Annotated in this window: 388 protein-coding genes, 5 pseudogenes and 3 riboswitches (2 of these 396 only partly in view); of the genes and pseudogenes, 201 read left to right on the forward strand and 192 right to left on the reverse strand. The window is 72.7% G+C overall.

What is annotated here, in order from left to right:
* Window positions 1-746, forward strand: partial view of an alpha/beta fold hydrolase gene (locus OG403_RS32875; RefSeq protein ID WP_329570885.1) — the 3' portion only. Its footprint begins 289 nt before the window's first position; 746 of the gene's 1,035 nt are visible here — the last part of the coding sequence; its start codon lies off the left edge, out of view; it ends in the stop codon at window positions 744-746.
* A 31-nt stretch (window positions 747-777) separates the two neighbouring features.
* Here the strand turns inward: OG403_RS32875 and OG403_RS32880 are convergent, their stop codons facing one another.
* The 4 genes from OG403_RS32880 to OG403_RS32895 all read right to left on the reverse strand — a co-directional run bounded on the left by OG403_RS32880 (window position 778) and on the right by OG403_RS32895 (window position 3,140).
* A complete protein-coding gene (locus tag OG403_RS32880; protein WP_329570887.1) occupies window positions 778-1,230 on the reverse strand; it encodes an SRPBCC family protein in 453 nt (150 codons plus the stop codon).
* A gap of 4 nt (window positions 1,231-1,234) precedes the next feature.
* Entirely contained in the window at window positions 1,235-1,387 is a 153-nt protein-coding gene (locus OG403_RS32885) for a hypothetical protein (protein ID WP_329570889.1), read from the reverse strand.
* A gap of 88 nt (window positions 1,388-1,475) precedes the next feature.
* On the reverse strand, window positions 1,476-2,174 hold the full coding sequence (locus OG403_RS32890) for a transcriptional regulator (protein ID WP_329570891.1): 699 nt from the start codon (window positions 2,172-2,174) through the stop codon (window positions 1,476-1,478).
* A gap of 54 nt (window positions 2,175-2,228) precedes the next feature.
* Window positions 2,229-3,140 carry a glutaminase gene (locus OG403_RS32895; protein WP_329572686.1) on the reverse strand — a complete coding sequence of 304 codons (912 nt, stop codon included), beginning with the start codon at window positions 3,138-3,140 and terminating at the stop codon, window positions 2,229-2,231.
* A gap of 85 nt (window positions 3,141-3,225) precedes the next feature.
* Here OG403_RS32895 and OG403_RS32900 point away from each other — a divergent pair, with 85 nt between their 5' ends.
* Both OG403_RS32900 and OG403_RS32905 read left to right on the forward strand, forming a co-directional pair.
* Window positions 3,226-4,131 (forward strand): Fpg/Nei family DNA glycosylase, encoded by a 906-nt coding sequence (locus tag OG403_RS32900; RefSeq protein WP_329570893.1) that lies wholly within the window; start codon window positions 3,226-3,228, stop codon window positions 4,129-4,131.
* 107 nt (window positions 4,132-4,238) lie between these two features.
* Window positions 4,239-5,858 (forward strand): AMP-binding protein, encoded by a 1,620-nt coding sequence (locus tag OG403_RS32905; protein WP_329570895.1) that lies wholly within the window; start codon window positions 4,239-4,241, stop codon window positions 5,856-5,858.
* Between the two features lie 7 nt (window positions 5,859-5,865).
* Here the strand turns inward: OG403_RS32905 and OG403_RS32910 are convergent, their stop codons facing one another.
* The 3 genes from OG403_RS32910 to OG403_RS32920 form a co-directional block, all read right to left on the reverse strand.
* Complete coding sequence (locus OG403_RS32910) at window positions 5,866-8,031, reverse strand: elongation factor G-like protein EF-G2 (protein WP_329570896.1); 2,166 nt, start codon at window positions 8,029-8,031, stop codon at window positions 5,866-5,868.
* A gap of 87 nt (window positions 8,032-8,118) precedes the next feature.
* Window positions 8,119-10,743, reverse strand: a complete 2,625-nt coding sequence (gene lanKC / locus OG403_RS32915) for a class III lanthionine synthetase LanKC (RefSeq protein WP_329570898.1) — start codon at window positions 10,741-10,743, stop codon at window positions 8,119-8,121.
* 425 nt (window positions 10,744-11,168) lie between these two features.
* Window positions 11,169-11,396, reverse strand: coding sequence for a hypothetical protein (locus OG403_RS32920; RefSeq protein WP_329570900.1), 228 nt, complete (start codon window positions 11,394-11,396; stop codon window positions 11,169-11,171).
* A gap of 171 nt (window positions 11,397-11,567) precedes the next feature.
* On the opposite strand from OG403_RS32920, the gene OG403_RS32925 reads away from it, so the two are divergent.
* The gene (locus tag OG403_RS32925; protein WP_329570902.1) at window positions 11,568-12,884 is read left to right on the forward strand and encodes a helix-turn-helix transcriptional regulator; all 1,317 of its coding nucleotides are present in this window, start codon (window positions 11,568-11,570) and stop codon (window positions 12,882-12,884) included.
* A gap of 86 nt (window positions 12,885-12,970) precedes the next feature.
* Here OG403_RS32925 and OG403_RS32930 read toward each other — a convergent pair whose 3' ends face one another.
* From OG403_RS32930 to OG403_RS32940, 3 genes are all read right to left on the reverse strand, one after another.
* Window positions 12,971-13,762, reverse strand: a complete 792-nt coding sequence (locus OG403_RS32930) for a HEAT repeat domain-containing protein (RefSeq protein ID WP_329572688.1) — start codon at window positions 13,760-13,762, stop codon at window positions 12,971-12,973.
* Window positions 13,763-13,886: 124 nt separating this feature from the next.
* The gene (locus tag OG403_RS32935; RefSeq protein WP_329570904.1) at window positions 13,887-15,470 is read right to left on the reverse strand and encodes an outer membrane protein assembly factor BamB family protein; all 1,584 of its coding nucleotides are present in this window, start codon (window positions 15,468-15,470) and stop codon (window positions 13,887-13,889) included.
* Window positions 15,471-15,577: 107 nt separating this feature from the next.
* Entirely contained in the window at window positions 15,578-17,050 is a 1,473-nt protein-coding gene (locus OG403_RS32940) for an MFS transporter (RefSeq protein WP_329570906.1), read from the reverse strand.
* Between the two features lie 78 nt (window positions 17,051-17,128).
* On the opposite strand from OG403_RS32940, the gene OG403_RS32945 reads away from it, so the two are divergent.
* Window positions 17,129-17,671: an MOSC domain-containing protein gene (locus OG403_RS32945; RefSeq protein WP_329570908.1), complete on the forward strand. Its 543-nt coding sequence runs from the start codon at window positions 17,129-17,131 to the stop codon at window positions 17,669-17,671.
* Window positions 17,672-17,725: 54 nt separating this feature from the next.
* Entirely contained in the window at window positions 17,726-18,814 is a 1,089-nt protein-coding gene (locus OG403_RS32950) for a serine hydrolase domain-containing protein (RefSeq protein ID WP_329570910.1), read from the forward strand.
* 7 nt (window positions 18,815-18,821) lie between these two features.
* On the opposite strand, the gene OG403_RS32955 is transcribed toward OG403_RS32950, so the two are convergent.
* The 5 genes from OG403_RS32955 to OG403_RS32975 form a co-directional block, all read right to left on the reverse strand.
* The gene (locus OG403_RS32955) at window positions 18,822-19,673 is read right to left on the reverse strand and encodes an isocitrate lyase/PEP mutase family protein (RefSeq protein ID WP_329570912.1); all 852 of its coding nucleotides are present in this window, start codon (window positions 19,671-19,673) and stop codon (window positions 18,822-18,824) included.
* Window positions 19,674-19,741: 68 nt separating this feature from the next.
* A complete protein-coding gene (locus tag OG403_RS32960; RefSeq protein ID WP_442911023.1) occupies window positions 19,742-20,674 on the reverse strand; it encodes a DMT family transporter in 933 nt (310 codons plus the stop codon).
* 98 nt (window positions 20,675-20,772) lie between these two features.
* A complete protein-coding gene (locus tag OG403_RS32965) occupies window positions 20,773-21,258 on the reverse strand; it encodes an NUDIX hydrolase (RefSeq protein ID WP_329570914.1) in 486 nt (161 codons plus the stop codon).
* A 31-nt stretch (window positions 21,259-21,289) separates the two neighbouring features.
* Entirely contained in the window at window positions 21,290-21,712 is a 423-nt protein-coding gene (locus tag OG403_RS32970; RefSeq protein WP_329570915.1) for a YchJ family protein, read from the reverse strand.
* Between the two features lie 69 nt (window positions 21,713-21,781).
* Window positions 21,782-22,780 (reverse strand): transglycosylase family protein, encoded by a 999-nt coding sequence (locus OG403_RS32975; protein ID WP_329570917.1) that lies wholly within the window; start codon window positions 22,778-22,780, stop codon window positions 21,782-21,784.
* Between the two features lie 2 nt (window positions 22,781-22,782).
* Window positions 22,783-22,945: riboswitch (cyclic di-AMP (ydaO/yuaA leader) on the reverse strand.
* Window positions 22,946-23,200: 255 nt separating this feature from the next.
* Between OG403_RS32975 and OG403_RS32980 the strand changes: the two genes are divergently transcribed.
* From OG403_RS32980 to OG403_RS32990, 3 genes are all read left to right on the forward strand, one after another.
* Window positions 23,201-23,626 carry a PPOX class F420-dependent oxidoreductase gene (locus tag OG403_RS32980; RefSeq protein WP_329570919.1) on the forward strand — a complete coding sequence of 142 codons (426 nt, stop codon included), beginning with the start codon at window positions 23,201-23,203 and terminating at the stop codon, window positions 23,624-23,626.
* 336 nt (window positions 23,627-23,962) lie between these two features.
* Window positions 23,963-24,553: a hypothetical protein gene (locus tag OG403_RS32985; protein ID WP_329570921.1), complete on the forward strand. Its 591-nt coding sequence runs from the start codon at window positions 23,963-23,965 to the stop codon at window positions 24,551-24,553.
* A gap of 129 nt (window positions 24,554-24,682) precedes the next feature.
* Window positions 24,683-26,020 carry a hypothetical protein gene (locus OG403_RS32990; protein WP_329570922.1) on the forward strand — a complete coding sequence of 446 codons (1,338 nt, stop codon included), beginning with the start codon at window positions 24,683-24,685 and terminating at the stop codon, window positions 26,018-26,020.
* A 362-nt stretch (window positions 26,021-26,382) separates the two neighbouring features.
* Here OG403_RS32990 and OG403_RS32995 read toward each other — a convergent pair whose 3' ends face one another.
* Window positions 26,383-28,137: an MFS transporter gene (locus OG403_RS32995; protein WP_329570924.1), complete on the reverse strand. Its 1,755-nt coding sequence runs from the start codon at window positions 28,135-28,137 to the stop codon at window positions 26,383-26,385.
* Complete coding sequence (locus OG403_RS33000; RefSeq protein WP_329570926.1) at window positions 28,137-28,604, reverse strand: MarR family winged helix-turn-helix transcriptional regulator; 468 nt, start codon at window positions 28,602-28,604, stop codon at window positions 28,137-28,139. Before OG403_RS33000 ends, OG403_RS32995 begins: the two co-directional genes overlap by 1 nt.
* Window positions 28,605-28,813: 209 nt before the next feature.
* On the opposite strand from OG403_RS33000, the gene OG403_RS33005 reads away from it, so the two are divergent.
* From OG403_RS33005 to OG403_RS33015, 3 genes are all read left to right on the forward strand, one after another.
* Entirely contained in the window at window positions 28,814-30,457 is a 1,644-nt protein-coding gene (locus tag OG403_RS33005; protein WP_329570928.1) for an APC family permease, read from the forward strand.
* 106 nt (window positions 30,458-30,563) lie between these two features.
* Window positions 30,564-33,044 carry a SpoIIE family protein phosphatase gene (locus OG403_RS33010; RefSeq protein ID WP_329570930.1) on the forward strand — a complete coding sequence of 827 codons (2,481 nt, stop codon included), beginning with the start codon at window positions 30,564-30,566 and terminating at the stop codon, window positions 33,042-33,044.
* Window positions 33,045-33,121: 77 nt separating this feature from the next.
* The gene (locus OG403_RS33015) at window positions 33,122-33,769 is read left to right on the forward strand and encodes a 4'-phosphopantetheinyl transferase family protein (protein WP_329570932.1); all 648 of its coding nucleotides are present in this window, start codon (window positions 33,122-33,124) and stop codon (window positions 33,767-33,769) included.
* Here OG403_RS33015 and OG403_RS33020 read toward each other — a convergent pair.
* The 4 genes from OG403_RS33020 to OG403_RS33035 all read right to left on the reverse strand — a co-directional run bounded on the left by OG403_RS33020 (window position 33,752) and on the right by OG403_RS33035 (window position 38,038).
* Window positions 33,752-35,047: an MFS transporter gene (locus tag OG403_RS33020; RefSeq protein ID WP_329570934.1), complete on the reverse strand. Its 1,296-nt coding sequence runs from the start codon at window positions 35,045-35,047 to the stop codon at window positions 33,752-33,754. The genes OG403_RS33015 and OG403_RS33020 overlap by 18 nt on opposite strands.
* On the reverse strand, window positions 35,044-36,279 hold the full coding sequence (locus OG403_RS33025) for a cytochrome P450 (RefSeq protein WP_329570936.1): 1,236 nt from the start codon (window positions 36,277-36,279) through the stop codon (window positions 35,044-35,046). Before OG403_RS33025 ends, OG403_RS33020 begins: the two co-directional genes overlap by 4 nt.
* Window positions 36,276-37,232: an alpha/beta hydrolase gene (locus OG403_RS33030; protein WP_329570938.1), complete on the reverse strand. Its 957-nt coding sequence runs from the start codon at window positions 37,230-37,232 to the stop codon at window positions 36,276-36,278. Before OG403_RS33030 ends, OG403_RS33025 begins: the two co-directional genes overlap by 4 nt.
* Before the next feature lie 89 nt (window positions 37,233-37,321).
* The gene (locus tag OG403_RS33035; RefSeq protein ID WP_329570940.1) at window positions 37,322-38,038 is read right to left on the reverse strand and encodes an SGNH/GDSL hydrolase family protein; all 717 of its coding nucleotides are present in this window, start codon (window positions 38,036-38,038) and stop codon (window positions 37,322-37,324) included.
* Window positions 38,039-38,321: 283 nt separating this feature from the next.
* Here OG403_RS33035 and OG403_RS33040 point away from each other — a divergent pair, with 283 nt between their 5' ends.
* Complete coding sequence (locus tag OG403_RS33040; protein WP_329570942.1) at window positions 38,322-39,650, forward strand: cytochrome P450; 1,329 nt, start codon at window positions 38,322-38,324, stop codon at window positions 39,648-39,650.
* Window positions 39,651-39,814: 164 nt separating this feature from the next.
* Entirely contained in the window at window positions 39,815-39,955 is a 141-nt protein-coding gene (locus OG403_RS33045; RefSeq protein WP_329570944.1) for a hypothetical protein, read from the forward strand.
* A gap of 112 nt (window positions 39,956-40,067) precedes the next feature.
* On the opposite strand, the gene OG403_RS33050 is transcribed toward OG403_RS33045, so the two are convergent.
* Complete coding sequence (locus OG403_RS33050) at window positions 40,068-41,273, reverse strand: cytochrome P450 (RefSeq protein ID WP_329570946.1); 1,206 nt, start codon at window positions 41,271-41,273, stop codon at window positions 40,068-40,070.
* A 108-nt stretch (window positions 41,274-41,381) separates the two neighbouring features.
* On the opposite strand from OG403_RS33050, the gene OG403_RS33055 reads away from it, so the two are divergent.
* Window positions 41,382-42,185 carry a thioesterase domain-containing protein gene (locus OG403_RS33055; RefSeq protein WP_329570948.1) on the forward strand — a complete coding sequence of 268 codons (804 nt, stop codon included), beginning with the start codon at window positions 41,382-41,384 and terminating at the stop codon, window positions 42,183-42,185.
* Window positions 42,186-42,205: 20 nt separating this feature from the next.
* Here the strand turns inward: OG403_RS33055 and OG403_RS33060 are convergent, their stop codons facing one another.
* The 12 genes from OG403_RS33060 to OG403_RS33115 all read right to left on the reverse strand — a co-directional run bounded on the left by OG403_RS33060 (window position 42,206) and on the right by OG403_RS33115 (window position 54,706).
* Entirely contained in the window at window positions 42,206-43,804 is a 1,599-nt protein-coding gene (locus OG403_RS33060) for an AMP-binding protein (RefSeq protein ID WP_329570950.1), read from the reverse strand.
* Between the two features lie 32 nt (window positions 43,805-43,836).
* Window positions 43,837-44,808 carry an alpha-ketoacid dehydrogenase subunit beta gene (locus OG403_RS33065; protein ID WP_329570952.1) on the reverse strand — a complete coding sequence of 324 codons (972 nt, stop codon included), beginning with the start codon at window positions 44,806-44,808 and terminating at the stop codon, window positions 43,837-43,839.
* Window positions 44,805-45,791, reverse strand: a complete 987-nt coding sequence (locus OG403_RS33070; protein WP_329570954.1) for a thiamine pyrophosphate-dependent dehydrogenase E1 component subunit alpha — start codon at window positions 45,789-45,791, stop codon at window positions 44,805-44,807. Before OG403_RS33070 ends, OG403_RS33065 begins: the two co-directional genes overlap by 4 nt.
* Entirely contained in the window at window positions 45,788-46,690 is a 903-nt protein-coding gene (locus OG403_RS33075) for a phytanoyl-CoA dioxygenase family protein (protein ID WP_329570956.1), read from the reverse strand. Before OG403_RS33075 ends, OG403_RS33070 begins: the two co-directional genes overlap by 4 nt.
* Before the next feature lie 4 nt (window positions 46,691-46,694).
* A complete protein-coding gene (gene hppD / locus OG403_RS33080) occupies window positions 46,695-47,759 on the reverse strand; it encodes a 4-hydroxyphenylpyruvate dioxygenase (RefSeq protein WP_329570958.1) in 1,065 nt (354 codons plus the stop codon).
* Window positions 47,760-47,776: 17 nt separating this feature from the next.
* The gene (locus OG403_RS33085) at window positions 47,777-49,048 is read right to left on the reverse strand and encodes a beta-ketoacyl-[acyl-carrier-protein] synthase family protein (RefSeq protein ID WP_329570960.1); all 1,272 of its coding nucleotides are present in this window, start codon (window positions 49,046-49,048) and stop codon (window positions 47,777-47,779) included.
* Window positions 49,045-50,769, reverse strand: coding sequence for a class I adenylate-forming enzyme family protein (locus OG403_RS33090; protein ID WP_329570961.1), 1,725 nt, complete (start codon window positions 50,767-50,769; stop codon window positions 49,045-49,047). The genes OG403_RS33085 and OG403_RS33090 overlap by 4 nt, the downstream gene beginning before the upstream one ends.
* Window positions 50,766-51,449, reverse strand: a complete 684-nt coding sequence (locus OG403_RS33095) for a hypothetical protein (RefSeq protein ID WP_329570963.1) — start codon at window positions 51,447-51,449, stop codon at window positions 50,766-50,768. The genes OG403_RS33090 and OG403_RS33095 overlap by 4 nt, the downstream gene beginning before the upstream one ends.
* Window positions 51,446-52,570, reverse strand: coding sequence for a beta-ketoacyl synthase N-terminal-like domain-containing protein (locus OG403_RS33100; protein ID WP_329570965.1), 1,125 nt, complete (start codon window positions 52,568-52,570; stop codon window positions 51,446-51,448). Before OG403_RS33100 ends, OG403_RS33095 begins: the two co-directional genes overlap by 4 nt.
* Window positions 52,563-52,805 carry an acyl carrier protein gene (locus OG403_RS33105; protein ID WP_329570967.1) on the reverse strand — a complete coding sequence of 81 codons (243 nt, stop codon included), beginning with the start codon at window positions 52,803-52,805 and terminating at the stop codon, window positions 52,563-52,565. Before OG403_RS33105 ends, OG403_RS33100 begins: the two co-directional genes overlap by 8 nt.
* On the reverse strand, window positions 52,802-53,131 hold the full coding sequence (locus OG403_RS33110) for an acyl carrier protein (RefSeq protein WP_329570969.1): 330 nt from the start codon (window positions 53,129-53,131) through the stop codon (window positions 52,802-52,804). The genes OG403_RS33105 and OG403_RS33110 overlap by 4 nt, the downstream gene beginning before the upstream one ends.
* A 120-nt stretch (window positions 53,132-53,251) precedes the next feature.
* Complete coding sequence (locus OG403_RS33115; RefSeq protein WP_329570971.1) at window positions 53,252-54,706, reverse strand: class I adenylate-forming enzyme family protein; 1,455 nt, start codon at window positions 54,704-54,706, stop codon at window positions 53,252-53,254.
* Window positions 54,707-55,172: 466 nt separating this feature from the next.
* Here OG403_RS33115 and OG403_RS33120 point away from each other — a divergent pair, with 466 nt between their 5' ends.
* On the forward strand, window positions 55,173-56,504 hold the full coding sequence (locus OG403_RS33120; protein ID WP_329570973.1) for a cellulase family glycosylhydrolase: 1,332 nt from the start codon (window positions 55,173-55,175) through the stop codon (window positions 56,502-56,504).
* Here OG403_RS33120 and OG403_RS33125 read toward each other — a convergent pair.
* The 13 genes from OG403_RS33125 to OG403_RS33185 all read right to left on the reverse strand — a co-directional run bounded on the left by OG403_RS33125 (window position 56,488) and on the right by OG403_RS33185 (window position 72,159).
* Window positions 56,488-58,812, reverse strand: coding sequence for a glycosyltransferase family 4 protein (locus OG403_RS33125; RefSeq protein WP_329570975.1), 2,325 nt, complete (start codon window positions 58,810-58,812; stop codon window positions 56,488-56,490). The genes OG403_RS33120 and OG403_RS33125 overlap by 17 nt on opposite strands.
* On the reverse strand, window positions 58,809-60,080 hold the full coding sequence (locus tag OG403_RS33130; RefSeq protein ID WP_329570977.1) for a polysaccharide pyruvyl transferase family protein: 1,272 nt from the start codon (window positions 60,078-60,080) through the stop codon (window positions 58,809-58,811). The genes OG403_RS33125 and OG403_RS33130 overlap by 4 nt, the downstream gene beginning before the upstream one ends.
* Complete coding sequence (locus OG403_RS33135; protein WP_329570979.1) at window positions 60,077-61,477, reverse strand: lipopolysaccharide biosynthesis protein; 1,401 nt, start codon at window positions 61,475-61,477, stop codon at window positions 60,077-60,079. The genes OG403_RS33130 and OG403_RS33135 overlap by 4 nt, the downstream gene beginning before the upstream one ends.
* Window positions 61,431-62,003, reverse strand: a complete 573-nt coding sequence (locus tag OG403_RS33140) for a hypothetical protein (RefSeq protein ID WP_329570981.1) — start codon at window positions 62,001-62,003, stop codon at window positions 61,431-61,433. Before OG403_RS33140 ends, OG403_RS33135 begins: the two co-directional genes overlap by 47 nt.
* Window positions 62,000-63,238 (reverse strand): glycosyltransferase family 4 protein, encoded by a 1,239-nt coding sequence (locus OG403_RS33145; protein WP_329570983.1) that lies wholly within the window; start codon window positions 63,236-63,238, stop codon window positions 62,000-62,002. The genes OG403_RS33140 and OG403_RS33145 overlap by 4 nt, the downstream gene beginning before the upstream one ends.
* A complete protein-coding gene (locus OG403_RS33150; RefSeq protein ID WP_329570985.1) occupies window positions 63,235-65,676 on the reverse strand; it encodes a DUF2206 domain-containing protein in 2,442 nt (813 codons plus the stop codon). Before OG403_RS33150 ends, OG403_RS33145 begins: the two co-directional genes overlap by 4 nt.
* Window positions 65,673-66,767 (reverse strand): glycosyltransferase family 4 protein, encoded by a 1,095-nt coding sequence (locus OG403_RS33155; protein WP_329570987.1) that lies wholly within the window; start codon window positions 66,765-66,767, stop codon window positions 65,673-65,675. Before OG403_RS33155 ends, OG403_RS33150 begins: the two co-directional genes overlap by 4 nt.
* Complete coding sequence (locus tag OG403_RS33160; RefSeq protein ID WP_329570989.1) at window positions 66,764-67,540, reverse strand: polysaccharide deacetylase family protein; 777 nt, start codon at window positions 67,538-67,540, stop codon at window positions 66,764-66,766. The genes OG403_RS33155 and OG403_RS33160 overlap by 4 nt, the downstream gene beginning before the upstream one ends.
* A complete protein-coding gene (locus tag OG403_RS33165; RefSeq protein ID WP_329570990.1) occupies window positions 67,537-67,962 on the reverse strand; it encodes a hypothetical protein in 426 nt (141 codons plus the stop codon). The genes OG403_RS33160 and OG403_RS33165 overlap by 4 nt, the downstream gene beginning before the upstream one ends.
* A 116-nt stretch (window positions 67,963-68,078) precedes the next feature.
* Window positions 68,079-68,816, reverse strand: a complete 738-nt coding sequence (locus OG403_RS33170; RefSeq protein ID WP_329570992.1) for a glycosyltransferase family 2 protein — start codon at window positions 68,814-68,816, stop codon at window positions 68,079-68,081.
* 1,106 nt (window positions 68,817-69,922) lie between these two features.
* The gene (locus OG403_RS33175; RefSeq protein WP_329570994.1) at window positions 69,923-70,303 is read right to left on the reverse strand and encodes a DoxX family protein; all 381 of its coding nucleotides are present in this window, start codon (window positions 70,301-70,303) and stop codon (window positions 69,923-69,925) included.
* A 104-nt stretch (window positions 70,304-70,407) separates the two neighbouring features.
* Window positions 70,408-71,163, reverse strand: coding sequence for a Mut7-C RNAse domain-containing protein (locus tag OG403_RS33180; protein WP_329572692.1), 756 nt, complete (start codon window positions 71,161-71,163; stop codon window positions 70,408-70,410).
* Window positions 71,164-71,241: 78 nt separating this feature from the next.
* Window positions 71,242-72,159, reverse strand: coding sequence for a class I SAM-dependent methyltransferase (locus tag OG403_RS33185; RefSeq protein WP_329572694.1), 918 nt, complete (start codon window positions 72,157-72,159; stop codon window positions 71,242-71,244).
* A gap of 127 nt (window positions 72,160-72,286) precedes the next feature.
* On the opposite strand from OG403_RS33185, the gene OG403_RS33190 reads away from it, so the two are divergent.
* The gene (locus OG403_RS33190; protein ID WP_329570995.1) at window positions 72,287-72,952 is read left to right on the forward strand and encodes an NAD(P)H-binding protein; all 666 of its coding nucleotides are present in this window, start codon (window positions 72,287-72,289) and stop codon (window positions 72,950-72,952) included.
* 59 nt (window positions 72,953-73,011) lie between these two features.
* Here the strand turns inward: OG403_RS33190 and OG403_RS33195 are convergent, their stop codons facing one another.
* From OG403_RS33195 to OG403_RS33205, 3 genes are all read right to left on the reverse strand, one after another.
* Entirely contained in the window at window positions 73,012-73,419 is a 408-nt protein-coding gene (locus OG403_RS33195; RefSeq protein ID WP_329570997.1) for a hypothetical protein, read from the reverse strand.
* 262 nt (window positions 73,420-73,681) lie between these two features.
* Window positions 73,682-74,569 carry a DUF1963 domain-containing protein gene (locus tag OG403_RS33200; RefSeq protein WP_329570999.1) on the reverse strand — a complete coding sequence of 296 codons (888 nt, stop codon included), beginning with the start codon at window positions 74,567-74,569 and terminating at the stop codon, window positions 73,682-73,684.
* 101 nt (window positions 74,570-74,670) lie between these two features.
* Complete coding sequence (locus OG403_RS33205) at window positions 74,671-76,287, reverse strand: amidohydrolase (protein WP_329571001.1); 1,617 nt, start codon at window positions 76,285-76,287, stop codon at window positions 74,671-74,673.
* 124 nt (window positions 76,288-76,411) lie between these two features.
* On the opposite strand from OG403_RS33205, the gene OG403_RS33210 reads away from it, so the two are divergent.
* Both OG403_RS33210 and OG403_RS33215 read left to right on the forward strand, forming a co-directional pair.
* Window positions 76,412-77,062 carry a TetR/AcrR family transcriptional regulator gene (locus tag OG403_RS33210; RefSeq protein WP_329571003.1) on the forward strand — a complete coding sequence of 217 codons (651 nt, stop codon included), beginning with the start codon at window positions 76,412-76,414 and terminating at the stop codon, window positions 77,060-77,062.
* A gap of 100 nt (window positions 77,063-77,162) precedes the next feature.
* Window positions 77,163-77,567, forward strand: a complete 405-nt coding sequence (locus OG403_RS33215; RefSeq protein ID WP_329571005.1) for a nuclear transport factor 2 family protein — start codon at window positions 77,163-77,165, stop codon at window positions 77,565-77,567.
* Between the two features lie 91 nt (window positions 77,568-77,658).
* On the opposite strand, the gene OG403_RS33220 is transcribed toward OG403_RS33215, so the two are convergent.
* On the reverse strand, window positions 77,659-80,685 hold the full coding sequence (locus OG403_RS33220; protein ID WP_329571007.1) for an AfsR/SARP family transcriptional regulator: 3,027 nt from the start codon (window positions 80,683-80,685) through the stop codon (window positions 77,659-77,661).
* A 201-nt stretch (window positions 80,686-80,886) separates the two neighbouring features.
* Window positions 80,887-81,690 (reverse strand): exodeoxyribonuclease III, encoded by an 804-nt coding sequence (locus OG403_RS33225; protein WP_329571008.1) that lies wholly within the window; start codon window positions 81,688-81,690, stop codon window positions 80,887-80,889.
* 239 nt (window positions 81,691-81,929) lie between these two features.
* Here OG403_RS33225 and OG403_RS33230 point away from each other — a divergent pair, with 239 nt between their 5' ends.
* Entirely contained in the window at window positions 81,930-82,688 is a 759-nt protein-coding gene (locus OG403_RS33230) for a GntR family transcriptional regulator (protein WP_329571010.1), read from the forward strand.
* A gap of 95 nt (window positions 82,689-82,783) precedes the next feature.
* Here the strand turns inward: OG403_RS33230 and OG403_RS33235 are convergent, their stop codons facing one another.
* Together OG403_RS33235 and OG403_RS33240 are read right to left on the reverse strand one after the other, a co-directional pair.
* Window positions 82,784-83,329 (reverse strand): SDR family NAD(P)-dependent oxidoreductase, encoded by a 546-nt coding sequence (locus OG403_RS33235; protein WP_329571012.1) that lies wholly within the window; start codon window positions 83,327-83,329, stop codon window positions 82,784-82,786.
* A 258-nt stretch (window positions 83,330-83,587) separates the two neighbouring features.
* Window positions 83,588-84,745 carry an ROK family protein gene (locus tag OG403_RS33240; protein WP_329571014.1) on the reverse strand — a complete coding sequence of 386 codons (1,158 nt, stop codon included), beginning with the start codon at window positions 84,743-84,745 and terminating at the stop codon, window positions 83,588-83,590.
* 417 nt (window positions 84,746-85,162) lie between these two features.
* Here OG403_RS33240 and OG403_RS33245 point away from each other — a divergent pair, with 417 nt between their 5' ends.
* Together OG403_RS33245 and OG403_RS33250 are read left to right on the forward strand one after the other, a co-directional pair.
* A complete protein-coding gene (locus OG403_RS33245; RefSeq protein ID WP_329571016.1) occupies window positions 85,163-85,849 on the forward strand; it encodes a class I SAM-dependent methyltransferase in 687 nt (228 codons plus the stop codon).
* 42 nt (window positions 85,850-85,891) lie between these two features.
* Window positions 85,892-86,317 (forward strand): GNAT family N-acetyltransferase, encoded by a 426-nt coding sequence (locus OG403_RS33250; protein ID WP_329571018.1) that lies wholly within the window; start codon window positions 85,892-85,894, stop codon window positions 86,315-86,317.
* A 105-nt stretch (window positions 86,318-86,422) separates the two neighbouring features.
* On the opposite strand, the gene bioD is transcribed toward OG403_RS33250, so the two are convergent.
* The 3 genes from bioD to bioB form a co-directional block, all read right to left on the reverse strand.
* Window positions 86,423-87,160, reverse strand: a complete 738-nt coding sequence (bioD, locus tag OG403_RS33255) for a dethiobiotin synthase (protein WP_329571020.1) — start codon at window positions 87,158-87,160, stop codon at window positions 86,423-86,425.
* Between the two features lie 62 nt (window positions 87,161-87,222).
* Window positions 87,223-88,515, reverse strand: a complete 1,293-nt coding sequence (locus tag OG403_RS33260; protein WP_329571022.1) for an adenosylmethionine--8-amino-7-oxononanoate transaminase — start codon at window positions 88,513-88,515, stop codon at window positions 87,223-87,225.
* A gap of 22 nt (window positions 88,516-88,537) precedes the next feature.
* Window positions 88,538-89,803, reverse strand: coding sequence for a biotin synthase BioB (bioB, locus tag OG403_RS33265; RefSeq protein ID WP_329571024.1), 1,266 nt, complete (start codon window positions 89,801-89,803; stop codon window positions 88,538-88,540).
* 306 nt (window positions 89,804-90,109) lie between these two features.
* Between bioB and OG403_RS33270 the strand changes: the two genes are divergently transcribed.
* Window positions 90,110-90,985, forward strand: a complete 876-nt coding sequence (locus tag OG403_RS33270) for a hypothetical protein (RefSeq protein ID WP_329571026.1) — start codon at window positions 90,110-90,112, stop codon at window positions 90,983-90,985.
* Window positions 90,986-91,071: 86 nt separating this feature from the next.
* Here OG403_RS33270 and OG403_RS33275 read toward each other — a convergent pair whose 3' ends face one another.
* Window positions 91,072-93,567, reverse strand: coding sequence for a DEAD/DEAH box helicase (locus OG403_RS33275; RefSeq protein ID WP_329572696.1), 2,496 nt, complete (start codon window positions 93,565-93,567; stop codon window positions 91,072-91,074).
* A 223-nt stretch (window positions 93,568-93,790) separates the two neighbouring features.
* Here OG403_RS33275 and OG403_RS33280 point away from each other — a divergent pair, with 223 nt between their 5' ends.
* Both OG403_RS33280 and OG403_RS33285 read left to right on the forward strand, forming a co-directional pair.
* Entirely contained in the window at window positions 93,791-94,972 is a 1,182-nt protein-coding gene (locus OG403_RS33280) for an 8-amino-7-oxononanoate synthase (protein WP_329571028.1), read from the forward strand.
* Between the two features lie 87 nt (window positions 94,973-95,059).
* Window positions 95,060-95,833 (forward strand): enoyl-CoA hydratase/isomerase family protein, encoded by a 774-nt coding sequence (locus OG403_RS33285; RefSeq protein WP_329571030.1) that lies wholly within the window; start codon window positions 95,060-95,062, stop codon window positions 95,831-95,833.
* A gap of 26 nt (window positions 95,834-95,859) precedes the next feature.
* Here the strand turns inward: OG403_RS33285 and OG403_RS33290 are convergent, their stop codons facing one another.
* Complete coding sequence (locus OG403_RS33290) at window positions 95,860-96,513, reverse strand: GNAT family N-acetyltransferase (RefSeq protein WP_329571032.1); 654 nt, start codon at window positions 96,511-96,513, stop codon at window positions 95,860-95,862.
* 233 nt (window positions 96,514-96,746) lie between these two features.
* Between OG403_RS33290 and tdh the strand changes: the two genes are divergently transcribed.
* From tdh to OG403_RS33310, 4 genes are all read left to right on the forward strand, one after another.
* On the forward strand, window positions 96,747-97,778 hold the full coding sequence (gene tdh, locus OG403_RS33295) for an L-threonine 3-dehydrogenase (RefSeq protein WP_329571034.1): 1,032 nt from the start codon (window positions 96,747-96,749) through the stop codon (window positions 97,776-97,778).
* 50 nt (window positions 97,779-97,828) lie between these two features.
* Window positions 97,829-99,022 carry a glycine C-acetyltransferase gene (locus tag OG403_RS33300; protein WP_329571036.1) on the forward strand — a complete coding sequence of 398 codons (1,194 nt, stop codon included), beginning with the start codon at window positions 97,829-97,831 and terminating at the stop codon, window positions 99,020-99,022.
* 60 nt (window positions 99,023-99,082) lie between these two features.
* The gene (locus tag OG403_RS33305) at window positions 99,083-99,994 is read left to right on the forward strand and encodes a LysR family transcriptional regulator (protein ID WP_329571038.1); all 912 of its coding nucleotides are present in this window, start codon (window positions 99,083-99,085) and stop codon (window positions 99,992-99,994) included.
* A gap of 130 nt (window positions 99,995-100,124) precedes the next feature.
* Window positions 100,125-100,547 (forward strand): PPOX class F420-dependent oxidoreductase, encoded by a 423-nt coding sequence (locus tag OG403_RS33310; protein WP_329571041.1) that lies wholly within the window; start codon window positions 100,125-100,127, stop codon window positions 100,545-100,547.
* Between the two features lie 36 nt (window positions 100,548-100,583).
* Here the strand turns inward: OG403_RS33310 and OG403_RS33315 are convergent, their stop codons facing one another.
* From OG403_RS33315 to OG403_RS33330, 4 genes are all read right to left on the reverse strand, one after another.
* Window positions 100,584-102,359, reverse strand: a complete 1,776-nt coding sequence (locus tag OG403_RS33315) for a cation:proton antiporter (protein ID WP_329571044.1) — start codon at window positions 102,357-102,359, stop codon at window positions 100,584-100,586.
* 22 nt (window positions 102,360-102,381) lie between these two features.
* The gene (locus OG403_RS33320; protein WP_329572698.1) at window positions 102,382-103,026 is read right to left on the reverse strand and encodes a GAP family protein; all 645 of its coding nucleotides are present in this window, start codon (window positions 103,024-103,026) and stop codon (window positions 102,382-102,384) included.
* Window positions 103,023-103,958 (reverse strand): aldose 1-epimerase family protein, encoded by a 936-nt coding sequence (locus OG403_RS33325; protein WP_329571047.1) that lies wholly within the window; start codon window positions 103,956-103,958, stop codon window positions 103,023-103,025. Before OG403_RS33325 ends, OG403_RS33320 begins: the two co-directional genes overlap by 4 nt.
* Before the next feature lie 214 nt (window positions 103,959-104,172).
* Entirely contained in the window at window positions 104,173-105,126 is a 954-nt protein-coding gene (locus tag OG403_RS33330) for a DUF389 domain-containing protein (protein ID WP_329571049.1), read from the reverse strand.
* 288 nt (window positions 105,127-105,414) lie between these two features.
* On the opposite strand from OG403_RS33330, the gene OG403_RS33335 reads away from it, so the two are divergent.
* From OG403_RS33335 to OG403_RS33345, 3 genes are read left to right on the forward strand one after another with little or no spacing between them, the layout of a single operon-like run.
* Entirely contained in the window at window positions 105,415-107,241 is a 1,827-nt protein-coding gene (locus tag OG403_RS33335; RefSeq protein ID WP_329571051.1) for a glycoside hydrolase family 15 protein, read from the forward strand.
* A 43-nt stretch (window positions 107,242-107,284) separates the two neighbouring features.
* Window positions 107,285-108,196, forward strand: coding sequence for a cyclase family protein (locus OG403_RS33340; protein ID WP_442911100.1), 912 nt, complete (start codon window positions 107,285-107,287; stop codon window positions 108,194-108,196).
* A 51-nt stretch (window positions 108,197-108,247) separates the two neighbouring features.
* Complete coding sequence (locus OG403_RS33345; RefSeq protein ID WP_329571054.1) at window positions 108,248-109,828, forward strand: GMC family oxidoreductase; 1,581 nt, start codon at window positions 108,248-108,250, stop codon at window positions 109,826-109,828.
* Between the two features lie 14 nt (window positions 109,829-109,842).
* On the opposite strand, the gene OG403_RS33350 is transcribed toward OG403_RS33345, so the two are convergent.
* From OG403_RS33350 to OG403_RS33365, 4 genes are read right to left on the reverse strand one after another with little or no spacing between them, the layout of a single operon-like run.
* Entirely contained in the window at window positions 109,843-110,886 is a 1,044-nt protein-coding gene (locus tag OG403_RS33350; protein ID WP_329571056.1) for a cytochrome d ubiquinol oxidase subunit II, read from the reverse strand.
* Window positions 110,883-112,343 carry a cytochrome ubiquinol oxidase subunit I gene (locus tag OG403_RS33355; RefSeq protein ID WP_329571058.1) on the reverse strand — a complete coding sequence of 487 codons (1,461 nt, stop codon included), beginning with the start codon at window positions 112,341-112,343 and terminating at the stop codon, window positions 110,883-110,885. The genes OG403_RS33350 and OG403_RS33355 overlap by 4 nt, the downstream gene beginning before the upstream one ends.
* A 35-nt stretch (window positions 112,344-112,378) precedes the next feature.
* Window positions 112,379-113,731 (reverse strand): NAD(P)/FAD-dependent oxidoreductase, encoded by a 1,353-nt coding sequence (locus OG403_RS33360; protein WP_329571060.1) that lies wholly within the window; start codon window positions 113,729-113,731, stop codon window positions 112,379-112,381.
* A 3-nt stretch (window positions 113,732-113,734) separates the two neighbouring features.
* Window positions 113,735-114,541, reverse strand: coding sequence for an SDR family oxidoreductase (locus tag OG403_RS33365; RefSeq protein ID WP_329571062.1), 807 nt, complete (start codon window positions 114,539-114,541; stop codon window positions 113,735-113,737).
* A 287-nt stretch (window positions 114,542-114,828) separates the two neighbouring features.
* Here OG403_RS33365 and OG403_RS33370 point away from each other — a divergent pair, with 287 nt between their 5' ends.
* Entirely contained in the window at window positions 114,829-115,761 is a 933-nt protein-coding gene (locus tag OG403_RS33370) for a Gfo/Idh/MocA family protein (RefSeq protein ID WP_329571064.1), read from the forward strand.
* 28 nt (window positions 115,762-115,789) lie between these two features.
* On the opposite strand, the gene OG403_RS33375 is transcribed toward OG403_RS33370, so the two are convergent.
* Window positions 115,790-116,383, reverse strand: a complete 594-nt coding sequence (locus OG403_RS33375) for a helix-turn-helix domain-containing protein (RefSeq protein WP_329571066.1) — start codon at window positions 116,381-116,383, stop codon at window positions 115,790-115,792.
* 165 nt (window positions 116,384-116,548) lie between these two features.
* Here OG403_RS33375 and def point away from each other — a divergent pair, with 165 nt between their 5' ends.
* On the forward strand, window positions 116,549-117,190 hold the full coding sequence (gene def / locus OG403_RS33380; RefSeq protein ID WP_329571068.1) for a peptide deformylase: 642 nt from the start codon (window positions 116,549-116,551) through the stop codon (window positions 117,188-117,190).
* Between the two features lie 67 nt (window positions 117,191-117,257).
* On the opposite strand, the gene OG403_RS33385 is transcribed toward def, so the two are convergent.
* Window positions 117,258-117,860, reverse strand: a complete 603-nt coding sequence (locus OG403_RS33385; protein ID WP_329571071.1) for a hypothetical protein — start codon at window positions 117,858-117,860, stop codon at window positions 117,258-117,260.
* Between the two features lie 362 nt (window positions 117,861-118,222).
* Between OG403_RS33385 and OG403_RS33390 the strand changes: the two genes are divergently transcribed.
* The gene (locus OG403_RS33390) at window positions 118,223-119,023 is read left to right on the forward strand and encodes a Clp protease N-terminal domain-containing protein (protein WP_329571073.1); all 801 of its coding nucleotides are present in this window, start codon (window positions 118,223-118,225) and stop codon (window positions 119,021-119,023) included.
* 106 nt (window positions 119,024-119,129) lie between these two features.
* Complete coding sequence (locus OG403_RS33395) at window positions 119,130-119,675, forward strand: GNAT family N-acetyltransferase (protein WP_329571074.1); 546 nt, start codon at window positions 119,130-119,132, stop codon at window positions 119,673-119,675.
* Between the two features lie 33 nt (window positions 119,676-119,708).
* Here OG403_RS33395 and OG403_RS33400 read toward each other — a convergent pair whose 3' ends face one another.
* Window positions 119,709-122,099, reverse strand: a complete 2,391-nt coding sequence (locus tag OG403_RS33400; protein ID WP_329571076.1) for an excinuclease ABC subunit UvrA — start codon at window positions 122,097-122,099, stop codon at window positions 119,709-119,711.
* Between the two features lie 302 nt (window positions 122,100-122,401).
* On the opposite strand from OG403_RS33400, the gene OG403_RS33405 reads away from it, so the two are divergent.
* Together OG403_RS33405 and OG403_RS33410 are read left to right on the forward strand one after the other, a co-directional pair.
* A complete protein-coding gene (locus OG403_RS33405) occupies window positions 122,402-122,776 on the forward strand; it encodes a helix-turn-helix transcriptional regulator (RefSeq protein WP_442911101.1) in 375 nt (124 codons plus the stop codon).
* Window positions 122,777-122,786: 10 nt separating this feature from the next.
* Window positions 122,787-123,203 (forward strand): VOC family protein, encoded by a 417-nt coding sequence (locus tag OG403_RS33410; protein ID WP_329571080.1) that lies wholly within the window; start codon window positions 122,787-122,789, stop codon window positions 123,201-123,203.
* Window positions 123,204-123,660: 457 nt separating this feature from the next.
* On the opposite strand, the gene OG403_RS33415 is transcribed toward OG403_RS33410, so the two are convergent.
* Window positions 123,661-124,782, reverse strand: coding sequence for a hypothetical protein (locus OG403_RS33415; RefSeq protein WP_329571082.1), 1,122 nt, complete (start codon window positions 124,780-124,782; stop codon window positions 123,661-123,663).
* A 211-nt stretch (window positions 124,783-124,993) separates the two neighbouring features.
* Here OG403_RS33415 and OG403_RS33420 point away from each other — a divergent pair, with 211 nt between their 5' ends.
* On the forward strand, window positions 124,994-125,356 hold the full coding sequence (locus tag OG403_RS33420) for a hypothetical protein (protein WP_329571084.1): 363 nt from the start codon (window positions 124,994-124,996) through the stop codon (window positions 125,354-125,356).
* 14 nt (window positions 125,357-125,370) lie between these two features.
* Here OG403_RS33420 and OG403_RS33425 read toward each other — a convergent pair whose 3' ends face one another.
* Window positions 125,371-125,613, reverse strand: coding sequence for a hypothetical protein (locus OG403_RS33425; RefSeq protein WP_329571086.1), 243 nt, complete (start codon window positions 125,611-125,613; stop codon window positions 125,371-125,373).
* A 136-nt stretch (window positions 125,614-125,749) separates the two neighbouring features.
* On the opposite strand from OG403_RS33425, the gene OG403_RS33430 reads away from it, so the two are divergent.
* From OG403_RS33430 to OG403_RS33450, 5 genes are all read left to right on the forward strand, one after another.
* Window positions 125,750-126,148, forward strand: a complete 399-nt coding sequence (locus OG403_RS33430; protein ID WP_329571088.1) for a DUF4279 domain-containing protein — start codon at window positions 125,750-125,752, stop codon at window positions 126,146-126,148.
* An 85-nt stretch (window positions 126,149-126,233) separates the two neighbouring features.
* Window positions 126,234-127,607: an IS1380 family transposase gene (locus tag OG403_RS33435; RefSeq protein WP_329571089.1), complete on the forward strand. Its 1,374-nt coding sequence runs from the start codon at window positions 126,234-126,236 to the stop codon at window positions 127,605-127,607.
* 299 nt (window positions 127,608-127,906) lie between these two features.
* A complete protein-coding gene (locus OG403_RS33440; RefSeq protein ID WP_329571091.1) occupies window positions 127,907-129,280 on the forward strand; it encodes an IS1380 family transposase in 1,374 nt (457 codons plus the stop codon).
* Window positions 129,281-129,338: 58 nt separating this feature from the next.
* The gene (locus OG403_RS33445; RefSeq protein ID WP_329572744.1) at window positions 129,339-129,566 is read left to right on the forward strand and encodes a hypothetical protein; all 228 of its coding nucleotides are present in this window, start codon (window positions 129,339-129,341) and stop codon (window positions 129,564-129,566) included.
* A gap of 80 nt (window positions 129,567-129,646) precedes the next feature.
* Window positions 129,647-130,189: a DUF6368 family protein gene (locus tag OG403_RS33450; RefSeq protein ID WP_329571093.1), complete on the forward strand. Its 543-nt coding sequence runs from the start codon at window positions 129,647-129,649 to the stop codon at window positions 130,187-130,189.
* Window positions 130,190-130,305: 116 nt separating this feature from the next.
* On the opposite strand, the gene OG403_RS33455 is transcribed toward OG403_RS33450, so the two are convergent.
* Window positions 130,306-132,183: a TniQ family protein gene (locus OG403_RS33455; protein WP_329571095.1), complete on the reverse strand. Its 1,878-nt coding sequence runs from the start codon at window positions 132,181-132,183 to the stop codon at window positions 130,306-130,308.
* A gap of 294 nt (window positions 132,184-132,477) precedes the next feature.
* Between OG403_RS33455 and OG403_RS33460 the strand changes: the two genes are divergently transcribed.
* A complete protein-coding gene (locus tag OG403_RS33460; protein ID WP_329568553.1) occupies window positions 132,478-133,851 on the forward strand; it encodes an IS1380 family transposase in 1,374 nt (457 codons plus the stop codon).
* Between the two features lie 158 nt (window positions 133,852-134,009).
* Here OG403_RS33460 and OG403_RS33465 read toward each other — a convergent pair whose 3' ends face one another.
* Window positions 134,010-134,456 carry a hypothetical protein gene (locus OG403_RS33465; protein ID WP_329571097.1) on the reverse strand — a complete coding sequence of 149 codons (447 nt, stop codon included), beginning with the start codon at window positions 134,454-134,456 and terminating at the stop codon, window positions 134,010-134,012.
* A 419-nt stretch (window positions 134,457-134,875) separates the two neighbouring features.
* On the opposite strand from OG403_RS33465, the gene OG403_RS33470 reads away from it, so the two are divergent.
* Together OG403_RS33470 and OG403_RS33475 are read left to right on the forward strand one after the other, a co-directional pair.
* Window positions 134,876-135,907: a hypothetical protein gene (locus tag OG403_RS33470; protein WP_329571099.1), complete on the forward strand. Its 1,032-nt coding sequence runs from the start codon at window positions 134,876-134,878 to the stop codon at window positions 135,905-135,907.
* Between the two features lie 235 nt (window positions 135,908-136,142).
* Entirely contained in the window at window positions 136,143-136,733 is a 591-nt protein-coding gene (locus OG403_RS33475) for a DUF3885 domain-containing protein (protein WP_329571101.1), read from the forward strand.
* Between the two features lie 12 nt (window positions 136,734-136,745).
* On the opposite strand, the gene OG403_RS33480 is transcribed toward OG403_RS33475, so the two are convergent.
* The 9 genes from OG403_RS33480 to OG403_RS33520 form a co-directional block, all read right to left on the reverse strand.
* Complete coding sequence (locus tag OG403_RS33480) at window positions 136,746-137,171, reverse strand: hypothetical protein (protein ID WP_329571103.1); 426 nt, start codon at window positions 137,169-137,171, stop codon at window positions 136,746-136,748.
* 86 nt (window positions 137,172-137,257) lie between these two features.
* The gene (locus tag OG403_RS33485; protein ID WP_329571104.1) at window positions 137,258-137,830 is read right to left on the reverse strand and encodes a DUF6262 family protein; all 573 of its coding nucleotides are present in this window, start codon (window positions 137,828-137,830) and stop codon (window positions 137,258-137,260) included.
* Complete coding sequence (locus OG403_RS33490; protein ID WP_329571105.1) at window positions 137,827-140,436, reverse strand: tyrosine-type recombinase/integrase; 2,610 nt, start codon at window positions 140,434-140,436, stop codon at window positions 137,827-137,829. The genes OG403_RS33485 and OG403_RS33490 overlap by 4 nt, the downstream gene beginning before the upstream one ends.
* Window positions 140,433-141,617 (reverse strand): tyrosine-type recombinase/integrase, encoded by a 1,185-nt coding sequence (locus tag OG403_RS33495; protein ID WP_329571106.1) that lies wholly within the window; start codon window positions 141,615-141,617, stop codon window positions 140,433-140,435. The genes OG403_RS33490 and OG403_RS33495 overlap by 4 nt, the downstream gene beginning before the upstream one ends.
* 105 nt (window positions 141,618-141,722) lie before the next feature.
* A complete protein-coding gene (locus OG403_RS33500) occupies window positions 141,723-142,355 on the reverse strand; it encodes a hypothetical protein (protein ID WP_329571109.1) in 633 nt (210 codons plus the stop codon).
* Complete coding sequence (locus OG403_RS33505) at window positions 142,352-144,604, reverse strand: transposase (protein WP_329571111.1); 2,253 nt, start codon at window positions 144,602-144,604, stop codon at window positions 142,352-142,354. The genes OG403_RS33500 and OG403_RS33505 overlap by 4 nt, the downstream gene beginning before the upstream one ends.
* Window positions 144,601-145,401, reverse strand: coding sequence for a TnsA-like heteromeric transposase endonuclease subunit (locus tag OG403_RS33510; RefSeq protein WP_329571113.1), 801 nt, complete (start codon window positions 145,399-145,401; stop codon window positions 144,601-144,603). Before OG403_RS33510 ends, OG403_RS33505 begins: the two co-directional genes overlap by 4 nt.
* Window positions 145,402-145,599: 198 nt before the next feature.
* Window positions 145,600-146,181, reverse strand: a complete 582-nt coding sequence (locus OG403_RS33515; protein WP_329571115.1) for a DUF6368 family protein — start codon at window positions 146,179-146,181, stop codon at window positions 145,600-145,602.
* Between the two features lie 926 nt (window positions 146,182-147,107).
* Window positions 147,108-147,563 (reverse strand): hypothetical protein, encoded by a 456-nt coding sequence (locus tag OG403_RS33520; protein ID WP_329571117.1) that lies wholly within the window; start codon window positions 147,561-147,563, stop codon window positions 147,108-147,110.
* A 343-nt stretch (window positions 147,564-147,906) separates the two neighbouring features.
* Here OG403_RS33520 and OG403_RS33525 point away from each other — a divergent pair, with 343 nt between their 5' ends.
* From OG403_RS33525 to OG403_RS33555, 7 genes are all read left to right on the forward strand, one after another.
* On the forward strand, window positions 147,907-149,682 hold the full coding sequence (locus OG403_RS33525; protein WP_329571118.1) for an acyclic terpene utilization AtuA family protein: 1,776 nt from the start codon (window positions 147,907-147,909) through the stop codon (window positions 149,680-149,682).
* Window positions 149,679-151,277: an acyl-CoA carboxylase subunit beta gene (locus tag OG403_RS33530; protein WP_329571120.1), complete on the forward strand. Its 1,599-nt coding sequence runs from the start codon at window positions 149,679-149,681 to the stop codon at window positions 151,275-151,277. Before OG403_RS33525 ends, OG403_RS33530 begins: the two co-directional genes overlap by 4 nt.
* 11 nt (window positions 151,278-151,288) lie before the next feature.
* Complete coding sequence (locus OG403_RS33535; protein ID WP_329571122.1) at window positions 151,289-153,286, forward strand: acetyl/propionyl/methylcrotonyl-CoA carboxylase subunit alpha; 1,998 nt, start codon at window positions 151,289-151,291, stop codon at window positions 153,284-153,286.
* Window positions 153,287-153,302: 16 nt separating this feature from the next.
* Window positions 153,303-154,484: an acyl-CoA dehydrogenase family protein gene (locus tag OG403_RS33540; protein ID WP_329571124.1), complete on the forward strand. Its 1,182-nt coding sequence runs from the start codon at window positions 153,303-153,305 to the stop codon at window positions 154,482-154,484.
* Between the two features lie 115 nt (window positions 154,485-154,599).
* Window positions 154,600-156,231, forward strand: coding sequence for an AMP-binding protein (locus OG403_RS33545; protein ID WP_329571126.1), 1,632 nt, complete (start codon window positions 154,600-154,602; stop codon window positions 156,229-156,231).
* A gap of 108 nt (window positions 156,232-156,339) precedes the next feature.
* The gene (locus tag OG403_RS33550; RefSeq protein WP_329571128.1) at window positions 156,340-156,969 is read left to right on the forward strand and encodes a TetR/AcrR family transcriptional regulator; all 630 of its coding nucleotides are present in this window, start codon (window positions 156,340-156,342) and stop codon (window positions 156,967-156,969) included.
* Between the two features lie 62 nt (window positions 156,970-157,031).
* Window positions 157,032-159,530, forward strand: a complete 2,499-nt coding sequence (locus OG403_RS33555) for a SpoIIE family protein phosphatase (RefSeq protein ID WP_329571130.1) — start codon at window positions 157,032-157,034, stop codon at window positions 159,528-159,530.
* A 33-nt stretch (window positions 159,531-159,563) separates the two neighbouring features.
* Here OG403_RS33555 and OG403_RS33560 read toward each other — a convergent pair whose 3' ends face one another.
* The 4 genes from OG403_RS33560 to OG403_RS33575 form a co-directional block, all read right to left on the reverse strand.
* Complete coding sequence (locus tag OG403_RS33560) at window positions 159,564-161,102, reverse strand: MFS transporter (RefSeq protein ID WP_442911024.1); 1,539 nt, start codon at window positions 161,100-161,102, stop codon at window positions 159,564-159,566.
* A complete protein-coding gene (locus OG403_RS33565; protein ID WP_329571132.1) occupies window positions 161,099-161,650 on the reverse strand; it encodes a TetR/AcrR family transcriptional regulator in 552 nt (183 codons plus the stop codon). The genes OG403_RS33560 and OG403_RS33565 overlap by 4 nt, the downstream gene beginning before the upstream one ends.
* Window positions 161,651-161,822: 172 nt before the next feature.
* Window positions 161,823-162,218, reverse strand: a complete 396-nt coding sequence (locus tag OG403_RS33570; protein WP_329571134.1) for a cell division protein SepF — start codon at window positions 162,216-162,218, stop codon at window positions 161,823-161,825.
* A 344-nt stretch (window positions 162,219-162,562) separates the two neighbouring features.
* Window positions 162,563-163,084, reverse strand: coding sequence for a DinB family protein (locus tag OG403_RS33575; RefSeq protein ID WP_329571135.1), 522 nt, complete (start codon window positions 163,082-163,084; stop codon window positions 162,563-162,565).
* A gap of 98 nt (window positions 163,085-163,182) precedes the next feature.
* Here OG403_RS33575 and OG403_RS33580 point away from each other — a divergent pair, with 98 nt between their 5' ends.
* Window positions 163,183-163,917, forward strand: a complete 735-nt coding sequence (locus OG403_RS33580) for an SDR family oxidoreductase (protein WP_329571137.1) — start codon at window positions 163,183-163,185, stop codon at window positions 163,915-163,917.
* Window positions 163,918-163,927: 10 nt separating this feature from the next.
* On the opposite strand, the gene OG403_RS33585 is transcribed toward OG403_RS33580, so the two are convergent.
* Both OG403_RS33585 and OG403_RS33590 read right to left on the reverse strand, forming a co-directional pair.
* On the reverse strand, window positions 163,928-164,590 hold the full coding sequence (locus tag OG403_RS33585) for a TVP38/TMEM64 family protein (protein ID WP_329571139.1): 663 nt from the start codon (window positions 164,588-164,590) through the stop codon (window positions 163,928-163,930).
* Window positions 164,591-164,615: 25 nt separating this feature from the next.
* Window positions 164,616-165,845: an MFS transporter gene (locus OG403_RS33590; RefSeq protein WP_329571141.1), complete on the reverse strand. Its 1,230-nt coding sequence runs from the start codon at window positions 165,843-165,845 to the stop codon at window positions 164,616-164,618.
* 130 nt (window positions 165,846-165,975) lie between these two features.
* On the opposite strand from OG403_RS33590, the gene OG403_RS33595 reads away from it, so the two are divergent.
* The 5 genes from OG403_RS33595 (at window position 165,976) to OG403_RS33615 (ending at window position 174,496) form a co-directional block, all read left to right on the forward strand.
* Window positions 165,976-167,184 (forward strand): ROK family transcriptional regulator, encoded by a 1,209-nt coding sequence (locus OG403_RS33595; protein WP_329571142.1) that lies wholly within the window; start codon window positions 165,976-165,978, stop codon window positions 167,182-167,184.
* Window positions 167,185-167,557: 373 nt separating this feature from the next.
* Window positions 167,558-171,640: a Pls/PosA family non-ribosomal peptide synthetase gene (locus OG403_RS33600; protein WP_329571143.1), complete on the forward strand. Its 4,083-nt coding sequence runs from the start codon at window positions 167,558-167,560 to the stop codon at window positions 171,638-171,640.
* Window positions 171,641-171,793: 153 nt separating this feature from the next.
* Entirely contained in the window at window positions 171,794-172,210 is a 417-nt protein-coding gene (locus tag OG403_RS33605; RefSeq protein WP_329571145.1) for a TOBE domain-containing protein, read from the forward strand.
* Between the two features lie 160 nt (window positions 172,211-172,370).
* Complete coding sequence (locus OG403_RS33610) at window positions 172,371-173,135, forward strand: glycerophosphodiester phosphodiesterase (protein ID WP_329571147.1); 765 nt, start codon at window positions 172,371-172,373, stop codon at window positions 173,133-173,135.
* A 221-nt stretch (window positions 173,136-173,356) separates the two neighbouring features.
* Window positions 173,357-174,496, forward strand: a complete 1,140-nt coding sequence (locus tag OG403_RS33615) for an AI-2E family transporter (RefSeq protein ID WP_329571149.1) — start codon at window positions 173,357-173,359, stop codon at window positions 174,494-174,496.
* Between the two features lie 38 nt (window positions 174,497-174,534).
* Here the strand turns inward: OG403_RS33615 and OG403_RS33620 are convergent, their stop codons facing one another.
* Window positions 174,535-175,494 (reverse strand): alpha/beta hydrolase, encoded by a 960-nt coding sequence (locus OG403_RS33620; protein ID WP_329571151.1) that lies wholly within the window; start codon window positions 175,492-175,494, stop codon window positions 174,535-174,537.
* 148 nt (window positions 175,495-175,642) lie between these two features.
* On the opposite strand from OG403_RS33620, the gene OG403_RS33625 reads away from it, so the two are divergent.
* From OG403_RS33625 to OG403_RS33645, 5 genes are all read left to right on the forward strand, one after another.
* Window positions 175,643-176,524 (forward strand): spermidine synthase, encoded by an 882-nt coding sequence (locus OG403_RS33625; RefSeq protein WP_329571153.1) that lies wholly within the window; start codon window positions 175,643-175,645, stop codon window positions 176,522-176,524.
* A gap of 96 nt (window positions 176,525-176,620) precedes the next feature.
* A complete protein-coding gene (locus OG403_RS33630; RefSeq protein ID WP_329571155.1) occupies window positions 176,621-177,436 on the forward strand; it encodes a class I SAM-dependent methyltransferase in 816 nt (271 codons plus the stop codon).
* Between the two features lie 113 nt (window positions 177,437-177,549).
* On the forward strand, window positions 177,550-177,678 hold the full coding sequence (locus OG403_RS33635) for a hypothetical protein (protein ID WP_329571157.1): 129 nt from the start codon (window positions 177,550-177,552) through the stop codon (window positions 177,676-177,678).
* Between the two features lie 83 nt (window positions 177,679-177,761).
* Window positions 177,762-178,460, forward strand: coding sequence for a DedA family protein (locus tag OG403_RS33640; protein WP_329571159.1), 699 nt, complete (start codon window positions 177,762-177,764; stop codon window positions 178,458-178,460).
* Between the two features lie 106 nt (window positions 178,461-178,566).
* Window positions 178,567-179,235 carry an O-methyltransferase gene (locus OG403_RS33645; RefSeq protein ID WP_329571161.1) on the forward strand — a complete coding sequence of 223 codons (669 nt, stop codon included), beginning with the start codon at window positions 178,567-178,569 and terminating at the stop codon, window positions 179,233-179,235.
* Between the two features lie 76 nt (window positions 179,236-179,311).
* Here the strand turns inward: OG403_RS33645 and OG403_RS33650 are convergent, their stop codons facing one another.
* Complete coding sequence (locus OG403_RS33650; protein WP_329571163.1) at window positions 179,312-180,250, reverse strand: SDR family NAD(P)-dependent oxidoreductase; 939 nt, start codon at window positions 180,248-180,250, stop codon at window positions 179,312-179,314.
* 179 nt (window positions 180,251-180,429) lie between these two features.
* On the opposite strand from OG403_RS33650, the gene OG403_RS33655 reads away from it, so the two are divergent.
* Window positions 180,430-180,864, forward strand: coding sequence for a MarR family winged helix-turn-helix transcriptional regulator (locus OG403_RS33655; RefSeq protein ID WP_329571165.1), 435 nt, complete (start codon window positions 180,430-180,432; stop codon window positions 180,862-180,864).
* 88 nt (window positions 180,865-180,952) lie between these two features.
* Window positions 180,953-181,396, forward strand: coding sequence for a DUF3574 domain-containing protein (locus OG403_RS33660; RefSeq protein WP_329571167.1), 444 nt, complete (start codon window positions 180,953-180,955; stop codon window positions 181,394-181,396).
* A gap of 68 nt (window positions 181,397-181,464) precedes the next feature.
* Here the strand turns inward: OG403_RS33660 and OG403_RS33665 are convergent, their stop codons facing one another.
* The 6 genes from OG403_RS33665 to OG403_RS33690 form a co-directional block, all read right to left on the reverse strand.
* Entirely contained in the window at window positions 181,465-181,812 is a 348-nt protein-coding gene (locus tag OG403_RS33665; RefSeq protein ID WP_329571169.1) for a hypothetical protein, read from the reverse strand.
* Between the two features lie 35 nt (window positions 181,813-181,847).
* Complete coding sequence (locus OG403_RS33670) at window positions 181,848-183,272, reverse strand: family 2B encapsulin nanocompartment shell protein (RefSeq protein WP_329571171.1); 1,425 nt, start codon at window positions 183,270-183,272, stop codon at window positions 181,848-181,850.
* A gap of 353 nt (window positions 183,273-183,625) precedes the next feature.
* Window positions 183,626-184,612 carry an aldo/keto reductase gene (locus tag OG403_RS33675; RefSeq protein WP_329571173.1) on the reverse strand — a complete coding sequence of 329 codons (987 nt, stop codon included), beginning with the start codon at window positions 184,610-184,612 and terminating at the stop codon, window positions 183,626-183,628.
* Window positions 184,613-184,757: 145 nt separating this feature from the next.
* Window positions 184,758-185,849, reverse strand: coding sequence for a hypothetical protein (locus OG403_RS33680; RefSeq protein ID WP_329571174.1), 1,092 nt, complete (start codon window positions 185,847-185,849; stop codon window positions 184,758-184,760).
* A 193-nt stretch (window positions 185,850-186,042) separates the two neighbouring features.
* The gene (locus OG403_RS33685; protein WP_329571175.1) at window positions 186,043-186,777 is read right to left on the reverse strand and encodes a bestrophin-like domain; all 735 of its coding nucleotides are present in this window, start codon (window positions 186,775-186,777) and stop codon (window positions 186,043-186,045) included.
* Window positions 186,774-186,932: a hypothetical protein gene (locus OG403_RS33690; protein ID WP_329571177.1), complete on the reverse strand. Its 159-nt coding sequence runs from the start codon at window positions 186,930-186,932 to the stop codon at window positions 186,774-186,776. Before OG403_RS33690 ends, OG403_RS33685 begins: the two co-directional genes overlap by 4 nt.
* Before the next feature lie 438 nt (window positions 186,933-187,370).
* Here OG403_RS33690 and OG403_RS33695 point away from each other — a divergent pair, with 438 nt between their 5' ends.
* Window positions 187,371-187,535 (forward strand): hypothetical protein, encoded by a 165-nt coding sequence (locus tag OG403_RS33695; protein WP_329571179.1) that lies wholly within the window; start codon window positions 187,371-187,373, stop codon window positions 187,533-187,535.
* Window positions 187,536-187,644: 109 nt separating this feature from the next.
* Here the strand turns inward: OG403_RS33695 and OG403_RS33700 are convergent, their stop codons facing one another.
* Complete coding sequence (locus OG403_RS33700) at window positions 187,645-188,292, reverse strand: TetR family transcriptional regulator (protein WP_329571181.1); 648 nt, start codon at window positions 188,290-188,292, stop codon at window positions 187,645-187,647.
* A gap of 287 nt (window positions 188,293-188,579) precedes the next feature.
* Window positions 188,580-188,665: riboswitch (cobalamin riboswitch) on the forward strand.
* Window positions 188,662-189,420, reverse strand: coding sequence for a precorrin-6A synthase (deacetylating) (gene cobF, locus OG403_RS33705; protein WP_329571182.1), 759 nt, complete (start codon window positions 189,418-189,420; stop codon window positions 188,662-188,664). (Overlaps the previous riboswitch by 4 nt.)
* 146 nt (window positions 189,421-189,566) lie before the next feature.
* Between cobF and OG403_RS33710 the strand changes: the two genes are divergently transcribed.
* The 3 genes from OG403_RS33710 to OG403_RS33720 are packed head-to-tail and all read left to right on the forward strand — an operon-like array spanning window position 189,567 to window position 191,748.
* Entirely contained in the window at window positions 189,567-190,340 is a 774-nt protein-coding gene (locus tag OG403_RS33710) for an adenosylcobinamide amidohydrolase (protein ID WP_329571184.1), read from the forward strand.
* Between the two features lie 56 nt (window positions 190,341-190,396).
* Window positions 190,397-190,732 (forward strand): hypothetical protein, encoded by a 336-nt coding sequence (locus OG403_RS33715; RefSeq protein WP_329571186.1) that lies wholly within the window; start codon window positions 190,397-190,399, stop codon window positions 190,730-190,732.
* Entirely contained in the window at window positions 190,720-191,748 is a 1,029-nt protein-coding gene (locus tag OG403_RS33720) for a LacI family DNA-binding transcriptional regulator (RefSeq protein WP_329571187.1), read from the forward strand. The genes OG403_RS33715 and OG403_RS33720 overlap by 13 nt, the downstream gene beginning before the upstream one ends.
* A gap of 123 nt (window positions 191,749-191,871) precedes the next feature.
* Here OG403_RS33720 and OG403_RS33725 read toward each other — a convergent pair whose 3' ends face one another.
* The gene (locus OG403_RS33725) at window positions 191,872-193,488 is read right to left on the reverse strand and encodes an MFS transporter (protein ID WP_329571189.1); all 1,617 of its coding nucleotides are present in this window, start codon (window positions 193,486-193,488) and stop codon (window positions 191,872-191,874) included.
* Between the two features lie 1,176 nt (window positions 193,489-194,664).
* Here OG403_RS33725 and OG403_RS33730 point away from each other — a divergent pair.
* The 8 genes from OG403_RS33730 to OG403_RS33765 all read left to right on the forward strand — a co-directional run bounded on the left by OG403_RS33730 (window position 194,665) and on the right by OG403_RS33765 (window position 237,784).
* A complete protein-coding gene (locus OG403_RS33730) occupies window positions 194,665-195,789 on the forward strand; it encodes a cytochrome P450 (RefSeq protein WP_329571191.1) in 1,125 nt (374 codons plus the stop codon).
* 97 nt (window positions 195,790-195,886) lie between these two features.
* Entirely contained in the window at window positions 195,887-197,236 is a 1,350-nt protein-coding gene (locus OG403_RS33735; protein WP_329571193.1) for a serine hydrolase domain-containing protein, read from the forward strand.
* Between the two features lie 169 nt (window positions 197,237-197,405).
* A complete protein-coding gene (locus OG403_RS33740) occupies window positions 197,406-214,649 on the forward strand; it encodes a non-ribosomal peptide synthetase (RefSeq protein ID WP_329571195.1) in 17,244 nt (5,747 codons plus the stop codon).
* A 13-nt stretch (window positions 214,650-214,662) separates the two neighbouring features.
* Window positions 214,663-234,720: a non-ribosomal peptide synthase/polyketide synthase gene (locus OG403_RS33745; RefSeq protein WP_329571196.1), complete on the forward strand. Its 20,058-nt coding sequence runs from the start codon at window positions 214,663-214,665 to the stop codon at window positions 234,718-234,720.
* A 96-nt stretch (window positions 234,721-234,816) separates the two neighbouring features.
* Complete coding sequence (locus OG403_RS33750) at window positions 234,817-235,020, forward strand: MbtH family protein (RefSeq protein WP_329571197.1); 204 nt, start codon at window positions 234,817-234,819, stop codon at window positions 235,018-235,020.
* A 120-nt stretch (window positions 235,021-235,140) separates the two neighbouring features.
* Entirely contained in the window at window positions 235,141-235,653 is a 513-nt protein-coding gene (locus OG403_RS33755) for a GNAT family N-acetyltransferase (protein WP_329571198.1), read from the forward strand.
* Window positions 235,653-236,978, forward strand: a complete 1,326-nt coding sequence (locus tag OG403_RS33760) for an MFS transporter (protein WP_329572701.1) — start codon at window positions 235,653-235,655, stop codon at window positions 236,976-236,978. Before OG403_RS33755 ends, OG403_RS33760 begins: the two co-directional genes overlap by 1 nt.
* Window positions 236,979-237,106: 128 nt before the next feature.
* Entirely contained in the window at window positions 237,107-237,784 is a 678-nt protein-coding gene (locus tag OG403_RS33765; RefSeq protein WP_329571199.1) for a DUF6308 family protein, read from the forward strand.
* A 28-nt stretch (window positions 237,785-237,812) separates the two neighbouring features.
* On the opposite strand, the gene OG403_RS33770 is transcribed toward OG403_RS33765, so the two are convergent.
* Together OG403_RS33770 and OG403_RS33775 are read right to left on the reverse strand one after the other, a co-directional pair.
* On the reverse strand, window positions 237,813-238,856 hold the full coding sequence (locus tag OG403_RS33770) for a fatty acid desaturase family protein (protein ID WP_329571200.1): 1,044 nt from the start codon (window positions 238,854-238,856) through the stop codon (window positions 237,813-237,815).
* Between the two features lie 206 nt (window positions 238,857-239,062).
* Window positions 239,063-239,650: an MgtC/SapB family protein gene (locus OG403_RS33775; RefSeq protein ID WP_329571201.1), complete on the reverse strand. Its 588-nt coding sequence runs from the start codon at window positions 239,648-239,650 to the stop codon at window positions 239,063-239,065.
* A 123-nt stretch (window positions 239,651-239,773) separates the two neighbouring features.
* Here OG403_RS33775 and OG403_RS33780 point away from each other — a divergent pair, with 123 nt between their 5' ends.
* Window positions 239,774-240,529: a DUF2127 domain-containing protein gene (locus OG403_RS33780; RefSeq protein WP_329571202.1), complete on the forward strand. Its 756-nt coding sequence runs from the start codon at window positions 239,774-239,776 to the stop codon at window positions 240,527-240,529.
* 59 nt (window positions 240,530-240,588) lie between these two features.
* On the opposite strand, the gene OG403_RS33785 is transcribed toward OG403_RS33780, so the two are convergent.
* The 4 genes from OG403_RS33785 to OG403_RS33800 all read right to left on the reverse strand — a co-directional run bounded on the left by OG403_RS33785 (window position 240,589) and on the right by OG403_RS33800 (window position 243,117).
* The gene (locus tag OG403_RS33785) at window positions 240,589-241,047 is read right to left on the reverse strand and encodes a MarR family winged helix-turn-helix transcriptional regulator (RefSeq protein ID WP_329571203.1); all 459 of its coding nucleotides are present in this window, start codon (window positions 241,045-241,047) and stop codon (window positions 240,589-240,591) included.
* Between the two features lie 123 nt (window positions 241,048-241,170).
* On the reverse strand, window positions 241,171-241,905 hold the full coding sequence (locus OG403_RS33790) for an SDR family oxidoreductase (protein WP_329571205.1): 735 nt from the start codon (window positions 241,903-241,905) through the stop codon (window positions 241,171-241,173).
* Between the two features lie 58 nt (window positions 241,906-241,963).
* The gene (locus OG403_RS33795) at window positions 241,964-242,455 is read right to left on the reverse strand and encodes an FAD-dependent oxidoreductase (RefSeq protein ID WP_329571207.1); all 492 of its coding nucleotides are present in this window, start codon (window positions 242,453-242,455) and stop codon (window positions 241,964-241,966) included.
* Between the two features lie 23 nt (window positions 242,456-242,478).
* Window positions 242,479-243,117 carry a TetR/AcrR family transcriptional regulator gene (locus OG403_RS33800; protein ID WP_329571208.1) on the reverse strand — a complete coding sequence of 213 codons (639 nt, stop codon included), beginning with the start codon at window positions 243,115-243,117 and terminating at the stop codon, window positions 242,479-242,481.
* Between the two features lie 103 nt (window positions 243,118-243,220).
* On the opposite strand from OG403_RS33800, the gene OG403_RS33805 reads away from it, so the two are divergent.
* The 3 genes from OG403_RS33805 to OG403_RS33815 all read left to right on the forward strand — a co-directional run bounded on the left by OG403_RS33805 (window position 243,221) and on the right by OG403_RS33815 (window position 245,311).
* Complete coding sequence (locus tag OG403_RS33805; protein WP_329571210.1) at window positions 243,221-243,697, forward strand: cupin domain-containing protein; 477 nt, start codon at window positions 243,221-243,223, stop codon at window positions 243,695-243,697.
* Between the two features lie 85 nt (window positions 243,698-243,782).
* The gene (locus OG403_RS33810; protein WP_329571212.1) at window positions 243,783-244,619 is read left to right on the forward strand and encodes an alpha/beta fold hydrolase; all 837 of its coding nucleotides are present in this window, start codon (window positions 243,783-243,785) and stop codon (window positions 244,617-244,619) included.
* Window positions 244,620-244,912: 293 nt separating this feature from the next.
* Complete coding sequence (locus tag OG403_RS33815; protein WP_329571214.1) at window positions 244,913-245,311, forward strand: hypothetical protein; 399 nt, start codon at window positions 244,913-244,915, stop codon at window positions 245,309-245,311.
* 251 nt (window positions 245,312-245,562) lie between these two features.
* On the opposite strand, the gene OG403_RS33820 is transcribed toward OG403_RS33815, so the two are convergent.
* The 4 genes from OG403_RS33820 to OG403_RS33835 form a co-directional block, all read right to left on the reverse strand.
* Window positions 245,563-246,597 carry a YncE family protein gene (locus OG403_RS33820; protein ID WP_329571216.1) on the reverse strand — a complete coding sequence of 345 codons (1,035 nt, stop codon included), beginning with the start codon at window positions 246,595-246,597 and terminating at the stop codon, window positions 245,563-245,565.
* Window positions 246,598-247,185: 588 nt separating this feature from the next.
* Complete coding sequence (locus OG403_RS33825) at window positions 247,186-249,486, reverse strand: NACHT domain-containing protein (protein WP_329571218.1); 2,301 nt, start codon at window positions 249,484-249,486, stop codon at window positions 247,186-247,188.
* A complete protein-coding gene (locus OG403_RS33830) occupies window positions 249,483-249,941 on the reverse strand; it encodes a hypothetical protein (protein WP_329571220.1) in 459 nt (152 codons plus the stop codon). The genes OG403_RS33825 and OG403_RS33830 overlap by 4 nt, the downstream gene beginning before the upstream one ends.
* Before the next feature lie 64 nt (window positions 249,942-250,005).
* The gene (locus OG403_RS33835; RefSeq protein ID WP_329571222.1) at window positions 250,006-251,235 is read right to left on the reverse strand and encodes a DUF6801 domain-containing protein; all 1,230 of its coding nucleotides are present in this window, start codon (window positions 251,233-251,235) and stop codon (window positions 250,006-250,008) included.
* A 767-nt stretch (window positions 251,236-252,002) separates the two neighbouring features.
* Here OG403_RS33835 and OG403_RS33840 point away from each other — a divergent pair.
* Window positions 252,003-253,361, forward strand: coding sequence for a GH1 family beta-glucosidase (locus tag OG403_RS33840; protein ID WP_329571224.1), 1,359 nt, complete (start codon window positions 252,003-252,005; stop codon window positions 253,359-253,361).
* A 492-nt stretch (window positions 253,362-253,853) separates the two neighbouring features.
* Window positions 253,854-254,963: an FAD-dependent monooxygenase gene (locus tag OG403_RS33845; protein ID WP_329571226.1), complete on the forward strand. Its 1,110-nt coding sequence runs from the start codon at window positions 253,854-253,856 to the stop codon at window positions 254,961-254,963.
* A 98-nt stretch (window positions 254,964-255,061) separates the two neighbouring features.
* Here the strand turns inward: OG403_RS33845 and OG403_RS33850 are convergent, their stop codons facing one another.
* A complete protein-coding gene (locus tag OG403_RS33850; protein ID WP_329572703.1) occupies window positions 255,062-255,967 on the reverse strand; it encodes a LysR family transcriptional regulator in 906 nt (301 codons plus the stop codon).
* 140 nt (window positions 255,968-256,107) lie between these two features.
* Here OG403_RS33850 and OG403_RS33855 point away from each other — a divergent pair, with 140 nt between their 5' ends.
* The 5 genes and pseudogenes from OG403_RS33855 to OG403_RS33875 all read left to right on the forward strand — a co-directional run bounded on the left by OG403_RS33855 (window position 256,108) and on the right by OG403_RS33875 (window position 259,958).
* Window positions 256,108-256,926 (forward strand): 3'(2'),5'-bisphosphate nucleotidase CysQ, encoded by an 819-nt coding sequence (locus OG403_RS33855; RefSeq protein WP_329571227.1) that lies wholly within the window; start codon window positions 256,108-256,110, stop codon window positions 256,924-256,926.
* 42 nt (window positions 256,927-256,968) lie between these two features.
* Window positions 256,969-257,565, forward strand: coding sequence for an NADPH-dependent F420 reductase (locus OG403_RS33860; protein ID WP_329571229.1), 597 nt, complete (start codon window positions 256,969-256,971; stop codon window positions 257,563-257,565).
* A 653-nt stretch (window positions 257,566-258,218) separates the two neighbouring features.
* On the forward strand, window positions 258,219-258,776 hold the full coding sequence (locus tag OG403_RS33865; protein ID WP_329571231.1) for a hypothetical protein: 558 nt from the start codon (window positions 258,219-258,221) through the stop codon (window positions 258,774-258,776).
* Window positions 258,777-259,380: 604 nt separating this feature from the next.
* Window positions 259,381-259,509 (forward strand): annotated as a pseudogene (locus OG403_RS33870) (family 1 glycosylhydrolase); the annotation flags it as partial.
* A 107-nt stretch (window positions 259,510-259,616) separates the two neighbouring features.
* A complete protein-coding gene (locus tag OG403_RS33875) occupies window positions 259,617-259,958 on the forward strand; it encodes a hypothetical protein (RefSeq protein ID WP_329571235.1) in 342 nt (113 codons plus the stop codon).
* A 43-nt stretch (window positions 259,959-260,001) separates the two neighbouring features.
* On the opposite strand, the gene OG403_RS33880 is transcribed toward OG403_RS33875, so the two are convergent.
* A complete protein-coding gene (locus OG403_RS33880) occupies window positions 260,002-261,414 on the reverse strand; it encodes an ammonium transporter (protein WP_329571237.1) in 1,413 nt (470 codons plus the stop codon).
* Window positions 261,415-261,779: 365 nt separating this feature from the next.
* Entirely contained in the window at window positions 261,780-262,115 is a 336-nt protein-coding gene (locus OG403_RS33885) for a hypothetical protein (protein ID WP_329571239.1), read from the reverse strand.
* A 153-nt stretch (window positions 262,116-262,268) separates the two neighbouring features.
* Between OG403_RS33885 and OG403_RS33890 the strand changes: the two are divergent.
* Both OG403_RS33890 and OG403_RS33895 read left to right on the forward strand, forming a co-directional pair.
* Window positions 262,269-262,394, forward strand: a pseudogene (locus tag OG403_RS33890) (family 1 glycosylhydrolase); the annotation flags it as partial.
* Between the two features lie 62 nt (window positions 262,395-262,456).
* The gene (locus tag OG403_RS33895; RefSeq protein WP_329571241.1) at window positions 262,457-262,678 is read left to right on the forward strand and encodes a hypothetical protein; all 222 of its coding nucleotides are present in this window, start codon (window positions 262,457-262,459) and stop codon (window positions 262,676-262,678) included.
* Here OG403_RS33895 and OG403_RS33900 read toward each other — a convergent pair.
* Complete coding sequence (locus tag OG403_RS33900; RefSeq protein WP_329572705.1) at window positions 262,673-263,281, reverse strand: DDE-type integrase/transposase/recombinase; 609 nt, start codon at window positions 263,279-263,281, stop codon at window positions 262,673-262,675. The genes OG403_RS33895 and OG403_RS33900 overlap by 6 nt on opposite strands.
* 96 nt (window positions 263,282-263,377) lie before the next feature.
* Window positions 263,378-265,090 (reverse strand): IS1634 family transposase, encoded by a 1,713-nt coding sequence (locus OG403_RS33905; protein ID WP_442911025.1) that lies wholly within the window; start codon window positions 265,088-265,090, stop codon window positions 263,378-263,380.
* Window positions 265,091-265,252: 162 nt separating this feature from the next.
* Between OG403_RS33905 and OG403_RS36815 the strand changes: the two genes are divergently transcribed.
* The 4 genes and pseudogenes from OG403_RS36815 (at window position 265,253) to OG403_RS33920 (ending at window position 270,840) form a co-directional block, all read left to right on the forward strand.
* Complete coding sequence (locus OG403_RS36815) at window positions 265,253-265,489, forward strand: CHAT domain-containing protein (RefSeq protein ID WP_442911102.1); 237 nt, start codon at window positions 265,253-265,255, stop codon at window positions 265,487-265,489.
* A 530-nt stretch (window positions 265,490-266,019) separates the two neighbouring features.
* Window positions 266,020-267,027: a hypothetical protein gene (locus tag OG403_RS33910; protein ID WP_329571244.1), complete on the forward strand. Its 1,008-nt coding sequence runs from the start codon at window positions 266,020-266,022 to the stop codon at window positions 267,025-267,027.
* A gap of 10 nt (window positions 267,028-267,037) precedes the next feature.
* Window positions 267,038-267,508, forward strand: a pseudogene (locus OG403_RS33915) (family 1 glycosylhydrolase); the annotation flags it as partial.
* A complete protein-coding gene (locus OG403_RS33920) occupies window positions 267,454-270,840 on the forward strand; it encodes an AfsR/SARP family transcriptional regulator (protein WP_329571245.1) in 3,387 nt (1,128 codons plus the stop codon). The pseudogene OG403_RS33915 and the gene OG403_RS33920, both read left to right, overlap by 55 nt.
* Here the strand turns inward: OG403_RS33920 and OG403_RS33925 are convergent.
* Together OG403_RS33925 and OG403_RS33930 are read right to left on the reverse strand one after the other, a co-directional pair.
* The gene (locus tag OG403_RS33925; protein ID WP_329571247.1) at window positions 270,834-271,964 is read right to left on the reverse strand and encodes a serine hydrolase domain-containing protein; all 1,131 of its coding nucleotides are present in this window, start codon (window positions 271,962-271,964) and stop codon (window positions 270,834-270,836) included. The two genes, OG403_RS33920 and OG403_RS33925, sit on opposite strands and share 7 nt — an antisense overlap.
* Window positions 271,965-272,267: 303 nt before the next feature.
* Entirely contained in the window at window positions 272,268-272,531 is a 264-nt protein-coding gene (locus OG403_RS33930) for a hypothetical protein (protein ID WP_329571249.1), read from the reverse strand.
* A gap of 21 nt (window positions 272,532-272,552) precedes the next feature.
* Here OG403_RS33930 and OG403_RS33935 point away from each other — a divergent pair, with 21 nt between their 5' ends.
* Both OG403_RS33935 and OG403_RS33940 read left to right on the forward strand, forming a co-directional pair.
* Window positions 272,553-272,759: a hypothetical protein gene (locus tag OG403_RS33935; RefSeq protein ID WP_329571251.1), complete on the forward strand. Its 207-nt coding sequence runs from the start codon at window positions 272,553-272,555 to the stop codon at window positions 272,757-272,759.
* A 63-nt stretch (window positions 272,760-272,822) separates the two neighbouring features.
* The gene (locus OG403_RS33940; RefSeq protein WP_329571253.1) at window positions 272,823-274,184 is read left to right on the forward strand and encodes an MFS transporter; all 1,362 of its coding nucleotides are present in this window, start codon (window positions 272,823-272,825) and stop codon (window positions 274,182-274,184) included.
* A gap of 66 nt (window positions 274,185-274,250) precedes the next feature.
* On the opposite strand, the gene OG403_RS33945 is transcribed toward OG403_RS33940, so the two are convergent.
* The 3 genes from OG403_RS33945 to OG403_RS33955 form a co-directional block, all read right to left on the reverse strand.
* Window positions 274,251-275,552 carry a wax ester/triacylglycerol synthase domain-containing protein gene (locus OG403_RS33945; protein WP_329571255.1) on the reverse strand — a complete coding sequence of 434 codons (1,302 nt, stop codon included), beginning with the start codon at window positions 275,550-275,552 and terminating at the stop codon, window positions 274,251-274,253.
* 171 nt (window positions 275,553-275,723) lie between these two features.
* Window positions 275,724-277,046 (reverse strand): glycosyltransferase, encoded by a 1,323-nt coding sequence (locus OG403_RS33950; protein ID WP_329571257.1) that lies wholly within the window; start codon window positions 277,044-277,046, stop codon window positions 275,724-275,726.
* Between the two features lie 161 nt (window positions 277,047-277,207).
* On the reverse strand, window positions 277,208-278,101 hold the full coding sequence (locus OG403_RS33955) for an alpha/beta fold hydrolase (protein ID WP_329571259.1): 894 nt from the start codon (window positions 278,099-278,101) through the stop codon (window positions 277,208-277,210).
* 336 nt (window positions 278,102-278,437) lie between these two features.
* Between OG403_RS33955 and OG403_RS33960 the strand changes: the two genes are divergently transcribed.
* From OG403_RS33960 to OG403_RS33975, 4 genes are all read left to right on the forward strand, one after another.
* Complete coding sequence (locus OG403_RS33960) at window positions 278,438-279,493, forward strand: hypothetical protein (protein WP_329571260.1); 1,056 nt, start codon at window positions 278,438-278,440, stop codon at window positions 279,491-279,493.
* Window positions 279,490-279,696, forward strand: coding sequence for a hypothetical protein (locus OG403_RS33965; protein ID WP_329571262.1), 207 nt, complete (start codon window positions 279,490-279,492; stop codon window positions 279,694-279,696). Before OG403_RS33960 ends, OG403_RS33965 begins: the two co-directional genes overlap by 4 nt.
* Before the next feature lie 48 nt (window positions 279,697-279,744).
* Window positions 279,745-280,167 (forward strand): hypothetical protein, encoded by a 423-nt coding sequence (locus tag OG403_RS33970; protein ID WP_329571263.1) that lies wholly within the window; start codon window positions 279,745-279,747, stop codon window positions 280,165-280,167.
* Window positions 280,168-280,232: 65 nt separating this feature from the next.
* Window positions 280,233-281,267, forward strand: a complete 1,035-nt coding sequence (locus tag OG403_RS33975; RefSeq protein WP_329571265.1) for a hypothetical protein — start codon at window positions 280,233-280,235, stop codon at window positions 281,265-281,267.
* 312 nt (window positions 281,268-281,579) lie between these two features.
* Here the strand turns inward: OG403_RS33975 and OG403_RS33980 are convergent, their stop codons facing one another.
* The gene (locus OG403_RS33980) at window positions 281,580-282,635 is read right to left on the reverse strand and encodes an IS3 family transposase (protein ID WP_329571267.1); all 1,056 of its coding nucleotides are present in this window, start codon (window positions 282,633-282,635) and stop codon (window positions 281,580-281,582) included.
* Between the two features lie 5 nt (window positions 282,636-282,640).
* Window positions 282,641-282,949, reverse strand: coding sequence for a transposase (locus tag OG403_RS33985; protein WP_329561174.1), 309 nt, complete (start codon window positions 282,947-282,949; stop codon window positions 282,641-282,643).
* Between the two features lie 381 nt (window positions 282,950-283,330).
* On the opposite strand from OG403_RS33985, the gene OG403_RS33990 reads away from it, so the two are divergent.
* Window positions 283,331-283,963 carry a thioredoxin family protein gene (locus OG403_RS33990; protein ID WP_329571269.1) on the forward strand — a complete coding sequence of 211 codons (633 nt, stop codon included), beginning with the start codon at window positions 283,331-283,333 and terminating at the stop codon, window positions 283,961-283,963.
* Window positions 283,964-284,025: 62 nt separating this feature from the next.
* Window positions 284,026-284,514, forward strand: coding sequence for a hypothetical protein (locus OG403_RS33995; RefSeq protein WP_329571271.1), 489 nt, complete (start codon window positions 284,026-284,028; stop codon window positions 284,512-284,514).
* Between the two features lie 428 nt (window positions 284,515-284,942).
* On the opposite strand, the gene OG403_RS34000 is transcribed toward OG403_RS33995, so the two are convergent.
* A complete protein-coding gene (locus OG403_RS34000) occupies window positions 284,943-286,298 on the reverse strand; it encodes an IS1634 family transposase (RefSeq protein WP_442911026.1) in 1,356 nt (451 codons plus the stop codon).
* 180 nt (window positions 286,299-286,478) lie between these two features.
* Complete coding sequence (locus OG403_RS34005; protein ID WP_329571274.1) at window positions 286,479-287,246, reverse strand: class I SAM-dependent methyltransferase; 768 nt, start codon at window positions 287,244-287,246, stop codon at window positions 286,479-286,481.
* Between the two features lie 455 nt (window positions 287,247-287,701).
* Between OG403_RS34005 and OG403_RS34010 the strand changes: the two genes are divergently transcribed.
* Both OG403_RS34010 and OG403_RS34015 read left to right on the forward strand, forming a co-directional pair.
* Window positions 287,702-288,079 (forward strand): ADP-ribosylation/crystallin J1, encoded by a 378-nt coding sequence (locus OG403_RS34010; protein ID WP_329571275.1) that lies wholly within the window; start codon window positions 287,702-287,704, stop codon window positions 288,077-288,079.
* Between the two features lie 53 nt (window positions 288,080-288,132).
* On the forward strand, window positions 288,133-288,921 hold the full coding sequence (locus OG403_RS34015; RefSeq protein ID WP_329571276.1) for an ATP-grasp domain-containing protein: 789 nt from the start codon (window positions 288,133-288,135) through the stop codon (window positions 288,919-288,921).
* An 88-nt stretch (window positions 288,922-289,009) separates the two neighbouring features.
* Here OG403_RS34015 and OG403_RS34020 read toward each other — a convergent pair whose 3' ends face one another.
* Window positions 289,010-290,203 carry a serpin family protein gene (locus OG403_RS34020; protein WP_329571278.1) on the reverse strand — a complete coding sequence of 398 codons (1,194 nt, stop codon included), beginning with the start codon at window positions 290,201-290,203 and terminating at the stop codon, window positions 289,010-289,012.
* An 89-nt stretch (window positions 290,204-290,292) separates the two neighbouring features.
* Window positions 290,293-290,607: a hypothetical protein gene (locus OG403_RS34025; protein ID WP_329571280.1), complete on the reverse strand. Its 315-nt coding sequence runs from the start codon at window positions 290,605-290,607 to the stop codon at window positions 290,293-290,295.
* A 383-nt stretch (window positions 290,608-290,990) separates the two neighbouring features.
* On the opposite strand from OG403_RS34025, the gene OG403_RS34030 reads away from it, so the two are divergent.
* The gene (locus OG403_RS34030; RefSeq protein ID WP_329571282.1) at window positions 290,991-292,556 is read left to right on the forward strand and encodes a hypothetical protein; all 1,566 of its coding nucleotides are present in this window, start codon (window positions 290,991-290,993) and stop codon (window positions 292,554-292,556) included.
* A gap of 173 nt (window positions 292,557-292,729) precedes the next feature.
* Entirely contained in the window at window positions 292,730-293,194 is a 465-nt protein-coding gene (locus tag OG403_RS34035; RefSeq protein WP_329571284.1) for a phage tail protein, read from the forward strand.
* Between the two features lie 49 nt (window positions 293,195-293,243).
* On the opposite strand, the gene OG403_RS34040 is transcribed toward OG403_RS34035, so the two are convergent.
* Window positions 293,244-294,197, reverse strand: a complete 954-nt coding sequence (locus OG403_RS34040) for an EamA family transporter (protein WP_329571286.1) — start codon at window positions 294,195-294,197, stop codon at window positions 293,244-293,246.
* A gap of 84 nt (window positions 294,198-294,281) precedes the next feature.
* Here OG403_RS34040 and OG403_RS34045 point away from each other — a divergent pair, with 84 nt between their 5' ends.
* Window positions 294,282-295,172 (forward strand): LysR family transcriptional regulator, encoded by an 891-nt coding sequence (locus OG403_RS34045; RefSeq protein ID WP_329571288.1) that lies wholly within the window; start codon window positions 294,282-294,284, stop codon window positions 295,170-295,172.
* Window positions 295,173-295,394: 222 nt separating this feature from the next.
* Here OG403_RS34045 and OG403_RS34050 read toward each other — a convergent pair whose 3' ends face one another.
* Window positions 295,395-296,564, reverse strand: coding sequence for a DUF1266 domain-containing protein (locus OG403_RS34050; protein ID WP_329571290.1), 1,170 nt, complete (start codon window positions 296,562-296,564; stop codon window positions 295,395-295,397).
* A gap of 273 nt (window positions 296,565-296,837) precedes the next feature.
* On the opposite strand from OG403_RS34050, the gene OG403_RS34055 reads away from it, so the two are divergent.
* From OG403_RS34055 to OG403_RS34065, 3 genes are all read left to right on the forward strand, one after another.
* On the forward strand, window positions 296,838-297,776 hold the full coding sequence (locus OG403_RS34055) for a LysR family transcriptional regulator (protein ID WP_329571292.1): 939 nt from the start codon (window positions 296,838-296,840) through the stop codon (window positions 297,774-297,776).
* A 231-nt stretch (window positions 297,777-298,007) separates the two neighbouring features.
* A complete protein-coding gene (locus OG403_RS34060; RefSeq protein ID WP_329571294.1) occupies window positions 298,008-298,721 on the forward strand; it encodes an SDR family NAD(P)-dependent oxidoreductase in 714 nt (237 codons plus the stop codon).
* A 141-nt stretch (window positions 298,722-298,862) separates the two neighbouring features.
* Window positions 298,863-300,662 (forward strand): serine/threonine-protein kinase, encoded by a 1,800-nt coding sequence (locus OG403_RS34065; RefSeq protein WP_329571296.1) that lies wholly within the window; start codon window positions 298,863-298,865, stop codon window positions 300,660-300,662.
* A gap of 158 nt (window positions 300,663-300,820) precedes the next feature.
* On the opposite strand, the gene OG403_RS34070 is transcribed toward OG403_RS34065, so the two are convergent.
* On the reverse strand, window positions 300,821-302,008 hold the full coding sequence (locus OG403_RS34070) for a sulfotransferase family protein (protein WP_329571298.1): 1,188 nt from the start codon (window positions 302,006-302,008) through the stop codon (window positions 300,821-300,823).
* A 1,180-nt stretch (window positions 302,009-303,188) separates the two neighbouring features.
* Here OG403_RS34070 and cysC point away from each other — a divergent pair.
* Genes cysC through OG403_RS34085 form a run of 3 tightly spaced genes read left to right on the forward strand, consistent with a single transcriptional unit; the run spans window position 303,189 to window position 306,021 of the window.
* Window positions 303,189-303,737 (forward strand): adenylyl-sulfate kinase, encoded by a 549-nt coding sequence (cysC, locus tag OG403_RS34075; RefSeq protein ID WP_329572208.1) that lies wholly within the window; start codon window positions 303,189-303,191, stop codon window positions 303,735-303,737.
* Window positions 303,734-304,687, forward strand: a complete 954-nt coding sequence (cysD, locus tag OG403_RS34080; protein WP_329563160.1) for a sulfate adenylyltransferase subunit CysD — start codon at window positions 303,734-303,736, stop codon at window positions 304,685-304,687. The genes cysC and cysD overlap by 4 nt, the downstream gene beginning before the upstream one ends.
* A 2-nt stretch (window positions 304,688-304,689) precedes the next feature.
* The gene (locus OG403_RS34085; protein ID WP_329571300.1) at window positions 304,690-306,021 is read left to right on the forward strand and encodes a sulfate adenylyltransferase subunit 1; all 1,332 of its coding nucleotides are present in this window, start codon (window positions 304,690-304,692) and stop codon (window positions 306,019-306,021) included.
* A gap of 1,014 nt (window positions 306,022-307,035) precedes the next feature.
* Here OG403_RS34085 and OG403_RS34090 read toward each other — a convergent pair.
* On the reverse strand, window positions 307,036-310,764 hold the full coding sequence (locus OG403_RS34090) for an ABC transporter ATP-binding protein (RefSeq protein ID WP_329571302.1): 3,729 nt from the start codon (window positions 310,762-310,764) through the stop codon (window positions 307,036-307,038).
* 443 nt (window positions 310,765-311,207) lie between these two features.
* Window positions 311,208-311,804: an adenylate kinase gene (locus OG403_RS34095; RefSeq protein WP_329571303.1), complete on the reverse strand. Its 597-nt coding sequence runs from the start codon at window positions 311,802-311,804 to the stop codon at window positions 311,208-311,210.
* On the opposite strand from OG403_RS34095, the gene OG403_RS34100 reads away from it, so the two are divergent.
* On the forward strand, window positions 311,791-312,657 hold the full coding sequence (locus tag OG403_RS34100; protein ID WP_329571305.1) for a TauD/TfdA family dioxygenase: 867 nt from the start codon (window positions 311,791-311,793) through the stop codon (window positions 312,655-312,657). The two genes, OG403_RS34095 and OG403_RS34100, sit on opposite strands and share 14 nt — an antisense overlap.
* A gap of 116 nt (window positions 312,658-312,773) precedes the next feature.
* Here the strand turns inward: OG403_RS34100 and OG403_RS34105 are convergent, their stop codons facing one another.
* A complete protein-coding gene (locus OG403_RS34105; RefSeq protein ID WP_329571307.1) occupies window positions 312,774-313,595 on the reverse strand; it encodes a class II aldolase/adducin family protein in 822 nt (273 codons plus the stop codon).
* A 330-nt stretch (window positions 313,596-313,925) separates the two neighbouring features.
* On the opposite strand from OG403_RS34105, the gene OG403_RS34110 reads away from it, so the two are divergent.
* The 20 genes from OG403_RS34110 (at window position 313,926) to OG403_RS34205 (ending at window position 336,616) form a co-directional block, all read left to right on the forward strand.
* Window positions 313,926-314,882 (forward strand): NAD(P)-dependent oxidoreductase, encoded by a 957-nt coding sequence (locus OG403_RS34110; RefSeq protein ID WP_329571309.1) that lies wholly within the window; start codon window positions 313,926-313,928, stop codon window positions 314,880-314,882.
* Window positions 314,883-314,984: 102 nt separating this feature from the next.
* On the forward strand, window positions 314,985-315,845 hold the full coding sequence (locus tag OG403_RS34115) for a TauD/TfdA family dioxygenase (protein ID WP_329571310.1): 861 nt from the start codon (window positions 314,985-314,987) through the stop codon (window positions 315,843-315,845).
* Window positions 315,846-315,852: 7 nt separating this feature from the next.
* Entirely contained in the window at window positions 315,853-316,944 is a 1,092-nt protein-coding gene (locus tag OG403_RS34120) for a GDSL-type esterase/lipase family protein (protein ID WP_329571312.1), read from the forward strand.
* 204 nt (window positions 316,945-317,148) lie between these two features.
* The gene (gene truD / locus OG403_RS34125; protein WP_329571314.1) at window positions 317,149-318,198 is read left to right on the forward strand and encodes a tRNA pseudouridine(13) synthase TruD; all 1,050 of its coding nucleotides are present in this window, start codon (window positions 317,149-317,151) and stop codon (window positions 318,196-318,198) included.
* The gene (locus OG403_RS34130; RefSeq protein ID WP_329571317.1) at window positions 318,195-319,586 is read left to right on the forward strand and encodes a hypothetical protein; all 1,392 of its coding nucleotides are present in this window, start codon (window positions 318,195-318,197) and stop codon (window positions 319,584-319,586) included. Before truD ends, OG403_RS34130 begins: the two co-directional genes overlap by 4 nt.
* Before the next feature lie 11 nt (window positions 319,587-319,597).
* Complete coding sequence (locus tag OG403_RS34135) at window positions 319,598-321,085, forward strand: B12-binding domain-containing radical SAM protein (RefSeq protein WP_329571319.1); 1,488 nt, start codon at window positions 319,598-319,600, stop codon at window positions 321,083-321,085.
* On the forward strand, window positions 321,082-322,200 hold the full coding sequence (locus tag OG403_RS34140) for a pyridoxal phosphate-dependent aminotransferase (protein WP_329571321.1): 1,119 nt from the start codon (window positions 321,082-321,084) through the stop codon (window positions 322,198-322,200). Before OG403_RS34135 ends, OG403_RS34140 begins: the two co-directional genes overlap by 4 nt.
* The gene (locus OG403_RS34145) at window positions 322,197-323,006 is read left to right on the forward strand and encodes a tyrosine-protein phosphatase (protein ID WP_329571323.1); all 810 of its coding nucleotides are present in this window, start codon (window positions 322,197-322,199) and stop codon (window positions 323,004-323,006) included. The genes OG403_RS34140 and OG403_RS34145 overlap by 4 nt, the downstream gene beginning before the upstream one ends.
* A 2-nt stretch (window positions 323,007-323,008) precedes the next feature.
* Window positions 323,009-323,656: a 2OG-Fe(II) oxygenase gene (locus OG403_RS34150; RefSeq protein WP_329571325.1), complete on the forward strand. Its 648-nt coding sequence runs from the start codon at window positions 323,009-323,011 to the stop codon at window positions 323,654-323,656.
* A 94-nt stretch (window positions 323,657-323,750) separates the two neighbouring features.
* Complete coding sequence (locus OG403_RS34155; protein WP_329571327.1) at window positions 323,751-324,836, forward strand: bis-aminopropyl spermidine synthase family protein; 1,086 nt, start codon at window positions 323,751-323,753, stop codon at window positions 324,834-324,836.
* A gap of 119 nt (window positions 324,837-324,955) precedes the next feature.
* Window positions 324,956-327,487 (forward strand): lantibiotic dehydratase, encoded by a 2,532-nt coding sequence (locus OG403_RS34160; RefSeq protein WP_329571329.1) that lies wholly within the window; start codon window positions 324,956-324,958, stop codon window positions 327,485-327,487.
* Window positions 327,484-328,761 carry an ATP-grasp domain-containing protein gene (locus OG403_RS34165; protein ID WP_329571331.1) on the forward strand — a complete coding sequence of 426 codons (1,278 nt, stop codon included), beginning with the start codon at window positions 327,484-327,486 and terminating at the stop codon, window positions 328,759-328,761. The genes OG403_RS34160 and OG403_RS34165 overlap by 4 nt, the downstream gene beginning before the upstream one ends.
* Before the next feature lie 52 nt (window positions 328,762-328,813).
* Entirely contained in the window at window positions 328,814-329,545 is a 732-nt protein-coding gene (locus OG403_RS34170) for a 2OG-Fe dioxygenase family protein (protein ID WP_329571333.1), read from the forward strand.
* 46 nt (window positions 329,546-329,591) lie between these two features.
* Window positions 329,592-330,359, forward strand: a complete 768-nt coding sequence (locus OG403_RS34175) for an SDR family NAD(P)-dependent oxidoreductase (RefSeq protein ID WP_329571335.1) — start codon at window positions 329,592-329,594, stop codon at window positions 330,357-330,359.
* Complete coding sequence (locus OG403_RS34180) at window positions 330,359-331,042, forward strand: GNAT family N-acetyltransferase (RefSeq protein WP_329571337.1); 684 nt, start codon at window positions 330,359-330,361, stop codon at window positions 331,040-331,042. Before OG403_RS34175 ends, OG403_RS34180 begins: the two co-directional genes overlap by 1 nt.
* 31 nt (window positions 331,043-331,073) lie before the next feature.
* Entirely contained in the window at window positions 331,074-332,780 is a 1,707-nt protein-coding gene (locus OG403_RS34185; RefSeq protein ID WP_329571339.1) for a carbamoyltransferase N-terminal domain-containing protein, read from the forward strand.
* A gap of 39 nt (window positions 332,781-332,819) precedes the next feature.
* Window positions 332,820-333,581: an amino acid kinase family protein gene (locus tag OG403_RS34190; RefSeq protein ID WP_329571341.1), complete on the forward strand. Its 762-nt coding sequence runs from the start codon at window positions 332,820-332,822 to the stop codon at window positions 333,579-333,581.
* A 28-nt stretch (window positions 333,582-333,609) separates the two neighbouring features.
* Window positions 333,610-334,560, forward strand: coding sequence for a RimK family alpha-L-glutamate ligase (locus OG403_RS34195; protein WP_329571343.1), 951 nt, complete (start codon window positions 333,610-333,612; stop codon window positions 334,558-334,560).
* A gap of 14 nt (window positions 334,561-334,574) precedes the next feature.
* On the forward strand, window positions 334,575-335,762 hold the full coding sequence (locus OG403_RS34200) for a JmjC domain-containing protein (RefSeq protein ID WP_329571345.1): 1,188 nt from the start codon (window positions 334,575-334,577) through the stop codon (window positions 335,760-335,762).
* Between the two features lie 212 nt (window positions 335,763-335,974).
* Window positions 335,975-336,616 carry a class I SAM-dependent methyltransferase gene (locus OG403_RS34205; RefSeq protein WP_329571347.1) on the forward strand — a complete coding sequence of 214 codons (642 nt, stop codon included), beginning with the start codon at window positions 335,975-335,977 and terminating at the stop codon, window positions 336,614-336,616.
* On the opposite strand, the gene OG403_RS34210 is transcribed toward OG403_RS34205, so the two are convergent.
* Window positions 336,610-337,497 carry a helix-turn-helix domain-containing protein gene (locus tag OG403_RS34210; protein ID WP_329571349.1) on the reverse strand — a complete coding sequence of 296 codons (888 nt, stop codon included), beginning with the start codon at window positions 337,495-337,497 and terminating at the stop codon, window positions 336,610-336,612. The two genes, OG403_RS34205 and OG403_RS34210, sit on opposite strands and share 7 nt — an antisense overlap.
* A 173-nt stretch (window positions 337,498-337,670) precedes the next feature.
* On the opposite strand from OG403_RS34210, the gene OG403_RS34215 reads away from it, so the two are divergent.
* Entirely contained in the window at window positions 337,671-339,134 is a 1,464-nt protein-coding gene (locus OG403_RS34215; protein ID WP_329571350.1) for an MFS transporter, read from the forward strand.
* Between the two features lie 51 nt (window positions 339,135-339,185).
* Here the strand turns inward: OG403_RS34215 and OG403_RS34220 are convergent, their stop codons facing one another.
* On the reverse strand, window positions 339,186-339,734 hold the full coding sequence (locus tag OG403_RS34220) for a GNAT family N-acetyltransferase (RefSeq protein WP_329571352.1): 549 nt from the start codon (window positions 339,732-339,734) through the stop codon (window positions 339,186-339,188).
* 256 nt (window positions 339,735-339,990) lie between these two features.
* On the opposite strand from OG403_RS34220, the gene OG403_RS34225 reads away from it, so the two are divergent.
* From OG403_RS34225 to OG403_RS34235, 3 genes are all read left to right on the forward strand, one after another.
* Window positions 339,991-340,965, forward strand: a complete 975-nt coding sequence (locus OG403_RS34225) for an aldo/keto reductase (RefSeq protein ID WP_329571354.1) — start codon at window positions 339,991-339,993, stop codon at window positions 340,963-340,965.
* Between the two features lie 35 nt (window positions 340,966-341,000).
* A complete protein-coding gene (locus OG403_RS34230; RefSeq protein WP_329571356.1) occupies window positions 341,001-341,852 on the forward strand; it encodes an aldo/keto reductase in 852 nt (283 codons plus the stop codon).
* Window positions 341,853-341,987: 135 nt separating this feature from the next.
* On the forward strand, window positions 341,988-342,707 hold the full coding sequence (locus tag OG403_RS34235) for a carboxylesterase family protein (RefSeq protein WP_329571358.1): 720 nt from the start codon (window positions 341,988-341,990) through the stop codon (window positions 342,705-342,707).
* Window positions 342,708-342,776: 69 nt separating this feature from the next.
* Here OG403_RS34235 and OG403_RS34240 read toward each other — a convergent pair whose 3' ends face one another.
* The gene (locus OG403_RS34240; protein ID WP_329571360.1) at window positions 342,777-343,571 is read right to left on the reverse strand and encodes a DUF427 domain-containing protein; all 795 of its coding nucleotides are present in this window, start codon (window positions 343,569-343,571) and stop codon (window positions 342,777-342,779) included.
* Window positions 343,572-343,686: 115 nt separating this feature from the next.
* Between OG403_RS34240 and OG403_RS34245 the strand changes: the two genes are divergently transcribed.
* From OG403_RS34245 to OG403_RS34255, 3 genes are all read left to right on the forward strand, one after another.
* Complete coding sequence (locus OG403_RS34245; protein ID WP_329571362.1) at window positions 343,687-344,580, forward strand: S41 family peptidase; 894 nt, start codon at window positions 343,687-343,689, stop codon at window positions 344,578-344,580.
* A gap of 132 nt (window positions 344,581-344,712) precedes the next feature.
* On the forward strand, window positions 344,713-345,336 hold the full coding sequence (locus OG403_RS34250) for a GNAT family N-acetyltransferase (RefSeq protein ID WP_442911027.1): 624 nt from the start codon (window positions 344,713-344,715) through the stop codon (window positions 345,334-345,336).
* A 93-nt stretch (window positions 345,337-345,429) separates the two neighbouring features.
* The gene (locus OG403_RS34255) at window positions 345,430-345,738 is read left to right on the forward strand and encodes a hypothetical protein (RefSeq protein WP_329571364.1); all 309 of its coding nucleotides are present in this window, start codon (window positions 345,430-345,432) and stop codon (window positions 345,736-345,738) included.
* A gap of 66 nt (window positions 345,739-345,804) precedes the next feature.
* Here the strand turns inward: OG403_RS34255 and OG403_RS34260 are convergent, their stop codons facing one another.
* Entirely contained in the window at window positions 345,805-347,052 is a 1,248-nt protein-coding gene (locus OG403_RS34260) for a beta-ketoacyl-[acyl-carrier-protein] synthase family protein (protein WP_329571365.1), read from the reverse strand.
* A 257-nt stretch (window positions 347,053-347,309) separates the two neighbouring features.
* Between OG403_RS34260 and OG403_RS34265 the strand changes: the two genes are divergently transcribed.
* Window positions 347,310-348,239, forward strand: a complete 930-nt coding sequence (locus OG403_RS34265) for an amidohydrolase family protein (RefSeq protein ID WP_329571368.1) — start codon at window positions 347,310-347,312, stop codon at window positions 348,237-348,239.
* A gap of 26 nt (window positions 348,240-348,265) precedes the next feature.
* Here OG403_RS34265 and OG403_RS34270 read toward each other — a convergent pair whose 3' ends face one another.
* Both OG403_RS34270 and OG403_RS34275 read right to left on the reverse strand, forming a co-directional pair.
* Window positions 348,266-348,559 (reverse strand): MTH1187 family thiamine-binding protein, encoded by a 294-nt coding sequence (locus OG403_RS34270; protein ID WP_329571370.1) that lies wholly within the window; start codon window positions 348,557-348,559, stop codon window positions 348,266-348,268.
* A gap of 117 nt (window positions 348,560-348,676) precedes the next feature.
* A complete protein-coding gene (locus OG403_RS34275) occupies window positions 348,677-349,291 on the reverse strand; it encodes a hypothetical protein (RefSeq protein WP_329571372.1) in 615 nt (204 codons plus the stop codon).
* Between the two features lie 123 nt (window positions 349,292-349,414).
* Here OG403_RS34275 and OG403_RS34280 point away from each other — a divergent pair, with 123 nt between their 5' ends.
* Entirely contained in the window at window positions 349,415-350,257 is an 843-nt protein-coding gene (locus OG403_RS34280; protein WP_329571373.1) for a DUF3626 domain-containing protein, read from the forward strand.
* Between the two features lie 36 nt (window positions 350,258-350,293).
* Here the strand turns inward: OG403_RS34280 and OG403_RS34285 are convergent, their stop codons facing one another.
* The 5 genes from OG403_RS34285 to OG403_RS34305 form a co-directional block, all read right to left on the reverse strand.
* Window positions 350,294-351,304, reverse strand: coding sequence for a TIGR03842 family LLM class F420-dependent oxidoreductase (locus OG403_RS34285; protein ID WP_329571374.1), 1,011 nt, complete (start codon window positions 351,302-351,304; stop codon window positions 350,294-350,296).
* A 38-nt stretch (window positions 351,305-351,342) separates the two neighbouring features.
* Complete coding sequence (hydA, locus tag OG403_RS34290; protein ID WP_329571376.1) at window positions 351,343-352,746, reverse strand: dihydropyrimidinase; 1,404 nt, start codon at window positions 352,744-352,746, stop codon at window positions 351,343-351,345.
* Window positions 352,743-354,182 carry an aspartate aminotransferase family protein gene (locus tag OG403_RS34295; protein ID WP_329571378.1) on the reverse strand — a complete coding sequence of 480 codons (1,440 nt, stop codon included), beginning with the start codon at window positions 354,180-354,182 and terminating at the stop codon, window positions 352,743-352,745. The genes hydA and OG403_RS34295 overlap by 4 nt, the downstream gene beginning before the upstream one ends.
* Before the next feature lie 65 nt (window positions 354,183-354,247).
* Window positions 354,248-355,096: a nitrilase-related carbon-nitrogen hydrolase gene (locus OG403_RS34300; RefSeq protein ID WP_329571380.1), complete on the reverse strand. Its 849-nt coding sequence runs from the start codon at window positions 355,094-355,096 to the stop codon at window positions 354,248-354,250.
* 440 nt (window positions 355,097-355,536) lie between these two features.
* Window positions 355,537-356,445 (reverse strand): DMT family transporter, encoded by a 909-nt coding sequence (locus tag OG403_RS34305; RefSeq protein ID WP_329571382.1) that lies wholly within the window; start codon window positions 356,443-356,445, stop codon window positions 355,537-355,539.
* 234 nt (window positions 356,446-356,679) lie between these two features.
* Between OG403_RS34305 and OG403_RS34310 the strand changes: the two genes are divergently transcribed.
* Both OG403_RS34310 and OG403_RS34315 read left to right on the forward strand, forming a co-directional pair.
* Window positions 356,680-356,985, forward strand: a complete 306-nt coding sequence (locus OG403_RS34310; RefSeq protein ID WP_329571384.1) for an antibiotic biosynthesis monooxygenase family protein — start codon at window positions 356,680-356,682, stop codon at window positions 356,983-356,985.
* 52 nt (window positions 356,986-357,037) lie between these two features.
* Window positions 357,038-357,529 (forward strand): pyridoxamine 5'-phosphate oxidase family protein, encoded by a 492-nt coding sequence (locus OG403_RS34315; protein ID WP_329571386.1) that lies wholly within the window; start codon window positions 357,038-357,040, stop codon window positions 357,527-357,529.
* Window positions 357,530-357,575: 46 nt separating this feature from the next.
* Here OG403_RS34315 and OG403_RS34320 read toward each other — a convergent pair whose 3' ends face one another.
* Window positions 357,576-357,905, reverse strand: a complete 330-nt coding sequence (locus tag OG403_RS34320) for a hypothetical protein (protein WP_329571388.1) — start codon at window positions 357,903-357,905, stop codon at window positions 357,576-357,578.
* Window positions 357,906-358,035: 130 nt separating this feature from the next.
* Here OG403_RS34320 and OG403_RS34325 point away from each other — a divergent pair, with 130 nt between their 5' ends.
* Entirely contained in the window at window positions 358,036-358,587 is a 552-nt protein-coding gene (locus OG403_RS34325; RefSeq protein ID WP_329571390.1) for a DinB family protein, read from the forward strand.
* A 33-nt stretch (window positions 358,588-358,620) separates the two neighbouring features.
* On the opposite strand, the gene OG403_RS34330 is transcribed toward OG403_RS34325, so the two are convergent.
* Complete coding sequence (locus OG403_RS34330; protein ID WP_329571392.1) at window positions 358,621-359,430, reverse strand: hypothetical protein; 810 nt, start codon at window positions 359,428-359,430, stop codon at window positions 358,621-358,623.
* Between the two features lie 185 nt (window positions 359,431-359,615).
* Between OG403_RS34330 and OG403_RS34335 the strand changes: the two genes are divergently transcribed.
* The 5 genes from OG403_RS34335 to OG403_RS34355 all read left to right on the forward strand — a co-directional run bounded on the left by OG403_RS34335 (window position 359,616) and on the right by OG403_RS34355 (window position 363,547).
* Window positions 359,616-360,158 carry a methylated-DNA--[protein]-cysteine S-methyltransferase gene (locus OG403_RS34335; RefSeq protein WP_329571394.1) on the forward strand — a complete coding sequence of 181 codons (543 nt, stop codon included), beginning with the start codon at window positions 359,616-359,618 and terminating at the stop codon, window positions 360,156-360,158.
* A 245-nt stretch (window positions 360,159-360,403) separates the two neighbouring features.
* Window positions 360,404-360,613 (forward strand): hypothetical protein, encoded by a 210-nt coding sequence (locus OG403_RS34340; protein ID WP_329571396.1) that lies wholly within the window; start codon window positions 360,404-360,406, stop codon window positions 360,611-360,613.
* Window positions 360,614-360,679: 66 nt separating this feature from the next.
* Window positions 360,680-361,492, forward strand: coding sequence for a hypothetical protein (locus OG403_RS34345; RefSeq protein ID WP_329571397.1), 813 nt, complete (start codon window positions 360,680-360,682; stop codon window positions 361,490-361,492).
* The gene (locus tag OG403_RS34350) at window positions 361,489-362,430 is read left to right on the forward strand and encodes a DUF6895 family protein (RefSeq protein WP_329571399.1); all 942 of its coding nucleotides are present in this window, start codon (window positions 361,489-361,491) and stop codon (window positions 362,428-362,430) included. The genes OG403_RS34345 and OG403_RS34350 overlap by 4 nt, the downstream gene beginning before the upstream one ends.
* Window positions 362,417-363,547, forward strand: coding sequence for a serine hydrolase domain-containing protein (locus tag OG403_RS34355; RefSeq protein WP_329571400.1), 1,131 nt, complete (start codon window positions 362,417-362,419; stop codon window positions 363,545-363,547). The genes OG403_RS34350 and OG403_RS34355 overlap by 14 nt, the downstream gene beginning before the upstream one ends.
* Before the next feature lie 84 nt (window positions 363,548-363,631).
* Here OG403_RS34355 and OG403_RS34360 read toward each other — a convergent pair whose 3' ends face one another.
* From OG403_RS34360 to OG403_RS34370, 3 genes are all read right to left on the reverse strand, one after another.
* Window positions 363,632-364,084, reverse strand: coding sequence for a hypothetical protein (locus OG403_RS34360; protein ID WP_329571401.1), 453 nt, complete (start codon window positions 364,082-364,084; stop codon window positions 363,632-363,634).
* Window positions 364,085-364,119: 35 nt separating this feature from the next.
* Window positions 364,120-365,007, reverse strand: a complete 888-nt coding sequence (locus tag OG403_RS34365) for an NlpC/P60 family protein (RefSeq protein ID WP_329571402.1) — start codon at window positions 365,005-365,007, stop codon at window positions 364,120-364,122.
* A 337-nt stretch (window positions 365,008-365,344) separates the two neighbouring features.
* On the reverse strand, window positions 365,345-369,388 hold the full coding sequence (locus OG403_RS34370; RefSeq protein WP_329571404.1) for an nSTAND1 domain-containing NTPase: 4,044 nt from the start codon (window positions 369,386-369,388) through the stop codon (window positions 365,345-365,347).
* Between the two features lie 168 nt (window positions 369,389-369,556).
* Here OG403_RS34370 and OG403_RS34375 point away from each other — a divergent pair, with 168 nt between their 5' ends.
* The gene (locus OG403_RS34375) at window positions 369,557-369,979 is read left to right on the forward strand and encodes a MarR family winged helix-turn-helix transcriptional regulator (protein WP_329571405.1); all 423 of its coding nucleotides are present in this window, start codon (window positions 369,557-369,559) and stop codon (window positions 369,977-369,979) included.
* Between the two features lie 213 nt (window positions 369,980-370,192).
* Here the strand turns inward: OG403_RS34375 and OG403_RS34380 are convergent, their stop codons facing one another.
* On the reverse strand, window positions 370,193-371,083 hold the full coding sequence (locus OG403_RS34380; protein WP_329571406.1) for a LysM peptidoglycan-binding domain-containing protein: 891 nt from the start codon (window positions 371,081-371,083) through the stop codon (window positions 370,193-370,195).
* Between the two features lie 5 nt (window positions 371,084-371,088).
* A riboswitch (cyclic di-AMP (ydaO/yuaA leader) is annotated at window positions 371,089-371,212 on the reverse strand.
* A 297-nt stretch (window positions 371,213-371,509) separates the two neighbouring features.
* Window positions 371,510-372,955, reverse strand: a complete 1,446-nt coding sequence (locus OG403_RS34385; protein ID WP_329571408.1) for a serine hydrolase domain-containing protein — start codon at window positions 372,953-372,955, stop codon at window positions 371,510-371,512.
* 237 nt (window positions 372,956-373,192) lie between these two features.
* Here OG403_RS34385 and OG403_RS34390 point away from each other — a divergent pair, with 237 nt between their 5' ends.
* Together OG403_RS34390 and OG403_RS34395 are read left to right on the forward strand one after the other, a co-directional pair.
* Window positions 373,193-373,996 carry an SAM-dependent methyltransferase gene (locus OG403_RS34390; protein ID WP_329571410.1) on the forward strand — a complete coding sequence of 268 codons (804 nt, stop codon included), beginning with the start codon at window positions 373,193-373,195 and terminating at the stop codon, window positions 373,994-373,996.
* 215 nt (window positions 373,997-374,211) lie between these two features.
* The gene (locus OG403_RS34395; protein WP_329571412.1) at window positions 374,212-376,317 is read left to right on the forward strand and encodes a glycoside hydrolase family 27 protein; all 2,106 of its coding nucleotides are present in this window, start codon (window positions 374,212-374,214) and stop codon (window positions 376,315-376,317) included.
* A gap of 75 nt (window positions 376,318-376,392) precedes the next feature.
* Here OG403_RS34395 and OG403_RS34400 read toward each other — a convergent pair.
* Window positions 376,393-377,336, reverse strand: a pseudogene (locus OG403_RS34400) (carbohydrate kinase family protein).
* 82 nt (window positions 377,337-377,418) lie between these two features.
* On the opposite strand from OG403_RS34400, the gene OG403_RS34405 reads away from it, so the two are divergent.
* The 4 genes from OG403_RS34405 to lpdA all read left to right on the forward strand — a co-directional run bounded on the left by OG403_RS34405 (window position 377,419) and on the right by lpdA (window position 381,747).
* A complete protein-coding gene (locus OG403_RS34405) occupies window positions 377,419-378,345 on the forward strand; it encodes a pseudouridine synthase (protein WP_329571414.1) in 927 nt (308 codons plus the stop codon).
* A complete protein-coding gene (locus OG403_RS34410; RefSeq protein ID WP_329571416.1) occupies window positions 378,342-379,124 on the forward strand; it encodes a pyridoxine/pyridoxamine 5'-phosphate oxidase in 783 nt (260 codons plus the stop codon). Before OG403_RS34405 ends, OG403_RS34410 begins: the two co-directional genes overlap by 4 nt.
* A gap of 87 nt (window positions 379,125-379,211) precedes the next feature.
* Window positions 379,212-380,204 (forward strand): alpha/beta fold hydrolase, encoded by a 993-nt coding sequence (locus OG403_RS34415; RefSeq protein WP_329571418.1) that lies wholly within the window; start codon window positions 379,212-379,214, stop codon window positions 380,202-380,204.
* 133 nt (window positions 380,205-380,337) lie between these two features.
* Window positions 380,338-381,747, forward strand: a complete 1,410-nt coding sequence (lpdA, locus tag OG403_RS34420) for a dihydrolipoyl dehydrogenase (RefSeq protein WP_329571420.1) — start codon at window positions 380,338-380,340, stop codon at window positions 381,745-381,747.
* A 58-nt stretch (window positions 381,748-381,805) separates the two neighbouring features.
* Here lpdA and OG403_RS34425 read toward each other — a convergent pair whose 3' ends face one another.
* The 4 genes from OG403_RS34425 to OG403_RS34440 all read right to left on the reverse strand — a co-directional run bounded on the left by OG403_RS34425 (window position 381,806) and on the right by OG403_RS34440 (window position 387,938).
* On the reverse strand, window positions 381,806-384,772 hold the full coding sequence (locus tag OG403_RS34425) for an acyltransferase family protein (protein ID WP_442911028.1): 2,967 nt from the start codon (window positions 384,770-384,772) through the stop codon (window positions 381,806-381,808).
* 3 nt (window positions 384,773-384,775) lie between these two features.
* Window positions 384,776-386,476, reverse strand: coding sequence for a glycosyltransferase family 2 protein (locus OG403_RS34430; RefSeq protein WP_329571424.1), 1,701 nt, complete (start codon window positions 386,474-386,476; stop codon window positions 384,776-384,778).
* 213 nt (window positions 386,477-386,689) lie between these two features.
* Window positions 386,690-387,034 carry a rodlet layer protein gene (locus OG403_RS34435; RefSeq protein ID WP_329571425.1) on the reverse strand — a complete coding sequence of 115 codons (345 nt, stop codon included), beginning with the start codon at window positions 387,032-387,034 and terminating at the stop codon, window positions 386,690-386,692.
* Window positions 387,035-387,287: 253 nt separating this feature from the next.
* A complete protein-coding gene (locus OG403_RS34440) occupies window positions 387,288-387,938 on the reverse strand; it encodes a TetR family transcriptional regulator (protein WP_329571427.1) in 651 nt (216 codons plus the stop codon).
* Window positions 387,939-388,068: 130 nt separating this feature from the next.
* Between OG403_RS34440 and OG403_RS34445 the strand changes: the two genes are divergently transcribed.
* On the forward strand, window positions 388,069-388,227 hold the full coding sequence (locus OG403_RS34445; RefSeq protein ID WP_329571429.1) for a hypothetical protein: 159 nt from the start codon (window positions 388,069-388,071) through the stop codon (window positions 388,225-388,227).
* Between the two features lie 70 nt (window positions 388,228-388,297).
* Entirely contained in the window at window positions 388,298-388,549 is a 252-nt protein-coding gene (locus OG403_RS34450) for a DUF4190 domain-containing protein (RefSeq protein WP_329571431.1), read from the forward strand.
* A 119-nt stretch (window positions 388,550-388,668) separates the two neighbouring features.
* Here OG403_RS34450 and OG403_RS34455 read toward each other — a convergent pair whose 3' ends face one another.
* Both OG403_RS34455 and OG403_RS34460 read right to left on the reverse strand, forming a co-directional pair.
* Window positions 388,669-389,454 (reverse strand): SGNH/GDSL hydrolase family protein, encoded by a 786-nt coding sequence (locus OG403_RS34455; RefSeq protein ID WP_329571433.1) that lies wholly within the window; start codon window positions 389,452-389,454, stop codon window positions 388,669-388,671.
* A gap of 193 nt (window positions 389,455-389,647) precedes the next feature.
* A complete protein-coding gene (locus OG403_RS34460; protein WP_329571435.1) occupies window positions 389,648-389,932 on the reverse strand; it encodes a DUF427 domain-containing protein in 285 nt (94 codons plus the stop codon).
* A 273-nt stretch (window positions 389,933-390,205) separates the two neighbouring features.
* Here OG403_RS34460 and OG403_RS34465 point away from each other — a divergent pair, with 273 nt between their 5' ends.
* Window positions 390,206-390,478 carry a hypothetical protein gene (locus OG403_RS34465; protein ID WP_329571437.1) on the forward strand — a complete coding sequence of 91 codons (273 nt, stop codon included), beginning with the start codon at window positions 390,206-390,208 and terminating at the stop codon, window positions 390,476-390,478.
* Between the two features lie 29 nt (window positions 390,479-390,507).
* Here the strand turns inward: OG403_RS34465 and OG403_RS34470 are convergent, their stop codons facing one another.
* Window positions 390,508-391,422, reverse strand: coding sequence for a hypothetical protein (locus OG403_RS34470; RefSeq protein ID WP_329571439.1), 915 nt, complete (start codon window positions 391,420-391,422; stop codon window positions 390,508-390,510).
* A gap of 666 nt (window positions 391,423-392,088) precedes the next feature.
* On the opposite strand from OG403_RS34470, the gene OG403_RS34475 reads away from it, so the two are divergent.
* Window positions 392,089-392,925, forward strand: a complete 837-nt coding sequence (locus OG403_RS34475) for an SDR family NAD(P)-dependent oxidoreductase (RefSeq protein WP_329571441.1) — start codon at window positions 392,089-392,091, stop codon at window positions 392,923-392,925.
* 474 nt (window positions 392,926-393,399) lie between these two features.
* The gene (locus OG403_RS34480) at window positions 393,400-394,866 is read left to right on the forward strand and encodes a DUF2254 domain-containing protein (RefSeq protein ID WP_442911029.1); all 1,467 of its coding nucleotides are present in this window, start codon (window positions 393,400-393,402) and stop codon (window positions 394,864-394,866) included.
* Between the two features lie 319 nt (window positions 394,867-395,185).
* Here the strand turns inward: OG403_RS34480 and OG403_RS34490 are convergent, their stop codons facing one another.
* The 3 genes from OG403_RS34490 to OG403_RS34500 are packed head-to-tail and all read right to left on the reverse strand — an operon-like array spanning window position 395,186 to window position 398,801.
* Window positions 395,186-397,549, reverse strand: a complete 2,364-nt coding sequence (locus tag OG403_RS34490; protein ID WP_329571444.1) for an FtsX-like permease family protein — start codon at window positions 397,547-397,549, stop codon at window positions 395,186-395,188.
* Complete coding sequence (locus tag OG403_RS34495) at window positions 397,549-398,277, reverse strand: ABC transporter ATP-binding protein (RefSeq protein WP_329571446.1); 729 nt, start codon at window positions 398,275-398,277, stop codon at window positions 397,549-397,551. The genes OG403_RS34490 and OG403_RS34495 overlap by 1 nt, the downstream gene beginning before the upstream one ends.
* Window positions 398,277-398,801 (reverse strand): PadR family transcriptional regulator, encoded by a 525-nt coding sequence (locus OG403_RS34500; RefSeq protein WP_329571448.1) that lies wholly within the window; start codon window positions 398,799-398,801, stop codon window positions 398,277-398,279. The genes OG403_RS34495 and OG403_RS34500 overlap by 1 nt, the downstream gene beginning before the upstream one ends.
* 230 nt (window positions 398,802-399,031) lie before the next feature.
* On the opposite strand from OG403_RS34500, the gene gndA reads away from it, so the two are divergent.
* Genes gndA through OG403_RS34515 form a run of 3 tightly spaced genes read left to right on the forward strand, consistent with a single transcriptional unit; the run spans window position 399,032 to window position 402,372 of the window.
* Window positions 399,032-400,474 (forward strand): NADP-dependent phosphogluconate dehydrogenase, encoded by a 1,443-nt coding sequence (gene gndA / locus OG403_RS34505; protein ID WP_329571450.1) that lies wholly within the window; start codon window positions 399,032-399,034, stop codon window positions 400,472-400,474.
* 6 nt (window positions 400,475-400,480) lie between these two features.
* Window positions 400,481-401,545: a Dyp-type peroxidase gene (locus OG403_RS34510; RefSeq protein ID WP_329571453.1), complete on the forward strand. Its 1,065-nt coding sequence runs from the start codon at window positions 400,481-400,483 to the stop codon at window positions 401,543-401,545.
* On the forward strand, window positions 401,542-402,372 hold the full coding sequence (locus tag OG403_RS34515; RefSeq protein WP_329571455.1) for a family 1 encapsulin nanocompartment shell protein: 831 nt from the start codon (window positions 401,542-401,544) through the stop codon (window positions 402,370-402,372). Before OG403_RS34510 ends, OG403_RS34515 begins: the two co-directional genes overlap by 4 nt.
* On the opposite strand, the gene OG403_RS34520 is transcribed toward OG403_RS34515, so the two are convergent.
* The 6 genes from OG403_RS34520 to OG403_RS34545 all read right to left on the reverse strand — a co-directional run bounded on the left by OG403_RS34520 (window position 402,362) and on the right by OG403_RS34545 (window position 407,945).
* Entirely contained in the window at window positions 402,362-403,522 is a 1,161-nt protein-coding gene (locus tag OG403_RS34520) for a calcium:proton antiporter (protein WP_442911103.1), read from the reverse strand. The two genes, OG403_RS34515 and OG403_RS34520, sit on opposite strands and share 11 nt — an antisense overlap.
* 87 nt (window positions 403,523-403,609) lie before the next feature.
* Window positions 403,610-404,053: an NUDIX domain-containing protein gene (locus OG403_RS34525; protein WP_329571459.1), complete on the reverse strand. Its 444-nt coding sequence runs from the start codon at window positions 404,051-404,053 to the stop codon at window positions 403,610-403,612.
* Window positions 404,053-404,748, reverse strand: a complete 696-nt coding sequence (locus OG403_RS34530) for an HAD family hydrolase (RefSeq protein WP_329571461.1) — start codon at window positions 404,746-404,748, stop codon at window positions 404,053-404,055. Before OG403_RS34530 ends, OG403_RS34525 begins: the two co-directional genes overlap by 1 nt.
* Before the next feature lie 104 nt (window positions 404,749-404,852).
* Window positions 404,853-406,103 (reverse strand): glycoside hydrolase family 3 N-terminal domain-containing protein, encoded by a 1,251-nt coding sequence (locus OG403_RS34535; RefSeq protein WP_329571463.1) that lies wholly within the window; start codon window positions 406,101-406,103, stop codon window positions 404,853-404,855.
* Between the two features lie 171 nt (window positions 406,104-406,274).
* Window positions 406,275-406,559 (reverse strand): DUF6296 family protein, encoded by a 285-nt coding sequence (locus OG403_RS34540; protein ID WP_329571464.1) that lies wholly within the window; start codon window positions 406,557-406,559, stop codon window positions 406,275-406,277.
* Window positions 406,560-406,805: 246 nt separating this feature from the next.
* The gene (locus tag OG403_RS34545) at window positions 406,806-407,945 is read right to left on the reverse strand and encodes a HoxN/HupN/NixA family nickel/cobalt transporter (RefSeq protein ID WP_329571465.1); all 1,140 of its coding nucleotides are present in this window, start codon (window positions 407,943-407,945) and stop codon (window positions 406,806-406,808) included.
* Between the two features lie 305 nt (window positions 407,946-408,250).
* Between OG403_RS34545 and OG403_RS34550 the strand changes: the two genes are divergently transcribed.
* On the forward strand, window positions 408,251-408,688 hold the full coding sequence (locus OG403_RS34550; RefSeq protein ID WP_329571466.1) for an ArsR/SmtB family transcription factor: 438 nt from the start codon (window positions 408,251-408,253) through the stop codon (window positions 408,686-408,688).
* Between the two features lie 33 nt (window positions 408,689-408,721).
* Here the strand turns inward: OG403_RS34550 and OG403_RS34555 are convergent, their stop codons facing one another.
* Window positions 408,722-409,882, reverse strand: a complete 1,161-nt coding sequence (locus OG403_RS34555) for a DUF5954 family protein (RefSeq protein WP_329571468.1) — start codon at window positions 409,880-409,882, stop codon at window positions 408,722-408,724.
* Between the two features lie 52 nt (window positions 409,883-409,934).
* A complete protein-coding gene (locus tag OG403_RS34560) occupies window positions 409,935-410,657 on the reverse strand; it encodes a DedA family protein (RefSeq protein WP_329571469.1) in 723 nt (240 codons plus the stop codon).
* Between the two features lie 222 nt (window positions 410,658-410,879).
* Between OG403_RS34560 and OG403_RS34565 the strand changes: the two genes are divergently transcribed.
* Window positions 410,880-412,394: an MFS transporter gene (locus OG403_RS34565; RefSeq protein WP_329571471.1), complete on the forward strand. Its 1,515-nt coding sequence runs from the start codon at window positions 410,880-410,882 to the stop codon at window positions 412,392-412,394.
* Window positions 412,391-413,032, forward strand: coding sequence for a TetR/AcrR family transcriptional regulator (locus OG403_RS34570; RefSeq protein WP_329571473.1), 642 nt, complete (start codon window positions 412,391-412,393; stop codon window positions 413,030-413,032). The genes OG403_RS34565 and OG403_RS34570 overlap by 4 nt, the downstream gene beginning before the upstream one ends.
* A 73-nt stretch (window positions 413,033-413,105) precedes the next feature.
* Here the strand turns inward: OG403_RS34570 and OG403_RS34575 are convergent, their stop codons facing one another.
* Window positions 413,106-413,390, reverse strand: a complete 285-nt coding sequence (locus OG403_RS34575; protein ID WP_266289895.1) for a hypothetical protein — start codon at window positions 413,388-413,390, stop codon at window positions 413,106-413,108.
* Between the two features lie 157 nt (window positions 413,391-413,547).
* Complete coding sequence (locus OG403_RS34580) at window positions 413,548-414,291, reverse strand: PIG-L deacetylase family protein (RefSeq protein ID WP_329571477.1); 744 nt, start codon at window positions 414,289-414,291, stop codon at window positions 413,548-413,550.
* Window positions 414,292-414,383: 92 nt separating this feature from the next.
* Between OG403_RS34580 and OG403_RS34585 the strand changes: the two genes are divergently transcribed.
* Both OG403_RS34585 and OG403_RS34590 read left to right on the forward strand, forming a co-directional pair.
* Window positions 414,384-414,764 (forward strand): ArsR/SmtB family transcription factor, encoded by a 381-nt coding sequence (locus OG403_RS34585; protein WP_329571479.1) that lies wholly within the window; start codon window positions 414,384-414,386, stop codon window positions 414,762-414,764.
* A 323-nt stretch (window positions 414,765-415,087) separates the two neighbouring features.
* On the forward strand, window positions 415,088-416,290 hold the full coding sequence (locus tag OG403_RS34590) for an ROK family transcriptional regulator (protein WP_329571481.1): 1,203 nt from the start codon (window positions 415,088-415,090) through the stop codon (window positions 416,288-416,290).
* Window positions 416,291-416,348: 58 nt separating this feature from the next.
* On the opposite strand, the gene OG403_RS34595 is transcribed toward OG403_RS34590, so the two are convergent.
* Both OG403_RS34595 and OG403_RS34600 read right to left on the reverse strand, forming a co-directional pair.
* Entirely contained in the window at window positions 416,349-417,785 is a 1,437-nt protein-coding gene (locus OG403_RS34595; protein ID WP_329571483.1) for an APC family permease, read from the reverse strand.
* 75 nt (window positions 417,786-417,860) lie between these two features.
* Window positions 417,861-418,376 carry a mycothiol transferase gene (locus OG403_RS34600; RefSeq protein ID WP_329571485.1) on the reverse strand — a complete coding sequence of 172 codons (516 nt, stop codon included), beginning with the start codon at window positions 418,374-418,376 and terminating at the stop codon, window positions 417,861-417,863.
* Window positions 418,377-418,544: 168 nt separating this feature from the next.
* Between OG403_RS34600 and OG403_RS34605 the strand changes: the two genes are divergently transcribed.
* Window positions 418,545-419,192: a DJ-1/PfpI family protein gene (locus OG403_RS34605; protein WP_329571487.1), complete on the forward strand. Its 648-nt coding sequence runs from the start codon at window positions 418,545-418,547 to the stop codon at window positions 419,190-419,192.
* 80 nt (window positions 419,193-419,272) lie between these two features.
* Here the strand turns inward: OG403_RS34605 and OG403_RS34610 are convergent, their stop codons facing one another.
* The 4 genes from OG403_RS34610 to ctaD are packed head-to-tail and all read right to left on the reverse strand — an operon-like array spanning window position 419,273 to window position 422,556.
* Window positions 419,273-419,956, reverse strand: a complete 684-nt coding sequence (locus tag OG403_RS34610; protein WP_329571489.1) for an NADPH-dependent F420 reductase — start codon at window positions 419,954-419,956, stop codon at window positions 419,273-419,275.
* Window positions 419,957-420,006: 50 nt separating this feature from the next.
* A complete protein-coding gene (locus OG403_RS34615) occupies window positions 420,007-420,462 on the reverse strand; it encodes an HIT family protein (RefSeq protein WP_329571491.1) in 456 nt (151 codons plus the stop codon).
* A 4-nt stretch (window positions 420,463-420,466) separates the two neighbouring features.
* Window positions 420,467-420,856, reverse strand: coding sequence for an aa3-type cytochrome oxidase subunit IV (gene ctaF / locus OG403_RS34620; RefSeq protein ID WP_329571493.1), 390 nt, complete (start codon window positions 420,854-420,856; stop codon window positions 420,467-420,469).
* A complete protein-coding gene (gene ctaD / locus OG403_RS34625) occupies window positions 420,853-422,556 on the reverse strand; it encodes an aa3-type cytochrome oxidase subunit I (RefSeq protein ID WP_329571494.1) in 1,704 nt (567 codons plus the stop codon). Before ctaD ends, ctaF begins: the two co-directional genes overlap by 4 nt.
* 524 nt (window positions 422,557-423,080) lie before the next feature.
* Here ctaD and OG403_RS34630 point away from each other — a divergent pair.
* Window positions 423,081-423,845, forward strand: coding sequence for a LysM peptidoglycan-binding domain-containing protein (locus OG403_RS34630; protein ID WP_329571495.1), 765 nt, complete (start codon window positions 423,081-423,083; stop codon window positions 423,843-423,845).
* Between the two features lie 98 nt (window positions 423,846-423,943).
* On the opposite strand, the pseudogene OG403_RS34635 reads toward OG403_RS34630, so the two are convergent.
* Window positions 423,944-424,096: pseudogene (locus tag OG403_RS34635) on the reverse strand (GNAT family N-acetyltransferase); the annotation flags it as partial.
* Window positions 424,097-424,158: 62 nt separating this feature from the next.
* On the opposite strand from OG403_RS34635, the gene OG403_RS34640 reads away from it, so the two are divergent.
* Window positions 424,159-424,911 carry a maleylpyruvate isomerase family mycothiol-dependent enzyme gene (locus tag OG403_RS34640; protein ID WP_329571497.1) on the forward strand — a complete coding sequence of 251 codons (753 nt, stop codon included), beginning with the start codon at window positions 424,159-424,161 and terminating at the stop codon, window positions 424,909-424,911.
* A gap of 76 nt (window positions 424,912-424,987) precedes the next feature.
* Here OG403_RS34640 and nagB read toward each other — a convergent pair whose 3' ends face one another.
* A complete protein-coding gene (nagB, locus tag OG403_RS34645) occupies window positions 424,988-425,770 on the reverse strand; it encodes a glucosamine-6-phosphate deaminase (protein WP_329571499.1) in 783 nt (260 codons plus the stop codon).
* Window positions 425,771-425,974: 204 nt separating this feature from the next.
* Here nagB and OG403_RS34650 point away from each other — a divergent pair, with 204 nt between their 5' ends.
* Both OG403_RS34650 and OG403_RS34655 read left to right on the forward strand, forming a co-directional pair.
* Complete coding sequence (locus OG403_RS34650) at window positions 425,975-426,328, forward strand: ArsR/SmtB family transcription factor (protein ID WP_329571501.1); 354 nt, start codon at window positions 425,975-425,977, stop codon at window positions 426,326-426,328.
* Window positions 426,325-426,546 (forward strand): DUF6126 family protein, encoded by a 222-nt coding sequence (locus tag OG403_RS34655; RefSeq protein ID WP_329571503.1) that lies wholly within the window; start codon window positions 426,325-426,327, stop codon window positions 426,544-426,546. The genes OG403_RS34650 and OG403_RS34655 overlap by 4 nt, the downstream gene beginning before the upstream one ends.
* A 31-nt stretch (window positions 426,547-426,577) precedes the next feature.
* Here the strand turns inward: OG403_RS34655 and OG403_RS34660 are convergent, their stop codons facing one another.
* Complete coding sequence (locus OG403_RS34660) at window positions 426,578-427,168, reverse strand: hypothetical protein (RefSeq protein ID WP_329571505.1); 591 nt, start codon at window positions 427,166-427,168, stop codon at window positions 426,578-426,580.
* A gap of 164 nt (window positions 427,169-427,332) precedes the next feature.
* On the opposite strand from OG403_RS34660, the gene OG403_RS34665 reads away from it, so the two are divergent.
* A complete protein-coding gene (locus tag OG403_RS34665; protein WP_329571507.1) occupies window positions 427,333-427,821 on the forward strand; it encodes a GNAT family N-acetyltransferase in 489 nt (162 codons plus the stop codon).
* Window positions 427,822-427,947: 126 nt separating this feature from the next.
* Window positions 427,948-429,279 (forward strand): S53 family peptidase, encoded by a 1,332-nt coding sequence (locus OG403_RS34670; protein ID WP_329571508.1) that lies wholly within the window; start codon window positions 427,948-427,950, stop codon window positions 429,277-429,279.
* A gap of 97 nt (window positions 429,280-429,376) precedes the next feature.
* Here OG403_RS34670 and OG403_RS34675 read toward each other — a convergent pair whose 3' ends face one another.
* Entirely contained in the window at window positions 429,377-430,183 is an 807-nt protein-coding gene (locus OG403_RS34675) for a thioesterase family protein (RefSeq protein ID WP_329571510.1), read from the reverse strand.
* A 246-nt stretch (window positions 430,184-430,429) separates the two neighbouring features.
* Between OG403_RS34675 and OG403_RS34680 the strand changes: the two genes are divergently transcribed.
* Window positions 430,430-430,891, forward strand: coding sequence for a hypothetical protein (locus OG403_RS34680; RefSeq protein ID WP_329572709.1), 462 nt, complete (start codon window positions 430,430-430,432; stop codon window positions 430,889-430,891).
* 12 nt (window positions 430,892-430,903) lie between these two features.
* On the opposite strand, the gene OG403_RS34685 is transcribed toward OG403_RS34680, so the two are convergent.
* The 3 genes from OG403_RS34685 to pepN all read right to left on the reverse strand — a co-directional run bounded on the left by OG403_RS34685 (window position 430,904) and on the right by pepN (window position 435,759).
* Window positions 430,904-432,346, reverse strand: coding sequence for a glycoside hydrolase family 16 protein (locus OG403_RS34685; RefSeq protein ID WP_329571512.1), 1,443 nt, complete (start codon window positions 432,344-432,346; stop codon window positions 430,904-430,906).
* A gap of 264 nt (window positions 432,347-432,610) precedes the next feature.
* Window positions 432,611-433,171, reverse strand: a complete 561-nt coding sequence (locus OG403_RS34690) for a GNAT family N-acetyltransferase (protein ID WP_329571514.1) — start codon at window positions 433,169-433,171, stop codon at window positions 432,611-432,613.
* A 101-nt stretch (window positions 433,172-433,272) separates the two neighbouring features.
* Window positions 433,273-435,759: an aminopeptidase N gene (pepN, locus tag OG403_RS34695; protein WP_329571516.1), complete on the reverse strand. Its 2,487-nt coding sequence runs from the start codon at window positions 435,757-435,759 to the stop codon at window positions 433,273-433,275.
* A gap of 76 nt (window positions 435,760-435,835) precedes the next feature.
* On the opposite strand from pepN, the gene OG403_RS34700 reads away from it, so the two are divergent.
* The 18 genes from OG403_RS34700 (at window position 435,836) to hypE (ending at window position 451,014) form a co-directional block, all read left to right on the forward strand.
* Window positions 435,836-436,408 carry a hypothetical protein gene (locus OG403_RS34700; RefSeq protein WP_329571518.1) on the forward strand — a complete coding sequence of 191 codons (573 nt, stop codon included), beginning with the start codon at window positions 435,836-435,838 and terminating at the stop codon, window positions 436,406-436,408.
* Window positions 436,409-436,424: 16 nt separating this feature from the next.
* Window positions 436,425-436,946: a MarR family winged helix-turn-helix transcriptional regulator gene (locus tag OG403_RS34705; protein ID WP_329571520.1), complete on the forward strand. Its 522-nt coding sequence runs from the start codon at window positions 436,425-436,427 to the stop codon at window positions 436,944-436,946.
* Window positions 436,947-437,160: 214 nt separating this feature from the next.
* A complete protein-coding gene (locus tag OG403_RS34710; protein WP_329571521.1) occupies window positions 437,161-437,289 on the forward strand; it encodes a hypothetical protein in 129 nt (42 codons plus the stop codon).
* A gap of 88 nt (window positions 437,290-437,377) precedes the next feature.
* Entirely contained in the window at window positions 437,378-437,950 is a 573-nt protein-coding gene (locus OG403_RS34715) for a cupredoxin domain-containing protein (protein WP_329571523.1), read from the forward strand.
* Window positions 437,951-438,090: 140 nt separating this feature from the next.
* Window positions 438,091-439,176, forward strand: a complete 1,086-nt coding sequence (locus OG403_RS34720) for a hydrogenase expression protein HypE (protein ID WP_329571526.1) — start codon at window positions 438,091-438,093, stop codon at window positions 439,174-439,176.
* A gap of 150 nt (window positions 439,177-439,326) precedes the next feature.
* Window positions 439,327-441,111, forward strand: coding sequence for a nickel-dependent hydrogenase large subunit (locus OG403_RS34725; RefSeq protein ID WP_329571529.1), 1,785 nt, complete (start codon window positions 439,327-439,329; stop codon window positions 441,109-441,111).
* On the forward strand, window positions 441,108-441,572 hold the full coding sequence (locus tag OG403_RS34730) for a hypothetical protein (RefSeq protein ID WP_329571531.1): 465 nt from the start codon (window positions 441,108-441,110) through the stop codon (window positions 441,570-441,572). Before OG403_RS34725 ends, OG403_RS34730 begins: the two co-directional genes overlap by 4 nt.
* Window positions 441,569-442,216, forward strand: a complete 648-nt coding sequence (locus OG403_RS34735; RefSeq protein ID WP_442911030.1) for a DUF5947 family protein — start codon at window positions 441,569-441,571, stop codon at window positions 442,214-442,216. The genes OG403_RS34730 and OG403_RS34735 overlap by 4 nt, the downstream gene beginning before the upstream one ends.
* A complete protein-coding gene (locus OG403_RS34740) occupies window positions 442,213-442,857 on the forward strand; it encodes a DUF6084 family protein (RefSeq protein WP_329571533.1) in 645 nt (214 codons plus the stop codon). The genes OG403_RS34735 and OG403_RS34740 overlap by 4 nt, the downstream gene beginning before the upstream one ends.
* Window positions 442,854-444,227: a hypothetical protein gene (locus OG403_RS34745; RefSeq protein WP_329571535.1), complete on the forward strand. Its 1,374-nt coding sequence runs from the start codon at window positions 442,854-442,856 to the stop codon at window positions 444,225-444,227. The genes OG403_RS34740 and OG403_RS34745 overlap by 4 nt, the downstream gene beginning before the upstream one ends.
* On the forward strand, window positions 444,224-444,763 hold the full coding sequence (locus OG403_RS34750) for a hydrogenase maturation protease (protein WP_329571536.1): 540 nt from the start codon (window positions 444,224-444,226) through the stop codon (window positions 444,761-444,763). Before OG403_RS34745 ends, OG403_RS34750 begins: the two co-directional genes overlap by 4 nt.
* On the forward strand, window positions 444,757-444,861 hold the full coding sequence (locus OG403_RS36820) for a DUF6893 family small protein (RefSeq protein ID WP_442911031.1): 105 nt from the start codon (window positions 444,757-444,759) through the stop codon (window positions 444,859-444,861). The genes OG403_RS34750 and OG403_RS36820 overlap by 7 nt, the downstream gene beginning before the upstream one ends.
* Window positions 444,862-445,004: 143 nt before the next feature.
* On the forward strand, window positions 445,005-445,385 hold the full coding sequence (gene hypA / locus OG403_RS34755; protein WP_329571538.1) for a hydrogenase maturation nickel metallochaperone HypA: 381 nt from the start codon (window positions 445,005-445,007) through the stop codon (window positions 445,383-445,385).
* Between the two features lie 5 nt (window positions 445,386-445,390).
* The gene (gene hypB / locus OG403_RS34760; RefSeq protein ID WP_329571540.1) at window positions 445,391-446,197 is read left to right on the forward strand and encodes a hydrogenase nickel incorporation protein HypB; all 807 of its coding nucleotides are present in this window, start codon (window positions 445,391-445,393) and stop codon (window positions 446,195-446,197) included.
* 2 nt (window positions 446,198-446,199) lie between these two features.
* The gene (gene hypF / locus OG403_RS34765) at window positions 446,200-448,539 is read left to right on the forward strand and encodes a carbamoyltransferase HypF (protein ID WP_329572713.1); all 2,340 of its coding nucleotides are present in this window, start codon (window positions 446,200-446,202) and stop codon (window positions 448,537-448,539) included.
* Window positions 448,540-448,542: 3 nt separating this feature from the next.
* Window positions 448,543-448,836, forward strand: a complete 294-nt coding sequence (locus tag OG403_RS34770; protein ID WP_329571542.1) for a HypC/HybG/HupF family hydrogenase formation chaperone — start codon at window positions 448,543-448,545, stop codon at window positions 448,834-448,836.
* Complete coding sequence (gene hypD / locus OG403_RS34775; protein ID WP_329571544.1) at window positions 448,833-449,954, forward strand: hydrogenase formation protein HypD; 1,122 nt, start codon at window positions 448,833-448,835, stop codon at window positions 449,952-449,954. Before OG403_RS34770 ends, hypD begins: the two co-directional genes overlap by 4 nt.
* A complete protein-coding gene (hypE, locus tag OG403_RS34780) occupies window positions 449,947-451,014 on the forward strand; it encodes a hydrogenase expression/formation protein HypE (RefSeq protein ID WP_329571546.1) in 1,068 nt (355 codons plus the stop codon). The genes hypD and hypE overlap by 8 nt, the downstream gene beginning before the upstream one ends.
* Before the next feature lie 71 nt (window positions 451,015-451,085).
* Here the strand turns inward: hypE and OG403_RS34785 are convergent, their stop codons facing one another.
* The 8 genes from OG403_RS34785 to OG403_RS34820 form a co-directional block, all read right to left on the reverse strand.
* Window positions 451,086-451,895, reverse strand: a complete 810-nt coding sequence (locus tag OG403_RS34785; protein ID WP_329571547.1) for an alpha/beta fold hydrolase — start codon at window positions 451,893-451,895, stop codon at window positions 451,086-451,088.
* Between the two features lie 111 nt (window positions 451,896-452,006).
* On the reverse strand, window positions 452,007-452,648 hold the full coding sequence (locus OG403_RS34790; RefSeq protein WP_329571549.1) for a GOLPH3/VPS74 family protein: 642 nt from the start codon (window positions 452,646-452,648) through the stop codon (window positions 452,007-452,009).
* Between the two features lie 156 nt (window positions 452,649-452,804).
* Window positions 452,805-454,928: an MMPL family transporter gene (locus OG403_RS34795; protein ID WP_329571551.1), complete on the reverse strand. Its 2,124-nt coding sequence runs from the start codon at window positions 454,926-454,928 to the stop codon at window positions 452,805-452,807.
* Between the two features lie 134 nt (window positions 454,929-455,062).
* A complete protein-coding gene (locus tag OG403_RS34800; protein ID WP_329571553.1) occupies window positions 455,063-455,740 on the reverse strand; it encodes a YoaK family protein in 678 nt (225 codons plus the stop codon).
* A gap of 89 nt (window positions 455,741-455,829) precedes the next feature.
* Complete coding sequence (locus tag OG403_RS34805) at window positions 455,830-456,459, reverse strand: alpha-ketoglutarate-dependent dioxygenase AlkB (protein ID WP_329571554.1); 630 nt, start codon at window positions 456,457-456,459, stop codon at window positions 455,830-455,832.
* A gap of 52 nt (window positions 456,460-456,511) precedes the next feature.
* Entirely contained in the window at window positions 456,512-456,949 is a 438-nt protein-coding gene (locus OG403_RS34810; protein ID WP_329571555.1) for a MarR family winged helix-turn-helix transcriptional regulator, read from the reverse strand.
* A complete protein-coding gene (locus tag OG403_RS34815; protein ID WP_442911032.1) occupies window positions 456,946-458,742 on the reverse strand; it encodes an MFS transporter in 1,797 nt (598 codons plus the stop codon). The genes OG403_RS34810 and OG403_RS34815 overlap by 4 nt, the downstream gene beginning before the upstream one ends.
* Before the next feature lie 57 nt (window positions 458,743-458,799).
* A complete protein-coding gene (locus tag OG403_RS34820; protein ID WP_329571557.1) occupies window positions 458,800-459,309 on the reverse strand; it encodes a DinB family protein in 510 nt (169 codons plus the stop codon).
* Between the two features lie 205 nt (window positions 459,310-459,514).
* Between OG403_RS34820 and OG403_RS34825 the strand changes: the two genes are divergently transcribed.
* The gene (locus OG403_RS34825) at window positions 459,515-461,248 is read left to right on the forward strand and encodes a UDP-N-acetylmuramoyl-L-alanyl-D-glutamate--2,6-diaminopimelate ligase (protein ID WP_329571558.1); all 1,734 of its coding nucleotides are present in this window, start codon (window positions 459,515-459,517) and stop codon (window positions 461,246-461,248) included.
* Window positions 461,245-461,373, forward strand: the 5' portion of a protein-coding gene (gene murJ, locus OG403_RS34830; RefSeq protein WP_329571560.1) for a murein biosynthesis integral membrane protein MurJ. Its footprint extends 1,626 nt past the window's final position; only the first 129 of its 1,755 coding nucleotides appear in the window; its start codon is at window positions 461,245-461,247; its stop codon lies beyond the right edge, outside the window. The genes OG403_RS34825 and murJ overlap by 4 nt, the downstream gene beginning before the upstream one ends.

A 461,373-nucleotide genomic window follows, 5' to 3' on the forward strand; every position in this document is an offset into this window, starting at 1 on the left:
GCCTGGGCGGCGGCGTGGCGCTCCAACTGCTGCGCGACGAGCCGGGATTGCTGCGCTCGGTCACGCTGGTCAACCCGGTCTCGCCGTACGGCTTCGGCGGCACCCAGGGCGTGCAGGGGTGGCTCAACTCGCCGGACGGCGCCGGTTCCGGCGGCGGCGCGGCGAACCCGGAGTTCGTCCGACGGCTGGCCGAGGGCGACACCGGGGACGACTCGCCGTTCTCCCCGCGCAACGTCCTGGCCGGCTGCTACCTGGCCCCGCCGACCACGCCGGGCGGCGCCGACCTGCCCGAGGCCGAGACCTACCTGGCCGCGATGCTCGCCACCCGCTGCGGCGACGGCCACTACCCCGGCGACCAGCGCCCGAGCCGGGCATGGCCCGGCTTCGCCCCGGGCGACCGGGGTGTGCTCAACGCCCTGGCGCCGACGCACTTCCGGGTGACCGACCTGGAGGCGATCGACCCCAAGCCGCCGATCCTGTGGATCCGCGGCACCGAGGACGTGATCGTCTCCGACACCTCGCTCTTCGACCTGGCCCACCTGGGCGCGCTCGGCGCGGTGCCCCACTGGCCGGGGCCGCGGGCCTGCCCCGCGCAGCCGATGGTCGCCCAGACCCGCGCGGTGCTGGCCCGCTACGCCGAGGCGGGCGGCAGCGTGCGCGAGGTGGCGGTGCGCGGGGCGGGGCACAGCGTGCAGCTCGAGCGGCCGAAGGAGTTCATGGCGGCGCTGGCGGGATTCCTGAACTGACGGCGCCTCGGTTCAGTGCGCCGCCGAGCGCTCAGGCGCCGCCGCCGGGCACCGGGCGCTCCTCCTCGACCAGGCGCTTGAACTGGGCCAGGTCGCCGCGGACCGTCTCCTCGATGGCGTGCGACTGGGCGAAGCCGTGCGGTCCGCCGTAGACCTCGTGGACGGCTTCCGGATCGTACTCGACCCGGATCTGCATCCGGGTCGCGCCGTTCTCCAGCGACCGCAGCGCGAAGGTGCCGCGCACGTGGGCGGCGTCCAGGGTCTGCCAGTTCATCACCTGGTTCTCGCCGTGGTCGGTGATCGCGGTCTCGAAGACCCGTTCCGCGCCGTCCACCTCGATGTCGCAGTGGGCGCGATTGCTGCCGTGCGGGTGCGCGTGCCGCAGGCCGGTCACGAACTGGGGGTACTGGTGAACCCGGTGCAACTGCTCCCAGCACACCTGGACGGGGACGTCGACGTCGATCTGCTCTTCCAAGGTGCTCATCGGCTCACTCCGCGTTCTCGTAGGGCTCGCCCTCCGCGCGCGACTCGTCCTGGGCATGCAGGACCTGCTCGGAGGTGACGCCCTCCAGTGAGTTCGGGTCCTCGGCCTCGACGGGTTCCGCTTCGGTCTCCGCACGGTCCGGGCTGGCGGTGGACATCAGTGCCTCCCTGGTGTTCAGGGGCCGGCCGGTGAGGTTGGCCGACACAGTCCAGCGTGCGCCCGTCGGCTACGGCGGGCAACTGGCCTCAGGCCAGGCCCAGGCCGGGGTCCGGCTCGGCCTCGGGGGCGGGGGAGAGGTCGGCCAGGGTGTTCCAGAACATCAGCTCGTAGTCCTGCAGCAACCGCCCGTAGCGGCGGCCCTCGGCCAGCCGGGATCCGTCCAGGCCGCCTGCCGTGACCACCGCCACCGCCGCGTCGTCCAGTTCGGGGGCCGGGGCGGCGAAGAAGTCGAAGAAGGCGCAGGCGGCGTCGGGGAAGCCGTAGCGGTCACGCAGCGCCCGCGCGGTGAGCGCGCAGTAGCGGCCCCAGGCCGCGAAGTTCGCGGCCAGCGCGAGCACGGTGGCGGTCGGTTCGCCGTTCAGGGCCAGCCAGGCCAGCTGGCCCGGGTAGGCCTGGCAGCCGGCCAGCGGTTCGCGGCCGGCCAGCCCCGCCTGGTCCAGGCCGCAGGCCGCGGCGAAGGCGGTCAGTGCGGCCAGGGCCTGCGACTCGCCCTGGGCCAGCTCGGCGAAGTAGCCGCCGGCCGGGGTGTCCGCGCAGCGGGCGGCCAGCACCAGGAAGCTGCGCCGGTCGCTGCGCAGGATCCGGTACTGCTGCCCGGCCAGTTCGGCGAGCGTGGTGAGCGGGGTCAGGCCCTCCTCGATTCGGGGCACCAGGCGGTTGTCCCGTTCGGCCGGGGCGAGTTCCCGGCGGATGGTCAGCAGGGCCTCGCGGGGCGTCGGCGTCATGGCAGCAGCGTATCGGCGTGCGGCCGGGCGGCGGCCGACGTCGCTGACGTGTCGTCAGAAGACCGACCAGCCGGTGGCCGTGGTGAACGCGTCGAGCGCGGTGACGGCGCCCACCGAGTTGCCGGCCCGGTCCAGCGCCGGTCCCCAGGCGCAGAGCGCGCCGCGCCCCGGGACGATCGCCAGGATCCCGCCGCCGACCCCGCTCTTGCCCGGCAGCCCGACCCGGTAGGCGAAGTCGCCGGCCGCGTCGTAGGTGCCGCAGGTCAGCAGCACCGCGTTGATCCGCTTGGCGTCGCTGCGCGAGAGCAGCCGGCTGCCGTCGGCGCGCAGGCCGTGCCGGGCCAGCAGGAGCCCGGCCTGTGCGAGGTCGCGGCAGCTGGCGCTGATCGCGCAGTGCGCGTAGTAGTGGGTGAGGACCGCCTCGACCGGGTTCTCCAGGTTGCCGTAGCTGGCGATGAAGTGGGCGAGCGCGGCGTTGCGGTGACCGTGCGAGGCTTCGGAGGCGGCCACCGCCGGGTCGGTGTCCAGCAGCGGGTTGCCCGACTCGGCGCGCAGGAACTCGCGCACCGCGCCGGCGGCGTTCCCGGTCAGGGTGAGCAGGTGGTCGGTGACCACCACGGCGCCCGCGTTGATGAACGGGTTGCGCGGGATGCCCTGCTCGGACTCCAGCTGGATCAGCGAGTTGAACGGTGTGCCGGAGGGCTCGCGGCCGACCCGGTGCCAGATCCCCTCGCCGCCGGTGGCCAGCGTGAGGGCGAGGGTGAAGAGCTTGGAGATGGACTGGATCGAGAACGGGACCTCCCAGTCGCCGGCGCCGTACACCTCGCCCTCGACGGTGGCCAGGGCCAGTCCGAAGGTGGCCGGATCGACCGCGCCCAGGGCGGGGATGTAGTCGGCCACCCGCCCGGTGGTCAGCAGCGGCCGGGCGGCGTCCGCGGCGCGCTGGAGCTCGAACTGGTAGTCGATCCGGTCATAAAGCATATGAATACTTTTTCATGGCCTGGTGGTGCCGACCAGCGGCCTGCCCGACTCCGGCGGCAGACTGGGTGGTATGCCGGAATTGCCCGAAGTCGAAGCGCTCAGTGCCTTCCTGGCGGATCAGCTGGTCGGCCGCGAGATCGACCGGGTCTACCCGGTCGCCGTCAATGTGCTCAAGACCTACGACCCACCGGTCACCGCGCTGGAGGGGCGCACCGTCACGGGGGTCGGGCGGCGCGGCAAGTTCCTGGTGATCACCGCCGGCGGCCCGCCCGCCGACCTGCACCTGGTGATCCACCTGGCCCGGGCCGGCTGGCTGCGCTGGCAGCGCCGGCTGTCCGCCGAACCGCCGCACCCCGGCAAGGGTCCGCTGGCGCTGCGGGTCCGGCTGGCCGAGCCCGCCCCGGCCGCCGACCGGGAGGAGCAACCCGGTGTCGGCTTCGACCTGACCGAGGCCGGCACCAAGAAGGGCCTGGCGGTCTCGGTGGTCGCCGACCCGGCCGAGGTGCCCGGCGTCGCCCGCCTCGGCCCCGATCCGCTGGACCCCGCCTTCACCCTCGCGGCGCTGCGCCGGCTGCTGGCCGGCGAGCGCCGGCAGCTCAAGGGCGTGCTGCGCGACCAGAGCGTGCTGGCGGGCATCGGCAACGCTTACTCGGACGAGATCCTGCACGTCGCGAAGATGTCCCCGTACCTGCTGGCGGCCAAGCTCACCGAGCCGCAGACCGAGACCCTGTACCGGGCGATCGGCGACACCCTGCGGGACGCCGTCGAGCGCTCGCGCGGGCTGGCGGCGGGGGAGCTGAAGGCGGAGAAGAAGACCGGCCTGCGGGTGCACGGCAAGGCCGGTCAGCCCTGCCCGGTCTGCGGGGACACCATCCGCGAGGTCTCCTTCGCCGACTCGGCGCTGCAGTACTGCCCGACCTGCCAGACGGGCGGCAAGCCGCTGGCCGACCGGCGGCTCTCCCGGCTGCTCAAGTAGCAGGTCCTCGCCTGCTGAAGTCGTAACTCAGGGGATATGGCGCGTCGCGGCGAGGTATGGCAGCCTCGCTTCCCGGTTCCCCGCCCTCACCCGTTACGGAGCTGCCGATGCTCAGCCATGCCCACGGTGCCACCGACGCCCCTCTGCTGACCGAGACCATCGGCGCCAACCTGGCCCGCACGGTGGCCGCCTTCGGCGAGCGCGAGGCGCTGGTCGACGTCCCGAGCGGGCGGCGCTGGACGTACCGTCAGTTCGCCGCCGACGTGGACGTGGTGGCGCACGGGCTGCTCGCACTGGATGTGCGGAGCGGCGACCGGGTCGGCATCTGGTCGCCGAACTGCGCGGAGTGGGTGCTGCTGCAGTACGCGACCGCCCGGATCGGCGCGATCCTGGTGAACATCAACCCGGCCTACCGCACCCACGAACTGGAGTACGTGCTGCGCCAGTCCGGGATCGGCGTGGTGGTGGCGATGCCCGCCTACAAGACCTCCGAGTACGCGGCGATGCTGACGGCGGCCCGGCCCAACTGCCCCGACCTGCGCGCGGTGGTGCTGATCGGCGAGGAGTCCTGGGACGAACTGCTCGGCGCCGGGCGGGCGGGCGACCCGGCGGTGCTGGCGGCTCTCGCGGCCGAGCTGGGCCCGGACGATCCGATCAACATCCAGTACACCTCGGGCACCACCGGCTTCCCCAAGGGCGCCACCCTGTCGCACCGCAACATCCTCAACAACGGTTACTTCGTCGGCGAGTTGTGCGACTACACCGAGCAGGACCGGATCTGCGTCCCGGTGCCCTTCTACCACTGCTTCGGCATGGTGATGGGCAATCTGGCCGCCACCTCGCACGGCGCCTGCGTGGTCATCCCGGCCGCGACCTTCGACCCGGCCGCCACGCTCGCCGCCGTCGCCGCCGAACGCTGCACCTCGCTCTACGGTGTGCCGACCATGTTCATCGCCGAACTCAACGACCCGGGCTTCGCCGACCACGACCTGAGCTCGCTGCGCACCGGCATCATGGCCGGCTCGCCCTGCCCGGCCGAGGTGATGCGGCAGGTGATCGAGAAGATGAACATGCGCGACGTGTCGATCTGCTACGGCATGACCGAGACCTCACCGGTCTCCACCCAGACCCGTCGCGAGGACAGCTTCGAGCAGCGGATCTCCACCGTCGGCCGGGTCGGCCCGCGCCTGGAGGTCAAGGTGGTCGACCCGGCCACCGGCGCCACCGTCGAGCGCGGCCTGCCCGGTGAACTCTGCACCCGGGGCTACTCGGTGATGATCGGCTACTGGGCCGAGCCCGAGCGCACCGCCGAGGCCGTCGACACCGAGGGCTGGATGCACACCGGCGACCTCGCGGTGATGGACCAGGACGGCTTCCTGGCGATCACCGGGCGGATCAAGGACCTGGTGATCCGGGGCGGCGAGAACATCTACCCCCGGGAGATCGAGGAGTTCCTGCTCACCCACCCCGACGTGCTGGACGCCCAGGTGATCGGGGTGCCGGACGAGAAGTACGGCGAGGAGCTGATGGCCTGGATCAGGTTGCGGACCGGCGCCCCCGAGCTGACCGCCGAGGCGCTGCGGGCCTACTGCACCGGCCGCCTGGCGCACTACAAGATCCCCCGGTACGTGCACCTGACGGACGCCTTCCCGATGACGGTGACCGGCAAGGTGCGCAAGGTGGAGATGCGCGAGGAGGCGGTGCGGCTGCTGGGCCGGGCGGGCTGAGGCCGCGTCAGGTCCGCGCTTTGGCGATCCGCTCGGCCAGTGCGGCGGGCATCGGGTCGTAGCGCAGCGGGGACCGGGTGAAGGAGCCGGTGCCGTGCGAGAGCGAGCGCAGGTCCACGGCGTAGCGGGCCAGCTCCAGCTCGGGCACCTCGGCATGCAGCAGACTCTGCCCGGGCCCGGCCGGCTCGGTGCCCAGGACGCGTGCGCGGCGCACCGACAGGTCGCTCAGCACCGAGCCCAGGTACTCGTCCGGGACCAGCACGCCGACCAGGGCCACCGGCTCCAGCAGTCGCACGGTGGTCTGGGTCGCGGCGTCGCGCAGCGCCAGCGCGCCCGCCGACTGGAAGGCGGTGTCCGAGGAGTCCACCGAGTGCGCCTTGCCGTCCACCAGCGTGACCCGGACGTCCACCAGCGGGTAGCCGTGGCCCACGCCGTGCTCCAGCTGGGCCCGGACCCCCTTCTCCACCGAGGGGATGAAGTGCCGGGGCACCGCGCCGCCGACCACCTTGTCGACGAACTCGAAGCCGCTGCCGCCGGGCAGCGGCTCGACCAGCAGCTCGCAGATCGCGTACTGCCCGTGCCCGCCGGACTGCTTGACCAGCCGGCCGTGCCCGGTGGCGGCCCCGCCGAAGGTCTCGCGCAGCGCCGCCTGGTACTCGACCTGCTCGACCTGGACGCCGAACTGCTCGCCCAGCTGGTGCAGCAGCACCCCGGCGTGCGCCTCGCCGGTGCACCAGAGCACCAGCTGGCGGGTGGCCGGGTTCTGCTCGACCCGGACGGTCGGGTCCTGTGCGGCCAGCCGGGACAGGCCCTGGGCCAGCTTGTCCTCGTCGCTGCGGCTGCGGGCCTCGATCGCGATCGGCAGCAGCGGCTCCGGCAGGTCCCAGCGGGTGAGCACCACCGGGTCGGCCGGGTCGGAGAGGGTGTCGCCGACCCGGGCGGCGGTCAGCTTGCCGACGCAGACCAGGTCGCCCGCCACCGCGTGCGGGACCGGGCGCTGCTGCTTGCCGAACGGGCTGGTCAGGCCGGCGATCCGCTCGTCGGCGGCCTGGTGCCCGGACCCGCCGGCGTCCTCGTCCGCCGCCGGGCCACCGGGGCCGGCCACGTGCAGCGGGCTGTCCGGGTGCAGGGTGCCGGAGAAGACCCGCACCAGGCTCAGCCGGCCGACGTACTGGTCGCCGGTGTTCTGGATCACCTGGGCGACCAGCGGGCCGGCCGGGTCGCCGGTCAGCTCGGCGTCGGGGCCGGTGGAGCCGTTGCCCGCGCTGCCCGGGTCGACGCGCTCGGGCAGCGGGCGGTCGGTCGGGGCCGGGAAGGCGGAGACGATCAGGTCGAGCAGGTCGACCGCGCCGGTGCCGTCCTCGGTGATCGGCAGCACCGGATGGATCGCGTCGTGCAGCACCGCGCCGCGCAGCCCCCGGGTGAGCGAGCCCTCGTCCAGCGTCTCGCCGCCGAGGTAGCGCTCCAGCAGCTCGTCGTCCTCGCCCGCGATCGCCTCCACCAGCCGCTCCCGCGCCGGACCGGTCCGCGCGGCCGAGTCCGCCTGGCCCTGCGCCGGTGGCCGCCCGTGGATCCGGCCCGAGATCAGCTCCACCGTGCCGCGCACCTGGCCGTCGCTGCGCACCGGCAGGTCCAGCGGTGGCACCGACTCCGGGTGATCGGCGCCGAAGGCCTCCTGACAGCTCCTCAGCACCTCGTCGAAGTCGGCCCGCGCCGCATCCATATGGGTGACCGCGATGGCCCGGGGCAGACCGAGTGCCGCGCACTCCCGCCAGAGCGCCAGCACCGGTCCGCCGACCGGCTCGGTCGCGGAGATCACGAAGACGGCCGCGTCGGCCGCCCGCAACGCGGCCCGCAGCTCGCCCGCGAAGTCGGCGTGGCCCGGCGGGTCGAGCAGGTTGATCTTGACGTCCCGCCAGCCGACCGGCACCAGGGCGAGCCGCACCGAACGCTGCTGCTGGTGCTCGATCTCCTCGTGGTCGGAGACGGTGCTGCCCTCGCTCACCCGCCCGGCCCGGGTCAGCTCCCCGGCGGCCAGCGCCAGCGACTCGGTCAGCGTGGTCTTGCCGGCCCCGCTGACGCCGACCAGGACGACGTTGCGCACCTGCTCGGGCCGATCGACGGCGGTGACCTGCCCGGCCGCACCGGCCCGGGATGATGCTCGCTCGGACATGCCGGTGCTCCTCGGACGCACGGGAAAGCTCGTCCTTCGAGCTTTCCACCGGGTCAGGCCGGGGTCCACCGGGAGGTGGCACAGGGCCTAACGGGGCGCCGCGGGCCGCTGGCGGGCAGCTTGCGGGGCGCGCTCGCACCGGCCGCTCCCGGGCGGCGATCCGGGTTCGAGTAGGGGCAGCACCGGCAACCGGCCGGCGAGGGTGCCCAGGGTGTGCAGCAGGCCGGCGGTCCCGGTGGTGAGGTCCATGGAGAGGCGCAGGTTCTGATCACCGGTCAGAGCGATGCCGTCGGCGTACTCCAGCGCGTACCAGGCCAGGTCCCGCAAGTGCCCGCTGAGCGCCGGGGCCAGCCGCGGGTCGCGCCGGGCCGCCCGGTTGTGGCCGAGTGCGGCGGCCAGGCCGGCGCGGCCGGCCAGCAGGCCGCTCTGCGGGGTGAAGCCCACGTCGGCGGCGGCGTGCAGGGCGTCCAGGGTGGCGGCGAGGGCTTCGTCGGGACGGTAGCGGAGGTAGTCGGCGAGGGCGACGGCGATGCCGAGGCTGCCGGTGCCCAGATAGGGCAGCAGGTGTCGGCCGTCATTGAGCTGCAGGGCGTCCCCGCCGGCCGTGCAGTGGTCGAGGTCGAGCCGCAGCGCCCGGCCGGCCCGCTGCAGGTGGCCGGGGTCGGCGCTGTCGTCGTACAGCCGCAGGAAGAAGAGCGCCGGTCCGCTCCAGCCGTGCATCAGACCGGCGCGGCCGGCGGGGGAGGCGGTGGTCGCGCCCACCGCGCGGGCCAGGCGCTCCGCGATCTCCTGGACCCGGGTGTGCAGCCGGGGCTCGTCCAGCGACCGGGCGAAGTGGCGCAGACCGAGCCCGATCCCGGCCAGGCCGTCGTAGAGGCCGACGGTCAGCGGCCCGTCACAGAGCTCGACGGCCCGGTCCAGGACGGACAGGGCCTGGTCGGTGCGGCCCAGCAGGTGCAGGCAGTGGGCGGCGCCGAGGAGTCCGTCGTACAGGCCCGGCCGCGGTCTCGGTGCCCGGCAGGTGGCCCGGAAGAGCCAGTCGTGGTGGTCGGGGTCGCTCTCGTGGCCGGTGGCGGCCAGCGCGTACAGCACCCCGGCCGCGCCGTGGGCCAGCGTGTGGCCGCCGTCGCGCAGCGCGGTCGGGTCGCCGGGGAAGAGCCGGTCGGCGCGCTGCGGGGTGGCGCTGGCCTCGATCGCCCGGACCAGCGCGGCGGCCAGCTTGCGGCCGTCGCCGCCGGCCGGGTCGAGCGCGGCCCCGGCGAACAGGTCCGCGACGGCGCGGTCCGTGCGCACTTGGACGCCGGGGGGCGTCAGGGCCGCGGTGAGTCGGGCCGTGAACGTGGCGGGGACCGGGAAGTAGCCGGCCATCGCCGCGGTCAGTTGGCCGGCCCGGGCGGGATCCAGCTCCAGCAGTGTGGTCAGCGGCAGGAACAGTGACAGCCGCAGGCAGTCGAGCGCGTACCGGTCGCGGTCGTAGCCCGTGGCGTGGGCGCTGACGAAGCCGGGGGTTCCGATGGTCGGCGCCGGGTCGTCGGTCTTGGGCCGGTGGCAGGCCTCGAAGTCGACCAGGGCGACCCGGCCGTCCGGGCGGATGATGATGCTGTGCGGACCGAGGTCTCCGAAGACCAGGCCCGCCGCGTGGATGTCGGCGATGATCTGTTCGACCTGGTCCAGGATGCGCAGGATCCGGTCGGTGTACTGCCGCCGTTCATCCGGTCCGGCCCCGCCGGCGGCCATCGGGTTGTGCAGCGCCAGGTACTGCTGGAGGGTGCTGCCCGCGATGTACTCCTCGGCCAGGAAGTGGTGCTCCCAGGCGGTGAAGGTGTCGAACAGGGCTGGCACGCCGTCGAGATGGGCCAGGTGTCGCAGCGCCGCGGCCTCGCGGTGCAGGCGGGTCACCGCGTCGGCACCCGATCCGTCCAGGCCGGCCAGCACTCTGGCCTCACGCAGCACGACCCGCCGGTCGGTGCCGTGCTGCCGGGCCAGGTAGCTGCCGCCGCTGTTCGAACAGTGCAGGGCCTTCTCGACGGTGTACGGGAAAGCGGTCTCCTCCCCGGCCTCGCACCGGGCGGCGATCTGCCGGGCGATGAAGTCCGGCACCGGTGCCCACGGGGGTACCTGGAACCCCGGGCTTCGCTCGTCGGGGACCAGGACGCCGTCGGGGCGGGCGATCGCGGGGACCAGCGTTCCGTCGCCGTCCAGGCATTCGCGGTGGGTGAAGGCGCCGTAGCGCAGGTACAACGGTCCTTCCCGCCACCTGAGGTCACCGAGAAGATAGGGCCCGGTGCGGCCGGCGAGCAGCGCGTCCAGTTCTCGCAGGGTCCGGTGCAAGGCGGTGTCGTCGGTGGGGTAGAGCGTCATGAGCTCGCCGCCGGCGCCGTACGGGGCGTACTTGCCGTTCATGCTGTGGTGGATCCCGGGGCTGCGCAGGAACTTGACGGCCAGCATGTTCCGCAGGCAGTACTCCCGTACCAGGCCGATGACTTCGGCCGCGTCGCCGGTCCGCGCGGTGACGTGGATCTGCCAGCCCTGGTCGGGCAGGGTGTCGTCGGTGGGGCTCAGCCGCAGCGAGGTCCCGGTCTGCCGCCGGCTCCAACCCGACGGCACGGGAAGGCCGGTGGCCGGGAACAGCGGTGCCGGCGCGTCCGGAGCGGGGTGGTCGTAGAACAGCTGGCCGGGTGGGCAGTAGGCGCGGTGGTTGACTACCGGCACGGGACTCTCCAGGCATGGTCGGTCGGCGCACGACGACCGGATGCGGTTGGCGCGGCTGCTGGCGATGCTCGTGGCTGCCTGAGACCACCCCTGGCCGGCGGTGCGCGGGAGCGGCGGTGCGCGGGAGCGGTGGCGCGCGGGGGTGTTGGCGCGCGGGGGTGTTGGCGCGCGGCGCCCGGGGGATGCGCGGGGCCGTGGCGGTGTACGGCCGGCGAGTGATGGCCGGCGGCACGGCGCTCAGGCGTGCGGCGTGCGGTGCGTGGCGCGCCTGCGGGGCAGGCGGCGGTACTTGACGGATCGTCATGAAGTGCGGGCGCGCTGATCGGCGCCCGAGGTGCACACGGTCCGGGGTCGGGCCCACAACCACCCAACCAGCGGCGGATGGCACCCGCCGCTCCCTCCCCCGGACGAAACCTCGGGGGAGTTCAGGAGTTGGGCGGGGTGGAGTAGTAGCAGTCGTCGTCCCAGGCCGTGGTCGTGGTGCCCGGGTTCCTGGCCATCCCGGGCGGGCACAGGGGGTTCGTGCGCAGGACGCTCCCGCCGATCACGGGTGCCTGGGGCGCGGGCGTGCTGCCCGCGGCCGAGACGGCGCCGACGGCGATGGCGAGCCCGACCCCAAGACTGACGAGGGCACGTGTGACTTTGCTGCGCATGACCGATCCTCCCAGGCGAACGGCACCGCGAAGCGCGTGTGCGCGGTGCGCCGGATTCGTCGATCCCGGCCGCCCCTGCGGTGCCGTGTGACGACAATGTCATCCAGGGCCCCGGGTCTGCGAGGGGCCAGGTGACTCATCTGTGTGCCGTGCATGTTCAGGAGGCAAGCTGTGGGTACGCACAACACGGACGAACCGGGCCTGCTGGGCATCGACGAGGACGCGCTCGCGCTGTACCGCTGGACGCTGCTCCACGGCGTGCTGAACCCCGCCATGCTGGCCCGAGCCGCCGCCGAGCTCGCGCTGACCGAGCGGGACTGCCGCACCGCGGCCGAACGCCTGGTCGGTTCAAGGCTGTTCCAGTCCACCGCCGTCGGCCAGGGCCGGCTGGGCTGGGCGGCGGTCAGCCCGCAGGTGGCCGCCGTCGAAGTCCTCTCCGGCCAGGACGCCGAACTGCGTGCCCTGGAGGCGGACCTGCGTGACCGGCGGGAGCGGGTGCGCAGCAGCCGCGAGGGCTACGCCGCGCTGATGCCCCTCTACCTGCAAGGCCGTCAGCAGACCTATCCGCAGGGCATGATCGACCTGGTGCCGGACAAGTTCGCCGTTCGCGCGCTGCTCGACGACACGGTCAGCGCCTGTCGCACCGAGATCCTCATCTCCAAGCACGGTGGCGCCTTCTCGCCCAGTTCGCTGGAAGAGGCGCTGCCCCGGGACCTCGAACTGCTGGGGCGTGGTGTCTCCATGCGCAGCCTGTACCAGCACGCCACCCGATTCGACCCGGCCACCCGGGCCCACGCGCTGCGGCTGATCGACGCGGGCGCCCGGATTCGCACCCAGACCGAGGTGCTACCCAAGATCATCATTGTCGACGCCGAGACCGCCTTCCTGCGGGCGCGGGACGGCGGCGCCCTGGTGATCCGCGAGCCGGCCCTGCTCAGCTACCTGATCACGACGTTCGAACGCGACTGGGAGAGCGCCACCCCGTACGCCACCGGCCCCCGGATGGCCCACGAGATCTCCCAGACGCTCAAGCAGCACATCCTGGTGCTGCTCGCCAAGGGCCTCAAGGACGAGGCCATCGCCCGGCGGGTGGGGATCTCGCTGCGCACCTGTCGGCGCCACGTCTCCGAACTGCTGGAATCCCTTGGCGCGCACAGCCGTTTCCAAGCCGGCGTCATCGCCGAGCGGCACGGGCTGACCACGCCGAGCAGCCTGCCCGCCGACGCCGACCTGCCGCAGAGTCAGCCGGCGGCTCCGGAGCCAGTGCCGGCCCCCGCCCCCGCTGCCGCCGGGCCGGACCGCAGCTGCCCCGGCTGTGGCCGGCCGCTGCCGGTGGCCGGACCCGTGGGTCGCCCCGCCCGCTACTGCTCGTCGCGATGCCGCTCGCGCGCCTATCGGGCCCGTCGGCGGGACGGCGCTGCCGAGCGTGACGAAATCGCGCGTCCGCGCGACGAAATGCCGGTGGCCCGGCCGCCGTTCGAGCGGTGAAACCGGCGAAAGCGGCGAAACCGCCACGGCGGGGCTTGGCGCGACACGAAAGTCCGGCCTGCTCGCCGACAGGATCCGTCGGACACTTAGGCGCGGACGAGCTCCACCGCCTCCCGGACGTCCGGGTGCGGGTCGTCCGCCAGGCCGTCCAGCAACTCGGCGACGCCCGGGGTGGACCAGCGGCCGACCGCCGACACCAGCTCCTCCCGCACCGCGGGGTCGGGGTGGGCGGCCAGGCGGGCCAGCTGAGCGAGCGGGCCCCGGCGGCGCATCGCGAACCAGTGCAGCGCCTCCCGCAGCGTGGCCGCGTCTCCGGGGTCACCGGCCGCCGCGACCCGCTCCAGCAGCACCCGCACCGGCGGCGGTGGGCCGTCCAGCGGATGCGGCAACCGCTCCAGCAAGCGCCGCGAGCCGTATCCGCCGCGCACCCGGCAGCCGTAGCAGGTGCAGGGCCGCGTGCCGTGCGCGTCCGGGACGTACCGCCAGCCCACCACCTGCGGTGCGGCGCGGACCCGGTGCAGTTCGGCCGGCCGGATCGCCCGGGGCACGAACACCTCCCAGCCGCGCGGGTCCGCCAGTGCCGCGATCCGCCGCACCGCCTCCGCCGCGGGCACGGTGACCTGGGCGTTCCGCGCCCGGTCGGCGTAGCGGCCGACCAGCACCGGCTGCGCGTCGTCCAGCCGGGCGTGGACGGCCACCAGCCCGCCCCGGCCGCCGAACCGGGCCAGCTCGCGCAGCCACTGGTGGGTGAGGGTGTACGAGGGCAGCACCGGGAAGCAGTAGACGCCCCGCGCGCCGCCCTGGCCGTGGCTCACGGCGCGGATCCCGGACCGCCGGATCCGCGGCGCGTTCGCCGATGGCGTCAAGTGCACGAACATGACCATGAGTTGGCATGCTAGAGGATCAACGAGTGGGCGGTCGCGCCGTTTTCCCGGCGGTGCTCGCCGGTGCTCGGCGTGCTTACGGTGCCCACGGTGCCCACGGTGCCCACGGTGCTTGCGGTCAGCGGACGGGGAAGGCGAGCACCGCGGGTAGGCCGGCGGTGGCGGTGCCGGACGCGTTGACCAGGACGTAGCGGCCCCCGACAGCGCCGAACCAGCCCTGCCCGGACTCCGCCGCCTTGGTGTAGACGGTCTGCGTCGAGGCGGCGCCGGTGACCGGGTCGACCCGCTCTGTCTCGGCGTAGTACTTGACGGTGCCGCCCTTGCCCGGCGGCACCTCGAAGTACTCGATCGCCATCGGACCGCCGTCGGTCTCCGTCAGCCCGGCCAGATCGCCGTTCAGTTGGCGTGCCCAGAGCTGGTGCCCGTCCGTGCGGGAGTACCCGACCAGGTCGTGCGCGACGTCGTCGTCCGGCGTGGCGGCCTCGCAGATCACGGTGTTGCCCGCCACCACGACCGGGTAGACCGCGGCGCTGCCGAGGCCGTGCGAGTCGGTGCTGGGCAGGGTGGCGATCACCGTGCTCGGGGCGGTGGTGGGGATGGTGGCGAGGGACTTGCCGTCGGCGGTGAAGGAGAGCAGGGCGTGCGTGCCCCGGGTGTCGTGCTCGTCGACCGCCAGGACCAGCGGGTCGACGGAGACGAACCCGACCGTGTCGAGCGGCGTCTCGGTGGGGAGGGCGGACTGCCAGCGCTGGGTGCCGTCCTGCGGCGCCAGCGTGACCAGGGCCGCCCGCCCGAGTTCGTCGTTCTTCGGGTCGGCGCAGTACTCCACCGCGGCCACCTGGTTCGCGTCGGCGGCCACGGCGGTCGGCGCGCAGCCGGAGTCCGACGGGTGCAGCCAGCGCGGCTGCCCGGTGCGCGGGTCCAGCGCCTGGACACCGGCGGGCGTGCGGAGCACCGCGAGTCCGTCGGTGAGGGCGATGGTGTCGATGTCCGACCAGTTGGCCGACGGGTCCTCGTGCTGCCAGAGGGTGTGCCCGGTGGTCAGGTCGATCGCGACGACGGTGGTGCAGGTGCCGCCGGTGCGCTGGTAGCCGAGCAGGCCGATGCCGGCGGCGGGTTGGTCGGCGGCCGCGCACACCATGGTCCGCTCGGGGGCGGTGGCCGACCAGGCCTGGGTCCCGTCGGCGGTCCGGTAGGCGGCGGCGAAGCCGTCCTGGCGGACCCGGACGACGGTGGAGCCGTTCGGCCAGGCGGCGGAGGTGCCCACGCTGGGCGGATCATTCGCGGTGACGCTCCAGGAGGCCGCCATGGGCTGTACGGGCACCGGACCGCGCAGCTCCAGGAAGGCGGAGTAGCCGGGGGAGTAGGCCAGCGCCGCGCCGAGCACGCCCGCGGTCAGCCGCGTCCACCGGCTGTGCGGCCAGCCGGCGCCGACGCCGTCCCGGGGGGTGCGCAGCCGCGCGGCGAGAATGCTGAAGGAGGCGATGGCCACGATCCCGAACAGGACCGCGAGCAGCGCCGTCGTCCAGCCTCCTGACGGGCAGCCGATCTGCGCGTCGCTGCCGCAGGCCGCGTTGTCGTCGAAGGTGAGGGTGTCGAAGGCCAGGTAGACGTACTCGGCCGCGAGCAGAGCGGTCGCTCCGCCCAGCAGCGCGAGCAGGGTGTTGCCGGACAGCAGTGATCTGACGAGCCGTGATTTCACGGTGAATCCCCCCGAGTTCTTGGTGATCATGGATCATAGGGGGTGGCCGGACGGCTCGTCAGGGCGGATTCAGTGCCGCTTTCCGGCGGCACTGCTCGGCACGGAGGTCAGTGGCGCGAGCTCGCCGCCGCCGCACCCGGCCCGCTGCTGGTGCCGCCGATCACGCTGGGCGCGGTGCTCGCGTTCCTGCGCTGCGCGGCCGCCAGTGCCAGCGCGGCGAGCAGGGCCAGTACGGTCGCCACGATGATCGCGAGCCAGGCGTGCCGGAACGCGTCCAGCGCCTGCCCGGCGGAGTGCGGGGTGCCGAGCAGGCTCACCACCACGGCCACGCCGACCACCGCGCCGATCTGCCGTCCCATCGTGGTGACCGCCGAGCCGGTGGCGAACCTGGTGGGTGGCAGGGCGGCGGCCGCGGCCCCGATCAGCGTCGGCAGGGTCAGGCCGACCCCCGCGCCGGTGAGCAGCATCCCGGGCAGCAGCTCGCCCGCGTACCCGGGTGTGGTCGCCACGGCCGCCGCCCACCAGACGATCCCGGCGGTGAACAGCAGCAGCCCCAGCGCCGCCAGCCGTCCGTGCCCCAGCCGGCGCAGCAGCGGTCCCGCGCCCAGCGTGATCGGCGGCACCAGCAGCGGGCCGGGTGCGACGGCGAGGCCGGTGCGCAGTGCCGAGTAGCCCCAGACCTGCTGGCACCAGAGCACCGAGGTCAGCAGCATGCCGGCGAAGGCCACGGTGAAGAGCAGCGCGGTCGCGTTGGCGGCGGCGAAGACCGGGACCCGCAGCAGCGGCAGCTCGACCACCGGGGCCGGGTGCCGGGCCGACCTGCGCAGGAAGCCGCCGGCCAGCAGCACGGCGGCCGCCAGTGCGCCGAGCACCCGGGCCGAACTCCAGCCCCAGCTGTCCGACTTGACCAGGCCGATCGCCAGCAGCCCGATCGCGGCGATCAGCAGCAGCACGCCGGCCAGGTCGGGCCAGGGTTCCCCGGCCCGGCCGCGCAGCCTGGGCAGCACCTTGCGGCCGGCCACCAGCGCGGCCAGTCCGACCGGCAGGTTGACCAGGAAGACCCAGCGCCAGTCGGCCTCCACCAGCAGCCCGCCGAGCACCGGCCCGAGTCCGGCCGCGATGCCGCCGATCGAGGCCCAGGCCCGCACCGCGCCCGGCCGCCTGTCCGGCGCAGTGGAGTCCAGCAGCAGCGCGAGCGAGGTGGGCATCAGCAGCGCGGCGCCCACCGCCTGCAGCAGCCGGGCGCCGACCAGCCACCAGACCCCCGGCGCGAGCGCGCAGAGCGCCGAGGAGAGCGTGAAGAGGCCGAGTCCGACCAGGAAGGCGCCCTGGTGCCCGACCCGGTCGGCCAGCCGCCCGGCCGGCACCAGCAGCGCGGCGAAGACGATCGCGTAGCCGTTCAGCACCCAGGAGAGCGAGGCGAGGCTGCTGCCGTGGAAGTGCTGGTTCATCGCGGGGAGCGCGACGTTGACGATGAAGAGGTCGAGGTTGGAGACGAAGACGGCGGCGGCCACGACCAGGAAGACGCCCCGGGAGCCGGTGGCCCGCTGTGGAGGATTTGAATTTCCAACTTTCTGCATGCGACGGCACGCTAGCCGTAGTAAGTTTGGAAACGCAACCTACTCGGGTCGGCGATGGGCCGGTCGTATGCTGAGCGCATGGGTGGGACGGTCACGGCGGTCAGCCGCAACAGCACGTATGCGTTCACCAAGCCGAACCGCGAGCAGATCACGCTGCTCGCCGGGCTCGGCGTCGAAGGCGACATCCACGCGGGGGAGACGGTCAAGCACCGGTCACGCGTCAGGCAGGACCCCACACAGCCGAACCTGCGGCAGGTCCACCTGATCCACCAGGAGCTCTTCGCCGAACTCGCCCGGCAGGGACACCTGGTGGCACCCGGCGACCTCGGCGAGAACATCACCACCAGCGGTGTCGACCTGCTCGGCCTGCCGGTCGGCGCGCTGCTGCGGATCGGCGATCGGGTGGTGGTGGAGGTCACCGGGCTGCGCAACCCCTGCTCGCAGATCGAGCACTTCCAGGACGGGCTGCTCAAACTCGTGGCCCACCGCGACGAATCGGGCGCCCTGGTTCGCAAGGCCGGGATCATGGGGATCGTCCTGACGGGCGGTGGCATACGGCCGGGTGACCCGGTCGACGTCGAACTGCCGCCGGGTCCGCACCGGGTGCTGGACCGGGTCTGAGCGAACGGGCGGGGCGCCGCGCACCGCGGCACGTCCACGACGAGCGGGGAGACTATGGCAATCGGCACCGGCGGTATCCGGGAGTTGCTCGAGGGCGGCGTCCACGACCGGGTCTTCCCCGGCGCCGTCTGGGCCGTGGGTGACGCCGCCGGCACCGAGGCGATGGGCACCGCCGGCCTGCCCGACCCCGCCCGGCCCGGGGCGCCGATGCGCGGGGACACCCTCTTCGACGTCGCCAGCCTCACCAAGATCCTGGCGGTCTGGCCCACCGTCGGCAGCCTCTGGGAAGCCGGCCGGCTCCCGCTCGACGAGCCGCTCGGCGGCTACTGGCCCGATGTCGCCGGGTACCCCCTCGGCCAGGTCACCGCGCGCCACCTGCTCACCCACACGGCGGGCGTCCCACTGCACGCCCGGCTGAAGGAGCGCTACGGCACCGACCCGGCGGCCATCCGGGTGGGCGTCCTGCGCGAGGCCCTGCACCGCCCGCCCGGCGAAGCGGTCGAGTACACCGACCGGGCCGCCCTGATCCTCGGCCACCTCGCCGAACACCTCTGCGGCGAGGCGCTCGACCGGCTCGTGACCGCCCGGATCTGGGAGCCGCTGGGCCTGGAAGCCACCCGGTTCGGCCCGTTGCCCGCCGGCCTGGCGGCCCGCTGCGCGCCCACCGAGCGCGACCAGGACACCGGCGTCCGCTTCCAGGGCACCGTGCACGACCCCTCCGCGCGGCTGCTCGGTGGCGTCTGCGGCATCGCCGGTGTCTTCTCGACCGCCGAGGACCTCGGCCGGTTCCTGCGCCACCTGCTCGACCCGGCGACCGCGCCCGCCCGGGTGGGCTTCGGCGCCGCCTGGACGGCTGAGTCGCTGACCGTGCAGACCGGCCGACTGGAGCCGAGTCGCGGCCTGTTCTGGCACCCCGCGCCCGGCACCGACCCCGCCGACGACATCTGGGCGCACTACGGCTTCACCGGTACCGCGATCTGGATCGCGCCGAGCCGGGGCCGCTGGGCGACCCTGCTGACCAACAAGGTCTACTACAGCCGCGACCGGCAGCCCATCGCCGACCTCCGCAATGCCTTTCGGCGCCTGGTCTTCGGCCCGCCGGCCCCGGGACGCCGCCCGGGAGCCGTTCCTCCGAAGAGTTGAGGAAGCGTCAGAGCTCTTGGCTCATCAGCTTGTTGGCCTCAGGCATCGGCATCGCTGCGGCGAAGGAGGTGAAGCAGCCGGCGCTCAGGATCTCGGCGGCGGAGCGTTGGGCGGCGGCCAGGGCGAGTCGGGCGAAGGCCGAGCCGACGCTGATCCGGCGGGCGCCCAGTTCGGTGAGTTGATCGATCGTCAGCGCGGCGATCGGGCCGGCGGCGATCACGTTGACCGGCTTGCTGACGGCGGCGCAGACGGTGCGGACCGCCTCGGCGTCGGGCAGCCCGGGGGCGAACAGCACGTCGGCGCCGGCGGCCTCGAAGGCCCGCAGGCGGCGCACGGTGTCGTCCAGGTCGGGGCGGCCGTGCAGGAAGTTCTCGGCGCGGGCGGTGACGGTGAACGGGAAGTCGAGTTCGGCGGCTGCCGCCACGGCGGCCCGGACCCGGTCCACGGCCAGGTCGAAGGGGTAGACGGGGTCGGCCGGGTCGCCGGTGGCGTCCTCGATCGAGCCGCCGACCAGGCCGGTCGCGGCGGCCAGTCGGATCGTCTCGGCCACGGCGGCCTCGCTCGTGCCGAAGCCGTTCTCCAGGTCGGCGGAGACCGGAAGATCGGTGGCGGCGACGATCGCGCGGGCGTTGGCCAGCGCCTCCTCGCGGCTGACCAGGTTCGCGGCGTCGGCCCGGCCGAGCGCGAAGGCCAGCCCGGCGCTGGTGGTGGCCAGCGCGGCGAAGCCCAGGGAGCCGAGCAGGCGTGCGGTGCCCGCGTCCCAGGCGTTGGCGATGACGAAGGCGCCGGGGCCGGTGTGCAGCTCGCGGAAGGCGTGTGCGCGGCGGCGCTGCTCGTCAGGGGTGATCGGCAGGGGCATGGCGGAGACTCCTCTGGTGATGGCGGGTGGTGATGGCGGCTGGTGATGGCGGGTCGGGTGATGCGGGGTCAGCGCCGGCGGGAGAGGGCGACGCCGCCCAGGCAGAGGCAGCCACCGAGCAGGCTCAGCACGGCCGGCACCTCGCCGAGGATCGCCCAGGACATCAGCACCACCAACGCCGGGACGGCGTAGGTGGTGGCGCCCATCCGGCCCGCGGTGGTGCGGGCGAGCGCGTAGGCCCAGGTGCTGAAGGCGAGCGCGGTGGGGAATAGGCCGAGGTAGACCAGGTCGAGCGTGGCCGACAGCGGCGCGTGGCCGAGCTGGGTGGCCAACTGCCCGGAGAACGGAAGGCAGAGCACCATGCCGATCAGGCAGCCGAAGGCGGTGGCCTGCAGCGGCGTCGCGTGCCGCAGCGCGGGCTTCTGGGTCACCACGCCGGCCGCGTAGAGCAGGGCGGCGCCCAGGCAGAGCAGCACGCCCAGCAGCGGCGAGCCCTTGCCGCCCGACTGCGCGAGGCCCACCACCACCGCGCCCGCGAACGAGACGGCCATGCCGGCCATCAGCCGCCGTGGGAACCCCTCACGCAGCAGCCAACCGCCGAACAGCGCGACCAGCATCGGGCCGACGTTGACCACCATGGCCGCCGTGCCGGCGTCGACCTTCTGCTCGCCCCAGTTGATCGTGATCATGTAGAGGCCGAACCAGAGCACTCCGGAGAGCGCGATGCCCGGCCAGGCGGCTCGCGGCGGCAGACCCTCGCGCCGTAGCGCCCAGCTGGTCAGGAGAGCGACCGAGCCGACCGCCAGCCGGCCCAGCGCGAGCGCACCCGGGCCGTAGTGCGGGGCGGCCGAGCGGATCGCCACGAAGGCCGAGGCCCAGAGCAGTACGGAGACGGTGGCCGCGGCCACCGCCTTGGGGTTGGTGAGTCCGGGGTCGATCCGGGTGTGGGTGGCGGCGGGAGCGACGGGGGCGGCGGCTGCGGAGGGGGCACTCTGGTCCATGCGGGCCAAGCTAGCCCGGTGCTGACGGGGCGGCCAGGCAATAAGGCGCGCGGCCGCCCGGGGTGCCGGCCGCTCGGGCCGTCGGAGCATCAGGGACGCTACGGCAGTTGGAGGTAGGCGGCGCGGCCGGTGCGGCGGGCTTCGGCGACCGCCTCGACCAGAGCCAGCCGGGCCGGCCGCAGCTCCTGGCGCCAGGCGGCGAGCGGGCGGACCGCGAACTCGGTGTGCTCGGCGGGGTCGAGCCGCAGCCCGGCCAGCTGCGCCGCGTCGAGCGGGCCGCCGTCGAAGACCACGCCGATCTTGAACGGCCAGCCCCCCGAGGGGCCGACGAAGAGCAGCGCGAGCAGCGGCGGGACCGGGTGCTCGGGCAGCGTCAACCCGGTCTCCTCCAGCACCTCCCGGCGGGCGGCCTGCCACGGATCGTCACCGAACTCCAGGTTGCCGCCCGCGAACTGCCAGACCTCCGGGTCGTAGACCGACTTCAGCAGCAGCGGGTTGCCGTCGGCATCGGTGAAGTGCACGGCGGCGAACAGGACCCCGTGCGGGAGGGTACGCAGATGGTCGGCGAGCGGCAGGTCGGGCACCGCGTTCCTCCAAGCGGTTGTGCGGGTCGGGTCAGTCGGTCTCGACCACGCCGTCGAGGTAGACCCAGGCGCCCTCGTGGCGGACGAAGCGGCTCTTCTCCCGCATGGCGCCGGCGTGACCCTGCTCCTGGTAGTGGGCGACGAACTCCACCTCGCCCGCCTGGTGGAACGGGCCGCCCTCGGTGCTGCCCAGGATCTCCAGCCGCTGCCAGCGCAGTCCCGGATCGAAGTCGACGGCCGGCGGCCGGGTCCGCGGGTGCCAGCTGCGCAGCAGGTACGCGGCGTCCTCGACCACGAAGGCGCTGAACCGTGAGCGCATCAGCTGTTCGGCGGTGCCGGCCTGGGCCAGGCCGCGGTGCAGCCGACCGCAGCAGTCGGCGTAGCTCGCGGGCAGGCCGCACGGGCAACTGGTCGGCGCGGCGGTCGGGCGGGGGCGGGTGGGGCGTCGTGACATGGGTCCATTCTGACGGACCCCGGGGTTGCCCCGGGCCCGGCCGCCGGGTGGCGCCGGGCCGACGGGCCGTCAGGGCAGCTGGAGCTGCTGACCGGGGTAGATCAGGTTGGGGTTGGTGCCGACCGTGCCGAGGTTGTCCTGGTAGAGCTGCTGCCAGTTGTCGAGGTGGTGGCTCTGGGCGATGTCCCAGAGGTTGTCACCGCTCTGGACGGTGTAGCCCTGGCCGGCGGGGGTCGGGGCCGGCGTGCCGGGTGCGGCGGGGGTGGTCGGCGCGCTCGGCACGGGGGCGGTTGCGACCGGGGGAGTGGTGCTCTGGCCCACCGTCGGCGCCGCGCCGATGGTGGGGGTGGTGGTGGGAGCGGGGGCCGCCGGGGTGGTGGGCGCCTGCGGGGCGGGGCTCGCCGTGGGGGCGGTGGGGGCGGTGCTCGGCGCGGCCGGGGTGCTCGGGGCCTGGCTCGGCGCTGCCGTCGTCGGCGTGCTGCCGGGCGCGGTCGGCGTGCCGGTCACCGGCGCGGGCGTCGTGCCGGTGGGCGTGGTGGGGGTGGGTGCCGTGCCGGTGGGTGTCGTGCCGGTGGGCGAGGACGGCGGTACGGGCGACGCAGGGGGTGCGGGCGTGGTCGTGGTCGTCCCGGTCGGGTTGGTGGGTGCCGACGTCGTGGGCGCCGTGGGCGTCGCCGCCGGGGCCGTCAGCCCGGCCACCGTCGCGCAGTTCCCCCAGACGCCCGGCCCCTGGTCGGCCAGCAGCCGCTCGGCCACCGCGATCTGCTGCGCCTCGGTCGCGTGCGAGGCCACCGCGCCGTACTGGTCGCCGCCGTAGGCGACCCAGCTCTGCTGGGTGAAGTGCAGCCCGCCGTAGTACCCGTCGCCGGTGTCGGCGCTCCAGTTGCCGCCGGTCTCGCACTGGGCCACCGCGTCCCAGGTGGCGGCCGGGGCGGCGTGCGCGCCGGTCGCGGTGAGCAGCGGCAGGGCCAGACCCGCGCCGGCCACGGTCGCGGCGGTCACCGCGCGGTCGGTCTGGGTCGGGCGGCGGTGGCGGCCCGGACCGAAGAAGACGCCGGATATGCCCATGGAAGATCCCTCTCCGCACGCCTGCGAGGTGAGCTGTCGGGTTCGGACCGGGAGGTGGCCCGGCCGTTCGCGCGGACGGGTCCGGCGGACGGCTTCACCCCGAGCCGTACGGGGACGGCATTGAATCCTGGGTCCCCCGCCCCTGCCCAGAGGTGTGGTCGTGGTCCCGGGAGCGCGTTGGGCAGGACTCGGCGTACCGCGTCCGGGCACCCGCGCGGTGGCGGGCTGCTGGGGAGACTAGACGGATCATCACCTCGATAACAACCCCGCATCGCACACATCACACGCGAATCACGGCAGCCAGGCGATGGTCCGTACCGGGAACGTGCCCCCGAATGCCCGCGACTGTCGCCGGAGCCCGCGCCCCTGGGCGGCTAGGTTGGGAGCCGGAACAGCCGATCAGTTGGTAAGGAGAGGCCGATGGCCGACGAAGTCAAGATCCGCGAACTGTTCGCCGCCCAGCGCACGGGCGTCCTGGTGACGCTGAAGCGGGACGGGAGGCCGCAGCTCTCCAACGTCCTCTACGCCTACGACCCGGCCCGGGAGCTGATCCGGGTCTCGATCACCGCCGACCGGGTGAAGGCGAAGAACCTGGCCCGCGACCCGCGCGCGAGCCTGTACGCGACCAGCCCGGACTACTGGACCTGGGCGGTGGCCGAGGGCACGGCCGAGTTGACACCGGTGGCCGCCGCGCAGGACGACGCCGCCGTCGAGGAGTTGGTCGACCTCTACCGCACGCTGCAAGGCGAGCACCCGGATTGGGACGACTACCGCGCCGCGATGGTGCGCGATCGCCGGCTGGTGGTCAAGCTGCACGTCGAGCACCTGTACGGCCAGACCCCCTAGGGGCTGTCGTCAAACCCCCTTCGTCGCCCGCAGGGCGGCTTGGCGGCGTCAGGTGCGTGCTCTCGGCGTGCCGGGCGCAGGCCCTCGTACTGGACGTACTTGGGCCTGTGCCCGGTGCGGCGAGAGTGCGTGCATGGCGTCGCCGAGCAGAAGGGGGTTTGACGACAGCCCCTAGTCTCGGCCGCAACCCCGGACGGCCGGGCGGCGCAAGGGAGTTCGGCGCCGCCCGGTCCGGCGGGTTTGCCCGATCGGCGGACACCGCGCCGCGCACCGCCGCACCATAGGGGCACGCGCCCCGATCGGGATCGGCGGGCGCACCGGGAGCGAGGTGGGGCTGTGCACGAGTTGGAGCCGGCCATCGAGGCGGCCGAGGGCGATCCGCACTGGTGGTGGGAGGTGGATGCCGCGCTGATGGGCAAGGCGGCCGCCTTGGACGTGGCCATGTACTGGGCCCGTGGGCTGACCAACTGGGCGGCCAGATACGACCCCAGGGTGGCCGACGCCGACCTGGAGGCGGTGCGGACCCTGCTCGGCCTGGCCGTCTACCGTGCGGCGCAAGGCGAGGGGGTCACCGACCCGGGCCGGATCCCCACCCTGCTGCCACTGCTGACGCTGCCGCGCGCCCTGGCCAGGACCACCGCCGAGGTCAGGCCGCTCGGGTACGGGGACCGGGGCCGACTGCGGCTGGCCGACCGGGCCCGGCTGCGGGCCGCTCTGGACGACCCGGATCCGGCTGTCTTCGAGCGGCTGCGCAAGGCGACGGTCCTGGTGCTGGTAGCCAACACCGATCACGCGCGCACCGAGTTGTGCCGCCGCTCCAATGACGCGACCGTCTGGAAGGACCGCCCGCTGATCACCATCAGCTCCCGTGAGCCGCAACTGCCGGACCACGGGCAACTGCCCTGGGACTGGTACAGCACCGGCTGACCGCCCGCCCCCGACGGCGTCCGCCGGGTGGCGCTCCCGTACGCTCTGGGCTCCGCGGGCCGAACGTGCCTGGTCCGCGGGGTGCAGCGGCACTGAGCGGCACCGAGGAGCACAGGGGGAAGTCGGAACATGAGCGTCGATGACGTGTGGCGGGCGCCGGACCCGGACGCCGGCCGGCCTGACGCCGGGCAGCAGACCGGCAGCGCGCCGTCGAGCGACCGGCCGAGTGACCAGATGAGTGACCGGCCGAGTGAGCAGGCGAACGGCCAGGCGAACGGCCACGTGAACGACCAGGCGAGTGACCAGCCGGGTGCCTCGGGGCCGTACCCGCCACCGCCGCCCTATCAGGGCCCGTACCAGGGTGGCTGGCAGGGTGGCCCCTACCAGGGCGGTGGCCCCTACCAGGGCGGCTGGCCGCCTCCCGGAGCCGGCTGGGGTTTTCGGCCCGCGCCGCCCAAGCCCGGCGTGATAGCGCTGGCCCCGCTCAGCGTCGGCGAGGTGCTCAGCGGCGTCTTCACCACCCTGCGCCGGTACGCCAAGCCGCTGCTGCTGCCACTGCTCGGCGTGCTGGCGGGCGCCGTCGCCCTGTTCACCGTGTACGGCCTGGTCGGCTACCTGCTGACCGCGGACACCTTCCAGGAGCTGCGGGACCAGCCCGGCGCCGATCCCACGCACGGGCAGGCGGTCACCTTCGGCGTGCTGGTCGTCCTCGGCGTGCTGCTCCTGCTGCTCTGCTTCGTGGCGTTGTCGCTGGTGGCGAGCGTGTCCAGTGCGGCGGTGCTGCGGCATGCCGTGCTCGGCCGCCCGGTGACGGCCGGTCAGCTCTGGTCGCAGACCGGTCCCTTCCTCTGGCGGGTGCTCGGTGCCCAGGCGCTGCTCTGGCTGACCGGGCTCGGCGCGGTGCTGGTCGCGCTGCTGCCGGGCACCGTCCTCGGGCTGCTGACCGGCAGCGCCGCCGTGTTCGGCGTGCTGGCGGCGATCATGCTGCTGGTGGTCCTGGGGCTCGGCGGCTACGCCGGGGTGCGGCTGACCCTGCTGGTCCCGGTGCTGGTGCTGGAGGACCGGCGCCCGCTGGCCGCGATCCGCCGTGCCTGGAAGCTCAACGAGGGGGCCTGGTGGCGCAGTCTGGGCATCCCCTATGTGATCCGCATGATCGGATCCTTCGCCGGTCAGCTGGTCGTCGGACCGCTCTGGGTGATCGGCGCACTGGGACTGGGGTTCACCATGAACCAGCAGGTGGACCAGTACGGGAACACCGTGCAGGGCGACCCCTCGGTCTTCGGCGTGCTGTTCTGCGTCGCCTTCACGCTGTTGGGCCTGGGCCTGGCGATGGTGCTCACCGCGTCGCTCTCGCCGCTGGCCGACGGGCTGCTCTACGTCGACCGGCGGATCCGTCGCGAGGGCCTGGCCCGGACGCTCGCGGAGCAGGCGGGGATTCCCGTCCCGCCCGCCGGCCCGGGGGTCTGAGCCCGTCCTCGGGCCCGATCCCGCGTCGGCGGCCTGGACCGGGCAGGGGAAAGTGCCCCGGTCCAGGCCGGCGAACACGGTGTCGGACAGCCGCCGGCAACCGGGGGCGGGAGCTGGTGGCTGGGCGATATCCGTAGCCCCGGTGGCGGGCGTGGCGATCCATCCGGGGACCGTTCGTGTCGCGCTCTGCAGGCTGGGATGAGCCTGGCACGGGGCCCCTGGCAAAGCAACAGGCATGGGCCTGATTCCGCATTGCGTTCATTTCAGCTGGCCCCAGGGCGTATCATCCGGCGCTGACCGCCGCCGACCGGTGGCTGCCGGTCGTCGGCGGTCAACGCCGGTGTGCACATCCGCCCGCGCGCTCAGCGGCCGAGACGCGCCGCCCGCTCGGAGTCGGCCCGGTCCGGGTGCTGCCGCGGGTCCTCGACCTGCCCGCTCTTGGCGCTCGGGCCGCGCAGTGCCGAGGCGAGCGCGCCGATCAGGGCCAGCAGCGCGGCGGCGCTGAAGACGGTGACCAGGCCGTGGTGGAACGGTCCGGAGACCAGCTCGGGGAAGAACCGGTCGCCGGTCAGCGTCTGCGCGTTGGCGGCGGGCAGGGTGGGCAGCACGCCGCTGGGGCCGAGCAGGTGGCTGATCGGGTTGTTGCCGAGGAAGGTGGCGAAGAGCGTGCTCACCGGGGGCAGTCCGGCCACCTGGTGCGCTGTCGCGGCCGGCACCTGCTGGGCGGTCAGGCCGGTCTGCAGGGCGTGCGGCAGCGAGCCGGCCAGGCCGACGATCATCAGCGAGAAGAACAGCCCGATCGACAGCGCGGTGCCGGAGTTCTGGAAGGTGGAGCGCATCCCGGAGGCCACCCCGCGCTGCTCCGGCGGCACGCTGCCCATGATCGCCGAGGTGTTCGGCGCCGAGAACATGCCCTGACCCAACCCGCTGACCAGCAGCAGCGCCGCGAAGGCGGGGTAGGGGAAGTCGACCGGCAGCAGCATCAGGCCGATGAAGGAGGCGGCCACCAGGGTCAGCCCGCTGGTGGCGAAGAGCCGCGCGCCGAACCGGTCGGAGAGGTAGCCGGAGATCGGGCCGCCGAGCAGGAAGCCGACGGTCAGCGGCAGCATGAAGATGCCCGCCCAGAGCGGGGTGCGCTCGAAGGAGTAGCCGTGCAGCGGCAGCCAGATGCCCTGCAGCCAGATGATCAGCATGAACTGCATGCCGCCGCGCGCGATCGCGATCAGCAGCGCCGCCAGGTTCCCGGCGGCGAACGCGCGGATCTTGAACAGGCGCAGCTGGAACATCGGTTCGGCGATCCGGGTCTCCGCGACGCAGAAGGTGGTGAGCAGTGCCACGCCGGTGGCCAGGCCCGCCAGCACCCAGGGGTTGGTCCAGCCGGTGGCGTGGCCGCCGTAGGGCTGGATGCCGTAGGTGATCGCGGCGAGCAGGCAGGCCGCGCCCCCGGTGAAGGTCAGGTTGCCGACCCAGTCGATCCGGCCCGGTCGGCGGGTGCCGGTCTCGCGCAGGCTGCGGTAGGACCAGAAGGTGCCCAGCACGCCGACCGGCACGCTGACCCAGAAGACCGCGCGCCAGTCGATGGTGGCCAGCAGGCCGCCGACCAGCAGGCCGAGGAACATGCCCATCAGCGCGGTGATCTGGTTGATGCCCAGCGCCATGCCGCGCTGCCGGGCCGGGAAGGCGTCGGTGAGGATCGCCGCCGAGTTCGCCGTCAGCATCGAGCCGCCGACGGCCTGCACGACCCGGAAGCCGATCAGCCAGAGCGCGCCGCTGCCGCCCTTGAGCGGATCGAGCGAGAGGGCGAGGGAGGCGGCGGCGAAGATCGCGAAGCCCAGGTTGTACATCCGGACCCGGCCGAACATGTCGCCGAGCCGGCCGAGCGCGACCACCAGCACCGCGGTGACCAGGGTGTAGCCGAGGATCATCCAGAGCAGGTAGCCGATGTTGGCCGGGGCCAGCGGGTCCAGGCCGATGCCGCGGAAGATCGCGGGCAGCGAGATGATCACGATCGAGCCGTCGATGGTCGCGATCAGCACGCCCATCGTGGTGTTGGAGAGCGCGACCCACTTGTAGCGGTCGTTGCGCTCCGGCGTCCGGGGTATCGCGGTGGCCGTCATCACAGCCGCTCCGAGAGGCGCTCGAGCAGCGGCAGCGCGGCGCCCAGTTGCTGCCGTTCGGCGGGCGTGAACTCGGTGCCCAGCGCGCCGGCCAGCAGCCGTACGGATTCCGAGCGCCGCTCGGTGAGCACCTGGCGGCCCGCCTCGGTGATCGTCAGGATCGCGCGGCGGCCGTCGCTGGCGTCCGGTCGGCGGCTCACCAGGCCGAGCTCCTCGAGCCCGGCCAGCGTGGTCGCCATCGCCTGCGGGCGCACCCGCTCCAGCTCGGCGAGTGCGCCGGGCGAGTTCGCGCCCTCCCGGTCCAGCCGGACCAGTACGGACACCTCGGAGTGGGCCAGGTCGCCAGAGGCGTGGGCCTGGCGCGCCCGGCGGGCGATCCGGCCCACGATCAGCCGCAGGGCGACGGCCAGCTCTTCCGGATCGTCTCCGGGCGGTGGCCCGGCCGGGAGTGGTGATGTGGTCTGCATAAGTAATAACAATAGCTTAATCAATCCGATGTAACTACCCCCACCGCCCCGACTGCGCCCCATCCGATCGGGCCGCAGTCGGCCGCAGTCGGCCGATTAGGCCGGACGGCTGGCGGCACCGCCGTGTCGCGGGCCCGCAGCCACCGACCGGCACCGCACCTGCGGCAGCGTCGGGAGCGATACCCACCCTCATCCGAGAGGCCGCAGCCATGGCAACGCCCGCGCCGGCGCCCCAGCGTTCGTCCCCCCGGCACGCCCTGCGCCGCGAGGTCGGCATGATCGGCCTGCTCTGGGCCTCGGTCGGCGCGATCATCGGCTCCGGCTGGCTGTTCGGGGCCGAGAAGGCCGTCCGGGCGGCCGGGCCCGCCGCGCTGATCTCCTGGGTCGTCGGTACGGTCGCCATCGTGCTGCTCGCCCTGGTCCACGCCGAGCTGGGCGGCCTCTTCCCGGTGGCGGGCGGCACCGCGCGCTTCCCGCACTACGCCTTCGGCGGCTTCACCGGCATGTCCTTCGGCTGGTTCACCTGGCTGCAGGCCGCCACCATCGCGCCGATCGAGGTGCAGGCGATGATCGGCTACGCCCGGCACTGGAGCTGGGCGGACGGCCTGCAGCACCCGAAGGACTCGACGCTGACCGCCTCGGGCTTCGCGGTGGCGGCCCTGCTGCTCGCCATCTTCGTCGCGATCAACTTCCTCGGCGTCAAATGGCTGGCCCGCACCAACAGCGCGGCCACCTGGTGGAAGGTCGCCATCCCGGTGCTGACCATCCTGATCTTCGCCGCCACCGAGTTCCACGGCCACAACTTCAGCTCGCACGGCTTCGCGCCGTTCGGCGCCCGCGGCGTGCTGTCGGCGATCAGCACCAGCGGGGTGATCTTCGCACTGCTCGGCTTCGAGCAGGCGATCCAGTGGGCCGGGGAGAGCACCCACCCGCGCCGGGACATCCCGCGCGCGGTGCTCGGCTCGGTGCTGATCGGCAGCGTGGTCTACCTGATGCTCCAGGTGGTCTTCATCGGCGCCGTGCCGAACTCCGCGATCACCGGTGGCTGGGGCGCGCTCACCTACCAGGGGATCAGCGGCCCGTTCGCGGGGCTCGCCACCCTGATCGGCCTGGGCGGGTTCGCCACCATCCTCTACATCGACGCGATCATCTCCCCGGCCGGCACCGGTCTGGTCTACATCACCTCCAGCTCCCGGATCACCTACGGCCTCAGCCGCAACGGCTACGCGCCGGAGACGCTGCAGGCCACCGACCGGCGGGCGGTGCCGTGGATCGGCCTGCTGATCGCCTTCGTGGCCGGCGTGCTCTGCTTCCTGCCGTTCCCCAGCTGGCAGAAGCTGGTCAGCTTCATCACCTCGGCGGTGGTGCTGATGTACGCGGGCGCGCCGCTGGCCTTCGGCGTGTTCCGCAAGCGCTTCCCCGACCTGGAGCGGCCCTACCGGCTGCCGGCCGGGGAGGTCATCTCGCCGCTCGCCTTCATCGTCGCGGGCCTGGTCATCTACTGGGCCGGCTGGGACACCCTGTGGCGGCTCGGCGCCTCCATCCTGATCGGCTACCTGCTGCTCGGCTCGTACGCGGCCTACGCCCGGGTCAAGGGGCTGCCGCGAGCGCCCCGGATGGACTTCCGGGCCGGGCAGTGGCTGCCGGTCTACCTGGTGGGACTGGGGCTCACCTCCTGGCAGGGCCAGTTCGGGGCCGGGGCCCAGAAGAACCTGCCGCTCTGGTGGGACATGGCGGTGATCGCCGGCTTCTCGCTGGTCATCTACTACTGGGCGATGGCCGTGGCGCTGCCGGCCGAGGACATCGAGCGCAACATCGCCGATGTCGAGCTGCTGGACGCGGGCGGTCACTGAACGTCGTCAGGGAGCGAAAGTCGGTGGCCCTGCGGAGTGCCGGGACGCCGACGGCGGCCTCGCGGTGGAGGATGAGGGGAGGGCATGACCGGGCGAGGTGGACGGTATGGACGACTCCCGCTTCCCTTTCCTCGACGGTGTGGCAGGGGTGCTGGTCGACGGCGGTGGCAGGATCCTGGACTGCACGGCGGCGGCCGAGGCGCTGCTCGCCCTTCCCATCGGCGTGTTGCGCGGTCGTCCGGTCCGCGAGCTGCTCGCCGGTCCGCTGGAGCCCGAGGACCCGCTGGAGCCGGCCGGAGCGGCGCGGGCGGCCGAACCGCAGGAGGAGCGCGAGGTCGGCGCGGCCTGGGCCGGGCGGGTGAGCGTGCGCGCGGGGGACGGCCGGCTGCTCGACCTGGAGGTCCGGCTGCTGGCCCTGCGCAGTGCCGCCGGCGGGGAGCGCGCCGCCGCTCGGTACGTGGTGCTCGGCGCCCCCTCGGCCACCGCCGACCGCTGGCGCCAGGACCAGGCCTTCACCCGTGAGCTCTTCCTGCAGGACCGGTTCGGCCTGGTGGTCTTCGACCGGGACCTGCGGATCGTGCGCACCAACACCCACCTGCTGCCTTACTCCGGCATGCCGATCACCCTCAGCGGACGCCGGCTCGCCGACTTCCTGCAGCCCTCGGACGCCGCCGCCGTGGAGCAGCACCTGCGGGAGGTGATGGAGACCGGCAAGCCGCTGGTGCTCGCCGAGGAGCTGGCCAGGACGGTGATAGACCCGCGCGGCGGACGGATGATGGCGATCTCCGCCTTCCGCCTGCAGGGCGCCGACGGCGAGGTGATCGGGCTCACCGCGCTGTTCAACGACATCACCGAGCAGTACCGGACCCGGCGCCGGCTGGCCCTGCTGCACCAGGTCACCGCCGCCAGCGGCCGCTCGCTCTCGGTCACCGACAGCGCCAACCAGCTCGCCGAGGCGCTGATCGGCAGCTTCGCCGACGTGGTCGTCGTGGAGGTCGCCGCCGCCGTGTTCAGTGGTGCGGAGCCCACCCCCGACCCGAACGGGCGGCTGCTGCTGCGCCGCACCGCCGTGGCGGGTCCGCCCGAGTCGGCGCCGCCGGTCGGGAACACCGTGCTGGTGGGTCCCGACGGCGAGACGGTGCTGGTCGGTCCGGACGGCCGGGAGGAGATCGGGGGGCTCGGCGACCTCGCCGAGCCCTGGCAGATCACCGCGCCGCTGACCGCTCGCGGTGTGCTGCTCGGCCGGATCAGCGCGCGCCGCGACCGCTGGAAGGACGCCTACGAGGAGGAGGACCGCGCGCTGCTGCGCGAGGTCGCCGCCCGGGCCGGGCTCAGCCTGGACAACGCCCGCCGCTACACCCGCGAGCACCGGGCCGCGATCGGCCTGCAGCGCAGCCTGCTGCCGCCGGCCGTGCGCTCGGTCGCCGCCGTCAGCACCGCCAGCGTCTACCTGCCCACCGACACCATCGGCGGGGTGGGCGGTGACTGGTTCGACGTCATCCCGCTCTCCTCGGCCCGGGTGGCGCTGGTGGTCGGCGATGTCACCGGGCACGGTCTGCACGCCTCCGCCACCATGGGCCGGCTGCGCACCGCCGTGCGCACCCTGGCCGACCTGGACCTGGAGCCCGACGAGCTGCTGGTCCACCTCGACGACCTGGTGGCCCAGCTGCTGGTGGAGGCGGCGCTGGCGGCCGACGACGAGGAGGACGAGGAGGCCGACGGCCTGCACCCGTCCCGGTACGGCGTGGTGGCCGAGCCGGTGACCGAGGAGGGCGGGGCCCGGCGGTCGGGGCCCGAGGCCGCCTCCTTCGGCGGCACCTGCCTGTACGCCGTCTACGACCCGGTGGCGCGCACCTGCACCGTGGCCAGCGCCGGGCATCCGCCGCCCGCCGTCGCGCACCCGGACGGCAGCACCGAGTTCCTGCCGGTGGTGCCGGGTCCGCCGCTGGGCGTCGGCGGGCTGCCGTTCGAGTCGGTCAGGGTGCTGCTGGAGCCGGGCAGCGTGCTGGCGCTCTACACCGACGGCCTGATCGAGCGCGGCGAGGGCGACATCGACGCCGGGATGGCCGAGCTGACCCGGCGGCTGACCGTGGTGCTGGCCCAGGAACTGCCGCTGCCCGAGGCGGGGCAGCGGATCATCGCCGGTCTGCCGCCGACCCGGCTGCAGGACGACGTCACCCTGCTGCTGGCCCGCACCAAGGCCGTCGCGGCGGCGGACACCGCCGTCTGGTCGGTGGAGCCCGAACCGGCCGCGGTGGCCAAGGTCCGCGAGGACGCCACCACGACTCTGGAGGCTTGGGGCCTGGCCGAGTTGGCCTTCACCACCGAGCTGGTGCTCAGCGAGCTGGTGACCAACGCGATCCGCTACGCGGGCGGCCCGGTGGTGGTGCGGCTGATCCGCGCGGACACGCTGACCTGCGAGGTCTCCGACGGCAGCAGCACCCAGCCGCGAATGCGCCGGGCCCGGCTGACCGACGAGGGCGGGCGCGGGCTCTACCTGGTGGCGCAGCTGACGAACCGGTGGGGGAGCCGGTACACCGCTTCGGGGAAGACGATCTGGACCGAGCAGGAGCTGCCGGGCGGGTAGCCCGCGCGCTGGTGACGTGGTGCTGCCGTGCTGCCACAATGCCCTGACAGGGAAGGCCAGTTCGGTGCTTCCGGCGGATGGCGGGTCGAGGGTGGGTGGCGGTGGCGGTGGCGGTGGCCGAGCGGCCGGTGGTGGCGGTGCGGGTGGTCCGGGTGGCGGGTCCGGAGCGGGCGAAGGCGCGGGAGTTGGCGCTGGAGCTGGCGGCCGAGCGGGCCGGGGTGGCGGTGGATCGGCTGCGGCTGGTGCGGGCGGGCTCGGGGCAGCCGGTGGTCCACGGGGCTGATGGGGCGCTGGACGTGGCCGTCAGCATCAGCCATGTCCATGGGGTGATCGCGGTGGCGGCCGGGAGCGGGGTGGCCGGGCTCGGCGTGGACGTCGAGCCGATCCGGCCGGTCGCTCACCAGGCGCTGGCCCGGCGCTGGTTTCCGGCGGCCGAGGCGGCCTGGATCGCCGAACGTGAGCCCGGGCAGCGCTCGGCGGCCTTCCTCTGGCTGTGGACCCAGAAGGAGGCGCTGGCCAAGGCGCGCGGCCAGGGGTTGGGCGGCGGCAGGGGGCTGCTGCGCCCGGTCGCGGCGCCGGACCGCTGGCCGTCCGGGCCGTGCGCCGAGATCCCGGCGGAGCGCGAAGTGGCCTCCGTCGCCTGGCCGGTGACGGAACAGCTGATGCTGGCGGTGGCGACCCGGACGGCGGTCGGTTTGAACGTGCGGCTAATGGACGGAAACTGACGTTTCGTCAAAGCCGCGAAGGGCTCGATTGCCCTGCAGCCAGAGCGCTGTGGCGCCGTACAGTGCGGCGGCGACCAGGATCGCGGTGCGGGCTCCCGCCGAGTCGGCGAGCAGGCCGAAGACCGAGGGGGCCAGCCAGCTGAGGCTGGAGCCGAAGAGCTGGATCGCGTTGCCGGTCTGGGCCTGGAGGTTGTCCGGGGTGATCCGGGTGGCCTGCACCTGGAAGACGATCACCGCGGGCATCACGGTGAAGGTGGTCAGCGCGCCGAGCACCGCCATCAGCCAGACCCACGGGGAGAAGGCGATCCCCACCGCGCAGGTCGGCAGCAGCCAGGAGGTGACCAGCACCCAGAGCCGGCCGCCGAACAGCTTCACCAGGCGCGGCCCGAGCAGCGAGCCGGCCAGCCCGCAGAGCGCGCTGGCCGAGACCAGCGCGCCGACCTCGGGTGCGTTCGCGCCCCGGCCGCGGGCCAGCACGATCACCATCAGCAGCATGCCGGCCGCCACCGCGTTCACGGCCGCCGCCCAGAGCGCGTACATCCGCAGCGTCGGATTGCCCAGCACGTACCGGGTGCCCGCGGTGACCAGCCGGCCGATCGGCTCGCGGGGCCGGCCGGCCGATCCCGCGTCCGGGTCGGGTTCGGGGTCGAGCGAGCCGCGTACCAGGGCCGAGGTGAGGGTGATCGCGCCGAACGACAGGGCGTCGAGCAGGAACGGCAGCGACTGGGCGACCCCGTAGAGCGCGCCGCCCACCGGTGGCCCGATCATCGCGGCGGCCTGGCCGCGGGCCTGGGTCAGCGCCATCGCCTGCGGCAGTTGCTCGGAGGGGACGATCCGGCGCACCGCGCCCCGGCTGGCGCCCATGAAGAACGCCGAGGAGCAGCCCTGCACCACCCCCACCAGCATCAGGTGCGCCAGCCAGACGTGATGGCTGAGCACGGCGGGCACCACGCTGCCCACCGCGAGCAGTTGCAGTACCGAGGTGATCAGCAGCAGCCGCTTGCGGGGGTAGCGGTCGGCCACCACGCCGGCCGGCAGCAGCATCAGCAGGCTGCCGGCCAGCGTGGCACCGCCGACCAGCCCGGCCTGGGCGGCCGAGCCGGTGGCGGAGAGCACCAGCAGCGGGTAGCAGATGCCCGACATCTGGGTGCCGAGCGCGGAGACCGCCTGGCCGCTCCAGAGCAGGTTGAAGTCGAGGTTGCGGCGTAGCGGCGGGGGCGCCGGCCGCTGCTGGACGTCGGCGACCTGATCGGCCTGGTCGGCCTGGTCGGCCGTCACCGCAGTGTGACCGGGAAGTCGGAGAAGCCGCGCAGCACCGTGCCGCGCCGCACCGGCGCGCCGGCCGCCGCGAGGCGGGGGAAGCGGGCCAGCAGGGCGGGGAAGAAGACGGCGGCCTGCATCCGGGCCAGCGGCGCGCCCAGGCAGTGGTGCACCCCGCCGCCGAAGGAGAGCACGGTGGCGCCGCCGGTGCGGGTGAGGTCGAAGGTGTCCGGGTCGGGAAAGGCCGCTGGATCGCGGTTGGCCGCGCCGAGCATCAGCACCGCGGCCCCGCCGGCCGCCACCGGCACCCCGGCGATCTCGGTCTCCTTGGCGGCCACCCGGGCCATCCCCTGCACCGGGGTGTCGTAGCGCAGCATCTCCTCCACCGCGCCGCCGACCAGCGCCGGATCGGCGCGCAGCAGGTCGGCCTGGCCGGGGTGGGCGAGCAGCGCGGCCAGGCCGTTGAGCAGGGTGTCGACCATGCTCTCGATGGCGGCGCTGAACACCAGGGTGAGGGTCTGCTCCAACTCGTCCTGGGTCAGCGGCTGCGGGTTGTCCGGCCCGGCGGCCATGGCGGCGACCAGCGTCGACGTGACGTCGTCCGTGGGGTCGCGGCGCCGCCGCGCCGCCAGCGAGCCGAAGTAGCCGGTCAGCGCCAGGCCGGCCGCGTCGATCCGGGCCAGGTGCTCCTCGACCCCGCCGCCGTCCACCGCGAGCCGCAGGCCCTCCAAGGGTTCGCGCAGCGCGGGCTGGTCCTGCTCGGGGACGCCGAGTACCTGGCCGATCACCCCGATCGGCAGGTGGGCGGCGAGGATCTCGTGCAGGTCGACGGCCGAGCCGTCCGCGCCGGCGTCGGCGATCCGATCGAGCACCCGTCCGGTCAGGCCGGTGATGAACTCCCGCAGCGCCACGGCCCGGCGCTGGGTGAAGGCGCCGGCCACCAGCTTGCGCAGCCGGGTGTGCTCGGGCGGGTCGAGGAAGAGGAAGGACTCGGTGGTGGCCCGCAGGCCGGGGTGCGCGCGCCAGTCGGGACGCCGGGTGTCCATCCAGGCGGCGTTCTGCGCGTGGAAGCCGGGATCGCGGGTGATCGCGACGCAGTCCTCGTAGCGGGTCAGCAGGACACCGCCGCCCGGTGTCGGGTGCACGGGGGAGAGCTCCCGGAGCACCGCCAGGTGCGGGTAGGGGTCGGCGCTGCCCTGCGGGGTGCGCAGCGCGGCGAGCGCCTGCGCGACGGGGTCCGGGGTGGTCACGGCAGTCTCACTCCTGACGCTCCGTCAAAAGCCTTGCGCAGGCATTGGGCCGCCTGCTGGACGGCGGCCCGGCCGCCGTCCAGCACGCCGGACATGGCGAAGAAGCCGTGCACCATGCCGGGGTAGCGGGTGAGGTGGACCGGGACGCCGGCCTCGCGCAGCCGCTCGGCGTACAACTCGCCCTCGTCGCGCAGCGGGTCGTACTCGGCGGTCAGCACGGTGGCGGGCGGCAGTCCGGACAGGTCCTTGGCCAGCAGCGGGGAGGCCAGCGGGTCGCGGCCGTCCTCGGGGTCGGCCAGGTAGTGCGACCAGTACCAGGCCACCGAGCGGTGGTTGAAGAGCAGTGGGTCGGTGCTCGCGCGGCGCGAGGGGGTGTCGGCCAACTGGTCGGTGTTGGGGTAGACCAGCAACTGGTGGGTGAACGCCGGGCCGGAGCGCTCCTTGGCGAGCAGGGTGACGGCGGCGGCCAGGTTGCCGCCCGCGCTGTCGCCGCCGATGGCCAGCCGGTACGGGTCGCCGCCCAGCTCGCCCGCGTGGTCGGCCAGCCAGCGCGCGGTGGTCCAGCAGTCCTCCAGGGCTGCCGGGAAGGGGTGTTCGGGGGCCAGCCGGTAGCCCACCGCGACGGTGGTGCAGCCCGCCGCGTTGGTCAGGGCGCGGCAGATGGCGTCGCTGGTGTCGATGGTGCCGAGCGTCCAGCCGCCGCCGAACAGGTAGAGCAGCACCGGCTGGGGTGCCGCACCGGCTGCCCGGTAGACCCGCAGGGTGAGCGGGCCGCCGGGGCCGGGGATCGCCAACTCGGTCACCCGGGCGACGGGTTCGGGGTCACCGGCGGCTTCCCTGATGTCGGCCAGGTCGGCCTCGCGGGCCTGCTCGACGCTCATTTCGTACAGCGGCGGGGCGGCCGAGGCGGCGCGCCGCTCGCGCAGCGCCTGGACCTGTGGATCGAGTGGCATCGGGCTCTCCGGGTCGGGGTGCGCTGGTGCGCGGTTCGGCGCTCGGTGGTTCGGTGGTTCGGAGCTCGGGTGGTTCGGCGCTCGGCGGTTCAGCGGTCGGTGCGGCCCAGGCGCCGGCCGAGCCGGCGCACCGACTCGGCGGCGGCGATGGCGTGGCTGCGACCGCTGCCGTGCCGCCCGTCGCTGCTGTAGATGTCCCGGCGCACGGAGGCCGGGTGGGAGGTGAGGTCGACGTGCATGGCGCCGAGCTCGGCCGCCAGGTCGGCGGTGCGCTCGGAGAGACCGTGCAGCCGCTCGCGCAGCGTCGCGCGGAACTGCTCGGGTACCAGCGGCGAGAGCGAGCCGTCGAACATGCCGACCGTGAGCACCTCGGTGCCCTGCCCGCGCAACGTGCCGACGATCGTGCGCAGTTCGCCGGTCACCGCCTCGGCGTCGTAGACCGGCCGCAGCAGGTCGAAGCCGCCGCAGGCGACCAGCGCGAGGTCCGGGCGGAAGGCCAGCGCCTCGGGCAGCTGGGTGGCCCGCACCTTGGCCGCCGGGGTGTTCCGCCAGCCCAGGTTGAGGTATACCAACTGTGGTTCGACCAGCCGCAGTTCGAGGCCGATCCGCTCGGCCCAGGGCTGGGTCGGATAACCGGGGGTGGGCTCGCCCAGGCCCTCGGCCACGCTGTCGCCGAGCACCGCGAACCGGCGCCAGGGGTGCTCGGCCAGCAGTCGGGCGGCCTCGGCGGCGGCCAGGCAGTACGGATCGTCCGCTTCACTGGCCGGAGTTGGCGAGTCGGGGGGAGCTGGCAGGTCAGAAGGCATGGCTCGAACCCGATCCCTTCGTGAAATCGGCGCGCGGGCGAGATCATCGTCCGAGGGCTGCTGACGAGACCATACGGTGGCCATGGAGCGCTCGGCAACGGTATGAGCCGAACTGATCGTCAGTACCGGTTCCCAGCAGCCAAGATGGATCTCAGCAGGCCCCGCCGCCGGAGTCCCGCGCTCCGGCTCGTCGGCCGGCTCTCTCGACGGCGCCGCGCGCCGGACCCCAGAATGGCCCGGCGTGGACCCCCAGGACCCCGAGACAGGAGGCCCAATGATGGGCATGGAACCTGATCAGAGCGGCGGGTCGAGCCCCTCGCCCAGTCCCTCGTCCAGCCCTTCGCCCAGTCCCTCGCCCAGTCCCTCGTCCAGTCCCTCGTCCAGCCCTTCGTCCAGTCCCTCGCCGAACCCCGAGCAGCTGCTCGCGCTGCTGGGCACCGCCGAGGGGCGGGCCGACCCGTACCCCGTCTACCGCCAACTCCGCGCGCTGGCACCGGTCTGCCGGACCGGGCGCGGGCAGGTCTTCCTGACGGGGTACCAGGACTGCGTGGAGCTGGTCCGCGACCCCGCCTTCCGGGCCCAGGGGCCGGACTGGATGGACCGGGTCTCCCCGGGCTGGCGCGAGCGCCCCGGCAAGGTGGCCACCATCGAGGCGATGCTGTTCCGCGACCCGCCGGACCACACCCGGCTGCGCCGCCTGGTCAGCGGGGCGTTCATGGCCCGCCGGCTGGCCGCGCTGCGCCCCGAGGTGGAGCGGCTGGCCGGCCAGGCGCTGGACGCCATCGCCGAGGCCGGTGCGGACGGCGGCACGGTGGATCTGCAGGCGCTGCTGGCCCGTTCGCTGCCGGTCTCGGTGATCGGGGCCCTGGTCGGCGTCCCCGAGGCGGACCGGGGGCTGCTCCTGGACTCCATGTCGGCCATGATGCAGGTGGTCGAACTCACCGTGGACGAGGGCTCCTTGACCGCTGCCGACCGGGGCGCGGAGGTGCTGATGGGCTATTTCGGGGAACTGGTCGCCGAGCGCCGCAAGCAGCCCACCGAGGACCTGGCCTCCGCGCTGGTGGCGATCCGCGACGAGGACGGCGGGCTGAGCGAGGCGGAGTTGCTGCAGACCCTGCTGCTGCTCTTCATGGCCGGGGTGGACACCATGGTCAACCACCTGGTCAACGCCACCGCCGCGTTCCTGGCCCACCCCGAGCAGGCGGACCTGCTGCGCGCCGATCCCGCGCTGGCCCCCGGTGCGGTGGAGGAGGCGATGCGCTACGACGCGCCGATCCAGATCCTGGCCCGGGTGGCCGGTGAGGATCTGACGATCAATCAGATCGAGGTGGCGGCGGGCTCGCTGGTGGTCGGACTGCTGGGTGCGGCCAACCGTGACCCGCAGCGGTACCCCGATCCCGACCGCTTCGACATCACCCGGACCGGGACCGCCTCGGTCTCCTTCGGCGGCGGCATGCACTACTGCCTGGGCGCGCCGCTGGCCCGGATCGAGTCGGCCGCCTTCCTGCCGGGCCTGCTGACCCGGTTCCCCGGCCTGCGGCCGGCCGGTGCGGCGGTGCGCCGGGGCATGGTGCTGCGCGGTTTCGGCTATTTCCCGGTGGCGTTGCGCTGACGCCGGACGAGAAATACCGGAACCGCTCACCGGACGTCAATACGCAATTGATCAAGCCGGTGTCCGGTTTATCCGGCTAGGCAGGACGGCAACTCCCCGCTATCTTGAAATTGCTCCGCCGAACATTTCGGCGAGAGTTCCGCTATTTGATCGGAGGTGCCGCAATGTCCCGTGTGACCGAGTCCCCGAAGCCGGCCGTGGCCGAGTTCGTCGCCGAGTCGAACAAGGTCGCCGAGTTCGTGGCCGAGACCAACGTGGCCGAGTCGAACAAGGTTGCCGAGTCCACCAACGTGGTCGAGAACTGACGACGGGGTGACCCCAGGTCCGCCAGGGCCTGAGTGTGCCGGGCCGGCGGTCACCGAATCGAGGATTCGGTGACCGTCGGCCCTGGGCTGTGTCTCAGGCCCTGTCGGCGGCCTACCAGGTCACCGGCAGGCTCAGCAGCGGGTGGATCAGGTTCCCCTCGCCGTAGCGCAGATCCGCCGGCTCGACGGCCGGTCGCAGCCCGGGGAAGCGGTCGGCCAGGGCGCGCAGCGCGATGGTCAGCTCCAGCCGGGCCAGCGGCGCCCCGGGGCAGAAGTGCGCGCCCAGCCCGAAGGTCAGGTGCGGGTTGGCCGGGCGGGTGATGTCGAAGCGCTCCGGATCGGGGAACACCGCCGGGTCCCGGTTGGCGGCGGGCACCGAGACCTGCACGGCCCGCCCCGGCGCCACCGAGCCGGCCGACAGCGCCACCTGCTCGGTGCTCACCCGCAGGAACGCGCCCTCGCTCGGCACCTCGAAGCGCAGCACCTCCTCGACCGCCGGGCCGGTCAGCTCCGGGTCCGCGCAGAGCGCCTGCCACTGCTCGGGGAAGCGCAGCAGCGCCAGGACGCCGCGGGCCAGGGAGGAGGCGGTGTTCTCCTGGCCGCCGATCAGCAGCGCCGAGATCAGCTGCAGCAGCTCGCCCTCGGAGAGCCTGCCCTCGGCGTCGCGGGCCGTCACCAGCAGGTCCACCAGGTCATCGCCGGGCTGCTTGCGCCGCTGCTCCAGGAACTCGCGGACGTAGCCGACGAACTCGCGGTTGGCCCGCAGCCGCTCGTCCAGGGTGGCCGGGTCGACCGCGAAGAAGACCGCCGTCCAGTCGTGGAACAGCTGCCAGTCCGTGGCCGGCACGCCCACCAGCGCGCACATCACCGAGATCGGCAGCACCCCGGCGAAGTCGGCGACCAGGTCGCTGGGTGGCCCGGCGGCCTCGATCCCGTCCAGCAGCCCGTCCACGATGCCCTGCACGATCGGGCGCCAGCGCGCCTCCTGGCTGGGGCTGAAGGCGCTCTGGATCACCTGGCGGAACCGGGTGTGCTCGGGCGGGTCGTGGTTGATGATCGCGTCCGGGTTGTCGTTCATGTCCGCCTCGCGGACCATCCGGGGCGCGCCGGGGTAGCGCAGGTTGCGGCTGAAGCGGCGGTCGCGCAGCACCCGGGCGACGTCCTGGTAGGCCACCACGAGGTGGGCGGCGTCGCCGCTGGGCAGCGCCACCTCGCCGAGCGGGCACTCGGCCCGGCGGCGCTGGTGCTGCCGGAAGGAGGTGCCGAACTCGTCCGGCTGCAGCGGGAACGGAAATGCGTCGAGCTCTTGATCGGCCATCGTCTCCACCGGTTCGGTAAGAAATTGTCGGGACGGCTAGTGCGGGATTGCCGTCCGGTGCGCAATGATTTCCGGAGATATCCGTCCACTGGTTCAGGGAGCGTTCTGATGGTGAATAAGCCGACCACCCCCGGATTCGATGTGTCGGTCGAACTCGTCCCCGGTACCGGAGATCCGCTGTGGTGTGTCCACCCGGCCGCCGGAATCTCCTGGGAATACCTCGCGCTCGGCCCGCAGCTGCCCGGCCGGCGGATCGTCGCGCTGCAGGCCGAGGGTCTGAGCAAGCCCGACCAGCTGCCCGGCTCCATCGAGGAGCTGGCCGAGCGGTTCGCCGGGCTGGTGCGCGCCGAGCAGCCGCGCGGCCCCTACCGGCTGCTCGGCTGGTCCTTCGGCGGCCTGGTCGCGCACGCCATGGCCCACCTGCTGCGCACGGCCGGTGAGGAGGTCGCGCTGCTCGCGCTGCTCGACTGCTACCCCTACGACCCTGGGCACCCCGAGCGCGAGCCCAGCGACCACGAGTACCTCACCACCCTGCTGGAGAACGCCGGTTGTGACCCGGCGAGCCTGCTCCAGGCGGACGGCGCGCCGCTGGACGAACGGCGGGCGGCGGCGATCCTGCTCGGCGGCGGGCACCTGCTGGCGAGCCTGCCCGACTGGCGGCTGGAGGCGGTGCTGCGGGTCTTCCTGCACCACATCGCGCTGCGCCGCCGCTACACCCCGCCGCGGCTGGACGGCGACGTGCTGTTCGTGCGGGCCGCCCAGGAGCGCACCGCGCCGTTCAACTCGGCCACGGACTGGGCGCCTTACGTCACCGGTGCGATCGAGGCGCACGACCTGCCCACCGAGCACCGCCTGCTGCTCCGCAAGGAGCCGGCCGAACAGATCGGCCGGCTGCTCGCGGCGCGGCTCTGAGGCGCCGGCCGGACCACCGCTCACCGGGGCGCCAGCGGGGCGATCGTGCGGCGCTGCGGGTCCAGGCCGTGCCGGGCCCGCAGCGCCACCTTGTCGATCTTGTCGATGGCGGTGCGCGGCAGCGCGTCCACGAACTCCACGCCGCGCGGCACGTGATACTCCGTCAGCGCCGCCTCGACCCGCGCCTTCAGCTCCGCGACCAGCTCCGGCCGGTCCAACTCGCCGTCGGGCGACGGCACCACGAAGGCGTGCACCACCTCGCCCCAGCTCTCGTCCGGCACCCCGATCACGGCGGCCTCGCGGACCTGCGGGTGCGCGGTGAGGACGTCCTCGACCGGGCGGGTGTAGACGTTGGCCGCGCCCACGGTGGTGATGAGCATGTCCTTCTTGCGGTCCACCAGGTAGAGGTAGCCGTCCTCGTCCAGGTAGCCCAGGTCGCCGGTGTGCAGCAGGCCGTCGACCAGCGCCTCCTCGGTCATCTCCGGCTGGTTCCAGTAGCCGGACATCATCAGCGAGCCGGCCGCGCAGACCTCGCCCACCTCGCCGACCGGCAGCACCTCGCCCTTCTCGCCGAGGATCTGCACCCGGGCGTCGGCGAACGGGCGCCCGACCGAGGCCAGCCGCTCGGGGTGCTCGGGGTCGTTGACCATGAACGGCTGGTCGGCCACCAGCGGCATCTCGCTCAGCCCGTAGACCGGGCGCAGCACCGGGCCGAGCCGCTCGATCGCCTGCGCCAGACGGGTCGGCGAGACCGGGCCGCCGCCGGTGTTCAGGTAGCGCAGGCTGCTGGTGTCGGTCTGCGGGTCGTCCAGCAGGTCGCTGTCCAGCAACTCGGAGAGCCGGGCGGGGGAGATGAAGACGCTGGTCACCCGCTCGCGCGTGACGGTCGCCAGGAAGACCGGCAGGTCGACCCCGTCGGCCAGGAAGACCGTGCCGTCCTCGCAGAGCGTCAGCAGCACCGGCATCTGCCCGCTGACGTGCACGAACCCGGTGGTGGACAGGTGGCGCATGCCCAGCTCGCCGATCGAGCGGTAGTAGCCGGCGGCGGCCAGCAGGGCGAGGAAGAAGCGGTGTTCGTGGTGGACCAGCTTGGCCTTGCCCGCCGTGCCGCCGGTGTAGAAGAGCGAGGACGGCTCCGGGGTGCCGGGCTCGCGGACGAACTCCGGCTCCTCCTCGGCGGCGGCTGCCAGCAGGTCGGGGCCGGCGCCGTCGGGGCCGACGCAGAGCAGCTGCAACGGCTCGGTGCGGCTGCTGAGTTCATCGACCAGCTTGTCCGCGCGGGCCGGTTCGTAGATCAGCACCTCGACCTTGGCCAGCTCGACGAACTCCGCCTGCTCGCGGTACGGGGCGTAGCCGGCGATCCAGACCGTGCGGCAGCCGAGCAGGTGCAGGGCCAGTTGGAGCGCGATCGACTCCGGGCGGTTGCGCACCTGCATCGCCACCCCGGCTCCGGGACGCACCCCCTGGCGGCGCAGGGTGGCCGCCAGCCGCAGCACCAGGGCGCGGAACTCGGCGTAGCTCAGCCGCTCCTCGCCGTAGACCACGGCCTCCCTGTCGCCGCATCCGGCGAACAGCTTCAGGGCCTGCTCGACGTAGTTGGGGGTCGGCTGGTCGGTCATCTCTGCCACTTCCTTCTCTCTGTGATGGACTGTCAGTTCGCTTGCACGGCGGCCAGGACGGCGGCCCGCAGCTGCTCGCGGTCGGGCTGCACCGCCCGGTCCAGACCGATCGCGAAGGGCAGTACCGCGCCGTCCGGGCGGGTCACCCGGCGCGGCGCGGCGCGCAGCGGTATCCCCTGCTCGGCCACGGCGGTGATCACCTCGGCGGCCAGGCCGCACATCCGGTTGGAGTCGTCCACCACCACCAGCCGCCCGGTCCGCCCGACCGAGGCGAACAGCGCCGCGAAGTCGAACGGGTAGAGGGTGCGCGGGTCGAACACCTCCACCGACACCTCGGGCGCCAACTCCTCGGCCACCGCCAGGGCTTCATGGACCAGGTGGCCGGCCGCCACCACCGTGACGTCGGTGCCCGCCCGGTGCAGCCGGGCCGCGCCGATCGGCACCGGGAGCAACTCGCCGGTGACGTCCTCGCGCACGCCCATCGCGCCGGTGGGGCCGAAGAGCACCACCGGGTCCGGGTCGCGGATCGCCGAGACCAGCAGCCCGTAGGCGTCCGTCGGGGTGGCCGGCAGCAGGGTCTTCACCCCGACATGGGCGAAGAGGCTGTACGGGTGGTCCGAGTGCTGGCCCGCCCAGCCCGCCCGGGAGCCGGAGCCCGGGACCACGAAGGTGACCGGCGCGCTGATCTGACCACCCGTCATCAGGCTTATCTTGTGCGCCTGGTTGGCGATCTGCTCGAAGACCAGGAAGAGCAGCGAGGGGATCTGGAACTCCACCACCGGGCGCATCCCGGCCAGCGCGGCGCCGAGGGCGAGCGAGCTGAAGGCCTGCTCGGAGAGCGGGGTGTCGACCACCCGCTCGGCGCCGAACCGGTCCCGCAGGCCGGGGGTGAGGCCGGACAGGCCCGCGCCCAGGTCCTCGCCGAAGACGCAGACGCCGCTGTCGCGGGCCAACTCGTCCGCCAGCGCGCGGTTGAGCGCCTTGGCGTAGGAGAGCTTGGTCACCGGGCCACCTCCACCGGGTGGCCGGGGCGGGGGAGCAGGCCGTCGGCGTACAGGTACTTGAGCGCCTCGGCCGGGTCGGGGTGCGGGCCGGCCAGTGCGAACTCGACCGCCTCGGCGATCAGTTCGGCGATCTCCTGGTCGATCGCCGCGCGCTGGCCGGCGGCCAGCAGACCGGCGGTGCGCTCCAGCGGGTCGCGGGCCCGCCAGGCCTCGACCTCCTCGGTGCTGCGGTAGCGCAGCCGGATCCGGCGCTCCATGGTGTGGTGGCCCTCGTAGCGGTAGGTGCGGCACTCCAGGAAGCTCGGCCCCTGGCCGGTGCGGGCGCGGGCCACCGCGCGGGCCGCCGCCGCGTGGACGGCGGCCGCGTCCATGCCGTCCACCTGCTCGGCCGGGATGCCGAAGGCGGCGGCCCGGCCCAGCGCGCTGCCGGCGACCGCGGCCTCGACGGGGAGCGTGGTGGCGTAGCCGTTGTTCTCGCAGACGAAGAGGACCGGCAGCCGCCACAGCCCGGCCAGGTTGAGGGTTTCCAGCAGCACCCCCTGGTTGAGCGCGCCGTCGCCGAAGAAGCTCGCCACCACCCGGCCGCTGCCCTGGCGCAGCGCCGCCCAGGCCGCCCCGGCCGCGATCGGCGCCCCGGCGCCCACGATGCCGTTGGCGCCCAGGATGCCCAGGGTCAGGTCGGCGGCGTGCATCGAGCCGCCCCGGCCCTGGTTCAGCCCGGTCTGCCGCCCGGTCAACTCGGCCAGCATCCGGCGCGGTTCGGCACCCTTGGCGAGCACGTGGCCGTGGCCGCGATGGGTGCTGGTGAGCTGGTCGTCCGGGCCGAGGGCCGCGCAGACGCCGACCGCGACGGCCTCCTGGCCGATGTACGGGTGGGTGCCGCCGATGATCTCGCCGGTGCGCACCAAGGCCAGCGCCTGCTCCTCGAAGGAGCGGATCAGGCGCATCGACCGGTAGAGCGCGGCGGGGCCGGTCTCGTTCACGGCGCGGACCGCCACAGCGTCGGGCAGTAGACCGGGTCGGCGTAGTCGGGCTCGCCCCGCTGGTCCGCGCGGACCAGGACGTCGTGGTTGTAGACCACCTTGCCGCCGTCCGCCTTGCGGTAGCGGCGGTAGTGGTTCTCACCGTCCTGCAGGTGCAGCGAGATCGCCCGGCGGGGGCGGTCGGCGAGGTTGGGGCCGCTGCCGTGGTAGGTGCGGCAGTGGTGGAAGCTGACGTGCCCGGCCGGGATCTCCACCGGGACCCTGCGCACCTCGGTGTTGTTGAACGCGGCGGTCTCGGCCAGGATCCGCTCCAGCTCGCCCCGGTCGCGGTCGGCGAAGTGCCGGGTGGAGTCGTCGCCGGCCACCTCCTTCCACCGGTGGCTGCCGTCCACCATGGTGATGGTGCCCAGCCGCTCGTCGCAGTGGTGGAAGGGGATGAAGGCGGTGAGCATCCGCTCCGAGGAGCAGGTCTGCCAGTAGTGGCGGTCGCAGTGCCAGGGGACCAGGTTGCTGGCCTCCTGCGGGCGCGGCGGCTTGAGGATCAGGGTGGACTGGAACAGCCGGATCTCGCTCGCCTGCGCGAGTCGCGCGGCCACCGCGCCGAGCAGCGGCTTGCCCAGGATCGCGCCGATCGCCGCGCTGCGCCGAGCGATGTAGTCGTTGTGCCGCTGCACCTCGCCGTCGCTCGGCCGCCAGTCGGCCAGCCGGGGTGGGCGCAGCGGCAGCGGGTGGTCCTCGGCGCCGGCGTAGAACGCCTGGCTCGCGTCGGTCAGTTCGGCCAGCTCCGCGTCGCTCAGCAGCCGCCGCGACAGGTACCAGCCGTGCTCGGCGTAGAACCGGACGTCCTCGTCGGTGGGCAGCAGCTGCCGCTCGGCCTCGGTCAGGGAAAAATCTGACACAGTGTCACCTTCTCTGCTGAGTGGCTACGTTGCCGGCGGCGGTGATCCGCTCGACGGCCTCGTAGAGCGCCTTGATGTTGGCGGTGCCGAAGGTGAGCGCGCCGCGCCGGTCGATCACCTCGAGGAAGAAGGTGCGGCGGTCGTGGACCGAGGAGGTGAAGATCTGGAACAGCTGGCCGCCGTGGTCGCGGTCGACCAGGACGTTCAGCCGGCGCAGTGTCTCCAGCGGGATCTCGCACTCGCCCAACCGCTCGCCCAGCAGGTCGTAGTAGGCCCCCGGGGTGCTCAGGAAACGCACCCCGGCCTGCTGGAAGGTCTCCACCGCGCGGGCGATGTCCTCGGTGCGGAAGGCCAGGTGCTGGACTCCGACGCCCTGGTGCTTCGCCAGGAAGCCGTCGATCTGGCCGGGGCTGCGGCTGCTGTCCGGCTCGAGCAGGGTGAAGGTCACCTCGCCGGACTCGCTCTGCACCACGGTGGAGTCCATCGCCTGCGAGCCCACCTCGATGTACTCGTGGAAGATCGGCCGCATCCCCAGTGCCTGCTCCAGCAGCGTCACCGAGCTCTTCAACTCGCCCGCCGGGACGCAGATCGCGACATGGTCCAGCTCGACCAGCAGCCCCTGGGGCGGCTCGTCGGCCGAGCCCTGGACCGCCGAGCGGTCCGGGCGCTGGACGAAGCGCAGCGCGACGTCGCCGAAACCCCGGACCGCGGCGGTGACCACCTGCTGCCCATGCTCCAGGTGACCGGCCGGTGCGGCCAGCGGGGTGGCACCCGCCGCCACCGCGCGCCGGTAGGCGGCCGGCGCGTCGGCGCAGGCGAGCGCCAGCACGGCCACGCCGTCCCCGTGTCGGGCGACGAACTCGGCGGCCGGGTCGCCCGGTTGCTCCGAGGAGCTGAGCAGCAGGCGGATGCTGCCCTGGCGCAGCAGGACGCTGTGCCGCCCGGCGGGCAGCGCGGCCTCGCCGGGGTGGCGCTCCTCCTGGAAGCCGAAGGCGCCTACGAGTTCGGCCGCGGCCACCGGGGCGTGGGCGACGTAGAACTCGACATGGTCGATCCGATGGATGTTCATGGTGCGGTGACCGTCCTCTACGGGGTCTGTGCGCTGGGCTGCGGGCTCCGGCCGGCCCTGGTGCTCGGAGTCGCGAAGACGAGGCCGAGGTTGTGTCCGCCGAACGCGAAGGAGTTCGACAGGACGGCACGCACCGGCTGCTGGCGTGGCGTCGGACCGATGTGGTCCAGCGCGCAGTCGGGGTCCACCTCGTCCAGGTTGAGGGTGGCCGGCAGGGTGCCGGTGGCCAGCGCGAGGACGGCGACCACCGCCTCCAGCGCGCCGGCGGCGCCGAGCAGATGGCCGGTGGCGCCCTTGGTCGAGCTGACCGGCGGGCCCGACTCGCCGAAGACGGCGCGCAGCGCCCTCGCTTCGGCCCGGTCGCCGAGCTTGGTGCCGGTGCCGTGGGCGTTCACGTAGCCGATGTCGCCCGGTGCCAGGCCGGCCGAGGCGAGCGCGGCGCGCATCGCGTCGGCGGCGCCCTCGCCGTCCGGGCGCGGCATGGTGGGGTGGTGCGCGTCGGTGCTGGCGCCCCAGCCGACCAGGTCGGCGTGGCCCGCCGCGCCGCGCGCGTCGGCGAACTCGGCCCGCTCCACCACCAGGACGGCGCTGCCCTCGCCCAGCACGAAGCCGTTGCGCTGCCGGTCGAAGGGTCGGCTGGACCGCTCCGGATCGTCCCAACCCGAGGCCAGCGCGCGGGCGTTGCTGAAGGCGGCGGCGATCGTCGGGTGCAGCGAGGACTCGGCGGCTCCGCAGACCACCACGTCCGCCTCGCCGCCGCGGATCAGCCGCAGCGCCTCCGCGATCGACTGGGCGCCTGCCGAACAGGCCGTCACGATCGATGAACTGTAGCCCCGGATACCGTACTTGATGGCGATCCGGGCTGCCGCCATGTTGGCGAGCATGCCGGGCAGCAGGTACGGGCTGACGCCGGGCCGACCGCGCTGGAGGCGGGCGTGCGAGTGCTGCTCGAAGGTCTGCAGGCCGCCGCCGCCGGTGGAGACCACCACGGCCACCCGGCGCGGGTCCACGTCCCGTCCGATCACCAGCCCGGCGTCCGCGAGCGCGTCGTCGGCCGCCGCCAGCGCGAGCAGCACGAAGCGGTCCACGGCCTTGGTCTCGGTGCGCGGGAGCACCTCCAGCGGGTCGATCCAGGGGGCGATCCCGGCGGCCTCCAGCCAGTCGGCGGCCGGATGCTCCGGGGCCGGGCGGACCAGACCGGAGCGGCCGGCCAGCAGCGCCCGGTAGAACTCCTCGGGCTTGCGGCCGAGCGGGGAGACCAGGCCGAGGCCGGTGACGACGGCGCTCACCGGTCTGCTCCGGGCTGCTCGGTGCCTGCGTCCGCGTCTGCGTCGGTGTCTGCACCGGGGCCGGTGCCTGCGCTGGTGCCTGCGCTGGTGCCGGGTCCGGTGCTCGCGCCGTGCTCGGCGGCCAGGTGGCGTTCGCGGAGCAGCACCTTGCGGACCTTGCCGGTCGGGCCGAGCGGGATGTCCGCCTCGTCCACCGCGATCACCCGGCGCAGCGTGGCGGCCACCGGCTCCTCCAGGAGCGCGGCCACCTCCTTGGTGCGGTCCCGCTCCCGGTCGGCGCCGGCCGCCAGTTGCAGCAGGACGTCGGTCACCACCCGCTCACCGTCCCGCACCGCGACCACCGTGCAGTCCAGCACGTCCGGCGAGCCCGCCAGCACCCGCTCCTCGGACATCGCGGTGAACAGCCGGTGCCCGGCACCGAGGTCGACCGAGTCCACGGCCCGGTCCACGTGGTAGTAGAAGCCCTCCTCGTCTCGATAGACCAGGTCGCCGGTGAGGAAGTAGCCGCGCACCCTGGTCCGGTAGGTGGTCACCGAGTCGTTCCAGTAACCCAGCGCCAGCGTGGGCGACTTGGTGCCCAGCTCGCCCACCTGGCCGGGACCGAGCGGCGCGCCGTCCGGGTCGAGCACGGCGCAGTCCACGAAGGAGTGCGGCTTGCCGACGCAGCGCCCGTAGCGGCGGGTCTCCCTGGTGTGGGTGATGTGGAAGTGCGAGTGGCCCATCTCGGTGGAGCCGAGGCCGTCGACGAAGGCCGAACCCGCTTGCCGCACCCGCTGGCCGGCCACCAGCGCCTCGCGGCTGCCCTGGTCGACCAGTGGGCGGATGTGCGCCTCGTGTGCGCAGTCGCCGGTGTTCCACCACAGTGCCACCGAGGAGAGGTCGCGCGCCGTCAGATCGTGCCTGGCCAGGTCGGACCAGGTGGCGGCGAAGCCGAACACTCCGTGCGGCCGGTACCGTTCGATGGCGGCGAGCATCTGGTCGCCGCTCTGCGCGGAGATCACGGCGATCTCGGCGTGCGCGCTCAGTGCGAGGTTGAGCGCGATCAGGGTCGCGGCGTGGGCGGCCGGCAGCGCGCTGAGCATCCGGTCGGAGCCCTGCGGGCGGGGCAGTGCCAGGCGGTAGCGGATCGCCGCGTACAGGCTGCGGTGCGAGTGGGCGACCGCCTTGGGCAGGCCGGTGGTACCCGAGGAGTGCGTGATCGCGATCGGGTCGTCGGGGGTGAAGCGGTAGGCGGGCGGGGCGGCCGCCGGGTCGCCGGCGCCGAGCCGGGCCGGGTCGGCCAGCAGCGGGGTGCCGGTGTCCTGACCGAGCAGCGCCGCCTGGTGCTCCGGGTCAGCCAACAGCCCCACCGCACGCAGGCGTTGGATGTAGAGCGCGGCCTTCTCCGGGGCCAGCCGCGGGTTGACCAGGGCCGGGATCGCGCCCAGCCGGGTGAGCGCGAGGAAGGCGAGCACCTGCTCGGCGGCGGGGTGCGCGTAGACCGCCACCGGGTCGCGGGGGCGAATGCCGAGGCCGGCCAGCGAGGCCGCCCTGGCCCGCACCAGGGAGTCCAACTCCCGCACGGTGAGCGGTTGCCAGGCCGGGTGGCCGTCGATCTCGGTGTCGAAGGTCAGCATCGGCTGGTCCAGTCCGATGTCCAGGGCGATGCGGGCCGCGAGCACGTTCCCGGCGCCGACCTCGGGATCGGCGGCGAGCTTGGCACGGATCTGACGGACAGTCATGCTCGGGATCCCTTTTCCTCTTCGGTGCTGGGGTGGTGCTGCCGCGCACCGGGTGCGGTGGTGTCTGTGGGGGCGGGGTGCTCGGCGGTGACCAGCAGTGCCACGGCCCGCTCCGGCTCACCGGTGTCGGCCCGCTGTTCGGCGGCCACCACCAGCAGCTGTTCGGCCTCGCCGTCCGCCAGCAGCAGAGCGGCGCAACTGAGCGCGTCTGCAAGGGTGTTGAGGAGAAGGTCGGTCGGCGTGGCCGCCGGGTCGCCAACCGGCGGCGCGATGCACACCACCGGGCCGCCCAGGCCCCAGCGGGCGGCGACCTGGCCCGCCACGGCGTTGGGGTTGGACTGGTAGAAGAGCAGCGGCGGGACGGCGCGGCCCTCGGCGAGGGCGGCGGCGACCAGCCGGGGTGTCAGGGTGTCGCCCCGGGTGCTGGCCAGCAGCACGCCGGTGCGGGTGGGGTCGGACAACTGCTGGTCACGCAGGCAGCGCGCGGCCACCTCCGCCACCAGAGGGTTGAACCCGGCCTGCACGAAACCCGGTAACGGCGGCACGGTGTCCGCCGGATGCTCGGGCCAGTGCGCGCGAGCCAGCACGGTGAGCCGCTGCTCGGCGTCCGGGGCGGTGTCGCAGCCGGTGTCACAGGTGGTGCGGCGACGCGACGCGGTCTGCTCGATGGCGCGGCTCATACCGCCCCCACCAGCAACGCGGTGTTCGCCCCGCCGAAGGCCGAGTTGAGGCTCAGCGCGTAGCCGGTGCGGCTCGGGCGGGGCGCGTTGAGCACCAGGTCGAGATCGGCGAACTGTGGCTCGGCGGACCCGAAGCCGGCCTGCACCGGCAGTATGCCGCAGGCCAACGCCTCGATGGTGACGACCAGTTCGAGCAGTGCCGAGGCTTCGAGGGCGTGCCCGTGCGCGCCCTTGGTGGAACTCACCGGCACCGCGGCCAGCCGCTCGCCGAAGACCGCGCGCAGCGCCGCCACCTCGGACGGGTCGCCGAGTGCCGAGCCGTTGGCGTTGGCGTTCACATAGCCCACCTCGGCGGGTGCCACGGCGGCGCGGTCCAGCGCGGCCGTGATCGCCCGGGCCAGCCCGGAGCCGCCCGGATCGGGGCGTACCACGTGGTACGCGTCCCCCGCCCGCCCCCAGCCCGCGACCTCGGCCAGCGCCCGCCCGCCACGGGACCGGGCGCCGGCGGCTGCTTCGAGGACCACGGCCGCGACTCCGTCACCGAGCAGCACGCCCTGCCGATCCCGGCTGAACGGGCGCATCCGGCCGTCGCGGGACAGCGCCCGCCCGGCGTCGAAGAGCGCGAACTGCACCGGTTCGACCAGGTAGCCGGCCGCGACCACGATCCGCTCCAACTGCCCGGCGGCGATCCGCGCGGCCGCGTCGGCCACGGCGGTGCTGGCGGCGACGCAGGCGGTGGTGTAGATCCGCTCGGTGCCGGCCAGCCCGGTGCGGGCGGCCAGCGCCGAGGAGAGCGGGCCCTGTTCGGTCGTCTCGTTGCTGTGCGCGGCCAGCAGCAGCGGGCAGCCGGCCCGCTCGGCGGCGGTCAGCCCGGCCTGGGCCAGGGCCCGGCCCACCGAGCCGGCCAGTTCCGCGAGCAGTGAGCCGGCGCCGTCCAGCAGCGCGGCCCGGTGCACCCGTCGGCCTTCGGTCGCGAACCGACCGACCTCACCGAACGCCGGTGTGCCGGAAGCGATCTGATGGAACGTCAACTCCCAGTCGCGGCCGTGCGCGCAGAGCGCGTCGATCCCGGTCGCCACGACCCGCCGGTCGGTGGTCCGCGGCGACCCGCGGTCACGCATGGTCGGAGGCCAAGGCGTCGTGCAGCACCTCGACGGCTCCGGAGACGGTCTGCATCCGGTCGAGCTGGGCGTCGGCCAGGTCGAGGACCACCGCATAGCGCTGCTCCACCTCGCTGATCAGCCAGGTCAGTTCGAGTGAACCGATGGACTCGTCCAGAGTGTCGGGATCCCGGTCGCCGAAGGTCGCCAGGATGGCGAGCACCGTCGTGCGCTCCGGGGGCGGCAGCTTGCTCACTCGGCCGACACCTGGGCGCTCGCGGCAGCGGGGGAGGTGCCGGCGGGGGCGGTGCCGGCGGTGGCGGGGGTGTCGGCGCCGGGGGTCAGCCGGTCGGCCAAGGTGGTGGCGAGCTCGCCGAGGTTCATGGTGGCGAGGGTCTCCATGTCCTCGTCGCTGAACTTGATCCCGTACTCGTCCTCCAACTGCACCGTCAGGTCGGCCAGCGCCAGGGACTCCAGGTCGAGTCCGGCGGGGCCGAGGTCGGTCTCGTCGGTGACGTCCTCGACGTCGTAGTTCATCTCGCGCAGGGCCTGGACGATGAACTGGCTGATCTGATCTCTCACGATTGGTGCTCCTTCGTCGTGCGTGGGGCTGACGTGGGGTCATGCCGTGGGAGCACCCGGGGGTGGCCGGGTGAGGGGGGAAGCGGAGGGGAGAGCGGGTGAGCGAGCGGCGAGCGGTGGTCAGGCGCCGGTCTGCTCGGTGGCGGCCCGGCGCAGAGCGGCCGGGTCACGCAGGGTCTTGCCGGTGGTGGTGCGGGGGAGGGCGGGCAGCACGTGCAGCTGCCGAGGACGCTTGTAGGCGGCCAACTCCTTTGCTACGTAATGCTGGACGGCGGCGACTGTGGTGTCCCGCAGGGCCAGGTAGGCGTTGATCCCGCCGTCGTGGACGACCACGGCCTCGGTCACGCCCGGTGCCGCGGCGATGGTCCGTTCGACCTCGGTGAGGTCGACCTTCAGGCCGCCGATCGCTACCTGGGAGTCGAGCCGGCCCAGAATGCTGACCAGGCCGGTCGCCGGATCGATGGTGGCGGCGTCCCGGGTGTGCAGCCAACCCTCGCTCCAGCGGCTGGGATCGCTGAGGCCGAGGTAGGGGCAGGAGGCGGCGGCGATGAGCAGCTCGCCCTGCGCCACCCGCAGCTCCATGCCGTGCGCGGGCTGCACCGCAGGATAGTGACGGCCAGTCAGATCCGTTGCGATCATGCCGAGTTCGGTCATCCCGAACATGGTCCCGAGGGGAACGTCGAAGCGTTCGCGGAACGCCTCGGCGAGCCCTGGCCGGGTCAGCTCGCCGGCGACGATCATGCGGCGCAGCGCCGCGGGCCGGTCCGATGTCCGGGGCTGGGCCGTCGCCGCCGATCGGTCCTTGGCGGGTAGCGCGGCCAGCAGTTCGGCGTAGAACGGCACGCCGAGCACGGTGGTGGGTCGGTCGTCGGCCGCCACGGCCTGCAGGATGCCGACGCCGGTCAGCCGCTCGGGGAAGTGCAGCTGTACTCCGGCGTGCAGACTCTGCAGCAACCCGCCGACCAGTCCCAGGACATGGACTGCGGAGGCCAGCAGCACCACCCGCTCGCCCCGTCGCGGATAGTCCAACAGCCGGTCATAGCGGTCGAGTTCGCGGATCAGGGCGTCCGGACCGCGGGCGATCACCTTGCTCGGGCCGGTGGAGCCCGAGCTGAGCTGGATCAGGCAGTGCGCGCTCGCCGCCGCCCGGCCGTCCGGGCGGCGGGTGAGCACCGGGTCGACCTGGCTGTAGCCGCGCATCGCGGCGCCCCCGGCCGCCCCTGCCGTCACCAGGAACTGTGGGGCGAGGCGGTCCAGCGCGCGGGCGACCTCAGCCTCGGTCAGCCGGTGGTCGAGCAGGCTGACCTGCGCGCCGATCCGCCAGGCCGCGAGCAGGACGGTGATGTAGCCGAGGGAGGGCGGTAGTCGCAGGCTGATGGTGCCGCCTGGTTGGAGGCCGACCCGGGAGAGCTGGTGCTGCTGTTCGGTCACCAGGTCGATCAGTTCGCCGCGAAGCACGCTCCGGCCCAGGTGCAGGCACGGTTCGTCCGGTTCGCCGGCGAGGAGGTAGCGGTCGACCCAGCCGCCGAGTGATAACGGCTGGGGTAATGGTCTCGGGCCGTTGGAATCCGACAACGCGACTCCCAGTTAGGGGGGTTGCGAGAAATAGATGTGAAGAATGCTGTTCCGTTCCCGTGTCGTGAGACTCCCACAGCCGCCGATCCAGGGTCAAGGCTCTCGTGACGCCGAATGATCAGAACCTCAGCTGAGATGAACGAGGACTGTCTTCCCTGGCCTGGAAGAGGAGTTGAGCAGGCCACGATGGCCAGGTCAGGACGATGAAGTCGCCGAAATGCGTGACGTCCGTGATGATCTGTTCCATACTCAGTTGTGCTTGGCAGCAAGAGAGTTGATCTTCCCGGACAGCTCCCGGACGGTGGGCCTCGAGGGTGTCCGACGGGGCGGAGCCGGAGGGCGGGTCCGGGTGGTCGGCCGGATGACAGTCACCGCTCGCGGACCTCTCGCGTCTGCCCGGCGAGTCGTGAGCGGAAGCGGTGTAGCGTCGTCGGACGGCAGCGGACGGACGACCCGGGAGGAGCACATGCGGCGACGGAGTGCGGGTCCCGCCGGGCGTCGGGTCCTGTCACGGGTAGGACTGCTGCTCCTCACGCTGCTCCTGACGCCGGCTGCGGCCGGCTGCGGCGGACCGGACCGGCCGCGCCCCGGGCCGCAGCGGGCGCTGCCGCCGACCCGTCCGGTGATCGGGATCGCCTACGGTGACCGGCTGGTCTGGAACTCGGACGCCGACCTGGGCGCCGCGCTGGACACCGCGGTCCAGGTGGGAGCGACCACCGTGCGCGCCGATCTGTCCTGGGACGACGTCCAGCACGACGGGCGCGGGCAGTACGCCTGGCAGGGATTCGACCGGGTGGTCACGGCCGCTGCCGCGCGCGGGCTCACCGTGCTGCCGGTGCTCACCGGCACGCCGCCGTGGGCCCGTTCACCGGGCTGCGCGGTGCCGGCCTGCGGCCCGCACGACGCCGCGCAGTTCGCTGCCTTCGCGGCAGCCGCGGCCGGCCGCTACGCGCCGCGCGGGGTGCACGACTGGGAGATCTGGAACGAGCCCAACACGGCCGCGTTCTGGTCCCCGGCCCCGGACCCGGTCGGCTACGCGGCCACGGTCCGGGCCGCCGCCGCTGCCCTGCGCCACGCCGACCGGCACGCTGTGGTGGTCCTCGGCGGCCTGGCTTCGGTCACCGCCAAGCAGGGGGATCTGACGGCGACCGACTTCCTGGCACAGGTTGCCGCCCACGGTGGGACCCGGGTGGTCGACGCGGTCGGCTACCACCCCTACAGCTATCCCTATCTGCCCAGTGCCAGCACCTCCTTCGGTACCGCCTGGGAGCAGATCGACCGGACCAGGACCAGCCTGCGCAGCGTGCTGACCGCCACCGGCACGCCCGGACTGCCGATCTGGATCACCGAGGTCGGCGCGCCCACCGGCGGTCCGGGTGCGGCCTCGGACGGTACTCCGACCGACATCGGGCCCGACACCACCCACGTCACCGAGGCCCGCCAGGCCCAGATCGCGGCCGACGCGGTGCGCACGGCAGCCGCCGATCCGGGGATCGGCGAGCTGATCTGGTACACCGACCGGGACAACGCGGCGGCCACCGGCGGGGGTTCGAGCGGCAGCACCGAGGACTGGTACGGGCTGCGCCGGGCCGACGGCAGCGCCAAGCCGGCCCTCGACGCGCTGCGCGCGGCCGTCGCCCAACTGCGGGCCGGCGCGAGCGGGCAGGCCGGCGCGACCGAACAGGCCGGTGCGACCGTGCAGGCCAGCGTGACCGTGCAGGCCGGTGCGACCGTGCCGGCCGCCGCAGCCACCACCACCGGTGCCGGCGCCCAGCAGGCCGTCAGCCCAGCGCCTTGAACAGCGCCAGGTAGCGGCCCGTCAACTCCGGCCAGGCGTACCGCTCGGCGACCTCCCGGCGCCCCGCAAGGCCCAGCCGCTCGGCGGTGCCCGGCTCGGTGAGCAGCCGCCGGCAGGCAGCGGCCAGCGCGGCCGGGTCGCCGGGCGGCACCAGCAGCCCGGTCACACCGTCGGCCACCACGTGCGGGATGCCGCCGACCGCCGAGCCGACCACGGGAGTGCCGCAGGCCATCGCCTCGATCAGGGCCATCCCGAAGGACTCGGCCGAGCTGAGCGAGGGCAGCACCAGCAGTGCGGCCGACTGGAGTTCAGCGACCAGATCGGTGCCGGTGAGCGCCCCGGTGAAGGTGACCCGGTCGGCCAGGCCGAGCGTCTGGGCCATGGCCCGGTGCTCGGGTACCGCGTCGCCGTCCCCGACCAGGCGCAGCCGGGCCTCGGGCAGGTCGTTCAGTGCCGCGAAGGCCTCCAGCAGCACCGGCACGCCCTTCCAGGCCGAGGTCCGGTCCAGCCGCCCGACGTAGAGCACGGTGGCGGTGCGCCGCGCCAGTGGCGGCCCCGGGGTGAACCGCTCGAGGTTCACCCCCGGCGGGATCTGCCGGGCGCCGCGCCGGCCGGCCGCCAGGGAGACCGGCGAGACCGCGACCAGCGCTCGGGACCGGGCGAACACCCTTGGCAGCAGCAGGCGTTCGTAGGCGCCGATGATCCGGTCCACGCCGCGCCGACCCTTGCTCATCGAGCCGGCGTGGTAGGTCAGCACGGCGGGCCGCGAGCCGCTGACGGCCACTGCCAGATCGCCCAGGCCCGGCACCGGGGCGTGCGCGTTGACCACATCCACCTCCAGCCGGCGCAGCCAGTAGGGCAGTTGCCACAGCCAGAGCGGGTTGACCGGGGTGTTGGAGAGCCGGGCCCAGGTGCCCAGCCGGATCACCGGCACGCCGTCCTCGACCTGGACCGTGGTGCGTCGGCCCGCCGTGTTGCTGGTGATCACGGCGGCCCGCAGCCCGGGGTCCGCGGCCACCGCCCCGGCGATCCGGGCGGCGTAGTGCTCCACCCCGCCGATCTTCGGCGGGTAGTACGGCGCGACCACCGCCACCGCGCGCCGGCGGGTGCGGGCGAGCGCCCGGTCGAAGACCTCGGCGGTCCGGTCGGCCTGGCGATCCCAGGAGAGTGTGCCGGCCACCCGGTCGCGGCCCGCCGCCCCGAGTCGGGCGGCGAGCTGATGGTCAGTCAGAACCCTGACCAGTGCGGCGGTCAGTCCACTGTTGTCGCCCGGGTCGGTGAGCAGCCCGTGCCCGCCCTCGGTCACCAGCGAGGGAATGCCGCCGACCCGGGTGCTGACCACCGGGCGGCCGCTGGCCATCGCCTCGACCAGCACGGTGGGGAAGCTGTCGTAGTGGGTCGGCAACGCCAGTACCCGGGCCCGGCGGTAGGCCTCGGCCAGCTCGGGGCCGCACAGCCGACCGAGGAACCGGACCCGGTCGGCGACGCCCAGCCGGTGGGCCAGCCGCTGGTACTCGCGGGCCGCCGAACCGTCACCGGCCACCTCCAGCCTTACCTCGGGAAGCACTTGGGTGATCGCGGCGACGGCGTGCAGCAGGTCGGGCAGCCCCTTGTACGCGGTGGCCCGGTCCAGCGAGCCGGCGAACAGGATCAGCGGCTCGGCGGGCACCGGGCTCGCGCTGAAGCGCCGCAGGTCCACGCCGGGCGGGATGGTGACGGCCCGGCCGGCGAAGTACCGGGCCAGGTCGGCCCGGACGTGGTCGGAGGAGCAGATCAGCTCGTCGGCCCGGCGCACGGTGCCGGCCAGCACGGTGTGCTCGTAGAGGGCGCAGGCCGCGGCGCGCAGCGGGTCGCTGCGGCGCATCCGGCCGGTGTGGTAGGTCAGCACGAAGGGGCGGCCGCCGCAGGCGCGGGCGGCGGCGTCGGCGAACAGCGGCACCGGGGCGTGCGCGTTGACCAGATCGACCCGCTCCTGCTGGATCAGGCGGCGCAGCGCCCGCTGCCAGCCGGTGCCCACCGGGGTGCGGGAGATGCGCAGCGGGGCCGGCAGGCGGTGCACCACGATGCCGTCCGGCTGCTCCAGTCGTCCGGTTCGCAGGCCCCCGGACGGCGGCTCGCTCGGGTGCGCCGCACCCGGGTCGGCTCCGCCCGCGGTCGCCGCGACCACCACCCGGTAGCCGTGCCGGTCCGTCAACTGCCGTGCCAGCTCCCAGGTGTACTGCTCAACCCCGCCGAGGTCCGGCGGGAAGTAGGGGGTGGCCAGCAGCACCGTCGGCCTGCTCGCGCGCTCGCTCGCGCGCTCGCTCACGCGCCCGCTCCCACCGGGCGGCGCTCGGCGGCGGCGCGCAGCAGCCCCGGCAACTCCTCGGCCCGGGCGACGTAGCCCGGCAGCCGGGTGGCCAGGGTGTGCAGGTACTCGCCGCGCCCCGCGTCCAGCCGGGCCAGCAGCGTGCCCAGGCTCGCGGTGGACACCTCGGCGATCGGCAGCACCCACTGCTCCAGCCCCAGATCGCGCATGATGCCACGGGTCTTGTGCTCGTACTCGATCGCGATGCACGGCACACCGCTGGTCAGCGCGAAGATCACCGAGTGGAACCGGGTGCCCAGCACCCAGGCGCACTCCGCGTACAGGCTCTTCAACTCGCGGAAGTCGACCCGGTCGTCCACCCGCAACGGGGGTGCCGCGCAGTAGCCGGCGATCCGCCGCTCCACGATCCGGTCGTCGTCGCCCAGGTAGTCGGTAGTGACCTGGGGGATCAGCACCACCTCGGAGCCGCCGGCCCGGATCGTGTCGATGGTCGAGGCCAACGCCCGTTCGTAGAGCTGCTGTTGCTCCGGGGCGAGCCACTGACGGGCCGTCACCCCGACCAGTGGCACCTCGGCGGCCACGCCGAGCCGCTCCCGCCAGTCGCCGAGAGCGGGCGGCGCGAAGGCGAAGCCGGAGTCGACCGAGCGGCGCACCGGCAGCCCGCGCACCCCGCATCCGGCCAGGATGTCCACGCTCACGTCCTCCCTGGCCAGCGCGAACGCCGCGCGGCGCACCACGTGGGCGGCCAACCGGCGTTGGGCCGGGGCCGGGAACGGGCCGAAGGACTGCGGGGCCAGCACCACCGGCACGCCGCGCCGCTCGGCCAGCAGCAGCGGCAGCACCACGTAGAAGACGTTCTGGTAACCATCCAGCCCCGGACGGGCGTTGAAGTAGCCGCCGCCCATCGAGACCACCAGGTCGGCCGCGGCGACCGCGTCCGCCTCCCGGCGCACCTCGGCGGGCAGCAGCGGGCGCAGCACCCGGCTGACCGGGCGGGACAGCAGCAGCGTGAGCGGGGCGGCCAGCATCCCGGCGGCCTTGCGCAGGATCCGGCGCGGGGTGGAGACGGTGGCGTCGGCCACGTAGCGGCGGATCGACCCGATGTTCTCGACCCCCTCGAAGGCCGGATGGACGCGCGGGTCCTCCATCCCGGCCACCTGGATCCGGGCCTGCGGGAACGCCGCGCGGACCTGGCGCAGGCAGACCGCGAGCAGCGCGGCGTCGCCGGCGTTCTCGCGCACATAGGCGTTGACGACCAGGATGTTCATGCGGGGACGCTCCGTTCGGAAGGGCGGTGCGAGGCGGCTGGGCGGTGCACGGCGGCCGAGTCGGCCGAGGCAGCCAGACCGGCTGAGTTGTCCGGGTCGGCCGGCCCGGCAGGAGAAGCGGCCCGGAGGTGGGGCCGGCGGCGCAGCGCGACCAGCGCGACCAGGCCGGAGGCGAGGTTGCCCAGCCCCCAGGCCCAGCCGAACCAGAGCAGCCCGTGCCCGGCCCACAGCAGGGCCAGGCCGATGGTGACCACCGCGTAGACGACGTTGCTCCAGACCAGCGCGGCCATCCGCTGGGCTAGTTTGACCGCGAAGCTGGCCCAGGTGTTCAGCGCGACCGCGGCCGTGCCCAGCGCCAGCACCACCAGCAGGCCCTGGGCGCGGGCCGGGTAGTCGCCGCCGAACAGCCGCAGCAGCAGATGGCTGCCGCCGGCCAGCACGGCGGCGGCCGGCAGCTGCACCAGCGCGATCAGCTTGGCCGACCGGCGCAGCACCGGGGCGAAGCGGGACTCGTCGGCGGAGATCTCGGCGAACATCGACTCGCTCACCGCGAACGAGACCGCGTTGGCCAGGTTCGCGACCTGGAAGGCGACAAAGTAGTAGGCGGCGGCCGAACTGCCCAGGCGCTGCAGCACGATCAGCGGCAGCACCAGCAGCGGCAGCAGGTTCAGCAGGCTGGACAGGTAGGTGGCCAGCGAGAAGCCGAGCCGCTCACGCAGCCGGGTGCCGCCGCCGGTGAGTTGGAAGCGCAGGCCGATCCGGCGGCGCAGGAACCAGAACGAGGCCAGTACGGCCACCACCGAGCCGGCCCCGCTCGCGGTGACCAGGCCGAACGCGCCGAGCCCGGTCAGCAGGAACGGCAGCCCCAGCTTGGCCAGGCCCTGCAGCACGCCGTCGACCAGGGTGTTGTACTGCGCGAGCCGCTCACGGATGAAGACCGCGTCGGTCAGCAGGTTGACCGCCGCCAGGGCGCAGAAGAGCACGACCGACACCGCCTGCACCGGGTCGGCGCGCACCGCGAGCAGCCGGCTGCCGTACCAGGGCAGCCCGAGCAGGTAGCCGGTGCCGAGCAGGCAGCCGACCGCGAAGACCACCAGCGCCGCCCGGGTGATCTGCGCGTTCCGCCGCTCGGGCGCGGCGGGGAAGCGCACCAGGGTGTTGTTCAGGCCGCACAGGCTGAAGTAGGCGATCAGCGAGATGGCGTTGGCCAGCGAGGTGGCGGTGCCGACCTGGGCCGGGCTGAACAGGTGGGCGGCGGCCACCCAGAAGAGGAAGCCGAGGCCCGCGGTGGTGACGGTGGCCGCCAGCAGGTAGGCGGAGCTGCGGGCCACCTGGTCGGGACCGGTGCGCTCAGCCGGGGTCGGCCTGATCCGTGCGTGCTTGGCCGATGCGGGCATGGCCTGACTCCTCGGGCGGGCGGGCCGCGCGCAGCCGCAGGAGCAGCAGCGCGACGGCGGACAGGGCGAAGCAGCCGGCCGCCGTGGTTCCCTCGGTGGGGACGGTGGCGAAGTGGGTCAGCTGCCGGTCGATGGTCCACGGATGGGTCAGCGAGTTGACGCACAGATAGGCCCAGGCGAGCAGCGGATAGCCGGTCAGGGTGCGCAGCAGGGCCTCGACCCGGTCCCGGTGGGCGCCGCTCGGTCGCCACCACGGCGGTGCGGCGGGGCGCAGCCCGCGGCTCAGGTGGGCCAGCGCGGAGAGCGCGAAGCACAGGGCGCCGAAGGTGTCGCGGCGCAGTGGCAGCCAGGAGCTGAGCGGGCCGGACAGCGAGTCCGGGCGGCAGGCGGCCCAGACGGCGATGTACAGCCAGCCGAGCAGGCCGTGGACCAGCGCCACGTCGAGCAGCGGCCCCACCGCGCGCCGCGCCCGGGCCGTCCACCGTGCCAGGGCTGCCCACCGGGCCCGCGGCGGCCGGCGGTTCATCCGGGCCCGGCCGCCGCTGCTGCTGCCGTCGCGGCCGGCACCTCGCCGCCGGCCGCCGCGTAGTGGCCGCGCAGCGCGTGGACGTGCTCGGGCCAGCCGAAGCTGCGTTTGGCGTAGGCCCGTGCGTAGTGGCCCATCCGTTCCCGCCGGGCGGGGTCCGCGGCCAGCGCGGCCAGCTCGGCGCGCAGCCGTTCGGCGTCCCGGGGGAGCAGGCTGACGCCGGTCCGGTCCAGCGCGTACGGCGCGTATCCCGGATCGTCGGTGGTGACCACCGGCAGGCCGGCCGCCATCGCCTCCTGCACGGTGAGCGGGAAGCCCTCGGCGGTGGAGGGCAGCGCGAAGACGTCGCAGGCCCGGTACGCCTCGGCTACCTGATCCTGCGTCAGATCGCCGAGGTGATGTACCCCTTGGGCGTCGGTGACCGGGACGCCCGAGCCGCCGGTGCCGACGAAGACCAGGTCGTAGTCGGGGCCGGCCGCCGCCCGCAGCAGGTCGTAGCCCTTCTTCGGGACCAGCCGGCCGACGAAGAGCACCAGCACCCGGTCCAGCGGCAGCCCGAACCGCTGCCGGGCCCGGCGCACTTCGTCGGGCGAGTCGGCCGGACGGAACCGCACGGTGTCCACGCCGTTGGCCAACTGCCGTACCGCGGAAGGCTGGGCGCCGTGCTCCAGGGTGAAGCGGCGCACCGAGTCGTTCAGCACCAGCACCCGCCGGGCCCGCCGCAGCAGGGCCCGCCCGAAGGTCCGGTAGACCGCCCGCTGCACCCCGCGCACCAGGGCCGAGGGGTGCGCCACCAGGCCGACGTGCTGGGTGAGCACCAGCGGAGTGCCGGTGAGCAGGGCTGCCACCCAGGCGGCCCAGGAGGTCGGGTAGAGGCAGTCGTGCACGTGGACCACCTCGGCCCGGCGGGCCTCGCGCACCGCCCGGGTCAGCAGCCCGGGGCCCGGCACCGGGAACGGGACGCCGGTGCGCCGCTCGATCCCGTTCCAGGCGGCCTGCCGCAGCACCGTGACGCCCGCCTCCCGGTCGGCCGAGGTGCGCCGACCACCGCTGGTCAGCACTGTCACCTCGACGCCCTGGCCGGCGAGTTGCTCGGCCTCGTGGCGCACCACCTGCTCGATCCCGCCCACGTGCGGCGGGTAGTAGTGGCTGACCAGCAGCACCCGGTGGGCCCGTGCGCCGCTGGGTCCGCTGGGTCCGCTGGAGCCGGTGGCGTCGGCGCTGCTCGCGGTCATCGGAAGATCTCCGCTCCGTTGCTGCTGTAGATCTCGTTCTTGGTGCTGTCGAGCAGGTTCATCGGGTAGCGGTAGGTCACCAGATCGCCTCGGTAGAAGGTGGTCGCCTCGTCCTTGGTCACCGTGGTGGTGCCGAGGAAGACATAGGAGTTCGTCCCGATCAGGGTCGGATAGATGTCGTCCAGGGCGCGGCCGTGGATCAGGGTCTGCAGCCGGCTGAAGGTGTAGCGGTCGGTCTGCACCTCGGACTGCACGTCCTGCCGCTGGTCGTCGCTGGTGAGCTGCTCCAACCAGTTGATCGCGGTGCGCTCCTGCGGCTGCACGTAGTAGATGTCGTAGTACTGGCCCGCGTTGTTGAGGTTGAGCTGCGGCGGGTAGCCGCCGACCAACTGCGGGACCACGCCGGTCAGATCGAGGAAGAAGGCGACCGCCAGGGTGCCGGCCAGCGGCAGGGTCCAGCGTTTGGCCCAGCGGAACACCCAGAGCGAACCGGCCGCGATGAACGGGCCGAAGAAGAGCAGGCCCTGCTGGAAGGCGCGCAGCACCCCGTAGTCCACCGACAGTTGGGGCAGCACGGTGAGCAGGCCGATCACCGCCACCATGGCGATGCTCAGGGTGACCTGGTCGCGCGCGGGTCGGAAGGACCGGCGGCGGGACCAGAGGCAGACCGCGAGCCCGATCAGCAGCAGGAGTTGCAGCAGGTCGGCGGCCCACTTGCGGACCAGGGTGTTGGCGCCCACCACGTTCAGGCCGGTGCGCTGCAGGGCCCGGCCCAGTGCGGTGAGCGGCAGGTTCGGCTCGCTGACCGCCTGGATCCGGTACTGCTGCACCTGCTGCAGCGGCAGGTAGTCGCCGGCCGCCCGGCTCTGCGTGGTCAGTTGCAGGGTGTCCTGCTGGTACTGGCTCAGCCGCTGCTGCGGGCTGACCGCCTGCCCGCCGAGCAGGCTGTAGGAGGTGTCCGAGGAACCGGACTGCGCCTGTGCCGGGTCGACGGCCTCCTGCACGGTCGCGCTGACCGTGCTGCGCAGTTGGCCGCCGGTGCCGGTGAGCGGTCCGGTCCACAGCACCGCGGCCACGGCGGTGGCCAGCACCATCCACCAGGTCACGAAGCCGACCGCCGCGCCGCGCTCGCGCCCGGTGCGCCGTGCCCGCAGCCGGGCCGCCAGCCGCCAGAGGTGGTCGGTGGCCAGCGCGAACGCGAGCACCAGGACCACCACGTAGGTGGTGGAGTAGTGCGAGAGCACCACGCCGCCCATCAGCCCGGTGAACGCCACCCGGCGCCGCGCCAGCGGCCGGCCGCGGTCGGTGAGCACCACCATCGCGCCGCCCAGCAGCAGGAAGGCGATCTCCTGGCGGGCCAGGTAGGTCATGTCGGTGAAGAACGTGGGGAAGGCGACGAAGTAGAGCGCCGAGAGCAGCGCGACGATCCGCTGGGCCACGTTGCGCACCGAGCGGTAGACCATCGGCGCGATCAGCGCGAACAGCAGCGGGAAGAGGGCCTTGAAGACGTACAGCCCGCTGATCCCGGTCAGCCGGGCGAACGCGGTGGGCAGCAGGGTGATGCTCAGGCAGGCGTTGTACGGGTCGCGGAAGGCGGCGATCTGCCAGCGCTCGGAGGTGAACGCCAACTCGAAGACCTCGTACTCGCGCTGGATGTCGTGCCCGGTGATGAACCAGCCGCGCAGCGAGGTGAGCAGCAGCAGCGCGGCCGCCAGCAGGAACAGGCCCAGGCCCAGCACCGCCTCGGGGTAGCGCCGCCGCCCGCGCAGCAGTTGGACGAAGAGCCCGGCCATCGCCACCAGGGCGAGCATGGCCACGGTGTCGCCCAGGCCGTTGTTCAGCCGGATCGCGCCCGCCACGCTGAGCAGCAGGCAGCCGCCGCCCAGCAGCGCCACGGCGCGCAAGCCCGGGACGCGGGAGCGGCCGGCTGCTGTGCGCCTGGCTGCTGAGCGCTCGGCCGCCCTGGGCCCGGTGACCCCGGAGTTGGCGACCCCGGGCTTGACGACCCCGGGCCCGGCGACCGCGCCGGACGGCTCGGGCAGCACCCAGGCCAGCAGCAGCACGGTCAGCGCCGCGCCCAGGGTCAGCGGGGCCTCGCGCAGCGGCCGGCCGTCGCCGAGCAGCGGCAGCGCGGTGTTCAGCGCCAACTCGCCGACCAGGTCGGTGCCGACCGCCAGCGCCACCGCGACCAGCGCCCGCCCGTCCCTGGTGCTGACGAACCGGTCCGCGAAGCCGTACCAGAGCAGCAGCGGCGCGCCGAGCAGCAGCCAGCACCCGGCCACCACCAGCAGCGGGACCGGCAGGCCCGGCAGCAGCTCCAGACCGGCGGCCGCCGCGGTGCCCGCCAGCACGGCCCACCGCGCGGTGCTGCGCCGCACGGCCGCCGCCGTCAACTGCCCGACCCGCGGCACCCGTACCCGCCGGGCCCGCGCGCTCATGCCAGCACCTGCTCGTAGACGCGTTCCACCCGGCGGACCACCGCGTCCCAGGCGAAGGTGGGCGCGATGGCCGCGCTGCGCTCGGCGAGTTCGCGGCGCAGTGCCGGATCCCCGGCCACCGAGTCGATCGCCCGAGCCAGTGCGGCGGGTTCGGGCGCGGCCAGCAGCCCCACCCCGCCCAGCAGTTCGGTGTTCCCGGGGACATCGGTGGCGATCACCGGCAGTGCCGCCGCCATCGCCTCCAGGGCCACCAGCGGCATCCCCTCCTTGTCCGAGGGCAGCACGAAGGCGTCCGCCTGCGCATAGGCGTTCAGCAGTTCGGCGCCCAGCTTGGCGCCGGCGAACTCCACCTGGGTCAGGCCGAGTTCCGCCGTGAGCTGCTCGAGCTCGGCACGCAGCTCGCCGTCGCCCACGATCCGCAGCCGGACCGGCTGGCGGACCAGGCACAGCGCCTCCAGCAGCCGCCCGACGTTCTTCTGCGGGCTCAACCGTCCCACGTAGAGCAGCTCCAGCGGCCGCTCGGACACCTCGCGTGGCGGCATGAAGTAGCTGCGGTCCACTCCGTTGGGCACCACGTGGATCCGCTCCCTGGGCACCGCGTAGGTCCGGTGCACGAAGTCGGACTGGGCGGCGGTCAGCACGATCACCGCCGCCGCGGCGCGCAGCACCGGGCCGAAGACGTGCCGCTTGTAGGCCGGCAGCAGGCGGCCGAACCGGCCGGAGGCGTCCACGTCCAGGTGGAAGTGGAGCAGGAACGGCTGACGCCGCAACTTGGCTGTCAGTGCGACCAGTTCAGGCAGCAGGGCGTGCGCGGAGTGCAGGTGCAGGACGGCGCCGCGCGGGTGGCGCAGCAGGGCCAGCGGCAGGCCCGGGGCCACCGGGGTGTGGGCCAGCTCCAGGCAGCGGTGCCGGCGCACCGTGACGGCGCCCTGCCGGCTGCGGCGCGGCGCGCCCTCGGCGCCGATCGTGGTGGTCAGCACCTGGACCTGGTGGCGGTCGCCGAGCCCGGTGGCCAGCTTCTCCACCACCCGTTCCAGGCCGCCCAGATGCGGCGGGTAGTACGGCGTGATCTGCACGACGGTCCGCATCATGCCGCCAGTCGCAGGAGTTCGCGGTTGGTCAGATAGCCGACGCCGGGACGGAAGGCGATGTGCGCCAGCACCCGTTCCAGTCGCTGCCAGTCGCCGCGCGCCGCCACCTCCCAGCTGTGGCCCCACAGGTGGAACACGCCGCCCTCGCGCAGGCAGCGGTCGAACCAGTGGATCGCCAACTCGTCCCAGGCCAGGAAGAGTCGGGTCGCCGTCCAGGGCCGTCCGGCGGCCAGCCGCAGCGCCAGCGGCGCGTCCACCCGGTGGGCATAGGCGTTGACCGTGGTGTCCAGCTCCAGGGCCCGGCCGGGCACCAGGCTGCTGCGGCGCACCGTGCGGGCCAGTGTGAAGCCGGCCTGCTCGACCAGGCGCACCTGGGCCGGGGTGTACTCGCCGCGCGGGTAGCAGAAGCTGGTCACCGGACTGCCGATGATGTCCTCCAACTCGCTGCGCCCGGCGCTGATCTCCTCGGCCGCCGCGGCCTGCGACAGTTGAGGCAGCCGCTGGTGGGTCAGAGTGTGGCCGCCGATCTCGAAGCGCTCGGCCAACTCCCTGATGCCGTCGGCCGACAGCCGCTCCTGTGGGCTGAACTCCCGGTTGCGCGGCGCGATGTAGAAGGTGCCGGGCAGGCGGTAGCGCTCCAGCAGGGCGGCCAGTCGGGGGTCGAGGACGTGCCCGTCGTCCCAGCTGGTGGTGACGGTGACCGGGGGCCGGGGGCTGGTTGGTCCGGCCTGGCCGGTCGCTCCGGTCGGGCCGGGGTCGGTTGTTGAGGTCATGGTGTCGAGGCCTTGGGTTCGGGGGACGCGGCGGTCTGGAAGCTGTAGCGCAGGGTCTGGTCGGTGCCCACCAGGGCCACCTGGACCACCTCGTCCGACTCGGTCAGCGGAAGGCGGACCGTGGTACTGACCGGGGTGTTCGGCTCGGGGAGCAGCGTGACGGTGCTGCCGCCGGTCACCGTGCCTGCGGGCGTGGTGAGTTGGACCCGCAGCTGCAGGCCGGCCGTGTGCGTCCCGTGCTGCACCAGCGAGAGCGGGATCACCGCCTGGCCGCCGGCGGCGGTCGGCAGCTGGGTGAAGTACAACTCGTCGTAGTTCGCGGGGATCTCGGTGAAGGACTGCCGTACCGCCAGCCGCACCGCCGGCTGCGACCAGAGCAGTGCCCCGGTGAGCGCCGCGGCCAGGATCACGACCACCGGCACGGCGAGCCGCCGCCCGCGCGGGGGCCGGCCGTGCCCCGGTCCCCGGTGCCCGCCCGGTCGCCTGGACGACCGGGCAGGCCCTGCGGGTCGGACCTCGGCCCGCCTCAGAGTGGAGGTCATGCGTTGTCGTACTCCGGCGAGCCGGTCATCGCGCGGTGCAGCACCGGCCGGCTCTTGCGGAAGTTGTGCTCGAAGAGCTGGCGCAGGTTCTGGGTGCCGTCCCGGAAGGCGTTGAGCTTCACCTCGCCGCCCCGCTTGCGGTACTCGATCGGCAGCTCCAGGTAGCGGTAACCCGCCCTGGTGGCAGCGTTCTTGATCTCCTGGGAGAAGGACATGCCGGTGGACCGGACATCCAGCCGCGACCAGACGTAGCGGCGGAACACCCACATCCCGGACTGCGAGTCACGCAGGTCGTTGCGGAACAGGACCCGGCTGATCGCGCTCAGCACGCGGTTGGCCAGGGTGTGGGAGGGCTTCATGGCCGCGCTGTTGGCGCGACCCAGCCGGTCGGTGGTCATGAACTCGACGTCGTGGTCGAGTAACGTGCGCAGCAGGTGCGGCAGCGCGTCGAACGGGTAGGTGCGGTCGGCGTCGCCGGTGGCGATCACCTCGCCGGTGGCGGCATCGAAGCCGGCCCGGTAGGCGTTGCCGTAGCCGCGCGCGGGCTGGTGGACCACCCGGGCGCCGAGCGTGCGGGCCAACTCGCCGGTCCCGTCGGTGGAGCCGTTGTCGACGACCACCACCTCGGTCTCCCAGCCCTCTTCCTTGAGGTGCTGGAAGGGAATGCTCGCCATCACGGCGGGCAGGTTTTCGGCCTCGTTGAGCGCGGGTATGACGATCGACAGAGTGTTCAAGTGAGCTCCTCTGGCAGGCGGAGATCATCGCTGGACGGTACGACTCCGCGCTGGCACGTGGAGTCGGTGGAGCCGCGCCTGGCAGCGCGGTTGACGCACCCTTCGGCGCCGTCGGGCATGACGCCCTGACGGTCGTGATCCGTACGGGTGGAGTGATGGGCACGAAGTGGGCGGCCGGGTGCCACCGGTGGGTTCGGTGAACCCTGGCGGGTTCGGTGAACCCGTGGCGCCGTACGGGGTTTTGGCGAACCCCGACGGTGGGTGGGCACGGCCGCCCGGCCCGTTCATGGTGACGTGGTGCTGATGGCAGGCCGACCGGAACAGGTCGGCCGCGATGGCGTGCGTGCTGAAGGCCGGTTACGACCGTCGGCTGTGGTGCACTCCTCGGCCACGGGGCGGGGCCGCGTGTCTTCGCGGCCCCGGCGCGCCGGTACGGCTGACCCGAACTGGCCGGGCGCTACCGAACCTGCGACTCGTGGCGGTGACACCGGAGACGGCCAAGATCCCCCCTCGGGCTGGACGGCTACTGCAGTGCGTCGCTGTACGTAACGGCCACACTAGCGAGCGTCGAGTTGAGTTGTGAAGCGTTTCCTGTCTTTCCTGTCCGATTTTAAGTATCCCAACGTTCGGACTTGGGATTCTTTGAGTCAGCCGTTCTATTTCTGAGAAATACTGAAGACTGGCTGACAGGGCGTCTGATCGAACTCATTGGTATGACTCAAAACAGCAGCTGGCGAGCGTTCCTGACGCTTCATCGGCCCTGCCGGGCAGCTCACCGCCTCGTACTGACGGCCGACCGGCCGGTCGGCAAACGGCTGCCGCCGCGACTGGACCACACCCGGAATCCTGTCTGTTTCCTGTGAAGGACGAGGGGAGTCCGGGTGGCCGGGCGTGGCACGTGGGGTGTGCGCACTGCTGACGCTGTGCAGTTGCCGTGTCTTCGTCAGGTTTACTCGGCTGCGCGCCTGTTTCTGAAGGGATGCTGACAGCCGAGGCCTGCGCCCGGAGCCTGCACGCGGCGGCCCGCGCTCGGGGCCCGCGCTCGAGGCCCGCGCTCGAGGCCCGGGTTCGGGGCCCGAGCTCGGTTCCGGCGCAGGGGGTCGGGTTCAGGCCGTGCGCGCGGCGCGGTGCACCCGCAGGGCCCAGCGCACCAGCGGCACCTGGAGCGGCAGCCGAGCGAGGGTCGCCGCGCGCAGCGGCGCCGGCCGGTGGCGCGCGTCGTAGGCCATCTTGAGGTTGGCCGGGAAGACGGCAACGAAGAATCCCGCCGCCGCCAGCGCGCCGAGCCGCCGCGTGCGCGGTGCGAGGACGGCCGCCCCGACGGCGAGTTCGGCCACGCCGCTGGCGTACGTCCAGGTGCGCGGGCTGCCGGGCAGCGCGCGCGGCACGGTCGCGTCGAACTGCCGGGGTGCGGCGAAGTGGGTGACGCCGGCCCCGATCAGCAGGCCACCGAGGAGCCGGGCGGAGCGCTGCGGAGAAGCGGGCATCGGTGCCTCCAGGGTGGGCGGCGGGTCGGCGGTGGCTCCGCGCGGTCGGGCTCCCGGCCCTTGTTACCGGAGGGTAGACGCTGGGGCCGCCCGGTGGTACCCGGTCAGTGCGCGGAGCTGGGCAGCGGGCGGGCCGGCGGACCGAACTCGCGCAGTGCCTCGTCCACGATGGCCGCCAGCTGGGTGTGGTGGGCGCCCCGCCAGTAGACCTGGCCGCAGTCGGAACAGCGCGCGAACACGTCGTACGAGCGCTCGGTGCCGTCGCGCAACTGCTCCTGCACCGCGTCCTTGGCCGCCTCCCGCAGGGGCCCGTTGCAGGCCGTGCACCTGGTCCACGGCGCCAGCGGAGGCGCGAACCGGGAGAGCACGTCGCGCAGTTGCTCGGCCGGCCGGTGGCTGTACACGTACCCGCCGGCCCACAGCTCGCGGCGGCGCAGCAGCCCCCGGTCGCGCGAGAGCAGCACCCGCCGCTCGGCCGCCGAACGGGCGGCGAGCGCGGCGTCGCCGATGTCCGGGTTCTCGTACGCGGCGTCAACTCCCAGCAGGCGCAGGCGGCGCGCGAGCGTGCCGAGGTGGACGTCGAGCAGGAAGCGCAGCGGCCCGGGGACCTGCTGCGGGCGAGTGACGGCCTGCACGGTGATCCGCTCACCATGCTCGGGCAGGTGCCCGGGTGCCACCGGCCGCCCGTCCGCGAGCAGCGCGCCCACCTCGGTCAGCGGCACGCCGAGCGACTCCACGACGTGCCCGAGGGTCGCGGCGCCGTCGATACGGACCAGCGAGTGCTCCGCGCGGCGCCTCCCTGAGCTGAGGAACAGCCGCAGCTCAGGGGCGACGGTCAGCGAGATCTCGGGATTCTGCACGCTCTCCACACGGCCAGCATGCCAGCGCGGGGGCGGGCGGGGCCAATGGTTTGGGGAGCACCCGGTGCGGCTCGCCCGTCACGCCTCGTCGGCCGCCCGCCGTCCCCAGGCGGTGATCAGCGGAGCGGTCGTGACATCCAGCTCCTCGGCGGCTCCTGCCGCGGCGTCCTCGCCCGGTGTCGCGCTCACCAGCCGGTCCAGGTGACGCTCGATCTCCGCGTCGGTCGCCAGCCCGCCGGCGATCAGCTGCTCGCGCAACTGACGGACCGTCGCCGCCTCCAGGGTCCGGCAGGCCGCCGAGGTGACCGGGAAGTAGCCCTCCGCCCGCACCTCGCGCAGGCCCGCCTCGCGCAGCAGCCCCGGCAGGGTGCGGCCGAAGGCCAGGTCGACGCCGCGCTCGGCCAGCAGCGCGCGAAAGCCGCGCCGGATCCGGTTGGCCAGCTGCTCGGCCGGTCCGCGTTCGTCCGGGCAGGCGAGCGGCTGGAGCGCCGGATCGGCGTCCTCCACCACCAGCCAGCCGCCCGGTCGGACGGCGGCGGCCAACCGCCGCAGCACCTCGGCGCGCTCGGGCAGGTGCACCAGTACCAGGCGGACGTGCACCAGATCGAACGGCCCCGCAGGTGGCGCGTCGCGGACCACGTCGTGGCGGCGCACTTCGATCGGCGCCGACTCCGCGCGCTCCCCCTGAGCGCCCGGCGCCTGCCGACTGTCGGGACCGTCCAGCCCGTCCAGGCCGTCGAGCCAGGAGGTGTCGAGGTCGGTGGCCAGCACCCGCCCGCTCGGCCCGACCCGTTCGGCCAGCGCCAGCGGGAGCGCGGGCCCGCCCGCGCCGACCTCCCAGCAGTGCCAGCCGCGCATCGGCCCCAGCCGCTCCAGGTGCGTGAGCGTCCACGGGTCGAACAGCTCGGCGATCGCGGCGAAGCGCTGCCCCGCCTCGCGCTGCCGGTTGTCGAGCAGGTAGCTGGTGGTGCCGTCGTTCGATGTCAGATCGCTCATGCCCACCATCTTGCCTGCCGCCATCGCGGCGACCACCACCCGGTCGGCCACCAGCATCGGGCCGGCCACCACGCTGACCGCCCGCCAGGTCCACGGTCCGCGTCGCACCGCCCGGTACCGTGGCGGCATGCGCATTGTCATCGCCGGAGGCCACGGTCAGATCGCGCTCCACCTGGAGCACCTGCTCGCCGCTCGCGGGGACCAGCCGGTAGGCCTGATCCGCCGTCCCGAGCAGGCCGACGACCTGAGGCGGCGCGGTGCCGAACCGGTGCTGTTCGACCTGGAGTCGGCCGCACCCGAGCAGCTCGCCAAGATCCTGGACGGCGCCGACGCGGTCGTCTTCGCCGCCGGCGCGGGGCCCGGCAGCGGCGCCGCCCGCAAGGACACCGTCGACCGCGGCGCCGCCGTGCTGCTCGCCGACGCCGCCGAACTGGCGGGCGTGCGGCGCTACCTGATGCTCTCGTCGATGGGCGCGGACGCCCACGCCGGTGACGTCGCGGACCCGGTCTTCGGCGCCTACCTGCGGGCGAAGGGCGCCGCCGACGACAACCTGCGCGCGCGTGCCGCACTGGACTGGACCGTGCTGCGCCCCGGCCGGCTCACCGACGAGCCGGGCACCGGACTGGTCCAGCTGGCCGCGACCACGGGCCGGGGCGCCGTGCCCCGCGAGGACGTGGCGGCCGTGCTCGCGGCTCTCCTGGCCGACCCGGCGCCGCTGGCCCGGCGGACGGTGGAGCTGGTGTCGGGCCCGCTGGACACGGCGGCGGCCATCGCGGCGGCGGCAGCGGGGTAGCCGGTTCGGCTGGTCGCCAGCCGGCGTTGTCCCGCTCGTGACCGCACTCCCGCTCTCCCTCAGGAGTTCTGCGGCTGGTCCGAGTAGCTGAGGTCTCCCACCGTCCAACTGCTCACGCTGTCGATGGCGATGCGGTACATGCCGCCGGTGTGCGGCAGACCGTAGCTGCCCTGCAGGATCCTGGCGAGGTGCAGGTGCAGATGAGCGGGCCGCGCGGCGGTCGCGGTGCCGGACGCGTCCGGCGACGTGGTTCCGTCGGCTTCCGCAGCCATGAACAGCGCCGCGAAGGGCTTCAAGTGCTCGGAGGCGGCCAGGACTTCGGCGACCCGAACACGCCACAGGCGTTCCGGCGCCAGTCGGCCGGTGATCACGGCGCCTGGCACGACCACGGTCAGAGCCATCTGATTGCTGTGCTCGGACTCCACCATCGCGGCGATGTCGACGAGCAGGGCATCGGGGTTCGACATGCCCCGACAATAGTGCCTGCCGCCGCCCGCCCGCGCGGACACCCCTGCCCGCCGCAGGAACGCCTGCGAACTGTGACCAGCCCCGGACCAGCCCCGGACCAGCCCTGGACCAGCCCCGAGCAGGATCGGGCGGCCGATCCAGGCGACCGCCCCAGGGACGGCCACCCGTACCCCGACCCCGAGTTCGCTGTCGGCAGACGCATTCGCGACCGCCGGTGGTGCGGAAGGATTCCGGTATGCAGCCGGTCTTCGTCGCAGCCCGTCAGGGGCAGTCGAAGCGGTGGTCGACGGGGCGGTCGGGGCAGGCACGGCACTCGAAGACGTAGACCCCGCCCGCGTCGCCGAGCATGAGCCCGGCCGCGTCCATGGCCGCCCGGCCGACCTCGCCGCAGGTCTCCTGCCCGTCCACCAGCGTCCGGTCCTCCAGGGGCAGCCAGGCTCGCCAGGCGCCGCCGGAGTACTCCCAGCTGGCGACGGTGAGGAGGTGCGCCATGGGGTCGCCGCAGGTCGGGCAGTCGGGCCAGTCCGGCTCCTGGGTCCAGCCGGGGTAGCCGCCGAGTTTGATGCCCTCGGCGGTGGACAGCTCACCCCAGTAGCTCAGGCCGGTCCGCGCCTCCAACCGGTCGAAGCGGTCCTCCAGCGCGTGGACGAGGTCGAGCGGCAGATCGTTGTTGGGGTACTCCGTGAACGGCTCCGGATGGACCGTGCACGGCCGCGGGACGTAGTGCGGCCGCGCGCCGGCCGGCACGGGTGGCGGGTCGATGACTGCCGCGACGTCGGCGGCCGAGCGCCAGAAGACCTGCGGCCTGGGCTCGCACTCCTCGTGCTCGAAGGGGCACCACAGCACCTGCAGCAGGTCGGTCCGGTCGGGGAACGGGACCTCGGGTGCGTCCTGGCGGTAGAGCTGGACGACCGGGACCAGCGCGCTCCCGCCCGGCGGCGCCTGCTCGTCCCCGGGGCCGTAGTGCCGCTGGACGCAGTGCGGCCACGGCTCGGCGGCGGGCCAGTTGAGCGGGCCGCCCACCGAACTCTCGTGCACCCCGGGAGTTCCCGTGCGCGGATGCAGCCGGGTGGTGGTGCGGCGCAGCGGGACCAGCTCGGGGAAGAGCTGTTCGACGTCCACGGGGCGGGGCGGGGTGTGGCGGGTCATCAAGGCCCTTCAAGAAGGTGACGGGAAGGCGGTGGGCCGGCGGGTCAGTCCAGTTCGAGGACGGGACGGGTGGCGAAGTCCTCGAAAACGGGAGCGGGTGCTCACTCCTGCGGGGCGTGGACGGTCCGGCCGCCGAGCAGGGTGTGGGTCGGGTTGAGGTCGCGGAGCCGGTCGGTGGCGCAGCTGGTGGGGTCGGCGGGCCAGAGGGTGAGGTCGGCCAGGCGCCCGGGGGTGAGGGTGCCGCGCAGGTCGGTCTCGCCGAGCAGCCGGGCGGCGTTGACGGTGTGCAGGGCGACGGCTTCCGCGCGGGTGATGGCGTGCTGGGGGCCGCGCACGCCGGTGACGGTCTGGCGGGTGACCATGCCCCACACCGAGCGCATCGCGCCGTAGGCGCCGACGGGGAAGTCGGAGCCGCCGGTGACGAGGGCGCCCTGGTCGAGCCATTGCCGGGCGGGGAAGAGGCGGTTGACGCGTTCGGGGCCCCAGAAGCCGTCCTCGACCTCGGCGGTGTCGTGCAGCAGCGGCTGCTGGACGGTGACCGGGATGCCCAGCTTCACCGCGCGTTCGCGCTGCTCGGCGTCGGCCAGGCCGCCGTGTTCCATCACCAGGGTGTTGGCGGGCAGGCCGGGGTTGCGTTCCAGGACCCGCTGGTAGGCGTCGAGCAGGGTGCGCACGCCGCGGTCGCCGTAGGCGTGGGTGCCGACCCGCCAGCCGCGCCGGACCACGGCCTCGATCGAGCGGACCAGGGCGTCCGGCTCCCAGGTGAGCGTGCCGTAGAAGTCGCCGTGGTCGCAGTAGGGTTCTTCGGTGGCACCGGCTTCCAGGCCGCCGTCGAGGATGAACTTCACGCCCCAGACGCGCAGTAGCGGGTCGGCGGTGTAGCGCCAGGGGGCCATGCCGTCCAGCAGGTCCTCGACCTGGGCCGGGTCGGTCAGGCCGATCGCCGAGACCAGGGCGCGGATCCGGACGCTCAACGCGCCCTCGTCCCGGGCGGCTTGCAGGACGGCGAGGTCGGGCAGCGGGACCGCGCAGTCGCGCACGGTGCCGATGCCGGTGGCGGCGTAGTCGTGGGAGGCGCGGCGCAGCCCGTCGATCCGGGTGGTCAGGTCCGACGGCGGCAGCAGGTGCTCGACCAGGCCCAGCGCGTTGTCGATCAGCCGCCCGTTGAGGCGGCCGTGCTCGTCGCGGCCGATCACGCCGCCGGGCGGGGTGGGGGAGTCCTCGGTGATGCCCGCCAGGCGCAGGGCGAAGGTGTTGACGACGTCGTTGTGGCCGCCGCGCTTGACCAGGATCGGGTGGCGGTCGCTGGCCCGGTCGAGTTCGGCGGCGGTGGGCATCCGGCGCTCGGCGAGGTTGAGTTCCTGCCAGTTGACGGTGGTGCGGATCCACTGCCCCTCGGGCGTGCTGGCGGCCCGCTGCCGGATCAGGTCGAGGAACTCGGGGATGTTGCGGGCCTGGTGGACCGGCACGTCGTGGGCGGCGAGCCCGGCGAAGATCAGGTGGGTGTGGGTGTCGTCGAAGGCCGGCAGCACGGTGGCGTCGGGCCGGTCGATGACCGTGGTGCGCTCGGTGATCCGACCGTCCAGGCCGTGCGGATCCTCGGACAGCGCGGCGATCCGGTCTCCGACCACCGCCAGCGCCCGCTGCGGCCGCTGCCCGGCCACCAGGGTGTGTACTGCTGCGGCCCGTATCACGACGTCTGCGCCTCGAACTGCCATGATCAACTCCAAATTAGACTAGACGGTCTAATCCAGAGGCTAGCACTGAGAAGCTGTGATGAATACTGTTAGACTGAGCAATCTATTTAGTGGTGGATGTCCGCAGGTCAGCACGGGAGCCCCGATGCCAGCACCCCTCACGCCGCCCGCCCCCGCGGGGCGGCGCAACGCCAAGCAGGACGCGATCCGCCGGGCCGCGATGCGGGTCTTCCTGCGGCACGGTTACGCCGGCACCAGCATCGACGCGATCCTCGCCGAGGCCGGCGTCTCCCGGCAGACCCTCTACAACCACTTCGGCGGCAAGGAGGGGCTCTTCCGCGCCGTCGTCCAGGACGTGCTCGACGAGGTCCTCGACACCCTCGCCGAGCAGGTCGAGGAATCGGCCCTCGGTGAATCCGACGACCTGGAAGCCGACCTCACCCGACTCGGCACCACCTGGGTCCGCGTCATGCTCCAACCCCACGTGCTGGCGCTGCGCCGGCTGATCATCGGCGAGTCCACCACCTTCCCGCACCTCGCCCAGGCCTGGAACGAACGCGGCCCCGAACGCCTCCAGCAGCTCCTGCTGCGCGCCTTCGGCCGCCTCGCCGACCGCGGCCTGCTGCGCCTCGACGACCCCCAGGTCACCGTGATGCTCTACGCCCACAGCATGGTCCTCATCCCCGACCAGGCCATGCTCCAACTCGGCAGCCCGCCCGACCAGGCCACCATCGACCGCTACATCGGCGCGGCGGTCCGGATGTTCCTCGCCCGCTACGCCACGGCCGGGGGCTGACCGCCGGGATCGCGATCCACGGGTGTCACGGCGCCGGGTCGCCGCGTCGGCCGGTCTACGCTGTCACCGTTCGCCAGCCGCCCGCAGAAGGGACAACGCGATGGATCCCGATACCCGGACCAGGGCCGCACTCGAGGAGCACTGGCGCGCCTCGGAACGGGGGGACACCGAAGCCGAGCACGCCATCTACGCCGTGGACGCGATCCTCGACTACCCGCAGTCCGGCGAACGGTTCCGGGGCCGCGCGAAGATCTCGGCGCAGCGCGGCGGGCACCCCGCCGATCGGCACTTCACCGTCCACCGGATCGCCGGCAGCGGGGCCCTGTGGGTGAGCGAGTGCGTCATCACCTACGACGGGGTGCCCAGCTACTCGGTGAGCATGATGGAGTTCGCCGACGGGCAAGTGGTGCACGAGACGCAGTACTTCGCGGACGCCTTCGGTGCGCCTGACTGGCGGACGGCACTCGCGGAGCCGATGCCGGGCAGGGACATCACCAGGGCCTGACCCAGGGGCAGGAGCGGCCCGGCCCCGACCCGCGCGGGCACCCGGGTCGCACCCAGGACCGGGCCAAGGTCCCTGTTCGGCAGGCGCAAGGTCACAGTGCGTCGAGTCGGACGCGGACCGTTTCGAGTTGGGAGATCGCGTCGAGTTCGGTGTACAGGGCGGCGCTCTGCTCCCACTGGTCCTGGGCCATACCGGGATCGCCCATCGCCTGGTGGTCGTCGCCGATTCGCAGGTGGCAGCCCGCCAGTGAGAACCGGTCGCCGATCGTGGCGCAGATCTCGTGGGCCTGCTGGTGGCGGGCGAGTGCCTGGGCGGGGTCCGTTGCGCGTTCGATGTCGCCGAGGCCGTTGAGTGCGACCACCTGGCGGTTCCGGTCGCCGGCGTTGGTGGCCATCGCCAGGGCCTGGTGCAGCATCTGTGCGGCCTCGGCGGGCCGGCCCAGGCGGTGCAGCGACGTACCGAGGTTGGCCAGGGCCCTTCCCTCGGTGACGTGATCGCCGACCTCCCGGGCCAGGGCGAGGGCCTGACGGTGGTACTCCGCCGCCTGCTCGAAGTCCTCCATCTGCTCGCAGGTGGAGCCGAGGTTGTTCAGGACGATCACCTGGCCCGCGCGGTCGCCCGCCGCTCCGTAGGCGGCCATCGCCCGCGTGAGGTGGTCGATGGCTTCCTGATGGCGGCTCAGGTGGGCGTAGGTCACGCCGAGGTTGGTCAGCACCCGGCGCTCTCCGGCCCGGTCCTCGATGTTCCGGAAGTCGAGGAGCGCGGCTTGGAAGCAGTCGATGGCATCCGAGTAGCGGCCCAGCAGCCAGTACGACCCCGCCAGGTTCGTCTGGGCGGTGGCGTGTCCGGCCGAGTTGCCGGTGGTCGTGGTGGATTCGGCGGCCGCGGTGTGGAGGGTCAGGGACTTGCCGTAGTGGCCGTAGTACTCCAGATAGCGGGCGAGGATCGCGGAGAGGTCGCTGCTGTGCCGCGTGGCGGCCGCGGTGGGGTGCGTGCCGGCGGTGATCAGGTTGGTCAGCTCGGTGTCGAGCCAGATCCGGGCGTTCTCCTCGCCGCGCAGCGGGTCAGTGGGCGTCGCGGGCTTCGGGGGATGCGGGCGCCGGTGCGCCTCGTGGGGGTAGAGGATGTCCGCCGCTGCCGCGGCGGTGTGGCTGTAGTAGTCGAAGAGCCGTTCCAGCGCGGCCTGCCTGGTGGCGTCGGACTCCTCGGAGCGGGCGAGACCGTGGGCGTGCTGGCGCAGCAGGTCGTGGAACGTGTAGCGGCCGGCGGACTGCTCGATGAGCAGGTGGTGGTCGTGGAGTTCCTCGACGAGGTCCTCGGTCTCGGTCAGCGGCAGATCCGCGAGGGCCGCCAGGGCGTAGGCGGAGAAGTCGTCGCCCGGGTGCAGTCCCGCGAGGCGGAAGAGCCGCTGCTGGTCGGGGGTCAGGGCGTCGTAGGACACGGCGAAGGCGGCGGCGACGCTCTGGTCCTGAGTCCTGAGCTCGGTGGGCAGGCTGATCCGGTCCTGGAGCCGGGCGAGGAGGTGGGAGGGGGTCCAGGCGCCACGGTGCGCCAGGCGCGCGGCGGTGATGCGAATGGCGAGGGGCAGGTATCCGCAGAGCCTGACGATTTCGGCGACGGCGTCCTCCTGACCGACGATCCGGTCCGGGCCGCAGATCTGGCCGAACAAGGCGGCAGCCGTGTCCGGCTCGAGAACGTTCAGCGAGAGCGCGCCGGCCCCGGCGAGAGCGGGCATCCGGCGCCGCGACGTGACGAAAACCAGGCTGCCGGGGGATCCGGGGAGCAGCGGCCGGACCTGTGCGGCGTCGACGGCGTTGTCCAGGACGATCAGGAGGCGACGTTCGGCGGCCACGCCGCGCCACAGCAGCGCGCGCTCCTCGGGGTCCGAGGGAAGGGTGTCCTCGCTCACCCCGACGGCGCGCAGCAGCCGGGCCAACGCGGTGCCGGGCTCCAGCGGGGTCTGGCCCGGGGTGAAGCCGTGCAGGTCGATGAAGACCTGGCCGTCGGCGTACTGATCGGCCAGGGTGTGGGCGACGTGGACGGCCAGCGCGGTCTTGCCGACCCCGGCCATCCCGTCGATCGCGGAGATCACGACGGCGCTCGTCGCCGGGGCGGCCGCAGCCGCCAACAGGCGATCCGTTTCCGGGCCGCGGCCGGTGAAGTCGGCCACGTCTCGCGGGAGGCTGTTGCGGGGCGTGTACCCGGCCGGAGCATTCCCGGTCGTCCCGGTCGTCCCGGTCGTCCCGGTCGTCCCGGTCGTCTCGGCCGTCTCGGTGGTCGAGGCCCCGGAGCCCGGCTCGTTGCCGCCGTGTCCAGTGCCCGCGATCCGGCCCGGTGCCGTCCCGCGGCTCTCGGACTGCCCCGCCGACTCGAGCAGCGAGGGGTCCGCGGCGAGGATCCGCAGCTGGAGATCCGTGACCTGCGCCGAGGGCTCGACCCCGAGTTCCGCGACCAGACGCCGGCGCAGTTCCTGGTAGACCGCGAGAGCTTCGGCCTGGCGATCGGCACCGTACAGCGCCAGCATCAGCTGCCCGTGCAGCGCCTCCCGCAGCGGGTGGGACCGGGTGAGCCCGCGGAGTTCGGCGACCAGCTCCCGGTGCCGACCCAGCCGCAGGTCCGCGTCGACACGGTCCTGCCAAGCCTTCATGCGGACCTCGTCGAGCTGGTGAGCCCGCGCGGCGCCGTCCACGCAGGGTGGCAGGTCGGCGAACGGCGCGCCGCGCCACAGGTCCAGTGCGGTGCTCAGGGTCTGCCGCGCCGTCGCAACCTCACCCGCACGCAACTGCTCCGCGCCGAGCCGGCACCCCTCGAGGAACACCTCCACGTCCAGCTCACCTGGATGCGTCGTGATGAGGTAGCCCGGCGCCACGGTGCGCAGCCGCAGCCCCTTGTCGTCACCGAGCGTCCGTCGCAGGCGCAGTATGTGATTGCGCAGGCTCGCGGTGGCGGTGGACGGACGATGCTCGCCCCACACCGCCGACGCCAGTTGCTCCGTCGACACGACCCGGTTCGCGTTCACCAACAGCATCACCAGCGCGGCGCGCGGACCGTCCGAGGGCAACACCACCTTGCCGTCCGGGAGGGTGACGTTCACCGGCCCCAGCAGATTGAAACGCACGGGGTCAGGACGCTCGCTCATTGTTCTCGTTCCAAGGCACGGATGTTGCGGTGATCTTACAGTCGACACACGCACTGCGGACAACGTCCTGGACGCCACGAACCGTGCGCCCGGGGACCAGGCCGTGACACCGGTCCCTTGCGCGTGAGCCGCCGGAGCAGGATGCCGACCGGCGACCTGTCGGACAGGCCTGGGCGACCCCTAGACCGGGTACTCGTACGCGACGGTCACGGGAGCGTGGTCGGACCAGCGCTCGGCGTGGGTCGCCGCCCTCTCGGTCTCGGCCCGGACCGCCCGTTCGGCCAGTCCCGCTGTCGCGCACTGCAGGTCGATCCGCCAGCCCGAGTCGTTGTCGAACGCGCGCCCCCGGTACGACCACCACGAGTACGGCCCCGCCTGGTCCGGGTGCAGCCGGCGGACCACGTCGACGTAGCCGGCCTCGTCCAGGACCCGGGTGAGCCAGGCGCGCTCCTCGGGCAGGAAGCCGGCGGACTTCTGGTTGGCCTTCCAGTTCTTGAGGTCGGCCTCCTGGTGGGCGATGTTCCAGTCACCGCAGACCACCACCTCGCGGCCCTCGGCGGCGGCGCGGGTGCGCAGGGCGGTCAGGTGGGTGAGGAACTCGGCCATGAAGCGTTCCTTCTCCTCCTGGCGCTCGGTGCCGACCTCGCCGGAGGGGAGGTAGAGGCTGGCCACGGTCAGGCCGGGGAGGTCGATCTCGAGGTAGCGGCCCGAGGCGTCGAACTCGGCCGAACCGAATCCGATCCGGGTGCGCTGCGGCTCGGCCCGCGACAGCACGGCCACCCCGGCCCTGCCCTTCGCGGCGGCCGGCGCCCAGTAAGCGTGCCAGCCGGCCAACTCGCGCAGCTCGGGCGGAAGCTGGTCGCTCTCGGCGCGAACCTCCTGGAGGCAGACGACGTCCGCCTCGGTGGCCGCGAGCCACTCGACGAAGCCCTTCTTCGCGGCGGCTCGGATCCCGTTGACGTTGGCAGTGGTTACGACGATCACCGGGGCAGCCTACCGGGCGCCGCGCGCCGCCCGGTCAAGGACTCGTCATTGGTCTTGACCATCTTCCGGCGGACCACCTAGGGTCACTTACTGCAAAGACCTTTAATAAAGAAGGACGGATAAAGTCCGCGTCCTCACCTGGCACGCCTGCCGGGCCACGGCCGGAGCCCATCCAGTTCCTTCAGGATGCCGGCGGTCCCGTCCACAGCGGTCGACGGTCGGACAGGGCGGAGGACACGGTGGGGACAGCTCAGCTCGCGGCGGTACCGGAGCCGAAGTACTGGCACCTGCGCACGGTGCTGCTGCGCGCCATCGACTCGGAGTTCGCCACCGGCCAGGTGATCCCCAACGAGCGTGAGCTGTCCGCCCGTTTCGGGGTGGCCAGGGCCACCCTGCGGCAGGCCCTGGACCAGCTGGAGCTGGAGGGCCGGCTGGTCCGCCGCCGTGGCATCGGCACCCTGGTCGCGGCCCCGCGGGTCGGGGTGCCGGTCAGCCGGCGCGAGGAGGGCGAGGCCTGGCAGCCCGTCGACTGCGTGACCGCTCCGGCCGCCGACAAGCTCGCCGGGGCGCTCGGCGTCCCGGCCGGCGAGCTGGTGCACACGGTGCGCCGGGTGCGGGTCGAGCAGGGGCAGACGGTGGCCACCGAGTCCCTGCACGTGCCGGACCGCTCGCTGGAGCAGGTCCCCGAGATCCGGCTGTCGGGTGCGGCCCTCACGGGGGAGGAGCAGGCCCGAGCGGTGCTGCGCCGACTCGAGCGGCTGACCATGGACGGCGAGTCGCGGGCCGTCGAACTCGGCGTCGCCGAGGCCGAGGAGGCCGCGCTGCTGCAGCGCCCGCCGGGTACCCCGGTGCTGGTGGTCACCACCCAGTTCGCCGCCGGCGGGCGGCTGGCAGCCCTCGCGGTCTCCACCTACCGCGCCGACACCTGCCGGCTCACCTTCGGTGAGACCGGTCTGGTGGAGGTCCGGCCGGCGGCGCCGGTCCGTACCGCCTCCTGAGCTTCTTCGCGCCGGGCGAGGCCCGGTCCCCGCAGCCGCGGGGACCGGGCCTCGCCCGTTTTCCGGTGCGGTACGCCCCTCGGGTCCGAGCAGCGTCAGCTGCTCATCGCCGTGCTCAGGCTGAGCTCGCCCGTGGCGTCCAGGTCGGCGCCCACCGCCGCCAGCTTGCCGCGGATCGCGGTGACCGCGTCCTCGCCCAGCGCCAGCCGCAGCTGGTGACCTGCACGATCGTCCCGCTGCGTTGGGCTCGCAGGTGCGGCAGCACCAGGCGGGTGAGCCGCAGCGCACCGAAGAACATCACCTCCATCGCGGCGCGCAGCTCTTCCTCGCTGGTCTCCTCGATGGAGCCGACGTGTCCGTACCCCGCGTTGTTGACCAGTACGTCGATCCGGCCGTGCGCTTCGATCGGTGCTCTTCACCGCCTGCGCGCACTGCTCGGCATCGGTCACGTCCAGTCGCACCGGCGTGATCCGCCCCGGGAACTCGGCCGCCAGCGCATCGATGCTCTCCGGCCGTCGCACGGCGGCGATCACGATGTCGCCGGCCGTCAGCGCGGCCCGTGCGAAGGCGGCCCCGAGCCCGCTGTTGGCGCCCGTGATCAGCCAACGGCGGGCGCGGTCTGTGTTCTGACGGTCCGTCATGAGAATTGCCCCTCGGTTGGTCGAAATTGAGTCGACCCTAGTGCCGCGCCAGGCAGCCTTTGCCCGTCAAGGAGCGGCGTCCGGTGCGTGCTATCGGCGTGCCGGCCGGAAGTCCTCGTACTGGACGTACTTGGGCTTTCGGCCGGTGCGGCGAGAGTGCGTGCCGGACGTCGCGACGGGGCGAAGGCTGCCTGACGCGGCACTGGCTGCCGCCCACCGCCTTGCTGACGGGCGGTCAGCTCACCGGGGAGCCGGCCGTCAGTGCCTGGTGCCCGGCTGGTCCACCGCGAACAGCTGCTCCTCGACCTGGTCCAGCGCCACCCGCAGCGCCCCGAGCGCCACCACGTCCTCGCCCAGGGTCGACAGCGCCACCTCCGGCGCGCGCAGGGTGTAGAGCGCCAGTTGCTCGCGCAGCGGCTCCAGCACGTCGTCCAGGCCGGCCGCCCAGCCGCCGATCACCACCAGCTGCGGGTCGATCGCCAGGACCAGGGCCGCCACGTCGTGCACCAGGCGCCGCAGGAAGCGGTCCATCGCGACCCGGGCCACCTCGTCGCCCTCCCGGGCCAGGGTGAGCACCCGGGCCACGGCCGCCTCGTCCAGCGGGTCCAGCGGTGTGCCGCTGGTGGAGAGCAGGCGTTCGGGGGTGGCCTCCTGGCCGAGCAGGTGCAGCGCGCCGATCTCGCCGGCCGCGCCGCCGAAGCCGCGGTGCAACCGGCCGTTGATCAGCGAGCCGGCCCCGGGGCTCAGGCCGGCCAGCACGAAGACCACGTCGCCCATGCCCACCGCCACGCCCTGCCAGTGCTCGGCGATGGCGGCCAGGTTGGCGTCGTTCTCGATCAGTACGGGGCAGCGGAACGAGCGGCGCAGCCGGGCGCCGAGGTCCAGGCCGGTCCAGCCGGGCATCGCGGTCCCCAGGCGCACCGAGCCGTCCCGGTCCACGATGCCGGGGCTGCCGACGCCCACCGCCCACAGGCTGTCCCGGGAGACCCCGGCCTTGCGCAGCACCTCGGCGACGGCGCCGCGCACCGCGCCCAGGCGCTCCTCGGCCTCGAGCGTCTCGTCGACGGGACGGGCGTGGCTCTCCACCTGGCGGCCGGTGAGGTCGGCGAGTACCACGCGGATCGCGTGCACCCCGATCTCGATGCCCAGGGTGTGCCCGGCCTCGGCGCGGAAGCGGAACCAGCGGGCGGGGCGACCGCGCTGGCGTCCGTTCTCCTGCGCCTGCTCCACCTCGGCGACCAGTCCGGACTCGACCAGGCCCTCGATCACGCCCTCGACGGTGGGTCGGGACAGCCCGGTCTCGCCGACCAGCTGGGTGAGGGTGACGGCCTGTCCGTCGCGCAGTGAGCGCAGGGTGACCGCGGCGTTGATCCGACGCAGCAGGGAGGAGTCCCCTCCGGTGAGCCGATCCGCCAAGACACTGCCTTTCCGCGTTCGCGCGACTGCAGTGGCGCGCGATGACAAGTGCGCGGAGGCGTCCGGTCGCCCCACCGCACGGGCCGCCCGGCGGCGCCACTGCGGTGTGTCGCACGCCGGAGGGCGTCAGCCGGATCGTACCCGCGAGGCATCGTGCCCGCGAGTAAATGCGCAGCTCATGACCGGTTCGAGATCGAAAGTTGACCTAGCCTCCGCCCGGCGGCCGGCTGCGGGCGGGCGTTCCGGGGTGCGCCCGGTTGACGAATTGTCAAGGTGGGCGGCCCGGTGCACTAGGGTCTGCTCACCAGCGCGAAGGCCGGCAGCGCAGAGGTCGGCAGCGTGAAGGTCGGCAGCGTGAAGGCCACCGGAGATCACCGGCGCGAAGGCCACCCCCCATCACGAGCAGAGGAGTGCACCATGTCCGATCTCGTCACCGTCCAGGCCCAGCACGAGGCCGCGGCCCGCGCGGAGTTCGTGCGGGCGCAGACCCGCCTGTCGCCGGTCCCGTTCGTGCCGGAGCTCAGCCTGCACCTGGCGGACGAGGCGATCGAGCTGTGGGAGCGGACCGAGTCCGAGCGCGGCGAGATCGGCCTGCCTCCGCCGTTCTGGGCCTTCGCCTGGGCCGGCGGCCTCGGAGTCGCCCGATATGTCCTGGATCATCCTGAACTGGTGACGGGGCGGGCCGTGCTGGACCTGGCGGCGGGCTCGGGGCTGGTCGGGGTGGCGGCGGCGCTGCGCGGGGCGGGCTCGGTGCGGGCGGCCGAGATCGACGCCTACGCGGTGGCGGCGATCGGGCTCAACGCGGCCGCCAACCAGGTGCGGATCACGGCCGAGTGCGCGGACCTGCTGGACGGCGACGGTGGACCGGCCGAGGTGGTGCTGGCCGGCGACGTCTTCTACGAGCGGTCGATGGCCGCCCGGTTCCTGCCGTTCCTGGAGCGCGCCCACGCCCGCGGCGCGCTGGTGCTGGTGGGCGACCCCGGGCGGGCGTACCTGCCGCGTGAGCGGTTCACGGCCCTCGCCGAGTACGACGTGCCGGTGCTGGCGGACCTGGAGGACCGCGCCGTCAAGCGCACCACGGTGTGGCGGCTGTCCAGCAGCTGAAATGCGCTGAGGCCGCCCTGGGCGGGCTGATAGGACGACGGGATGACCGATCTGATCATCCGCCCGGCGCTCGCCGCCGAGATCCCAGCCCTGCTCGCCTTCTGGTCCCGCGCGGCCGAGGGCACCAGCATCACCGACGACCCGGCCGGCCTGGCCCGCCTGCTCGACCGCGACCCCGAGGCGCTGATCGTCGCCGAACGCGACGGCGCGCTGGCCGGCACCGTGATCGCGGGCTGGGACGGCTGGCGCGCCAGCCTCTACCGCCTCGCGGTCGATCCGCGGCTGCGCCGCCAGGGCATCGGTGCCGCGCTGCTGGCGGCGGCCGAGGAGCGGTTCGCCGCGCTGGGCGGTCGCCGCGCCGACGCGATGGTGCTGGTCGAGAACGAGCTGGGGCAGCACGCCTGGCAGGCCGCCGGGTACCGGAGCGAGGAGCAGTGGCGCCGCTGGGTCAAGCCGCTGCCCCGCTAGAGCCCGCCCGGCTACCCGGCTGCCCCGCTAGAGCCCGCCCGGCTACCCGGCTACCCGGCTGCCCCGCTAGAGCCCGCCCGGCTACCCGGCTGCCCGGCTACCCGACTACCCGGCGAACGGGACGGCGAACGCCTGTGTGAACGCCGCCGCGTCCCACCGCCCGCCGAGGGCCGGCGCCAGCGAGACGGCGGCCAGCTCGGTGAACCCCGGGCCGGCCGCCGGAGCGCCGGTCGGCAGCGCGCCGAGCAGCGGGGCGCCGGCGGCCACCGGCAGGTCGGCCAGGTTGCAGCGGGTGGCCAGATCCGGCTCACTCGGCCAACTGCCGATCACCACACCGGCGGTGGCCACCTTGCGGGCCCGCAGCGCCTCGGCGGTCAGGGTCACCGTGTTGAGCGTGCCGAGCCCGGGGTGGGCGACCAGCAGCAGCTCGGCGCCGGTCACCGACTGCGCCAGGTCGGCCAGGGTCAGCCCCTCGGCGTCGTAGCGCACCAGCAGGCCGCCCGCGCCCTCGACCAGCACCAGATCGTGACTGTCCGTCAGGTCATCGACCGCATCGATGAACTGAGGGATCGTCAGAAACGGCATCCCGGACCGCAGGGCGGCCCGCTCGGGGGAGAGCGGCTCCGGGTAGCGGACCAGCTCACGGGTGGTCAGCGGCGCGCCGCCGAGCAGTCGGGCCACCTCCTCGGCGTCCCCCGGCTCGCCCGGCGCGACGCCGGTCTGGCCCGGCTTCAGTACCGCCGTGCGCAGGCCGGCGCGAACCGCCAGCGCGGCCACCGCCGCGGTCACGGCGGTCTTGCCGACCTCGGTGTTGGTGCCGGTCACGAACAGCACCCGACTCATACGAGAACTCCAGTCACTTCAGTCACTTCAGCTGCTTCAACTTCACTCACGGGCCACGGCGGTCAGCCCGCCAGCGCCGCCGCGCGCACCCCGGCGACGATCCGGGCCAGGTCCTCCTCGCCCGTCACGTACGGCGGCATGGTGTAGACCAGGTCGCGGAACGGCCGCAGCCAGACGCCCTCGCGAGCCGCCGCCTCGGTGGCCGCCGCCATGTCCACCGGGTGGTCGAGCTGGACCACGCCGATCGCGCCCAGCACCCGCACGTCCGCGACGCCCGGCAACTCCTCGGCCCCGGCCAGGCCGTCCAGCAGACCGGCTTCGATCCGCTTGACCTCTCCCTGCCAGTCCTGCCCGAGCAGCAGGCCGATCGAGGCGTTGGCGACGGCCGAGGCCAGCGGGTTGCCCATGAAGGTCGGCCCGTGCGCCAGCACCGGCACCTCGCCCTGGCTGATCCCGTCCGCCAGCTCGCTCGTGCACAGGGTCGCGGCCATGCTCAGGTAGCCGCCGGTCAGCGCCTTGCCCAGGCACATCACATCCGGCGAGACGCCCGCGTGGTCGGCGGCGAACAGCGCACCGCTGCGCCCGAAACCGGTGGCGATCTCGTCGAAGACCAGCAGCACGCCGTACCGGTCGCACAGTTCGCGCAGCAGCCGCAGGTAGCCGGGGGAGTGGAACCGCATGCCGCCCGCGCCCTGCACCACCGGCTCCACGATCACGGCGGCCAGTTCCCCGGCGTTGCGCTCGATCAGCTCGGCGAGCACCGCCGCGTACTGCGGGTCCACCTCGGCGTCGAAACCGGCCGGCGGCTCCGGGGCGAAGAGCTGGCGCGGCAGCACCCCGCCCCAGAGCTGGTGCATCCCGCCCTCGGGGTCGCAGACCGACATCGGGTGGAAGGTGTCGCCGTGGTAGCCGCCGCGCCAGGTGAGCAGCCGCTGCTTGGCGGGGCGGCCGATCGAGCGCCAGTACTGCAGGCACATCTTCATCGCGACCTCGACCGCGACCGAGCCGGAGTCGGAGAGGAAGACGTGCCGCAGCGGCTCCGGGGTGATCTCGACCAGCGTTGTCGCCAGCCGGATGGCGGGCTCATGGGTGAGCCCGCCGAACATCACATGGCTCATCCGGCCCAGCTGCTGCTGGACCGCCTCGTTGAGCACCGGGTGGTTGTAGCCGTGCACCGCCGCCCACCAGGAGGACATGCCGTCGACCAACTCGCGGTTCCCGCCGAAGGGTTCGGCCAGTCGCAGCCGGACGCCGGCGGCCGACTCGACCAGCTGCGGCAGCTGGGTGCCGGGCATCGGACCGTACGGGTGCCAGACGTGCGCCTGGTCCAGGGCGAGCAGCGTTCGGGTGTCCATCTCGGGGAGCATCAGCAGTGCCTCAGGCGTTCGGAGCGAGTTCGGTACCGGCGCCGCGCAGGCGCACCCGCACCAGGTCGGAGCGCAGGCCGTTGTCGGCCTCGGCCTCGGCGTCCGTCGCGGCGTCCGCCGTGGGCGCCGCGTGGCCGCCGCACGGTCCGCAGCCACCGGCCGCCGCGTGGCCGCCGCAGCCGCCGACCGCAGCCGCCTGCGGCTCGGTCTCGTGCCCGCCGCAGCCACCGCCGCCCGTGCCGCACCCGCCGCCGACCGCCTGCACGGCGTCGGCCCGGTGCCGGGGCAGCGTCGCCTCGCCCTGGCCCTCCACCTCGAAGCCCGCGTCCTTGATCATGTCGAGGTCGGCCTGCCCGGCCTGGCCCTCGCTGGTCAGGTAGTCGCCCAGGAAGATCGAGTTGGCGATGTGCAGGCCCAGCGGCTGCAGGCTGCGCAGGTGCACCTCGCGTCCGCCGGCGATCCGCACCTCGACGTCCGGGTTCACGAACCGGACCATCGCCAGGATCCGCAGGCAGCGCTGCGGGGTGAGGTTCCACTCCTTGGCCAGCGGGGTGCCCTCGAACGGGATCAGGAAGTTGACCGGCACCGAGTCCGAGCCCAGCTCGCGAAGCGCGAAGACCACGTCCACCAGGTCCTCGTCGCTCTCGCCCATACCGGCGATCAGCCCGGAGCAGGCCGACAGGCCAGCGCCGTGCGCCTTCTGCACGGTGTCCACCCGGTCCGCGTAGGTGTGGGTGGTGGTGATGTCGCCGTAGGTGTTCTCGGAGGTGTTCAGGTTGTGGTTGTAGGCGTCGACGCCCGCCGCCCGCAGCCGCTCGGCCTGGTTGTCGGAGAGCAGGCCCAGGCAGGCGCAGATCTCGACGGCCGGCTCCTGCTCCTTGATCGCCGCCACGGTGCTGGTCACCCGGTCGATGTCACGGTCCGTCGGGCCGCGCCCGCTGGCCACCAGGCAGACCCGCTTGGCGCCGCCCTTGACGCCGGCGGTGGCCGCCTCGGTCGCCTGGTCCGGCTTCAGCCAGGTGTACTTGAGGATGCCGGTGTCGGCCCCCAGCCGCTGCGAGCAGTACGAGCAGTCCTCGGGGCAGAGGCCGCTCTTCAGGTTGACCAGGTAGTTGAGCTTGACCCGGCGGCCGAACCACTGTCGGCGTACCCGCCCGGCGGCCGCGACCACGTCCAGCAGGTCGTCGTCGGTGGTGGCCAGGACGGCCAGGGCCTCCTCCCGGGTGGGGAGCTCGCGGTTCAGGCCTTTGGCGGTAAGGGTGTCGAGCAGATCCATGAAGCTGATCCTGCCTGGATGACCTTGAACCGCGCCATACCGAATCGACCAGAAGATCTCCGCGCGGATGTGCGAGTTGTCACAGTGCCGCCTGACCGGGTCGTTCGCCTGCGTTCTCCGGGGCCGATGTGCTCCGGCCGGCGGTCCGGCGGCGGCACCGCGGCGGCGCGGTTCGAGCACGATCGCCGTGGTCCTGCCGCGCGACCGCCCGGTCGGCCGGTCCGCCCTCGCCCAGCGCTCCCTGACTGACCGTCCGACGCGTCCCCGCTGCTCAGACGGGTCGTCGCGACGCATAGAATCTGGGCCATGACAACCAAGGGGGACACCCGCTCGATACCCGCCGAGCCCGCCGACCCGCAGGAGCCTGTCGCCCCCGAGGAGCCCGGCGGTCCCGACGAGCCCGAGGACATACCGGGGCGGGGCAGAACGGGTTCACGGTTCGGCGCCCGGCGGTTGTTGATCGGTTCTGTAGCGGTTGTCCTGCTCGGCTCCGGCGGTTGGGTGATCTCCCTCAAGCATCCCGGTGACTGGCTCCCGGGACTGGGTCCCTCCAGCGGCGAAACCGAGTACGCGGCGGTGGTCGGTGACCCGCCGTCGACCTCCGGCGCCAATCCGGCGGCCTTCGACGTGAAGCGGCTCTTCCCGCCGACCAAGCTGGTCGACCTGGACACCTACCAGGGGCGGTTCACCGCGGCCCGCCAGGGCAGCGACTGCACCGAGATCCTGCAGAGCGCCGGGCAGGCCCTGCTGCACGGCGCGGCCTGCGAGGGCTACCTCGCGGTCGACCTGATCCGTCAGGACGGCCAGGTGGAGACCAGCGTGACGGTGCTTCGGTTCGGCGCCGACGCGACGAGCGTCGCCGTGGCGAACGCGATGCAGGGGCAGAGCGGGTTGGTCGGGTTCGTGCAGACGGACGGCACCCTGCTGGGCGCCGTCGCACCGTCGCCCGGCGCCGCCGGTTCGCCCTCGCCGTCCGCTACCCCGTCCGCCACCCCGGGCGGCCCCGCGGTGAAGAGCACCGACCCGGCGCCTCGGGTCGAAGCGGTGCGGCACTACGTCACCGTGACCAGCTCCCGCTTCACGAACGGGCACAGCCCGGCCGGCCCGCAGGACCAGCAGGACCTGGCAGCGGCCACCCGGGCCGCCGCCTACACCGCCGGGCTCACCTTCGTCTGGTCCTGAGCTCAGGTCCCGAGCTCAGGTCCCGAGCCGGGCACCTCCCGTCGTCGGGCCCTGGCCGACGGCGCCAGGGCCCGCCCGACGCGCCGTCAGCCCAGCCGGTCCACCGCGGTGACCCGCAGCACCGCCCGGCCCTCCGCGTCCGAGCCGTGCAGGTCGACCTCCGCGCTGATGCCCCAGTCGTGGTCGCCCGCCGGGTCGTCGAAGATCTGCCGCACCCGCCAGAGGCTGTCCGCCTCGTCCTCCTCGATCAGCAGCATCTTGGGCCCGCGCGCGTCCGGACCGGTGCCCAGGTCGTCGTGCTCCTCGTAGTAGCCGTCCATCGCGTCCGCCCAGCGGTCCGCGTCCCAGCCGTACTCGCCGTCCAACTCGGCCAGCGCGGCGTAGTGTTCCAGCGCGGCCAGCTCCACCCGGCGGAACATCTCGTTGCGCACCAGGACCCGGAAGGCCCGCTCGTTGGCCGTGACCGGCAGCGGCTTGGCCTCCAACTCGCGCTCCTCCTCGTCCTCTTCGGTCGGGTTGGCGAGCTGCTCCCACTCGTCCAGCAGGCTGGAGTCGACCTGGCGGACCAGCTCGCCCAGCCAGGCGATCACGTCCTTGAGCGCCTCGGTCTTGCTGTCCTCGGGGACGGTCTGCTCCAACGCCTTGTAGGCGCCGGCCAGGTAGCGCAGCACGATGCCCTCGGTGCGGGCCAGGTCGTAGTGGCCGACGTAGTCCACGAAGGTCATCGCCCGCTCGAACAGGTCGCGCACCACCGACTTGGGCGCGAGCGCGTAGTCGCCGATCCACGGGTGCGCCTGGCGGTAGACCTCGTAGGCGTGGTTCAGCAACTCCTCCAGCGGCTTCGGATAGGTCACCTCCTGCAGGCGCTCCATCCGCTCCTCGTACTCGATCCCGTCGCGCTTCATCTCGCCGATCGCCTCGCCGCGCGCCTTGTTCTGCTGCGCGGCCAGGATCTGGCGCGGGTCGTCCAGGGTCGCCTCGACCACCGAGACCACGTCCAGCGGGTAGCTCGGCGACTCGGGGTCGAGCAACTCGAAGGCGGCCAGCGCGAAGGTGGAGAGCGGCTGGTTGAGGGCGAAGTTCTCCTGCAGGTCCACGGTCAGCCGCACGATCCGGCCGTCGGCGTCCGGTTCGTCCAGCCGCTCCACCACGCCGCCGGCCAGCAGCGAGCGGTAGATGGCGATCGCCGAACGGATGTGCCGGCGCTGGGCGCCGCGCTCCTCGTGGTTGTCGGTGAGCAGCTTGCGCATCGCCTCGAAGGCGTTGCCGGGGCGGCCGATCACCGAGAGCAGCATCGCGTGGCTGACCCGGAACCGGGAGACCAGCGGCTCGGGTTCGGCCCCGATCAGCCGCTCGAAGGTCTCCTCGCTCCAGCCGACGAAACCTTCCGGCGCCTTCTTGCGCACCACCTTGCGCTTCTTCTTCGGGTCGTCGCCGGCCTTGGCGAGCGCCTTGTCGTTCTCCACCACGTGCTCGGGCGCCTGTGCGACCACCTGGCCGACCGTGTCGAAGCCGGCCCGGCCCGCGCGCCCGGCGATCTGGTGGAACTCCCGGGCCCGTAGCACCCGGACCTTGACCCCGTCGTACTTGGAGAGCGCGGTGAACAGCACCGTGCGGATCGGCACGTTGACGCCCACGCCCAGCGTGTCGGTACCGCAGATCACCTTCAGCAGGCCCGCCTGGGCCAGCCGCTCGACCAGGCGGCGGTACTTGGGCAGCATGCCCGCGTGGTGCACGCCGATGCCGTGCCGCACGAAGCGCGAGAGGTTGCGGCCGAACTTGGTGGTGAAGCGGAAGTTGCCGATCAGGTCGGAGATCGCGTCCTTCTCCGCCTTCGAGCACATGTTGATGCTCATCAGCGACTGGGCCCGCTCCACCGCCTCCTTCTGGGTGAAGTGCACCACGTAGACCGGGGCCTGACCGGTCGTCAGCAGCTCTTCCAGGGTGTCGTGCAGGGTGGTGCGCCGGTACTCGTAGAAGAGCGGCACCGGGCGGGTGGCCGAGCGCACCACCGTGGTCGGCTTGCCGGTGCGCCGGGTCAGGTCCTGCTCGAACCGGCGTACGTCGCCCAGCGTCGCCGACATCAGCAGGAACTGCACCTGCGGCAGCTCCAGGATCGGGATCTGCCAGGCCCAGCCGCGGTCCGGCTCGGCGTAGAAGTGGAACTCGTCCATCACCACCTGGCCGATGTCGGCCCGCGCGCCGTCCCGCAGCGCGATGTTGGCCAGCACCTCGGCGGTGCAGCAGATGATCGGCGCGGTCGGGTTCACGCTCGCGTCGCCGGTCATCATGCCGACCTGCTCGGTGCCGAAGATCTTGCACAGGTCGAAGAACTTCTCCGAGACCAGCGCCTTGATCGGAGCGGTGTAGAAGGTCCGCTTGCCCTCCGCCAGCGCGGCGAAGTGCGCACCGGCCGCCACCAGCGACTTTCCGGATCCGGTGGGGGTCGCCAGGATCACGTTCGCGCCGGTGAACAGCTCGATCAGCGCGTCCTCCTGAGCGGGATAGAGCGTGATGCCCCGCTCCTCGGCCCACGCGGCGAAGGTGGTGTACAGCGCGTCGGGGTCGGCGGGCCTGGGCATCAGATCAAGGAGGGTCACCGGCCTATCTTGCCTGCTGCCCCTCTACCTGGGCAAAGACCGGTGATCAAGCCGGGCCGGGAGCGGGCCCCCGAACGGGGTCGGATGGTCGTGCTGGAGGAGCACGTGAGGGCGGGTGACTGTACCGACCCCACAGTCACCCGCCCGCGCGCTGTGCGAGGGCGCACATTGCCCCGTTCCCACCGGCCGTGCCAGGCTGCGGCCCATGATCCAGCAACCCGCCGCGCCCGCCCGTCCGGCCGCACCGGCCGCCGTCTTCGACTGGCTCGACGAGACCGCCGAGCAGCGCGCCCGGGCCGGACTCACCCGTACGCTGCGCAGCCGCCCCGCCGAGGACCCGGTGCTCGACCTGGCGAGCAACGACTACCTCGGCCTGACCCACCACCCCGAGGTCACCCGGGCCGCCGCCGAGGCGGCGCTGCGTTGGGGCGGCGGATCCACCGGGTCCCGCCTGGTCACCGGCACCACCGAACTGCACACCGAACTGGAAGTCGAACTGGCCGACTTCTACGGGGTGGAGGCCGCGCTGGTCTTCTCCTCCGGCTACGCCGCCAACCTGGCCGCGCTCACCGCGCTGACCGATCCCGACACACTGATCGTCTCCGACGCCTACAACCACGCCTCGCTGATCGACGGCTGCCGCCTCTCGCGCGCCGCCGTGCACCGGGCCCCGCACGCCGACCCGGCCGCGGTGGCCGCCGCGCTCGCCGCCCGGGCCGAGCCGCGCGCCCTGGTGGTCAGCGACACCGTCTTCTCGGTGGACGGCAACGCGGCCCCCCTGCCCGCGCTGGCCGCCGCCGCCCGCGCACACGGCGCCGCGCTGCTGGTGGACGACGCGCACGGGCTCGGCGTGCTCGGGCCGGGCGGTCGCGGCGCGCTGACGGCCGCCGGGCTGGCGGGGGAGCCGGACGCGGTCGCAACCGCCACGCTCTCCAAGTCGCTGGGCGCGCAGGGCGGCGTGGTGCTCGGGCCGCGCCGGGTGATCCGGCACCTGGTCGAGACCGCCCGCACCTTCATCTTCGACACCGGGCTGGCCCCGGCCGCCGTGGGCGCGGCACTGGGCGCGCTGCGCCTGCTGCGCGCCGAACCGCAGCGCGCCGAACGCGCCCGCGAGGTCGCCCACACCCTGGCCGCCCGCCTCACCGCCGCCGGCCTCGAGGCCAGCACCCCGGACGCGGCCGTGGTCTCGGTCCGGGCGCCGGGCCCCGAGCAGGCCCTCGCCTGGGCCGCCGACTGCCGCACCGCGGGCCTCGCGGTGGGCTGCTTCCGTCCGCCGTCCGTCCCGGACGGCTTCTCCCGGCTGCGGCTGACCGCCCGCGCCGACCTGACGGACGAGCAGATCGGGCTGGCGGTGCACACCTTGAAGGCCACCGCACCGGCACCCTGACACCGGCGGCACCCGGCCCGCTACTGTCAGGGTTCACGGTCGTTAACCACCCCTGACGTTTCTACCTTCAGACACGGAGGCCCTCCCATGACCCGGTTCGTCACCCTGGACGTCGCGGACGCCATCGGCACCATCCGGCTGGCCCGTCCGCCGATGAACGCGCTGGACATCGCGATGCAGGACCAGCTGCGCGAGGTCGCCCAGGAGGCCACCGAGCGCAGCGACGTGCGCGCGGTGGTGATCTGGGGCGGCGAGAAGGTGTTCGCGGCCGGCGCCGACATCAAGGAGATGCAGCGCATGACCTACACCGACATGGTGGCCCGCGGCGGTGCGCTGCAGGAGGCGTTCACCGCCGTCGCGCGGATCCCCAAGCCGGTGGTCGCCGCGGTGACCGGCTACGCCCTGGGTGGCGGCTGCGAACTGGCGCTCTGCGCCGACATCCGGATCGTGGCCGAGAACGCCAAGCTCGGCCAGCCCGAGATCCTGCTCGGCCTGATCCCCGGCGCCGGCGGCACCCAGCGCCTGGCCCGGCTGGTCGGCCCGGCCAAGGCCAAGGAGCTGATCTTCACGGGCCGTCAGGTCCGCGCCGAGGAGGCGCTGCGGATCGGCCTGGCCGACCAGGTGGTCCCGGCCGAGGAGGTCTACCAGGCCGCCCTGGACTGGGCCGGCAAGCTCGCCGCCGGCCCGGCCTGGGCGCTGCGCGCGGCCAAGGAGGCCGTGGACCGCGGCCTGGAGAGCGACCTCGACACCGGTCTGGCGCTGGAGCGCTCGCTCTTCGCCGGCCTCTTCGCCACCGAGGACCGCGAGATCGGCATGCGCAGCTTCGTCGAGGAGGGCCCGGGCAAGGCCAAGTTCAACTGACGCCGTGCTGCTGACCCGTCAGGCCTTCAGGCCCGGGTCAGCAGCACCTCGGCGCCCACCGGGCGGTAGCCCGCCGCCTGGAAGGCCCGCACGCTGGTCGCGTTGCCCGGCGCCTGCTGGGCCCAGACGGTGTCGCCCTCGGGCAGCAGGTGGCGGGCGCTGACCGCCAGCGCCCGCCCCAGCCCGCGCCCGCGCGCCCCGGCGTCCACCTCGATCGCCGCCTCCCACCGCCCGGCCACCCCGCGCCCGAGCACCAGCACCCCACCGGGGACCGTCCACACCCGCACCGCGTCGCGAAAGCGCAGCGCCCGCACCACCCGGGGGTGCTCGCGGTCCTCGATCTCCACCAGCGGCAGCGGCGGCTCCCCGGGCAGCCGCCCGGCCACCGTGACCAGGTCGATGTTGCCGATCCGCCGCCGGGTTCGTTCACCGAACTCGGTCAGGAACCCCGGGCAGAGCGGCTCCGCCAGCGGCTCCGCCACCGCTCGGGCCAAGGCTTCCCGCACCCAGCCCGGGTCCTCGTCGGTGAAGACCACCGCGTGCGCGCTGAACGAGAGCACCCCGGCCGCCCGCGGTCCGGGCTGCGGCACCACCGTCACCCCGCCGTCCGAGGGCGGGAACACGCCCTTGGCCGCGTCCGCCAGGAAGTCCGCCAGGGTGTGCTGCTGAATGATCGTCATACGCACCAGGCTAACGATCCCGGTCGATCCGTGATCCCCCGAACGGGTGAGGACCGGCATGGTGCCGGGCCGCCCCGGCACAGCTCGGGCACGATCGTGAAGCCCAGCTGTCGCCGTCGTTAAGAATTCCTCGATGGACCAGGACCCCTCCCACCAGGCAGATTGCTCCTGCCCGGCGCGGAATGGCGCCGCAGCCGGGCCCCCCTCTCGTTACGCCGTCAGGAGCCGCAGTCGTGAAGGCACTCGTCAAGAAGCAGGCCGAGCCCGGACTGTGGCTGACCGATGTCCCGGAGCCCGAGATCGGCCCGACCGACGTGCTGATCAAGGTGCTGCGCACCGGCATCTGCGGCACCGACCTGCACATCCGCAAGTGGGACGGCTGGGCGCAGCAGACCATCCGCACCCCGCTGACCATCGGCCACGAGTTCGTCGGCGAGGTCGTCGCGCTCGGCCCGGCGGTCGCCGACGTCAACGTGGGCGACCTGGTCAGCGGCGAGGGCCACCTGGTCTGCGGCAAGTGCCGCAACTGCCTGGCCGGCCGCCGCCACCTGTGCCGCAACACGATCGGCCTGGGCGTCAACCGGGACGGCGCGTTCGCCGAGTACGTCGCGCTGCCCGCCTCGAACGTCTGGGTGCACCGGGTGCCGGTCGACCTGGACGTGGCGGCGATCTTCGACCCGTTCGGCAACGCCGTGCACACCGCGCTCTCCTTCCCGCTGGTCGGCGAGGACGTGCTGGTCACCGGCGCGGGCCCGATCGGCATCATGGCGGCCGCGGTCGCCAAGCACGCCGGTGCCCGGCACGTGATGATCACCGACGTCAGCCCGTACCGGCTGGACCTGGCCCGCAAGGTCGGCGTCTCGCTGGCGCTGGACGTCTCGCAGCACACCATCGAGGAGGGCCAGCAGAAGCTCGGCCTGCGCGAGGGCTTCGACGTGGGCCTGGAGATGTCGGGCCGCCCCGAGGCGATGCGCTCGATGATCGACAACCTGACGCACGGCGGCAAGATCGCCATGCTCGGCCTGCCCGCCGAGGACTTCTCGATCGACTGGGCGAAGGTGGTCACCTCGATGATCACCATCAAGGGCATCTACGGCCGCGAGATGTTCGAGACCTGGTACGCGATGTCGGTGCTGCTGGAGGGCGGGCTGGACCTGTCCCCGGTGATCACCGGACGGTACGCCGCCCAGGACTTCGAGGCCGCGTTCGACGAGGCGGCGAGCGGTCGCTGCGGCAAGATCATCCTCGACTGGTCGACCATCTGACGCCCCTCAGCCCGCCCCCGGACCGACACCCCATCAAGGAGCCTGCTGCGATGTTCGATTCCGTCCGCGAGGACATCAGTGCCACCCTCGCCGAGATCACCGAGGCCGGCCTGTTCAAGCCGGAGCGGGTGATCGGCAGCCCGCAGAGCGCCGCCGTCACGGTCACCGGCGGCGGGCGCCCGGGTGAGGTGCTGAACTTCTGCGCCAACAACTACCTGGGCCTGGCCGACCACCCCGCCGTGGTCGGCGCCGCCAAGGAGGCGCTGGACCGCTGGGGCTACGGCATGGCGTCCGTCCGCTTCATCTGCGGCACCCAGGACGTGCACAAGGAGCTCGAGGCGCGGCTGTCGGCGTTCCTCGGCCAGGAGGACACCATCCTCTACTCCTCGTGCTTCGACGCGAACGGCGGTGTCTTCGAGACCGTGCTGGACGAGCGCGACGCCGTCATCTCCGACGCGCTCAACCACGCGAGCATCATCGACGGCATCCGCCTGTGCAAGGCCACCCGCAAGCGCTACGCCAACCGCGACCTGGCCGAGCTGGAGCAGTGCCTCAAGGAGACCCAGGACGCCCGGCGCCGCCTGATCGTCACCGACGGCGTCTTCTCGATGGACGGCTACGTCGCCCCGCTGCGCGAGATCTGCGACCTGGCCGACCGCTACGACGCCATGGTGATGGTCGACGACTCGCACGCGGTCGGCTTCGTGGGCCCCGGCGGGCGCGGCACCCCCGAACTGCACGGCGTGATGGACCGGGTCGACATCATCACCGGCACGCTGGGCAAGGCGCTCGGCGGCGCCTCCGGCGGCTACGTCGCCGCCCGCCGCGAGATCGTCGCGCTGCTGCGCCAGCGTTCGCGCCCGTACCTGTTCTCCAACTCGCTGGCCCCGGTGATCGCGGCGGCCTCGCTGACCGTGCTCGACCTGCTGGAGACCTCGCACGAGCTGCGCGAGCGGCTGCGCGCCAACACCGCGCTGTTCCGCTCGAAGATGACCGAGGCGGGCTTCGAGATCCTGCCCGGCGACCACCCGATCGCCCCGGTGATGATCGGTGACGCGGCCAAGGCCGGCAAGCTCGCCGAACTGCTGCTGGAGCGCGGCGTGTACGTGATCGGGTTCTCGTTCCCGGTCGTCCCGCACGGCCAGGCCCGGATCCGGGTGCAGCTCTCGGCGGCCCACTCCACCGAGGACGTCGAGCGCGCTGTCGCGGCCTTCATCGACGCCCGGGCGGCGCTGGAGAGCTGACCGGCCGCCCCGGCCGGGCGGGCGGGGAGAACCGCTGATCAACGCTGGCAGAATTGAGGCGTGATCGACGCCAGACGCCTGCGGACCCTGCGAGCCGTGGCGGACCACCGAACGGTGACCGCCGCGGCCGCCGCGCTCTACCTGACGCCCTCCGCGGTCTCCCAGCAGCTGGCCGCCCTGGAGCAGGAGACCGGTCACGCGCTGCTCGCCAGGGACGGGCGCGGGGTGCGGCTGACGGCGGCCGGCGAGATCCTGCTCAGCCACGCCGACGCCGTGCTGGCCCAGCTGGAACGCGCCGAGGCCGACCTGGCCGCCTATGCGGCCGGCGCGCACGGCCAGGTCACCGTGGCCTCCTTCGCCACCGGCATCTCCCTGGTGCTGGCCCCGGCGATCGGCGCGCTGGCCGACAGCGCGCCGGGCGTGCGGCTCAAGGTGCTGGACGCCGAGGGCGACGCCAGCCTGCCGATGCTGCTGGACGGGCAGGCCGACCTCGCGGTCGCGGTCGAGTACCGCGGCGCGCCACGGGCCGACGACCAGCGCCTGGCCCGGTTCCCGCTCTACGCCGAGCCCTTCGAGGCGGTGCTGCCGCTGGACCACCGGCTGGCCGGGCAGCCGGGCCCGGTGGCGATGGCCGCGCTGGCCACCGAGCCGTGGATCGGCCCCTACCCCGGCAACCCCTGCCACGACGTGGTGCTGCTCGCCTGCGAGCACGCCGGCTTCACCCCGCGCCTGGTGCACTCCTCCGACGACTTCAGCGCGGTGGTCGCGCTCGCCTCGGCCGGCGCGGGGGTGGCCCTGGTGCCCCGCTCGGCACTGCGCGGTGTGGACCTCACCCGGGTCGCGGTGCGCGCGGTCGACAGCGACCTGGCGACCCGCAAGGTCTTCGCGGCGGTGCGTGGCGGCGCCGAGCGGCACCCGCTGATCCGTCCGGTACTCAGCGCCCTGCAGAAGGCAGCGGTGGAGCTGGGCTGACGACGGCGCACGGACGGCGCTCACCTTGGCGGCCTGCGTCGGCGGCACCGGATAGCCTGACCGGCATGACCTCCGAGCGGGCCACCTGGTGAGCGCAGGTCCTGACGACGGCACAGGTTCAGCCGCCAGGGTGACGACGACGGCACCGGCCGGGCCGCGACCGAGCCTGGCCGGTTTCGCGGAGCAGCGCACCGTGCTGCTGACCACCTTCAAGCGGGACGGCACGGCGGTGGGCACCCCGGTCTATCTGGCGGTGGACGGCGAGCGCGGGTACTTCCGCACCGCCACCTCCACGGGCAAGGCCAAACGGCTGCGCAACAACCCCGGCGTCACCCTCGCCCCGGCGACCCTGCGCGGTGTCCCGACCGGCGCGCCGGTCAGCGGACAGGCCCGGGTGCTGGAGGGCGCCGAGGCACGGCGGGCCTCGCGCCGCCTCGTCCGCAAGTACCCGGTGGCACACGGCCTGGTGACCCCGATCACCCACCGGCTGAACGGCTACCGCACGGTCCACTACGAGGTGACGGTGGCCCCGCCGGGGATGAGCCCCTGCTGAGCCCGAGGTCGCCGGCCGGTCCGCCCTGGACGGGGTTCAGGTGCCGTCCGCCCGGTCGGCGGCGGCCGGACCGAGCAGCACGACGGTGTCTCCCGTCGCCGGCGGGGGAGTGCCGTGCGCGGTGACCGGATCGAGGCGCCCGTCGCTGCGCACCACGAACAGCACGTCGTGCCCGCACGGGATCGCCCCCTGCGTCGGTTGCGCCACGACGGTGGCTCCCTGGCCGTAACGGCGGTTCAGATCGGGCCTGCTGAGCGCCGCACCGAAGAGGATGTCACCGCCCATGAACGGGGCCACCACGCCGTGGCTGGCCACTGGTGGCCCCAGCCGGTAGACGGGGCCGTCGATGCTGCCCCGCAGCACCTCCGACGCCAGCGCGTTGAAGTCGTCCTCGGCGGTGAGCAGCAGGACCGTCGTGATGCCCTCCAGTGCGGCGCCCTCGCGGGTGGCCGCCGCCAGCAGTTCGCCCGGCACCAGTTCGAGCCCGGCCCGTTCGATGCCGGCCCGCTGTCGTTCCAGGCCGGCCCACATCAGCACCTCGAGGCCGGCGGCTTTCAGCGCCCGCCCCAGGTCGACCACCCAGGGCTCACCACCGACCAGCAGCGGCCGGGAACGGGCCGAGCGCATGACCCGCAGGCGCCGGGCGAGGGGTTTGGCGGTCAGCCCGTACAGCGTCACGGTGGCGACGATGACCACGAAGGTGGCCGGAAGGATCTTCGCGGCGCCGCCGATCCCCTTGGTGACCAGGGCGGCCGAGAAGGTCGAGGCGGTCGATGCCGCGACGATGCCGCGTGGCGCCATCCAGCCGATCAGGCCGCGCTCCCCGCCCGAGAGGTCGGTGCCCAGCGTGGACACCAGGGCCACCAGCGGCCTGGCCACGATCACCAGGGCCGCCACCAGGCCGAGTGCCGGAAGCAGCAGGTGCCGCAGTGACTGCGGCGTCACGGTGGCCGAGATGGAGACGAAGAGCACGCCGATGATCAAGGAGACCAGGGTCTCGAAGAACTGCCGGCGCGCCGGGATGTCGAACTGGCGCAGGTTGGAGACGGCCAGGCCCATCACGACGGCGGCGATCAGTCCGGTGTCGTCGCGGATCACGTCGCAGAGCGCCGCGACACCGACCACGGTGGCGAGCTGCGCGGCGGTGCCGAGCACCTCGCCCAGCCGCAGACCACGCAGCAGCAGCCACAGCACACCCGTTCCGACGACCCCGCCGGCCAGGCCGACGCCCACGCTCGCGAGGAACTGCCCGAGCCCGCCCCTGACCGAATGCTGGGTACTCGCGTCGATCGCGTGGAAGACCAGTGCGCCCAGCACCGCGCCCACCGGATCGATCAGCGAGCCCTCCCAGATCAGGATGTGCTGGAGGCGGTCCCTCGGGCGCACGGAGGCGAGCAGCGGGCCGACGACGGTCGGTCCGGAGACCACCACGATGACCCCGAGCATCAGGGCCGATCGGTAGTCCATGCCGAGCAGCGGCTTCGACAGGACTGTGGTGATCGCCCAGGTGATCAGCACCCCGATCCAGATCAGCCGCACCACGACGCGGCGGGTGTGGCCGGTCAGCTTCGCCAGGTCGAGGCCGAGACCCGCGTCGTAGAGGATCACCGCCACGGCCAGCGACACCAGCGGCGAGAAGGCCGCGCCGAACAGCCGCTGGGGATTGACGTCGCTGATCAGCGCGCCGGCGGCGAACCCGACCGGCAGCAGGACGATGAGCGCGGGGATGTGCAGGCGGCTGGCCAGGATCTGCGAGCCGACGGCGAGCACGAGGATCAGGCCCACACCGATGAAGACCTGGTCCGCCGTCACGTCCTGCCTCCTGGAGGTCGCTTCACTGGACCAGCTGGGCGATGCTCCGGCCGACCAGCCAGAGGCCGAGCAGCAGCGACAGGACGACGATCGCCTGGTCCTGGTGGTTCGTCAGCCAGGTGCGCAGTCGCGCGAGCCGGACCCCGGCCGACTCGGGCGAGAAGGCCACGTGGAGTTCCATGGCGAGCAGGCTCGCGGAGGAGAGCAGGCAGAACAGGACCAGCGCCAGGTAGGACTCGAAGCTGGAGACTTTGGCCTGCACCACGGTCGCGGCCCCGGCCGCGACCAGCGCCCAGGGCTGCAGGAGGACCGCGAGCCCGGCGGCGGTCCACGGGGAGACGTCGTTCAACTTCGCCAGCCACGCCGGGTCCCGGTGCGGCCGGCCGGCCCGGCGGCGCCGGTACTCGCCGAAGACGATGAGCCCCACGCCGATGGTCAGCTTGACGGCGATGGAGGCGGTCGAGGGGGTGGAGTGCAGTGCGGGCGGCGAGCCGCCGGTGGAGAGCAGGACGGCGGCCATCACGCCGACCAGGCAGGCGAGCCAGGCCAGCACGAAGGCCAGACCCGCGCGCAGGCCCTTGCGCGCCGACAGCACGAGGATGAACGCGGTGATGGGCACCGGCTCCAGGGTGATCGCCAGGCCGATCAGGATCAGGTCGAGGATCATCGGCGCCGGGTCCACTCACCCCACGGTGTGATGCCCCAGCGGACGGTGTGCCGTGCGCCCGGTGCGAGGGCGACGACCGACGTACCGGTGCGGAAGGCGTCCGGCGGGCAGGACATCGGTTCGACGGCGACCGCACGACGCCGCTCCGGCCCCGGCAGGGTGTCGCCGGTGTAGATCTGCAGGAACTCCGCGCCCTCGCCGAGCCAGAGATCCGTACCGTGCTCCCCGGACGGGTGCGCGAGGCGGACCACCGCGCGACCGTCGGCGTCCCGTTCCAGGTCGCCGAACGGTGTGTCCAGGTGCTGGGCGCCGATCTCCCGAGGCGTGCGGAAGTCGTACGGCGTGCCCGCGACCGGTTCGGTGGCTACCGGCAGGCCCAGGTCGTCGGTGCGGATCCAGGTCCGCGCCGGGACGGTCAGCACCGCCTCGTCGACCGTGCCGGTACCGACCGTGAGGTAGGGGTGCTGACCGACGCCGTACGGCGCGACGCTCTCGCCCTGGTTCATCGCGGCCACGGCCACCTCGAGGCCCTGGTCACCCAGCGTGTACTCGGCCCGGACCCGCAGGTGGAAGGGATAGCCCGGCTGCGGCCAGAGCGTGACCTCGAGGGCGGCCCGGCTCACGTCGAAGTCCATGACCTGCCAGGAGGCCCAGCGGAGCAGCCCGTGGATCGCGTTGCCGCTCGTCGGCTCGGTCAACGGCAGTTGCAGGTCCTGCCCGTCCCACCGGTAGCGCCCGCCCCCGATGCGGTTGGGCCACGGCACGAGGAGTTGGCCGCGACCCCCGGTGATCCGGTCCTCGGCCGCGAAGCCGTCGAGAACCGGGCGGTCGCCGACCGTGTAGGACCGCAGGGCGCCGCCCAACTCGACGACGACGGCGCTCTGGTCACCGTGATGCAGCATCACCTGGTGTCCCGTCCGGCTCTCGTGCACGCGGTCTCCTCGTTCTGCCACAGGGCGGGCAGAACCCGCGAACCCGGGCGCCTCGATGGCCTGCTGAGGCCGGCCCGCTCAGTCCGCAGACTGCGGGCGCACCTGGGCCGAGTCAAGCGAGACACGACCGCGCCGCGCGATGCGGCGGCGCGTTCGCCCGTCCGGACCTCATGGCGCCCGCGGTGCTCGTGCCCGAGCCGCAGCCGCCGGCGGTTCACCGGTGGCGGGAGCGGCTGCTGCGTCGACCGATCCGCTGCCAGATGGCCCGTTGGAACCTGAGCATCAGGACGCCCACCGCGATGAGCACGACGATGTTGAGCAGCAGCTGGATCAGCGAGCCGCGTGCCTCGCTCCAGCTGGTGAACGCGCAGGAGACGCCGATGTCGGCGGCGGCCGGGATGGTGGTGACCGAGATGAACACGCCCAGCAGGGCGCTCGTCCTGGCCTGGGTCAGCGACACGATCCCGACGATGCCGGCCAGCACGGCGACGACCACGGAGAAGAAGTTGGGTGTGTTGATCAGGTTGGAGACCGGCCGGACGCCCAGGGTGAACGCCATGGGCTGCAGCCCGAAGCCGCGGACCAGCAACGAGAACAGGAACGTGCAGAGCATGGCCAGCGAGAAGCCGACCAGGAGCGCGAGCAGCCCTTGCCGGATCCGCCCCCCGATGCCCCGGTCGATGCCCAGCGCGACGCTGGTGATGGCGCCGTACTCGGGGCCGACGACCATCGCCGCGACGATCAGGATCTGGGAGTTGGTGATGATCCCCACCGCGCCGATCAGCCCGGCGATGATCAGGTAGACGTAGAAGCTCGGCAGGTAGGTCCCCTCGGCCCGGATCCGCGCCTCGACCGCCTCCCACACCGGCGCATGGGCGAGCGGCCCCAGCTGCTGCTTCTCGGCCTCGGCCGCGAGTCCGGACAGCACCGTGTCGACCGGCTCGATCACGACGGAGCCGTGCCGGTCCACCCGCAGCTCACGCAGCCGGCGCAGGACCTCGTTCGCCGCACCTGCCAGCACGTCGCACTCCAGGGCGTCGCCGTCCGGGTGGCGTGCCATGCCCTCGAGCACGACCAGGTTGAAGACGCAGCGATCGGCCGCCAGCATGCCGACCGTCTCGTCGGTGAGGCCCGGAGGACTCACCAGACGGAGATGGATCATCTCCATGCAGACCTCCGTGACTCGAGTGGCGTGGCCCGGGCGCGGGTGCCGCGCGCGGACCGGTATCCGGCCCGCGCACGGCACCACGGAGCGCCCGCAGCCAGTAACGCCGCGCAGGCCGTCGTCGGCAAGCCGAGCGGCGCGGCGGGCCCGGGCGGGCCGGGGCGGTCCCGCCGCCCGAGGCATCGTGGCTGGTCACGCCGGGGTCCGCGGGACACCGGTCGCCAGCCGGAGCGCGTGGCCGCAACTGGGCGGATATTGGAGAAGGGGTACTCCTGAGATTTCGGAGACACCATGGACCGCTATCCGCCGATCGCCGAACACGGCCTGGTGGGCGACCTGCAGACCGCCGCTCTGGTCACCTCCCAAGGGGTCATCGACTGGTTCGCAGCTCCCCGCTTCGACTCGCCCAGCATCTTCGCCGCCCTGCTCGACCACGACCACGGCGGCTACTTCCTCTTCGCGCCCGAGGAACCGGAAGTCACCTGCAAGCAGCTCTACTACCCCGACACCGCCGTCCTGGTGACCCGGTTCATGTCCCCCGACGGCGTGGGCGAGGTCATCGACTGCATGCCGCCCGACCGCACGGGTACGCCCACCGACCGGCACACCCTGATCCGCGTCGTGCGGGCCGTGCGTGGCACGGTGCGCTTCGTCCTGGACTGCCGGCCGCGCTTCGACTACGGCCGCGCCGCTCACGAGCTCGATCTCGATCTCGGCGGCGACACCGCCGTGTTCCGCGCCCCCGGGGCGACCGGATATCTGCAGAGCAGCTTCCCGGTGGAACGCAACGGGAAGGACGTGCGGGGGGAGGTCACGCTGAACGTCGGCGAGGAGGCCGCCGCCGCGTTCACCGTCTGCGACCCGGACGGGGTGCCGCCCGCACCGGTCACCGTGCAGAGCCTGAGTGACCAGCTCTTCGAGATCGGCAACTTCTGGCAGGCCTGGCTGCGCACCTCCACGTACCGCGGCCGGTGGCCGGACATGGTGGGCCGCTCCGCCATCACGCTCAAGCTGCTCACCTACCGCCCCACGGGCGCTCCGGTCGCCGCGGCGACCATGGGCCTGCCCGAGCAGGTCGGCGGCGAGCGCAACTGGGACTACCGCTACACCTGGATCCGCGACGGCTCACTGTCCGTCCGGGCGCTGCTCGACCTCGGCTTCGACGAGGAGGCCACCGGGTTCACCCACTGGCTGCGCGAACGCTGGAGCGAACGGGCGGGATCCGAGGGCGAGCGCCTGCAGATCATGTACCGGGTGGACGGCGACCCCGACATCCCCGAGGTGATCCTCGACCACTTCGAGGGCTACCGGGGTTCGGCCCCGGTCCGGGCCGGCAACGCCGCCATGGACCAGTTGCAGCTCGACATCTACGGCGAGGCGCTCTACGCCCTCGCCGAGGGGCGCACAGTGGGCCTCCACATGGGCTATCACGGCTGGAAGGGGCTCGCCGCCACCCTGGACTGGCTCGCCGACTCCTGGGACCGTCCCGACGAGGGCATCTGGGAGACCCGCGGCGGGCGCAAGGACTTCACCTACAGCCGGGTGATGTGCTGGGCCGCCTTCGACGCCGGGCTGCGGCTGGCCACCGAGTTCAGCAGGCCCGCCGACCTCGCGCGCTGGACCGGCGCCCGCGACGCCATCCTCGACCAGGTGATGACCCGAGGGTGGAGCGACAAGGAGCAGGCACTGGTCCAGCACTACGACGGCGACGTCCTGGACGCCTCGCTGCTGCTCATCCCCCGGGTCGGCTTCCTCGCGCCGAAGGGTGCCGGCTGGCTGAACACGCTGGACGCCATCAACCGCAAGCTCGTCTCCGACAGCCTGGTCTACCGCTACGACCCGGCCGCCTCACCGGACGGTCTGCGCGGCTCCGAGGGCACGTTCAGCCTCTGCACCTTCCTCTACGTCGACGCCATGGCCCGGGCCGGCCGCACCGTCGAGGCGCGCTACGCCTTCGAGAAGATGCAGACCTACGCCAACCACGTCGGCCTGTTCGCCGAGGAGATCGGCCCGAGCGGGGAGCAACTGGGCAACTTCCCCCAGGCGTTCACCCACCTCTCGCTCATCATGGCCGCCACCACCCTCGATGAGGTGCTCGACCGGGAACAGGGGCGCTGACGGACCCGTGGCCACGCACCGCGGATCCGGCGGACCGCCTCCCCTGAGTGCGGCCGAGTTCCGCGCGCTGTACCAGCGCGTGCGACGCCAGGCGCCGTGGGGCACCGCCGACCGCGGGGCACTGGACCGGATCACCGCGGCGCAGCGGCTGGCCGCCGTCGCCGAGGTCCGATCGGGTCGCAGCGTCACGCTCGCCGGGGTGGTCCGCACCCGCCCGGCACCGGACAACCCCGAGCCGTGCGAGTACCGGATGACCGGCACCGTGGCCGGCGGCATCGAGCCGAGCGGGCTGCAGTTCGCCACCGACTGGTTCGCCATGAGCGTGCACGGTGACGCCGACAGCCACCTCGACGCGCTCTGCCACGTCATCTATGACGGCACCCTGTACAACGGCGTGAGCGCGGACAGCCTGACGCCCGACGGCGCGCGGGAGCTGTCCGTCGACGTGGCGCGGGACGGCATCGTCGGGCGCGGCGTGCTGCTCGACATCCCGCGCCTGCGCGGGGTGCGCTGGCTCGAACCCGGCGATCACGTGAGCGGGGACGAACTCGCCGCCGCCGAGGCCGCGCAGCGGCTCCGGGTCGGCCAGGGCGACCTGCTCTTCGTCCGGGTCGGCCATCGCCGCCGGGGCAGCGAACTCGGGCCGTGGAACGCGGCCGAGGCCCGCGCCGGGCTCCATCCCACGGCGATGGAGTTCCTGGCGGACCGGCAGGTCGCGGTGCTGGGCAGTGACGGCAACAACGACACCGCCCCCAGCACGACGCAGGGCGTGGCCTTCCCGGTCCACGTCCTGGGCATCCACGCGATGGGCCTGCACCTGCTGGACTACCTGTCCTTCGAGGAGCTGGTGCCGATCTGCGAGGCGGCGGACCGCTGGTCGTTCCTCTGCGTGATCGCCCCGCTCCGGCTGCCCGGGGCCACCGGATCACCCGTCAATCCGATCGCGATCCTGTGAGCTCCGACCACGCCCGCACGCCATCCGAACAGTTCTGGAACAGGAGCCATCGTGACCGACGCTCAGCACTACGACGTGATCATCATCGGCACCGGCGCGGGCGGCGGCACGCTGGCCCACCGGCTGGCCCCCTCCGGTAAGCGGGTGCTGCTCCTGGAGCGCGGGGACTACCTACCGCGCGAGATCGACAACTGGGACTCCACCCAGGTGTTCGTGAAGGGCAAGTACCTGGCCCAGGAGACCTGGTACGACCGGCAGGGCCAGCCGTTCACGCCGGAGGTCAACTACTACGTCGGGGGCAACACCAAGTTCTACGGCGCTGCCCTGTTCCGGCTGCGCCCCGAGGACTTCGGCGAGCTGCGGCACCACGGCGGCGTGTCGCCGGCCTGGCCGATCCGCTACGAGGACCTGGAGCCGTACTACACCGAGGCCGAGCACCTCTACCTGGTGCACGGCAGGCACGGCGAGGACCCCACGGAGGGTGCGGCCAGCGCGCAGTACGCCTATCCGCCGGTCGAGCACGAGCCGCGTATCCAGCAGCTCAACGACGACCTGGTGAAGCAGGGCCTGCACCCCTTCCACCTGCCGATCGGCGTGAATCTGACCCAGGACGCGCACGGCTGGGCGACCCACGACAGCGCCTGCATCCGCTGCACCCGGGTCGACGGCTTCCCCTGCCTGCTGAACGCCAAGTCCGACGCCCAGGTGATCTGCGTCGACCCGGCGCTGAAGCACCCGAACGTCAGCATGCTCACCGGCGTCAACGTGCGCCGCCTGGAGACCGATCCGACCGGACGCACCGTGACCGGCGTGGTCGCCGAGCTGGCGGACGGCTCGACCACGAGCTTCGGCGCGGACCTCGTGGTGGTCGCCTGCGGCGCGGTGAACTCCGCCGCGCTGCTGCTCCGTTCGGCCAACGACAGACACCCCGACGGGTTGGCCAACAGCTCCGGTGTGGTGGGCCGGCACTACATGCGGCACAACAACCTGGCGCTGATGGCGGTCTCGGACGAGCCCAACCCCACCGTGTTCCAGAAGACCCTGGCGCTCAACGACTGGTACCTGGGCGCGGACGACTGCGACTACCCGCTCGGCGGCATCCAGATGCTCGGCAAGTCGGACGCCGAGCAGATCCACGGTGAGGCGCCGCGGTGGGCGGGCAAGATCGCGCCGGACATGCCGTTCGAGGTGCTCGCCCACCACGCGGTCGACTTCTGGCTCTGCGGCGAGGACCTCCCACTGCCCGACAGCCGGGTCACCCTCGACGGCGACGGGAACGTCCACCTGTCGATCGACGAGAAGAACAACATCACCGGGCTGAAGAAGCTCCAGCACAAGCTGCGGGGCATGCTCGGTCAGCTGGGTATGCACGAGCACCACCTGCTCGACCACAGCATCTACCTGCACAAGGGCATGCCGATCGGGGCCACCGCCCACCAGGCCGGCACCGTGCGGTTCGGCACCGACCCGAAGAGTTCGGCGTTGGACGTCACCTGCAAGGCCCACGACCTGGACAACCTCTACGTCGTCGACACCAGCTTCTTCCCGAGCATCGGCGCGGTGAACCCGTCCCTGACGGCCATCGCCAACGCCCTGCGGGTCGGCGACCAGCTGATCGAGCGGCTGGGCTGACGGCCCGCGGGTCGTTACAGGTGCTCGCCCGGCGCGGTGGTCCCGTGCGTGTCGGCGTCGGTGAGGGGCTCCAGGTCGCCGAGCGTGTCGAGCCGGTAGAGCAGGACGAGCGCGGGTCCCACCACCACGACCGCGATCACCGTGACGATCACCAGCCAGTGCAGCGTGTGGTCGGCCCCGGCCGCCTGGGCCACGGTCAGTGAGGTGGGCAGCAGGTACGGGCGCTGTGCGAAGCCCCAGGCGGCCACGGTCAGCGCAACGCTCGCCACCGAGGTGTAGCGGCACCAGCGGTAGGCCCGGCGCGCGAGCAGCAGCGCGGTGCCGGCGGCGACCACGACGGCGGCGATCACGAGCGCCAGCCCGGCTCCGTGGGTGAGGCCGTGCCAGACGTACGCGGCGTCATGGTGGGTGACCGGGATGCCGATGGCCGCCAGTACGACGATGGCCGCGAGGCTGTAGAGCGAGCGGAGCCGGAAGTACCGGACCAGGTCCTCGGCGTGGAAGCGGCGCGCGTCCGCGGTGAGGAACACGGCGCCGAGGTAGGCGGTGGCCGCGATGGTGAGCAGCCCGGCCATGACGGAGGTCGGGTTGGCCCAGGCATCGGCGGAGGCCGTGGTCCCGGGCGCGACCCGGCCGGAGGCGATGCCGCCGATGACCGCGCCGAAGAAGAAGGGGGTGAGGAGCGAGGAGACGGCGAACATCGCGCCGTAGATCCGCCGTCCGGCCAGCCGCCGGGTCGGCTTGCGCAGCGCGAACCCGGCGCCGCGCAGCACCAGGCCGATGGCGGCCAGCGCCAGCGGCAGCCACATGGCACTGAACACGGCCTGGAACATGGTGGGGAAGCCGGTCCACATGAGGATGAAGACGAAGATCAGCCAGACGTTGTTGGCCTCCCAGACGGGCGCCATGGCGTGGTCGATCAGCCAGCGCGGGCGCTCGCCGCGCTCGGCGCCGCCCGCCAGCAGGTCCCAGAATCCGGCGCCGTAGTCGGTCCCCCCGGCGCAGGCGTAGGCCGCGATCACGAGCAGTAGGACCCAGGCGATGACGTCGGCGATCATGACGCACCGCCGGCTGTCCGCTGGTCGCCGCCGCTCGCCACGGCTTCCCTGGGGCCGTACGGCGTGTCGGCCTCCGGGCTCAGCACGGTCGGCGGACCGGCCGGGTTCTCGTCGGCGATCCGCCAGCGGGTGCGCATCTTCAGCACGACGGCCAGGAAGGCCCAGAAGACCAGCACGTAGACGGCCGCCACGATGCCGAACATGGTCCACAGCGAGCTCGCGCGGGTGGCGGTGACCGCGTCGGAGACCCGCATGTTGAAGTAGACGATCCAGGGTTGGCGGCCGACCTCGGTGGTGATCCAGCCGCACTCCACGGTCAGCAGACTGGCGGCCCCCGCGATGGCGGCGCACCGGAAGAACCACCGGGATCTGGGCAGGTCGCGGCGGCGCCACCAGCACCACGCGTACCACAGGGCGAGCAGGATGAGCAGGCTGCCGATGATCGCCATGGTGTCGAAGGTCCAGTGGACGATGGTCGCCTGGGTGGCGGTGGGGCGGTCGTCGGCGGCCACCGAGGTCAGGCCGGTGACCTGGGTGCTGGGCTTGAATCCGGCCAGGATGGAGTCGAGTTGGGGGATCCTGAGGCCGCCGGAGATGGTTCCGTCCTCGTTCAGGCGCCCGTACAGGTACTCCGGCACGTGGGTGCTGGTGTTCCAGACGATCTCGGCGGCGGCGAACTTGACCGGCTGCTTGTGGAAGATCTGCCGCGCGAGGTTGTCACCGAGGAAGAACTGGACGGGGGTGAGGATCGCGGCGACGGTGAACGGCACGGTGAAGCCGAGCCGGTGGTAGCGGTCGCGGCGCCCGCGCAGCCAGCCGACCGCGTAGACCCCGGCGACCACGTAGCCGGCGGTCAGGAACATCGCCACCGCGAAGTGCCAGTACTCCGGGCCGAAGATCGGCGTGAACACGGCTTGCCGCACCGTGACGTTGACGGGGTTGCCCTGGGCGTCGAGGGTGAAGCCCTGCGGGGTGTTCATCCAGGAGTTCGCCGCGATGATGCCGAACGCGCCGAGCAGGGCGGCCAGTGGCAGCGGCGCACCGAGCCAGAAGTGCTGCCAGGGCCGCAGCCGGCGCCAGCCGTAAAGGTAGATCGCGATCAGGACGGCCTCCAGGAAGAACGCCCAGGCCTCGACGCCGAACCCGAGCCCGAAGACGTCCCCCCAGCGGCCCATCATCCTGGGCCACAGCAGGCCGAACTCGAAGGAGAGGACCGTGCCGGTGACGATCCCGATGGCGAACTGCACGGCCATCACCGCCGACCAGCGCCGGGCCAGCTTGAGGGCGACGGCATCGCCCTTGCGAAGCCCGCGGTAGTGCATCAGCAGCGTGACGAAGGGCAGCGCCACGCCGAGCGGGACCAGCAGGATGTGCGAGGCCAGGGTGAAGGCCATGAGCTCGCGCGCCGGCAGGAGTTGGGCCGGTGCGTTCGCCAGGAGAACCGTGCTGCGGTACATGTGTGCCTCGATGGCTCGTGCCGGGTGGCGCTGTGTCAGTGAACGGGCGGGGTGCTGGCCGGCGGGGGCGGGCCGGACCCCGGCCCGGCCGGCGCGTTCCGGCCGCCGGAGGTGAAGGCCCGCTCGCGGCGCGCGCCGGAGGCGAACACGATCAGCCAGCTGAGCAGTGCTCCGAACCTGCTGCGGAAGCCGGTGAGGAAGCCGATGTGGATGAACAGCCAGGCCAGCCAGCCCGTCACCCCCGACACGTTCAGCTTTCCGACCTTGACCACCGCCCGTCCCCGGGAGATGTAGGCGGCGCTGCCCAGGTCCAGGTACTTGAACGGCTTGGGCTGCTTGGTCCGGCCTTCCACGGCATGGCGGATCATGCGGCCCGCGTAGGCACCCGACTGCATCGCGACCTCGGCCAGGCCCGGTAGCTTGTCCAGGCTCATCAGGTCGCCCACCACCCGGATCTCCGGATGGCCGGCGATCGTCAGGTCGGGCTCGACGAGGATGCGCCCGGCCCGGTCCTGCTGCGCGCCGGTGGCCCGGGCCAGCGCCCCCGCGAGCGGCGGCGCCTCGACGCCCGCCGTCCAGAGCACGGTGCGGGCATCGATCCGGGTGGTCCGCCCGTCATGGTCGCGCACCGTCAGGCCCCGCTCGTCCACGCCGGTGACGATCGTTCCCAGCTGGACCTCGACCCCCAGAGACCGCAGGGTCCCGGCCGCCCGGCGGGCCAGCGTGGGCCCGAACGCGGCCAGCACGGCGTCGGAACCCTCGAAGAGCAGCACCCGCGCCCCGGCGGCGTCGATCGCGTGGAACTCCCGGTCGAGCGTGTGGCCGGCGATCTCGCGGATCTGCCCGGCGAGCTCGACCCCGGTCGGCCCGCCCCCGACGAGCGCGAAGGTGAGCCACTCCTGCCGTTCCTGCGGATCCGTGGCCGACTCGGCCATCTCGAAGGCGCGGTAGAGCCTTCGGCGGATGTCCAGCGCGTCCGCCAGGGTCTTCATCCCGGGGGCGTGCTCGGCGAACTCGTCGTGGCCGAAGTAGGACTGGCGCACGCCCGCCGCGACGATCAGATCGTCGTAGGGCAGGGCGATGGTCCCGCCGTCCGGCCGCACGGCGTGCACCAGACGGCCGGGCACGTCGACCTCGGTGGCCTCGGCCAGCAGGCAGCGGACGTTGTGGTGGCGGCGGAGGACCGCGCGCAGCGGCTGGGCGATCTGCCCCTCGGAGAGGATCCCGGAGGCGCACTGGTACAGCAGCGGCTGGAAGAGGTGGTGGGCGCAGCGGTCGACGACGGTCACGGCGACCGGTGCCCGGCGCAGCGCCCGGGCGGCGAACAGGCCGGCGAATCCCCCGCCGAGGATCACCACTCGGCGGGGTGTGACGTGGTCCTCCAGCACGTGTCAGCCTCCGGTGGCGAAGCCGGGGAAGAGCGTCATCCCGCCGTCCACGTAGAGCGTGGCGCCGACCACGTAGTCGAGCAGGTCGGAGGCCATCGCCACGACGGCGTTGGCGATGTCGTCCGGGTCGCCGACCCGGCCGTAGGGGATCAGCTTCAGCAGGTCGGCCTCGGCGTCGGGAGTCTCCCAGGCGTCCTTGTTGATGGGGGTGCGGATGGCACCGGGGGCGACCGAGTTCACCCGGATCTTCTTCGGTGCCAGCTCCTGGGCCAGGGTCTGCATCAGCATGCCGACCCCGCCCTTGGACGACGCGTAGTTCACATGGCCCGACCAGGGCACGATCTGGTGGACCGAGCTCATACAGATGATCTTTCCGGCGGCCCGGGACACCTCCGGGACCACGCCCCGGCGCAGGAACTCCTTGACCGCCTCCCGCGCGCACAGGAACTGGCCGGTGAGGTTGACGTCGATCACCTTCTGCCACTGCGCCAGCGTCATCTCCGTGACGGCGGCGTCCCGTTGCAGGCCCGCGTTGGCGACCATGATGTCGATGGTGCCGAACTCGTCGACCATCCGGGAGACCATCACGCTGACCTGGTCGTCCTTGGACACGTCGGCCTCGTGGGCGTAGGAGCGGACCCCGAAGCCCTCGATCTCGGCGACCACTTTCGCGGCCTCGTCGGCGCCGACCACGTAGTTGACGACCACGTCCGCGCCGGCCCGGCCGAGCGCGATCGCGGTCGCCTTGCCGATTCCGGAGTTGGCACCGGTCACCAGCGCCTTCTGCCCCTTGAGAAGGTGCGCGGGCATCGTCCCGTGATTCGCACTGCCACTACCTGCCACGACTGCTCCCTCGGATCGGCGGGCTGCCTGGTGGGCGGTCGCCAACTGCCGTCGCTTCGCCGCACTCCGCCCGGGCTCTTCCTCTCCCGGGACCAAAGCACCGTGGGACGTGCAAGGGCCGGAACAGCACGCGGGGGAGGCCCATTCGGGTGCGGAGACCACGCAATCGGGCTAGGGCGAGGCACTCTGCGGGCGGGGAGCGCCCAGCGCGTAGGGTGGGTGCGCAGGTGATCGTCAGCACGCCAGGAGATCCTATGAGTCCCACCGCTGCCCTCGACGTCGTGCTTCCGGTCGGGGTGATCGGCCTGGGGGACATCGCGCAGAAGGCCTACCTACCGGTCCTCGCGGCGCTGCCCGGTCTCGATCTGCGGCTGATGACCCGCGACCGGGCCAAGCTCGACCGTCTCGGCGGCGCCTACCGCATCGACCCGCAGCACCGCTTCACCGACCTCGGCGAGCTGATCGACAGCGGCATCCGGGCCGCGTTCGTGCACGCCGCCACCGACCAGCACGTCCCGATCGTCGAGCAGCTGCTGACGGCGGGCGTCGAGGTGTACGTGGACAAGCCGCTCGACTACACCCTGGACGGTGCCCGTCGGCTGGTCGACCTGGCGGACCGTCAGGGCCGCTCGCTGATGGTGGGTTTCAACCGCCGCCACGCGCCCGGCTACGTCCAGGCGAAGGAGCGTCCGCGCGACCTGATCGTGCTGCAGAAGAATCGCGAGGGACTGCCGGAAGCGGCCCGCACCCTGGTGTACGACGACTTCATCCACGTGGTGGATCTGCTGCGCTTCCTGGTCCCCGGCGAGATCGAGCAGGTCGACGTACGCGCCCGCAGCCGGGCCGGTCTGGTCGAGCACCTGGTGCTCACGCTGGCCGGGGACGGCTTCACGGCGCTCGGCATCATGAACCGGATGAGCGGCTCGACCGAGGAGGTCCTGGAGGTCTCCGGCGGTGACTCCAAGCGTGCGGTGGTGAACCTCGCGGAGGTCATCGACCACCGGGGCCAGCCGACGGTCCGCCGCCGTGGTGACTGGGTGCCGGTGGCGCAGCAGCGGGGGATCGAGCAGGTCGTCCTCGCCTTCCTGGACGCCGTCCGGGCCGGCAGGACCATCGACGCCCACGACGCGCTGCGCACCCACGAGTTGTGCGAGCTGATCGTCCAGCGGGTGACGGCGGCGGGCTGACGGCGGCTGGTCGACGGGCCGGCCTTCGTCATGCCTGCTCCGCGACCGGCGCCGCACCTTCCTCCGGACGCGGGCCCTGGGTCGGGAAGGTGCCATCCGCCGCGTCACCCGCCACGTTCTCCGGCTCGGTGAGCAGGGGGAAGAGGCGGGCCAGCACCGCCACCGGGGCGGCGCCGGGGCGGTTCGGATCCCGGTGCCGGAAGCCACGCAGGGCCTGGCGCATGGTCTCGCCGAGTTCGCGCAGTTCGGCGGGAGTCAGCTGGAGCACCGCGCTGAACGCGTCGTCCTGGCGCCACTGCTCGGGTGCCTGGTCACGGCGCTCCATCCAGAGGCGGTAGCTGGTGTCCTCCAGCTCGCGGTGGAAGAGCGAGGAGCCCTCGGGGGCCTCGGGCGGGGTCCGGACCAGCTGCCAGGGCCGGGCCCGGCCGCCGCGCCGTGGCGCGTCCTCGATCAGCCCGTGCTCGGCCAGCTTGCGCAGGTGGAAGGAGCAGAGGCCGGAGCTGTGGCCGAGCCGCTGCGCGGCCTCGGTCGAGGTGACACTGCCCGCCTCGCCGATCAGCTTGAGCAGGGCGATGCGAACCGGGTGTTCGGCGGGCGCGGCGGCCGTCAGTCGTCGTGTCACGTGGCTGAGCGTGCTGCCTGAGGTGACCTGTCGTCAAGTGACGCCCGGGCTATGCAAAGCGCTATCCTTTGCAAAGCCACTGAGCTTTGCAAACTTTGCAAAGATCGGCATCGACGGGAAACACCACGCGGGAAACCTGCGGGAAACCACCCGGGAGGGGTTCGGATGGGCCAGTACACCCTCGTGCAGGGCCGGCCGGTGCCGGACTATCCGCAGCTGCCGCCGCAGGCGCTGCGCGGCCGGGTCCGGCGGATCACCGAGGTGGGGGAGGAGGTGCTGCACCGCCCGTGCCGGGACGTCACCGAAGCCGAGTTCGGCACCCCCGAGTTGGCCGCCCTGATCGACGACCTCTTCGCCACCCAGGCCGCCGCCGAGGGCGCGGGTCTGGCGGCCAATCAGATCGGCGTCGACCTGCGCCTGTTCGTCTGGGACTGTACGGACGAGGACGGCGTCCGGCATGTCGGCCACCTCGCCAACCCGGTGCTGGACGAGCTGCCGGCGGATCGGCGCCGGCTCGCCGAGGCGGGGGAGGGCTGCCTCTCGGTGCCCGGGCCGTACCGCGACCTGGCGCGTCCCGATCGCGCCGTGGTGCACGGCCGGGACCAGCACGGCCGCCCGCTGGTGATCGAGGGCACCGGCTACTTCGCCCGCTGCCTGCAGCACGAGACCGAGCACCTGCTCGGCCGGCTCTACCTGGAGCGGCTCTCCGCCCGCGCCCGCAGGTCCGCGCTACGGGAGATGGCCCGCCGTCGCGCGGACGTCCTCGCCCGCCGAGCGGCCTTGGCGGCGGCGCTGGCGGGCGAGTGACGGTCGATCAGCCGGAGTTGCCCGGGCGGGCACCGCCTCGCGAGGCAGTGCCCGCCCGGGCGTCGGCTCAGGAGGACGACGGCGCCGCCGAAGCACCATCCGAGGGAGCGCCGGAGGGGCGGGCCGGCAGCAGCGGCGCGCAGGTCTTGTAAGCGGCAGCCGTGTTCGGGTCGGCGGTGTTGAGGCCGCGCAGGCCGCCGCCGGCGCCGCTGGTCGGCAGCGTGACACCGTGGTCCTTCAGGCAGCCGGTGAAGGCCGCCATGGCGCTGCTGTTCAGGCCGCCGCCCTTGCCGCCCTGCCCGCCCTGCGGACGCAGCGAGGCGCAGGCCGTCATCGCGGCCTGACGCGCCGGGTCGGGCGAGGCACCGCCGCCGAACCCGCCACCGCCGTACCCGCCACCGTAGCCACCGCCGCCGCCCGGGCTGCCGCTGGGCCGTCCGCTCGGGTGGCCGCCCGGCCGACCGGTGGGCATCGTGACGCCGTGCTGCTGCAGGCAGGAGGCGTACGCGGCCATCGCCTGCGAGCGACCGCCCGAGGCGCCGGCCGACGGCGAGGGCGAGGCCGCCGAGGAGGTCGAGGCCGTGGTGGACGACGAGGAGCAGCCGGTGAGCAGCAGGCCGGCGGCCAGCAGTGCGGCTGCGCCTGCGGTGCGGATGGTGGTCCGGGACAAGGGCCGGTGCCTCCTGATTCGGTGCGGGACGAGCATCTGGTGCCGTTGGCGCAGCGGGGGCTTGACGCCAACGGCACGCTCGACTCAACAGCACCGTCGTTTAGGGAAGCTGGGTCATCCTGGGAGCTTCCGGTAATCCGCCGACCCCGCTCCGTCGATGCCGACCTCGCGGGGCAGTGATGACATCCCGGTATGTCCGGATTCGTTCCTGAACAACCTGGGAGTCTGCTTACCGACTTCCCAGGTTCTTCCCAGGCGAACCAAGGCGAACCTTAGCTCCCGATGTGGGGTTATAGATCCATGACCCCACTAGGGGTACAACTGATGCATCCGATCCGCATCCGCTGCTGGAGGCGTCAGTCATGCCCAAGATCAACGTCTATCTGCCCGACGAGCTCGCCGAGGCGGTCAAGGAGGCCGGGCTGTCGGTCTCGCCGATCTGCCAGCGGGCGCTGGAGCAGGCCGTCCGCCGGGTCACCGCGATCCGCGAGACCGTCGCCCACGACCTCGGCGACCTGGGGGAGTCCGGCGGCCTCGCCCGGTTCACCGCGCGCAGCCGCACCGTCCTGCGGCTGGCAGCCGAGCGGGCCGGCGCCGAAGGAGCGCCGAACGTCGGTACCGGCCATCTGCTGGCCGGCCTGCTCGCGGAGGGGGGCAACCTCGCCCTCCAGGTGCTCGGTGCCCTGGAGATCAGCCCCGGCCAGCTCACTGACGCGCTGGCCCGCACCGGACTCGCCGGTGAACCGGGCGGCCGGTCGCCGGGTGCGCCCCCCGCCCCGGACGGCACCGGCCAGTCGGCGGCCCGCGCGCTGCGGCTCAGCGGCCCGGCGGCCGCGGCGGTGGAGCTGACGGTCAACGAGGCGATCGGGCTCGGCCACAACTACGTCGGCTGCGAGCACCTGCTGCTCGGCCTGATCGGTGAGTCGGACGGGGTCGGCGGTCGCCTGCTGCGCGAGGCCGGTGCCGAGCAGCGGCTGACCCGCCGCGCCGTGGCGGCGGCCCTGGCCGGATACGTGCACCTGCGGGCGAACCACGCCCAGCAGGTCCAGCAGCCGGCCGCGCCCCAGCCGTCGGCCGACCAACTGCGGGCGCTGGCCGCCCTGGTGCGCGGCGAGCTGCAGCCGCTGGTCGAGCGGATCGAGCGGCTCGAAGCGCGCGGCTGACGCGCACCTACCCGTACCTGGGCCGATCATCGCGGTCGGGGCACCGTCTCGGCACCCCCCCCGCAGGCGGATTCCGCCGGGGCCGACGCCGCCTACGGTGGCTGCCATGGCACCCGACCCGGCACCCGGGACCGTCCCGACCGCCCGCCGCACCCCGGCGCCCACCGCGCGACTCGCGTTCCGCCGGATGACCCCGGACGACCTGGACGACATGGCCGCCCTGCTCGGTGACCCGGAGGTGATGCGGTACTACCCGCGCCCCAAGGACCGGGCGGAGGCGCTGGCCTGGATCGAGTGGAACCAGCGCCTCTACCGGCAGCAGGGCTTCGGGCTCTGGCTGGTCACCCTGCGGGCCACCGGCGAGTTCGTCGGTGACTGCGGCCTGACACCCCAGGAGATCGAGGGAACCACCGACCTCGAGGTCGGCTACCACGTCCGCGCCGACCTCCAGGGCCGCGGCTACGCCGGCGAGGCGGCCGCGGCCTGCCGGGACCACGCCCGCGACGCCCTGGGGGCCAAGCGCCTCATCGCGATCATCCACCCGGACAACACGCCCTCCCAGCGCGTGGCGGAGAAGACCGGTCTCGGTTACGAGCGGGCCGCCGTCCACCGCTCGGGCCGGCCGGTCCGCCGCTACGCCGCCGTCCTGTGACCCGGGTGACCGGCGGCGGAAGGGGGGCCCGGGTCAGCTCCCGACGTACTGCGCGAGGTGCTCGCCGGTGAGGGTGGAGCGGGCGGCGACCAGATCGGCGGGCGTGCCCTCGAAGACGATCCGGCCGCCGTCGTGTCCGGCCCCGGGGCCGAGGTCGATGATCCAGTCGGCGTGCGCCATGACCGCCGGATGGTGCTCGATGACGATGACCGACTTGCCGGAGTCGACGAGCCGGTCGAGCAGGCCGAGCAACTGCTCGACGTCGGCGAGGTGCAGCCCGGTGGTCGGCTCGTCGAGGACGTAGACGCCGCCCTTCTCCGCCATGTGGGTGGCCAGCTTGAGCCGCTGCCGCTCGCCACCGGACAGCGTGGTGAGCGGCTGGCCGAGGCTGAGGTAGCCGAGCCCGACGTCGGCGAGCCGGCGCAGGACGGCGTGCGCGGCCGGGGTGCGCGCCTCGCCGGCGCCGAAGAACTCCTCGGCCTCGGTCACCGACATCGCGAGCACCTCGCTGATGTCGCGACCGCCCAAGTGGTGCTCCAGCACCGACGCGTGGAACCGCTTCCCCTCGCACTCCTCGCAGGTGCTGGCGACCCCGGCCATCATCGCCAGGTCGGTGTAGACGACGCCGGCGCCGTTGCAGGTGGGGCAGGCGCCCTCGGAGTTGGCGCTGAACAGGGCCGGCTTCACGCCGTTGGCCTTCGCGAACGCCTTGCGGATCGGCTCGAGCAGCCCGGTGTACGTGGCCGGGTTGCTCCGCCGCGAGCCGCGGATCGCGCCCTGGTCGACGCGGACCACACCGGCGTCGTCCCGGATCGATCCGTGCACGAGCGAGCTCTTGCCGGAGCCGGCCACGCCGGTGACGACGACCAGCACGCCGAGCGGGATGTCGACGTCGACGTCACGCAGGTTGTGCGTCGTCGCGCCGCGGACCGCCAGCGCGCCGCTGGGCTCGCGCACCGTCGCCTTGACGGTGGCCCGGTCGTCGAGATGCCGGCCGGTGGTGGTGCCGGCGGCCCGCAGTCCCTCGACGGTGCCCTCGAAGCAGACGGTGCCGCCCGCCGCACCGGCGCCCGGGCCGAGGTCGATGACGTGGTCGGCGATCGCGATCGTCTGCGGTTTGTGCTCCACGACGAGCACCGTGTTGCCCTTGTCCCGCAGCCGCAGCAGCAGCTCGTTCATCCGCTGGATGTCATGGGGGTGCAGGCCGGTGGTGGGCTCGTCGAAGACGTAGGTGACGTCGGTGAGCGAGGAGCCCAGGTGGCGGATCATCTTGACGCGCTGCGCCTCGCCGCCCGACAGCGTGCCCGACGCCCGGTCGAGGGTGAGATAGCCCAGGCCGATCTCCACGAACGAGTCGAGGGTGTGCGCCAGCGCGGCGAGCAGCGGCGCCACCGACGGCTCGTCGAGGCCGCGGACCCAGGCGAGCAGGTCGCTGATCTGCATCGCGCAGGCGTCCGCGATGCTGATCCGCTTGATCTTCGACGACCGGGCCCCCTCGCTGAGCCGGGTGCCCTCGCACTCGGGGCAGGTGGTGAAGGTGACCGCCCGCTCCACGAACGCCCGGATGTGCGGCTGCAGCGACTCCTTGTCCTTGGACAGGAACGACCTCTGGATCTTCGGGATCAGGCCCTCGTAGGTGAGGTTCACGCCTTCGACCTTGACCTTGGTCGGCTCCCCGTAGAGGAAGTCGTGCAGCTCCTTCTTGGTGAACTTGCGGATCGGCTTGTTCGGGTCGAGGATCCCGGACTCCGCGTAGACCCGCACGGTCCAGAAGCTGTCCGACTTCCAGCCGGGAATGGTGAACGCGCCCTCGGCGATCGACTTGGAGTCGTCGTAGAGCTGGGTGAGGTCGATGTCGGATACCGCGCCCCGGCCCTCGCAGCGCGGACACATCCCGCCGGTGCGGTTGAAGGTCGCCTTCACCGCCTTCTTGGCACCGCGCTCCACGGTGATGGCCCCGCTCGCCCGGACCGAGGGGACGTTGAAGGCGAACGCGCTGGGCGAGCCGATGTGCGGCTTCCCGAGTCGGCTGAAGAGGATGCGCAGCATCGCGTTGGCGTCGGTGGCGGTGCCGACCGTGGAGCGGGCGTCGGCCGCCATCCGCTGCTGGTCGACGATGATCGCGGTCGTCAACCCGGCGAGGACGTCCACCTCGGGCCGTGCCAGCGTCGGCATGAAGCCCTGGACGAAGGCGCTGTACGTCTCGTTGATCAGCCGCTGCGACTCCGCGGCGATCGTGTCGAACACCAGCGAACTCTTGCCCGAGCCGGAGACGCCGGTGAACACCGTCAGCCGGCGCTTGGGGATCTCGACGCTCAGGTCCTTGAGGTTGTTCACGCGCACGCCGTGCACGCGGATCAGATCGTGGCTGTCGGCACTGTGCGGCGCGGGCGACTGGGTGGCCGTCCTGGTGGCCCTGCTCATCGTCTCTCCAGGTGTTGGGCGGGAGCTGTGGGGCGCGGCCGCCTGCGCGGTCTCCGGCACGACGCTCGGCTCGATCTAACCAGCTCAGGGCGGTAACCGGCGCAGGCCGGGGTGGGCGCTGATCCCCACTGGCGATCAGGCTAGTTCCGGCCGGGTGACCCGTGCTTCTCGAATCCTGACCGGTCCGGCCGCCGGTTCCGCGCCCGGTTCCCCGCCGCCGCTCCCGGGCGCTGTGGGAAACTGATCAGGTGAGACAGCCGGACATCGACGACCTGGTCCGACTGCGGCGCGCCCGCGATCGGATGGACCGCGACTACGCCGAGCCGCTCGACGTCCCGGCGCTGGCGCGTGGCGCTCTGATGTCGCCCGGCCACTTCTCCCGCAGTTTCCGCGCCGCCTTCGGCGAGACGCCGTACAGCTACCTGATGACCCGCCGCATCGAGCGGGCCAAAGCGCTGCTGCGGCGCGGCGACCTCACGGTGACCGAGGTCTGCTTCGCGGTCGGCTGTACCTCGCTGGGGTCCTTCAGCTCGCGCTTCACCGAACTGGTCGGCGAGAGCCCCAGCACCTACCGGGCCCGGAGCCATGACCACGCCGCCGCCATCCCGGCCTGCATGGCCAAAATCCACACCCGACCGGTCAGGAACGGAGAAGCAAGCCCCGCCGCCGGGCCGTAGCGTGAACGGTATGGAGATCACGCTGTCCAACTGCTTCATCGCCGTCGACGACCACGACAAGGCGCTTGCCTTCTACCGCGACGTGCTCGGCCTCGAGGTGCGCAACGACGTCGGGTTCGAGGGGATGCGCTGGGTGACCGTCGGGTCGCCCTCGCAGCCCGATGTGAACATCGTCCTGGAACCGCCCCTCGCGGACCCGAACGCCTCACCGGCCGACCGGCAGGCCATGGCGGAGCTGATGGCCAAGGGCATGCTGCGCGGTGTCATCTTCGCGACGGACGACTGCGACGCCACCTTCGAGCGGATCAGCGCCGCGGGCGGCGAGGTGCTCCAGGAGCCGATGGACCAGTTCTACGGCGTCCGCGACTGCGCGTTCCGCGACCCCGCCGGCAACCTGTTGCGCTTCAACCAGCCGCTCCGGAAGTGAACCCTCGGCGCGGGGAATCAGCGCCACGTGGCCCCCGTCGTAGTCGAAGACCTGCCGTGCGATCGGTTCCTGTGACTGGCACGGATAGTTGGCCAGTCGACGCGAGCTCTGCGCGGGTGGTGGAGTGAGTTGGCAGTGATGGTTGGCCACTTTGGGCAGCGATAGTTGGCCAATGCCGCGGGTACTCGCTCACGGAAGGTAGCGGAGGCTGGGGGTGGTTGGCTGGCCGTGGCCGCTTCGAAGCTGAAGATGCTGATGTGCCGACCGGAGGTCATCGATGGCTGCCTCGCGGGCACTGACCTGGCCCTGGCCGTTCGAGCGCCCCCGGCGTCGTTCACCTGAAGCGGTTCTGGCTCGACTTCCGTGAAGGGGGCACGCTGAATGACGTAAATCTGTACCGCGCCGTCAGCCACGGCTCGAGTCGGCAGGGCCTGTCGACCGGTGACCAGGTCACGGGCTAGAAGATACCTGCGCGATTGTGCTGTATGAGGCCATCGAGGATCTCGCGCAGCCACGGGCTGCGGACGGCCGGCAGCCGAACCAGGGTGCGCCGGAACACCTCCCAGTCAGCCCGGAACATGTGATGGGGGCGTGGCGCGGGCGGGTCGAAGTCGTCGCGGAGGACGCCGTCGGGTAGGCCGCCTGACGCGGGGACGGGCAGGTCCGGCTCGGGGAAGACTAGCCACAGCCACACCCCGAACGGCAACGGCACCAGGTAGTCCGCGGTGGCGGCTGGGGTCCAGACCTCCCCCGTCTGCGGATGGGATGGCACGAGGAGGATGTCGGCGCCCTCGCCAGGAGCCGGCCGTCCCGGTCCGGCCAGAACGGCGCGCCGCGCCAGCGGACCTGCGGGCAGCAGGGCGTCGAGGGTGCGTTGGAACACCTCCCCGACCAAGCCATCCGGGACCGTCACCGGCCAGCCCTCCGATGCCAGCAACAGGTGGGCGAGTGCCCGGCCGGCCGCCGCCTCCCACTGCGGGCTCCACGACCACCAGTGGTTCGACCAGTGACCTGCCCGTATCCGCGACCCCCACGTGGCAATCGGCTCGAACGGGGGTGTGCCCTTCCCGTTCGCCATCAGCTCCGCCCAGGAGAGCGGTGTTGCGTCGGTGTCGTCGACGGGAAGGCGGCGAACGGCGTTCGGGGCGAGCCACATCGCTTGCCAGAGCGAACAGTCGTCAATCCGGCTGGCCACGGGCAGGGCACACTCCACGCAGGCCACGTTGGGGCCGTCGGCCCCGTCAAGGCCGCAACAGTAGCCGCCTCCACGATTCTCCGGGATCAGCACGGTTCCGCGGGCGTCGCCGGGCGCGATGACGATCGCGCCCGGCGCGCCGTCGGACAAGGCGTAGACCGGAGCGTAGACACCGCGGGCGGCCGCCTCGTCCGGATGGATCTCGTCCCACGTCCGCCACGGCGGCCCCCAGGGCTCCGAGTCCACGGCGAAGGTGCCCGACTCCATGAGTACCGGGAGCTGGATCCCGTTCCCGTACTTCTGATGGGCGTGGACCGGCAGTGCGACCTGGGACAACGGAGTGGTCAACTCGGCGCCGCACCCCGCACACACAAAAACGAACAAATGTCCTCCGTCTGGGAAACGGAGGCATCATCGCAGCTCGGCAGCGGCCAGCCAATTGGTTTTCCAGGACAGCATGAGGCACAGCAATCGTCACTCAGCTCTTGCAGGGCACGGAAGTTGAGCCAGAACCTCGTTTCACCCGTTGCCGACACACGGTCAACGAGCCGGGAGTGGCCGGAGCCAGAAGGTGCTGGTCAGCTACGGTGACGGCATGACCGAGAGCCTGCCTGATGACGTAGCCGAAGTGCTTGAGCTCGTCCTGAGCACGGACGAGCCAGTTCACGTTGCGCTTCGACAGCAGGTTCCAGGACTTAGCGTGAAATCTCGTTGCACATGCGGGTGCGGTACCGCCTATTTCGAACTCGACACCAGCGAGGTGGTGCCCGCACCGACCGGCCCCGGCACCGTGGTAGCGGCTGATGCACGGCTCTTCACTGAATCCGGCGAGTGCCCTGGCGAGGTCCTGGTCTTCGCGCAGGGAGGCTACCTGTCGTGGCTGGAGGTCTGCTCATGGAGCGGTGACGTCGAGGTGAATCTTGCCGCAGCGCGTCGGTGGCTGCGGCCACCCTCTTGAGCCCGACATCGAGCTCAAGAGGTGGCGGCGGGGCGGCAATTGCCGATCCGGCAGCGTGTGGACCAGGAGCCGGCACGCCGGATCCGTTCACCGCTCGCGCGAGCGATGACGAGGTTGCTGGCCTCGAAGCTGACCCGATCGCCAACTGCCAAGAACAGTGGGCTGTCCAGCTCGAAGGCGTATCCGTCATCGGTTTCGAGTTCGTTCACGAGCACCAAGCGTGAGGCGGCTGTGGTCCCATCGGCGATCAGACGCATGACCGGATGGTCCCACGCGGCTGCAGCTGCGGCGAAGGGGACTGCTCAGGTGACGCCGAATTCGCGTCTCCGCCGGCCCTGGGACCACCTGCACAAATCCCGCTCGGCGCGCTCCTCGCGCCGCTATCCTTCCCGGATGCCTCTCCGCCAGTACGCGTACTTCGCCTTGTTCAGCCAGCACGTCTCCGCCGACGAGATGACCTCGCAACTGGGCATCACCCCTGACGAGGTGTCCGTCCGCGGCAGCCGCTTCACCGAGCCGAAGACGATTCCCGTCAGCCACCGCTGGAAGGTCGTCTGCCGGGACGCCGGCCTGAGCGTCGACGAACAGATCGCCCGGCTTCTCTACAGGCTCCGGCCCCACACGGCCCGCATAGCCGAGCTCGTGAGCCAACTGGCCGACGGCGGCGGCGGGGCAGTCCTGCAGGTCGTGCGCTACTTCAACGACACTGACCACGACGAATCGCCCAGCCACCCGGACGCTCCCGACACGCCTAACCTCGGGCTTTCATGGCGGCTGCTGTCCGATGGATGATCAGAAAAGAGAAAAGTGCTCCTGACCTGCAACGATGGGACTTGTCTAGGGTCCAGTCAGCTGCGTGGAAAGAAGCACTTCTCAAGTGAACACTACCGGGTCGTACCCGCGTGTCCGTGTCGAGGGCAACGGTCGAGGTGTCGTCTCACAGGCCGGCTCGGTTCTGCTGGTGGAAACGGTCCGCAAAAGCGGTCTGGATACGACGTTGTCAGCGGCTCTCCAGCGCTGGCGCAAGCCGCGTGCGGTGCACGATCCGGGCAAGATCCTGCTGGACATGGCCCTGGCGGTCGCCTTGGGCGGGGACTGTCTGGCCGATGTCGCGATGTTGCGGGCCGAGCCCGCCGTGTTCGGGCCGGTGGCCTCCGACCCGACGGTCTCACGCCTGGTGGACGCCCTCGCCGCGGCCGGGCCCCGCGCCCTCGCGGCGATCCGGCGGGCACGAGCCGACGTCCGCTGTCGGGTCTGGAGGTTGGCCGGCGATGCGGCTCCGGACGCAGACGGGGACGTGATCGTGGACATCGACGGAGTGCTGGTCCTCGCGCACTCCGAGAAGGAGCATGCAGCCAAGACCTGGAAGAAGACGTTCGGACACCACCCGCTGTTCGCGTTCGTCGACCACGGCCCAGGCGGGTCCGGCGAACCCGTCGCCGGGCTGCTGCGGCCGGGGAACGCGGGCTCCAACACCGCCGCCGACCACATCGAGGCCGCCCGCCTGGCCCTGGCCCAGCTGCCGAAGAAGTACCGGCGCGGACGCCGCACCTTGATCCGCACCGACTCCGCCGGCGGAACCCACGACTTCCTCAACTGGCTCACCGCACGCGGCCGATGGCTGTCCTACTCGGTCGGGATGACCATCACCGACGCCATCCACCAGGCCGTGCTGAGGATCCCGGCCTCGGCCTGGACCCCGGCCGTCGAACCCGGCGGCGAGATCCGCGACGGTGCCTGGGTGGCCGAACTCGCCGGTGATGTCCTCACGGGCTGGCCGAAGGGGATGCGGCTCGTCGTCCGCAAGGAACGGCCGCACCCCGGAGCGCAGTTGCGGTTCACCGACGCCGACGGCATGCGGCTGACCTGCTTCGCCACCAGCACCACCGGCACCCCGATCGCGTACCTGGAGCTGCGGCACCGCCAGCGCGCCCGCGCCGAGGACCGCATCCGCGCCGCCCGCGACACCGGCCTGCGCAACCTGCCCCTGCACGACGCCGCCCAGAACCAGGTCTGGTTGGAGATCGTCCAGCTCGCGCTCGACCTGCTCGCCTGGATGCCTATGCTCGCGCTGACCGGGCCCGCCCGCCGGTGGGAGCCCAAGCGCATGCGGCTGCGGCTGTTCTCCGCCGCCGCCCAGCTCGTCACCACCGGCCGCCGCAGCTACCTCCGCCTGGCCCGCCACTGGCCCTGGACCGATGTGATCACCGGCGCGTTCGCACGCCTACACGCCCTGCCGGACCCCGGCTGACCAGCGACATCGCCCCATCCCGACGAGCAGTGGACCACTTCCGGAGTCGTGGAACCCGGTGCCCACCCGACGCGGCAGTCGGGCCCTCGGCGTTTCTACAGGCAGCAACTCCAGCCCAGACAAGCAGAAACGGCCCGTCAGTCGAGCTGACGAGCCGTCATGCAAGATCGAGGCTAACCTCGGGCTTTCACGGAGGCTGCTGTCCGATGGATGATCAGAAAAGAGAAAAGTGCTCCTGACCTGCAACGATGGGACTTGTCTAGGGTCCAGTCAGCTGCGTGGAAAGAAGCACTTCTCAGGTGAACACTACCGGGTCGTACCCGCGTGTCCGTGTCGAGGGCAACGGTCGTGGGGTCGTCTCCCAGGCCGGCTCGGTTCTGCTGGTGGAAACGGTCCGCAAAAGCGGTCTGGCTGCGGCGCTGTCTTCGGCTCTCCAGCAATGGCGTAAGCCGCGTGCGGTGCACGATCCGGGCAAGATCCTGCTGGATATGGCCCTTGCCGTTGCCTTGGGCGGGGACTGTCTGGCCGATGTCGCGGTGCTGCGGGCCGAGCCCGCCGTGTTCGGTCCGGTGGCCTCCGACCCGACCGTCTCGCGCCTGGTCGACGCCCTCGCCGCAGCCGGGCCCCGCGCCCTCGCGGCGATCCGGCGGGCACGAGCCGACGTCCGCGAGCAGGTCTGGAAGTTGGCCGGCGAGGCGGCCCCGGACACGGGCGGTGACGTGATCGTGGACATCGATGGGGTGCTGGTCCTGGCGCACTCCGAGAAGGAGCATGCAGCCAAGACCTGGAAGAAGACGTTCGGACACCACCCGCTGTTCGCGTTCGTCGACCACGGCCCAGGCGGGTCCGGCGAACCCGTCGCCGGGCTGCTGCGGCCGGGGAACGCGGGCTCCAACACAGCCGCCGACCACATCGAGGCCGCCCGCCTGGCCCTGGTCCAGCTGCCGAAGAAGTACCGGCGCGGACGCCGCACCTTGATCCGCACCGACTCCGCCGGCGGAACCCACGACTTCCTCAACTGGCTCACCGCACGCGGCCGATGGCTGTCCTACTCGGTCGGGATGACCATCACCGACGCCATCCACCAGGCCGTGCTGAAGATCCCGGCCTCGGCCTGGACCCCGGCCGTCGAACCCGGCGGCGAGATCCGCGACGGTGCCTGGGTGGCCGAACTCGCCGGTGATGTCCTCACGGGCTGGCCGCAGGGGATGCGGCTCGTCGTCCGCAAGGAACGGCCGCACCCCGGAGCGCAGTTGCGGTTCACCGACGCAGACGGCATGCGGCTGACCTGCTTCGCCACCAGCACCACCGGCACCCCGATCGCGCACCTGGAGCTGCGGCACCGCCAGCGCGCCCGCGCCGAGGACCGCATCCGCGCCGCCCGCGACACCGGCCTGCGCAACCTGCCCCTGCACGACGCCGCCCAGAACCAGGTCTGGTTGGAGATCGTCCAGCTCGCGCTCGACCTGCTCGCCTGGATGCCTATGCTCGCGCTGACCGGGCCCGCCCGCCGGTGGGAGCCCAAGCGCATGCGGCTGCGGCTGTTCTCCGCCGCCGCCCAGCTCGTCACCACCGGCCGCCGCAGCTACCTCCGCCTGGCCCGCCACTGGCCCTGGACCGATGTGATCACCGGCGCGTTCGCACGCCTACACGCCCTGCCGGACCCCGGCTGACCAGCGACATCGCCCCATCCCGACGAGCAGTGGACCACTTCCGGAGTCGTGGAACCCGGTGCCCACCCGACGCGGCAGTCGGGCCCTCGGCGTTTCTACAGGCAGCAACTCCAGCCCAGACAAGCAGAAACGGCCCGTCAGTCGAGCTGACGAGCCGTCATGCAAGATCGAGGCTAACCTCTTCGGCTGGCATCTGGATCGCGATGCCCTGGACTTCCTCGCCGCAGTCGACGCCGAGCTCGACGTGGACGAGTACGACATGACCCCAGGCGAGGACACCATCTGAGCGCGCGAACTTGTACTTACCTGGGCACAGGAGTCAGTGCCCCGACAACATCAGGAGTTCAAGTTCAGTAGGCTCCCGCTATGGGTGGTCCAGTATTGGTGATTGAGTTGGCCGAGGCGGTTCCTGTCGCGACAGTCGAGCGGCTCCGGGACGTCCTGGTGGGCTCGTCGACCTGGTTTGTGGAGAAGCGTCCTGGTGGCTACGACCTCAACATAGTCGCCGATCGAATCGGCGTCGCGGACCTGGGCGAAGTCGACGTGCGCCGGCCATTTCTGGTTTACATCATGGGGCCCGGAATCGGGGACGAGGAGATTTTCGAGGCCGAGCACGCGGATGGCCCCAATCTGGAACCGCTCATCGGCTTCAGCCCGACACACGCAGTGGACGTCATCGCCGGATGCAATAGGCCGATCGATCACATCACCACGGCCCTGTTGACGGCTGCCATCATGGACGTGGTCGGCGGCGTCGCTAATGCTGAGCTACTGGATGACCAGGTTGACGTGGTGGCAGGTCTTCCGGGTGTGATCGCTATGACGGACAGCCCGTGGCCGAATGTTTTCGGGACGGCAGAGTTCCTGCGGGCATGGGCTGTTCAACCGAGCTTCCGACTCCTCAAATAATTAGCCGTGACGCCATGTTCGGCTCGCGAGTCAGGATGCATTGTCGCAGGGAGTAGAAGGTCAACGCCTGCTTGGTCCTTCATTTGCCGACCGCCATAACTCGCACATAAAGTAGGTCATGGAGATTTTGGGATCGACAGTGCCAGGTGGTGCGCGTATGTGTCGAGGGCCTGTCGCAGGGCCTGGAAGTATTCCGAGGCTTTCTCTGCGTAATAGATTCGACTGAGCATTCGGTATTCAGGGAGATTTGGATAGACAGGGCGGTCGCGGGTGGCGAAAGGAGGATGGAAGCACGGGGCCAGAGCCCATTCGCTGCCAGTGGCCTTGGCCCAGATGTAGGCCGACGCGCATTCACGAATGAGGCCGTCCTGTTTCGGCTTTGACGTGCTGCTGGTCAAAGGCGGAAGTTGGTCCGCGATGGTGTGCCACTCGTCAAGGCGGAGGTTCCAGAAGGCGCGCTGATGCCGGCGGTGGCTGTAGTCGGGAGGGTCGGGGAGACGGGCGATGTGCTGTGCGAGGGTCTCGAAAGCTTCCGTGAGGTCCCGGCGTGGGGCGACCTGGCCGTCAGGGGAAGTGATTTGGGTTAGCGTGCGTCCGCGTCCGCTGAGGCAGTATGCCGGAATTCCGAGGAACTGGGCGGCACTGAACAGCGACGAGCCGGTTGCGGCCTGGACGAGGTGAACGGCGGCAGTCCTGCGGAACCTGTCATTACTTCCGAGTCGGGCTCTGGCGCCGTCGCTGATAAGAAGGCTGAGCCAGCCATCTGGCAGCCATTGGGGAATATGTTCGGGCAGGTACCCGCGTTCGCGGACGGGGATGATGGGTTTGGTGTCCGGTCCTGGCCTCATCGAGGGTTTGGGGAAGCGAAGGGTGAGGGCGTGTTCGACATCAAGTCTGGTCAGAGGCGTACATCCTGACGCGACGGCGCCCCGGGTCTTGGTCCAGTTGCTGGCCACCACTGGTTCGACGTCTTGGAGCAGGACGCCGAGGCTTCGCTGGAACGTCGGCCGTGGCTGGGCGAGGAGCGTGTCGGCAAGGGCAAGGAGGGCTGCGGTGAGAGTGCTGTTGGGCGGTGTCGCATCCCATCGCACTCGGCCCGAAGGACCTGTTCCGGCAGAGGAAAGGTAGGCATCCAGGGCGGGCGGGAGTTCGAAGGTTGCATGGGCTGCTGCCTTCGGCCAGGTTGCGCAGACCACGGCTGACATGACCTGCAGATCGCGTATTGCAGCGGAGGCGGCCGCCGGGTCATGGCTGGGTGCCAGCAGGCCGATGATCTTGCGCTGCAGCGACGCAAGCTCAGGCGTGAGCGGCCGGGCCGGCAGGACGGCTGCGGTGTCCAGTCGCTGGCCGCAGGGTTGGTGACCGTCCGGCTGCCGGATCTTGGTGCGGCATTGCGCGGGATGAAGACCCGCGACCCACTGGGAGGGAATCAGTGTCCGAGTCGCGCTCCAGTTGCCGCGGCTGTGAGCGGGTTGCACGCAGGACGGGCAGAGATCTTCCAGTAGAGCGTTGTGCTGGAGGCAGGCGAAGACCAGCCCAAAGTGCCACTCAACTTTCCAGGCGCCGCCGTGGCGGCGTTGGATCTCGCTGCCGTCGCCCGCAAGGCACTGCGGGCAGTAGCGGCTGGAGGTCAGGAAGAGCCAGTCCCGGGGCCTGCCGGTCGGGCGCAAGGTGGTGCCCCCTGGGCTGACCAGAGCCTCGGTGACAGCTGGATAGCGGCCCACGAAACGTCGCATGGAGAGCGCTTCTGCCTCGGCCTCGGTCAGGCGCGTGCAACGGGCGAAAGACTCCAGGACGGTGGGTTCCATCATCAGCAGGTGTCGCGCCTGGGAGGACTGATTGCCGACACCTGGAGTGGCCAGGCCGGCCTGGCGCATGAGAACGCTCGGAGCCAGGTCGAGGAGGTGCGCGAGCCGCAGGATGAAGCCGGGAAGACTCTCGCCCGGCAGCGGGTCGAGGCTTCTGGGCAGCGGAGCTGGCTCGTTGGCGGACACGGGCACTGATCACCCCTGGGCCTGAGCAGCCACTGGGCCGTCATCGTCGAAGACGGTGTTCCGTTTACGCCTCGGTTTGGCGGCGGCCTGGTTCTCCGCGCTGGGGAGCGGAGCCGGGATCGTGGGAACCTCACCGGCTTCCGGATCTCGTCCCGGGTCATCGAGGCTCTAACCTCGGGCTTTCATGGCGGCTGCTGTCCGATGGATGATCAGAAAAGAGAAAAGTGCTCCTGACCTGCAACGATGGGACTTGTCTAGGGTCCAGTCAGCTGCGTGGAAAGAAGCACTTCTCAAGTGAACACTACCGGGTCGTACCCGCGTGTCCGTGTCGAGGGCAACGGTCGAGGTGTCGTCTCACAGGCCGGCTCGGTTCTGCTGGTGGAGACGGTCCGCAGAAGCGGGCTGGATACGACGTTGTCAGCGGCTCTCCAGCGCTGGCGCAAGCCGCGTGCGGTGCACGATCCGGGCAAGATCCTGCTGGACATGGCCCTGGCGGTCGCCTTGGGCGGGGACTGTCTGGCCGATGTCGCGATGTTGCGGGCCGAGCCTGCTGTGTTCGGGCCGGTGGCCTCTGACCCGACGGTCTCACGCCTGGTGGACGCCCTCGCCGCGGCCGGGCCCCGCGCCCTTGAGGCCATCCGGCGGGCACGAGCCGACGTCCGCTGTCGGGTCTGGAGGTTGGCCGGCGATGCGGCTCCGGACGCAGACGGGGACGTGATCGTGGACATCGACGGAGTGTTGGTCCTCGCGCACTCCGAGAAGGAGCACGCTGCCAAGACCTGGAAGAAGACGTTCGGGCATCACCCGCTGTTCGCGTTCGTCGACCACGGCGGTGACGGGTCCGGAGAACCGGTCGCGGGCCTGCTGCGGCCGGGGAACGCGGGCAGCAACACGGCCGCCGACCACATCGAGGCCGCCCGCGTGGCCCTGGCCCAGCTGCCGAAGAAGTACCGGCGTGGACGCCGGACCCTGATCCGCACCGACTCCGCCGGCGGTACCCACGACTTCCTCAACTGGCTCACCGCACGCGGCCGATGGCTGTCCTATTCGGTGGGGATGACCATCACCGACGCCATCCACGCCGCCGTGCTGAAGGTCCCGGCCCCGGCCTGGACCGCGGCCGTCGAACCCGACGGCGAGATCCGCGAGGGCGCCTGGGTCGCCGAACTCGCCGGCGATGTCCTCACCGGCTGGCCGACGGGAATGCGGCTGATCGTCCGCAAGGAACGGCCGCACCCAGGCGCCCAGTTGCGCTTCACCGACGCCGACGGCATGCGGCTGACCTGCTTCGCCACCAACACCAAGCACACGCCCATCGCCGCTCTGGAGTTGCGGCACCGCCGGCGGGCCCGCGCCGAGGACCGCGTCCGCGCCGCCCGCGACACCGGACTGCGCAACCTGCCGCTCCACGATGCCGCCCAGAACCAGGTCTGGCTGGAGATCATCCAGCTCGCGCTCGATCTGCTCGCCTGGATGCCCATGCTTGCGCTGACCGGGCCCGCCCGTCGCTGGGAGCCCAAACGCATGCGGCTGAGGCTGTTCTCCGCCGCCGCCCAGCTCGTCACCACCGGCCGCCGCAGCTACCTCCGTCTGGCCCGTCACTGGCCCTGGACCGACGTGATCACCAGCGCGTTCGCCCGCCTACACATCCTGCCGGCGCCCGGCTGACCAGTGACATCGCCCCATCCCGACGAGCACTCACTGCCTTCCGGAGCTGTGGAACCCGGCGCTCACCCGACGCGACAGCCGGGCCCTCACCATGCCCACAGGACAGAAACCCCGGCCCGGACAAGCGAAAACGGCCCGCCAGCCATGCTGACGAGCCGTCATGCAAGATCGAGGCTAATGATGATCTCGTCGAGGAGGTCCTCGTCCAGGAGTTCTCGGCCGCCGTCAATTGCTTCCTTGGCGCCGTCCTCGATAAGGCGGTTGAGGAGCCCGACGACGCCGCCGGTGCGGCGCATCAGGTATTCGGGCATGCCGCCTTCGGTGAGCATTCCGGGCTCGGCGTTGAACAGGCGGAGGCCGTCCTCCAGACCACCGAGGTAGTCATGGAAGGCTTGGATATCACGGGGAGTTGTGTAGCGGAAGCGGTCGAGCTCGACTAACTCGAAGCGACGCTCGGTCTGGGTGACCTCCAGGCCATGGATGCGCGCGTTTTCTGGGGGTGGCACCACCCACTGACGCTCCCGCTTGTCCCACTTCGCGCCCCGCAGCAGGCCCGAGCCGACGATGTCGACACCGATCAGGATGAGGGTGACATTCATGCTCATGAAAGCCCGGACCAGGTCCAGTGCGTCCTGGTCGTCGGCCCGGTGCAATCGGAGCCGGGTAATGTCGTCGATTTTACCGACCGCAGGAGCTCGGAAACCGGCTCTGAACTGCGACGATTCATAGACTACATGTCAGCGACGGGGGTGTGCTGTGGTTTTGTGTCGCTCGTTGGAGTGGTTCTCAAGTGCCCTCGTCGTCTGACGGCCAGATGCCTTCATCGCAGGACTGAGCTGGTCCAGCCCTGTCACCGCGAGCATGGCTCTGTCCGTGAGAACGCGGATATACATCGGTTTGGGAGGCACCCGACGCCCGCTAAGGAAACGAAGTGTTCACGGGTTTCGACAGCAGCACGGGTACGGAGAAGCTGCTGCTGGGGGTGCTGGATGGCCGTGGTAGTCGGGTGTCTAAGGTCGCGTCCATGACGAGGACCACGCCCCCGCGCCCGCTCGATGTCGAGGTGCTCTTCCCGGAACTGGCCGCCTACCGGGGCACGACGACGCGCCTCCACCCGCGGCCGGGGAGCCCGGAGGTGTCGGCCAGCTCGGTGGGCGGCCCGATGCTGTGGCCGGCGAACGAGCCGTGGCCGGTGTGCAGCGAGGCACACGGCCGCCGGCGGGGGCGGCGCCCGGCCGACATCCACCAGTGGCGACAGGTCCTGTCTGCCGCATGGGCCCGGGAGCAGAACCCGGGGCCCACGGATGAGGAGCGGAAGCTCCTGGACGAGCTACGCCTGGAACACCGGCCTCCCGAGGTGTCGGAGACGGACCCGCTGCCGATGATCGGCCTCGCGCAGCTGTACCGGCGGGATCTTCCCGACCTGCCGGTCGGGCCGGGCAACTGCGACCTGCTCCAGGTGTTCTGGTGCCCCTTCGACGCGCACGGCCCGAGCCGGTACGACCTGGAACTGCACCTGCGCTGGCGGCGGTCCTGGGAGGTCGGCGAGATGCTGACCGCACCACCGCAGCCGCTGGTCGTCGGATCCGCCGGGTTCGTACCCGAGCCCTGTGTCCTGCACCCGGAGCAGGTGGCCACCTACCCGTTCGCCGGCCTCCTGCCCGAGGACCTGTGCACCCGGCTCGACGCCTGGGACGAAGCCCAGGAAGAGGAGGCCGAGCAGTCGGCGGACGAGAATGCGGCTGATCCGGTCGGCTACCAGTACGACCTGTCCATCCCGCCCGGCTGGCGCGTCGGTGGCTTCGCCTCCTGGCACGCCACCGACCCGTACCCCATGGACTGCCAGACCTGTAGGACGCCGATGCACCTCCTACTGACCATCGACAGCTCGGAGTGGGACGGCGGCAGCGGCAGCTGGAAGCCGCTGGAGGACCGAGACCTTCCGACCCATCGGTCCGCCACCCCCACTGAAGTCACCGTGGGCCGATTCGGCGAGCTCAACGTCTTCGCCTGCCCCACCGATCCCGACCATCCGCACCGCTGGAGTATCCAGTAGCTCGTAGGGCCTACCTGGTGCGGCAACGTTCTCGTCGGCGAGCGAGGGCGCTATCGCTTCTCGTGAACATCGAACACGCCGCGGTCCGGGTGCCTCCCGAAGCACTGAACAACTGCTGTCGAAACCAGTGGACAAAGCCACGAGCACGAGGGACGTCGAGCGGCCGGATATTTCACTGCCCATTCAACAGCAAGATCGACTATGTTGCGGTGTTATGAGAGGCAGAGACCAGTCGGTGGACATTGCTGGACTCGATGGTGCCTGGAACAGGTCGTGGCCTAAGTGCCCGCCGGAGGCCCGCCGTCTGCGTCACCGGTTCCCAGAACGCTGGGTCCGCTTCCACGCCCTCCCGGAGGGCAAGAGGTATGCGACCTCGGACGCCGAGCACGCCGAGATCCTGCGTCGTCACCACGCGCTTCTGGAGGATCTCCTCGGAGACGTCACGGTCGACGGCGGAGGATTGGTGGCGATCACCTGCTCCTGGTCCGCGACCGGTTCCCCGATTCCGCGAGACACTGCGGTCGCTGCCACCACGCCCGGGGCCGCGCACTGGCGAAGCGATGACCTGGCCATCGAGCCGGGCTTCCACTCGTGGCAGCACCACTACGTCTCCGCGACGGACCTGTACGATCCCGCACTGGACCGGCTCCTGCTCTGCGTAGCCGACGACATGACCGCCGGCGTCATCCTGACCGAACCCGTCTGTGCATGGGTTGTCCACCCCTATGACGGCGGCGTGGACCTCTTCGCCGAGAGCACCAAGGTGCGCGACCAACTCGCCAGCAGATATGCCGAGTGGCTGCCGTCGACGCGGCAGGGGACGTGAGCTGGAACGGCGTCAGGAAGACGAGGGCGACTCGGCAGCTCCGGCCAGGCGGAGACTACGACCGAGGTCACCGACGAGCAGGCGGGGGTGGCGTCGCCACCACCACATGTCGATGGGGTCGAATCCGCTGATCCGGTGGAACTGCGACATGGCGATGCCGTCGTTGAAGACGGTGGCGGCCCGGAATTGGTCGTCGAGGGCTTTGATCCGCGGAGTCCAGATCACGATCACGCGTTCAGCGAGGATCGGCCATGCCTCGTGGAGCCAGTTCCGGCTGTAGAGGTCGTTGGTGTATTCCTCGACCATGTCGTCGTAGCCGTTTTCGACCTCGCCCACGAGCCAGGCCCATTTGTCGACCATCTCTTGGACGGTGAATGCCTTGCGCCAGCCTCGTTGATGCAGGACCTTGCCTGCTGTCTGCTCGTTGTGGGGCTCCATATCGTGGAGCCTCGCATACCGCGCGGTCCGTTGACCAAGGGTTTCCCCTGGTCAACGGAGCTGATCGAGCGGCATTGCTCGAGCGATCAGGTGGCCGCGATCTGGGCTTCGAGGTCGGCGACGCGGCGGTCCTGGAAGCGGAGGTTGGAGCGGGCGGCCTTGAGGCGTTCGTCGAAAGACCGGTTGTCAGCGGTGAGCTGGCGGACGCGCTGCTTGAGGGTGGTGTTCTCGGTGGTGATCCGCTGGATGGCCTCCTGGGTCCATTCGGCTTCCAAGTCGCGGACCTGTCCGAGGAGTTCGCCGATGCGGGTGCGCTGGGCGAGGATCTCGGCGTGGGCGGCCTTGAGGGCGTCCTCGGCGTTCAGGGCCCGTTCGCGCCAGGTCGCCTCGCGTGCCTCGTCCTGGTCGGTGAGCATCTGGGTCCGTCGTTCGCCAGCTTCGGCAATCGCGGTGGCGACCGCGGCTCTGGCATCGGGGTGGTCGTAGAGGAAGGTGCGGGAGACGTTCGCGCGACGGGCGACGGCGGCGACGCTGACCTGGGTCTTCTCGCAGCGGAGCCGGGTGATGGCGTCGCGGACTCGTCCGAGGGCGGCGTCGGTGGTGCGGTGGCGGGCGGCCAGGGCTGCGGCTGTGCGCGGGTCGGGGACGGTGGTGGTCACGCGCATTGCTCCTGTTCGTCGGTGGTGTCGTCGGCCTGGTCCTGCTCGTCGCCGGTGGCCTGGGCGAGGTCGGCTGCGCGGAAGGCGGTGGACCAGACGCGGTGGAAGTAGTCCTGGGGTTTGCGCAGGTCCAGGGCGAGGGCGTCGTCGAGGAGGCCGAGGCCGGCCAGTGCGCTCTCCAGGCCGTCGATGGCGCGGGCTGTGGGTTCGAAGTAGCGGTGGAGGTAGTCGGCGGTGGCGTCATCGGGGGCACCTTCAGCCAAGAGTCGCCACTGTTCGCGCTTGCGCCGCCAGTAGAGGAGGTCGGCGCCGGACAGGACGAACTTGTCGCAGTTGTGGCAGTCCAGGTTCCAGGGGCAGGCGCCGCCCTCGACGACGGGCTGGAAGGTGCAGAACCCGCCCTCGGCCGGGGTGCTGCGGCGCGACAGGTCGATCGCCAGGGCCTGGGCCTGCTCGCGGGTGAGCGGGGTGGCGTCCCCGGCCAGGAGTTGGCCCGGTTGGGCGGTGCCGGGGCCAGCGACCCAGATATGCTGGAGCACGTCCTCCAGATCAGTGCTGGTCAGATGCACGTAATGCTCGGCCATGCGGTCTGAAACCTGGCCGAGGTAACGGCGGATGTGGGTCAGTGAGGCACCGGCCCGCAGCAGATTGGTGGCCAGCGTGTGGCGAGCCTGATGGGGGACGAGCTGTCCCAGGTCGAGTTCGTTCACCCAGTCCCGGAAGCCGCGGTTGAACCACGTGTAGGACAGTGCGGTGGTGCCGGCAGGGTTGCGGACCTTGGTGGCGAACAGGGCCAGCCGGGCCCGTTCGCTGCCCGTCGGTCGACGGCCGTGCCGGTCGACGAAGCGGTCCAGCGTCTTGCGCTGGCGCTCGGCGAGCAGGTCGTAGAGACGGTCCGGGATGCGGATCGCCACGTCGTAGTTCCCGACCTTGGTCTGGTCGTGCCAGAACATCGCCAGCCCGCCGTAGCGGCCGATGCAGTCCCAGCGCAGTTTCACGACCTCGCCGACGCGCCGACCCGTCACCACGATCGTCTCCCAGACGTCCCTCAGTCCCAGGTCATCAGGGTCGTGGACCTCGGCGAGCCGGGTGAGGTTGTCCCCGTCGGCCAGGGCGCGGGCGACCTCGTCGGGGAACGGCCGGCGGGCCCGAAGCGTCTCGTTCCCGGCGTAGGGCATCGCGATGATGAACTCCCGGTCCAGCGCGAGTCGTTCGGCGGTCCCGTGCTCCAGCGCGTCGCGCAGGAGCTTGCGTACCCCGTTGAAGACATCGGTGCGGGTGACCTGGGTGACCGTGGAGGGCTCCCCGGCCAGTCCTTTTATCACCAGCGACGGCAGGCTGTTCTGTTCACGGTGCCGCTGGTCGGCGATGAACCGGGTCATGTGCTCCGCCCGCAGGGCGGACGGGTCGTGGCCGCCGCTGGTGGCGTCGACCTCCAGGAATGCGCTGAGCTCGGTGCAGGCCCGGCGGATGCCGTCGATCGGCGCGGCGGTGCGCGGGCGGCGGGGTGAGCTGATCAGGTCGGCGGTGTAGTCCCAGAGCAGGTCCCGAAGCCAGCGCTGGGAGATGGCGGTGAGGTCGATGTGGCTGGCGCGGGCCGGGAAGCGGATGCCGAAGTGGTCGGTCTCGATGAATCCGGCCTCCCGTGCCTGCTGCGGGGTGAAGTAGACCAACCGCAGGTAGTGGAGCATCTTCTTCACGATCGCGGTGTGGAAGCGGGGGAAGCCGTCCAGGTCCAGGTCGGTCAGTGAGCCGGCGTCGCGCTCGCGTGCGAGGTTGACGAGCTTCTGGATCCAGTCCAGCTTCCAGATGCTGTGCCGGTCTTCCTGGGTGTGGGCGAACAGGGCCCACTGGATCTCGGCCCGCAGCAGTGGCCGCAGGCCGCGCAGGTTGACCTGCTCGGGCCGCGGTGCCGGGTCAACGGCCGCGCACCAGGCACGGAACGCGTTCTGGTCCGCGTAGGAGACGTGAACCGGCCGCCCCTGTTTCTCGTAGCGCTGCCACCAGCTCGACGGGAGGGCGGCCCCTCCCGGACGGCGGTCGCGCATGTAGCGGTGCCGGTGCCAGCAGCACAGCCCCAGCGGGGACATAGCCAGCCCGGGACAGACGGTGACCTGGCAGTTCCCGTAGCCCTCGCACGGCTCCTGATCTGCCACCCACTGGTCGAAGTCCACCGACGCGTCCCGGCCGGCGTCCGAGTACTTCCACATGCCGTAGTGACGGATGCACAACCGCAGCTCGGTGCGCGGCGAGGTGGGTCGGTCGGGGCAGATCAGGCAGGACCCTTCCCGGTCGTACTCGGCGCGCGGCAGCGGCTCGGCGGTGGTGAGGAACTCTGCCCGGGTCCTCCCGGATGCCCGGGCCGTTCGCCACTCCTGGAAGTGCGTCGAGCACAGGTCCAACCCGCTGTGTCGGCCCCGCTCGCATGCGTCGACCACGCAGGCCCACTGGTAGACGCGGTGGCCCTGCGGGACACGGATGATGACGTCGCGGAAGATCGGGTCGAAGGCCGGGGCGCCGATCAGCGCGGTGAGGATCTCCAGCCGGTCGCGCCCTTCGCGGTCGGGGCGGTCGGTGTAGAGCGGCAGCAACGATTTCACGGTCACTTCGTCTCACCCCAGACCGCGCGGAGTGCGGCGTCGAAGGCCGGGTCGTGGACGTCGACGTGTCCGTAGACCTCGTCGACCATCGTGGCCGAGGCCCACCCTCCGGCGTCGCGGGCGATCAGCAGGTTGCCGTCCGAGGCGTCGAGAACAGCCGAGGTGAACGTGTGCCGGAATGCGTGGGGTTTCACGAGCCCCAGACCAGCACGTTTCCCGGCTCGGCCCAGCATGCGGCGGGCCCCGACAGGTGCCCACGGCTGCCCGGTCCCGGGGCCGTGGAGCTGGACCAGGAGCATGCCGTGCGCGGCGGTGCCGCGCGGATACTCGCCGCCGGTGAGGTAGTCGAAGTAGGTGTGCACCATCGCCGGGCTGACCCGCTTGATCAGCCCGCCCGTCACCGTGCCGCGCTCGATCCGCCAGGGGTGCTTGGTCTTCGCCTCGGCCCGGTTCGGGTTGCCGGGCCGGTGGCAGACGTGGACGTGCGGGGTTCGGCACTCGCCGCAGGCCGCGTTCTCGCGCAGGTGCAGGTCCACCAGGTGCAGCCCGCAGAGCTCGCCGATCCGCAGTCCGCCGTCGGCCAGCCAGGTCACCAGCAGCCGGTCGCGGGCCGAGTTCACGGTGGCCAGGAGCTTCTCCCGCGCGCCGTCGGGGAGCATCTTCGGGTGCCGGCGGTGCGGCCCCGTCGGCGCGATCGGGTTGGTGGGCAGCGTGTTCTTCACGTGTCCCAGGAATGCGCGGCGCCGGTCCGCCCGCGTGGGCAACCGGGAGGTGTCGAGCTTCTTGCCGAGCTCACCGTTCATGCCGAGCGAGGACTGGTGCAGGTAGAAGCCCTTCAGGCAGGCCGCCGCAGTGGACAGTGCGGAGCGACCGTAGGGACGCTTACCGATCCGCCACGGCTCGCCGAGCGGCATGAGGACCTCCGCGCCGACGATCCCCATGTAGCGCTCAAGGTCCCGCAGCACGACCTTCTCGAAGGCCAGGCACTCACGCTCCAACCACCGCAGGTGGTCCACCAGGTAGTACGCGTAGGTCTTCTGCGTCCCCGACCCGTCGTGCACGCGCAGGAACCGCTCCGCCTCCTCGTGGAGACCGCCCTCGGGCCACACGATCGTCCACGACCGCCGCCCGTCCTTCCGCTCGATCCGCTGGACCCTCAGGTCCCCGACCACCACTCGCCGTGCCACTCGTCCTCCGTACCGACTCCGAAACATGACGGGCGCTCCGGACACGGTCGGTAAACGAGCCCGCGACGCCCTGGTCACAGGCCCAGACGGACATCACGGGCGGCACTACCTGCGGTCGGTAAAGTCGAGGATCAGGGCCTGCACTCCGTGGTCCTTTGCCGACTGGGCGACCTGACGGACGAGTTGGGGCAGTGTCAGGCCCTTCGTCGGGGCGCCGAAGAAGTCCAGGACCGCCTGGCAGGTGCTCTTCGGCTTCGCGGTCACCGGCGTCTGGACGTAGGCGACGGGGGCATGCAGGTCCCGGGTCCCGGGGACGGTGCGCGGGTTGAGGTGGTCGTGCAAAGCCAGCCAGCGGTCCTCGAAAGCGGCGGCGACCTCGCATGTGGTCTCGGTCTTGCCGTGGTAACCCAGGCCGTTGACCATCACTCCGGAGAGCGTGGAGGAGTTCCGCTTCCATGCGTTGTTGCTGATCCTGCGGTTCACCAGACGCGACACCTTCAGCGACATCGGTGTCTCCTGCAGCGGCAGGTTCACGTGCGTGGCGGTTCGGTGCATGTCGTGAAGCGCCCGCTCCCTTGGGCTCATCGTCCGCCACTGGTCGATCGTGATCACTGGCGCCGGGACGAGTCGGTGCCGGGTGGTGCGAAACTGCTGCCAGCCCTCGAAAGTGTCCCTTCGGAGCGGCTTGTTCTCCAGCAGCTCGGCCAGGACCTCGGCCGAGCCGGGGCCGTCTGTCACGCGTTCTCCCCGATCGCATCGGTGTCGCTGGTGTCGTCCGGCAGCAGGAACAGGTTCCGCCGTCGCAGGGCGTCGCCGAGGCGGGGCGGCGGTGTCGGCCGGTCCGTGACCGCGGCCTCGCGCCGGCGGCGCCGATCGGCATCGACGGCGGCCTGGACGCTGTCCGCTTGACGCGGCCAGGGGACCACCGTCGCCCCCGCCTGCGGTGTGGGCTCCGCAGCCGGTTCAGGTGACGGCGGTCGGGGCCGGTCGGCGGCGGCTTGCGCGGCCTGGGCGGCCCGGCGCGAACGCGCGGTCTTCTCCCGCTTGGTCATCTGCGAAGGCCATTCGGCCACCGGGATCACCGAACCGAGGATCTCCAGCAGCACTGGCAGCAGCTCGGCGTCCGTGAGCGGTTTCAGTCCGCGACGGCGGACCTCGCCGAGCAGGGCCTGGGCGTTCACATCGGAGAACGCGGGGACTTCGCCCTCGGGCGGAAGCCCGGTCCAGCGCAGGACGTGCCAGACCTCCGGGTCGTCGGGGTCCTGGAAGAACACCTGGCGCCGGTCCCTTCGGTCACTGCGGACCACCCACCGGTTCTTGTGCCGGCCGCCCCGCGTTGACGGGCCGCGGAAGCGCTCCTCCTCCAGCACCGGGTCGTAGTAGAAGAGCCCGAGGATCTTCACCCCCCGGTTCGGGTGGATCTTGACATGGTGGGACCGCAGAACCTTGTAGTAGAGCTCCGGGCCAGGGACCTCCAGGTCGAGGCCCCCCTGCTGGACAGCGGCCGCGAACAGCGAGTTCGGGCTGTGCTTCTCGCCCGGCGCCCAACTCGGCGCGTACTCACCCAGCTCCCGCCGCTGCCAGACCCTCACCACCCACGTCGCGATGACGTGCTCCATCTGCTCGATCGTCAGCACCGCGTCCGCCTCCGGATCGGCGCCGCGGTCGGCGACGTCGGCGCCGGTGAACCCGAGCAGGTGCTCCAGCAGCAGCGTCTTGATGGAGGAGAACGCCCGCTCGACTGCGTACTTGTCGTGCGCTCGCAGCGTGCGTGCGGGCAGGATCGTGCAGCCCAACGCCAGCTCGGCGGCGACGATCTGATGGTTCTTGTAGGGACCGCCATGGTCAGTGGTGACCGTCTCCGGCGCGAAGAACGGCAGGGCCGCGACCCGATGGCCGGCGAACTCGGCGACCAGGGCGGCCGGGGCGCCGGGATAGGGCCACTCCATGTCCTCGCCCCAGCCCTCGCGCATCGGCAGCGGCATCATCACGTCCCGCAGCAGCATCGCGATGTCCACGGCAGTGTCCGACACCAGCGTGAGCCGGAACGCGACGATCGAGTGGGTGTAGAGGTCCAGTGCCAGCGACAGGACGACGGAGACCGGCTCGCCGAAAACGTGCTCCCGCAGCTTCACCGGCAGCGGAGTCGAGTCCAGCGCGACGACCTGGCCCGGCCGGTGCACCACCACCCGCCGCCCAGGCTCAGCGATCTCGGCGGTGCGGACGTAGCGCTGCCGCGAGCCGTCGGACCCGAACCACTCCCGCCAGACCACGGCCAGCGTCTTGCGCCCCGGAACGTCCTCGGCCGAGAAGTCGGGGAACGTCTCGTGGATGTACTGACACATCAGCCGGTGTCGGGCCATCATGCTCATCCGAGACCGGCGCAGGAACTCCTGACGGACCGCGAAAACCGCCTCCCGAACCTCTGCCGTCACCGTGGGATGCCCGCCGCCCCGCCGGGTCCAACGGCCGTCCGCGCAGGCCAGCACCACGTCCTCGTCCGGTGCCCGGGCGCCCAGTCGCTCCAGCGTCCGGAAGCTCAGGTGCTCCAGCCCCAGCCGCTTCGCCTCCGCGGGCGACATCTCCTTGATCTCCCGGGCCTTGGCCAGGCGGCGGTCCTTGAGGAAGGTCGTCTCCGGGTCGAATCCCGGCCTCGGTTCGTGAGGCAGGGCCCGCAGCGGGCTTCCGCTGCGATAGCCCGTTTCCGCCTCCAGCAGGTGCTCAGCCCGCAACCGAGCCCGCACCAACTGGTCCTCGGTCAGGTCGGACAGCACCACCGACTGCCGTGAGACCGCAGGGCCCTCCGAGGCCGCCGACCGCAGGCCGGGGTGATTCGCCAGCCAGCGCAACGAGCGGCGTTCACGTTCGCCGCCCGGCCCCGCCAGGACGATCCGCCCCAGATGCGGCTCGACCTCCTCGATCGTCCAGTCGACGCCGCCCAGCCGCAGCCCCGCCCCCGGCGCGACCAGCACCGCTGCCCGGCTCACGACCGCCCCCGGGCGGCCGGCTGTCCGAGCCAGACCAGGGAGCCGTCCTGCAACGGCGATCCGAGGTCCACTCCCAGCCGCCGGTGCCAGAGCAGGTGGATCGCCTCGACCCGAGCCAGCTCCGGCCACTCGGTCGATCCCACCAACTCGGCAAAGGACCGCGGCCCTTCTGCCGCCGCGGCCAGGAGCTGCGGCTGCAGGCCCAACGGGTCCTTGCGTGGCCGGCGCCTGGCCAGCAGGGCGTCCAGCACCCCGAGGACGTGCGGGCGCCAGCCTCCGACGACGGTGTAGCGCCAGCCGGCCGCAGCTGCGACCTCGCGCGTCGCGGCGAACTTCAGCGCGTCCGCGTCCTGAACCAAGGGGGCCGGGCGGACGTCGAACAGCCAGCCGCCGTCGGGCATCAGCGCGAGAAAGTCCGGGACGTGGGCCGACCGGCCACCGGTGTGCTCGAAGTCCAGGCGGAACGGCTGCGGCAACACCTCCCGGACGCGCACGAAGTCCAGGGCCCGCAGCAGATCCCGCTCCTCCAGCGACTCGAAGCCGTGCTGCCGACCGGTGGAGACCAAGGGCTCCAGCCCCGGCCGGTGCCGTTGCCGGGGCCGCCAGGTGAAGCGTCGAACCGGCCGTGAATCCAGCACCGGCACCGACTCCAGATCCCGCACCGGCCAGACGACCTGACCGCCGTCGAACATCCACGTCGTCGCCCACCGCTGCGGCCAGTCCCCATGGAGTACCAGCCGCTGACGGAAGGCGTCATCGCCGGTGAACTGGCTGACCAGCGACGCCAGATCGCACACATCCGACCGAAGCCCCGGCCCAGTCCGCGCACTCATGCAGCAACGACACCACCGGCGCGAGCACGGCATGCCGAGGATTCCCGAAAGAGGACGCTACCCCGGCAAGTTTCACCCAGCCGAGTGATCCACAACCGGCTGCAGTGACGGCTGGTGCTCGTTCGCAGGCACGTTGTCACCAACCCCGAAGATGCCGAAGCGCTACTTGATCAAGTGGAAATCAGGGTGTTGCAGCCATGCCTGCAGGAACTCAGCATCTCCGACGTGCCGAACCCACCGCCCTCCACCCCCGGTGTCATAGGAAACCTCTGCAACATTCCCCGGCAGCACTGACGCCAGTACCCTCGCCCGGGCCAGCACAGCCTCGTTGCCCGTGTCGTCTCCCGCGACGGGACGGCTGCTCAGGAGACCGTCGAAGTCGACCAGCGCATCGAGACGGCGAGCGAGAGCGAGCGCCAAGTGGCCGAGCAGCACGTGGTTCACCGAGCCCGAACAGCCCGCGCCGACTACCAACCCCTGCACCGGTTGACGCGAGAAGGCCGAGTAGTCCTCGTCATCGGCAGGCATCTCTTCGTCCTCTGACAGGAAGAACACGCCGACGCCAGATGGATCGAAGGCCCGCAGGCCCAGGGCCGAGCCGTCTCGTACCCAGAAATCCACGTCGCCGCCGGCCTTGGTTTCCACCGGGTCGCAAAAGGTCTCCAACCACGAGACCACGTCGGCCAGGATGTCCGCGAACCCGCATGGTTCGAAGAGCCACAATCCAACTGCCGGTCCCGACATACCGCCCCCAAAGCCTCGTGGCCGAAGTGCCACCGGACCAGGTTCTATCAGGACCCGGCGGCGGGCGTCTGATCATTTCGGGCCGTAGCCCGCCCTGGACGATAAGTCCCAAGCTGATGCGACAGTGAGCCTGCCGAGTCACGGTCAGCGGAGCCTGGACGCGAGGGCATCCCACAGGATCGGACCATCCAAAGCGCCTCTATGGCTTCGCGGCTGCCGCTGCCATCGGGTGCCGTCCATCCATGACTCCAGCCACTCAGCTAGGGTCTCGGACTCCACGAACCACGCGTCGGCGGCCCCGGCCTGCCCCGCTCCAGGGGAATAGTGCAGGACCAGCCCCTGTGGGTTGGTGCAGTCCACCGCGGCATGTCGGCCGCCTCCCCAGTGGAGAACGGGCAGCACGCCGCGCGGCCACCACGGCTGCCCACCAGATCGGGACTTGATTCTGGCTGGGTAGCCGTCGACGGCTCCGAACCCGACGTGGAAGAGAGGCGTCAGGCCATACCCCGGCCCGAATCCACCATCAGCAATCTCCCCATAGAGTCTGCGAAGCAGTGGCAGGAGTGGCAGGCCGACGATCTCCTCGGCACGCTCCAATGTCGCGGACGTGGCTGTCGGCGCGAGTACCTCGTCCGAACAGTCTGCCGCCCATGCGGCAAGGCGCTGGACCAGGTCATCCTCATAAGTGGGGCGGGGTAGCTCGGGCACGGGGGACATCCTGGCTGGCCACCGGCCCTCGGTCCAGAGGATTTCCATTCACCGGGGCCTCGGGGTGCGGGCGAGCTGCCCAAATTTCCACGCCGCCGAGGGCGAGGCGGCGGCGAACTAGGGCTCAGGGCAACGCAAACCTCCACGCCACCTCGGAACGACTGATGCTGTGACTGAGCGTTGTAGGTGGCGGGTGTGCTCGGGCTACAGGGGAACCGTCACAAACTCCAGCTGTAGAGGCTGCCGCCGGTTTGCACCGCTGACACGGCGAGCTGGGCCACTCCCCGGAGGACCGCCAGAAGGTCGTCGTCCGTCATCTCGTCTCCGTCTTCGGACCACAGCCGCGCGGTCCAGCGACCGGCGAGTTCCTCCAGCTCGGTGAGGCTCGCGCCAGCCAGCGCACGAGTCAGTCGCTTCGGCAGCGCGATCAGCTCCATCCCGTCGTTCACGGGAGGAATGACCCACTCCGGCCACGGCCGCCACGCATACAGCTGCTTGGACGACGGAGCCTTGGCCGAAGGCTCCTCGAAGTACATGTCCCATTCGGCGATGGCCGTGTCCGGCTCGATGAAGCGGCAGCTCACGGTCTCGAAGGCCGCACCGGGTCCCCCCAAGCGCGTGGTAGCCGCAGCCTCATCGTCGGAAGCCAGGAAGAACCGGATGTCGTGGGCCATCCCAGCATGATGGCAGTCGGCGAACCGGGGCGGCCAGTGACAACAATCGCGGGTGAGCGCGATCCCCGCCAAGAACAGCGCTCACCCGCCAACTGGAGCGCTCAGTCACAGATGCCGTGCCGACACGACAGTTAGCGTGCTGCTTCACAAAGTCACTCAGCGTGGCGGGAGCCTGTAGCCGCCGCCTATCGGTTCCAACCGCCACCTATCGCTTCCAGTCACAGGCAGGACTTCGCCGGCGCCCGCCAAGTTCCGTTAAAAACAAGCACGCACGATTGCTTTTTTCCTGGTCCTGACCCACCATCAGTACCGACCCCGCCAGCGCGATCGAAGAGGTCCCCGTATGCCGCGCCCCGGATCGGTACCCGACGCCACGCCCGCGCCCGCTCCGAGCGGCGAGCCGGCCACCGCTGCCCCGGCCATCGCTCCGCTCCGGATCGGCAATGCCTCCGGCTTCTACGGCGACCGGTTCGCCGCCGTGCGGGAGATGCTCACCGGTGGGCCGCTGGACGTGCTCACCGGTGACTACCTGGCCGAGCTGACCATGCTGATCCTGGCCCGCGACCGGTTGAAGGACCCGAAGCTCGGCTACGCCAAGGTGTTCCTGCGCCAGTTGGAGGAGTGCCTGGGTCTGGCGGTCGAGCGCGGGGTGCGGATCGTGGTCAACGCCGGCGGCCTCAATCCTGGGCAACTCGCCGAGCGGATATCCGAGTTGGCCGACCGGCAGGGCATCGCGCTGCGGGTGGCGCAGGTGACCGGGGACGATCTGCTCGACCGGGCCGGGGAGTTCACCCAGTCCGGTGGTCTGCTCGCGGCCAACGCCTACCTGGGCGCCTGGGGCATCGCGGAGTGCCTGCGGGAAGGGGCCGACCTGGTGGTCACCGGTCGGGTCACCGACGCCGCACTCGTCGCGGGGCCGGCGGCGGCGCACTTCGGCTGGGGGCCGCAGGACCTGGACGCACTCGCGGGTGCGGTGGTCGCCGGGCACGTGCTGGAGTGCGGGGCGCAGGCGACCGGCGGCAACTACGCCTTCTTCACCGAGCACGACGTGACCCGCCCCGGGTTCCCGCTCGCCGAACTGCACGCCGACGGCAGCAGCGTGATCACCAAGCACCCCGGCACCGGCGGCGCCGTCACGCTGGGTACGGTCACCGCCCAACTCCTGTACGAGACCGGCGGAGCGCGCTACCTCGGCCCGGATGTCACGGCCCGGCTGGACAGCGTGCGGCTCGACCAGGTGGGCCCGGACCGGGTCCGGATCAGCGGAGTGCGCGGCGAGGCGCCGCCGCCCACCCTGAAGGTCGGCCTGAACCGGATCGGCGGCTGGCGCAACGAGGTCGTCTTCGTGCTCACCGGGCTGGACATCGAGGCCAAGGCCGAACTGGTCCGCACCCAGCTGGAGCAGGCGCTCACCCCCGAGCAGCGCCCCGCCGAACTGCGCTGGACCCTGGCTCGCACCGACCGGAGCGACGCGCCCACCGAGCAGCAGGCCAGCGCCCTGCTGCAACTCACCGTGCGGGACCAGGACCAGGCCAAGGTGGGCCGGGCGGTCAGCTCGGCGGCGGTCGAACTCGCGCTGGCCGGCTACCCGGGCTTCCACCTCACCGCACCGCCCGGACCCGGCGCACCGTACGGGGTCTTCGAAGCCGTGCACCTGGACGCCAAGCTGGTCGAGCACTGGGCCGTGCTGCCCGACGGCACCCGCCGGGCGATCCCGCCGGCCGCCGCCTCCGCAACGCCCGTGGCGGTACCCGACGCAGACCTCCCCGCCCCGCTGCCCGCCGGTCCGACCCGCCGCGTGCCGCTCGGCCGGCTGGCCGGGGCCCGCAGCGGCGACAAGGGCGGCGACGCCAACCTCGGCGTCTGGGTCCGCACCGAGGACGCCTGGCGCTGGCTCGCCCACACTCTGACGGTCAGTCAACTCCGACAACTGCTACCGGAGACGGCCGATCTGCCGATCACCCGTCACGTTCTCCCCAAGCTGCGCGCCGTCAACTTCGTCATCGAAGGCCTGCTCGGCGAAGGCGTCGGCGCCCAGGTGCGGTTCGACCCGCAGGCCAAGGCCCTGGGGGAGTGGCTGCGCTCCCGTACCCTCGACATCCCGGAGGTCCTGCTGTGACCGTCCTGCCCACCCGGGTCGACCCGGGTTCGGCGGAGCACCGCGCCCACCGCGAGGCGATGCTCGGCAAACTCGACGAACTGGCCGCCGAACACGCCAAGGCGCTGGCCGGGGGCGGCCCGAAGTACGTCGAACGGCACCGCGCCCGGGGCAAGTTGCTCGCCCGCGAGCGGATCGAGCTGCTGATCGACCAGGATTCGCCGTTCCTGGAGCTCTCCCCGCTGGCCGCCTGGGGCAGCGACTACCCGGTCGGCGCCGCCCTGGTCACCGGAATCGGGACCATCGAGGGCACCGAGTGCGTGATCACCGCCAACGACCCGACCGTGCGCGGCGGGGCCAGCAACCCGTGGACGCTGCGCAAGGCGCTGCGCGCCAACGAGATCGCGCTGCTCAACCGGCTGCCGCTGGTCAACCTGGTCGAGTCGGGCGGGGCCGACCTGCCCAGCCAGAAGGAGATCTTCATCCCGGGCGGCGCACTCTTCCGCGACCTCACCCGGCTCTCTGCGGCCGGCATCCCCACCGTGGCGGTGGTCTTCGGCAACTCCACCGCCGGCGGCGCCTACGTCCCCGGCATGTCCGACCACACGGTGCTGGTCAAGGAGCGCGCCAAGGTGTTCCTCGGCGGCCCGCCGCTGGTCAAGATGGCCACCGGTGAGGAGTCCGACGACGAGTCGCTCGGCGGCGCCGAGATGCACGCCAGGGTCTCCGGGCTGGCCGACCACTTCGCCGCCGACGAGCCGGACGCGCTGCGGATCGCCCGCCGGATCGTGCACCGCCTGCACTGGCGCAAGGCCGGCCCGGACCTCGATCCCACCGCCCCGGCGCCGAAGTACGACGAGGAGGACCTGCTCGGCATCGTGCCGAGCGACCTCAAGGTCCCGTTCGACCCGCGCGAGGTGATCGCCCGGATCGTCGACGGCTCCGACTTCGACGAGTTCAAGCCGCGCTACGGCACCAGCCTGGCCACCGGCTGGGCCACCCTGCACGGCTACCCGGTCGGCATCCTGGCCAACGCGCAGGGCGTGCTGTTCAGCGCCGAGTCGCAGAAGGCCGCCCAGTTCATCCAGTTGGCCAACCAGCGCGACATCCCGCTGCTCTTCCTGCACAACACCACCGGCTACATGGTCGGCAAGGAGTACGAGCAGGGCGGCATCATCAAGCACGGCGCGCTGATGATCAACGCGGTCTCCAACAGTACCGTCCCGCACCTCTCGGTGCTGATGGGCGCCTCCTACGGGGCCGGCCACTACGGCATGTGCGGGCGGGCCTACGAGCCGCGCTTCCTCTTCGCCTGGCCGAGCGCCAAGTCCGCGGTCATGGGGCCGGCCCAACTCGCCGGCGTGCTCTCGATCGTGGCCCGCCAGTCGGCCGCCGCCAAGGGAGCGCCCTACGACGAGGAGGCGGACGCCGCGATCCGCGCCATGGTCGAGCAGCAGATCGAGGCGGAGTCGCTGCCGGCCTTCCTCTCCGGACGGCTCTACGACGACGGCGTGATCGACCCGCGCGACACCCGCACCGTGCTCGGCCTCTGCCTCTCCGCGATCCACAGCGCCCCGGTCCAAGGTGCCCGTGGCTACGGCGTCTTCCGGATGTGAGGGTCCCTCAGATGATCAACTCCCTGCTGGTCGCCAACCGTGGCGAGATCGCCCGGCGGATCTTCCGCAGCTGCCGTGAACTCGGCATCGCCACCGTGGCGGTGTACGCCGACCCGGACGCCGGGGCGCCGCACGTGCGCGAGGCCGACACCGCCGTGCGGCTGCCCGGTGCCGCGCCCGCCGACACCTACCTGCGGGCCGACCTGCTGGTCCGGGCCGCCCTGGCGGCCGGCGCGGATGCCGTGCACCCGGGCTACGGCTTCCTCTCCGAGGACCCGGCCTTCGCCCGCGCCGTGCTGGCGGCCGGCCTCACCTGGGTCGGCCCGTCGCCCGAGGCGATGGCCGCGATGGGCTCCAAGAGCGCCGCCAAGCGCCTGATGGCCGAGGCCGGCGTACCGGTGCTGGCCCCGGTCGACCCGGCCGGCGCCACGGCAGCCGACCTGCCGCTACTGGTCAAGGCGACGGCCGGCGGTGGCGGGCGGGGGATGCGGGTGATCCGTGAACTCGCCTCGATCAAAACGGAGTTGGCTGCCGCCTCGGCCGAGGCGGCAGCGGCCTTCGGGAACGGCGAGGTGTTCCTGGAGCCGTACCTGGAGAGCGGCCGGCACGTCGAGGTGCAACTGCTCGCGGACCCGCACGGCACCGTCTGGGCGCTCGGCGAGCGGGACTGCTCAGTGCAGCGCCGCCACCAGAAGGTGATCGAGGAGACCCCGGCCCCCGGCCTGGATCCCGCGCTGCGGGCCCGGCTGGCCGAGGCGGCCACGGCTGCCGCCCGGGCGATCGACTACACCGGCGCCGGTACCGCCGAGTTCCTGCTGGCGCCCGACGGCCGGTTCTTCTTCCTGGAGATGAACACCCGCCTGCAGGTCGAGCACCCGGTCACCGAGTGCGTCACCGGCCTGGACCTGGTGGCGCTGCAACTCTCCGTCGCCGAAGGCGAAGCGCTCCCCGCCGAACCCCCGGCACCGCGCGGGCACGCGATCGAGGCCCGGCTCTACGCCGAGGACCCGGCGGCCAACTGGCAACCGCAGAGCGGAATCCTGCACCGGATCGAGTTCCCACCCGGGCGGGACGGCCTGCGGATCGACTCCGGCGTCGAGAGCGGCAGCACGGTCGGGGTGCACTACGACGCCATGCTCGCCAAGGTGATCGCCTGGGCGCCGACCCGGGCCGCCGCCGCCCGCCGGCTGGCCGACGCCCTCGCCCGGGCCCGGATCCACGGCCTGACCACCAACCGCGACCTGCTGGTCCGGGTGCTGCGCCACCCGGCTTTCCTGGCCGGTGAACTCAGCACCGCCTTCCTCGCCGAGCACGCCGGTGACCTGCTGCCCGAAACCGGCGACAAGCGCGAGCTGCCGCTCGCCGCGCTGGCCGCCGCGCTGGCCGACGCCGCCACCCGTCCCGGCCCGCTGCCCTCCGGGTGGCGGAACCTGCCCTCCCAGTCCCAGGTCAAGCGCTACCAGGCCGACGATGGCGAGGAGCTGACGGTCAGTTACCGATTCGCCAGGGACGGACTGCGGGCCGAGGGCCACCCGGGCGTGCGCCTGCTGGCCGCCACCGCCGACCAGGTCACCCTGGAGCTGGACGGTCTGCGCCGCACCTTCCAGGTCGCGACCTACGGTTCCCGCATCGAAGTTGACGTACCGTCAGGATCGGTCAGCCTCACCGCGCTGCCCCGCTTCCCCGAGCCGGTCGAGCAGCGCGCGCCCGGCGCCCTGCTCGCCCCGATGCCCGGCACCGTGATCCGCCTCGCCGTCGCCGTCGGTGACCAGGTCGCGGCTGGCCGGCCGCTGCTCTGGCTGGAGGCGATGAAGATGGAGCACCAGGTCACCGCCCCGGTCGACGGCACGGTGACCGAACTGCGCGCCACCGCCGGGCAGCAGGTCGACCTGGGCACCCTGCTCGCCGTCCTCGAACCGAGCGCGCCCGAGCCGAGCGCCGCAGAACTCGACGCCACCGCACCGAACACCGCCGAACCCGTGCACCCCACCAGTCCCGAAGCCAGCTGACCCGGAGGACCTCCCCATGTCCGCATCGAGCACCCCCGAAAGCCCGCTGATCGAGACCCCCGAGCGGATCGCGCTGCGCAAGGCGGTCGGCGATCTGGGCCGCCGCTTCGGCTCGTCGTACTTCCTGGCCAAGGCCCGGGCCGGCGAGCACACCGACGAACTCTGGTCCGAGGCCGGCAAGCTGGGCTTCCTCGGCGTCAACCTCCCCGAGGAGTACGGCGGTGGCGGCGCCGGCGTCTACGAGCTGTCGATCGTGCTGGAGGAACTGGGCACCGTCGGCTGCCCGCTGCTGATGCTGGTGGTCTCCCCGGCGATCTGCGGCACCATCCTGGCCCGGTTCGGCACCGAGGAGCAGAAGCGGGCCTGGCTGCCGGCGCTGGCCGACGGCAGCCGCCGGATGGCCTTCGCGATCACCGAGCCGGACGCCGGGTCCAACTCGCACAAGCTCTCCACCGTCGCCAAGCGCGACGGCGCGGACTGGCTCCTGAACGGCCGCAAGGTCTTCATCTCCGGTATCGACGGCTCGGATGCGGTGCTGGTGGTCGGCCGCACCGCCGACTCCCGCACCGGCAAGCTGAAGCCCGCGCTGTTCATCGTGCCGCGCGAGACCCCGGGCTTCGAATACCGCCCGATCCCGATGGAACTCCTCTCGCCCGAGCGGCAGTTCCAGGTCTTCCTGGACGACGTCCGGCTGCCCGCCAACGCCTTGGTGGGCGACGAGAACGCCGGACTGCTGCAGCTGTTCGCCGGGCTCAACCCGGAGCGGATCATGACCGCCGCGTTCTCCCTCGGAGTGGCCCGCCAGGCCCTGAACACGGCGGTGGAGTACGCGAAGACCCGCACCGTCTGGGACACCCCGATCGGCGCCCACCAGGGCCTGGCCCACCCGCTGGCGCAGTGCGCCATCGAGGTCGAGTTGGCCCGGCTGATGATGCGCAAGGCCGCCCATCTCTATGACGCGGGCGACGACATGGCCGCCGGCGAGGCCGCCAACATGGCCAAGTACGCCTCCGGCGAAGCGGCCACCCGCACCGTCGACCAGGCCGTGCAGACCCTGGGCGGCAACGGTCTGACCCAGGAGTACGGGCTGGCCGCGCTGCTCGCCGCCACCCGGGTCGGCCGGGTGGCGCCGGTCAGCCGGGAGATGATCCTCAACTACGTCGCCCAGCACACCCTCGGCCTGCCGCGCTCCTACTGAGACGGCCGCCTGCGCCCTGTGATGTCGCCCCGCCGGGGCGTGGACGCCCCGGCACCCGGGTAGCACCTCCGGCACGGTCCCACCCGGCCGTGATCGTCGATCCGCAGGAGTTTCCATGGTGTTTCGCAGCGAGTACCCCGACGTCCCCGTCATCGACCGGCCGCTGCACGAGGTGGTGCTGGCCGGCGCGGCCCGGTTCGGTGACACGCCCGCCCTGGTCGACGGCGTCACCGGCGAGAGTCTGAGCTACGCCGAACTGGTCACCGTGGTCGGCCGGGTGGCCGCCGGGCTGGCCGAGGCGGGGCTGGCCAAGGGGGACGTGGTGGCGCTGCACAGCCCCAACTCCATCGCCTTCCCCGTCGCCCTTTACGCGGCGGGCAAGGCGGGCGCCGTGGTCACCACCGTCTCCTCGCTCGCCACCCCCGAGGAGCTGGCCGGCCAGCTGCGCGACAGCGGCGCGAGCTGGATCATCACCGTCTCGGCGCTGCTGCCGGTCGCGCTGGCCGCCGTGGACCTGGCCGACGGGGACTTGGCCGACGGGGACTTGGCCGACGGGGCCGGGGGCAAGGAGGTGCGCGAGATCATCCTGCTCGACCAGGGCGGTCCGGCCGACTACCGCACCCTGGCCGACCTGCGCGCCAGCACCGCTCCCGAGCCCGAGGTCGCCATCGACCCGGGCAGCGACCTCGCCGTGCTGCCCTACTCCAGCGGCACCACCGGCCTGCCCAAGGGCGTGATGCTCACCCATCGCTCGGTGGCCACCAACCTCGCCCAGGTCGAGGCGGTCGAGCCCGTCGTGCCCGGCGAGCGGCTGATAGCCGTACTGCCCTTCTTTCATATCTACGGACTTGTCATCCTGTTGCACCGCCCGCTGCAGGCCGGTGCCACCGTGGTGGTGCTGCCCCGCTTCGATCTGGAGCAGTTCCTGCGCACCATCGAGGAGCACCGGATCGAGGGCCTGGTGGTGGCCCCGCCGATCGTGCTGGCACTGGCCAAGCACCCGCTGGTCGACGCCTTCGACCTCTCCTCGATCCGCTATGTGCGCAGCGCCGCCGCCCCGCTGGACGCCGACCTCGCGGCGGCCTGCGCCGCCCGGCTCGGCCTGGCCACCGTCCAGCAGGGCTACGGGATGACCGAGCTGTCGCCCGCCACCCACGTCGTCCCGCTCGACGACCCGGCGCCCGCCCCCGGTTCGGTCGGCAAGCTGGTGGCCTCCACCGAGCTGCGGGTGCGCTCGCTGGAGGGCGACGGCGGGCGCCCCGGGGCCGGCGACGACCTCGGGGTCGGCGAGCGCGGCGAGATCGTGATCCGCGGCCCGCAGGTGATGAAGGGCTACCTCGGTCGGCCCGCCGAGACCGACACGATGATCGACGCCGACGGCTGGCTGCACACCGGCGACGTCGGCTACGTGGACGAGCGCGGCTACCTCTTCATCGTCGACCGGCTCAAGGAGCTGATCAAGTACAAGGGCTACCAGGTCGCGCCCGCCGAACTGGAGGCGCTGCTGCTGACCCACCCGCAGATCGCCGACGCCGCGGTGGTCGGCGTCACCGCCGCGGACGGCACCGAGCGGCCCAAGGCCTTCGTGGTCCGCACCCCTGGCAGCGGGCTGACCGAGACCGAGGTGATCGACTTCGTCGCCGCCCGGGTCGCGCCGTACAAGAAGGTCCGCGCGGTCGGCTTCCTGGACGCGGTGCCCAAGTCGGCCAGCGGCAAGATCCTCCGCCGCGAGCTGCGCGGTCGCTGACCTGGGCTCAGTACCCCGGTCCCCATCTGCGAAGATGCGGTGGCCGGGATCCCTGCCCCGAACCAGCCGGGCCCACCCCCCCCCACACCCCGTCCGGAGCGCACCGCGATGACCACCGCCGCCCGCACCCCGCAGCAGGACCGCAGCCGAGCCACCAGACGCCGGCTGCTGGAGGCCGCCGTCGAGTGCCTGGCCGAGCTCGGCTGGAACGGCAGCACCGTCACCGTGGTGGCCGAACGCGCCGGGGTGACCAGGGGCGCCGCCCAGCACCACTTCCCGACCCGCGAGGGCCTCTTCGCCGCGGCCGTCGAGCACGTCACCGCCGAGCGGCTGGCCGCCGTGCGGGCCGACACCGAGGAACTGCCGCCGGTGGGCCCGGCCCGCACCGAGGCCGTGGTCGACCTGATCGTCCGCCTCTACACCGGGCCGCTGTTCCGCGCCGCGCTGCACCTGTGGGTGGCCGCCGCCACCGAGCAGCCGCTGCGCGAGCGGATCGTCGCGCTGGAGAACCGGGTCGGGCGCGAGTCGCACCGGGCCGCCCTGGAGTTCCTCGGGGTGGACGAGAGCGCGCGCGGCGTGCGCGAGTCCGTCCAGGCCACCCTCGACCTGGCCCGCGGCCTGGGGCTGGCCAACCTGCTCACCGACGACGCCGCCCGCCGGGAGCGGGTGGTCCGCCAGTGGGCGCGGATGCTGCAGACGGCCCTCGACGAGGCGTCAGCTGACGGCGCACCGGAGTGACAGCGGGTCATCCGGCCCCGCGCGCGGTCGCCGCGCCGCCGATCAGCGGGCAGTCTTGAAGGGTGCACGCACCTCAGCCCGGCCCCCCGCCCGAAGGGGGCACCCCGTCCGGCGGCTCCGGCGCGGGAGCCGGCGCGGGTCGGCCCGGGATCGCCCCCGCGCGTCTGGACGGCCACCGCCTGGTTCCGCTCGCCACCGCCCTGCTGGACGCCGACGGCGTGGTCCTGCACTGGAGCGAGGACGCGGAGCGGCTGCTCGGCTGGCGCGCCGAGGAGATCCTCGGACACCTGGCCGCCCCCCTGCTGACCAGTCGCGAGCACCACGCCGAGGTGCTGGACCTGTACGAGCACATCCTGGCCGGGCGCCGCTGGTCGGGCGTCTTCCCGGTCCGGCACAAGGACGGCCACCAGGTCGAGCTGGACTTCCGCACCTACGGCATCGCCGGCCCCGGCGGGCGCCCGCTGGTCCTGGCCACCGGCTCCGACGTGCGCGCGATCCAGCAGGTGGAAGCCAACCTCGCGGTCCTGGAGGGCTTCTTCACCCAGTCGCCGATCGGCCTGGCGGTCTACGACACCGAGCTGCGCTACGTGCGACTCAACCAGGCGCTGGCCCAGATGAACGGCCTGCCGGTCGAGGAGCACCTGGGCCGGCGGCTGGACGAGGTGCTGCCCGGCATCAACACCACCGAGATCGAGGCCGTGATGCGCGGGGTGCTCGCCACCGGCGAACCGGTGCTCGACGCCCGTTCGCACGGCCGCACCCCGGGTGGGCCGGGCCACGACCGGGCCTGGTCGGCCTCCTACTTCCGGCTCGCGGACCCGGCGGGGCAGGTGCTCGGCGTCAGCTCCTCGATCATCGACGTCACCGAGCGGTTCCGGGCCGAGGCCCGCGCCGCGCGCGCCCAGGAACGGCTCACCCTGCTCGCCGAGGCCACCTCCCGGATCGGCACCACGCTCGACATGCAGCGCACCGCCGAGGAGCTGATCGCCTCGGTGGTCCCCAAGTTCGCCGACTTCGCCACCGTCGACCTGCTCGATCCGGTCCTCCAGGGCGAGGAACCCAGCCTGCTCGCCCCCGACGAGGGCGTGCTGCTGCGCGCGGTCGCCTCCGGCGAGGTCTCCGGGTCGGGGCTGGTCGGCGTGGCCGACGCGGTCGGCGAGACCACCGCCTACGACTCCAACCGGAGCTACACCAAGAGCCTGCGCAGCGGGAAGTCGAGGGTGATCGCCAAGATGGACGAACCGACGCTGCGCAAACTGGCGGCGCGCAAGGAGCGGGTCGAGCCGGGCCTGGCCGCCGGGATCCACTCCTACCTGCTGGTCCCGCTGATGGCCCGCGGCATGGTGCTCGGCGGCGCCGAGTTCGTCCGCACCCGCAACCCCGAGTCGTTCACCGAGGCGGACGTGGCGCTCGCCGAGGAGCTGGTCGCCCGCACCGCCGTCAGCATCGACAACGCCCGTCTCTACCGCCGGGAGCGGGACACCGCGCTGACCCTGCAGCGCAGCCTGCTGCCGCAGGAGATCCACCGCACCCTGGGCCTGGAGATCGCCTACCGCTACCTGCCCAGCAGCGTGGTCAGCGAGGTCGGCGGCGACTGGTTCGACGTGGTGCCGCTCTCCTGCGGGCGGGTGGCGCTGGTGGTCGGCGACGTGATGGGGCACGGCATCCGGGCAGCGGCGACGATGGGTCAGCTGCGCACCGTCGCCCGCACCCTGGCCACCCTGGACATGCCGCCCGCCCAGGTGCTCGCCCGGCTCGACGAGACCGCCACCGGCATCGGCGAGGGCCAGTTCGCCACCTGCGTCTGCGCCGTCTACGACCCGGTGGACCGCAGCTGCACGGTGGCCTGCGCCGGCCACCTGCCGCCGGTGGTGATGGCCCCGGACGGCGACGCCCGGTCGCTGGAGGTGCCGCCGGGCGTGCCGCTGGGCATCGGCGGGGTGGCGTTCGAGAGCGTCGAGTTCACCCTGCCCGAGGGCAGCATCCTGACCCTCTACACCGACGGCCTGGTGGAGCGGCGCGGCGAGGACATCGACAACGGCATCGACAAGCTCCGCACCACGCTGGCCGCCCGCGGCCGCACCCTGGAGGCGCACTGCGACGCGGTGATCTCGGCGCTGGTGCGCGGCGGCACCGAGGACGACGTGGCGATGATCATGGCCAGGGCGCTGCCGCTGCCGAGCGACCGGATCGCCACCCTGCCGCTCACCGGCGAGGGCCCGATGCCCGCGCTGGCCCGCCGCTTCACCCGCACCACGCTGGCCGCCTGGGGCCTGACCCCGCTCGCCGACTTCGCCGAGCTGCTGGTCAGCGAGCTGGTCACGAACGCCCTGGTGCACGCCCAGCAGCCCCGCCGGCTGCGGCTGTTCCGCGACCGGATGCTCACCCTGGAGGTGGCCGACGCCGGCCGCCAGGCCCCCAGGCTGCGCCCGGCCGGCTCGGAGGACGAGGGCGGGCGCGGGATGTACCTGATCAACGAGCTGGCCCAGCGCTGGGGGAGCCGGCCCACCAAGGACGGCAAGGTGGTCTGGGCCGAACTGGAACTACCGCTCGGCAGCTGAGCCGAGCGGCAGTTCCAGTCCGGCTGCGCTCTCTCACGGCCGGCGCAGCAGCCGCCAGGCCAGCCCCGCCCCGCACAGCACCAGCACCGCCGCGCACAGCGCCGCCAGGCTCATGCCCTGCACGAAGGCCGAGCGCGCCGCCTCGGCCAGCGCCTGCCCCGCCGCCCCCGGCAGCGTGCGCGCCGCTTCCACCGCCGAGCCGAGCGACTGCTGCGCCTTGGCGGCCGTCGCCCCGTCCACCCCCGGCGGGGCGCCGAGCGCGCCCGGGTAGATGGCGGCGACCACCGAGCCGAAGAGCGCGATGCCCAGCGCCGTGCCCAGCTCGTAGGCGGTCTCGGAGACGGCGGAGGCGGCCCCGGACTTCTCGGCGGGGGCGGCGGTCAGCACCAGGTCGGAGGCCAGCGTGTAGACCAGCCCCTCGGCGGCGCCGACCCCGAGGAAGACCACCGCCAGCACCAGGTACGGGGTGTCCTGGCGCAGCCAGCCCAGCATCCCGAGCGACAGCCCCAGCAGGACCATCCCGCCCACCAGCGCGCCCCGGGCGCCGGCCCGGCGGGCCAGCCTGGCGGTCAGCATCGAGGCGATGGCCGCGCCCGCGAAGGCCGGCATCTCCGCCAGCCCCGACCGCAGCGGCGAGAAGCCGCGCACCAGCTGCAGGTACTGGGAGGTGAAGAAGACCACGCCGGCCAGCCCGAAGACCGCGATCAGCGCGCCCAGCACGGCCGCGGTGAACCGGCGGTCGGCGAACAGCCGCACGTCCAGCAGCGGAGCGGGCAGCCGCAGCTGGCGGCGGACGAAGAGCCAGAGCCCGAGCACGCCCAGCACGGCGGCCAGCGGCACGTCCCAGCGGTCCACCCCGTGCGCGGCGGCCTCCTTGATCGCGTAGACCAGGGCGATCAGGCCGGTCATCGAGCAGAACACGCTGAGCAGGTCGAACCGGCCCGGGCTGGGGTTCTTCGACTCCGGCAGCAGCCAGCCGCCCAGCACCAGCAGGACCGCGATCAGCGGGAGGTTGAGCAGGAAGACCGAGCCCCACCAGAAGTGCTCCAGCAGCAGGCCGCCGACCAGTGGCCCGGCCGCCGCGCCCGCGGTGGCGGCCGCGCCCCAGATGCCGATCGCCCGGGCCCGTTCCCGGGCGTCCGGGAAGAGCGCGCGGATCAGCGACAGGGTCGAGGGCATGATGGTCGCCCCGGCGACGCCGAGCAGCGCGCGGGACGCGATCAGCCAGGCCGGGCTCGGCGCGTAGGCGGCCAGCAGCGAGGCCGCGCCGAACGCGCCGACGCCGATCAGCAGCAGCCGCTTGCGCCCGATCCGGTCGCTCAGCGCGCCCATGCTGACCAGCAGGCCGGCCAGCACGAAGGAGTAGCTGTCGCCGATCCAGAGCAGTGCGGTGGAGCTGGGGGCCAGCGTCTCGGTGATCGAGGGGATCGCCAGCACCAGCACGGTCGCGTCGATCACGACCATCGTGACGGCGAGGACCAGGACGGCCAGTCCGGCCCAGCGGCGGCGGTCGGCGGCGGGGGTGGGTGCGGCGGCGGGAGTGGTGGTCGGGGAGTGGAGGGTGGCGGTCACTGGGTGCTCCTTCGCAGGGCTCCGCCGAGGAAGAGCTCGGTCAGCGCGAACGCGCTGTCACGCGGGGCGAGTCGGCCGTCCTGCACGGCCCAGCCGACGCCGGCCAGCAGGTCGAAGAACGCCTCGCTGAGCCAGCCGGCCGGCAGCTCGATCCGGAACACCCCCTCCTGCTGCCCGCGCAGGAAGAAGGCCCGCACCCGGGCGTCCTGCTCCTCCCACAGGGCGCAGAGCTCGGGGTCGTCGAAGAGCTGGTTCTCCCCGGCCAGGAAGGCGCAGAGCGCCGCGTCGGGTACCAGCAGCTCGATCAGCCGCCGCAGCGCCGCCGCCGTGTCCCCGGTCTCGATCGCGGCGGTGTCCAGCGCGCTGTTGTAGCGGCGCAGCCCGAGCAGGCCCACCTCGCGGATCAGCGCCTCACGCCCCGGGAAGATCCGGTGCAGCGAGGCCCGGCTGATCCCGGCCGCGCGCGCGATCTCGTCCAGGTGCGCCGTCGGCTGGCGGGAGATGACGGTGACGGCTGCCTTGAGTACCGCGTCGCGATCGATGGCCATGAGATAAGAATAGCTCAGATGAGACATCAGTGTCTCAAATGAGACGCAGATGCTGCCGCAGCGGAGTCTGCCGGGGCATGAAAAACCGGTGGGCGGCCCCGCTCGGGGCCGCCCACCGGTGCGCTGCTCGCCGACCGTCCGGGCCGGCGCTGGTCGCTCGCGCTTCGCGCGGTCAGCTCTGGTTGTAGAACCCGCTGTCGTCCAGCGGCCGGTCGATCACCATGACCTCGACCTCCGGCGGCGTCAGCAGGAACACCCGCCGGGCGATCCGCTCGATCCCGCCACGGGTGCCGAAGACCAGGCCCGAGGCGAAGTCGACCATCCGCTTGGCCTCGGAGTCGTCCATCTCGGTCACGTCCATGACCACCGGGGTGCCGCACCGGATGTGCTCGCCGACCGTGCGGGCGGACTCGAAGCCGGTGGGCTTCACCGAGACGATCTTCGCCGGGTTCGGCAGCATCGGAACCGTGTCCGCGGTCGCCCACGGCTCTTCCTCGTACACCGCGGCCGGGTAGCTTCCGGACGGCATCAGCCACCCGTTGTGATGCTCGTCGCGAAGTGCTCCCATGCCGCGCCTCCCTGTCCTGTCCCCGTCTGGCTCCGGCCGTCGTGAACCGCTGCTGACGCGTCGTCCACTCGCCGGAGCTGTCCGAGTATCGCACTGATCACCGCTTCGGCGCCCGCCCTGGCGCGCCGTTCGGGTTGTGGCGTGTGCCGGTGGCACACGCCGTCCTCATCGAGAGCGGACGCCGCAGGTCGGCCCGTGGTTGCGCGGTCCGCCCGGGATCATTCCGGGGTTCCGGTCGATCAGCCGTTCGGTGCAGTTGAGTTGACGTCCGGTCATACCATGATGACGCCGGGCGGCTGCTCTCCCGTGACTCCGGCCGCCTACTCTCCCGTGACTCCGGCCATTTACTCTCCCGTGACTCCGTCAACGGCCTCACGCAACAGGTCCGCATGACCGTTGTGCCGGGCGTACTCCTCGATCAGGTGGACCTGGATCCAACGCAGCGTCACCTCCTGGCCACTGCGCCGACGCTTGGCGACGGTCTCCAACGGCAGCCCGTGCACCGCCTGCTCGGCGAGCTCGATCTGCCGGCGCCAGAGGGCGAAGTCCGCGGCGGCGTCGGCCTGGTCCACCCCGTTGAAGTCGAAGTCCGGGTCCTCGGGCGTCCCGTGGAGCGCGACGTCGTCCTCGCCGAGCAGGATCACCCGGTACCAGTAGTGCTCCACCTCGGCGAGGTGGCGGACCAGCCCGAGCAGGGTCAGCGTCGAGGGGCTCACCGAACGCCGCTTCAGCTGCTCGTCGGTCAGGCCAGCCGTCTTGACCGCCAGGGTCTTGCGATGGAAGTCCAGCCAGGCGGCGAGCATGGTGGCCTCGTCGGCGGCGTTGGGTGGGTCGATGCGCTCAGCGGTGTCGGTCACCCGCGTCATCCTGGCGCAGCCGGGGGTGGTGCCGCGAGTCGGTTTTCCCGGGGCCTACGCTCTTCGGGGCACCATCGAGCCGGACCGGAACCGCTGCGGAGGACCGTATGTCACGACCCATCACCCTGGTTACCGGCGGCAGCCGCGGGATCGGCGCCGCTGTCTGCCGGCGGCTGGCCGCCGACGGCCACGACCTCGCGATCGGCTACCGCCGGGACGCCGAAGCCGCCGAGAAGCTCGCCGAGGAGGTCCGGGCGGCGGGTGCCGAGGCGGTGGCGATCCAGCTCGACACCGCCGTCGAGGCCGACGTGGAGCGGTTCTTCGACCTGGCCGCCGAGCGGCTCGGTCCGGTCACCGGACTGGTCAACAACGCCGGCGTGACCAGCGCGCGCGGGTCGCTGGCCGAACTGCGCACCGAGGACCTGCGCCGGGTGGTGGACGTCAACCTGGTCGGCTACCTGCTCTGCGCCCGCCGCGCCGCCCGCGACTTCACCGGTGGTGCGGCGATCGTCAACGTCTCCTCGGCGGCCGCCACGCTGGGCAGCCCGGGCGAGTACGTCCACTACGCGGCCACCAAGGCCGCCACCGACGCGCTGACCATCGGCCTGGCCAAGGAGCTCGGACCGGCCGGGATCCGGGTCAACGCGGTCTCGCCCGGCACCATCGAGACCGAGATCCACCAGCTGTCCGGCGAGCCCGGCCGCCCGGCCCGGGTCGGCCCCGCCGTCCCGCTGCGCCGGGCCGGTCGCCCCGAGGAGATCGCCGGTGCCGTCGCCTGGCTGCTCTCCCCGGACGCCTCCTACACCTCGGGCGCGATCCTGCGGGTGGCCGGCGGCCAGTAGCGGCGCGCGGTCAGGCGGCCGGCACGGCGGTCGCGGCCCGTCGCCGGGTCCGCCAGGCCCCGGCCAGGCTCGCCGTGCCGAGCAGCACGATCACCGCTCCCGAGGCCAGGAACGCGGGCGAGCCCGGCGAGTTCGCCGAGGCGCCCGCGACCACGTAGGCCGCCGTGCCGGGCAGCACGCCCAGCGCGGTGCCCGCCAGATAGGGCCGCAGCCGGACGCCGGAGAGAGCCGCGCTGAGGTTCACCGCCTGGAACGGGACGCCCGGCACCAGGCGCATCAGCAGCACCGTGCGAAAGCCGTGCTCGGTCAGCCCGCGGTCCAGCGCCAGCAGCGCCCGGCCGCGCAGCAGCGGTCGCAGCGCTCGCTGACCGAGGCCGCGCCCCAGGCCGAAGGCCAGCGCGGCGCCGGCCGTGGTGCCCAGCACCGCGACCGGCACGCCCCAGCGGGTGCTGAACAGCACGCCGGCCGCGACGCTCAGCGCGGGCTTGGGCAGGAAGGCCAACGTGCCGAGCGCGAAGAGCAGGGTGAAGGCGGGCGCCCGCCAGATCCCGGGCACCGCCAGCGCCAGCTGCCGCGGATCCCAGAACAGCACCGAGACGGCGGCCGCCAGCAGGATCACCAGCAGCAGCGCCGCCCGGGCCCAGGGTGCGCGCAGGACGCCGCTCAGCTTCATGCGGGGGAGTGTAACGAGCGGCGCCTCACACCCCGGTGGGCTCCTCGGTCCGGGCGCCCGGTTCGCTGCCCGCCGCCCGCCGGCTCCCCGCCGGGCGCAGCGCGCCCGCCGTCACGGTCAGGGCGGCGGCCAGCGCGGTCACCACCGTGAACGACACCCGCAGGGAGGCGGCCTGGGCGATCGTGCCGACGATCGCGGGCGCGATCAGTCCGGAGGTGTAGGTGACGGTGGCGACGCCCGCGATGGCCTGGCTCGGGTTCGGGCCGGCCCGCCCGGCAGCCGCGAAGGCCAGCGGCACCACCACCGCGACCCCGATGCCGAGCAGCGCGAAGCCGGGGATCGCCACCGCCGGGCTGGTCGCGAGCACCACCAGCACCCCGCCGCCCGCCGCCACCGCCCCACCGGTGCGCACCGCGCGCACCGGACCGAGCCGTCGCACCGCCAGATCGCCCGCCAGTCGGGCCACCGCCATGGTGCCGGCGAAGGCCGAGTACGCCACCGCCGCGGTGCCGGCCGCCGCCCCGGTGAGGTCGCGCAGGTAGACGCTCGACCAGTCCACGCCCGCGCCCTCGGCGAAGACCGCGCAGAAGCCGACCAGGCCGATCGCCAGCGCCGAGCGCGGCGGCAGCGCGAACCGGGGCGGCGCCTGTGCCTCGGGCTCGGGTCGCACGTCCAGCAGCCCGGTGCAGACCAGCTGGCCGAGCAGGAACAGGACCCCGGCGGCGAGCGCCAGGTGCAGCCGGGCGTCCAGGTGCTGGTGGGCCGCCAGCGCGCCGAAGCCCGAGGCGAGCAGCCCGCCCAGGCTCCACATCCCGTGCAGCCCGGACATGATCGACTTGCCCATCCGGTGCTCGACCTCGACCCCCTCGGCGTTCATCGAGACGTCCGCCATCCCCGAGGTGCCGCCGTAGACCAGCAGCGCCAGGCAGAGCCAGGGCAGCCCGGGGGCCAGGGCCGGCAGCGCGAGCGAGAGGCACCAGAGCGACAGCAGTAGCCGGATCGCCGCGCGGGCGCCGAGCCGGTGGGTGATCCGTCCGGCCAGCGGCATCGCGAGCGAGGCGCCGACCGCGGGCATCACCAGGGCCAGGCCGAGCTGGCCCGGGCTCAGGTGCAGCCGTTCCTGCAGCGCCGGGATCCGGGTGGCGAAGCTGCCGGTGACCGCGCCGTGTACGGCGAAGACCAGCGCGACGCTCAGCCGGGCCCGGCCGAGTCCGCCGCGGTGTGGTGAGTGGGCGGGGTGGGCGGGTGATGGCATGTCTGGAGTCCTCCCCGTGGGTGTGCTGGGCCATGCGAGGCGATAAATTATCAGGAAGGGAACCTGATAGATAGACTCCAGCTCCTGGCCCCGACCGTCGCGGACCGCGGATCTGAAAGGATGCTCGGCCATGACCACCGCGCGCACGGCCACCCCCAGCACCGCCCGTGCGATCAACGACCGACTGGCCCTCGATCTGCTGCTCGGCCAGGGACCGCTGACCGCCACCGAGCTGCGCACCCTCACCGGCCTCTCCCGGCCCACCATCGCCGACCTGCTGGAACGCCTGCAGCGCGGCGGCCTGGTGGCCATCGTGGGGGAGCGCGGCGAACAGCGCCGCGGCCCCAACGCCCGCCTGTACGGTCTGCGCGCCGACCGCGCCCACCTGGCCGGCATCGACGTGCGCACGGTGGGTGTCACCCTCACGGTCGCCGACCTCACCGGGCGGACCCTGGCCGGTGCCGCGCTGCCGGTCGACCCCGCCGACCCCGCGGGCCCGCCGCCCGACTTCGCCGACCAGGTGCTGCGGACCCTGCTGGCCACCGCGCGCGAGGCGGGTGCGCGCGAGCTGCACACCGTCGCGGTCGGCGCCCCGGGCCTGGTCGATCCGGTCGGCGGGGCGCTGAGCACCACCTCGCGCCTGCACCACTGGCATGCCGAGCTGGTCGCCGCGCTGCGCGCCGGACTGACCGGGCAGGTACTGCTGGAGAACGAGGCCAACCTGGCGGGCATCGCCGAGCACCGGCTCGGCGCCGCCACCGACCGCGACACCTTCGTGCTGCTCTGGCTGGGGCACGGCACCGGCGCGGCGGTGGTGCTGGACGGCCGGCTGCGCCGGGGCTCCTCGGGGGGCACCGGCGAGATCGGGTTCCTGCCGGTGCCCGGCACCGGCTCGCTGCCCCACCTGAACAGCTGCGACGGCGGCTTCCACAGCCTGGCCGGCAGCCCGGCGGTCTGCGCGCTGGCCCGGGCCCACGGCCTGCCGGTCGGTGACGGCGCGGGCGGTGGACCGCCCGCCGAGGCGGCGGTGCTCGCCGCGGTCGCGGCGGGGCCGGTGGGCGAGCCGTTCCTGGACGAGCTGGCCGACCGGGTGGCGCTCGGCGCTTCGGCGGTCAGCGTGATCCTCGACCCGGGCTGCGTGGTGCTGGGCGGCGAGGTCGGCCGGGCCGGCGGCGCCGCACTGGCCGAGCGGGTGGCGGCTCGGCTCGCGAGGCTCTCCCCGCTGCGCACCGAGGTCAGGGCCGGCACGGCCGGTGGCGGCGCGGTGCTGAGCGGGGCGGTGCTGACGGCCTCGGACGCGGTGCGGCGTGATCTGTTCGGCGGACTCGACCTCGGCTGAGCCGGCGTGACGCCTGACGCCTGACGCCTGACGCCTGACGCCTGACGCCTGACCCGTGACGCGTGACGCCTGACGCCGGACCCCGTGACGCGTGATGCGTGGCGATGGGCCGGTGGTCGACCGACCGGTGCGCCGACCCCACCGAGTGACCATCCGGTCGCGTGGAGTTCCGAAGCTGGCCGCCACTGGGTGTCCGATGGTCTGATTGTCCGATTCATGAGGGTTTTATGAACAATCAGCCCTGTTGTCTCGGTTGCGCTCTGTGGACATCTACGCTCCGTCGTGGGGTCAGTAGGACGAATAGTCCATATATGTTCCACTCGACCAGCTGTTCGCCGCTGACCCGCAGAGTGTCCCGGCGAGAGCAAGGTTCATGAAGGCTGTAGAAGATCGAGGCGCTCAGCTGCGCCAGTCCTGGGGAGAGCAGTCCCGGGGGGACCAGGCCGAGCCGGAGGCCGGCGCGCTGTGGCCGGTCGCGCCGCCCGCGCCCGCCCGCACCCTGGTCGACATCCTGCTGGCCGCCGCGGACGCCTGTCCGCAGGCGCCCGCACTGGACGCGGACGGACAGGTGCTCGACTACCGGACGCTGCTGGCCGCCGTGGATCAGCTGGCCCAGCGCCTGGCTGCCGCCGGGATCGGGCGCGGTGACCGGGTCGGCGTGCGGGTCCCGTCCGGCACCGCCGACCTCTACCTGGCGATCCTCGCCGTGCTGCGGGTCGGCGCCGCCTACGTCCCGGTCGACTTCGGCGACCCGGACGAGCGCGCCGAGCTGATCTGGGCCGACGCCGCCGTCTGCGCGGTGATCGGTGCGGGCTGCGCCGTCACGCCCAGCCCCACCGTGGCGCCCGGCCGCCGCCCGGGCCCGGTCACCCCCGAGGACGACGCCTGGATCATCTTCACCTCCGGCACCACCGGGCGGCCCAAGGGCGTCGCGGTCAGCCACCGCTCCGCCGCCGCCTTCGTGGACGCCGAGGCCGGGCTCTTCCTGCGCGAGGACCCGCTGGGGCCCGGTGACCGGGTGCTGGCCGGCCTCTCGGTCGCGTTCGACGCCTCCTGCGAGGAGATGTGGCTGGCCTGGCGACACGCCGCCTGCCTGGTCCCCGCCCCGCGCTCGCTGGTCAAGGCCGGCACCGACCTGGGCCCCTGGCTGGTCGAGCGCGGCATCACCGTGGTCTCCACCGTCCCCACCCTGCTCGCGCTCTGGCCGGTTCACTGCCTGCAGCGGGTGCGCCTGCTGATCGTCGGCGGCGAGGCCTGCCCCGCCGAACTGGTCGAGCGACTGGCCGGCCCGCACCGCGAGTTCTGGAACACCTACGGCCCCACCGAGACCACCGTGGTCGCCTGCGCCGCGCTGCTCACCCCCGGGCAGCCGGTGCGGATCGGGGCGCCGCTGGACGGCTGGGAGCTCGCCGTGGTCGACGGCCAGGGCAAGCCGGTCGCCTGGCACGAGACCGGCGAGCTGCTGATCGGCGGCGTCGGCACCGCCCGCTACCTCGATCCGGCCAAGGACGCCGAGAAGTTCCGCCCGCACGAGTGGCTGCGCAGCCCCCGGGTCTACCGCAGCGGTGACCTGGTGCGCGCCGAGCCCGAGGGCCTGATCTTCGTCGGCCGCGCCGACGAGCAGGTCAAGCTGGCCGGCCGCCGGGTCGAACTCGGCGAGATCGACGCCGCGCTGCAGGCGCTGCCCGGTGTGCGGGCCGCCGCCGCGGCCGTGCGGAAGACCGCCGCCGGCGGCGAGGTGCTGGTCGGCTACCTGGTGCCCGAGCGCCCCGGGCAGGGATTCGACACCGAGGCCGCCCGCGCGCTGCTGCTGGAGCGGCTGCCCCAGTCGCTGGTCCCGGTGCTCGCCCTGGTCGAGGACCTGCCCACCCGCACCTCCGGCAAGGTCGACCGCGGCGCGCTGCCCTGGCCGCTGGCCGGTGCGGACGACGAGTCCGGGGCCGCCGACGACCTGGACCCCACCGCGGCCTGGCTGGCCGCCCGCTGGCGCGAGCTGCTCGGCCTGCCGGTGACCGGTCAGAGCGACTTCTTCGTGCTCGGCGGCACCAGCCTGGCCGCCGCCAAGCTGGTCTCCGTGCTGCGTGGGCGCTGCCCCGCCGTCTCGGTCAGCGACGTCTACGGCCACCCGACCCTGCTCGGGCTGGCCGCCCGGCTGGACGAGCTGACCGGCGGCCCCGTGCCGCCGGCCGACCCCGCCACGCACGTGTCGGCGCCGCAGGCCGTGCACGGCCTGGTCCGCCCGGTGCGGCCCACCCCGCGCCGGGCCGGGCTGATCCAGCTGCTGGTGCTCACCGTCGCCTACACCATCAGCGGTCTGCGCTGGGTGCTGGCGCTGGCCGCGCTGGACAACCTGACCCACAAGGTGCCCTGGGCCCCGCACGCCCCCTGGTGGCTGATCATCACCGGCTGGCTGGTGCTGGCCAGCGCGCCCGGCCGCCTGCTCCTCGGCTCGGCCGCGGCCCGCCTGCTCACCGCCGGGCTCACGCCCGGCAGCTACCCGCGCGGCGGTTCGGTGCACCTGCGGCTGTGGACCGCCGAACGGGCCGTGGCCGTCTTCAACCTGGCGGCACTCCTCGGTACGCCGTGGGCGCGGCACTACGCCCGCGCGCTGGGCTGCCGGGTCGGGCAGGGCGCCGACCTGCACACCATGCCGCCCGTCACCGGCCTGGGCCGGTTCGGCGCCGGCTGCTCGGTCGAGCCCGAGGCCGACGTGGCCGGCTGGTGGCTGGACGGCGACCAGCTGCAACTGGGCCGCATCGAGATCGGCGCGGGTGCCCGGGTGGGCACCCGCGCGATACTGATGCCCGACGCCCGGCTGGGCGAGGGCGCCGATCTGGCGCCCGGCTCCTGCCTGTTCGGCGAGCTGCCGGCCGGCGAGCGCTGGCACGGCTCCCCGGCCCGCCCGCTGGACGGCGCCGGGGTGGCCCGGGCCGGCGAGGGCTGGCCGGCCGCCGCGCACGGCCGCTCGCGCGGCTGGAACCTCGCCTACGCGCTGGCCATGCCGCTGCTCAGCCTGCTGCCGGTGCTCGCCGCCGCGCCCGCGCTGCTGGTGGTCTTCCAACTGGTCGACCAGGACCGCTCGCTGGGCGCCGTGCTGGTCCAGCTGCTGACCGTCTCGCCGCTGGCCGCCCTGGCCTCGATCGCCTGCTACGCGGGCCTGCTGGTGCTGGTGGTCCGGCTGCTCAGCCGCCCGATCAAGCCCGGCTTCCACCCCGCGCACGGCCGGGTGGCCTGGTGCACCTGGGTGGTCAGCCGCCTGATGACCACCGCGCGCGGTGCGCTCTTCCCGCTCTACGCGAGCCTGTTCACCCCGATCTGGCTGCGGCTGCTCGGGGCCAGCGTCGGGCGCCGGGTGGAGGCCTCCACCGTGCTCACCCTGCCCGGCCTGATGCGGGTGGACGACGGCGCCTTCCTCGCCGACGACACGCTGATCGCGCCCTTCGAGATGCGCGGCGGCTGGCTGCGCCTGGGCGCCTCCCAGGTCGGCCGCCGGGCCTTCGTCGGCAACTCCGGCATCGTCGGTCCCAGCCGCGACCTGCCCGACGACGCGCTGGTCGGCGTGCTCTCCGACGCGCCGCCGCAGGCCGAGCCCGGCTCCTCCTGGCTGGGCCGCCCCGGCCTCGCGCTGCCCCGGGTCGCCGAGACCGGTGACCTGAGCCGCACCTACGACCCGCCCCGGCGGCTGATGCTGGCCCGCGCGGCGGTGGAGCTGTGCCGGGTGGTGCCGGTGCTGGTCGCCGTGCTGCTGGGCGACCTCGCGGTGGTCGCCATGCAGCAGCTGGTCGACAGCGACGGCCTGATCCTGGGCGCCGCCCTGGTCGGCCCGGTGCTGATCGGCGCGGGCATCGCCGCCTGCCTGGTCACCACGGCCGCGAAATGGCTGCTGGTGGGCCGCTTCAAGAGTGGTGAGCATCCGCTCTGGTCGAGCTTCGTGTGGCGCAACGAGCTGTACGACACCTTCGTGGAGGAGCTTGCGATGCCGTGGCTGGGCCAGACCCTGTCCGGTACGCCGTTCCTCAACGTCTGGCTGCGCTCGCTCGGCGCGCGGATCGGGCGCGGCGTGTGGTGCGAGACGCACTGGCTGCCGGAGACCGACCTGGTGGCGGTCGAGGACGGGGCGAGCGTCAACCGCGGCTGCGTGCTGCAGACCCACCTCTTCCACGACCGGGTGATGCGGCTGGACCGGGTCAAGCTGGGCGCCGGCGCCACGCTGGGCCCGCACTCCATCGTGCTGCCCGGCTCCGCGGTCGGGGACGGCACGGCGGTGGGCGCCTCCTCGCTGGTGATGCGCGGCGAGGAGATGCCGGACGGCACCCGCTGGGCCGGCAACCCGGTCGCCGCCTGGCCCACCGGCCACCGCGCCGCCTCGGCGAGCCGCACCCCGCGCCGCCACGCCACCCCCGGCCGGCACCGCAACACGCCCCGCCGGGCCGCCTCCCCGGGCCGCCAGCGCTGACCCGAAGCCGCCGCCCCCTGGAGCCGTGGGCCCAGGGGGCGGCGGCCTGCGGCGGGCCAGGGCGGGCGGTACCTGTGCCCGCCGCCGATACGGCAGGATGGGCACTGCTCTCGATCATCACCGTCACGCACCACTCAGACCCCGGGGAGTGTCATGGGACAGCCCGCTCGTCCGGTCCACCACTACCGCATCGGCGAGGCCGCGGCCATGCTCGGCGTGAGTGCGGACACCATGCGGCGCTGGGTCGACGCGGGCCGGCTGGCCGCCGAGCGGGACGAGCACGGTCATCGGATCATCGCCGGTGAGCGGCTGGCGGCCTTCGCGCGTGAGCTGGCCAAGCCCGGGGCGGCGGAGGCCGAGGGCCGCACCTCCTCGGCCCGCAACCGGTTCCCGGGGATCGTCACGCACGTGGTGCTGGGGGACGTGGCCGCGCAGGTGGAGGTGCAGGCCGGGCCGTTCCGGGTGGTGTCGCTGATCAGCCGGGATTCGGCGGAGGAGCTGGGCCTGGTGCCGGGCGCCCGGGCCACTGCGGTCATCAAGTCGACCAATGTGATGATCGAGGGCGGTTGACCCCGTAAGGTCGCGAGCGCCGGAGACGACGCCCGCCGTCCGCCCACCAGCCGCACTTGAGGAGAGCCGTGCCCCGAGCCGCCCTGCCCACCACCCAGGCCGCGGTGGACGCCGCGACCGCGGTGGCCGAACGCCACGGCCGCCCGGACGAGGTCGCCCGATGAACTCCCCGAGCCCCGCCGACCGCCCGAGCCCCGCGCGGCAGCCGGACCCCGCCGAGGCAGCGGCCCGCCCGCTGGCCGTCGCCCACCGCGGCGACCCGTACCGCTTCCGTGAGAACACCCTGCCCTCGGTGGCCTCCGCCCTGGCCGCCGGGGCGGACGCCGTCGAGGTCGACGTCCAGCTCACCCGGGACGGCGTCCCGATGCTGCTGCACGACCCCACCCTCAAGCGCCTGTGGGAGCTGGACCGCCCACTGCGCGCGCTCACCGCCGAGAAGCTGGCGGCGCAGTGCTTCGCGGACGGGCACCGGGTCCCCGCGCTGGCCGAGGCGATCGAGCTGCTGGCCGAGTACCCGGCCGCCAGGCTGATGATCGACCTGGACGAACCCGGGCCGGCCGAGGCCGCCTGGCGGGTCGTCACCGAGCAGGGCGCCGAGGACCGGGTGCTCTTCTGCGGGCCGGCGACCGCCCTGCTCAAGGTGCGCGCCCTGGCTCCCGGGGTGCCGCTCGCGCTCACCTGGAAGCAGCCGGGCCTGCCGGTCGCCGCGCTGCTGGCGGACCTGCGTCCGCGCTACCTCAACCCGCCCTTCGGGCTGGTGGACCGGGCGCTGGTGGAGCAGGCCGCCGACGCCGGCCTCGCGGTCAGCACCTGGACGGTGGACCTGCGTCGCACCATGCTCCGGATGCGGGAGGCGGGCGTCGCCTCGGTGACCTCCAACCGGATCGAACTGCTGCGCTCGGTGCTGGACGGCCGCCGACGCTGACCGAGCCGCCGGGCGGTGCCGCGCCGGGCCGTCCTGGGCGGACGGCTCGTGGCCGGTTCCTGGCAGGTCGTCAGAGTGGCGGCGACCGGTCCGGCGGCGACCGGGCCGGACCGCCGGGCGGCCGTCGAGCTGCGGGTCGAATCCGATAAATAGGCGTCAGATATGTTGATATGTAACCCGTTGGGGCGGCGTACGCCGGAACGATAGCGGGCGGAGGCGGAATGCGGGCCGAAGAACCCGGACAGCCCGATCGCCCCGATCACTCCCGGTGCCCCCAGCACCCCGCGCAGCTGCTGCCGCCCGCCGTGCGCACCGCGGTGGCCTGGTCCGTCGCGGTGATCCTGTTCATCACCGTCGGCGCCCTCGTCGTCTACGCCCTGGTCGCGCTGCGGGCCGCGACCGTCCCGCTGATCCTCGCCCTGCTGGGCACCGCGCTGCTCTACCCGGTGATGCCCTGGCTGGTCGGGCGCGGCGCGCGGCGCGGTCTGGCCGCCGGGCTGACCTGCGTCGTCCTGGTCGCGGCGGTCTTCACGGTGCTGGCCGTGCTCACCAACTCCCTGGTGCACAGCGCGCCGCAGATCGCCCACGCGCTCCAGCGGGCCGGCGAGCAGATCGCGGACCGGCTCGGTCCGCTGGGCGACCGGATCAAGTACGCGCTCTCCCAGTCGGCCGGCTCGGGTAGTTCACTCGTCTCCTCGCTCGCCGACGGCGTCCTGTCGGGTCTCGGCCTGGCGACCCAGGTGATCACCGGCAGTGTGCTGGCGCTCGCGCTGGTCTTCTTCTTCCTGCGCGACGGCCACCGCGGCGGCGACCTGGTCCGCTCCGTGCTGCCGGGGGAGTCGGCCGAGACGGTGATCGCCTGCGCCCTGCGGGGTTTCGGCGCGATGGCGGGCTTCATGCGCGGCACCAGCCTGATCGCCCTGATCGACGCCACCTTCATCGGCATCGGCCTGCTCGTCCTCGGCGTCCCCGGTGCGGCCGGGCTGGCCGCGCTGGTCTTCCTCGGCGCCTTCGTCCCGTTCATCGGCGCGTTTCTGTCCGGCACCGTCGCGGTGCTGGTCGCGCTCGCGGACGGCGGGCTGAGCAAGGCGCTGTGGACGCTGGGCATGGTGCTGGCGGTCCAGATGGTCGAGGGCAACATCCTGCAACCGGTGATCCAGAGCCGGACCGTCCAACTGCACCCCGCGACCATCATGATCGCGGTGGTGGCCGGCGCCGGCGTGGCCGGCATCCTCGGCGCGCTGCTCGCCGTCCCGCTCAGCGCCGCCGTCCTCGGCATCGTCTCGGTCCTGTACGGCCGTCCCCTCGGCGGGCCGGCGCCGGCCGAGCCGCCATGGGAGGGTCCGGCAGCGGACGACTGATCCCACGGCGGCGCCGGCTCGGGCCGCTGGTGTCGCTCTCAGACCGCCGGCGCCGGGACGTACGTGTCCAGCCAGCGGTCGAGTTCGGCGAAGACCCGGGCGCGGACCTGCTCGCCGGACAGGACGAGGTCGTGCATGCCGCCCTCGATCCGGACGGTGGTGACATGGCGCCCCAGGCGGGGTGCGAGCGCGGCGATGTCGTCGGCGCGCAGCACGCCGTCGGTGCGCAGCAGCGCCGGGTCCCACTTGGTCGTGATGGTGGAGGCCGTGGAGGCCATCAGCAGGACCGGGCAGTCGATCCGCAGGCCGCGCCGGACCTGCTGGTGGCCGCGGTTGATGGCGGCGAGCCAGCCGGCGTAGAGCGGGAAGCCCTCGGCGGGCTTGAGGGCGAGGTCGAAGTCCCACTCACCGCGGTGGTCGCGGTGCAGGCTGTGCACGTAGTGCGGGTTGAGCGCGGAGGGCAGCTTGCGGGTGGCCGCCAGCCGGCCGAGCGCGCCGACGGCGGGCGAACCCAGCGCGCGCACGGCGGGGGAGGTGGGCATGGAGAGGAAGGGGCTGTTGAGGAAGAGCCCGTCCACCACACCGCGCCCGGCCCGCCGGGAGGCCCAGAGCGCGGCGACCAGGCCGCCGGTGGAGTGCCCGTTGACCAGCAGCTGGGTGTGGCCGTCCTGTTCGCGGATGATCCGGACCGCCTGGTCCAACTCCTCGTCGTAGGCGGCCAGGTCGCGGATGAAGTTCGGCGACTGGTGGGGCCGCAGCGAGCGGCCGTACTTGCGCAGGTCCAGCGCGTAGAACGAGAAACCGGCCGCGGTGAAGTGGTCGGCGAGGTTGGCCTGGAAGAAGTAGTCGGTGTAGCCGTGCAGGTAGAGCACGGCGCGCTGCGAGCCGGGGACGAGCCGCCGGACCAGGGTCGCGCTGACGGCACCCTCCTCGTCGGCGGTCAGCGGCAGTTCGGCCGCCTCGTACGGGGCACCCAGGATGTCTTCTCGGAACTCCACGTCTGCCGCACCCAATCTCTGCACTGACCTGCTGTGACAGGACCATCGACCCTGCTGTGACAGGACCATCGACTCAGGACCACCGACGATACCGGCCAGTAGGGCCGCGGGTGGCACCGGTACCGTCGGGGGGACCTATGCTGCCGTCATGCCGAGAAACGATGGCGATCGCCACACCGACGAGACCCGGAACGAGCGGGTGCCGGTGCAGCGTGAGACCGCTTTCGGTACGGCCAAGTTGCTGCCCGACCTCGATGACGAGGGCGGCTGGCTGCTCACCCTGGACGGCACCCCGCAGTCCTACGTCGACCTCGCCGACCCGGGCCACCTGGAATTCGAGTACGTCCAGCGGCTCGGTCACCTGACCGAGGCCCTGGCGCCCGAAGGCCGCGCGCTCACCGTGCTGCACCTCGGCGGTGGCGCCCTCACGCTGCCGCGCTACCTTGCCGCCACCCGACCCGGCTCGCGCCAGCAGGTGGCCGAGGCGGACGGGCCGCTGGTCGAGCTGGTCCGCGAGGTACTGCCGTGGCCGGAGCCGGAGATCGCGGTGACCGTCGGCGACGCCCGCGAGGTGCTGGCGCGGACCGCGCCCGGCTCGCTCGACCTGGTGGTCGCCGATGTCTTCCAGGGCTCGCGCACCCCCGCGCACCTGACCAGCATCGAGTTCGTCCGGCACGCCGCCGCCGCGCTCGGCCCCGGCGGCACGTACGCCGCCAACCTCGCCGACAGCGCACCGCTCGACTTCGCCCGCGCCCAGGCCGCCACCGTGCGCGCGGTCTTCCCGCACACCTGCCTGATCGCCGAGCCATCCGTGCTGCGCGGCCGGCGCTACGGCAACCTGCTGCTGGTCGGCTCGCACGCGCCGCTGCCGGCCGAGCCGCTGGCCCGGCGGCTGGCCGGTGACCCGTTCCCGGCCCGGCTGGTCGACGGCCCGGAACTGCGTCGGCTGGTCGGCACCGCCGCCCCCGTGACCGACGCGGCGGCCCGTCCCTCGCCGCCGCCGCCGGAGGGGGCGTTCAGCATCGGGTGAGGGCCAGGAGGGCGCTGGGAGAGTGGACTGACCGGGTGTCAGAATGTGCGAACATCCGCCAGTCGGACCATCCATCGATCCGAGGAGCCGACCGCGTTGCCCGCACTCGATGTCCAGCCCGACCTCGCCCCGAGCGCCCTGCCCGAGACGGCGCTCTGGACCCTGTACCACCGCGCCGCCGAAGCCCGCCGCCCGGACGCCGTGCTGCACGATCCCCGGGCCGTCGAACTCGTCGACCGGATCGACTTCCCCTTCCACAGCCGGTTCGGCCCCGCCCAGCCGACCGTCGCCCGGCTCCAGGCACTGCGCGCCGCCGCCTTCGACCGCGAGGTCGCCGACTTCCTCACCCGCAGCCCGCGCGGCACCGTGGTCTGCCTCGGCGAAGGCCTGGAGACCCAGTACTGGCGGACCGACAACGGCCGCGCCCAGTGGCTCGGCGTCGACCTGCCCGAGGCCGTCGCCCTGCGCGAGCAACTGCTGCCCCCCGCACCGCGGCACCGCCTGGTGGCCTGCTCCGTCACCGACCGGTCCTGGCTGGACGAGGTCGAGGCCACCGACGACGTGCTGATCACCGCCCAGGGCCTGCTGATGTACCTCCAGCCCCTGGAGGTGCGCGCCCTGGTCGCGGCCTGCGCCGCCCGGCTTCCCCGCGCCACCTTCGTCTTCGACGCCGTACCGCACTGGTTCAACCGGCTCGGCGAGGCGGCTGCCAAGCGTCCGGGCGGCTACCAGGCGCCGCGGATGACCTGGACGATCGGCTCCCGGTCGCTGCTCGCCGACCCGCGCACCGTCCCGCTCGGTGCTCGCCGGACCTGGTTCCTGCGCGTCCTCGCCCTCGACCTCCCGGACCGGCGGGCCCGGCTGGTCCGCTCGTTCGGACCGCTGGACCTGCTGAGACGGCGTCAGGCGTAGCGTGACGGCCGGTGGCGGAGGGCAACTGGCCACCGGTCCTTCTGTCTGTCCTGCGCTGAACCGCGTGGCGTGAGCCGGTCGTCGGACAGACGGTGGTGGTCGAGGAGTTCCAGGTGGTCTCCGGCCGAGGTACCCGGGCCTGGCGGGCGGTCGTCTGGAGCCGCGATGCGGTCGGCCGCCGGCTGGTGGAAGAGGCGAAGGAGCGCGCGCTGCGGGCCCAGGCGGTGGGCGAGGGAACTTAAAGCGCCGGTAAAGCGTTCGGGCTGAGGGCGGCAGGCTAGGCTGCCTTGTCGACCGATCGAACCGCGTTCTGGAGGAACCGGCTTTGCACATCCAAGAGTGGCTCCAGAGCGTGTCGCCGCACATGGTCTACGCGCTGGTCGCCCTGATCATCGGCGTCGAGAGCCTCGGCATTCCGCTGCCCGGCGAGATCGCGCTGGTCACCGCCGGGGTGATGGCGTCCAAGGGCACGGTGGACCCGGCGCTGGTCGCGGCCTGCGCGGTGGCCGGCGCGGTGATCGGCGACTCGATCGGCTACTCGATCGGACGCAAGGGCGGCAAGCCGCTGTTCGAGAAGCTCGGCCGGAGGTTCCCCCGCCACTTCGGCCCGGACCACCTGGCCACCGCCGAGCGGGCGTTCCACAAGTGGGGCATGTGGGCGGTCTTCTTCGGCCGCTTCATCGCGCTGCTGCGGATCTTCGCCGGGCCGCTGGCCGGTGCGCTGCGGATGCCGTACTGGAAGTTCCTGATCGCCAACGTGCTCGGCGGTGTCTGCTGGGCCGGCGGCACCACGCTCGCGGTCTACTACGTGGGCAAGGCGGTGGAGGAGTACCTGAAGAACTTCTCCTACGTCGCCCTGGCGCTGGCGGTCGTGCTCGGAGCCGTCTCGGGGATGGTCATCAAGCGCAGGGCGGCGCGCGCCCTCGGCCCCCACGAGGGCGCGGAGCACGGTGTGGAGGACGGCGCGGGGCGCGGTGTGGAGCAGGCCGCGGAGCCGGGCCGACCGGTCGCCGCGGCGGAGTAGGCCGGGGGGCGGCGGGCGTCACGGGGGCTGACGGCCTGTCATCCGGCTCCGCCCACCGCACGTAGGATCTTCGCTGGTACGTCCGGCGAGAGTGCGGAGAGAGCTGATGGCAGAGCAGCAGTGGAGTGCGGTTGACCAGTACCTGGGGGAGGCGCTGGTCGGCGAGGACGCGGCGCTGACCGCCGCACTGGAGACCAGCGCGAAGGCCGGACTGCCGCAGATCGCCGTGTCGCCCACCCAGGGCAAGCTGCTCCACCTGCTGGCCCTGACCGTCGGTGCCCGGCGGATCCTGGAGGTCGGCTCGCTCGGCGGCTACAGCGCGATCTGGCTGGGCCGGGCGCTGCCCGCCGACGGCCGGCTGATCTCACTGGAGCTCTCCCCGGCCCATGCCGCCGTCGCCCGGGCCAATCTGCACGAGGCCGGGCTGGAGAAGGTGGCCGAGGTCCGCACCGGGCGGGCCGTGGACAGCCTGGCCGAGCTGGTGGACGACGGTGCCGAGCCGTTCGACCTGGTCTTCATCGACGCGGACAAGCCCAGCAACCCGGAGTACCTCAGCTGGGCGCTGCGCCTGGCCCGCCCCGGTGCGCTGATCATCGTGGACAACGTGGTGCGCGGCGGTGCGGTGGCCGACGCCCACAGCACCGACCCGTCCGTCGTCGGGATCCGCGCGATGCACGAGCTGATCGCGGCCGAGCCCCGGCTCGAGGCGACGGCGGTGCAGACGGTCGGCAGCAAGGGGTACGACGGTTTCACGTTGATCCGCGTGATGAGCTGATCAACGACGGCGGTGAGAGTGGTGGCGGGGCCCGGCACGGATCGTGCCGGGCCCCGCTGCGTGGTGGCCCGCTGGCTCAGACCTGTGCGGTGACCTGTGTGGTGATCGGCGTGGGGATTGGCATGGTGATCGGCGTGGTGAAGGGTTCGGTGAGGTGGGCGGTCAGTTCTGCCAGTCGTGCGCGGGCTACCGGGTCGTAGGCCTGCTCGTGTGCGCGCGTGTCGGTGAACTGGTCGAAGTACCGGCCTGAGACACCGGACAGTTCTGGATCGGCGATCAGTCGGACGGTCGGGCGGACCCCTTCCTCGACCCCGACCTGCGGCGTGAGTCCATAGGCCCGGACCCCTTCGGTGTCCATCAGATGCGCCGGGTGCAGGGCGTTGAAGGTCACCTGCCGCGCCGGAACTTCGGCTGCCAGGTCGAAGGTGGACATGATCAACGCGACCTTGCTGCGGCAGTAGGCCTCCAGCCCCTCGTAGCCCTGCTCCAGCATCGGGTCGGCGAAGTCGATCGCGGACTGTCCGATCGACGCCACGTTGACCACTCGGGCGCCGGTGCGGGCGTTGTCGGTGGCGTTGTCGGTGGCCGGCTGCGCGGTGAGCAGTGGCAGCAGCAGCCGGGTCAGCAGGTAGGGCGCCAGGTGGTTGACGGTCAGCCGCAGCTCGTACCCCTGCGCGCCCACCTCGCGGACGGTGGGTTGGGTGCCGCCGCCGGCCACGGCGTTGTTGACCAGGACGTCCAGGCGGGGCTCCGCCGCCACGAGGCGGCTGGCCAGTGCACGGACCTGTGCCAGGTCGGCGAGGTCCGCGAGGTAGCCGCGGGCATGGCCGCCGCGCGCGTGAACCTCCTCGACGACCGCGTCGAGCCGATCGGCGCTCCGCCCGTGCAGCAGCAGGGTGGCACCGCTGCGAGCGAGGTCGAGCGCGAGGCCGCGGCCGAGACCCTGGGTGGCGCCGGTGATGAGGATGGTGCGGCCCTGCAGGGGCGGGGGAGTTGCTTGATCCACTGTGTCCATGCCCTGAGTTATATCAAGACCTTGATACTTAGCCAAGCCTTGATGAGTGCTCGAGCATTGACGTGTGATCGAGGCTTGCTGTCTGGTCGAGGCTTGATGTGTGATCGATGGTTGATCCTTGATCGACCATTGACCGGTGTGCCAGGGTTGGCTGATGTCCGAGCCTGTAGGATCGCCACATGGGCATGCCTCCTGAAGATCGGCTCGGCCTGCATCTCAAGCGCGCCGAGCAGGCGGTCATGACCGCCAAAGCTGCCGCGCTGAGCGGATCCGACCTGACCGTGCCGCAGTACGCTGCCCTCGCCGTGCTCGCCGAGAATCCTGGGATCTCCGGTGCCGCGCTGGCTCGAGCGTGCCTGGTCACCCCGCAGGCGATGGCGGCGCTGCTGAAGAACCTTCAGGAGATCGGCCTGATCGAGCGTTCTCCCCATCCGTGGCATCAGCGGATGCTCGAGACCCGTCTCACCCCGGACGGTCAGGCGGCCGTGCGGATCGCCGAGGCTCAGGCGGTGGCCTTCGAACGTCGTCTCGCCGCCGAGTTCACCGCGGCTGAACAGGACACCCTGCGGGCTCTGTTGGCCCGTTGCGTCCAGGTGGCGGGCCGGGAGGCCTGAGGCCGGCCCGTCGGGGTGCGGTGGCCGGGGGGTGTTCCACGGCGATCGGCGGCGTTACCTGTTGGTCGTGCGCGGCGTTGGACGGGGCATGGACACCAAGAGCCGGAGCTGGCTGCTCGGTGGCCCGGCTCTGCTGGTCGGTGGCGCCCTGCTGGGCGTGAACTCGGCCGCCGTCGGCCTGCCGCCTGCCCCGCACGACGCCTACACCCGCACCGAGTTGGTCTTCTGGACCCAGCGCTCGGACGGCGGGTCGGCGGTGACCGAGCAGGAGTTCCAGGACTTCCTGGACCAGCAGGTGACGCCTCGGTTCCCGGACGGCCTCAGCGTGCAGGAGGGGCGTGGTCAGTACCGCGACCCGCAGGGTGTGATCCAGCGCGAGCGCTCCTACCAGGTGGTCCTGTGCTACCCGCGCGCGATGGCGGCATCGGCGGACGGCCGGATCGAGGGCATCCGCAGGCAGTACGCCGGGAGCTTCCGGCAGCAGCGTGCGGTCGGCCGGCTCGACGAACCGGTGCGGGCCTCGTTCAGCTGACGGCGAGGACAGCTGAACGAGGCCCGGGGGCGACGGCGGGTCTGCGGCGTGGTCCGCCTGACCGGATGTCAGAGCACGGGGCCGCGCGGTTGTCGGGGTGGGGCGGCGGTGCCCAGGCCAGAGGTGCCCAGGCCGGTGGGGCCGCTGGGGATCCGCCCGCCGGAGGTGCGGGCCGTGGCCACTGCGGCGGCCGTGACCGCCGCGTGCGCGACCTGGTTCGCTGTCGCCCGGTCGGCCGCGGCGCGGTTGCTCGTGGAGCTGCGCTGCACCACCCGGTCGACTCCGGGGCGGGCCGGCAGCCGGGCAGCCGCCGTCCCCAGGCCGGTCGGGCCGGCGCTGAACCGGGCCGGAGCGGTCGGTTGCGGCGTCGGCGTCGGCGTCGGGGGCGGTGCCGGTGTCGGCCGTCCTGACGTCATGTCAGCTCTCCTTCCGTGCGGGGGTGACCGGGGTGTCAGTCACGGGGGCGGGCGACCTCGACGTTCTCCAGCACGCCGAGGGCGTCGGGCACCAGGATGGCGGCGGAGTAGTAGGCGCTGACCAGGTAGGAGATCACCGCCTTCTCGTTGATCCCCATGAAGCGCACGTTCAGTCCGGGCTCGTACTCGTCCGGGATGCCGATCTGGTGCAGGCCGACTACGCCCTGGTTCGAGTCGCCGGCGCGCATGGCGATGATCGAGGAGGTGTGTCCGCCGAGCACCGGGATCTTGCCGCACGGGAAGATCGGCACGCCGCGCCAGGCCGGGATGTGGTGGCCCCCGACGTCGACCGAGCCGAAGTAGATGCCCCGCTTGCTGCACTCCCGCCCGAAGGCGGCGATGGCGCGCGGGTGGGCGAAGATGTGCGAGGTCTCGCGCCGCATGCTGAGCAGCTCGTCCAGGTCGTCGGGGGTGGGCGGGCCGGAGTGGGTCTGGATCCGCTGCTCGTAGTCGGCGTTGGCCAGCAGGCCGAACTCCGGGTTGTTGACCACCTCGAACTCCTGGCGCTCGCGCAGCGCCTCGATGGTGAGCTTCAACTGCTGCTCGATCTGGTTCATCGGGTCGTTGAAGAGGTCGGCGACCCGGCTGTGCACCCGCAGCACGGTCTGCGCGACGCTCAGCTCGTACTCGCGCGGCGCCAACTCGTAGTCCACGAAGGTGCCGGGCAGCTCCAGTTCGCCCTCGTGGCCCGCGGCCAGCTCGATCTGGGCCTCGCCGTGCTGGTTCTGCGCCTGCCCGGCGTCGGCCAGGTGCTGGTCGATCAGCTCGCGCAGCTCGGCGGAGCGCTCGGCCAGCTGCCGGAAGGCGCTCCAGGGCAGGGTGAGCACGGTGGCGGCGGTGGTCGCCTTGACGGAGTACTCCCACAGGGCGTCGGACTGGCGGACCGCCTCGTCGCCCAGGTGGTCGCCGTCGGCCAGCTGGCCGAGCACGGCGGCCTCGCCGTACTTGCCCAGGCCGACCTTGTTGATCTTGCCGTGCGCGATCAGGTGGATCTCGTCGATCGGCTGCCCGGCCTCGACCAGCACCTCGCCGGCGGCGACCTCGCGCTGGGTGAAGCGCCCGGCCAGCTCGGCCAGCAGCGCGTCGTCCGCCAGGCCGCGCAGCACCGGGACCTCGCGCAGCGACGGCGGCACGACCCGGACCTCGGACCCGGTCTTCACAAAGCTCACCCGGCCGCGCCCCACCGCGTAGCTCAGGCGGCGGTTCACCCGGTAGGTGCCGCCGGAGACCTGCACCCAGGGCAGGGCGCGGAGCAGCCAGCGGGAGCTGATCCCCTGCATCTGCGGTTCGGACTTGGTGGTGGTGGCGAGGTTGCGCGCCGCCGTCGTGCTCAGGCTGAGCTGGGCGTCCGCCTGGGCCTGCTGCGGTTCGGTCGGCGCCGGCCCGGTCTCGATCGACATCGGCTCTCTCCATTCGTCACACGGTGGCGGCCGTCGGACGGGATCCGTTCGCCGCGATGGAATCCGTTGCGTAGTCAGATTCCATCGCACGGTTGCCGCCCGGGAGAGGGAGATCACCAAAAGATCTGATCCATGGGGAAGCGTTTCTCCAGCCCCGCGCCGCTGCGGCGGATCAAGCGCTCAAAGAGGCGCGTGGGCTGCGGAAATGCGCCCCTTTGAGCGAATGTTTGATTGTGGGAAGAGCTGGCGTTCGATGGAATGTGTGGGCGGAGAACGGAAATAGCTTTATCAGCTTGGCGGTTGGGGCAAGGACGTCCCGAATTCACCGCGAAGCCGGCTCCGTCGCGCTGCCCTCAGTGCGCCTCGTCCAGCAGCCCTCGCTGATCCGCCGTCAGCTCCAGGTCGACCGCCGCCAGGCTCTCCTCCAGCTGCGCCACCGAGGACGCCCCGACCAGCGGGAGCACCGGGACTTCGCCTCCGATCAGCCAGGCCAGCACCACCTGGTTGGCACTCGCGCCGGTCTCCTTCACCACGGTCGCGAGTGCGGCGAGCCGGGCCGTGGTGCCGGGGTGGTCGAGTGCCGAGTAGAGCGGCTTGTCCGCCCGGACGTAGCCGCCGGCCAGCAGCGGCGAGTAGGCGACCAGGGCCAGGCCCGGCTCGGCGCGCAGGTAGTTGAGCAGCTCGCCGCCGGCCGCCCCGAGGTTGCCGTCCGCCGACCGCAGGGTCGGGATGTCGGTGCGCGAGCGAAGGTAGGTGTGGTGGTACTGGAGCACCTCGTAGCCGGGCAGCCCGGCCGCCGCCGCCAGCGCGCGGGCGCGTTCGACCCGCCAGACCCAGTGGTTGCTCACCCCGAGCAGGCCCACGCTGCCCTCGGCCACCAGCTCGCCGAAGGCGGTCACCGTCTCGGCGAGCGGCACCCGCTCGTCCTCGATGTGCGCGTAGAGCAGGTCCAGCTTCTCGACGCCGAGCCGCTCCCGGCTGGCGGCGGCGGACTCGCGGATCACCTGGGCGGACAGGCCCTCGACGTGCCTGCTGAACCCGGTGCTGGGGGCGAGCGGGCGGGCGCCGAGTTTGGTGGCGATCACCACCTCGTCGGTGATGCCGCGGCTGCGGCGCCAGCGGCCGAGCAGCGCTTCGCTCTCCCCGCCCTGGGTGCCGTCCACCCAGAAGGCGTAGTTGTTCGAGGTGTCGACGAAGTTGCCGCCCGCCGCCAGGTAGCGGTCGAGGATGGCGAACGAGGTCTGCTCGTCGGTGCGGCTGCCGAAGTTCATCGCGCCCAGGCTCAGCACGCTCACCGTGCGGCGGGTCGCGGGGTCCTGACCGATCGTGCGGTACTTCACGGGGCTCCTCGGGTGGTGGCCGCGCCCACCGGTCGGTGGGCGCCCGCGAGGAGTCTGCGAGCTGGAGTGCACTCGATGTCAAGGTGCTGAGCGCGGCCGTCGCGGCTCAGGGCTGCGACTCACGGCTGGGGCTCAGGGCTGCGACTCACGGCTGCGGCCCCGGCCGGCGGTCGGCCGGACGGCGCGGCGGGATCGGGGAGCCCGGGAAGTCGCGCGGGCCGGTCCACAGGGCCGGCACCGCGTCCGCGCGCCGGGCCAGCTCGTAGGCGATCCCCTCGTAGTTGACCCGCCAGCCGTGGAAGTGCGGCCAGGCCAGTACCGTCGGCCGCTCGGTGGCGAAGCCGGCCGCGCTGATCATGGTGACCGCCGCGTCGAACTCGGCGTAGCTGAGTCGGATCGGGCTGTCCGGCTGCGGGTCCGCGTCGTAGTCGATCCGCACCACCCGGGCGATGTCGCGCAGCGCGGTGAACCCGGCGCGCAGTACCAGCCGGGCCTCCGGCGGCGCGTTGCGGGGGCTGACGGCCAGTTGGATCGCGGCGGCGTCCATCACCGCGATCAGCCCGACGATCCAGCTGCGGTGCGGCTGCGGCGAGCGGAAGGAGATCAGGACCGGGTAGTTGGAGTGGCTCTCGCCGAGCTCGGCGGCCAGCCGCTCCCAGTCGCGGTAGAGCTGCGGCAGCGCGGTCTCGGTGTCCACCAGGGACTGCCGGGCCAGCAGCTCCGGCCCCCAGGCCGGCTCGCCCGCCCGGGACTGCAGCAGCGTCACCTCGAGTTCGCGGCGGTTGTACGAGCCGTACAGCGTGGGCAGGTAGGCGATCTGCAGCGCGATCACCACCGGTCCGCTCACCGCCGCCAGGAAGTCCAGCGCGGAGAGCCGCAGGCGCTCGCCGCTCGCGAAGCCGAGGGTGAAGAGGCTGGAGCCGGCCTCGCGCAGCGACACGCTCCAGGAGAGCCCCGAGTCGGCGTAGAGCAGCATGGTGAAGGAGGCCAGCAGCGCGCAGAGCCAGCAGAACAGCATGCCGATCAGCACCAGTGGGGCCAGCCAGGCCTGTGCCCGGTCATGGGCGCGGTAGGTGCCGAACGGTGCCGCGCAGGCGCGCAGCAGGGTGCGCATCAAGCGCCAGAGCCGCATGACCAGCGAGGAGTACAGCCCACGCGGCACCACCAGGGTGCGCAGGATGCTGGCGATGGTGAGTGCGAGCAGCAGGGCGCCGGCCAGCGCGGAGATCAACCTCATGGCGGACATTGTCGATCATCCGACCGCAAGCTTGTCGGACCGGCTCGGCGGCTGTCGGGGCGGTTGCCGGCAGAGCTGTGGGCGGTGGGGTGCCGAGGAGCGGTCGCGCGGGGTGGGCGGTGGCTGGGCGGGCTGGGCGGCAGGGCCATCCGGCCCAGCCCGCCCAGCCCGGGATCCGTCGGCCGACGGGCCGTCAGCTGGGTTGCTGGGAGAGCTGGCTGAAGCGCTGCAGGCTCTGCTGGTAGGCCTCTGGGACGACGTGCATCGGGCCGGTGTACGGGTGCGTCATGTGCAGCACCAGGTAGATACCGAAGCCGACCACCGCGCCGACCAGGCCCAGCGCGATCGCCTCGCGCCGCTGGAAGGTGAGTCCCGCGATCGGGGCGTAGAGCAGCACCAGCATCCCGGTGCCGATCAGCGCGGGGTAGAGCGGGGAGGGCAGCGACAGCGAGGTGTCCGCCAGCCGGATCTGGCGCTTGGTGTAGATGTCGTCCAAGTCGCTGAGCTCGGTGGTCCGTTGCGGTGAGTCGGGCTCCGCCTGGACGTGCTCCCGGACGGCGTCCAGGCTGGCCCAGGTGCCGGGGTCGGCGCCGCCGTGGGTCATCGCCTTGAAGTCCGGGCCGATCACGTCGACGACGTAGGCGCGCAGCAGCGGCCGGGTGCTGGCATCGGCGTCGGTGTAGGCGGCGTTGAGCGAGCGGGACTCGTCCCAGGTGTGGCCGCGTGCGGTGTTGAGGTTGGACCAGGAGCCGGCGATCAGGAAGGCGGCGACCAGGATGAAGGAGGAGAGCGAGGCGGAGCCCAGGAAGCTGAGCGCGCCTCCGGAGAAGGTCCCCTCGCGGGAGCGGCTGGTGCGGCCGAAGGCGGCCAGGATGCCCACGGCCAGGGCGGCGCCGAGGATCACGGCGATGACGATTCCCAGGCTCAACGACGTCTCCCCATGGTGTGGTTGATGAAACTGACGGCGGCCGCGAGGACGGCCGGGATGGTGATCGCGACGAACGCGAAGGCGCTCTGCGCGTCGCCCGGCAGCGCGGGGCTGTTGTCGGGCGGGCGGGTCGGTACGGCGGTGACGGCGTGCACCTGGCTGGGCGGTGGCGGGGCCGGCAGGACCGGGGCCGCTCGCGGGGGCGGTGGTGCGTGGGTGGCCGGTGGGACCGGTTTGGGGGCGGCGGGCTTGGGCGCGACCGCTTTGGGGGCGGCGGGCTTGGGGGCTGCGGGTTTGGGCGCGGCTGGTGGGGGTGGTGGTGCGGGGTGCGGGGTGGGTGGCGCCGGCTTGGGCGGGGGTGGTGGGGGCGGTGGCGCCGGGCAGGGGAGCGGTGGTGGCGGCGGTGGCGGCGGCGGTGGTGGCGGGGCCGGGTGGCACAGGTGCGGGGGTGGCGGCGGCGGTGGTGGCGGGGGTGGCGCCGGCGGGCACAGGTGCGGGGGCGGCGGGGGCTGCGGTGGTTCGGGTGGCTTTGGTGGCGCGGGTGGTTCCGGTGGCCAGGGTGGGTCGTGCCACCAGGGTCCCGGCGGACCGGCGTGGCCGTGGTGCCCGGACCGGTGCTGACCGGGTTCCGGCCACCATCGGGGGTGCTGCTGGCCCGGCGCCTGCCGTGGGCCGTCGTCTTCGCCTTGCATGCGCAGGACGATAATCAGCCGCGAAGAAGCCTGAATACCGAATGGACCATTAAGCAGCCGAATTGACCCTTGCGGGGGTTCGGTTTTCGCCTCCGCGTACGTGCGGCGAACTCATGTTCTTCGGGAATCGGGCCGATCCGGGGTTTCACCGGCGGCCCCGAACATGCGGGCCGGATCAGCCGGCCAGGTAGCGCCGGAGCAGCACCTTGCATTCCGCGATCAGCGTGGGATCGCCGTCCCGGTCGCTCTGGAAGGCGAGTTTGAGCACCGCGTCCGCGCACTCCAGGGCGACCCGCAGGGCCAGCGGACCGGGCCGCACCCCGTCGCCGCCCAACTGCTCGGAGGTGAGCTGGTGCAGCAACCGGGCCACCGCGCCGTTGTTGTCGAGGGTGCCGTCGAGCAGGTGCTCCACATCGTCCAGGGCCGGCGGGGTCGGTCCGGTGAGCCCGAAGTCGAGCGCGGCGAAACCCGGCACCGCGCGCTTCATCGCGACGAACTCCTCGACCGCCAGGTCCACGAAGCCGCCGACGTCCTGCGGCGACTCGGCCGCCAACCGCCGGGTCAGCCGGTCCAGGTAGCGCCGCAGATTGCGGCGGGCGAGCGCGGCGAGCAGGCTCTGCTTGCCGGTGAAGAACTGGTAGAGCGTGCCGATCGGCACCTGGGCCCGGGCGGCGATCTCCTTGGTGGTCAGCGCGCCGGCGCCCACCTCGTCGAGCAACTCCGCGCAAGCGTCCAGGATTCGCTCCAGTCGCTCCTGGCTGCGCTGCTGCACCGGCTTGCGCCGCAGCTCGGGTTCCGCCGCCTCGACGCTCAGCTCGTTCATCCGCCGTCCCGTTCCCGTCGTCACCGCCACGCCACCGCCACCGCACTCGGCAACCGTTCGCCGCAACTGCTCGCACCGCAACGGCTCGTACCGCCACGCGCGTGCCTACCACTGTGCCGCATCCGGTGTGTGCCGCGCGAATCACTATCGTGAGTCCACCTCATGTTCACCCCGTGGGCCCGGTCGGCGCCAGGGGGCTGCCCCGACGGGCAGTGCGCTGCCACGAGTTCGTGCCGCGGACCCGCCCTCGGCGGCGGGACCCTGGACCCACTAGCCCGGTCCCGCCACGGTGACCGGGGAGTTCGTCGCCGCAGTACCAGCCACTGGCAGTCAGCCGGGAAGGCCGGGCGACGCGCGCTGATCCGGGAGTCAGCCGTCCGAGCGGCGCAGCAGGTAGGTGTCCATGATCCAGCCCTTGCGGGCCCGGGCCTCCTCGCGCAGCGCCCGGATCCGCTTGGCGGTCTCGGTCAGCGGACCGGCGAGAAGGATCTCGTCCTCGGTGCCGAGGTAGGCACCGTAGTGGATGTCGAGGCCCTCGGGGTCGATGCCGGTGAACGCGGCCCGGCCGTCGAGCATCACCACCACGTCGTCGGCGTCGACCGGGAACCCCTCGGCGAGGCGGCGGCCGGTGGTGATCTGCAGCGGGCGGCCGACCCGGGTCAGGGTGGTGCGGTGCCGGGCGGCCAGGGCCGAGACGCTGCTGATGCCGGGGATCACCTCCCACGCGAACGGCTCGGCGGTGCGGTCCAGCACCTCCTCGACCACCGCGATGACGCTGTCGTAGAGGCTCGGGTCGCCCCAGACCAGCAGGGCGGCCGTCTCGTCGGGCCCCAGGTGCTCGCCGATCAGCCGCTCGACCAGCTCGGCCCGCCGGTGCCGCCAGTCGTCCACCGCCGCCGTGTAGGCGGTGGTGGACCGGTCGCGCTGCGCGTCGGGAACCCGCACCACGCGGTGGCCGGGCTTGGCGTGCTCCGCCAGCAGCTGCCGGCGCAGCCGGATCAGGTCCTGGCGTTCGTCGTTCTTGTCGAGGACCAGGAAGAGGTCGGTGCGGGCGATCGCCTTGACCGCTTGCAGGGTGAGGTGGTCGGGGTCGCCCGCTCCGATGCCGATGACGAGGATGTGCCGCATGCCGCGAGTCTGCCAGCCGCCGCCACGCGCTGGTCGCCCAGCCCGTCCCGGTGAGGGTGCCCGCCCGCTGGTGAGCGGGGCGGCGGCTGGCAGACTGTCGGCTTCTACTGGTGATCCATTGATGATCCATGGCCAAGGGGCGGTCCGTGACGCAGCAGAGCCGGCCGTGGGCCGAGGCGCCGGTGGTGCTCGAGCGGGCGGCCCGCGTGGAGGACGGCGCGTGCCGGCACCTGCTGGTGTGGCGGGCCGGGCCCGGTTGGCGGATGCTCAGCAGCGCGGTGCTGGGCGGCGGGCTGGGGGAGCGCGCGTGGGTGGTCAACGCCCAGGTGCGGCCGGGATACAGCCGGATGGACCCGGATCGGCACCTGAGCGAACTGGCCGCCGAGCGCGCCCTGGTGGGCGAGGGCGTGGGGCTGATGACGGCCGCGTCGGTGGACGCGGTGAGCTGGGCGGTGGACGGCGGTGCCACCGCCGTGGTGACGGCCGGTATCGGGGTGCCGAGTTGGGCGGCGGCGCCCGAGCCGGTGGCGGCGTTCGTCGCGGGGACGATCAACATCCTCGCGGTGGTCCCGGCCGCAGTGTCCGACGCCGGACTGGTCAACCTGCTCGCCACCGTGACCGAGGCCAAGGTGCAGGCGCTGCTGGAGGCCGGTTACGACTGCTCCGGCACGCCCTCGGACGCGGTCTGCCTGGCGGTCCGCAGCCCCGGACCCGGTGAGCGGCCCGAGCCGTTCGGCGGGCCCAGGTCGCTCTGGGGGTCGAGGCTGGCGCGTGCCGTGCACCGGGCGGTGCTGGAGGGCGCCGAGCGTGACCGGGCGCGCCGGGCGCGGGGACCGCTGGTCCCGCACCCGGCGCCGGCGGCGAGCTGCCGTCGCGGCGATCTGCTGGTGGGGACCGCGCCGGCCGGCCGGGAGCGGTGAGCCCGCTCCCGGTGGGTGGTCAGCTGCCGTAGCGCGGCGACAGGGGGTCGCCGAGGTTGATCACGGTGTTGCGGGTCGCGGTCACCGAGGACGCGCCGTCGTCGCTCCGCGTCCAGCTGGAACTGCCGCTGTCGGCCGTGCCGTTGAGGGTGCTGATCTGGTTGCCGTCGGAGCCGGTGGCCGACGAACTCGCCCAGGCCGACCGGGAGTCCGGCGCCGTGGAGCCGGCCGGGGCCGGCTGCCCGTGCGAGGTCGGCCCCGGCGGCTACGACATCCACTCGCCCCGGGTGCCGAGCCTGGCGGAGGCCGCCGCGCACTGCGCCGCCCGGCGGCGGTCGGGCTGCCGACCTGCGCGGTTGCGGCGTGTAGGGTCCCGAGCGTGTCCAAAGTAACGCGCAATGATGTGGCCAGGCTGGCAGGTACCTCGACTGCGGTGGTCAGTTATGTCATCAACAACGGACCGCGGCCGGTCGCCCCGATGACCCGGGAACGGGTTCTCGCGGCGATAGCGGAACTCGGCTACCGGCCGAACAGCGTGGCCCAGGCCATGGCCCGGCGCCGCACCAATCTGATCGGCATCGTGGTGCCGGACGCCCGCCAGCCCTTCTTCGCCGGTCTCGCCCACGCGGTGGAGCAAGTGGCGGCGGAGAAAGGAAAGTTGCTGCTGATAGGCAACTCCGACTACGCCGATGACCGGGAGAACCACTACATCCGCGCGTTCCTCGGCATGCAGGTCGACGGCCTGATCCTGATCAGCCAGAACCCCTCCGCACAGGCCATGGCCGACATGTCCGCGATCGACAGCGGCACCCGGGTGGTGATGCTGCACCACCGGATCGAGCTGACCGACAACGTGGCGGTGGTGACCGACGACGCCGGTGGCGCCCGACTGGCCGTCAGTCACCTGCTGGGGCACGGACATCACCGGGTCGCCTGCTTCGGCGGCTCGAACACCCGCGGACCGTACGACCCGGTGACCGGCCGGGTCGCGGGGTGGAGCGAGGCGATGGCCGCGGCCGGCCTTCCGGTGGACGGCCTGCTGACCGAGGCGCCGTTCGACCGGGTCAACGCCTATGGGGTGGCGCGCCGGCTGCTCGGGCGGCCGGATCGCCCCTCGGCGGTCTTCTGCGTGACCGACGACCAGGCGATCGGGCTGCTGCGGGCGGCCGCCGAGCTCGGCCTGCGGGTGCCGCAGGACCTGGCGGTGGTGGGCTTCGACGACATCGCCGAGGCGACGATCGCCGATCCGCCGCTGACCACCGTGGCGTCGGCCCAGGGGGCGATGGCGCGGGCCGCGGTCGACCTGGCGCTGGAGACCGATCCGCATGCCTGGGAGTCGGGGCCCAGGGTCCGGGAGTTCCCCGTCCAACTGGTGGTGCGGCGCTCGTGCGGGTGCGCGCCGGTGTAGCGGGTGCGCGCCGGGAGCACGGGAGTAGCCGGGAGTACGGGGAGTAGCGGAGCAGGGGAGACGACTGCCGCGCTGCGGATTGGCGTGCGCCCTCGGCAGCGCCCGCTGGCCCGCTGGGCCCGGTCAGGCGCCGCGCCGGCCCTCGCCGGTGCCCGGGTTCAGGTGGGCCTGGGCCGGCTCCTCGGCGTCCTGCGGGGTGCGGGTGACCCGGGTGCCGGGGTGCAGGCGGGCGCAGAGGAAGGCGACCGCGAGGGCGATGGCCATGCCGTAGAGGACGTAGCGGTTGCCTTCGGCGAAGTCGAGCCGGATGGCGTCCAGGGTGCTGGTGCTGACTCCGGCGGGGGCGGCGCCGCCGCTGCTGCCGGTGAGGTTCTGGGTGATGCTCTTGGCGGTGCTGTGGGCGACGCCGGAGGGCAGGCCCTGGCCGGTCAGGGTGGTGGTGATCTTCGACGTGGTGGTGTTCAGCAGGATCGTGCCGAGGACGGCCAGGCTGAGGCTGGCGGAGTAGTTGCGCACGGTCTGGGTGATACCGGTGACCTCGCCGTAGGAGGCGTCGATGGCGCGGTTGACCGCGTCGGTGGAGGCCGGGGTCAGCAGCAGTCCGATGCCCGCGCCGCCCATCACGATGCACCACCACTGGGCGCCCAGGGACAGGTCGGTGATCCTCGCCGCCCAGAACGCGAAACCGACCGCGCCGAGCGCGGTGCCGAGCAGCATGGGTGACTTGGCGCCGCGCTGGTCGAGCATCCGGCCGCCGAGCTGCGAACCGGGGGCGAAGCCGGCGAAGAAGACGAGCAGGTACAGGCCCGCCTGGTTGGCGGTGTAGCCGAGCGCGACCTGGGCGTACACCGAGGCGAAGAAGAAGACCGGGACGAAGGCCATCATGGCGAAGAACAGCACCGCGTTGTCGACCGCGAAGGCGCGGTCGGCGAAGACCCGCGTCTTGATCAGCGGGTCGGCGGCGCGCTGTTCGACCAGCACGAAGACGACCAGGAAGACCAGCCCGAAGCCGATGCACAGCCAGGTCGCCGCGCTGTGCCAGCCCCAGGTCGAGGCCTGCTGCAGGCCCAGCACGCTCAGGCCCATGCCGACGGCGACCAGCACCGCGCCCGGCCAGTCGATCGGCTCGGGGCGCGGGGTGTTGCGGATCCGGGCCAGCAGGGTGAGCGTGACCGCCACGATCGCGACCGGGACGTTGACCCAGAAGATCGCCCGCCAGGTCCAACTGGTCAGCCAGCCGCCCAGGATGGGGCCGAGCGCGGTCAGGCCGCCGGCCACCCCGAAGAAGAGGGCCAGCGCGCGGCCGCGCCGCTCCAGCGGGAACACCTCGACGACCACCGCCAGTGCGGCGGGGAACATCAGAGCCGCGCCCAGGCCCTGCACCGCGCGGAAGATGATCAGCCAGGCCTCCGCCCCGCTGCCCTTGGGGACGGCGCCGCAGAGCGCCGAGGCGATCACGAAGGTCAGGGTGCCGATCAGCATCATCCGCTTGTGGCCGAGGATGTCCGCCAGTCGTCCGCCGAGCGCGAAGAACGCGGCCAGCGCCAGCAGGTAGGCGTTGACCACCCACTGCATCCCGGTCGCGGACAGGCCCAGCTCGCGGATGATGCTGGGAGCGGCGATGGAGACGATCGTCTGGTCGATGAAGGTCATCGAGACGGCGAACATCATCGCCGCAAGGGTCAGCGACTGGCTCGCGGTGGCGGGTGCGGAGACTCCGCGGGCGGGCTGAGAGCCCATCGGGCCACTTCCTCGGGTCGGGGCGGGGGGTTGGGACGGCGGTCGGGGGTGGGCCGAGCCGGGGTACCAACCGACCCTGCCCGCAAGCGGGACGGCAGGGGCGGCGCGGCACGGCGATGTCACCCGCATGGGCGCAGCGCGGGACGGTGGGGGCGGCGCGGTGACCATGGCAGCTCGGTCGAACGGCAGAGCGAACGGCGGGGCGGCGGTAGGGCGAACGGCGGGGCGACGGTAGGGCGAACAGGCGAGCGAACACAGATCGCAACCAAACGAGCGCCCCGCCGCGCCGGGGCGCCCGCGCCCGCCGCGGGCAACCAATACCACAGGTTCCGGAGACCCGGTCGCCGTGCGACGGGTCGGCCGGGGCGCTGCCGCGAGCCTTGACCCGCCGCCGCGCGGTCGGCTTCCCGGCCCGCCGGTCGGCGGATGGCGCAGGTGAACTGGCCTCTTCCAGAGCCGAGTTGGAATCGGCCGGGGTCGGCGCGACACTCTATGGGCCCGCCTGCGGTTGCCGTCGCGGCGCCGGGGCAGCCGAGGAGATGACGTCCGGATGGACCGTTGGTCGGAGCGAGACCCATGAGAGTTGTTCCCCGTTCAACCGCAGGGGGTTGCATGAGAGTGACTCACCGTGAAGACTGTGGCGGGTTCGTCGTTGCGGCGTTCGGGACTCCGGTTCCGTGCTGCCCGGATCGCCTGCCGTGGCGGGTTGCGCGCAGCGGTTCCATGGAGAGATTGCTGGGGGGATTGCTATGTCAGGTTGGTCCGCCGTGCCGGTCGGGACGCGGGACTTCGGCCGACCGCAGAGCCGTGCCGGCCTGCCACGGGAGTGTTGAGGTGCTTCACCTCGCCCGGACAACAGGCCGACGGTAGTTGATCGTTCGCCCCTCGCGGGGCGGCGTCACGCGGGTCTCACCCGCTTCGTCCGGACATCGAGTGCCAAGTCCGACCCCGGGAAGGCTCCGTGGGAGGGCGGGCGCCAACGCCCCGTCCGGAGCCGCTCGGTGGCCCGTTCACCATGCCCTGCCGGGCGCCACCCGGTACCACCCCTTCCTGAACCCGCCATGCCCGCGAGCCGCGATCCAAGGAGAACAGGTGACCAGCGACCAACTGCAGTACGCATCCGTCCTATTGGACGACATACCCGAGCGATGGCGGCACTTACGCGAGGCCGGACCGGTGCGCTACGACGAGCGCCAGGACAGATGGCAGGTCCTGGACCACGAGACCGTCGCAGCCGTGCTCGCCGATCCGGCCACCTACTCCTCGGATCTCTCCTCCCTGGCTCCCGCCCAGGAGGACTTCGAGACCTTCCGGCAGGGCAACTTCGTCGGCATGGACCCACCGCAACACCGGAGCCTGCGCGCGCTGGTGAGCCAGGCGTTCACCCCGCGGGTCGTGCAGGGGCTGGCCCCGCGCATCGAGGCCGTGTGCGCGCAGCTGCTGGACGCCGTCGCGGACCACGACCGGTTCGACCTGGTCGACGCGCTGGCCTATCCGCTCCCCATCATCGTCATCGCCGAACTCCTCGGCGTCCCGGCCCAGGAGCACCGCCTCTTCCAGGAGTGGGCGAGCGTCCTGTTCAGCGGCGACCAGCTCGGTGAGGCGCCCGACATGGCCGACCTGGAACGAGCGCTGGAGGCCATCGCCCCCGCCGTCCGCGAGATGAACGGGTACGTGCTGCAGCACATCCGCAACCGCCGCGCCCGGCCGGGGGACGATCTCACCAGCAGGCTGATCAGCGCCGAGGTGGACGGTGTCCGCCTCGCGGACGAGCAGATCGTCGGATTCGTCGCCCTGCTGCTGGTCGCCGGGCACGTCACCACGACCGCGCTGCTGGGCAACGCCGTGGTGGCCTTCGACCGGCATCCCGGCACGGACGCCGCGCTGCGCGCCGACCCCGGCCTGCTCGCACCGGCCATCGAGGAGGTGCTGCGCTGGCTGCCCCCCTTCCCCGAGCTGGGGCGCCTGGTGACCCGGCCCGTGGTCCTCGGCGGTTACCAACTGCCGTCCGGTACGCTGCTGATGGCCCATCTCGGGACCGCCAACCGCGATCCGGCCCGCTTCGAGGCGCCCGACGTCTTCGATGTGACCCGCCACCCCAATCCCCATCTGACCTTCGGCCACGGCATCCACTTCTGCTTCGGCGCGCCGCTGGCCCGGCTGGAGGCGCGGATCGCGCTGCGCATCCTGCAGAGACGTTTCCGCACCCTCGCGGTCCCCGGCTACCAGGACGTCACGTACCAGAACCCGGCCGTCATCATCGGCGTGCGCCGGCTGCCGGTCGAGGTCGTCAGAGCGTAGTCCGGGCGTCCCGCGCCCCCGGTCGGCCCCACGGCGCTCACCCGCCGCCGACCGCCACCGCCGCACATGAGGCCCAGTCAACGGGAGTCCCCTTCTCATGCCGTATCCCACCAGCGCTCCGGTCCGCGAGCGCGCGCCGTTCCTCTTACGCCAAGAGCTGCAGCACCGGCTCGACACCCTCGCGCGGATCCACCGGGTGCCCGGCGCCCAACTGGTCCTGGACACCGGCTCGGAGGTCGTCGCCCTGCACACCGGCACCGCCGACGCCGCCACCGGTGCCCCCTTCACCGCGCAGACCGCCGTTCCGCTGGGGTCGCTCACCAAGCCCTACACGGCTGCCCTGGTGATGCTCCTCGCCGACGACGGCGACCTCGACCCGGACGACCCCGCCGCCGACCACCTGCCCGAGCTGCGCGGTGTGCCCGACGTGACGATCCGTCAACTGCTGAGCCATACAAGTGGTCTGCCCACCGGGCCGGACTCCGACAGCGCTGCCCGGACCACCGCGGCCCACTACCTGTCGTCGGTGTGCACCGCCCGCGACGCGCTCTTCGCGCCCGGATCCGACTTCTCCTACTCCAACGCCGGCTACGTCGCCGCCGGACGGCTGGTGGAGACGGTGACCGGCATGCCGTGGCACGAGGCGGTGCGGGCGCTGCTCCTCGAACCCCTGGGCACCGCAGCCGCGTTCCTCGGCAGCGCCGGCGCGGCCCGCCCGGTGGCCGCCGGTCACGCGCTCAACACGGCGACCGGCCGGGTCCGTCCGGTCGGGCAGAACCTGGCTCCGCTGGAGGCGCCGGCCGGCGGCCTGCTGGCGAGCGCGCTGGACCTCGCCGCGCTCGGCCGCGCCCTGGTCGGCCGGACCGGGGTGCTGCCGACCGCTGTCGCCAAGGAGATGCGGCGCCCGCAGCCGGCCGCCCGGCCGGGTGCGCTCGCGGACGGCTGGGGGCTGGGACTGGCCCTCTACCGGCAGGACGACCGGCTCTGGTGCGGCCACGACGGCAACGCCCAGGGCACCTCCTGCCACCTGCGCGCCGAACCGGACAGCGGTGCGGTGGTCGCCTTCACGGGCAACGCCGGTGCCGCGACCGCGCTCTGGCGCGACCTCGCCGAGGACCTGGACCGAATAGCCGGGGTGCGGGTGCCCGCCGCGATCGCGCCCGCGGCCATGGGGGACCCGGTCGTGCTGCCCGAGGTCGCGGGCAGCTACCTCAACGGCGGCACCCGGTTCCGGGTCGCGCTGGCGCCCGACGGCTCGCCGACCCTCTCCGTCGACGGGGACCTGCCGATACCGCTGCGCTGTCACGCCGATCTGTCGATCGATCTGCTCGACCCGGGCACCGGCCGCCCCGAGTCCGGCGGACGGTTCCACCGTGACCCCGTCACCGGGGTGATCGACCGCGTGCAGATATCCGGGCGAATGGCCCGCCGCACCGGCCTCGCCTGAGCCGTCAGCCCGTCAGCCCGCCAGTTCCATCAGCCCATCAGCCCGAAGCACCGGGCGCGCCTGGGGCGTGCCCGCACCAGCCCACCGCACCGCTGCCGTGGGTCCGAGGCTGCCCGCCGCCCGCCGCCGCTCGCGCCGCATCCTCCCCCCACCCGGAAGGACTTCACCCATGGCCGACCTGTCCGACAAGCCCGTGGCCGCGTCCACCCCGCCGCAGGCCGGTGGCATCGCCGGGCCGCCGCAGGCAGGCACGGCACTGTCGCCGGACCCATGGTCGGCCCACCCGACGCTGGGTGAGCTGTTCGCCGCGGTGGTGGCCCGCACCCCGGACGCGCCCGCCGTCACCGATGGCCGGCGCACCTGGACCTTCCGGGAACTGGCCGCGCGGGCCGACCTGTTGGCCGGCCACCTGGTGAGACGCGGTGCCGGTCCCGACCGGACGGTGGCGCTGGTGCTGCCCCGCTCGATGGAACTGATCGCGGCCGAGCTGGCCGTCGCGCGGGCGGGCGCCGCCTTCCTGCCCGTGGACCCCGCCTACCCCGCCGAGCGGCGGGCGCTGATGCTGGCCGACGCGGCGCCCGCGGTGACCCTCGACGACCCGGCCTTCGTCCGCGCCGTGCTGGACGCGGCGGACGGGAGCCAGGCCGACCGTCCCGGTCCGGCGGTCGGTGCCGACCACACCGCGTACGTGATCTACACCTCGGGCTCCACCGGGACGCCGAAGGGCGTCGCGGTCACCCACCGCGGCATCGGCGGGTTCACCGCCGCCGCCATCGAGCGCTACGAGGTGCGGCCGGGCGACCGCGTGCTGCAGTTCTCCTCGCCCAGCTTCGACGCCTCCGTCCTGGAGCTCTTCATCTCCGTGCTGTCCGGCGCCACCCTCGTGGTGCCCCCGGACGGCCCCTGGCTGGGCGACGAACTCGCCGCCGTGCTGGACGAACACCGCATCACGCACGCCCTGATCCCGCCGGCGGCGCTGGCCACCCTCCCCGCCCCGGCGACCGGCGCCGCCCGTCACCTGCGCACGCTGATCGTCGGGGCCGAAGCCTGCCCGGCCGTGCTGGTCGACCGCTGGGCGCCCGGGCGACGCATGATCAACTCCTACGGCCCGACCGAGGCCACCATCGTCGCCAGCTGGACCGGGCCGCTGTCGGCCGGCGCCGGCACCCCGACGATCGGCGGCGCGCTGCCGCACACCCGGCTGTACCTCCTCGACGCGGCCATGCGCCCCCAACCAGACGGAACCGACGGCGAGTTGTACATCGGCGGCGACGCGGTGGCGCGTGGCTACCTGAACCGCGCGGGCCTGACCGCCGCGCGCTTCGTCGCCGACCCCTTCGGGCCGCCGGGCGCCCGGCTCTACCGCACCGGCGACCGGGCGCGCCGGACCGCCGGCGGGGAGCTGGAGTTCCTCGGCCGGCTCGACCGGCAGGTGAAGCTCCGCGGCTTCCGGATCGAACCGGGGGAGATCGAGGCTGCCCTGCGGCAGCACGCCGAGGTCGGCGAGGCCGTCGTCGTGGTCCGCGAGGACGAGCCGGGCCGCGAGCGCCTGGTCGGCTACGTCACGCCCACCGACCCGCAGCGCACCCCGGACCCGGCGGCGCTGCGCGCGGCCGTGGCCGCCGCTCTGCCGGCCCACCTGGTGCCGTCCGCCATCGTCGTGCTGGCGGCGCTGCCGCTCACCCCGCAGCACAAGATCGACCGGCGGGCGCTGCCCGCGCCCGCCCGCCCGGCCCCGGTCGGCCGATCCGCGCCGCTCACCGCGCAGGAGCGCACCCTGGCCGCCATCTGGGCGGAGGTCCTGGGTGTCGACGCCGTCCGGGCGAGCGACGACTTCTTCGAGCTGGGCGGTGACTCGATCCTCGCCGCCCGGACCCTGGCCCGGGTCCGGGACGAGCTGGGCGTCCGGCTGACCCTGCGGGACGTCTTCACCGCACGCTCCGTCGCCGCCCTGGCCCCGCTGCTGGGCGAGCAGCCCGCCGCCGCGCCGCCGGCGCCGATCCCGCCCGCCCCGCGCGGGGTGGCGCTGCCGCTCTCCAACGCCCAGCGACGGCTCTGGTTCCTGGACGACCTCACCGCCGGCGGGACGGAGTACAACACCGGCGTGGCCCTGCGGCTGCGCGGCGCACCGGCCCCCGAGGCGCTGCGCCGGGCCCTGCGGCGGCTCGCCGCCCGCCACGACTCGCTGCGCACCACCTTCGGCACCCTCGACGGGCAGGGCGTGCAGCGGATCTCGGCGGCCGCCGAACTGCCGCTGCACACGGCCGACCTCGGCGACCTGCCGGACGAGGAGCGGGCCGAGGCCGCCGAACGGCTGCTGACCGAGGAGTTGAGCCGCCCCTACGACCTGACGCACGGTCCGCTCGCGCGGGCGCTGCTGGTGCGCCTGGCCGACGACGAGCACCTGCTGCTGCTGGGGCAGCACCACATCATCACCGACGGCTGGTCGGTGGGCGTGCTCACCCGCGAACTGGCCGCGCTCTACCACGCGGAGGTCTCCGGCGAGCCGGACGGCCTGCCCGCCCCGGTGCTCCAGTACCCCGACTTCGCGGTGTGGGAGCAGCGGCAGGCGGCCGGCGGCGGGGACGGGGCCGCCGAGGACCTCGCGTACTGGAAGCGGAGCCTGTCCGGTCTGGGGCAGCTGCAACTGCCCACCGACCGGCCGCGGCCCGCGCTGCGCGGCACGTCCGGCGCGGCGCACCGCCACCACCTCCCGGCGGACCTGGTGGACCGGCTGCGGCACCTCGCCGCCGGCCGCGGCACGACGGTGTTCACCCTGTTCGCCGGGGCGTCCGCGCTGCTCTTCGCGCGCTACTCCGGCCAGCGGGACGTGGCGTTCGGCACCGTCACCAACGGGCGGGAGCGCCGCGAACTGGAGGAGGTGACCGGCTTCTTCGCCAACACCGTGGTGCTGCGCGGCGACGTGGACGAGTCGGTCACCGTCGACCGGTTCGTCGAGAGCATGCGCGCCACCGTGCTGGACGCCTTCGTCCACGCCGGGGTGCCGTTCGACCGGGTGGTCGAGGAGCTGGCCCCGCCCCGGGACCCCAGCCGCACCCCGCTGGTGCAGGTACTCGTCGTCCAGCAGACCGCCGCCGCCGGCCTGCCGAGCGCGGGCGGCCTGCGGTTCGAGGAGCACCCGCTGCCCCGCCCGGCCGCCCGGTTCGACCTGGTCCTGGAGTTCGCGCCGGACGCCGAGGGGGCCTGCGCGCTGACCGTCGAGTACAACACGGACCTGTTCGAAGCACGGACCGTGGACCGGATGACCCGTCACCTGCACCGCCTGCTCGCGGAGATGGCGGACGGTCCGCAGCGCACGCTGGCCGAACTGCCCATGCTCTCGCCGGAGGAGCAGCGCACGCTGCTCGACTCCTGGAACCCGCCCGCGCGCGGTCGGCGGGACCTGCCCGACACCGCGCTGCCCGAGCTGTTCCAGGCGCAGGTGGCCCGCAACCCCGACCGGACCGCCGTCGTCTGCGGCTCGGCACGGTTGGACTACACGCAGGTGAACCGGCGTGCCAACCGCCTCGCCCGGCTGCTCGTCGCGCGCGGTGCGGGCCCGGAGCGGCTGGTCGCGCTCTGCCTGCCCCGCTCCGCCGAACTGCCCTCGGCGCTCTGGGCGGTGCTGAAGTCGGGCGCGGGATACCTCCCGGTGGACCCGGGCTACCCGGCCGAGCGGATCCGCCTGATGCTGGACGACGCCGAGCCCACGCTCGTCGTCGCCACCCGGGAGACGGCGGCCGCGCTGCCCGAGGGCTGCGCCGCGCTGATCCTGGAGGACCACGCCGCAGCCCTCGACGCCGAGCTCCCGGGCGCCGCCGCCGACTTCACCGACGCCGACCTGACCGACGCCGACCTGACCGACGCCGACCGGCTCCGGCCGCTGCTGCCGGACCACCCCGCGTACGTCATCTACACCTCGGGGTCGACCGGCCGGCCCAAGGGCGTGGTGGTCACCCACCGCAGCGTCATCGAACTCGCCGCCTGGGTACGGGAGCGGTTCGGCGCTCGCGAGCTGGAGCACGTGATCGCCTCCACCTCGCTCAACTTCGACGTCTCGGTCTTCGAGCTGCTCTGCCCCCTGATGGTCGGCGGCAGCCTCGAGGTGGTCGCCGACCTGACCGCCCTGGCCGACGCGCCGACCCGGCGGCGGGTCGGGCTGGTCAGCGGCGTGCCCTCGGTGATCTCCCGCCTGTTCGCCCAGGGCACGGCTCCCGTCGACGCGGACACCGTCGTGCTGGCCGGCGAGGCGCTGCCCGCCCAGGTGGTGCGCGATCTGCGGGACGCCATGCCCGCGTGCGAGATCGCCAATGTCTACGGCCCCACCGAGGCCACCGTGTACGCCACCGCCTGGTTCGCCGGTGACCGGCTGCCGGACCAGGCACCGCCGATCGGCAGGCCGCTGGCGCTGACCCGGGTCTACGTCCTCGACCGCGCGCTGCGCCCGCAGCCGCTGGGTGTGACAGGCGAGTTGTACCTCGGCGGCGCCAGCCTGGCGCGCGGCTACCTGCGGCGCCCGGGCCTGAGTGCCGCCCGGTTCGTCGCCGACCCGTACGGCGCGCCGGGGGAGCGGATGTACCGCACCGGGGACCTGGTGCGGTGGAGCGCCGACGGCGAGTTGGAGTACATCGGCCGGATCGACCAGCAGGTCAAGGTGCGTGGCTTCCGCATCGAACTGGGCGAGGTGGAGGAGGCGCTGCGGACCTGCGAGGGCGTGACCCAGGCGGCCGCCACCGTCTGCGAGAGCGACGGCAACCGGCGCCTGGTCGGCTACGTCGTCCCCGTTCCGGGCGGCCGGGTGGAGCCCGAGGCCGTGCGCCGGGAGCTGGGCCTCACGCTGCCCGACTACCTGGTCCCGTCGGTCGTTGTGGTGCTGCCCGCCCTGCCGCTCAACCCCAACGGCAAGCTCGACCGGAGCCGGCTGCCGGATCCGGGGCCGGCCGTGCACGCCGTGCGCCACGTCGAGCCCCGCACCCCCACCGAGCGGGTCTTCGCCGAGATCTGGGCGGACATCCTGCGGGTGGCACGGGTCGGCGTGGACGACAACTTCTTCAAGCTCGGCGGCGACTCCATCCTCAGCATCCAGGTGGTGGCCCGCGCCCGGCAGGCGGGCCTGCCGGTGACCTCCCGGGACGTCTACCAGCACCAGACGGTCGCCGCGCTCGCCCGGTGCGCGGACGACGCCGGCCGGCTGCGGCCGGCCGCGCCCGCCGCGGTGGCCGCCACCGGGGCGAGCCCCCTGACGCCCATCCAGCGCTGGTGGTTCGACAGCGCCGCCGAGGGTGTCGGGCACTTCGCCCAGGCGCTCTCCGTCCAACTGCCCGACGAGCTGGATCCGGTGGCGCTGGAGCACGCGCTGAACGACCTGGTCGCCCACCACGACGCGTTGCGCTCCGCCTTCCCCGCCGGCGAGGGCCCGGGGGCCGGCGCCGAGGACGTGCGCTGGCGGATCGACGAGCAGGCGCCCCGGCTCGCCCTGACCCGCCACACCGGCCCGGACACCGACACCCCCCACTTCGGCCCCTTCGACCTGCGCCACGGGCCGCTGCTACGCGCCGTGCTGCACGAGCGCGGCCCCGGCCGCCCGCAGGTGCTGCACCTGGCCGTGCACCACCTGGTGGTCGACGGGGTCTCCTGGCGGGTGCTGCTGGAGGACCTCGACCGCGCCTACCGCGCCCGCCGCGAGGGCGGCGACGGGACGGCGGCACTGCCGGCGAAGTCCTCGCCGCTGCGGCAGTGGGCCCAGCGGCTGCGCGCGCACGCCGCCGACGGGGGCTTCGACGACGAGCAGGCGTACTGGGCGCAGGCGGTCCCGCAGTGCGCGGACCCGGTCCCGGCCGACCTGGCCGACGGCACCGACACCTACGCCTCGGCCCGCTCGGTGACCGTGCGGCTGAGCCCGGCGGACACCGCCGTGCTGCTGCGCACGCTGCCCGACACCTACCGCACCCAGGTCAACGACGTGCTGCTGAGCGCGCTGGGCCGGGTGCTGTGCGCGGCGAGCGGCCAGGACCGGGTGCTGGTGGACGTCGAGGGTCACGGCCGCGAGGAGCTCTTCGCCGACCTCGACATCAGCCGCACCGTCGGCTGGTTCACCACCCGGCACCCCGTCGCCCTCGCGGTACCCGCGGAAGCGGGCTGGGACGCGGTCCTCAAGCAGGTCAAGGAGCAGCTGCGCGCCGTCCCCCGGCACGGCCTGGGCCATGACGTGCTGCGGCAGCTGGGCAGGCTCGGGACGGCCGCGCAGGGCGCGCACGCGCAGGTCAGCTTCAACTACCTGGGGCGGATCGCCTTCCCGGAGGACCCGGACGGGCTGTACCGGGGCATCGTCCGGCCGCTGGAACTGGACGCCGACCCGCTGGCGAAGCGCCCGCACGCCCTTGAGGTGGTCGGGCAACTCGACGGCGACGTGCTGGAGTTCACCTGGTTCTATGCCGAGGGGCGGCACCGGGAGGCCACCGTCGCGGCGCTGGCCGAGCGGTTCGCCGAGGCGCTGGCCGACCTCGCCCGGCACGCGGCCCGGCCGGGCGCCGGCGGCCGCACGCCGTCCGACTTCCCGCTGGCCCGGCTCGACCAGGCCGCTGTGGACCGGATCGTGGGGGGCGAGCCGGGCGCCGTCGAGGACGTCCTGCCGCTGACGCCGACCCAGGCCGGCATGCTCTTCCACGGCCTCTCCCAGGACGACAGCGGCGTCTACTTCCAGCAGCTGACCTTCGTCCTGGAGGGCATCGCGGACCCGGACGCGCTGGCCTCGGCCTGGCAGCGGGTCACTGACCGCACCGCCGTGCTGCGCGGCCGGGTCCTCTGGCAGGACATGCCCGAGCCGCTGCTGGTGGTCCAGCGCCACGCGCCGTTGCCGGTGAGCCGGTTGGACTGGCGGGAGCTGTCCGAGGACGAGCGCCGCAGCCGGCTGGGCGACCTGCTGGACCGCGACCGCGCGCAGGGCATCGACCTGGCGCAGGCCCCGCTGCAGCGCCTGGTGCTCGCCCGCGTCTCCGACACCGGTGTGCGGGTGGTGTGGTCCTTCCACCACCTGGTGCTGGACGGCTGGAGCCTCTTCCAGGTGCTCTCCGACGTCTTCGCCTGCCACACGGCGCTCCGCGGGTCCGGGCCCGAGTCGTCCGCGACCGACCTGCTGCCGGACCGCCGTCCCTTCCGCGACTACGTGGCCTGGCTGCGCGAGCGCGACTGGGTGCAGGCCGAACGGTACTGGCAGGACCGGCTCACCGGCCTGACCGAGGCCACCGCGCTGCCCTGGGACCGCGAGCCGCGCCAGAGCCACCGCGCGGAGTCCACCCAGGCCGTGCGGGTCACCGTGCCCGAGGCCACCACCCGGGCGCTGGAAGACCTTGCGAAAAGCTCCGGCCTCACGCTGAACACCCTGGTACAGGGCGCCTGGGCGCTGCTGCTGGCCCGTCAGGCGGGCCGGGACGAGGTGGTGTTCGGCACCACCGTTTCCGGACGTCCGCCGGAGCTGCCCGGCTCCGAGGCGATGACCGGCCTGTTCATCACGACGCTGCCCACCCGGGCGGCGGTGCCGGACGGCGGCACCCTGCTGGACTGGCTGCACCGGCTGCAGCGGGACCAGAGCGAGGACCGGCGCTTCGACTACGTACCGCTCACCCGGCTGCGGACCTTCACCGGCCTGCCCGAGCGGGTCGCGCTCTTCGACAGCATCGTCGTCTTCGAGAACTACCCGGTCGACAACGACCTCGCCGCCGCCCACGGTCTGCGGCTGAGCGGCCTGGACGGCATCGAGACCACCAACTACCCGCTGAGCCTGGTGGCCTACCCGGGGGCCGAGCTGGCCCTGCGGCTCTGCTACGACCCGCAGTTGTTCGACGCCGGCACGGTGCGGCGGATCGCCGAGTACCTCACGGTGCTGCTGGCGGGCATGCCCGCCGGCGGCCACCGCCCGCCCGCGCGGCTGCCGTTGCTGACCGCCGAGCGCCGCAGCCGGCTGCTCGAGACCTGGAACGACACCGCCACCGAACGTCCCGAGGGCAGCGTCGCGGAGCTCTTCGCCGCCCAGGTGCGCCGCACACCCGACGCCATCGCCCTGGAAGCGGGCCCCGAGCGCGTCAGCTACCGGGAGCTCGACGCCCGCGCCGCCGCCCTGGCGGGCCGGCTGGCGGCGCTCGGTGTGCGGGCGGAACGCCCGGTCGGGGTGCTGATGAATCGTTCCGTCCAGCTGATCGTGGCCCAACTGGCCCTGGTCCGCACCGGCGGGGTGTACGTGCCGCTGGACGGCAGGGCGCCGCGCGAGCGGCTGCGCCGGATGCTGGCCGAGGCCGGCGCGGACCTGCTGCTCACCGACGAGCACTGGGAGCGGACGGCTCGCGAGCTGTGCCCCGACGAGGGTGTGCTGTGCCTCGACGACCTGGGCACCGACGACCTGGGCACCGACGAGCTGGGCTGTGGGGAGCGGTCGGCCCCGGCGGTGCATCCCGACAACGTCCAGTACCTGATGTTCACTTCGGGCTCCACCGGCACCCCCAAGGGCGTCGCGGTGCGCCAGCGCGACGTCGCCGCGCTCGCCCTGGACCGGGCCTTCGCCGGCCACGACCGGGTGCTCGTGCACTCCCCGCACGCCTTCGACGCCGCCACCTACGAGGTGTGGGTGCCGCTGCTGCGCGGCGGCACCGCCGTGCTGGCCCCGCCGGTCGACCTGGACGCCGCCCTGGTCCGCCGCGCCATCACCGAACAGGGCGTACGCTGCCTCTGGTTGACCGTCGGCCTGTTCCGGCTGCTCGCCCAGGAGGACCCCGGCTGCCTGCGCGGCGCCCGGGAGGTGTGGACCGGCGGCGAGGCGGTGCCGGGCGCGGTGGTGGACCGGGTGCTGCGGGCCTGCCCCGGCCTCATCGTGGTCGACGGCTACGGCCCCACCGAGACCACCACCTTCGCCACCCGGCGCGCCTTCCGGGCCGGCGATGCCCTGCCCGCCGTGCTGCCGATCGGACGCCCGCTGGACAACACCCGGGTGTACGTGCTGGACGACGCGTTCCAGCCGCAACCCCCGGGCATCACCGGGCAGTTGTACATCGCCGGCGCCGGACTGGCGCGGGGCTACGCGGGCCGGCCCGGCGAGAGCGCCGCCCGCTACGTCGCCGACCCGTTCGGGCCGCCCGGGGAACGGATGTACCGCACCGGCGACACCGTGCGCTGGAGCGAGGACGGCGAACTGCACTTCGTGGGCCGCGCGGACGACCAGATCAAGATCCGCGGCTTCCGGATCGAGCCCGCCGAGATCGAGGCGCGGCTGACCGCCCACCCGGACGTCGCCGAGGCGGTCGTGTCGCTCTACGAGGACGCCGGGCGCAAGCGGCTGGCCGCCCACCTGGTGCCGGCCGAGGGCGGCGCGCTGCCGTCCGCCACCGAGCTCCGGGAGCACCTGGCGGCCGACCTGCCCGACTACATGCTGCCCGCCGCGTTCGTCGCGGTGCCGGAACTGCCGCTGACGGTCAACGGCAAGGTGGACCGGCGCCGGCTGCCCGCCCCCGACTGGTCGGCGGCCGGCGACAGCGCCTACCGCGCCCCGCGCACCGAGACCGAGCGGGTGCTGGCCGCCATCTGGGCGGAACTGCTCGGTGCGGACCAAGTCGGCGTGGACGACGACTTCTTCATGCTGGGCGGCGACTCGATCCTGAGCATCCAGGTCGTCTCCCGGGCTCGCGCCGCAGGCCTCGCGCTGACCCCGCGCGACCTGTTCCGGCGTCCCACCATCGCCGCGCTGGCCGCCGCCACCGGCACCGCGGGCTCCGTCGCCGGCACCGAACCGGTGAGCGGCGAGGTCGGTCTGACGCCCATCCAGCACTGGTACCTCGACCCGGAACCGGCGCACGCGGAGTTCTTCAACCAGTCCGTGGTCCTGGAGGTGCCGGCCGAGGTCGACCCGCAGGTGCTGCGACGCGCCCTGACGGCCCTGTGGGCGCACCACGACGCCCTGCGCTCCCGGTTCACCATCGACGGCGACGGCGGCTGGCACCAGCACTGCGCCCCGGCGGACGCCGCCGCCCCCGAACTGCTGGAGGTCTGCGACCTCAGCGGCCTGGACCAGGCGGCGGCCGAGCAGGCCGAGGCCCGGGTGACGGCGGCGGCGCACGCCGCCTTCCGGCTGGACACCCTCCCGCTGCTCACCGCCCGGCTCTTCACCGCCGCCGGCACCCGGCCCGCCCGGCTGCTGCTGGCCGTCCACCACCTGCTGGTCGACGGCGTCTCCTGGCGGGTGCTGCTGGAGGACCTGGAGACCGCCTACCGGCAGGCCGTGGCGGGGCGGCCGCTGCGCCTGCCCGCCCGCACCACCTCCGTCCAGGAGTGGACGCGCCGGCTGCGCGAGCACACCGGGAACGGCGGCTTCGCGGACCAGCGCGCCCACTGGGCGGCGGTCGCCCGGCACTGCGCGCAACCGCTGCCGGTGGACGGCGAGGGCGGCAACACCATGGCCGACGTGCGCGCCGTGACGGTCCGGCTGGACCGCGAGCGCACCGACGACCTGCTGCGCAAGGTCCCCGGGGTCTACCGCACCCGGATCGACGACGTGCTGCTCACCGCGCTGGGCCGGGTGCTCGCCGCGTGGACCGGCCGGGGCACCGTCGCCGTCGGCCTGGAGGGGCACGGCCGCGAGGACCAGGTGTTCGAGGACGTCGACCTGTCCCGCACGGTCGGCTGGTTCACCACGCTCTTCCCCGTTGCCCTCCAGGTCCCGCAGGGGGACTGGGGCGCCGCGCTGAAGTCCGTGAAGGAGCAACTGCGGGCGGTGCCGGACCGGGGCCTGGGCTACGGCGCGCTGCGCTACCTCGCCCGGGACGAGCGGCCGGCCGGGGAGTCGGACCCCGGCATCAGCTTCAACTACCTGGGCCGGTTCGACTGGTCCGCCGACGACGCGGCCCTGGTCCGCGCCGTCCCCGGCGGCCTGGACGGCGCGGAGGCGCCCGGCACCGAGCGCCCGCACCTGCTGGACGTGGTGGCCCGGGTCGAGGACGACCGGCTGGAGATCAGCTGGTACTACAGCAGCGGCCGGCACCACGAGCGGACCGTCAGCGGGCTCGCCGACGGCATGCTGCGCGCGCTCGAGGAGATCGTCGCGCACTGCGCCCGCCCGGCGGCCGGCGGCCGCACGCCGTCCGACTTCCCGCTGGCCCGCCTCGACCAGGCGGCCGTGGACCTGGTCGTCGGGGACGGCCGCGCCGTCGCCGACGTCTACCCGCTGACGCCGATGCAGGCCGGCATGCTCTTCCACAGCCTGCTGGACCCGGACGGCAGCACCTACGTCAACCAGGTGCAGCTGGTGCTCTCCGGGGTCACCGACCCGCACGCCCTGGCCGAGGCCTGGCAGCGCACCGCGGATGCCAACCCGATCCTGCGCACCCGGCTGACCTGGCAGGAGAGCGCCGAGCCGCTCCAGGTCGTCCAGCAGCGGGCCGCCATCCCGGTGACCCACCACGACTGGACCGGGCAGCCGGCCGACCAGGGCGAGCGGGAGATGGCCCGGCTGCTCGCCGAGGACCGGCGGGCCGGCATCGACCTGGGCGCGGCGCCGCTGATGCGGCTGACCCTGATCCGGCTCTCCCCGACCCGGGTGCGGCTGGTGTGGACCTTCCACCACGTGCTGCTCGACGGGTGGAGCGCGGCCCAGGTCTTCGACGAGGTGTGCGAGCGGTACGCCGCGCTGACCTCCGGACACCGCCCGCAGCTGCCCGAGCGTGCCCCGTTCGGCGACTACCTGGGCTGGCTGGCCCAGCAGGACGGCGCCGCCGCCGAGCGGTACTGGCGCGACACCCTGGCCGGATTCCCGGCCGCCACCCGACTGCCCCAGGACCGGTGGCCCGCGGAGGCCCACCGCAGCTCGTCGTCCGCGTCGGTGCGGGTGACCCTCGACACCGGGCTGTCGGCCCGGCTGCGGGAGACGGCGCAGCAGGCGGGGTTGACCGTCAACACCGTGCTGCAGGGCGCCTGGGCGCTGCTGCTCTCCCGCTACGGCGGCGGGGACGACGTGGTGTTCGGCACCATCGTCTCCGGCCGGCCCGCCGAACTCCCCGGCGTGACCTCGATGGTGGGGCTGTTCATCAACACCCAGCCGACCCGGGTGCGGATCGAGGGGCGACGCCCGCTGCGGCCGTGGCTGCGCGAGCTGCAGGCCGCCCAGTCGGAGGCCCGGCGCCATGACTTCGTCTCGCTGGCGCAGCTGCGGAGCTGGAGCGAAGTGCCCGGCGGGACCAGCCTGTTCGACAGCATCGTGGTCTTCGAGAACTACCCGTTCGACGAGGACGCGGTGGCCCGGCACGGTCTGGGCATCGAGGCGGAACGCGACCTGCAGCCGACCAACTACCCGCTCAGCGTGTCGATGGTCCCCGGTGACGCGCTGGCGGTCAGCCTGGACTACGACCCGGCGGCCTTCGACGCCGCGACCGTCGAGGAGCTCGGGGCGAGCCTGACGACGCTGCTGGCGGCGCTGGCGGCCGACCTCGACCGCCCGTCGGCCGACCTGCCGCTGCCGGCCGCCGACCGGCGCCGCGAGGCGCTCGAACGGCTCGGTGGCGTGGCGGCCGAGGCGCCGCGGAGCACGCTGCCCGAGCCGGTCGGGGCCGCCCCGGCCGCGGGCGGCGACCGGCCGCCGCGCACCGACGCGGAGCGGACGCTGGCCGCGATCTGGTCCGAGGTCCTCGGCGTGCCCGAAGTCCGCGCGGACGACAACTACTTCGCGCTCGGCGGCGACTCGATCCTGGGGATCCAGATCGTCTCGGCCGCGCGCCGAGCCGGCCTCGCGCTGACTCCCAGGCACCTGTTCGCGCACCAGAGTCTGGCCGAACTCGCCCTGGCCGCCGAGGAGTCACCGGTCACGGCGGTCGCCGCCGAACAGGGCGCGGTGGTGGGCGAGGTCCCGCTCACCCCCGTGCAGCACTGGCTGTTCGACACCCTGGGCGGCGACGCGCGCTTCACCCAGGCGGTCTCCTTCGAGCTCGCCGCGGACACCGACGAGACCCTGCTGCGGGCCGCGCTGACCGCTGTGCTGGAGCAGCACGACGCGCTGCGGATGCGGTTCGAACCGGTGGGCCCCGGGCGGTGGCGCCAGTACGGCGCCGCGCCCGGCAGCGCACCGGTCGGCCTGGGCGTGCACGACCTGCCCGCCGGTGAGCCGGCCGCGTTCGCGGCGGCGCTGCGCGAGGTGGCCGACGACCTGGCCGGCGGCTTCGACCTGACCGACGGGCCGCTGCTGCGGGCCGCGCTCTGCCGCTCCGGCGGTGCGCGGCGCCCGGTCCTGCTGCTGGCCGCGCACCACCTGGTGGTGGACGCGGTCTCCTGGCGCCTGATCCTGGAGGACCTGGACACCGCCTACCGCGCCCTGTGCGCGGGCAAGGGGCCCGACCTCGGGGCCAAGAGCACCTCGTTGCGGGCCTGGGCCCAGCGGCTCGCCGCGCACACCGCCGCCGGCGGCTTCGACGACGAACTCGCCCACTGGTACGACCTCGAGCGCGGCGCCGCGAGCTCCCTGCCGACCGACCTCGGCGGCGCCAACACGGCCGCCGTCGAGGAGGAGCTGACCGTCGGCCTGGACGCCGAGGAGACGCGAGCGCTGCTGCAGGACGTGCCGGAGGTCTACCGCACCCGCGTCAACGACGTCCTGCTCTGCGCGCTCGGCCGGGTGCTGGCCCGCTGGACCGGGCGGGACCGGGTGGCGGTGGCCCTGGAGGGCCACGGCCGCGAGGAGGTGTTCGACGACGTCGACCTGGCGCGGACCGTCGGCTGGTTCACCACGATGTACCCGGTCGCGCTGGACGTCCCCCGGGACGCCGACACCGGTACCGCGCTGAAGGCGGTCAAGGAGAGCCTGCGGGCCGTGCCGCGCGGCGGACTCGGCTACGGCGCGCTGCGGTTCCTGCGGCCCGAGGCCGACCCGCGGCTGCCCGGCCTGCCGCGGATCGGCTTCAACTACCTGGGCCGGCAGGACTGGAACGGCCCCTCGGGCGGCCTGCTGCACGCTCCGCACGGCCCGCTCGCCGGCGGCATGGACCGCACGGCCGAGCGGCCGCACCTGCTCGACGTCCTCGGGCAGGTGAGCGAGGGGAGGCTGGCGTTCACCTGGTCGTACTCCCGTGAGGTGCACCGGCGCGAGACCGTTGCCCGACTGGCGGCCGAACTGGCGGACGAACTGCGGGCGATCGTCCGGCACTGCGCCGAGCCGGGCGCGGGGGGCCGCACGCCGTCCGACTTCCCGCTGGCCCCCCTGGACCAGGCGGCCGTCGACCGGCTGGTCGGCACCGGGCAGGGCGTGGCGGACCTCTATCCGCTCACGCCCACCCAGACCGGCATGGTCGTGCACGGCCTGGACGAGGCGGAACACGGCCTCTACGTCGAGCAGCTCACCTTCGTGCTGGACGGCGCCCGCGACCTGGGGCTGCTGGCCGCCGCGTGGCAGCACGTGGTCGACCGCACCCCCGTGCTGCGCACCGCCGTGGCCCTGCGCGACGTGCCCGTGCCGCTGCAGGTGGTGCACCGGAGCGTGACCCTGCCGGTGACCGAACACGACTGGAGCGCCCTGGCCGAGCAGCGGCGCGCGGCGGAGCTGGAGCGGCTGCTCGCCGAAGAGCGGGACCGTTCGCTGGCGCTGGACCGCGCCCCGCTGCTGCGGCTCGACCTGGTGCGGCTCGGCGCGGACGCGGTGCGTGTCGTGTGGACCTTCCACCACGTGCTGCTGGACGGCTGGAGCGTCTTCCAGGTCCTGGCGGACGTGCTGGCCGCCCATGCCGCGCTCGCCCGGGGCGAGCAGCCGAGCCTGCCCGAGCGCCGGCCCTTCGCGGACTACGCGGCCCACCTCGCCGCCCGCGACACCGGCCGGGCGGCGGAGCACTGGCGGGGTGTGCTGGCGGACCTCGCCACGCCCACCGCGCTGCCCTACGACCGCAGGCCCGCCCAGGGCGCCACGGCCAACTCCGGGGTCTGGCTCTCGCAGCGGCTCGGCGAGGCCGCCACGACGCGGCTCCAGGAGTTCGCCCGCAGGCACCGGCTGACCTTCAACACCCTGGTGCAGGGCGCCTGGGCGCTGCTGCTGTCGCGCTGGAGCGGTGAGCCGCAGGTGTGCTTCGGCACGACCGTCTCGGGCCGGCCGACCGACCTGGTCGGCGCCGACACCATCGTCGGTCTCTTCATCACCACCCTGCCCGCGCGCATCACCGTCGACGGCACCGCGCAGTGCGCCGACTGGCTGCGCGGGGTGCAGGAGGCCCGGGCCGAGGACCGCCGGTTCGACCACCTGCCGTTGGGCGAGATCCGGGGCCTGAGCGAACTGCCGCCCGGGGCAGCGATGTTCGACAGCCTGGTGGTCTTCGAGAACTACCCGGTCGGCGACGCCACCGCCGGCGCGCACGGTCTGCTGATCCGCGACCTGGAGGCCAGGGAGGCCACCAACTACCCGCTCACCGTGGTCATCTCGCCCGGCGACCAGCTCAGCGTGGAACTCGGATACGACCCGCGGTACTTCGATCCGGGCACGGCCGGCTCGCTAGCCGGCCAGCTGCTGCACACGCTTTCCGCGCTGGCGGCCTCGGACGGCACCGTCCGGCTGGACGAGGTCGACGTGCTGCCGTCCGGCGAGCGCAGCCGGCTGCTGCGCGCACCGGCGCGGCCGGAACTCGCCCCGGTGCCCCCGGCCACCCTGCCCGCGCTGGTCGAGGCCGCCGTGGACCGGTGGCCGACCGCGCCGGCGCTCAGCGCCGCCGGCCTGCGGCTCTCCTTCGCCGAGGCCGAGACGCACGCCAACCGCCTGGCGCACCGGCTGATCGCCCGGGGAGCGGGCCCCGGCGAGCTGGTCGCCCTGCTGCTGCCGCGCTCGGCGGACATGGTGCTGGCCCAGCTGGCGGTCGCCAAGGCGGGCGCGGCCTTCCTGCCGGTCGATCCCAACTACCCGGACGAGCGGATCGAGTTGATGCTGCGAGACGCGGCTCCCGCGCTCACCCTGGACGCCAAGGAGGTGGCCGCGCTGCTGGCCGCGCCCCCGGACGGCGTCCCGGCCCACCGGCCCACCGACGCGGACCGGACCCGCCCGCTCGATCTGGACGACCCGGCCTACGTCATCTACACCTCCGGCTCCACCGGCACCCCGAAGGGAGTCGTGATCACCCACCGCGGGCTCGCGGCGTTCGCCGCGGCCGAGGCCGAGCACTACCAAGTCGCCCCGGGCGACCGGGTGCTGGCCTTCGCCACGCCCAGCTTCGACGCCGCCGTGCTCGAACTGTGCATGGCGCTGCCGCACGGTGCCCGGCTGGTGGTGCCCGCGCCCGGTCCGCTGCTCGGCGCGCAACTGGCCGAGGTGCTGCGGGCGGAGCGGATCACCCACACCCTGCTGCCGCCGGCCGCCCTCGCCACCGTGCCGTCCGACACCCCCGGCACGCTGCCCGACCTGAAGACGCTGGTGGTCGGCGCCGACGCGTGCAGCGCCGACCTGGTCGCCCGCTGGGCCCCGCACCACCGCATGGTCAACTCCTATGGGCCCACCGAGGCCACCGTGGTGGCCACCTGGTCCGCGCCGCTGGTGGCGGACGGCGCCGCGCCTCCGATCGGGCGCGCGCTGCCGGCCACCGGCGCCTACCTGCTGGACGCCCGGCTGCGGCCGGTCCCCGACGGCGTGGCGGGCGAACTGTGGCTGAGCGGGCCGTCCCTGGCCCGCGGCTACCTGGGCCGACCGGGCCTGACCGCCGCCCGCTTCGCCGCCGACCCGTTCGGGCCGCCCGGCAGCCGCATGTACCGCACCGGTGACCGGGCGCGCCGCGACTCCCAGGGCGAACTGCACTACCTGGGCCGCACCGACCACCAGCTCAAGCTGCGCGGCCACCGGATCGAGGCGGGCGAGGTGGAGGCGGCCCTGGTGCGCCACCCGGCCGTGCTGGACGCCGTGGTGAGCGTGCGCGAGGACGAGCCGGGGCTGCCACGCCTGGTCGCCCACCTGCTCGCGGCCCCCGGTGCCCAGGCGCCGACCGGCGCCGAGCTGCGCGCGCTGGCCGCCCGCCGGCTGCCGGGCTACATGGTCCCCTCGGCGTTCGCGGTCCTGGACCGCTTCCCGCTCACCGAGAACGGCAAGACCGACCGGGCGGCGCTGCCCGCGCCGGCCCCGGTCGAGCAGGAGCGGGCCGCCCACGTGGCGCCCCGCACGCCCACCGAGGAGGCGGTGGCGGCCATCTGGGAGGAGACCCTGCGCACGGCCGTGGGCGCCGAGGACGACTACTTCCTGCTGGGCGGCGACTCCATGCACGCCCTGCTGATCGCCTCCCGCGCCAACGACGCCTTCGGCGTCACGCTCACTCCCCGCGACGTCCTGGTCTGCCGCACCGTGGCCGCCCTGGCGGAGCTGGTGGAGGAGCAGGTGCTGAGCGAGTTCGAAGACGCCGCGTACGGCGGCCCCGACGATGACGAACGGTGAGGACCCGACGACCATGACGCCTTCGAAGCGAGACCGCGCCGCGGCCCTGCCCGGGGACCTCCAGGAAGCGCTGCGCCGCCGGCTGGCCGGACGGTCCGGCGGCGAGGGGGCCAGCGGCGACCGGTCCATCCCGCGCGCCGACCGCGACCGCCCGCTGCCCCTCTCCTTCGTCCAGCAGCGCCTGTGGTTCCTGGAGCAGCTGCGGCCCGGCGACTCCCGCTACAACAGCGCGGTCGCCGTGCGGTTCACCGGGCCGCTGGAGCACCGGGCGCTCGCCGGGGCGCTGGCCGCCGTCGTGGCCCGCCACGAGGGGTTGCGGACCACCTTCGAGGAGACCGACGGCCGGCTGGCGCAGACCGTGCACCCGGCGGGGCCGGTGCCGCTGCCGGTCCAGCAGCTGACCGCGCCGGGGACCCTCGACGCGACGCTGCTGGCGGAGTACTCCCGCCCGTTCGACCTGCGGCAGGGGCCGCCGCTGCGCGCGCTGCTGGTGCGCGAGTCGGACACCTCGCACGTGCTGCTGCTGACCGCGCACCACATCGTCACCGACGGCTGGTCGATGGGCGTGCTGCTGGACGAGCTGTGCACCGCCTACGACGCCCTGGCCCGGGGCGTGGCAGCGCAGCTGCCCCCGGTGGCCACCCAGTACCCGGACTTCGCGGCGTGGCAGCGCGAACAGCTCTCCGGCGCCCGGCTGGAGAAGCAGCTCGGCTACTGGAAGGGTCAGTTGGCCGGTGCGGTGGCACCGGAGCTGCCGCTGGACCACCCGCGGCGCGGCGAGGAGGCCGGCCCGGGCGCGATCCACACCTTCACCGTCCCCGCGCGGCTGACGGCCCGGCTGCGCGAGCTGGTGACCGAGCAGCGCAGCACGCTCTACACCGCCCTGGTCGCCGCCACCCAGGCGCTGCTGGCCCGCTGGTCCGGCCAGGCCGACGTCACCGTCGGCTCCCTGACGCTCGGACGCTCGCGCACCGACCTGGAACGGGCCGTCGGCTGCTTCGTCAACACGGTGGTGCTGCGCACCCAGGTGCAGGGGTCCTTCCGCTCCCTGGTGGCGGCCGCCACCGGCACCGTCAACGACTCCTTCGCGTACGGCGACACGCCGTTCGAGCGGCTGGTGGAGGCGGTGGGCGCACCGCGCGAGGCGGGCCGCAACCCGCTGTTCGACGTGATGGTCCTGCTGCACCCCGCCCCGCCCGCCGCCACCGCCCCGCACGGGCTGGCCGTCACCCCGGTCGAGATACCCCGGCAGGCCGCCACCTTCGACCTGAGCGTGGAGTTCGTACCGGACGGGGAGGGGCTGACCGGCCTGCTGGAGTACCGCACCGACCTGTTCGACGAGCCCACCGTGCGGCGGATGGCCGACCAACTGCTGCGGCTGCTGGACGGCGCCGCCGCCGAACCGGACCGGCCGCTGAGCACCCTGCCGCTGCTCTCCGCGCGGGAGCTCCGCCAGGTGACGCGGGACTGGAACCCCGCCGCGCCGCCGGTCGAGGAGGCCGGCTACCCCGAACTCCTCGAGCGCCGGGCGGCCCTGACCCCGCACGCGCTCGCCCTGGTCGCCGGCGACGAGCGGCTGGACTACACGACGCTCAACGCCCGCGCCAACCGGCTCGCCCACCACCTGATCGCCCTCGGCGCCGGTCCCGAACGGCTGGTCGCGCTGCGGCTGCCGCGCACCGCCGACATGATCACGGCGATCCTCGCCGTCTGGAAGTCCGGCGCCGGCTACCTGCCGCTGGACCCCGCGCTGCCGGCCGAGCGGGTGCGCTACCTGCTGGACGACGCCCGCCCGGCGCTGGTGCTGGACGAGGCCGCGCTGCGCGCGGTGCCCGACACGGCCCCGGACACCGACCCCGGCGACGCCGACCGGCTCGCCCCGGTGCACCCGGCGAACACCGCGTACGTCATCTACACCTCGGGCTCCACCGGCCGCCCCAAGGGCGTCGCGGTGCCGCACCGTTCGATGCTGAGCCTGCTGGCCGCCCACCGGGCCGGCTTCGTGGCCGACGCGGGCGGCGGGCCGCTGCGGGTGGCGCTGACCGCCTCGTTCTCCTTCGACACCTCGCTGGAGGGCGTGCTGCTGCTGGCCGACGGCCACCCGCTGCACCTGGTGGACGAGGTGACCCGGATGGATCCGGCCGCGCTGGTCGAGTACGTCGTGCGGCACCGCATCGACTTCCTCGACGTGACCCCCTCCTACCTCGGGCAACTGCTGCCCGCCGGGCTGCTCACCGATCCGCGGCACCGCCCGCGGGTGCTGATGTTCGGCGGCGAGGCCATCGGCCCGGGCCTGTGGCGCGAGCTGGCCGGTCACCCGGAGGTGGCCGCCTACAACTTCTACGGACCCACCGAGTGCACGGTCGACGCGCTCGCCTGCCGCATCGCGGCCGAGGACCGCCCGCTGGTGGGCCGCCCGCTGCCGGGCGTGCGGGCCTACGTGCTGGACGACCGGCTGCAGCCGGTGCCGCCCGGGGTCGGCGGCGAGCTGTACCTGGCGGGCGAGCAGGTCGCCCGCGGCTACGCCGACCGCCCGGGGCTGACCGCGGCGCGGTTCCTGGCCGACCCGTTCGGGGTGCCGGGCACCCGGATGTACCGCACCGGCGACCTGGCCCGGTGGACCGCCGACGGACGCCTGGACTACCTCGGACGCGCCGACGACCAGATCAAGGTGCGCGGCCACCGGATCGAACCGGGCGAGGTCGAGGCGGCGCTGCTGGACCTGCCGGAGGTCGCCGCCGCCGCCGTCGTCGCGGTCCCGGACGCGCACGGCCACACCCGGCTGGCCGCCTACCTGGTCCCCGTCGGCACCGCCCGCCCCGCCGCCGAACTGCGCGCCGCCCTGCGGCTGGTGCTGCCCGACCACCTGGTGCCGTCCTCCTTCACCGCGCTCGACGCGCTGCCGCTCACCACCAGCGGCAAGCTGGACCGCCGCGCCCTGCCCGCCCCCGACCTCGAAGGCGACGGACGGGAGCGGGAGTTCGTCGCCCCGCGCACCCCCGACGAGCAGACCCTGGCCGAGGTCTGGGCCGAGGTGCTCGGCGTGGCCAGGGTCGGCGTCACGGACAACTTCTTCGAGCTGGGCGGCGACTCGATCCTGAGCATCCAGGCCGTCTCCCGGGCCCGCGCCGCCGGGCTGCAGCTCAGCTCGAGCGACGTCTTCCGCCACCAGACCGTCGCCGACCTGGTCGCCGCCGCCCGCCGGAGCACCGGCCCGGCCGGGCCCCGGCGACCGCAGGAGGACGGCCCCGCCCCGCTGACCCCGGTGCAGGAGTGGTTCTTCGCCGCCCACGGCCCGCTGAGCCGCTTCAGCATGTCGATGCTGCTCGACCTGCCGCGCGAGCTGGACGAGCCGGCTCTGGAGCAGGCGCTCCAGGCCGTGGCGACCGCGCACCCGGCGCTGCGCACCCGGTTCACCCGCACCGGCGACAGCTGGCGCCAGCACCCCGGCGTCGGCCCGGCCACGGGGCTGCTGACCCGCCACGACCCGGGCGTGACCGGCGCCGACCAGGCCGCCGACGCCGAGGCCGACCAGGCCGCCCGGCTCCAGGCCGTCCGTGTTCAGGCCGCCGACGCCGCCCGCGCGGCGCTGGACCCGGCCACCGGCGCACTGCTGCGCGCGGCCCTGCTGCTGCCCACCGGCGACGCCAGGCCCCAGCTCTTCCTGACGGCCCACCACCTGGCCGTGGACAGCGTCTCCTGGCGGGTGCTGCTCGCCGACCTGGAGCGCGCCTACCGGCAGGCGGTCGCGGGCGAGCCCGTGCAACTGGAGCCCGAGCAGACCCCGTTCACCGACTGGGCGGATCAACTGGCCGAGCGGGTGCGGGCCGGGGAGCTCGACGCGGACCTGCCGTACTGGACGGCCGAGGCCCTGGCACCGGCCACCGTGCTGCCCGTCGACCACCGCGGCACCCCGCTGGCCGGATCCGTGCGCACCGTGCGCACCCGGGTGGACCGCGCCACCACCGAGGCCCTGCTGCGCCGGGTCCCCGGGGTCTACCGCACCCAGGTCAACGACGTGCTGCTCAGCGCGCTCGGCCGGGTGCTCGCCGACTGGACCGGCGCCGAGCGGGTGACCGTCGCCCTGGAGGGCCACGGCCGGGAGGAACTCTTCGACCACGTCGACCTGGCGCGGACGGTGGGCTGGTTCACCGCCCAGTACCCCGTCACCCTCGTCCCGGCCGGTCCGGCCGGCGCCCCGGACTGGGCCGCCACCCTGAAGAGCGTCAAGGAGCGGCTGCGCGCCGTGCCCCGGCGCGGCCTGAGCTACGAGGCGCTGGCCCGGCTCGGCTCGCCCGACCCGGCCGCCCGCGCGCTGCGCGAGGTACCGCTGCCCCAGGTGTGCTTCAACTACCACGGGCAGTGGACGGCCGCCGAGGGCGGCGACTTCGCCCCCGCCGGCGAGGTGCCGGGCCGCGACCTGGCCGCCGACGAGCCGCTGGACCACCTGCTCGACGTCTCCGCCGTGGTGGCCGACGGCGAGTTGGAGATCACCTGGCACTACAGCGACCAGGTGCACCGGGCGGCGACCGTGCGCGCCCTGGCCGACGCCATGACCGGTGCGCTGGCCGCCATCGTCGAGCACTGCGCCCGGCCCGGGGCCGGCGGCCGCACCCCCTCGGACTTCCCACTGGCCCGCCTCGACCAGGCCGGGGTGGACCGACTGGTCGGCGACGGGCGGCAGGTCGAGGACCTGCTGCCGCTCACCCCGCTCCAGGAGGGCATGCTCTTCCACCGCCTGGTCGGCGGGCCTGACGACGTGTACGTCGACCAGGCCGCGCTGCTGCTGGCGGGCGTCAGCGACCCGCACGCGCTGGCCGTCGCCTGGCAGCGGGTCACCGACCGCACGCCCGCGCTGCGCACCTCGGTGGTCTGGGAGGGCGTCCCCGCGCCGCTCCAGGTGGTGCACCGCGCCGTCGAGGTGCCGGTGACCCAGCTGGACCTGCGGGCGGTGGACCCGCGCGAGCGGGCCGAGCGGCTGGCCCGGCTGCGCGCCGAGGACCTCGCCCGGGGCATCGACATCGGCGCCGCGCCGCTGATGCGGCTCACCCTGGTCCGGCTGCCCGACGCGGGCCTGCAACTGCTCTGGACCTCCCACCACCTGATCCTGGACGGCTGGAGCCTGGCCCAGGTGCTCACCGACGTGTTCGAGGAGTACGCGGCGCTGACCACCGGCGCCGGGGACCGCCCGGCCGTGCGCCGGCCGTTCGGCGACTACGTGCGCTGGCTGGCCGACCAGGACGGCGACGCCGCCCGCGCGCACTGGCGGGGTGTGCTGGACGGCTTCGCCTCCCCGACCGCGCTGCCGGTCGACCGGGTCCGGCGCGAGGTCCACCGGGCCAGGTCGGCGCAGGTGCACACGGGCGGGCTGTCCGAGCAGGTGTCCGGGCAACTGGCCCGCACCGCCCGGCAGGCCGGGCTGACCCTCAGCACCATGGTCCAGGGCGCCTGGGCGCTGCTGCTCTCCCGCTACAGCGCCGAGCCGGACGTGCTGTTCGGGACCACCGTCTCGGGACGCCCCGAGGAGCTGCCCGGCGTCGAGTCGATGATCGGCATGTTCATCAACACCCTGCCCACCCGGGTCCGGGTGGACGGCGCTCGCCCCGCGCTCGCCTGGCTGCGGGAGCTGCAGGAGGCGCAGGCCGAGGCACGGCGGTTCGCCGCCGTCTCGCTCGCCGAGCTGACCGGGTTCAGCGAGGTGCCGTCCGGCAGCGCGCTGTTCGACAGCATGGTCGCCTTCGAGAACTACCCCTTCGACGAGACCCGCACGGCGAGCTCCGGCGTGCGGCTGACCGACGTCTCCTCCAGCGACGCCACCAACTACCCGCTGGTGCTTCGGGCTTACCAGGGCGAGCGGTTCGGCTTCGACCTCGCCTACGACCCGGAGCTGTTCGACGCCGCGACCGTACGGAGTCTCGCCGACCGGCTCTGCCTGCTGCTCACCGAGCTGACCGAACTGGCCGGGGATCCGCACCGCCCGCTGCGCGCCCTGGCCTGGACGACCGCCGAGGAGCGCCGGCGCCTGCTGGTCGACTGGAACGGCACCGCGCAGGGCCGGCCCGAACGGACCCTGGTGGACCTCTTCGAGGCCCAGGTCGCCCGCACCCCCCGTGCCGAGGCGGTCAGTTACGGCGACGACCGCCTCGACTACGCCACGCTGGACGCGCGGGCCAACCGGCTCGCCCACCGGCTGGCCGAACTCGGCGCCCGCGCTGAGCGGTTCGTGGCCCTCGCGCTGCCCCGCTCGGTGGACCTGGTGGTCGCGGTGCTCGCCGTCCTCAAGACGGGCGCGGCCTACCTGCCGATCGACCCCGGCCTGCCCGCCGAACGCCTCGCCCAACTGCTGCGCGACGCCGAGCCGGTGGCGCTGGTGACCAGCTCGGCGGCGGCGGACACCGGCGTGCCCGTGCTGGCGCTGGACGATCCCGAGGTGCGCGCCGACCTGGCGCGGCGGCCGAGCGCGGGGCCCGCCCCGGCCCGCCGCCCGCTGCCCGACAGCCCCGCCTACGCCATCTTCACCTCCGGTTCCACCGGCCGCCCCAAGGGCGTCGTGGTGCCGCACGCCAACGTGGTGCGGCTGTTCAGCAGTACCCGGCCCTGGTTCGACTTCGGCGCCCAGGACGTCTGGACGCTCTTCCACTCCTACACCTTCGACTTCTCGGTCTGGGAGCTGTGGGGCCCGCTGCTGCACGGCGGCCGGCTCGTCGTGGTGCCCGAGGACACCGCCCGCTCGCCGGAGGACTTCCTGCGCCTGCTCGCCGACGAGCAGGTCACCGTGCTCAACCAGACCCCGTCCGCGTTCTACCCGTTGATCCGCGCGGACGCCGAACACCCCGAGCTCGGCGACCGGTTGGCGCTGCGCACGGTGGTCTTCGGCGGCGAGGCGCTGGACGTGACCCGGCTCGCCGACTGGTACGGGCGCCACCCGGACACCGCACCGCGGCTGGTGAACATGTACGGCATCACCGAGACCACCGTGCACGTCACCCACGCCCCGCTGGACCACACGACGGCCGCCGCCGGCGGTGGCGCGGGACCGATCGGCACCGGCATCCCCGACCTGCGGGTGTACCTGCTCGACGCCGACCTGGCCCCCGTCCCGCCGGGCGCGGTGGGCGAGTTGTACGTGGCGGGCCAGGGCCTGGCCCGCGGCTACCTGAACCGGCCCGGCCTGACCGCCACCCGCTTCCTCGCCGACCCGTTCGGCGCGTCCGGAACCCGCATGTACCGCACCGGCGACCGGGCCCGCTGGCGGGCCGACGGCACCCTGGAGTACCTGGGCCGCGCCGACCAGCAGGTGAAGATCCGCGGCTACCGGATCGAGCCCGGCGAGATCGAGGCCGCCCTGCACACCCACCCGGGCGTCGCCGCCGCCACCGTGGGCGTGTACCAGGACGCCGCCGGTACCCGCCGCCTGGTGGCCCACGTGGTCGGCGGCGGTGACCGGCAGGCGCCGCCGACCGCCGCCGAGCTGCGCGCGCACCTGGAACGCCTGCTGCCCGCCTACCTGGTGCCCGCCGCCTACGTGTCGGTCCCGGCCCTGCCGCTCACCGTCAACGGCAAGCTCGACCGGCGGGCGCTGCCCGCGCCCGGCCCGGACGGCTTCGCCGCAGGCCTTGAGCGCACCGCGCCGCGCACCCTCGCCGAACGGCTGGTCGCCCAGGCCTGGCAGGACGTGCTGGACACCGACCAGGTCGGCGTCGAGGACGACTTCTTCGCCCTGGGCGGCGACTCCATCCTCGCCATCCGGGTCACCTCCCGGCTGCGCGCGGCGTTCGGCGCGGACGTCTCGCCCCGGCTGCTGTTCACCCACGCCACGCTGTCCGACCTGGCCGCCGCGCTCGGCGAGCCGGCCGGGGACGGGGGCCCGTCCACCGACGCCATCCCCGCCGTCGGCCCGGACACCGAGCCGCCGCTCTCCTACGCCCAGCAGCGGCTCTGGTTCCTCGACCGGTTCGAGCCGGGCAGCACCGAGTACACCACCCTGTCCGTGCTGCGGTTGCGCGGCCCGCTCGACGAGAGCGCCCTGCGCACCGCGCTGGACGCTCTGGTCGAGCGGCACGAGGCGCTGCGCACCACGTTCGCCGAGCAGGACGGGCGCGCGCGGCAGGTGGTGCGCCCGCCGTACCCGGTCGAGCTGCCGGTCGAGGAGCTCACTGCCGCAGGCCTGGAGCAGCTGCTGGAGCGCGTCGCCGCCGCCCCGTTCGACCTGGCCACCGGTCCGCTGCTGCGGGCCCGGCTGGTGCGGTTGGCCGTGGAGGAGCACGTGCTGGTGCTGGCGGTGCACCACATCGCCACCGACGGCTGGTCGGTGGGCGTGCTGGGCCGCGACCTGGGCGAGCTGTACGCGGCGGCGCACCAGCGGCGCAGCCCGGAGCTGCCCGAACTGCCGGTGCGCTACACCGACTTCGCCGCCTGGCAGCGGGCCCGCAGCGAGCACGCCGAGGCGGACCTGGCCTACTGGCGTGGGGCGCTGGACGGCATGATCCCGCTGGAGCTGCCCACCGACCGGCCCAGGCCCGCCGTCCGCACCGGCGAGGGGGCCATGGTGACCTTCACGTTGCCGGCCGCGCTGACCGAGCGGCTGCGCGAGCGGGGCCGGGAGGCCGACGCCACCCTCTACATGACCCTGCTGACGGCCTGTCAGATCCTGCTCGCCCGCTGGGCCGGCCAGCAGGACGTCGCGGTCGGCACCGTCGCCTCGGGTCGCGAGCGGCACGAACTGCACGACGTGGTCGGCATGTTCGTCAACACCCTGGTGCTGCGCGACACGGTGCGCCCGGAGTTGTCGTTCCGCGAGCAGCTCGCCGCCTCGCGCGACACCGTGCTCGAGGCCTTCGCCCACCAGGAGGTCCCCTTCGAGCGGCTGGTGGACGCCCTCCAGCCGGAGCGCGACACCAGCCGCACGCCGCTGTTCCAGGTGATGGTGGCGCTGCACAACCTGGGCACCGAGGCACTGCGGCTGCCCGGCCTGGACGTTGAGCCGGTGACCTCGCCGATCCGCACCGCCACCTTCGACCTCGCCTTCGACTTCGTCGAGCGCGACGGCGGCCTGACCGGCTACCTGGAGTACAGCACCGGCCTGTTCGACCCGGACACCGCCGAGCGCCTGGCCGCCCAGCTGCGGACCCTGCTGGCCGCCGCGGCCGAGGAGCCGGGCCGCGCGGTCGGCGCGCTGCCGCTGATGACGAGCGAGGAGCGGCGGCAGGTGCTCCAGGACGGGCACGGCGAGCGGCTGCCGGTGGCGGACACCACCTTCACCGCCCTGTTCGAGGCGCAGGCCGCCCGCACCCCGCGGGAGACCGCCCTGGTGGCCCGGGACGCCACCCTCGACTTCACCGCCCTCAACCGGCGGGCCAACCGGCTCGCCCACCACCTGGTCGCCCAAGGGGCCGGCCCGGAGCGGGTGGTCGCCCTGCGGCTGCCGCGCACCTCGGACCTGCTGGTCGCGGTGCTCGCGGTGCTCAAGGCGGGCGCCACCCTGCTCTGCGTCGACCCGGAGCTGCCCGAGGAGCGGGTCGCCTTCCTGCTCGACGACGCCCGGCCGCGGACCGTGCTGACGGCGGACGCGCTGCGCGAGGTGCCGTGGGACCGGCTGCCCGCCCACGACCTCACCGACGCCGACCGGCTCTGCCCCCTGCTGCCGCAGCACACCGCCTACATCATCTACACCTCCGGCTCCACCGGCCGGCCCAAGGGCGTCGCGGTGGAGCACCGCCAACTGGTCAACCTCTGCCAGGACCACCGCGAGTCACTGGTCGTGCCGCACACCACCGACGGGCGGCGGCTGCGGGTCGCGCTCAGTGCCTCGTTCTCCTTCGACACCAGTTGGGAAGGCCTCCTGCTGCTCGCGTTCGGCCAGGAGGTCCACCTGATCGACGAGGACGTCCGGCTGGACCCCCAGGCGTTCTGCGCCCAGATCGCCGAACGTCGCCTGGACCTGGTCAACGTCACCCCCTCCTTCCTGCGCGAACTCACCGCCGCCGGACTGCTCGCGCCGGGCCGTCACCACCCGGGCCTGCTGCTGGTCGGCGGCGAGGCCGTCTCCGCCGCCGCCTGGCAGGAGCTGTGCGCGGCGGGAGCGGACTTCGGCGTCACCGTCCACAACATGTACGGGCCCACCGAGTGCACCGTCGACGCCGTCTACGCCCGCTGCGCCGACCGCCCCGAGCGCCCGGTCATCGGCCGCCCCGGCGGCAACCTGCGGGCCTACGTGCTGGACGGCGCGCTGCGCCCGGTGCCGCCCGGCGTGCCGGGGGAGCTGTACCTGGCCGGGGCGCAGGTGGCCCGCGGCTACCTGAACCGGCCCGGACTGACCGCCGCCCGCTTCCTGGCCGACCCGTTCGGCCCGGAGGCGGGGAGGATGTACCGCACCGGCGACCTGGCCCGCTGGGACGGGCACGGGCTGCTGGAGTTCCTCGGCCGGGTCGACGAGCAGGTCAAGATCCGGGGGTTCCGGATCGAGCCCGGCGAGATCGAGGCCGCCCTGCTGGACCACCCGGACGTCACCGACGCCGTGGTCACCGCGCGCGAGCACGCCGGCCGCCTGATGCTGGTCGCCTACCTGGTGCCCGCCGGGGACCGGGTGCCGCCCGCCGACGAGCTGCGGGCCCGGCTGCGGCGCACGCTGCCCGACCACATGGTGCCCGCCGCGTTCGTCCCGCTGGCGCGGATCCCGCGCACCACCAGCGGCAAGACCGACCGCCGCGCGCTGCCCGCGCCGCCCGCCCAGCCCGACAGTGCCACCAGCTACGTGGCGCCCCGGCCCGGCACCGAGGAGCGGCTCGCCGCGATCTGGGCCGAGGTGCTTGGCGTGCCCAGGGTGGGCGCGCGGGACAACTTCTTCGCGCTCGGCGGCGACTCCATCCTCAGCATCCAGATCGTCTCCCGGGCCCGCGCCGCCGGACTCGCGCTCACCACCAAGGACGTCTTCCGGCACCAGAGCGTGGCCGAACTCGCCCTGCGGACCGGCGAGGTGGCCGCGCACCCGGCGGCCGGCGAGGCCACCGAGCCGAGCGACGCGCCGCTCACCCCGATCCAGCACTGGTACCTCGACGGCCGCAGCCCCAGCGACCGGCTGCGCTTCACGATGACCCAGCGCCTGGAGCTGGCCCCGGGCGCCGACCCGGTGGCCCTGCAGCAGGCCGCCCTGGCCCTGGTGCGGCACCATGCGGCCCTGCGCACCCGGTTCCAGCACACCGGCACCGGCTGGCGGCAGGAGGTCCTGGCCCAGGCGCCGGACGGCGTCTTCACCCGGCACGAGGTGGCCGGCCTCGACGCCGCCGCGCTGGAGGCGCAGGTGCAGCGCGTCACCGACCAGGCCCAGGCCGCGCTCGACCCCACCGAGGGCTGGCTGGCCCGGGTGCTGCTGTTCGACCGCGGCCCGCAGCAGCCCGGCCAACTCGTGATCACCGTCCACCACTTGGCCATGGACGGCGTCTCCTGGCGGATCCTGCCGGACGACCTCGCGGCGGCGTACCGAACGGCCAAGGCCGGCCGGCCCGTTGAGCTGCCTCCGGCGGGCACCTCGTACGGCCGCTGGGCCACCCGGCTGGCGGAGCACACCCGTTGCGGCGCGCTGGACGCCGACCTGGAGCACTGGACGCGCACCGCCGCGGCCCCGGCCGAACTGCCCGCCGGGCGGCCCGGTCCCAACACCCACGGCGGCGCCGCCACGCTCACCGTGACGCTGGACGAGCGGGCGACCGGCGCGCTGCTGCGCGAGGTCCCCGAGGTCTACCGCACCCAGGTCAACGACGTGCTGCTCAGCGCCCTGGGCCGCACCCTGGCCCGCTGGTGCGGGCGCGAGAGCGTGCTGGTCGGCGTGGAGGGGCACGGCCGCGAGGACCTCTTCGAGGACCTGGACCTGTCCCGGACGGTGGGCTGGTTCACCGCCGAGTTCCCGCTCGCGCTGAGCGTCGACCCCGAGGCCGGCTGGCACGACACCCTGCGCTCGGTCAAGGAGCAGCTGCGCGCCGTCCCGCTGCACGGGCTGAGTTACGGCGCGCTGCGCCACCTGCTGCCGGACAGCCCGCTGGCCGGTGCGTCGGCGCCGCGGATCGGCTTCAACTACCACGGGCAGTGGGAGCCTGGGGGCACCGGCACCGGCACCGGCACCGGCACCGGCACCGGCGCCGACGGCCTCTACCGCGACGTCCTGCCGCCGGCCGGGCGCGACACCGACCCGGACGAACCCCGCCCCTACCTGCTGGACATCACCGGAGTGGTCCAGCACGGCCGCCTCGAACTGGGCTGGAGCTACCCGCCGGCCGTCTACGACGAGTCCACCGTCCGCGAGCTGGCCGAGCAGATGTGCGCCGCGCTGCGCGAGATCGTGGCGCACTGCGCCGGTCCCGAGGCCGGCGGCCGCACCCCGTCCGACTTCCCGCTGGCCGGCCTCGACCAGGAGCAGCTGGACCGGCTGATCGGCGACGGGCGGCAGGTCGCCGACGTCCTGCCGCTGACCCCGCTGCAGTCCGGGATGCTCTTCCACGGTCTGGTCGACACCGAGGGCGCCTACTTCGACCGGATCGCGGTGCGGCTGGCCGGGGTGGCCGACCCGTCCGCGCTCGCCGAGGCCTGGCAGCTGGTCGCCGACCGCACCCCGGCGCTGCGCACCAGCGTGCACTGGCGCGGTCTGCCGCACCCGACCCAAGTGGTCTTCCAACAGGTCGAGTTGCCCGTCACCCAGCTGGACTGGCGGGAGCTGGCGCCCGATCAGCGGGAGGAGTGGACCGAGCGGTTGATCGCCGCCGACCGCGCGGCGGGCCTGGAGCTGACCACCGCGCCGCTGACCCGGCTCACCCTGGCCGCGCTGCCCGGCGACGAGGTCCTGCTGCTCTGGTCCACCCACCACCTCATCCTGGACGGCTGGAGCACCGGGCAGCTGCTCATCGAGGTGTGCGAGCAGTACGCGGCGCTGACCGGCGGTCCGCGGCAACCCCAGCCGCCGCGGCGGCCGTTCGCGGACTTCCTGCGCTGGCTGGGCGAGCAGGACGAGCAGGCCGCCGAGGCCCACTGGGTTCAGGCGCTGGCCGGCTTCACCGCGCGCACCCCGCTGCCGTACGACCGCACGCCCGCGCAGGCGCACCGCGCCCGCTCCACCGCGGCCGTCCACCACGAGCTGGACGAGGCCCTCTCGCAGCGGCTGCGGGAGCGGGCCGCCGCCGCCGGACTGACCGTCAACACCGTGGTGGAGGGCGCCTGGGGACTGCTGCTGGCGCGCTGCAGCGGATCGGACGACGTGGTGTTCGGCACCACCGTCTCCGGGCGCCCGGCCGAACTGCCCGGTGTGGAATCGATGATCGGCATGTTCATCAACACCGTGCCGACCCGGGTCCGGATACCCACTGGGGGTGTGCTGCCCTGGCTGCGGGACCTTCAGGAGCGGCAGAGCGACAGCCGCCCCTTCGACCACCTGGCGCTCTCCCGGATCCAGGGCTTCAGCGAGGTGCCGCCCGGCGAGGCGCTCTTCGACAGCATGGTGGTGTTCGAGAACTATCCCGTCGACGAGTCGGTCGCCGCCAGGACCGGCGTACGGGTGGCGGAGGTGCGCGCCGACGACGCCACCACCTTCCCCTGGTGCCTGCGCGCCCACCTGGCCGAGCGGCTCGGCTTCGATCTGGCCTACGACCCCGCGCTGTTCGACCACCGCACCGCGGCGGACGCGGCGGACCGCCTGACCGTGCTGCTCACCGCCCTCGCCGACGGCCTAGACGGTGACCTCGGCGGTGACCTCGGCGAACTGGACGCGCTCACCGCGGCCGACCGGGACCTGCTGGCCTCCTGGCACGCCACCGCCCGCCGGGCGGCGCCGGCCGGCCCGGTGCAGGTCTTCGCCGAGCAGGCCCGCCGCACCCCCGAGGCGCTCGCGCTGCAGGACGGCGAACGGGAACTGACCTACCGTCAGCTCGCCGGCTGGTCCGACCTCCTGGCCGCCCGGCTGCTGGCCGACGGGCTGGCGCCGGAGGGCCGGGTGGCGCTGCTGATGGACCGCTCGGCCGAACTCGTGGTCGCCCAACTGGCCGTCCTCAAGGCGGGCGGCGCGTACCTGCCCGTGGACACCCGGGCCCCCGAGGAGCGCCGCCGCGTCCTGCTCGCCCAGGCGGGTGCCACCCTGCGGCTCACCGCCGAACAGGTCGCCGCCGCCCGCACCGAGGAGGCGCCGCGCACCGACTCGGCCGTCCGCACCGACTCGGCCGTCCGCGCCGACGCGGTGCTGCCGATCGCCGACCCCGACCGGCTGGCATACGTGATGTTCACCTCCGGATCCACCGGAGTGCCCAAGGCGGTGGCGGTCCGGCACCGCGACGTCGCCTCGCTGGCCACCGACAGCCGCTTCGCCGACGGCAGTTGCGACCGGGTGCTGCTGCACTCGCCGGTCGCCTTCGACGCCGCCACCTTCGAGGTCTGGGCCCCGCTGCTGAACGGCGGCTGCGTGGTGGTGGCCCCCGAAGGGCCGGTGGACGCCGCGCTGCTGCGGCGGCTGGCCGGCAGCGGCGGGCTGACGGCGCTCTGGCTCACCGCCGGACTCTTCCGGCTGCTGGCCCAGGACGCGCCGCACTGCTTCGCGGGCCTGCGCCGGGTGTGGACCGGCGGTGACGTGGTGCCCGCCGCCGCCGTGCGCCGGGTGCTCGCCGCCTGCCCCGGCCTGGGCGTGGTGGACGGCTACGGACCCACCGAGACCACGACCTTCGCGACCGCCTTCGCCCTCGCCGACCCGGCGACGGTGCCCGACACCGTGCCGATCGGCCACCCGCTGGACGACAAGTGCGTGTACGTCCTCGACACCCGGCTGCGACCCGTCCCGCCGGGCTGCGCGGGCGAGTTGTTCGTGGCCGGCGAGGGTGTGGCGCGCGGCTACCTGGGCCGGCCCGGCGATACCGCGGCCCGCTTCCCGGCCGACCCGTTCGGCCCGCCCGGCGCCCGGATGTACCGCACCGGCGACCTGGCCCGGCGGCGGCCGGACGGCACCGTCGAGTTCCTGGGCCGCGCGGACGACCAGGTGAAGATCCGCGGCTTCCGGGTGGAACCCGGTGAGGTGGAGGCCGCGCTGGCCGCCCACCCGGGCGTCACCGACGTCGCCGTGCTGACCCGCGAGGACCGGCCCGGCAGCAAGCGCCTGGTGGCCTACGTGGTCGGCCCGGCCGGAGCCGACCACGAGGAGCTGCGGGCGTTCGCCACCCGCGCGCTGCCCGACTACCTCGTGCCCACCGCCTTCGTCCCGCTCGCCGCCCTGCCATTGAGCGGCAACGGCAAGGTGGACCGGGCGGCCCTGCCGGCGCCGGACGCCCGCGGCGCCGGGCGCCGCGAGCGCCTCGAGCCGCGCACCGAGGCCGAACGCCGCGCGGCCGAGGTCTTCGGCGCGGTGCTGGGCAGCCAACCGCCCGGTGTCGAGGACGACTTCTTCGAGCTGGGCGGCGACTCCATCCTCAGCATCCGGCTCGCCGCCCGGCTGGCCGAGGCGTTCGGCACCGACCTCACACCCCGGGAGGTCTTCACCCACCCCACGCCCGCCGCCCTGGCCCAGCTGCTCACCCTCGCGGGCTCCGCCGGCACCGGGCGCCCCGCCATCGTCCCGGTCGCCCGCGACGCGGCGGCGCCGATGTCCTACGCCCAGCAACGCCTCTGGTTCCTGGAGGAGTTCGCGCCCGGCGGCACCGAGTACGTCACCGCGCTCGCGCTGCGGCTGCGCGGCGCCCTGGACCTCGGCGCCCTCGGCGCGGCGCTGAGCGCCCTGGTGGCCCGGCACGAGTCGCTGCGCACCACCTTCGACAGCGTCGACGGCCACGGCGTCCAACGCGTCCAGCCGCCACGGGAGGTGCCGCTGCCCCTGCACGACCTGTCCGAACTGCCCGAGGACCAGCGGCAGTCGGCCCTGCACCGGCTGCTCGCCGCCGAACGCGCCCGCCCCTTCGACCTGCGCGAGGGACCGCTGCTGCGCGCCGACCTGGTCCGGCTGGCCGGTGCGGACCACGTGCTGGCCCTCACCCTGCACCACATCGTCACCGACGGCTGGTCCAGCTCCGTCCTGCTGACCGACCTGGCCCACCTCTACCGCGCCGAACTGGGCTCCACCGAGCCTGACCTGCCGCCGCTGCCGGTGCAGTACGCCGACTACGCGCACTGGCAGCGCGCGGCCGGCGGCATCGGTACCGACGACCAGCTCGCCTACTGGAAGCAGCAGTTGGCGGGTACCGAGCCGCTGCGGCTGCCCACCGACCGGCCCCGGCCCGCCGTGCGCACCAGCAACGGCGCCAGTGCCCGCCTGGAACTGCCGGCCCGCACGGCCCGCCGGCTGGCCCGGGTCGGCCAGGAGCGGGGAACCACCCTGTTCACCACGCTGGTCGCCGCCGCCCAGGCCTACCTCGCCCGGCTCAGCGGCGACACGGACATCGCGGTCGGCACCGTCACCTCGGGCCGCGACCGGGCCGAGACGCAGCACCTGGTCGGGTTCTTCGTCAACACCCTGGTGCTGCGCTCGCCGGTCGAGGCGCGGCAGCCCTTCACCGAGCTCCTCACCGGCGTACGGCAGACGGTGCTGGACGCCTTCGCGCACCAGGAGGTGCCGTTCGAGCGGGTGGTGGACGAGCTGCAGCCGGTCCGCGACACCAGCCGCAGTCCGCTCTTCCAGGTCATGGTCGTGCTGCAGAACACCCCGGCGACCGACCTCGACCTGCCGGGCCTGGCCGTCACGGACGTCGAAACCGAGCTGGAGCAGTCGGCGTTCGACCTCACCCTGGAGTTCGCCGAGACGGACTCCGGAGCGCTGCACGGCCTGCTCACCTACAACACCGACCTGTTCGAGGCGGCCACGGTGGAGCGGATGGCCGACCAGCTCGCCACCCTGCTGGCCGCCGTCGCCGACGACCCCGAACGCCCCGTCGGCGCGCTGCCGCTGGCCTCGGACGAGGAACTGAAGACCCTGCTGGACCAGGCGCAGGGCAGCTTCCGCCCGGTGCCCGCCCGCACCCTGCCGGAGCTGTTCGAGCGGCAGGCGGCCCGCACACCCGACGCGGTGGCGCTGCTGGACGGCGACCGGGAGCTGACCTACGCGCAGCTGGACCGGGCGGCCAACCGGCTCGCCCACCGGCTCATCCGGCGCGGCGTGGGACCGGAGCGGCTGGTGGCGCTGGCCCTGCCCCGTGCCGCCGTGATGGTGCTGGCGCAGCTCGCCGTCAGCAAGGCCGGCGGCGCCTTCCTGCCGGTGGACCCGGACTACCCGGCGCAGCGACGGGAGTTCATGGTGCGCGACGCGGGCGCCTGCCTGCTGCTCGACGACCCGGCCGAGCTCTGGGACGCGGCCGAGCTGCGGGACGCGGACGGCCCGCAGACCGCGCCGACGGACGCCGACCGCAGCACCCCGCTCACCCCCGCGCACCCCGCCTACGTCATCTACACCTCCGGGTCGACCGGGACACCCAAGGGCGTGGTGGTGACCCACCGCGGACTGGCCGGCTTCGCGGCGGCCGCCGCCGAGCAGTACGCCGCGGGCCCCGGCGACCGGGTGCTGCAGTTCGCCTCGCCCAGCTTCGACGCCTCGGTGCTGGAACTGTGCGTCTCGCTGCTCAGCGGGGCCGCGCTGGTCACCGGCGAGGAGGGACCGCTGGTCGGCGAGCGGCTGGCCGAAGTCCTCGCCGACCGCCGGATCAGCCACACGCTGATCCCCCCGGCGGCCCTGGCCACCGTGGAGCCGAGCACGGCCGCGGAACTGCCCGCGCTGCGCACCCTGATCGTCGGCGCCGAGGCCTGCCCGGCCGACCTGGTCGACAGCTGGGCACCCGGCCGCCGGATGATCAACTCCTACGGTCCCACCGAGGCCACCGTGGTGGCCAGTTGGACCGGCCCACTGGCGCCGGGCACGGGCACCCCGCCGATCGGCCACCCCGCCGGCGCCACCCGCGCCTACGTCCTGGACGCCGCCCTGCGGCCCGTGCCACCCGGCGTGACCGGGGAGCTGTACGTGGCCGGACCCGGCCTCGCCCGCGGCTACCTGGGTCGCCCGGGGCTGACCGCCCAGCGGTTCGTCGCCGACCCGTTCGGCGCCCCGGGCGACCGCATGTACCGCACCGGCGACCTCGCGCGCCGTGGTGCCGAGGGTGAACTGCGCTTCGCCGGACGGGTGGACGACCAGCTCAAGCTGCGCGGCTTCCGGATCGAACCCGGTGAGATCGAGAGCGCGCTGCGCCGCAGCCCCCTGGTCCGCGACGCGGTCGTCACGGTGCGCACCGACCGGCCCGGCGACGGGGCGACCGCCGGGCCCGCCCGGCTGGTGGCCTACGTCGTCCCGGTGGACGAGTCGGCCGGCTCCCCGGCCGGGGAACTGCGCGGGCACCTGGCCGGGCTGCTGCCGCCGCACATGGTCCCCTCGGTCTTCGTACCGCTGGCACGGCTGCCGCTCACCCCGAACGGCAAGACCGACCGGCGGGCCCTGCCCGAACCCGGCCCCAGCCAGGCCGGCACCGGCCCGCGGGTCGCGCCGCGCACCGACACCGAACGCCGGATCGCCGCCATCTGGGCCGACGTGCTGGGCATCGAGGGGATCGGCGCCGACGACAACTTCTTCGTCCTCGGCGGCGACTCCATCCTGAGCATGCAGGTGGTCTCGCGGCTGCGCCGGGACGGCCTGCACCTGGCGACCCGGGACCTGTTCACCCATCAGACCGTGGCCGAGCTGGCCACCGTCGTGCGCGACGCCCCCCAGCGCGGCGCCGACGGCCCGGCGACCGGCGAGGTGCCGCTCACCCCGATCCAGGAGTGGTTCCTGAGCACCCCGCGCGCCGCCCACCAGCACTTCAACCAGTCGATGCTGCTGGAACTCGGCGCCGCCCCCGACCCGCAGGCGCTGCGCGCCGCGCTGGACGCGCTGCTGGAGCACCACGACGCCCTGCGGATGCGGTTCACCCGGGACGAGGCGGGCTGGCACCAGTTCAACCCGCCGCCGGCCCGCACCGAGGACGTCCTGGTTCAGCACGACCTGACCGGACAGGGCGGCGAGGAGGCGGACAAGGCCATGGCGAAGGCCGCCGACGAACTGCACGCCCGCTGCGACCTGGCGCGCGGCCCGCTGCTGCGGGCGGCCCTGTTCACCGGCGACCCCGGCCGACCGGTCTTCCTGCTGCTGGTCGCCCACCACCTGGTGGTCGACGCCGTCTCCTGGCGGGTGCTGCGCGACGACCTGGAGAGCGCCTACCGGCAGGCCGCGCGGGGCGAGGCGGTCACGCTGGGGGAGCGCGGCACCTCCTTCCGGCAGTGGGCGCTGGGGCTCGCGGCGCACGTCGCCGAAGGCGGCCTGGACCACGAACTGCCCTACTGGGAGGAGGTGGTGACCGCCGAATCCGCCCGGTCCGAGCAGCCTGCCGGACCCGAGGTGGCCGAGACCGCGGCAGTCACCGTCGAACTCGGCGAGGAGGACACCACCGCCCTGCTGCGCGCCGCGCCGACGGCGTACCGCACCCGGGTCAACGACGTGCTGCTGGCCGCCCTCGCCCTGGCGCTGGCCCGCTGGACCGGGCACGACCGGGTCCGGCTGGACCTGGAGGGACACGGCCGCGAGGACGTGCTGGACGGCGTGGACCTGTCCCACACGGTCGGCTGGTTCACCACCGTCTACCCGGTCGCCTTCCAGGTGCCCGCGCCCGACGACCTCGGCCCGGACCGCGACTGGCGCGCCCTGGTGAAGTCGGTACGCCGCCAGCTGCGCGCGGTGCCGGGCAACGGACTGGGCTTCGGCGCCCTGCGCACCTTCGGCTCGCCCGAGGTCCGCGAGCGGCTGGCGGCCGGCGCGCACGGCCAGGTGGTCTTCAACTACCTCGGCCAGTGGGACGCCCGCCCCGAGGTCTCCGAAGGCGGCCTGGTCCGCGCCGAGCACGGCTCCTTCGGCCAGGACCACGACCCCCGGGACGGCGGCTCCCACCTGGTGGAGGTGGTGGGCGCGGTGCAGAACGGCCGCCTCGCCTTCACCTGGCACCACCGCCCCGCCGTCCACGACACGGCGACCGTGCGCCGGGTGGCCGGGGAGTTCGGCGAGGCGCTGCGCCACCTCGCCCGGCACGCCCGGGGCGGCCGCTGACGAACCACCACGACCCCCCGCAACGACAAGCCACCAGCGACAACTCACCAGCGACAACTCAGCGATGACAACTCAGCGATGACGAAGGAACGTGACATGGACGAGAACACCCGCTACCAGGTGCTGCGCAACGACGAGGAGCAGTACTCGCTCTGGCCGGTCGACATCGAGGTGCCCGCGGGCTGGCAGTCCGTCGGCAAGGAGGGCACCGAGGCGGAGTGCTCCGCCTACGTCGACGAGGTCTGGACCGACATGCGCCCGCGGAGCCTGCGCGAGCGCATGGAGAACGCCGAGGCCTGACCGGCCGTCTCGGGCGGGGGCGCCGGTCGCAGACCGCCGTCCGGCACCCCCGCCCGCCCCCTTGGCAGTACCGCCCACCACACCGCCGCCGCAACCGCCCTGCCCGCAGAGGAGCCTGCCATGACCCCCGCCCTGCGCACCGAGAACCTGGAGTTCCTCCCCTACCGCGCCGAGGACGAGGACGCCTTCGTCGCCCTGCTGCGCAACGAGGAGGTGTGCCGCTGGATGGGCCAGGAGCTGGCACCCGAGCCGGAGATCCGCGCGCTGTTCCGCGCGATCCAGACCGACGTGTACCCCAAGCAGATGTTCGACGTGTGGGGCCTGTGGCTGGACAGAACCTACGTGGGCCACGCGGAGGTCAAGAAGACCGGAAACGTCGACGGCTACGAGCTGATCGCGGCACTCGCCCCGGAGTACTGGGGCCGGGGACTGGGCACCGAGGTGGTCCGCGGCCTGCTGAGCCACGCCGCTGAGAACCTCGGACTGAAGGAGGTCTACGGAATGGTGGGCGCGGAGAACACCGCGAGTCTGGCGATGTGCCGGCGGCTGGGCTTCCGGCACCTGCGCGACGTCGTCGCCGACGACGGCTCGGTGACGCAGCTGCTGGCCATCTCCACGACGGAGCCGGCGTGATGCGCTCGGAGGCCGAGGAGACCGAGGAGGCCAGGGAGGCCGGGGACGCGCCGGAGCGGAACCGGCTGCCGAGCCTGTGGCGCAACCGCGACTTCAACCTGCTCTGGACCGGCCAGTGCCTCTCGGACACCGGCAGTGCCATGGCCAACCTGGCCCTGCCCCTGCTGGTCCTCCAGCTGACCGGCTCTCCGGCGCAGGCCGGTCTGGTCGGCACGGCCGCTCTGGTCGTCACCACCGTCTGCCAGTTGCCGGCCGGTGTGCTCGTCGACCGCTTCGACCGGCGCCGGCTGATGCTCGGCTGCGACCTCTTCCGGCTCGTGCTGTACGCGGGCCTGGCCGCCGCGGTCGTGGCCGGTGCGGCCGGCCTGCCCGTGGTCCTGGCGGTGGTGGTCGGCGGCGCCGCGGCGACCGCCGTCTTCACCACCGCCGAACACGCCGCGGTCCGCAGCCTGGTCCGGCCGGACCAGATCTTCACCGCCGTCGCCCGCAACGAGGCTCGGGCGTACGGTACTTCGCTGGCCGGCCCGCCCCTGGGGGGCCTGCTGTTCGGGCTGAGCAGGGCGCTGCCCTTCTTCGGCAACGCCCTGAGCTACCTGCTGTCGCTGGTGGCCGTCCTGAACATTCGCCAACCCCTGCAACAGCCCCGGCCGCAGGCCGCCCCCGCCGAGGACGGGGCCGGGGCCGGGGCCGGTGGTGGCGGTGGCGGTGGGGCCGGCGGTGCCGGTAGCGGGTCCGGCCGGGAGGGCGTGCGCTTCGTGCTGGGCAACCCGTTCCTCCGGGCCCTGCTGGTGATCGCCGCCCCGCTCAACATGGCCTTCACCGGCATGATCTTCGCGATGACCATCTCGCTGCGGCGTTCCGGAATGCCGGCGGTCCTGGTCGGCCTGGTCACCATGATCATCGGAGTCGGCGGCTTCCTGGGCGCCTTCGCCGCACCGGCCCTGCAACGCCGACTGCGGCTGCCGACCCTGATCAGGGTGATCTGCTGGTCCACCGCCGCCCTGATGACGGTCAGCGTGCTGTTCTCCACCAGCATCGTGACCGCTGTGCCCCTGGCCGCCGCCGTGTTCCTCGGTCCCACCGCCAACGCCGCCCTCTTCGGCTACCAGGCAGCCGCCACCCCGGACCACCTCCAGGGCCGGGTGGTCAGCGTGATCCTGCTGGCCGCCACCTCGGCCGCCGCCCTGGCCCCCGCCCTCGCCGGAGTACTGCTGGCCCACTTCGCCGACCGGACGGCGATCCTGGTCTTCCCCCTGCTGGTCGCCGCCTCCGCACTGGCGGCCACCTTCAGCAGCGGCATCCGGTCCATGCCCCGCCAACCGTGAGGCGCCACGCGGCGGCCGCCGGCGGTTGACAGCCCTGCGCGCGGACGGCCAACTGGAGCCCGCTGCGCCCTGCTTCCAGCGGCAGTCCTGCCGCTGGTTCCCGTGATCTCGAAGGTGACGGAACGCTGATGCCCGCCGACCCGCTTCCCCTGGCACCGCTGCTGGCACAACAGCTGCGCCTGCTGGTGGCCGACCCGCGGGCGGTGGTGGATCTGCGCCGCTATTTCGGGATCGGCCTGCCACCCGGCCAGGCGGCCTTCACCGGCAGCCGCTTCGAGCAACTGGCCGGCGGGGGAGACCGGCCAGAGATCGCCGACCAGATCACGGCCGAGGACCTGGTCGCGGTGCAGACCCTGTCTGTCACCGTTCCGGCGGAGGTCGCACTGGACCTGCTGGAAGGAGAGCTGGGCGCGGAACTCTCCGACCTCCTTCGCCAGGTCCCCACGGGAGTTGAGCTGGCCGACGCCGCCGAGGCCGAGGTCCGCCCGGGGTCGCCCGCCTTCCGGGCCTGGCAGCTGCTGGAAGCCCAGCCCGGCGTCGGATGGGTGATCGCGGGAAAGGTCCTCGCGCGCAAGCGCCCGCACCTGCTGCCCGTCTACGACCGGGTGGTGCGCTGCGCCCTCGGGAGCCCTCGCCCCTACTGGCTCGCGCTGCATGCCGCCCTGCGCGAGAACGGCCGCGCCCTGCACCGGGAACTGCTCACGCTGGCCCGCGCCGCCGGCGTGCCGGAGACGATCGGTGCGCTGCGGGTGTGCGACGTGGTGGTGTGGATGGCCCACCGGACCGGGCACCGGAACTGTTCCTGACGGGGTCGGTCGGGTTCAGCGCTGCCCGCTACCTCGCCGCCCGCAGCGGTGCACCCACCTCGTGCATGTGGCGCAGCGCCTGCCGGTAGGAGTCGAGCAGCGAGGCCTCGGTGTACGGGATCCCGACCGTCGCGCAGTGGGCGCGGACCAGCGGCTGGGCGAGTCGCAGGTGGGGTCGGGGCATGTTGGGGAACAGGTGGTGCTCGATCTGGTAGTTGAGGCCGCCGAGCGCCCAGTCGGTGACGAGTCCGCCGCGCACGTTGCGTGAGGTGAGCACCTGGCGGCGCAGGTGGCCCCAGCTTTCGCCGTCCGGGTCGGGCATCTCCATGCCCTTGTGGTTCGGGGCGAAGGTCAGGCCGAGGTGGAGACCGAACAGCGCGTGGTGCAGCAGGGCGAAGACCAGGGCCCGGCCGGGGGAGAGCACGCTCAGCAGCAGGGTCGCGTAGCCGGCCAGGTGGGCCACCAGGAGCACTGCCTCGACGGCGCGTTCGCGCGGCGGCTGACGCTTGAGGTCCTGGAATCCGTACACCTTGAGGGCGATCCCCTCCAGCAGCAGCATCGGAACGAAGAGCCGGGCCTGGTTGCGGGTGAGCCAGCGGGCCAGGCCCGCGCGCTGCTCGGCCTGCTGCTGGGTCCAGACGAGTGCGCCGACGCCGACGTCCGGGTCCTTGTCGACGTGGTTTGGATTCGCGTGGTGGCGGTTGTGCTTGTCGTTCCACCAGGCGTAACTCAGCCCGAGCAGCAGGTTGCTGTGCAGCAGCCCGATGGCCCGCCCGGCCCGCCTGCCACGGGTGATCTGGGCATGGCCCGCGTCGTGTCCGAAGAAGGCGGTGCGGGCCCACAGGACGGCCAGCGGCAGCGCGAACAGCAGGGTCCACCAGGTGTCTCCGGTGAGCACCATGCCCGCGACGGTGGCGGCCAGGGCCACCAGGTTGACGGTGGTTCGGGCCGCGTACCAGCCGATCCGGCGGTCGAGCAGCCCCTGTTCCCGGACCGTCTTCAGGAGGGGGGTGAAGTCGCTCACCGTACGCGGTTCGGCGCTGGCGATCAGGGTCGTGCTGGCGTGTGGCATGGCGTCTCCGGCCGGTCGGCGTCCCCCGCAGTGACCTGCGCTGACTCCATGAAACCTACGGATCCGGGCGCTGCGGCGGCCATGGTGTCACCACCCCGAAGCGGGTGGGTGCTACCCCCGGTGAGGGGGTGGTGCCAGCCCCACCACCAGCCCACCGCAAGCCCCACCGCCAGCTCCACCGCCAGCTCCACCCACCAGCGCCGCGCTCAGCGGCCGCGGGACGCCCCGGCCACCGCGGTCAGCTCGTCGAGACCGTCGGCGTGCCACCGCGCACAGGACTCCGCCGAGCACGCGTGGGCGTCGCACCAGCCCAGCTCCGCCCGCGATGGCTCGTCGGCCTCCGGGGCGCAGGCCTCGTCCTCGCCGAAGCTGCGGGCCCAGCGGCGCCCGTCCAGCAGCCGCAGCACGGGTATGTGCCGGATCTCCAGGGCCAGCAGCGCCAGGGCCGTGCCGGTGCTGGCGAGCAGCAGCAGGCCCTCGCCCGCCGCCGCGCCGATCGCGGCGGCGGCGAAGATGGTGGCCGCCGTGGTGATGCCGCGCACCACGTCACCGGTCTCCCGGCTCTCCCGGAAGGTCAGGCCGCCGCCGATGAAACCGACGCCGGTGATCACACCGGTCAGCGCGTTGGGCGCGCCGTGCTGCGCCAGTGCGGCCACCACCGCCGAGCCCACCCCGATCAGCGAGAACGTCCGGTCCCCGGCGGCCGCGCCGCGCAGATTGCGCTCGAAGCCGAGGGCGAAGGTCAGCGCGAAGGCGGTCAGCAGATGCTCGACCATGGGGAGCTCGGTGTTCATAACGGCATTGAACCCCACCTCCGCGAGCCGCTGACCAGGGCCCCTCTGGTTCAGCGGACCGCGCACCCGCCGGCCGGGCGCGCCTGCTGACCGCCCGCTGCCACCTCCCCCACACTGGCCGCTGTGGACTGGAACACGGCGCTCTGCTCGCTCAAGGGGCACGTGACCTACGCCCCGGACGAGCAGCCGCTGCGGGAGCGGCTGTGTGCCGTCGCCCCGGCCGGCTCGGCCTGGCGGTGCCTGCGGTGCGCCGTGTTCGTCCTCGGGGAGCCGGCCGGGTCGGGGCCGGCCGACCAGGCGCCGCTGGTGGCACGCGGGCCCGCGCTGCGCGACACGCTGATCCTGCGGCTGCTCGCGATCGAACGGTTCTTCCGCGCGGTGCTCTTCGCCTTCCTCGGCTACGCGGTCATCCGCTTCGAGCACCAGCAGGGCTCGTTGCGCGAACTGTTCGACAAGGCGCTGCCACAGGCCAAAGGGCTGGCCCAGGTGTTCGCGGTCAACCTGGACACCAGCGCGACGGTGCGCCACCTGCGGCAGCTGCTGGCGACCAAGCCGCACACCCTCACCCTCATCGCGGCCGGTCTCTTCGCCTACGCGCTCGTCGAGCTGATCGAGGCCGTCGGGCTGTGGATCGGGGCTCGCTGGGGTGAGTACTTCGCACTCGTCGCGACGGCGGCCTTCCTGCCGCTGGAGATCTACGAGCTCACCGACCGGGTCACGACGGTGAAGATCGTCATCCTCGTCATCAACGTCTTCGCGGTGGTCTACCTGCTGGTGAGCAAGCGCCTGTTCGGCCTGCGCGGCGGCCGGGCCGCCTATGAGGCCGCCCGGCAGTCCGAGTCGCTGCTGGCGATCGAACAGGCCGCCATCGGTGGGTAGCGGCCGGTCCGCCGCTGAGTCCCGTCGTCTGCTGGCCCGACCAGGCCAGGCCTGGCTCTTCAGCCCTGGTCGGGGCCGGCGGCGTCCGCGTCCAGGAGGCGGGTGAGCAGTCGGGTGAGCTGTCCGAGGTCGTCGGCGGGCAGGGTGCTGATCGCCGGCGGCGGGCGCAGCAGGATGGCGTCGGCGGTCGCGATGGCGTGGTGCCCGGCGGGGGTGAGGGTGACCAGCTTGCGTCGCCGGTCGCCGGGGTGCGGCCGGCGTTCGACCAGCCCGTGGGCTTCGAGTTTGTCGACGACGAGGGTCGCGTACGGGGCGTCGATGCCGTTGGCTTCGGCGAGTTGGCCGAGCGTGCTGGGTCCGTCGCGCAGTTGCAGGAGGATCTTGCCCCGGCCGCCGCCGAGGCGGAACCCGAGTGCTTCGGCGAGCTCGCCCCGGCGGCTGTGGGCCTCGACGAACCGCTGCATGAGGGCCCAGGCCTGCTGGACCGGTTCAGCTGATCGTTGCGAGGGGGCTGCCATCAGTCGTCTCTCCCGTGTCCTTCGGTGTCGCGGCGGTGCTGGGCGACGTGTCGCCCGGTCAGGGGTTTCTCGGGCGTTCGCAGGGTGTGCTCAGGCGTTCTCAGGTGTTCCGGAGCGCCGAGCTCACCACGCTACCGTCCGGCCGAGGTAGTCGACGTAGTGCAGGCCCGGGGTGCCGCGCAGGGTGTCGAGCGTCCTGACCACGTTCGGGATGCTCTCGTCGATGCCGAGCCGGGCGTCCGGGCCGCCCATGTCGGTGCGCACCCAGCCGGGGGCCATCAGGACCAGCGGGCGACCCTCGCCGCGGTGCCGAGCCGCGTAGCTGCGCATGAACGTGTTGAGCGCGGCCTTGCTGCCGCGGTACACCTCGTGGCCGCCGTGCTCGTTGTTGGCCACGCTGCCCTGGCCCGAGGACATCACCGCGATCGTGCCCGCGGGCTCGACGCGGTCCTGGAGGGCCTCGATGACGCGCAGCGGGCTCAGGGCGTTGGTGACCATGACCCGGACGAACTCCTCGGTGGAGGTCTGCGCCACCGTGCCCTCGGGCTGGTTGGTGACGCCGGCGTTCACGAAGAGCAGATCGAACGTCCGGTCGGTCAGGCGACCGTTCAGCGCCGCGATCTGCTCGGGCTCGGTGACGTCGAGGGCCTCTATCTCGATCTGCCCGGGGTGGGCGTCGGCGAGGTCGTGCAGACCGGTCCGGCCCGGGCCGCGCACGGTGGCCACCACCTGCCGGCCGCCTTGCACCCACTCCCGGGCCAGCGCGAGGCCCAGACCCCGCGAGGCGCCGATCAGGAGCACCCGCCCGGCCGTGGCCGGCTGCGAGTCCGAGCTGCTTCCCAAGTTAGTTGTAGACATAACAATGATTATGTTAGGTACAACTAACTCCGTCAAGGCGCACACGGGAAGGGGAGCTCTACTCCTGCGCGGAGGGCAGCGGGTCCTGGCCCGCCAGGCGGTGACCGCGCTCGGCCGACTCGCGCACGGCGTCGAAGCCGTAGCCGGTCATCTCCTTCTCGTCCAGGCCGCGCAGGGCCTCGGCGAGCGGTCGGCCCTGCGCGGCCTGGACGAGGCGGGCGGCCAGGACGCGGGCGTCGCGCAGCGCGGTGTTCGCGCCGACGCCGATGGCGGGGCTCATCACGTGGACGGCGTCGCCGAGCAGCGTGACCGCCGTGGTCTCCCAGGCGCCGATCGGCACGCTGGTGCGCACGGCGACGGGAAAGACCGAGGCGGGGTCCTGGCGGGCCACGATGCCGAGCAACTCGGGCGGGACCGGGGCGCGGACCTCCTCGCCGGCCAGCGGGACCTTGCCGTAGAGCAGGCGCGGTCCGGTGTCGATCACCTGGCCCTGGGGCGGTAGTTGCTTGCGGACCGCCGGGTCGGGGCAGCGGCGCGGTGCTGTCCCCAACCGCCGCGCGAGCGGCGCCGAGGCTACGGCCGGTCCCGCTCCGCGTGTTCGCGCAGGGCGGCCCGGGTGAGGGTGGTCGCGGTGTGGACGGCGCTGGCGATGGCGTCCTCCGGGGGCATCCGGCACAGGTCGGTGAGGGTGAAGAGGGCCTCGGCGCTGATGACGACCATGAGGTCGTTCCGGAGCTGTGCGAGGGCGGCGGGGTCGGCGGCGCCGAGCGTGTCGGCCAGCGGGGCGAGGGCGTGGTCGATCAGGCCCACGCGCAGCGCGGGGCGGGCGTCGGTGGTCGCGGGCTGGGTCATGGTGGCCGCGATCATGGCGCGGGTGGCGCCCTGGTACGCCAGGACGGTGCGCAGGAGGTGTTCGGTCGCGGCGGCGACGCGCTCGACCGGGTCGCTGGAGTCGGCGACCGGTGCGAGTGCCTCGGCCGGGGTCGGCCACTGCCCGGTCATCGCCTCGCGGAGCAGGGTGGCCAGGTCGGGGAAGTAGCGGTAGGCCGTGGCCTCGGAGACCAGGGCGGCCTTCGCGACCGCCGGCATGGTGATCTCGCGGCCGGTGCGCATCAGTTCGGCCGCGGCCTGCAGGATCGCCGTCCGGGTGCGCAGCTTCTGATTGGCGCGGCTGTCCGTGCTCCGCGGTGCGGTGGGTTCGATCTTCTGCATGCGACCACCATAGCAAGTCGACTCCGATGATGAGAGTCCACTTGCATGATGAATTGCGAGTGCCCTATGGTCATGAAAGTTCACTCTCATGAAGGAGTTGGCCATGACCGATGTCTCCGTCATCAGCCCCGACGGCGGTGAGGTGATCGACCTGGGCACGGCCCGGATCCGGATCCTGGAGGACGGCGCGACCACCGCGCACCGGCTCGGGATCGCCGAGATCGTCATCCCGCCGCACACGCAGGGGCCCCCGCAGCACCGCCACGCCCAGCACGACGAAGGCTTCTATGTGGTCTCCGGTGCCGCCCGGTTCACCGTCGGCGACACCGAGTACGACGCGCCCGCCGGCACGCTGGTCATGGTTCCGCCCGGGGCCCCGCACACCTTCGCCAATCCTGGTGACCGGCCCCTGGTCATGGTCAACACCTTCACTCCGGACCTGTACGTGCAGTACTTCCGGGATCTGCGCGACATGATCGCGGGCGGCCGCGGCATGACGCCCCAGGTCATCACCGAGGTGATGGGCCGCTATGCCACCACCAGTGCCGCCGACTCTCTTGATGAGAGTCCACTTGCATGAGTGGATTCCACTCTCTACTGTAATAAGAGTCAGCTCTCATGAAGAGAGTCGACTGTGACCGCCGAGCCGACAAGGAAGCGCCACCATGACTGCCACCGGCCCCACTGGCCCCACTGGCCCCACCAGCACGTCTCGCACCATCGAGCTGCGCAACGGCCTGACCCTCACGGTCCAGGAGTTCGGCGCGAACACGGACGGCACCGGCGTGCTGATGCTGCACGGCGGTGCCGGGCCGCGCTCGATGGCCGGGTTCGCCGCCGGCATGTCCCAGCACGCCTACGTGGTCGTGCCCACCCACCCCGGCTTCGACGGCACGCCCCGCCCGCAGTGGGCGGACAGCATCGCCGACCTGGCCACCGCGTACCTGGACCTGATCGACGAGCTCGGCCTGACCGGCGTGATGGTGGCCGGCAGCTCGGTCGGCGGCTGGATCGCCGCGGAGATGGGGCTGCGCGACAACCGCGGCAGGATCAGCGCGCTGGTCCTGCTCGGCGCGACCGGCATCACCCCCGAGCCCGGACTGGAGATCGCGGACCCCGCCAAGCTCGGCCCGGTCAGGACCGGCGAACTGGCCTTCCACAAGCCGGAACTGCGCCTGGACCCGGCCGCGCTCAGCGAGGAGCAGAAGGCCGTGATGGGCGCCAACCAGCGCACCCTGGCCGTCTACGCGGGCGACCCGTTCTGCCACGACCCCAAGCTCCAGGGCCGCCTGCACCGGGTCACCGTCCCGGTGCTGGTGCTCGCCGGCGAGCAGGACGGGATCGTCCCGCTCGCCTACGAGCGCGCCCTGGCCGACTCCTTCCCGCGCGCCACGTTTCGCGCCGTCCCCGAGGCCGGGCACTTCCCGCACCTGGAGCAGCCCGCGGTGGTCTTCGGGGCCATCGGCGACTTCATCGACACCGAGGTCAAGCCCGAGGGCTGACCCTCGCTCAGCGGTCGTGCTCCGGGGGCGCGACCGGCACCGGGGTGCGACCGCGTGACGTCCGGGTCCTGAAGCACCGTGCTGTCTCTGGTCTTTGAGTAGCATTCCACTAACATGAGGTTTCCTCGTGTTTTGGAAGGGCTAGGACATGCTGAACCGTCTCGATCTGCCCGCAGGCTTCCGCTGAGGTGCCTCGACCGCCGCCGGCAGTGCACTTGGAAAGGGAGAGGACGGCGGCACCACGGCCATGGTCGTCTCCACGCTCGTCGACCAGCACCGCGAACGGAGAGCCCGTGCCCAGAACCGCCGAGAAGCCCACTGCCACCCCGGCCGCGCAGATCGCCCCAGCCCCGGCCGGGAGCGACCCGCTGCTCCAACTGCAGTACGAGACACAGCTGCCCGGTGGACCGGGCGCCGTCCGCTGTGCGCAGTGCCCGCACGAGCTGGTGCTGCAGGGCATGCCGGTGATCTGCTCAGCCTGCCGTGCCCGGCGCGACTGGCTGCTGATCAACTACGGCCGCTGGGTCTGGATCCGCTGCCGCTGCGCGAACGAGTGGCTCGAACCGGAGGTCACCCGCAAGGACTTCGACGACATGCTCGTCGGCCCGAGCTGGACGTACTACCCCACGCTCGACGAGGCACGAATCGCTCTGGGGTTCGACGGAATCTTCGCCGGGCTCTACCTGGAGTAGCGAGCGGTGTTGCATCGGATGCAACTCTCGGCGTGACCGGCACAGGCCGCTGGCCTGCTGGCTTCCGAGGGGGCCGACTTCGGTCGGCCCCTCTCCCGTTGGCAGGGTCGGTGTGCGTAACCGATGCAACGATGTTGCGTCGGATGCAACGTGCTCGAGCGGTGGATCTCCCGGTGCAGCGCACCTGATGCAGACGGCGGGCGTCGAGGAAGCCCGTGCCGCCGGGATCTGACGGAGCGCTCGTGCCGCCGTCACAGCCGGCCGACGGCCACCCCCATGGTGTCGCCGGCGCCGACGGTGATGGGGGTCACCGCGTCGGTCGCGGTGTTGATGGCGAACACCGTCCCCTGGGGTGTCCCGTTGCCGTAGGAGCCGACCACGTAGGCGCTCTTCCCGTTGGGGGTGAGGGCCACCTCCGAGGGACGGAAGTACCTGCCTGACCCGGTGGTCGGCGGGATGTCGCCGATGGGGATGCTCTTGGTGACCTTGTTGGTGGTCAGGTTGATCACGGACACCTTGCCCTGGATGATCTTGTCGTCGACGCCGACCACGTAGGCCCGCTTGCCGTTGGGGCTGATCGCCAGCCCGCCCGTGCCGGCGCCGGAGATGGTGCGGACGACCATCTGCTTCTTGAGGTTGACCACCGAGACGGCGCCGCTGTTCCCGGACAGGTAGAGGCGCTTGCCGTCAGGCGCGATCGCCATGCCGTTGGCCGCTTCGTTGAGGCGGATGGTGGCGATGACCTGGTTCTCGGCGGTGTCGATCACAAACAGGCTGCCCTTGTCGTCGGTCACATAGAGGCGCTTGCCGTTGGGACTGATCACCATGTGGTCGGGCCTGCTGACCTGGATGGTGGCGGAGACCTGGTTGGTGGCGGTGTCGATCACCGACACCTTGTCCCCGTGGAAGGGGTTCTGGACGGCCACGTAGGCGTGCTTGCCGTCGGGGGCGATCGCTTCCCCGTAGAGGATGTCGGGAGAGAGCGGGGTCTGGTCGTAAGGGATGTTCGTGACGCTCTTCTTGGCGATGTTGACTGCCGACACGTACTTGAAGGCGTTGGTCACGTAGAGACTGGTGCCGTCAGGGGTGACCTCCACCTCCTCGGGACCGCCGCCGATGGTAGTGGTCCCGAGCTGCTGGACCGTGTTGGACCTTGTGTCGATCGGGTACACGTGGCCGTCGAGGCTGGTGACGTAGGCGTAGAGCTGCTGCGGCGGCTTCGGCGGGTGCGGCGCGGCTGTGGCAGGCGTGGGCGCCAGGAGCGCCAGCCCTGACGTGATGGCCACCGCGATGGTTCGCCGTACAGCGGATCGCTGAAAGTGCACGTGGACCTCCGGATCGACGTGATGGTCTCTCGTGCCATCAGATGTACCGCGCCACGTGTCCGGTTGTCGGCGAACCAGCAGGTCAATCCCCCGGAAGAGTGCCAGCCTGAGCAGCACGCGACGAGGGTGGACTGGTCCCTCGACCATCACCTTGATCGCACCCAAGGGAATACGGCCCGCGAGGAATAAGCACCCTCCGCCGGTATGACGAGCGGACAGCGAAGAGGACCGCCACCGAATCGGTGGCGGTCCTCTTCGCTTCGGTCAGTGCGCTGACTCTGCTGGACCGGCTGGAGCGGGAAGCCTGCCGCTCGCGGTGAGTCGGCGAACGCTGAGCCTGCCGGCGTTTGGGCGAACTGCGAGGTCAGCGGCCAGTTGCGTTGGTAAGGGCGTACAAATGCGGCAACAGGGCCTCCTGGAGTGCTTGTTGGCTGGACACCCACCCAGCTGCCAAGGAGCCCTGTTCTCCATGCTTGGCACCCACCGCGATCACCCGAGTGAGGCTCCCGTTCGACCAACACCACTCGAGATCGGGACGGTAACAGCCAATTACTGCTCGCGCTGTTGCGGTAGTTGGGCAAAGTAGGTTTGAAGCAGCTCGTGGCGGAACTCGTAGACCACGCCGACCTGCCGCAGGACGCCGCGTCGGTGGGCGTCTTCAAGGAACGTCATCGCGTCCCAGGGCAGCTTGCCGGTGAACGGCAGCCAGATGCGGGCGAGAACCACCCACTGGCCCCACGCGGTCAGGCTGACTGCACTCCCGAGTCCGCCTCCGAGCCCGATGAGAATCGGCAGTCTGAGCGCCAGGGTGAAGGTCCATTGGATTGGGAGGCCCCAAATGGAGTAGTGCAGCAGCTCATCACTCAGCGAGACCCCGGCTCCGGCCACGATTCCGAGCAGCGGTGCGAACATGAGCAGTTGCAGAAGCACGGTCCGGCGGTTCCGGTCCAGCAGATCGCGTGGTCCAGGGGCTGTTTCGACGGCGATGGGAGCTTCGAGCCAGGCCATCAAGGTGCCTACCAGCCCGCCTGCGAGTGCGAACGAGAGCCCGAAGATGACGATGTACGCGAGCCCGGCCAGGAACCACGTCGCACTCCCGGAGACCAGAGAGGGCACGAGTACGGCTAAGGGCCCGTCCGCGGCCCCGGCCACGAGCCCCGCCAGGAGCCCGATTCCAGCTCGCGTCCGGATCTCGCGCCCAGACCTGGCACTTGACCTCTCCGCCCAGCTTCCGATGGGCGTCCACACGCGCGATGGCTCCAACGCCGCACCTCTGAACCGGAACCCGATCGCGTGCGCGAATGCGAAGGCCAACGCGGCCGGGATGCCGTTGATCAGTGCGTCCACGAATCCAACGAGGAGTCCGTAGCCGATCCTGTACACGAGCCCGTGCCCAGGTGGGGCATAGGCGTGAACGGTGATGATCGTGTCCATGACTTCGACGATGAGTCCGAAGCCTGTCCCGGACACGAGGCCGATCAGGATCAGGCGTTGCACCAGGCTCATGGTGGTGCCCAGTTCCCACCATTCGAGGCCAGGCGCGCGGCGCTGTTCACCGTGCTTTTCGGGGCCCTTTTCGAGGTGCTGTTCACGCCGCTCCTGGAGGTGACGGGCGAGGTAGGTGAACCATGCGGTCACATGTTTCGGATCGCGCCGCCAAAGGTTCCTGGACCATTTGTCCGGCGCCTTGAGGTCGGGGTGGGGCAGCGGCGGCGGGTCGTTCGGGTAGACCGATGGGACGAGCGATTTGAGCAGGTGGTCCTCGATAGCTCGGGTATCGGGGAAGCTGCGGCGATCGGCGAGGTCCCCGGGAGCCCCACCCTTGTTCGGGAGTGCGTAGACCACACGGCACAGCCACAAGTTGAGCGGAACCTTCAGGGCGCTGGCCACGGTGCTGGACGGGTCCCTCTTCAGTGCCTTCACGAGCGGCTCCCACCGCTTTTGGTGCTGCGGGGTGGCGCTGCCGTGCAGGTAGTCCGCGACCTCATGGGCGGTCAGGGGCACGGGCTCGACCACGGCAGCCGCGCGGAGCACCTCAGTGTGGCTGATGGCTTCGAGGTAGTCGTCTGTCCGGCAGGTCAGGATCAGGGGGCCGCCCTGCTCAAGGACCCCGTTGATCTTCTCCAGTGCTGTCGGATGGTCGGCGGCGGGCAGCTCGTCCAGGCCATCGAGCACCGGCAGGATGCGTTGGTAGGTGATGAGGGAGGAGGCCATGTCGCCGTCCAGGTGCGGGTACTCGCGCAACAGCTGCTGTTTCAGCCACACCTCCAGGTCCTCGTTCGCTGGCCGCCAGGAGGCAAGTGAGAGCAGGACCGGGACCGGGGCTCCCTCGCTCATCCGCTGGAGCAGCTCGATCACCAGCAGCAGAGCCAGGGTGCTCTTGCCACTGCCCGCCCCGCCCAGCACGACCAGCCTGCGCTGCCTCAGGCCCATGAACACGCCGGCGAAGGCAGTGAGGTTCGCAACGTTTCCTGCGACCGGATTCCCTGTCAGGCGGAGATGGTCACCGGTCTCCTCGACGGGGCTCGCACGCCAGCGAAGGGGAAACGGCTCTGGTGCCCGCAGACGGCGCAGACGGGCTTCCCGCCGCCACTGCGCCTCCACCACCTTTCCCAGCCTCTGCACCGCCGTCTCAAACGGATCGGGGAGAAGCATCTCGAAGTAGTTGATCTGGGTGTTGTTGTCGCCGATAACGATGGCGGTGTTGAAGACCAGACCCTGCTCAGCAGCAGACTCCGCAGCGGTCGCTTGGACCCGAGGCGGTCGTCCTGTCGGCTCCTCTTGCCGCTCGTGATCGCCGTCGACCCTTCGGCAGTGATCCTCCTCGGCGTTGGGCTCCACAGCGGTCACTTGAAGTTGTTGTTCTGCTTGTTCCCGTCGCCGATCACGATCGCTGTCTTTCCATTGGTGGTGATCCCGCCGATGTGGTACTTGCCGGACTCGGGGCCCACGGACGCGTCGTGCGCCCGGACCTGGTCCACAGCCTGACGCAGTGCCTCGGCGAACTCCGCGTCGTGCTCGGCCGCGTCCTCCAACGCCAGCTCCAACCGTTTCCGGGTTCGCACGGCCAGCTCTTCCCGCTCGGAGGAAGCCTCCTGCAGCATGCTCTCCAGCGCCGGCTCAGCCCCCAACCGCGAAACCACCACCTCGTGCAGACGGTCCATCCCGGCGTCCAGCGCCGAATCGACCTCCGCATCCGCCCGCCCGGCCACCCGCCGTGCTTTGCGCACGGCCCACGCGAAAAGGTAGCCCACTGCCAGCTCCACACCCACCACGTTCGCCCCCTCGCAGGACACGTTCGCCACTACACCGACCATAGTTGTAAGCGCCGGGCCGCGCGGGCCCAAAGCTCAAGACCACCAGCGGATCTCAGTCCCAGGGGTCCTCCTGTCGCATCGTGCCGCTCCCGGTGTCCTCGACAGCCACGGGCTCGCTCACCTGACCGTACGTCGGCGCAATTCGCCGAAGCCGGTGCTTCCTGCGCCAGACGCTGAAGGGGCCGACGGCGATGGCGGTCGCGATCAGGACCGCAGCGATCAGTAGCGGATATGGGAAGTGCTGCTTGACCGGCGTGACGGTGGAGGCGGTACTGAGCGGGGCCCCACTGTCGGGCCGGGAGCTCGATGCACTGGCCGACGCGCTCGCATTGCCGGAAGTCGACGGTACCGGGGTGGGCACAGCCGACCCCGAGGCGCTCGGTCCGCCCGTTCCAGCGGACGGAACCGTTCCAGTTGCCCCGCCTGCGGCGCCCGATCCACCTGTTCCACCGCCCGTCGAGCCTGAGGAGTCACCTGACGTCCCCGATCCACCCGACGTCCCCGATCCACCCGACGTCCCCGATCCACGCGATGACGAACCGGTCTTGGTCCCCGAGGGCGTTCCGGCTGGGGTGCTGGGGTTCTTGCCGGCCGTCGGCCCGGGGGAGGGCGGGGGCGTCTGCGGGGAGGGCGGGGGCGTCTGCGGCGGAGGCTCCGTCACGGCGAAAGACCGGAGGACGTTGTCCTGTCCAGGGTCCAGCGCGCAGGACGCGCCAATCGTTCCCACGTAAGTCGGTGCACCGCTCGCGGTCCTTGGGGTGACCTGTACCTCGAAGTCCCCGATGGTCACCTTCCCCTGCCCCGGCTGGGGGAAGGTCATGATGGGCGCGGTGCCGGTCGCCGTGAGCGCGAACGAGCCGGACGCTGGGATAGCCGTCCTGGCAACCGCCATGGACAGGTTCTCCGCACGATTGACCTGTGGCGCCACAACCGTGCCTTGTCCGACCACGGATCCGTCCACGCTCGTGGCACCGAGAATGGCTGCGTACTGCGTGAAGCTCGCGTCGACCGCCACCGTCCCGCGGATGGTGAACGGCGGACTGGGCTGGCCCACCATCAGCGAAGTCGGGATGTCCGCGTCGACCGTGATGTCTGCGGCATCGCCGACGATCCCGGACGAGCATGTGTAGCGCAGTGTCAACGAGACAGGGGCAGCGGCGGAGGACTCCACGTTGGGCACCGCCACCACCCCGACAGCAGCCATGACCGTCGCCGCCGCCCCGAGGACAGCCCGCCTCCCGAACCTTACCGAGCGATGTTCTTTGCCGAGCATGATGCTCATGATCACTCCATGACAACGGTCTCTCCGACGCGTCGCGCCGTACGGTGGGTCTTCCCATCGACTGACAGTGATGTTGCCGGTGGGTCTGACCCATCGATTGACTGACGTCTCGACTGTCCTGTTCCTCATCTGCGAAAGGCTGCGACAACAGGGCCTCCTGGATCCCTCGTTGGCGTAGACACCTTCCGAGACGCCACGAGGCCCTGCTTCCATGCCCGGCACCGACCGCGATCACCCGATCGAGACTCCCGTTCGATCGACAAACTCCTTGATCGGAACGACAGCAGCTACTGAGGATCCATGCGGGCTATCTTGCATGCTTCGGGCCAGGGCCATGGAAGTTATCTCAAAGCACGAGCGCGAAGAAAGCCGATCCTTCCGCTGATCCGACGGGCTCACCGCATCGGAGAGGGGCCGTCAGGTTGAATCAGCGGCTTGGGAACACGGACTTGATCTGGTGTCAGTTCACGCGGGCTTCGGACAGCAGTGTGGACCCCTGCTCAAGACAGGCCGGTTGGCAGCGAGTGGCCAGTCGGTGGACCGCCGCGCGGAGGTGGTCCGATCAGGTGCCGAAACGCCTCCGGCTCTCGAGTCCGATCCGCGCACGCCAGCCTTACCTGTGGGCCCTGCTGGACCCGGCGCGTGGTGTGCCCGGTGGAGGGCCCTGTGTTGCACATTCGGTCCCTGAATCGCCCTGCTGTCTCTGGCGGTTGAGCAGCGTTCCGCTAACCTGAGGACTCCTCGTGTTCAAGGAAGGGAGCCAGGACATGCTGAACCGTCTTGATCTTCCGGCGGGCTTCCGCTGGGGTGTTTCGACCGCTGCCTATCAGGTCGAGGGGGCGGTGGACGAGGACGGGCGTGGGCCTTCGATCTGGGACGTGTTCGCCACGCGGCCCGGCGCCGTGCGGGACGGGTCCACCGGGCGGGTGGCCTGCGACCACTACCACCGCTACGCCGAGGACATCGCCTTGCTGCGCGGCCTGGGTCTGGACGGCTACCGCTTCTCGATCGCCTGGCCCAGGATCCAGCCCACCGGCAGCGGGCAGCCGAATCCGGCTGGACTCGCCTTCTACGACCGGCTGGTGGACGCCCTGCTCGCCGCCGGGATCACCCCGCTGCCGACGCTCTTCCACTGGGACCTGCCGCAGGCCCTGGAGGACGGCGGCGGCTGGCTGACCCGGGACACCGCGTACCGCTTCGCCGAGTACGCCGAGTTGGTGGTGGACCGGCTCGGTGACCGCATCCCCGCCTGGATCACGCTCAACGAGCCTTTCGTGCACATGGTGTTCGGCTACGCGCTGGGGATCCACGCCCCGGGGCGCACGTTGATGCTCGACGCGCTGCCGGCCGCTCACCACCAGCTGCTCGGGCACGGGTTGGCGGCGGCGCTGCTGCGCGAGCGCGGCCATCAGGTGATGACCGCCAACAACCTCACCCCCGTCTGGCCCGCGAGCGAGGCGGCGGCGGATGTGGCGGCGGCAGAGGCGTACGACGCCCTGCACAACCGGCTGTTCACCGATCCGCTGCTGCTCGGGCGCTACCCGGACCTGAGCGCGTACGGCGTCGCGGAGGACCTCGGCGGATGCGTACGCCCCGGGGACCTGAAGCTGATCGCCGCTCCCGGGTTGGACGGGCTCGGCGTCAACTACTACAACCCGACCCGGATCGCGGCCCCGACCGACCCCGGCGGACTCCCGTTCACCGAGGCCGAGATCGAGGGTGTGGCGCGAACGGCCTTCGGCTGGCCGGTGGTTCCGGACGGCCTGCGCGAACTCCTGGTCGGCCTGCGGGACCGGTACGGCGACGCGCTGCCACCGATCACCATCACCGAGAACGGCTGCTCGGTCACCGACGAGCCCGGCCCCGACGGCACCGTCCACGACCAGCCGCGCATCGACTACCTGGCCGGCCACCTCGACGCCCTCGCCGCGGCGGTGGCCCAAGGGGTCGACGTCCGTGGCTACTACACCTGGTCATTGATCGATAACTTCGAGTGGGCGGAGGGGTTCAGCCAGCGCTTCGGGCTGGTGCACGTCGACTTCGAGACGCAGAAGCGCACCCCGAAGGCGTCGTACGCCTGGTACCGCGACCTGATCGCTACGCACCGAAAGCGGAACGGGCGGTAGACCGGGCGGGACGAGGGTGGCGCAGATCGAAATCGCCTGACCGAGCCCGTGGGAGGACAGTAGACGGAGATTCTGGCCGCACCAAACGATCACCACAGGCCGCGGCACACGGGAGCTTCCCGCGACGTCGACATCTGGGTGGCCAGTGCCTCGCCGGGCGGCGCACTGTGCCTGGTGCCGCTGTCCTTCGACAATGTCGGCAGCACCGTGGCGGGAATGGTGCCCATCATGGTGAGGTGGCATGAAGCGGGTCTCCCGGCCCATGGTTCTGCACGACATATCGCCGGTAGGGCTTGATGCAAACACCGGCGCTCGTGGTTGCCGGTAGAAAGGTGTCCCTGAGGTGGCTGCGACTCATCGCCGCCGTGACCTGCTGCCCGAGACGTCTCCCTTGTCCAGCGGCCGATGCCGGACTCTGGACAACCCCAACGAGCCGTTGTTACTCTCGAGTAACAACGGCTCGGGTAAGCCGAGATGCGGATGGGGGCTTACATGTCGCATTCCATGTCGCAGGGACGCAGTGCCGGGATCGTGGGCGGCGGGATCGGCGGCCTCGCTTCCGCGATCGCGCTGCGCAAGGCCGGATGGCAGGTGACCGTCTACGAGCGGGCGCCGGAATTCACCGAAGTGGGCGCGGGAATCTCCCTGTTCCCCAACGCGATCACTGCGTTGGACGCGCTCGGCGTGGGTGCCGCTGTTCAAGCCGCAGGGGTCGGCGAGGGTCCCGGTGAGGTCCGCAACGCTGCCGGGCGGGTCCTGTTCACACGCTGGGCGAAACCGCTCGCGGGCGGATTCACGGTGCTGCACCGCGCGGACCTCATCTCCCTTCTCGCACAAGCACTTCCGAGCGACTGCCTGCGGCCGGGCAGTTCGGTCGACGGGGTCACCCTCGACGGCACCCTGCGCGTCGGCGGCGAGACGGTGCGCCACGACCTGATCGTGGGTGCCGACGGAGTGCACAGCGCGATCCGGCAGCGCCTGTGGCCGGGCGACACCGCCGTGCGTCGCACCGGGATCACCGCCTGGCGCGGCGTGCTCGACACCCCTGTGTCCAAGTTCGCCGGTGGCATCGTCGGGGTGCATGCGGAATTCGGCGTGCTCCCGATGCGGGGCGGGCGCACCTACTTCTTCGCGGCCGCCCACCCCGGCTTCGACAGCCTCGACCATTTCACCCAGTGGGCGTCGCCGGTGCCCGAGGTCCTCGCGGCGGCCGATCCGGCACGGATTCTGCGCGACGAGTTTCTCGAAGTTCCGGTGCCGAGAATGCTTGCTCTCGGGAAGGTCGCGTTGGTGGGCGACTCGGCGCACGCGATGCGCCCGGAACTCGGACAGGGTGCCGCCATGGCCATCGAGGACGCGGTGACACTCGCGGCCTACGCGCCCGACCTGCGAGCCTATTCGAAGGCGCGGCGGCGACGGGTGCGGGCGGTGTCGTGGATATCGCGCCAGATGACCCACAACAACATGCCAAACTCCCGGTGGCGCGCGACCGTGCGCGACGTCGGTACCCGCGCGGTGCCGGAGGGTGTGGCTCTCGCCCCGATGTCCTGGCTGTTCCGCTGGCACGCGCCCGCACCCGTCTCCGCCGATGTGCCACTTTGACGGAAGCCAGGCTCGCCGTTGTGCGTGCGATCCCGCCGTGCTGTGAGGTGACCCTGGAGTATGGACGTGTCCCGGTGAAGCGGCCGTACGGCGTCGGGCTACGACGCTCCGCACGCGGCCAGTGCGGTTCGCGCCAGTGCGCGCAGCCAGGTGTGGGCGTGGTCGGTGTCGTAGCGCTGATGCCACGACAGGTAAACCGGTGCCGACGGTAGTTCGAGCGGCAGGGGGAGCACGACCAGACCGAGGCCGGCGGCCGCGGTGCGTGTGGTGACTTCGGGGACGCTGATCAGGAGATCGGAGCCGCGCGCGAACTCCAGCGCGGCCGCTTCCGTGGGCGCGGCCGCCACCACCCGGCGGGTGAGGCCGAGCCGAGCGAGGGCGTCGTCGACGGCGTTGCTGAGGTTTCCACGTCGCGAGACGGTGACGTGTTCGGCGGCGGCGTACCGCTCTGTGGTGACGGTTCGGGCGCGGGTGAGGGGGTGCCCCTGCCGCACGACGGCGACGAGGCGGGTCTCGCCCACCTTCTCGGCGCGGATGTCGGGTGCGCTCGGACGGTTGGCGTTCGCCTCCAGATCGACCGCGCCGCGTCGCAGTTCGGGGGTGTCGGTGCTGGATTCCGCGACGAAGCGCAGTCGCACGCCCGGCGCCTGTCCGCGTACGGCCGCGAGCAGCGCGGGGCCGCTGAGGGCGACCAGGGAATCGTGCCAGCGGAGTGTGAAGGTGCGTTCCAGCGTGGCCGGATCGAGTTCGCGGCTCGGTGCCAGCACGCCCCGGACCTGGTGCAGCAGCTCGTGCACCTGCTCCCGGACGGCGATCGCATAGGGCGTCGGGGTCATGGTGCGGCCGGTGCGCACCAGGATCTGGTCCCCGGTCGTGCGCCGGATCCGGCCCAGACTCCGGCTCATCGCGGGAGCGGTGACGTGCAGTCGTGCGGCCGCCCCGGCCACGCTGCCCTCCTCCAGCAGCGCGTCGAGCGCGGTGAGCAGATTCAAATCCAATTGCATGGGAGTAATCCCAGCCGTGCTTGACATGCATTTGATGTTAATGGAGGGGGTGGATAGCGTCGTCACCACGGCGCAGGACGGAATGCGCGTCCTGGCCCGAAATCCTCTTCAACGCCCCTTGCTCAGATGGGAGTTCCACCATGTCCGAAACGCTTCGGACCACTGACGTCACCGGCTCCGACGCCGGCCTGCTCGACCGGACCGCGGCCGCCGTGCGTGAGGCCGGTTCGGCACTGCGCGAGCGGTACGGCGAGGTGGTCCCCTACCGGACCCGCGACGAGCTGATGAGCGCGCTCGCCGCCAACGACGACACGGCCCTCGGCATCCTGCGTCCCCGCCTCACGAGCCTGCGCCCGGACGCCGGCTGGGTGGCGGACGAGCTGGACGGCGGGGCGCTGCCGCCCGGCGAGTGGTGGGTCGTGGATCCGGCCGAAGGCAACGTCAACCACCTGCACGCCCTGCCGGAGTGGGCGGTGACCGCCACCCTCGTGCGCGACAACCAGCCGGTGCTCACCGTGGTCCACCTGCCGTTGACCGGCGAGACCTACACCGCGCTCACCGGCGCGGGCGCCCACCTCGACGGCCGGCGGCTGAACGTCTCCCGGACCGCGGACCTCGGCCTGAGCATCGTGGCCACCAGCCAGGCCCGGCCGGACGAGGACGAGAAGGTCGTGCGGCGCGTCGGCTCCTCGATCACCGCGATGCTCCTCGACGCACTCGTCGTCCGCGTCGCCGTACCCGCGACCCTGCACCTGCTGAACGTGGCCGCCGGCCGGCTCGACGCCTTCTGGCAGTTCGCCGGCGCCCGAGCGGACCTGCTGCCCGGCGCGCTCCTCGTCACCGAGGCCGGCGGACGGATCTCCGACGCCAAGGGCCGCCCCTGGACCCCGCAGAGCGAAAGCTTCCTGGCCGCCGCGCCCGGCGTCCACGCCGAGGCCGTCGCCACGCTTTCACGCTGACTCTGCACCACAACCCGCACGCACGGAAGGAACCAGATCATCATGACCACGATCGCCGTTCTCGGAAACGGCCGCGTCGGCGGCAACCTGGCCACCGCCCTCACCCGGGCCGGACATGAGGTGACCGTGGCGGACCGCGCGCCGGGTGCCGCCGCCGACGCCGCCCGAACAGCCCGGATCGTCATCAACGCCACCCCGGGCGCCGGCTCCCTGGACCTGCTCGCCGCCCTGCGCGACGAACTGCGCGACAAGATCCTCGTCGACGTCTCCAACGCCACCATCGACGGACCGGACGGACTGCCCGCCGACCTGCTCTACCCCGGCTCGAGCCTCGCCGAGCAACTCCAGGAAGCGCTCCCCGAAACACACGTCGTCAAGACCCTCAACACCATGCTCTTCCCGGTGATGACCGCGCCGGCCACGCTCACCCAGACGCCCACGGTGTTCGTCTCCGGCGAGGACCCCAGGGCCAAGCAGACCGTCCGCGAACTCCTCACCGACCTCGGCTGGCGCACGGAGTGGATCACCGACCTCGGCGGGATCCGGACCGCCCGCGCCACGGAGGCCGCGATCCTGTTCGTACCCCACGTGATCCGCTCCAGCGGATTCGTCCCCTTCGCGATTTCGATCACCCGCTGACCCCGGACCGCGGTGCCTCCAGCGACACAGCAGCAGGCGGTCGCTCGCGAGATGTCGAACCCGGCGCCGAGGGGCTTGTCGGGTGGACTCGGGCCTCCGCAGAAGCGGTGAGGGCCTGCGGACACACCGCGTAGCCGGAGCCCTGAGGCACGGCGGGGCCGGGGGCGCCTGCTTCCGACAGGTTCGACATCGGGGTGACCGCCGAGGGGGCGAACTACGGCAGTTCACCCGGCGACGAGGGTGGTTGGACCTCATCGGCCAGGACGGTCGGGGACTCCGGGGCTACAGTGGTCAGGGTCTCCAACACGGCGTACCAGCCGCCGGAACGCACCGCCTCCGCGACCATGTGCCTGCCCGTCGACCCGTGCCGACCAGGCGTGCTGGGGTGGGGGCCGCAGGGAGCCGGCCGGCGGCTTGGGCGGTCCGGCGAAGGTCGGCCTCGGCCCGTACCGCGATCGGCGGAGAGACCATCGGAGACACGGCGGCCGCTGACCGAGTGCGCCGTTGGGCGGGCAAGGAAGAGCGTCGACTGCACGGCTGGGCAGGCTCGCCCGTGTCGGATGGACAGCCGGCGCGTGGGAAGATCGGTTCCCCGAAACCATCCGCACCAGAGCGGTCGGCGAAGCCGTCCGAATCGTCATCGAGGAGCAGCTGTGACCGAGCGGCCCGGCCCGCAGCAGCGCATCGCCGACACCATCCGCCCGGCGATGCTCAACGGCCTGCAGGATGTCGAGCTGATCGGCAACCCGGGCACCGAGCGCATCAACGAATGGGTCGACTGGATTGCGGCAGTCATCGCCGGCCAGGTCGTGCAGTCGATCGCAGCCGAACGCGACGCCTTCGCGGACCGGGTGGACACCCTCACACACGTCGCCAGGCGCAACCAGGAGGGATACAAGGATGCGACCCGAGACGTGCAGCGACTTGAGGCCCGTGTCGCTGAGCTGGAAGCGGAGCTGACGCAGCTGCGTGCACCCGGAGTCGTGGTCCCCGGCCCGGGGGTGGAACTCGACGCGGGATCGGCAGCCGGCAAGCCTGCCCAGTCCCTCCGGGACCGGCTCCGCGCCAAGTACCCCGTGACCGCAGAGGCTCTGGACCGCCGGGATGCCGAGGCCTATCCGAGCCGGAACGCCGAGGGCTGCCCGCATTACCCGAACGACCTGCCGCACCCGTTGAGCTGCCCCGGGCACGATGAGCCTGTGGCACTGTGACTTCCCGCTGACGTCCCGGCTGCACAGACACGTGGCGCAGGATTCTGAGGTGCCGGCACGACTACGGTGATCCCGGCAAGCGGGTATGACAGAACGCCGGACCCCCGGCCGCGGCGTCAGTCGTACGGCGCCGACCGCGCCAGGAGGGCGCGCCGCGGGGCCCCGCGTGCTCGCGGGTGATGCGGACGATCTCGTGCCAGAAGGGCGCCGCGGTGAGACAGGTGCCGAGCGCGGCCATGATTCCCAGGGCCACGTCGACGCTGATCCGGCCCTCCTCGGTCCAGTAGACGTCCCGCAGGGTCGGCAGCAGCGCGAACTCGTCAGCCGCCCCGGATGCCGTGGGTGATCAGCCGGACGGTGCCGAAGGTCGTACCGAAGACGGTCCAGGTCACCAGGAGGGACCGCTTGGTCGGTGTCAGGTGGGTGGCGGCAGCCTGGCTCCACCGATGTGCCAGGCTTGTCGGCGGGGAGCCGCGCGGGGCTCCCCGCGATCTGCCACCCGGTCGGCGCAGGCCGCTGCCGCCGGCCCGACGGCGAAAGGCCCGACAGAGGAGGCAGAGCGGCCGAGCCTGCCCTCCGGGTACGGTGACAGGGTGTTCGACGGGCTGAGGGTTTCCAGCAGCGCTTCGGCCTGGTGCACGTCGACTTCGAGACGCAGGCGCGCACGCCGAAGGCCTCGTACGCCTGGTATCGCGACCTGATCGCCGCCCACCGGGTACGGCACGGACGGTAGTTGGGCTCGGGGCCGGAGGCGGCGGCCGTCAGGCGCGATGCAGGTTCGGCGGGGCTCTGCGAGGCAGGCCCATAGCTGCGCACCGAACCCGGGGAAGAGATGACAAGGTGTTCGACAGGTCCGATGGTCTTCACCAGTGGTTCATCCGCTGGCCCGCACCAATCGGAAGGTCGGCCCCGACAGAATGCTCCGCGTGGTTCGTCGCCCGCGCGTACCGGCGGCTCGACGCCATCGGCAGCTGTGGTGGTGATATGGAATGGGCCTGCCACCGGGGCGACTTGCTGTTCTCGCTGGTGCCCATCGGCGGGTGCTTCCTCGTCCTGTTCGGCGTGCTGGCTGTGCTTGCCTTCTCGGCCGGCGACCGGGCGGCGACCTCGCTGCTGCCCGGTACGGTCGTGCTCGGCGCCGCGGTCTGTGTGCTGCTGGACGCCGTGTTGGGCCCGGGGTAGTACCCCGGGCCCCTCCAGACCGACAGGCGCTAGGGCCGAGGCGTCACGGCTCGGTCAGTACGTACGCGGTCTCACCGTGGTGGCTGAGGTCGAGCCCGCGCGCTTCCTCCGCCTCGGAGACCCGGTCGCCGATCAGCCTCTTGAGAACCAGGGCGATGGCGAGCGTCACCGCCACGGTGTAGCTGAAAGCCGCGCCGACGCCGATCGCCTGCCTGCCCAGCTGTGTCAGACCGCCGCCGTAGAACAGGCCGTTCGCCCCGGCCGGGTTGATCGACCTGGTGGCGAACAGGCCGACCGCGAGGGCGCCGAACACGCCGCCCACCAGGTGCACGCCCACCACGTCCAAGGCGTCGTCGTAGCCGAGGCGGTGCTTCCAGTCGACGGCGAACTCGCAGAGCACGCCGGCCGCCGCCCCGATCGCGAGCGCGCCGAGCGGGCTGACGAACCCGGCGCACGGCGTGATCGCGGCCAGGCCGGCGACGGCACCCCCGGCCGCGCCGACCGTGCTGGTCCTGCCGTGCCGGAGCCTCTCCACGGCCAGCCAGCCGAGCAGCGCCGCGGCGCCCGCGGTGTTCGTGTTGAGGAACGCGCTGGCGGCCAACTCGTTGGCGCCGAGGGCGGAGCCGCCGTTGAAGCCGAACCAGCCGAACCACAGGATCCCCGCGCCGACCAGCATCAGGGGCAGGCTGCTCTGCGGCATCTGCCGGCTCGGCCAGCCGTTGCGCTTGCCCAGGACGATCGCCATGACGAGCGCGGCGGCGCCCGCAGTGGTGTGCACGACGATCCCTCCGGCGAAGTCGAGCACGCCGAGCCTGGCGGCCCATCCGGTCGGTGAGAATATCCAGTGGGCGACCGGGCTGTAGACCAGCAGTGACCACAGGACGACGAACGGCACGAACGTGCTGAACCGCCAGCGGTCCGCCGTGGCCCCGGTGATGAGCGACGGGGTGATCACGGCGAACATCATCTGGTAGACGACGAAGACGAGCGGCGGAATGGCCATCGCACTGCTCCCGGTGAAGCCGGGAACCACCTGGTCCAGATGGGCGAGACCGGCGAAATGCAGATCGCCGATGAATCCGTCGCCCTTTCCGAAGGCGAGGGTGTAGCCGACCAGCACCCACGCCACGCTCACCAGCGCGATGGCCATGAAGTTCTGCATCAACATACTCATGACGTGCTTCGCGCGGACCATGCCGCCGTAGAAGAACGCGACGCCCGGCGTCATGAAGAGGACGAGTGCTGCGCTGACCAGTACCCAGGCGGTCGAACCGGAGTCGACCCGTGCGAAGTCAAATGTCATGAGGCCTTCCGAGGCCGGATGCGGATGGCGCGGATCAGGGGTTCGAGGCGCGCCGACGGGCTGGAGCCCGGCTGAACCGCCTCGGGGTCTCCGCAGGGGGCGAGCGGGCGCCGGATGGAAAGATAGGCCCAGCCGTCGCGTTCGCTCAGTCACGGGATGGCAAAAAAAGGGCTCAGCGCCGTTGCTGCGGCCGCCTGTTGGGCATCGTGGCAGGTCACTGCGCCTGGACGGCGGATTCCGGCCGGCCCGGATCACCCCCGCCTGCCCGGCCTGCCGCAGCGGACGGCGGGGGGATCCTCCGGAGTGTCGAGGCGGTGGCCCGGAAGACAATGCCAGCCTGAATTCACCTGGAATCGGCTCGATCTGATGCCAGGTCAGCGAACGTCGCCAACTCCCTTGCACCTTCTGGTCCGGCGCATCCGCTGCCGCGGTGGACTCCCATCGGTCCGCCAGCGCGACCGCCCAGGTTCCCAACTCCACATACGGTGAAGGCGAGTCGACGCGTGCGAAACGAGGTCTCACGACGCAAACTCCTGGGCGTCGCCGGAGCGGTCGCTGCCGGAGCCTCCCTGGGCGCCCTCGCGGCGGGGCCGGCCCAGGCGGCCGCAGCCGATCCGCCCGGCCCACCCCGGCGAGCTGCTCGTGCTCCCCGGGGACGGCCGGTATGAGGCGCTCAGCCAGGGCTTCAACCAGCGCTGGACCAGCGAGCCGAGGCACACCATCAGGTTGCTGCCGTCGGTGTACCGGTTAGTGACGGCCTGGCTCGTGGTGGCGTTGTGCCAGCCGACCATGTTGGCGATGCCCTGGTTGCGGTCGGTGCGGAACCAGCCGTTGGAGCAGTCGGTTTTGCTCACGGACCCGTTGGCGTCGGACGGCTGCGAGTCGTCGCTGTGGGGTTCAGCTTCGTCCAAGTGGTGTGCCTGGCCAACTTTGGCTCCAGGTAGGCAGTTTGGCTTCGTCAGGTCCGGACGTCGGCGGCCCGGGTAGGGTGACAGGGTGTTCGGCGGGCTGAGGGGTACAGCCAGCGCTTCGGTCTGGTGCACGTCGACTTCGAGACGCAGCGTCGTACGCCGAAGGCGTCGTACGCCTGGTATCGCGAGTTGATTGCCAACCACCGGCTGGGGAGTCGGTGAGGCGCGGACGAAGGGGGCAGGTCAGGTCCCACCAACTGTTGCGGCCCGCGGTGGAGAAGTGAGTGAACACCTCGCAGCCTTCGAAACCCGAGCCGGTAGCTCTTGTGCTGCGTACGCCGGCGGCTCTCTTCCTAGGCGCCGGCGTGGACATAGGCAGCCCACAGCGAGGGGGACGCCGGGAGTTTGTCGCGGATCCCCCGGATCGCATGGTGAAGGGCATGGGCGGCCTGTCGGGTGTCGATGCGGAAGATTTCAAGTCCAGTGAGACGGTCGTGACGCTATGAGGTTTGTGGTGCGGGTTCCCTGCGCTTGGCGGGGTCGTTGATCCACGCTGTCTTCGGGATCTCGGGTGGTCTGGGGCGGCGGCCGAAGCGTTCGGGGTGGCGTGCGTAGGCCTCGGCGAGGGTGACGGCCCGCTGGTCGCGGATCTCCTCGGCGGTGCCGAAGTGGACGCTGGCGGGCGTGTGTAGTCCGATGCCTGAGTGCCTGTGCTCGTGGTTGTAGTACGAGATGAAGGCGTCGAACCATTCGCGGGCGTGGGCCAGGGATTCGAACCGTTCGGGATAGTCGGACATGTACTTGGTGGTCTTGAACTGGGCTTCGCTGTAGGGGTTGTCGTTGGAGACCTTCGGGCGCGAATGGCTTCTGGTGACGCCGAGGTCGATCAGCAGCTGGGAGACCTTCTTGGAGGTCATGGAGGTGCCGCGGTCGGCGTGCACGGTCTCGGGGACGATGCCGTTGCGCGTGATGGTGTCGCGGATCAACTCCTCGGCTCGCTCGGCTGATTCGGCCGCCTCGACGGTGTGGCCGACGATGTAGCGGCTGAAGATGTCGATGATGACGTAGGCGTGGTACCAGATGCCCTTGCTTCCTGCGTTCCGCGTAATTCAGGGGCCTGGAGGATCGAATCTGGGGTCTGACCTGGGCGGACATGGCTTCGGCCGCCTGGAGGGCGTTTCTCTAGGCGGTCGCGTTTCGGCTGGTCAGCGGGATGCGGGCTGAAGCGCGACGACCTGCTTGGGGATGGGGATCTGCAGCTTCGCGAGCAGGTCTCGCTGGGGCTTCGTCAGAGTGGTGACCTGCTGGAACGTTCCGGTGGGGCCGGTGAAGGTGCCCAGGTGGAGGCGGTCGAGCTCGCGTCGGATGTGCGGCCAGGTGTCGCCGGTGGTGGTCTCGGTGATCCGGATCAGCAGGAGGGCGAGCCAGCACAGGATGACGTGGGCTCGGATGCGTTCTTCGAGTCGGTGGTAGACGGGCCGCAGGTCGATGATCTGCTTCATGTCGCGCCAGCCGCGCTCGACTTCGAGCAGTTGCTTGTAGCCCAGAGCGATGTCCTCGGCGCTCAGGTGGGGGTCCGAGCAGCGCAGGAGGTACTTCCCGTCGAGGTTCTCCTCCGCCTTGATCTTGGCCTGGTCGATGCGGAGCTTGCCGGCCGGGGTGGCGCGAAGGTAGCGGTTCAGGCCGGGCTTGTCGGCGATCCGGCCGCGCAGTTCGCCCCGCTTGAAGTCGCTGAGCTTGTCGGTATCGGTGATCAAGTCGGCTAGCTGGGCGACGAGTTGTTCGCGCATGTGTCTGTCACGCTCGGCTGCTTCGGGGTTGTGGCAGATCACGAACCGGTCGGTGTCGGATATCCGCACCTCCTTGACGCGCATGTTCTCGCCCACGTCCTGGTAGCGGCCCTGCCGGGACAGGGCGGCCTGCACCTCGGGACTCCCTGAACGGAGCTTCTCGCCGATGATGTAGGCGTGGTCGCCCTTTCGCAGGTAGCGGCGGTTCTCGGCGGAGGAGAAACCGCGGTCGGCCACCCACACGATCTTGGAGAGGGTCCAGTCCCGCATCTCGTCCTTGACCTGACGGATCAGGGTCTGGTCGGAAGCGTTGCCCGGCCAGCACCAGCAGCGGACCGGGATCCCGTCCCTGGTGACCGCCATGCCGATCACGATCTGCGGCAGGTCGTCGCGGGAGTCCTTCGACTTGCCGTAGGTCCGGAACCCGACCTGCTTCGCTTCGCCGTCCACATCCTCGGTGTCCAGGCGGCGGCCCGCGTCGTCCCGGGCGACGGGCTCGTCCGGCTCCTCCAACTCGAAGTAGGTGCTGGTGGTGTCGAAGAACAGCAGGTCCACCTCCAGGTTCAGCAGGTTCGCGACCTCGTCGAACACCTGCTTCTCCAGGTCGCCGGTCACCTCGTGCAGCCAGTCCATCGCCCGGTAGCAGGTGTCGTCGTCGGTTGCCGACAGGCCGTCGATGTGCACGTCGTTGGTGATCCAGTCCGCGGCCGCGAGCTTCGACGACGGCGCCAGCGCACGGTTGGCGACCAGGGCGAACAGCACCCGCTCGGTGGTGGTCATGTCCCGTCGCCTGCCGCGCTTGGGCTGCCCGACCCGGCCCAGGATCTGGTCGATCCGCAGGCGGCGCCACAGCTGATCGAGCACGTAGGCACCGCCGAACGCGCGCGACGAGGTGAACTCCAGGTCCGACGCCGTGGTCGCGGCCGGGGCGTCACCCGGCTCCAGCAGCTTCGATAGAGACGCGACCAAGCGCCTGACCGCGTCGCGGTCCAGGTCGTCCTCGCGGCCGAAGGTGAACAGCACCTTCGGTACCGCCCGGCCCTTCACCGGATCCCACTCGTTGTGGGCCAGGTGCAGGTACCGGACCGTCCCGGACTTGTTCTCCCGCTTCGTCGTCTTCACGTACACAGCTCCAGACGATAGGCCGAAGCCACAGGCCAGCGCAGCCAAATCACGGAAGTCGCGTCTCTAGGCACTTTCGGCCCGCAGCGACAGCCTCACCACCCTGGCCTGCGACTTCACCCCGCTGACGTCTCCAGAACCGTCGAACTACGCGGAACGCGGGTCCAACTGACCAGCGCATTCCAGTTGGCAGGCTTCCGACATGTCATCGGGACGCTCTGGGAGATCGATGACGCCGTCGCGGAACAGGTCGCGAGGTCGTTCTACGACATGCTCGGGAACGGCTCGGGTGACCTTGCCATCCCCCAATCCGCTGAGGCCCTCCACCGGACGGTGCGCATGCTGCGGGACCGATACCGTGCTGCGCCGTCGCTGTGGGCCGCATACGTGCACTCCGGTGCATGACGCTGAAGGGCGCCGCAGATCTCGGCCGCAGGCAGGTGGACTTCAGCACTCAGCGCCGAAGCCCGAAGCGTCGTACGGTCGGTGCCGGGATTGGATGGCAGCGCGCAGGGCATCGAATGCGGGGGAACGGTCGCGCCAAGGGTCGTCAAGATCGGCCAATAGATCTTGCCTGTAGGAGAGTTGAGGGTCGCCGTCGGTGTCTGGCTGGAATGACAGCCTATTCGACGGCCAGAGGGGTTGAGTCAACGGTTCGCTCTGGTCCATGTCGACTTCGAGACGCAGTGCCGTACGCCTGGTATCGCGAGTTGATTTCCGCCCAACGAGGACGAAATAAGCGGCAGTTGTGATGTCCATGGTCGGGGAGGCGACGCTGCCTGCACAGGATCGGAGTCACGTCGCCCCCCGCCGCCGCCGCGGATCGGGGCTGGGTGGGTCCGGGTAGCCGGAACGTCCCGTACCGGCCGGCGGATCGTCGCCCAACGTAGAAGGCGGTCCTGTTCGGCCCGTGACCGCCGACCGCCGAGCGTGGAGTGGCCGTACGCGGACCAGTGGTTACGGTGGAAGAGGCGGGGGGTAGCCCGCCGTCCACGGCGGTAGAGCCGGGAAGTGACCCGATCATGACCTCCGACCAGACCATCGGCATATACGGCCAAGGCTTATTCGGCTCCGACACGCCCACGCAGAACCGGAAGTACCTCGGCCAGCTGCAGACCTCGGCCTTCAACCTGATGATGCTCTTCACCCTGCACGTCGACGCCCACTTCGATCTCGCGTGGTCCAGCACACCCATCGCCAGCAACGGCGCCATCACGAACGAGTGGACGGGCATGCAGGAGCCGAAGCTGCCGGACCTCGTGCGCGGGTTGCGGCAGGGCGGCTTCGACACCATCCTGTTCTCGGTCGGTTCGGCCGACGTGTCCGACTGGCACAACATCCAAACAGCGCTCGAAGGCACCGCGGACGACTGGGACCACCTGCAGAAGAACTTCCGGGCCGTGGCCGACTGGCTTCAGATCGACGGTTTCGACATCGACTGCGAGGAGCCCGACATCCTGCCCCGCACCATCGCCGCGGCCGCCGCGATGCTCGCCCCCCTCGGGGCGAAGAACATCATCACCTGCGCACCGTACGGCGATCAGACCTCGTTGGACTGGTGGCTGAGCTGCATGGAAGTCATCGTCAACAGGAACGGACGGCAACTCGTCGACTGGTGGAACGTGCAGGACTACGGTTGGGCGGCCGCCGACCCCAGGCAGTGGCTCGCCGGCGTCGAGAAGCAGCAGGACGCCATCGGCGTCAAGGACCCGGCCGCCTTCATCCGCCCGGGATTCGCCGCCACCGGTGCCGACGGCGACCGCCCCGGCCGCACGCCCCGGCAGATGCAGGACGTGCTGGACGGCCTGGTGGACCTGCAGCTCACCGGATCATTCGTCTGGAACGCCAGGACCATCCTGGACGCGGTATCGCCTCCCGCCCCGGCACCAAGGGCGTACGCGGAGGCCCTGCGAAACGGCCTCGACGGGCGCCCGGGGCGCTGAAGCTAGGGGTGCGGCGGACGAGGACGGGCGCGGGCCCGTCCGGGACGTGTTCGCGGCCCGCCCAGGCGCCGTCCGCGCCGTCCGCACCGGCCGGGTCGCCCGTGACCACCACCACCGCTACGCCGAGAACATCACGCAGATGCGCGGGCTCGGTCTCGACGGTCGCCGGTTCTCGATCGCCTGGCCGAGGATTCGGCCGACCGGCAGCGGCCCGGCCGATCCGGCTGGACTCGCCTTCCACGACCGGCTGGTGGACGCACTGCTCGCCGCCGGTGGCAGGCTGGCCCGGGATACCGCGTACCACTGCTCGTATTCGATGCCGCCCGGTTGGGCGCGACCCGACCGCCGCAAGCGCGGCCGGGGACGAGCGGTCGGCTCCGGGACCCGATGTGACGGTCGGGCAGGCGGTGCTGCGATAGTTGGCGGATGCGTGTCGGCCTGCTCGGACCCTTGGTGCTGGACAGCGATGCGGGCCCGATAGCGATCGGCGGCGCGCGGCTGCGGGCGCTGCTGGCCCGGCTGGTGTTGGACGGCGGGCGCGCTGTCCGGCCGGAGGTCCTGGTGGAGGCGCTGTGGGCCGAGCCGCCGGCCGACCGGGCGAACGCCCTGCAGTCGTTGGTGTCCCGGTTGAGGGGTGTGCTGGGCGACCCCGAGCTGCTCACCTTCGGGCCGGCCGGGTATCGGCTGGCCGTCGAGGCGGGCGCGGTGGACGCCGTCCGGTTCGAGCGGCTGGCCCGCTCGGGTCGGCGCTTGCATGCGCAGGGTCAACCAGCCGAGGCCGCCGCTGCCTTGCGGGAGGCCCTGGGCCTGTGGCGCGGCCCCGCGCTGGCGGATGTGCGCGAGGCGCCGTTCGCCGAGGCGGAGGCCGAGCGGCTCGAACGGGCCCGGCTGGCCGCCCTGGAGGACCGGATCGAGGCCGACCTCGTGCTGGGAGCCGACGCCGATCTCATCGCCGAGCTCGAATCGCTGACGGCGGAGCATCCGCTGCGTGAGCGGCCGCATGCGCAGCTGGTCCGGGCCCTGGCCGTCGGTGGCCGGGGCGCCGAGGCGCTGGCCACCTATCAGCGGCTGCGCGACCGGCTGGCCGACGCGTTCGGCAGCGACCCCGGGCCGCAGCTGCAGGCGGCTCATCTGGCGGTGCTGCGTGGCGAGTTCGCGCCGCCCCGGCCCGACCACCCGCCACAGCACCGTCAGTCGGAGCAGCACCGGGCGCCCCGCCGATCGTGGCTGCCCGGCAACCTGGACGCACCGCTGACCAGCTTCGTGGGCCGCGAGGACGATGTCCGCCGGGTGGTCGAACTGCTCGGGCGGGCCCGGCTGGTCACCCTGGTCGGGCCCGGAGGTGCCGGCAAGACCCGGCTGGCCACCACCAGCGGCCGGCAGCTCACCCCGTCCGGCGGGGTGTGGTTCGTCGCCCTGGCCCCGGTCGGTGCGGACGACGTGTCCCGCGCGGTGCTCGGCGCGCTGCGGGAGCGCGAGGCCGGCGTGCTCAAGGGCGCCGCGACACCGGGCCGCCCGCCCGTGAGCCCGCCCGTGAGCCCGTCCGTGAGCCCGGGCGGCGGCGCTGGTGCCGCTGGTGCCGCCGGGGAGGTCCTGGACCGGCTGGCCGAGGTGCTGGCGGACGACGACCTGGTGCTGGTGCTGGACAACTGCGAGCACCTGGTCGAGGCGGTCGCGGCTTTGGCCGAGACGCTGCTCGGCCGGTGCCCTCGGCTGCGGGTGCTGGCCACCAGCCGGGAAGCGCTGCGGATCGACGGCGAGATCCTGCACCCGGTGCTCCCACTGGAACTGCCCGAACCGGGCTCGACGGTTGAGCAGGCCCGCGCCTGCGCGGCGATCCGGCTGTTCCACGACCGTGCGGCCGCGGTCTGTCCCGGCTTCGGCGTGGCGGGCGACTCGCTGGCGGCGGTGATCGAGATCTGCCACCGCCTGGACGGCCTGCCGCTGGCGATCGAACTGGCCGCGGCACGGTTGCGCACTCTGCCGGTCGAGGTGGTCGCGGCCCGGCTGGACGACCGGTTCCGGCTGCTCACCCGGGGCAGCCGCACCGCGCTGCCCCGGCACCAGACCCTGCGTGCCGCGGTGGCCTGGAGCTGGGACCTGCTGGACGCCGACGAACGGGCGCTGCTGGAACGGCTGTCGGTGGTGCCCGGCGGGTTCACCGAGGACGCGGCGCAGGCGGTCGGCGGGCTCGACGTCCGGTGCGCCGGCATTCACACCGCCGGCATTCACGCCTGCGACGTTCACGCCTGCGACGTTCGGGAGCTGCTGGCGGCGCTGGTCGACAAGTCCCTGCTGGATCCGCTCGGGGCCGGCGACACGGGCGAGCCGCGCTACCGGATGCTGGAGACCATCCGGGAGTACGGCCTGGAGCAGCTCGCTCGGCGCAAGGAGGTGGAAGCTGCCCGCGAACGGCATGCCGGGTTCTTCCTCGAACTGGCCGAGCGCGCGGAACCGCGGCTGCGCACCCGTGACCAACTGCGCTGGCTGGCCCGGCTGTCGGCCGAGCGGGACAACCTGCTGGCCGCGATCCGCTGGGCGATCGACGCCGGTGACGCCGGGACGGCGGTCCGGTTCGGCGCGGCGCTCTGCTGGTTCTGGTCCATGCGGGGCTACCCGCCGGAGTCGCTGGACCTGCTCGACCGGATGCTGGAGGTTCCAGGGCCGGCCGATCCGGTGGCCCGCGCGCTGGTGATCGCGACGCATGCGGTCGGTACCGAGTCCATCAGTCAGCCGCAGGACAGGGCAGCCGCCTTCCGCCGGATCGAAGAGGCGATGGAGGGCATCGACCCCGGCGTCCATCCGCTGCTGGAGCTGGCCCAGTTGGCCGCCGCGATCGCCGGACCGAAGCCGCGGGCTCAGGACGCCTCGGATGCCTCGGACGCCTCGGACGCCTCGGCGGGTGAGCGGAGGGATCCCTCAAGTCGGCCGTTCGGACTGCTGGTTCAGGGCCTGCTGACCCTGCACGCCGGGAACGTCACCGAGGCGACGGGCTTCCTCACCCGCGCGCTGACCGGTTTCGAGGAACTCGGGGAGCGGTGGGGCCTGGCGACCGCACTGAGCACCCTGGGATCGATCCGGCGGCGGTCCGGCGAACTGGCCGATGCGCTGGCGATGAACGAGCGGGCCACCCGGTACTTCCAGGAGCTCGGTATGCGGGAGTACACGGTGGAGAACGAGGTGCAGGCCGCGCTGATGCGTGCTCAGGCCGGGGACGTGGACGGCGCGCGGCGGCAGCTGGCGGGCCTGCTCGACCAGGTGGCGCAGAGCGGATCGGCCGAGCCGTGGGCCCTGGTGGGCCTGGGCCTGGCCCAGTTGGAGTGGCGGGCCGGACGGTTGGCAGCGGCCCGCGCACACGCACGGGTCGCGCTGGCTGAGGCTCCCGGCGGTCAGCCGACGCCGTCGCACCTCACGGCCCTGCTGCTGGGCGTGCTCGCCCAGGTGGACGCGGCGGAAGGCCGCCCGGACGAAGCGGTGCGCCGGCTCGACCACCCGGCGGTGCACCTGGTGTTGACCTGGAACTCCGCGGTCACGGGGTGGATCGCGGTCGTGGTCGCGGGCATCGAGCTGTGCCGCGACCGTGCGGAATGCGCGGCGCAACTGCTCGGGGTCGCCGACGTGTTGCGCGGCTCGGACGACCTCGGCGACCCCGACGTGCACGGGTTCACCCGGCAGGCCACCGCCGCCCTGGGAGCCGCCGGGTTCGCGGCGGCGCACGCCACGGGCGCGGCGATGGCGCGGACCGAGGCCAGAGAGCTGTTGTCCGCGATCATCACCGCACCCGTGGCCCGGCCGAGTTGCTCCGTTCAGTGAGCCTGAGTCGTGGCCTGGGCAGCTGGGGCGGCCGGAGCCGCCTTGCCGAACATGGCGCAGATGGTGGCGGTTTGAAGTGCCTGGTCAGCCGCGACGAGCTTCGCGTCGGCCCCGAACTCGAACAGGAACTCCGTCGAGACGAGGACGGTGGCGGTGCGACTGCCCGTGCTGTCGGTGAGGTTGACGCTGGAGTAGCCGGTGATTCCCCCGTCGTGGGCCCAGATGGTGCCGCAGGGGGTGGTGCCCGTCTCGATGCCCAGCCCGGACCCGGGCCCGTTCACCGGGTTGCCCGGGTCCATCGGGACGGTGCTGCGCAGCTCCGCCAACTGGGCTGCGGGCAGCAGCCTGCCGGACATCAGCGCGGTGTAGAAGCGTGACCAGTCCTGCGCGGTGGACACCACCGCCCCGGCGGCCCCGCCCCAACTCGGGTCGTTGCCGGAGACGTTCACGTGGCCGTCGCGGTCCACCCCGGAAACGTCCTGGAATGCGGCGGGCACCCCCGCCGGCATGTGGGCCGAGTCCGGTTCGTAGCCCCGGGCGTACGCGCCGTGCCAACTGCCGTCCGTAGCGAGGTAGGTGTGCTTCAGGCCGAGCGGCCGGGCGATCCGGTCCCGGATCAGGTCGGCGAGGCTCGTCCCGGTGACCCGCTCCAGGACGGCGCCGACCGCGGCGTAGTCGGTGTTGCTGTAGGACCACTGGGTGCCCGGGGCGAACAGCGGCGGGTGCGTCACCCCCACGGCGAGCAGCTCCGAGGAGGTCCACCGATGCGGGTCCTTGCCGAGGATCGACGGCACGAGGGCCGGGTCCTCGGTGTAGTCGAACAGGCCGCTGGTGTGGTTCAGCAGCATCCGCAGCGTGATCGCCCGGCCGTTCGGGACCTGGCCCGGCAGCCACTTCTCCACCGGGTCGGTCAGCGCGAGCCTGCCCTCGGCGACCAGTTGCAGGACGATCGTGGCCATCATGGTCTTGGTGTTGGAGCCCATCCGGAACTCGTCCCCCACCTTGAGCCGTTGGTCCTTCGCGGCCCAGGGGGCCTGTTCGGCGATCTCGACGGGCCGACCGTGGCCGTCGTCCACCCGCACGATCACCCCCGGTGCCCCGGCGTCCACCAACTGCTGTGCCAATGTCGTCAGTTGAGCTCGCTGTGCGTCAACCCCGAGCCGGGCTGCCCCGGACGCGGACCCCGCGGCCGGGAACGCTGGACCGGCGGCCAGCCCCACGGTCAGTATCGACGCCGTCAGCACGGCCGGCGCCAGCCGCAGGCGACGCGACTGCACCGCACGATCCGACGAAGAGGGAGCTGAAGAGGGCGCTGAAGAGGTAGCTGAAGAAGTATCCGGTGACATAGACCCGTTCCTCCGGTGACTGGGTGACCTGGACGGATCCAGCCTCCGGCCCGCCGCTGGCAGACCGCGCACAGCGCGCTGTCAGGCGTCCGGTCGCGCGATCAGCGCCGGCGCAGTCATCGAGTGGAGGCACACCCGTCGTGCCTCCGCTCCGAGAGGTGGGTCAGTCGCGTTCGGGGCGCCGGGGGCCCGGAGCACGCCGGTCAACAGGTCCTGGCGCAGGACCACGGTCCCCGGGTAGCAGCCCAGCACGGCCAGCAGCTCCACCCGCTCGCCGGCGGCCTGCAGCTGAGCCGCCGCCTTCGAGAAGCCAGACCAGAGGTGTGCACTTCCGCGCTCTGGCATCCGAGGGTCAGACTGGTGAACATGAGTCAGGCACAAGTCGGGCCGCAGGTGCCGAGGAGCCCGCTCCTCGGCACCTGCGGCCCGCTGCGCTGCGTCCGCCCGGAGTCCGGCAGGCGAATCCATTGGCAGGCCGTCCGGCGGTCCGAGGGATACCACCAGCGCATCGGCCTGGTCTACGTTGGCTTCGAGACCCAGGCGCGCACCCCGAAGTCCTACTGCGCCTGGTAGCGCGACCTGATCGCCCGGCGTCGCCGGGACGGGTGAGCAATTCTGCAGAGATGAGGGCCCCTCATGATCAGTGACGACCCGGCCAGAGAGCCGACCGGCGTCGCCGCCACCGCCGTCGCCGCCACCGCCACTGCTGCTGCTGCCGCCGCCGGCGACGGCGACGGCGACGGCTTCGGGAAGGCGTTACCGGGGGAGGGTGCCGCCCTACTGGAGCCGGTGGACCGGGTCTCGTGGCGCTGGACGGCTTCGCTCAGTCTGGTGAATCTCGGGGTCTTCCTGGGCTTCTTCACGCCGATCCAGATCCTGCTGCCGATGCAGCTGCAACGCCTGGACGCCGCCCACAAGGCCGAGTTGCTCTCCTGGGTGACCGGCGTGGGCGCCCTGGTCGCGATGGTGGTCAACCCGTTGGCGGGCGCCCTCTCGGATCGCACCACGTCCCGGTTCGGGCGTCGGCGCCCCTGGATCCTGGCCGGTGCGCTGCTCGGCGCCGGTGGGCTGCTGCTCACGGCCGGCCGGCACGGGCTGGTCGGCATCACGGTGGGGTGGGTGGTCGCCCAGGCGGGCCTGAACGTCATGCTGGCCGGGGCCGCCGCGCCGGTCGCCGACCAAGTGCCCCGTGCCCAGCGGGCGGTGGTCTCCGGCTGGACCGGGATCAGCCAGTCACTGGGACTGCTGGTCGGTGCCTTGCTGGTCACCCTGTTGGTCAGCGGGATCGCCGGCGGGTATGCGGCGGTCGCGGCCATGACCGTGGCCCTGGCGCTGCCGTTCGTCCTGTTCTTCGCCGACCCGGTCCTCGCACCGGAGGCCCGCCGATCGCTCAACTTACGCTCTCTGCTAGCTGGTTACTGGGTCAGCCCGCGCCGCTACCCCGACTTCGGGTGGGCCTGGCTGACCCGTTTCCTGATCAACCTCGGAAACGCGATCGGTACCCTCTACCTGCTCTTCTACCTCACCGACGCCGTGCACTACCGCTCGCCGGATGACGGGGTGCTGATCCTCACCGCCGTCTACACCCTGGCCGCCCTGCTGACCGCCGTCCCCTCCGGGGCGGTCTCCGACCGCACCGGCCGCCGCCGGGCCCTGGTCGTGGTCTCCTGCACGGTGATGGCCGCCGCCGCGCTGCTGCTGGCCCTGGTCCACACCTGGCCGGCCACGATCGTGGCCGCTGCCGTGCTCGGTGCGGGCTACGGCGTCTACCTGGCCGTCGACCAGGCCCTGGTCACCCAGGTGCTGCCCGCCGCAGCCGACCGGGCCAAGGACCTCGGTGTCATCAATATCGCCAACTCCGGCCCCCAGGTGCTCGCTCCCGTCATCGCCGCGCCGATCGTCGCCGACTTCGGCGGCTACTTCGGGCTCTACCTGGCCACCGCCCTGATCACCCTGCTCGCGGGCCTGCTGGTGCACCGCATCCGCGGCGTCGCCTGACCGACTGCCGAGGACCGGGACCAGGACCCGGCAAGCGGTCAGGGACCCGGCAAGTGGTCAGGGACCTCAGGCGGCCAGGGAGCGGAGTTCGTCGTGGATGAGGCCGACGAGCAGTTCGGCCAGTCGGCGGTGGCTGTGGTCGGCCACCGTGGTCAGCACCGCGCCCGCGTTGTGGTGGACCATCGTGACGGCGAGCGGATGGCCCGGCCCGAGCGGCGGCACGGCCGCCAGGCCGACCAGGCGCGCGGGACCGAGGGTGAGTTCCCCGGCATGGGTGGCAACGCTGCTGCAGAGCAGTGAGAAGTACCGGGGTGAGTCGACATATCGGCTTGCGGCGTCGCCCAGCAAGGTGAACTCGCGCGGTCGCGAGGAGACCACCGCCGCCTGGGCGCGGGCCCGTTGTGCGAACGCGCTGCGGTGCAGGAAGTCGTCCATCGCGGCGAGTCGCCGACGCGCGTCCCGCCGGCCCGGCAGCGGTACCCGGACCGTGGCGTAGTGGTTTCCGAGCAGGCCCCGCTGCTCCTCGGTGCGTACGTCGACGGGGACCAGTGCGCAGACCCCGGGCAGTCGGGGGAACCGGCCGGTCAGCTGCAGGGTGCGCAGGGCGCCGGCGGTGGCGGTCAGGAACACCGCGTTGCGGGAGGTGGTTCGGGAGGCCGTCCGGGGGGACGGTCCGCGCCCCAACGCCTCCCGGGCGGCGGCCAGTTCCTGGCTCGGCACCCGGCTGAAGGCGACAGCACGCCGGTCGTCCACCGGGCCGTGGAACGGCAGCGGGCGGGCCTTGGGGAGCAGGTCGCCCAGGGCCCAGGCCAGTTGACGGGCCCGTGGCACCGCGACCGGGGTCGGCGCCGGCCCTCGGTTCGCCAACTGCGGCCCGGCTCCGCTCCCGTCGAGCAGCGCGCACAGCACCGTGGCCAGTGACCCGCCGTCTAGCAGCGCGTGGTGGGCGCGGAGCAGCAGCGCGAACCCGTCGGGGGCGGGGATGAGGTGCAACTGCCAGGGCGGGCGCCGCGGATCGAGCGGCCGGACGAGCAGCGCCGCGACCTGGGCTTCCAGCGCGGCCGGTGCCGTGCCGGTGGCTGCGGTGGCTGCGGTGGCTGCGGTGGCCGTGGTGGCTGCGGTGACGTGGTGCTCGCTCTCGAACTCCGGCCCCGGTGCCCAGTATGGCCAGCCCTGGGCGGTTGCCGTGGGCGCCGGCGTTTCGGGGATCAGGTTCAGCCGCCGGTGGGGCGCGAGACGAGTCCGGGCGAGCGAGCGGAGCGCCGCCACCGAGGGCGGGGGACCGTCGAACCAGGCGAGCAGCGCGACCGTCATGTTCGCACCGGCGCTGCTCTGCTGACGGTACAGCCACGCATCGAGTGGCGGCATGGCGGCACCCGGCGATCCGCCGGCGGGTGCGGGTGCGGGTGCGGGTGCGGGCGCGAGTGCGGACGATGGCGTGGCTGACGCCGGTGACGGGGCGGAAGGAGTCACGGTGATGTCCTTGGTGCGGTGCTGATGTGGGTCGTCCGGGCGTGAGGTCCTCAGGTACTCACGTCCTCAAATCGTCAGGTCCGGCCGACCCGCGCGGGAGCCGGACAGCTCGGCCACCGCGCGGGCGACGGCTCCGGCGCCGTCCTCCCGCGCCAGCAGACCGGCCGCCGCCGCGGCGCGCCGCGCCAGGTCGGGGCTCCGGGCCGCCCGGGTGAGAGCGTCGGCCAGTCGGCTGGACGTCAGTTCGGTGTACGGCAGCACCTCCGCCGCCACCCCGAGCTGGACGAGGCGGGCGGCCCACCAGGGTTGATCGGTCATGACGGGGACCGGAACGGCGGGTACTCCCGCCCGCAGCCCGGCCGCGGTGGTGCCGGCGCCCGCGTGGTGGACCACCGCCGCCGTGCGCGGCATCAGCCAGCCGTGCGGGAGGGCGTCGACGGTGATCACGTCGTCGTCGATCACCGCGAGCCCGGCCCAGCCGGACTGGACGATCCCGCGCAGCCCGGCGCGCCGCAGGGCCTGAGCCGCCACCTCGCCGAGCCGTTCGGGGTCGCCGGGCATCATGCTGCCGAAGCCGATCAGCACCGGGGGCGGTCCGGCCGCCAGGAAGTCCGTCACCAGCGCGGGTGGCTGCCAGTTCAGGCACTCGTGCGGCCACCAGTAGCCGGCCACGTGCAGCCCGGGTCGCCAGTCCGCCGGTCGCGGCACCACCCAGGGGCTGTAGCCGTGCCAGATCGGCCACCGGCTGCGCTCCCGCTCGCCGCGCAGCCGGTGGCCGCTGCGGTGGGCGAGTCCGAGGCGGGCGTGCAGGCCCCGCTGGGCCGTGCGGTAGAGGGTGTCCAGCAGCGCGTTGGCGGCTCTCGCGCGAACGATGTTGGCCCGGCCCGCGCCACGCCAGGCCATCGTGCAGGGGGAGAACTCCGCGGTGGGGGCGTCGGGTTGGAGGAAGACGCCGATGCTCGCAATGCCGTGGTAGCGCGCGATCACCGAGGCGATGGGGGCCGCGATGGTCGAGAGCAGCAGCAGGTCGGCCGTCGGGTCCACCGCGGCGAGGATGCTGTCGACGAGCGAGAGCATGCCCTGCTCGGTGGTCCGGACCAGCGCACGCAGGTTCGTCAGCGAGCGGAACGCGTTGGACGGCGCGCGCCAGGCACCTTCGCCCGGGTGGCCGCCCGGTTGACCGCCCAGTTGACTGTGGGCGTTGATCAGCGCTTCGAACGGATCCGCTGCCAGCGGTCGCATGGTCAGACCACAACACGTCACCGTCTTCGCGAACTTGGCGTGGGTGACGAGTTCGACCTGGTGCCCTTCGGCCAGCAGCCGGTGAGCGAGCCCGGTGTACGGGGCGACCGAGCCGGTCGTGCCCACCGTGATGACCTGGATCCGCATCGCGCGGGTCTCCTTCCGACCGGATTCCGACCGGATCCGAACGCGCTGTTCCGGAACCGAGTACGTCGTTGACACCGCCCGGCCTACCGTCACCGGGCCTACCGCTGCTCCTGGGCCTACCGCCCATGGGCCTTACCGCCCCCGCGCCTACCGCCCCGCGCTCACCCCCGCGGGCCCCCCGCGGACCCACCGCCCCGGGAGATCCGCTCCAGGCCGCGGCAGTACGCGAGCCCGGCCAGCGACTCGCCCGCCAGGAAGCGGGTGGTCAGTTCGGCGAGCTCGACCGGCCGTTCCAGCGGCAGCATGTGGTCGGCGTCGGCCACCTGGGTGAACCAGCTGTCGGCGCAGGTGGCGGCGAGGTCCCGGCACAGGTCCGGGGTGGTGAAGGTGTCGTGCTCGCCGGTGGTGACCAGGACCGGCATGGCCGGCGGGCGGCTCGGGTCGAGCATCTCGTGCCTGAGCAGGCGCATGGTGTTGGCACGGTGCTTCTCGATGTCCTCGTCGCTCAGGCTGAGCATCCGGCGCAGCAGGAAGCGGCGGACCCGGGTGCCCGCGGTGACGCAGGCGATCCGGTCGTCATTGACCAGGAACCGGACGGTCGCTTCGGAGAACTCCGTCATACGCCGTTCGTCGAGCAGGTCCAGCGTCCGGCGCATGGCGATCCGGGCGTGCGCGGGGATGGAGGTCATGGTGCCCACCAGCACCATCCGCTCGACCCGTTCCGGCTGCCGCTGGGCGAGGCGGTAGGCGATGGCGGTGCCGTACGAGCCGCCGACGAGGTTGGCCGAGGCCAGCCCGACCTCGTCCAGCATGTGCCCCAGGGCATCGGCGAGGAAGTCGGCACCGTACCGGTCCGGCAGCACGTTGCCCGCACCCCACCCCGGCAGGTCGACGGTGAACACGTCGCCGTGCGCCAGGAATTCGCGCTCCAGGCGCCCCCAGCTCTCCTTGGTCTGGAACGCACCGCCGATCAGCACCATCGGCGCGATGCGCGGCGCGACCGACCGCACCAGCCGCGATTCGCAGTGGAACCCTTGCCACTCATGGCGGGACACCACGGCCGAGCGGATGCGCGGGCTCGGGAGAGCGGGTGCGGGGGATGTCAGCGACACACAGAACCTCACTTTCCGTCAGAGAGTAGTCCCGGAGCCACTGTTGGTAGCCGACGACACGCGAGAACCCCACACCGCGCAGGCGTTACGGTCCAGGGGGCTCAACGAAACGGGCGCCCGCAGGTTGCGGGTGTGCCGGGCATTGCGTGCGCCGGGCGGGCGTGTCCTGCCGCGGCCCGCGTCGTTCTGGTACGTGCAGGGGCTTGCGCTCGTAGGCGACGATCCGCTGACGAAACGGTTCCGCCGGCCGCCCGACGAGACGAGAGGAAGACCAGGACTGTGACGGCACCCGGCAGCCCCGCCGACACGCTGAAGCTGCGCCTGTGCGCGACCCGCGAGGACCGGACGTTCACCGTCGAGAGCCTCGTCGGCGGGCCGGCCGAGGCCCAGGCGCGGGCCCAGGTCGCCAGACTGCGCCGCGAGCACGGGTTCCCACTGCCGGCACCCGACTGGGAGGCCGCCGACGACGACGGAGTGGTGCTGCTGTGCCGCGCCGGCGACGCGGCGGTCGGTTCGGTCCGCCTCGTCCATGCCTCCCCCCATGCCATGCCTTCCACCCATGCCGAGCCCGCCGAGCCCGCCACAGCGGGCACCGACACCGCCGATCAGCTGGCCGGTGCCGCCCAAGCCGTCATCGACGGCCGCGTGCACCTGACGTCGCGCACACTCGACGAGTACCGGCTGCTGTTCGGCCTCACCGATCAGGACCTCCTCGGCGGACCCGTCCTCGACTGCCCTGGCGGCGCGTCGTCCTTCGCCGCTGAAAGCCGGGCGCTCGGCGCCCAGGTCACCTCCGCCGACCCCGTCTACCACCTGCCACCCGGCGAGCTGGAGTCGCTGGTCCGCGACCACCACGAAGCGACGGCCGCCTTCGGGCTCGCGATCGCGGACCAGCTCGACTTCTCCTGGGCCGGTTCCCCCGAGCGGCACCTGGAACGCTGGCAGAACGCCGCCGACACCTTCCTGCAGGACTTCACCGTCCTACACGACTTCGCCGCTGACCACGGCAACCCGGCCGCACGCGCCTACGTCCCGGCGGCCCTCCCCGAACTCCCCTTTGCTGATCGTCAGTTCCGAATCTCGCTGTGCGGCTTCCTGCTCTTCACCTTCCCCGGCGCCGTCGACCAGGAGGCCGCGATCCGGGAACTCGTCCGCGTGACCGAGGGCGAGGTACTGATCGGCCCGCTGGAGGACCCGCTCGGGTCCCCGTGCCGCACGCTCGACCTGCTGCGCACCCGGCTGGCCGACCTCGGGATCACCACCGCCGTACGCGAGATCGGCTACAGCATCCATCCCGTCCAACGCGGCGTCCTGGTCTGCCGTCGCAGCCGGTGAGCCCGCTACCTTCAGGGAAGAAGAGCAGATGGAACGCAAGCAGGCCCGGCAGTCCGCCGCTGCTCTGCTGGGTCCCGCTGCTGCTGGTCGTGGCCGCCTACTGCGGCTCGGCCGTCGTGTTCAACGCCCCGGCCTCGCCACTGCGCGACCGCCTGAAGACGGTGGCCGACGGCCTGTTCGGCCCGTTCTTCGAACAGCGCTAGCTCCTCTTCGGGAAGGTACCCACCGAGGCGTACACCCTGAAACTGCAGGTGACCTACCAGGACCCGGCGACCGGGAGCCCGGTGGAGTCCGCCGAACGCGACCTGCTCGACGAGGCCGACCCCTCCGTGGCGAAGCGCCTGATCGCGCAGTCCAAGGACACCCACGTGCTGAACTGCTACCGGGTCTACGCCACGGGCCTGTACCTCGCACCCGGCACCCCCCAGCACGGCTGCAGCAGCGCGGTGGCCGCACCCACCACCCGGGACCGGACACGCGAGAGCTACGAGCGCTACTTCTCCGCAAAGGCCCGCGAGCAGTTCCCCGCAGCCCGGATCCTCGCGGTCCGCACTCGCGTCCTGGCCACCCCGGTGACCCCGTACGCCCAGCGCAACAGCGTCGCGCCACCGGCCCCGGCCCAGACCGTCGCCGACTCCGGCTGGCAGCCCTACATCCCCGGGGTCGGCCGGTGAACGCCCGGCTGGCAGGCGCACTCCACCGCGCGTCGACGATCAGGCGACGGCTCATCGGGCTCGCCGTGCTGCGCATCCTGCTCGGACTCGCCACGATCGAGTTCTACACCACCTCCTACGGGCAACGGCGGCTGCTGTGGGGCCCGACCGGCTACCTCAGCTACGCCGACTTCCTCCAGAGCGTGCCCTTCGCGCGCTTCTCGCTCTACGGGCTGAACAGCTCACCGGCCTACTTCGAAGCGGTCTTCCACATCGGTCTCCTCGTCGCGGTGGCCTTCTGCGTCTGCGGCGGCCGCACGCTCACACTGCTGCACGCGCTGCTCGTGTGGTCCCTGCACCTGCGCAACGGCGACGTCCTGGACGGTGGGCACCAGCTCACCAGGATCCTGCTGCTCCTGCTGCCGCTCGTCACCACCGATGCCTACGCAAGCCCCTTCGCCACCCGCCGGCGCGCCCGCCTGCGCGAACACGGCGGCCGAGCCCGCCTCGCGAGCGCCGTGCACAACTGCGCCGTGTTCACCCTCGTGTTCCAGATCGCGCTGGTCTACTTCACCGCCGGCATGGGCAAGATCCTCAACACCCACTGGCGGGACGGCACAGCCGTCTACTACGTCGGCCACCTGTTCGGCACCTTCGCCGGCCAACCCTGGGCGACGATCATCGACTTCGCCCCCCTGACCGCCTTCGCCACCTACTACACCGTCGTGATCGAGGTCGCCTTCCCATTCCTGGCAGCCGGCCGCCACCGCCCCACCCGCGCAGCCGCGATACTCGGCACCATCCCGCTCCACCTCGACATCATCCCGCTCGCCGGCCTGCTCAACTTCGGCCTCGTCATGATCGCCTGCGACTGCCTGGCCCTACGCGACGAGGACTACCGCGCCGCACTCGCCCACCTGCCGAGGCGGCACCACCACCGGCCCCCCCGCACTCGGACCTCCCCGACCTCCCCGACACCCCCGCAGCGAGCCACAGCCCGCCGACCAGCACTCGAGCGCTCACGCGGGACAGGGCTCCCACTGACTGGGTCCGCCTTTGAGCTCCCCGGGACCGCTTGTGCGGCGCCGCGCGTCGACTGGCGGCCGCCTGAGGGAACTTGACGTGGTGGAGCTTCATCGGGCATCGGACGGACGCGGGAGGAGTGGATGGCCGACTCGCCCTCGCTCCGGTGAGGTGCACGGCTACGACGGCGCTCGGCCGGCTGCGCCCGAGTTCCCCAACTGCCCCTGAAGCCACGTGGGGCGCGCTGGCCCGGGACTCTGTGGGCGTGAGGTGACGGGTGCGGATGTCTTGCTCTTGCTTGGATGAACGTTAAGCAAGTACCCCAAGGCATCGGCCAGCGGCAGTCGTTGTCATTGGCGCCGACGGATGTCTACCTGCATGCGGCCTGCGTCAGTTGAGAACGTGGGAGTTCAAGTCGGAGGGGGACTTGCACCATCCGACAACGTGGAATGGGCAGCAGTGGCCATGGACTTGGACGCTTCCTGAGAGCCAAGTGGGGGACCGAGGGCAACGACCTCGCCACGGCCGATGAAGTTCCCCCCTGATCTTGGACAGCGGGTGCTTACGCTGCGGGGGGTGAAGTCGTGCTGCAGCCTGGCTCGGGTTTCGAGTGGGGTGAGGTACCCGAACTCGGGGTGCCTGCGGAGCCTGGTGCGGTTGTATTCGACTTCGATGAAGCGGAAGACGTCGGCTCGGGCCGCTTCCCGGCTGTCCCAGACGGTGGTGCCGATCTCCGCTTTCAGCAAGCCGAAGAAGCTCTCGGCTGCGGCGTTATCGTAACATATGCCGGTTCGCCCCATACTCTGTCTCAGGTTCAACTTCCTTATCTCCTGGCGGAATTCGCTACTCGTATACTCGCTGCCGCGGTCGGTGTGCATGATGCAGCCCGGCTTCAGGCCGCCCCGGCCGGCGGCCATTTTCAGGGCGTCGGTGACCAGTTCGGCGCGGTGGTGGTCGGCCATCGCGTACCCGATCACCTCGCGGGTCGCCAGGTCGATGACCGTGGCCAGATACCACCAGCCCTCGATCGTGGGCAGATATGTGATGTCGCCGACGAGCTTCGTACCGGGCCGCTTCGCGGTGAAGTCGCGGCCGATCAGGTCGGGGGCCGGGGCGGCCTTGGTGTCCTGTTTCGTCAGGTGGCGGCGCCTGCGGCGGGTGATACCCCGGATGTCGCGCTCGCGCATGATCCGCTCGACCTTCTTCCGGTTGATCGCACGGCCCGTCCGCCGCAGTGCGGCGTGCACGCGCGGGACGCCGTAGGCTCCGCGCGAGGAGGCGTGGATCTCCCTTATCTCCTGGGCCAGTTCGTCTTCTGCCCGCTGCCGCTCGGCGGCGGCCGGCCGACTGGCGAGCCAGGCGTAGTAGCTGGTGCGCGGGAGCTTCAGAACCCGGCACAACAGCGCGACACTGAAGCCGTCAGGTCTGTCCTCGGCAGCCCTCTCCGCGTCGATGAAGCGGCACAACGTGCCTACTTCATCGTCTCCTTCGCGAAGAAGGCCGCGGCTTTTTTCAAGATCTCGATCGTCTGCTGCTGTTCCCGGTTCTCCCTGCGCAGCCGCTGGAGCTCGTCCTTCTCCGCCGTCGTCAGCGCGCCTGGCGCCCCCTCGCCGCGGTCGACCTTCGCCTGTTTCACCCAGCCGCGAAGCCCCTCCGGACTCACGCCCAGCTCCCGGGCGATATCGGTGACGTTCCGATGGGGCGAGGACCGGACGAGCGCGATCGCGTCCCGCTTGAACTCCGCCGTGTACCGCTTGCTCATGTTGCTCTTGCCACTCACTACCTGGACTGCTTCCTCCGGGACTCAACCGTCCCAGTATCAAGCTGTCCAGATCAACGGGGGAACTTCACGACGGGGACGACACCGGACCACCCCCGCGTCGGCGGGGAGCACATCGGTGGTGGGCTCGCACCACATCGAGGTGGCGGACCACCCCCGCCGACGCGGGGGCGGTCCGGGTGCACCACGCGGTCGAGCGCCCGGCCTCCCGGGCACTGCGCAGGGTACTGCCGCAGGGCATCGAGAAGATCCGGACAACCTGACCGCAGCTCGACCAGGTGGGCCCCGCTGCATAGCTTGGGGTATCGGCTATATTCCTATCTCCTTGCGATCTTCATGGAGCCCCTACCTCACATGCCCAGTAGCCTCACTGCTCGCCCCGTGCGACTCGGCCTCGTGGTCGTCTCGGTCTGCCTGACTGCGGTGGCGTGCTCGACCGGTGGCTCGAAGCCCGTCACCTCGGTCGCCGCCCCTGCGGCGGTCACCACCGCCCCTCCGCGGTCGACCAGCCCGACGCCGCAGGTGACCGGCGCAACGCCGGAGGTGACTACTGCAGCGCCGGAGGTGACCGCGAGTCAGCCGATGCCTTCGCCCAGTCTCACCGCTGCCACCAGCTATCTCCCCCCGGACTTCGACCCGACCCGGGCGGCGTGGCAAGACATCGACGAGGCCCTGAAGAAGGCGGCGGTCGACAACGAGCCGGTCCTCATCGACTTCGGGGCCACCTGGTGCCCCAACTGCGCACAACTCGATCAATCATTCCAGGCGCCCCAAGTCCAGCGGATGGTCAAGCCGTTGCACCGCGTTCGAGTCGACACCGGCCCCCGAGAGGCCTGGACCAACCTGGACATCGCGACGGCGTACGGACTCGACCTGTATAAGACCGGCATACCGGGCCTGGTCCTGCTGTCACCGCTCGGCAAGGTCGAAGCAACCACCAACGACGGACTGTTCGACAACGACCTGCCGAACAGTCCGAGTGAGATCATCGGCTTCCTGAAGCCCCATCTGTGATGCCCGTCCTGCCCACTCTGAACGTCCGATCGGGGCGTAAGGCAGTGCGGCTGGTGGCCGTGATGGTGCTGCTGGTCGGCGCGGCAGCGCTGGTTGTCGGGCGCTTCCACGCGCGGCCGGCGGTCGCCGGTCATACCCCCGCCGACCCGGTCACCGCCAGCGCGGTGCAGAACGGTGTGCAGGTGACCGTGGTGGTCACCGCCGACACGGTCCAGGCCACCTATCGGCCTCAGCGGCCCGGTTTCCACCTGTACAGCATCAGTCTGCCCACCGACGGTGTCGACGGGCTGGGCATACCAACCCGGCTCGAAGTCCAGGGCGGCCTTCGCGCCACCGGCTCCCCCACGTCCGACCGACCGGTCCAATCGCTGAACCTGCCGGGGCTGAGCGCGCCTTTGCCTGTCTACCCCGACGGGCCGGTCGCCATCACCCTGCCCGTCACCCGCACGGGATCCACCAGCGCCCAGGTCGTCGTGTCCTATGGGGCCTGTAGTACCAGTACCTGCCTGTTCCCGGTCAGAGCCCTCGTCATCCCCATCCGGCTCGGCTGACCCCCTGAGCGGGGCGCCGGGTAGACAGCCCTCAGTGCCCGGCCGGCGGTGCGCAGGCCGCCGTCGGAGTGTGGTGTCCGGTCGGGCATCAGCACACCGTCTTCCGTTGGTAGCAAGCAGTAGAGTTCAACGAACTGCTCTCCGGCCGAGCCGCCGCCCGGTAGCACAGGCTGACCACCTCAGTGATGCGCACCAGCCGGCACGCCAAGCGCCTGAACTTGCTGACTGACACTGGCTGCAGCCTGGTCACCGGACAGCAAGACGACCCCCGCGAGAGAACCCGAGAGGGAAAAGTCGATCGCCGTGAACCCCGACTTCGACAGTTGGTGGGCATGTAAGTGCCCGTGATCATGGGGTTGAGCCGGGGTTTTGGGCAGTGCGGGGGTGAGGGGGCGTGTGCCCACGCTCCCGGAGGATGTTTGGCCTGGTCAGCGCGTGATCGAAGGTTCCAGGCCGTCCGTCTTTGGCGGCATCGGGATGCCGCAGTCCTTGAAGATCTGCGTCTGCAGGTCGGTGGGCTCGGTGAGCTGACGGAGGCTGCCGGCGGGGCCGGTGAGGGTGACCTGGTGCAGGCGGCCGAGCTCGTTCCTGATGGTGCGCCAGGTGGTGCCGGTGCGGCGTTCGGCGACGCGGACCAGCAGGAGGGCGAGCCAGCAGAGCAGCACGTGGGCGCGGATGCGCTCGTCGACGCGGTGGTAGACCGGGCGCAGGTTGAGGGTGCTTTTCATGGTCCGGAAGGCGCGTTCGGCTTCCAGCAGGTTCTTGTAGCCGAGTGCGACGTCCTCGGGTGTGAGGTCGGGGTCGGAGGTGGCGAGCAGGTACTTGCCGTCCAGGTTGGCCTCCGTCTTGACCTTCGCCCGGTCGATGGAGAGCTTCCCCGTGGCGGGGTGCTGCTTGAGCCAGCGGCCCAGGCTGGGGTGGTCGCGCAGGGCGCACCCGGCCTTGCGGTGCGGTGCGTCGGAGGGTTTCGGGGCGCGCTTGAGGCCGGCCTTGGCGGCACGTGCCCGGGCTCGGGCGGCGTCTTGCTCGCGGGCGGTCTTGATCCGTGCCAACTCGTCTTCGATCGCGGCGAGTTGCGCGGTGCGGCGGGTGGCGTCGCGTTCGGCTTCGGCCGGGTTGTGGCAGATGATCCACCGGCGGGTGGGATCGGAGGCCAGGCGCACTTCCTTGACGCGCGGGTTGTCGCGGACGTGCTGGTAGCGGTGGCGGGCGAGGGCTTCGCCGGCCTTGGCGGAGCCGTCGCGCATCTTGACGCCGGCGATGTAGTGGCCGCCGGCGCGGGTCAGGCAGGCCAGGTTCGCCTCGGAGCTGAAGCCGGAGTCGACGACCGTGACCACGCGGCCCAGGCGCCAGGCGCGCACGTCGGCGCGGACCTGCTCGATCACGGTCTGGTCGTTCGTGGAGCCGGGCCAGACCCAGCAGCGGACCGGGATGCCTTCGCGGGTGACCGCGAGCCCGATGACGATCTGCGGCAGGTCGGGGCGGTGGTCCTTGGAGTGCCCGAACCGGCGAAGCGAGCCCTCGGTGTCGGGGGTGTCGCGTTCGAAGTAGGTGCTGGTGGTGTCGAAGAAGACGACGTCGACCTCCAGGTCGAGCCGGTCCTCCCGGCCCAGGTTCAGCAGCACCTCGGCCTTCGTGGTGCCGTTGGCACGGTAGTTGGTGGCCAACTGCACATAGCGGACCACGCTGCCGTCCTTGTTCCGGCGCTGGATCCTCCGCACGTACATGCCCGCAGAATGCCGCATCCACCGAGGTCGCAGCAGCCGAAGACCGGGATTGCACATGTCCGCCCACCAAGGTGCTCTAGACCACTCGCAGCCCGTTCACCAGCGATAACACCCGATCAGACCCGGACGTGTGCCCGCCAACTGTCGAAGCCGGGTGAACCGGGCCGAAGGGTCAGCCTTGGCGGCGGCATTCGCGCAGGCAGTGGGCGTCGATCGGCGCCCACTGCCTGCGCCGTGCTACTCCTGCGGTCGGCGGCGGGCGAGGTGCACAGTCAGGTCAGCGTTCAGCTCGACCGTGGCGGGAAGCACCTCCTGGATCTGGCGAAACACCTGCTCCCGGTCCGCGGTCGACAGGATCAGGTAGGCCGAGATGGTCGACAGGTGGTCCGTGTACTCGCGGGCAGTCATCGTGAGCCGGCGTTCGATCTCGGCCTGCTGCACGTCGGTGAACCACTCGGACTGCTGGAGTTCAGTTCCCGGCCACTGCATGGCCTGCCCGGGCGGTGTGCCATCAGGGGACGGAATCTCGTCGGTGTCCAGGAACGGTACCTGGGCCTTCTGGACGGCCTGTGCCAATTCCAAGTCGGCCAGCCGGATCGGGCCGCCGAACGAGGCGAACACGCCACCGGGCTCCAGCAGCGCCGCCATCCGCGGCCAGCGGCCCGCCGGGTTCGTCCAGTGCAGCGCCGCCGCCGCGTAGACCAGCCCGTACCGCTCGCCCAAGGGCAGCTCCTCGAATGCGGCCCGCTCCGTCTTGACCCCGGCTGGCACGTGCTTGCGCAACTCGGCGAGCATTGCCTCGTCGGGCTCGGTCGCGGTGACCGAGACCCCGTGCTCGGCGAACAGGCGGGTTGCCTTGCCCGTTCCGGCGCCGATCTCCAGGGCGGTCCGCACCGGCCGACGCGCGTACGCCACTACCAGGTCGAGGAGTTCGACCGGATATCCCGGGCGGAACCGTTCGTACGCGTGGGCCATCGCCCCGAAGCTGAGTGCACGTATCGTCATGCCAGGCATCCTGACAGGAGCGGCGGGTCGGCACGTGGAATATCGCGCGACCTCGCGCCCGTGGCGGTGACGCGCAGTTGGGGCAAGCTCCAGAGCTGATTGGCATAGCCGTTGTGGGTCAGAGGATCAGCGCGGTGCCGGGAGCCGAGGCATGCTCAGGTTGGCCAGGTGGGGGCGAAAACTATGGTCAGCAACTGTGCAAAAGTATCCATATGCGGCGCAAGGGAACGATGTAGACATCGCGTTACTTGCCGCCCTATCAGGTTCGAGATCCGCTCGATCTCCAAGCTGATCCCCGCGAGGTGTTGGCGGGCCGCTGGCGGGGGAAGCAGCTCCGGGCGCAGGTCCACGCCCCGTATTTGCGTGCGCGGCCGGCTCGACGGGGCTGACAGCGGGGCTGCGGATATCCGCTCGTCCTCGGCGCGGGGCGGCGGCTACGGTGGGCAGCCGATCAGATGAACGAGGAGAGCACGATGGTCCAGGTGCAGACGACGACGCTGTGGCGTCCGACCGGACCGGAGGAGCTCGCGCTGGTCGAGGCGTCCGGCTGGCGTGCCTGGCCGCCGCGGCTGCCCGAACAGCCCATCTTCTACCCGGTGTTGAACGAGGAGTACGCGGTCCGTATCGCGCGGGACTGGAACGTGCCGGCTTCCGGTGTCGGTTATGTGACGCGGTTCGAGGTCGATGCCGAGTTCCTGGTGCGCTACCCGGTCCGCCGGGCGGGCGGTGAGGCGATCCTCGAACTGTGGGTTCCGGCCGAGGAGTTGGCGGAGTTCAACCGGCACATCATCGGCGCCATCGAGGTCGTCCACGAGTTCCGGCCGCCGGCGTGAACACGAGGACGGCGCCGGTTCTCCTGACGTCGGCTCAGCCGACCAGCACGACCATGCTGCTCGCCGAAGCCGCCGCGCGCCGTGGCCTGGAGGTCGCGACGCTGGACGGGCCGCTGCTCGTGGAGAGGCTGACCGGCCGACGCGTGCACTGGTACGGCGGGCCGCTCGCGGCTGACCGGATCGGCGGCCGGCTGGATCTGGCGTTGCTGGAGCCCGCCGACGACTGGCTCGCCGGGCTGCCGGAGGAGTTCACCGGTCGCCGTATCGAGCTGACCACACTGTCGGAAGCCTGGAGCGTGCGTCGCCCGCTGTTCGCGAAGCCGCCCAGCGACAAGCAGTTCCCCGCCGCGGTCTACACCGACGGCAGCCGGCTTCCCCGCCAGGGCGACCGGATCGGCCCCGACACGTCGGTGCTGCTCTCCGACGTGGTGACGTTCGCCGTCGAGTACCGGTTGTTCGTGCTGGACGGGCAGATCGCCACCGGCAGCCGCTATGCCCGGTACGGGCGCCTGGACATCGCCCGGCTTGACGGAGATGGCAGCGAGACCCAGGTTCGCGCCTTCGCCGAGACGCTGCTGGACGAGGCGCGCGATTCGCTGCCGAGTGCCGTGGCCGTCGACATCGGGCTCCTCCAGGACCCGGATACCGGAGGGGAGCAGTGGGCGGTCGTGGAGGCGAACATGCCGTGGTTCGCCCACAGCTACGCCGCTGACCCGAACGCGGTCCTCGACGTCGTCCTGCGCGCGACCGGGCCGCAGGGCCAGGTCGCCGCACGTGACCAGCGATTCATCAGACAGCGGGCGGCGCTCCTGACGGGGCATGAGACCGGAACGCCGATCTGACGCCGTGTCAGCTGCTGGGGTGTGTCATTGGATCAGTACAAACGATGACCGCGAACAGGCTGCACAGGGGCAAACGGACTGCATATGCTCACCATTCCCAGGACGATTCCTCGAAGGCATCGGGTTCGGTGACCCAGCCGGCGTTCAGGACGAGCCGTGAGGTGCGGTGGACAGCGAGGAAGCCGAACGGCCGGTCGAAGCGGGCGCTGATCCTGCGGGCGCGATAGCGGTACTGCGGTATCCCCGCAGCAGTCGCGTTCAGCGCGCTGACGCTCGCGGAACGGAACCCGCGTGCACCGAACGTGGCAGTCATCGCCTGCGCGGCTGCCTCGACCGCCAGCGGCTCGCTGCTGACACCGGGGAAGTGTCCTCGGGACCGGTCCGTCGCTGTCCGAAGCCCGAACAGGTCAGGGTCCTTGAGCAGGTCGTGGTGGGCGGCGACGGTGAACGGCACTGTCTCCACCACCAGGCGCGGGTCGCCGTCGAGGCTGGGGACGCGCTCGACGGTCAGCCCGGGGCCTGGTTCGCCGTAGGGGAGTTGATCGCCCGGCAGCACAGTCCTCGGGTGGTCCAGGGTCTGCACCGCGGCGGCCAGCACGCGGTCCGGCGCGGCCTGCGCCGGCCCCAGGAACAGGTGGACGTCGACTCCCTGGGCGCCGAGGACCCGCAGCGCGGTGATCGGGCCGATCTCGGTCTGCGCGACTCCCACGCGGTCAAGCAGCGCGGTGACCCGGAACAGACCGGCCAGGTTCTTGTCCCGCCATGGACCGGACTCCGCTTCCATTCCGCCGGGTGTGAACGGGCGGATCCAGTCGGTGCGGACCGTCAGAGCGCAGGCCAGTACCAGCCGCGTGTCCTCGTCGACAGTGACTGGCATCGACGCGATCCGCCCGTCGGTGCACTGCGCCGCCCAGGCGTCGAGTCGAGCCTGATCTGGGACCACGTCGCCGGTGAGCTGCTCATGGACGCGGTCGGGGAGCGCGGCAAGCCAGGTCGGCTCGAGCGGCAGCGTCTCGTGCGTCCACAGGCCCAGCGCGCTCCGTACGCCGCGCATCGCCCCGATCGTGGCCAGCAGACTGCACGCCTCGGCCGCGGCACGGTCCGCCGGGACGCCGATGGCGTCCGCGAGTTCCTGACGGGCAGCGCCGGTGGCGCCGTTCGCCAGCAGAGCGAGCAGCGGCCACACTCCGGCGGCGGTGAAGGCGGTGCCGCGGTTCGGTAGAGCGGCAGCCCAGCGCGCGGTCAGCGCGTTGACGGCCCGGACGGTGGAACTACGCGTCATCCCCACCCCTTCGAGGAACACCTGATCCCGGGAGCGTAAGGCCCAGGCGTCTGTGGCAGCCAGTGAGTTGATTGTCGCCGACCGGGATGTCAGGCGAGCCGGAGCGCGCTGTGGCGATGGCGTGCCGGGACGATGTCCGGGATGTCGGTTCGGGCGATGGCGGGTCGCCCGTCCGTGCGCGCGTTGAGCTGCCGCTGGACGAGGCCGAGTTCGGCGCGGAGCCGCTGTCGAGTCCGGCGTTCCTCGTCCCATGCCAGCCGGGACACGGAGCGGTCCCGGACGATGGAGCGGGCATAGGAGTAGGCGTCCACACGCCGCCGGACCGCCCCGGGTTGAGGTCGGCGCCGCTCCTTCGCGGCCTCGGTCAGATTCCGAGTGCTGTAGCGCAGGTCGACGAGAACCACGGACCGCCAGGGCCGACCAGGCTGCCGGTCGACTCGCGGTCCAGCCTGGGCAGTGGGGACATGGTGTGCAGTGCGGGCCACAGGACTCCCTGAGTAGCGCCGCCAGGTATCTCCTGGCGGATCTACCTGAAGCCGGTGGGACCTGTCGAACGCTCCGCTGTCATGCCTGGAAAGGTAGCGGATCACGATCGTCCCTTGCCACGCTCTGCGCAGAGATCACAGAGGTCGCAGTGGACTGCGGTCCTGACCACCCAGCCCTGACATTCCGAGGACGCGTCGCAGGCGAGCACACGGAGGAGCGCAGTGATCAGCAGCAGCCGGCCCGCCCGAATCGAACCGAGGGCAGCACGGTCAGCCCGAGAGCCGGCTGCTACCGTCCCGCCATGACAGGCCATCACCGTGTTCTCCAGTTGCTCCGGGAGCGTCCCGATCTCGCGGAGCTCGCGGCGTACCCGTTCAACTTCGACATCGCCCGGGACGAGCACGTCGAGGCCGTCCGGCTGGCCTCGGGTGCGGGGCTGGCGGCGGTGGCGGGGACTGACACGGGCGGGACGTTCTTCGTGTGCGCGGGCGGGGCGGTCCTGTACGCCGGTTCCGAGGGCGAGGCCGGACTGATCGCCGACTGCGTGGACGAGGCCCTGGAGGTGCTGATCGGCCTGCCTGGCTGGCACGACTACACCGGCCTCGATCCGGACGCCGACGACACCACGCTCGCGGCAGCGGCGGCAGACACCGAGGATGACCTCCGCGAGTACTACGGCCCGGGCCTCGACGCCGACCGCAGCGCCCTGCTTGCCGCACTGGGACTGCGCGAGATCCCGCAACCGCAGCTGATCCGCCGCCTGCACCAGGCGCTGCTGCGCACCGAGCCCGACTTCCTGCTCCTCAACGCGCAGGAGGGCTGCGTCTACACGTTGCTGGACCGGTTGCCGCGCCCGCCGCTGTGGCAGACCGTCCTTGAGCCCGGGCAGGCAGATCTGGCCCTGCTGCGCACTGATCGCACCCGCTGGTCCGAGGTGGCAGGCGATCCGTCGCGGCGGGTGACGGCCCTGCGCGCGGCCCAGTACGACCGGCGCGAGGCGGATCTGCCGTTCCTGCGCGTGCTGCTCCAGCACGAAGCCCAGTACGGCGCCACGGAGGAGTTGCGCCTGGCCGCTGTCCTCGTGGGCCGGCACGGCCGGGACCAGGACCACCAGCTTCTGCGGTCGCTCCGCGAAGTGAGTGTCGACGCCCACGGCCTGCTCGGAGGATTTCCGGACACTGCAGCGGAGTTGAGTAGCTGGGCGGCCGCGTTCGACGAGTCCGGTTACGGCGTGGACCCGGCGGACGAGCCCGAGCTCACCTGGGCGGAGCTGGCCCGCCGCCAGGGGCGCACCGAGCTGGCCCGTACCGCGCTGCTGCGTCTGCTCGACGACGCCGGGCCACGTGACGGTGCCCTGCTCGCCAGCCTTGCCGGTGCGCTCGCGAGACTCGGGGACTTCACCCAGGCAGCCCGCGCCCGGCACTTGCACGCGTCCCTCCAGGACGACCCCGCAGATCGCGGTGCGGCGCTGGTCGATCTCGCCTCGGTGCAGCGGCGGGCCGGCGACGTCGATGCAGCCTGGTGCTCCCTGCGGCAGGCCGTCGCCGTCCTCGACGGTCCGACCCCGCCCCCGCCACCGCCCACGGACCAACTGGCACTCGGCTTCAACCTTCCGGAACCGCAGCGCTCTACTTTCACTTGGCGCGCGCTGGGGCTCGGCCTGCGTGCCACCGAGGAGCACTTCCGCATCGTGCAGGAAGCTACGAAGGTCGGCCTGCCTGCCGTCGCACGGGCATCGCTCGCGGCCGGAACCGCGTTGCTGCTTGCGCTGCCCCGCCCGGCAGCGGCTCTGCACCAGCTGGCCCGGGAGACAACGGCGATGCTGGGCGCGTCGTGCGCTCCCGATCACCTCACGAAGGGCGGGTAGTGCGGGGGCGGCTGCCAGACCCAGATCCGTCAGCAGCGCGCACCGCGGGACGCTCGTGCCCCGATCGATCAGGATACGAGAAGCCGGGCGGCTGCGTCGGACGTAGCGTGAACACGGCGCCGGGAAAGCCGGCACCGGTGGTTCGCCACCGGCCACCATCGTCAGGAGGACCCATGCCGTACACCGTCGACTTCGAGAACGTGTCCACCATCGGTCTGGAGTCGTCCCCGGTCGCGGAGGCGCTCGCAGGACTGCGCGCCAACGAGGCGCGCTACTACAAGAACAAGTACGACCACGTCTTCACCGTCCGGCCCGCCGGTGAGGCTCCGGAGGCGCTCGGCTCGGTGACCCGCATCCTCTCCGAGGAGCGCGGCATCGTCATCTCCGCCCGTCCGCTCGAGGCGACCTCCTTCGAGGTGGGCGGATTCCGGATGGCTTACGTGTTCTACGAGTCCGGCCTGGCGGTCAACGTGATGTACGGCATCGAGGACGGGATGAAGCGCGCGGTGGGGTTCAAGCTTTCCGAAGGCATGGACGTTCCCGAGGAACTGGCGTCGAAGTTCAAGTTCGCGCGCCAGAAGTCCAAGCTGGCCGGAGAGATCCGCGGCTCCTTCTTCGTGATCAAGGGCGAGTACTGAGCGCCGTCCGCATCGCCGGTGGCTGCGAGTGGTCGTTGCGCTGCTGGGCTCAGGCGCACAGCACCGGCTCCCGGACCTCGCGCTCGGGGAGCGCCTCCGGGGCTGTCCCCTCATCCGCCGCCGCCTCCCGGCCGCCGGTGCGGGTTGCGCCGGCGCCCGCGATCACCACCAGGATGATGCCGGCCGCCGGCGCCGGGCCGGGGATCTGACCGAGCACCAGGATGCCCATCACCAGCGCGATCGCCGGCTCCAGGCTCATCAGGGTGCCGAATGCGCCCGCGGTGAGCCGGCGCAGCGCGAGGAATTCGAGTGTGTAGGGCAGCACGGTGCTCAGCGCGGCCAGCCCCAGCATGACGAGGACCAGCGGCCAGGTCACGTGGCCGAATTCGGACGGCGCGGCGACCAGAGTGGCGACCACGCCTGCCACCGGGAGCGAGACGGCCAGCCCCTTCAGTCCGGTGACCCGGTCGCCGACGCGCTGGGTCAGCAGAATGTACCCGGCCCAGCAGGCCGCCGCGCCGAGTGCGAAGCCGAGGCCGGCCGGGTTGATCCCGCCGTGCCAGGGTTCGGTCAGCAGGACGACGCCGAGGGCGGCCGACGCCGCCCAGTGCTTGCGCCCGCCACCGGGGCGCAGGAGGGAGACCGCGAGCGGGCCGAGGAATTCCAGCGCGCTCGCGGTGCCGAGCGGGAGGCGTGCGGCGGACAGCATGAAGAGCAGCACCATGCCGGCGGTCACCAGGCCCAGCAGTGTGCAGGCCAACAGGTCCCGGCCGGCGAAGTCACGAAGGCGCGGGCGTATCAGCACCAGGACCAGCAGGCCGGCCCAGGCCAGTCGCAGCCCGGCCGTGCCCACGGCGCCGAGCTGGGCGAAGAGCGGTACCGACAGGGCCAGCCCGAGCTGGACCGAGGACATCGCCGCCACGGCCATCAGGGCTCCGCCCTGGGCGGTGCGCAGCTGCGGGCGGGTGGCGAGGGGACGGGCGACGGCTTCCAGCGGGCTCATGGCCACCAGTACATGACGCGCGCATCATTGCCGTCCACGTGGAGATCATGGACAAACCGTTCGGGAAAGCTGAACAATGGCCGGATGGACACACGGCGGCTGCGGATTCTCGCGGAGTTGTCCCGGCTGGGCTCGATGCGCGCGGTCGCGGATGTGCTCGGCATCACCACCTCGACGGTCTCGCAGCAGATCGCCGCCCTCGCCCGCGAGATGGACACCGCGCTGATCGAGCCCGCCGGGCGGCTGGTCCGGCTGACGCCGGCGGGTCGCAGGCTCGCCGAACACGCGGTGACGATCCTTGCCGCGGTCGAGACGGCGCACCGCGACCTCAGCCCCGGAGCCGAGCCCAACGGCACTCTGCGGGTGGCCGGCTTCGCCACCGCCATTCGCGGATACCTGCTGCCCATCGTGGTAGACCTCGCCGCGACCAGTCCGCAGGTCCGCGTCCTCATCCGCGAACACGAGCCCGCCGAGTCGCTGGAGCTGCTGGCCGCCGACGAGGTGGACCTCGCGCTCACCTACGACTACAACCTGGCTCCGGCCGCCGACGATCCCACGGTCAGTGCGACCCCGCTGTGGACCACCAGGTGGGGGCTCGGCGTGCCGGCCGACGCCGAGCCGGGCGACGGGACGACGCCGGACGTCTTCGCCCGCTTCCGGTCGCACGACTGGATCGTCAACTCCCGCAACACGGCGGACGAGGAGGTCATCCGCACGCTCGCCTCGATGGCGGGGTTCCGGCCCTGGGTCACCCACCAGGCCGACAGCCTCGACCTGGTGCAGGAGATGATCGCGGCGGGCCTGGGCGTGGCGCTGCTACCGACCGGCTTCCCGGTCCTGCCCGGTGTGCGGTTCGTCCCGCTGGCCGCCCCCGACGTCGAGCTGCGCGCCTACGCGGTGGCCCGACACGGCCGCCTCGACTGGCCGCCGCTCGCGCTGGTGACCGACCGGCTCAACGCCGCCGCGAGCCGATGACCCTCGATTTCGCCCCGCCGGGCCCGCAGCGATTCGACTCCGCCCGGTGCTGATTCCCGTGGTGGCCGCCGAAGATCGCCGGGCGGGCGCTCGGCAGCGCTGGTTGCCCCGCTGTCGCGCGAGGTACCGCGCCGCCTGCGGCTGCTGGTCCAACCGGACACCGGTGCGAGGCCGGGGCCACGGTCGCCCAACGGATGCGTGACCGGGCCCCGCGGTCCCCGGTCAGCGCAGGGTCAGGGTGCGCCACGGGCTGCTCGGCGCCCGTACCAGGGCGTTGTGGGCGTCCAGCGCCTCCTGGTAGGTCTGCTCAGGCGAGCCCTGCCGACCCATCTGCACCACCCGGCCGAGGACGTAGGCGGCGGAGAAGCTGAACCAGTTGGGGTAGGTCTGCGCGCACGCGCTGCCGGCCTGCCGGACGATCTCTTCGGCACGCTCGCGGTCGCAGAAGCCGCCCGCCAGGCCCCAGAGGCCCATGTTCACCGCGCGGCCGAGGTCCCAGGCGGCCTGCGTGTGGATGACGCCGTCGTGCGGCAGCAGGCCGTCGCGGCGCAGCCAGCCCTCGCAGCGCCCGACCAGGCCGGCCACGTCGAGCAGTTCGTTCCGGGCCTTGTCCGCGGTGCCGTGCTGCTGGCACCAGGCCGTGACCGCCCGGGTCAGAGTGGTCGGATCGGCGGAGGGTGCCGACTGGCCGGCGTACTGCGGCCGCAGGGACAGTACCCGGTCGACCGAGGTGAGTTGCTCGGTGTCGAGCAGCCGGTCGACCTGGGTGCGCCACTGCGCGGCGGTCTCGATGCTCCACCACTTCTGCAGCGTCCTGCGCGTCTGCTCGTAGTCCAGCCGGTCGGCGCCCATCGTGTTCCACGGTCGGGCGCCCATCACGGCCAGCTGTGCGCCGCAGGCCAGCGCGCGGGCCAGGTCGCCGTCCTGCGGCTCGGACCTCATGGTGCGGACGGTGCCGAGCAGGTCCTGCCAGGTGCCGACGGTGTCCTGGTTCCGCTTCAGCCACAGCGCGACGTCGCCCACCTTCAGCCGCGTCTCGATCCGGCTGCCGCGGTTGACGACGAGGGTCCAGTCCGGGCTGGTCTTGCCCACCCACGGGACGAGGGCGGGCCACATCATCTTGTCGAAGAAGACCCCGTCAGGACGCTGCGCGGGCAACAGCCCCCGGGTGTAGACGTCGAGCGAGGTGCGCGTCCACCGTTTGGTCTTCACCAGGGACGTACCGCGCACCTGCTGGCCGGCGAGGCGCGCGTCGGCGTGGTCGAGCAGGCACGGGACGAACACGTCGGTGGCGGCGAGCACGGTGAGGAACGACCCGAGGTCGTCGTTGCGCTTGGCCTCGAAGAGACGCTGCTCCTCGTCGGTCGGCGCGATCCAGCCGTCGGCTTCCAAGACCCCCCCTTGAATGTGCGGACTCGGGCGGTCGAGCCGGTCCAGCCAGGTGGCAGAGGCTAGCGCGTACGTGCGAGTCGTCGCAACGCGACGGTTGACAGGTACATCTGACGTCACGTCATCGCTGCGGTGGTGAAGCGGCCGAGGACCTTCTCGCGAGCTCGTCCCCGTCGTCGGCCCGCCGGATGCCGATGCTGCGCGGTTCGCCGTGTGGGCCGCGCCACAAACCGGCGTCCTCGCCGCTGATAGGCGCAGCCTCCCAACGGCCGTAGCATGAGCGGAATGGAGCTGCGCCAACTCCGGTACTTCCTCGCGGTCGCCGAGGAGCTGAACTTCGGCCGGGCCGCTGCCCGGCTGCTGATCGCCGGGCCGTCCCTGTCCCAGCAGATCAAGGCCCTGGAACGCGACCTCGGGGTGGTCCTGTTCGACCGCGACCGGCGCTCGGTCGCGCTCACCGCGGCGGGCACCGCGCTGCTCCCGCACGTGCGCGCCCTGCTGGACCGGGCCGACGACCTGCGGCGCCGGGCCGGGCGGCTGTCCGGTTCGGAGCCGGTCCGGCTGGGCTACGTCAGCTGGTTGCCGCCCGACCTGACCGCCCGCACCTCCGCGGTGGCCCGGGTGCACATCGACACGTGGGTCGCGCCCTCCCACGCCCAGGCCGCCCGGGTCGCCGACGGCAGCCTGGACCTCGCGGTGTGCTGGGTGCGGGACGAGGAGCTGGAACAGCTGGGCCTGGCAGCCCGGTTGGTCGGCGTGGACCGGCTCCAGGCGGTGTCCGCGGGGGCCGGCGGCGGCGCTGTGCGCGCCGGGGACACCGTCGCGCTCCTGGACGACGACGTCACCTCCTGGGCGTCGTGGAACGCCTACGCCGAGGAACTGGTCCGCGACACGGGTGCCCGGGCGGAGCACATCGCCGACGGCGGCGTCATGGGTCCGGCGTTCTTCGACCATGTCCGCCGCCTCGGCCGACCGGTCGTCAACTGTCCCAAAGGCCAGACCGTTCCACTGCCGCCCGACCTGGTCCAGCGCCCGATCGTGTCGCCGCAGGTGTACTGGACCTGGTCACTGGTCCGGCGTGCCGACGAGCAGCGCGCGGCGGTGCTCGCCGTGGTCGACGTTCTCTGCGAGGCGGTCGGCGGCCTCGGGCTGTACGGCCCGGACGCCTGGCTGCCGGCGGGCGACCGGGACCGGCACCGGCAGATCCACAGTTAGGGCGCTGACCAGGGCTGGAAGGCCGGGCCTTCCAGTAGGGAGGCAGCCGGTCCTGGCGCCGGGCCGGTGGGGCGTTGCCCTTCGCGTACCGGCCTGCCTACCGTGGCGGAGTCGATCAGCGGCCGGAGCCGGGGTCGAGGCCATGTCGTCCCGGCCGGCCACGTAATCCCACCCGCCCATCCGCCTATCCAGCCACCCAGCTCGCGCTCGGTTGCATCCCGGAGTGCTGTCATGAGCATGCCTGATCAGAAGGTCGTCGTCATCACCGGTGCCTCGCGGGGGATCGGCGCCGGCCTCGTCGACGCGTACCGCAGGCTCGGTCACGCCGTCGTCGCCACCTCGCGCACGATCGCACCCGCCAACGACGCGGGCATCCTGACCGTGCAGGGCGACATCGCCGACCCGGCCACCGCCGAGCGCGTCATCGCCGCCGCCGTCGAGCGGTTCGGCCACATCGACACCCTGGTCAACAACGCGGGCGCCTTCGTCGCCAAGCCCTTCACCGACTACACCGCAGACGACTACGCCACCGTGACCGGTGCGAATTTGATCGGATTCTTCCAGCTCACACAGCTGGCCGTCGGCCAACTGCTCACCCAGGGCGGTGGACACATCGTCACCATCACCAGCAGCCTGGCCGACAACGCCGACGCCAGGGTCCCGTCCGTGCTGGCTTCACTGACCGAGGGCGCACTGCGGTCCGCCACCAAGTCGCTGGCCATCGAGTACGCGACCCGCGGCATCCGCGCGAACGCTGTCTCCCCGGGCGCCATTCGAAACCCGACGCACGCCGAGGAGACCCACCGGTTCCTCGCCGACCGGCACCCCGCCGGCCGGATCGGCGAGGTGGGCGACATCGTCGACGCGGTCCTCTACCTGGAGAACGCGCTGTTCGTGACCGGCGAGATCCTCCACGTGGACGGCGGCATCAGGGCCGGCAACTGAGGCCCTCTCCCCGGCCGGGCCAGCCGAGCCGGGCCAGCCGGGCCGGCCCGACCGGCAGTTCGACGTGCGGCGTCGCAGTCGTTCGACCAAATCGACTCTGGTTATCCGTAGTTAACACACAGTAAGGCTAACCCTCAGCCCATGCCTGCAGATGATCTACACAGCGCTGCATCGTCGCAATCCACCTTCCAGCCCCTCCAGCCGGATGACCCGGCCGAGGTGGCCGGCTACCGGCTGTACGCGCGGCTCGGAGCCGGCGGGATGGGCCGGGTCTACCTCTCCTACACCCCGGGTGGCCGGCCGGTGGCGCTGAAGGTGGTCCGTCCCGAGTTCGCCGAGGACCCGGAGTTCCGGCGTCGGTTCACCCGAGAGGTGGCCAACGCGCAGCGGATCCACGGTCTGTACACCGCCCAGGTGATCGACGCGGGCAGCACGGCCGTTGGCGCCCCGTGGCTGGTCACCGCGTACGTGCCGGGGCCCTCGCTCCAGCAGGTGGTGCGCGAGCACGGCGCGCTGCCGGTGCGCACCGTGCTGCTGCTGCTCGGCGGCATCGCCGAGGCGCTGCAGGCGATCCACAGCGTCAACGTCGTGCACCGCGACCTGAAGCCCGCCAACGTGCTGGTGGCCGCCGACGGCCCGCGGGTGATCGACTTCGGCATCGCCCGGGCCGCCGACGCCACCGCGCTGACCGGCACCGGGCTCCGGATCGGCTCGCCCGCCTTCATGGCGCCCGAGCAGGCCCAGGGCGGGGCGGTCACTCCCGCCACCGACGTCTTCGCGCTGGGCGCGCTGGCCGCCTACGTGGCGAGCGGCGTGTACCCGTTCGGCGAGGGCCCGGAGACCGCGGTGCTCTTCCGGGTGGTGTACGAGCCGCCGGAGCTGGACGCGGTGCCCGAGGACCTGCGCGACCTGGTGCAGCGCTGCCTGGCCAAGGAGCCCGAGGACCGGCCCACGCCGGCCGAGATCATCGAGATCGCCCGCAGCCACCCCTCGGTCGGCGGGCAGCTGCGGTTCGCCGACGACTGGCTGCCCGCGCCGGTGGCCACCGAGCTCACCCGGCGTTCCGACCTGCCCAGGACGCCGCCGGTCCCCACCGCCCTGGCAACGGCTCCCTCGCTCAGCGCCCCTGGGCCGACGTCAGCAGCCGTTCCCCCGCCTCTGCTCAGCGACATGCCCACCACACGGGCGCGGTATCCGGAGCAGACCGGGCCGGTCCCCGAGGCCGCGCCGGCGCCCGCGGCGGGGCAGGCCAAGGCGAAAGGCGTCTCCTGGAAGACCCTGCTGACCATCGCCGTGGTGGTGGCGCTCGGCGGCACGCTGGGCGGGGTGCTGCTCACCCGGAACGACCGGAACGACAGGTCGACCACCGCCGGCAACCCCGCCCAGGCCCCGGCCGCCGCGAAATCCCCGGCCGCGCCCACCACCGCGTCCACCACCGCGTCCACCACCGCGTCCACCAGCGCGCCCAGCGCACCCGGCTCGGTCGGCGGCGGCTCGGCGCCCGCCACCGCAGGGAGCTACACCCCGCTGGTGAGCAAGGTCGAACTGAGTATCCCGGCAAGCCTGTTCGCCAGCGAGGCGTACCAGATCGACCTGGTCGGCGGCAAGACGGCCCCTGCTGTCACCACCCCCAAGTGGGCGCTCGCCCTGACGCACCAGAGCCCTACCGGTAGCGCCTCGGCCGACTCCTTCAGCGCGGCCGGCTTCGACCTCTCCGACTTCGCCGTGCTGACCGACCCGTCGTCCACCCCGGCCCAGTGCAACGCCGCGATCGACACCCAGCCCGAAGCCAACGTCGGCTTCGCCCAGGTGAACGGCGGCCGGCTGCTCTGCATACGCGACCGCGCCACCAACAGCATCGCGATCGCGACCATCGAGACCGCCGACGCACAGACCGGCGAGGTCAAGCTCTCGCTGAGCACCTGGCAGGGCAACTCCTGACCCCGTCCGCCCTGGCCCGGTGAACCCACCCCGACACCAACGACCGCGTCGACGCACACGGCCCCGGCCCGACCACCGCTGCTGCCCGTTCTTCTCCGGAGGTTGGGCGCCTGGGGACCGGGCAGCTGAGCCCGGAGGACGCGTAGCACGGCGCGCCGTCAGCTCTGATCGACCTTGGCACGAAGGGTGTTGTAGTCGGCGAAGGCCGACTCGACGCCGGCGCGGGTCAGTCCGTAACGCGCCAGGTCGTAGCTGTGCGGGCGGGTGCCCCTGGGACGAGCGGTGATCTCGGGAAGCCGGGCCGCGGTGGCACTCGTCCAGCCGGCGCCGATGGATTCGTAGAGTCTGGGGGCGCCGGTGGCGGGGTGGGCCCCGAGCCAGGAGTAGGGGACGTCCACCAGCGCCTCGGCGGGGATCGAGGCACGGGCCGCCAGGCCCCGGGTCATGGCGCGGCTCAGCACGTCGAGCCAGGTGGCGCCGATTCCGTGCAGGTCGAGGGGGCGGACGGTGATGGCCATACCGTGCTCGACCAGGCTGCAGAAGGACGCCACGACGGTGACCGGGTCGCGGTGGGTCCACACGATGGTGGCATCCGGGAAGACGGTGCGCAGTGCGTCGAGGTTCTCCAGGTGCATGGGTGACTTCAGCACCCAGCGGCGGCGCGGGCGACCGTACTGGAGCACCTGGAAGACCTGCTTGAGGTAGCGGTAGTCGGGGACGAAGTCCCGTTCGTAGTGCCGGGCCGTGTAGTTGGGAATGCGGGCCTGGGACAGTGGCATGACCGTGTGCGGGAGGGCGAAGGTGCACTCGTCAGGGCCCTCGGCGTCGAGCGGGTGGATGTCGCGGAACCGCGGGGCGAACAGGTCGATCGCGCCGACCATCCGACGCGCGGCGGTGATCGCCCTCCGGCGCTGATCGGGCGTCAGCTCCAGGTCGGGGGTGAGCAGTTCCCACAGCAGCGGGCTGCGGTGCTCGGCGGAGAGGGACAGGATGCCGTGGGTCAGTGTGGTGGCGGTGCGCGGCAGACCTACCACGAACACCGGCTGCTCGATGGGCTCGTGCTCGATCGCGGGGTGCTGGGAGAGCAGTCGGCGGATCCGGGCCCGGTTGCTGAGCTGCCTGCGGACGTGGGCCTGCGCGGATGCCCAGCCGACCGGGGTGAGGTTGTCGTCCCTCGACCAGTTGCGCAGCAGCAACCGGAAGTCGTCGGCGAACAGTTGGTCTCCGTCTGCCTGCGCGGTCGCGGCGATGAGCCGGTCGAAGACCTGGTCGGGGTCGCGACGAGCACCGAAGCCCGGCCGGAGCAGCAGGTTGGCCAGGGTGAGGGCGAGCGGGGCGGCAGGCAAGGGGTGTGTTCCTTCGGTAGCAGGGTTGGAGAGGAACGCGGGCCTCTCGGATCGTGTCGACGATCTCGTGGCCGGGGGTGCCAACCGTCAGTACGACGACCGGTGGACCGGTGCCGTCCGCAGAGCGGAGCTCATCCGCAACCATTCGGTACCCGGGCCCACTTGGACACCGAAGCCGGCTGGGGCGCGTTCCCGGAGCCCGGCGTCCGGTAGGTGGAACGGGGTGATCCCGATGACGGGGTCGGTCGGCGAACAGCAGGGTCTCATGGACTCTCCGGTATGCATCGTGACGCAGCTGGGGCATGAGCTGGGCATGAGCTGGGCATGAGCTGGGGCGGAAGGGCGCGACGCGCACTTCGCTCCTCGGGGGCGCTATTGCGCCATCCCGCGATCCGGTCCAACCTGAAGACTACTGAGCAGTAAGGACCGTCAGGTTAAGCCAATGTTGCGCGTGCATGTCAACACATTGCCGAAGTAAATCCTTCGGGATCCGGCCCGGCCGGCAGCCGGTCGGCAGATCCTCCGGAGGCCGCTCCTGCCGCGCGTCCACCCCCTTGGCCCCGATCGTGCGATCAGGTAGCGTGCCCTCCTGGCATACGAGGAGAGCTGGTCGCCACCGGTCCACTCGCAAGGGTGAACTGGCAGTCAGGCGGCGGTGGTTCACCTCGACTCGGCGTCGTAGCCCCGCTTGGCCGCCCCCACCACGAGTCTGATTCCTGGCGTCCGAACCCTCGCGAACCGGACCAGGGCAAGCGCAGCTTCAGGAGTCGGTGCGTGCGGACGATCGCGGTCGTCACGGCTTGGGACAGCTCGAATCGGATGGAGCGCATGCGCCAGATCTGCGGGCGGGGATTCCTCATGCACGGCCGAAGACGTAGCGGGGGAGCCGGTCGAAGCGGCTCGCCGCACCTGATTGCGTCCCCTGTCGTGCACGCGCGCCCCGGGTGGCGCTGAAGGGCCCGACAGGGTGCTGTTGGTGGTCTCAGCGTGGACGGATCCAGGCCGGAGCCGGTCGCCCGGACCCGGTGAACGGCCAAGGTCGGCCGGTGGCGTCTCCACCATGCCGGCCACTGTGCGCAGCCGGCTCGCCCATGGACCCCAAGGAAGCTTTTCCCCTTTGGAGTTGATCGTGATCACAGTCGACATCCCGGCAGTCGGGGAAGCCGCGGGGGCGGCCCCGGTGGCCGCTGCCTGCGAGCGCGGCGCCACGGTGTGGCTGACCGGGTTGCCCAGTGCCGGTAAGACCACGCTGGCCTTCGCGTTGGCCGAGCGGTTGCGGGCCGAGGGCCACCGGGTCGAGGTGCTCGACGGCGACGAGGTCCGCGAGTTCCTCTCCAAGGGCCTGGGCTTCACCCGCGAGGACCGCCACACCAACGTGACCAGGATCGGCTTCGTCGCCGAGAAGCTGGCCTCCCACGGCGTCAAGGTGCTCGCCCCGGTGATCGCCCCCTACGCCCACTCGCGCGCAGCGGTGCGCGAACGCCACCAGGCCGCGGGCACCGGCTTCCTGGAGGTCCACGTCGCCACCCCCGTGGAGCTCTGCTCCGAACGCGACGTCAAGGGCCTGTACGCCAAGCAGGCCGCCGGCGAGCTCTCCGGCCTCACCGGCGTGGACGACCCCTACGAGGCACCCCAGTTCCCGGAGCTGCGCCTTCAGACCCAGGGCCGGACGGTGGCCGAGTCCGCCGCCGAGCTGCACGCCTTCCTGACCGAGAGGGGCCTCGCGTGAGTACCGCGACCGACATCCCGACGCAGGCGCAGGACCCCGACGACTCGGGCGGGCCTTTCGCCCTGTCGCACCTGGACGCCCTGGAGGCGGAGTCGGTGCACATCCTGCGCGAGGTGGCGGGCGAGTTCGAGCGGCCGGTGATCCTCTTCTCCGGCGGCAAGGACTCGATCGTCATGCTGCACCTGGCACTGAAGGCCTTCGCCCCGGCGCCGGTCCCGTTCTCGCTGCTGCACGTCGACACCGGCCACAACTTCCCCGAGGTGATCGCCTACCGCGACCGCGTGGTGGCCCGGCACAACCTGCGCCTGCACGTCGCCCTGGTGCAGGACTTCATCGACGACGGCCGGCTGCGCGAGCGCCCCGACGGCACCCGCAACCCCCTGCAGACCGTCCCGCTGCTGGACGCCATCGAGAGCGGCAGGTTCGACGCCGTCTTCGGCGGCGGGCGCCGCGACGAGGAGAAGGCCCGCGCCAAGGAACGCGTCTTCTCCCTGCGCGACGAGTTCGGCGCCTGGGACCCGCGCCGCCAGCGCCCCGAACTCTGGTCCCTCTACAACGGCCGCCACGCGGTGGGCGAACACGTCCGCGTCTTCCCGCTGTCCAACTGGACCGAGCTGGACGTCTGGCAGTACATCGCCCGCGAGTCCATCGACCTGCCGCAGATCTACTACGCCCACCAGCGCGACGTCTTCGCCCGCGACGGCATGTGGCTGACCGCCGGCGCCTGGGGCGGCCCCAAGGACGGCGAGCAGGTCCAGCGCCGCCTGATCCGCTACCGCACGGTGGGCGACATGTCCTGCACCGGCGCCGTCGACTCCCACGCCGCCACCATCGAACAGGTCATCGCCGAGATCGCCGCCTCCCGCCTGACCGAACGCGGCGCCACCCGCGCCGACGACAAACTCTCCGAAGCCGCCATGGAAGACCGCAAGCGCGAGGGGTACTTCTAACCATGACCACCACCACCCACGCCGCCACCGCCACCTCCCTGCTGCGCTTCGCCACCGCCGGCTCCGTGGACGACGGCAAATCCACCCTCGTCGGCCGCCTCCTGCACGACTCCAAATCGGTGCTGGCCGACCAACTGGAAGCCGTCGAACACGCCTCCCGCAAACGCGGCCAGCACACCCCCGACCTGGCACTGCTCACCGACGGCCTGCGCGCCGAACGCGAGCAGGGCATCACCATCGACGTCGCCTACCGCTACTTCGCCACCACCCGGCGCCGCTTCATCCTCGCCGACACCCCCGGCCACGTGCAGTACACCCGCAACATGGTCACCGGCGCCTCCACCGCCGAACTCGCCGTCGTCCTCGTCGACGCCCGCAACGGCGTCGTCGAGCAGACCCGCCGACACGCCGCCGTCGCCGCCCTGCTACGCGTCCCACACCTCGTCCTGGCCGTCAACAAGATGGACCTCGTCGACTACGCCGAGCCCGTCTTCGCCGCCATCGCCGCCGAGTTCACCGCCTACGCCGCCTCCCTCGGGGTGGGCGACATCGTCGCCGTGCCGATCTCCGCACTGGCCGGCGACAACGTCGTCGAACCCTCCGCCCACATGGACTGGTACGGCGGCCCCACCCTCCTCGAACACCTCGAGACCGTCCCGGTCCACACCGACCCCAGCCAGCAGCCCGCCCGCTTCCCCGTGCAGTACGTCATCCGCCCGCAGAGCACCACACACCCCGACTACCGCGGCTACGCGGGCCAGTTGGCGTCCGGCGTACTGCGCACCGGCGATGCGGTCACGGTGCTGCCCGCCGGACACACCACCACCGTCGCCGGCATCGACGTCCTCGGCACCCAGAGCGACACCGCCTGGGCACCCCAGTCGATCACCGTGCGCCTCGCCGAGGACATCGACATCTCCCGCGGCGACCTGATCACCGCCGGCCCCACTCCCGTCCCCACCAAGGACGTCGAGGCCACCGTCTGCCACCTCCACGAACGCCCGCTGCGGGGCGGCGACAAGGTGCTGCTCAAGCACACCACCCGCACCGTGCGCGCACTGGTCAAGGAGATCACCTACCGCATCGACATCGACACCCTCGAACAACGCCCCGAGGCAACCGAGTTGAACGTCAACGAGATCGGCCACCTGCTGCTCCGCACGGCCGAGCCGCTCGCTCTCGACCCCTACGTCGACAACCGCCGCACCGGCTCCTTCCTGCTGATCGACCCGGCCGACGGCACCACCCTGACCGCCGGCATGACCGGCGAGTCCTTCACCGGCACCCCGGCGGCAGCAGCAGCGGCAGCGGACGAAGCGGAGGACTGGGTCTGATGCCCGGCGAGGCTTTCCTGGACGAAGTTGATGCCGGTGTGAACTGCCGACCACGGTAGGCGACACCGGCGGCAACCCGGATGCGAGAAGACCGAAACGGATGCTGCCTGACAGAAAGGCACTTCGACGATATCCGAACGCGCTCACCTGCGCACCGCAAGGCGCCGCCGGGAGTCAACTGACGATGCGAGGTCGCACCACACACCCGAGAGCGTGACGCCGCGCCCACCAAGGCCGACGTGGGGGAGAGCGACTGCGTCGAACTGAATGAAACGCGGCTGGCAACGCGGTAAAGTCGCAGCTCACGAAGTGTCAGCCCCGCGCTCGCGGGGATGGTCCTTCGAGCCGTTGCGTGTCCTCCCAGCTGTCTGTGTCAGCCCCGCGCTCGCGGGGGTGGTTCCCGTCTGCGCTTGGCTCCTCCCGGACGGCCTTGGGGTGGGGCAACCCGCATTGCGGAGTGGGCCGTTGAGGAGAACGGCACATCGGCACGGGGGCCGCAGGTGCCTCCCGGAAGTCCGCGGAGATCCTCCAGGCGCACCTGATCGAATTCCGGTCAACTCCGCACCGGCGCACGCCGAATACCCCCTCGCTTCGCTTGCTCGCGATCGCGAGCCGGGGGTGCCCCGAGGAAGGATCGGAACCGTAACGGCGGCCGATGCTGGAGAGTTGAGGTCGATCTGTCGGCGCGAGGGCCTCTGGCGACGGCTCTGCGGGTGCTGATAAAGCATCCGTGCTGTTCAGAGATCTGATGGGCGGTCGGACGTAGTGGCTCACACAGGGGAGCGGAGGCAGCGCCTGGCAGCGTGATCACTGTGAAGGCCTTCGGAGCGCCGCGAGCGCGACCAACTCCCGGGCCGGTGGCCCGAGGCGCTGGGCGAGGTCGCACGCCTGGGCCCGCTCAATGTCGCATTCCAGGTCGGCGATCCGGTGGCGGTGCCCACGACCATCGCGATGTCGAGGAAGCCTCCTTGATGCGCGGCCTCGGCCTGGACGACTGCCGCTCCCCGATCGCGTTCAGCGCGCCTCGGACACGGACACGGACACCGACACCGACACCGACACCGCCACCGCGTGGCGGCTCGCGGCCCCCGGACCGGCGGGGGCGGGTGGTGTCACGCCGGTGAAGGCCTGCCACAGCGCCGCGTAGTGTCCGTCGGCGGCCAGGAGTTCGGCGTGGGTGCCGTCCTCGACGATCCGGCCCCGGTCGAGGACGATCACGCGGTCGGCTCGGGCGGCGGTGGTGAGCCGGTGGGCCACGATCAGGGTGGTGCGGCGCTGGGCGAGGCGGTCGGTGGCGCGGTGGACCAGGGACTCGGTGGCCAGGTCGAGTGCCGCGGTGGCCTCGTCCAGCAACAGGATGTCGGGATCGACCAGTTGGGCGCGGGCCAGGGCGATCAGCTGCCGCTGGCCGCCGGAGAGGTTGCGGCCGCGTTCGGCGACGGGGTGGTGGTAGCCGCCGTCCAGCCCGACGATCACCTCGTGCGCGCCCACGGCCCGGGCCGCCGCCTCGATCTGGGTGTCGGTAGCGTCCGGCCGTCCGTAGCCGATGGCGTCGCGCACCGTACCGGCGAACAGGTAGGGCTCCTGGGGGACGACGCCGAGGCGGTGGCGGTAGCCCTCCAGGTCGAGGTCGCGCAGGTCGTGGCCGTCGATCAGGACCGCTCCGGCGGTCGGGTCGTAGAACCGCGCGACCAGCTTGACCAGGGTGGACTTCCCCGCCCCCGTCTCGCCGACGAAGACGACCGTCTGCCCGGCGGGAATCCGCAGCTCGATGGCGGTCAGCGCGTCGGCCTCGTCCGATGGGTAGCGGAAGTGGACGGCGTCGAAGGCGATCTCGCCGCGCAGCGCGGTGACCGCTCGCGGCGTGGGCGGCAGCGGTGTGCCGGTGGGGGTGTGCAGCAGGTCCTGGATCCGGCCCAGCGCGACTGTCGCCTGCTGGTAGCCGTCGAAGACCTGCGAGAGCTGGCTGACCGGTGCGAGCAGCAGATCGATGTAGAGCAGGTAGGCCACCAGCCCGCCCACGGTGAGCGTGCCCGCGTCGACCCGGTGCGCGCCGACGACCAGCACCAGCGCGACGGCCAGGCTGCCCAGGAACTCCACGAACGGGAAGTAGAGCGCGAACAGGTGCTGGCCGCGCACCCGCGAGCTCCGGTAGGCGTCGCTGCGCTCGGCGAACCGCTGCCGGCCGCTGCCCTCCGCCCGGAAGGCCTGGACGAGCCGCAGACCGGCGGAGTGCTCACGCAGGTCGGCGTTGACGACCCCGACCTGACGGCGGGCCAGCCGGTAGGTGCGCACCGAGGCCCGGCGGAAGACCCAGGTCGCGGCGGCGGCCAGCGGGAGGGTGGCGAAGACCAGCAGCGCCAGCTTGAGGTCGATCGCCAGCAGGACGACCAGGATCCCGCCGGCGGTGAGCAGGCTGAGCAGGGCCGTGACCAGACCGGTCCGGAGGAAGGAGGAGAGCGCTTCCACGTCGGTGGCCAGAGTCGTCATGATCCGGCCGTCCACGTCGCGTTCGATGGCATCCAGGCCGAGCCGGTGCACGTGCGCGAAGATCCTCGCCCGCAGTGCGTAGAGCAGGCGTTCGCCGGTCCGGCCGGTGACTCTGGTGGCCCCGCGCTGGGCGGACCACTGGACCGCGACGGTGCCGAGGCCCACCAGCGACGCGACCCAGAGCGCGGACAGCGCGTGCCGGCGGACCCCGGCGTCGACACCGTGCCGGATCAGCATCGGGAGCAGCAGTCCGGCGGCGGTGTCCAGCGCCATCAGCAGCAGGATCGCCAGCAGCGGGCCGCGGAACCCGCGGAGCAGCTCGCGGGGACCGAGAGCGGCGGCCTCGGCGGGGACGTTCGACGCATCCAACGCGGTGAGGTCCGACGCGGTGAGGTCCGACGCGGTGAGGTCCGATGGCGCCGGCTCGGAAGCTGGCGCCGTCAAGTCCTCGGCGGAAGTCCGGGAGTGAGCCACCGTCGTGGTGCCCGCTTCCCCCGGAACGGCTGCCACGTCCGCCGCCCCGGGTCCGGCCAACAGCTGCCGGTAGAGCGGGCACCGTTCCTGGAGCTCGTCCTGGGTGCCGACGTCCACCAGCCGGCCGGCCTCCAGCACCGCGACCCGGTCGGCCAGGGCGAGGGTGGACCGGCGGCGGGCGATCAGCAGGGTCGTCCGGCCCGCGAGGATCTTGCGCAGGGCCTCATGGATGTCGGACTCGACCAGGGCGTCCACGGCCGACGTGGCGTCGTCCAGGACCAGCAGCCGGGGCTCGGTGAGGAGCGCACGGGCGAGCGCCAGGCGCTGCCGCTGGCCGCCCGAGAGCGTCAGGCCCCGGGAGCCGACGACCGTGTCGTAGCCGTCCGGCAGGTCGGTGACGAAGGTGTGCGCCCGGGCGGCCCGGGCCGCGGCGATGACCTGGGCGTCCGTCGCGGTGGGCCGCCCGAAGGCGATGTTGGCCCGGATCGTGCCGCTGAACAGGAAACTGTCCTCGGGTACCAGGCCGATCGCCGCGCGCAGCGAGTCCAGGGTCAGGTCGCGGACGTCCCGGCCGCCGATCCGCACCGCGCCGGCGGTGACGTCGTAGAAGCGCGGCAGCAGCAGGGCCAGGGTGGACTTGCCGCTGCCGGCGGCGCCCAGCACGGCGACCGTCTCGCCCGGCTCGATCCGCAGGTCGATGCCGCGCAGCACCGGCCGCCGCGGGTCGTAGCCGAAGTCCACGCCGTCGAACTCGACGGCGGCGGGCGCGTCCTCGGGGAGCTGCTGCCGGCCCTCGGCCAGTCCCGGTTGGCGGTCGATCAGCTCCAGCACCCGGACGGCGCCGGCCCGCGCCTGTTGCACGGTGGTCAGGGTGGCGGCGAACGAGGAGACCGGACCGGCGAGTTGGGCCAGATAGCTGGAGAAGGCCACGAAGGTGCCGAGGGTGATGTGCCCCTCGACCGCCATCCAGCCGCCGAGTGCGAGCATGCCGACCTGGCCCAGCACCGGCACGGCCTGCAGGGCGGAGCTGTAGTGGGCGTCCAGGCGGATGGTTCGCAGCCGGGCGGCGTACAGCCGGCGGCCGGCCAGGGCGAGCCTGGCCGCCTCCTGCCGCTCCTGGCCGAATCCCCGGGTGACCTGGGCGCCGGAGACGGCGCCCTCGACGACTCCGACGACCTTGGCCGCCTGTTCCTGCGCGTGCCGGGTCGCGGGGTAGAGCTGGGCGCGACTGCGGCGGGCGATCAGCCAGAGCACGGGGGAGACCAGCAGCGCGATCAGGGTCAGCGCCGGGGACAGCACCAGCATCACGGCCAGCGAGAGCACGAAGAGCAGCGCGTTGCCGAGGACCGTGGGCAGCAGGTAGAGCAGTGCCTGGATCAGTTGCAGGTCGCTGGTGGTCCGGCCGATCAACTGGCCGGTGTCCAGGGCGTCCTGCTGCTCTCCGTCCAGCCGGGTCAGCGCCCGGAACACATCCATGCGCAGTTCGTGCTGGACGTCGTGGGCGATCCGGGTGCCGTGGTAGCGGCGCAGATAGGCGAGCCCGTAGACGGCCGCGGCGGCGGCCAGCAGCAGGGCCGCCCACGGTGCGAGCGGCCTGCGGTGCGAGCCGACCGCGTCGTCGATGACGACCTTGGTGATCAGCGGGACGAGCGCGCTCACGGCCATGCCGCCCAGCGAGGCCCCGAACCCCACCAGCACGTCGCGCCGGTGACGCCAGACGTATCCGAGCAGGCGCCGCCACCAGTCCGCGTCGGTGCTGCTGACCGGTGCCGTCGTCATCGCAGACCTCCCGTGTGATGCCCGCTGCCGGCCGGAGCCGGCGCTTCGGGGCGGGCATGCGTCGGACCCCGACCGGGCCGTCCGCCCCGCGCCCGGCCCGGTCCCCGGAACTCAGGGATTGCACTGTACAGAATTCCGGTAAAGCGGCACGGAATTTTTCCCCTGATCGGTCGAGTCGTGCCCGAAGGGGCAATCCTGGCGGTTGGCGAATAGGGACTCGCGGGGCCGTTGACAGACCCGATAGCAGTCCTATGAAATGAGCGGAGCCGGGGTCGGTCCAAGCCTAGCCATCGCCCAAGCCGAGAGCCCACGATGCCAGCAGGCTTGCCGGCCCCGGCTCAATATCGGGATGCCATTGTCGGGATGCCATTGTCGGGATGTCGCTGTCGGGATGCCTGGGAAAGTCGGGAAGTCCGAGAGATCGGGGCGCCGGATGAGCCCGCTCAGACCGAGGTGGCGTCGGGCCGGCCGGTCGGCAGTGACCGGAGCCACTGGTCCACCTGCCGGACGGTGGTCAACCGCACCACCCGCACCTTTGGGTGGCGTTCGATCCGCTCGGCCGTCGCGCGGCGCCGGACGCCGTGCTGGGTCCAGGCCCACCGGATCGGATGGGTCGGATCGAAGAGCAGTTTCCGCCAGGTCTCCCGGTTTCCGTTCCACAGGGCCTGCCGGCCGACGACCCGGACCAGTGACCTGCGGATCACCCGGAACATGACCGTGCGACGCGGCAGGTCCAGCCAGATGACGGTGTCGGCGCATTCCCAGAGGAGCTCCCCCAGAAACGGGTGGTACTGGTCCTCGGTGAGCCACTCCGGCTCGTTCGCGAATGCCTCGACATCGGATTCGAAGGATTCCATTTTGGTCCACTCCGGACCATGGTGAAGGGCGTCGAGTTCATGGTACGGAATAGTCAGCCGCGCGGACAGCCGGGCGGCCAGTGTCGACTTGCCCGACCCCGAGATACCGCCGATGAGAATCCTGTGCACAGCCGTGAGCTCCTCAGACCCTTGTCGATTGGATAGGCCTATGAGCTGGCCCACCCGCCTCAGTTTCTCCGCCGCCGAGAGCGACGGACTGCGTGCCGCCGCCGCGTCCTGGACCGTAGCGGCCCTGGCGGACCGCCGCGCTCAGCTGACCGCGCTGGACACCGCCTGCGAGCGGATGCCGCGCCTGCGCGAGGTGGTCGACCGGCTGACCACCGCCGTGCACCGCACCGGTGCGGTCATCGCCCAGGGCACGCCGCTGGACGACAGCGTGCTGATCATGCTCGCCGGTGCCCTCGGCGAGGTCACCCCGGTGGGCAACGGCTCGCCGCCGGGGCGACTGGTCTACGACCTGGTCACCGGACCCGACTCCCCGTACGACCCCGAGGCCCTGCCGCTGCACACCGACTCGGTCTTCGAGGCCCGCCCGCATCCCCACATGGGGCTGGCCTGCGTGCGGCCCAGCCCTGGCGGCGACGGGCTGACCACCCTGGCACGGGCCGACCGGCTGGCCGAGGCGGTGGCCGAGCGCGACCCGCACCACCTGAGGCTGCTCCAGGACCCCTGCTTCCCGTTTGCCAAGCTCCGCGGCGGCCGGGCCGACCCCGACACCGCCGTCCGCCGGTCGCCGGTGCTGCGGGTCGAGGGCGACGACGTCACCGTGACCTTCCACGGCCGGCATGTCAGGGAGGGCATGCAGCTGCGGCCCGCAGCGGTCGACGCCGAGCACCGCGCCGCGCTGCGGACCCTGGAGGCGGTGCTGGCCGAGCCCGGGTTCTCCACGGTGGTGGCGCTGGACCGGGGTGACCTGCTGCTGACCGACAACCAGCGGGTGCTGCACGGCCGGACGGAGGTTCTGCCGGCCGCGGGGGAGCGCCACGTCAAGCGGATCAAGATCTGGAGCGACTGAGCACGCCCCGGCCGGCCCGGCCGTCGGGAAAGCCCGCCCGCCCAGACGCGCGCGCCCGACGGCCGGGCCCGGCCCCGCGCGCCTGGGCGGGGCCGAGGCACCGGCCGCAGCGCCGCTCAGAGCAGCAGATCGGGCTCCTCGTGCACGATCTGCTCCCACAGGTTGAGGAAGAGCGTCGAGCCGTCCCCGCGGGCCTGGTCGTGGTTGGCCCGCGCCACCTCCGGCGGAATGAGCGTCAACTCGCCCGCCGCCGCGGCCAGCAGCTGGGCCTGCGCGGCCCGTTCGGCGATGACGAACAGCGCCGCCGCCTCGTCCACGCTGCGCCCGGTGGTCAGCAGGCCGTGGTTGGCGAGCACGGCCACCCGGTTGCTCCCCAGGTGGTCGACGATCCGCTTGCCCTCCTCCTCGCCGCGCACCAGGCCCTCGAACGGGATCACCACGTTGTCCTCGAAGAACATGCAGGAGTCCTGGGTGATCGGCAGCAGCGGCTGGGACAGCGCCGAGAGTGCCTTGCCGTACACCGAGTGGGTGTGCGCGGTGGCCATCACGTCGGGGCGCGCCGCGAAGATGTGCGAGTGGATGGTGAAGGCGGCGGTGCTGACCCGTCCCTCGCCGTGGACCGCGAGGCCCTGCGGGCCGACCAGGACGAGGTCGGAGACCCGCAGCCGGCTGAAGGCGCGCCCGAGCGGGTTCAGCCAGAAGTGGTCCGGGAGTTCGGGGTCGCGCACGCTGAGGTGGCCGGCGAGCTGCTCCTCGAAGCCCAGCCGGGCGAAGATGCGCAGCGCGCCCACCAGCCGCTCCTGGCGCCACCGGCGGTCCTGCTCCACCGTCAGGGTGACTGGTTTGGTGGGGAGTTCAGGCCTGGGCCGGGCCCGGAGCGAGGCGACGAACGGTGAGACCTGCTGAACGCCTGCGGAATCGTCGACGGTAGCTGTCATCCTGCGGCCTCCGCTGGGAGTGGTGGTGAGGAATCGCGAAAGGGAGATGGAAGGCACCTCGGTCGGCGTGCGATCCAGCGGCACCATGGTAAGCCGTCCCGCGCATTCCGGTACTACGGAAAAGTGTATTTCTGTCCCGTGTACCGGCTGCTCCGATTTAAACTGAATGTTCCCCTCAGGACAGTTCTTCCTGCCCCGAAGGGCAACGTCCCAGCTGGTCGGGTCCGCACCCGGCCGAACAGTCGGACGGTCCGGAATTTTCCTTTCCGGAATACCCGGCCAGGCTTAGAGTGCAGTGATGCATCAGGGACGACGAACAGGCGGCCGGTTATGACCGTGGTTCAGGTGCTGCGGCACCGCGGTGTTGCGGATGGTCTGTCGCTGCCACCCGATCTGGCCGCCGCGGTGGAGATTATCGATATTCCGCCGGACGGCCCGTTGCCGCCGGGCCTGTCCGCACCTGTCCTCTTCACCGGGGCGTGGCGCGGCGGGATGCCCAATCTCTACCGGACGGTGGAGCAGGGTGGTGTGCGATGGGTTCATCTCTACGGTGCGGGGGTCGAGGAGCTCGACCTGCGGCGGCTCTGCGCCGGCGGCCGGCTGGTCACCAACTCGGCGGGCGCCGGGGCGGTGCCCATCGCGGAGTGGACCATGGCGACGCTGCTGGCCTTCGAGAAGCAGCTCCCCGAGACCTGGCTGCGCGACGCGCCGGCGAACTGGTACGAGCGCAAGCCGCTGGGCACCCTGTCCGGGCGCCGGCTCGCGGTCCTCGGACTCGGGCACATCGGGACGGCGCTCGCCCAGCGAGCCGTCCCCTTCGGGGTCAGGGTCCGCGGGCTGCGCCGCCGGGCTGGCGGGCCGGCCGTGCCGGGGGTCGAGCTGGTCGACTCACTGCCCGAGCTGCTGGCACAGGCCGAGCACGTGGTGCTCACCGCGCCGCTCACCTCGGCCACCCGCGGTGTCATCGACGCGAAGGCGTTCGAACTGATGACGCCGGGTGTGCACCTGGTCAACGTGGCGCGCGGCGGCCTGATCGACCACGACGCGCTGCGCGAAGCGCTCGACACCGGCGTGGTGGCCCGGGCGTCCATCGACGTGCCGGATCCGGAGCCGCCGCCGGCCGGCCACTGGCTCTACGCCCATCCCAAGGTCCGCCTGACCCCGCACCTGTCGTACGCGTGGCCGGGGTCCCGGGCGGCCCACGCCGAGATCTTCGTCGACAACCTGCGCAGATACCTGCGCGGCCGTGAGCCGGTGAACCGGGTCGACCCGGACGCCGGCTACTGAGGCCCGGACACCGGCTACCGAGGCCCGGACGCCGGCCACTGAAAACCCGGACACCGGCTACTGAGACCCGGACATCGCATCCGCTCGGAGAGGAGCAGTGGCATGACCTGGCCCACTCGCATCGGGATGCCCGGCGGCATCCGCACGGCGCTCGACGAGAGCGCCGCCCGCTGGTCCGTGGACCAGCTGGCGCGGCCCGAGGTACAGCGGCGCGCGCTCGAGGACGCCGGCCGGAACGTCGCGGGCCTGCGGGACCTGCTGGGGGAGGTCACCGAGACCGTGCACCGCAGCGGCGCCGTGCTCGTCGCGGGGTTCCCGCACGGCTCCAGCGCCCTGGTGGTCTTCGCCGCCGCGCTCGGCGAGGTGAACGCGACGTACAACGGCCCGGCCCCGGGCCGGCTGGTCCACGACCTGGTCGCGGCCGCCGGAGCGGACTACCAGAAGGCCGATCCGCCGCACAACGACTCGGTCTTCATCGAGCGGCCGCACGCCTTCATCGGTCTGCTCTGCATCCGGCCCAGCGGGCGCCAGGACGGGCTGACCGAGCTGATCCGGGCCGCCGACGTGGTGGACGCGCTGCGCGAACGCGGCGCCGACCTCGAGGCGCTCCAGGACCCGTGCTTCCCGTTCGCCGAGCCCGAGCCCAAGGACCCGAGCGCTGGTCCGCCGGCCGTGCACCTGCGCCCGGTGCTGAGCGGGGAGGGCACGGGGGCCACCGTGCTGTGGCGGCCGACCCGGGTGCGGGCCGGTCTGCGGCTGCGCCCTGACGCCCTGGACGCGCGCCACCGCGCGGCGCTGGCGGCCTTCGAGGCGGTGCTGACCGAGCCCGGGCTGGCCACCCGCGTCCTGCTGGGCGCGAGCGACCTGCTGCTGCTGGACAACCGCCGTGCGCTGCACGGCCGTACGCCGGTGGCGCCCGGCGGGAACGACCGGCACCTCAAGCGGGTCAAGGTCCATGCCTGAGGGGTCCATGCCTGAGGGGTCCGGCCCCGGCCCGGCCCCCCGGGCCGCCGGGCGGATCCCCGCGGCCTCCGCGCTGCTGCGGTTCCGGGGCGCGGTCTCGCTGGAGCGGTACGACGACTGGGTGGCCCCCTGGCGCATCCCGCACCGGGAGCGCGACCTCTACCTGCCCGAACGCGGGACCGAGCGGGGCGCCTTCACCGCCGGGGTCCGGCTCACCCTGCGGACCGACAGCAGCTGGCTGAGCTGCCGCTACCGCTCCCACCCGCCGCCCGACATGGGTGAGCCCAAGGAGGTCGCGCGGGTCGACGTCTGCTGCGACGGTCGGCTGGTCGCCACCGTCGAGCTGGCGACCGACGGCGCCGAGAGCTCCTTCCGGGTCGCCGGACTGCCGGCCGGCTCGAAACGGGTTGAGTTGTGGCTGCCCTGCTACAACCGCTTCGAACTGCGCGAGCTCGAGGTGGCGCCGGACGCCGAGGTGACCGCCGACGACCAGGTGTCGCCCCGGTGGGTCCACTACGGCAGCTCGATCTCCAACGGGCGCGGCGCCACCTCGCCGGGCCGGGCGTGGCACGCCCTGCTCGCCCGGTCCGCGGGCCTGGATCTGACCTCGGTCGGCCTGGGCGGCGTCTGCCACCTGCAGCCGGCGTTCGCGCGGCTGATCCGCGACACCCCGGCCGACCTGCTGACCTGCTGCATCGGGATCAACGTCTGCAAGTACGGGACGCACAACGCGCGCAGCTTCTCCGACGCCCTGATCGGCTTCCTGCAGATCGTCCGCGAAGGGCACCCGGGCACGCCGCTGGTGGTGACCTCCGCCATCCACTCCCCGCGCTGGGAGGACGCTCCGGGAGCCGCCGGGCTGACCCTGCCGGAATACCGCGAGTTCACCCGGCGCGCGGTGGCGGCCCTGCGCCGGCACGGCGACCGCGACCTGCACTACGTCGACGGACTCCAGCTGTTCGGTCCGGCCGACGAACACCTGATGCTCGAACCCCCGGGGAGTGCCCCGCTGCACCTGGGACCACGGGGTCACGTGCTCTTCGCGAGCCGGCTGCGCCGTGCCCTGCGGGAACTCGCGGTTCCCGCCCTGACCTCCTGACATCCCGATCTTCCGGATAACTGCCCTTTCAGGCACTTTTCGCCAACATCGGGGGCAGGATCGGAGAAATGCCGTTCTGCTTTTCTCCAGAGCGTTCTAGATTCACTGCGCCGCCGTTCGGCGGCGGTCGGAAAGGCCGATCGGTCGGCCTGCTGCGGGCACGATATCGAAAGTTTCAGGCCAAGCTGCGGTGAGGATGACTGGATGCCAATTCTCAAGAGCATTATCTCCGATTTTCGGGTGTCCGAGTCGATGGCCGTCGCGGTGTCGGACCCGGGCCCGGACACGTATCACTACCTGCGGCTCCACAAGTCCGGCCGCACGACATTCGAGGCCGTCGACGCGGTCGCCGAGGTCTGCGGGATAGCGCGGGCGGACATCGGATACGCCGGGCTGAAGGACGAGGACGGGGTCACCGACCAGTTCCTCACCGTCGCGGGCCAGGTGCCGGCCGACCGGATCGAGGCCTTCAACACGGCCCACGGCCACGGGTCCGCCCCGGGGTCCTCGGTGATGCGGCTGCGCCACCACGGCCACGGGGAGCACCCGTTGCACCCCGGCGAGCTCGACGGCAACAGCTTCCGGGTGGTGGCCCGCGGGCTGACCCGGGAGCAGGCCGAGCGGCTCGGCGCCTGCCGCGGCCGGCAGACCTTCCACTTCGTCAACTACTACGACACCCAGCGGTTCGGCGTACCGGACGGCCCCAAGCAGACCCATCTGCTCGGGCGGGCCCTGCTGGCGGGGGACTACCCGCGGGCGCTGGAGCTGCTGCGGGACTCCGGCTCCCCGGAGGGCCGGCTCTGCGCGGACTTCGAGGGCGAGCCCGAGGCGTTCTTCGCGGGCCTGGACCAGCGCCGGATCGCCTTCTACCTCTCCTCGCACGCCTCCGACGAGTGGAACGCCCAGGTGCGCGCGCTGGTCGCGGGGAGCGCCGCCGGTGACCTGGTCGAGGAGGTGCGCGACGGCATCCCGTACGTCTTCGTCCGGCGCCCGGGCGCCGCGCTGGAGGTGCTGCGCCGGGGTGCGGCACTGCGCTGCCGCAGCTACCGGTGGCGGGACGGCGCGATGGTGGAGTCCGAGTCGGCCCGCCCGCCCGTGGTGCAGACCCAGCTGCGGGTCGGCGAGGTCGGACCGGACGAGCTGGCGGCGGGCGCCGAGGCCTGGCGCTGCACGCTGTCGTTCTTCCTGCCCAGCGGCGCCTACGCGACCACCGCGATCACCCAGTTCTTCCACGCCCTGCCGGAGCCGGTGTGAGTACCGGGACGCGGGACCTGGCGGGGACCGCCGCCGAACTCGCGGCCGGCGCCGACCTGTTGATCGAGGGCGGCGACCGGCTGCACGGCGAGGTGCGGGTCGCCGGCTTCAAGCACGCCCTGGTCACCGTGGTGGCGGCGGCCGTGGTGGGCCGTGCCCCGCTGACCGTCGCCAACTGCCCGGAGATCGAGGAGACCCGGGTCCTGGGCGAGCTGCTGCGGCGCGCCGGCGGCCGGGCCGACTACCAGGACGGCAGCTTCACGCTGGACCTGGCCGGGCTGCGCGACCTGCCGCTCGACCCCGAACTGGTCCGCCGCATCCACGGCGCGGCCTATCTGCTGCCCGGGCTGCTGGCCCGCTTCGGCCGGGTGCACCTGCCCGCCTCCGGCGGCTGCCGGATCGGCGACAGCCCGTCCGGCAGCCGCCCGGTCCAGCAGTACGCCGACGTCCTGGCCCGGTTCGGCGCCCGCGTCCAGCTGGCCGAGGACGGCGCGTTGACGGTCCGCGCCGACAAGCTGGTGGGCTGCGAGATCGACCTGCGGGACTTCATGGCGGACCCGGTGCTGCTCAGCGGCCCGCTCTACTCGGGGGCCACCAAGACGGCGATCCTGGCGGCCGCCGCGGCGCACGGGACCACCCGGTTGCGCCACCCCTACCCCAAGCCCGATGTCACCGAGCTGGTCCAGGTGCTGCAGGCCATGGGCTGGTCGATCACCCGGCCGAGCGCGACCGAGCTGGTGATCGAGGGGCGCCCCGACCGCGGTGACGCCAGGCCCGTCGAACACACCCTGGTCAGCGACCTGATCGAGGTCGTCACCTGGGCCACGGCCGCTGTCGTCACCGGCGGCGAGATCCGGTTGACCGGTCTGACCAGCGCCTCGCTGGCGGCCGGACTGGCACCGGAGATCAAGGTCGGCCGCCGCCTCGGTCTGCGCTGGGAGGCGGACGGCGCGGACGCGGTCGTCCTCCACCCCGACCCGCCCACCCGCCCGGTGGACGTCACGGTGGCCTCCCACGGCATCTACAGCGACAGCCAGCCCTTCCTGATGCTGCTGGCCACCCTCGCGCCGGGCGTCTCCCGGATCCGGGAGACCGTCTGGCAGGGCAGGTTCGCCCACCTGCCGGAGTTCAACCGCCTCGGCACCCGCATCGACCTGCGGGGCAGCGAGGCGCGGATCACCGGTGGACACCCGCCCGTGCGGCCCGCCGACCCGCTGCGGGCCGTCGACCTGCGCGGCGCTGCCGCACTGCTGCTGGCCGCGCTGCGCCCGGCCGGCCAGACCCGGCTGACCGGGGTCCACCACCTCGCCCGCGGCTACCAGGACCTCGTGGGCGACCTGCGACGCCTGGGCGCGCGGATCGAGACCGACCACCAGCCCCACTCGTGACAAGGACAGCCATGCCCGACGAACAGGGAACCGAGCAGCACGTCACGCGTACCCCCGGCCCCCCGCGCGTCCTGGTCATCTGGCCGCCCCAGGTGCTCAGTTACTTCAACGCCGGCCACCACCTGGCGCTCTACCAGGTCGCCGGACACCTCCGCGCCAAGCTGCCGGACGCCGAGGTGCGCGTCTGCGACGCCACCGTGCAGCGGCTGACCTGGAAGGACATCGGCGACGACCTGTACCAGCGGCAGTACGACGTGATCGCCGTGATGAACGACCTCGACGGCATCGACGGGCTGCGCCGCTTCCTGACCTACGCCAAGGAGCTCAGCCCCGGCTCGCGCACCGTCACCTTCGGGCGGCTCAGCGGGATGAACCCCGGGTTCTTCCAGCAGTACGACCTGGACGCCATCGTCCACCGCGGCGACTTCGAGCCCGGCGTCCACGCGGCGGTCACCGCCTTCCTCGACGGCGACGGCGAAGGCGACCGTGAAGGCGACCGTGACGGCACTGGCGACGGCAATGGCGACGGTGGCCGGGCCGGTTCGCTGCCCGGCGTGCACCGGCGCCTGGCCGGGCGCTGGATCGAGACCGACCGGCCCGGCCTCTTCCTCGAACCCGAGGAGTGGGTGCTGCCCGGCCCCGACGAGATCCCGTACGACCGCTACGACGAGACCTACGGGAACGACGCCAACAAGTTCTGCGGCATCCCCAAGCGCCGCGAACTCGTCGTGCCGGCCGCCCGCGGCTGCCCGATCGGCTGCTCCTACTGCGAGGTCCACCCGATCTTCGGCAAGCGCGAACGGCGCCTGTCGGTCGACCGGGTCCTGCGGTACATCGAGGACTCCTTCGCCGAATCCCCCTTCGAGTACGTGGCGTTCTACGCGCCCACCTTCACGCTGGACCGCCCGTGGGTCATGGAACTCTGCGAGCGCCTGATCGCCCAGGGCTCCCGCTACCCGTGGAAGTGCGCCACCACCATGCACCACCTGGACGCCGAACTGGTCCGGCAGATGGGCCGGTCCGGCTGCGTGCGGGTCAGTGTCGGCCTGGAGACCCTGGAACCCGCCGGCCGCGGCGCCCTGCCACGGGCCAAGCACCAGGACGAGACCGACCTGGACGAGCTCTCCGGCTGGTGCGCGGCGGCCGGCGTGGAGCTGAACTGCTTCGTCATCGCCGGCCTGCCGGGCACCTCGGTGGCCGGCGCCCAGCAGACCATCGCCACCGTGCACAGCCTCGGCGGACGGGCCCGCCCCACCGTCTACTGCCCCACCGAGAAGATGCGGCCCGATCTGACGGAGAGCCAGATGGCTGGCTACAACCGGCAGTTGTTCGTCCCGGGCTCGCACGACCTGACGCCCGGGGAACTGCACGACGCCTACGGCCTGGTCTTCGGCCACCAGCCCGACCAGACCACCGTCTTCCGCCGGATCCCGCAGCACGAGCCGTCCAGCCCCCGCGTCGACACCGCGCCGCGGCCGAGCACATCGGAGCCCTCATGAACCGCGACACCGCCCGGGCGGAGCACCAGCCGGACGCCCCGTTCGCCCGGCCCGGCGGCGGCCTGTTCCGCAGCACCCGGGTCCGCCGGCCCGGCGAGGTCAACCTGAAGAGCTGCGGCCTGCTGCACCCGCGCGCCGCCGCCTTCCACGCCGCGACCCTGGGCCGGATCGACCCGGTCGAGATCCTCACCTACCCGGTCTACGACGACACCTACGCGCTGGTCGCCGACCACCTCCAGGTCAGCACCGACACCCTGGTGCTCACCCCGGGCTCCGACCCCGGCCTCGGCATGCTGCTGCGGGCCTTCCCCGAGGCCCGCCGGATCGTCATCCACACGCCCAACTTCGGCGGTTGGACGAAGTTCGCCCGGATCGCCGACCGGACCCTGGACCCGGTGGGCCCCGACCCCGCCACGGGCCTGTTCCGCCCCGCCGACCTGCTGGACCGGCTGCGCCAGGGGCCGCCCGCCTTCGTCGTGGTCACCCTGCCGCACAGCTACACCGGCCAGCTCCACGAGGCCGCGGAACTCCGGGCGCTGGCCGACGGCGTGGGGGAGCACGGCAGCCTGCTGGTCCTGGACACCGCCTACCTGGCCTTCACCGAGGGCGGCGAGGAGCTGGTGCGCGGCCTGGTCGGCCTGCCGCACGTGGCGCGGGTCAACAGCTTCTCCAAGAGCCACGGCCTGTCCGGGGCCCGGGTCGCCGCTCTCGCCCTGCACCCCGACCAGGCCGACCGGCTGTTCGACCTCGACCCGGAGGCGCCGGTCTCCGGGGTCTCGCTGGCGCTGCTGCGCGCCGCGCTGGGCGCGCCCGAGCTGTTCACCGAGGTCCAGGCCGAGGTGCGCCGGTTGCGCGACGTCTTCGGGACGCTCGTCGAGCAGGCCCTGCCCGGCTGGCGGGCCCGCCCCAGCGGCGGCAACTTCGTCACCTTCGACGTCCCGGAGCCGGCCCTGGCCGCGAGCGCCTTCGCCTTCCTGCACAAGCACGGCTACGTCACCCGCGACCTCTCGGAACTGCCCGGACTGCCGGCCGCGCTGCGCATCGCGGTCAGCGACGAGGAGACCGTGCACCGGGTCACCGCGCTGCTGGCCGAGTGGCGACGGGAGCAGGGGTGAGCCGCACGCCGCGGGCCGACGGCCCGGCGGCGCCGGTCCGCGGGACCCGGGTGATCCGGGTCCCGGGGCTGCCCAACGTCCGGGACACCGGCGGGCTGCCCGGGCCCGGCGGCCTGCGGCTGGGCCGGCGGCTGCTGCTGCGCGGCCCGGCGCCGGACACCGGGACGGTCGCGGCGCTCAGCGGGCTGGGCGTGCGCACCGTGGTGGACCTGCGCCGCCCCGCCGAGGGCGGCGACCCGGACGCCTTGGCGCTGCTGGACGCCCGCGTCCTGCGCCGCCCGCTGCACGCGGACCTGACCGGCATCCGGGGCGTCGCCCGTCCCCAGCCGGGCGCCTACCTCGCGCACTACCGCCGGCTGCTGCCGCAGGCGGCGCCGGTGGCCGCCGAGGTGCTCGACCTGCTCGCCGAGCCCGCCGCCGCACCGGTGTACGTCTGCTGCAGTTTCGGCAAGGACCGGACCGGCCTGGTCTGCGCGCTGGTGCTGCGCACCCTGCGGGTCGCCCTGGCGGACGTCGCGGCCGACTACGCGCTCACCGGCCGCGCCTACCGGGCCCTCGGGCCGCGGGACCCGCGGCCCGCGCCGGTGGCGGCCTACCCGCCGGCGGACCTGGCGGCCAGGACCGTGTCACCGGCGCGCACCATGCGCCGGCTGCTGACCGACGTCGAACGGGAGCACCACGACCTCCGCCGCTACCTGGAACTGAACGGACTGCGCCGCTCGGCGTGGCGAGGGGCGATGCGCCGGGCCTACCGGTGCGGGGCCGATCCCCTCGACGCGCCCGGCGCACCCCGGAAGGGACGATGACCATGACCGTGCTCGACCTCGCCGCTCTCGAGGCGGCCGAGCTGCACACCGACCCGTATCCGCACGCCGTCGTCGAGCACTCCTTCGGCAGCGACGCGCTGGCCCGTGGCCTGCGCGAGGAGTTCGCCGCGGCCGGCTTCGTGCGCAACGAGCGCCAGTACGCCGAGGCCGGCGGCAAGCGCTACCTGATGTACAACCGCTATGTCGTCAAGGACGGCAAGCCGGTGCCGGAGAGCCTGGCCAGCCTCTCCGAGACCTGGCAGCAGCTGATCACGGAGATCCTCGGCGACCCCTACCGCGCCGCCCTCGGCGCGCTCACCGGCGTAGACCTGGACGGGTGCGCGCTGGAGGCCAGGCTCGACCGCTACACCCAGGGCTGCTGGATCGAGCCGCACACCGACCGCCCCGACAAGGTCGTCACCCAGCTCTTCTACTTCAACGAGCCCTGGCGGGAGGAGTGGCAGGGCGAGTTCCGGGTGCTGCGCGGACCCGACCTCGACGACTGCGCCCGCAAGGTGCTGCCGCGCCTGGGGACGTCCGTGGTGATGCGTCGCTCCGACCGCTCCTGGCACGGCGTGCCGCCGATCGTGGAGGGGACCGGGCAGGACCGGCTCTCCCTGCTGGTCCACTTCGTCCGCGACGCCGGCTGACCCGCCCCACCCGCTGCTCCACCCCCACCCCCACCCCTGCCCCCACCCCTGCCCCTGCCCCCACCCCCACCCCTGACCTGCTGACGGAGGACCCGTGCCCGCTCTGAACACCGATCCCCCCGCCGTGACCACCGGCACCGACACCGACGCCGCCACCGCCACCGCCACCGCCGTCACCGACGCCGCCACCGCCACCGCCGTCGAGCCGTCGGGAGTCGCCGCCGCCGACGTCGACACCCTGGTCGACGTCCTGCGCGGCTACGGACCGGCCCGGATCCCGGATCTGCTGCGCCGCTGCCAACTGGCCGACTGGCGCCTGCTGCCCGCCCTCGGCGCCGCCCTGGAGAGCGGACGGATCCTGCGCGTCGAGGACCGCTACCACGTCCCCGAGGCCCCCGAGCCGACGCCCGCCCAGCTGGCCACCGCGCTCTTCAACCCGCACGCCCGCTTCGACCTGGACCCCGCGCCGCGGTGGCTCGAGCGCCTGCACGAGATCGCCGCCGGGCGTCCCGGCGAGCACCTGGACTGGCACCAGCGGCACGTCACGCTGCGCTCCTCGCTGCTGCGCCCGCTCTACCTGCACTACCGCGGCGACGCGCTGGACCGGGACGTCACCTTCATCGGCGACTCCGACCTCACCAGCATCGCGCTGCACCTGGTGGGCGGCTTCCGCAGCATCACCGTGCTGGAGGCCGACCTGACGGTGGTCGACTTCCTGCGCAAGACCTTCGCCGAGCTCGGCGCGAAGAACGTCACGATCCGCGAGTTCGACGCCCGGGTCGCGCTGCCCGAGGACCTGCGGGAGACCGCCGACATCGTGATGTGCGACCCCTCGCGCCGCCTCTACCGTCCGTTCTTCGCCCGCGCCACCGAACTGCTCAGGCCGGCCGGGGCGTTCTACACCTTCGTCAACCCGAGCCACTCCGAGGACACCGGGCAGTTCATCTACCAGCGCGACGTGATCGCCGAGGGCTGGATCCTCACCGACTCCGTCCCGGTGATCAACGAGTACGTGTTCCGGCCCGGGCGGCTGCCGGCCCAGGACGAGGCCCACTACCCGTTCCCGGAGCCCGCCGACGACGCCATCTCCTTCACCGAGGCGCTGGTGCGCTTCGTCCGCGGCCCCGGCCGGGCGGCCGAGGAGCATGTGCGGCGAACCGTCCACGACCGTCAGGACTGACCGGCACCACCCGCGCGAGCAGAGAGAGGCAGACAGGAATGGAACCACTGCTACCCGACGGCCCGGCACGGTCGGGACCGGGAACGGCAGCCCCGCCGGAGCCCCGCACCGCCGTCGCCGTGGCGGACCCCGGCGCCCCCGCGCCGTCGGTGCGCTGGCAGGCCGCGCCCGTCGTGGTGCTCCGCCAGGCGGGCTTCCCCCTCTCTCTGCTCGCACCGCTGCTGGCCGGTGACCTGGCCCTGGCAGCAAGGGAAGTGACGGAGCGTCAGAGCAGTCTCGGCGAGCAGGCGGCGCGGCTGCGCGAGGCGCTGAGCGGTACCCGGCTGCCCGGCCGGGACGGTGTCCGCAACCGGCTCACCGGCCTGCGCGAACTCACCGAGCAGGACCTCGAGTTGCTGGCCTCGCTCGGTGCCGCCACCGGCCGCGACGGTGCGGCCTACCAGCGGGCCGTGCGCGACCTGGCGCTGCACACGATGGAGTACCGCGCGGCCCACCAGGAGCGCCTGGCCGCCCATCGGCGCGTGGTGGCCGACCTGTTCGCCCGGGACGCGGACCTGCGCCAGGTGCTGCTGGTCGCCAACAGCGCCAAGTACGAGCAGTTCGCCGGCTGGCTCGACGCCGGCGTCGGCACCTTGGACAAGCGCGCCCGGATGCGGACGGACCTGCTGACCATGTACGCGCAGCGGGTCGCCGCCAAGTGCGAGACGCACGCGCACTTCGGACCGCTGACCGTCGGCCGCCTGGCGGACGGGGCGGGCGTCGGCTGGTCCGGCGGTCACCCGCGCGACGCCCGATCCTGGCTCAACCACTGGTCGGTCTCCCGGCTGGCCGAACTCGCCGCAGCCCAGCCGCAGTTGCGCCCGCTGATCCGCCCCCGCCGGCACCCGTGGGCCTTCCCGCAGCCGGACGGCCGGATCGAGCTGTGGCAGGCCGGCGCGATGCGCGAGATCGAGCTGTCCGAGCCGGACGCCTGGTTGTGGCAGCGCTGCGACGGCGACCGCACCATCGGCGAACTGCGGGCCGCCTGGCGCGCGCAGTGGCCCACCGACCAGGACCCGGTCGGCTGCTGCGAGGCCGCGCTGGCCCGGCTGACCGAAGCCGGCTGCCTGCTCACCGAGTTCGAGGTCCCGGCCGGCGACCGCGCGCCACTGGCCGCCCTGCTGCACCAACTGGCCGGCGCCCCCGCGGGGGAGGCCGCCGACCTGTGGGAGCGGATCGCCGACCTGGGCCGGGGCATCCGCCGCTTCGCCGCCGTCACCGACACCGCCGAGCGCGCCGAGGCACTGAGCTCGGTACGGCACGGCTTCGAGGAGCTCACCCAGTCCTCCGCCGACCGGCTGAACGGCCAGTACTACGCCGACCGCACCATCTTCCGCGCCCATGTCCTGAGCGGCATACGCGAGCTGACGGTCGGTCGGAACATCGCCGACTTCCTCACCGGTGAGTTTGCCGACGTCTACGCCTTCGCCCTGGCCGGGCCGCGCCGCCGGGTCACCGAGGAGACCGGGATCCTCGCCGACTGGCTGCGCCGCCGCTTCGGCGCCGACGTCGCGGTCCCACTGGACCGCCTCTACCGCGCCTTCGCCGAGGACCAGGACCAACTGGCCGCCGCCTGCGCCCAGGTGGACCGGCGGATCGCCGCGCTGGACGCGCAGCTGCTGCGCGACCTGCTCGCGGACGGCGACCCGGGCGCCCACGAGGTCGTCGTCCCGCCCGAGCGGATGCGGCAGTTGCTGCGCGGGCTGCCGACCGCCCCCGCCGCGCTGCTCAACCCCGACGTGCAGTTCGCCGCCGCCGGCCCGCAGGCGATGGCCAACGGCGACTTCCTGGCGGTGACGGGCGACTTCCACGCCGTGCGCGAACTGCTCACCCAGACCCCGTACGCCGGACTCATCGAGGAGTGCGCGCCCGAGGTGGTCCCGGCGGTGCACGAGGGCCTGCTGAGCCTGCTCGACGAGGACGAGATCCTGGTCGACCTGACCCGCAACCAGCGGGCCGTCCGGCTGCTGCTGCCCTGCCTGGACCTGGAGGTCCGGGACCGCTCGCCCAAGCCGCCCGGGCAAGTGCTCCAACCCGCCGACCTCTACGTGGTGTTGCGCGACGGGCGCCCGGAACTGCGCGCCCTGGGCCGGTCCGGACGGCTGCGGCTGACCTCCCCGCCCGCCAGCGCGCTCAGCCTCGCCGAGGACCCGCTGGTCCCGTTCTCCTTCCCGCGCCGGTCCGGCGGGACCATGCTCGCCGCGGACGGGATCGACCACCTCCCGCGGATCCGCAGCGGGCGCGCGGTGCTGATGCGCGAGCTGTGGCGGATCCCCGCGCGGCGCTGGCACGGGGCCGCGAGCGCCCCCGACCCGGCGCTCGAATACGTCACCGCGCAGGCCCTGCGCGCCGAGTACCAGCTGCCGCGGCACGTCTTCGCCCGGGTGCCCGGCCAGCCCAAGCCGATCTACGTCGACTGGGACGCTCCGCTGCTGGTGCGCCAACTGTTCCGGCTGGCCCGGCAGGTGACCGAACCGGTCACCGTCACCGAGATGCTGCCCGCCCCCGGACAGGAATGGCTGCGCGAGGCGGGCGAGGGCTACGTGGGCGAGCTCCGCTGCGCGGTCTTCGGCCCCCGGCCGGACGCCCGCCCGGGAAGGGAGGGCCAGTGACCGACCGCGGCGCCAGCAGGTTCCTGCTGCTCAATTCCAAGGAGATCGTCCACCGGCTGCCCCAGTGGTTCCCGGACGCCCGCGACGAACTCGTCGTGGTGACCACCCGCGAGGCGCTGGACGCCTCCCCGCTGCCCGACCCCGCGAGCCACTTCCGCCATCTGCAGGTCATGGAGGACTTCGACGACCCCCGCACGGAGCACGAACTGGCCGACCTCTGCCGCCGGTTCGGCGTCGAGCGGGTGCTCTCCACCGGCGAGCGGGGCGTGCTGCGCGCGGCCCGGCTGCGCCACCGCTTCGGCCTGCCCGGCCAGGACCTGGCGACCGCCACCGCCTTCCGCGACAAGTTCGTGATGAAGTCGCGGCTCGCCGAGGCCGGGATCGAGGTGGCGCCGATGCGCCTGGTCGACAGCGCCGCCGAGCTGCGCGACTTCGCCGCCGAGGTCGGCTTCCCCGTGGTGGTCAAGCCGCTGGACCGGGGCGGTTCGGCCGGGCTGCGGGTGCTGGACGGGCCAGTGGAGCTGGCGGAGTTCCTGCGGGACTGGGACCCGGGCCGCCCCCGTGCGCCCCGGCTCGCCGAGGCCTGGATCGACGGCGACTTCTACCAGGTGAACGGCCTGATGGCAGAGGGCCGGATCGTCTTCGGCCAGCCCTGCCTGAACCCCTACTCGGACTGGTTCTCGGTCCAGTTCGACGCCCCCGGCATGAGCGCCATGCTGCCCGGCGGACACCCGCTGACGGACCGGCTGCACGCGAACGCGGCCCGGGTCCTCGCCGCGCTGCCCCCGGTGCCCGGTGTCTGCGCCTTCCAGACCGAGTTCTTCCACACGCCCGACGACCGGCTGGTGCTCTGCGAGGCGGCCTGCCGGGCCGGCGGGTCCGCGATGGTGGACACCCACGAGGCCGTGTACGGCGTCAACCTGCACGGTGCCAGCCTGCTGGGCCAGGCCGGCCGCGGCACGGCCCGCACCGACTACCCCCCGCTCGGGCCGCTCCAGGGGTACGCCCGGTTCCCGCCCGCCCGGGGCGTGCTGCGCGCCATCCCGGGGGAGTGCCCGCTGCCCGGCGCCCTCAGCTACACGGCCAGCGGGGAGGTCGGCCGCCGCTACCAGGGGGCCCGCAGTCTCGGTCCCAGCATCGCCCTGCTGACCTTCACCCTCTCGGGGCCCGACGTCAGGGCCGAGCTGCGTGAGGTCGAGGAGTGGTGGGAGCGGAACACCCACTGGGAGGACCGCACCAACGCGCTCTCCCGGGCCCGGCAGCTGAACAGCTGACGCTACGTCAGAACAGGTCGACACCACGTCGGAACCGTCACGAAGAGGAATCATGCGCGTCCAGAACGACACCATCCTGTCCACCGCGGTGGACGTCACCGGCGACATCGAGCGCCAGGGCTTCTCGCTGATCCCGGGCGCGGACCTGCTGGTCCCGCCGGCCGCCCGGGACTCGCTCCAGCAGCTCGCGGACTCCTTCCACGACCTCCCGCTGGACCCGTACATGCCCGACGGCAGCCGGTACCGCTACCGCCGCTACACCTGCTACACCTACGAACGCGACAGCGGCAGCCTGACCGTCACCGAGAACGGCGGCTACTTCCAGACGGTCGAGAACAACCCCTTCGCCGGCGGCGCCCCGCGCAAGTACGAGGAAGTCGACGAGTCGCTGCGGTACAGCCCGTTCCTGGCCGGCCTGATCGCCTTCGGGGTCGACCAGCTGCCGCCGAAGGACGTGAACCGCTGGCTGGTCCAGCTGCACACCGTGCGGATCGTGGCCCGCGAGGGCGAGTTGGGCCGCCCGACCCCCGAGGGCGTGCACCGCGACGGCTACACCTTCATCAGCCTGCACATGGTGACCCGGCACAACGTCACCGGCGGCGGAACCCAGGTGTGCGACGAGACCGGGGCGCCGATCACCAGCAAGGTGTTCACCGACCGGCTCGACTCCCTCTACGGCGAGGACGCGCGGATCCGGCACGGCGTGGAGCCGGTCGCCCTGGCGGACCCGCGGGCGGGCAACGGCTACCGCGACATGCTCCTGATGAGTTACGACCCGCAGTAGGCGCCCGATACCGCCCGGCAGCACGTCAACGTAGAGAGGTGAGGCAATGACCCAGGACGATCGCGGTTCCGTCGTCGTGACCGGGGCTTCGTCGGGGTTCGGCTTCCGGACCGCCCAACTCCTGGCCGAGCAGGGGCATCCGGTGATAGCCGTGGCGCGCCGGCCCGACCGGCTCGACGAGTTGGCCGACAGCGCCACCGGCGCCCGGGTCGTCCCGGTGGTCGCCGATGTGCGCAACCCCGACGAGCTGAAGCGGGCCTTCGAGAAGATCCCGCAGGAGTACGCGGACATCCGCGCCCTGGTGAACAACGCCGGCCTGTCCAAGGGCTTCGGGCCGCTCCAGGACGGCGACCCGCGGCTCTGGCAGGAGATGATCGACACCAACGTCACCGGTGTGCTCAACCTGATCGGCCTGCTGCTGCCCGGGCTGGTGCGGCGCGGCGCCGGGCACATCGTCAACGTCGGCTCCATCGCGGCCCACTACCCCTACCTGGGCGGCAACGTCTACGCCGCCACCAAGGCCTTCGTGCACCAGCTGAGCCTGAACATGCGCGCCGACCTGGCGGGCACCGGGGTCCGGGTCAGCTGCGTCGCCCCCGGCATGGCCAGGACCGAGTTCGCCCTGGTGCGCTACGAGCAGGACGCGGCACGCGCGGATCAGCTGTACGACGGGATCACCCCGCTGGGCGCCGACGACGTCGCGCAGGCGGTGGCCTGGTGCCTGTCCCGTCCACCGCACGTGAACGTCAACCTGATCGAGATCATGCCCACCGATCAGCCCTTCGGGCTCGGCCTCGCGCGGACCCGTCCCTGATGCGCCTGCCCGTGCCGATGCCCAGCGCGAACCCGCCGGCCTCATCGCCGCCCTGGCCACCCCCCGAGGAGGCCGGCCCGCACCGGTCCGGCCGGGCGCAGCCCGAGGACATCCGGCTGCGCCCGGCCCGGGCGGCGGACGCGGCGGCCATCGTGGCACTCTCCGCCCCGTTCGCCGCCGACGACCTGCTGATCGCCCGGACCCCCGCGCAGATCGCCGCCGCCATCGACGAGTTCCAGCTGGCGGTGGCCGGCGAGACCGTCCTGGGCTGCGTCGGGATGGCCGTGCGGGACACCGGACTGCTGGTCTTCAACCTCTGCGTCAGCGCGGCGGCGCAGGGCGCGGGCATCGGCGGGCGCCTGGTCGAGGGCGCCGCCCGGATCGCTCCCGGTCTCGGCTGCCGCGACCTGTTCGCGGTCTCCCGGCACAGCGGCGCCTGGTTCCTCCAGCGCGGGTTCAGCGCCGTGCGGCGCGCCCGGATTCCCGTCGCGCTGCTCCCCGCCCTGCACCCGGGCCGGGGTTCGACGGTCTACCGCCGCGCACTCGAGCCGGCGCCGGGGAGCGCACCGGGGGCCCGCCGGCCGGCCGCCCGGCCTCCCCCGCAAGCGCGCACCGATCCCCCCGTCCGCCCGCGCCACCTCGGCAGCGCCGCCGCCAGGACCCGCGGCGCGCCCCGCCGTTGACCGTTCGCCTGCTCAGAAACGGAATGGATACATGATCATCTGTGGGCTCAAGCTCACCCACGACGGTGCCGTGGCGCTGATCGACGACGACCGCCTCGTCTTCAGCGTCGAGATGGAGAAGATCGGGAACGCCCCGCGTTACAGCGCGGTCCCCGACCTCGGTGTGGTCCCCGGGCTGCTCGCCTCGTTCGGCTACCAGCTGGCGGACGTCGACCAGTGGGTGATCGACGGCTGGGACGGCGACAAGGGCGGCCACGTCGAGACCTCGGACCAGGGCCGGGCCGTCGAGCTGGCCGTCGGCCCCTACCGGGAGTCCGAGGCCTTCCCCGAGCTGGCCCGCCCCGGCTTCGCCGGCGACTTCACCATCGACGGCCGGCCCCTGACGTACACCAGCTACTCGCACGCGGCCGGCCATGTGATGAGCACCTACTGCTCCAGCCCCTTCGCCGAACGCGGCGAGCCCTCCTTCGTCCTGATCTGGGACGGCGGCATGTTCCCGATGCTCTACTGGTGCGACCCGGCAGCGGGCGTGAGCAACCTGGGACCGCTCTTCCCGCTCATCGGGCACACCTACGCCACCGCCGCCCACCACTTCGGCCCGTTCCGCCGGGCCACCCAGTCCGCCAACGTGGACGACCTCTCGGTGGCCGGGAAGCTGATGGCCTACATCGCGCTGGGCCGGGTGCGCGAGTCGGTCGTCGCCGTGCTGCGCGCGACCTTCGAGGAGCTCTTCGAGAGCGACGCCGAGCCGGCGGTCACCTACCGCCGCGAGGTGCGCGGCTACGGCAGCCTCTTCGAGCCGTCCATGCCGCCGCTGCACCGCTTCTTCCGGACCGCGCGGGAGCGTTTGGAGCCGACCGGCGTCAGCGACGAGGACGTGCTGGCCAGCGTCCACCAGTTCCTCCAGGAGCTGCTGGCGGAGCGCGTGACGGAGCGGATGGCGGAGCGGAACGGCGAGGGCTCCTGGAACCTCTCCTTCGCCGGCGGCTGCGCGCTCAACATCAAGTGGAACAGCGCCCTGCGCGCGCTGCCGAACGTCCGGGCCATGTGGGTCCCGCCGTTCCCCAACGACTCGGGTTCCGCCATCGGCGCCGCCGCGCTGGGCATGGTCCGGCACACCGGTCCGCGCGCGCTCTCCTGGCACGCCCGGCTGGGCCCGGCGCTGCTGCCCGCCACCGACCTGCCGGCCGGCTGGACCTCGACGCCGTGCGGCCCCGAGGAGTTGGCCGAGGTGCTGCACCGGACCGGTGAGCCGGTGGTCGTGCTGGACGGACGGGCCGAACTCGGCCCGCGCGCCCTGGGCGGCCGCAGCATCCTCGCCGCACCGACGTCGGCCGCGATGAAGGACCTGCTCAACGAGATCAAGGACCGGGCCTCCTACCGTCCGGTCGCGCCCATCTGCCTGGTCGAGGAGGCCCCGCAGATCTTCGACCCGGGCACCCCGGACCCGTACATGCTCTTCGACCACGCGGTCCGGCCGCAGTGGCTGGACCGGATACCCGCCGTCGTCCACCTGGACGGCACGGCCCGGCTGCAGACCGTCGCCGCCGCCGACGACGCCTTCCTGGCACAGGTGTTGACGGCCTACCACCGGCTGAGCGGCATCCCGGTGCTCTGCAACACCAGCGCCAACCTCAACGGCTCCGGGTTCTTCCCCGACGTGGCGTCGGCGATGGCGTGGGGCCGGATCGACCGGATCTGGAGCGAGGGCGTCCTCCACCAGCGCGTCGCGGGCTGAACGGGCGAGCGCGGACCACGGAAGGGAGTTGACGGCACGGTGGTGATCGACACGGGAGAGCCGGAGCTGCGGACGCGGTCCACCGCCGCCCAGGTGTCAGCGCTGGTCGAGGCGCTGCCCGCGCTGGCCCGGCTGCACGGCCGCTGCCTGGTGGTGGCGCTCGGCGGCCGCGCCGCCGTGGACGCGCCGTTGCAGCAGGCCTTCGCCCAGGACGTCGCCCTGCTGCGCTACCTCGGCGTCCGCGTGGTGGTCGTGCACGGCGGCGACCCGCAGGTCGCCGCCCACCTCGACCGGCTCGGCGGCGCCCGGCCGCCCGCCGGTGAGCTCACCGGGGTGGTCCGGATGGTCCTGACCGGGCAGGTGCAGCGCGAGCTCGTCCGGTCGATCAACGCCTACGGTCCGTTCGCGGTCGGCCTGACCGGGGAGGACGCGCACACCATGACGGCGGTGGAGCGGCCCGCCCCGGCCTCGCCGGCCCCGGCGTCCGAGACCCCGGCCTCGCCGGCCGGTCTCGGCCTCGCCGGCGACATCGTGGACGTCGACCCGGGGATCCTGCGGACCATGCTCGACGACGGCCGCGTCCCCGTCGTCTCCGCGCTGGCCCGCGGTGCGGACGGGGCGGTGTACACCGTCGCCACCCAGGCCGCGGCCGGCGCTCTCGCCGCGGCGCTCCCGGCCGACCTGCTGGTGCTGATGGCCGGCCCCGGGCGGCCGGGAGCGGTCGGTGAGCGCACCCGGCCGATCACGGGCGACGTGCCCCACGCCCTGCTCACGCACCTGCTCGCCGACGGCGAGAACTGAGTACCCACACCCGAGGAGAACCCCCGTCATGGCCCCCACCGCCGACTCGCCCGCCGCCCGACCCGACACCCCCGCCCCCGAGGTCTGGCTGCTGTTCTGCTCGGGGTACGACCGGGACCGCAACCCGGGGGCGGCCGAGTTGGCCGACGCGTTCGAGGGCGCCTTCGGTCCGCGGTGCGCGGTGCTGCGCTCGTCCGAGCTGCTGCTCGGAGTGCGCGGCGGGCGGCTGACGCTGGCGGATCTGCACGGTCGGCCGCTGGCCGCGCCACGGGTCGTCTACGCCCGGATGTCGACGCCACGGCTCGGCGCCGACCGCGAGCTGACGCTGCTGCGGCATCTGCGGGCCATGGGCGCGGTGCTGCTGAACCCGGTGGAGGCGGTGCTGGCGGGGGTCAACAAGTTCTGGCAGTTGCAGCAACTCGCCCTGGCCGGTGTGCCGGTGCTCGACAGTCACAGCTACGTGGACGCTCCGCTGGCCCAGGTCATCGCGGCGGGGGTGCCGGAGCCGTGCGTGGTGAAGGCGGTGCGCGGCAATCGCGGGAAGGAGGTGTTCCTGGCCACCGACGCGGCGATGCTGACCGACATCCACGGTGCCCTCAGCGAGGACTCCCCGTACCTCTTCCAGGAGTACCTGGAGTTCTCCCGAGGCCGTGACCTGCGGGTGGTGGTGGTCGACGGGGTGCCCGTCGCGGCCTTCGAACGCGCCTGCGCGGACGGCGGGTTGAAGGCCAACATCTCGCTCGGCGGCACCCCCCGACTCTGCCTCGGCGAGCATTCGCAGGCCGAGGCGCTGGCCGTCCGCGCGGCCGCCGCCGTGGGCCTGCCCGTCGCCGGCGTCGACCTGCTCCACCAGCCCGACGGCGGCTTCGTGGTCTGCGAGGTCAACCCCAACGTCTCGCTGCGCGAGTGGTGCGGCGGCATCGTCCCGGCCATCGTGGCCGCCTGCGCGGCCCGGCTGCAACCCGCTCTCCACCAGTGAAGGGAACCCCGCCCATGACCGTCCTGCCGGCGCTCGTCCACCCCGTCTCCCCGCAGGAGTTCCAACAGGAGTACTGGGAGCGGCAACCGCTGGTCGTCCACCGCGACGACCCGGACCACTACGCCGACCTCCTCACCCTGGACGGCATCGACCGGATGATCTCCATGGCGGGGCAGAAGCTCGACAACGTCCGCGTGGTGCTGGACGGGAAGGGGACCTCCATCGAGGACCTCGTCGCCAAGCGGCCCGGCCGCAACGCGCCCACCCACGCGCTGGAGGCGCTGTACGAGCGCTACCGCACGGGCTCGACCGTGGTCCTCAACGGCGCGCACGAACGCTGGGAGCCGCTGCGCCGGCTGGCCCACGCGCTCGGGGGCGAGCTGGGCGCGCTGGTCCGGATGAACGTCTACCTCACCCCCGCCGGAGCGCGGGGCTTCACCCCGCACTACGACAAGCACGACGTCTTCGTGGCGCAGATCCACGGCACCAAGCGGTGGCGGCTGGCGCGCGCCCGGCACGAACTGCCGCTGCCGGAGCAGCGCTACGACAAGTCGAAGGCCGCCGCGGAGCCGGACCAGGAGTTCGACCTGCGCGCCGGCGACCTGCTCTACCTGCCGCGCGGGACCATCCACTCCGCCAGTTCGAACGACACGGCGTCGGCCCACATCACCATCGGCATCCGGCCGGTCATCTGGGCACAGGTGATCGGTGACGCCGTCGAGGAGGTGTTCGCCGAGGACGTCCGGTTCCGCAGGTCGCTGCCGATCGGCTTCGCCGACGACCCGGCGCTGCGCGACCAGGTGGCGCACACCGCCGCGGACCTGCTCGACGCACTGCGCGCCCGGCTGTCGCCCCAGGCGCTGGCCGCGCGGTCGGCGGAACGGGTGGTCTCGATCAGCGCGCCCGTGCTGCGCCACCACCTCACCGACCTCGAGGACCTCGCCCGGCTGGACACCGGCACCCGGGTCCGGCGCCGTCCCGAGCTGTGCTGGCGGCTGACCACCGACGGCGGGGCGGTGGTGCTGCGGTTCCACGACAAGAGCGTCGAGCTGCCGGCCGACACCGCCGAGGAGGTCCGCTACCTGACCGGGAAGGACGGCTCGTGGTTCACCGCGGCCGACCTGCCCGGCGGCCCGGACGAGGCGGGCCGCCTCGCCCTGGTCAGGACGCTGGTGCGGGAGGGCTTCCTCACCCTGCGGTAGGCGTGGGCCGGCGGGCACCGCGGATTGCGGCCGCAGTACGAGCGTGCCCGTCGGTTTCCTTCGAAGGACAGCGATTGCTTGAGGGGAACTCGTCAGAATGCTAGTTTTTCCGTGTACAAATCCGGTCGGCGGCCCTGCCCGACCCGGCAATCGCCGCCTCGGTCATGGCCTCCGTTGCATGGATCAGTCCAGCGGAAGCGAGATGACGTTCTATGGACCTCAATCAGTCGTTACGCAGGCTCCGCCGCCACCTTTACGGAAGGTATTTCGACATCCGGCACCGGGTGGACACCACCAGCTGGGCCGCGGAGTCCCTGCACCGGGGTGACCACAACTCCTACGCGCCCTCGGAAACCTGGCAGTTACTGCGAATCCTGCCACCATCCGAGATCCTCCCGACGGATACCTTCGCCGACGTGGGTTCCGGCAAGGGACGGGTCGTGGTCGCGGCGGCACGCCATTACGGGTTTCGCCGGATCGTCGGAGTGGAGCTGTCGGCGGAGCTCGACAGAATCGCCCGGAACAATGTCGCCGAGATGCGCCCGGCGCGCAGTCCGATCACGCTGGTGCATTCCGATGTCGACCACTGGGACATTCCCCCGGACCTCACGGTCTTCCACCTCTTCAACCCCTTTACCGGCCCGACCTTCCGCCGTTTCGTGACGAATATCGTGGCCTCGCAGCGGAAGCACCCCCGGACCATCCGCGTCGTCTACGTCCGACCCGTGATGGCCGAGGCGCTCACCGAGCAGGGTTTCACCCTGGTCCGAAGCCGGCGGACCGTCTCGCTGTACGCTCGCGAGCCGTCCGCGGCCGGCGGCGGCCCGGAGCACGGGGCGGGTGTCCGCTACTGAGCCGGGACGGCCGGGTGGGATGGGGTGCGGGCGGCGGCGACGGTGTCGGCGAGAAGTTCGAGGGCGGCGGCCGAGGCGGTACCGGGTTCCGCGCTGTACATGAGTGTCCGATGGCCGCTGTCATCGGAGAACTGCATGCTCTCGAAGGAGAGTTCCATCGCGCCGACCAGCGGGTGGTGGAACGACTTGGTGCCCACGGTGCAGTTGCGGACCGGATGGCGTGACCACAGTGCCGCGAACGTCGGGCTCTGGATGGCCAACTGGCCGACCAGCTGGGCCAGTCGCTGGTCCTCGGGGTGGCGCCCGACCACCAGTCGCAGGGCGGCGAGGGCCACCCGGGCCTCCTCGTCCCACTGGGTGTACAGCTCGCGGGTGTGCGGGTCCAGGAAGAGAAGTCGAGTCAGGTTGGGGCGTTCCGCGGCGTGGTCCGGGCTGTTCGGGGCGAGATGGCCGGCCAGCAGGGCGTGGCCCAGCGGGTTCCAGGCCAGCACGTCGTTGCTCCGGCCGAGTACCACGGCCGGCACGTGCGTCATCGCGTTGATCAGGTGCCGGGTGGCGGCGCGGGCCCGCTCCGGGCGGAGGGCCGGCGCCCGCTTGGCCCGCCCCGGCCGGGCGAGGTTGCGCAGGTGCGCGTGCTCGTCCGGGCTGAGCCGCAGGGCCCGGGCGACGGCGTCGAGGACTGCGTCCGAAGCGTTGGCGCTCTGCCCCTGTTCGAGCCTCGTGTAGTAGGTCACGCTGACGCCGGCCAGTATCGCCAGTTCCTCGCGGCGCAGCCCGGGGACCCGGCGGCGGTTGACGCCGGGGCTCAGGCCCACGTCCTCCGGACGCAGTTGAGCCCGTCGGGTGCGCAGGAACTCTCCCAGTGCGGTCGGTGTGTCCATGGCACCAGTGTGCCCGCCGGCCGTGCCCTGAGCCGGGCTCAAGGTACCCCTGCGAGTGCTACTTTCGGCAGTCGCAGCCAACGGCCGACTACCTTTCGCAGGGGTCTGGGTAGCCGCGGCAACCCGGCGCAGGCTCGTCCTCGTACCAGAGACGACGACGAAGGGTTCTTGCCATGTCCGCGGTTGACGATCTGAACGTACGGGAGCGGCTCGACGCTCCCGCTCACCCGGCCGGGGATTCCGCCGAACTGTCCGGGCGACTGCTGCTGGTGCTGATCGTCCTGCTGGTCGCCCAGTTCATGCTGGCGGTGGACTTCTCCATCCTGAACGTGGCGCTGCCGGTGATCGGCAACGGCCTGGGCTTCTCCCTGGGCAACCTCCAGTGGATCGGGACCGCCTTCGCCCTGTCCGCGGCCGGTTTCACGCTGCTGTTCGGCCGGGTCGCCGACCTCTTCGGGCGCCGCAGGCTGTTCCTCACCGGCCTGGCCTTGCTCGGAGCCGCCTCACTGGCCGGTGGCCTCGCCACCAGCCCGACGATCCTGATCATCGCCCGCGTCGCCCAGGGCCTGGCCACCGCCGCCGTTACGCCGGCGGGGCTGTCCCTGCTGACCACCTCATTCCCCGAGGGGCCGCTGCGCGACAAGGCGCTCGGCCTCAACGGCGCTCTGATGTCGGCCGGCTTCACCACCGGCGCCATCCTCGGCGGCGTGCTCACCGACCTGCTCTCCTGGCGCTGGGCCTTCTTCATCAACGTCCCGGTGGCCCTCGGCGTGCTGCTGATCGCCCCGAGCGTCATCAAGGAGAGCCGCCCGCAGACCCGTCCCAAGCTCGACCTGCCCGGCGCCGTCGCGGTCACCCTCGGCTTGCTCTCGCTGGTCTTCGGCCTGACCCGGGCCGGACAGCGCACCTGGGGCGACCCGACCGCGCTGCTCACCCTGGTGCTGGGCATCGTTCTGCTGGTGGCCTTCTACTTCGTCGAGCGGCGCGCCGCCGCACCGCTGGTGCCGGTGGCTGTCCTCAAGCGTCGCACGGTCATCTGGGGCAACACGGCCGGTCTGATCGCCTTCCTCACCGAGACCTCCCTGGTCTTCCTGATGACCCTCTACCTGCAGGACGTCCTCGGCTTCTCCGCGCTCGCCGCCGGGCTGTCGTTCGGCGTCCTCGGCCTGGGTACGGTGATCGGCGGCTCGACCGCGGCCAAGGTGATCGCTCGTACCGGCACCCGCAGCACGTTGGTCATCGGCGGCCTGCTGCAGGCCGCCGCCACGGCCTCGCTGCTCGGCCTGGGTGAGAGCCACTCCTTCCTGTGGCTGCTGCTCCCGGCCACGTTCCTCGGTGGAATCGGCAACATGTTCGTCATCGTCGGTTTCATGGTCACCGCCACCTCCGGTCTGCCCGACCAGGAGCAGGGCATGGCCACCGGACTGGCCACCATGACCCAGCAGATCGGCATCACCATGGGCACACCGATCATGAGCTCGATCGTCGCCACCCAGACCGGCGGCCTGACCACCGCACACCACGTGCTCGACGGCGTCAGCCTGGCCGTGCTGGTGAACGCCGTTCTGGTGCTGATCGGCGTCCTGGCCACCGCCTTCATCCACAGCCGCAGGAAGCAGCCCGGCGCAGCGGTGTGAGGCGGATGGGCGCGCCCACCCCGGGGCGGGTCCGCGCCGCCGAGCCTGAGCTCAGCCGGACACCGTGACCGCGGACCACACACCCAGCCACTGCTCGGCGCCCCACTCCTCGAACCGCCGCACCTCGGTGAACCCCAGCTTCGCCGCCAGGCGCATCGAGCGGTCGTTGGCGGTCTGGGTGGTGAGCACCACCGGCTCGCCGGGAACCGCCTCGGCGAACCAGCCGAGCGCCGCCGCGCACGCCTCGGCGGCGTACCCGCGTCCCCACGCCTGCGGCAGGAACAGGTAGCCGAGCTCGGCCTCCCTGGCATCCGGACGGACCTGGCCGCGATGCTCCGCGGCGCGCCGGTTGAGCTCGATGGTGCCGATCATCGCTCCGTCGAGCTCGACCACGAAGAGGCCGGGGCGCCGCTCGGGCGTCTCGGGCAACGCGCGTTCGAACTCGTCACGCGGTCGAGGGCCGCCTATGTAGGTGCCCACCTCTGGCGAGGTGAATAGCTCGATGATCGCCGCACGGTCCCGGGCCTCGGGCTCACGGAGCACGAGCCGCTCGGTCCTGATCGGGGCCGGCGGCCAGGGGAGAAGTCCGAGTTCGGGCATGACGGGCAACCTATCGCACACCCGCCGGGCGGCAGCCTCAAAGGACCTGCGGCGGCTGCTTACGGCTCGTCGGCCCGACCCGGCTGTCGGTGGTCGTCAGCGTTCTCCTCGTAGCCTGCCGTGCGGCCCGGGTACGGGGCAGGGTCGGGGAAGCGGGCAACTGCCGCTCGCTCGGCGCGCATCGCACCAGGACCACCCCCCAGGGGCCATCCTCGATACGACCCGCCCAGCAGACCCCGAACGAACGGAACCAACTGTGAAGCACATCAAGCTGCGCGACCTGGACGTCTCCCGGATCGGCCTGGGCGCGATGGGCATGTCCCACGGCTACACCGGCGCCGGAACCGACGACGCCCAGTCCATCCGCACCATCCACCGCGCCCTCGAGCTGGGCGTCACCCTCATCGACACCGCCGAGGTCTACGGCCCCTACCTCAACGAGGAACTCGTCGGCCGCGCGCTGAAGGGCCGCCGGGACCAGGCCGTGCTCGCGACCAAGTTCGGGCTGATCTCCCACACCGGCCGCCAGGAGGCCACGGACAGCAGCCCCGCCAGCATCCGCGCCGCCGTCGAGGGCTCCCTCAAGCGACTGGGCACCGACCACATCGACCTGTACTACCAGCACCGCGTCGACCCCGGCACCCCGATCGAGGAGACCGTCGGGGCACTGTCCGACCTGGTCGCCCAGGGCAAGATCGGGCACATCGGCCTCTCGGAGGCTGGACCCGACACCATCCGCCGCGCCCATGCCGTCCACCCGGTCACCGCCGTGCAGTCCGAGTACTCGCTGTTCACCCGCGACCCCGAGGCCCGCGTGCTGCCGGTGCTGCGTGAGCTGAACATCGGCTTCGTGCCCTTCTCGCCGCTGGGCCGGGGCTTCCTGACCGGCACGATCCGCTCCACCGACCAGTTCGATCCCACCGACTTCCGGGCCGGCAACCCCCGGTTCGCCGAGGAGAACTTCCAGCACAACCTGCGCCTGGCCGACGAGGTCGCCGCCATCGCCGCCCAGCTCGGTGCCACCCCGGCCCAGGTCGCACTCGCCTGGCTGCTGGCCCAGGGCGAGGACATCGCGCCCATCCCCGGCACCCGGCGGGTGGCCCGCGTCGAGGAGAACGCCGCAGCGGACGCCGTCCAGCTCACCGACGAGCAGCTCGCCAAGCTCAGCAGCCTCCCCCCGGCCGCCGGCGACACCCACACCGAGGCCCAGATGCGAATGATGGAGCGCTGACCCCCACCGGACCACCAGCCCGAAAGGAGTACCCGATGCAGACCGTCACCCTCAACACCGGCACCCGCATGCCGATCCTCGGCTTCGGCGTCTACCAGATCCCGCCGGAGCAGACCGAGCGGGCCGTCGCCGACGCCCTGGCCGCCGGCTACCGGCTGCTGGACACCGCGGCCGCCTACGGCAACGAGGAAGCCGTCGGCCGCGCGATCAGGAGCAGCGGCATCCCGCGCGACGAACTGTTCGTCACCACCAAGCTCTGGGTCCAGGACGCGCCCGCCGAGCCCAACACCCGGCGCGCCTTCGAGAAGTCGCTGGGCAAGCTCGGCCTGGACCACCTCGACCTGTACCTGATCCACCAGCCCTACGGCGACGTCTACGGCCAGTGGCGCGCCACGGAGGGCCTGTACCGCGAGGGCCTGGCCAAGGCGATCGGCGTCGCCAACTTCTACCCCGACCGCCTCCTCGACCTGATCCTCAACAACGACGTCACGCCCGCGGTCAACCAGATCGAGGCCCACCCGTTCTTCCAGCGCACCACGGACCAGGAACTCATGCGCGAGCACGGAGTCCAGATCCAGGCGTGGGGCGGCTTCGCCGAAGGCAGGAACAACCTCTTCACCCACCCCGTCCTGAGCGACATCGCCAAGCAGCACGGCAAGTCCGTGGCCCAGGTCGTGCTGCGCTGGCTCATCCAGCGCGACGTGGTCACGATCCCCAAGTCCGTACGCCCCGAGCGCATGGCGGAGAACATCGACGTCTTCGACTTCGAACTCACCGACGACCAGCTGGCGACGATCGCCACCCTGGACACCGGCGCCACCGTGTTCTTCGACCACCACGACCCGGCCATGGTCGACTGGCTCAGCAAGCGCCGGCTGGACGGCTGAACGGCTGGACGGCTGAACCCCGCAGGCACAACGCCGCCTCGCGGCACGGGACTCCTGCGGTACCCAGGATCCCGGCAGCGCCGCGCCCGTCGAGAGACCAGCAGGAGACCGTCACCGGTTCGGTGGCGGTCCCCGTTGACCTCGGCAGCGAGTCTGCCCGCGCCGGCCCGGGGCAGCACCACCGCCGCCACCGGCACCCTCCTCACCCCGGTGATCGACGGCGACCTGATCACCCGCCGCCCCCTGGAATCCCTGGCAGCCGGAGCCGGAGCCGGAGCCGGAGCCGGAGCCGGCGCGGACGTCGACCTGCTCACCGGCTACACCACCGAGGAGATGCGCCTCTTCCTGATCCCCACCGGCATGGCCGCCAAGGCCACCGAACCGCTCGCCGCCCGGGTGTTGACCGGCTTCGGCATCGACCCCGCGCTGCTCGCCGCCTACCGCCGAGCCGACCCGCAACTGACGCTCGGCGACGCGCTCTGCGCCGTGGTCACCGACGGCTTCTACCGCATCCCGGTCGTCCGCCAGGCCGAGCAGCATGCCTCGGCCGGCCAACGGGCCACGCACCTCTACGAGTTCGCCTGGCGCAGCCCGGTCGCCGACGTCGGCGCCTGCCACGCCCTGGAACTCCCCTTCGTCTTCGACACCCTGGCCGGCGGGTTCCCCCTCGCCGGCCCGAGACCGCCCCAGCACCTGGCGGACGCCATGCACCGCGCCTGGGTCGACTTCGCCACCCACGGCAACCCCGGCTGGGCCCCCTTCGAGACCGCCACCCGCTCCGTGAAGGTCTTCGACGGTGTCGACAACCAGACTGCCCACGACCCCCACCGCCGCACCCGGCGGCTGTGGAGCTGACGCGCCGGGCCCCTGCTCGCCGCCGCTGCCGGGGTTTCCGGCAGCGGCACGTCGCGGTACTCGCAGGTGTCAGTCGCCGGCGCGGGCGGTGGGGCGCTTGGGGCGTTCGAGCTTGCGGCCGTCGAGGAAGAGGTCGACGCGCTCGTTGTAGAAGGCGACCAGGCCGGCGATGGGCGTGAGTTGGTGGGTGGGGAAGTCGTAGCACCAGGCGAGGTCCGGGTGGAGCCGCTCGCCGATCCGGGCCGACCAGTAGCCGGTGGTGGTGCCCTTGTAGGGGCAGGCGGTGACGGTGTCGCTGGGGACCAGCCGGCTGAAGTCGACCTCGGTGCGGTTGAGGTAGAACCGGGTCGGCAGGCCGGTTTCGAAGACCAGGACCGGCGAGGAGGACTCGGCGAGCACCGTGCCGTCGCGCTCGACCCGGACCGTGCGGGTCGAGCGCAGTGCGTCCACCCGTACGTACGGGTTGCGGGGGTGGACGAAGACCTGTTCGTCCTCCTCGTACCAGGCGTCCAGGGCGCCCCAGTCGAAGCGCGCGGTGTCGCCGAGCCCGGCGATCGGTGACTCCCGCAGCACGCTGACGGCGCCCGGCCGGTGCGTGTCACCCACGCGCAGCCCGTACCGCTCGACCGCCCCGCGCGAGCTCTGCTCGGTGCCGTCGCCCGGCACCAGCAGGTCGGCGCGGACGTCGGCCAGCGGGATGTAGTACTGCGGGTAGAAGGGCACCTCCCAGACGTAGCGGGCCCGGGTGGTGTCGAGGACGGTCTCGCCCGCCAGTACGGCGCGGATCCGGCGTGGCACCGGCTCGACGTGGTCGACCTCGGTGGTGATCGCCGGATAGTCCGGACGGTTCGGTTGGTCGGTCACCGCAGACTCCTCTGCCCAGGTGGGTGGCCCCGCCTCTCCAGGGTAGGCGCCAGTCCGCCGCACCGATCGGCATATCCTCACCGCCGCAATGAAAGTACGATCATGCGCCATGCGTATGACTAACTCTGAGATCATCGAGGCCGCGCTCACCCGCCTCACCGCTGAATACATCGACGAGGACAAGGCAGTTCAGGCCGCGAGCTTCGTGCGGGAGCGACTGGCCACGGGACTGTACGAAGCGCTGCGGGGGGAGCAACTCTGCGAGGCGCTGACCACGGACCTCCAGCAGGTCACCAGCGACAAGCACCTGCGCCTGCTGTGGAGCGAGGAACCCCAGGAGCTCGACGGTGCGGAGGAGGACGAGGACTTCTTCGCCGAGCTCGCCCGCTCGGAGAACCAGGGCATCCGCCGGGTGGAGCGGCTCAAGGGTGACATCGGGTACATCGACACCACCCTCGTCGCCGAGCCCGCCGACGCGGCGATGATGATCTCCGCGGCGATGACGCTCGTCGCCAACACCAAGGCGCTCATCCTGGACCTGCGGGGCAACCGCGGCGGTTCGACCTACGGCATGGCCTACTGGTGCAGCTACTTCTTCCCGGAAGGCGAGGGCGTGCACCTGACCGATGTCTACCGGCGCACCACCGGCCACACCCAGCAGTTCTGGACCCTGCCCTACGTACCCGGCGCCCGCTACCTCGACCGCCCCGTGTACGTCCTCACCGGACCCGTCACCTTCTCCGGGGCCGAGGACCTCGCCTACAACCTCAAAGTCCGCGGCCGGGCCACACTTGTCGGCGAGACCACCCGGGGCGGCGCCCACCCGACCGGGTACTACCCGCTCACCGAACACATCAGCGTCACCGTGCCCTACGCCCGGTCGATCAACCCGGTCACCGGCGGAGACTGGGAAGGGGTGGGGATAGCCCCGGACCTTGCCGTGCCCGTCGATGAGGCGCTCGACGTCGCCCATCAGCACGCGATCGAGAACGTGCCGCTCGCTGCCTGACGCTTGAGGTCGCCGGTCGCCGGTCGCCGGTCGCCGGTCGACGCGCCGAGTGGCCGGGGTTGCCGTTGGATGGACCTGCTGGTACCAGAGCGACCGGCGGGTGCCGGTAGCCGGCTGAGGGAGCGTCAGAACATGTCCGAGCCGTCTCGATCAACCGAACCATCCGAACCGTCCGACTCGTCCGATCCATCCGGGCCGGCCGAGCCGCCCGACCGGCCCGGCGCCCACCCGGTCCTCGATCCGACCCTGTACGGCGCCCGGGTGCTGCTGCGCCCGGTCACCGCCGCCGACATCCCGGAGCTGGCCGAGATCCGCCGTACACCCGAGGTGTACCGGCGCTGGCGCGGCGGCCCGGACCTGGCGGCGGCGATCGCCGAGGACTTCGCCGAGCCGGACAGCCACTCGCTGGCCATCGTCCGGCACGGCGCGGTGGTCGGGGCGATCCAGTGGTCCGAGGAGACCGAGCCGGAGTACCGGCACGCGAGCATCGACATCTACCTCGACCCCGCGCTGCACGGCCGGGGACTGGGCGCCGACGCCGTGCGGACGCTGGCCCGTCACCTGGTCGGCGCGCTGGGGCACCACCGGCTGGTGATCGACCCGGCGGCCGACAACGCCGCCGCGATCCGCTGCTACGCCAAGGTCGGCTTCCGGCCGGTGGGCGTGATGCGCCGCTACGAGCGGGGCGCGGACGGCAGCTGGCACGACGGGCTGCTGATGGACCTGCTCGCGGAGGAACTGACGGGGAGCGGCTGACCCACCCGGCGCCGTTCGAACGTCCCCGGGCTACCCTGCACCACCAAGGCCGACCGCGGTACGGGTCGGCGGGAATCGACCAGGGGGTGGAGCGTGCGGAATCCGGACGCCGGCAGGGGTGCGGGCGCGGGCGCGGAGGACGACTGGCCGTCGGACGGATCGACCTACCGCGCGCCTGCGGCCTGCCCGCTCTGCGCGGGCGAGCTGCGCGCGGTGGAGGTGGACCCGCACACGGACCGGCCCGGGCGGCTGCTGGTCAAGGTCTTCGTGCCGGGCAAGGTGTTCGCGCGCAAGAGCACCGTGGAGGCGCTGGCCTGCCGGGGCTGCGGTCACCTGCTGTTCTTCATGGCGAACCCGGAGATCATGGACACCCCGCCGCCATGGAGCCGCCGCTGGCGCTGACCCGCCCCCGGCCCCGATGAGCGATCAGCGGCGCGACCCGGCCCGGCGAGGTCCCATGATCTCGGCTCAGACCGAGTGAGCCGAGCGCCGCGGTCCGCTCCTGGTGAACACCAGCGAGACGTTGTGCCCACCGAAGCCGAACGCGTTGCTCAGCGCCGCGCCGTACTCCCCGCGCCGCGCCGCCCCCGCCACCACGTCGAGTTTCACCCGCGGATCCAGCTCCGTGAGGTTCAGGGTCGCGGGCACCACGGCGTCCCGCAGCGCCAGGATGGCCACCATGGCTCCCAGCGCCCCGGCCGCGCCGAACAGGTGACCCGTCATCGACTTGCTCGCGGTGACGACGGGATGCGTGCCGATCGCCTCCGTGATGGACTGCGCCTCGGTCAGGTCGCCCAGCTCGGTCGAGGTCGCGTGCGCGTGCACCAGGTCGATCTGCGTCGGGGTCAGGCCGGCTGAGGCCAGGGCCAGTCGGATCGCCCGGATCTGGCCGTCCGAGTTGCCCGCGGTGATGTGATAGGCGTCGGAGTTGACGCCCGCCCCCGCGAGCACGGCGTGCGCCCGGGCACCGCGGGCCGTGGCGAAGTCGGCGCGCTCCAGGACGACCAGTGCCGCACCCTCGCCGAAGACGAATCCGTCGCGCTGGGTGTCGAACGGACGCGAGGCCTCCTGCGGTGCCTGGTTGCGGGTCGAGTGGGCCTTGGCCTGGGCGAATCCGGCGATCGGCAGCGGATGGACGCAGGCGTCGGTGCCGCCGGCGATCACCACGTCCGCTCGGCCCAGTCGGATCAGGTCCAGGCCCATCGAGATCGCCTCGGCGCCGGACGCGCAGGCGCTGACCGGCGTGTGGGCCCCGCCCTGGGCGCCGAGTTCGATGCTGACGCAGGCCGCGGGACCGTTGGGCATCATCATCGGGATGGTGTGCGGCGAGACCTGACGGATGCCGGAGGCCCGCAGGGTCTGGTCCTGCCCGAGGGCGGTCATCAGGCCGGCGTTGCCGGTGCCGATGACCACCGCCAGCCGGTCGGGGTCGACCTCGGGCCGACCGGCGTGCGCCCAGGCCTCGCGGGCGGCGATCAGGGCGACCTGCTGGGCGCGGTCCAGCCGGCGGACCGCCACCCGGTCGAGCACCTGGGAGGGTTCGACCCGCAGTCGTGCCGCGATTCGCACCGGCAGCTCGGTCGCCCAGTCATCGTCGAGCGAGCCCACGCCGGACTCCCCGGCCAGCAGTGCCGCCCAGGTCGAGTCGACGTCGCCGCCCAGCGGGGTGGTCGCTCCCAGGCCGGTCACCAGCACAGTCGCCTGACTGGCCGTCATCGGATTCATCATTTGTTTCCCCTCCACTAGCGTACAGCGTACCGAGTCGCTCCACCTGGGGCGATCCCCATCGCTTGAGCCAACTCTGGCAAGGAGGTTGAGCCGTTACCGATGTCGTCCGCGCTCGACTTTGCCGCCGATCTTTTGTCGATTCCGGACAACTTTCAACAGAAGGACCGGCCGAGCCGTCCGCCTCCCGGTACCGACGGGTAGGTTGGGGCGGTGATCACCCACGAGAGCACCGAAGGTGGCGTCGAATGACCGCGGACCACGGGCGTGCGGTCGGCAAGCTCGGTAAGGAGGCCGAGACCGAGCACGTCGTCGCGTTCTGGCAGCGACTGGGACTACCCGGCCTGATCGACGTCCACACCCACTTCATGCCGGAGAACGTGCTCGCCAAGGTCTGGGCCTACTTCGACGCGGCCGGACCGCTGATCGGCCGGGAGTGGGGCATCACGTACCGCGAGGACGAGGCCGAGCGGCTGGCCGTCCTGCGCGGCTTCGGCGTGCGGGCGTTCACCGCGATGCTCTACCCGCACAAGGCGGGCATGGCCGAGTGGCTCAACGGCTGGGCGGCCGACTTCGCCGCGCGGACCCCGGACTGCCTGCACACCGCGACCTTCTTCCCCGAGCCGCAGGCCCGGCGTTATGTCACCGAGGCGATCGAGGCCGGCGCCCGGGTCTTCAAGGCACATCTGCAGGTGGGCGGTTACGATCCGACCGATCCGCTGCTGGACGGCGTCTGGGGGTTGCTCGCCGAGCGGGGCATCCCGGTGGTCACCCACTGCGGCTCGGGACCCGCGCCCGGCAAGCACACCGGCCCGGGACCGATCGGCGAGGTGCTGGCGCGTCACCCGACGCTCCCGCTGATCGTGGCGCACCTCGGGCTGCCGGACTACGCGGAGTTCCTCGACCTCGCGAGCGCCCGCCCGCGGGTGTACCTGGACACCACGATGGCGTTCACCGACTTCACCGAGGAGCTGGCGCCGTTCCCGGTCGAGCTGCGCCCGCGCCTGCTCGACCTGCAGGACCGGATCCTGCTCGGCACCGATTACCCGAACATCCCGTACCCGTACCGCCACGCGCTCGACTCGCTGGCCGGTCTCGACCTCGGCGACGCCTGGCTGCGCGCGGTCTGCCACCACAATGCCGCCCGGCTCTTCGGCCTGGGTCCCGTGGCCGGCTGAGGGCCGCCCGCCGAACCGCGCGGCAGTCAGTCGGCCAGGTGACGCTCGAGCGACGCCATCTTCCGGGTCAGCCCGTCCGTGACGCCGGTCCGGTCATCGATCTTGATGACGGTGCTGACCCGGTTGGCGAACGGCTTCACCGCTGCCACCGCCTCCTTGATCACCGCCATCACCTCGTCCCACTCGCCCTCGATCGAAGTGAACATGGCGTCGGTCTGGTTGGGCAGACCGCTGGCCCGGACGACCCGGACGGCGGCGGCGACCGCCTCGGCGACGTCCTCACCGATGCCGAGCGGGGTCACGCTGAACGCGGCGATCATGATTCCTCCAGGGCGGGTCAGGGCGGGTCAGGACGAGTCAGGACGACTCGGGGCCAGTCGGGTTGAGCCAAACCGAGGTTAACCCTCCGTCAGCGGCTCGGCCCCCGCCGGCCCCGGTCAGCCGCCGTAGACGCCACGGCAGATCCGCGCCTGGTCGGAATCGGCGGGCCACTGCCCGTAGTTCTCCGCCAGCGCGCAGACTCCGGAACCGTCCGGCGACGCACCGGGAGCCGGCCCCGAGCCCGGGTGGTCGCCCGACGCGGCCGCCGGCGGATGGCCGGCCGGATCCGGCGCCGGCGCGGGTGCGGGCCGAGCGGTGCCGCCCGGGCGACCGCGTCCCGCCGGTCCACCGTGCCGACCGGTGCCGGCGGCCGATGAGCCCGCCCCGCCGTCCGGCGCCGACCCCGGAGCCGCGTTCCGGCCGTCGGAGGCGGCCGACGGATCCGCGCCGGGCGTGCTCACCACCGTGTGCTCCGTCAGGCCGCGCAGCCCGTTCGGCCCGCTGGAGGGATGAACCGGCGTCAGTGACCCGGCGCTCGCCGTCGCCGAGGAGCCGGGGCGATCGCCGGAGCTGCTTCCCGGGGCCGGCGGGCCGCCGAGCCGCTGGGCCGACTGGCCGGCACAGCCCGACAGGGTCAGCACGACAGCGCAGCCGAGGCCGGTGAGCACGGCGGGCAGCAGGACGGACGGGCGTGGCCGGGAGGGTACGGCGGGGAGTTGGTTCTGGTTCACACGAGCCCAACGATTCGGGTGACCAGAAGGAGACCCCCGGTCAACGCCGGCCGCCCGGCGTCATCCCTCCCGGCTCGAAAAACGCGATTCCCTCGTTGATCGACATGCGGCAGACTCTCCCGGGTGAACATCGACCTGGAGGACCCGCCCCGACTTCGCGCCATCCGCCATGTCGCGGCAGCCTCCTGCGGAGCGCCGGTCGACTCGGAGCTGCGGGTCACGCTGAACTTCCACCCCGACCGGCTGGTGAACGGCCGACCGATCCTGGCGGCGATGGCGGCCGACGGGGTGTACCGCTCACAGTTCGTCACGGGGACCAGCAACGGCGGACTGACCGCCCACCCGGGTGGCGACCGCTGGCGCTGGGAGCAGCGGATCTTCGGCGGCGCCTACGACGAGGCGCCGGCGCACGAGCGCCCGGTCTACGGGGCGCTGAACTTCCGGCGCCAGCTGGTGGGTGCGGCGCCCCGGTTCGGCTCCGCGCACTTCCGGCTCGGCGTGGAGCCGGTCGGGCGGTCCACCTTCTGCTACCCGGACAGCTTCACCGAGCCCTCGGACTTCGGGGTCGCCACGGCGATGCCGCTGGTGGAGCTGGCCGCCGCCGACACCAGGGGCCGGCTGGACGACTACATCGAGGCCCAGGTGCACGGCCCGGTCCGGTTCGACCGGCACGTGGAGGCGCTGGTGCTGGACCCGTGCTACCGGGGCACCGAGGTCGAGCAGGCCGCCCGTCAGCTGCCCTGCGCGCTCGAATGGCACCCCGGCTACCGGCTCTCCGTGGACGAGCTGCGCCGCCACCCCGACTTCCGCGGACCGGAGTTCGTGGCGCTGGGTGTCACGCTGGCCCGCGACGGGCAGCTGGACCCGGCCGTCATCGGCGACGCCTCGCGTACCGGCCGCCACGACGAGCAGGCGCTGAAGCGGGTCTGGCACTACATCGCCCAATTCGGCGCCCCCGCCTGCTGACCCGGGTGCCCGGTTGAGCGCACCGGCCGCCGCACCTCACAGTCGCGGGATCACCTCGGCCCCGTAGCTGTCGATGGTGCTGTCGATCGCGTCGTGCATCGCGTACACGGCGAACTGGTCGACGCCGAGCGAGCGCAGCTGGGCCAGGCGCTCGAGCTGGACCGTCGGAGGGCCGATCAGGCAGAAGCGGTCGACGATCTCGTCCGGCACGAAGGCGGTGTCCGGGTTGTCCGCCCGGCCGTGGTGGCTGTAGTCGTAGCCGTGCCGGTCCTTGATGTAGTCGGTGAGGGCCTGCGGCACCAGGTCCGAGTGCTCGCCGTAGTGGGACACCAGGTCGGCCACGTGGTTGCCGACCATGCCGCCGAACCAGCGGCACTGCTCGCGGGCGTGCGCCAGCGCGGCGGGCGAGTCGTCCGCCGTCACATAGGCGGGGGCCGCGACGCAGATCCGCACCGATCCCGGGTCGCGTCCCGCGGCGGCGGCGGCCGAGCGCACCGCCTTGATCATGTACTCGGTCAGGTACGGATCGGCCAACTGCAGGATGAAGCCGTCGGCCTGGCGTCCGGTCAGCTCCAGGGCCCTGGGTCCGTAGGCGCCCATCCAGACCGGGAGCGCGCCGTCCCGCACCCAGGGCAGGTGCAGCTCGGTGCCGTCGACCACGACCGCGCGTCCCTCGGCGAGGTCCTTGATCGCGTGCATCGCCTCGCTGAGCCGGGCCAGCGTGGCCGGCCGCCGGCCGGCCACCCGCATCGCCGAGTCGCCGCGCCCGATGCCGCAGATGGTCCGGTTGCCGAACATGTCGTTGAGCGTGGCGAAGAGGGAGGCGGTCACCTCCCAGGTCCGGGTGGAGGGGTTGGTGACCATCGGGCCCACGGTCAGCCGCTCGGTCTGGCCCAGGATCTGGCTGTAGATCACGAAGGGCTCCTGCCAGAGCACGCAGGAGTCGAAGGTCCAGCCGTGGGTGAAGCCCGCCGCCTCGGCGCGCCGCATCCGCTCGACCAGCAGGCGGGCCGGCGGGTCGGTCTGGAGGACGAGTCCGATGTCCATACACGGTCTCCGTTCGTCGGAACGTGGCAGGGAGTTGGTCAGTTGACGTACTGGCAGGTCCCGCGCCGCAGGAAGCCACCGTGCCCGGCGCGGCCGAGCCAACGTCCCTCCTCCAGCAGCACGCTGCCGCGCGACAGCACCAGCTCCACCCGGCCGGTCAGCTGGCGCCCCTCGTAGGCCGAGTAGTCGACGTTCATGTGGTGGGTCGCGGCCGAGAGGGTCTGGACCGCGCCGGGGTCGTAGATGACTACGTCGGCGTCGGCGCCCGGCGCGATGGTTCCCTTGCGCGGGTAGAGGCCGAACATCCGGGCCGGCGCGGCACAGGCGATCTCGATCCAGCGGCGCCGCGAGATCCGCCCCTCCACCACGGCCTGGTGCAGCAGGTCCATCCGGTTCTCCACACCCGGCAGCCCGTTGGGGATCTTCGAGAAGTCGCCGCGCCCCAGCTCCTTCTGGCCCACGAAGCAGAACGGGCAGTGGTCGGTGGAGACCACCTGGAGGTCGTCGGTGCGCAGGCCCTTCCACAGCTCGGCCTGGTGCTCGCGCGGGCGCAGCGGGGTCGAGCAGACGTACTTGGCGCCCTCGAAGCCGGGCCTGGCCAGGTCGTCGGTGGACAGGAAGAGGTACTGCGGGCAGGTCTCGCCGAAGACCGGCAGCCCCTGGTCCCGGGCGGCGGCCAGTTCGGCGAGCGCGGAGGCGGCCGAGACGTGCACCACGTAGAGCGGCGAGCCGGCCACCTGGGCGAGCTTGATCGCCCGGTGGGTGGCCTCGGCCTCCAGCAGCTCGCGGCGCACCTCGCCGTGGTAGCGCGGATCGGTGTGCCCGGCGGCCAGCGCCTGTTCGACCAGCACGTCGATGGCGATCCCGTTCTCCGCGTGCATCATGATCAGCCCGCCGTTGTCGGCGCACCGCTGCATCGCCCGCAGGATCTTGCCGTCGTCGCTGTAGAAGACGCCGGGGTAGGCCATGAAGAGCTTGAAGGAGGTCGATTCGCCGCTCTGGGTGAGCAGGTCCAGCTCCTTCAGCACCTCCTGGGTGACGTCCGAGACGATGGTGTGGAAGGCGTAGTCGATCGCGCAGTTGCCCTCGGCCTTGGCGTGCCAGCTGTCCAGCCCCGCGCGCAGCGAGCCGCCCACCGGCTGGACGGCGAAGTCCACGATCGTGGTGGTGCCGCCCCAGGCGGCGGCCCGGGTGCCGGTCTCGAAGGTGTCGGAAGCGCTGGTTCCGCCGAACGGCAACTCCATGTGGGTGTGGGCGTCCACCCCGCCGGGGATGACGTACCGACCCGTCGCGTCGATCACCCGGTCCGCGCGCCAGCCGGCCGCCACCTCGCTGCCGGTGCTGGCGAGTGCGACGATCCGCTGGTCCTCGATCAGCACGTCGGCGGTGAGCTCTTCGGCGGCGGTGATGACCAGGCCGCCGGTGATCAGGATGCGCGTCATGCCAGCGCCTCCGTCCCGGTGGGCCCGGCCGTCCAGGCCGTCGTGCCCGCCCCGGGCGGACCGGCGGCCTTGGCCGGCCCGGCAACTCCACTGGCTCCAGCGGCTCCCGTGGTTCCAGCTGCTCCAGTGGCGCCGGCGGCCGGCTCCCGTTCGGCGTTCGCCCGGCGCAGCGCCTCGACGAGCAGCTCGGCGCCCTCGCGCGCCTCGGCCTCGGTCAGCGACAGCGGCGGGGCGATCCGCAGCGCGTCGCCCGCCCGGCCGCCCTTGCCGATCAGCAGGCCCAGCGCCCGCGCGTGCTCCAGGGTCGCGGTGGCCGCGGCCGCGTCCGGCAGCGCGACGCCCAGCATCAGGCCCCGGCCGCGCACCTCGCGGACGATCGGCAACTCCAGGCGGGCCGCTTCCAGTTGGGCACGCAGCAGCGCGCCCATCCGCCGGGCGTTGGCCTGCAGGTCGTGCTCCAGCAGATAGCGCAGGTTGGCCAGCCCGGCGGCACAGGTGATCGGGCTGCCGCCGAAGGTGGAGATGGAGTTGGCGTTCAGGCAGTCCATCACCTCGGCACGGGCCACCACCCCGCCCATCGCCATGCCGTTGGCGATGCCCTTGGCGAAGGTCAGGATGTCCGGTGGCCCGGCCTGGCCGTGGGCCTGCCAGCCCCAGAAGTGGTCACCGGTGCGGCCCCAGCCGGTCTGCACCTCGTCGCTGATCCACAGGATGCCGTGCTGGTCCAGTACCCGCTTGAAGGCGGCCAGCAGCCCGTCTGGGCCGTGGGTGAACCCGCCGACGCCCTGGATCGGCTCGGCGATCAACGCCGCCACGGTGCCCTCGGCCTGACCGAGCATCTCCTGGAGGTCCGTCACACAGGCCGCGATGAAGTCGGCGTCGGTCAGCCGGGCGTACGGACCGCTGTCGCGTACCCCGCCGTGCACGTAGAGCGTCTGCAGCGGCGAGAGGCTGGTGGGGGACCAGGCGGTGTTGCCCGTGATGCCCACGGTGGAGAAGGACCGGCCGTGGTAGCTGTTGCGCAGCGCCAGGACCTGGTTGGAGCGCCGATGGCTGGTGGCCAGCAGCAGCGCGGCGTCGTTGGCCTCGGTGCCCGAGCTGGTGAAGAACACCTTGGCGTCCGGGATGCCGGACAACTCGGCGATCTGCTCGGCCAGTTCCACCATCGCCGAGGAGAGGTAGAGGGTGGAGCTGTGCACGATCCGGCCGGCCTGCTCGGCCACCGCCTTGGTCACCTCGGGCAGCGCGTGGGCGGTCATCGTGGTGAGGATGCCGCCGAAGAAGTCCAGGTAGCGGTTGCCCTCGGAGTCCCAGACGTGCCGGCCCTCGCCGTGGGTGAGCTCGATCGGCTCCCGGTAGTAGGTGGCCAGCCAGGCGGGCAGCACCGCGCGGTGGCGGGCGCGCAGCGCGGCGGGGGTGCGGTCGGAGCTGGTCATCGGGTGGTGTCCTCCTCGGCTGGGGGTGGGGCGGGGGTCTTCGCGGCCGGTGGCCGGCCGGCGGTTCAGGCCTCGGTCAGCGGCCCGTACGCCTCCGGCCGGCGGTCGCGGTAGAACGCCCACTGCTGGCGGACCTCGTCGATCAGTCCGAGGTCGAGGTCCCGGATCACCAGCTCCTCCTCCTTGTCGGAGGCGACCTCACCGACGAACTGGCCGCGCGGGTCGACGAAGTACGAACTCCCGTAGAAGTCGTTGTCGCCGTACTCCTCCACGCCGACCCGGTTGATCGCCGCCACGAAGTACTCGTTGGCGACCGCCGCCGCCGGCTGCTCCAACTGCCAGAGGTAGCCGGACAGTCCCCGGCTGGTCGCCGAGGGGTTGTAGACGATCTGCGCCCCGGCCAGCCCGAGCGCCCGCCAGCCCTCGGGGAAGTGCCGGTCGTAGCAGATGTAGACGCCGACCTTGCCCACGGCGGTGTCGAAGACCGGCCAGCCGAGGTTTCCGGGCTTGAAGTAGTACTTCTCCCAGAAGCCCTTGACCTGCGGGATGTGGTGCTTGCGGTACTTGCCCAGGTAGCTGCCGTCGGCGTCGATCACGGCGGCGGTGTTGTAGTACACGCCGCTCTGCTCCACCTCGTACACCGGCACGACCATGACCAGCCCCAGCTCGGCGGCCAGCGCGGACATCCGGGTGATGGTGGGCCCGTCCGGCACCGGCTCGGCCCAGCGGTAGTGCTCCGGGTCCTGCACCTGGCAGAAGTACGGGGAGTTGAAGACCTCCTGGAACCCGATGATCCGCGCCCCCTGCGCGGCGGCCTCGCGGGCGTACCGCTCGTGGAGCTCCAGCATCGAGGACTGCTCGCCCGTCCAGCGGGTCTGGACGAGGGCGGCGCGGACGATCTGGGACTGCGACATGGGAACGGCTCCTGAAATCAGTGTGGCTGACGGGATCTGGAGCTGATGGGACCTGCAACTGTCAGGACCTGGAACTGTCAGGATCTGGAACTGTCGAGCCGGGTCGATGACGTACCAACGATCCGGGTACCCCCGCGTCACTCCGGCGATCGGGTGACATCGGGTGCCGGGTCGCGCGGGAGCGACGGACGAGGTATCTGCCTGCGACTGGTGTTCTTGCAGACTCCCCAGCACGGTGTCGGCCGAATCCCGACAACCTGTCAGTTCTCAGCGGCCGTTCGGCCCAGGCCGGTGACACACCGCCAGTAGGCGAGGCGAAGTGTCACCCCCGTCCGGTCGGCGGGGTACCGAGCCCCAACTGCACCCGGACGGCCCAAGCGACCAGCCGGGACGCCTCCGTCCGGGTGAGGACCGGCTGCGGGACAGCACCTCACGGGAGCTCACGGCAGGGGGAGCGGCGGGGGCGAAGGTGGCGACGCCCCCTCGTCCGTCCCGTTCCCGCAGGCGTTCGGCAGCGACGGGTGGCGCCCGATCACCACCACGCCCAGCACCATCGCCAGCAGCCCGGCCGACTCCCAGGCCAGCGCGCCGGGCGTGACCCGCAGCCGGTCACCGAGGAACCCCACCGCGCAGACGATCCCCGCCAGCGGCTGGGCGGCGGTCAGCGCGGGGAGCGACATCCGCAGCGGCGCCACCTCGAAGGCGCTCTGCACCAGCAGCAGCCCGAAGGCACCGAGGCCGACCACCGCGTAGGGCTCCCAGTGGTGCAGCACCGCCCGCACCCCGCCGGTGTCGATCCGGCCGGCGGTGGCCCGGGTGAGCGCGTCCTGCAGCCCGTAGAGCAGCCCGGCGGCCAGCGCCAGGATGGTGGCCTCCTCGAAGAGCGGCAGCCGTCGGCCGAAGGAGACCAGCAGCAGCGCCAGTCCGGCCACCACGCCGAAGACCAGCCAGTGCCGCAGCTCGCCCGCCACCGCGCCACCCCCGCGAGGATCACCGGCCAGGATGAAGGTGGTCACCCCGAGACCGAGCAGCAGGACCCCGCCCCAGCCGGAACGCCCCAGGCGCTGGCGGCTCAGCACACTGGCCAGTGCCATCGCGAAGACGAGGTTGGTGGTGAGCAGCGGCTCCACCAGGGAGACCTCCCCGATGCTGAGCGCCCAGGCGCTGAGCACCAGGCCGACCACCATGGCCGCGAGTCCCGCGAGCCACTCGGGCATCCTCAGCAGGTCCAGCAGCAGCCGCCAGCGCAGCAGATCGGCGCGCGGCGCCCGCTGGGCGGCGTGCTGCTGGAGGACGAAGCCCAGGCCCAGGCAGCAGGCCGCGCCGATCGCCAGGAGGAAGACCGCCACGCAGGATCACCCGGCCGTCGTGTGGTCCGACCGCGCCGGTCCGGCGCCCGGGACGGGCGGGCAGCACGGTGTTCGATTCGTCGCCAGCCTACCTCCGCCTCCGCGACGGGGCGCCGAGCGTGCGGCAGGTCGTGCGTGTCGCCGGGTGTGCCGGAGTGGCGGTCGGCGACAGGCCCTGATCGGATCCGATAATGGAGGAGTCGCGGTGCGGTCGGAGCGGGGGAGGAGGTAGCGATGATCATCCGGATCTGGGAGGCGCGGGTCGCGCCCAAGCAGATGAGCGAGCTGTGTGCGGTGATCCAGTCGGAGATGCTGCCGGAGCTGGCCGGCCTCGACGGCTACCTCGGCGGCGAACTGCTGCGCTCCCTGCCGGACAGCGCGCACCGCGTCCTGGTGGTGACCAGATGGCGCGACGAGGAGGCGCTGCGGGCCTACGCCGGGCCGGCCTGGACGAAGCGCCCGATCTGGTCGCAGACCGAGCCGAGTTACCTGGAGCAGCCGCCGGAGGTGGCCCACTTCACGGTGGTCAGTACCCGGTGAGGCCCTGGCAGGCCCCGCTGGGCGTGCATCCGGCAGACCGTAGGCTGGTCCGATGATCACCCCTGAGACCGCTCCTGATGCCGCTGCTGATGCCACTGCCCCGGCCGGCGCCCCTGCCGATGCCGCCACCGTGCCCGTGCTCAGCGCGGAGTTCCTCGCCTTCTGGGCCGAGCGGCACATCTGCACCCTCACCACCCTGCGACCCGACGGCACACCGCACGTCGTCCCGGTCGGCGCCACCTACGACCCCGCCACCGGCCTTGCCCGGGTGATCACCAGCGCGGGCAGTCGCAAGGCCCGCAACGTCGCGGCGGCCGGGGAGCAGGGGGCCCGGGTGGCGCTCTGCCAGGTGGACGGTGGCCGCTGGGCGACCCTGGAGGGGCTCGCCGTGCTGCGCCGCGCCCCCGAGGCGGTGGCCGACGCCGAGGCCCGGTACGCGCTGCGCTACCGCACCCCGCGCCCGAACCCCGAGCGGGTGGTCATCGAGATCACCGTGACCCGGACCCTGGGGCGCGGCACCAGCCCCGGAGCGGCTGCGTCCTGACCGGGGTAGCCACCGGCTGCCTGCTGGGCCCGGCCGCCGCCGGAACTCAGCGACCCGGCCCGGCGGCGGCCTCCCGCAGGGCCCGCAGCGCCTCGGACTCGACGCCCAGCACCCGGGCCCGGACCAGCACCGGGTGTGCCCGCAGCGCCGCGCCGGCCCGGACGTACGCCTCCCAGCGGCGGTCGAACTCCGCCTGCTCACCCGCCGCCCAGGTGCACCGCTGCACCGCCTGCGACGGATCGGGGAACGCCGCGCGCCGGCGGTCGCGCACGGCGAGCGCGTAGTCGCCGACCGCCCGGTCGGCTGCCAGCACGGCGTGCTGAAGGGCAATCAGATCGACGGGCACGGCGAGCGGCCCGATCAGCGTGGTGAACACGGAAGCAACGTTAGGCGCGCCCCCTGACAATCGCTCGACTCATGCTGGAGCTCTGCTGGGGAGGCCCTCTCCGGGTGCGCCCGCGCCGCTCGGGAACCGGTTGTCAGTGCACCCTGTCACACTCGCGCGCATGAACGAGATCCCCCCGCAGAACCTCGCACCCTCCTGGCCGGCCGAACTCGACACCCGCAGTCGCCCGCCCAGGGCCGGCGAGGAGCGCGAGACGCTCACCGCCTTCCTGGACTGGCACCGCGCCACGTTCGAGCTGAAGACCGCCGGCCTGTCCGCGGAACAGCTGGCGGAGAAGTCCGTGGCGCCCTCCGGGATGAGCCTGCACGGCATCCTGCGGCACCTGGCCGGGGTCGAACGCTGGTGGTTCGGCCTGCAGTTCGCCGGACTCGAGCTGCCGCAGCTCTACTACTCGGACGACAACCCGGACCAGGACTTCGAGTTCACCGGCGCCGACCCGGCGCAGGACTTCGGCGCCTGGCAGGCGGAGTGCGAGCGGTCCCGGGGGATCGTGGCCGCCGCCCCCTCGCTGGACGTGCTGGCCGCCGCGCCGATGACCGGTGAGCCGATCTCGCTGCGCCGGATCCTGGTGACCATGATCGCCGAGTACGCCCGGCACAACGGCCACGCCGACCTGCTGCGCGAACGCCTGGACGGCCTGACCGGCTCCTGACCGGGCGGCACACCCGCGCTGAGCGGCGCCGACTCAGAGTCCGCTCGGCCAGGCGTAGCCGCTCGGCACGGTGAGCCCGGCGTCCTCGGCGGCGGTGCCGTAGACCAGGGCGATCTCGTCGTGCGCCCCGAGGGTGATCGCCGCCGGGTCGCCGGTGACCGGCTTGCCGTTGACGTAGGCGGTCAGCGTGTGGGTCGCGTCCGCTCGGGCACCGCCCAGGTGGTCGGCGGCGACCGAGACCTGCCACTCGGTCATGAACTGGCCCAGGGTGAACCGCGCCCGCACCGGCGACTCGATGTGGATCACGCCGCTGGTGTCGTGCGTGTGCAGCGGACTGATCTGCTGCGCGGCCTCGTCGATGCCGACCAGCGCGGGGACGGTCACCGGCCGGCCGTCCAGGTAGACGTCGAGGTGGGTGTGGATGTGCTCGGCGGTGCCCTCGGTGCCGAGCATCGGCAGGCCTGCGGCCGTCACGGCGGCGGCGGGGTCGGCCGGGGCGGGCCACGGTGGCGCGCTGGTGCGCCCGTCGGCGGTGCTGCGCGGGTCGGTGGGTATCGCGGGTGTCGCCGAGGACGCGGTGGCAGCTGAAGAGCCACCGCCGGAGGCGGTCACGGCGACGGCGGTCAGCCCGCCCAGCACGGCCAGGCCGAGCAGTCCGGCCGCCGAGCGGACCAGCAGGCGCCGCCTGTGCTCGACCCGCCGCTCGGCTTCCCGCGCGGCGGCCGCCTTGGCCCGGCGGTCGTCGGGCGCCGCACCGGGCGGGTGGCTGTGCGGGTGGCTGTGCGTGCGGCTGGGCTTGCGAGTGGGCTTGGCAGCGGGTACCCGATGCGGCTGCTCGGCCATCGGTGGCGTCCTGTTCCTTGGGGTAACAACGAGATAGTTCGAATTTGAACTCAGCTCGACGGTACCTTGTGTGGGAATGGTGAACAAAAGTGTGTGAACGCGAGGTCCGAAATCCGCCGGTCGGGCTGCGCGCGACACGGCAGAGTGGAGGGGTACACCACCATCAGCGAGAGAGGCCGGCCGTCGTGAGCAGCCCCGTGACCAGCAACGTGACCAGCACTGTCCACACCACCATCGACAGCCCGCTCGGCGAGCTGCTGCTGGTCGGCGAGGAGTGCGCGAGTTCGCCCGGCGGGATCGCGCTGCGCTCGCTGTCGATCAGCGGGCAACGCCGTGCCGCCACTGTCGAACCCGGCTGGCGGGCCGACCCGGCGGCCTTCGCGGAGATCGTCGCCCAGCTGCGCGCGTACTTCGCCGGCGATCTCAAGGAGTTCTCGATCGAGCTGCGCGCCACGGGCACCGAGTTCCAGCAACGCGTCTGGCAGGCGATCGACACCATCCCGTACGGCAGCACCACCAGCTACGGTCGACTGGCGGAGCAGATCGGCGCGTCGCGTGCGGCGGTCCGCGCGGTCGGCACCGCGATCGGTGCCAACCCGCTGCTCATCGTCCGCCCGTGCCACCGGATCATCGGCGCCAACGGCTCGCTCACCGGGTATGCGGCCGGACTGGAGCGCAAGGAGTACCTGCTGGCCCACGAAGGGGCGCTCCCGGGCGCCCTGGCCTGACCCTTCCGATCCTCGGGCTGACGGTGTGTCATCCCATCCCCGTTGCAGCTGAGGCATGCTGACGCTCCGTCGGATCCCGCTGGGCGGCCGATCAGCGGGGATTCACCGACGGTAGCCGGAATCGGCCGGTCAGCGGCCGGAGTAGGACGTCGAAGCCCGGATGCGGGTGCCCAACGATGCTCCTAGCGTGGAGCGCAGGGCACCGTCGGATCCCGAGGTGACGCCTTGATCGAGGAGGCGTTCTGATGTTTGCCCAGGAAACGCCGGTTCGACAGGCACGGCAGCCCACGGTTGCCAGGCCCGCCACGGCGAGCGAACTGAGCGCGGTCACCGCGCTGATGGCAGAGGAGGAGTCGCCGGTCAGCGACGCGCCCAGCTACTGCCCCGAGGCAGCGGGAATCCTGCTGCTGGCACTGCTCCTGTCGCCGAAGCAACCGAAGGAGCGGCGGTCATAGCCGACCACCCGCCAACCGTCCGCGCCGACCAGGTCCAGGTCGGCCCCGACCGGAGGACGACCACCCATGTCATTCACGGACACCCCGCTGCACGATGAGATCGCCGCAGCGGTCGAGTGGGTGGCAGATCGTGCCCTCGGTGCCCTGAGCGGTGCCGGGGGTACCGACGCGCTCGCCGGCGAGCCGCCGACCGGCACCGATCCGCGCACCGTGCTGGCCGCCGTCCGGGTGCTCGGGCCCGACGTCTTCGCACCGAGCCTGCTCACCGGAGCGCCGTGCGGTGCGGCCACCGTCCAACTGGTCGAGGACGCGTGCCGCCTGTTCCCGGCAGCCGACCTCGCCGCGACGGCCGCCTCGGTCGCAAGCCCCGACCCCGACCCCGCCACCTCGACCCGCCCCGGCCCGGTCGGCCCGGCGCTGCCGCCGGGCGCGCTGGTGGTCGGCTGGCGGGACTGGGCCACCGCCGAGCTGCTCGCCAGAGTCGGCCGCTCCGTGCCCGTACCCCGCCCTGCGGTGGTGCCCGAGTTGGCGGAGCCGTCCGACTGGGCGCGCTGGTCCCTCCAACTGGCCCGGCTCGCCGGGCTCGCGCTGCCCACCCTGGAGAGCCCGGTGCACGAACTCGCCCGGCGTGAGCCGCTCGCGCTCGCTCGCGGCGCCACCCGCTCGATCCTGCGCCGCGACCACCGCACCGCCGTCCGGCTGGCCCGCTGGCTGGCCTGGCTGGCCGCCGACGGCACCCCGCTGCCGCTCGACCTGCCTCCGCTGCTGCGCCACCTGCGGTGGGTCGGCGACGTCGGGCCGCGTAGCGTCCTCGACCTGGAGATCGCCGACCTGCTGCTCGGCGGCAGGCCCCGACCGCTCGGGGGGACCGCCCGATGATCGACACCGCGACGCTCGGCACCGCGACCCGGATCGCCGCCGACTCCCTCGGCTGGCTCCACCGGCAGCACGAACAGGGCCGAGGCCGGCTGCCCGCCGACGCCACCGCCGACCTCTCCGACCCCGACAACGCCTACAAGCCGCTCGGCGAGTGCGCCATGGCGGCCTCCCTGGTGCTGCGCGAGCTGGTGGCGGGCACCCGGGAGACCCAATGGGCGCGTGAGCTGCTGGACTTCGGCTGGCGCGAGCTGCGCGGCGGCGACCTGCTCTACGAGCGCCAGCTCCGCAACCAGCTGATCACCGACCCGCTGGAGACCTACGGCCCGTTCGTCCGGGCCGGCTACCGCCACCAGCGGCTCGATGAACTGTTGAGCGACCTGGCCGAGTTGCGCTCGATGCGCGCCGTGGAGATGTTCCAGAACCGGAAACTGGCGGTGGCCAACGCCCGCCGGCTGGTCGGCCTCGACGACCGGCCGGACTGGGGCGCACTGGCCGACGCGACCTGGCTCGGCGCCGGCCCCGAACCCTGGGCGATCGACTGGGACGCGGGCTACAACGCCACCCACACCGTCTTCCACCTCACCGACTGGGGCGCCCGGCCGACCGAACTGCCGCCCGCGATGCGCGACTACCTGCGCGACTGGCTGCCGGTCTGGATCGACATCTGGTCCGAGGTCGGCCACTGGGACCTGGTCGGCGAGCTGCTGGCGGTGGACGCCTGCCTGCCCGAGCCGACCTGTGACGGCCGGGCCTGGCAGCTGCTGGCGGCGGTCCAGCGGGCGGACGGTCTACTGCCGCGCGACACCGAGCCGGTGACAGAGGATCCGGACCTGGCCTTCAAGGACCATGAGCACACCGCCGTGGTCGCCGTCGTGGCCGGCACCCTGACGGTGGCGCGGGCGCTGGGCGCGGAGGGCACGGGGCGTGCGACCCGCTGAAGGGGAGCCGGCCGAGTGCTGCTGGACCGACGGCGACCCGGCCCGGCTGGCTCCACTGGTCGACGCCGTGCCGCCGGGCAGCGCGGTCGCCCTCGCGGTGGTGCGCGACGGGGTGACGGCACTGTCCGGCCACGGCCGCGTCGACGGGCGCCGCGGCGACCCGATCACGCCGGACACCGCGTTCGAACTCGGTTCGGTGAGCAAGACCTTCACCGCACTGCTGCTCGCTGAGCGGGTGGCACGCGGCGAACTCGACTACGACCTGCCGATCGACACGCTGCTCGCCCCCGGCCCGCGCCCGCAGCTGCTGCGCGGCGGCGCGATCACGCTGCTCCACCTGGCCACCCACACCTCGGGGCTGCCCCGGCTGCCACCGGGCCTGAGCCGGACGGCCTTCGCCCGGCTGACCAATCCGTACGAGGAGTTCACCCGGGCGAAACTGCTCCAGGCGCTGGCCCGCACCAGGATCCGGACCAGTCCGGGCAGCCGGGTGCGCTACTCCAACTACGGGGTGGGCCTGCTCGGCCACCTGGTGGCAGGAGCGGATCAGCCGCCCTGGGACGTCGGTACCGCCTACGCGGACCTGCTGGCCGAGCGGGTCGGCCGGCCGCTCGGCCTCAACAGCACTGCGTGCGGCCCGAATCCGGTCGCGCAGGCGGTCGGCCACTGGCACGGCAGGCCGGTGCCGCCGTGGCGGATGCCCGCACTCCCGGGCGCCGGCGCCGTCCGGTCCACCGCCCGCGACCTGGCCCGCTACCTGGGTGCCCATCTCGCGGCAGCCGCTGACCAGGCGGCACCGGGAGCGGATCAGGCGGTGCGGGCCGACGACCCGGACGGGCTGGCGCGGGCCCTGGGCGAGGTGCAGCGCCCGAGGCTGGTGCACTCGCGCGCGCCGGGGGCGGACGAACTCTGCCTGGTCTGGAACCTGCGCCGACTCGACGGCTGTCAGCTGCTGTTCCATGGCGGTGCCACCCGGGGGTTCACGACGTTCATCGGCTTCTGCCCGCAGGCGCGCGCGGGCGTGGCCGCCCTGACCAACACCGGGCCGACCCTCGATGGACGCTTCGGGCAGGCCGCCTACCAGGTGCTGAAGTCCCTGCTGCCGTGCTCGGTGTGATGGCCGGTCAACCGTGGCTGCTCCGCTCGGACCCGCGGGTCCGAGCGGAGCAGCCACCGCTCTGGCGGCAGGACCGGTGCCGGCCTACCACCAGTCGGTGCAGCTGATGGCCTGATCGAGCGTCTGTCCGCAGGCCCGGAAGCGGTAGTTGGGGTCGGAGCTGGTGGCCTTGCCGGCCGAGGTCTTGGAGCTGTTGTCACCGTGGTCGATGCCGAACGGGCCGCACTGGAGCCAGGTGTGGCCGCCGTCGCGGGTCCAGTCCATCCAGATGCTCTCACCGGAGCGGGTCGCGCCCTGCATCTTGGCGAAGCCCACGCCGCCGGTGGACTGCAGCGTGATGGTGTCGCCCTCGTGGGAGATCGAGCGCTGCACGGTGCCGGAGGCGTTGTCGGAGATGTCGACGAAGCCGTTGGCACCGCCGGCGCAGTCGGAGGCCGAGGCGGCGGCCGGGCCGGCCGGGGCGGCGATCAGCAGACCGGCGCCGAGAGCGAGGGCGGCGGCGACCGCCGCGCCGCGGAACGTGGGCAGCTTGGACATGAGGATTCTCCTTGGGGTGTTCGGGTTCGTGTGCTTCAGCAGGTGGGGACGGAGTCGAGCCAGGCCGGGCCCTGGAGGTAGATGTTGGAGATCCAGGCCTGGTAGTCGGGCAGGAAGGACCAGGCGTCGTTGGTGATCCCCTCGGCCGTGATGCGCTGGGCGTGCTCCTGGCAGGAGACCCGCACGGCGGTGGCGTCCGGGAAGGCGTAGACGCGTGGGCTGTCGGTGGACGGCTGGGCGTGGGTCCAGACCCCGCTGCCCCAGGTCTGCTCGGTGATCCCGGTCACCGGGCCGCGGTTGATCCGCACCGCGCCGAAGTAGTCACCGTCGAGCCGGGCATCGCTGACCATGATGTGGGTGCCGGACTGGCGGGCCTCGACCATCTTGCCCGCGCCCAGGTAGATGGCGATGTGCTGGAGGTTGTCGGAGCTGCCGTAGGCGAGCAGGTCGCCGGGCAGCAGCGGGCCGCTGCCCTGGTCGGGCGTGAAGCGTTGGGCGGCGTGCGTCGTGTAGTACTGCTGGCCGGCGTCGCCGTTCAGCAGGTCCTGACCGGTGGCCTGGGCGTAGGCGTAGCGGACCAGGCCGGAGCAGTCGAAGCCGAGGCGCTCGTTGTCGTGGTCGCTGGCCGGGTCCACGCCGTCGGGGTGGCCGTAGGTCGGTCCGGGGTCCGGGCCGTGGCCGCCGCCCCAGGTGTACCAGACACCGAGTTGCGTGCAGGCTGCCCGGACGGCGCTCTCGGCGGTGGCCGAGGCACCTGGCGTGAGCGGTGCGCAGTCGGTGCCGGCGTCGCGGGCCAGGCTGGGCCCGGCCCGGCCGTCGGCCGTCCCGGCCCAGGCGGCGAGGGGCGGCCCCGCCAGGAGCACGAGCAGGCAGGTGAGGGCGGTGAACGCGGTGCGGAGCTTGGCGTGGATCGCGGTGTACATGGTGCGGCTCCCAGGTATCGGGGGACGGTCGGGGGGCGAACGAGGGCAGGGGCGACTGAGGGGGCAGGGGTGATTAAGGGCAGGGGTGACTGAGGCACAGGAGACCGGGTTTCAGCAGGTCACCGGTCACTGGTCACCGGTCACCGGTCACCGGTCACCAGTCACTGGTCACCGGTCACCGGTGACTGGTCACCGATGGTCCGTCAGCACAGCGTCGGCCGGTGCTTCGAGAGTGATCGTCAGTGCCCGACGGTGTCCAGCGGCCAGCCGTCGCCCAATCCGCGGGAAACGGGAAACGCTTGGGGAAACCCCTACTGACCTGCGGTTTCTCGCTGACTCAGCAGTTGGGTCGGTAGGGCTGATCGGGCAGCAGCCGGGACCACTGCTCGGCGCTGAGCGCGCCTACCAGGCGACAGATCTCGCCGCCGCGGTCCTGGGTGCTGGAGTTCCAGAGCCGGACCGTGCCGTCGCTGCCGGCGCTGGCCAGCGTGCGGCCGTCCGGGCTGAAGGCCACTGACCAGACGGCATCCGTGTGTCCGGTGAGGGTGGCGGAGAGGTGTTGGGTGGTGAGGTCCCAGGTGCGTACGGTGCCGTCGTTGCCGGCGCTGGCCAGGGTGCGGCCGTCGGGGGCGAAGGCGACGGCGCGTACCGAGCCGGTGTGTCCGGTGAGGGTGGCGGAGAGGTGTTGGGTGGTGAGGTCCCAGGTGCGTACGGTGCCGTCGTTGCCGGCGCTGGCCAGGGTGCGGCCGTCGGGGGCGAAGGCGACGGCGCGTACCGAGCCGGTGTGCCCGGTCAAGGTGGCGGAGAGGTGCCGGGCGCCGAGGTCCCAGAGCCGGACCGTCAGATCGTCGCTGCCGGAGGCGAGGGTCCGCCCGTCAGGGCTGAACGCGACCGCGTTCACGAAGTCGGTGTGCCCGCTCAGCACGCCGACCGGTCGTCGGGTGCGGACGTCCCAGAGCCGCACGGTGCGGTCCTCGCCCGCCGAGGCGAGCAGCCGGCCGTCGGGGCTGAACGCCACCGCGAAGACGGAGTCCTGATGCCCGGTGAGGACTGCGGCCTGGGCGTGCGAGGCGAGGTCCCACAAGCGGATGGTCTGATCGGCACCGGCCGAGGCGAGCAGTCGGCCGTCCGGGCTGAAGGCGATGCCGAAGACCGAGCCGGTGTGGCCGTCCAGGGTCCCGACCAGGGTGTGCCGCGCGACATCCCAGAGCCGCACGGTGTGTGCGGCGTCGGCAGCCGCGACGGTGCGGCCGTCGGGGCTGAAGGCGGTCTGCCAGATCTCGGTGAACGGGTGCACGGTGAGTGCGGCTGCCCCGCGCTGCCAGAGTGCTGCGGTCTGGTCGAAGCCAGCGGTGGCGACCAGCGCGCCGTCGGGGCTGACGGCAACGCCCTGGACGTAGTCGGTGTGACCGCAGAGGGTGGCGGTGATCCGGCGGGTGGCCAGGTCCCAGAGCCGCACGGTGCCGTCGCCGCTCGCGCTCACCAGGGTCGCGCCGCCATCGGTGTAGGCCACGCCGTTGACGTCGTCGCTGTGGCCGGTGAGGGTGGTGATCAGGGTGTGGTTGGCGGTGTCCCAGAGCCGGACGGTGCGGTCGGCCCCGCCGGAGGCCAGGGTCCGGCCGTCCGGGCTGAACGCCACGCCGAGGACTTCGTCGCTGTGGCCGGTGAGGGTGGCGGTGAGGGCACCGCTGCCGGTGTCCCAGAGGCGGACGGTGTGATCGGCGGCCGCCGAGGCGACCAGGTGGCCGTCCGGGCTGTAGGCCACGCTGAAGATCTCGTCGCTGTGGCCGGTGAGGGTGGTGATCAGGGTGTGGTTGGCGGTGTCCCAGAGCCGGACGGTGCGGTCGGCCCCGCCGGAGACCAGGGTCCGGCCGTCCGGGCTGAACGCCACCGAGCGCACCGCGCCGCCGTTGCCGAAGAGGGTGACGGGCAGCCGACGGCCTGTCAGGTCCCACAGGCGGACCGTGCCGTCGGCGCTGCCGGAGGCCAGGGACCGCCCGTCGGGACTGAACGCGACGGTGCGCACCGACCCGCCGTGCCCGGTGAGCGTGGTGTCGAGCTGACGGCTCGCCACCTGCCACACCTTCAGGGTGCCGTCCGCGCTGGCCGTGGCGAGTCTGGTCGAATCCGGGCTGAACGCGACGGCGTTGACCGGCCCGGTATGGCCGAAGAGCCGACCGGCGAAGGCCTGGGACTGGGTGCTGAGCAACGCGCTGCGGGCCTCCGTGGTGGGCGAGGTGCGGAACGCCTCGTCCGCCAGCAGCATCGAGGCCTCCGGTCGGCCGGCCGCCAGCGCGGCCGATTCGGCGGCCAGCGCTTTGGAGAGCGCGGTCCGGCGTCCGGCGAACGCCTCGGCCCGCTGCTGGTAGGCGACGCCGCCCGCGGTGACGGCCAGCACCAGCAGCACCACGAGGGTGACCAGCAGTTGCCGCCGTCGCCGGGTCCGGCGCCGCACGGCCCGCGCCCGCGCCGCCTCCTGCTCGTGTCCGGCGGCCACGAACGCGGCCTCGCCCGGGCCCAGTTCGGCGCGGCGACGCGGATCGCGCAGGTACTCGACGGCGACGGCGAGCTTGGTGCCCCGGTAGAGCAGGGACGGGTCGCGCCGCTCGCGCTCCCACTCGACGGCGGCTTCGGCGAGCTGCTGACGGACCAGCAGACCGGCCCGATCGGCGTGCAGCCAGCCGCGCAGCCGGGGCCAGGCCCGGATCAGGGCCTCGTGGGTGATCAGCACAGTCTGGCTGTCCACGGTCAGCAGGCGGGCCTGCACGAAGGCGTCGAGGACGGCACCGATGGAATCGGCGGTCCTGGGTCCGGCGGCTGAAGCGGTGACTGGCCCGGCGGCTGAATCGGTGGCGAGACCGGACGCCGGAGCAGCGGCCCGGAGGTGGTCGAGCGGCACCGGGTGGCGGGTCGCCTCGCTGTCCTCGGCGACATGGACCAGCCGGAGCAGCAGCTGACGTGCCGTCAGGCGGCCCTCGGGGGTCAGGCCGGCGAAGAGGTTCTCGGCGGTTGCGGCGATCGCGCCCTGGACACCGCCGGTGCGCAGGTAGCCCGCGACGGTGAGGTTGCGCCCGTCGCGCTGCTGCCAGGTCGCCAGCAGCGCGTGCGAGAGCAGCGGCAGCACGCCGGCCAGTCCGGACCGGAACGGGGCGGTGCCGACCGCGCCGGGGTCCTCGGGCGAGCCGGCCGGGTGCGGGATGCCCGCGAGGCCGAGGTCGCGCAGCAGTACCTCGACCAGGCCGGGCTCCAGCAGCAGGCCGGCCTCGGTGGCCGGGCCGGTGATCGCCCGGTGCAGCTCGGCGGTGGCCATCGGGCCGAGAGCGAGCAGGCCGCGGGTGAAGACGGGCACCAGCTCGGGGTGGTCGAGGCACCGACCGCAGAAGTCGGCCCGGACGCCGAGCACGATCATGGTGGGGGAGGGACCCGGGTCGGTGGCGAGCTCGCAGAGGTCCCGGATGAAGGCGCTCCGCTCGGCGGGGTCCTGGCAGAGGGTGAAGACCTCCTCGAACTGGTCCACGACGAGGACCAGTCCGTCCGGAGCCGGGCCGTCCTGCTCCGGGTGCTCCTGCCCCGGGCCGTCCGGAGCCAGTCCGTCCGGAGTCGGGCCGTCCCGGCCCGGGCCGTCGTCGGCGGGCTCGGTCGCGGGCACCACGGTGGACGGCCCGGTGTCGAGAGCGCGACGCAGTGCCGCCAGCGGGTGGGCGGTGGGTGTGCAGACAACCGCTCGGCGGGGACCGGGGCGGGTGGTGGGCAGGGCGCCGCGCCGCAGCGCGGGCAGCAGGCCGGCTCGCAGTAGCGATGACTTTCCGGCACCCGACGGCGCGACCAGGGCGAGCGGGCCCTGTCCGGCGCGCTCGGCCAGCCGTTCGAGCAGCGCGGCCAGCGCGCTCTCGCGACCGGCGAACCAGCGGGCGTCCTGTGGACCGAAGGCGGCCAGGCCCGGATAAGGGCAGGGGAGCGCGGGCTCGCCACCAGCACCCGCACCGGTCGCCGAACCGCGCGTCGTGCCGGTCGCCGCGCCGTGCGTTCCACCGCGCGCCGCACCGTGCGCCGGTTCGAGCCCCGACCCCGACCCCGACCCCGACCCCGACCCCGACCCCGACCCCGACCCCGACCCCGACCCCGGCCCCGGGTCGGCGAGACGGGCCAAGGCGCCGTCGGCGTCCAGCAGCCGATCGCAGCGTCGGGCAAGGTCAGGGCCGGCCGGCTTGCTGCCGTTCTCGATCTTGCTGAGGTAGCCCTTGCTGTAGTGCAGCAGCCGGGACAGCGCGCTGAGCGAGAGCCCGCGTGCGGTCCGCAGTCTGCGCAGCTCGGCGCCGAAGTCCCGGGCTGAGGCGCCGGTGGCGGTGACGGGCGGGTCCGTCGGTGGCAGCCGGTCCACGTGTCACCCCATGACGGCCTGTCGGATCCAGGATCCAGCGGATCTGTCATCGACAGATTACCGGCTGTGACGGGATGTCCTGGACTGCGGACGCCGCTATGTTGTACTGCGCAACCAGCATCGGAGATGCCTGCACGGGGGGTTCGGTGTGGGAGAAAAGGGACGAACGTGTCGGGTCGGGACGAGTCGATCGAGATCATCCAGCGTGAGCTGACCGCCTTCGCGCGGCGGGCCCGGCACAAGGCCTCGCAGCTGCACCCGGGACTGTCCTTGGTGACCTACAGCATTCTCGACCTGATGAACGAGCGCGGCGGCTGCCGGGCGGCGGACCTGGCCGCCTACTTCATGCTCGACAAGTCGACGGTGAGCCGGCAGGTGGGCGCGCTGGAGAAGCTGGGCCTGCTGAGTCGGGAGGTGGACCCGGAGGATCACCGCGGTCAGATCCTGCGCCCGAGCGAGCAGGGCCTGGCGCTGCTGCGGGAGGCGTACGAGATGCGGCGGGAGTCGTTCACCGAGCGGTTCACCGACTGGGCGGACGACGACGTCGCGCGGTTGGCGGGTTACCTGGTCCGGTACGGCGCCGCCGACTGAACCGGGGGCCGGTGACGCCAGTCACGACCCCGTGACCTGGCCCGGGCCATCCCGGGCCGTCCCGGGCCGTCCCGGGCTGTCCCGGGGCGGGTCACGGGGGCGGGTCCTCCCCGGGGCGGCCGCACGCGAAAAGCCGCCGGCCGGTCGCCAGGTGCGAGGACCTGTCGACCGGCCGGGCGGCTCAGCTACGGCTGCTACTGATCACCAGGGTGATCAGTACGCCTGGTGGACCTGCCAGAAGGCCCAGGCCTGGTTCGGGCTGCCGTAGGTGGTGTTCATGTACTGCAGCGCCCACTTGATCTGGGTGGCCGGGTTGGTCGCCCAGTCGGAACCGGCGGAGGCCATCTTGTTGCCGGGCAGCGCCTGCGGCAGGCCGTAGGCACCGGAGCTGGGGTTGGTGGCGGTGACGTCCCAGCCGCTCTCGTGGGTGATGATCTGGTCGAACGAGGCCAGCTGGTCAGCCGGAACGATGGAGGCGGCCAGCGCCTGCAGCGAGCTGGGGCTGTTGACGTCCACGGTGGCGACGGGCGCGGCAACCGGCGCGGCGGCGACCGGGGCAGCGGCGACCGGAGCGGCGGCCGGCGCGGCCGGAGCCGGCGCCTGGGTGGCGGCCGGGGCCTGGGCCGGGGCGGCCTGGGCGTCGCCCAGCACCAGGTGCTGGCCGGGGAAGAGCACGTTCGGGCCCTGGTTGAGGGTGCCCTTGTTCAGGTCGTACAGCTTCTGCCAGCCGCCCTGCACGTTGTGGCTGGTGGCGATCTTGGACAGCCAGTCGCCACTCTGCACGGTGTAGGAGGCGGGCGCGGCGGCGGGGGCCGGGGCGGCGGTCTGCGCGGCGGCGGGAGCGGCGGCCGGCGCGGCCGGAGCCTGCTGGACCGGGGCCTGCTGCGCCGGGGCCTGCTGCGTCGCGGCCCAGTGGCCGGTGTAGCCCTGGCCGGCGGCGTGGTGGTGGTGGCCGTGGCCGGCCGGGTGCAGCGGCGCCGCGCTGGCACCGGTGGCGGCGATCAGCGGCAGACCGGCACCGACACCCGCGAGGACGGTGACGGCGACGGCGCGCTTGAGGGCGGCGCGGTTGGGCAGGCTGGGGCGACTGTTGACGGACAGCATGAAAAACGTTTCCTCTCCCACGCCTGCGAGGTGAGCTGTCGGATTCGGGCTGGAGTTGCCCGGCCGCGCATAAGCGCGGCTTCACCCCAAGCCCCGCCCGGAGATATCCGGGTGAGGCGACTTACCTTTGGGTCCCCCGCCCCTGCCGTGGTGCTGTGGATGCACGTGCCCACTCCGTCCGGCGGCAGGATTCGGCGTTCCGGGGAGCGGGGTTCGTGTGAAGACGAACGAGATGCACCGTAAACGGGTCGAAGGTCCTACCACAAGCCCATGTGAGCTGTCTCATGTTCGAGCTGGGAGAGGGTCAGGGGTGGCACAGGATTGGATCAGAAGTGGATCAGGAGTGGATTAACTCCACCCCTGATCCCTTTTCGCGTGATTCCCCTCACAAAGGCTGTTGTTATCTCCCCGTGATTTGAAATTCCGTCAGCCGGCGTGCCAGCCCTGCGGGTCGACACCGCCCGGCACGGGTGCGGCCGGGTCGTAGGGCGTGCGGGTCAGCACGAAGCTGCCCAGGTCGAGGTGGCTCGCCGAGCCGTCGTCGGCGAACACCACGCGCAGCGGCTCGCCCGCGTAGTAGCCGTCCAGGCCGGTCCAACTGCCGTCGGACTCGGGCTGGAAGCGCGAGGCGCGGGCCCGGTCGCCGAGCAGGGTGAGCTCGAGGGCGCGGTCGGCCCGCAGGTGCAGGGCCAACGCGGTGGTTCCCCAGTACCAGGGGCCGGTCAGCGCCAGCAGTTCGGGATCGGCGTCGGTGAACGGGCGCCAGGGCGCGGGGATCCGCGGCTCGCGCTCGGCCACGATCCTGAGCAGGTCGCCGGCCACCCCCCAGAGCGCCGGACTCGACGTCACATTGGCCAGCGTGATGACGGCCACGTCGTCCTCCAGGCTCACCCAGAGGCCGGCCAGGAAGCCCGGCATCGAGCCGCCGTGGCCGATCAGCAGTCGGCCGTCCTGGCGCAGCAGTTGCAGGCCGAGCCCCTGGCAGGCGGTCCAGTCGCCCTCCGGCGCGGCGGCGGGCCGGCGCATCTCGGCGAGGGTGTCGGCGCGGAGCACCTTCTCGGTGCCGCCCGCCGTGGGGCCGGTCAGGAAGGCGGCCCAGCGGGCGAGGTCGGCGGCGGTGGACCAGAGCTGGCCGGCCGGTGCCATCAGGCCGGTGTCGGTGAGCGGCTCGGGGATCATCACGTCCGCCCACGGGTGCACCGCGAACCCGCCCGCGTGCGGGGCCTGTGGCAGCAGGGTGGTGCGGGTCATGCCGAGCGGCTCCAGCACCTCCTGGCGCAGCGCGTCGAACCAGGACATCCGGCGGATCTTCGCCACCAGCGCGCCGAGCAGCGCGAAGCCGGGGTTGGAGTAGTGGAAGCGTTCCCCGGCGGCGTGCCGGAACGGCTGGTCCTCCAGCAGGTGGCCCAGCTCGGGGCGCAGCTCGCCGGAGGTCCGTTCCCACCAGGGGCTCGGCGTCTCGGCGGCCAGCCCGGCCGTGTGGCTGAGCAGTTGGCGGATGGTGGCGCCGCCGGCGGCGGTGTCGGGCAGGTGCTGCTCCAGCGGGTCGGCCAGGTCGATCAGGCCCTCGTCCCGCAGCCGCATGACCAGGACGGCCACGAAGGTCTTGGAGATCGAGCCGATCCGGTACTGGACGTCCTCGTCCGGCGCGTGACCTTCGGTCATGCTGCGGGCGCCGGTCCACACCAGTCTCCCGCTGCGGACCACCGCGCCGACCAGCGAGGGGGTTCGCCCCTCGGCCTGCCCGACGGCGAGGCGGTGCAGCAGGGCCCGCGAGGTCTCCGGCAGCAGATCGGCCACCGGTAGGGCGGGAGGTGACAGTTCGTCGGCTCGCTGCTCGTTGTACGGCGGATCGGCAGCCGGGTGGGTCATCTGATCTCGCATTCGCAAGCGGCCGGGGGTGTCGGCACGGGGATCGGATCGTTTGACCCTACCCGGGGCCACCGGACGCGGCGCGGTATTAAACCGGGGCGCGACGGCGCGCGTCCGCGCCGCGCACGGGGTCGGTGCGCCGGTCCGCGCCGCGCACCCGCCGCCGAATCGATTCGAACACGCCCGGTATGCTGCAGCGGTCCGCCTGGGAGGCGGGTGTGGAGCAAGGGGGAGACGGTGCGACAGCCCGAGCGCGGAACCGATCTGACGGATCTTCAGACCGATCGGCCGCACCCTGCGCGGATCTACGACTACTGGCTCGGCGGCAAGGACAACTTCCTGCCGGACCGTCAGGCCGCCGAGCACGCGATCAGCGCGGCGGCGGACATCCCGGCCGCCGCCCGGGAGAACCGGGCCTTCCTGCGCCGGGCGGTGCAGTTGGCGGCCCGGTCCGGGGTCCGGCAGTTCATCGACGTCGGCGCGGGCCTGCCTTCGCCAGGCAATGTCCACCAGGTGGCACAGTCCGTCGATCCGCAGGTCCGGGTGGTGTACGTGGACAACGATCCGATCGTGCTCACCCACGGCCGCGCACTGCTGGTGGACAACCGCAGCACGACGGTGCTGACCGGGGACGTGCGCGAGCTGGACGAGCTCTTCGAACGCCCGGAGCTGCGCGCGCTGGTCGATCTCTCCCAGCCGGTGGCCGTGCTGCTGCTCGCGGTGCTGCACTTCGTCACGGACGAGCAGGCGCGCGAGGCGGTGCGCCAGGTGTACGAGCGGGTCGCGCCCGGCAGTTACCTGCTGCTGTCGCACAGCACCCACGAGGGCAACCCCGAGCGGGCCGCGGAGGTGGCCAAGACCTGGGACAAGACCGCCTCGGGTATCCGGCTCCGGACCCGCGCGCAGGTGACCGAGCTGTTCGAGGGCTGGGAACTGCTGGAGCCCGGGGTGGAGTTCGTGCCGCTCTGGCGCCCGGAGGGGGAGGGGGCCACCGACGCCAGTACCCGCTGGATGTACGCGGGCGTCGGGCGCAAGAGCTGACCTGAGCTCAGCGCAGAACCACCGAGCGGGGTGCGGCCGTCGAGGCCGTACCCCGCTCGGTCTGTTTGGCCTGCTCAGCGGCGGTCCGGGGGCTGCGGTGCGTGACATTGCCTATGTATACGGTGATTTCTGTCCGAAGCATTGACAGATTCCAACAGAACTCAATACTTCTCAACAGCGGCGGGCAGCCGCGTCCCCCACAGAAGGTACCTGGAATGGTTGAGTCCTGGTCGACCGCGTCACGCCGCCTCGGTGCGCTCGCGCTCTCCTCGGTCGTGCTGACCTCCCTCGCGCTGACGGGCGCTCAGAGCGGTCTCGCGGCCACCCCCGCGGCGGCCACCGTCACCCCGCCGCTCGGCAACGGCCTGGCTCTCACCCCGCCGATGGGCTGGAACTCCTGGAACAGCCTGGGTACCGGCGTCAACGAGCAGCAGATGGTCGACACCATCGACTTCATGTCGTCCAACGGCCTGGTGGCGGCGGGCTACAACACCGTCACCATCGACGACGGCTGGTCGCTGTCGCACCGCACGGGGCAGACCACCGACCTGGTGAAGAACTCCTACGGCGCCATGCAGTTGTACGACAACGGCGGCAACCCGGTGCTCGGCACGGACGGCACCGGCAACGACCCGACCTCCGGCGACCTGACCCCCAACGCCGCGAACTTCCCGTCGCAGGTGGTCAACGGGCAGACCATGAACGGCATCCAGTACCTGGCCTGGTACGCGCACAGCAAGGGCATGAAGTTCGGTCTGTACGCCACCGACACCTACACCACCTGCCAGGGCCACCCCGGCAGCCTGGGCCACGAGACCACCGACGCCAACGACTTCGTCTCCTGGGGCGTCGACTACGTCAAGTACGACGACTGCCCCTACGGCCCGGCGATCACCGGCCCGGACGGCCACAACTACGGCACCCAGGGTGAGGGCAAGGAGCTCACCGAGTCGATGTACGCCCGGGTGCAGACCTTCCAGAAGGCGCTGGACGCGGCCTCCGCCGCCCAGGGCCGCCCGAAGGTCACCCTGAGCGTCTCCGCGCAGCCCGTGCACACCGGCATCCCGTACCTGGAGTCGAGCACCGACCCGGCCCGCTCGGACTCGCTGGTCGTCGCCGCCGGTACCCCGCAGTACCAGGCGCCCGGCTACGCGCCCACCGGCGTCTGGTGCGGTCAGGTGGCCAACCTCTGCCGGATCGGCGGTGACCGCAACAGCGACCTGAACGGTGTGCTCTACGGCGGCGCGCTCGGCACCTCGCTCCAGTACGCCTCGAACATCAAGCCGGGCAGCTGGAACGACATGGACATGATGTTCGCCGGCTGGAACGACGTCTACGGCGAGTGGGGCGTCAGCGACACCTGCAGCTGCCACCAGCCGTTCACCGACACGGAGTCGGCCAGCGAGATCTCCATCCTCTCGATGATGGCCGCCCCGCTGATCTCCGGCGCCGACTTCCGCACCGCCGCGCAGTCCCAGCACACCGCCAACGGCGTCACCTGGTCCACCGGCATCAGCCCGTCCGCGCTGGCCATCTACAAGAACGCCGACGTCGTCGCCGTCGACCAGGACGCGCTCGCCAAGCCGGCCACCCTGGTCGGCAGCGCGCCCGCCACGCAGACCGCCCCGGTGGTGCTGCGGCGCCAACTGGCCAACGGCGACCTCGCGGTGCTGCTGCTCAACCAGGACCCGAGCAACACCCAGACCATCAGCACCAGCCTGAGCGCGCTGGGCCTGTCCGGCAGCAGCTACCGGGCGGAGGACCTCTGGTCCAAGGCCACCAGCACGGTCAGCGGCACGCTGAGCGCGAGCGTCGCCCCGCACGGCGTGGCGATGTACCGGATCGCGGCCGGCTCCACCGCCGTCCCCGCGATCGTCGGCGACGGCAAGTACCACGGCCTGTCCAACAGCGGCACCGGTGGCAACGCCCTGGAGGTGGCCGGGCACTGCGACGCCCCCGCCAACGGCGCGGCCGACCTCAACGCCTTCGACCCGACCCACACCTCCGAGCAGTGGCAGTTCACCGCGAACGGTGACGGGACCGTCCACCTCACCGACAACTGCTCCACCAGCACCCAGGTGCACGGCACCCTGACCGGTGGCGGCGCGGCCGGTACGGCGGTCACCGTGCTCAACGGCTACGACCCGACCAGCGCGGCGCAGAAGTGGTGGGTCACCCAGAGCGCCACCGGCACGCTGACCCTCACCAACGTGGCCACCGGCGATGTGCTCGACTCGGCCGGCACCGCGGCGGGCGCCGCGGTGGTGCAGAACCCGCCGAGCGTGAGCAGCGGCACCCAGGGGTGGGTGACGCTCAACTGATCGGCCGCTTCGACGGCGCAGCTCCCGCCCCCGGTCGCACCGGGGGCGGGAGCTGCGGCGTTCACGCAGCCCTGCTCACGCCGGGGCGGCCCCGCTGACCAGTGCGGCAGCCAGTTCGCGGGTGTCGGGCGGCGTGGCGCCCGGCCGGGAGACGGTGACGGCGGCTGCCGCGACGGCGTGCCGGAGCACGGCGGTGAGCGTCGGCCGGTCCAGTGCGGGCAGGGCGGCGCGGGCGGCGGGGCCGAGCAGGGTGCGCGCGGCCAGCGCGTCCAGGGTGGCGGACATGAAGGAGTCGCCCGCGCCGACGGTGTCCGCCACGGCGGTGGGCGGCGCGGGCAGCTCGACCCGGGTAGTGCGGGAACGGGCGAAGGCGCCGTCGCCGCCACGGGTCACCAGGACCAGCGCGGGCCGAGCGCCAGCCAGCGCTCGGCGACCTGGTCCGGCGAGTCGTCCGGGTAGAGCCAGCCGAGGTCCTCGTCGCTCGCCTTGACCAGGTCGCTGAGCGCCACGCAGCGCTCCACCCGCGCGCGCACCTCGGCGGGTCGGTCGAGCAGCGCGGGGCGGATGTTGGGGTCGTAGCTCACCGTGGCCCCGGCGCGCAGCCGCGCCACCAGGTCGAGGGTGGCCGCGGCGCCGGGCGCCAGCAGGGCGGCGATCGAACCGAAGTGCAGGTGCGTCACGCCGGCGGCGGGGTGCGCGACGGGCGCGAGCGACCAGCGGATGTCGAAGGTGTAGCTCGCCCGGCCCCGCTCGTCCAGGCTGACGATCGCGGTCGGGGTGCTGACCTCGGCGGGCCGGCCGTCGGTCAGCAGCTCGACCCCGGCCGCGCGCAGCCGCCCGCCGATCAGCTCACCGGCCGGATCAGGGCCGAGCTGGGTGAGCAGCGCGGTGGGGTGGTCGAGCCGGGCCAGGCCGTAGGCGACGTTGGCCGGGCTGCCACCCGGGTGCGCGAGGTCGGGGCGGCCGGGCGTGCGGACGATGTCCGCGACGCTCTCGCCGATCACGAGGAAGTGGGGCATCCGGGGCTCCCGTGCTGATCCGGTGGGACCGCCATCTTCGCCGGTGCGTCGGCCGATCGTGAACCCCCGTAGGCTCTGCGGCATGAGACGCAGGACGAAGCCCGCCGCCCCGCTGCCGCAGCGTGACGGGGTGGACCCGGTCCGGGTCCGGCTGCCCGAGCAGGGCCCCTGGCCGACGGTCGGCGACTACCTGGCCCACCGGCTGCCGGACGAGGTGGGCGAGCGACTGGCGCGGATGCTGCGCGCCGGGGAGATCGTCGGCGCCGACGGCCCGGTCGGCCCGGCCACCCCGTTCGAGCCCGGCGCGAGCGTCTGGTTCCACCGCGACCTGCCCGAGGAGGTCCCGGTGCCGTTCGAGCTGGAGGTGGTCCACCGCGACGAGCACCTGGTGGTGGTGGACAAGCCGCACTTCCTGGCCACCACCCCGCGCGGCAGTCACGTGGTGCAGACCGCGCTCTCCCGGCTGCGGCGCGACCTGGCGCTGCCCGAGCTGATCCCGGCGCACCGCCTGGACCGGCTGACCGCCGGGCTGGTGATGTTCGTGGCGACGGCGCACACCCGGGGCGCGTACCAGACGATGTTCCGGGACCGGCTGGTGACCAAGGAGTACCAGGCCGTCGCGCGCTACGACGACGGGCTGGTGCTGCCCCGGGTGGTGCGCAGCCGGATCGTGAAGGAGCGCGGGGTGATCGCGGCCCGCGAGGTGCCCGGACCGGTGAACGCGGAGAGCCGGATCGAGCTGATCGAGCGGCGCGGCGACCTGGCCCACTACCGGCTCACCCCGCTGACCGGCCGCACCCATCAACTGCGGCTGCACATGAGCAGCCTGGGCATCCCGATCCTGGGCGACCCGGTCTACCCCGAGGTGCTGCCCGAGGCGGCGCCCGGCGACTTCGGCACGCCGCTGCAACTGCTGGCCACCGGTCTGGCGTTCACCGATCCGCTGAGCGGCCGACCGGTGCGGCTGCGCTCGCGCCGGGGGCTGGCGGCCTGGGAGGCGGCGGCATGACCAGCGGGGACGTGACCGGCGGGGCTACGACCGGCGGGGCTACGACCGGCGGGGATGCGGCCGGCGGGGCCACGACCGGCGCGGGCACGAGCGGCGGTGATCGGACCGCTGAGGACCTGGCCGCGTTGCGGGACCTGCTGGTGCGGCAGCCGGCGATGGCCCGCGAGCTGCCCGGCTTCGACCCCGAGGTGGCGCCGGCCGGGCCCGGCGAGCTGTTCGTCGGCTGGCTGCTCGGCGCGCTGCGGGCGCGGCTGCCGGACGCGCAGGTGGTCACCCTGAGCACGGTCGGGCTCGACGGTGCGCCGGACGCGCGGATCGTGGTGCTGCGGGACGTCGACCCCGAGGCGGGGGTGTGGTGGTTCGCCGGGGACGCCCGCAGCCCGAAGGGCCGGCAGCTGGCGGCCGTCCCGCAGGCGGCGCTCACCTGGTACTGGCCGGAGCTGGGGCGCCAGGTGCGGGTGCGCGGACTGGTGGCCCCGGGCCCGGCCGAGGCGGCCGGCGAGGTGTTCCGGCTGCTCAGCCCCAAGTCGCGGGTGGCCGCGCTGGTGGGGCACCAGAGCGAGCCGCTGGGCCCGGCGGCGGAGTTCTGGGCGGCCTGGCGCACCGCCGAGCGGCAGCTGGCGCGGCAGCCGGACCTGGTGGCGGCGGGCTACACGCAGTACGCGCTGCGAGCGCGGGAGGTCGAGTTCTGGCAGGGCGCGGCGGACCGGCTGCATCTGCGGCTGGCCTACCGGCGCCGGCCGGACGGCGGGTGGGAGCGCGGGGCGCGCTGGCCCTAGCCAACCAGCTCCCGGGCACTACTGCATTGCGGTAACTCGCCTCGCTAGGCTGCCTCCTGACGCCCAGTGTCTGCCGAAGGAGTCCTCATGGTCCACGCGGTCGAGCAGAGCCGGATCGAGCACAGCCAGGTCGAGGTCAACGGGGTCCGCCTGCACATCGCCGAGCAGGGCCAGGGCCCGCTGGTCCTGCTGCTGCACGGGTTCCCGGAGAGCTGGTACTCCTGGCGCCACCAGTTCGCCCCGCTGGCCGCGGCGGGCTACCGCGTGGTGGCGCCCGATCAGCGCGGGTACGCGCGCAGCGGGCGGCCGACCGCGGTGGACGCCTACACGCTGCCGCACCTGGTCGGTGACGTGGTGGGCCTGATCCGGGCGCTGGGCGCCGAGCAGGCGGTGGTGGTCGGCCATGACTGGGGCGCGCCGGTGGCCTGGATCAGCGCGATGCTGCGGCCCGACGTGGTGCGCGCGGTCGCCGGGTTGAGCGTGCCGCCGCGGCTGCCCGCCGGCCTGGTGCGGCTGGAGCTGAGCCGGCGCCTCTACGGGGACGGCTTCTACCAGAATTACTTCCAGCAGCCGGGGGTGGCCGATGCCGAGCTGGCCCGGGACCTGCCGAGCACCTTCCGCCGGACGCTCTTCTTCGGGTCGGGCGACAACCCGGACCAGCCGGCGCCGTGGCTCATCGGCGAGGGGCAGACGTTGCTGGACTCGATCCCGGAGCCGAAGGAGCTGCCGGGCTGGCTGACCGAGCAGGACATCGCCGCCTTCGCCGAGGACTACGCCCAGCACGGCGAGCACGCGTTCACCGGGCCGCTCAACTGGTACCGCAACATCGACCGCAACGAGGAGCTGCTCGCCGCCTTCGAGGGCCTGGGCATCTCGGTGCCCGCCCTGTACGTGGCCGGCGACCGCGACCTGGTGAGCGCGCTGCACGGGGTGGACCGGCTGGTGGCCGCGCTGCCCGGGATCGCGCCGAAGCTGTTCCGCAGCGTGATCCTGCCGGGCTGCGGGCACTGGACCCAGCAGGAGCGCCCGGCGGAGGTCAACGCCGAGCTGCTGGCCTTCCTGGACCACCTGGACGGCTAGCCGTCCGGTCAGCGGGTGGGGTACACGTGGTCGTCGCGGACCGCTGGGAATACAGTCGGCTGCGGCAAGACTCACCGGGCGCCCCACCGAGCGCCTCCACCGAACGTCGCACCGAAGGACCGGAACGAGAATCATGAGCAGCAACCACTACGACGTCGTAGTCCTGGGAGCCGGCCCCGGCGGGTACACCGCGGCCGTCCGCTCGGCCCAGCTCGGACTGAAGACCGCGGTGATCGAGGAGAAGTACTGGGGCGGTGTCTGCCTCAACGTCGGCTGCATCCCGTCCAAGGCGCTGCTGCGCAACGCCGAGCTGGCCACCATCTTCACCCGTGAGGCCAAGACCTTCGGCATCAAGGTCGAGGGCCAGGTCAGCTTCGACTACCGCGAGGCGTTCCTGCGCAGCCGCAAGGTGGCCGACGGCCGGGTGGCCGGCATCCACTACCTGATGAAGAAGAACGCGATCGACGAGTACGACGGCCGCGGCACCTTCGTCGACGACCACACCCTGCAGGTCGCGCTGACCGCGGGCGGGTTCGCCACCGTCACCTTCGACCACGTGATCATCGCGGCCGGCGCCACCACCCGGCTGCTGCCCGGCACCTCGCTGAGCGACCGGGTGGTGACCTACGAGGAGCAGATCCTCACCGACTCGCTGCCCGAGAGCATCATCATCGCGGGCGCCGGCGCGATCGGCGTCGAGTTCGCCTACGTGCTGAACAGCTACGGCGTCAAGGTCACCATCGTCGAGTTCCTGGACCGGATGGTCCCGCTGGAGGACGCCGACATCTCGGCCGAGCTGGCCAAGCAGTACAAGAAGCTCGGCATCCAGGTCCTCACCTCGACCCGGGTGGACTCGATCGACGACCGCGACCCGAACGCCAAGGTCAAGGTCACCGTCACCCGCAACGGGCAGCAGGAGGTGCTGGAGGCCGACAAGGTGCTCCAGGCGATCGGGTTCGCGCCCCGGGTGCACGGCTACGGCCTGGAGGCCACCGGTGTCGCGCTGACCGAGCGCGGCGCGATCGCGGTGGACGGGCGCGGCCGCACCAACGTGCCGCACATCTTCGCGATCGGTGACGTCACCGCCAAGCTGATGCTGGCGCACGCCGCCGAGACCATGGCCGTGATCGCCGCCGAGACCATCGGCGGCGTGGAGACCATGGAGGTGGACTTCGTGATGATCCCGCGCGCCACCTACTGCCAGCCGCAGGTGGCCAGCTTCGGCTGGACCGAGGCGCAGGCCAAGGAACAGGGCTACGACGTCAAGGTCGCCAAGTTCCCGTTCACCGCGAACGGCAAGGCGCACGGCCTGGGCCACCCGATCGGCTTCGTCAAGATCATCAGCGACGCCAAGTACGGCGAGCTGCTGGGCGCCCACCTGATCGGCCCCGAGGTCACCGAGCTGCTGCCGGAGCTGACCCTGGCCCAGCAGTGGGACCTGACGGTGCACGAGGTGGCCCGCAACGTGCACGCCCACCCGACCCTGGGCGAGGCGGTCAAGGAGGCCATCCACGGCCTGGCCGGACACATGATCAACTTCTGACGGCAGGCCGCCGGGCCCGGCTTCTGACGATGCGTCAGAAGCCGGGCCCGGCGCGCTGTCACGGCCTGGTGGCCACCGACACGTACTTCACCCGCATCGGGTGCCCCGGCTCGGTGGCCGGCGACACCGAGCCGCCGAACGCGGCGGGCAGCCCGCCGCCCATCGCCACGTCCAGGATCAGGAACACCCCGTGGTGCACCGCCGCGTCCCAGGTCGCCGGATCCATCTGGGCCGCCGTCACCCGGTGGTACTCCTTGCCGTCCAGGTACCACCGCACCTCTTCGGGGCTGGTGGAGAAGTCCACCTCCACCGCATAGGTGTGGAAGCCGCTCTGGCACTGCGGGCAGGGCTGCTCGCCCGACCCCAGCCCCTGCGGCTCCTGGCAGGGGCCGCCCTGCGCGGTGCCGCAGTGCATGGTGCCGAAGACCGAGGCGCGCCCGTCGACCGACTCCAGCGTGTCCAGTTCGCCGATGCCGGGCCAGCCGGTGTAGCCGTTGCGCAGGCCCGCGCCGAGGGTCCAGAAGGCGGGCCAGTAGCCGGCCGCCGCCGGACCGCTGACCTGGGGCAGCTGGATCGAGGCCGCGATCCGCAGCACGCCGCCCGGCGGTGGCGCGAAGTCGTCGCGCCGGGATTCGAGCCGTCCCGAACTCCACTGCCCGTTCTGCTCGGTGGGTGTGATCTCGAGAGCTCCCTGGCCGTCCAGCCGGACGTTGGCGGGCGCGTCGGTCATGGTCTCCAGCTCGCCGGTGCCCCACTGGGCGGCGGGGCAGCCCGGGTAGCAGGTGCCGGTGTCGTACTGCCAGTTCGCAGCCGAGGGCTTACTGCCGGCCGGGCCCTGGAAGTCGTCGCGCAGCAGCTGGGTCCAGCCCTGCGGGTCGGGCCCCGAGCCGGAGCCGGGACCCGGGGACGGTGCCGAAGCGCCCTGCGGCGGCACCAGAGCGGCGTCCACCAGCAGCCGTTCGAGTCGCGGGGTGAGCACCACCACGGCCGCGTTGGTCAGGTGCGCGTCGTCGCGGTAGAGCAGGATCCGCTGCAGCACCGCCGGGCAGCTGCGCCCCGAACCCGGGCAGAGCACCGAGTTGACCGAGACCGCCCGCACGCCCGGCTCACGGCCCGCCGCGATCGCCTCCGCCAGCGGGTCGGGGTAGAGCGCCTGACCGCGTGGGAAGTCGCAGGCGGCCGGGTCGGCGCTGTGGCCGGAGACGCAGGACGGGACGTCCTGGCCGGGGACCGGGGTGTCGGTCAGGTAGACGATCGGCACGCCGAGCGCGCGCAGTGGGGTGAGGGTCTGCTCCCAGGCCTGGGCGAGCAGTTGGTCGTCCGCCGTGTAGCGGTTGAGTGAACCCACCACGATCAGCCGCGGTTTGGGCTCGCGCTGCAGCCGGGCCAGGCTGTCGGCCCGCCAGCTGTCGCACTCCCGGTACTCGCGGCCCAGTTGCGGGTTGGTCACCGTCAGCTGCGGCAGTGGGCAGCCCTGCTTGACCAACTCCTCGAGACCCCAGTGCCGTTCGGCGGCGATGGCGAGCACGGCGGAGAACCACTGGCCGGCGTGCGAGTCGCCGAGCAGCACGATCCGGTCGCTGCTCGCGGTGTCGCCGCCGGTGCCGCCGAAGAGGCAGGGCGGGCTGCTGGTGGCGGTCGGCGGCACCTCGCAGGCGCCGTCCGGCGGGAAGTCCTTACGGGCCTGCGCGGGGCTGGGCACGATCGTCCGCGCGCTGTGCCCGGGAGCGGGCAGCAGCAGCGAGGTGCCGTCGGGGGCGCCCGGCGGCAGTCCGGCCAGGTCCACCGGCGCGCCCGGACCGAGCAGCCGCAGCGTGCCGGTGCCCACCACCAGCGCCAGCACCACCGGCAGGATCACCGCGCTGAGCCCCAGGGAGAGCCCGCGGCGCGGGAGTTCGGTCACCACCGGGTTGCGGCGCAGCGGGCGCTCGACCCAGCGCAGGGTGGCCAGCGCGGGCAGCGCGGCGGCGGCGGTGAGCGCCACCTTGACCGGCCAGCCGAGCGGGCCCAGCCGGGACTCGGCCAGCACCAGCACCGGCCAGTGCCAGAGGTAGAGGTTGTATGAGAGCCGGCCCAGCGCACGCGGCGCGGCCAGCGCCAGCAGCCGGCCGGGTCCCACCGGCCCGGCGTCAGCCTCGGTGCCCCGTCCCGGGATCCCGGCCAGGATCACCGCCGCCGCGCCGAGCGTCGGCAGCAGCGCCGCGACCCCGGGGTACGGGGTGCCGGCGGTGTAGCCGAACACCGACCAGCCGATCGCCGCCGCACCCGCCCAACCGACCAGCGCCCGAGCCCGGTTGAGCAGAGCGCGCAGCCGCGGCGATCCGGGCGGCCGGTGCCGGGGCAGCAGCGCCAGCAGCGCGCCGATGCCGAACTGCCAGGCCCTGGAAGATGATCCGAGATAGGCCAGGGAGACCTCGCGGTGCGTCCAGTACAGCGCGAGCAGCAGCGAGACGGCGGTGCCGAGCGAGGTGACCGCGATCAGCACCGCTCGCAGCCGGCGCCGTCCCTGACGGATCATCAGAAAGGCCAGCAGGGCCAGCAACGGTGCCCAGAGCAGGTAGAACTGCTCCTCGACGGCGAGCGACCAGAAGTGCAGCAGCGGGCTCGGATCGCGCCCGGCGGCCAGGTAGTCGGTCTGCTGGGCCACGAAGCGCCAGTTGGCCACCGAGAGCGCCGAGGCCAGCACGTCGTACTCGAGGTCGGTGCGGCGCAGCGGCGCGGTGAGCCAGACACCCGCCAGCGCCACCGCCGCCAGCACCAGGGCGGCCGAGGGCAGCAGCCGCCGGGCCCGGCGGGAGTAGAACTCGGCCAGCCGGATCCGCCCGGTGCCCAGCGCCTCGCGCAGCAGCTGACCGGTGATCAGGTAGCCGGAGATCACGAAGAAGACGTCCACTCCGACGAACCCGCCCGCCAGGTGCGGCACGCCCGCGTGGAAGGCGAGGACGGCCAGCAGCGCCACCGCGCGCAGTCCCTCGATGTCGGGGCGGAAGCCCGCCGCCGTGGAGTTGTTCGGCATCTGTGCCATCTCTCAGCCCAGCCAGGGCAGCATCGGGCGGACCCAGCCGGAGGCCAGCAGCGCGGTCAGGGCGAGCGCGGCGGTCACCGCCAGGCCCTCGGGCCAGCGTCGGGGCAGCACGGCCGCCTCGGTGGCGGCGGTGGTCGGCCGGCTACCCGGCCGGGTCAGCGCCCGGGGTCGGGGGCGGGCCGGTGCCGTGCGCAGTTCCGCCAGCAGGTCGCGCAGCAGCGGCAGCCCGATCTGGCACTGCACCGCCAGGTACAGCGCCAGGCCCCAGTTGGGCTCCCAGCCGTGCGTCGCCACGTCCAGCGTCAGGCCCACGCCCGCGGCCAGCAGCGAGCCGCCGACCCAGCCGAACGAGACCAGCACCACCCGCCTGGCCAGCCCACCCGGCCTGGCCTGCCCGGCGCCGGTCGGCACCCAGGCGGCGCTGCGGCCGCGCAGCGTGTGCACGAAGGCGACGCCGGCGGCCACGCTCATCAGCACGTTGGCCCGGATCACCTCCACCCGCCAGCGGGTCCGGCTCACCCGGGGCAGCAGCACGTGCCAGAGCCAGAGCGGGGCGAGCAGCGGCAGCACGTGCCAGGGGCGGATCTGCTCCGGGTAGCAGTACATCATCACCAGCGGCGGCAGCGGGGCGGCGAACAGGTTCACCGCCGTGGTCAGGTAGCCGACGATGCCTTCGTAGAAGCAGAACCGCAGCCGCCAGGGCGCCCGCATCCGCTTCAGGTCCCGGCCGGTGAGCAGGTGCAGGTTGCCCATCGCCCACCGGTACTGCTGGTTGACGAACGAGGCCAGGCTGTCCGGCGAGGTGCCCTTGGCGAGCAGCACCGGCACGTAGAGCGTGCGGAAACCCCGCTCGTAGAGCGCGAGTCCGGTGTACATGTCCTCGCTGTGGTCGAGTTTGGCGAAGCCGCCGGCCGCCTCGATCGCGCTGCGCCGGTAGACCGCGTTGCTGCCGCAGCAGATCGCCGCGTCGCTGGCGTCCCGGGAGGGCTGGATCCAGCGGAAGAACCACTCCTGCGCGGAGCCGGCCGCGCGCTCGATCCAGCTCATCGAGCCGTCGGTGTCGAAGCACTGCGGACTCTGCACGATGCCGATCGCCGGGTCGGCGAAGTACGGCAGCAGGTGCTGCAGGAAGTCCGCGCGCGGGGCGAAGTCGGCGTCCAGGATGGCGAGGTACTCGGCCGAGCCGAGCGCCAGCGCGTGGTTGAGGTTGCCGGCCTTCTTCAGCCGGCCGCGATCCGGTCGGACCACGTAGCGGTAGCCGAACCCGGCGGCCAGCTCGGCGACTTCGCCGCGATCGGCGTCGTCCAGCACCCAGACGGTCAACTCGCCCGGCCAGCGCATCCGGTGGACGGCGCGGTAGGCGTTGGCGAGCACCGCCAGCGGCTCGCCGCAGGTGGGCAGGTAGAGGTCGACGCTCGGCGCCTCGGCGGGCTGCCAGGCCCGCACCAGGACCTCGTGCGACTGCCGGGTCAGCCGGCGCGAGCGCAGGCTGTTCACCGAGGAGAGCAGCAGCGCCAGCACGTTGAGTGCCAGCACCGCGAGAAAGGCCCAGAGCGCTGGTGTGCGCAGGGCGAAGGTGAGCATGGTCGCCGCCGTCAGGACGAAGGCGAGCGACGTGCAGAGCAGGACCCACCGGCGCTGCGGTCCGAAGTACCAGTAGAGCTCCTGGTCGTTCGGTGGCGCCGGAAGGTGATGGTCGGTCATATGGCCCCCACAGCCGTGTTGACAGCTTCCGGCCATCAGCCTAGCCGATTGGTATAGACCACTGTTACGTGGCGGGTGAACAACTGCGCAACGCCAGGTGGGGGACGGTGCGGGGCGGTGGGGTGCGGTCGGAACGGGGCGTCGCCCGACACGCCCCGAGGCCCTCGCGGCACGGTGCGCGAGGGCCTCGGGGTGGGGTGCGTGGGGGAGCGGTCAGCCGATCGCGTGCGAGAGCAGCGCGCCGTCGCCGTTGGCCTGGGTGGTCTGGCCCACGTTGCAGATCTGGTGCTGCTGCTGGTTGGCGATCGGCACGTCCACCTGGACCGGGACCAGCACGCCGACCTGCACGTGGTGCACCTCGGGCAGGCAGAGGTTCAGGTTGTCGGCGGTGTGGTACGCGGGGCTCTGGTTGCCCGTGGTGCCGGTCGCGTTGGTGCCGCCGCTGCCGGAGACCGAGGCCGCCGAGCCGTCCGAATCGCCGATCGCCATCGCCGGGGCGGCCAGGGCGGCCAGCGACGCGACGGCGATCCCGGTACCCGCCAGAACCTTCTTGAGCATGAGTCGTGTTTCCTCTCGACAATGACCGGCGCGGGCGATGGTGAGCGGGCCGTGCGCCGGGGTCCGAACGTTGGTCGCGACGTCGCGTTCAACGCGTCGGTGCGGATCAGGACACTGGCGGGCGGACGGACTCACCCGTCCGGAGCGATCGGCGGCCGACCGAAGGGCGGGGCAGCGGTCATGCGGCGGGATCGGTCATGCGGCGGGATCGGTCGCCCGGCGGCGGTCGCCCGGCGGTGTCAGTCCAGCGGTGTCAGTCCTGCGGCGCGGTCGGCCAGTGGCGGCGGCCCAGGCTGATCAGGCGCAGCTGGTCGCGGGCCAGCGCCGCGATCCGCTGCTCGGCGGCGCGCGCGGCGGCGGGCGGTTCGTCTGGGGCTTCCAGGAACGCGGCGGCGGTCGCCACCAGGTGCTCCACGTAGAGCCCGGCCAGCATCCGCAGGTCCTCGGCACTCCAGTCGGCGCTCTGCGGCTGGGTGCCGAGCGCGGCGGCGGTCTCCTCGGTGAAGGTCGCGAACTCGGCCGCGATCGCCTCGCGCACCCGCCGCACCCCGCCGTGCCGCTCGCGGGCCAGGAAGCGGATGTGCGCCCGGTGCTCGCGCACGTGCCGGGCGATCACCGAGATCGTCCCGTCGATCAGTTCCTCGGCCTCGCCCTGGCCGGCCAGGATCTTGCGGATCATCAGATGCAGGCTCTGCAACGACTCGGTGACCAGCACTACCCCGAGTTCGTCCAGGTCGCGGAAGTGGCGGTAGAAGCCGGCCGGCGAGAGCCCGGCCTCCCGGGTCACCTCCCGGACGCCCAGGCCGCTGAGGTTCTGGTGCTCGAGCAGTCGCAGGCCCGCGTCCAGCAGGGCGCGGCGGCTCTGCTCCTTCTGGGCGGCTCTGACTCCGACGGTGTGACTCACGTCATTCAGTAAACAACTGTTTGCCGACTTCCGCCAGCGTAGAGTGTGGATGTCGGCGAACACTTGTTAGCTCAAATGGGCGCGAGGCGGCCGACAGCCCGGGACGTCCTGCCAGTTGAAGGGTCCGACCATGATCGTCATCTTCGCCGCACTCGCCGTCGCCGGCGTCCTGGTGGGCGCCGCCGCGCACACCACGCTGCCGCACTTCCTGGCCGCCGCCACGTTCATCGGCGCCTGGCTGCTGGTCTTCGCGGCGCGCGAAGGCGTCGCCCGACTGCGGCAGCCCTGACGCCGGCGAACCCCAGGAGCTGATTCCCGCCCGGCCGGAGAGCCGGGATTCCCACGCAAGGAGTAGAGAGATGGAAACTGGGACGCTGACCCGCGAGGCGGACGGGATGGCCGTCGCCTCGTTCGTCCTGGGCCTGATCGGCCTGCTGCTCTTCAATGTGGTCTTCGGGCCGCTGGCCCTGGTGCTCGGTTCGCTCGCACTGCTGCGCGGCACCGCCCGGCGCGGGCGCGCGCTGCTCGGCCTCGCGCTCGGCGCCGGCGACCTGATCGTGCTCGCCGCGACGCTGGCCGCCAGCCACGGTTCGATCTGGCGGATCGGCTGACCCGCCGTCAGCAGCCCCCGGGGCGGCCTGCCCGGCGCTGCCCGTGACCGTCCCATGGCCGTGCCCGGACGCCCCCTCCGCAGGGCATCCGGGCAGTGTGCCGGGTCCGCTTCCGATGGTCAGAGCGGCAGCAGGTCGGGCCGCTTGGCCTCCACGTGGTCGCCCGAGGACTCGCCGCGCAGCCGTCGGCCCACCCAGGGCAGCAGGTACTCCTTCGCCCACTGCAGGTTCTCCCGGCGCTGTTCGGCGGGGGTGTGCTGGTGCTCGGCGGGCCACGGCGCGGCCGGGTCCTCCTCGGTGGGCAGCCCCAGTGCGCGGGCGGCGAGCAGCGCGACCCGCTGGTGCCCCTCGGGGGAGAGGTGCAGCCGGTCCTCGCTCCAGGCCGGCCGGCCCTGCAGCGGGCGCAGCGACCAGAGGTCGGCCACCGCGCAGTCGTTGCGGTCCGCGATCGCCCGCAGGTGCACGTTGTAGGTCGCGATCTTGCCGCGCAGGTGCTTCAGCACCGGTACGCCGCGGGTGTCGAAGCCGGTGCAGATCAGCACCGTTCCGGCCGACTCGCGCAGCTGCACGACGGCCTGCTCGAAGCGCTCGGCGACCTCGTCCGGGTCGCTGCCCGGACGCAGGATGTCGTTGCCGCCGGCGCAGAAGGTCACCAGGTCCGGCTGGATCCGCCGGACCTGGGGGACCTGCTCGGTGACGACCTGGTCGAGCAGCCGTCCGCGCACCGCGAGGTTGGCGTAGCGGAACTCGCCCTCCGGCCGCCGGTCGGCCAGCAGCGCGGCCAGGCGGTCGGCCCAGCCGGCGAAACCGCCGTCCGGGCGCGGGTCGTTCAGGCCTTCGGTGAAACTGTCGCCGAGGGCCACGTAGGAGCTGATGAGGTCAAGGGTCTCCAGATGGTCAGCCATGGGCAGAATAGTTCACTGTCTCAAGTGACCTACGCCACCGTAGGTGTGGTGTGGCGGAGCGTGACGTTGGCCACCCGGGCAGCGGGAATACCGAGGCCGATGGTGTGCGGAGGGCGGCGGCGGGGCGAGCGCGCGGGACGAACCGGGTGAGACTGCGTCAGGTGCGCGGGCCCGGGGCGGCTGCTGCGGTGGCTCAGACGCGGACCTCGACGCCGTGCCAGAAGGCGACCCGGCCGCGGATCTGCTCGGCCTCGGGGCTCGGATCGGCGTAGTACCAGACCGCGTCCTCGTTGCGCTCGCCGTCCACCACCAGCGTGTAGTAGTTCGCGGTGCCCTTCCACGGGCAGAAGGTGGTGCTCGACGAGTCGGCCAGGTACTCGGGCCGCACGGCGCTCAGCGGGAAGTAGTGGTTCTGCTCGACGACCACGGTGTCGTCGCTCTCGGCGATCAACTGGCCGTTCCAGTAGGCGGCGGGCATCGTGCGGTCCTCTCGCTCGTCAGGGTGCCGCGCGGCGGTGCTGCTCGGCGAGGTCGTGCGGCGGCTGTCGCCTCAGCCTACGTCCGACGGGCCAACTGGCGTCCGGTTACGGGTGATCACCCGGACGGGAACGGGCTGCGGCCGGTCGCCGCAGCCCTGGCGCGGCCCGCCGGGTGAAGGTCCTGGCGATGGTGTGACGGGCGGTTACCCGGCCGACCGGGCGGGTGAGACTGCTCTCGGGCCGTTCGCTCACGACCGGGAGAGGTGTCCGCCATGACGCTGACCATGCTGCTGCTGACCGCTCCGCCGCTGCTGGCCCTGCTGCTCACGCTCACCGACCCGGCCCGCACCGGTCCCGCCGGCAGCGACCCGGCCCGCAGCGACCCGGCCCGCACCGACCCGGCCCGACCGCGCGCTCACGCCGCGCGGTCGGCGGCCGGCCGGTTGCCCCTGCGAGCGCGCCGACCGGGCCGCGGGCGGGGGCGGGGGCGCCACGCGGCGCCGGTGGGTCGACGGGCGCAGGCGTCACTCGGCCGGGCCGGGTGACGCCTGCGCTGACGCTCAGTCAGTTCGTCTCAGCTGAACGCCGGATGAGCCAGTAGCGAGGTCACGCAGAGGCTGGTCTCGGCTGCCGATCCGATGAACGGCAGCCGGGACCGACGCAGCGAGTAGTGGTAGGCCTCGCGCTCCCGGGCGTCGGCGAAGTGCCGTTGGTGGCGCGGGCCCGGGTCGGGGCGGCTGACGGTCAGCCGGTGGGCCGCCAGGCAGCGGGCCAGCGACTCGGTGGGCTGACCGTACAGCGGCCAGCCCAGCACCACCGGCGGCGTGCTCTGCAGGGCGAGGACCCGGTTCAGGGTGGCGGTGCCGAGGTAGCTGAACGCGCCGGTGGCCAGCACCAGATCGGCCCCGGCCAGCGCGGCCCGGTCGGCCGGGGTGGGATCCGCGTGCTCCAGGTCGGTGTTGACGGCGGCGTCGAGCAGACCGGTGGCCAGCGCGTACTCGGTCGCCGGGCGCGAGACGTCCAGCCCGACCACGGTCAGCCCGGTGTCGGTCGGCCGAGTCCGCAGGAAGGCGGTGTCCCGGGCGACGGCCTGGTGGGTGCTGTCCTCGCCGACGACCGGGCCCTCGCCGACGACCGGGCCCTCGCCGATGACCGGGCCCGAGCCGGGGTGCTGGGCAGGCTGCGCCGCCGCCGGATAGCGCCTGGCGAAGGTCGCGAAGTCCACCCCGAACTTGAGCAGTGCGCTGTTGATGCCGTAGCCGCAGGCCAGGTCGATGATCTTCAGTCGTCGTCGGCCGGTGCGGCGGCGCAGGTGGGCGATGGTCTCCGGGAGCAGCCCGCGCGCGAAGTCGGGAGTCCGGTAGCGCAGCGGCGCCAGCCGATGGAAGTAGCCGCGCGGCAGCGGCTGTTGATAGAGCGACTCGAAGGAGTGCTTGGTGAAGGAGTGCTTGGCGAACGACTGCGACGACTGCTTGGCAAAGGTGCCCACGCGGCCTCCTGGATCGGGCGCCCGCAGCCGGAGCGGCTCGGGGCGGGACCTGACGGCTCGTCAAGCTTGACATGGCCAGGGCGGTCCGGCTTCCCGCCGCTCCGGCACTGAGCGTAACTCGGCCGTAACTGGGCTGGAACTGGCCCGGAACTGGCCCGGAACTTCGGCGAAACGCGCGGAAAGCCGTCGAGCTGCGGATATCAAGGATTCATCAGAGCGAGTGAACGGGCTTGCCCCGGTGCGATCCGGTTGGCTTGAATGAACGTCATGAACAGCCCGACGCGCTACCACGACCGACCGCCGCATCCGCGCGCGGGTCGGCCCGGCGCGGCTGTTCGCGCCGCTCGGTAGTGCTGCCTCCCCGTAGCTGAGCCTGGTCGCGCTGCGGGTGGGCCCGTACCGGCCCACCCGCGCCATTCGCTCCACCCGTGCCGTCCGGCTCGACCGCGACTCCTCCTGATCGCGCCTCGACCCGCTCGCACGCCCTCTCCACCGCCCTGCGGCCTCGACCCGCGCCGCCGACCGTCCCGGTCGGCCGGCCGCTGCCGGCCGCGCGGCGTCTTGTCACGCGCTTCGGCGCGCCTTTCCCCGCACGTCCGGCCCCCGGCGCGCAGCTTCACCGCGCCCCGGCACCCCGGGCTGTGCCCAGCACCCTTTGGATGGGTCATGTCCGCTGTCCTGAACAACCAGTCCGTCCTCGCCGGCCGCACCGCCCTGGTCACCGGAGCCTCCTCCGGCATCGGCTGGGAGAGCGCCCGACTGCTGGCCGAGCACGGCGCCACCGTGCTGCTGCACGCGCGCACCGTCGAAGACGGCGAGCGGGCCGTCGACCGACTGGTCCGTGAAGCAGGCATCCCGGGTGAGCGACTGCGCAGCTACGCCGCCGACTTCACCACCCTGGCCGAGGTCGACGGGCTGGCCGAGGCGGTGGCCACCGCCGTTCCGGCGCTCGACCTGCTGATCAACAACGCCGCCGTGATGGCCCCCGAGCGCTGCACCCTCTCGGCGGACGGCAACGAGGTCTCGTTCCAGGTGAACTTCCTGGCCGCGCACCTGCTCGCCAAGCTGCTGCGGGCCCCGCTCGCCGCCTCCGGAGCGGCCCGGATCGTCAACGTCTCCTCCTCGCTGCACCGCACCGCCTCGATGAACTGGAACGACCCGAACCGGACCAAGAAGTACTCCCGGGTCGCCGCCTACGCCCAGTCCCAGCTGGCCCTGACCATGGCCACCGGAGACATGGCCCCGGCGGACTCCGGCATCACCGCCGTCAGCGTCAACCCCGGGCTGTGCGACACCGCGCTGCTGCCGCTCTACGGCCGGGTCGGCGCGCCCGCCGCCGAGGGTGCGGCAGCCGTGGTCCGGCTCTGCCTGCCCGACTTCCGGCTCACCCAGGGCGCGTACTACGACGGCGGCGACATCGCGGCCACCGCCCCGGCCGCCCAGGAGGAGCGCTCGCAGCGCCGCCTGGCCAAGCTCACCGACCTGCTGGTCACCCGCGCCTGAACGGCGCCGCCGGCAACCACCCGAGCAGTACCCCTACCAGAGAGAGCACAGCGCACACCATGTCCAAGCGAGCGAGGAAGAAGCGGGCCCGGCGCAAGAAGAAGGCGAACCACGGCCGCAAGGCCAACCAGTAGCGCGCCCCTGAGCCGCCCGGCGCCGCGTGCCACCGGCGCCGGGCTTTCGCCTGCCCGCCCCGGCCAGCCGTCAGCGGGCCGGGCCGGGCAGTGCGGTGGGCCGGGCGGATCGGCAGCAGGGCCCGGTCGGTCTTAACGCGGCGGTGACGCCGCGAGCACCGGTGGACTAGGCTCCTGGCCTGGTGCGCCGGGAAGTCTGGTCGGCAACAGGAGACAGCTCTGATCTCCGCACGGTTCCGCCGTGCGGTGTCCCGTGTTGCCAGGAGGCCTTCGTGCGCGCCAGCAGTCCCATAGCCATGCCCCCCGCCGCGGCCCGGTCGCAGCTGCGGGTGACGGGCTGATGCGCGGCGGGGCGTACCTGCAGGCCGACTGGCGGCGGGAGAAGCTGCGGACCAACCTGTGGCTGGTGCCGGCGGTCCAGGCGCTGCTCGCCGTGCTGCTCTTCGCCGCGACCACCGCGTTGGACCGGGCCGCCTACGACGGGCGGTTCACGCTCGCCACCTGGGTGCTGGCCGGTACGGCCGACGGTGCCCGGCAGATCCTCACCACGATCGCCGCGGCCATCATCACCGTGGTCGGCCTGGTCTTCTCGATCACCATCGTGGCCCTGACCCTGGCCTCCACCCAGTTCGGCCCCCGGATGCTGCGCAACTTCATCCGGGACCGGGGCACCCAGCTGGCGCTCGGCGCCTTCGTGGCCACCTTCTGCTACACGGTGCTGGTGCTGGTGGTGATCAGTCCCGGTCCGCACGGCGACTTCGTCCCGCATCTGTCGATCACCGTCGCGCTCGGCCTGACCGGGGTCGACCTCGCGGTGCTGATCTACTTCATCAACCACATCGCCACCATGATCCAGCTGCCGCAGGTGATCGCCGGGATCGCCACCGACCTGGCCCGCGCGATCGAGGCCCAGGGCGGCGAGGACCAAGGCGCCCCCGAGCACGGCGACTTCGGGCCCGACCGGGAGAAGCTGCTGGCCCTGGTCAGCTCGCGCGGCGCCGCGATACCGACCGCGGCCAGCGGCTACCTGCAGTACATCAGCCACCAGCACCTGCTGCGGATCGCCACCGAGGCCGACGTGGTGATCCATCTGCCGCACCGGCCGGGGCACTTCCTGGTCCAGGGTCATCCGCTGATGGTGGTCTGGCCCGCCGAGAACGCCGAGCGGGTGGCCCGCGAGCTGCGTCGCGGCCAGATCACCGGCCCCTACCGCACGCTCACCCAGGACATCTCGTTCGGCGTGGACCAGCTGGTGGAGATCGCCATCCGGGCCCTGTCACCCGCCGTCAACGACACCTTCACCGCCCTGACCTGCATCGACTGGCTCAGTGACTGCCTCTGCCGGATCAACCACAGCTGGCACCCGCAGCGCGTGCACCGCGACCGCGCCGGCCGGATCAGGCTGATCGCCTACCAGGCGGACTACGACCGGCTGGTCCAGCGCGCCTTCGAGAAGATCCGCCAGTGCTCCGGCGCGATGCCTGCCGTGATGATCCGTCAACTGGAGGCGCTGGGGAAGGTGATGGAGCAGACCGGGCGGCCCGAGCGCCGGGCGGTGCTGCTGGAGCAGGGCGTGATGATCTGGCGGCTGTGCGAGTCGACGGTGCCCGAGGCGGCGGACCGGGCCGATGTCCGGCGGCGCTACGAGGCGCTCCGTGCCGGGGCGCTGACACCCGATCAGCCGGCCAGCACGACCAGGGCGAGCGCGGCCAGGACGATGGTGGCGCCCGCGCAGAGGAAGCCGTACTCGACGGCGCGGCGCTCCCGGCCCAGGACCAGCACCTGGCGCGGGTCGGCCGGGTCGTAGCGGACCAGCACCTGGTCGGCGGCCACCTCGACCGGGGAGAAGAGTTCCATCACCAGGCCGCCCTCGGTGGCGAACTGGAGCAGCGGCCGACCCTGCGCGCGCCGCTTCACCAGCGCCTCGGTGGTCACCCCCACCCGCCGCAGCCGACGGATCTCGGCCAGCCCGGTGGCCCCGGCGAGGTAGGCGAGCACACCGCCGACCAGCAGGTTGACTGCGAGCAGCGCGAACACGGCCACCATCCCCTTTGGTCAGCGGTGCCGACTGCTTCCACGGTAGCGCCGCGCACCGCGCCGTGGCAGGTGCGGTGCGCGGCGGCCCGTCACTCGAACCGCAGCCCGGCCGCCGAGCGGCGGCGCCAGAGGGCGGGCAGGCTCAACGCCGTGATCAGCAGCAGGGCCGCCGCCCCGGCGCCGATCATCCGGGCGATGTCGCCCCAGGCGAAGGCGACCGGCACCTGCGCCATGGTGAGCAGCGCCCCGCCCAGCAGCACCCCGGCGACCAGTGCGAGCGCCAGGCCCAGCACGACCGACAGGGCGCTCTGGCAGAGCAGCGACAGCGCCAGGGTGCGCGGCCTGGTGCCGAACGCGGTGAGCACGGCCAGGGTGCGGCGGCGGTCGCGGAGCTGTTCGAGCAGGCTGACCAGCATGCCGGCGCCGATCAGCGTCAGGATCGCCACCGTGCCCGCGGTCAGCGCCCGGCGGATGCCGGTGAACCCGGCGTCGGGGGAGCGCTGGTCGGGGTCGGCGAGCCGGGCCCTGGCGTCGAGCAGCGCGACATCGGTGCGGATCCGCTCCTCGGCGTCGTGGGTGCCCGGGACGGGGTGCAGCTCCACGGTGGCGGACTGACCGCTGAGCAGCGCGGCCGGGATCGCCCCCGGGGTCACCAGCAGCCCGGTGCGCAGGTGCGGCTGGGCGGGGTCCGGCAGGGCGTCGACCACGGCGCGCGGGGACGGCACCCGCCAGGGGGTGGAGCCGGCCGGACCATCGCCGGCGACCAGTGGTTGGCCCGCCGTCACGGTGGGACCGCTGCCCCGGGTGGTGAAGACGTCGCCGTCCGCGCAGTCGGTGACCGAGGCCAGCAGGCGCAGGGTGGCGCAGTCGGCCACCTGGACCGGGAAGAACACCTTGTCGTCGGTCGGTGACTGGACGTAGAACGCGGTGTAGCCGACGGCGTCGGCGACACCGGGGCTGCGCCGCAGCTGGTCGGTGTACTGGGCCGCGCGGGCCGCGCCGCCCGGGAAGTCCGCGACCAGCAGGGTGCGGTCGACCGGGCCCAGCTCGTCGGCGCCCCCGCTGCGGGCGACGGCGAGAGCGCCGAGCAGGGTCTGCAGGGCGATCGCGCCGGCCACGCTGACCACGATGCCGGCCACCGGCCGTGCAGCGGTCTCCGGGCTGAACCGCAGCCGTCCGACGGCCAGTTGCCAGGCGGGTGGTCCGCCGGCCCGGCCCAGCGCGCGGGCGACCAGGTCGACCAGCGGGGGCAGCAGGGTGGTGGCGCCGAACAGGAGCAGCAGCAGGCCGAGGATGAGCACGGCCAGCGTCCTGCTGCCGTCCATGTAGGCGAGCTGGTCGCGCTGGGAGTAGAGCAGGCCGGAGCCGAGCAGCGGCAGGCAGAGCCGCCACCACCACAGCCGTGGCAGCCGGGTGGCGCCGCGCACCACGCCGAGCGGTTCGGCGGTGATCCGACGCATCGTCAGCAGGGTGACGACCACCGCGAGGACCGGCACGGCGCCCAGCGCGAGGGCTGCCAGGGCCGGCTGCGGTCGGACGTCGACCGTGAAGACGCTCAGCCCCTGCACCGTGATCCGTTCGATCAGCAGGCGGCCGAGCTGGAAGAACACGGCGCCGACCGCCACTCCGAGCAGCGCGCCCGCCAGCGACTCGCCGGCCGCGATCCGCCCGGTGCCGGCTCGGTCGGCGCCGCCGAGGCGCAGCGCGGCCAGCCGCCGGTCCCGGGCCTCGCCGCCGAACCGGACGGCGGCGGCGATGAACACGGCCACCGGACTGAGCAGGATCACCACGCCCGCCGCGGTGAGCAGGACCAGCACCGGATCGACGGGCTTGGGCGGCAGCTTGCCGGCGAAGTGGTCGATCCGGAAGACATCGGGATCGGCGTCGGAGAGCGTGTCGCTGCCCAGGAAGAAGGTGTAGTCACCGGGGCCGACCAGGCCGGCCTCGCCGATCGTGCCGGCGATCGGATAGGGCAGCCGCTCGTGCAGCAGCCAGCCGCCGGACGAGCGCAGCAGGGCGGCCAGCGCGGGGGAGACGGCCATCGTGCCGGGCGCCGGATAGGCGGTGAGACCGGGCGGCAGCGGAGCGGCCGGGCCGTCGGGCCGCACCGCCCGGCCGGTCACCTTGCTGCCGTCGAAGGTGGTGCTGAGGTCGGTGATCAGCAGGCTGTGCGAGGAGCGCTCGGCCAGGTCGGGGGAGATCACCTCGCCTGCCTGGGCCCGCAGCCGGTCGTCGCGGTGCTCGCGGACACTGGGGAACGAGGAGGCCAGCAGCAGCGTCGCCACGCCGAGGCCGACGCCGAGCGCGGTCAGCGCGGTGCGCAGCCGGTTGTCCCGGCCGCCGGTGAACGCCAGGCGCAGGCCGAGCGCCAGCTCGACGGCCCAGCGCGCGGCCCGGCCCAGCGGCCGCGGATCGGCCGGCTCCTGATGATCGGTCAGTGGGCGGTTCGGCATCAGCGGACTCCCGCCTCGCCGGTGCGCCCGTCGCGGACCACGACCTCGCGGTCCGCGTACGCCGCCACCCGCAGGTCGTGGGTGACCAGCAGCACCGCCGCGCCGGACTCCCGGGCCGCCGCGCCGAGCAGCGACATCACCTGCTCGCTGTGCAGCGAGTCGAGTGAGCCGGTCGGTTCGTCGGCGAAGATCACCGCCGGTGCGGTGACCAGCGCGCGGGCGATCGCGGCCCGCTGCCCCTGGCCGCCGGAGAGCTCGCCGGGCCGCTTGGCCGCCAGGTCCGCGACCTCCAGCCGCTCCAGCCACTGCATGGCCCGCTGCTCGGCGGCGCGCCGGCGCAGGCCGTTCAGCCGCAGCGGGAGCGCCACGTTCTCCAGGCAGGAGAGCTCGGGAACCAGCTGGCCGAACTGGAAGACGAAGCCGAAGTCGGACCGGCGCAGCGCACTGCGGGCCGGGTCCGACAGCTGGGTCAGGTCCTGGCCGCGGTAGGTGACGGTGCCGCTGTCCGGGCGGATCAGACCGGCCAGGCAGTGCAGCAGGGTGGACTTGCCGGAGCCCGAGGTGCCGAGCACGGCGACCAGTTCGCCGGGCGCCAGGTCGAGGCAGGCGCCGGTCAGCGCGGGGGTGAGGCCGAAGTTCTTGCGCAGGTCGACGCCGGCCAGCAGCGACCCGTCGCGGACGGTCTGGACGGCCTGCACGGCAGCGGCGGCCCTGGGGGACTCGGACATCAGGCGCGCACCTTCCGGGCCAGCTCGTCCAGTCGGGCCGCGGTCAGCTCCAGCCAGCGCAGGTCGGCCTCCAGGTGGAAGAGCGCGTGGTCGCAGAGCAGGTGGTCGGCCAGGTCGCCGGACAGCTTGCGGCGGGTCAGCTCCCGCATCTGGCGCAGGTGTTCGGCACGCTGGGTGTCCAGCAGCCGCTGGGCCGAGCGGCCGGTCAGCAGGGCGAGCACGACCTTGGTGTAGAGGGTGCTCTGCAGGTAGCTCGACGGGCTCTCCGGTTCGGCCAGCCAGCGGGCGACGTCGGTGATCCCGGCCTCGGTGATGACGTAGCGCTTGCGCTCGGGACCCTCGCCCGGCTCCGTGCCGTCCACCTCGACCAGGCCGTTCTTCAGCAGCCGGGAGAGGGTCGCGTAGACCTGGCCGTAGGGCAGCGCCCGGCTCTGGCCGAAGCGTTCGTCGTAAGCGCGCTTGAGGTCGTAGCCGTGGCGCGGATGGGACTCCAGGAGCCCGAGGATGGTGTGGCCCAGTGACATGCGGCCGACTATACACACGGTGTATACCCAAGGTGTATACCGGTTCGGACGCTGACGGATCCTCAAGTCCGGTGGAGGCCGGGTCGAGCGGGAGCTGACGCCTTACCGTCCAATCCGCGTGCCGGGGTGCGTCGGAGCGGGTGGGCAGGGCAGTCTGAATTCCGAACACCCGCACCACTGCTCGGCCCCGACCATGTCACCGTCCCGGACCAGCGACTGGAGTCACCTGTATGAGCGTCCAGCAGTCAGCCGACATCGGCGTCACCGGACTGGCCGTCATGGGCCGCAACCTGGCCCGGAACTTCGCCCGGCACGGCCACCGGGTCGCCCTGCACAACCGCAGCGCCGCCCGCACCAGCGCGCTGGTGGCCGAGTTCGGCCACGAGGGCGAGTTCGTCCCGAACGAGACGATGGAGCAGTTCGTCGCCTCGCTGGTGCGCCCCCGCCGGATCGTCATCATGGTCAAGGCCGGTGAGGCCACCGACGCGGTGATCGACGAGCTGGTCCCGCTGCTCGAACCCGGTGACATCGTGGTCGACGGCGGCAACGCGCACTTCCTGGACACCCGGCGGCGCGAGGCGGCGCTGCGCGAGCACGGCCTGCACTTCGTCGGCACCGGCATCTCGGGCGGCGAGGAGGGCGCGCTGGAGGGGCCGAGCATCATGCCCGGCGGCACCACCGAGGCCTACAAGTCCCTCGGGCCGCTGCTGGAGTCGATCTCCGCCAAGGTGGACGGAGCGCCCTGCTGCACCCACGTCGGCCCCGACGGCGCCGGACACTTCGTCAAGATGGTGCACAACGGCATCGAGTACGCCGACATGCAGCTGATCGCGGAGGCCTACGACCTGCTGCGGCACGGCGGCGGCCGCCAGCCCGCCGAGATCGCCAAGATCTTCCGGTCCTGGAACGAGGGCCGCCTGGAGTCCTACCTGATCGAGATCACCGCCGAGGTGCTCGGCCACACCGACGCCGCCACCGGGCAGCCCTTCGTCGACATCGTGCAGGACCGGGCCGAGCAGAAGGGCACCGGGCGCTGGACCGTGCAGACCGCGCTCGAACTGGGCGTGCCGGTCAGCGGCATCGCCGAAGCCGTCTTCGCCCGCTCGCTCTCCGGCAGCACGGCGCTGCGCGAGGCGGCCCGCGACCTGCCGGGGCCGGGCGAGACCTGGCTGGACAGCGCCGCGGCCGACACCTTCGCGGCCGACGTGGAGAAGGCGCTCTACGCCTCGAAGATCGTCGCCTACGCGCAGGGCTTCAACCAGATCCAGGCCGGCAGCGCCGAGTACGGCTGGCAGATCTCGCCCGGTGCGATGGCCTCGATCTGGCGCGGCGGCTGCATCATCCGGGCCCGGTTCCTGAACCGGATCACCGCCGCCTACCAGGCGGACCCGCAGCTGCCCACGCTGCTCACCGACGAGTACTTCAAGGAGGCGCTCGCCGACGCCCAGGCGGCCTGGCGCCGGGTGGTCTCCACGGCCACCCAACTCGGCGTGCCGGTGCCCGGCTTCGCCACCGCGCTGGCCTACTACGACTCGCTGCGGGCCGGCCGGCTGCCGGCCGCGCTGATCCAGGGGCAGCGGGACTTCTTCGGCGCGCACACCTACCGCCGCACCGACCGGGACGGCGTCTTCCACACGCTCTGGGGCGGCGACCGCAGCGAGCAGGAACACTGACCGACCGTGACCACTGAGCACGACACCGCGGGGGCGGCCCGGACCGGGTCGCCCCCGCGGCCGCAGGCCGTTCTGGACCCGCTGACCGAAGCCGCGCTCTTCCTGGTGCTCACCGTGCGCCCCGGCGGCGAGCCGGCCGTGCGCGAGCTGCTGCCCGAGCTGGCGGCGCTGCGCCGCTCGGTCGGCTTCCGGGTGCCGCAGGCGCGGCTCAGCTGCGTGGCGGGGATCGGATCGCGGCTCTGGGACCGGCTCTTCGCCGGTCCCCGCCCGGCCGAGCTGCACCCCTTCCGCGAGCTGCGCGGCCCCCGGCACACCGCCCCCGCCACCCCCGGCGACCTGCTGCTGCACCTGCGCGCCGAGCGGCAGGACGCCTGCTTCGAGCTGGCCGGGCAGCTGCTGGCCCGCCTGGCGGACGCCGTCGAGGTGGCGGACGAGGTGACCGGCTTCGGCTACTTCGACCGGCGCGACCTGCTCGGCTTCGTCGACGGCACCGAGAACCCCGAGGGCACCGAGGCCGACGCCGCCGCGCTGATCGGCGCGGAGGATCCGGACTTCGCGGGCGGCAGCTATGTGATGGTGCAGAAGTACCTGCACGATCTGACGGCCTGGCAGGCGCTGCCGGTCGAGCAGCAGGAACACGCGGTGGGCCGCACCAAGCTCGCCGACATCGAACTGCCCGACGCCGAGCAGCCGGCCGACTCGCACGTGTCGCTCACCAGCCTGGAGCCGGCGGCGGACGGCGGCGAACGGCAGATCCTGCGGGCGAACATGCCGTTCGGCTCGTACGCGAGCGGCGAGTTCGGCACCTACTTCATCGGCTACTGCCGCACCCCGGCGGTCACCGAGGAGATGCTGGAGAACATGTTCCTGGGCCGCCCGCCCGGCAACCACGACCGGCTGCTGGACTTCTCCACCGCCGTGACCGGGGGACTCTACTTCGTCCCGGCCGCCGATCTGCTGGCCGACCCGCCGCCGCCCGCGCCGTCCGGCGCCACCGCCGGCTCGGACGGTTCGCTCGGTATCGGCAGCCTCAAGCCCGACAGAAGCCTGAACAGGAGTACCACCGCATGAACAACCTGCACCGCGCGCTGGCCCCGATCTCGGCCGAGGCCTGGGCGGAGATCGAGGAGGAGGCCCGGCGCACCTTCACCCTGCACCTGGCCGGGCGTCGGGTGGTCGACCTGGTCGGACCGGCCGGCCCCGAGCTGGCGGCGGTCGGCTCCGGGCGCCGGCGCGAGATCCCCGCGCTGGTGCCCGGCACCGAGGCGCACACCCGCGAGTCCCGTCCGGTGGTCGACCTGCGGGCGCCGTTCACCCTGAGCCGGCGGGCCGTGGACGACGTGGAGCGCGGCGCCAAGGACTCCGACTGGCAGCCCGTGAAGGACGCCGCCCGCACCATCGCCCTGGCCGAGGACACCGCGATCTTCGAGGGCTGGTCGGCCGCCGGGATCAGCGGGGTGCGCGCCGGTTCGGAGAACCCGCCGCTCGCGCTGCCCGCCGACGTGGTCGACTACCCCGACGCGGTCAGCCGGGCGCTCAGCACGCTGCGCCTGGCCGGAGTGGACGGCCCCTACTCCCTGCTGCTCGGCGCCGACACCTACACGGCGGTCAACGAGACCTCCAACCACGGCTACCCGGTGCGCCAGCACCTGGCCCGGGTGGTCACCGGCGAGATCATCTGGGCGCCGGCGCTGGCGGGCGCGGTGGTGGTCTCCACCCGGGGCGGTGACTTCGAGCTGCACCTGGGCCAGGACCTGTCGATCGGCTACCTCGGGCACGACGCCGACTCGGTGCGGCTCTACCTGCAGGAGTCGCTGACCTTCGCGCTCTACTCGCCGGAGGCCGCGGTCACCCTCACCGCCACACCCGCCGCCGGCGCCACGGTGGCTAAGGGCTGACGGCCAGGATCACGTAGCCGGCCAGCACGGACAGGTGCACCCCGCCCTGCAGCGGGGTGGCCCGTCCGGGGATCACCGTCAGGGTGCCCACCGCCACGGTGAGCGCCAGCAGCACCAGATGGGTGGCGCCCAGGCCCAGCACCAGCGGGCCGCTCAGCCAGATCGAGGCCAGCGCGACGGCCGGGATGGTCAGCCCGATGCTGGCCATCGCCGAGCCGAGCGCCAGGTTGAGCCCGGTCTGCACCTGGTCGCGGCGAGCGGATCGGACGGCGGCGATGGTCTCCGGCAGCAGCACCATCATCGCGATCACCACTCCCATCACCGAGGCGGGCAGCCCGGCTGCCGTGACCCCGCTCTCGATGGTCGGTGAGACCGTCTTGGCCAGCCCGACCACGGCGATCAGCGCGACCAGCAGCAGGACCAGGCTGGTCACGGTGGCCTGGGTGGTGGGGCGTTCGTCGTGCGGTTCGGTGGCGGGGCTGTCCGTGGTGGTGTGGTCGGCGGGGGCGGGGGCGGGGGCGGGGGCGGGGGCGGGGGCGAAGCTGTCCATCTCGGTGTCGTGCAGGTTCGGCGGCAGGAAGTACTCCCGGTGCCGCACCGTCTGGGTGGTCACGAAGAGCCCGTACAGCACCAGGGCGGCGGCCGAGGCGAAGGCGAGCTGGGTCGGCGAGAAGTCCGGCCCGGGCGTGCTGGTGGTGAAGGTGGGCAGCACCAGGCTGAGCGTGGCCAGGGTCGCCACGGTGGCCAGCGCCGCGCCGGTGCCCTCCGGATTGAAGACCGCCACCCGGGTGCGCAGCGCGCCGAGCAGCAGGCAGAGGCCGACGATCCCGTTGCAGGTGATCATGATCGCGGCGAACACGGTGTCCCGGGCGAGCGTCCCGTTCTTGGCCGGGGCGTCCGCCATCAGCGTGACGATCAGCGCGACCTCGATCACGGTCACCGCGACCGCCAGCACCAGCGATCCCATCGGCTCGCCGACCCGGTGCGCGACCACCTCCGCGTGGTGCACCGCCGCCAGCACCGCCCCCAGCAGGACCACCCCGGTCAGTGCGGCCACGGGGGCGGGCAGTGACCGGCCCCAGACCAGGACCAGCAGGACGGCCGCCAGCAGCGGTAGCAGCAGGGTCCACCGGCTCAGGGCGGCGGTCATGGTGGTGGTCAACGGTCCGCTCATCGCACCGAGCTTGACAGACCCACTGCTTGACCGCTGCTCAGAAACGCCGTTCCTGAGCGTCCGTCAGAATCCCCGCGGCTCGACCAGGGCGAGGGTGGCGTCGAGCTGGGAGTGCCGGGGCGTCGGGAGCTGGTCCGGGGTGAACCAGCCCAGCGCGTCGAACTTGTCCGGCTCGCCGATCGCCACCGTCGCCGGGTCGACCCGCACGGCGCAGACCACCGCGACCCAGTGCGAGTCCACCGGCTCGCCGCGCAGCACGTTCCGCACCCCGAGCACGGTGGTGTCCAGCGCCTCGGTGGCGTACTCCTCGCGCACCTCGCGGGCCACCGCCGCCTCGAAGCTCTCGCCGAACTCCACCGCGCCGGCCCCGCAGTCCCAGCGCCCCGGTTCGTCCCGGGCACCGGCCGCGCGCCGGGCGAGCAGTAGCCGCCCGGCGCCGTCGTGGCAGACGAAGACGCAGGAGACGGCGATCCGCCGGTCCTCGGCCGCCGTTCGCGACCGGCCCATCAGAAGTGCTGCCCGAGGTCGGTGAAGGCCGCCAGCCGGAGCACCCCGGGGTCCTGTGGGTCCAGCGCGACGTCGTTCTCCAGCGCCCAGGTGTGCTGGTGCGGGATGAAGACCGCGTTCAGTCCGGCCCGGCGGGCGGGCAGGATGTCGGACTTCGGCGAGTTTCCGATCATCCAGGTGCGCTCGGGCACCAGCGCGTGCTCCTCGGTCAGCCGCCGGTAGGCCGCGACGTCCTTCTCCGGCACGATGTGCACCGCCCCGAAGCGCCCGGCCAGCCCGGAGGCGTCGATCTTGGCCTGCTGCTCGGTCCGGTCGCCCTTGGTGAGCAGCAGCAGCTCGTGCCGCTCGGCGAGCGCGGCCAGCGTCTCGGCCACGCCCGGGATCAGCTCCACCTCCGCGCCGCGCACCGAGGCGGCCAGCGCCTCGAGGCGGGCCAGCTCGGCCGCGGTGGCCGGCCGCGCGTGCAGCTGCTCGAAGCACTCGCCGAGACTGCGCAGGAAGACCTGGGAGCCGTACCCGTGGGTGGCGGCGTTGGCCGCCTCGATCGCGTCCAGCGCCGAACGGCCGGCGGCCCGGCTGGGCGCCGGCGGGACCACCTCGTCCAGGAACGCCTCGATCGCCCGCTCGAAGCGGATGTTGTTCTCCCAGAGGGTGTCGTCGGCGTCGAAGACCAGGACCTGCTTGTCACGTCGCATCCGGACACCGTACGTGGCACCGGCGCCCGGGAGCAGCCCGTTTTCCGGGGTGCGCGGCCGGCGGTGAACAGCGCCCTGCCGCAGGCCGGCGGTGAACGGCGGCCCTACCGCAGGCCGGCGCGCAGCGCGGTGATCCGGGCGACGGCCGCGTTGAAGTCGGCCTGGTCCAGGCGGCCGGTGGTCAGCGCGTCGGAGAGGGCGGTGGTGGCGTCCTCGCCCTGGGTCGGGCTCCCGGTGGAGCAGAGCAGCAGGTCCATACCCGCCTGGGCGGCGGCCACGGCCCGCTGGCCGGTGCTGCCGTAGGCCTGGAGGGCGCCGGCTTCGAGGGCGTCGGTGACCGTCACCCCGTGGAAGCCGAGCCGGTCGCGCAGCTCGCCGCCGACCACGGTCGGTGACAGGCCCGCCGGGTGGTCCGGGTCGAGCGCGGGGTAGACGGCCCAGGAGACCATCACCAGGTCCACACCGGCCGCGATCGCCGCCGGGTAAGGGGTCTCGTCGGCCGCGGCCAGCCGGGCGCGGGAGACCGGCAGGGTGACCGGTCCCTGGTCGGTGTTGGCGCCGGCCGGCGCGGTGCCCAGGCCCGGGAAGTGCTTGGCGGTGGCGGCGACCCCGGCCTGCTGCTGGGCGCTGATGAAGGCGCCGCCGAGCGCGGCCGCGGCCGCCGGGTCACTGCTGTAGGAGCGCTCGGTGGCGTCGATGAAGTTGCCCTGCTGGGTGTAGACGTCCAGCACCGGGGCCAGGTTGACGTTCAGCCCGTTGGCGGTGAGGTTCCGCGCGGCGCCGGTGCCGGCCGCGCGTGCGGCCGCCATCGGCTCCGCCGACCCGCCGACCGCGCGCTCGGAGAGCTCCGGTGCCCCGGGCAGCCGCCGGATCCGGCCGCCTTCCTGATCGGTCATCAGCAGCAGCGGCAGCCGCACCGGACTCTCCTGCTGTGCCTGGCGCAGCGCGGCGACCGAGCGGCTGAAGGCCGCGGGGTCGACGGCGTTGAACCCGAAGAAGATCACCCCGGCGGCCCGCCCCGAGCGCACGGCGGTGAGCAGCGACTCCGGCACGGTGGTGCCGGGGTAGGAGTAGATGACGCGCTGGCCGGCCAGCTGATCGGGGGTCAGGGCGGGGATGGCGGGCGAGGTCAACGAGGCGGGTGGGGCGAGCGAGGGCGCGGCGGGCGACCCGGCGGCGATGGGCGACGCGGCCGCCGAGGCGGATGCGGCGGCGGCAGGTCCGCCGGGGGAGGCCGCCGGGGAGCCGGGCGCGGCCGGCGTGCGGGCCGCCGTGCCGCGCGGCGGCGTGGCCGGACCGCAGCCGGCCAGCAGCAGAGCGAGACAACCGAGCAGCCAGCGGCGGGGTGAGTCCATGCTGGAGTCCTTCGGGTGGGCCGACTCGTCTGTTCGAGCATCGCTCACCAGGACGAACAAGGCGTGCACCGCTGCGCCTTCGGGTGCGTGTCGGTCACACGAGTGGGTCCCGGGGCGGTTGCCCCGGGACCCACTCGTGTACTGCCCGCGCTGTCTCGGGCCGGCCGTGCCTCAGCTCACCGGCCCGCCCCAGGCCTCCCGGAAGGGCGGGGCCGCCGAGGAGCGCGCCTGCGGCAGCGGTACGGCGTGCAGGCACTGGTGCTGGTGCCCCTCGTCGGCGTCGAGCAGGCTGGCCACCCCATCGCCGATGGTGACCCGGAAGTCCCCGGAGGCGTTGGTATAGATGGCATTGCCGCCGACGCTGCGCGGTGTCCAGTGCACCACGACCACGGTCGCGGGCCGATGCCCGCCGACCCGGCCGGGCAGCGAGATTGCATAGCGCTGGACGGGTTCCACGATCGGACCTCCTCAAGACCGGTGAACCGGGAGCCCGGACCGCCGTCCGGGCTGATCCCAGAGCGTCTGCCCAACAATCAGCCGCTCAATCCCAGTTTGGCATGGTCATTACGCCGCAGAACGGGTCACCTCGGGGAGGGCTGATCGGTTTCGTCGGGCGGTGCCTTGAACCTTGGGTCGGCCCGGAGCACCGGAGCACCGGAGCACCGGAGCACGGAGCACCGGGGCACCGGAGCGGTTCCGCGGTCAACCGGCGGCCTGCGGCTGCTCCGGCGCCGGGGCGGCCGCCTTCTCGTTCAGGCCGGCCTGCCAGCGGGCTTCGACGTTGCCGAAGCGCCAGAAGAGGAGGGCGACGATCCAGGTGGCGGCGAAGAGTCCGGCGATCACGAAACCGGCCTTGTTGATGTCGAAGTTGGCCATGAAGTCCCAGAAGGCGCCGTGCAGGTGCATCTCGCTGGTGAGTACGCCGAGCATCTCGATGGTGCCGATCAGGAACGCGGCGGCGATCGACAGGCCGGTGATGACCAGGTTGTAGTAGACCTTGCGCACCGGGCGGGCGAAGGCCCAGCCGTAGGCGAAGTTCATGAAGCAGCCGTCGAGGGTGTCGAAGAGGATCATGCCGCCGGAGAAGAGCAGCGGGAGCGCGAGGACCGCGTAGAAGGGCAGGCCGGAGGTGGCGGCGTAGGCGGTTGCGGCCAGCAGGACGACCTCGGTGGCGGTGTCGAAGCCGATGCCGAAGACCATGCCGACGAAGAACAGCTGCCAGGTGTGGTTGATGGAGCGCATGAACTTGCCGAAGAAGCGGTACATCAGACCGCGCGCCTGGAGTTGGCGCTCCAGTTCCTCCTCGTCGAAGGTGCCGCGCCGCATGTCGCGGAAGACCTTGCCGATCCCGACCAGGACCACCAGGTTCAGCGCGGCGATCAGGTAGAGGAACCCGGCCGAGGTCAGGGTGCCGAGCATGCCGCCGAGGGTCTCGTAGGTCGAGTTCGGGTCGACCATGGCACCGAAGACGGCCTTGGCGGCGACGGTGATGCCCATGCCGACGGCGACCACGATGGTGGAGTGGCCCAAGGCGAAGAAGAAGCCGCTGCCGAGTGGTCTCTTGCCGTCCGCCATCAGCTTGCGGGTGGAGTTGTCGATCGCGGAGATGTGGTCCGCGTCGAAGGCGTGCCGGGCGCCGAGCGTCCAGGCGGTCACCGCGACGCCCAGGCCCACGCCCAGGCCGTCGTAGCGGAAGTGGTGCGGCAGCACGGTGAGCACGAAGATGCCCCACCCGAAGCCGTTCAGGGCCAGGATGACCAGGGCCATCAGGCCGAGCCTGCCCCACTCGCTCGGGTGCAGCGCGTGCACGATCGATCGGGTTCTGGTCGTCAGAGCGGACACTGGGCATCCTCCTCGGGATGCTCGCAGGCGCAGGTGAGCCAGGGCCAGCCGCCCGAAGGCCCTGGGCCGGACCGACCTTCCTGCGAGGCTGGAACCGTTGGATGCGGCAACAGGCGACCGGACTCGTCCCCCTCGTGCGGGGGCTTCACCGTTGCGGGACAGTGCCGGGTTCACACCGGCTTCGCTGAGGCTGCACCGTCACCGCCGGGGGCGGAGACGGCCGTCAGCCTAGGGCCAAGGCGTCATAGTCTTCAAGGTTGCGCAACTGATGAGATGTTGTGGGATCTCTGTGCCACAGTGGTGGCATGCACCTCGTGCCGGCCGAGCGGGCCCACCACACCACCATTGACGACCACCGGGCCTGCGCGGCGATCGAGGCACTGGGCGATCCCGAACAGGTCGCCGCCTGGGCCGCCCGTTTCGCCCTGCTCGGTGACCCGCACCGGCTGGCGATGCTGCTCTGCATCAGCGGTGCCGGCCCGATCAGCGTCACCGATCTCGCCCTGGCCACCGGCATGAACGCCACCGCCGTCTCCCAGGCGCTGCGCCTGCTGCGGGCAGCGGGCGTGGTCACCGGCACGCGCGACGGCCGGGTGATCCGCTACCAGTTGGCCGATGACACGCTCCGGCCGCTGATCGCGCTCGCCGCCCCGGCGCCGGCCGACCGGGGAGCGGGCGGGGGAGTCGGCGGGGGAGTCGGCGGGGGAGTCGGCGGGGAGGCCCAGCAGGCCGACGCGATCTGACGGACAGTCACCACTCAGGTGGCCGGGCCGGGGCTACTTGCGGCCGCCCCGCTTCGGCGGCTGCTTCTTCTTGCGCCGCTGCTCCTTGGCCGCCACCGCGGCCCGCCGCTCCTGCTCCTTGATCATCAGCTGGTGCATCTCCTCGGCGTCCGGGCCGAGCACGATCGGCGCGTTCTCGTCCTCGTCCTCGGGAATCGAGCCCGCGGCGCGCAGCTGCTGGTCGTGCACCTTGAACGGCGGCTGCAGGCTGCGGTCCGAGGAGCGCGGGCCCTCGGGGCCGTCCGGACCGATCCGGATCAGCCGCTCGACCCGGACCACCCGCAGGTGGCGCCCGGCGACGTCCAGGTCGTTCGCCCGGTTGTCGTCCAGCCACTGGGCGGCCCGCGCGTACTCCGCGCGCTGGGCCGGGTCGAGCCGGCGCCGCACCGGGTCCACCACCCGCAGGCCGAAGGAGATCGAGTCGCGCGCGTCCTGCGGAGAGGTGGCGAGCGCCGGCAGGCTCGGCTGCCAGCCGAAGGCGGTCCGTTCGGCGACCATGAAGACGGGCGGCAGCAGCACGCCGCCGGGATGGGTCTGCACGGCCCGGACGGCGTCCTCCTTGATGCCCTGCTCGATCGGGCCCACCGGGTGGACCAGGCCGAGCAGTTCGAGCTTCAGGATCCCCTCGGAGAGCCCGGTGACCGAGATCGGGTCGAGCACGAACCCGTCGGCCGGATCGGGTTCCTGGTAGGACAGGCCCGCGGGGGAGGGATCGGGGTCGGTGGTGCGCGGTGGCTCCGGGCCGTCGGGACCGGTCCGGATGAACCGCTCGCAGCGCACCACCCGGTAGCGGGTGCCGGCCACGGTCAGCTCGTCGATCTCCTCCCAGTCCAGCCGGTCGGCGGCGGCCAGGAAGGCCTGGCGCCGTTCCTCGTCACCGGCCTGCTCGGCCTCGTGCGCCCGGCGGCGGAAGAGGCCCGCCATGCTGTCCCGGGCGTCCTGCGGATCGGAGTTGCCGCAGTGCGGTTCGAGCCGCCAGCCGCCCTCTTCCGACTCGCGGGCGATGCCGAAGGCGGGGCCGTCGGCGCCACGCAGGTCCGGGTACGGATTCCTGGCCTGCCAGGCTTCCAGGTCGGCCAGTGCAGCCACAGGGGCGTCCGGCGGCGACATCCGGATGGTCCGGTAGGCGGGGACGTGCTCTGCGTCTTCGATCATGGCCACAGCATGGCGCCGACCCGGTCGGCCGCAGCGGCCCACCGGGTCGGGTTCAGTCGAAAGTGGGTCCCTGAGCCGTGAACGGCGACTCGGCGGGTTCGTTGTGGTAAACGGGCGGCCGCGGCTCCTCGCCCCGGGGTGCCGGCGGCAGCCGGACGGGCTGCGCCGAGGCGGCCCGGCGTCGGCGGCGTACCCGCCGCACGAGCAGTGCCGCCCCCGCCGCGGCGGCGACGGCCGCGGCACCGATCGCCTCGACGGAGTGCGGCAGGTGCTGGGCCGAGGCACCGAGGAGGTAGCCGAGCGCGACGTTGCCCACGCCCCAGGCGAGTGAGGCGGCGGCGCTGAAGGCAAGGAAGCGGCGGTAGGGCATCCGCGCGGCGCCGGCGGCGAACGGGACGAAGGAGCGGACGAAGCCGATGAAGCGCCCGGTGAAGACGGCGGGACCACCGCGCTCGCGCAGGTAGCCGCCGGCCTTGGCGACCCGGCCGCCCGGCCGCAGCAGCCGGGAGCGGCGCCGCGCGGTGACCCGGGGGCCGAGCCGCCGGCCGAGCAGGTAGCCGATGCTGTCGCCGGTGATGCCCCCGGCTATCACGGCGGCGGTCAGCGGCAGCAGGGCGAGCGTGCCGTGCGCGGCCAGTGCGGCGGCGAACAGGACCAGGGTCTCGCTGGGCAGCAGCACCCCGATGAAAGCGCTGGTCTCGGCGGCGGTGAGAGCGAAGACCAAGGTGTACGCCCATGGTCCGGCGGCCTGGACCAGCGCGGTCAACGAGCCCATCGCCGTGCCTGCTCTCTTCTGATCGCCGCTGTCTTCTGATCGCCGCTGTACCCCTCAGCCGCAACGCATGAAACGGACGGTCTGTTCCGCTCCGGCGCTCTCTGTTGCGGCCCTTTCCGGTCCCGCGCTCCGATGCCGGTCGGGGCAAGGGTTCTCGAACGGTTCAGATTATGTCATCATCAGATGACATCGCTTGATGACTAAGCTTAGGAGGGCACGCCCATGGCGACGACCACCGAGACCCCGCCGGCCCGACCGGTGCTCCGTCAACGGGCGCTGGTGCCGGTGCTGGTCTTCCTCGGCATGGTGGTGGCCGTGATCAGCAGTCTCGGTGCGCCGCTGGTCCCGACCATCGCCACCGTCGACCACGTCTCGCTCGCCGACGCCCAGTGGTCGCTGACCGTCACCATGCTGGTCGGCGCCGTCGCCACCCCGGTGCTGGGCCGCCTCGGCGACGGGCCCCGGCGGCGCGCGGTGACCCTGGGCGCCGCCGCCGTGGTGGTGCTGGGCAGCGTGCTGGCCGCGCTGCCGCTGGGCTTCGGCTGGCTGGTGGTCGGGCGCGGGCTGCAGGGCATCGGACTGGGCCTGACCCCGCTGGCCATCGCCACCGCCCGGGACAGCCTGCCCGCCGACCGCTCGCGCTCGGCGGTCGCGCTGCTCTCGATCACCACGGTGGCGGGCGTCGGCCTCGGCTACCCGATCACCGGCCTGATCGCCCAGTCCTTCGGGATCCACGCCGGCTTCTGGTTCGGCGCGATCATCAGCGCCCTCGCCCTGCTGCTCGCCGCGCTGGTGCTGCCCGCCACCCACCATCGCGCCGCCCGCCCGCTGGACGCGCTGGGCGCGGTGCTGCTCGGGCTGGCGCTCACCGGACTGCTGCTGGTGCTCAGCGAAGGCGAGAGCTGGGGCTGGGCCAGCGGCCGGCTCTGGGCGGTGGCGGCGGGCGCGGTGCTGCTGCTGGCCTGCTGGATCTGGCACGAACTGCGCACCGAGCACCCGCTGGTCGAGCTGCGGGCCCTGACCCACCGGGTGGTGCTGACCGCCGATGTGGCGGGGCTGGTCGCGGGCGTCGGGATGTACCTGCTGATGTCGCTGGTGATCCGCTACGTGCAGACCCCCACCAGCACCGGCTACGGCCTGGGCGAGTCGGTGGTGGTCGCGGGCCTGGTGCTGCTGCCGTTCTCGGTGGTGAGCGTGCTCTCCAGCAAGGTGGTGCCGGTGCTGATCCGGCGCACCTCGACCGCGCTGGTGCTGCCGCTTGGCTGCGCGGTCTCGCTGGTCTCGGTGCTGCTCTTCCTCTTCGCCCGGGGCCAGCTCTGGGAACTGCTGGTGGTGATGGCCGTTGCCGGCCTCGGCGTCGGCTGCACCTTCGCGGTGATGCCCGGACTGATCGTCAGCTCGGTGCCCGCGCGGGAGGTCGGCAGTGCGGTCAGCTTCAACCAGGTGCTGCGTTATGTCGGCTACTCCACCGGCAGCGCGCTCTGCGGCGCGGTGCTGCAGGCCCACACCGCCCCCGGGCAGTTGCTGCCCGGTGACGACGGCTACCGGTTCGCCGCGCTGATCAGCTGTGCGGTGTGGGTGGCGGCCGGACTGGTTACCATCGTGCTGCCCCGGCGCGGCGCCGTGGCGGCTGAACAGGCCACGGTGGACGAGGAGCTGATGGTGGAGGAGAGCATCGCCGACATCGCGCCCGGCGAGGACGAGGTGCCCATCGTCCCGGTGCGGGCCGAACGGTGACCGAGGCCACCGGCGGCGAGACCGCTGACGGCCGGGCTCCTGACGGCGGGTCGGCCGGGCAGGCCGCCGGGGCGGGCCAGGCGCCCGCCCGGCGCCGGGATGCCGCGCGCAGCCGCGAACTGCTGCTCCAGGCGGCTGTGGAGCTGTTCGCGGACCGGGGCTTCGAGCGCACCACCACCCGTGAGATCGGCGACCGCGCGGGGGTCGACCCGGCGCTGATCGCCCGCTACTTCGGCGGCAAGACGCAGTTGTACCTGGCCGCCGTGCGGCTCGAACTGGGCGACAACCTCCCGGCCGACCTGCTCGACCACGACCGGCTGCGGATCCTGCTGGAGCGCTTCGACCGGCGCGGCCCGGGCCCGTCCTTCCAGGCCGCGGTGCTGCCGGGCGAGAGCAGTGAGGCCCAGCAGGCCGCCCGGGACCACCTCACCGAGCGCCTGGTGCGACCGCTGTCCGACCGGTTCGCCGCGGAGGGTGCGGACCGCCCGCAGCTGCGGGCCGAGCTGGCTGCCGCCGCCTTCGCCGGGGTGGTGCTGACCCGCTCCAGCGGTGCCTTCGCCGAGCTGGCGGCGGTGTCTCCCGAGGAACTGCTGCCGCTGCTGCGCGAGTTGCTGGCCGGGGCGGGCCCGGCGAGCTGACCGGGCCCTGCCGACCGAGGTTCCGTCGCAGCGGAACCCGGTCAGGTCAGGATTGTCGAGGTGCCGGGCCGGGTCAGTCGAGTGCCGCGCCGCCGCCGGCCTTGACCGCGTTGACCGCGGCCTGGTGCAGATCGCGGGCCACCAGCTCCTCGGTCACGGCCTTGGGGCTGCCCTGCAGGGTGAACCAGTCCAGCGCGTCCGTGTACTGGACGGTGAGGATCGCCTCGGTGCCCGTCCAGGTGGTGTGCACGCTCAGGTCACCGGTGAGCTTGGCGCCCTCCGCGGTGAGCACACCGCCCGGACCCGAGCGCACGTTCTTGGTGGTCCAGGCCGCCCAGCAAGCCGCTTCCTCAGCCATTGCGTTCTCTCCACTCCGGGGGATCGCGCGGGGGATCGCGCGCTGCGTCGAGGGCGGCACCCGGTGCCGCCCTCGCAGTCTGACAACCAGTCACATCCTAGCCGCAGCGGTGGGGGTGCGCCCGCCAGGCCATGGCCGAGAAGTGTGCCCCGATGGCTCAGAAGTGCAGGTTGATCACTTCGAAGGCGGCGGCGAACCGGCTCCCGAGTCGTGATCCGGTGCTCCGGCCCATCGACTCCAGGAAGCCGCGGGCGTCCGCCATCTGTCCGCCGAGGCCGGCCAGGTAGGCCGCGTGGGCCTCCAGCGAGGCCACCCCGGCCTCGAAGGTGTCGGTGGTGTCCACGCCGTGCCCGGACTGCGGGGAGCCGGCCGCCCAGACCTGGCGCACGCCGTTCCACGGCTCGTGGCCTTCGGCGGTCAGCTCGCGGAAGACCCAGCGGTTGCCCGCGTCGCGCACGGCGTCCAGGGTGGCCCGGCCGGCCGCGATGTGGTCGGCCTGGTTCGGGAAGACCCCGCCGTAGGTCGCCCGGAAGTTGGTGGTGATCACGATCTCCGGACGGTGCCGGCGCACCAGCCGGGCCAGGTCCCGGCGCAGCGGCAGCCCGTACTCGACCGTGCCGTCGGGGTGGCGCAGGAACTCCACCGTGTCCACGCCGACCAGCGCGGCCGAGGCGATCTGCTCCGCCTCGCGCAGCGGCCCGCACTCGGCCGGGTCGATCGAGTCGATGCCGGCCTCCCCGCTGGTGACCATGGCGTAGACGACGGTCTTGCCCTGCGCCGTCCACCGGGCCACGGCGGCCGCCGCGCCGTACTCCATGTCATCCGGGTGGGCGACCACGGCCAGGGCGCGCTCCCAGTCCTCGTCGAGCGGCGCCAGCGGGGGGAGGGTCTCGTCGGTCATCGTGCTGTGCTCCTAACCGGTCAGGGTGGGTGACACGTGCGTGGTCATCGTATGCCTTGACGGGCATATAACTCCAGAGGCATGCTACTCGTGTGACGTCGGTCTTCGAAGTGCTCGCCGAGCCGCGCCGCCGCCGGATACTCGAGCTGGTGCGCGACGGCGAGCGGTCGGTCGGTGAGCTGGCGCAGGCCCTGGCGGCCAGTCAGCCGGCGGTCTCCAAGCACCTGCGGGTGCTGCGCGAGGCCGGCCTGGTCGAGGTGCGGGTGGCCGAGCAGCGCCGCCTCTACCGGCTGCGCGCCGAGCCGCTGCGCGAACTGGAGCAGTGGCTGGCGCCCTACCGGGCGCTCTGGAGCGAGAGCCTGGACCGGCTCGAGCATCACCTGGACGTGATGGACGACGTCCCGCGGTCGCCGGATCCGGCACCCCGCCGGGCCGGGCCGCGGACGGGGCAGGAGAACGGGAGCATGCCGTGACCGACCTCGCGACCCTGGAGCCGGCCGGCGACCGCTGGCGCCTGCGGTTCAGCCGCGACCTCGTCGGCGCCGCAGCTGGACGGGGTCGCCGAGCTGTGGCTGCCGGGGCGCGAGTGGGCCGAGTCGCACCCCGGCTATGTCGCGGCGTTCGGTCCGCAGGCGTCGACCATCGGCTCGCCGCCCGGATACCGGAGCGGAGCGCGGTGAGCTGACGGAGCGTCGGTGGAACTCCGCGTCCTACCGGGTCTCCCCGCTGGTCAGGCGCGTTGCATAGAGTGGCTGCGGCAGAACACGGACAGCACGGCAACGGCCCGGAGGCATCGATGAGCACCCGCCCGGCGACGGGTTCCGGCTCGCACGGTGGGCCGCAGGCCGCGCAGCCCTGGAACCGGCAGCGGCTGCGCAGCAACAACGAGTGGCTGCTCTGGGAGCGGTTGCGCTCCGCGGGCCCGCTGTCGCGCGCGCAGCTGGCCCGGGACACCGGGCTGTCCAAGCCCACCGTCTCGGCCGCGCTGGCGACCCTGGAGCGGGCCGGACTGGCTCGCGAGGCCGGGCTGCTGGCCCCCGAGCGGGGCCGGGTCGCGGTGCTCTACGAGCCCGATCCGCGGGCCGGGCACGTGCTCGGGGTGGACATCGGGCGGGCCAGGCTGCGGGTCGCGGTGGCGGATCTGAACGGGCGGATCGTGGCCCGGCACGACGTGCCCAACCGCGGTCGCAGCGCCAACGCCGTGGCGGACGCGGTGGTGGCCGCCGCGCACGAGGCCACCGAGCGGGCCGGGCTGCGGCCGGGCGAGGTGGTGCACGCGGCGATCGGCTCACCGGGCGTCTGGGACGAGTCGCAGCGCCGGGTCCACTTCGCCGCCAACCTGCCCGGCTGGGGCCGGCGCGGGCTCTTCGAGCGGCTCGCGGCGGGGCTGGGCACCAGGATCAGCGTGCACAACGACGCCAACCTCGCCGCGCTCGGCGAGTACGCCGACGGTGCGGGCGCCGGCAGCAAGGTCTTCGTCTACCTGCTGATCGGCACCGGCCTGGGCATGGGCGTGGTGGTCGGCGGCGAGCTCCAGCCGGGGGCGAGCGGCGCGGCCGGCGAGATCGGGCTGCTGCCGCTGGCCGGCGGGCAGCAGACCCTGGAGGGCACGGCCGCGGCGGAGTCGGTGGTGCGTTCGGCGCGGGAGCTCGGCCTGCGCGGCACTCTGACGGCCAAGCGGGTCTTCGAGGCGGCCCGGTCCGGTGATCCGGCCGCGCGGGCCGCCGTGCTCCGCGAGGCCCAGCAACTCGCCTTCGCCGTCGCGGTGGTGGCCGCCGTGCTGGATCCGGACCTGGTGGTGCTCGGCGGCGGCCTCGGCAACGGGGCCGACCTGCTGATCGACCCGCTGGAGGAGGAGTTGCACCGCCTCACCCCGCTGCGACCGCGCCTGGCGGCGAGCCTGCTGGGCGATGAGGCGGTGCTGCGCGGTGCGCTGGCCACCGCCCTGCTGGACGCCCGCGCGGAGGTCTTCGAACGGCGGACGGCGGCGCTGGGGTAGCGGACGCTTCGGCCCGGTCCGGCGAGGTCGGCCGGACCGGGCCGCTATGGACGGGGCGTCAGGTGCCCACGGGCAGCTGTGCGTCGGCGTCGGCGCGGCGGAACTCCTCGCGGATCTCCTTGGGTCCGAACGGCCAGATCCGCTCGAACCTGGACCAGATCAGGAACGCCACCGCGCCCGCCGCGACCCAGGCCAGCGACCACTCGATCGGGTGGTAGCCGGGCGCGTTGCGGTCGGCGTAGCCGTAGATCACCACCCAGCCCAGGGCCGCGACCAGGCTCGGCAGGGGGTAGCGCCACATCTTGTACGGGCGGGGCAGGTCGGGCTGACGCTTGCGCAGCACGGTGACCGCGAGCACCTGGGCGAACGACTGGACGATCACCATCACCGTGGTGAGCAGGTTGATCAGGGTGTTCAGGTCGGTGTGCCGGCCGATCAGGAAGCCGATCGCGGTGACCACCCCCATGGTGAGCAGGCCCAGGGTGGGGAACTCGTACCTGCGGTGCAGCCGGGAGTACGAGCGGAAGAACACCCCGTCGCGCGCCGCGTCGAAAGGCACCCGGGAGCCGCCGAGCAGGCCGGTCAGCACCGAGGCGAAGGCGGTGACCAGGATCAGCACGGTGACCACGTCGGCGGCGGTCCTGCCCCAGGTGGCCTGCAGCACGGCGGAGGCGACCGAGGAGGAGGCGATCGAGTTCGGGTCGAGCATCTGGTGCCAGTCGAGCGCGCCGAGCACGCCGATCTGCAGCAGCAGGTAGATCACCATGATGCCGACGATGGAGTAGATGATCGAGCGCGGCATCACCCGCCCCGGATTCTTGATCTCGGCGCCCAGATAGGCGGTGGTGTTGTAGCCGAGGTAGTCGTAGATGCCGATGGTCAGACCGGCCGCGAAGCCGAGCCAGAAGTGACTGTGCGTCAGATCCACCGCGTGCGCGGGCCAGGTGAAGGCGCGGGACGGGGAGAAGTGGGTGTAGGAGGCGAGCAGCACGGCGCCGACGGCGGCCAGCATGACACCCCACATCACCGTGGTGAGCTTGGCGATGCGCTCGACCCGCCCCCAGAGCAGCAGGGTGACCAGCGCGATCATCGCCAGGCCCACCAGGTCGCCCTGGCTCTTGGTCATGTGCGGCCACAGGTAGGCGAGGTACTGGACGAAGCCGACCACGCCGGTGGACATGATCAGCGGTATGAAGAGCATCGCGGTCCAGACGAACAGGAACGGCATCAGCCGGCCCGTGCGGTACTGGAAGGCCTCGCGCAGGTAGACGTAACTGCCGCCGGAGCCGGGCAGCGAGGCGCCGAGCTCGGCCCAGACCAGGCCGTCGACCAGCGCCAGCAGCGCGCCGGCCAGCCAGCCGATGATCGCCTGCGGGCCACCGAACGCGGCGACCATCAGCGGGATCGTCACGAACGGACCGATCCCGCACATCTGGCTCATATTGATGGCGATGGCCTGGAACAGGCCGATCCGTCTGCTGAGTGTCGCGGACACGGGGGGACTCCAGGGGTGAGGGGCGGTGGGCGCGGGGGATGGGTGTCCATAAGTTAAGTTTCCTAACTAGAGCAGTCAAGAGCTGCGACGGAGCAGCACGCCACGAATGAAAGCCGCCTGCCCGGCGTGCTGCAGGTCTTCCGCGATCACGCTGACCAGCCGTACCCCGAGGGTCACCGGCGGAGTCCAGGCCTCGTCCACCACCTGGTCCAGTTGCTCGGCGGTCACCGTGCGGACGAAGCCCAGCGTCCGGCGGTGCACGGCGTCGTAGTAGCCGGTCAGCAGCCGGCGCGAGGTCACCTGGACCTGCGCCACCTCGGCGGAGCTCTGGCCGTAGCCGATCACCTGCGGTGGGAACGGGAGGTCGAACTTCTCCCGCCAGCCGTCCGCCGTCCAGACCTGCTCGTTGCCCATCAGCTCGGCCAGGTGGTCGTCCTGCACCCGGGTCAGATGCCAGACCAGCCAGGCCACCGAGTTCGCCTCCGGGTCCAGCCTGGCCGTCAACTGCTTCGGTGCCAGGCCCTGGACCGCCTCATGGACGGCCTCCTTGACCCGGTCGAAGGCGTCGACCAGCAGGTCCGCGCTGTCCATCCTTGTTCTCCTTCCGTACCGAACTGGCTGAACGCTGGTGCGCGGCGGGCCCGGAGCGGGCCGCGCCGCAGCTGTGACAGGCATCCCCGGGCCGGTCGCCGGACGATCGGGGCCGACCGGGTGAGGTCGGTGCGGCGGGTGCGGCCCGCGTGGATCCGCGAGGAGAGGATGACGGCGAGGGCGGCTGCCGGCGAGGCCGGACGGCCGGGGACGGGTGAGGAGGGCGTGGCGCAGGTGATCACCGTGCAGGGGCTGACGATCGCGTTTCTGGTCGCCCCCGAGGGCAACGAGCAGGGTGAACTCGCCGGGGCGTGGCAGGCGGTGCTGGAGGCGGGCGGCATGCCGCGGCTGCTCTCCACCCGGCCCGGCTGGGTGCAGGCCTACCGGCAGTTGGATCAGGCGGACACCTTCCGGGTCGATGGGGTGGTCGAGGAGAGCGACCTTGCTGACTGCGCCGCGCTGGTGCTGCCGGGCGGGGTGGTCGGCGTCGACCGACTGCGTTCCGTGCCCGCCGCGGTGGCCTTCGTCCGGGCCTGCTGCGAGGCGGGCAAGCCGGTGGCGGCGATCGGCCACGCGCCCTGGCTGCTGATCGAGGCCGGCATGGTGCGCGGGCGGACGCTGACCTCCTGGTCCACCCTGCGCACCGATCTGGAGAACGCCGGCGCGGCCTGGGTGGACGAGCAGGTGCGGACCTGCCCGGCGGGTCCGGGCCCGCTGATCACCAGCCGGAAGACCGCCGACCTGCCGCTCTTCACCGACGCCCTGGTCAGCGAGTGCGCCAGGTTGCGCGGCGGGCTCGGTCCCTGGAGCCGATGAGGCGCGTGGGCGGCGCGCGGCCCGGGCGGCCCACCGGTGCGGCCGACCGTCGCACCGGTGGCGCCTGTTGACGACGGGTCCTAGCGGGTCGCGGCGGCGAGGGCCTGTTCGATGGTGGCGATGTCGGCGGGGTGGCCCGGGTCCAGGTCGAGGCGGGACTTCGGATCCTTGAGGTAGGGCAGGCCGTAGGCCGGGGTGCCGGGCTGGAAGCGCCAGCTCGCGGAGAGCGGCCCGGCGTCCACCGCGAGATAGCCGAGGGCGTCGAGCAGGGCGACGGTCCGCTCCTTCGCCGCGGCGTCGTCGCCCGCGATCGGCAGGGCCGAGCGGTCGGGGGCGCCGGCGGGACGGGCCAGTGCCAGCAGGTGGCCGAAGAAGATGTTGTTGAAGACCTTGACCACCCGGGCGCCGGCCAGGTGCTCCTGGACCAGCTCACTGCTGCTGGCCTCGCCGGAGTCGAGCCGGGCGAAGTGTCCGTCCCGCTCGGGGTAGTAGTTGCCGGTGTCGAGCACGAGGCGGCCGACGAGCGGTGCGGCGGGGAGCTGGAAGGCGTTCTTCAGCGGGATCGTCACCACCACCCAGTCACCCGCCCCGGCCGCCTCGGCCGGGGTCGCGGCGCGGGCCCGCGGGCCCAGCTCGGCGACCAGGCCGGCCAGGGTCTCGGGGCCGCGCGAGTTGCTGAGCACCACGTCCAGACCCGCGTTGACCGCGAGCCGGGCCAGGGTGCCGCCGATGTTTCCACTGCCGATCAGTCCAAGAGTAGCCATACCGATGACAGTGCCCGGCCGGGCGGCAGAATTCCTGACGCGGCGTCATCTCACCCGAACGGAGCATCGGATGCGGTGCGGAGCAGCTCGGCGGCGCACGTCGCGACCCGCTCGGCGACCTGCCGCGCCTCGGCCTCGTCGGCGTAGCGGCCGCGCGGCCAGAAGAAACCGCGCAGCCCGTCCTTCGGGTTGCGCGGCACCACGTGCACGTGCAGGTGCGGTACCGACTGGCTGACCTGGTTGTTCGTCGCGACGAACGAGCCCTTGGCCGCCGTCGCCCGCTCGACGGCCTCGGTCAGCAGCCGGACCCGGGCGAAGAACGGGCCGACCAGCTCGGGCGGCAGGTCGGTGAGGGTCGGCACGTGCCGGATCGGCAGCACCAGCAGGTGGCCGGGGAAGAGCGGCCGGTGGTCCAGGAAGGCCAGCGCCACCTCGTCCCGGAAGGCCTGGTGGATCGGCGCGCCCCGGTCCGCCACCAGGGCGCAGAAACCGCAGTCCGGGCTCATCGGCTCAGTTCCCCCGGTTGACGTACTGGAAGACGAAGCCGCCGACCCCGGCGGCCGTGATCCCGACGCCGATCACCAGCAGCCAGACGCCGAAGACCACGCCGAGCGCCAGCACCGCCGCGCCGGCGGCGGTCAGCGGCGGGTACCAGCTGTGCGGCGGGAAGAAGTCGAGCGGACCGGTGGTCTCGGCCACCTCGACCGCGCGGCGGTCCTGGGCGCGCGGTCCGTGGCGCACCGACTGGACGAAGAAGAAGACGGCGATCAGCGCGGACATCAGGAAGGCCATCGCGAGGGCCGCCTTGCCGGCCGGTTCATGGGCGTACCAGTCGTAGATGCCACCGAGCACGCCGAAGAAGAGGGCGATGCCGGCGAACAGGTAGGCCTCGAACCTCATGGCCGCGGCTCCTCGGGCCGGTGCGGGTCCCTGGTGACCAGGTCGGTGTCCTCGCTGGTGCTGCCCGCGTGGTGCAGGTCGAAGGCCGGGCTGTCCGAGCGGATCCGGGGCAGCGCGTGGAAGTTGTGCCGGGGCGGCGGGCAGGAGGTGGCCCACTCCAGGGAGCGGCCCCAGCCCCAGGGGTCGTCGGACTCGACCCGTCGCCCGTACTTCGCGGTGTGCCAGACGTTGAAGAGGAACGGCAGCGTGGAGAGCCCCAGCAGGAAGGCGCCGCCGCTGGAGATCGCGTTCAGCGTGGTGTAGCCGTCGGCCGGCAGGTAGTCGGCGATCCGGCGCGGCATCCCCTCGGCGCCCAGCCAGTGCTGGACCAGGAAGGTCACCTGGAAGCCGACGAAGAGCAGCCCGAAGTGCAGCCGGCCGAGCCGCTCGTCCAGCCGCCGGCCGGTGAACTTGGGCCACCAGAAGTAGAAGCCGCCGAAGGTCGCGAAGACCACCGTGCCGAACAGCACGTAATGCATGTGCGCGACCACGAAGTACGAGTCCGAGACGTGGAAGTCGATCGGCGGCGCGGCCAGCAGCACCCCGGTGAGGCCGCCGAAGAGGAAGGTGGCCAGGAAGCCGATCGCCCAGAGCATCGGGGTCTCGAAGCTCAGCGAGCCCTGCCACATGGTGCCGACCCAGTTGAACATCTTCACCCCGGTCGGCACCGCGATCAGCAGCGAGGTGAGTGAGAAGAAGGGCAGCAGCACCTGCCCGGTGACGAACATGTGGTGGGCCCAGACCACGGCCGAGAGCCCCGCGATGGTGATGGTCGCCGCGACCAGCCCGAGATAGCCGAAGATCGGCTTCCGGCTGAAGACCGGGAGGATCTCGCTGATGATGCCGAAGAACGGCAGCGCGACGATGTACACCTCCGGGTGCCCGAAGAACCAGAACAGGTGCTGCCAGAGCAGCGCACCGCCGTTGGCGGCGTTGAAGACCTGCGCGCCGAGTCGGCGGTCGGCGAGCAGCGTCAGCAGGGCGGCGGTGAGCACGGGAAAGGCGAAGAGTGCGAGGACCGAGGTGAGGAGCGCGTTCCAGGTGAAGATCGGCATCCGGAACAGCGTCATCCCCGGTGCCCGCAGGCAGACGATCGTGGTGATGAAGTTGACCGACCCGAGGATCGTGCTGAGACCCGCCACCGCCAGTCCCGCCGCCCACAGGTCGGCGCCGGTGCCCGGGGAGAAGACCGCGCTGTTCAGCGGGGCGTAGGCGAACCAGCCGAACGAGGCGGCGCCGTCGGCGGTGAAGAAGCCGCTGAGCACCATCAGCCCGCCGAACAGGAACACCCAGTAGGTGAAGGCGTTCAGCCGTGGGAAGGCCACGTCCGGTGAACCGATCTGCAGCGGCATGATCCAGTTGGCGAAGCCGGTGAAGGTCGGGGTCGCGAAGAGCAGCAGCATGATCGTGCCGTGCATGGTGAAGAGCTGGTTGTACTGGGCGCTGGTGACGACCCGCGCGCCGGGCTGGGCCAGCTCGGCCCGCATCACCATCGCGAGCACCCCGCCGATCAGGAAGAACCCGAAGGAGGTGGCCAGGTAGAGGCTGCCGATCTCCTTGTGGTCGGTGGTGCTCAGCCAGCGCAGGACGGTGCTGCCGTGGCGCAGGCGGGTCGCGCTGCCGGGAGCGAGGTCCTGCTCCGGCTCCTCCACGACGGTCATCCGGCCTCCTGGGGCTTGGTGGGTCCGAGGGCCGCCCGACGGGCCCGGCGGGTCGGGTCGGGACCATGCTCGTCCCGGCCGCGGTACGCGGGGTGGTGCAGCGCCAGCGGGAGAGCGCGGTTAGCTCGGACGGCGGGCAGCGTGTGCCGGGGGCCACAGCCGGGCGGTTTTGCGGCGGAGGGTGAGCGGGCGGCTGCGCCGGGTGGCTGTTTGCGCGTGGCGTGCGCCACTTTCCGACCGCAGGTGACCTGGGTGCTTCGCCTGGAATCCAGTGGTTTGGGGTGAATTTCCTGGCCGGTTTCCGGGGGTAACGGCGTCTGGCCTGGGGCGATCCGGGTTTGGTTGATCGGGGTCCCGGGGGTGCGTAGGTTCGATCTCGACGCAGTGAGCGTCACCCGGGACCGCCCCGGGGCCCGTGGGTATCCCGGGCCGGGGCGCGGGCCGTGCGGGAGCCTTCCTCCGCTGGTTGTGGGGTGTGGTTCCGTGCGCGCGTTTGTCCGGGCACCAGCAACAGAGGAGATCCTTTGACTTTCCGCAACGAGAACACCGCCACCACCACGACCGAGAAGGCCGGCAAGCGCTCGCGGGTGCGGCTGGCGGTGCTGGGTGGGGCGCTCGCCGTCCTGCCGGTGGCGGGTCTCGTGACGGCGAACGCGGCCTCCGCCGCGTCGACGTCGACCTGGAACGCGGTGGCGCAGTGCGAGAGCACCGGGAACTGGTCGATCAACTCCGGTAACGGCTTCTCCGGCGGCCTGCAGTTCACCCCGAGCACCTGGGCCGCGTACGGCGGCACCCAGTACGCGCCGACCGCCGCCCAGGCGACGCAGGCGCAGCAGATCTCGGTGGCCGAGAAGGTCCTGGCGGACCAGGGCCCGGGTGCCTGGCCGGTCTGCTCGGTCAAGGCCGGCCTGACGGCCGGTGGCCCGGCGGCGCAGGTGGACACCACCAGCGGTTCGACCGCCACCTCCACCCCGGCCGTGGCGCCGGCGCAGCAGGCTGCTCCGCAGCAGCAGGCCGCCCCGGTCCAGCAGCAGGCCGCGCCGGTCCAGCAGCAGGCCGCGCCGAAGCAGCAGTCCGCCCCGAAGCAGTCCGCTCCGGTGCAGTCGGCTCCGGTGCAGAAGCAGGCCCCGGCGAACGCGGGCGGCAGCTACACCGTCAAGAGCGGTGACACGCTGAGCGCGATCGCGGCCTCGCACGGCACCACCGTGGCCAAGCTGTTCGGCGCCAACGCGCAGACCATCGGCGCCAACCCGGACGTCATCATGCCGGGCCAGGTCCTGAGCATCTGATGCAACGCCCGTGACACCTGTCGCGACGGCCGCCCCCTGTCCCATTCGGGACCGGGGGCGGCCGTGCTGCGTCGTCCGGGATGGTGCGCCGGCTCCCGCCAGCCGGCCTTGGCCGCCACCCGGCAGGAGGCCGGGTTGGCCACCGAGTAGCAGAGCCGGAGCCGGTGCAGGCCGAGTTCGTCCAGGGCCCACCGGCTGACGCGCCTGCTGGCTTCGACCACGACACCGCCGCCGCGCGCCGGGGGCAGCACCAGTAGACGATGACGGGGCCCGACGGCGGGGACCGGGTGGCTCATCGGTAGGCTCCGACGCCATGCCGATGAACTGGTCCGGTACGCCGGTGAACGATTCGGGTCAACTCCTCGCGGAGCTGGCCCACTCCACTGCCCGGGTCCTCGCCGCCGTGGCGGCGCTGGACGACACGGCGGTCCGCGCGCCGTCCACGCTGGCCGGGTGGAGTCGCGCCCAGGTCATCACTCACCTGACCGGCGCCGCCGAGGCGTACCTGCGGCTGCTGGCGTTGGCCCGCACCGGAGTTGAGCCCGCGCCACGGGTCGATGCCGCGACGTCGGCCGACGTCGTGCGGCAGGAGGCGGCGCGGCCCGCCGCCGAACTCGTCGCCGGGTTGCGGGATCGGTTGGAGCGCTTGGCGGATGCCACCGCGGCGATGCCCGCCGAACGGTGGGACACCCTGGTCACGGCGCTCGCGGGCTGGCGGCACCCGGCCTGGTTCACCCTGTACCGGTGCTGGCGCGAACTGGAGACCCACCACGTCGACCTCGATGTCGGCTACCGGCCGGTCGACTGGCCCGAGGCATACGTGGCGTGGGCGCTGCCGGAGACGCTCGCCGCCCTGACCGCCCGCGCGTTCCCGCTCGCCCGGGTGACAGCCGTCGACCTCGGCCGTGGCTGGACCGTCGCGGAGACCGGGCCGGTGGTGAGCGGTGAGGGCCACGCGCTGCTCGGCTGGCTCAGCGGGCGTCTGGACGGTGCGGCACTGACCTCGGACGCGCCGTTGCCGCAGCCCCCGACCTGGCCGCAGCCGCCGTTCCCCGGCTGGAACTGACGCTGCGTCAGGGAGAGTTGCCCGGACGGAGCGAAACCCCGGCCTTCCCGTGGCCGGGGTTCGCCGCTCGGGTCGCTCAGATCGACTGCCAGGCCGGCTTGGCCGCGTAGGTGGCGCGGAAGTAGTCGGCCAGCTTGAGCCGGGTGGCCGCCGCCTCGTCCACCACCACGGTGGCGTGCGGGTGCAGCTGCAGCGCGGAGGCGGGGACCAGCGCGGAGAGCGGGCCTTCGACGGCCTGCGCGACGGCCTCGGCCTTGGCCTCGCCGGTGGCCAGCAGCACCAGGTGGCGGGCCTCCAGGATGGTGCCGATGCCCTGGGTGATCACGTGGTGCGGGACCTCGTCGAGGCTGTCGAAGAAGCGGGCGTTGTCGACCCGGGTCTGCTCGGTGAGCGTCTTGATCCGGGTCCGCGAGGCCAGCGAGGAGCACGGCTCGTTGAAGCCGATGTGCCCGTCGGTGCCGATCCCGAGCAGCTGCAGGTCCACGCCGCCGGCCGCGGCGAGCTGCTGGTCGTAGGCCGTGGCGGCGGCCGCGATGTCCTCGGCGGAGCCGTCGGGGCCCAGGAAGGCGTCCTCCGTGATGCCCAGGGGCTCGAGCACCTCTCGCAGCACGACCGAGCGGTAGGACTCGGGGTGCCCCTTGGGCAGGCCGACGTATTCGTCGAGCTGGCAGATCCGGGCGCGTGACACGTCCAGCGTTCCGCCCTGCACCCGAGTGGCCAGGGCCTGGTAGATCGGCAGCGGCGTCGACCCGGTGGCCACGCCGACCAGCGCGTCGGGCTTGCCGGTGAGCAGCTCCGCGATCGCCGTGGCGATCAGCTCACCGCCCGCGGCGGCGTCGGGAACGATCACAATCTCCATCTTGACCAACCGTCCGAATGCGTGTATGTAGTGGTCTAGACCAATCTCCAGGAGTTTATCGCAGTTCGCGGGCGGTTCGAAAGTCCGGGCGAGTGGCGCGTGCGGGCGCCGTCAGGTCGGCTTCCGCCTGGGGGTGACTTGAAGAATTCTTCAAGTTCGGAGAAGCTGGCGCCCGACGCGACACAGGACGGGAGGAGGACGGGCATGCCGGTTCCGCTCTACCAGGCCAAGGCGGAGTTCTTCCGCACCCTCGGCCACCCGGCCAGGATCCGGGTCCTCGAGCTGCTCCAGGACGGGCCGCGCCCGGTGCGCGAGCTGCTCGCCGCGATCGAGATCGAGCCGTCCAGCCTCTCCCAGCAGCTCAGCGTGCTGCGCCGGAGCAACCTGGTGACCGCCACCCGCGAGGGCAACACCGTGGTCTACGCGCTGAGCACTCCCGACGTGGCCGACCTGCTGCGAGCGGCGCGGCGGATCCTGACCGAGATGATCGCCGACCAGGAGCAGCTGCTGGTGCAGCTGCGCGCGGGGGTCGGCCAGCCGAAGGAGCGAGTCCGGTGACGACCGATCCGGCGAACGGGATGACTGTGCCGACCGGGACGGCTCCGGCCGACGGGACGGGCCCGACGGACGGGACGAGCCCGTTGAACGAGACCATCCGGGACGAGAACAGCAAGCGCAGGGCGGCACTGGTCCGGGCCGGTATCTACATCGCCGGGACGCACTTCTTCGCGTTCTTCGTCATGCTGCTCTTCTTCCTGGGCAGCCACCGTCACTGACCGCGCCGCGACTGCCCGGGTCGAGCCGCTCTCAAGCCGCTCCCCGCCGGGGCTCAGGGGACTGCAGCAGCGCGCGCACCTCGTCCGGGGTCGCGCCGGCGTAGAAGTGGGCGAAGACCACCCGCCCCGAGGAGCTCATCGGAGTGGCGGCACCGATCCAGAGCGAGCCGAAGCCGTAGCGGCCGTGGATCAGCGGCCGGATCTCGCCGTCCGGACCGGTCCGTCCGGCCAGCCGCAGCGGGCCGCCCACGGTCCGCTCGGTCCACTGCGCCAGCTCCATCAGCTCCGGCTGGTCCGGGAACTCCTCCAGCAGGCTGTCCAACTGCGGTACGACCCTGCGCACCCAGTAGCGGTCGTGCTCGGGCAGCTGGGCGCGCCCCTCCCAGACCATCCACTTGAACATGTTCTCGGGCACTCGCCGCCCGGTGAACGCGTCCGCGAACGCGTCGTTGTAGGCGATCACCCGCCAGGCGGCGTCGACCGCGTAGGCGATCGGTCCGACCAGTTCCTTGCCCGGCGCGTGCTCGGTGATCTGCGCAACGGTGCTGCGCACGAAGCCGGCCCAGGTCGAGTCGGCGTTCGCTGGTGCCGCGCCGATCTGCGGTTCCTCCGAAAGCGTCATGAGCACGATTGTGCCCCGAGCCCTGCTCGCCCGACCAGGGAGGTCCGACCAGGGAGTCTTCGCACGCCCCGGAGCGAGCACGCGACGGGTGCGCCGGGCGACCGGAACGCGCACGCCCGCAAACCCGGTTGACGCCTCCGCTCCCGAACCGGCTTCCTGCTGCGGTGTCCAACTCCGACAGCTCCCCGAACCCGCAGGCCGGCGCGCTCCGCATCGAACAGGTCGACGGCGAGCCCTGGCTCGAAGACTGGCAGTACGTCCACAATCTGATCATCCCCACCGACCCCCTGACGCTGGACGAGGTGCGCGAGCGCAGCCGGCGCAACCGGCTCGAGGTGGCGTACCTCGGCGAGCTCCTGGTGGGCTGCTCCACGGTCCGGCCGCCCGCACCGGATACGGCGACCGGTGAGCAGGCCACGGCCACCGTCATCGCCCGGGTGCTGCCCGCCCACCGCGGGCAGGGGATCGGCGAGGAGCTCTACACGCGCGGACTGGCCCACGCGCGACAGCTCGGCGCCGCCGCTGTCGAAACGGTCGTCCTGGAGTCGAACACCGCCGGACTGCGGTTCGCGGAACGCCACGGGTTCGTCGAGGTGGAGCGCTACCTGCTGCCCGGCGACAGCATCCGCTACGTCGACCTCCGGCTGGCCTGAGGCCGGAACGGCGAACCCCTTTCTCCCACAGCTCCCTGACGAGTCATTGACAACACGGGGCGGATGCGGTGGCCTGAACACCTCAACTGCTCCGCTGTCTCATCTGGGAGGGGAACCGCCGTGCCCGTGTCCGCCCGTCTGCGACTCGTGGCCGCCACCGCAGGGGCCTTCGCGCTCGCCCTGCTGCCGACGGTCAGTCAGTCCGCCGCCACCGCCGACCAGGCCGCCGCCGCGCAGTCCGTCCGGCTCGCCCCGGCGGCCGGGCCCGCCGTGCACCCGCTGCGGCACGCCGTCCCGGCCGACGACCCGGTGCTCGGTGCGCCGCTGTCCACCAGCGCGTGCGTCACCCAGCTGCACCGCGCCTGCTACTCGCCGCTCCAGTACCGCACCGCCTACGACCTCAACCCGCTCTACCAGCACGGGATCACCGGCCAGGGGCGGACCATCGTGATCGTCGACTCGTTCGGCTCGCCGACCATCCAGCACGACCTGGACACCTGGTCGGCGCACTGGGGCATCCCCAGCAGCAAGGTGGACGTGGTGCAGTGGGGGCAGGTCCCGCCCTTCGACCCGAAGAACGCCGACATGGACGGCTGGGCCAGCGAGAGCACCTTGGACGTGGAGGCCGCCCACGCGGTGGCGCCCGGCGCGAAGATCGTGCTGCTGGAGACCGGCGTCTCGGAGACCGAGGGCCCGGTCGGCGTCCCCGAGATGATGAACGGCATCAACCACCTGGTCAACACCGGCCAGGCGGACGTGGTGTCGATGAGCTGGGCGACCAGCGAGGGGATGTTCCCCGGGTTCGCGCAGGGCGACTACACCAGCCTGACCACGCTGCGCTACGCCTTCACCAACGCCGCTAAGCACGGCGTCACGCTGACCGCCAGCTCCGGCGACGGCGGTGGCGACTCGACCAAGCTGGACGCCGCCTGGCCGGCCGGCGACCCGCTGGTCACCGCGGTCGGCGGCACCGAGCTGTACCTCGACGACCAGGGCAACCGGACCGCGCCCGACGCCGCCTGGTCGGGCAGCGGCGGCGAGCTGTCCAAGGTCTTCGCCCGCCCGAGCTACCAGAACCCGGTCAGCTCGGTGGTCGGCGACCACCGGGGCACCCCGGACGTCAGCATGGCGGGCTCGCCCAACGGCGCACTGTGGCTGTACTCCAGCTTCGACCCGGCCAACACCGGCTGGACGGCGGACGGCGCCGGCACCAGCGAGTCCTCCCCGCTCTTCGCCGGGGTCGTCGCGCTGGCCGACCAGGCCGCCGGCCACCGCCTCGGTGTGATCGACCAGGACCTGTACCGCCTCTACAGCCGCCACTCGGCCGGCATCGTCGACGTCACCACCGGCTCGACCGGCCCGAGCGGCTACACCGCGGGCCCCGGCTACGACCAGGCGACCGGCGTCGGCACGGTGGACGTGGCCAAGCTGGTGCGGGCGCTCGCCCACCAGCACTGACGCGATCCGCCACAGCGCACGAGGGCGGGGCCACCGCACCGGTGGCCCCGCCCTCGCGCCCAGTCGCGCCGACTCCCCACCCGTTCCCGACGCATCGTCAGCGTTCCGCGACGAAGAGCGTCTGCAGCACCCGGCCGCAGTCGCCCAACTCGTCGTCCAGCCGCCCCAGGGCCAGGCCCGAGCCCGCCGGGCTGGCCGTGGTCGCCGCGCTCAGGCAGAGCCACTCGCCGACCGGATCGCGGTGCAGGGCCAGCGTGACATCGGTGTTGATCACCTGTTGGCGGACGTGGTCGAGTTCGAAAGCCACCGCCCAGTTGCTGTCGGCCAGCGTCAGCGCCCGGGTCAGCGGTGTGTCCGCCTCGCACGCCACCAGCGGCACCCGCTGGCGGGCCCAGGCCGTCCCGGGCCCGAGCCGGTCGAAATCGGACCCCGCCGGCCAGCGCCACTCCATCGCGGAGACGTAGCCGTCGAGGTTGGCGCCGCGCAGCGTGTGCGGCGGCTGCGGTCCGGGCAGCGGCGGTGGGGTGGGCTCCGGGCGCAGGGTGGGCGTGTCCGCCGGACTGGCCGTCACCCGCCAGGCCCGGGCCAGCATCACGACCTGGCCGTGCGCCGTGATCTCGCCCTCCAGCAGCTCGCTGCGCGCACCCGCCCGGACCGTGCGCACCTCGACGGTCAGCTCGTCCACCGGCACCGGACGCGGGATGTCCAGCGTCACCCGGGCGATCCGGAACCCCTCGCGCGGCTGGTGCCGCTGCAGCGCCCGGCCCAGCAGCGCGGACGGCGGCCCGGCGTGCTGCGCCTTCGGGCTCCACGGCCCTGCCGTGTGCCGGGTGCTCTCGAACCGGCCCCCGCCCAGGTCCCGGTAGAAGGCGTCGGGCACGCCCGAAAACCCGGTCGTCGTCATCTCGTCCAGCCCTCTCGGCACTTGCTCGGATCTGCCTCTCGCGGCACGACGATAGGCGATCGCCGGGCGGCGTGGACGAGTAGTCCCGGCGGAGCCCTGCCGGACCGGTCCCGCTGCCCGTTCGGCGGACGGCCGGTGTGCGCCGAACGGGGCCGCCGTGCGCGTTTCGGCGATCGGCCGCAGCTCGCCGGTCCTAGCGTGGCGGTGTCCATTCGGGTGTTGCTGTGGGTGAGAGGCGTGACCGAAATGCTGCGCAGACTGGTGATGGTCGTGGGAACCTGCTGCGCCGCCGGCGCACTGCTGGGCGCCGCGCCGACCGTGCCGCTGTTCGACCGGGCCCACCTCGAGGTGGTGCAGGAGGATCCCGACCCCACCCCGGCGGGCGGTCAGACCGTGGTCCGCGCGACCGCTGCCAACACCGGCCCGGGGGTGGCCGGGAAGTTCACCGTGACCGTCACGGTGCCCGACGGCGCCACGCTCCAGCAGCCGAGCTTTCCGCAGGACTGCACCGTGACGCCCGACGGGCACAGCGTGAGCTGCCCCTTCCGCGCGGGGCTCCAGGCGGACCAGACGGCCACCGCCAGCGTGCCGGTGCAGCTCGACCCGAGTGCCTCCGGCACCCTGACCGGTCAGGTGGCCGTCAGCAGCGCCGATGACCCGGACTCGACGAACCACACGGCCTCGTTCGCGATCCAGGTCACCGGCTGACCGCGCGAACTGCTACCGGAACACCCGTACGTAGTCCGAGTCGAAGCTGATCGGGGCGGTGCCGACCGGGCCCGGGTGGAATGACCCGGAGCAGATCGACAGGTTGAGGATCAGGTAGGCCGTCCAGTTCGCGCCGACGCCCTTGTGGTCCTCGAAGACGTCCACGCCGTTGACGTACCAGCCCACCGAGTCCGCGCCGTAGTGGGTGCCGATGGTCACCCACTGGCCCGGCTGCACCGCGTCCTTGTTGTTCCAGTACTTCTGCGCGGGCTTGACGTGGTTGGTCAGCTCCAGCAGGTTCGGGTTGTCCGGGTGGTACTCGAAGGAGTCGATCTCGTTGCCGCCGTTGCGCCAGGTCCACAGGGCCGGCCAGGCGCCGAGGTCCTTGGGCAGCCGGACCCGGGTCTCGGCGTAGTCGCCGGTCTTGACCTTGAAGTTCTCGGCCGTGTTCTCCGTGGTGATCAGGCCGGTGTCCCAGGCCTTGCGACCGCTGCCCGGCAGGCTGAAGCCGCTCGGCTTCGCGGTGAGGGTGGCCACGCCGTTCGCCACCTTGACGCCGTTCGGGTCGATCCGGTCCAGCTTGTCGTCATCCGGGTTGTGGTTGCCGAACCGGTAGGCGCTGCTGTTGACCTTGTTCCACTTGGCGGGGGAGAGCGGGGCGTTGAACTCGTCCGACCAGATCAGACTGGCGCCCGGGATCGGCGAGGTGATCACGGGCGCCGTGCCACTGACCACCAGGGTCTGTTCGGGGAGGTTGCGCCAGGTGCCGGCCTGGTCCTGGTAGAAGCCGAAGATGCGGTAGGTGCCGGCGGGGAAGCTGCGGGCGCCGGTGGTGAGGGTCAGCCCGCTGGGGCAGATCTGGGTGCTGCCGAGGCCGCCGGGGAAGTCGAGGTTGTCGCCGGCCTCGTTCCGCACGCCGATGCCGACCGCCTTGGCGGTGAAGCAGACGTTCGAGTGGACGGTCAGCTGCCCGGTCACCGGTGTGTCAGCGGTGGCGGTGGTGGGGGTGAGCTTGTCCCGGGTCACCACCGGGGTGGGGGTGCTGACGGTCAGGGTCTGTTCGGGGAGGTTGCGCCAGGTGCCGGCCTGGTCCTGGTAGAAGCCGAAGATGCGGTAGGTGCCGGCGGGGAAGCTGCGGGCGCCGGTGGTGAGGGTCAGGCCGCTCGGGCAGATCTGGGTGTTGCTCAGGCTGCCCGGGAAGTCGAGGTTGTTGTCCTTGGCGTCGCGCACGCCGACCCCGAGCGTCTTGACGGTGAAGCAGGAGCTCGAACGGACCGTCAGCTGCGCGGTGACGGGGGAGTCGGGCAGGGCGCTGGTGGGGGTCAGCCGGTCCTGGAAGACCTGGGGGGTCGCTCGGGTCCCGGCGTACGCGGGGCCGGCGGCCAGGGCGACCAGGAGAGCCAGGGCACCGGCGCTCGTGCTGGTGCGGGCGGGGTGGGAAGTGAGAGGCAGCACGGGCAGCTCCATGACGCCTACACGGAGCATGCCGGGTGTCCGGGCCGGGCCGGGACCGGGAGTGGTCCCGTGCCCCGGTGGTCACGCCGCGACCCGAGGTCTCCGCGCTCCTGCCTGTCTGCGGTGAGCCGGGGCCGCCGGCGGGCAGGCAGGAGGTGGCAGCCCGACGGATCGTCCCGCCAGAGGCGGGCAAAACGTACGTTAAGCACCCATATGGTCACTCACAACTCGCGTCTGGCCGCACCGTTGGCCCCGTCGGTCCGGTCACCAGGACGGTCGGGTCCCGCCGGCCGTACGGGCCCAGCGGTCGGCGAGCAGGCCGAACAGCAGGTCGTCGGTCCACTCGCCCTTGAGCCAGGTGTACTCCGGACGTCGTCCCTCCACCAGGAAGCCGACCCGCTCGAGCAGCCGGGCGGAGCTGCGGTTGCGCGTATCGCACTCCGCCGAGACCCGGTGCAGGCCGCGCTGCTCGAAGAGCTCGCGCAGCACCGCCCGCACCGCCTCGGCGGCGTATCCGTGCCCCTGGTGCTCGGGAGCCAGCGAGAACCCCAGCTCGGCCTGGAGCAGGTTCTCGTGCAGGCACACGCCGAGGTCGCCGATCAGCCGGCCGTCCGCGCGCAGCTCGATCGCGTACTGGAACCAGCCCGGCTGCCCGGGGTCGCCCGCGGCGAAGCCCCGGACCAGCTCGGTGGCCTGGGCCGGCGTCACCGGCGCGGTCCAGCCCTGGTACCGCGCGACGGTCGGGTCGGAGCGGTAGGCGGCCAGTGCGGGGGCGTCCTCGGGGCGGAACCGGCGCAGGTCGAGCCGTGGGGTCTGGAGCAGCATGGAGCAGAGCCTGCCACTCACCGACCCGGGTCGGCCGCTGATTTTTCCGCCGCACGCTCAACCGGCCGGGTACCGCCCGGTTCGACGGAACTGATCGGCCGCTACTTCTCCTCCCGCGATCGGGCCCGGGCCGCTCGCCGCAGCGTGTCGAGCTGGTCCACCAGCCCGCGCCGGGCGGCCGGGACCAGGTCCGCACGGGCCAGGCAGGCCTCAGCCGCCCGGACGGTCCGCTCGGTGGCCGCGAAGACGGGGAAGCCGTGGTGGGTGAGCACCCGGGCCATCGCCGGGCCGCGCGCCGCGGTGGCGGCGGCCACCTCGTCGAAGTAGCGCAGCGTCAGGTCGCCCAGCAGCTCGGCCTGCTCCGACTGCCAGAGGCCCTCGGCCGTGGCGCCGGCCAGGTAGGCGGAGAGCTCGCCGTGGAAGAGCGCGTGCCAGGCGGCCTCCTTCGCGGCGAGCTGCGGCCGGGCCGCGCGGCAGCGGGCCGCGCCCTCCTCGCTGGTGGCGCTCGGGTCGCGGGCCAGCTCGGCGGCGATCTCCGGCTCCTCCAGCGCGCCGAGCACGCTGAGCCGCAGCAGCAGCCGCCAGCGCAGGTCGGGGTCGAGCACCGGGCCGCCGGGGACGGTGCCGGCCGTCAGCCACTGGCGCAGCTCGGCGGTCTCTCCCGTGGTTGCGGTGGCGAGCAGGCCGCGCACGGCGACCAGCCGCAGGCCGCTGTCCTGCGCCTGGCCCTCGGTGCGGTGCAGCAGCGCGCGGTAGACGCCCGCCAGCACGGCGAGTCCCTGCGGGCGGCGGGCGGGCGGCAGGTAGCGATCGACCACGAAGTCGTGGGCGAAGGTGAGCACGGCCTGGATCAGGTGGACCGAGGTCTCGCCGGGCAGGTGGTCGGCGACCAGCTCCAGGTACTGGCTCGGCGTCAACTCGCCGTCCCTGGCCTGGTCCCGGGCCGAGGTCCAGAGCACGGACCGGGCCAGCTCCTCGGGGACGGTGCCCAGCGACTCCCGCACGCAGCGCCAGGACCGGTCGTCCAGGCGGACCTTGACGTAGTCGAGGTCGGTGTCGTTCACCACGGTCAGGTCGGCGGTGCGGACCCGCGCCCCGTCACCCGAGGCGGACAGCTCCAGCGGCTCGCGCGATTCCAGCGTCAACTCGCCGTCCGCGCCGCGCCGGTAGTGCCCGATGCTGACCAGGTGCGGTCGCAGCTGGCCGTCGGCGGAGTCGTGCCGCAACTGCTCGCCGTCCAGCCGCAGCGTGTCCACGCCGGTGGTGCGCAGCCACCGCTCGGCCCAGCCGTGCACGTCCCGGCCGCTGCTGGCGGCGAGCGCCCGCAGCAGGTCGTCCAGCGTGGCGTTGCCGAAGGCGTACTGCTCGAAGTACTGGTTGACGCCGGCCAGGAACTGCTCCTCGCCCAGCCAGGCGACCAACTGGCGCAGCGCGCAGGCGCCCTTGGCGTAGGAGATGCCGTCGAAGTTCTGCAGTGCCTGCGCGGTGTCGGTGACCCCCTCGGCGGCCACCGGGTGGGTGGAGGGGCGCTGGTCGGCGTCGTAGCCCCAGGTCTTGCGGGCGGCCCCGAAGCCGGTCCAGGCGCTGGAGAAGCGGGTGGACTCGGCGGCGACGGTGTAGCCCATGTACTCGGCGAAGGACTCGTTCAGCCACAGGTCGTCCCACCACTTCATGGTGACCAGGTCGCCGAACCACATGTGCGCCATCTCGTGGGCGATCACCATGGCGCGTTCCTCGCGCTCGGTGTCGGCCACGGCGGACCGGAAGAGGTACTCGTCGCGCAGCGTCACGCAGCCCGGGTTCTCCATCGCGCCGGCGTTGAACTCGGGGACGAAGCACTGGTCGTAGCTGTCGAAGGGGTAGCGGGTGCGGAAGATCCGGTGGTAGTGGTCGAAGCCCTGCCGGGTGACCTCGAGGATCTCCGGCGCCTCCGCGTCCAGGTGGGCGGCCAGCGAGCGGCGGCAGTGCAGGCCGAGCGGGATGCCGTCGTGCTCGGCGTGCAGCGAGTGGAGCGGGCCGGCCACCAGGGAGACCAGGTAGCTGCTGATCCGTCGGGTGGGCGCGAAGGTCCAGCGGCCGGCCTCGCCCGAGGTGGTGAGGCTGTTGCTCACCACGGTCCACTCCGGCGGGGCGGTGACCGACAGGGTGTGGACCGCCTTGAGGTCGGGCTGGTCGAAGGAGGCGAAGACCCGGGGGCCGTCGTCCAGGAAGGACTGGGTGTAGAGGTACTCCTCGCCGTCGGCCGGGTCGGTGTACCGGTGCATGCCCTCGCCGGTGTGCGAGTAGGCCATGTCCGCCTCGACGGTCAGCTCGTTCTCCGCCGCCAGCCCGGTCAGCGGGAACCGGCCCGCCGCCAGCGCCGTGACGTCCAACTCGGTGCCGTTGAGCAGCACGCGCAGCAGCCGGGCCGGCTTGACGTCCACGAAGGTCGCCGATCCCGGCTCGGCGCAGGCGAAGCGGATCACCGTGGTGGAGCCGAACACCTCGGCGCCCCGGGTGAGGTCGAGGTCGATGGTGGTGGTGCGGACGTCGATCAGGCGGTGGCGCTCGACGGCTTCGGCGCGCGTCAGTACGGAGGTCGCAGACATGGGGATCATGCTGCCTTATCCGCGCCGCCACCCGGGGGGCTATGGCGGATCAGGGTGGGACGGACACGATGAGTCCATGCTGCTGACACTGACCGGCGGGGCCGGCGCCGGAAAGACCACCCTGGCCACCGCGCTGGCCGCCACTGCCGACGGGCGCACCGTGCGACTGCTGCACGGTGACGACTACTACGTCACCGATCGGGAGCAGGGGGTCTGGGCCCGCGACGAGGGCGGGACCTGGCGGCTGGACGTCGGCGATCCGCGCTCGATCGACGCCGAGCGTCTGGCGCTGGAGGTCGACGCAGCGCTGGCCGGGGCGGCGGTGGTCGTGCTGGAGGGGCTCTTCGCCGAGCGGGTCGTCCCGCGCACACCCGGCGCCCGGTTCGACGTCTTCGTCGACCTGCCGGCCGATCTGCGGCTGGCCCGGAAGATCCAGCGCAAGGTGCTGCGCGAGGGGTTCCCGCTGGAAGTCCTGCTGCGCAACTACCTGGAGCACCGCCGCGCCGCCCACGAGCGCCACATCGAGCCCGCCCGGCACCGCGCCGACCTGGTGGTGGACGGCGCGTGGGCACCGGAACCGCTGGCCCGGCAGATCTGGTCGGCGCTCGCGCCGGCGTGCGGAGAGGCGCTTGACCGAGTCACTGGTTAGGCGCCATATTACTTTCATGAGTCAGCATGCCGATGATCCTGCCGCCCAGCCGACGCTGGATCAGGCCCGGCATCAGATCCAGCGCTACGGCCTGGCGGCCGATCCGCAGGCGGTGCTGGTCGCGGTGCGGCTGATGGCCGCCGGCGCCCGGCTCGGGCAGGCGGCCGAGGCGCACTTCGGCCGGTTCGGGCTCTCCGCCGGGCGCTACCGGCTGCTGGCCGACCTGGAGGACCACGGCGGCGAGAAGTCGCCGTCCCAGCTCGCGGCCGGGCTCGGGGTCTCCCGGGCCACGGTGACCGGCCTGGTGGACGGCCTTGAACGGGAGGGGCTGGTGGCACGGCGGTCCTCCCGGGAGGACGGGCGGGCCACCGTCGTGGTGCTGACGGCGCGTGGGGCCGAGCGGCTGCGGGAGATGGCGCCGGAGCACTTCGAGCGGCTGCAGGCGATGGTCGGCGCGCTGACCGAGGCCGAGTGCGGCCAGTTCCTCGAGCTGCTGGGCCGGATCGTGCGAGGGATCGGCGCGCTGACCGAGGAGTAGTCGGGTCGGACCTTGTGCCCCGCGGTTCTGCGGGGCTTTTCCGCGGCGTAATAGTTAGGCACCTAATTATAAATCCGGAGGTTACGCATGCGCCAACAGGACGAGCGGACGAGCCGTCGTCGCTCCGGCGGACCGGTACGTCGAGCTGGCGCCGGATCAGCTGCGCGCCCAGCTGGTCTCGCGGGGCGGGCTGCCCGGTTGGCTGGTCGACCACGTGGCGGAGATCCAGCAGCTCGCGGTGGCCAGGACCGAGCGGCCGACCGACACGGTCGCCCGCCTGCTCGGACGGGATCCGCGCGGCCTGGAGGCCTTCCTGGCCGAGCGCCTCGACCTGTTCCGCTGAGCCCTGTTCCGCTGAGCCCTGTTCTGCTGGGCCCGAGCGCCCCGGGGACCGTCTAGCCCGAGCGGGTGGACGGCCCCCGGGAGCTCGGGTGTCGGTCCCGCCGGTGCTGTTCGAGCAGGCGACCCTCGTCCGCAAGGAACGAGGAGAGCACACCATGAAGATCCCGCACCATCCCCGGTCGAGCGCGCGTCGGCGGGCCCCGGCGCTGCTGCTCGCCGCGCTGGCCGTCGTCGCCGTCACCGGCTGTTCGAGCAGCTCGAGCAGCTCGACCCCCAAGGCGGCGGCCACCACCCCACCCGCCAGTGCCCCGGTCGGCGCTCCGAGCGCCGGAACCTCCGCGACGGGCTCCGCCGCCGCCTCCGCGAGCACCGGCACGAGCGTCACCGTCACTGAGAAGGAGTACTCGATCACCCCCTCGCAGACCCAGCTCGCGCCGGGTACGTACACCTTCGTCGCGGAGAACACCGGAACCGTCGTGCACGCCCTGGAGATCGCGGGGCCGGGGGTGAGCGCCACCCGGACCGACTCGATCCCGCCCGGCCAGCAGGCGAAGCTCACCGTCACCCTCCAGCCGGGCAGCTACGAGCTCTGGTGCCCGATCGACAGCCACAAGGCGCTCGGCATGGACACCCACATCCAGGTCGCCGGTAGCAGCTCCTGATCGCCCGATCGGCGGCAGTGACGCGCCGCTGTTCGGGGTACCGTCGCGGCCCTTCGTCCGGCCGAGGGGCGCATGGGGCTGCTATGAAGAAGCCTGAGCCCGTTTTGTCGGTCTCATCCCTTTTCTGAGGAGGCATCCTCATGGGTGCTACAGCATCGGCCGCGACCGAAGAAGGTCGCGGTGCATCCCAGGGCGGCGAGGAGCCGCTGGTACACATCCTCTGGATCAACGCCGGTCTCAGCTGCGACGGTGACTCCGTCTCGCTGACCGCCGCCATGCAGCCGAGCATCGAGGAGATCGTCACCGGCGCGCTCCCGGGGCTGCCGAAGATCGCGGTGCACTGGCCGCTGATCGACTTCGAGTGCGGGCCCGTGCAGGGCGCGGACAACTTCATCGAGTGGTTCTTCAAGGCTGACCGAGGTGAACTCGAGCCCTTCGTCCTGGTGGTCGAGGGCTCGATCCCGAACGAGTCGATCAAGAAGGAGGGCTACTGGTGCGGCTTCGGCGACGATCCGACCACCGGTCAGCCCATCACCACCAGTGAGTGGTTGGACCGTCTCGCGTCCAAGGCCACGGCCGTGGTCGCGATCGGCACCTGCGCCACCTACGGCGGCATCCACGCGATGGCCGGCAACCCGACCGGTGCGATGGGCGTGCCCGACTACCTCGGCTGGGAGTGGAAGTCGAAGGCCGGGCTGCCGATCGTCTGCGTGCCGGGCTGCCCGATCCAGCCGGACAACTTCTCCGAGACGCTGACCTACCTGCTCTACCAGTTGGCCGGCTCCGCGCCGATGATCCCGCTGGACGACAAGCTCCGTCCCACCTGGCTGTTCGGCGCGACCGTGCACGAGGGCTGCGACCGCGGTGGCTACTACGAGCAGGGCCAGTTCGCCAGCGAGTACGGGCGGCCCGAGTGCCTGGTCCGGCTCGGCTGCTGGGGCCCGGTGGTCAAGTGCAACGTCACCAAGCGCGGGTGGATCAACGGTGTCGGCGGCTGCCCCAACGTGGGCGGCATCTGCATCGCCTGCACCATGCCGGGCTTCCCGGACAAGTTCATGCCGTTCATGGACCCGCCGCCCGGCTCGCACATCTCGTCGGGCGCCAGTGCGGCGTACGGCAAGGTGATCCGCCGGCTGCGCTCGATCACCGCGCAGACGCTGGACAAGGAGCCCAAGTGGCGGCACTCCGGCGGCCGGCTGACCACCGGTTACCGCCCGCCGTGGTGACCCGCTGAACCGTGGCGGGCCGCACGCCCCACGCGTGCGGCCCGCCGCTGCGTCCCCCCACCCCGCGAGCACATCCCGTGAGCAGGGCTCCGCGCGAGCTGATCGTGCGCACCGGCCCCGCGAGCAGAGCAGAAGGGCACGACAGAGACGATGGCACCGACGACGAAGGCGGCCGGCGACGGCAGCGGCCTGGTGGAGATGTCCTGGGACCCGATCACCCGGATCGTGGGCAGCCTGGGCATCCACACGAAGATCGACTTCAAGCAGAAGAAGGTCGCCGAGTGCTACAGCACGTCGTCGGTCTTTCGCGGCTACAGCGTCTTCATGCGCGGCAAGGACCCGCGTGACGCGCACTTCATCACCAGCCGGATCTGCGGCATCTGTGGTGACAACCACGCCACCTGTTCCGTCTACGCGCAGAACATGGCCTATGGCGTGAAGCCTCCGCACCTCGGCGAGTGGATCATCAACCTCGGTGAGGCCGCCGAGTACATGTTCGACCACAACATCTTCCAGGAGAACCTGGTCGGGGTCGATTACTGCGAGAAGATGGTCCGCGAGACCAACCCCGGGGTGCTGGAGCTGGCCGAGCGCACCGAGGCCCCGCACGCGGGCGACCACGGGTACAAGACGATCGCCGACATCATGCGCTCGCTCAACCCGATCGAGGGCGAGTTCTACCGCGAGGCGCTCCAGGTCAGCCGCTACACCCGGGAGATGTTCTGCCTGATGGAGGGTCGCCACGTGCACCCCTCCACGCTCTACCCGGGCGGCGTCGGCACGGTGGCCACCGTGCAGCTGTTCACCGACTACCTGACCCGGCTGATGCGCTACGTGGAGTTCATGAAGAAGGTCGTGCCGCTGCACGACGACCTCTTCGACTTCTTCTACCAGGCGCTGCCCGGTTACGAGGAGGTCGGCCGCCGCCGGATCCTGCTCGGCTGCTGGGGCAGCCTCAACGACCCCGACCACTGCGACTTCACCTACCGGAACATGACGGCCTGGGGCCGCAAGATGTTCGTCACCCCGGGCGTGATCGTCGACGGCAAGCTGGTCACCAACGACCTCACCGAGATCAACCTCGGCATCCGGATCCTGCTCGGCAGCTCGTACTACGAGGACTGGCAGGGCAAGGAGCTGTTCGTCACCCACGACCCGCTGGGCAACCCGGTCGACCCGCGCCACCCGTGGAACCAGCACACCATCCCGCAGCCGCAGAAGCGCAACTTCGACGACAAGTACAGCTGGGTGATGTCGCCGCGCTGGTTCGACGGCAAGGACTACCTGGCGCTGGACACCGGTGGCGGCCCGATCGCCCGGCTCTGGTCCACCGCGCTCTCCGGGCTGGTCGACATCGGCTACATCAAGGCCACCGGGCACAGCGTGGTGATCAACCTGCCGAAGTCGATGACCAAGCCGGAGACCACCTTCGAGTGGAAGATCCCGCAGTGGAGCAACGCGATCGAGCGCAACCGGGCCCGCACCTACTTCCAGGCCTACGCGGCCGCTGCCGCACTGCACTTCGCGGAGAAGGCGCTCGCCGAGGTGCGCGCCGGCAAGACCCAGACCTGGGAGAAGTTCGAGGTGCCGGACGAGAGCATCGGCTGCGGCTTCACCGAGGCGGTGCGCGGCGTGCTCTCGCACCACATGGTGATCCGGGACGGCAAGATCGCCAACTACCACCCGTACCCGCCCACTCCGTGGAACGCCAGCGTCCGGGACAGCTACGGGACGCCCGGACCCTACGAGGACGCGGTGCAGAACACCCCGATCTTCGAGGAGAACTCCCCGGAGAACTTCAAGGGCATCGACATCATGCGCGCTGTGCGCAGCTTCGACCCCTGCCTGCCGTGCGGGGTGCACATGTACGTCGGCAACGGAAAGACCGTGCAGACCATGCACGTGCCCACCGGCCTGAGCGGGCTCACCGCATGACGGCGGAGGAGCTGGGCGTGCGGGTGCAGCAGGTGCTCGACCGGCTGGACGAGGCCGGGCAGCGCGAGGCCGCCGAGGAACTGGTCCGCACCCTGATGGACTTCTACGGTGCGGGTCTGGCCAAGGTGGCCACGCTGCTGCCCGCCGAGGCGCTCGGCGACGAACTGGTCGCCGGGCTGCTGGTGCTGCACGACCTGCACCCGCAGGACCTGCAGACCCGGATCGCGCACGCGCTGGCGGCGGCGCCCGGCTGGGCGGTGCAGCGGCTGGACGCCGAGCGCGGTGAACTGACGCTGCGTCAGGAAGGCGAGCAGGGCGGCTGCGGCTGCGGCTCCGCGCAGGACGGGCAGCGGATCGAGGAGGTGCTGGCCTGCTTCGCCCCCGAGCTGACGGCGGTCGAACTGGCCCGGCAGCCCACGTTGCTGCAGATCGGCACCCGACCCGTGGCGGAGGTCCGGTGAGCGTGCGTCAGCTCGCCGGTCCCGGCACCGCGCTGCTGCGCCGGCTGCGCGAGCCGGCGCCGCCGCAGCCGGAGCGCTGTGAGTTCTGCGACGTCCAACTGCCGCGTGAGCACCGGCACCTGGCGGACCGAGACGAGCGGGCGCTGGTCTGCGTCTGCCCGGCCTGCGCTCTGCTGTTCCAGCAGTCGGGCGCGGCCGGCGGGCGGTACCGGGGCCTGTCCGGACGCTATCTGGCCGACCCCGGACACCAGTTGGACGAGGCCGCCTGGCAGGCGCTGCGGATCCCGGTCAGCACCGCCTTCCTGTTCCGGGACACCGCGCTCGAACGGCTGGTCACCCTCTATCCGAGCCCGGCGGGAGCGGCCGAAGCCGAACTCGACGAGGCGGCCTGGCAGACGGTGCTGGACGGCAGCCGGCTCGCCACCGAACTGGAGCCGGACACCGAGGCGTTGCTGCTGCGCCGCACGGCGGGGCGGATCGACTGCTACCTGGTGCCGATCGACGTCTGCTACGAGCTGGTCGGTCGGCTTCGGCTGTGCTGGCACGGCTTCGACGGCGGCGCCGAGGCCCGTGCCGAGCTGGACGGCTTCTTCGGCCGGCTGGCCGAGCGGGCCAAGGCGCCGCGGGTGGAGGTGCGGCCGTGACCGAACTCGCCTTCGCTTGCACCGGGGTGCGCTCCGACCCGTACGCGGCCGGACCCACGCTGGTCTTCCGGCTGCGGATCACGGCCGGCGGCGGCGCCCGGGTGCACGCGCTCGCGCTGCGCTGCCAGCTGCGGATCGAACCGGCCCGCCGCCCCTACGGAGAGGCCGAGGGCGAGCGGCTGGCCGACCTGTTCGGCGAGCGCTCGCGCTGGGGCAGCACGCTCAACCCGATCCAGTTCGCCCAGGTCGCGCTGATGGTCCCCGGCTTCGAGGGCACGACCGAGGTGGAGATGGCGGTGCCCTGCACCTATGACCTGGAGGTCGCCGCCACCCGCTACCTGCGCGCGCTGGACGGTGGCGAGGTGCCCCTGCTGCTGCTCTTCTCCGGCACCGCCTTCTCCGGCCCCAGCGGCTTCCAGGTCACCCCGGTGCCCTGGGACAAGGAGGCGGTGGTCCGGATGCCGGCCGCCGTCTGGCGGGACGCGATGGAGCAGCACTTCCCCGGCTGCGGCTGGCTGCGGCTGCCGGGCGACCTGATGGACGAACTGCTCGCCTACCGCTCCCGGCACGCGCTGCCCTCCTGGGAGGCGACGGTCCGCGAGCTGCTGGGGCGGGCCCCGATCGAGGAGGCGGTGCGATGACGGTGTTCCCGGCCCAGTTGGAGGACCGATTCGCGGCGGCCCGGCAGATCGCCGACGCGGTGCTCTTCGAGGGCTATGTGCTCTACCCGTACCGGGCCTCGGCCGCCAAGAACCGGCTGCGCTGGCAGTTCGGCGTGCTGGTCCCGCCGGGTTACGGCCAGCAGAGCGCCGAGCACGCCGACCAGCGCACCGAGTGCGTGATGGAGCCGCGCCGGGGTGCCGCGCTGGCGGTGCAGCTGCGGTTCCTGCGCGCCCAGCGGCGCACCGTGCAGCGGGCGCTGGGCGGTGGGCGGTTCGAGACCGTCGCCGAGCTGGAACTGGCCGACCGGGTGCTCGTCCCGTGGGACGAGGGGGTTGAAGAGCGGATCGAACTCACCGTACCGGTGGACAAGTTGGCGGCCGCCGGGATCGACTTCCCGTTCCGCTCGGCCGCTCGTGAGGAGCGCGAGGAGCTCTTCGAGGGCGGCGAGCCGGTCGGACGGCTGGTGCGGCAGTGCGAACAGCTGGACGGCGTGGTGCGGTTGCGCACTCAGGAGCTGCCCGGCCCCTACCGGGCCGTGCGGTTGACCGCCGAGGTGGCCAACACCTCGGCCTGGCAGCCGGATTCGGACGACCCGCGGGAGGCGGCGCTGCCCCGCTCGCTGGTCTCCGCGCACCTGCTGCTCGGCCTGGACCAGGGCGTCTTCATCTCCGCCACCGACCCGCCGGAGTGGGCCAAGCCGGCGGTCGCCGAGTGCCGCAGTGAGCACACCTGGCCGGTGCTGGTCGGCCCGGCCGGCGACGACTCGGTGCTGCTCTCCTCGCCGATCATCCTGGAGGACCACCCGCAGGTGGCCCCCGAGAGTCCGGGCGCGCTCTACGACGCGACCGAGATCGACGAGATCCTCGCGCTGCGCACGGCCGCGCTCACCGACCGGGAGAAGCGTGAGGCGCGCGGCACCGACGAGCGGGCCGGTGCGGTGATCGACCTCGCCGACTCACTGCCCGCCGAGGTGCTCGAACGGTTGCACGGCGCGGTGCGTTCGCTGCGCGAGGTGACGGCGCCCACCGGGGCGCAGGCCGATCAGCCCTGGTGGGACCCGGGCAACGACCCGGAGGTGGACCCCGAGCGGGACCGGGTGCTGGTCGACGGCCGCTCGGTCGGCGCCGGCAGCCGGGTCCTGCTCAAGCCCGGACGGCGGCGCACCGACGCGCAGGACCTCTTCCTGGCCGGGCACACCGCGCTGGTGGAGGCGGTGCTGCACGACGTGGACGGCTCGGTGCACCTGGCGGTGACCGTCGAGGCCGACCCGGGAGCCGACCTCTGGCGGGCCCAGGGACGGTTCCGCTACTTCCAGCCGGACGAGGTCACGCCGCTGGAGGAGGGATGACGCAGCGTCAGATCCTGGTCGCCGGGGTGGGGAACATCTTCCTCGGCGACGACGGCTTCGGTGTCGAGACGGTGCGCCGGCTCGGCGCCCAGCCGCTGCCCGGGCATGTCGAGGTGGTCGACTTCGGCGTCCGCGGCGTTCACCTCGCCTACCAACTCCTCGACGGCTACCGGATGCTGGTGCTGGTCGACGCCACCGCGCGGGGCGGCCGTCCGGGCACGGTCTACCTGATCGAGGCCTCGGACGGCCCGGTCGAGCAGCTGGAGCCGGTCGGCGCGGCGGTGCTGGACGGGCACCGGATGGGGCCGGACGCGGTGCTCGGCCTGCTGGGCACGCTGAGCGCCGGCACCGGCGGTTCGCCGCCCGCGCGGGTGCTGGTGGTCGGCTGCGAGCCGGCCTGCCTGGAGGAGGGCATCGGGCTGAGCGCACCCGTGGCGGCGGCCGTCGACGAGGCGGTCGCGGTGATCCGGCGCCTGCTGGACGAACCTGAGAGACCGGCTGTGGAACCGGTAGAGAGAAGGGCGACACCATGCTGAAGTTCCTGTTTCGCGGCGCGCTCCTGGCGGGCGTCGGCGCGTTGGTCTGGCAGAGCCTGCCCGATCTGAAGCGCTACCTGCGGATCATGCGCATGTGACCGGGTTCCGCAACCGGAACTGCGGCGAACGGAGTACGCCAGGGCACGGTGGCGGCGCGGCGGCGAGCCGCTGCCGCCACCGTGCCCTGTAATGGTGCCCGCTGTCCAGCACGCCGTTCACACTCCGGGAAGCCGAGGGGCCGATGCACGAGATGTCGATTGCGGTGGCCGTCGTGGAGCAGGTGGAGCGGGCGGCGCGCGAGCACGGTGCGACGGCGGTCGAGGCGATCCGGCTGCAGGTCGGCGAACTGGCCGGTGTGGTACCGCAGTCACTCGAGTTCTGCTTTGAACTCGCTTGCGCTGAAACGGTGTTGGCGGGCGCCTCGCTCACTGTGGAGCCGGTGCCGGCCCGGGCGAGGTGCTCGGGGTGTGCGCGCGAGTGGGCGGTCGGGATGCCGCCAGACCTCGGCTGCCCGCACTGCCCGGGGGTGGCCGGTGAGCTGCTGGCCGGGCGCGAGTTGCAGATCCTGGACGTGCGCTGGGCCGTCGAGCCCGCGCTCGCCCGAGCCGACCAGGAAGGCTGAAGCCGATGTGTCGCACGCTTGATCTCCAGCAGGCGGTGCTCGCCCGCAACGACGACAGCGCCCGTGAGCTGCGGGCGGCGCTGGCCGCCCGGGGCACGGTCGCGGTCAACCTGCTCTCCAGCCCAGGCAGCGGCAAGACCGCGCTGCTGGAGCTCGAACTCGGCCGGGCCCGGGAGCGCGGGGTGCCGGTCGCGGCCCTCACCGCGGACCTGGCCACCGAGAACGACGCGACCCGGTTGGCGCGTTCGGGTGTGCCGGTCAAGCAGGTGCTGACCGACGGGCTGTGCCACCTGGAGGCGGTGATGCTGGCCGGGCACCTGGAGGGCTGGCTACCCGAGCCGACCCGGCTGCTCTTCGTGGAGAACGTCGGCAACCTGGTCTGCCCGGCCTCCTACGACCTCGGCGAGTCGCTGCGGGTGGTGCTCGCCTCGGTCACCGAGGGGGAGGACAAGCCGCTCAAGTACCCCACCGCCTTCGGCCTGGCCAACCTGGTGGTGGTCACCAAGACGGACCTGGCGGCGGCCGTGGACTTCGACGAGGCGGGGTTCCGGGCCAATGTCGCGCGGGTCAACCCCGGCGTCGAGGTGCTGCTCAGCTCGGCCCGCACCGGTCAGGGGGTGGGCACGCTGCTGGACCGGGCGCTGGCGGTGCTGGACGGCGAGCGGGTGCACCAGCCGGTGATGGGGCGGCCGACCGGCCACGACCACGGGCGCGGTCATGACCACGGGCACGACCACGGCCCCGGGGTTGGCCACGGACACCGGTACGGCGTCGATCACGCGCACAACCATGAGCTGATGGAACAGAGTTGACGATCTGTCAGCGAAAGCAGGTCGTGGTCCGGGGGATCGTGCAAGGGGTCGGGTTCCGGCCCTTCGTCTTCGCCCTGGCCACCGAACTCGGCTTGGCCGGACACGTCACCAACACCGGTGACGGCGTACTCGCCGAGGTCGAGGGGCCGCCGGAGGCGTTGGCCGACTTCTGCCGGCGGATCGGCGCCGACGCGCCGCCGCTGGCCCAGGTGGCGGCGGTGGAAGAGCAGTTGGTGGCGGCCACCGGCGGGGCCGGGTTTGCCATCGTCCCCTCGCGGGCCGGCGGGCCGGTGCGCACCCTGATCCCGCCGGACACCGCGACCTGCGCCGACTGCCTGGTCGAACTCGCCGACCCGGCCGACCGGCGCTACCGGCACCCGTTCATCACCTGCACCAACTGCGGCCCGCGCTTCACCATCGTCACCGGCCTGCCCTACGACCGGGCCGCCACCACCATGGCCGGCTTCCCGATGTGCCCGGACTGCGCCCGCGAGTACGCCGACCCGGCGGACCGCCGGTTCCACGCCCAGCCGGTCTCCTGCCACGCCTGCGGGCCCCGGCTCGCGCTGGTCCGGCCCGGTCGGCCGTCGCTCGGCGGCGACGAAGCGGTCGAGCAGGCAAGGGAGTTGATCGGGGCCGGGGCGATCCTGGCGGTCAAGGGGATCGGCGGCTACCACCTGGTCTGCGACGCCACCGACGCCGCGACGGTCGCTCTGCTGCGCCGCCGCAAGAACCGTGGCGACAAGCCCTTCGCGGTGCTGGCCGGTTCGCTCGCCGAACTCGAACCGCTGGTCCGGATCGGCCCGGTGGAGAGGGAGTTGCTCACCGGTCCGGTCCGGCCGATCGTGTTGCTGCGCCGCCGTCCGGGCGGTTTCGCCGTCGCCGAGGCGGTCGCGCCGCGCTGCCCCGACCTGGGCGTCATGCTGCCGTACGCGCCGCCGCACCACCTGCTGCTCGGCCTGCCGGGGGACCCGCCCGGGCCCCGGCTGCTGGTGCTGACCAGCGCCAACCTCTCGGGCGAGCCGATCATCACCGACGACGCCGAGGCGCTGGAGCGCCTCGCGCCGCTGGTGGACGGCTGGTTGACGCACGACCGGCCGATCCGGGTGCCGTGCGACGACTCGGTGGTGCGGGTGGTCGACGGTGAGCAGCTGCCGGTGCGCCGCTCACGCGGCTGGGCCCCGCTGCCGGTGCCGCTGCCGGTGCCGGTGCGCCCGGTGCTCGCGGTCGGCGGGGACCTGAAGAACACCTTCGCGCTGGCCCGCGACGACTACGCCTTCCTCTCCGGGCACATCGGTGACATGGACGACCTGGCCACCCTGCGGGCCTTCGAGGCCGCCGTCGGGCACCTGGGTGCGGTCACCGGTGTGCTGCCCGAACTGCTGGTCGCCGACCGGCATCCGGGCTACCGCTCGGCCCGGCAGGCCGAACGCGCCGCCCAGGGAAGGCCGGTGGTCCGGGTGCAGCACCACCACGCGCACGTCGCGGCCGCGATGGCCGAGCACGGGCTGGACGGCTCGGCGCCGGTGATCGGCGTCGCCTTCGACGGCACCGGCTATGGCACGGACGGCGCGGTCTGGGGCGGCGAGGTGCTGCTGGCCGACTACGACGGGTTCCGCCGCTTCGCCCACCTCGGCTATGTGCCGCTGCCGGGCGGCGATGCGGCGGTGGCCCGCCCGTACCGGATGGCGATCGCCCATCTGTGGGAGGCCGGGCTGGACCGCAGCCCCGAGCTGCCCTGCGTGCGGGCCTGTACGGTGGATGAACTGCCGCTGCTGGAGCAGCAGTTGGCCAGGTCACTGAACTGCGTGCCGACCTCCAGCATGGGCCGGCTCTTCGACGCCGTGGCCGCGCTGGCGGGTGTCTGCCAGCGGGCCGGCTACGAGGCGCAGGCGGCGATCGAGCTGGAGGCGGCGGCCCTCGCGCACGGGCCGGCCGCAGGATACGCGTTCGGACTGGACGCGTTGGGAGTTGGCGCGTCGGGAGTTGACACCGCGTCCGCTGACGCGCCGCTGGTGGCCGACCCGGGGCCGGTGCTGGCCGCCGTGCTGGCCGATCTGCGGTCGGGGGCGTCGCCGGGGCTGATCGCCGCGCGGTTCCACGCCGGGGTCGCCGACCTGGTGGTCCGGCTCTGTGCGGCGGCCCGGGAGCGGCACGGCCTGACGGCGGTGGCGCTGACCGGCGGGGTGTTCGCCAACGCCGTGCTCTCGAGTGCCTGCGCGCGCGGCCTGCGGGCGGACGGCTTCACCGTGCTGCGGCACCGCCGGGTCCCCCCGAACGACGGGGGCCTGGCACTGGGCCAGTTGATGGTGGCGGCGCGAGCCGCCCGTGGAGAGGAGTAACCCATGTGCCTGGCGGTGCCTGGCAGAGTGCTGGAGATCGAGGAACGCGACGGTACCCGGATGGCCGTCATGGACTTCGGTGGAGTGGTCAAGGACGTGTGCCTGGAGTACCTGCCCGACCTGGAGGTCGGCGAGTACGCCATCGTGCACGTCGGGTTCGCGCTGCAGCGCCTGGACGAGGAGTCGGCCCGCCGGACCCTCGACCTGTTCGCCGAACTCGGCCTGCTGACCGAGGAGTTCGGCGACCCGTGGGAGGCTGCCGCAGCGAGCGGCGCCGGCGAGGAGGCGGCCCGGTGAAGTACCTGGAGGAGTTCCAGAACCCGGAGCTGGCCCGTGGCCTGCTGGAGGACATCAGGGCCACGGTGACCAGGCCGTGGGCTCTGATGGAGGTCTGCGGCGGCCAGACGCACACCATCATCCGGCACGGCATCGACCAACTCCTGCCGGACGAGGTCGAGTTGATCCACGGGCCGGGGTGCCCGGTGTGCGTGACGCCGCTGGAGGTGATCGACAAGGCGCTGGAGATCGCCGGCCGGCCCGAGGTGATCTTCTGCTCCTTCGGCGACATGCTGCGGGTGCCGGGCACCGATCGCGACCTGTTCCGGGTGCGCGGCGAGGGCGGCGACGTCCGGGTGGTCTACTCGCCGCTGGACGCGCTGAGGATCGCGCGGGAGAACCCGCACCGCGAGGTGGTCTTCTTCGGCATCGGCTTCGAGACCACCGCCCCGCCCAACGCCATGACGGTGTACCAGGCGCGCAAGCACGGGATCGAGAACTTCAGCATGCTGGTCTCGCACGTCCGGGTGCCACCCGCGATCGACGCGATCATGAACTCGCCCGACTGCCGGGTCCAGGGCTTCCTGGCCGCCGGGCACGTGTGCAGCGTGATGGGCACCGTGGAGTACCCCGAACTGGCCGCCCGGCACCGGGTGCCGATCGTGGTGACCGGTTTCGAGCCGCTCGACATCCTGGAGGGGATCCGGCGCACGGTGCGGCAGTTGGAGCGCGGCGAACACACCGTGGAGAACGCCTACGAGCGCGCGGTGCGGCCCGAGGGCAACCCGGCGGCCCGGGCGATGCTGGAGGACGTCTTCGAGGTCACCGACCGGGCCTGGCGCGGCATCGGGGTGATCCCGCAGAGCGGTTGGCGGCTGGCGGAGCGCTACCGCGACTACGACGCCGAGCACCGCTTCGACGTCGGCGGCATCACCACCCTGGAGTCCGAGCTGTGCCGCAGCGGCGAGGTGCTGCAGGGCCTGATCAAGCCGCACGAGTGCGAGGCCTTCGGCACCACCTGCACCCCGCGCAACCCGCTGGGCGCCACCATGGTCTCCACCGAGGGCGCTTGCGCCGCCTACTACCTGTACCGGCGGCTCGGTACGCCGGTCACCCCGGAGGCGATCCCCGTTGGCTGAGACCCTGACCGCGCCCGACTTCTCCGGCTGGACCTGCCCGCTGCCGCTGCGCGACCACCCCCGGGTGGTGATGGGGCACGGCGGGGGCGGCGTGATGTCGGCCGAGTTGGTGGCCAACATCTTCGCCCCGGCCTTCGGCGGCAGCACGCTCGCCGCGCTCGGTGACTCGGCGGCGCTCACCCTGGGTGGTGCCCGACTGGCCTTCTCCACCGACTCGTTCGTGGTGCGGCCGCTCTTCTTCCCCGGCGGCTGCATCGGTGACCTGGCGGTCAACGGGACGGTCAACGATCTGGCGATGAGCGGGGCCAGGGCCGCCTACCTGTCCTGCGGGTTCATCCTGGAGGAGGGCGTCGAGATGTCCGTGGTCGGGCGGGTCGCCGAGGCGATGGGCGCCGCCGCCCGGAGTGCGGGGGTGGAGGTGGTGACCGGCGACACCAAGGTGGTGGAGGCCGGCCACGGGGACGGCATCTACCTCAACACCGCGGGAATCGGCCTGATCCCGGCCGGAGTCGACATCCGGCCGCAGCGCGCGGTGCCTGGCGATGTGGTGATCGTCAGCGGCGAGATCGGCGTGCACGGTGTGGCGATCATGAGCGTGCGGGAAGGCCTGGAGTTCGGCGTCGAGGTGCTCAGCGACTGCGCGGCACTGGGCGGCCTGGTGGAGGCGATGCTGGCCGTCACACCCGATCTGCACGTGCTGCGCGACCCCACCCGGGGCGGGCTGGCCGCCGCGCTGAACGAGATCGCGCTGGCCGCCGGGGTCGGGGTGTCGGTGCGCGAGCGGGCCGTGCCGGTGCCGCCCGAGGTGGCCAACGCCTGCGCGATCCTCGGGCTCGATCCGATGTACGTGGCCAACGAGGGCAAGCTGGTCGCGTTCGTGCCGCGCGAGCACGCCGAGGCGGTGCTGGCCGCGATGCGGGCCCATCCGCTGGGTGCGCGGGCGGCGGTGATCGGCGAGTGTGTGGCCGAGCACCCCGGCATGGTGGTGACCCGCACGGCGCTGGGCGGCACCCGGGTGGTCGACCTGCCGCTGGGGGAGCAGTTGCCGAGGATCTGCTGAGCCCGCGCGCACGCGCCAAGGCCGGTGCCCGGACCGCTCGTTGCGGTCCGGGCACCGGCGGTTCCCGCTGGCTACCCGGCGCCCAGCAGGGGCGAGCTGCTGCCCTCCAGCAGCACCCGGGCCACCAGCGCGGGGTTGTCGCCCATCGGGACGTGGCCGCAGTCGGGCAGCGGGATGAAGCGGGCGCCCGGCAGGAGTTGGCGGGCGCGGCGGCCCTGGGCGTGCAGCAGCAGGCGGTCGCGGGTGCCCCAGGCGATGGTGAGCGGGACGTCGGCGGGGATCGCGGTGGGGAAGCGGTGCGCCTGCTCGGCGCGGCCGGCCCGCAGTGTCTGGCGGAAGCCGGGGGCGTTGAGCAACGCGCGTGTGTCGAGGGTGAGTTCGCTCGGGTCCAGGCGCTCCGGGTGCCCGTAGATCACGCCGAACATCAGCCTGCGGGCCTGCGGCGAGCGGGCCAGCGAGGCACGCAGCGACTCGGGGGTGCGGGCGGCGGCCCGGTGCAGGTTCAGCAGCCCGGCGGCGTAGAGGTAGCCCGGCAGCCGGTAGAAGCCGGCCGGGGAGAGCGCGGTGGCCGAGGAGACCAGGCCGCGCTGGGCGGCGCGCAGCGCGAAGAGCCCGCCCAGCGAGTTGCCCGCCACGTGCGGGCGTTCGATGCCGAGCGAGGCGAGGAAGTCGGACAGCGTGTCGAGCGCGCTGTCCACCGTGTAGGGCAGGCCGGGTGGCAGCGTTGGTGAGGCGCCGAAGCCGGGCAGGTCGACGGCGATCACCTCGCGCTCGGCGGCGAGCAGGTCGAGCACGGGCTTCCAGCCCTGCCAGCGGTGTCCGATGCCGTGCAGCAGAAGCAGGGGCGGGCCGTCGCCCCGGCGCTCGTGTACGAGGTCCATGGCGAGAGGATAAGCCGAAGTTACCCGCGAGTCAGTGACTTGTGAGAATACGCGTCAATAGTCTGATGGTCACTCTCCGGCCGATCGGCACCGGCGCCCGACGGGCGCTGCTCAGTACCCCGAGCGCTTGGCCGTGATCTCCCGGCGCAGGGCGGTCGCGGTGGGGCCGGTGAGCCTCTTCAGCTCGCGGATCCGGTCCCGGTGGACCCGCCGGGTGCGGGCGTCCAGCACCGCGTCCAACTCCCCGGCGGCGGCCAGCGACACCAGGGCGGCCTGCCGGGGCTCGACCGTGTCGAGCGGGTCGGTCAGCACGGCCTCGACCAGGGCCACCAGCTGCCGGTGCGCGTGCGGATCGCAGCGCACCCGGCTCCGGTTGGGGAACAGCCCGGGCGCCCGGTGGTCGCTGACGATCACCAGCCCGTCGTCGCGCAGCCGGTCCCGCACCGCGCGTTCGGTGGCGCCCGCGTCGGCGGCGATCCAGCCCCGCCACGAACGGGGACCCAGCAGCCGGCGTCGCCGCTGCCCGGCGACCTGCGCCAGCACGGTGGCGAGCACCGGGTCGAGCTCGGGCGGGGCGGGCCGGCCGGGCTGCGGCCGGCCGCGGTCGTCGACCAGCAGGCCGCGTTGGAGCAACTCGGTGAGCGCCGCCGCGCGCATCAGCAGCCCCAGGTGCCGGTGGTACGAGAACTGCCGGGTCCCCGGCCGGAAGGCCAGCAGGTAGAGCCGGCCGGGGAGGGTGTCCGGCAGGTCCATCGGGCGCTCCGATCCGTCACGAGGCGTCACGAGCGGTGTCGTGCAAGGGGATTCATGCCCAGTCGGACGCTCGCATGCGCAACGGGCCGGCAGCGGCGCTCGCCCGCCCGCGCTCGGGGGCCCGGCTGAGGGTCCGTCGGGCCGAGCGGGCGGGCGTCAGACCGGCTGCGGCAGCAGCCGGGCCAGCGGTCGCGGCAGCCACCAGTTCAGCGGGCCGAGCAGCTCCATGATGGCCGGCACCAGCACCATCCGGACCACCGTCGCGTCCAGGAAGACCGCCACCGCCAGCCCGAGGCCGAACTCCTTCACCGCGATGTCGGGGGTGGCCAGCACAGAGAGGAAGACCGTCACCATGATCGCCGCAGCCGCCGTGATCACCCGCGCGGTGCGGCCCAGGCCCAGGGCGACGGCCTCCGAGGTGTCGGCGCCGGCGTCGTACTCCTCGCGGATCCGGGAGACCAGGAAGACCTCGTAGTCGGTCGAGAGACCGAACAGGATCGGGAAGATGAACAGCGGCACCCAGGCGGTGATCGGCGCGCTGGTCGGGAAGCCGAGCGGGCCGCTCAGCCAGCCCCACTGCACGATCGCGGTCAGCACGCCGAACGCCGCGCCGACCGACAGCAGCGTCATCACCGCCGCCTTCAGCGCGATCGTCACCGACCGCACCAGGAACACCAGCAGCAGCAGCGACAGCACGATCACCGACCCGATCAGCAGCGGCAGCCGGGCGGTGACCTCGGCGGCGAAGTCGGTGTCACCCGCGGTGGGACCGCCGACGCGCACCACGAGTCCGGTGTCCCGGACGGCACCGGGGATCACCTGGCCGCGCAGCCGGTCGAGCAACTTCGGTGTCGCGGCGTTCTGGTGGGCGGTGCTCGGGTAGGCGATGAAGAGCGCGGCCCGGCCGTCCTGGCTGAGCTGCGGCGGGGTGACCGCGGCGACGCCGGGGGTGTGCTGGACCGCGCTGACCAGCGGGGCCAGGTCGGCCCCGCCCGGGGGCAGCGCGGTGACGATGACGAACGGCGCGTCGAAGCCGGGCCCGAAGCCCTCGCTGAGGATCCGGAAGGCGGTGTAGCCGCTGGTGTCGTGCGGCTCGGTGCTGTTGTCCTCGAAGCTGAGCCGCATCGAGAAGGCGGGGATGGCCAGCACGATCATCACGGTGGCGCCCGCCAGCAGGCCGGTGCCCGGGCGGCGCTGGATCACCCGGGCCCAGCGCTCGGCCATCGGGCTGCGCGAGCCGGTGCGGCCCAGATAGGGCAGCTTGAAGCGGTCGATGTTGCGCCCGGTGTAGCCGAGCATGGCCGGCAGCAGGGTGATCGCGGCGATCATCGTCATCAGCACGGTCACCGAGGCGGCCACCGCCGTGGCGTTCAGCAGTTTCTGCTGGACCACGAAGAGCCCGAGCATCGCGATCACCACGGTGGCGCCCGCGAAGAGCACCGAGCGGCCGGCGCGGGCGATGGCGACCACTACCGCGTCCTCGGGTTCCAGGCCTTCCGCCAGGCCCTCGCGGTAGCGGGTGACGATGAACAGCGCGTAGTCGATCCCGACGCCGAGCCCGAGCAGGGTGGAGACGATCGGACTGAACGACGGGGCCGGGAAGAGGTAGCCGAGCAGGAAGATGAGGGCCAGTCCGCTGCCGATGCCGAAGAGCGCGCCGAGCATGGTCAGGCCCGTCGCGAGCAGCGAGCCGAAGGCGATCAGGATCACCAGCATCGCCGCCAGCGCCCCGATCGCGTCCGAGGCACCGCCGTACGGGGTCTCCGCCGTCACCACGTCCGCCCCGGCCAGCGCGAACACCACGCCGTCCCCGCTCGCCGCCTTGACCTGCGAGACCAGGTGCTTGACCTCGGCGGTCGGCAGCGGGTTGCTGGGGGACTGCAGGGTGGCGAAGGCGATCGTCCGGTCGGCGGAGATCTGGCCGGGCGAGGTGTACGGCGAGTGGACGGCGGAGATGTTGGGCGAGCTGCCCAACTGCGCTTCGAGCGCGTCGACCCGGGCGCGTACCTCCGGGGACTCCACCCCGGCCGGTGCCTGGATCGCCAGGGTGAGCGCACTGCCCTTGCGCTCCGGGAAGTGCTGCTTGATCAGGTTCTGCGCCTGCGCGGACTGCGAGTTGCCGCCGGTGAAGTTGTTGTCGGCGGGAGCCGCGAAGGCGAAGCCGATGAAGAGCAGCAGGGCGGTGCCGATCACCCAGGTCAGCAGGACGAACCGGCGCCTGCGGTAGCAGAACCGGCCCAGTCGTCCGAGGAGGCTCTGGTAGACGACAGCTGTTGCCATGCCGGGACCGCCTCTTCGTGTACTGATAGCACCGGGGGTACGGTAAGCCGCCGTGGCGGCGGATCCGGCCGAACCCGCGCCGAGAGCCACCTGATCGGCTCAGGCCCGGGCCGGGCCGACCGGCTGAGTCACCGTCAGGCCCGGACCGCCACGCCGACCGCCAGCAGCAGGGCCAGCGCCAGCCCCAGCGCCGCACCCGCCCCGACGTGCACGAAGAGTGCCGCGCCGCAGACCGCGCCGCCGAACATCGCCGCGATCGAGAGCAGCCGCCGCACGCTGGCCCGCCCCGGGGCGTCGGAGACCAGGCCGGTGACGGTGAGGGTGAGCACGGTGGTGGTCAGATCCGGCAGCGCCAGCTTGCGGGCCGCCGCGTTCTGCAGGCCCATCCCGCAGCCCAGCGGAATGATCAGCGCGACCTGCGCGCCGACCGCCTGGTGGCCGGCCGCGAGCGCCACCACCACGGCGCCCGCCACCAGCACGGTCTGGCCGGTGACGATCACCCGGAACAGCCGCTCGCCCTCGCTGATCCGGCCCGCGACCCGGCCCGCCGTCCAGGCGCCCGTCACGAAAGCCGCGATGGCCAGCGCCGAGGCCCAGACCGACAGGTTCGGCGCCCCGGCCAGCGAGAAGCCGAAGAAGACCACGTTTCCGGTCATGTTGGCGACGAAGACGTGGCGCAGGCCGAGATAGCTGACGGCGTCGACCACGCCGGTGACGAAGGTCAGCGCGACCAGCAGCGGCGGCAGCACGCCGTAGCTGCCCTGGGCGGTGGGGAAGAGGCGGTCGGCGGCGCGCAGCAGCATGGTTCGCATCGCTCCACGATAGGAACGGATCGGGCGCCGCGGGCGCAGAAGCAGCCGGGTGGGCGGGTGAACTGACGCACCGTCGGGAGCGCGAGGCCTCACCAGACCCGGTGGGGCCGGAACTGGACGCTGATCCGGGGGCCGGTGGGGCGGGCGGTCTTCGGTACGGCATGTTCGAAGGTCCGCTGGCAGGAGCCGCCCATCACGAGCAGGTCGCCGTGCCCCAGCGCGTGGCGCGCGGTGGGCCCGGCGCCGCCCGCCGGTCGCAGCAGCAGGCTGCGCGGCTCGCCGACGGAGAGAATCGCGATCACGGTGTCCTGGGTGCTCGCCCGGCCGCCGCGGTCGCCGTGCCAGGCGACGCTGTCCCGCCCGTCGCGGTAGTAGCAGAGGCCGGCGGTGGCGAAGGGTTCGCCGAGCTCGGCGGCGTAGTGGGCGCTGAGCTCGGCGCGGGCCCGGTCCAGTACGGGGTGCGGCAGCTCGGCGTCCTGGCCGTAGTGGGCCAGCAGCCGGGGGACGTCGACCACCCGCTCGTACATCGGGCGCCGCTCGGCCCGCCAGGGCACCTCGGCGACCAGGTGCTCGAACAGGGTGTCGGCTCCGGTCAGCCAGCCGGGCAGCAGGTCGATCCAGGCGCCCAGGCCCAGCTCGGTGCGCGTGATGCCGTCCAGTGGGCGCAGGCCGAGCTCGTCGGCGCTGCCGAAGAGGGTGCTCTGCAGGTGGAAGGACATGGGGACAGCGTAACGCTGATTCGAACAGGCGTGCGAAGCTGGAGGTGGGCGCTCACCGCTCGTCGGCGAGCAGGCGCTCCAGTACGGGCACCGCGGCGCTGAGCGTCTCGCGGTCCTGGGCGGACAGCGCGTCGATCCGGCGGGCCAGCAGCTCCGAGCGCTGGCGCCGGATCCGGGCCAGCAGCGCCCGGCCGGCGGCGGTCGGCTCGACCAGGAAGGAGCGGCCGTCGTGCGGGTCCGCGACCCGGGCGGCCAGCGAGGCCGCCACCAGCGGGGTGACCGTGCGGGTCATCGAGGGGGCGGCGACCCGCTCCAGGGCGGCGAGTTCGCCGAGCCGGATCGGGCCGTGCTCCTCGATCCTGGCCAGCGCCGACAGCTGGGCCATGGTGAGGTCCCGGCCGCTGGAGGCCTGGGCCAACTGGCGGTAGAGCCGGGCGACCACCAGGCGCAGCCGCGCGACGGTGGCCGCGTCGAGGGCCGGGCCGGTCATCCTGCCGCCTCGTCGACGGCTTCGCCCGGGTCGGCCGCCCCAGGCTGACGGTCGTCGGCCGCGCGACCCCGCCGCCCGCGCGGCAGCGAGGCGGCCGCGGCGACCAGCGACATGGCGATGGCGAGCGAGAAGACCACCACCAGGCCGTCGTGGAACGGGCCGGAGATCAGCTGCGGGAAGAACTGGCGCCCGGTCAGCGTCTGCGCGTTGGCGGCGGGCAGCCCGGCGAGCACGTGCGGACCGAGCAGCTGCTGGACCGGGTTGTAGCCGAGGAAGGCGGCGAACAGGGTGCCGACCGGGGGCAGGGCGGCCACCGCGTGGGCGTCGGCGGGCGGCACCCCCTGGGCGGTGAGCCCGGCGGTCAGGGTGTGCGGCAGCGAGCCGGCCAGCCCGGCGACCATCAGCGAGAAGAAGACGCCGATCGACAGCACCATCCCGGCGTTCTGGAAGGTGGCCCGCATCCCGGAGGCGGCGCCGCGGTCGGCCGCCGGGACGCTGGACATCACCAGCGAGGTGTTGGGCGCCGCGAACAGCCCGCCGCCCAGCCCGTTGACGAAGACCAGCGCGGCGAACCACGGATAGCCGAAGTCGGTCGGCAGCAGGAGCAGTCCGGCGAACGACAGGGCCATCACCACCAGGCCGCCGGCCGCGAACAGCCGGGCGCCGAACCGGTCGGAGAGGTGGCCGGAGACCGGCCCGGCGGCCAGGAAGCCGATGGTCAGCGGCAGCAGGTAGATGCCCGCCCAGAGCGGTGTCTCGGCGTAGTCGTAGCCGTGCAGCGGCAGCCAGATGCCCTGCAGCCAGATGATCAGCATGAACTGCAGCCCGCCGCGCGCGATCGAGCCGAGCAGGGTGGCCGCGTTGCCGCCGGCGAAGACCACGTCCCGGAACAGGCGCAGTGGGAACATCGGCTGCGCGACCCTGGTCTCGATCAGGCAGAAGAGCCCGAGCACGACGCTGCCGCCGATCAGCCCGGCCAGCACCCACGGGTTGGTCCAGCCCATGGTCTGCCCGCCGTAGGGCTGGATGCCGTAGGTGATGGCGGCCAGCAGCGCGGTCAGGCCGACCGCGAAGCTGATGTTGCCCCACCAGTCGATCCGCCCCGGTCGACGCACCCCGGTCTCGCGCAGCGAGCGGTAGGCCCACACGGTGCCGATCAGCCCGATCGGCACGTTGACCCAGAAGATCGACCGCCAGTCCCACTCGGCCAGCAGGCCGCCGAGCACCAGCCCGATGAACGACCCGGCGATCGCGGCCACCATGTTGACGCCCAGCGCCATGCCGCGCTGCCTGGCCGGGAAGGCGTCGGTGATGATCGCCGCCGCGTTGGCCATCAGCATCGAGCCGCCGATCGCCTGCACCACCCGCCAGCCGATCAGCCAGAGCGCGCCGCCCGCGCCGTGCAGCGGATCGAGCGAGAGGATCACCGACACGACCGTGAAGACCAGGAAGCCGGTGTTGTAGATCCGCACCCGGCCCCAGATATCGCCCAGTCGGCCCAGCGCCACCACCAGCACCGCGGTGACCAGCATGTAGCCCATCAGCATCCAGAGCAGGTAGCTGACGTTCCCGGGCCGCAGCGGGTCTAGCCTGATCCCGTTGAAGATGGCGGGCAGCGAGATCAGCACGATCGAGGAGTTGATCGTCGCGATCAGCATGCCGAGCGTGGTGTTCGACAGCGCCACCCACTTGTAGCGCGGGTGGCCCGGGCCGATCCGGGCACGGGCGGGACGGCCCGCCGGGCTCCCCGCGCTCCGCTGTGCTCTGCTGCCTGCCTTGCTGCCCGTGCTCATCGGTGGTCCCTTTCGGAGTTCGAGCCGAAAAGTACTTAGCGCACGTCAACTAAATTACTAGGCGCCGACCGTCCCGTCGATGCCTTCGCGCAGCAGGTCCGCGTGGCCGTTGTGGCGGCCGTACTCCAGCAGGACGTGCGTCATCACCATCCGCAACGACACTTCCTGGGCCCAACGCGGCTGGTGGCCGGCCAGGTCGAGCGACTCGGCCTCGCGCTCGATCCGGCGTGAGTTCGCCACCTCGGCCTCCCAGGCGCCGAAGGCCTCGGCCCGGGTCGAGCTGCTCGCGTCGTAGGCCGCCTGGAAATCGATCCGGTCGGACCAGACCATCGGTGCGTCCCGGTCCTCGAACACCCGGCGGAACCAGGCACGTTCGACCTCCGCCAGGTGCCGGACCAGCCCGAGCAGCGAGAGCGTCGAGGGCGGCATCGACTGCTGCCGCAGCTGCTCGTCGGTCAGCCCCGCGCACTTCATGGCGAGGGTGTCGCGGTGGTAGTCGAGGAAGGTCCGGAGCATCTCGCGCTCGGTGCCGAAGTGCGGTGGGCCGATGCGGGGGTCGTCGGTCATGGCGCTGCTCCTGTTCGCTGCTGATCGGGCGGCGTCGAACCTACCGGCAGGTGATCGGCTTGCGTACCGAATTCCCGGCCGAGCAGCTGATCAACTCCGCACTTCGCTACGCAAGGTAGCCATCCCCGTGCTGCGGGTAGTCGCGGCCTCGCCTAGCGTCTTGATCAGAATCCCCACGTGCGAGTGCGATGGAGACGATCGAGAGATGACTGGCTACCGCAGAGCGCTGGGCCCGCGCCCGGTGCGGCCGCCGGGACCGCCGGGCGCCTGGCGCGGTCAGCGCCGGGTGGTGCCGCTGTCGGAACTGGCGGCCACCTGGCCCGGAGCGGAGATGCGGGGCGAGGACGTCGGCGTGATCGACTGCACGCACGACAGCCGGCAGGTCCGCCCCGGGTGGCTGTTCTGCGCGATGCCCGGAGCCCAGGCGGACGGGCACGTGTACGCGGCCGCAGCGGTCCGGGCCGGCGCCCGGGCCCTGCTGGTGCAGCGCTTCCTGGACCTGGACGTGCCGCAGCTGCGGGTGCCCAACGTGCGCTGGGCGATCGGGCCGGTGGCCGCCGCGCTGCACGGGCGGCCCGCCGACGGACTGTCGATCGCGGCGGTGACCGGCACCAACGGCAAGACCACCACCAGCTACCTGCTGCACGCGGCCTTCGTCGCGGCCGGCTGGCAGGCGGGGCAGCTGGGCACCGTGGAGACCAGGATCGGCCGGCACCGCTGGGCCTCGGCGCTCACCACGCTGGAGGCTCCCGACCTGCAGCGGTTCTTCGCCCGGATGCGCGCCGAGCAGGTCCGGGCCGCGGCGATGGAGGTCTCCTCGCACGCCCTGGACCAGCACCGGGTCGGCGGAGTCACCTTCGACGTCGGGATCTTCACCAACCTGGCGGCCGAGCACCTGGACTACCACGGCACGATGGAGCAGTACTACTACACCAAGTCGCTGCTCTTCGCCCCGGACCGCTGCCGCCAGGCCCTGATCTGCGTCGACGACGAGTGGGGCGTGCGGCTGGCTGCCCAGGCCCCGGTGCCGGTGCTCACCTTCGGTCACGGCGAGGGGGCCCAGGCCCGGATCACCGAGGTCCGGTGCGACCGGCGCGGCACCCGGATCCGACTGGACTGCGCGGACGGCGCGGTCGAGCTGTCGGCCCCGGTGCTGGGCGCCTGCAACACCACCAATCTGGCCGCCGCCTACCTGGCCGCCCGCGCGATGCGGGTGCCCGCGCGGTCCGCGGTGGCCGGGATCGCGAACTGCGCGCCGATCCCCGGGCGCTCCGAGCAGGTGGCGGCCGGGCAGCCGTTCCTGGTCGTGGTCGACTACGCGCACACCCCCGGCGCGCTGGCCGACCAGCTGGCCACCTGCCGCGAACTGCTGGGACCCGGCGGCCGGGTACACCTGGTGGTCGGCTGCCGGGGTGGCCGCGACCGCTACAAGCGCCCCGAGACCGGGTGGGCCGCGCTGAGCGCCGACACCGCGATCCTGACCAGCGACAGCCCGGGGGACGAGGATCCACAAGCGATCGTCGAGCAGATGCTGGCCGGCTGCCTGGACCGGCGGGGCTGCCGGATCGTGGTGGAGCTCGACCGGGCCGCCGCGATCGGCCTGGCCGTCGGCACCGCCCGACCCGGCGACGTGGTGCTGGTGGTCGGCCGTGGGCACGAGACCACCCAGCACGTGGCGGGCCGGGACATCCCGTTCGACGACCGCGAGCATGCCCGTGCCGCGTTGGCCGCCCGTGGCTGGGTCGGCGACGGGCCGCAGGTGGCGGCCGGTCGCAGCCCGCAGCGGGCCGGCGCTCATCCGAGGGTGCGCGCCAAGGCGGGGCGCCTGGGTCTCGGGGTGACGGCCTGTGACCTGACGCACGGGATGGCCGAACAGGCCCGGATCGGGTTCACCGATCCGGCCGACGAGGTGTCGGCCCACCCGGTGCCGCGGCTGTGAGATCGCACCCCGCACGGCACGCCGGGCGGATCCGCCCCGAGCTGGCGATGGCGGCCGGCACCACGCTGTCCCGGCTGACCGGGCTCGGCCGGGTCTTCGCGCTCTCCTACGCGCTGGGCATCAGC

Origin of the sequence: Kitasatospora sp. NBC_01266, from assembly GCF_036242395.1 — a bacterium.
Taxonomy (GTDB): Bacteria; Actinomycetota; Actinomycetes; order Streptomycetales; family Streptomycetaceae; genus Kitasatospora.

Coding starts and splice junctions, on each gene's coding strand:
- OG403_RS33390 (WP_329571073.1), top strand. CDS start 118,223: ATGCCCAAGATCAACGTCTATCTGCCCGACGAGCTCGCCGAGGCGGTC.
- OG403_RS33400 (WP_329571076.1), bottom strand. CDS start 122,099: ATGAGCAGGGCCACCAGGACGGCCACCCAGTCGCCCGCGCCGCACAGT.
- OG403_RS36820 (WP_442911031.1), top strand. CDS start 444,757: ATGCTGAAGTTCCTGTTTCGCGGCGCGCTCCTGGCGGGCGTCGGCGCG.
- gndA (WP_329571450.1), top strand. CDS start 399,032: ATGAGCGTCCAGCAGTCAGCCGACATCGGCGTCACCGGACTGGCCGTC.
- OG403_RS34700 (WP_329571518.1), top strand. CDS start 435,836: ATGCTGCTGACACTGACCGGCGGGGCCGGCGCCGGAAAGACCACCCTG.
- pepN (WP_329571516.1), bottom strand. CDS start 435,759: ATGTCTGCGACCTCCGTACTGACGCGCGCCGAAGCCGTCGAGCGCCAC.
- OG403_RS33275 (WP_329572696.1), bottom strand. CDS start 93,567: ATGCCCAGGCCCGCCGACCCCGACGCGCTGTACACCACCTTCGCCGCG.
- OG403_RS33570 (WP_329571134.1), bottom strand. CDS start 162,218: ATGGGAGCACTTCGCGACGAGCATCACAACGGGTGGCTGATGCCGTCC.
- OG403_RS32890 (WP_329570891.1), bottom strand. CDS start 2,174: ATGACGCCGACGCCCCGCGAGGCCCTGCTGACCATCCGCCGGGAACTC.
- OG403_RS33855 (WP_329571227.1), top strand. CDS start 256,108: ATGTCCGAAACGCTTCGGACCACTGACGTCACCGGCTCCGACGCCGGC.
- OG403_RS33660 (WP_329571167.1), top strand. CDS start 180,953: ATGGACACCAAGAGCCGGAGCTGGCTGCTCGGTGGCCCGGCTCTGCTG.
- OG403_RS33210 (WP_329571003.1), top strand. CDS start 76,412: ATGCCAGCACCCCTCACGCCGCCCGCCCCCGCGGGGCGGCGCAACGCC.
- OG403_RS33565 (WP_329571132.1), bottom strand. CDS start 161,650: ATGGCCATCGATCGCGACGCGGTACTCAAGGCAGCCGTCACCGTCATC.
- OG403_RS33480 (WP_329571103.1), bottom strand. CDS start 137,171: ATGGAGCCCCACAACGAGCAGACAGCAGGCAAGGTCCTGCATCAACGA.
- OG403_RS34530 (WP_329571461.1), bottom strand. CDS start 404,748: ATGCGACGTGACAAGCAGGTCCTGGTCTTCGACGCCGACGACACCCTC.
- OG403_RS33395 (WP_329571074.1), top strand. CDS start 119,130: ATGGCACCCGACCCGGCACCCGGGACCGTCCCGACCGCCCGCCGCACC.
- OG403_RS34565 (WP_329571471.1), top strand. CDS start 410,880: ATGGCGACGACCACCGAGACCCCGCCGGCCCGACCGGTGCTCCGTCAA.
- OG403_RS33300 (WP_329571036.1), top strand. CDS start 97,829: ATGTTCGATTCCGTCCGCGAGGACATCAGTGCCACCCTCGCCGAGATC.
- OG403_RS33285 (WP_329571030.1), top strand. CDS start 95,060: ATGACCCGGTTCGTCACCCTGGACGTCGCGGACGCCATCGGCACCATC.
- OG403_RS34110 (WP_329571309.1), top strand. CDS start 313,926: ATGACCGTGGTTCAGGTGCTGCGGCACCGCGGTGTTGCGGATGGTCTG.
- OG403_RS34460 (WP_329571435.1), bottom strand. CDS start 389,932: ATGCCCGCCGCCTACTGGAACGGCCAGTTGATCGCCGAGAGCGACGAC.
- OG403_RS34815 (WP_442911032.1), bottom strand. CDS start 458,742: ATGAGCACGGGCAGCAAGGCAGGCAGCAGAGCACAGCGGAGCGCGGGG.
- OG403_RS33135 (WP_329570979.1), bottom strand. CDS start 61,477: ATGCCCGCATCGGCCAAGCACGCACGGATCAGGCCGACCCCGGCTGAG.
- OG403_RS34790 (WP_329571549.1), bottom strand. CDS start 452,648: ATGGACCTGCCGGACACCCTCCCCGGCCGGCTCTACCTGCTGGCCTTC.
- OG403_RS33540 (WP_329571124.1), top strand. CDS start 153,303: ATGTCCGCATCGAGCACCCCCGAAAGCCCGCTGATCGAGACCCCCGAG.
- OG403_RS34140 (WP_329571321.1), top strand. CDS start 321,082: ATGAACCGCGACACCGCCCGGGCGGAGCACCAGCCGGACGCCCCGTTC.
- OG403_RS34175 (WP_329571335.1), top strand. CDS start 329,592: ATGACCCAGGACGATCGCGGTTCCGTCGTCGTGACCGGGGCTTCGTCG.
- OG403_RS34575 (WP_266289895.1), bottom strand. CDS start 413,390: ATGGCTGAGGAAGCGGCTTGCTGGGCGGCCTGGACCACCAAGAACGTG.
- OG403_RS33350 (WP_329571056.1), bottom strand. CDS start 110,886: ATGATCGCCGACGTCATCGCCTGGGTCCTACTGCTCGTGATCGCGGCC.
- OG403_RS34150 (WP_329571325.1), top strand. CDS start 323,009: ATGACCGTGCTCGACCTCGCCGCTCTCGAGGCGGCCGAGCTGCACACC.
- OG403_RS32960 (WP_442911023.1), bottom strand. CDS start 20,674: ATGGACCAGAGTGCCCCCTCCGCAGCCGCCGCCCCCGTCGCTCCCGCC.
- OG403_RS34245 (WP_329571362.1), top strand. CDS start 343,687: ATGACTAACTCTGAGATCATCGAGGCCGCGCTCACCCGCCTCACCGCT.
- OG403_RS34560 (WP_329571469.1), bottom strand. CDS start 410,657: ATGGGCTCGTTGACCGCGCTGGTCCAGGCCGCCGGACCATGGGCGTAC.
- OG403_RS33550 (WP_329571128.1), top strand. CDS start 156,340: ATGACCACCGCCGCCCGCACCCCGCAGCAGGACCGCAGCCGAGCCACC.
- OG403_RS34785 (WP_329571547.1), bottom strand. CDS start 451,895: ATGGACCTCGTACACGAGCGCCGGGGCGACGGCCCGCCCCTGCTTCTG.
- OG403_RS34015 (WP_329571276.1), top strand. CDS start 288,133: ATGCTGCTCGCCGAAGCCGCCGCGCGCCGTGGCCTGGAGGTCGCGACG.
- OG403_RS34800 (WP_329571553.1), bottom strand. CDS start 455,740: ATGCGAACCATGCTGCTGCGCGCCGCCGACCGCCTCTTCCCCACCGCC.
- OG403_RS33535 (WP_329571122.1), top strand. CDS start 151,289: ATGATCAACTCCCTGCTGGTCGCCAACCGTGGCGAGATCGCCCGGCGG.
- OG403_RS34205 (WP_329571347.1), top strand. CDS start 335,975: ATGGACCTCAATCAGTCGTTACGCAGGCTCCGCCGCCACCTTTACGGA.
- OG403_RS34500 (WP_329571448.1), bottom strand. CDS start 398,801: ATGTCACTGGGCCACACCATCCTCGGGCTCCTGGAGTCCCATCCGCGC.
- OG403_RS34285 (WP_329571374.1), bottom strand. CDS start 351,304: ATGGACATCGGACTCGTCCTCCAGACCGACCCGCCGGCCCGCCTGCTG.
- OG403_RS33010 (WP_329570930.1), top strand. CDS start 30,564: ATGGACGACTCCCGCTTCCCTTTCCTCGACGGTGTGGCAGGGGTGCTG.
- hydA (WP_329571376.1), bottom strand. CDS start 352,746: ATGACGCGCATCCTGATCACCGGCGGCCTGGTCATCACCGCCGCCGAA.
- OG403_RS32940 (WP_329570906.1), bottom strand. CDS start 17,050: ATGCAGAAAGTTGGAAATTCAAATCCTCCACAGCGGGCCACCGGCTCC.
- OG403_RS33330 (WP_329571049.1), bottom strand. CDS start 105,126: ATGGAGATGATCCATCTCCGTCTGGTGAGTCCTCCGGGCCTCACCGAC.
- OG403_RS34200 (WP_329571345.1), top strand. CDS start 334,575: ATGACCGTCCTGCCGGCGCTCGTCCACCCCGTCTCCCCGCAGGAGTTC.
- OG403_RS34010 (WP_329571275.1), top strand. CDS start 287,702: ATGAACGAGGAGAGCACGATGGTCCAGGTGCAGACGACGACGCTGTGG.
- OG403_RS34215 (WP_329571350.1), top strand. CDS start 337,671: ATGTCCGCGGTTGACGATCTGAACGTACGGGAGCGGCTCGACGCTCCC.
- OG403_RS33430 (WP_329571088.1), top strand. CDS start 125,750: ATGCCTCTCCGCCAGTACGCGTACTTCGCCTTGTTCAGCCAGCACGTC.
- OG403_RS33235 (WP_329571012.1), bottom strand. CDS start 83,329: ATGACGGACCGTCAGAACACAGACCGCGCCCGCCGTTGGCTGATCACG.
- OG403_RS34490 (WP_329571444.1), bottom strand. CDS start 397,549: ATGCCGAACCGCCCACTGACCGATCATCAGGAGCCGGCCGATCCGCGG.
- OG403_RS34210 (WP_329571349.1), bottom strand. CDS start 337,497: ATGGACACACCGACCGCACTGGGAGAGTTCCTGCGCACCCGACGGGCT.
- OG403_RS34720 (WP_329571526.1), top strand. CDS start 438,091: ATGGGTGCTACAGCATCGGCCGCGACCGAAGAAGGTCGCGGTGCATCC.
- OG403_RS34725 (WP_329571529.1), top strand. CDS start 439,327: ATGGCACCGACGACGAAGGCGGCCGGCGACGGCAGCGGCCTGGTGGAG.
- OG403_RS34730 (WP_329571531.1), top strand. CDS start 441,108: ATGACGGCGGAGGAGCTGGGCGTGCGGGTGCAGCAGGTGCTCGACCGG.
- OG403_RS34475 (WP_329571441.1), top strand. CDS start 392,089: ATGTCCGCTGTCCTGAACAACCAGTCCGTCCTCGCCGGCCGCACCGCC.
- OG403_RS33545 (WP_329571126.1), top strand. CDS start 154,600: ATGGTGTTTCGCAGCGAGTACCCCGACGTCCCCGTCATCGACCGGCCG.
- OG403_RS34115 (WP_329571310.1), top strand. CDS start 314,985: ATGACCTGGCCCACTCGCATCGGGATGCCCGGCGGCATCCGCACGGCG.
- OG403_RS33650 (WP_329571163.1), bottom strand. CDS start 180,250: ATGGACACAGTGGATCAAGCAACTCCCCCGCCCCTGCAGGGCCGCACC.
- OG403_RS34610 (WP_329571489.1), bottom strand. CDS start 419,956: ATGGCTACTCTTGGACTGATCGGCAGTGGAAACATCGGCGGCACCCTG.
- OG403_RS33945 (WP_329571255.1), bottom strand. CDS start 275,552: ATGCCGCCACTCGATGCGTGGCTGTACCGTCAGCAGAGCAGCGCCGGT.
- OG403_RS34350 (WP_329571399.1), top strand. CDS start 361,489: ATGATCGACACCGCGACGCTCGGCACCGCGACCCGGATCGCCGCCGAC.
- lpdA (WP_329571420.1), top strand. CDS start 380,338: ATGAGCAGCAACCACTACGACGTCGTAGTCCTGGGAGCCGGCCCCGGC.
- OG403_RS34445 (WP_329571429.1), top strand. CDS start 388,069: ATGATCGTCATCTTCGCCGCACTCGCCGTCGCCGGCGTCCTGGTGGGC.
- OG403_RS33205 (WP_329571001.1), bottom strand. CDS start 76,287: ATGGCAGTTCGAGGCGCAGACGTCGTGATACGGGCCGCAGCAGTACAC.
- OG403_RS34415 (WP_329571418.1), top strand. CDS start 379,212: ATGGTCCACGCGGTCGAGCAGAGCCGGATCGAGCACAGCCAGGTCGAG.
- OG403_RS32885 (WP_329570889.1), bottom strand. CDS start 1,387: ATGTCCACCGCCAGCCCGGACCGTGCGGAGACCGAAGCGGAACCCGTC.
- OG403_RS33055 (WP_329570948.1), top strand. CDS start 41,382: ATGGTGAATAAGCCGACCACCCCCGGATTCGATGTGTCGGTCGAACTC.
- OG403_RS33810 (WP_329571212.1), top strand. CDS start 243,783: ATGACTGCCACCGGCCCCACTGGCCCCACTGGCCCCACCAGCACGTCT.
- OG403_RS34195 (WP_329571343.1), top strand. CDS start 333,610: ATGGCCCCCACCGCCGACTCGCCCGCCGCCCGACCCGACACCCCCGCC.
- OG403_RS33775 (WP_329571201.1), bottom strand. CDS start 239,650: ATGAACACCGAGCTCCCCATGGTCGAGCATCTGCTGACCGCCTTCGCG.
- OG403_RS33765 (WP_329571199.1), top strand. CDS start 237,107: ATGCCCGCCGACCCGCTTCCCCTGGCACCGCTGCTGGCACAACAGCTG.
- OG403_RS33840 (WP_329571224.1), top strand. CDS start 252,003: ATGCTGAACCGTCTTGATCTTCCGGCGGGCTTCCGCTGGGGTGTTTCG.
- OG403_RS33580 (WP_329571137.1), top strand. CDS start 163,183: ATGTCACGACCCATCACCCTGGTTACCGGCGGCAGCCGCGGGATCGGC.
- OG403_RS34410 (WP_329571416.1), top strand. CDS start 378,342: ATGACCAGCGGGGACGTGACCGGCGGGGCTACGACCGGCGGGGCTACG.
- OG403_RS34030 (WP_329571282.1), top strand. CDS start 290,991: ATGACAGGCCATCACCGTGTTCTCCAGTTGCTCCGGGAGCGTCCCGAT.
- cobF (WP_329571182.1), bottom strand. CDS start 189,420: ATGCGGCACATCCTCGTCATCGGCATCGGAGCGGGCGACCCCGACCAC.
- OG403_RS32880 (WP_329570887.1), bottom strand. CDS start 1,230: ATGAGCACCTTGGAAGAGCAGATCGACGTCGACGTCCCCGTCCAGGTG.
- OG403_RS32950 (WP_329570910.1), top strand. CDS start 17,726: ATGGCAATCGGCACCGGCGGTATCCGGGAGTTGCTCGAGGGCGGCGTC.
- OG403_RS34660 (WP_329571505.1), bottom strand. CDS start 427,168: ATGACGCTTTCGGAGGAACCGCAGATCGGCGCGGCACCAGCGAACGCC.
- OG403_RS34520 (WP_442911103.1), bottom strand. CDS start 403,522: ATGACCGCCGCCCTGAGCCGGTGGACCCTGCTGCTACCGCTGCTGGCG.
- bioD (WP_329571020.1), bottom strand. CDS start 87,160: ATGAGTCGGGTGCTGTTCGTGACCGGCACCAACACCGAGGTCGGCAAG.
- OG403_RS34035 (WP_329571284.1), top strand. CDS start 292,730: ATGCCGTACACCGTCGACTTCGAGAACGTGTCCACCATCGGTCTGGAG.
- OG403_RS33615 (WP_329571149.1), top strand. CDS start 173,357: ATGCGGGCCGAAGAACCCGGACAGCCCGATCGCCCCGATCACTCCCGG.
- OG403_RS33140 (WP_329570981.1), bottom strand. CDS start 62,003: ATGAACCGCCGGCCGCCGCGGGCCCGGTGGGCAGCCCTGGCACGGTGG.
- OG403_RS32945 (WP_329570908.1), top strand. CDS start 17,129: ATGGGTGGGACGGTCACGGCGGTCAGCCGCAACAGCACGTATGCGTTC.
- OG403_RS33835 (WP_329571222.1), bottom strand. CDS start 251,235: ATGAGCATCATGCTCGGCAAAGAACATCGCTCGGTAAGGTTCGGGAGG.
- OG403_RS34650 (WP_329571501.1), top strand. CDS start 425,975: ATGCCGGTTCCGCTCTACCAGGCCAAGGCGGAGTTCTTCCGCACCCTC.
- OG403_RS34085 (WP_329571300.1), top strand. CDS start 304,690: ATGACCACCACCACCCACGCCGCCACCGCCACCTCCCTGCTGCGCTTC.
- OG403_RS32995 (WP_329570924.1), bottom strand. CDS start 28,137: ATGACGGCCACCGCGATACCCCGGACGCCGGAGCGCAACGACCGCTAC.
- OG403_RS34315 (WP_329571386.1), top strand. CDS start 357,038: ATGATCACCCCTGAGACCGCTCCTGATGCCGCTGCTGATGCCACTGCC.
- OG403_RS34180 (WP_329571337.1), top strand. CDS start 330,359: ATGCGCCTGCCCGTGCCGATGCCCAGCGCGAACCCGCCGGCCTCATCG.
- OG403_RS33750 (WP_329571197.1), top strand. CDS start 234,817: ATGGACGAGAACACCCGCTACCAGGTGCTGCGCAACGACGAGGAGCAG.
- OG403_RS33800 (WP_329571208.1), bottom strand. CDS start 243,117: ATGCAGAAGATCGAACCCACCGCACCGCGGAGCACGGACAGCCGCGCC.
- OG403_RS34550 (WP_329571466.1), top strand. CDS start 408,251: ATGCACCTCGTGCCGGCCGAGCGGGCCCACCACACCACCATTGACGAC.
- OG403_RS33050 (WP_329570946.1), bottom strand. CDS start 41,273: ATGGCCGATCAAGAGCTCGACGCATTTCCGTTCCCGCTGCAGCCGGAC.
- OG403_RS34020 (WP_329571278.1), bottom strand. CDS start 290,203: ATGACGCGTAGTTCCACCGTCCGGGCCGTCAACGCGCTGACCGCGCGC.
- OG403_RS34405 (WP_329571414.1), top strand. CDS start 377,419: ATGAGACGCAGGACGAAGCCCGCCGCCCCGCTGCCGCAGCGTGACGGG.
- OG403_RS33155 (WP_329570987.1), bottom strand. CDS start 66,767: ATGATGCGGACCGTCGTGCAGATCACGCCGTACTACCCGCCGCATCTG.
- OG403_RS33090 (WP_329570961.1), bottom strand. CDS start 50,769: ATGACTGTCCGTCAGATCCGTGCCAAGCTCGCCGCCGATCCCGAGGTC.
- OG403_RS33755 (WP_329571198.1), top strand. CDS start 235,141: ATGACCCCCGCCCTGCGCACCGAGAACCTGGAGTTCCTCCCCTACCGC.
- OG403_RS33725 (WP_329571189.1), bottom strand. CDS start 193,488: ATGGGCTCTCAGCCCGCCCGCGGAGTCTCCGCACCCGCCACCGCGAGC.
- OG403_RS34045 (WP_329571288.1), top strand. CDS start 294,282: ATGGACACACGGCGGCTGCGGATTCTCGCGGAGTTGTCCCGGCTGGGC.
- OG403_RS33995 (WP_329571271.1), top strand. CDS start 284,026: ATGGTGCTGCTGGTCGGCGCGGCAGCGCTGGTTGTCGGGCGCTTCCAC.
- OG403_RS34770 (WP_329571542.1), top strand. CDS start 448,543: ATGTGCCTGGCGGTGCCTGGCAGAGTGCTGGAGATCGAGGAACGCGAC.
- hppD (WP_329570958.1), bottom strand. CDS start 47,759: ATGAACATCCATCGGATCGACCATGTCGAGTTCTACGTCGCCCACGCC.
- OG403_RS33145 (WP_329570983.1), bottom strand. CDS start 63,238: ATGACCGCGAGCAGCGCCGACGCCACCGGCTCCAGCGGACCCAGCGGA.
- OG403_RS34325 (WP_329571390.1), top strand. CDS start 358,036: ATGAACGAGATCCCCCCGCAGAACCTCGCACCCTCCTGGCCGGCCGAA.
- OG403_RS33760 (WP_329572701.1), top strand. CDS start 235,653: ATGCGCTCGGAGGCCGAGGAGACCGAGGAGGCCAGGGAGGCCGGGGAC.
- OG403_RS33785 (WP_329571203.1), bottom strand. CDS start 241,047: ATGGCAGCCCCCTCGCAACGATCAGCTGAACCGGTCCAGCAGGCCTGG.
- OG403_RS34435 (WP_329571425.1), bottom strand. CDS start 387,034: ATGCTCAAGAAGGTTCTGGCGGGTACCGGGATCGCCGTCGCGTCGCTG.
- OG403_RS33525 (WP_329571118.1), top strand. CDS start 147,907: ATGCCGCGCCCCGGATCGGTACCCGACGCCACGCCCGCGCCCGCTCCG.
- OG403_RS33605 (WP_329571145.1), top strand. CDS start 171,794: ATGGGACAGCCCGCTCGTCCGGTCCACCACTACCGCATCGGCGAGGCC.
- OG403_RS34005 (WP_329571274.1), bottom strand. CDS start 287,246: ATGACGATACGTGCACTCAGCTTCGGGGCGATGGCCCACGCGTACGAA.
- OG403_RS33745 (WP_329571196.1), top strand. CDS start 214,663: ATGACGCCTTCGAAGCGAGACCGCGCCGCGGCCCTGCCCGGGGACCTC.
- OG403_RS34515 (WP_329571455.1), top strand. CDS start 401,542: ATGAACAACCTGCACCGCGCGCTGGCCCCGATCTCGGCCGAGGCCTGG.
- OG403_RS33005 (WP_329570928.1), top strand. CDS start 28,814: ATGGCAACGCCCGCGCCGGCGCCCCAGCGTTCGTCCCCCCGGCACGCC.
- OG403_RS34555 (WP_329571468.1), bottom strand. CDS start 409,882: ATGATCGAAGACGCAGAGCACGTCCCCGCCTACCGGACCATCCGGATG.
- OG403_RS33060 (WP_329570950.1), bottom strand. CDS start 43,804: ATGACCGACCAGCCGACCCCCAACTACGTCGAGCAGGCCCTGAAGCTG.
- OG403_RS34580 (WP_329571477.1), bottom strand. CDS start 414,291: ATGACCGACGAGACCCTCCCCCCGCTGGCGCCGCTCGACGAGGACTGG.
- OG403_RS33250 (WP_329571018.1), top strand. CDS start 85,892: ATGACCGATCTGATCATCCGCCCGGCGCTCGCCGCCGAGATCCCAGCC.
- OG403_RS33845 (WP_329571226.1), top strand. CDS start 253,854: ATGTCGCATTCCATGTCGCAGGGACGCAGTGCCGGGATCGTGGGCGGC.
- OG403_RS33655 (WP_329571165.1), top strand. CDS start 180,430: ATGGGCATGCCTCCTGAAGATCGGCTCGGCCTGCATCTCAAGCGCGCC.
- OG403_RS34380 (WP_329571406.1), bottom strand. CDS start 371,083: ATGCTGTCCGTCAACAGTCGCCCCAGCCTGCCCAACCGCGCCGCCCTC.
- OG403_RS33160 (WP_329570989.1), bottom strand. CDS start 67,540: ATGACCTCAACAACCGACCCCGGCCCGACCGGAGCGACCGGCCAGGCC.
- OG403_RS32990 (WP_329570922.1), top strand. CDS start 24,683: ATGAGCGTCGATGACGTGTGGCGGGCGCCGGACCCGGACGCCGGCCGG.
- OG403_RS34750 (WP_329571536.1), top strand. CDS start 444,224: ATGACGCAGCGTCAGATCCTGGTCGCCGGGGTGGGGAACATCTTCCTC.
- OG403_RS33450 (WP_329571093.1), top strand. CDS start 129,647: ATGGGTGGTCCAGTATTGGTGATTGAGTTGGCCGAGGCGGTTCCTGTC.
- OG403_RS33365 (WP_329571062.1), bottom strand. CDS start 114,541: ATGCCCGCGCACCTTCTCAAGGGGCAGAAGGCGCTGGTGACCGGTGCC.
- OG403_RS33335 (WP_329571051.1), top strand. CDS start 105,415: ATGGACCGCTATCCGCCGATCGCCGAACACGGCCTGGTGGGCGACCTG.
- OG403_RS33590 (WP_329571141.1), bottom strand. CDS start 165,845: ATGCCATCACCCGCCCACCCCGCCCACTCACCACACCGCGGCGGACTC.
- OG403_RS34300 (WP_329571380.1), bottom strand. CDS start 355,096: ATGTCGCAGTCCCAGATCGTCCGCGCCGCCCTCGTCCAGACCCGCTGG.
- OG403_RS33045 (WP_329570944.1), top strand. CDS start 39,815: ATGTCCCGTGTGACCGAGTCCCCGAAGCCGGCCGTGGCCGAGTTCGTC.
- OG403_RS34105 (WP_329571307.1), bottom strand. CDS start 313,595: ATGACAGCTACCGTCGACGATTCCGCAGGCGTTCAGCAGGTCTCACCG.
- OG403_RS34680 (WP_329572709.1), top strand. CDS start 430,430: ATGCTGCGCAGACTGGTGATGGTCGTGGGAACCTGCTGCGCCGCCGGC.
- OG403_RS33465 (WP_329571097.1), bottom strand. CDS start 134,456: ATGAGCATGAATGTCACCCTCATCCTGATCGGTGTCGACATCGTCGGC.
- OG403_RS34825 (WP_329571558.1), top strand. CDS start 459,515: ATGACTGGCTACCGCAGAGCGCTGGGCCCGCGCCCGGTGCGGCCGCCG.
- OG403_RS32910 (WP_329570896.1), bottom strand. CDS start 8,031: ATGTCCGAGCGAGCATCATCCCGGGCCGGTGCGGCCGGGCAGGTCACC.
- OG403_RS34330 (WP_329571392.1), bottom strand. CDS start 359,430: ATGGCCGAGCAGCCGCATCGGGTACCCGCTGCCAAGCCCACTCGCAAG.
- OG403_RS34040 (WP_329571286.1), bottom strand. CDS start 294,197: ATGAGCCCGCTGGAAGCCGTCGCCCGTCCCCTCGCCACCCGCCCGCAG.
- OG403_RS34600 (WP_329571485.1), bottom strand. CDS start 418,376: ATGGACAGCGCGGACCTGCTGGTCGACGCCTTCGACCGGGTCAAGGAG.
- OG403_RS34495 (WP_329571446.1), bottom strand. CDS start 398,277: ATGTCCGAGTCCCCCAGGGCCGCCGCTGCCGTGCAGGCCGTCCAGACC.
- OG403_RS34795 (WP_329571551.1), bottom strand. CDS start 454,928: ATGGCAACAGCTGTCGTCTACCAGAGCCTCCTCGGACGACTGGGCCGG.
- OG403_RS33860 (WP_329571229.1), top strand. CDS start 256,969: ATGACCACGATCGCCGTTCTCGGAAACGGCCGCGTCGGCGGCAACCTG.
- OG403_RS34745 (WP_329571535.1), top strand. CDS start 442,854: ATGACGGTGTTCCCGGCCCAGTTGGAGGACCGATTCGCGGCGGCCCGG.
- OG403_RS34450 (WP_329571431.1), top strand. CDS start 388,298: ATGGAAACTGGGACGCTGACCCGCGAGGCGGACGGGATGGCCGTCGCC.
- OG403_RS33600 (WP_329571143.1), top strand. CDS start 167,558: ATGAAGGCTGTAGAAGATCGAGGCGCTCAGCTGCGCCAGTCCTGGGGA.
- OG403_RS34310 (WP_329571384.1), top strand. CDS start 356,680: ATGATCATCCGGATCTGGGAGGCGCGGGTCGCGCCCAAGCAGATGAGC.
- OG403_RS34060 (WP_329571294.1), top strand. CDS start 298,008: ATGAGCATGCCTGATCAGAAGGTCGTCGTCATCACCGGTGCCTCGCGG.
- OG403_RS32975 (WP_329570917.1), bottom strand. CDS start 22,780: ATGGGCATATCCGGCGTCTTCTTCGGTCCGGGCCGCCACCGCCGCCCG.
- OG403_RS34395 (WP_329571412.1), top strand. CDS start 374,212: ATGGTTGAGTCCTGGTCGACCGCGTCACGCCGCCTCGGTGCGCTCGCG.
- OG403_RS33215 (WP_329571005.1), top strand. CDS start 77,163: ATGGATCCCGATACCCGGACCAGGGCCGCACTCGAGGAGCACTGGCGC.
- OG403_RS33735 (WP_329571193.1), top strand. CDS start 195,887: ATGCCGTATCCCACCAGCGCTCCGGTCCGCGAGCGCGCGCCGTTCCTC.
- OG403_RS34465 (WP_329571437.1), top strand. CDS start 390,206: ATGACGCTGACCATGCTGCTGCTGACCGCTCCGCCGCTGCTGGCCCTG.
- OG403_RS33790 (WP_329571205.1), bottom strand. CDS start 241,905: ATGTCTACAACTAACTTGGGAAGCAGCTCGGACTCGCAGCCGGCCACG.
- OG403_RS34230 (WP_329571356.1), top strand. CDS start 341,001: ATGCAGACCGTCACCCTCAACACCGGCACCCGCATGCCGATCCTCGGC.
- OG403_RS33035 (WP_329570940.1), bottom strand. CDS start 38,038: ATGCCTTCTGACCTGCCAGCTCCCCCCGACTCGCCAACTCCGGCCAGT.
- hypB (WP_329571540.1), top strand. CDS start 445,391: ATGTGTCGCACGCTTGATCTCCAGCAGGCGGTGCTCGCCCGCAACGAC.
- OG403_RS34810 (WP_329571555.1), bottom strand. CDS start 456,949: ATGACCGGCCCGGCCCTCGACGCGGCCACCGTCGCGCGGCTGCGCCTG.
- OG403_RS33740 (WP_329571195.1), top strand. CDS start 197,406: ATGGCCGACCTGTCCGACAAGCCCGTGGCCGCGTCCACCCCGCCGCAG.
- OG403_RS34385 (WP_329571408.1), bottom strand. CDS start 372,955: ATGACCCACCCGGCTGCCGATCCGCCGTACAACGAGCAGCGAGCCGAC.
- OG403_RS34690 (WP_329571514.1), bottom strand. CDS start 433,171: ATGCTGCTCCAGACCCCACGGCTCGACCTGCGCCGGTTCCGCCCCGAG.
- OG403_RS34270 (WP_329571370.1), bottom strand. CDS start 348,559: ATGATCGCCGCGTTCAGCGTGACCCCGCTCGGCATCGGTGAGGACGTC.
- OG403_RS33670 (WP_329571171.1), bottom strand. CDS start 183,272: ATGTCGATCGAGACCGGGCCGGCGCCGACCGAACCGCAGCAGGCCCAG.
- OG403_RS32955 (WP_329570912.1), bottom strand. CDS start 19,673: ATGCCCCTGCCGATCACCCCTGACGAGCAGCGCCGCCGCGCACACGCC.
- OG403_RS33270 (WP_329571026.1), top strand. CDS start 90,110: ATGACAACCAAGGGGGACACCCGCTCGATACCCGCCGAGCCCGCCGAC.
- OG403_RS33195 (WP_329570997.1), bottom strand. CDS start 73,419: ATGTCGAACCCCGATGCCCTGCTCGTCGACATCGCCGCGATGGTGGAG.
- OG403_RS34260 (WP_329571365.1), bottom strand. CDS start 347,052: ATGACGGCCAGTCAGGCGACTGTGCTGGTGACCGGCCTGGGAGCGACC.
- OG403_RS33950 (WP_329571257.1), bottom strand. CDS start 277,046: ATGCGGATCCAGGTCATCACGGTGGGCACGACCGGCTCGGTCGCCCCG.
- OG403_RS33175 (WP_329570994.1), bottom strand. CDS start 70,303: ATGCCCGCTTCTCCGCAGCGCTCCGCCCGGCTCCTCGGTGGCCTGCTG.
- OG403_RS34615 (WP_329571491.1), bottom strand. CDS start 420,462: ATGAGCCCGGACTGCGGTTTCTGCGCCCTGGTGGCGGACCGGGGCGCG.
- def (WP_329571068.1), top strand. CDS start 116,549: ATGGGCCAGTACACCCTCGTGCAGGGCCGGCCGGTGCCGGACTATCCG.
- OG403_RS33575 (WP_329571135.1), bottom strand. CDS start 163,084: ATGACGCGGGTGACCGACACCGCTGAGCGCATCGACCCACCCAACGCC.
- OG403_RS33000 (WP_329570926.1), bottom strand. CDS start 28,604: ATGCAGACCACATCACCACTCCCGGCCGGGCCACCGCCCGGAGACGAT.
- OG403_RS34675 (WP_329571510.1), bottom strand. CDS start 430,183: ATGACGACGACCGGGTTTTCGGGCGTGCCCGACGCCTTCTACCGGGAC.
- OG403_RS34250 (WP_442911027.1), top strand. CDS start 344,713: ATGTCCGAGCCGTCTCGATCAACCGAACCATCCGAACCGTCCGACTCG.
- OG403_RS34425 (WP_442911028.1), bottom strand. CDS start 384,772: ATGGCACAGATGCCGAACAACTCCACGGCGGCGGGCTTCCGCCCCGAC.
- OG403_RS34705 (WP_329571520.1), top strand. CDS start 436,425: ATGAGTCAGCATGCCGATGATCCTGCCGCCCAGCCGACGCTGGATCAG.
- OG403_RS33200 (WP_329570999.1), bottom strand. CDS start 74,569: ATGACCCGCCACACCCCGCCCCGCCCCGTGGACGTCGAACAGCTCTTC.
- OG403_RS34265 (WP_329571368.1), top strand. CDS start 347,310: ATGACCGCGGACCACGGGCGTGCGGTCGGCAAGCTCGGTAAGGAGGCC.
- OG403_RS32970 (WP_329570915.1), bottom strand. CDS start 21,712: ATGTCACGACGCCCCACCCGCCCCCGCCCGACCGCCGCGCCGACCAGT.
- OG403_RS33420 (WP_329571084.1), top strand. CDS start 124,994: ATGACCGAGAGCCTGCCTGATGACGTAGCCGAAGTGCTTGAGCTCGTC.
- OG403_RS33095 (WP_329570963.1), bottom strand. CDS start 51,449: ATGAGCCGCGCCATCGAGCAGACCGCGTCGCGTCGCCGCACCACCTGT.
- OG403_RS34480 (WP_442911029.1), top strand. CDS start 393,400: ATGCGCGGCGGGGCGTACCTGCAGGCCGACTGGCGGCGGGAGAAGCTG.
- OG403_RS33595 (WP_329571142.1), top strand. CDS start 165,976: ATGACCACCGCGCGCACGGCCACCCCCAGCACCGCCCGTGCGATCAAC.
- OG403_RS33130 (WP_329570977.1), bottom strand. CDS start 60,080: ATGAACATCCTGGTCGTCAACGCCTATGTGCGCGAGAACGCCGGCGAC.
- OG403_RS33940 (WP_329571253.1), top strand. CDS start 272,823: ATGATCAGTGACGACCCGGCCAGAGAGCCGACCGGCGTCGCCGCCACC.
- OG403_RS33190 (WP_329570995.1), top strand. CDS start 72,287: ATGCGCATTGTCATCGCCGGAGGCCACGGTCAGATCGCGCTCCACCTG.
- OG403_RS33030 (WP_329570938.1), bottom strand. CDS start 37,232: ATGCCACTCGATCCACAGGTCCAGGCGCTGCGCGAGCGGCGCGCCGCC.
- OG403_RS33850 (WP_329572703.1), bottom strand. CDS start 255,967: ATGCAATTGGATTTGAATCTGCTCACCGCGCTCGACGCGCTGCTGGAG.
- OG403_RS33935 (WP_329571251.1), top strand. CDS start 272,553: ATGAGTCAGGCACAAGTCGGGCCGCAGGTGCCGAGGAGCCCGCTCCTC.
- OG403_RS33520 (WP_329571117.1), bottom strand. CDS start 147,563: ATGGCCCACGACATCCGGTTCTTCCTGGCTTCCGACGATGAGGCTGCG.
- OG403_RS33610 (WP_329571147.1), top strand. CDS start 172,371: ATGAACTCCCCGAGCCCCGCCGACCGCCCGAGCCCCGCGCGGCAGCCG.
- OG403_RS34120 (WP_329571312.1), top strand. CDS start 315,853: ATGCCTGAGGGGTCCGGCCCCGGCCCGGCCCCCCGGGCCGCCGGGCGG.
- OG403_RS33930 (WP_329571249.1), bottom strand. CDS start 272,531: ATGCCAGAGCGCGGAAGTGCACACCTCTGGTCTGGCTTCTCGAAGGCG.
- OG403_RS33410 (WP_329571080.1), top strand. CDS start 122,787: ATGGAGATCACGCTGTCCAACTGCTTCATCGCCGTCGACGACCACGAC.
- OG403_RS34365 (WP_329571402.1), bottom strand. CDS start 365,007: ATGTACACCGCGATCCACGCCAAGCTCCGCACCGCGTTCACCGCCCTC.
- OG403_RS33805 (WP_329571210.1), top strand. CDS start 243,221: ATGACCGATGTCTCCGTCATCAGCCCCGACGGCGGTGAGGTGATCGAC.
- OG403_RS33470 (WP_329571099.1), top strand. CDS start 134,876: ATGACGAGGACCACGCCCCCGCGCCCGCTCGATGTCGAGGTGCTCTTC.
- OG403_RS34135 (WP_329571319.1), top strand. CDS start 319,598: ATGCCCGACGAACAGGGAACCGAGCAGCACGTCACGCGTACCCCCGGC.
- OG403_RS34185 (WP_329571339.1), top strand. CDS start 331,074: ATGATCATCTGTGGGCTCAAGCTCACCCACGACGGTGCCGTGGCGCTG.
- OG403_RS33920 (WP_329571245.1), top strand. CDS start 267,454: ATGCGTGTCGGCCTGCTCGGACCCTTGGTGCTGGACAGCGATGCGGGC.
- OG403_RS33040 (WP_329570942.1), top strand. CDS start 38,322: ATGGAACCTGATCAGAGCGGCGGGTCGAGCCCCTCGCCCAGTCCCTCG.
- OG403_RS34360 (WP_329571401.1), bottom strand. CDS start 364,084: ATGTCCAAGCTGCCCACGTTCCGCGGCGCGGCGGTCGCCGCCGCCCTC.
- OG403_RS33355 (WP_329571058.1), bottom strand. CDS start 112,343: ATGTACCGCAGCACGGTTCTCCTGGCGAACGCACCGGCCCAACTCCTG.
- OG403_RS34605 (WP_329571487.1), top strand. CDS start 418,545: ATGACGGCGAGGGCGGCTGCCGGCGAGGCCGGACGGCCGGGGACGGGT.
- OG403_RS33645 (WP_329571161.1), top strand. CDS start 178,567: ATGGCAGAGCAGCAGTGGAGTGCGGTTGACCAGTACCTGGGGGAGGCG.
- OG403_RS34345 (WP_329571397.1), top strand. CDS start 360,680: ATGTCATTCACGGACACCCCGCTGCACGATGAGATCGCCGCAGCGGTC.
- ctaD (WP_329571494.1), bottom strand. CDS start 422,556: ATGACCGTCGTGGAGGAGCCGGAGCAGGACCTCGCTCCCGGCAGCGCG.
- OG403_RS34295 (WP_329571378.1), bottom strand. CDS start 354,182: ATGACCAGCTCCGACCGCACCCCCGCCGCGCTGCGCGCCCGCCACCGC.
- OG403_RS33770 (WP_329571200.1), bottom strand. CDS start 238,856: ATGCCACACGCCAGCACGACCCTGATCGCCAGCGCCGAACCGCGTACG.
- OG403_RS33425 (WP_329571086.1), bottom strand. CDS start 125,613: ATGCGTCTGATCGCCGATGGGACCACAGCCGCCTCACGCTTGGTGCTC.
- hypA (WP_329571538.1), top strand. CDS start 445,005: ATGCACGAGATGTCGATTGCGGTGGCCGTCGTGGAGCAGGTGGAGCGG.
- truD (WP_329571314.1), top strand. CDS start 317,149: ATGCCAATTCTCAAGAGCATTATCTCCGATTTTCGGGTGTCCGAGTCG.
- OG403_RS34805 (WP_329571554.1), bottom strand. CDS start 456,459: ATGTCCTTCCACCTGCAGAGCACCCTCTTCGGCAGCGCCGACGAGCTC.
- OG403_RS33100 (WP_329570965.1), bottom strand. CDS start 52,570: ATGCGTGACCGCGGGTCGCCGCGGACCACCGACCGGCGGGTCGTGGCG.
- OG403_RS32980 (WP_329570919.1), top strand. CDS start 23,201: ATGGCCGACGAAGTCAAGATCCGCGAACTGTTCGCCGCCCAGCGCACG.
- OG403_RS33015 (WP_329570932.1), top strand. CDS start 33,122: ATGGCGGGTCGAGGGTGGGTGGCGGTGGCGGTGGCGGTGGCCGAGCGG.
- OG403_RS33290 (WP_329571032.1), bottom strand. CDS start 96,513: ATGACGATCATTCAGCAGCACACCCTGGCGGACTTCCTGGCGGACGCG.
- OG403_RS34100 (WP_329571305.1), top strand. CDS start 311,791: ATGAGCTGGCCCACCCGCCTCAGTTTCTCCGCCGCCGAGAGCGACGGA.
- OG403_RS33280 (WP_329571028.1), top strand. CDS start 93,791: ATGATCCAGCAACCCGCCGCGCCCGCCCGTCCGGCCGCACCGGCCGCC.
- OG403_RS32905 (WP_329570895.1), top strand. CDS start 4,239: ATGCTCAGCCATGCCCACGGTGCCACCGACGCCCCTCTGCTGACCGAG.
- OG403_RS33185 (WP_329572694.1), bottom strand. CDS start 72,159: ATGAGCGATCTGACATCGAACGACGGCACCACCAGCTACCTGCTCGAC.
- OG403_RS34220 (WP_329571352.1), bottom strand. CDS start 339,734: ATGCCCGAACTCGGACTTCTCCCCTGGCCGCCGGCCCCGATCAGGACC.
- bioB (WP_329571024.1), bottom strand. CDS start 89,803: ATGGATCTGCTCGACACCCTTACCGCCAAAGGCCTGAACCGCGAGCTC.
- OG403_RS34170 (WP_329571333.1), top strand. CDS start 328,814: ATGCGCGTCCAGAACGACACCATCCTGTCCACCGCGGTGGACGTCACC.
- OG403_RS33700 (WP_329571181.1), bottom strand. CDS start 188,292: ATGAACGAGCTGAGCGTCGAGGCGGCGGAACCCGAGCTGCGGCGCAAG.
- nagB (WP_329571499.1), bottom strand. CDS start 425,770: ATGGAGATTGTGATCGTTCCCGACGCCGCCGCGGGCGGTGAGCTGATC.
- OG403_RS34090 (WP_329571302.1), bottom strand. CDS start 310,764: ATGACGACGGCACCGGTCAGCAGCACCGACGCGGACTGGTGGCGGCGC.
- OG403_RS33585 (WP_329571139.1), bottom strand. CDS start 164,590: ATGAAGCTGAGCGGCGTCCTGCGCGCACCCTGGGCCCGGGCGGCGCTG.
- OG403_RS34535 (WP_329571463.1), bottom strand. CDS start 406,103: ATGGACTCACCCCGCCGCTGGCTGCTCGGTTGTCTCGCTCTGCTGCTG.
- OG403_RS34055 (WP_329571292.1), top strand. CDS start 296,838: ATGAGCGGAATGGAGCTGCGCCAACTCCGGTACTTCCTCGCGGTCGCC.
- OG403_RS33680 (WP_329571174.1), bottom strand. CDS start 185,849: ATGAGGTTGATCTCCGCGCTGGCCGGCGCCCTGCTGCTCGCACTCACC.
- OG403_RS34430 (WP_329571424.1), bottom strand. CDS start 386,476: ATGACCGACCATCACCTTCCGGCGCCACCGAACGACCAGGAGCTCTAC.
- OG403_RS33245 (WP_329571016.1), top strand. CDS start 85,163: ATGTCCGATCTCGTCACCGTCCAGGCCCAGCACGAGGCCGCGGCCCGC.
- OG403_RS34525 (WP_329571459.1), bottom strand. CDS start 404,053: ATGGGCCGGTCGCGAACGGCGGCCGAGGACCGGCGGATCGCCGTCTCC.
- ctaF (WP_329571493.1), bottom strand. CDS start 420,856: ATGAGGTTCGAGGCCTACCTGTTCGCCGGCATCGCCCTCTTCTTCGGC.
- OG403_RS34820 (WP_329571557.1), bottom strand. CDS start 459,309: ATGACCGACGACCCCCGCATCGGCCCACCGCACTTCGGCACCGAGCGC.
- OG403_RS34340 (WP_329571396.1), top strand. CDS start 360,404: ATGTTTGCCCAGGAAACGCCGGTTCGACAGGCACGGCAGCCCACGGTT.
- OG403_RS32900 (WP_329570893.1), top strand. CDS start 3,226: ATGCCGGAATTGCCCGAAGTCGAAGCGCTCAGTGCCTTCCTGGCGGAT.
- OG403_RS33370 (WP_329571064.1), top strand. CDS start 114,829: ATGAGTCCCACCGCTGCCCTCGACGTCGTGCTTCCGGTCGGGGTGATC.
- OG403_RS33625 (WP_329571153.1), top strand. CDS start 175,643: ATGCCGAGAAACGATGGCGATCGCCACACCGACGAGACCCGGAACGAG.
- OG403_RS34000 (WP_442911026.1), bottom strand. CDS start 286,298: ATGTGCAATCCCGGTCTTCGGCTGCTGCGACCTCGGTGGATGCGGCAT.
- OG403_RS33150 (WP_329570985.1), bottom strand. CDS start 65,676: ATGAGCGCGCGGGCCCGGCGGGTACGGGTGCCGCGGGTCGGGCAGTTG.
- OG403_RS34590 (WP_329571481.1), top strand. CDS start 415,088: ATGAGCACCCGCCCGGCGACGGGTTCCGGCTCGCACGGTGGGCCGCAG.
- OG403_RS34065 (WP_329571296.1), top strand. CDS start 298,863: ATGCCTGCAGATGATCTACACAGCGCTGCATCGTCGCAATCCACCTTC.
- OG403_RS33320 (WP_329572698.1), bottom strand. CDS start 103,026: ATGATCCTCGACCTGATCCTGATCGGCCTGGCGATCACCCTGGAGCCG.
- OG403_RS33260 (WP_329571022.1), bottom strand. CDS start 88,515: ATGGACACCCGAACGCTGCTCGCCCTGGACCAGGCGCACGTCTGGCAC.
- OG403_RS32920 (WP_329570900.1), bottom strand. CDS start 11,396: ATGCGCAGCAAAGTCACACGTGCCCTCGTCAGTCTTGGGGTCGGGCTC.
- OG403_RS33405 (WP_442911101.1), top strand. CDS start 122,402: ATGGACCGCGACTACGCCGAGCCGCTCGACGTCCCGGCGCTGGCGCGT.
- OG403_RS34640 (WP_329571497.1), top strand. CDS start 424,159: ATGCCGATGAACTGGTCCGGTACGCCGGTGAACGATTCGGGTCAACTC.
- OG403_RS33665 (WP_329571169.1), bottom strand. CDS start 181,812: ATGACGTCAGGACGGCCGACACCGGCACCGCCCCCGACGCCGACGCCG.
- OG403_RS32930 (WP_329572688.1), bottom strand. CDS start 13,762: ATGTTCGTGCACTTGACGCCATCGGCGAACGCGCCGCGGATCCGGCGG.
- OG403_RS34455 (WP_329571433.1), bottom strand. CDS start 389,454: ATGGCTGACCATCTGGAGACCCTTGACCTCATCAGCTCCTACGTGGCC.
- OG403_RS33515 (WP_329571115.1), bottom strand. CDS start 146,181: ATGTCGGGACCGGCAGTTGGATTGTGGCTCTTCGAACCATGCGGGTTC.
- OG403_RS33120 (WP_329570973.1), top strand. CDS start 55,173: ATGCGGCGACGGAGTGCGGGTCCCGCCGGGCGTCGGGTCCTGTCACGG.